At 72.0% G+C, this 461,373-nt stretch carries 407 protein-coding genes, 6 tRNA genes, 6 pseudogenes and 2 riboswitches; of the genes and pseudogenes, 261 read left to right on the top strand and 158 right to left on the bottom strand.

Features of this window, described 5'->3' with window-relative positions; genetic code table 11:
• Positions 1–113 precede the first annotated feature (113 nt).
• The 3 genes from OTB16_RS02095 to OTB16_RS02085 all read right to left on the bottom strand — a co-directional run bounded on the left by OTB16_RS02095 (position 114) and on the right by OTB16_RS02085 (position 2,735).
• Positions 114–1,217: a HAMP domain-containing sensor histidine kinase gene (locus tag OTB16_RS02095; protein WP_267717875.1), complete on the bottom strand. Its 1,104-nt coding sequence runs from the start codon at positions 1,215–1,217 to the stop codon at positions 114–116.
• Positions 1,214–1,954 (bottom strand): response regulator transcription factor, encoded by a 741-nt coding sequence (locus OTB16_RS02090; protein ID WP_267717874.1) that lies wholly within the window; start codon positions 1,952–1,954, stop codon positions 1,214–1,216. Before OTB16_RS02090 ends, OTB16_RS02095 begins: the two co-directional genes overlap by 4 nt.
• A 220-nt stretch (positions 1,955–2,174) precedes the next feature.
• Complete coding sequence (locus OTB16_RS02085) at positions 2,175–2,735, bottom strand: hypothetical protein (RefSeq protein ID WP_267717873.1); 561 nt, start codon at positions 2,733–2,735, stop codon at positions 2,175–2,177.
• Positions 2,736–2,842: 107 nt separating this feature from the next.
• On the opposite strand from OTB16_RS02085, the gene OTB16_RS02080 reads away from it, so the two are divergent.
• Together OTB16_RS02080 and OTB16_RS02075 are read left to right on the top strand one after the other, a co-directional pair.
• Complete coding sequence (locus OTB16_RS02080; RefSeq protein ID WP_267717872.1) at positions 2,843–4,177, top strand: glycosyltransferase family 39 protein; 1,335 nt, start codon at positions 2,843–2,845, stop codon at positions 4,175–4,177.
• 98 nt (positions 4,178–4,275) lie between these two features.
• Positions 4,276–5,031, top strand: a complete 756-nt coding sequence (locus OTB16_RS02075) for a DUF4097 family beta strand repeat-containing protein (protein ID WP_267717871.1) — start codon at positions 4,276–4,278, stop codon at positions 5,029–5,031.
• A gap of 45 nt (positions 5,032–5,076) precedes the next feature.
• On the opposite strand, the gene OTB16_RS02070 is transcribed toward OTB16_RS02075, so the two are convergent.
• Both OTB16_RS02070 and OTB16_RS02065 read right to left on the bottom strand, forming a co-directional pair.
• Entirely contained in the window at positions 5,077–5,880 is an 804-nt protein-coding gene (locus OTB16_RS02070) for an SGNH/GDSL hydrolase family protein (RefSeq protein WP_267717870.1), read from the bottom strand.
• Complete coding sequence (locus OTB16_RS02065; RefSeq protein ID WP_267717869.1) at positions 5,867–6,436, bottom strand: PadR family transcriptional regulator; 570 nt, start codon at positions 6,434–6,436, stop codon at positions 5,867–5,869. Before OTB16_RS02065 ends, OTB16_RS02070 begins: the two co-directional genes overlap by 14 nt.
• A gap of 86 nt (positions 6,437–6,522) precedes the next feature.
• Here OTB16_RS02065 and OTB16_RS02060 point away from each other — a divergent pair, with 86 nt between their 5' ends.
• From OTB16_RS02060 to OTB16_RS02050, 3 genes are all read left to right on the top strand, one after another.
• Positions 6,523–6,951: a nuclear transport factor 2 family protein gene (locus OTB16_RS02060; protein ID WP_267717868.1), complete on the top strand. Its 429-nt coding sequence runs from the start codon at positions 6,523–6,525 to the stop codon at positions 6,949–6,951.
• 147 nt (positions 6,952–7,098) lie between these two features.
• The gene (lon, locus tag OTB16_RS02055) at positions 7,099–9,504 is read left to right on the top strand and encodes an endopeptidase La (RefSeq protein WP_267717867.1); all 2,406 of its coding nucleotides are present in this window, start codon (positions 7,099–7,101) and stop codon (positions 9,502–9,504) included.
• Between the two features lie 103 nt (positions 9,505–9,607).
• Entirely contained in the window at positions 9,608–10,048 is a 441-nt protein-coding gene (locus OTB16_RS02050; protein ID WP_267717866.1) for a MarR family winged helix-turn-helix transcriptional regulator, read from the top strand.
• A 308-nt stretch (positions 10,049–10,356) separates the two neighbouring features.
• On the opposite strand, the gene OTB16_RS02045 is transcribed toward OTB16_RS02050, so the two are convergent.
• Positions 10,357–11,130 (bottom strand): protein phosphatase 2C domain-containing protein, encoded by a 774-nt coding sequence (locus tag OTB16_RS02045; protein ID WP_267717865.1) that lies wholly within the window; start codon positions 11,128–11,130, stop codon positions 10,357–10,359.
• A 377-nt stretch (positions 11,131–11,507) separates the two neighbouring features.
• Between OTB16_RS02045 and OTB16_RS02040 the strand changes: the two genes are divergently transcribed.
• From OTB16_RS02040 to OTB16_RS02020, 5 genes are read left to right on the top strand one after another with little or no spacing between them, the layout of a single operon-like run.
• A complete protein-coding gene (locus tag OTB16_RS02040; RefSeq protein WP_267717864.1) occupies positions 11,508–14,567 on the top strand; it encodes a sensor histidine kinase in 3,060 nt (1,019 codons plus the stop codon).
• Entirely contained in the window at positions 14,564–15,037 is a 474-nt protein-coding gene (locus OTB16_RS02035) for a roadblock/LC7 domain-containing protein (RefSeq protein ID WP_267717862.1), read from the top strand. Before OTB16_RS02040 ends, OTB16_RS02035 begins: the two co-directional genes overlap by 4 nt.
• 50 nt (positions 15,038–15,087) lie before the next feature.
• Entirely contained in the window at positions 15,088–15,483 is a 396-nt protein-coding gene (locus OTB16_RS02030) for a DUF742 domain-containing protein (RefSeq protein WP_267718375.1), read from the top strand.
• The gene (locus OTB16_RS02025) at positions 15,464–16,084 is read left to right on the top strand and encodes a GTP-binding protein (protein WP_267717861.1); all 621 of its coding nucleotides are present in this window, start codon (positions 15,464–15,466) and stop codon (positions 16,082–16,084) included. Before OTB16_RS02030 ends, OTB16_RS02025 begins: the two co-directional genes overlap by 20 nt.
• Positions 16,085–16,112: 28 nt before the next feature.
• On the top strand, positions 16,113–17,453 hold the full coding sequence (locus tag OTB16_RS02020) for a styrene monooxygenase/indole monooxygenase family protein (protein WP_324290762.1): 1,341 nt from the start codon (positions 16,113–16,115) through the stop codon (positions 17,451–17,453).
• A 170-nt stretch (positions 17,454–17,623) separates the two neighbouring features.
• Here the strand turns inward: OTB16_RS02020 and OTB16_RS39425 are convergent.
• Positions 17,624–18,226: pseudogene (locus OTB16_RS39425) on the bottom strand (C40 family peptidase); the annotation flags it as partial.
• Positions 18,227–18,895: 669 nt separating this feature from the next.
• Between OTB16_RS39425 and OTB16_RS02010 the strand changes: the two are divergent.
• Genes OTB16_RS02010 through OTB16_RS02000 form a run of 3 tightly spaced genes read left to right on the top strand, consistent with a single transcriptional unit; the run spans position 18,896 to position 22,220 of the window.
• The gene (locus OTB16_RS02010) at positions 18,896–20,260 is read left to right on the top strand and encodes an FtsW/RodA/SpoVE family cell cycle protein (RefSeq protein ID WP_267717859.1); all 1,365 of its coding nucleotides are present in this window, start codon (positions 18,896–18,898) and stop codon (positions 20,258–20,260) included.
• The gene (locus OTB16_RS02005) at positions 20,257–21,720 is read left to right on the top strand and encodes a penicillin-binding transpeptidase domain-containing protein (protein ID WP_267717857.1); all 1,464 of its coding nucleotides are present in this window, start codon (positions 20,257–20,259) and stop codon (positions 21,718–21,720) included. Before OTB16_RS02010 ends, OTB16_RS02005 begins: the two co-directional genes overlap by 4 nt.
• A 44-nt stretch (positions 21,721–21,764) precedes the next feature.
• Positions 21,765–22,220: a DUF3291 domain-containing protein gene (locus tag OTB16_RS02000; protein WP_267717856.1), complete on the top strand. Its 456-nt coding sequence runs from the start codon at positions 21,765–21,767 to the stop codon at positions 22,218–22,220.
• Here the strand turns inward: OTB16_RS02000 and OTB16_RS01995 are convergent.
• Together OTB16_RS01995 and OTB16_RS01990 are read right to left on the bottom strand one after the other, a co-directional pair.
• Positions 22,215–22,985, bottom strand: a complete 771-nt coding sequence (locus tag OTB16_RS01995; protein ID WP_267717855.1) for a WbqC family protein — start codon at positions 22,983–22,985, stop codon at positions 22,215–22,217. The genes OTB16_RS02000 and OTB16_RS01995 overlap by 6 nt on opposite strands.
• Positions 22,930–23,491, bottom strand: a pseudogene (locus OTB16_RS01990) (YdcF family protein). The gene OTB16_RS01995 and the pseudogene OTB16_RS01990 overlap by 56 nt, the downstream one beginning before the upstream one ends.
• Positions 23,492–23,763: 272 nt before the next feature.
• On the opposite strand from OTB16_RS01990, the gene OTB16_RS01985 reads away from it, so the two are divergent.
• Positions 23,764–24,162, top strand: a complete 399-nt coding sequence (locus OTB16_RS01985; RefSeq protein ID WP_267717854.1) for an NUDIX hydrolase — start codon at positions 23,764–23,766, stop codon at positions 24,160–24,162.
• 65 nt (positions 24,163–24,227) lie between these two features.
• Here the strand turns inward: OTB16_RS01985 and OTB16_RS01980 are convergent, their stop codons facing one another.
• The gene (locus tag OTB16_RS01980) at positions 24,228–25,334 is read right to left on the bottom strand and encodes a ferritin-like domain-containing protein (RefSeq protein WP_267717853.1); all 1,107 of its coding nucleotides are present in this window, start codon (positions 25,332–25,334) and stop codon (positions 24,228–24,230) included.
• Positions 25,335–25,503: 169 nt separating this feature from the next.
• On the opposite strand from OTB16_RS01980, the gene OTB16_RS01975 reads away from it, so the two are divergent.
• The 3 genes from OTB16_RS01975 to OTB16_RS01965 are packed head-to-tail and all read left to right on the top strand — an operon-like array spanning position 25,504 to position 27,453.
• Positions 25,504–26,433 (top strand): AurF N-oxygenase family protein, encoded by a 930-nt coding sequence (locus tag OTB16_RS01975; RefSeq protein ID WP_267717852.1) that lies wholly within the window; start codon positions 25,504–25,506, stop codon positions 26,431–26,433.
• A 29-nt stretch (positions 26,434–26,462) separates the two neighbouring features.
• On the top strand, positions 26,463–27,176 hold the full coding sequence (locus OTB16_RS01970; protein WP_267717850.1) for a TetR/AcrR family transcriptional regulator: 714 nt from the start codon (positions 26,463–26,465) through the stop codon (positions 27,174–27,176).
• 10 nt (positions 27,177–27,186) lie between these two features.
• The gene (locus OTB16_RS01965; RefSeq protein WP_267717849.1) at positions 27,187–27,453 is read left to right on the top strand and encodes a hypothetical protein; all 267 of its coding nucleotides are present in this window, start codon (positions 27,187–27,189) and stop codon (positions 27,451–27,453) included.
• Positions 27,454–27,732: 279 nt separating this feature from the next.
• Here the strand turns inward: OTB16_RS01965 and OTB16_RS01960 are convergent, their stop codons facing one another.
• The 3 genes from OTB16_RS01960 to OTB16_RS01950 form a co-directional block, all read right to left on the bottom strand.
• A complete protein-coding gene (locus tag OTB16_RS01960; RefSeq protein ID WP_267717848.1) occupies positions 27,733–28,965 on the bottom strand; it encodes a sensor histidine kinase in 1,233 nt (410 codons plus the stop codon).
• Positions 28,962–29,771 carry a hypothetical protein gene (locus tag OTB16_RS01955; RefSeq protein WP_267717847.1) on the bottom strand — a complete coding sequence of 270 codons (810 nt, stop codon included), beginning with the start codon at positions 29,769–29,771 and terminating at the stop codon, positions 28,962–28,964. The genes OTB16_RS01960 and OTB16_RS01955 overlap by 4 nt, the downstream gene beginning before the upstream one ends.
• A gap of 159 nt (positions 29,772–29,930) precedes the next feature.
• Entirely contained in the window at positions 29,931–30,635 is a 705-nt protein-coding gene (locus OTB16_RS01950; protein WP_267717846.1) for a hypothetical protein, read from the bottom strand.
• Positions 30,636–30,821: 186 nt separating this feature from the next.
• On the opposite strand from OTB16_RS01950, the gene OTB16_RS01945 reads away from it, so the two are divergent.
• Positions 30,822–31,742 (top strand): nuclease-related domain-containing protein, encoded by a 921-nt coding sequence (locus tag OTB16_RS01945; protein WP_267717845.1) that lies wholly within the window; start codon positions 30,822–30,824, stop codon positions 31,740–31,742.
• Positions 31,743–31,840: 98 nt separating this feature from the next.
• Here OTB16_RS01945 and ku read toward each other — a convergent pair whose 3' ends face one another.
• A complete protein-coding gene (gene ku / locus OTB16_RS01940) occupies positions 31,841–33,007 on the bottom strand; it encodes a non-homologous end joining protein Ku (RefSeq protein ID WP_267717844.1) in 1,167 nt (388 codons plus the stop codon).
• A 31-nt stretch (positions 33,008–33,038) separates the two neighbouring features.
• Here ku and ligD point away from each other — a divergent pair, with 31 nt between their 5' ends.
• Both ligD and OTB16_RS01930 read left to right on the top strand, forming a co-directional pair.
• On the top strand, positions 33,039–33,953 hold the full coding sequence (gene ligD, locus OTB16_RS01935) for a non-homologous end-joining DNA ligase (protein ID WP_267717843.1): 915 nt from the start codon (positions 33,039–33,041) through the stop codon (positions 33,951–33,953).
• Positions 33,953–34,837 (top strand): ATP-dependent DNA ligase, encoded by an 885-nt coding sequence (locus OTB16_RS01930; RefSeq protein ID WP_267718374.1) that lies wholly within the window; start codon positions 33,953–33,955, stop codon positions 34,835–34,837. The genes ligD and OTB16_RS01930 overlap by 1 nt, the downstream gene beginning before the upstream one ends.
• A gap of 122 nt (positions 34,838–34,959) precedes the next feature.
• Here OTB16_RS01930 and OTB16_RS01925 read toward each other — a convergent pair whose 3' ends face one another.
• The gene (locus tag OTB16_RS01925) at positions 34,960–35,355 is read right to left on the bottom strand and encodes a DUF6479 family protein (protein WP_267717842.1); all 396 of its coding nucleotides are present in this window, start codon (positions 35,353–35,355) and stop codon (positions 34,960–34,962) included.
• A gap of 136 nt (positions 35,356–35,491) precedes the next feature.
• Between OTB16_RS01925 and OTB16_RS01920 the strand changes: the two genes are divergently transcribed.
• On the top strand, positions 35,492–35,818 hold the full coding sequence (locus OTB16_RS01920) for a plasmid stabilization protein (protein WP_267717841.1): 327 nt from the start codon (positions 35,492–35,494) through the stop codon (positions 35,816–35,818).
• A 39-nt stretch (positions 35,819–35,857) separates the two neighbouring features.
• Here OTB16_RS01920 and OTB16_RS01915 read toward each other — a convergent pair whose 3' ends face one another.
• The 4 genes from OTB16_RS01915 to OTB16_RS01905 form a co-directional block, all read right to left on the bottom strand.
• Positions 35,858–36,841: an XdhC family protein gene (locus OTB16_RS01915; RefSeq protein WP_267717840.1), complete on the bottom strand. Its 984-nt coding sequence runs from the start codon at positions 36,839–36,841 to the stop codon at positions 35,858–35,860.
• A 249-nt stretch (positions 36,842–37,090) separates the two neighbouring features.
• Entirely contained in the window at positions 37,091–37,543 is a 453-nt protein-coding gene (locus tag OTB16_RS39185) for a cytidine/deoxycytidylate deaminase family protein (RefSeq protein WP_324290109.1), read from the bottom strand.
• A complete protein-coding gene (locus OTB16_RS39180) occupies positions 37,540–38,223 on the bottom strand; it encodes a RibD family protein (RefSeq protein ID WP_324290761.1) in 684 nt (227 codons plus the stop codon). Before OTB16_RS39180 ends, OTB16_RS39185 begins: the two co-directional genes overlap by 4 nt.
• Positions 38,224–38,351: 128 nt before the next feature.
• Complete coding sequence (locus OTB16_RS01905) at positions 38,352–38,549, bottom strand: hypothetical protein (RefSeq protein WP_267717839.1); 198 nt, start codon at positions 38,547–38,549, stop codon at positions 38,352–38,354.
• Positions 38,550–38,741: 192 nt separating this feature from the next.
• Here OTB16_RS01905 and OTB16_RS01900 point away from each other — a divergent pair, with 192 nt between their 5' ends.
• Positions 38,742–38,927, top strand: a complete 186-nt coding sequence (locus OTB16_RS01900) for a hypothetical protein (protein WP_420717591.1) — start codon at positions 38,742–38,744, stop codon at positions 38,925–38,927.
• Between the two features lie 384 nt (positions 38,928–39,311).
• Here the strand turns inward: OTB16_RS01900 and OTB16_RS01895 are convergent.
• A tRNA-Arg gene (locus OTB16_RS01895) sits at positions 39,312–39,383 on the bottom strand.
• Between the two features lie 106 nt (positions 39,384–39,489).
• Between OTB16_RS01895 and OTB16_RS01890 the strand changes: the two genes are divergently transcribed.
• The 26 genes from OTB16_RS01890 to OTB16_RS01765 all read left to right on the top strand — a co-directional run bounded on the left by OTB16_RS01890 (position 39,490) and on the right by OTB16_RS01765 (position 66,509).
• On the top strand, positions 39,490–39,963 hold the full coding sequence (locus tag OTB16_RS01890) for a response regulator (RefSeq protein WP_420717590.1): 474 nt from the start codon (positions 39,490–39,492) through the stop codon (positions 39,961–39,963).
• A 93-nt stretch (positions 39,964–40,056) separates the two neighbouring features.
• Positions 40,057–40,998 carry an ArgS-related anticodon-binding protein NrtL gene (gene nrtL / locus OTB16_RS01885; RefSeq protein ID WP_267717837.1) on the top strand — a complete coding sequence of 314 codons (942 nt, stop codon included), beginning with the start codon at positions 40,057–40,059 and terminating at the stop codon, positions 40,996–40,998.
• Positions 40,999–41,017: 19 nt separating this feature from the next.
• A complete protein-coding gene (lysA, locus tag OTB16_RS01880; RefSeq protein WP_267717836.1) occupies positions 41,018–42,409 on the top strand; it encodes a diaminopimelate decarboxylase in 1,392 nt (463 codons plus the stop codon).
• A 127-nt stretch (positions 42,410–42,536) separates the two neighbouring features.
• Entirely contained in the window at positions 42,537–43,838 is a 1,302-nt protein-coding gene (locus OTB16_RS01875; RefSeq protein WP_267718373.1) for a homoserine dehydrogenase, read from the top strand.
• Between the two features lie 6 nt (positions 43,839–43,844).
• Complete coding sequence (thrC, locus tag OTB16_RS01870) at positions 43,845–44,915, top strand: threonine synthase (RefSeq protein WP_267717835.1); 1,071 nt, start codon at positions 43,845–43,847, stop codon at positions 44,913–44,915.
• A gap of 287 nt (positions 44,916–45,202) precedes the next feature.
• Complete coding sequence (gene thrB, locus OTB16_RS01865) at positions 45,203–46,129, top strand: homoserine kinase (RefSeq protein WP_267717834.1); 927 nt, start codon at positions 45,203–45,205, stop codon at positions 46,127–46,129.
• A 436-nt stretch (positions 46,130–46,565) separates the two neighbouring features.
• Complete coding sequence (gene rho, locus OTB16_RS01860; RefSeq protein WP_267717833.1) at positions 46,566–48,731, top strand: transcription termination factor Rho; 2,166 nt, start codon at positions 46,566–46,568, stop codon at positions 48,729–48,731.
• Between the two features lie 341 nt (positions 48,732–49,072).
• Positions 49,073–50,170: an LCP family protein gene (locus OTB16_RS01855; protein WP_267717832.1), complete on the top strand. Its 1,098-nt coding sequence runs from the start codon at positions 49,073–49,075 to the stop codon at positions 50,168–50,170.
• Positions 50,171–50,396: 226 nt separating this feature from the next.
• Entirely contained in the window at positions 50,397–50,615 is a 219-nt protein-coding gene (gene rpmE, locus OTB16_RS01850; RefSeq protein ID WP_267717831.1) for a 50S ribosomal protein L31, read from the top strand.
• Positions 50,616–50,747: 132 nt separating this feature from the next.
• Positions 50,748–51,827 (top strand): peptide chain release factor 1, encoded by a 1,080-nt coding sequence (gene prfA / locus OTB16_RS01845; protein WP_267717830.1) that lies wholly within the window; start codon positions 50,748–50,750, stop codon positions 51,825–51,827.
• A 74-nt stretch (positions 51,828–51,901) separates the two neighbouring features.
• On the top strand, positions 51,902–52,747 hold the full coding sequence (gene prmC, locus OTB16_RS01840; protein WP_267717829.1) for a peptide chain release factor N(5)-glutamine methyltransferase: 846 nt from the start codon (positions 51,902–51,904) through the stop codon (positions 52,745–52,747).
• Positions 52,748–52,808: 61 nt separating this feature from the next.
• A complete protein-coding gene (locus OTB16_RS01835) occupies positions 52,809–53,456 on the top strand; it encodes an L-threonylcarbamoyladenylate synthase (RefSeq protein ID WP_267717828.1) in 648 nt (215 codons plus the stop codon).
• Entirely contained in the window at positions 53,453–54,136 is a 684-nt protein-coding gene (locus tag OTB16_RS01830) for an arsenate reductase/protein-tyrosine-phosphatase family protein (protein ID WP_383900173.1), read from the top strand. The genes OTB16_RS01835 and OTB16_RS01830 overlap by 4 nt, the downstream gene beginning before the upstream one ends.
• 212 nt (positions 54,137–54,348) lie before the next feature.
• On the top strand, positions 54,349–55,581 hold the full coding sequence (locus tag OTB16_RS01825; RefSeq protein WP_267717826.1) for a serine hydroxymethyltransferase: 1,233 nt from the start codon (positions 54,349–54,351) through the stop codon (positions 55,579–55,581).
• A 104-nt stretch (positions 55,582–55,685) separates the two neighbouring features.
• Positions 55,686–57,032: an MraY family glycosyltransferase gene (locus OTB16_RS01820; RefSeq protein ID WP_267718372.1), complete on the top strand. Its 1,347-nt coding sequence runs from the start codon at positions 55,686–55,688 to the stop codon at positions 57,030–57,032.
• A gap of 330 nt (positions 57,033–57,362) precedes the next feature.
• Complete coding sequence (locus tag OTB16_RS01815; protein WP_267717825.1) at positions 57,363–57,698, top strand: hypothetical protein; 336 nt, start codon at positions 57,363–57,365, stop codon at positions 57,696–57,698.
• Between the two features lie 376 nt (positions 57,699–58,074).
• Positions 58,075–58,512, top strand: coding sequence for a Cg1360 family ATP-synthase-associated protein (locus tag OTB16_RS01810; RefSeq protein ID WP_267717824.1), 438 nt, complete (start codon positions 58,075–58,077; stop codon positions 58,510–58,512).
• Between the two features lie 210 nt (positions 58,513–58,722).
• Entirely contained in the window at positions 58,723–59,559 is an 837-nt protein-coding gene (gene atpB, locus OTB16_RS01805) for a F0F1 ATP synthase subunit A (protein WP_267718371.1), read from the top strand.
• A 74-nt stretch (positions 59,560–59,633) separates the two neighbouring features.
• Positions 59,634–59,864, top strand: coding sequence for an ATP synthase F0 subunit C (gene atpE, locus OTB16_RS01800; RefSeq protein ID WP_030784624.1), 231 nt, complete (start codon positions 59,634–59,636; stop codon positions 59,862–59,864).
• Between the two features lie 41 nt (positions 59,865–59,905).
• On the top strand, positions 59,906–60,457 hold the full coding sequence (locus OTB16_RS01795; RefSeq protein ID WP_267717822.1) for a F0F1 ATP synthase subunit B: 552 nt from the start codon (positions 59,906–59,908) through the stop codon (positions 60,455–60,457).
• Complete coding sequence (locus OTB16_RS01790; protein ID WP_267717821.1) at positions 60,454–61,269, top strand: F0F1 ATP synthase subunit delta; 816 nt, start codon at positions 60,454–60,456, stop codon at positions 61,267–61,269. Before OTB16_RS01795 ends, OTB16_RS01790 begins: the two co-directional genes overlap by 4 nt.
• A gap of 129 nt (positions 61,270–61,398) precedes the next feature.
• Positions 61,399–62,994: a F0F1 ATP synthase subunit alpha gene (gene atpA / locus OTB16_RS01785; protein WP_267717820.1), complete on the top strand. Its 1,596-nt coding sequence runs from the start codon at positions 61,399–61,401 to the stop codon at positions 62,992–62,994.
• Positions 62,995–63,014: 20 nt separating this feature from the next.
• Positions 63,015–63,944 carry a F0F1 ATP synthase subunit gamma gene (locus OTB16_RS01780; protein ID WP_267717819.1) on the top strand — a complete coding sequence of 310 codons (930 nt, stop codon included), beginning with the start codon at positions 63,015–63,017 and terminating at the stop codon, positions 63,942–63,944.
• Positions 63,944–65,386 (top strand): F0F1 ATP synthase subunit beta, encoded by a 1,443-nt coding sequence (gene atpD, locus OTB16_RS01775; protein ID WP_267717818.1) that lies wholly within the window; start codon positions 63,944–63,946, stop codon positions 65,384–65,386. The genes OTB16_RS01780 and atpD overlap by 1 nt, the downstream gene beginning before the upstream one ends.
• Before the next feature lie 140 nt (positions 65,387–65,526).
• Positions 65,527–65,898, top strand: a complete 372-nt coding sequence (locus OTB16_RS01770; protein ID WP_267717816.1) for a F0F1 ATP synthase subunit epsilon — start codon at positions 65,527–65,529, stop codon at positions 65,896–65,898.
• Between the two features lie 164 nt (positions 65,899–66,062).
• On the top strand, positions 66,063–66,509 hold the full coding sequence (locus OTB16_RS01765; protein ID WP_267717815.1) for a DUF2550 domain-containing protein: 447 nt from the start codon (positions 66,063–66,065) through the stop codon (positions 66,507–66,509).
• 218 nt (positions 66,510–66,727) lie between these two features.
• On the opposite strand, the gene OTB16_RS01760 is transcribed toward OTB16_RS01765, so the two are convergent.
• From OTB16_RS01760 to OTB16_RS01750, 3 genes are all read right to left on the bottom strand, one after another.
• Complete coding sequence (locus OTB16_RS01760) at positions 66,728–68,632, bottom strand: glycosyl hydrolase family 18 protein (protein ID WP_420717589.1); 1,905 nt, start codon at positions 68,630–68,632, stop codon at positions 66,728–66,730.
• 112 nt (positions 68,633–68,744) lie between these two features.
• A complete protein-coding gene (locus tag OTB16_RS01755; RefSeq protein WP_267717813.1) occupies positions 68,745–69,398 on the bottom strand; it encodes a response regulator in 654 nt (217 codons plus the stop codon).
• Positions 69,395–70,579 (bottom strand): sensor histidine kinase, encoded by a 1,185-nt coding sequence (locus OTB16_RS01750; RefSeq protein WP_267717812.1) that lies wholly within the window; start codon positions 70,577–70,579, stop codon positions 69,395–69,397. Before OTB16_RS01750 ends, OTB16_RS01755 begins: the two co-directional genes overlap by 4 nt.
• Before the next feature lie 170 nt (positions 70,580–70,749).
• Between OTB16_RS01750 and OTB16_RS01745 the strand changes: the two genes are divergently transcribed.
• Positions 70,750–71,325, top strand: a complete 576-nt coding sequence (locus tag OTB16_RS01745) for a hypothetical protein (RefSeq protein ID WP_267717811.1) — start codon at positions 70,750–70,752, stop codon at positions 71,323–71,325.
• A 40-nt stretch (positions 71,326–71,365) separates the two neighbouring features.
• Here the strand turns inward: OTB16_RS01745 and OTB16_RS01740 are convergent, their stop codons facing one another.
• Positions 71,366–71,938 carry a cob(I)yrinic acid a,c-diamide adenosyltransferase gene (locus OTB16_RS01740; RefSeq protein WP_267717810.1) on the bottom strand — a complete coding sequence of 191 codons (573 nt, stop codon included), beginning with the start codon at positions 71,936–71,938 and terminating at the stop codon, positions 71,366–71,368.
• A 247-nt stretch (positions 71,939–72,185) separates the two neighbouring features.
• Between OTB16_RS01740 and OTB16_RS01735 the strand changes: the two genes are divergently transcribed.
• From OTB16_RS01735 to OTB16_RS01725, 3 genes are all read left to right on the top strand, one after another.
• Complete coding sequence (locus tag OTB16_RS01735) at positions 72,186–73,034, top strand: 3-hydroxyacyl-CoA dehydrogenase family protein (RefSeq protein WP_267717809.1); 849 nt, start codon at positions 72,186–72,188, stop codon at positions 73,032–73,034.
• 173 nt (positions 73,035–73,207) lie between these two features.
• Positions 73,208–73,531, top strand: coding sequence for an STAS domain-containing protein (locus tag OTB16_RS01730; protein ID WP_267717808.1), 324 nt, complete (start codon positions 73,208–73,210; stop codon positions 73,529–73,531).
• Between the two features lie 206 nt (positions 73,532–73,737).
• On the top strand, positions 73,738–76,527 hold the full coding sequence (locus tag OTB16_RS01725) for an ATP-binding protein (RefSeq protein WP_267717807.1): 2,790 nt from the start codon (positions 73,738–73,740) through the stop codon (positions 76,525–76,527).
• A 69-nt stretch (positions 76,528–76,596) separates the two neighbouring features.
• Here the strand turns inward: OTB16_RS01725 and nucS are convergent, their stop codons facing one another.
• Positions 76,597–77,268, bottom strand: coding sequence for an endonuclease NucS (gene nucS / locus OTB16_RS01720; protein WP_031150502.1), 672 nt, complete (start codon positions 77,266–77,268; stop codon positions 76,597–76,599).
• 220 nt (positions 77,269–77,488) lie between these two features.
• Here nucS and OTB16_RS01715 point away from each other — a divergent pair, with 220 nt between their 5' ends.
• Positions 77,489–77,881 (top strand): SCO5389 family protein, encoded by a 393-nt coding sequence (locus OTB16_RS01715; RefSeq protein ID WP_243336246.1) that lies wholly within the window; start codon positions 77,489–77,491, stop codon positions 77,879–77,881.
• Between the two features lie 31 nt (positions 77,882–77,912).
• Here OTB16_RS01715 and OTB16_RS01710 read toward each other — a convergent pair whose 3' ends face one another.
• On the bottom strand, positions 77,913–78,944 hold the full coding sequence (locus tag OTB16_RS01710) for an LLM class flavin-dependent oxidoreductase (protein WP_267717806.1): 1,032 nt from the start codon (positions 78,942–78,944) through the stop codon (positions 77,913–77,915).
• A gap of 230 nt (positions 78,945–79,174) precedes the next feature.
• On the opposite strand from OTB16_RS01710, the gene OTB16_RS01705 reads away from it, so the two are divergent.
• Positions 79,175–79,501, top strand: a complete 327-nt coding sequence (locus OTB16_RS01705; protein ID WP_267717805.1) for an ATP/GTP-binding protein — start codon at positions 79,175–79,177, stop codon at positions 79,499–79,501.
• Positions 79,502–79,538: 37 nt separating this feature from the next.
• Here OTB16_RS01705 and OTB16_RS01700 read toward each other — a convergent pair whose 3' ends face one another.
• The 7 genes from OTB16_RS01700 to mce all read right to left on the bottom strand — a co-directional run bounded on the left by OTB16_RS01700 (position 79,539) and on the right by mce (position 89,787).
• A complete protein-coding gene (locus tag OTB16_RS01700) occupies positions 79,539–80,435 on the bottom strand; it encodes an ABC transporter permease (protein ID WP_267717804.1) in 897 nt (298 codons plus the stop codon).
• On the bottom strand, positions 80,432–81,547 hold the full coding sequence (locus OTB16_RS01695; RefSeq protein ID WP_267717803.1) for an ABC transporter ATP-binding protein: 1,116 nt from the start codon (positions 81,545–81,547) through the stop codon (positions 80,432–80,434). The genes OTB16_RS01700 and OTB16_RS01695 overlap by 4 nt, the downstream gene beginning before the upstream one ends.
• Positions 81,548–81,699: 152 nt before the next feature.
• Positions 81,700–82,479, bottom strand: coding sequence for an ABC transporter permease (locus tag OTB16_RS01690; RefSeq protein ID WP_267718370.1), 780 nt, complete (start codon positions 82,477–82,479; stop codon positions 81,700–81,702).
• 2 nt (positions 82,480–82,481) lie between these two features.
• On the bottom strand, positions 82,482–83,492 hold the full coding sequence (locus OTB16_RS01685) for an ABC transporter ATP-binding protein (protein WP_267717801.1): 1,011 nt from the start codon (positions 83,490–83,492) through the stop codon (positions 82,482–82,484).
• 113 nt (positions 83,493–83,605) lie between these two features.
• Positions 83,606–84,544, bottom strand: coding sequence for a coiled-coil domain-containing protein (locus OTB16_RS01680; protein ID WP_267717799.1), 939 nt, complete (start codon positions 84,542–84,544; stop codon positions 83,606–83,608).
• Between the two features lie 195 nt (positions 84,545–84,739).
• Positions 84,740–89,176, bottom strand: a complete 4,437-nt coding sequence (scy, locus tag OTB16_RS01675) for a polarized growth protein Scy (RefSeq protein ID WP_267717797.1) — start codon at positions 89,174–89,176, stop codon at positions 84,740–84,742.
• A 182-nt stretch (positions 89,177–89,358) separates the two neighbouring features.
• Positions 89,359–89,787, bottom strand: a complete 429-nt coding sequence (gene mce, locus OTB16_RS01670) for a methylmalonyl-CoA epimerase (protein ID WP_267717796.1) — start codon at positions 89,785–89,787, stop codon at positions 89,359–89,361.
• Between the two features lie 137 nt (positions 89,788–89,924).
• Here mce and OTB16_RS01665 point away from each other — a divergent pair, with 137 nt between their 5' ends.
• Positions 89,925–91,124: an acetyl-CoA C-acetyltransferase gene (locus tag OTB16_RS01665; RefSeq protein ID WP_267717795.1), complete on the top strand. Its 1,200-nt coding sequence runs from the start codon at positions 89,925–89,927 to the stop codon at positions 91,122–91,124.
• 116 nt (positions 91,125–91,240) lie between these two features.
• Positions 91,241–92,203 (top strand): methylmalonyl Co-A mutase-associated GTPase MeaB, encoded by a 963-nt coding sequence (gene meaB, locus OTB16_RS01660; protein ID WP_267717794.1) that lies wholly within the window; start codon positions 91,241–91,243, stop codon positions 92,201–92,203.
• 50 nt (positions 92,204–92,253) lie between these two features.
• On the opposite strand, the gene OTB16_RS01655 is transcribed toward meaB, so the two are convergent.
• From OTB16_RS01655 to OTB16_RS01635, 5 genes are all read right to left on the bottom strand, one after another.
• Positions 92,254–92,424, bottom strand: a complete 171-nt coding sequence (locus tag OTB16_RS01655; RefSeq protein ID WP_267717793.1) for a hypothetical protein — start codon at positions 92,422–92,424, stop codon at positions 92,254–92,256.
• 138 nt (positions 92,425–92,562) lie between these two features.
• The gene (locus OTB16_RS01650; protein ID WP_267718369.1) at positions 92,563–93,066 is read right to left on the bottom strand and encodes a MarR family winged helix-turn-helix transcriptional regulator; all 504 of its coding nucleotides are present in this window, start codon (positions 93,064–93,066) and stop codon (positions 92,563–92,565) included.
• Positions 93,067–93,191: 125 nt separating this feature from the next.
• A complete protein-coding gene (locus OTB16_RS01645) occupies positions 93,192–93,995 on the bottom strand; it encodes an AIM24 family protein (RefSeq protein ID WP_267718368.1) in 804 nt (267 codons plus the stop codon).
• An 11-nt stretch (positions 93,996–94,006) separates the two neighbouring features.
• Positions 94,007–94,657, bottom strand: a complete 651-nt coding sequence (locus OTB16_RS01640; protein ID WP_267717792.1) for an AIM24 family protein — start codon at positions 94,655–94,657, stop codon at positions 94,007–94,009.
• A complete protein-coding gene (locus tag OTB16_RS01635; RefSeq protein WP_267717791.1) occupies positions 94,657–95,295 on the bottom strand; it encodes an AIM24 family protein in 639 nt (212 codons plus the stop codon). The genes OTB16_RS01640 and OTB16_RS01635 overlap by 1 nt, the downstream gene beginning before the upstream one ends.
• A 185-nt stretch (positions 95,296–95,480) precedes the next feature.
• Here OTB16_RS01635 and OTB16_RS01630 point away from each other — a divergent pair, with 185 nt between their 5' ends.
• Both OTB16_RS01630 and OTB16_RS01625 read left to right on the top strand, forming a co-directional pair.
• Positions 95,481–95,825: a DUF3817 domain-containing protein gene (locus tag OTB16_RS01630; protein WP_267717789.1), complete on the top strand. Its 345-nt coding sequence runs from the start codon at positions 95,481–95,483 to the stop codon at positions 95,823–95,825.
• Complete coding sequence (locus OTB16_RS01625) at positions 95,822–96,118, top strand: MTH1187 family thiamine-binding protein (RefSeq protein ID WP_267717788.1); 297 nt, start codon at positions 95,822–95,824, stop codon at positions 96,116–96,118. Before OTB16_RS01630 ends, OTB16_RS01625 begins: the two co-directional genes overlap by 4 nt.
• A 73-nt stretch (positions 96,119–96,191) precedes the next feature.
• On the opposite strand, the gene OTB16_RS01620 is transcribed toward OTB16_RS01625, so the two are convergent.
• Positions 96,192–97,190 (bottom strand): ArsR/SmtB family transcription factor, encoded by a 999-nt coding sequence (locus OTB16_RS01620; RefSeq protein ID WP_267717787.1) that lies wholly within the window; start codon positions 97,188–97,190, stop codon positions 96,192–96,194.
• A 174-nt stretch (positions 97,191–97,364) separates the two neighbouring features.
• Here OTB16_RS01620 and OTB16_RS01615 point away from each other — a divergent pair.
• The 6 genes and pseudogenes from OTB16_RS01615 to OTB16_RS01590 form a co-directional block, all read left to right on the top strand.
• Positions 97,365–98,377, top strand: a pseudogene (locus OTB16_RS01615) (MFS transporter); the annotation flags it as partial.
• A 10-nt stretch (positions 98,378–98,387) separates the two neighbouring features.
• Complete coding sequence (locus OTB16_RS01610; protein ID WP_267717785.1) at positions 98,388–98,897, top strand: MarR family winged helix-turn-helix transcriptional regulator; 510 nt, start codon at positions 98,388–98,390, stop codon at positions 98,895–98,897.
• A 72-nt stretch (positions 98,898–98,969) separates the two neighbouring features.
• A complete protein-coding gene (locus OTB16_RS01605; protein WP_267717783.1) occupies positions 98,970–99,299 on the top strand; it encodes a DUF3817 domain-containing protein in 330 nt (109 codons plus the stop codon).
• 108 nt (positions 99,300–99,407) lie between these two features.
• On the top strand, positions 99,408–101,108 hold the full coding sequence (locus tag OTB16_RS01600) for a coenzyme B12-dependent isobutyryl-CoA mutase large subunit (protein ID WP_267717782.1): 1,701 nt from the start codon (positions 99,408–99,410) through the stop codon (positions 101,106–101,108).
• A 186-nt stretch (positions 101,109–101,294) separates the two neighbouring features.
• Positions 101,295–102,608: an AAA family ATPase gene (locus OTB16_RS01595; RefSeq protein WP_267717781.1), complete on the top strand. Its 1,314-nt coding sequence runs from the start codon at positions 101,295–101,297 to the stop codon at positions 102,606–102,608.
• Positions 102,605–103,258, top strand: coding sequence for a hypothetical protein (locus tag OTB16_RS01590; RefSeq protein WP_267717780.1), 654 nt, complete (start codon positions 102,605–102,607; stop codon positions 103,256–103,258). The genes OTB16_RS01595 and OTB16_RS01590 overlap by 4 nt, the downstream gene beginning before the upstream one ends.
• Positions 103,259–103,287: 29 nt before the next feature.
• On the opposite strand, the gene OTB16_RS01585 is transcribed toward OTB16_RS01590, so the two are convergent.
• The gene (locus OTB16_RS01585; RefSeq protein WP_267717779.1) at positions 103,288–103,938 is read right to left on the bottom strand and encodes a TetR/AcrR family transcriptional regulator; all 651 of its coding nucleotides are present in this window, start codon (positions 103,936–103,938) and stop codon (positions 103,288–103,290) included.
• 237 nt (positions 103,939–104,175) lie between these two features.
• On the opposite strand from OTB16_RS01585, the gene OTB16_RS01580 reads away from it, so the two are divergent.
• The 4 genes from OTB16_RS01580 to OTB16_RS01565 all read left to right on the top strand — a co-directional run bounded on the left by OTB16_RS01580 (position 104,176) and on the right by OTB16_RS01565 (position 108,452).
• Entirely contained in the window at positions 104,176–105,177 is a 1,002-nt protein-coding gene (locus OTB16_RS01580) for a tetratricopeptide repeat protein (protein ID WP_267717778.1), read from the top strand.
• A gap of 630 nt (positions 105,178–105,807) precedes the next feature.
• Positions 105,808–106,467 carry a DUF6230 family protein gene (locus OTB16_RS01575; RefSeq protein WP_267717777.1) on the top strand — a complete coding sequence of 220 codons (660 nt, stop codon included), beginning with the start codon at positions 105,808–105,810 and terminating at the stop codon, positions 106,465–106,467.
• A gap of 103 nt (positions 106,468–106,570) precedes the next feature.
• On the top strand, positions 106,571–107,128 hold the full coding sequence (locus OTB16_RS01570) for a DUF6114 domain-containing protein (protein ID WP_267717776.1): 558 nt from the start codon (positions 106,571–106,573) through the stop codon (positions 107,126–107,128).
• Positions 107,118–108,452: a hypothetical protein gene (locus OTB16_RS01565; protein WP_267717775.1), complete on the top strand. Its 1,335-nt coding sequence runs from the start codon at positions 107,118–107,120 to the stop codon at positions 108,450–108,452. Before OTB16_RS01570 ends, OTB16_RS01565 begins: the two co-directional genes overlap by 11 nt.
• An 81-nt stretch (positions 108,453–108,533) precedes the next feature.
• Here OTB16_RS01565 and OTB16_RS01560 read toward each other — a convergent pair whose 3' ends face one another.
• The 6 genes from OTB16_RS01560 to pta form a co-directional block, all read right to left on the bottom strand.
• Positions 108,534–109,061 (bottom strand): hypothetical protein, encoded by a 528-nt coding sequence (locus tag OTB16_RS01560; protein WP_267717774.1) that lies wholly within the window; start codon positions 109,059–109,061, stop codon positions 108,534–108,536.
• A 21-nt stretch (positions 109,062–109,082) separates the two neighbouring features.
• A complete protein-coding gene (locus tag OTB16_RS01555; RefSeq protein WP_267717773.1) occupies positions 109,083–109,496 on the bottom strand; it encodes a hypothetical protein in 414 nt (137 codons plus the stop codon).
• Positions 109,493–111,082: a coiled-coil domain-containing protein gene (locus OTB16_RS01550; protein WP_267717772.1), complete on the bottom strand. Its 1,590-nt coding sequence runs from the start codon at positions 111,080–111,082 to the stop codon at positions 109,493–109,495. Before OTB16_RS01550 ends, OTB16_RS01555 begins: the two co-directional genes overlap by 4 nt.
• A gap of 203 nt (positions 111,083–111,285) precedes the next feature.
• Positions 111,286–112,716: a pyruvate kinase gene (gene pyk, locus OTB16_RS01545; protein WP_267717771.1), complete on the bottom strand. Its 1,431-nt coding sequence runs from the start codon at positions 112,714–112,716 to the stop codon at positions 111,286–111,288.
• Between the two features lie 63 nt (positions 112,717–112,779).
• A complete protein-coding gene (locus OTB16_RS01540) occupies positions 112,780–113,994 on the bottom strand; it encodes an acetate kinase (protein WP_267717770.1) in 1,215 nt (404 codons plus the stop codon).
• Between the two features lie 39 nt (positions 113,995–114,033).
• Complete coding sequence (gene pta / locus OTB16_RS01535; protein WP_267717769.1) at positions 114,034–116,118, bottom strand: phosphate acetyltransferase; 2,085 nt, start codon at positions 116,116–116,118, stop codon at positions 114,034–114,036.
• A 377-nt stretch (positions 116,119–116,495) separates the two neighbouring features.
• Here pta and OTB16_RS01530 point away from each other — a divergent pair, with 377 nt between their 5' ends.
• Complete coding sequence (locus OTB16_RS01530) at positions 116,496–117,521, top strand: ATP-dependent 6-phosphofructokinase (protein ID WP_267717768.1); 1,026 nt, start codon at positions 116,496–116,498, stop codon at positions 117,519–117,521.
• Between the two features lie 142 nt (positions 117,522–117,663).
• On the opposite strand, the gene OTB16_RS01525 is transcribed toward OTB16_RS01530, so the two are convergent.
• The gene (locus OTB16_RS01525) at positions 117,664–118,356 is read right to left on the bottom strand and encodes an XRE family transcriptional regulator (protein WP_267717767.1); all 693 of its coding nucleotides are present in this window, start codon (positions 118,354–118,356) and stop codon (positions 117,664–117,666) included.
• Between the two features lie 238 nt (positions 118,357–118,594).
• Here OTB16_RS01525 and OTB16_RS01520 point away from each other — a divergent pair, with 238 nt between their 5' ends.
• Positions 118,595–119,017 (top strand): MerR family transcriptional regulator, encoded by a 423-nt coding sequence (locus OTB16_RS01520; protein WP_267717766.1) that lies wholly within the window; start codon positions 118,595–118,597, stop codon positions 119,015–119,017.
• 29 nt (positions 119,018–119,046) lie between these two features.
• Positions 119,047–119,403, top strand: a complete 357-nt coding sequence (locus tag OTB16_RS01515) for a thioredoxin family protein (RefSeq protein WP_269287370.1) — start codon at positions 119,047–119,049, stop codon at positions 119,401–119,403.
• Here OTB16_RS01515 and glgB read toward each other — a convergent pair.
• From glgB to OTB16_RS01495, 4 genes are all read right to left on the bottom strand, one after another.
• Positions 119,393–121,681, bottom strand: a complete 2,289-nt coding sequence (gene glgB, locus OTB16_RS01510; protein WP_267717765.1) for a 1,4-alpha-glucan branching enzyme — start codon at positions 121,679–121,681, stop codon at positions 119,393–119,395. The two genes, OTB16_RS01515 and glgB, sit on opposite strands and share 11 nt — an antisense overlap.
• A complete protein-coding gene (locus OTB16_RS01505) occupies positions 121,678–123,123 on the bottom strand; it encodes a maltokinase N-terminal cap-like domain-containing protein (RefSeq protein ID WP_267717764.1) in 1,446 nt (481 codons plus the stop codon). The genes glgB and OTB16_RS01505 overlap by 4 nt, the downstream gene beginning before the upstream one ends.
• A gap of 174 nt (positions 123,124–123,297) precedes the next feature.
• A complete protein-coding gene (gene treS / locus OTB16_RS01500) occupies positions 123,298–125,019 on the bottom strand; it encodes a maltose alpha-D-glucosyltransferase (RefSeq protein WP_267717763.1) in 1,722 nt (573 codons plus the stop codon).
• A complete protein-coding gene (locus OTB16_RS01495) occupies positions 125,016–127,010 on the bottom strand; it encodes an alpha-1,4-glucan--maltose-1-phosphate maltosyltransferase (protein ID WP_267717762.1) in 1,995 nt (664 codons plus the stop codon). Before OTB16_RS01495 ends, treS begins: the two co-directional genes overlap by 4 nt.
• An 842-nt stretch (positions 127,011–127,852) precedes the next feature.
• Between OTB16_RS01495 and glgP the strand changes: the two genes are divergently transcribed.
• Positions 127,853–130,489: an alpha-glucan family phosphorylase gene (gene glgP / locus OTB16_RS01490; protein WP_267717761.1), complete on the top strand. Its 2,637-nt coding sequence runs from the start codon at positions 127,853–127,855 to the stop codon at positions 130,487–130,489.
• Positions 130,490–130,525: 36 nt separating this feature from the next.
• On the opposite strand, the gene OTB16_RS01485 is transcribed toward glgP, so the two are convergent.
• Both OTB16_RS01485 and OTB16_RS01480 read right to left on the bottom strand, forming a co-directional pair.
• A complete protein-coding gene (locus tag OTB16_RS01485; protein ID WP_267717760.1) occupies positions 130,526–131,563 on the bottom strand; it encodes an Lrp/AsnC family transcriptional regulator in 1,038 nt (345 codons plus the stop codon).
• Positions 131,564–131,869: 306 nt separating this feature from the next.
• Positions 131,870–134,137, bottom strand: a complete 2,268-nt coding sequence (locus OTB16_RS01480) for a M4 family metallopeptidase (protein ID WP_267717759.1) — start codon at positions 134,135–134,137, stop codon at positions 131,870–131,872.
• 382 nt (positions 134,138–134,519) lie between these two features.
• Between OTB16_RS01480 and OTB16_RS01475 the strand changes: the two genes are divergently transcribed.
• Positions 134,520–135,995: a sugar transferase gene (locus OTB16_RS01475; protein ID WP_267717758.1), complete on the top strand. Its 1,476-nt coding sequence runs from the start codon at positions 134,520–134,522 to the stop codon at positions 135,993–135,995.
• A gap of 18 nt (positions 135,996–136,013) precedes the next feature.
• Here the strand turns inward: OTB16_RS01475 and OTB16_RS01470 are convergent, their stop codons facing one another.
• Positions 136,014–136,958 carry a GDP-L-fucose synthase family protein gene (locus tag OTB16_RS01470; protein WP_267717757.1) on the bottom strand — a complete coding sequence of 315 codons (945 nt, stop codon included), beginning with the start codon at positions 136,956–136,958 and terminating at the stop codon, positions 136,014–136,016.
• 239 nt (positions 136,959–137,197) lie between these two features.
• Here OTB16_RS01470 and gmd point away from each other — a divergent pair, with 239 nt between their 5' ends.
• The 4 genes from gmd (at position 137,198) to OTB16_RS01450 (ending at position 142,443) form a co-directional block, all read left to right on the top strand.
• Entirely contained in the window at positions 137,198–138,211 is a 1,014-nt protein-coding gene (gene gmd, locus OTB16_RS01465; protein WP_267717756.1) for a GDP-mannose 4,6-dehydratase, read from the top strand.
• 247 nt (positions 138,212–138,458) lie between these two features.
• Positions 138,459–141,245 carry a CBM96 family carbohydrate-binding protein gene (locus OTB16_RS01460; protein ID WP_267717755.1) on the top strand — a complete coding sequence of 929 codons (2,787 nt, stop codon included), beginning with the start codon at positions 138,459–138,461 and terminating at the stop codon, positions 141,243–141,245.
• A 106-nt stretch (positions 141,246–141,351) separates the two neighbouring features.
• Complete coding sequence (locus OTB16_RS01455) at positions 141,352–142,032, top strand: hypothetical protein (RefSeq protein ID WP_267717754.1); 681 nt, start codon at positions 141,352–141,354, stop codon at positions 142,030–142,032.
• 195 nt (positions 142,033–142,227) lie between these two features.
• Entirely contained in the window at positions 142,228–142,443 is a 216-nt protein-coding gene (locus tag OTB16_RS01450) for a DUF6458 family protein (RefSeq protein ID WP_267717753.1), read from the top strand.
• A 132-nt stretch (positions 142,444–142,575) separates the two neighbouring features.
• Here OTB16_RS01450 and OTB16_RS01445 read toward each other — a convergent pair whose 3' ends face one another.
• Positions 142,576–143,694 carry a glycosyltransferase gene (locus OTB16_RS01445; RefSeq protein ID WP_267717752.1) on the bottom strand — a complete coding sequence of 373 codons (1,119 nt, stop codon included), beginning with the start codon at positions 143,692–143,694 and terminating at the stop codon, positions 142,576–142,578.
• Complete coding sequence (locus OTB16_RS01440) at positions 143,691–144,230, bottom strand: WcaF family extracellular polysaccharide biosynthesis acetyltransferase (RefSeq protein ID WP_267717750.1); 540 nt, start codon at positions 144,228–144,230, stop codon at positions 143,691–143,693. Before OTB16_RS01440 ends, OTB16_RS01445 begins: the two co-directional genes overlap by 4 nt.
• 96 nt (positions 144,231–144,326) lie before the next feature.
• On the opposite strand from OTB16_RS01440, the gene OTB16_RS01435 reads away from it, so the two are divergent.
• Positions 144,327–145,838 (top strand): hypothetical protein, encoded by a 1,512-nt coding sequence (locus OTB16_RS01435; protein ID WP_267717749.1) that lies wholly within the window; start codon positions 144,327–144,329, stop codon positions 145,836–145,838.
• A gap of 79 nt (positions 145,839–145,917) precedes the next feature.
• On the opposite strand, the gene OTB16_RS01430 is transcribed toward OTB16_RS01435, so the two are convergent.
• Genes OTB16_RS01430 through OTB16_RS01420 form a run of 3 tightly spaced genes read right to left on the bottom strand, consistent with a single transcriptional unit; the run spans position 145,918 to position 150,097 of the window.
• Positions 145,918–147,147 carry an MATE family efflux transporter gene (locus tag OTB16_RS01430; RefSeq protein ID WP_267717748.1) on the bottom strand — a complete coding sequence of 410 codons (1,230 nt, stop codon included), beginning with the start codon at positions 147,145–147,147 and terminating at the stop codon, positions 145,918–145,920.
• Positions 147,144–148,895 (bottom strand): lipopolysaccharide biosynthesis protein, encoded by a 1,752-nt coding sequence (locus OTB16_RS01425; RefSeq protein ID WP_267717746.1) that lies wholly within the window; start codon positions 148,893–148,895, stop codon positions 147,144–147,146. The genes OTB16_RS01430 and OTB16_RS01425 overlap by 4 nt, the downstream gene beginning before the upstream one ends.
• On the bottom strand, positions 148,892–150,097 hold the full coding sequence (locus tag OTB16_RS01420) for a glycosyltransferase family 4 protein (RefSeq protein ID WP_267718366.1): 1,206 nt from the start codon (positions 150,095–150,097) through the stop codon (positions 148,892–148,894). Before OTB16_RS01420 ends, OTB16_RS01425 begins: the two co-directional genes overlap by 4 nt.
• 172 nt (positions 150,098–150,269) lie before the next feature.
• Between OTB16_RS01420 and OTB16_RS01415 the strand changes: the two genes are divergently transcribed.
• Positions 150,270–150,758: an FAD synthase family protein gene (locus tag OTB16_RS01415; protein ID WP_267717745.1), complete on the top strand. Its 489-nt coding sequence runs from the start codon at positions 150,270–150,272 to the stop codon at positions 150,756–150,758.
• Here the strand turns inward: OTB16_RS01415 and OTB16_RS01410 are convergent.
• A complete protein-coding gene (locus OTB16_RS01410) occupies positions 150,739–151,461 on the bottom strand; it encodes a CDP-alcohol phosphatidyltransferase family protein (RefSeq protein WP_267717744.1) in 723 nt (240 codons plus the stop codon). The two genes, OTB16_RS01415 and OTB16_RS01410, sit on opposite strands and share 20 nt — an antisense overlap.
• A gap of 157 nt (positions 151,462–151,618) precedes the next feature.
• Entirely contained in the window at positions 151,619–153,814 is a 2,196-nt protein-coding gene (gene glgX, locus OTB16_RS01405; protein ID WP_267718365.1) for a glycogen debranching protein GlgX, read from the bottom strand.
• Between the two features lie 414 nt (positions 153,815–154,228).
• Between glgX and OTB16_RS01400 the strand changes: the two genes are divergently transcribed.
• The 8 genes from OTB16_RS01400 to OTB16_RS01365 all read left to right on the top strand — a co-directional run bounded on the left by OTB16_RS01400 (position 154,229) and on the right by OTB16_RS01365 (position 164,186).
• Positions 154,229–155,425, top strand: a complete 1,197-nt coding sequence (locus OTB16_RS01400; RefSeq protein WP_267717743.1) for a L,D-transpeptidase — start codon at positions 154,229–154,231, stop codon at positions 155,423–155,425.
• A 208-nt stretch (positions 155,426–155,633) separates the two neighbouring features.
• Entirely contained in the window at positions 155,634–157,811 is a 2,178-nt protein-coding gene (locus OTB16_RS01395) for a choice-of-anchor A family protein (protein WP_267717742.1), read from the top strand.
• A gap of 170 nt (positions 157,812–157,981) precedes the next feature.
• A complete protein-coding gene (locus OTB16_RS01390) occupies positions 157,982–158,830 on the top strand; it encodes a L,D-transpeptidase family protein (RefSeq protein WP_267717741.1) in 849 nt (282 codons plus the stop codon).
• Between the two features lie 159 nt (positions 158,831–158,989).
• The gene (locus OTB16_RS01385) at positions 158,990–160,213 is read left to right on the top strand and encodes a L,D-transpeptidase (protein ID WP_420717588.1); all 1,224 of its coding nucleotides are present in this window, start codon (positions 158,990–158,992) and stop codon (positions 160,211–160,213) included.
• A gap of 106 nt (positions 160,214–160,319) precedes the next feature.
• Positions 160,320–161,087 (top strand): enoyl-CoA hydratase/isomerase family protein, encoded by a 768-nt coding sequence (locus tag OTB16_RS01380; protein WP_267717740.1) that lies wholly within the window; start codon positions 160,320–160,322, stop codon positions 161,085–161,087.
• Positions 161,088–161,330: 243 nt separating this feature from the next.
• Positions 161,331–161,834, top strand: coding sequence for an ATP-binding protein (locus OTB16_RS01375; protein WP_267717739.1), 504 nt, complete (start codon positions 161,331–161,333; stop codon positions 161,832–161,834).
• Between the two features lie 370 nt (positions 161,835–162,204).
• A complete protein-coding gene (locus OTB16_RS01370; RefSeq protein WP_267717738.1) occupies positions 162,205–163,002 on the top strand; it encodes a polysaccharide deacetylase family protein in 798 nt (265 codons plus the stop codon).
• Positions 162,999–164,186, top strand: a complete 1,188-nt coding sequence (locus tag OTB16_RS01365; protein WP_267717737.1) for a YncE family protein — start codon at positions 162,999–163,001, stop codon at positions 164,184–164,186. Before OTB16_RS01370 ends, OTB16_RS01365 begins: the two co-directional genes overlap by 4 nt.
• Before the next feature lie 103 nt (positions 164,187–164,289).
• Here the strand turns inward: OTB16_RS01365 and OTB16_RS01360 are convergent, their stop codons facing one another.
• Together OTB16_RS01360 and OTB16_RS01355 are read right to left on the bottom strand one after the other, a co-directional pair.
• Positions 164,290–165,531 (bottom strand): cytochrome P450, encoded by a 1,242-nt coding sequence (locus OTB16_RS01360; protein WP_267717736.1) that lies wholly within the window; start codon positions 165,529–165,531, stop codon positions 164,290–164,292.
• Positions 165,512–166,276, bottom strand: coding sequence for a tRNA-dependent cyclodipeptide synthase (locus tag OTB16_RS01355; protein ID WP_267717735.1), 765 nt, complete (start codon positions 166,274–166,276; stop codon positions 165,512–165,514). The genes OTB16_RS01360 and OTB16_RS01355 overlap by 20 nt, the downstream gene beginning before the upstream one ends.
• 255 nt (positions 166,277–166,531) lie before the next feature.
• On the opposite strand from OTB16_RS01355, the gene OTB16_RS01350 reads away from it, so the two are divergent.
• Positions 166,532–166,744: an EF-hand domain-containing protein gene (locus tag OTB16_RS01350; RefSeq protein ID WP_267717734.1), complete on the top strand. Its 213-nt coding sequence runs from the start codon at positions 166,532–166,534 to the stop codon at positions 166,742–166,744.
• A 43-nt stretch (positions 166,745–166,787) separates the two neighbouring features.
• On the opposite strand, the gene OTB16_RS01345 is transcribed toward OTB16_RS01350, so the two are convergent.
• Genes OTB16_RS01345 through OTB16_RS01325 form a run of 5 tightly spaced genes read right to left on the bottom strand, consistent with a single transcriptional unit; the run spans position 166,788 to position 170,024 of the window.
• Positions 166,788–167,345, bottom strand: coding sequence for a PadR family transcriptional regulator (locus OTB16_RS01345; RefSeq protein WP_267717733.1), 558 nt, complete (start codon positions 167,343–167,345; stop codon positions 166,788–166,790).
• Positions 167,346–167,374: 29 nt separating this feature from the next.
• Positions 167,375–168,232 (bottom strand): ATP-binding cassette domain-containing protein, encoded by an 858-nt coding sequence (locus tag OTB16_RS01340; protein WP_267717732.1) that lies wholly within the window; start codon positions 168,230–168,232, stop codon positions 167,375–167,377.
• Positions 168,229–168,978, bottom strand: a complete 750-nt coding sequence (gene cbiQ, locus OTB16_RS01335; protein WP_267717731.1) for a cobalt ECF transporter T component CbiQ — start codon at positions 168,976–168,978, stop codon at positions 168,229–168,231. Before cbiQ ends, OTB16_RS01340 begins: the two co-directional genes overlap by 4 nt.
• Positions 168,979–168,981: 3 nt before the next feature.
• The gene (locus OTB16_RS01330; protein ID WP_267717729.1) at positions 168,982–169,329 is read right to left on the bottom strand and encodes an energy-coupling factor ABC transporter substrate-binding protein; all 348 of its coding nucleotides are present in this window, start codon (positions 169,327–169,329) and stop codon (positions 168,982–168,984) included.
• Positions 169,326–170,024, bottom strand: a complete 699-nt coding sequence (locus OTB16_RS01325; RefSeq protein ID WP_267717728.1) for an energy-coupling factor ABC transporter permease — start codon at positions 170,022–170,024, stop codon at positions 169,326–169,328. Before OTB16_RS01325 ends, OTB16_RS01330 begins: the two co-directional genes overlap by 4 nt.
• A gap of 27 nt (positions 170,025–170,051) precedes the next feature.
• Positions 170,052–170,247: riboswitch (cobalamin riboswitch) on the bottom strand.
• A gap of 83 nt (positions 170,248–170,330) precedes the next feature.
• Between OTB16_RS01325 and OTB16_RS01320 the strand changes: the two genes are divergently transcribed.
• A complete protein-coding gene (locus tag OTB16_RS01320) occupies positions 170,331–171,062 on the top strand; it encodes a flavodoxin family protein (protein WP_267717727.1) in 732 nt (243 codons plus the stop codon).
• Between the two features lie 54 nt (positions 171,063–171,116).
• On the opposite strand, the gene OTB16_RS01315 is transcribed toward OTB16_RS01320, so the two are convergent.
• The 6 genes from OTB16_RS01315 to gcvT all read right to left on the bottom strand — a co-directional run bounded on the left by OTB16_RS01315 (position 171,117) and on the right by gcvT (position 177,116).
• On the bottom strand, positions 171,117–171,683 hold the full coding sequence (locus OTB16_RS01315; protein WP_267717726.1) for an AMIN-like domain-containing (lipo)protein: 567 nt from the start codon (positions 171,681–171,683) through the stop codon (positions 171,117–171,119).
• Between the two features lie 86 nt (positions 171,684–171,769).
• A complete protein-coding gene (locus OTB16_RS01310; protein WP_267717725.1) occupies positions 171,770–172,180 on the bottom strand; it encodes an SsgA family sporulation/cell division regulator in 411 nt (136 codons plus the stop codon).
• Between the two features lie 358 nt (positions 172,181–172,538).
• The gene (locus tag OTB16_RS01305) at positions 172,539–173,921 is read right to left on the bottom strand and encodes an L-serine ammonia-lyase (RefSeq protein WP_267717724.1); all 1,383 of its coding nucleotides are present in this window, start codon (positions 173,919–173,921) and stop codon (positions 172,539–172,541) included.
• Between the two features lie 320 nt (positions 173,922–174,241).
• Positions 174,242–175,498 carry a serine hydroxymethyltransferase gene (gene glyA / locus OTB16_RS01300; RefSeq protein ID WP_267717723.1) on the bottom strand — a complete coding sequence of 419 codons (1,257 nt, stop codon included), beginning with the start codon at positions 175,496–175,498 and terminating at the stop codon, positions 174,242–174,244.
• A 17-nt stretch (positions 175,499–175,515) separates the two neighbouring features.
• Positions 175,516–175,899 (bottom strand): glycine cleavage system protein GcvH, encoded by a 384-nt coding sequence (gene gcvH / locus OTB16_RS01295; protein WP_267717722.1) that lies wholly within the window; start codon positions 175,897–175,899, stop codon positions 175,516–175,518.
• A 101-nt stretch (positions 175,900–176,000) separates the two neighbouring features.
• The gene (gcvT, locus tag OTB16_RS01290; RefSeq protein WP_267717721.1) at positions 176,001–177,116 is read right to left on the bottom strand and encodes a glycine cleavage system aminomethyltransferase GcvT; all 1,116 of its coding nucleotides are present in this window, start codon (positions 177,114–177,116) and stop codon (positions 176,001–176,003) included.
• Between the two features lie 193 nt (positions 177,117–177,309).
• Positions 177,310–177,413: riboswitch (glycine riboswitch) on the bottom strand.
• Positions 177,414–177,618: 205 nt separating this feature from the next.
• Here gcvT and OTB16_RS01285 point away from each other — a divergent pair.
• From OTB16_RS01285 to OTB16_RS01235, 11 genes are all read left to right on the top strand, one after another.
• Positions 177,619–178,278: an AAA family ATPase gene (locus OTB16_RS01285; protein WP_383905278.1), complete on the top strand. Its 660-nt coding sequence runs from the start codon at positions 177,619–177,621 to the stop codon at positions 178,276–178,278.
• A gap of 164 nt (positions 178,279–178,442) precedes the next feature.
• Complete coding sequence (locus OTB16_RS01280) at positions 178,443–179,177, top strand: enhanced serine sensitivity protein SseB (protein WP_267717720.1); 735 nt, start codon at positions 178,443–178,445, stop codon at positions 179,175–179,177.
• Positions 179,178–179,259: 82 nt separating this feature from the next.
• A complete protein-coding gene (locus OTB16_RS01275; RefSeq protein ID WP_267717719.1) occupies positions 179,260–180,000 on the top strand; it encodes an enhanced serine sensitivity protein SseB C-terminal domain-containing protein in 741 nt (246 codons plus the stop codon).
• Positions 180,001–180,442: 442 nt separating this feature from the next.
• Positions 180,443–181,438, top strand: a complete 996-nt coding sequence (locus tag OTB16_RS01270) for an ABC transporter permease (RefSeq protein ID WP_267717718.1) — start codon at positions 180,443–180,445, stop codon at positions 181,436–181,438.
• A gap of 75 nt (positions 181,439–181,513) precedes the next feature.
• Positions 181,514–183,289, top strand: coding sequence for an ABC transporter substrate-binding protein (locus OTB16_RS01265; RefSeq protein ID WP_267717717.1), 1,776 nt, complete (start codon positions 181,514–181,516; stop codon positions 183,287–183,289).
• Between the two features lie 131 nt (positions 183,290–183,420).
• Positions 183,421–184,419, top strand: a complete 999-nt coding sequence (locus OTB16_RS01260; protein ID WP_267717716.1) for an ABC transporter permease — start codon at positions 183,421–183,423, stop codon at positions 184,417–184,419.
• Positions 184,416–185,507 (top strand): ABC transporter ATP-binding protein, encoded by a 1,092-nt coding sequence (locus OTB16_RS01255; protein ID WP_267717715.1) that lies wholly within the window; start codon positions 184,416–184,418, stop codon positions 185,505–185,507. The genes OTB16_RS01260 and OTB16_RS01255 overlap by 4 nt, the downstream gene beginning before the upstream one ends.
• Before the next feature lie 14 nt (positions 185,508–185,521).
• Positions 185,522–186,616 carry an ABC transporter ATP-binding protein gene (locus OTB16_RS01250; RefSeq protein WP_267718362.1) on the top strand — a complete coding sequence of 365 codons (1,095 nt, stop codon included), beginning with the start codon at positions 185,522–185,524 and terminating at the stop codon, positions 186,614–186,616.
• Between the two features lie 255 nt (positions 186,617–186,871).
• A complete protein-coding gene (locus OTB16_RS01245) occupies positions 186,872–187,528 on the top strand; it encodes a trimeric intracellular cation channel family protein (RefSeq protein WP_267717714.1) in 657 nt (218 codons plus the stop codon).
• A gap of 47 nt (positions 187,529–187,575) precedes the next feature.
• Positions 187,576–188,433 (top strand): thioesterase family protein, encoded by an 858-nt coding sequence (locus OTB16_RS01240; RefSeq protein WP_267717713.1) that lies wholly within the window; start codon positions 187,576–187,578, stop codon positions 188,431–188,433.
• Positions 188,434–188,619: 186 nt separating this feature from the next.
• Positions 188,620–189,783: a cysteine desulfurase family protein gene (locus tag OTB16_RS01235; RefSeq protein WP_267717712.1), complete on the top strand. Its 1,164-nt coding sequence runs from the start codon at positions 188,620–188,622 to the stop codon at positions 189,781–189,783.
• Here the strand turns inward: OTB16_RS01235 and OTB16_RS01230 are convergent.
• Positions 189,776–190,450, bottom strand: coding sequence for an N-acetylmuramoyl-L-alanine amidase (locus OTB16_RS01230; protein WP_267717711.1), 675 nt, complete (start codon positions 190,448–190,450; stop codon positions 189,776–189,778). The two genes, OTB16_RS01235 and OTB16_RS01230, sit on opposite strands and share 8 nt — an antisense overlap.
• A gap of 68 nt (positions 190,451–190,518) precedes the next feature.
• Between OTB16_RS01230 and mnmA the strand changes: the two genes are divergently transcribed.
• On the top strand, positions 190,519–191,652 hold the full coding sequence (mnmA, locus tag OTB16_RS01225; protein WP_267717710.1) for a tRNA 2-thiouridine(34) synthase MnmA: 1,134 nt from the start codon (positions 190,519–190,521) through the stop codon (positions 191,650–191,652).
• 10 nt (positions 191,653–191,662) lie between these two features.
• Here the strand turns inward: mnmA and OTB16_RS01220 are convergent, their stop codons facing one another.
• Positions 191,663–192,586, bottom strand: coding sequence for an NADP-dependent oxidoreductase (locus OTB16_RS01220; protein WP_267717709.1), 924 nt, complete (start codon positions 192,584–192,586; stop codon positions 191,663–191,665).
• Positions 192,587–192,700: 114 nt separating this feature from the next.
• Here OTB16_RS01220 and OTB16_RS01215 point away from each other — a divergent pair, with 114 nt between their 5' ends.
• From OTB16_RS01215 to gatB, 10 genes are all read left to right on the top strand, one after another.
• A complete protein-coding gene (locus OTB16_RS01215) occupies positions 192,701–193,687 on the top strand; it encodes a GlxA family transcriptional regulator (protein ID WP_267717707.1) in 987 nt (328 codons plus the stop codon).
• Positions 193,688–193,776: 89 nt separating this feature from the next.
• Complete coding sequence (locus tag OTB16_RS01210; protein ID WP_267717706.1) at positions 193,777–194,121, top strand: DUF1330 domain-containing protein; 345 nt, start codon at positions 193,777–193,779, stop codon at positions 194,119–194,121.
• A gap of 94 nt (positions 194,122–194,215) precedes the next feature.
• Positions 194,216–194,905, top strand: coding sequence for an SDR family oxidoreductase (locus tag OTB16_RS01205; protein WP_267717705.1), 690 nt, complete (start codon positions 194,216–194,218; stop codon positions 194,903–194,905).
• A complete protein-coding gene (locus OTB16_RS01200; RefSeq protein ID WP_267717704.1) occupies positions 194,902–195,885 on the top strand; it encodes a methionine synthase in 984 nt (327 codons plus the stop codon). Before OTB16_RS01205 ends, OTB16_RS01200 begins: the two co-directional genes overlap by 4 nt.
• 30 nt (positions 195,886–195,915) lie before the next feature.
• Positions 195,916–198,117 (top strand): NAD-dependent DNA ligase LigA, encoded by a 2,202-nt coding sequence (gene ligA / locus OTB16_RS01195; protein ID WP_267717703.1) that lies wholly within the window; start codon positions 195,916–195,918, stop codon positions 198,115–198,117.
• Positions 198,118–198,505: 388 nt separating this feature from the next.
• Positions 198,506–200,689 carry a putative bifunctional diguanylate cyclase/phosphodiesterase gene (locus OTB16_RS01190; protein WP_267717702.1) on the top strand — a complete coding sequence of 728 codons (2,184 nt, stop codon included), beginning with the start codon at positions 198,506–198,508 and terminating at the stop codon, positions 200,687–200,689.
• 301 nt (positions 200,690–200,990) lie between these two features.
• Positions 200,991–201,287: an Asp-tRNA(Asn)/Glu-tRNA(Gln) amidotransferase subunit GatC gene (gene gatC / locus OTB16_RS01185; RefSeq protein WP_010984178.1), complete on the top strand. Its 297-nt coding sequence runs from the start codon at positions 200,991–200,993 to the stop codon at positions 201,285–201,287.
• A 5-nt stretch (positions 201,288–201,292) separates the two neighbouring features.
• Entirely contained in the window at positions 201,293–202,786 is a 1,494-nt protein-coding gene (gene gatA, locus OTB16_RS01180) for an Asp-tRNA(Asn)/Glu-tRNA(Gln) amidotransferase subunit GatA (protein ID WP_267717698.1), read from the top strand.
• Positions 202,783–203,028 carry a hypothetical protein gene (locus OTB16_RS01175; protein ID WP_267717697.1) on the top strand — a complete coding sequence of 82 codons (246 nt, stop codon included), beginning with the start codon at positions 202,783–202,785 and terminating at the stop codon, positions 203,026–203,028. The genes gatA and OTB16_RS01175 overlap by 4 nt, the downstream gene beginning before the upstream one ends.
• Before the next feature lie 16 nt (positions 203,029–203,044).
• A complete protein-coding gene (gatB, locus tag OTB16_RS01170; protein WP_267717696.1) occupies positions 203,045–204,559 on the top strand; it encodes an Asp-tRNA(Asn)/Glu-tRNA(Gln) amidotransferase subunit GatB in 1,515 nt (504 codons plus the stop codon).
• 89 nt (positions 204,560–204,648) lie between these two features.
• Here gatB and OTB16_RS01165 read toward each other — a convergent pair whose 3' ends face one another.
• Positions 204,649–206,532 (bottom strand): serine/threonine protein kinase, encoded by a 1,884-nt coding sequence (locus OTB16_RS01165; RefSeq protein WP_267717695.1) that lies wholly within the window; start codon positions 206,530–206,532, stop codon positions 204,649–204,651.
• Between the two features lie 316 nt (positions 206,533–206,848).
• Between OTB16_RS01165 and OTB16_RS01160 the strand changes: the two genes are divergently transcribed.
• Positions 206,849–207,622 carry a siderophore-interacting protein gene (locus OTB16_RS01160; protein ID WP_267717694.1) on the top strand — a complete coding sequence of 258 codons (774 nt, stop codon included), beginning with the start codon at positions 206,849–206,851 and terminating at the stop codon, positions 207,620–207,622.
• A 93-nt stretch (positions 207,623–207,715) separates the two neighbouring features.
• Here the strand turns inward: OTB16_RS01160 and OTB16_RS01155 are convergent, their stop codons facing one another.
• Entirely contained in the window at positions 207,716–208,216 is a 501-nt protein-coding gene (locus OTB16_RS01155) for a DinB family protein (RefSeq protein WP_267717693.1), read from the bottom strand.
• 68 nt (positions 208,217–208,284) lie between these two features.
• Complete coding sequence (locus tag OTB16_RS01150) at positions 208,285–209,079, bottom strand: GNAT family N-acetyltransferase (RefSeq protein ID WP_267717692.1); 795 nt, start codon at positions 209,077–209,079, stop codon at positions 208,285–208,287.
• Between the two features lie 54 nt (positions 209,080–209,133).
• Here OTB16_RS01150 and OTB16_RS01145 point away from each other — a divergent pair, with 54 nt between their 5' ends.
• The 5 genes from OTB16_RS01145 (at position 209,134) to OTB16_RS39175 (ending at position 216,440) form a co-directional block, all read left to right on the top strand.
• On the top strand, positions 209,134–209,550 hold the full coding sequence (locus OTB16_RS01145; RefSeq protein WP_267717691.1) for a cupin domain-containing protein: 417 nt from the start codon (positions 209,134–209,136) through the stop codon (positions 209,548–209,550).
• 246 nt (positions 209,551–209,796) lie between these two features.
• A complete protein-coding gene (locus OTB16_RS01140; RefSeq protein WP_267717690.1) occupies positions 209,797–212,106 on the top strand; it encodes an MMPL family transporter in 2,310 nt (769 codons plus the stop codon).
• Positions 212,107–212,257: 151 nt separating this feature from the next.
• On the top strand, positions 212,258–212,923 hold the full coding sequence (locus OTB16_RS01135) for a hypothetical protein (protein WP_267717689.1): 666 nt from the start codon (positions 212,258–212,260) through the stop codon (positions 212,921–212,923).
• Between the two features lie 160 nt (positions 212,924–213,083).
• On the top strand, positions 213,084–213,287 hold the full coding sequence (locus tag OTB16_RS01130; RefSeq protein WP_267717688.1) for a hypothetical protein: 204 nt from the start codon (positions 213,084–213,086) through the stop codon (positions 213,285–213,287).
• An 81-nt stretch (positions 213,288–213,368) separates the two neighbouring features.
• Complete coding sequence (locus OTB16_RS39175; protein ID WP_324290767.1) at positions 213,369–216,440, top strand: helix-turn-helix transcriptional regulator; 3,072 nt, start codon at positions 213,369–213,371, stop codon at positions 216,438–216,440.
• Here OTB16_RS39175 and OTB16_RS01115 read toward each other — a convergent pair.
• The 3 genes from OTB16_RS01115 to OTB16_RS01105 form a co-directional block, all read right to left on the bottom strand.
• Positions 216,403–216,633, bottom strand: a complete 231-nt coding sequence (locus OTB16_RS01115) for a DUF6191 domain-containing protein (RefSeq protein ID WP_267717687.1) — start codon at positions 216,631–216,633, stop codon at positions 216,403–216,405. The genes OTB16_RS39175 and OTB16_RS01115 overlap by 38 nt on opposite strands.
• Before the next feature lie 66 nt (positions 216,634–216,699).
• Positions 216,700–217,926 (bottom strand): PQQ-dependent sugar dehydrogenase, encoded by a 1,227-nt coding sequence (locus OTB16_RS01110; RefSeq protein ID WP_267717686.1) that lies wholly within the window; start codon positions 217,924–217,926, stop codon positions 216,700–216,702.
• A 105-nt stretch (positions 217,927–218,031) separates the two neighbouring features.
• Positions 218,032–219,039, bottom strand: coding sequence for an aldo/keto reductase (locus tag OTB16_RS01105; RefSeq protein ID WP_267717685.1), 1,008 nt, complete (start codon positions 219,037–219,039; stop codon positions 218,032–218,034).
• A gap of 72 nt (positions 219,040–219,111) precedes the next feature.
• On the opposite strand from OTB16_RS01105, the gene OTB16_RS01100 reads away from it, so the two are divergent.
• The 6 genes from OTB16_RS01100 (at position 219,112) to serA (ending at position 228,889) form a co-directional block, all read left to right on the top strand.
• Entirely contained in the window at positions 219,112–220,059 is a 948-nt protein-coding gene (locus OTB16_RS01100; protein ID WP_267717684.1) for a 2-hydroxyacid dehydrogenase, read from the top strand.
• Between the two features lie 277 nt (positions 220,060–220,336).
• Positions 220,337–223,201: a putative bifunctional diguanylate cyclase/phosphodiesterase gene (locus tag OTB16_RS01095; RefSeq protein ID WP_267717683.1), complete on the top strand. Its 2,865-nt coding sequence runs from the start codon at positions 220,337–220,339 to the stop codon at positions 223,199–223,201.
• 203 nt (positions 223,202–223,404) lie between these two features.
• The gene (locus tag OTB16_RS01090; RefSeq protein WP_267717682.1) at positions 223,405–225,291 is read left to right on the top strand and encodes an acetolactate synthase large subunit; all 1,887 of its coding nucleotides are present in this window, start codon (positions 223,405–223,407) and stop codon (positions 225,289–225,291) included.
• A 22-nt stretch (positions 225,292–225,313) separates the two neighbouring features.
• A complete protein-coding gene (ilvN, locus tag OTB16_RS01085; RefSeq protein ID WP_069922074.1) occupies positions 225,314–225,838 on the top strand; it encodes an acetolactate synthase small subunit in 525 nt (174 codons plus the stop codon).
• A 177-nt stretch (positions 225,839–226,015) separates the two neighbouring features.
• Positions 226,016–227,017, top strand: a complete 1,002-nt coding sequence (ilvC, locus tag OTB16_RS01080; protein WP_267717681.1) for a ketol-acid reductoisomerase — start codon at positions 226,016–226,018, stop codon at positions 227,015–227,017.
• 282 nt (positions 227,018–227,299) lie between these two features.
• Entirely contained in the window at positions 227,300–228,889 is a 1,590-nt protein-coding gene (gene serA / locus OTB16_RS01075) for a phosphoglycerate dehydrogenase (protein WP_267717680.1), read from the top strand.
• A gap of 80 nt (positions 228,890–228,969) precedes the next feature.
• Here serA and OTB16_RS01070 read toward each other — a convergent pair whose 3' ends face one another.
• Positions 228,970–230,526: an MFS transporter gene (locus tag OTB16_RS01070; RefSeq protein ID WP_267717679.1), complete on the bottom strand. Its 1,557-nt coding sequence runs from the start codon at positions 230,524–230,526 to the stop codon at positions 228,970–228,972.
• 89 nt (positions 230,527–230,615) lie between these two features.
• Between OTB16_RS01070 and OTB16_RS01065 the strand changes: the two genes are divergently transcribed.
• On the top strand, positions 230,616–231,239 hold the full coding sequence (locus OTB16_RS01065; RefSeq protein ID WP_267717678.1) for a TetR/AcrR family transcriptional regulator: 624 nt from the start codon (positions 230,616–230,618) through the stop codon (positions 231,237–231,239).
• A 344-nt stretch (positions 231,240–231,583) separates the two neighbouring features.
• Here OTB16_RS01065 and OTB16_RS01060 read toward each other — a convergent pair whose 3' ends face one another.
• Positions 231,584–232,846 (bottom strand): PucR family transcriptional regulator, encoded by a 1,263-nt coding sequence (locus tag OTB16_RS01060; RefSeq protein ID WP_267717677.1) that lies wholly within the window; start codon positions 232,844–232,846, stop codon positions 231,584–231,586.
• 184 nt (positions 232,847–233,030) lie between these two features.
• Here OTB16_RS01060 and OTB16_RS01055 point away from each other — a divergent pair, with 184 nt between their 5' ends.
• Both OTB16_RS01055 and pruA read left to right on the top strand, forming a co-directional pair.
• Entirely contained in the window at positions 233,031–233,957 is a 927-nt protein-coding gene (locus OTB16_RS01055) for a proline dehydrogenase family protein (RefSeq protein WP_267717676.1), read from the top strand.
• A 31-nt stretch (positions 233,958–233,988) separates the two neighbouring features.
• Positions 233,989–235,629: an L-glutamate gamma-semialdehyde dehydrogenase gene (gene pruA, locus OTB16_RS01050; protein WP_267717675.1), complete on the top strand. Its 1,641-nt coding sequence runs from the start codon at positions 233,989–233,991 to the stop codon at positions 235,627–235,629.
• Positions 235,630–235,748: 119 nt separating this feature from the next.
• Here the strand turns inward: pruA and OTB16_RS01045 are convergent, their stop codons facing one another.
• Positions 235,749–236,450: a nitroreductase family protein gene (locus OTB16_RS01045; protein ID WP_267717674.1), complete on the bottom strand. Its 702-nt coding sequence runs from the start codon at positions 236,448–236,450 to the stop codon at positions 235,749–235,751.
• Positions 236,451–236,532: 82 nt separating this feature from the next.
• Between OTB16_RS01045 and OTB16_RS01040 the strand changes: the two genes are divergently transcribed.
• Both OTB16_RS01040 and OTB16_RS01035 read left to right on the top strand, forming a co-directional pair.
• Positions 236,533–237,261 (top strand): tyrosine-protein phosphatase, encoded by a 729-nt coding sequence (locus OTB16_RS01040; protein ID WP_267717672.1) that lies wholly within the window; start codon positions 236,533–236,535, stop codon positions 237,259–237,261.
• 12 nt (positions 237,262–237,273) lie between these two features.
• Positions 237,274–237,813, top strand: a complete 540-nt coding sequence (locus tag OTB16_RS01035; protein WP_267717671.1) for a GNAT family N-acetyltransferase — start codon at positions 237,274–237,276, stop codon at positions 237,811–237,813.
• A gap of 6 nt (positions 237,814–237,819) precedes the next feature.
• On the opposite strand, the gene OTB16_RS01030 is transcribed toward OTB16_RS01035, so the two are convergent.
• Together OTB16_RS01030 and OTB16_RS01025 are read right to left on the bottom strand one after the other, a co-directional pair.
• Positions 237,820–239,847: a phosphocholine-specific phospholipase C gene (locus OTB16_RS01030; protein WP_267717670.1), complete on the bottom strand. Its 2,028-nt coding sequence runs from the start codon at positions 239,845–239,847 to the stop codon at positions 237,820–237,822.
• A 119-nt stretch (positions 239,848–239,966) separates the two neighbouring features.
• Positions 239,967–240,452, bottom strand: coding sequence for a zinc-binding dehydrogenase (locus tag OTB16_RS01025; protein WP_420717607.1), 486 nt, complete (start codon positions 240,450–240,452; stop codon positions 239,967–239,969).
• Here OTB16_RS01025 and OTB16_RS01020 point away from each other — a divergent pair.
• The 4 genes and pseudogenes from OTB16_RS01020 to OTB16_RS01005 all read left to right on the top strand — a co-directional run.
• Positions 240,348–240,866, top strand: a pseudogene (locus tag OTB16_RS01020) (LysR substrate-binding domain-containing protein); the annotation flags it as partial. The gene OTB16_RS01025 and the pseudogene OTB16_RS01020 overlap by 105 nt on opposite strands.
• Positions 240,867–241,126: 260 nt before the next feature.
• On the top strand, positions 241,127–241,258 hold the full coding sequence (locus tag OTB16_RS01015) for a hypothetical protein (RefSeq protein ID WP_267717669.1): 132 nt from the start codon (positions 241,127–241,129) through the stop codon (positions 241,256–241,258).
• Positions 241,259–241,378: 120 nt separating this feature from the next.
• Positions 241,379–242,419, top strand: coding sequence for a 3-isopropylmalate dehydrogenase (locus OTB16_RS01010; RefSeq protein WP_267717668.1), 1,041 nt, complete (start codon positions 241,379–241,381; stop codon positions 242,417–242,419).
• Positions 242,420–242,644: 225 nt separating this feature from the next.
• Positions 242,645–243,730 carry a branched-chain amino acid aminotransferase gene (locus tag OTB16_RS01005; protein WP_267717667.1) on the top strand — a complete coding sequence of 362 codons (1,086 nt, stop codon included), beginning with the start codon at positions 242,645–242,647 and terminating at the stop codon, positions 243,728–243,730.
• Between the two features lie 142 nt (positions 243,731–243,872).
• Here OTB16_RS01005 and OTB16_RS01000 read toward each other — a convergent pair whose 3' ends face one another.
• Complete coding sequence (locus OTB16_RS01000; protein WP_267717665.1) at positions 243,873–245,297, bottom strand: cytosine permease; 1,425 nt, start codon at positions 245,295–245,297, stop codon at positions 243,873–243,875.
• Between the two features lie 155 nt (positions 245,298–245,452).
• On the opposite strand from OTB16_RS01000, the gene ureA reads away from it, so the two are divergent.
• From ureA to OTB16_RS00970, 6 genes are all read left to right on the top strand, one after another.
• Entirely contained in the window at positions 245,453–246,259 is an 807-nt protein-coding gene (ureA, locus tag OTB16_RS00995; RefSeq protein ID WP_267717664.1) for an urease subunit gamma, read from the top strand.
• On the top strand, positions 246,256–247,989 hold the full coding sequence (locus tag OTB16_RS00990; protein WP_267717663.1) for an urease subunit alpha: 1,734 nt from the start codon (positions 246,256–246,258) through the stop codon (positions 247,987–247,989). The genes ureA and OTB16_RS00990 overlap by 4 nt, the downstream gene beginning before the upstream one ends.
• 27 nt (positions 247,990–248,016) lie before the next feature.
• Complete coding sequence (locus OTB16_RS00985; RefSeq protein WP_267717662.1) at positions 248,017–249,075, top strand: agmatine deiminase family protein; 1,059 nt, start codon at positions 248,017–248,019, stop codon at positions 249,073–249,075.
• A gap of 18 nt (positions 249,076–249,093) precedes the next feature.
• A complete protein-coding gene (locus OTB16_RS00980) occupies positions 249,094–249,720 on the top strand; it encodes a TetR/AcrR family transcriptional regulator (protein WP_267717661.1) in 627 nt (208 codons plus the stop codon).
• A 314-nt stretch (positions 249,721–250,034) separates the two neighbouring features.
• On the top strand, positions 250,035–251,648 hold the full coding sequence (gene cimA, locus OTB16_RS00975; RefSeq protein WP_267717660.1) for a citramalate synthase: 1,614 nt from the start codon (positions 250,035–250,037) through the stop codon (positions 251,646–251,648).
• A gap of 99 nt (positions 251,649–251,747) precedes the next feature.
• Complete coding sequence (locus OTB16_RS00970; protein WP_267717659.1) at positions 251,748–253,082, top strand: hypothetical protein; 1,335 nt, start codon at positions 251,748–251,750, stop codon at positions 253,080–253,082.
• Between the two features lie 28 nt (positions 253,083–253,110).
• Here OTB16_RS00970 and OTB16_RS00965 read toward each other — a convergent pair whose 3' ends face one another.
• Positions 253,111–253,722, bottom strand: a complete 612-nt coding sequence (locus tag OTB16_RS00965) for a YceI family protein (RefSeq protein ID WP_267717658.1) — start codon at positions 253,720–253,722, stop codon at positions 253,111–253,113.
• Positions 253,723–253,983: 261 nt separating this feature from the next.
• Here OTB16_RS00965 and OTB16_RS00960 point away from each other — a divergent pair, with 261 nt between their 5' ends.
• Both OTB16_RS00960 and OTB16_RS00955 read left to right on the top strand, forming a co-directional pair.
• Complete coding sequence (locus OTB16_RS00960) at positions 253,984–255,567, top strand: acyl-CoA carboxylase subunit beta (RefSeq protein WP_267717657.1); 1,584 nt, start codon at positions 253,984–253,986, stop codon at positions 255,565–255,567.
• A gap of 17 nt (positions 255,568–255,584) precedes the next feature.
• On the top strand, positions 255,585–255,782 hold the full coding sequence (locus tag OTB16_RS00955; protein WP_267717656.1) for an acyl-CoA carboxylase subunit epsilon: 198 nt from the start codon (positions 255,585–255,587) through the stop codon (positions 255,780–255,782).
• Positions 255,783–255,934: 152 nt separating this feature from the next.
• Here OTB16_RS00955 and OTB16_RS00950 read toward each other — a convergent pair whose 3' ends face one another.
• From OTB16_RS00950 to OTB16_RS00915, 8 genes are all read right to left on the bottom strand, one after another.
• Positions 255,935–256,519 (bottom strand): GTP-binding protein, encoded by a 585-nt coding sequence (locus tag OTB16_RS00950; RefSeq protein WP_267717655.1) that lies wholly within the window; start codon positions 256,517–256,519, stop codon positions 255,935–255,937.
• Positions 256,500–257,054 (bottom strand): DUF742 domain-containing protein, encoded by a 555-nt coding sequence (locus tag OTB16_RS00945; protein WP_267717654.1) that lies wholly within the window; start codon positions 257,052–257,054, stop codon positions 256,500–256,502. The genes OTB16_RS00950 and OTB16_RS00945 overlap by 20 nt, the downstream gene beginning before the upstream one ends.
• Positions 257,055–257,147: 93 nt before the next feature.
• A complete protein-coding gene (locus OTB16_RS00940) occupies positions 257,148–257,561 on the bottom strand; it encodes a roadblock/LC7 domain-containing protein (RefSeq protein WP_267717653.1) in 414 nt (137 codons plus the stop codon).
• A 10-nt stretch (positions 257,562–257,571) separates the two neighbouring features.
• A complete protein-coding gene (locus OTB16_RS00935; RefSeq protein WP_267717652.1) occupies positions 257,572–260,793 on the bottom strand; it encodes a sensor histidine kinase in 3,222 nt (1,073 codons plus the stop codon).
• A 292-nt stretch (positions 260,794–261,085) separates the two neighbouring features.
• Entirely contained in the window at positions 261,086–261,670 is a 585-nt protein-coding gene (locus tag OTB16_RS00930; RefSeq protein WP_267717651.1) for a GTP-binding protein, read from the bottom strand.
• The gene (locus tag OTB16_RS00925; protein ID WP_007266775.1) at positions 261,651–262,043 is read right to left on the bottom strand and encodes a DUF742 domain-containing protein; all 393 of its coding nucleotides are present in this window, start codon (positions 262,041–262,043) and stop codon (positions 261,651–261,653) included. Before OTB16_RS00925 ends, OTB16_RS00930 begins: the two co-directional genes overlap by 20 nt.
• A 151-nt stretch (positions 262,044–262,194) precedes the next feature.
• On the bottom strand, positions 262,195–262,608 hold the full coding sequence (locus OTB16_RS00920) for a roadblock/LC7 domain-containing protein (RefSeq protein ID WP_324290143.1): 414 nt from the start codon (positions 262,606–262,608) through the stop codon (positions 262,195–262,197).
• A 9-nt stretch (positions 262,609–262,617) separates the two neighbouring features.
• Entirely contained in the window at positions 262,618–266,409 is a 3,792-nt protein-coding gene (locus OTB16_RS00915) for a sensor histidine kinase (RefSeq protein ID WP_267717649.1), read from the bottom strand.
• A 578-nt stretch (positions 266,410–266,987) separates the two neighbouring features.
• Here OTB16_RS00915 and OTB16_RS00910 point away from each other — a divergent pair.
• From OTB16_RS00910 to OTB16_RS00870, 9 genes are all read left to right on the top strand, one after another.
• Complete coding sequence (locus tag OTB16_RS00910) at positions 266,988–267,173, top strand: hypothetical protein (RefSeq protein ID WP_267717647.1); 186 nt, start codon at positions 266,988–266,990, stop codon at positions 267,171–267,173.
• A gap of 97 nt (positions 267,174–267,270) precedes the next feature.
• On the top strand, positions 267,271–268,077 hold the full coding sequence (locus OTB16_RS00905; RefSeq protein WP_267717646.1) for a fumarylacetoacetate hydrolase family protein: 807 nt from the start codon (positions 267,271–267,273) through the stop codon (positions 268,075–268,077).
• The gene (gene gltX / locus OTB16_RS00900; RefSeq protein ID WP_267717645.1) at positions 268,070–269,584 is read left to right on the top strand and encodes a glutamate--tRNA ligase; all 1,515 of its coding nucleotides are present in this window, start codon (positions 268,070–268,072) and stop codon (positions 269,582–269,584) included. The genes OTB16_RS00905 and gltX overlap by 8 nt, the downstream gene beginning before the upstream one ends.
• 111 nt (positions 269,585–269,695) lie before the next feature.
• Complete coding sequence (locus OTB16_RS00895; protein WP_267717644.1) at positions 269,696–270,424, top strand: HAD family hydrolase; 729 nt, start codon at positions 269,696–269,698, stop codon at positions 270,422–270,424.
• 86 nt (positions 270,425–270,510) lie between these two features.
• Positions 270,511–270,582, top strand: a tRNA-Gln gene (locus OTB16_RS00890).
• Positions 270,583–270,610: 28 nt separating this feature from the next.
• Positions 270,611–270,683: transfer RNA gene (locus tag OTB16_RS00885), tRNA-Glu, on the top strand.
• Between the two features lie 61 nt (positions 270,684–270,744).
• Positions 270,745–270,817, top strand: a tRNA-Glu gene (locus OTB16_RS00880).
• Positions 270,818–270,838: 21 nt separating this feature from the next.
• Positions 270,839–270,910: transfer RNA gene (locus OTB16_RS00875), tRNA-Gln, on the top strand.
• A 24-nt stretch (positions 270,911–270,934) separates the two neighbouring features.
• A tRNA-Glu gene (locus tag OTB16_RS00870) sits at positions 270,935–271,007 on the top strand.
• Positions 271,008–271,173: 166 nt separating this feature from the next.
• Here OTB16_RS00870 and ndgR read toward each other — a convergent pair.
• Positions 271,174–271,890, bottom strand: coding sequence for an IclR family transcriptional regulator NdgR (gene ndgR, locus OTB16_RS00865; protein WP_150517662.1), 717 nt, complete (start codon positions 271,888–271,890; stop codon positions 271,174–271,176).
• A gap of 184 nt (positions 271,891–272,074) precedes the next feature.
• Here ndgR and leuC point away from each other — a divergent pair, with 184 nt between their 5' ends.
• From leuC to OTB16_RS00845, 4 genes are all read left to right on the top strand, one after another.
• On the top strand, positions 272,075–273,502 hold the full coding sequence (leuC, locus tag OTB16_RS00860) for a 3-isopropylmalate dehydratase large subunit (protein WP_267717643.1): 1,428 nt from the start codon (positions 272,075–272,077) through the stop codon (positions 273,500–273,502).
• Between the two features lie 5 nt (positions 273,503–273,507).
• The gene (leuD, locus tag OTB16_RS00855) at positions 273,508–274,101 is read left to right on the top strand and encodes a 3-isopropylmalate dehydratase small subunit (protein ID WP_267717642.1); all 594 of its coding nucleotides are present in this window, start codon (positions 273,508–273,510) and stop codon (positions 274,099–274,101) included.
• A 137-nt stretch (positions 274,102–274,238) separates the two neighbouring features.
• On the top strand, positions 274,239–274,466 hold the full coding sequence (locus OTB16_RS00850) for an SCO5555 family protein (RefSeq protein ID WP_267717641.1): 228 nt from the start codon (positions 274,239–274,241) through the stop codon (positions 274,464–274,466).
• 145 nt (positions 274,467–274,611) lie between these two features.
• Positions 274,612–275,304: an HU family DNA-binding protein gene (locus OTB16_RS00845; protein ID WP_267717640.1), complete on the top strand. Its 693-nt coding sequence runs from the start codon at positions 274,612–274,614 to the stop codon at positions 275,302–275,304.
• A gap of 303 nt (positions 275,305–275,607) precedes the next feature.
• Here OTB16_RS00845 and cofC read toward each other — a convergent pair.
• A pseudogene (gene cofC / locus OTB16_RS00840) lies at positions 275,608–276,207 on the bottom strand (2-phospho-L-lactate guanylyltransferase); the annotation flags it as partial.
• Positions 276,208–276,447: 240 nt separating this feature from the next.
• Here cofC and OTB16_RS00835 point away from each other — a divergent pair.
• Genes OTB16_RS00835 through OTB16_RS00825 form a run of 3 tightly spaced genes read left to right on the top strand, consistent with a single transcriptional unit; the run spans position 276,448 to position 279,404 of the window.
• Positions 276,448–277,200, top strand: coding sequence for a lysophospholipid acyltransferase family protein (locus OTB16_RS00835; protein ID WP_267717639.1), 753 nt, complete (start codon positions 276,448–276,450; stop codon positions 277,198–277,200).
• Positions 277,197–278,207 carry an NAD(P)H-dependent glycerol-3-phosphate dehydrogenase gene (locus tag OTB16_RS00830; RefSeq protein WP_267717638.1) on the top strand — a complete coding sequence of 337 codons (1,011 nt, stop codon included), beginning with the start codon at positions 277,197–277,199 and terminating at the stop codon, positions 278,205–278,207. The genes OTB16_RS00835 and OTB16_RS00830 overlap by 4 nt, the downstream gene beginning before the upstream one ends.
• Positions 278,208–278,246: 39 nt before the next feature.
• Positions 278,247–279,404 carry a D-alanine--D-alanine ligase family protein gene (locus OTB16_RS00825; RefSeq protein ID WP_267717637.1) on the top strand — a complete coding sequence of 386 codons (1,158 nt, stop codon included), beginning with the start codon at positions 278,247–278,249 and terminating at the stop codon, positions 279,402–279,404.
• Positions 279,405–279,545: 141 nt separating this feature from the next.
• Here OTB16_RS00825 and OTB16_RS00820 read toward each other — a convergent pair whose 3' ends face one another.
• Entirely contained in the window at positions 279,546–280,040 is a 495-nt protein-coding gene (locus OTB16_RS00820) for a DUF3515 family protein (RefSeq protein ID WP_267717636.1), read from the bottom strand.
• Positions 280,041–280,063: 23 nt separating this feature from the next.
• Positions 280,064–280,297 (bottom strand): Lrp/AsnC family transcriptional regulator, encoded by a 234-nt coding sequence (locus OTB16_RS00815; RefSeq protein WP_215013032.1) that lies wholly within the window; start codon positions 280,295–280,297, stop codon positions 280,064–280,066.
• 245 nt (positions 280,298–280,542) lie between these two features.
• Here OTB16_RS00815 and OTB16_RS00810 point away from each other — a divergent pair, with 245 nt between their 5' ends.
• Together OTB16_RS00810 and thiD are read left to right on the top strand one after the other, a co-directional pair.
• Positions 280,543–281,526, top strand: a complete 984-nt coding sequence (locus OTB16_RS00810; protein ID WP_267717635.1) for a thiamine-phosphate kinase — start codon at positions 280,543–280,545, stop codon at positions 281,524–281,526.
• Positions 281,523–282,320 (top strand): bifunctional hydroxymethylpyrimidine kinase/phosphomethylpyrimidine kinase, encoded by a 798-nt coding sequence (gene thiD, locus OTB16_RS00805; protein ID WP_267717634.1) that lies wholly within the window; start codon positions 281,523–281,525, stop codon positions 282,318–282,320. The genes OTB16_RS00810 and thiD overlap by 4 nt, the downstream gene beginning before the upstream one ends.
• A gap of 139 nt (positions 282,321–282,459) precedes the next feature.
• On the opposite strand, the gene rpmB is transcribed toward thiD, so the two are convergent.
• A complete protein-coding gene (gene rpmB / locus OTB16_RS00800; protein ID WP_073911113.1) occupies positions 282,460–282,645 on the bottom strand; it encodes a 50S ribosomal protein L28 in 186 nt (61 codons plus the stop codon).
• Positions 282,646–282,886: 241 nt separating this feature from the next.
• Here rpmB and OTB16_RS00795 point away from each other — a divergent pair, with 241 nt between their 5' ends.
• The 9 genes from OTB16_RS00795 to mutM all read left to right on the top strand — a co-directional run bounded on the left by OTB16_RS00795 (position 282,887) and on the right by mutM (position 291,956).
• Positions 282,887–284,539: a DAK2 domain-containing protein gene (locus OTB16_RS00795; RefSeq protein ID WP_267717632.1), complete on the top strand. Its 1,653-nt coding sequence runs from the start codon at positions 282,887–282,889 to the stop codon at positions 284,537–284,539.
• Between the two features lie 26 nt (positions 284,540–284,565).
• Positions 284,566–286,770 carry an ATP-dependent DNA helicase RecG gene (gene recG, locus OTB16_RS00790; protein WP_267717631.1) on the top strand — a complete coding sequence of 735 codons (2,205 nt, stop codon included), beginning with the start codon at positions 284,566–284,568 and terminating at the stop codon, positions 286,768–286,770.
• A 59-nt stretch (positions 286,771–286,829) separates the two neighbouring features.
• Entirely contained in the window at positions 286,830–287,408 is a 579-nt protein-coding gene (gene rsmD / locus OTB16_RS00785) for a 16S rRNA (guanine(966)-N(2))-methyltransferase RsmD (protein ID WP_267717630.1), read from the top strand.
• 29 nt (positions 287,409–287,437) lie between these two features.
• A complete protein-coding gene (gene coaD, locus OTB16_RS00780) occupies positions 287,438–287,917 on the top strand; it encodes a pantetheine-phosphate adenylyltransferase (protein WP_267718360.1) in 480 nt (159 codons plus the stop codon).
• 103 nt (positions 287,918–288,020) lie between these two features.
• The gene (locus OTB16_RS00775) at positions 288,021–289,136 is read left to right on the top strand and encodes an ATP synthase F0 subunit B (protein WP_267717629.1); all 1,116 of its coding nucleotides are present in this window, start codon (positions 288,021–288,023) and stop codon (positions 289,134–289,136) included.
• Positions 289,137–289,205: 69 nt separating this feature from the next.
• On the top strand, positions 289,206–289,913 hold the full coding sequence (locus OTB16_RS00770; RefSeq protein ID WP_267717628.1) for a YceD family protein: 708 nt from the start codon (positions 289,206–289,208) through the stop codon (positions 289,911–289,913).
• A 2-nt stretch (positions 289,914–289,915) separates the two neighbouring features.
• Positions 289,916–290,089, top strand: coding sequence for a 50S ribosomal protein L32 (rpmF, locus tag OTB16_RS00765; RefSeq protein ID WP_003965982.1), 174 nt, complete (start codon positions 289,916–289,918; stop codon positions 290,087–290,089).
• A gap of 19 nt (positions 290,090–290,108) precedes the next feature.
• Entirely contained in the window at positions 290,109–290,963 is an 855-nt protein-coding gene (rnc, locus tag OTB16_RS00760; protein WP_267717612.1) for a ribonuclease III, read from the top strand.
• A 132-nt stretch (positions 290,964–291,095) separates the two neighbouring features.
• On the top strand, positions 291,096–291,956 hold the full coding sequence (mutM, locus tag OTB16_RS00755; RefSeq protein WP_267717611.1) for a bifunctional DNA-formamidopyrimidine glycosylase/DNA-(apurinic or apyrimidinic site) lyase: 861 nt from the start codon (positions 291,096–291,098) through the stop codon (positions 291,954–291,956).
• Here the strand turns inward: mutM and OTB16_RS00750 are convergent.
• Positions 291,929–292,336: a winged helix-turn-helix transcriptional regulator gene (locus tag OTB16_RS00750; protein WP_267717610.1), complete on the bottom strand. Its 408-nt coding sequence runs from the start codon at positions 292,334–292,336 to the stop codon at positions 291,929–291,931. The genes mutM and OTB16_RS00750 overlap by 28 nt on opposite strands.
• 133 nt (positions 292,337–292,469) lie before the next feature.
• Between OTB16_RS00750 and OTB16_RS00745 the strand changes: the two genes are divergently transcribed.
• A complete protein-coding gene (locus tag OTB16_RS00745) occupies positions 292,470–293,081 on the top strand; it encodes an NAD(P)H-dependent oxidoreductase (protein WP_476470157.1) in 612 nt (203 codons plus the stop codon).
• A 58-nt stretch (positions 293,082–293,139) separates the two neighbouring features.
• On the opposite strand, the gene OTB16_RS00740 is transcribed toward OTB16_RS00745, so the two are convergent.
• Positions 293,140–294,168, bottom strand: a complete 1,029-nt coding sequence (locus tag OTB16_RS00740; protein WP_476470149.1) for a CAP domain-containing protein — start codon at positions 294,166–294,168, stop codon at positions 293,140–293,142.
• Between the two features lie 103 nt (positions 294,169–294,271).
• Between OTB16_RS00740 and OTB16_RS00735 the strand changes: the two genes are divergently transcribed.
• The 4 genes from OTB16_RS00735 to OTB16_RS00720 all read left to right on the top strand — a co-directional run bounded on the left by OTB16_RS00735 (position 294,272) and on the right by OTB16_RS00720 (position 301,217).
• The gene (locus tag OTB16_RS00735; protein ID WP_267717607.1) at positions 294,272–294,553 is read left to right on the top strand and encodes an acylphosphatase; all 282 of its coding nucleotides are present in this window, start codon (positions 294,272–294,274) and stop codon (positions 294,551–294,553) included.
• A gap of 349 nt (positions 294,554–294,902) precedes the next feature.
• Positions 294,903–295,121, top strand: coding sequence for a hypothetical protein (locus tag OTB16_RS00730; protein WP_030032603.1), 219 nt, complete (start codon positions 294,903–294,905; stop codon positions 295,119–295,121).
• Positions 295,122–295,322: 201 nt separating this feature from the next.
• A complete protein-coding gene (locus OTB16_RS00725) occupies positions 295,323–299,531 on the top strand; it encodes an AAA family ATPase (RefSeq protein WP_267717605.1) in 4,209 nt (1,402 codons plus the stop codon).
• Positions 299,532–299,786: 255 nt separating this feature from the next.
• Complete coding sequence (locus tag OTB16_RS00720) at positions 299,787–301,217, top strand: sugar porter family MFS transporter (RefSeq protein ID WP_267717604.1); 1,431 nt, start codon at positions 299,787–299,789, stop codon at positions 301,215–301,217.
• A 49-nt stretch (positions 301,218–301,266) separates the two neighbouring features.
• On the opposite strand, the gene OTB16_RS00715 is transcribed toward OTB16_RS00720, so the two are convergent.
• Positions 301,267–302,253 carry an LLM class flavin-dependent oxidoreductase gene (locus tag OTB16_RS00715; protein WP_267717603.1) on the bottom strand — a complete coding sequence of 329 codons (987 nt, stop codon included), beginning with the start codon at positions 302,251–302,253 and terminating at the stop codon, positions 301,267–301,269.
• 62 nt (positions 302,254–302,315) lie between these two features.
• Positions 302,316–303,776 carry a cytosine permease gene (locus OTB16_RS00710; protein WP_267717602.1) on the bottom strand — a complete coding sequence of 487 codons (1,461 nt, stop codon included), beginning with the start codon at positions 303,774–303,776 and terminating at the stop codon, positions 302,316–302,318.
• Positions 303,777–303,919: 143 nt separating this feature from the next.
• Between OTB16_RS00710 and ftsY the strand changes: the two genes are divergently transcribed.
• Positions 303,920–305,143, top strand: a complete 1,224-nt coding sequence (gene ftsY, locus OTB16_RS00705) for a signal recognition particle-docking protein FtsY (protein ID WP_267717601.1) — start codon at positions 303,920–303,922, stop codon at positions 305,141–305,143.
• Positions 305,144–305,272: 129 nt separating this feature from the next.
• Here ftsY and OTB16_RS00700 read toward each other — a convergent pair whose 3' ends face one another.
• Complete coding sequence (locus tag OTB16_RS00700) at positions 305,273–305,941, bottom strand: bifunctional DNA primase/polymerase (protein WP_267717600.1); 669 nt, start codon at positions 305,939–305,941, stop codon at positions 305,273–305,275.
• Between the two features lie 407 nt (positions 305,942–306,348).
• Between OTB16_RS00700 and nsdA the strand changes: the two genes are divergently transcribed.
• The 5 genes from nsdA (at position 306,349) to ffh (ending at position 314,000) form a co-directional block, all read left to right on the top strand.
• Positions 306,349–307,839, top strand: coding sequence for a transcriptional repressor NsdA (nsdA, locus tag OTB16_RS00695; RefSeq protein ID WP_267717599.1), 1,491 nt, complete (start codon positions 306,349–306,351; stop codon positions 307,837–307,839).
• Between the two features lie 313 nt (positions 307,840–308,152).
• On the top strand, positions 308,153–309,493 hold the full coding sequence (locus tag OTB16_RS00690) for an ammonium transporter (protein WP_267717598.1): 1,341 nt from the start codon (positions 308,153–308,155) through the stop codon (positions 309,491–309,493).
• Complete coding sequence (locus OTB16_RS00685) at positions 309,490–309,828, top strand: P-II family nitrogen regulator (protein WP_267717597.1); 339 nt, start codon at positions 309,490–309,492, stop codon at positions 309,826–309,828. The genes OTB16_RS00690 and OTB16_RS00685 overlap by 4 nt, the downstream gene beginning before the upstream one ends.
• A 17-nt stretch (positions 309,829–309,845) precedes the next feature.
• Positions 309,846–312,275 carry a [protein-PII] uridylyltransferase gene (locus tag OTB16_RS00680; protein WP_267717596.1) on the top strand — a complete coding sequence of 810 codons (2,430 nt, stop codon included), beginning with the start codon at positions 309,846–309,848 and terminating at the stop codon, positions 312,273–312,275.
• Between the two features lie 153 nt (positions 312,276–312,428).
• Positions 312,429–314,000, top strand: a complete 1,572-nt coding sequence (gene ffh, locus OTB16_RS00675; RefSeq protein WP_267717595.1) for a signal recognition particle protein — start codon at positions 312,429–312,431, stop codon at positions 313,998–314,000.
• Between the two features lie 102 nt (positions 314,001–314,102).
• On the opposite strand, the gene OTB16_RS00670 is transcribed toward ffh, so the two are convergent.
• Positions 314,103–314,822 carry a class I SAM-dependent methyltransferase gene (locus OTB16_RS00670; RefSeq protein ID WP_267717593.1) on the bottom strand — a complete coding sequence of 240 codons (720 nt, stop codon included), beginning with the start codon at positions 314,820–314,822 and terminating at the stop codon, positions 314,103–314,105.
• A 131-nt stretch (positions 314,823–314,953) separates the two neighbouring features.
• Between OTB16_RS00670 and proS the strand changes: the two genes are divergently transcribed.
• The 18 genes from proS to OTB16_RS00580 all read left to right on the top strand — a co-directional run bounded on the left by proS (position 314,954) and on the right by OTB16_RS00580 (position 329,458).
• Positions 314,954–316,366, top strand: coding sequence for a proline--tRNA ligase (proS, locus tag OTB16_RS00665; protein WP_267717592.1), 1,413 nt, complete (start codon positions 314,954–314,956; stop codon positions 316,364–316,366).
• Positions 316,367–316,579: 213 nt separating this feature from the next.
• Entirely contained in the window at positions 316,580–317,176 is a 597-nt protein-coding gene (locus tag OTB16_RS00660; RefSeq protein WP_267717591.1) for a hypothetical protein, read from the top strand.
• A 168-nt stretch (positions 317,177–317,344) separates the two neighbouring features.
• The gene (gene rpsP / locus OTB16_RS00655; protein ID WP_267717590.1) at positions 317,345–317,785 is read left to right on the top strand and encodes a 30S ribosomal protein S16; all 441 of its coding nucleotides are present in this window, start codon (positions 317,345–317,347) and stop codon (positions 317,783–317,785) included.
• A 2-nt stretch (positions 317,786–317,787) separates the two neighbouring features.
• On the top strand, positions 317,788–318,027 hold the full coding sequence (locus OTB16_RS00650) for an RNA-binding protein (protein WP_215031517.1): 240 nt from the start codon (positions 317,788–317,790) through the stop codon (positions 318,025–318,027).
• 93 nt (positions 318,028–318,120) lie between these two features.
• On the top strand, positions 318,121–318,672 hold the full coding sequence (gene rimM, locus OTB16_RS00645; protein ID WP_267717589.1) for a ribosome maturation factor RimM: 552 nt from the start codon (positions 318,121–318,123) through the stop codon (positions 318,670–318,672).
• Complete coding sequence (gene trmD / locus OTB16_RS00640; RefSeq protein ID WP_267717588.1) at positions 318,672–319,493, top strand: tRNA (guanosine(37)-N1)-methyltransferase TrmD; 822 nt, start codon at positions 318,672–318,674, stop codon at positions 319,491–319,493. The genes rimM and trmD overlap by 1 nt, the downstream gene beginning before the upstream one ends.
• Before the next feature lie 134 nt (positions 319,494–319,627).
• Positions 319,628–319,978 (top strand): 50S ribosomal protein L19, encoded by a 351-nt coding sequence (gene rplS / locus OTB16_RS00635; RefSeq protein WP_267717586.1) that lies wholly within the window; start codon positions 319,628–319,630, stop codon positions 319,976–319,978.
• 44 nt (positions 319,979–320,022) lie between these two features.
• Entirely contained in the window at positions 320,023–320,745 is a 723-nt protein-coding gene (gene lepB / locus OTB16_RS00630; protein ID WP_267717585.1) for a signal peptidase I, read from the top strand.
• Positions 320,738–321,598, top strand: coding sequence for a signal peptidase I (gene lepB, locus OTB16_RS00625; protein WP_383900301.1), 861 nt, complete (start codon positions 320,738–320,740; stop codon positions 321,596–321,598). The genes lepB (OTB16_RS00630) and lepB (OTB16_RS00625) overlap by 8 nt, the downstream gene beginning before the upstream one ends.
• A 112-nt stretch (positions 321,599–321,710) precedes the next feature.
• On the top strand, positions 321,711–322,607 hold the full coding sequence (gene lepB / locus OTB16_RS00620; RefSeq protein WP_267717584.1) for a signal peptidase I: 897 nt from the start codon (positions 321,711–321,713) through the stop codon (positions 322,605–322,607).
• A 43-nt stretch (positions 322,608–322,650) separates the two neighbouring features.
• The gene (gene lepB / locus OTB16_RS00615; RefSeq protein ID WP_267717583.1) at positions 322,651–323,430 is read left to right on the top strand and encodes a signal peptidase I; all 780 of its coding nucleotides are present in this window, start codon (positions 322,651–322,653) and stop codon (positions 323,428–323,430) included.
• Entirely contained in the window at positions 323,420–323,968 is a 549-nt protein-coding gene (locus OTB16_RS00610) for an NUDIX hydrolase (RefSeq protein ID WP_267717582.1), read from the top strand. The genes lepB (OTB16_RS00615) and OTB16_RS00610 overlap by 11 nt, the downstream gene beginning before the upstream one ends.
• 13 nt (positions 323,969–323,981) lie before the next feature.
• Complete coding sequence (locus tag OTB16_RS00605; protein ID WP_003965949.1) at positions 323,982–324,290, top strand: DUF2469 domain-containing protein; 309 nt, start codon at positions 323,982–323,984, stop codon at positions 324,288–324,290.
• Between the two features lie 151 nt (positions 324,291–324,441).
• A complete protein-coding gene (locus OTB16_RS00600) occupies positions 324,442–324,813 on the top strand; it encodes a YraN family protein (protein WP_267717581.1) in 372 nt (123 codons plus the stop codon).
• A complete protein-coding gene (locus OTB16_RS00595; RefSeq protein WP_267717580.1) occupies positions 324,813–326,438 on the top strand; it encodes a YifB family Mg chelatase-like AAA ATPase in 1,626 nt (541 codons plus the stop codon). Before OTB16_RS00600 ends, OTB16_RS00595 begins: the two co-directional genes overlap by 1 nt.
• A gap of 206 nt (positions 326,439–326,644) precedes the next feature.
• Positions 326,645–327,802 (top strand): DNA-processing protein DprA, encoded by a 1,158-nt coding sequence (gene dprA / locus OTB16_RS00590; RefSeq protein WP_420717587.1) that lies wholly within the window; start codon positions 326,645–326,647, stop codon positions 327,800–327,802.
• Positions 327,803–328,011: 209 nt separating this feature from the next.
• Complete coding sequence (whiG, locus tag OTB16_RS00585) at positions 328,012–328,848, top strand: RNA polymerase sigma factor WhiG (protein WP_267717579.1); 837 nt, start codon at positions 328,012–328,014, stop codon at positions 328,846–328,848.
• Between the two features lie 52 nt (positions 328,849–328,900).
• On the top strand, positions 328,901–329,458 hold the full coding sequence (locus tag OTB16_RS00580; RefSeq protein ID WP_267718358.1) for a TetR/AcrR family transcriptional regulator: 558 nt from the start codon (positions 328,901–328,903) through the stop codon (positions 329,456–329,458).
• A 16-nt stretch (positions 329,459–329,474) separates the two neighbouring features.
• On the opposite strand, the gene OTB16_RS00575 is transcribed toward OTB16_RS00580, so the two are convergent.
• On the bottom strand, positions 329,475–329,948 hold the full coding sequence (locus OTB16_RS00575) for a M23 family metallopeptidase (RefSeq protein WP_267717578.1): 474 nt from the start codon (positions 329,946–329,948) through the stop codon (positions 329,475–329,477).
• A 249-nt stretch (positions 329,949–330,197) separates the two neighbouring features.
• Here OTB16_RS00575 and rpsB point away from each other — a divergent pair, with 249 nt between their 5' ends.
• The 9 genes from rpsB (at position 330,198) to OTB16_RS00530 (ending at position 340,054) form a co-directional block, all read left to right on the top strand.
• Complete coding sequence (gene rpsB, locus OTB16_RS00570; protein ID WP_267717577.1) at positions 330,198–331,148, top strand: 30S ribosomal protein S2; 951 nt, start codon at positions 330,198–330,200, stop codon at positions 331,146–331,148.
• A 135-nt stretch (positions 331,149–331,283) separates the two neighbouring features.
• Positions 331,284–332,120 (top strand): translation elongation factor Ts, encoded by an 837-nt coding sequence (gene tsf, locus OTB16_RS00565; protein ID WP_267717576.1) that lies wholly within the window; start codon positions 331,284–331,286, stop codon positions 332,118–332,120.
• A 163-nt stretch (positions 332,121–332,283) separates the two neighbouring features.
• Positions 332,284–333,063 (top strand): UMP kinase, encoded by a 780-nt coding sequence (pyrH, locus tag OTB16_RS00560; protein ID WP_267717575.1) that lies wholly within the window; start codon positions 332,284–332,286, stop codon positions 333,061–333,063.
• Between the two features lie 80 nt (positions 333,064–333,143).
• Positions 333,144–333,701 (top strand): ribosome recycling factor, encoded by a 558-nt coding sequence (gene frr / locus OTB16_RS00555; RefSeq protein WP_267717574.1) that lies wholly within the window; start codon positions 333,144–333,146, stop codon positions 333,699–333,701.
• On the top strand, positions 333,701–334,771 hold the full coding sequence (locus OTB16_RS00550; protein ID WP_267717573.1) for a phosphatidate cytidylyltransferase: 1,071 nt from the start codon (positions 333,701–333,703) through the stop codon (positions 334,769–334,771). Before frr ends, OTB16_RS00550 begins: the two co-directional genes overlap by 1 nt.
• A 75-nt stretch (positions 334,772–334,846) precedes the next feature.
• Positions 334,847–335,959, top strand: a complete 1,113-nt coding sequence (gene rlmN / locus OTB16_RS00545) for a dual-specificity RNA methyltransferase RlmN (protein WP_267717572.1) — start codon at positions 334,847–334,849, stop codon at positions 335,957–335,959.
• A gap of 251 nt (positions 335,960–336,210) precedes the next feature.
• Positions 336,211–337,302 (top strand): thiamine ABC transporter substrate-binding protein, encoded by a 1,092-nt coding sequence (locus OTB16_RS00540; RefSeq protein WP_267717571.1) that lies wholly within the window; start codon positions 336,211–336,213, stop codon positions 337,300–337,302.
• A gap of 113 nt (positions 337,303–337,415) precedes the next feature.
• Positions 337,416–339,032, top strand: a complete 1,617-nt coding sequence (locus OTB16_RS00535) for an ABC transporter permease (protein WP_267718357.1) — start codon at positions 337,416–337,418, stop codon at positions 339,030–339,032.
• Complete coding sequence (locus tag OTB16_RS00530) at positions 339,032–340,054, top strand: ABC transporter ATP-binding protein (RefSeq protein ID WP_267717570.1); 1,023 nt, start codon at positions 339,032–339,034, stop codon at positions 340,052–340,054. The genes OTB16_RS00535 and OTB16_RS00530 overlap by 1 nt, the downstream gene beginning before the upstream one ends.
• Positions 340,055–340,088: 34 nt before the next feature.
• Here OTB16_RS00530 and OTB16_RS00525 read toward each other — a convergent pair whose 3' ends face one another.
• The 10 genes from OTB16_RS00525 to OTB16_RS00480 all read right to left on the bottom strand — a co-directional run bounded on the left by OTB16_RS00525 (position 340,089) and on the right by OTB16_RS00480 (position 349,811).
• Positions 340,089–341,333 carry a cytochrome P450 gene (locus OTB16_RS00525; RefSeq protein ID WP_267717568.1) on the bottom strand — a complete coding sequence of 415 codons (1,245 nt, stop codon included), beginning with the start codon at positions 341,331–341,333 and terminating at the stop codon, positions 340,089–340,091.
• Positions 341,334–341,373: 40 nt separating this feature from the next.
• Positions 341,374–342,768 carry an NAD(P)/FAD-dependent oxidoreductase gene (locus OTB16_RS00520; RefSeq protein ID WP_267717566.1) on the bottom strand — a complete coding sequence of 465 codons (1,395 nt, stop codon included), beginning with the start codon at positions 342,766–342,768 and terminating at the stop codon, positions 341,374–341,376.
• On the bottom strand, positions 342,765–343,013 hold the full coding sequence (locus tag OTB16_RS00515; RefSeq protein ID WP_267717564.1) for a ferredoxin: 249 nt from the start codon (positions 343,011–343,013) through the stop codon (positions 342,765–342,767). The genes OTB16_RS00520 and OTB16_RS00515 overlap by 4 nt, the downstream gene beginning before the upstream one ends.
• A 79-nt stretch (positions 343,014–343,092) precedes the next feature.
• On the bottom strand, positions 343,093–343,698 hold the full coding sequence (locus OTB16_RS00510) for a hypothetical protein (RefSeq protein WP_267717563.1): 606 nt from the start codon (positions 343,696–343,698) through the stop codon (positions 343,093–343,095).
• Positions 343,699–343,797: 99 nt separating this feature from the next.
• On the bottom strand, positions 343,798–344,703 hold the full coding sequence (locus OTB16_RS00505; protein ID WP_267717562.1) for a DMT family protein: 906 nt from the start codon (positions 344,701–344,703) through the stop codon (positions 343,798–343,800).
• Positions 344,704–344,784: 81 nt separating this feature from the next.
• Positions 344,785–345,876 (bottom strand): LOG family protein, encoded by a 1,092-nt coding sequence (locus tag OTB16_RS00500; protein ID WP_267717561.1) that lies wholly within the window; start codon positions 345,874–345,876, stop codon positions 344,785–344,787.
• Positions 345,877–345,902: 26 nt separating this feature from the next.
• Complete coding sequence (locus OTB16_RS00495) at positions 345,903–346,976, bottom strand: hypothetical protein (protein ID WP_267717560.1); 1,074 nt, start codon at positions 346,974–346,976, stop codon at positions 345,903–345,905.
• On the bottom strand, positions 346,958–347,740 hold the full coding sequence (locus OTB16_RS00490; protein WP_267717559.1) for an ABC transporter ATP-binding protein: 783 nt from the start codon (positions 347,738–347,740) through the stop codon (positions 346,958–346,960). Before OTB16_RS00490 ends, OTB16_RS00495 begins: the two co-directional genes overlap by 19 nt.
• A 203-nt stretch (positions 347,741–347,943) precedes the next feature.
• Positions 347,944–349,323, bottom strand: coding sequence for an aspartate aminotransferase family protein (locus OTB16_RS00485; protein WP_267717557.1), 1,380 nt, complete (start codon positions 349,321–349,323; stop codon positions 347,944–347,946).
• Positions 349,308–349,811: an Lrp/AsnC family transcriptional regulator gene (locus tag OTB16_RS00480; protein ID WP_267717555.1), complete on the bottom strand. Its 504-nt coding sequence runs from the start codon at positions 349,809–349,811 to the stop codon at positions 349,308–349,310. Before OTB16_RS00480 ends, OTB16_RS00485 begins: the two co-directional genes overlap by 16 nt.
• A 169-nt stretch (positions 349,812–349,980) precedes the next feature.
• Here OTB16_RS00480 and OTB16_RS00475 point away from each other — a divergent pair, with 169 nt between their 5' ends.
• From OTB16_RS00475 to OTB16_RS00465, 3 genes are all read left to right on the top strand, one after another.
• Positions 349,981–351,420, top strand: a complete 1,440-nt coding sequence (locus tag OTB16_RS00475; RefSeq protein ID WP_267717554.1) for a gamma-aminobutyraldehyde dehydrogenase — start codon at positions 349,981–349,983, stop codon at positions 351,418–351,420.
• Between the two features lie 92 nt (positions 351,421–351,512).
• Positions 351,513–352,691: an ABC transporter substrate-binding protein gene (locus OTB16_RS00470; RefSeq protein WP_267717553.1), complete on the top strand. Its 1,179-nt coding sequence runs from the start codon at positions 351,513–351,515 to the stop codon at positions 352,689–352,691.
• A gap of 76 nt (positions 352,692–352,767) precedes the next feature.
• Positions 352,768–353,250: a hypothetical protein gene (locus OTB16_RS00465; protein WP_267717552.1), complete on the top strand. Its 483-nt coding sequence runs from the start codon at positions 352,768–352,770 to the stop codon at positions 353,248–353,250.
• 22 nt (positions 353,251–353,272) lie between these two features.
• Here OTB16_RS00465 and OTB16_RS00460 read toward each other — a convergent pair whose 3' ends face one another.
• From OTB16_RS00460 to OTB16_RS00440, 5 genes are all read right to left on the bottom strand, one after another.
• Positions 353,273–354,478 (bottom strand): serine hydrolase domain-containing protein, encoded by a 1,206-nt coding sequence (locus OTB16_RS00460; RefSeq protein ID WP_267717551.1) that lies wholly within the window; start codon positions 354,476–354,478, stop codon positions 353,273–353,275.
• 147 nt (positions 354,479–354,625) lie between these two features.
• Entirely contained in the window at positions 354,626–355,357 is a 732-nt protein-coding gene (locus tag OTB16_RS00455) for a response regulator (RefSeq protein ID WP_267717550.1), read from the bottom strand.
• A complete protein-coding gene (locus OTB16_RS00450) occupies positions 355,354–356,526 on the bottom strand; it encodes a sensor histidine kinase (RefSeq protein ID WP_420717586.1) in 1,173 nt (390 codons plus the stop codon). Before OTB16_RS00450 ends, OTB16_RS00455 begins: the two co-directional genes overlap by 4 nt.
• Positions 356,523–357,212 (bottom strand): glycerophosphodiester phosphodiesterase, encoded by a 690-nt coding sequence (locus OTB16_RS00445; RefSeq protein ID WP_267717549.1) that lies wholly within the window; start codon positions 357,210–357,212, stop codon positions 356,523–356,525. The genes OTB16_RS00450 and OTB16_RS00445 overlap by 4 nt, the downstream gene beginning before the upstream one ends.
• Positions 357,213–357,233: 21 nt before the next feature.
• On the bottom strand, positions 357,234–358,259 hold the full coding sequence (locus OTB16_RS00440; protein ID WP_267717548.1) for an adenosine deaminase: 1,026 nt from the start codon (positions 358,257–358,259) through the stop codon (positions 357,234–357,236).
• Positions 358,260–358,369: 110 nt separating this feature from the next.
• Between OTB16_RS00440 and OTB16_RS00435 the strand changes: the two genes are divergently transcribed.
• Complete coding sequence (locus OTB16_RS00435) at positions 358,370–359,131, top strand: DUF4190 domain-containing protein (RefSeq protein WP_267717547.1); 762 nt, start codon at positions 358,370–358,372, stop codon at positions 359,129–359,131.
• 87 nt (positions 359,132–359,218) lie between these two features.
• Here the strand turns inward: OTB16_RS00435 and OTB16_RS00430 are convergent, their stop codons facing one another.
• Both OTB16_RS00430 and OTB16_RS00425 read right to left on the bottom strand, forming a co-directional pair.
• On the bottom strand, positions 359,219–360,829 hold the full coding sequence (locus tag OTB16_RS00430; protein ID WP_267717546.1) for a TROVE domain-containing protein: 1,611 nt from the start codon (positions 360,827–360,829) through the stop codon (positions 359,219–359,221).
• Positions 360,830–361,399: 570 nt separating this feature from the next.
• Positions 361,400–361,954: an NADAR family protein gene (locus tag OTB16_RS00425; RefSeq protein WP_267717545.1), complete on the bottom strand. Its 555-nt coding sequence runs from the start codon at positions 361,952–361,954 to the stop codon at positions 361,400–361,402.
• A 194-nt stretch (positions 361,955–362,148) separates the two neighbouring features.
• Here OTB16_RS00425 and OTB16_RS00420 point away from each other — a divergent pair, with 194 nt between their 5' ends.
• From OTB16_RS00420 to OTB16_RS00385, 8 genes are all read left to right on the top strand, one after another.
• Complete coding sequence (locus tag OTB16_RS00420) at positions 362,149–363,663, top strand: gamma-aminobutyraldehyde dehydrogenase (protein ID WP_267718355.1); 1,515 nt, start codon at positions 362,149–362,151, stop codon at positions 363,661–363,663.
• Between the two features lie 52 nt (positions 363,664–363,715).
• A complete protein-coding gene (locus tag OTB16_RS00415) occupies positions 363,716–364,966 on the top strand; it encodes a polyamine ABC transporter substrate-binding protein (RefSeq protein ID WP_267717544.1) in 1,251 nt (416 codons plus the stop codon).
• A gap of 133 nt (positions 364,967–365,099) precedes the next feature.
• The gene (locus OTB16_RS00410; protein ID WP_267717543.1) at positions 365,100–366,266 is read left to right on the top strand and encodes an ABC transporter ATP-binding protein; all 1,167 of its coding nucleotides are present in this window, start codon (positions 365,100–365,102) and stop codon (positions 366,264–366,266) included.
• Positions 366,263–367,192: an ABC transporter permease gene (locus OTB16_RS00405; protein WP_267717542.1), complete on the top strand. Its 930-nt coding sequence runs from the start codon at positions 366,263–366,265 to the stop codon at positions 367,190–367,192. The genes OTB16_RS00410 and OTB16_RS00405 overlap by 4 nt, the downstream gene beginning before the upstream one ends.
• Positions 367,192–367,998 (top strand): ABC transporter permease, encoded by an 807-nt coding sequence (locus OTB16_RS00400; protein WP_267717541.1) that lies wholly within the window; start codon positions 367,192–367,194, stop codon positions 367,996–367,998. The genes OTB16_RS00405 and OTB16_RS00400 overlap by 1 nt, the downstream gene beginning before the upstream one ends.
• 24 nt (positions 367,999–368,022) lie before the next feature.
• A complete protein-coding gene (locus OTB16_RS00395) occupies positions 368,023–369,441 on the top strand; it encodes an NAD(P)/FAD-dependent oxidoreductase (RefSeq protein ID WP_267717540.1) in 1,419 nt (472 codons plus the stop codon).
• A 187-nt stretch (positions 369,442–369,628) separates the two neighbouring features.
• Positions 369,629–370,135: a hypothetical protein gene (locus tag OTB16_RS00390; RefSeq protein WP_267717539.1), complete on the top strand. Its 507-nt coding sequence runs from the start codon at positions 369,629–369,631 to the stop codon at positions 370,133–370,135.
• Between the two features lie 99 nt (positions 370,136–370,234).
• Entirely contained in the window at positions 370,235–372,028 is a 1,794-nt protein-coding gene (locus OTB16_RS00385) for a chitinase (RefSeq protein WP_420717605.1), read from the top strand.
• A 102-nt stretch (positions 372,029–372,130) separates the two neighbouring features.
• Here OTB16_RS00385 and OTB16_RS00380 read toward each other — a convergent pair whose 3' ends face one another.
• The 3 genes from OTB16_RS00380 to gabT all read right to left on the bottom strand — a co-directional run bounded on the left by OTB16_RS00380 (position 372,131) and on the right by gabT (position 374,955).
• Positions 372,131–372,622, bottom strand: coding sequence for a hypothetical protein (locus OTB16_RS00380; RefSeq protein ID WP_267717537.1), 492 nt, complete (start codon positions 372,620–372,622; stop codon positions 372,131–372,133).
• A 71-nt stretch (positions 372,623–372,693) separates the two neighbouring features.
• Positions 372,694–373,479: a phosphatase PAP2 family protein gene (locus tag OTB16_RS00375; RefSeq protein WP_267717536.1), complete on the bottom strand. Its 786-nt coding sequence runs from the start codon at positions 373,477–373,479 to the stop codon at positions 372,694–372,696.
• Positions 373,480–373,620: 141 nt separating this feature from the next.
• A complete protein-coding gene (gabT, locus tag OTB16_RS00370) occupies positions 373,621–374,955 on the bottom strand; it encodes a 4-aminobutyrate--2-oxoglutarate transaminase (protein ID WP_267717535.1) in 1,335 nt (444 codons plus the stop codon).
• 236 nt (positions 374,956–375,191) lie between these two features.
• Here gabT and OTB16_RS00365 point away from each other — a divergent pair, with 236 nt between their 5' ends.
• The 4 genes from OTB16_RS00365 (at position 375,192) to OTB16_RS00350 (ending at position 382,734) form a co-directional block, all read left to right on the top strand.
• Positions 375,192–377,300: an ATP-binding protein gene (locus OTB16_RS00365; protein WP_267717534.1), complete on the top strand. Its 2,109-nt coding sequence runs from the start codon at positions 375,192–375,194 to the stop codon at positions 377,298–377,300.
• 264 nt (positions 377,301–377,564) lie between these two features.
• Complete coding sequence (locus OTB16_RS00360; protein WP_267717533.1) at positions 377,565–379,145, top strand: PucR family transcriptional regulator; 1,581 nt, start codon at positions 377,565–377,567, stop codon at positions 379,143–379,145.
• Between the two features lie 194 nt (positions 379,146–379,339).
• Positions 379,340–380,785, top strand: coding sequence for an aldehyde dehydrogenase family protein (locus tag OTB16_RS00355; RefSeq protein ID WP_267717532.1), 1,446 nt, complete (start codon positions 379,340–379,342; stop codon positions 380,783–380,785).
• A 158-nt stretch (positions 380,786–380,943) separates the two neighbouring features.
• Positions 380,944–382,734: a tyrosine-type recombinase/integrase gene (locus OTB16_RS00350; RefSeq protein WP_267717531.1), complete on the top strand. Its 1,791-nt coding sequence runs from the start codon at positions 380,944–380,946 to the stop codon at positions 382,732–382,734.
• On the opposite strand, the gene OTB16_RS00345 is transcribed toward OTB16_RS00350, so the two are convergent.
• Positions 382,682–383,338, bottom strand: a complete 657-nt coding sequence (locus OTB16_RS00345; RefSeq protein ID WP_267717530.1) for a hypothetical protein — start codon at positions 383,336–383,338, stop codon at positions 382,682–382,684. The two genes, OTB16_RS00350 and OTB16_RS00345, sit on opposite strands and share 53 nt — an antisense overlap.
• Before the next feature lie 16 nt (positions 383,339–383,354).
• Here OTB16_RS00345 and OTB16_RS00340 point away from each other — a divergent pair, with 16 nt between their 5' ends.
• Positions 383,355–383,600 carry a helix-turn-helix domain-containing protein gene (locus tag OTB16_RS00340; RefSeq protein WP_267717529.1) on the top strand — a complete coding sequence of 82 codons (246 nt, stop codon included), beginning with the start codon at positions 383,355–383,357 and terminating at the stop codon, positions 383,598–383,600.
• 155 nt (positions 383,601–383,755) lie between these two features.
• Positions 383,756–384,490 (top strand): annotated as a pseudogene (locus tag OTB16_RS00335) (cytochrome P450); the annotation flags it as partial.
• Positions 384,491–384,540: 50 nt separating this feature from the next.
• On the opposite strand, the gene OTB16_RS00330 reads toward OTB16_RS00335, so the two are convergent.
• From OTB16_RS00330 to OTB16_RS00255, 16 genes are all read right to left on the bottom strand, one after another.
• Positions 384,541–385,239, bottom strand: a complete 699-nt coding sequence (locus OTB16_RS00330; RefSeq protein WP_267717527.1) for a 4'-phosphopantetheinyl transferase family protein — start codon at positions 385,237–385,239, stop codon at positions 384,541–384,543.
• 121 nt (positions 385,240–385,360) lie between these two features.
• The gene (locus tag OTB16_RS00325; protein ID WP_267717526.1) at positions 385,361–386,377 is read right to left on the bottom strand and encodes an NAD-dependent epimerase/dehydratase family protein; all 1,017 of its coding nucleotides are present in this window, start codon (positions 386,375–386,377) and stop codon (positions 385,361–385,363) included.
• A 112-nt stretch (positions 386,378–386,489) separates the two neighbouring features.
• On the bottom strand, positions 386,490–388,340 hold the full coding sequence (locus OTB16_RS00320) for an AAA family ATPase (RefSeq protein ID WP_267717525.1): 1,851 nt from the start codon (positions 388,338–388,340) through the stop codon (positions 386,490–386,492).
• Positions 388,341–388,866: 526 nt separating this feature from the next.
• Positions 388,867–389,820, bottom strand: a complete 954-nt coding sequence (locus OTB16_RS00315; RefSeq protein WP_267717523.1) for an acyltransferase domain-containing protein — start codon at positions 389,818–389,820, stop codon at positions 388,867–388,869.
• Positions 389,821–389,914: 94 nt separating this feature from the next.
• The gene (gene fabD / locus OTB16_RS00310; protein WP_267717522.1) at positions 389,915–390,847 is read right to left on the bottom strand and encodes an ACP S-malonyltransferase; all 933 of its coding nucleotides are present in this window, start codon (positions 390,845–390,847) and stop codon (positions 389,915–389,917) included.
• Complete coding sequence (locus tag OTB16_RS00305) at positions 390,844–392,199, bottom strand: FAD-dependent monooxygenase (protein ID WP_267717521.1); 1,356 nt, start codon at positions 392,197–392,199, stop codon at positions 390,844–390,846. The genes fabD and OTB16_RS00305 overlap by 4 nt, the downstream gene beginning before the upstream one ends.
• An 8-nt stretch (positions 392,200–392,207) precedes the next feature.
• Positions 392,208–393,158 (bottom strand): aromatase/cyclase, encoded by a 951-nt coding sequence (locus OTB16_RS00300; protein WP_267717520.1) that lies wholly within the window; start codon positions 393,156–393,158, stop codon positions 392,208–392,210.
• 12 nt (positions 393,159–393,170) lie between these two features.
• Positions 393,171–393,950, bottom strand: a complete 780-nt coding sequence (locus tag OTB16_RS00295) for an SDR family NAD(P)-dependent oxidoreductase (protein WP_267717518.1) — start codon at positions 393,948–393,950, stop codon at positions 393,171–393,173.
• A complete protein-coding gene (locus tag OTB16_RS00290) occupies positions 393,947–394,237 on the bottom strand; it encodes an acyl carrier protein (protein WP_267717516.1) in 291 nt (96 codons plus the stop codon). Before OTB16_RS00290 ends, OTB16_RS00295 begins: the two co-directional genes overlap by 4 nt.
• On the bottom strand, positions 394,234–395,409 hold the full coding sequence (locus OTB16_RS00285) for a ketosynthase chain-length factor (protein ID WP_267717515.1): 1,176 nt from the start codon (positions 395,407–395,409) through the stop codon (positions 394,234–394,236). Before OTB16_RS00285 ends, OTB16_RS00290 begins: the two co-directional genes overlap by 4 nt.
• Complete coding sequence (locus tag OTB16_RS00280) at positions 395,406–396,665, bottom strand: beta-ketoacyl-[acyl-carrier-protein] synthase family protein (protein ID WP_267717514.1); 1,260 nt, start codon at positions 396,663–396,665, stop codon at positions 395,406–395,408. Before OTB16_RS00280 ends, OTB16_RS00285 begins: the two co-directional genes overlap by 4 nt.
• A complete protein-coding gene (locus OTB16_RS00275; protein WP_267717513.1) occupies positions 396,662–396,988 on the bottom strand; it encodes a TcmI family type II polyketide cyclase in 327 nt (108 codons plus the stop codon). The genes OTB16_RS00280 and OTB16_RS00275 overlap by 4 nt, the downstream gene beginning before the upstream one ends.
• A 17-nt stretch (positions 396,989–397,005) precedes the next feature.
• Positions 397,006–398,529, bottom strand: a complete 1,524-nt coding sequence (locus tag OTB16_RS00270) for an FAD-dependent monooxygenase (RefSeq protein ID WP_267717512.1) — start codon at positions 398,527–398,529, stop codon at positions 397,006–397,008.
• A 251-nt stretch (positions 398,530–398,780) separates the two neighbouring features.
• Positions 398,781–399,422: an NADPH-dependent FMN reductase gene (locus tag OTB16_RS00265; RefSeq protein ID WP_267717511.1), complete on the bottom strand. Its 642-nt coding sequence runs from the start codon at positions 399,420–399,422 to the stop codon at positions 398,781–398,783.
• A gap of 73 nt (positions 399,423–399,495) precedes the next feature.
• Complete coding sequence (locus OTB16_RS00260) at positions 399,496–401,772, bottom strand: ATP-binding cassette domain-containing protein (RefSeq protein WP_420717604.1); 2,277 nt, start codon at positions 401,770–401,772, stop codon at positions 399,496–399,498.
• 191 nt (positions 401,773–401,963) lie between these two features.
• On the bottom strand, positions 401,964–402,995 hold the full coding sequence (locus tag OTB16_RS00255) for a helix-turn-helix transcriptional regulator (RefSeq protein ID WP_267717508.1): 1,032 nt from the start codon (positions 402,993–402,995) through the stop codon (positions 401,964–401,966).
• Positions 402,996–403,208: 213 nt separating this feature from the next.
• Here OTB16_RS00255 and OTB16_RS00250 point away from each other — a divergent pair, with 213 nt between their 5' ends.
• The 9 genes from OTB16_RS00250 (at position 403,209) to OTB16_RS00210 (ending at position 411,931) form a co-directional block, all read left to right on the top strand.
• Positions 403,209–404,810 (top strand): MFS transporter, encoded by a 1,602-nt coding sequence (locus OTB16_RS00250; RefSeq protein ID WP_324290760.1) that lies wholly within the window; start codon positions 403,209–403,211, stop codon positions 404,808–404,810.
• Positions 404,811–405,101: 291 nt separating this feature from the next.
• Positions 405,102–406,073 (top strand): methyltransferase, encoded by a 972-nt coding sequence (locus OTB16_RS00245; RefSeq protein ID WP_267717507.1) that lies wholly within the window; start codon positions 405,102–405,104, stop codon positions 406,071–406,073.
• A gap of 8 nt (positions 406,074–406,081) precedes the next feature.
• Positions 406,082–406,768, top strand: coding sequence for an antibiotic biosynthesis monooxygenase (locus OTB16_RS00240; RefSeq protein ID WP_267717506.1), 687 nt, complete (start codon positions 406,082–406,084; stop codon positions 406,766–406,768).
• Positions 406,765–408,261, top strand: a complete 1,497-nt coding sequence (locus tag OTB16_RS00235; protein ID WP_267717504.1) for an FAD-binding oxidoreductase — start codon at positions 406,765–406,767, stop codon at positions 408,259–408,261. Before OTB16_RS00240 ends, OTB16_RS00235 begins: the two co-directional genes overlap by 4 nt.
• Positions 408,262–408,276: 15 nt before the next feature.
• Positions 408,277–409,020, top strand: a complete 744-nt coding sequence (locus tag OTB16_RS00230; RefSeq protein WP_267717502.1) for a class I SAM-dependent methyltransferase — start codon at positions 408,277–408,279, stop codon at positions 409,018–409,020.
• The gene (locus OTB16_RS00225; protein WP_267717501.1) at positions 409,017–409,367 is read left to right on the top strand and encodes a hypothetical protein; all 351 of its coding nucleotides are present in this window, start codon (positions 409,017–409,019) and stop codon (positions 409,365–409,367) included. The genes OTB16_RS00230 and OTB16_RS00225 overlap by 4 nt, the downstream gene beginning before the upstream one ends.
• Positions 409,364–410,512 carry a glycosyltransferase gene (locus OTB16_RS00220; protein WP_267717500.1) on the top strand — a complete coding sequence of 383 codons (1,149 nt, stop codon included), beginning with the start codon at positions 409,364–409,366 and terminating at the stop codon, positions 410,510–410,512. Before OTB16_RS00225 ends, OTB16_RS00220 begins: the two co-directional genes overlap by 4 nt.
• Positions 410,509–411,705, top strand: a complete 1,197-nt coding sequence (locus OTB16_RS00215; RefSeq protein WP_267717499.1) for a cytochrome P450 — start codon at positions 410,509–410,511, stop codon at positions 411,703–411,705. The genes OTB16_RS00220 and OTB16_RS00215 overlap by 4 nt, the downstream gene beginning before the upstream one ends.
• Positions 411,689–411,931, top strand: a complete 243-nt coding sequence (locus OTB16_RS00210) for a hypothetical protein (protein WP_267717498.1) — start codon at positions 411,689–411,691, stop codon at positions 411,929–411,931. The genes OTB16_RS00215 and OTB16_RS00210 overlap by 17 nt, the downstream gene beginning before the upstream one ends.
• 69 nt (positions 411,932–412,000) lie before the next feature.
• On the opposite strand, the gene OTB16_RS00205 is transcribed toward OTB16_RS00210, so the two are convergent.
• Positions 412,001–412,333 carry a hypothetical protein gene (locus OTB16_RS00205; protein ID WP_267717497.1) on the bottom strand — a complete coding sequence of 111 codons (333 nt, stop codon included), beginning with the start codon at positions 412,331–412,333 and terminating at the stop codon, positions 412,001–412,003.
• Between the two features lie 73 nt (positions 412,334–412,406).
• Here OTB16_RS00205 and OTB16_RS00200 point away from each other — a divergent pair, with 73 nt between their 5' ends.
• From OTB16_RS00200 to OTB16_RS00165, 8 genes are all read left to right on the top strand, one after another.
• Positions 412,407–414,428, top strand: a complete 2,022-nt coding sequence (locus OTB16_RS00200; protein ID WP_420717584.1) for an acyl-CoA dehydrogenase family protein — start codon at positions 412,407–412,409, stop codon at positions 414,426–414,428.
• A gap of 58 nt (positions 414,429–414,486) precedes the next feature.
• Positions 414,487–415,866, top strand: coding sequence for a hypothetical protein (locus OTB16_RS00195; RefSeq protein WP_267717495.1), 1,380 nt, complete (start codon positions 414,487–414,489; stop codon positions 415,864–415,866).
• Positions 415,867–415,886: 20 nt separating this feature from the next.
• Positions 415,887–417,140, top strand: a complete 1,254-nt coding sequence (dxr, locus tag OTB16_RS00190) for a 1-deoxy-D-xylulose-5-phosphate reductoisomerase (protein ID WP_267717494.1) — start codon at positions 415,887–415,889, stop codon at positions 417,138–417,140.
• Positions 417,137–418,438, top strand: coding sequence for a M50 family metallopeptidase (locus OTB16_RS00185; protein ID WP_267717493.1), 1,302 nt, complete (start codon positions 417,137–417,139; stop codon positions 418,436–418,438). Before dxr ends, OTB16_RS00185 begins: the two co-directional genes overlap by 4 nt.
• Positions 418,439–418,612: 174 nt before the next feature.
• Positions 418,613–419,770, top strand: coding sequence for a flavodoxin-dependent (E)-4-hydroxy-3-methylbut-2-enyl-diphosphate synthase (ispG, locus tag OTB16_RS00180; protein WP_267717492.1), 1,158 nt, complete (start codon positions 418,613–418,615; stop codon positions 419,768–419,770).
• Between the two features lie 148 nt (positions 419,771–419,918).
• Positions 419,919–420,764: a GNAT family N-acetyltransferase gene (locus tag OTB16_RS00175; RefSeq protein ID WP_267717491.1), complete on the top strand. Its 846-nt coding sequence runs from the start codon at positions 419,919–419,921 to the stop codon at positions 420,762–420,764.
• 109 nt (positions 420,765–420,873) lie between these two features.
• Positions 420,874–421,416 (top strand): GNAT family N-acetyltransferase, encoded by a 543-nt coding sequence (locus tag OTB16_RS00170; protein ID WP_267717490.1) that lies wholly within the window; start codon positions 420,874–420,876, stop codon positions 421,414–421,416.
• Positions 421,417–421,458: 42 nt separating this feature from the next.
• Positions 421,459–423,153, top strand: coding sequence for a proline--tRNA ligase (locus OTB16_RS00165; RefSeq protein ID WP_267717489.1), 1,695 nt, complete (start codon positions 421,459–421,461; stop codon positions 423,151–423,153).
• 38 nt (positions 423,154–423,191) lie between these two features.
• Here the strand turns inward: OTB16_RS00165 and OTB16_RS00160 are convergent, their stop codons facing one another.
• The 4 genes from OTB16_RS00160 to OTB16_RS00145 are packed head-to-tail and all read right to left on the bottom strand — an operon-like array spanning position 423,192 to position 426,116.
• Positions 423,192–424,190 (bottom strand): slipin family protein, encoded by a 999-nt coding sequence (locus tag OTB16_RS00160; protein ID WP_267717488.1) that lies wholly within the window; start codon positions 424,188–424,190, stop codon positions 423,192–423,194.
• 42 nt (positions 424,191–424,232) lie between these two features.
• Positions 424,233–425,135: an aminoglycoside phosphotransferase family protein gene (locus OTB16_RS00155; RefSeq protein WP_267717487.1), complete on the bottom strand. Its 903-nt coding sequence runs from the start codon at positions 425,133–425,135 to the stop codon at positions 424,233–424,235.
• Between the two features lie 16 nt (positions 425,136–425,151).
• Positions 425,152–425,610: a ferritin-like domain-containing protein gene (locus OTB16_RS00150; protein WP_267717486.1), complete on the bottom strand. Its 459-nt coding sequence runs from the start codon at positions 425,608–425,610 to the stop codon at positions 425,152–425,154.
• The gene (locus OTB16_RS00145) at positions 425,607–426,116 is read right to left on the bottom strand and encodes a hypothetical protein (RefSeq protein ID WP_267717485.1); all 510 of its coding nucleotides are present in this window, start codon (positions 426,114–426,116) and stop codon (positions 425,607–425,609) included. Before OTB16_RS00145 ends, OTB16_RS00150 begins: the two co-directional genes overlap by 4 nt.
• A 194-nt stretch (positions 426,117–426,310) precedes the next feature.
• Between OTB16_RS00145 and rimP the strand changes: the two genes are divergently transcribed.
• The 8 genes from rimP (at position 426,311) to OTB16_RS00105 (ending at position 435,034) form a co-directional block, all read left to right on the top strand.
• On the top strand, positions 426,311–426,823 hold the full coding sequence (gene rimP, locus OTB16_RS00140) for a ribosome maturation factor RimP (protein WP_267717484.1): 513 nt from the start codon (positions 426,311–426,313) through the stop codon (positions 426,821–426,823).
• A gap of 2 nt (positions 426,824–426,825) precedes the next feature.
• Positions 426,826–427,854 carry a transcription termination factor NusA gene (gene nusA, locus OTB16_RS00135; protein ID WP_267717483.1) on the top strand — a complete coding sequence of 343 codons (1,029 nt, stop codon included), beginning with the start codon at positions 426,826–426,828 and terminating at the stop codon, positions 427,852–427,854.
• Between the two features lie 175 nt (positions 427,855–428,029).
• On the top strand, positions 428,030–428,317 hold the full coding sequence (locus OTB16_RS00130; protein WP_267717482.1) for a YlxR family protein: 288 nt from the start codon (positions 428,030–428,032) through the stop codon (positions 428,315–428,317).
• A gap of 151 nt (positions 428,318–428,468) precedes the next feature.
• Positions 428,469–431,612 (top strand): translation initiation factor IF-2, encoded by a 3,144-nt coding sequence (gene infB / locus OTB16_RS00125; RefSeq protein WP_267717481.1) that lies wholly within the window; start codon positions 428,469–428,471, stop codon positions 431,610–431,612.
• A gap of 178 nt (positions 431,613–431,790) precedes the next feature.
• On the top strand, positions 431,791–432,084 hold the full coding sequence (locus tag OTB16_RS00120; protein ID WP_267717480.1) for a DUF503 domain-containing protein: 294 nt from the start codon (positions 431,791–431,793) through the stop codon (positions 432,082–432,084).
• A gap of 33 nt (positions 432,085–432,117) precedes the next feature.
• Positions 432,118–432,576, top strand: a complete 459-nt coding sequence (rbfA, locus tag OTB16_RS00115) for a 30S ribosome-binding factor RbfA (RefSeq protein ID WP_267717479.1) — start codon at positions 432,118–432,120, stop codon at positions 432,574–432,576.
• Complete coding sequence (gene truB, locus OTB16_RS00110; RefSeq protein WP_267717478.1) at positions 432,573–433,481, top strand: tRNA pseudouridine(55) synthase TruB; 909 nt, start codon at positions 432,573–432,575, stop codon at positions 433,479–433,481. The genes rbfA and truB overlap by 4 nt, the downstream gene beginning before the upstream one ends.
• Before the next feature lie 596 nt (positions 433,482–434,077).
• The gene (locus OTB16_RS00105) at positions 434,078–435,034 is read left to right on the top strand and encodes a bifunctional riboflavin kinase/FAD synthetase (RefSeq protein WP_267717477.1); all 957 of its coding nucleotides are present in this window, start codon (positions 434,078–434,080) and stop codon (positions 435,032–435,034) included.
• A 128-nt stretch (positions 435,035–435,162) separates the two neighbouring features.
• Here OTB16_RS00105 and OTB16_RS00100 read toward each other — a convergent pair whose 3' ends face one another.
• From OTB16_RS00100 to eccE, 3 genes are all read right to left on the bottom strand, one after another.
• Positions 435,163–437,688, bottom strand: coding sequence for an SCO5717 family growth-regulating ATPase (locus tag OTB16_RS00100; RefSeq protein WP_267717476.1), 2,526 nt, complete (start codon positions 437,686–437,688; stop codon positions 435,163–435,165).
• 333 nt (positions 437,689–438,021) lie between these two features.
• Positions 438,022–438,720, bottom strand: coding sequence for a hypothetical protein (locus OTB16_RS00095; RefSeq protein WP_267717475.1), 699 nt, complete (start codon positions 438,718–438,720; stop codon positions 438,022–438,024).
• Positions 438,717–439,991, bottom strand: a complete 1,275-nt coding sequence (gene eccE / locus OTB16_RS00090; RefSeq protein WP_267717474.1) for a type VII secretion protein EccE — start codon at positions 439,989–439,991, stop codon at positions 438,717–438,719. The genes OTB16_RS00095 and eccE overlap by 4 nt, the downstream gene beginning before the upstream one ends.
• Positions 439,992–440,248: 257 nt before the next feature.
• On the opposite strand from eccE, the gene eccB reads away from it, so the two are divergent.
• The 4 genes from eccB (at position 440,249) to OTB16_RS00070 (ending at position 444,231) form a co-directional block, all read left to right on the top strand.
• Positions 440,249–441,895, top strand: a complete 1,647-nt coding sequence (eccB, locus tag OTB16_RS00085; RefSeq protein ID WP_267717473.1) for a type VII secretion protein EccB — start codon at positions 440,249–440,251, stop codon at positions 441,893–441,895.
• An 85-nt stretch (positions 441,896–441,980) separates the two neighbouring features.
• A complete protein-coding gene (gene mycP / locus OTB16_RS00080; RefSeq protein WP_420717603.1) occupies positions 441,981–443,330 on the top strand; it encodes a type VII secretion-associated serine protease mycosin in 1,350 nt (449 codons plus the stop codon).
• Between the two features lie 214 nt (positions 443,331–443,544).
• Entirely contained in the window at positions 443,545–443,877 is a 333-nt protein-coding gene (locus OTB16_RS00075) for a hypothetical protein (protein WP_267717471.1), read from the top strand.
• Between the two features lie 45 nt (positions 443,878–443,922).
• Positions 443,923–444,231, top strand: a complete 309-nt coding sequence (locus OTB16_RS00070) for a WXG100 family type VII secretion target (protein WP_267717470.1) — start codon at positions 443,923–443,925, stop codon at positions 444,229–444,231.
• 106 nt (positions 444,232–444,337) lie between these two features.
• On the opposite strand, the gene OTB16_RS00065 is transcribed toward OTB16_RS00070, so the two are convergent.
• Together OTB16_RS00065 and eccCa are read right to left on the bottom strand one after the other, a co-directional pair.
• Complete coding sequence (locus tag OTB16_RS00065; RefSeq protein WP_150517554.1) at positions 444,338–444,583, bottom strand: DUF397 domain-containing protein; 246 nt, start codon at positions 444,581–444,583, stop codon at positions 444,338–444,340.
• Between the two features lie 89 nt (positions 444,584–444,672).
• The gene (gene eccCa, locus OTB16_RS00060; protein ID WP_267717469.1) at positions 444,673–448,626 is read right to left on the bottom strand and encodes a type VII secretion protein EccCa; all 3,954 of its coding nucleotides are present in this window, start codon (positions 448,624–448,626) and stop codon (positions 444,673–444,675) included.
• A 220-nt stretch (positions 448,627–448,846) separates the two neighbouring features.
• Between eccCa and eccD the strand changes: the two genes are divergently transcribed.
• From eccD to OTB16_RS00030, 6 genes are all read left to right on the top strand, one after another.
• Positions 448,847–450,331, top strand: a complete 1,485-nt coding sequence (eccD, locus tag OTB16_RS00055; RefSeq protein ID WP_267717468.1) for a type VII secretion integral membrane protein EccD — start codon at positions 448,847–448,849, stop codon at positions 450,329–450,331.
• 182 nt (positions 450,332–450,513) lie between these two features.
• Complete coding sequence (rpsO, locus tag OTB16_RS00050) at positions 450,514–450,801, top strand: 30S ribosomal protein S15 (RefSeq protein ID WP_030718724.1); 288 nt, start codon at positions 450,514–450,516, stop codon at positions 450,799–450,801.
• 313 nt (positions 450,802–451,114) lie between these two features.
• Positions 451,115–453,340, top strand: coding sequence for a polyribonucleotide nucleotidyltransferase (locus OTB16_RS00045; RefSeq protein WP_267718353.1), 2,226 nt, complete (start codon positions 451,115–451,117; stop codon positions 453,338–453,340).
• Positions 453,337–454,716, top strand: a complete 1,380-nt coding sequence (locus OTB16_RS00040; protein ID WP_267717467.1) for a M16 family metallopeptidase — start codon at positions 453,337–453,339, stop codon at positions 454,714–454,716. The genes OTB16_RS00045 and OTB16_RS00040 overlap by 4 nt, the downstream gene beginning before the upstream one ends.
• 44 nt (positions 454,717–454,760) lie before the next feature.
• A complete protein-coding gene (gene dapB / locus OTB16_RS00035) occupies positions 454,761–455,513 on the top strand; it encodes a 4-hydroxy-tetrahydrodipicolinate reductase (RefSeq protein ID WP_267717466.1) in 753 nt (250 codons plus the stop codon).
• Between the two features lie 10 nt (positions 455,514–455,523).
• The gene (locus tag OTB16_RS00030) at positions 455,524–455,976 is read left to right on the top strand and encodes a tetratricopeptide repeat protein (RefSeq protein ID WP_267717465.1); all 453 of its coding nucleotides are present in this window, start codon (positions 455,524–455,526) and stop codon (positions 455,974–455,976) included.
• A gap of 48 nt (positions 455,977–456,024) precedes the next feature.
• On the opposite strand, the gene OTB16_RS00025 is transcribed toward OTB16_RS00030, so the two are convergent.
• Entirely contained in the window at positions 456,025–456,585 is a 561-nt protein-coding gene (locus tag OTB16_RS00025; protein WP_267717464.1) for a PH domain-containing protein, read from the bottom strand.
• Between the two features lie 48 nt (positions 456,586–456,633).
• Positions 456,634–456,873, bottom strand: a complete 240-nt coding sequence (locus OTB16_RS00020) for a hypothetical protein (protein WP_267717463.1) — start codon at positions 456,871–456,873, stop codon at positions 456,634–456,636.
• A 229-nt stretch (positions 456,874–457,102) separates the two neighbouring features.
• Here OTB16_RS00020 and thyX point away from each other — a divergent pair, with 229 nt between their 5' ends.
• The 3 genes from thyX (at position 457,103) to OTB16_RS00005 (ending at position 460,743) form a co-directional block, all read left to right on the top strand.
• Entirely contained in the window at positions 457,103–457,843 is a 741-nt protein-coding gene (gene thyX / locus OTB16_RS00015; RefSeq protein ID WP_267717462.1) for an FAD-dependent thymidylate synthase, read from the top strand.
• A gap of 200 nt (positions 457,844–458,043) precedes the next feature.
• The gene (dapA, locus tag OTB16_RS00010) at positions 458,044–458,943 is read left to right on the top strand and encodes a 4-hydroxy-tetrahydrodipicolinate synthase (RefSeq protein ID WP_267717461.1); all 900 of its coding nucleotides are present in this window, start codon (positions 458,044–458,046) and stop codon (positions 458,941–458,943) included.
• 114 nt (positions 458,944–459,057) lie between these two features.
• Positions 459,058–460,743, top strand: a complete 1,686-nt coding sequence (locus OTB16_RS00005) for a ribonuclease J (protein ID WP_267717460.1) — start codon at positions 459,058–459,060, stop codon at positions 460,741–460,743.
• Positions 460,744–461,373 lie beyond the last annotated feature (630 nt).

The raw sequence follows: 461,373 nt of genomic DNA, 5'->3' as shown, positions 1-461,373 counted from the left end.
CGGGTAGGGGGCACCCAGGTTGCGGCCCCCATGGCTTCGCACCCCTGACGGACCCCGGCTGGATGTGGCCGAGATCATGTCCTTCCCACTCGAACCCTACGTCAACCCGGCGCCTACGAGCTGCCCGGAAGCGTGACGAGGATGCGGCATCCCCGTGACGATTCGGCCACTCCGATGCGCCCGCCGTGCAGCTCCACGGCCCACCGGGCGATTGCCAGGCCCAGCCCGGTCCCGCCGTCGCCGCCCCGGGCACTGCCCCGGTTGAACCGCTCGAAGACCCGGTGGCGCTCCGCCTCCGGGATGCCCGGGCCCTCGTCGCGCACCTCCAGCGCCAGGCTCCCGGGCGCGTCACCGGCGCGGGCGCGGACCGTGACCCGGCCGTGCGCGGGGCTGTGCTTGACCGCGTTGTCGATCAGGTTCGCCACCACCTGGTGCAGCCGCTCGGCGTCCGCGTACGCCGCCAGCTCGGACGGGAAGACGTCCAGGTGCAGGTGCACGTCGTTGCGGGTGTGCCCGCCGGAGCCGGAGGACAGCCCGGGCCGGCCCGCCGCCGCCAGCCCGGACTCCTTCAGCACCCCCGACAGGTACGGCCACACCTCGAAGCGCCGGGCCCGCAGCGGCACCACCCCGTTGTCCACCCGGGACAGGTCCAGCAGGGTCTCCACCAGCCGCCCCAGGCGCTCGGTCTGCTTCAGGGCCGTCCGCATGGTCTCCGGGTCAGCCGCCGAGACCCCGTCCACCACGTTCTCCAGCACCGCCCGCAGCGCCGCGATGGGCGTGCGCAACTCGTGCGAGACGTTGGCGACGAGCTCCTTGCGGTGCCGGTCCACGGCCTCCAGGTCGTCGGCCATCAGGTTGATCGTGGAGGCCAGGTCGCCCAGCTCGTCGCGGCGGCCCGCCTCGCGGACCCGCCGCGTGTAGTCGCCGCGGGAGATCGCCCGGGCCACCGTCGTCATGTCGTCGAGCGGCGCCGTCAGGCTGTGCGCCACGAACTGGGTGATCAGCATCGAGGCGATCACGGAGAAGACCGTGATGAACCGCAGTTCCGTGTCGGTGCGCAGGGCCACCATCAGCAGGCCCGTGGTGATGAACACCGAGACCACCACGAGGGTGCCCAGCTTCGTCTTGATGGAGAAGGGCGAGAAGGGCCGCAGCCCCCCGGCGGGGCGCTGCCGCGGCCGTTGCCGCTGCCGTGGCCTCCCGGGCGGGGCGCTCACGCCTGCGCCGGGGTCTCCAGGGCGTACCCGACGCCGTGGACCGTACGGATGCGTTCCGCGCCGATCTTGCGGCGCAGGGCCTTGATGTGGCTGTCGACCGTACGGGTCCCGGACGCGTCGGCCCAGTCCCACACCTCCGCCAGCAGCTGCTCCCGCGAGAGCACCGCGCGCGGGGTGCCGGCCAGGCACACCAGCAGGTCGAACTCGGTCGGCGTCAGGTGCACGTCCTCGGCCTGGACCCGGACCCGGCGCTGCGCGTGGTCGATCTCCAGGTCGCCCAGGCGCAGGGTGGCCCCGCGCGGGGCGTGCGCGGCGAGCGTGGCGCGTTCCACGCGGCGCAGCAGGACGTGGACCCGGGCGGCGAGCTCGCGCATCGAGAACGGCTTGGTCATGTAGTCGTCCGCGCCGACCCCGAGCCCGACCAGCAGGTCCGTCTCGTCGTCCCGGGCGGTGAGCATCAGGACCGGGACCGGCCGCTGGGCCTGGACCCGCCGGCAGACCTCGAGCCCGTCGAAGCCGGGCAGCATGATGTCCAGGACCAGCAGCTCGGGCAGCCAGCTCTCGGCCGCGCCGACGGCCGCCGGACCGTCCGCGGCCGTCTGCACCTGGAAGCCCTCGGCCCGGAGCCGGGCCGCGATGGCCTCGGCGATGGTGCGGTCGTCCTCGACGACGAGCACGCGCCGCTGGGCGCCGGGTGTCGCCGATGCGCCGTTGTGCGTGGTGTGCGTCTGTTCCATGTCCCGGTCCCGCCCCGTGAAGATCTGCGTGGTGGGGTGCAGCGTAGAGGAGGCACCGGCCTGCGGCTATGCGGGGTTCGGACAGGGTATTTGTACCGAAAGTGCTGGTCGGAGGGGGAATGTGCCAGGTGCGTCCGCCCTCGCGGGACCGGCCGGTGGACGGCTGCGTTCCGGTTGTTCCGGTTGTGGCGGGCGGCGCCCGGGCGGGCCGGACACTCCGTCAGTTCGCGGTGAACGGGGGCAGCGCTTCCAGCACCCTGGCGAGGGCGGGGGGCTCGGCCCCCTGCTCGGCGGCCACCTCGTGACCGCCGTGCGCGACCGTGAAGGCGAACCCGTCGTAGACCGTGGTCGCGTTCTTCGAGAACCTCGGCAGCCGGGCGAAGTCCGCCTCGCGGAGCGCGGCGGTCAGGGCGGCGAGCCGGTCCGGCGCCAGCCGGCCGGAGCCGTCCGGGTTCGCCCGGGCGTCCAGCCGGGTCCAGGATCCGTCGCCCTTGACGATCAGGGTGTGGGCCTGGCCGGCGAAACCGCCGGACCGCGTGGCCCGTACGAGGGTCTCCGAGGCGGTGACGGTACGGCCGGGGGCCGGCACGGTGCTCGGGCTCGCGGCCGGGCCGGGCGTGGCACCGCCCGGGGAGGGGGAGGGGGCCGCGGAACCGGTCGGCGAACCGGGCCCGCCGGAGGGGGAGTCGGGCGCGGCCGATCCGGAGGGACCGCACGCGCCCAGGAGCATCGCGCCCAGCAGCGCGGCGGCCGCCACCGGCACCGTTCGTCGTGCTCGCATGCCCCACCTCCGCGGGTACTCGGGCCGAACCCCGAGTATGGAGTCCCCGCACCCGATCCGAACAGCTCCCGGAGGCCGCCATCCGCCGCATCGCGCCCTGGCGCGTCGTGCCCGCGCTGACCGCCCTGCTCCTCGGCCTCTGGTGCCTGGAGCGCGGCGGCGGTCTGTGGCGCGACGAGTCCGTCACCTGGCAGGTGGCCCACCGGCCGCTGGGCGGGCTCTGGGAGCTGCTGGGCCAGGTGGACGCCGTCCACGGGCTGTACTACCTGCTGATCCACGGGGTCTTCCTCGCCTGGGACGGAGGCCTGTGGGCCCTGCGGCTGCCGTCCGTCGCCGCCACGGCCCTCGCGGCCGCCGGGGTGGCCGCGCTCGCCCGCCGGCTCGCGGGGGAGCGGGCGGCGCTGATCGCCGGGGTGGTGTACGCCGTGCTCCCGCCAGTGCAGATGTACGCGCAGGAGGGGCGCTCGTACGCCCTGGTCGCGGCCGCGGTGGTGTGGGCGACGTACCTGATGCTCTGCCGGCGCTGGGCGGCCTACGCGGCGGTGCTGCTCATCGGCTGCTGGCTGCACGAGTTCGCCGTACTGGCGCTGCCCGCCCACGCCGTCACCGCCTGGCGCTCGCGCGGCTGGCGGCTGGCCGCCGGGGCCGTCGCGGTCCTGCTGCTGCCGCTGGCGCTGGTGAGCGCGCGGCAGGCGGAGCAGCAGCTCGGCTGGCTCGGGCGGCCCACCTGGCAGGACTGGACGGCGTACGGGGTGCTCGCGGGCGCGGTGCTGCTGCTCGCCCGGGGCGCCGCGGAGCGGGACCTCGTACGGGTGGCCGTGCCGCTGGCGCTGCTGCCGCCGGGGGTGCTGATGGCGGTGTCCCTGGTGCACCCCTGGTACGTCGACCGGTACGTGCTCTACTCCCTGGCCGGGCTCGCCCTGCTCGCCGGCGCCCGGCTGGCGGCGGTCCGGTGGGGGGCCGTACGGGGCCGGTGGCCCTGGGCGGCGGCCGCCGCGCTCCTGGTGCCGTGCGCGCTCTGGTCGGCGTGGCTGCGGACGCCCGAGAGCCGCAAGGACGACGCCCGGGCGGTGGCCGCGGCCGTCCGCGAGGCGGCCCGGCCGGGCGACGCGGTGGTGTTCCTCCCGTCGCGGCGGCGGGAATGGCTGCTCTCCTCGCCGGAGACGTACGGGGGACTGCGGGACGTGGCCCTGGACCGCACCCCGGCGGCCTCGCGCAGCCTCCAGGGCACCGAACTGCCCTCGGTGGAGCTCCGCGAGGCGCTCATCGCGTCGCCCCGGGTGATCGTGCTGCTGGACCCGGCCGAGGAGCCGGTGGACCCGTACCCGCGTGAGGCGGTGAAGCGGCAGACCCTGGCCGCCTGGTTCGACCTGTGCTCGGTCACCGCCGTCCGGGGCGCCCGCGTCGCGGTGTACGCGGCTCCGGGCACCTGCGAGCCCTGACGGCGGGGCGGCGGGCGGCGCGGCCGGGGGTTAACCCCACCCGGGGTCCGGGTACCGGCACCATCGGCCCGGGGCGCTCCGGCGCCGACGATGGGGGCATGCCCCTTCACACCCCGTCAGTTCGCCTCGTCCCCACCGCGGTCGCCGTCCTCGGCGCGGCGCTCCTGCTCGCCGGATGCACCTTCGGAGAGGTGGTCCGCACGTCGGTCGCCGCCGACGCCACGGTCACCGAGGCCGTGACGGCGGTCCGGCTGACGGGGGTCCGGTCCGGGTCGGTCGAGGTCACGGCCGGGACGGGGCCGGGGGTCGCCGTGCGGCGCACCGTCCACTACCGCGGGGCCACCGCCCCGGAGGTCGGCCAGCGCGTGACCGGCGGCGTCCTGACCTTCACCTCCGGCTGCTCCCGCGACTGCTCCGTCGACTACCGCCTGGAAGTTCCGGCCTCGGCCGCGGTCACGATCGAGGGCAGCAGCGGCCGCGTCACCGTGACGGGCGTGGCCGCCGCCGACGTCGAGTCCGACTCGGGCGACGTGCGGGCCGACGCGATCACCGGCCCGCTGAAGGTCCGTACGTCCTCGGGCACGATCACCGCCACCGGGCTGGCCGGCCCGAGCGCCGAGGTCCGCTCGAAGTCGGGGGAAGCCCGCCTGGACTTCACCCGGGCCCCCGCCTCGGTCAGCGCCGAGAGCACCTCGGGCGACGTCACCCTGAAGGTCCCCTCCGGCCCCTACCGGGTCGCCGTGTCCACCACCTCGGGCGACCGCGACGTCACCGTCCCCACCGACCCCGCGGCGACCTCCCGCCTCGCGGCGAAGACCACCTCGGGCGACGTCCGCGTCGGGGCGCTCGGCTAGCCGGTCCCGTCGCGGGGGCCCGGGCGCGTCACGGGCCCCGGCACCTCACGGCCCCGGCGGGGCCACGGGCAGGAGCAGCGGGCGCTTCGCCGACCGGCCGTCGCCGCTGGAGCGGCCGCGCAGGCGGCGTACGGCCCAGGGGCCCAGGAACCCGGCCGCCCAGCGCAGTTCGGCCGCCACGGCCGCCACGGCCGCCGGGGCGCCGGGGAGCGGCCGGTCCGGCAGCGGGTGCGTCCAGGCGTCGCCGCTGCCCGGCACGCCCAGCGCGTGCGCGGCGGCCGCGGCGATCCGCTCGTGGCCCAGGGGGCCGGCGTGCAGCCGGTCGGCCGTCCACAGCCGCGGGTCGGTGCTGACGGCGTAACCGGCGGTCTCGACGACCGTCACCCCGTGCCGGGCCGCCGCGGCGCGGACGCGGGTGTTGAGGTCGGCCACGCGCGGCGCGAGCGGGCGGGCCATGGGCGCGATGCGGCCGATGTCGGGGAAGGCGAGGGTGGCCACGCGGGCCCCGGAGGCCGTGAGCGCGGCGAACATCGCCTCCAGGTCCGCGGTCACCGCGGCCGGGTCGAACCGGGGCCGGAGCAGGTCGTTGAACCCGGCGACGACGGTGGCCAGACCGGGCCGCAGGGCCAGGGCGGGCGCCAGCTGCTCGGCACGGACCTGCCGGGCGAGGCGGCCGCGCACGGCGAGGTTCGCGTACCGCAGCCCGGGTTCGGCGGCGGCGAGGTGCTCGGCGAGCCGGTCGGCCCAGCCGCGCAGGCCGGTGGTCTCGTCGCCGTCTCCGACGCCTTCGGTCTGGCTGTCGCCGAGGGCCACGTAGCGCCCGAATCCGGGGTACTCAGCGCTCGGCACGGAGCACCTGCCTCTCCCGCAGGACCGCGGCGGTGCTCCGGCACCAGTCCCGGTGCTCCTCCTCGAAGGCCAGGCCGCGCCGGCAGGTCAGGTACGGGCCGATCGGCCGCCCGCGGCGCAGGAACTCCTCCTCGTCCGCGTCGCCGCGCAGCCGGACCAGCAGCTTGCCGAGCAGCTCGATCTTGGCCTCGGCGGCGGCCGCGCGCGCGTCCAGCTGCTCGATCACCGGACCCGTCCCGAGGCGGTCGACGGCCTGGACCTTGACGAGCAGGTCGTCGCGGATGAAGGAGGGCTTCGAGGGGGCCGCCGCGAACCGCTCCAGCTCGGCGAGGCCCGTGTCGGTGACGCGGAACAGCCGCTTGTTGGGCCGGGACTCCTGGACCACCTGCCGGCCGACGACCATTCCCTCGGCCTCCAGCTTGGCCAGCTCGGCGTACAGCTGCTGGGGCTGGGCGTGCCAGAAGTTCGCGACGCCGAGGCCGAACTCCTTGGCCAGTTCGTACCCGCTGAAGTCGCCACCCAGCAGAGCCGCCAGTACGGCGTGTCTCAAAGCCATCGCGGCGCCCCCTTCCGCTCTCTCGTCCGGACCCGCATCCTACTCATGAACAAGACTAGTCATGTTTTTGAGTATCTGGAGGGTCCATGGAAACCGCCGCACGCTTCCGCGCAGCCGTCGAGACGCGCGACCTCGCCGCGCTGACGGAGCTGTTCACCGAGGACGTCCGCCTGTACAGCCCGGTGAAGTTCATCCCCTTCGAGGGCCGGCCCGCCGTGCTCGGGCTCCTCGGCGTGCTGCTGCGCACCTTCGAGGACTTCCGCTACGTCGGTCGCCTCGACGGCGCGGCCGAGACGAGCTCCGACGGCGAGGAGGCGCCGTCGCAGATCCTGATCTTCCGGGCCACGGTCGAGGGCAAGGAGATCCACGGCATGGACCTGTTCCAGTTCGACGGAGCGGGCCTGATCAAGGAGCTGACGGTGATGGTCCGCCCCATGTCGGCCGTCCAGGCCCTCGGCGCGGCAGTCCTCAAGGGCCTCCAGGCCGACGGCCTGGCCCCCGACCCCACGACCTGACCGCTCCGTTCCCCCCCGGCCGGCCCGGCACCGGCCGTCACCTCGGGTGACACCCCGTTCGCCCCGGGCGAACGGGGTGGGGGGAACATTGCGGGGCTCACGTGCATTGAGTCGGCATAGCTCAACTTCACTGCCGGAGGGAAAATCATGGCTTCGACGTCCGAAACGCTCACCCTGCCCGTACTGCCGCTCGACGACGAGGTCGTGCTGCCAGGGATGGTCGTTCCGCTGGACCTGTCCGACGCCGAGGTGCGGGGTGCCGTGGAAGCGGCCCAGGCCGCGGCGGGCGGGAGGAAGCCCCGGGTGCTGCTCGTGCCGCGGGTCGACGGGACGTACGCCGGGACCGGGGTGCTCGGGACCGTCGAGCAGGTGGGACGGCTCTCCGACGGCGACCCCGGGGCGCTCATCCGCGGCCGCGGGCGCGTCCGTATCGGGGCCGGCACCACCGGGCCCGGGGCGGCGCTCTGGGTCGAGGGCGAGACCGCCGACGAGGACGTGCCCGAGCCGCTGCCCGGGGCCGTCGCCGAGCTCGTCAAGGAGTACAAGGCCCTCGCCACCAGCTGGCTCAGGAAGCGCGGGGCCTGGCAGGTCGTGGACCGGGTCCAGCAGATCGAGGGCGTCTCCGCCCTCGCGGACAATTCCGGCTACTCGCCCTTCCTGACGCTGGCCCAGAAGGTGGAGTTGCTGGAGACGGCCGACCCCGTCGCCCGCCTCCGCCTCGCCGTCAAGGCGCTCAGCGACCACCTCGCCGAGCAGGACGTCGCCGAGTCCATCGCCAAGGACGTCCAGGACGGGGTCGACAAGCAGCAGCGCGAGTTCCTGCTCCGCCGCCAGCTGGAAGCCGTGCGCAAGGAACTGCGCGAGCTGAACGGCGGGGAGGACGGGCCCGAGTCCGACGACTACCGCGCCCGCGTCGAGGCCGCCGACCTCCCCGAGAAGGTCCGCGAGGCCGCGCTCAAGGAGGTCGAGAAGCTGGAGCGGGCCAGCGACCAGAGCCCCGAGGGCTCCTGGATCCGCACCTGGCTGGACACCGTCCTCGAACTGCCCTGGAACGAGCGGACCGAGGACCGCTACGACATCCGCGGCGCCAGGGCCGTCCTCGACGCCGAGCACGCCGGGCTGGGTGACGTGAAGGACCGCATCACCGAGTACCTGGCCGTCCGCAAACGGCGCGGCGAGCGCGGCATGGGCGTCATCGGCGGACGGCGCGGCGGCGCCGTGCTCGCACTCGTCGGCCCGCCCGGCGTCGGCAAGACCTCCCTCGGGGAGTCGGTCGCGCACGCCATGGGCCGCAAGTTCGTCCGGGTCGCGCTCGGCGGCGTACGGGACGAGGCCGAGGTGCGCGGGCACCGCCGGACCTACGTCGGCGCACTGCCGGGCCGGATCGTACGGGCCATCAAGGAGGCCGGCTCGATGAACCCGGTGGTCCTCCTCGACGAGATCGACAAGGTCGGCTCCGACTTCCGCGGCGACCCCGCGGCCGCCCTGCTGGAGGTCCTGGACCCCGCACAGAACCACACGTTCCGCGACCACTACCTGGAGGTCGAGCTCGACCTCAGCGACGTGGTGTTCCTCGCCACCGCCAACGTCCTGGAGTCCATCCCGGAGGCCCTGGCCGACCGGATGGAACTCGTACGGCTCGACGGCTACACCGAGGACGAGAAGGTCGTCATCGCCCGCGACCACCTGCTCCCGCGCCAGCTGGAGCGGGCCGGGCTCGCCGCCGACGAGGTGGTCCTGGAGGAGGACGCGCTCCGCAGGCTCGCCGGGGAGTACACCCGCGAAGCGGGCGTACGCACCCTGGAGCGGTCCCTCGCCCGGCTGCTGCGCAAGGTGGCCTCCCAGCACGAGCTGGGGGAGCGCGAACTGCCGCTGCGCATCGGCGCCGGCGATCTGCGCGGGCTGATCGGGCGCCCGCACCACGTACCGGAGTCCGCCCAGGACCCGGCCGAGCGGCGCACCGCCGTCCCCGGCGTGGCCACCGGCCTTGCGGTCACCGGCGCCGGCGGGGACGTGCTGTTCGTGGAGGCCTCGCTCGCCGACCCCGAGACGGGGGCCGCCGGGCTCACGCTCACCGGCCAGCTCGGCGACGTCATGAAGGAGTCGGCGCAGATCGCGCTCAGCTTCCTGCGCTCGCACGGCGCGGAACTGGAACTGCCGGTGGCCGACCTGAAGGACCGGGGCGTGCACATCCACTTCCCGGCGGGCGCGGTGCCCAAGGACGGGCCGAGCGCCGGCATCACCATGACGGCGGCCCTCGCCTCGCTGCTCTCCGGACGCCAGGTGCGCACGGACGTGGCGATGACCGGCGAGGTCTCGCTTACCGGGCGGGTACTGCCGATCGGCGGGGTCAAGCAGAAACTGCTGGCCGCGCACCGGGCCGGGCTGACCACGGTGATCATCCCGAAGCGGAACGAGGCAGACCTGGACGACGTCCCGGCCGAGGTACTGGAGGGGCTGGAGGTGCACCCGGTGACGGACGTACGGCAGGTCCTGGAGATCGCCCTGGCCGGGGCGGCCGTCCCGGCGGTGCCCGTCACGGCGGCGGCCTGACCGGCGCCGCCCGGCCCGGGGTCCCGCTGCGGCGGGGCCCCGGGCCGCCGGTGTGTCCGCTGCGAAATACTGGGCGCCCACCCCACCACCGAAGGAGCGGTACGTGCACGGGAGCGAAGACCAGGAGTTCCTTGCCCTGGAGCGGGAGCTGTCCGTCTTCCTCCGGCGGGCCCGGGCCTCCTCCGGGGAGATGGCCCGCGAGCTCCACCCGGAACTGGAACCCGCCGCGTACGGGCTCCTCACCCGCCTGGAGGCCGCCGGCCGCCAGCGGGCCACCGAGCTAGCCGCGTACTTCGGCGTCGGCAAGGCCACCATGAGCCGGCAGCTGCGGGCCCTGGAGGTGCTGGGCCTGGTGGCCCGCGAGCCCGATCCCGCCGACGGGCGGGCCTTCCTGGTCGGCCTCACGGACGAGGGCCGCGAGCGCTTCCTGCGGGTGCGCGACGCCCGGCGCGAGCAGTACATGCGCAAACTCGCCGACTGGGACCGCGGCGAAGTGGCGGAACTGGCCCGCCTGCTGAACCAGTTGAACGCGGGAGCCGAATAGGGCCCCGGCACCCGTTCCGGCCCACTCACCCCCACCCCGTCCGACTCGCCCGTCCGGCCGTCCGGCCGTCCGACTGTCCGGCTCGGCCTCCCGGCCGTCCGGTTGTCCGGCTCGGCCTCCCGGCTGTCCGGCTCGCCCCGGCGCCTTCCGGCCCGCCGTCCTGTGCCGGGCCTGCCCGACACCCCCGGCGCGGCAGCCGCCCCGCCCTGCTCCGAGCCAACCGCCCCGCCCGACACCCCCGGCCCGCCGGGGCGCGTCTCCAGCCCCGCCGGCGTTTGAGGCGCGGAGTCCCCGGGGCGGAGCCCCGCCTACAGCTCCGCGTACGCCGCCGAGGCGTCGTCGTGGCGCTTGTGGCGGGCCCGCGGCCGGGCCGGGTCGCACTCCATGGCGCGGACCCGGGCGATCAGGCCCTCCGCGCCCTCCTTTCGCAGCACCGCCATGCACTGCGCCCAGTCGCCCTCCCCGAACGTGTCCGTCCACCGGCTCGCCCCGTCCGTCAGCGCGGCCACCGCCCGGACCTGACCGCGCGGGGTGCGCCCCGTCACCGCGCGGGCCGCCACCGCCGGGTCCGCCGCCGCCGTGAAGAAGCCGCCCTCCGCGTTCCGCAGCGCGTCCGTCGCGGCCACCGAGCGCAGCACCTCCCGCGGGACCCGGTCCAGCCGGTCGTCGAGCACCGCCGTCACCTCGCCGCCGGGCGCCTGGAGGAGCAGGACGGAGTCCGAGAGCACCAGGTGCTCCACGTACGCCTCGTCCCACCGGACGACGACCACCGTCGCCTGGGGCGTCCGTACGTGAGAAAGGTCACAGGTCCCGCCGTGGGCCCCGGCCGTGGCGCGGACGGCCTCCGCCAGGATCCGGTCCAGGGGCAGGTCCGGCCGCGATCCGGACAGTTCGGTCAACCGGCCGCCGAGCCGCGCCGCGAACCACGGCACCCCGTGCACGCACCCGTCCCCGTCCCGCGGCGGGGTGACCCCGTCCAGGGCCACCAGGACGCCCCCGCCCGCGGCGGGCATCGCGGCCGACAGCCAGTCCTCATTGGGGCGTTCCGGGTCGCCGGGGGCCGAGGCGAGGTCGATGCGCATGCGGACATGGTGCCCCTCGGCGACCCGGGGCGCACGGCCAGGTCCGTACCAAGCAGGGGGCGCCTCCGCGGGGCCGGCCGGCCCTGCGGAGCGGCGGCGGCGGACCTGTGGGCGGGCATACTGCCAAAGCCCCCGTCGATCTTTCAACCGCCCGTCCACGGACGCGCTCTGACACCGGGTGCCCGAGTTGGTCGCCAACTCATCCGTGATGTTCACTCGTTCGAGTGGCCGGGTGGACGATGGGCGGCTCTCTCCCCGACACACTGCAAAGGTCTGTGGCGGTACGAGGAGGCAGGGGGCGTTTACTTGTTGACCGGCCGTTACCTCGGCCACACGAGTAGACGAGCAAGAGCACACGTACAGGATTGCGAGCACCGGTGCAGAAGAAGCGGTCTCGGAAGAACGGCACCGCCATAGACGGCCCGGCACCCGCAGGACGCCGCGTCCGCGTGCGCCGCAGGCTGGTCGTAGGCGTAGCCGTCGCCGGCCTCACCGTCCTCGTGGCCGGCGCGCCAGCCGTCGTCTCCGCCACGAGGGAACTCAACGACTCCCAGAACCTGGTCGTCCTCGCGGAGCAGACCCGGCAGAGCCTCACCCTCGCGCACCTCCTCGGAGACGAGCGCGACGCGGTCGTCGAGTACGCCGCCAAGGGCCGCCCCGGCTCCGCCAAGGCGCCCGTGGACGAACGCACCGCCCGCACCGACCGGCAGATCACCGAGGTCCAGGCCGACGCCGACGAGCAGACCGCCCGCGCCCTCGGCCGGCTCCGGACCGTCCGCACCGAGGCCGTCGACGGCAAGGGCAGCGCCCTCGCCGCACACCAGGCGTACGCCGGTCTCATCGCCGAACTCCTCGCCCCCGGCGACCGGCTCACCGAGCTCACCCCGCCGCGCGCCGTCGGCGCCCTCGCCACCACCCGGCCCATGGCCCCCCTCGGCCAGGCCGTGGAGCAGGCCTCCGCCACCCGTGGACTGCTGCTGGCCGCGCTGGCCGTCCCGAAGGGGGAGCAGTCCCCCAACTCCGCCGTCGTGGACGAGCTCACCACCGCCGCACAGCGGTCCCGGGTACGGGAGCAGGCCGCCCTGGAGGACTTCGCCCGGGCCGCCCGGCCCGACGTGCGCCAGACCCTCGCCGCCACCGTCACCGGCCCCGAGGTCAAGACGGCCGACGACTACCTCAAGCGCCTCACCGACCGGCCCACCCTGACTCCGGCCGACCGCAAGACCGACGGCGCCGCCGTCGGTTCCGCGCTCACCTCCCGCCTCGACCGCATGAGGTCCGTGGAGTCGACGCTCGCGGGCCAGCGGGCCACCGCGCTCGCCTCCCTGCGCGACGACGACGTGACCCGGCTGGAGACCGTGGTCGCCCTGCTGGGCGTGCTGTTCCTCTTCAGTGTCGGCTTCTCCACCGCCGTCGCGCGCTCGCTCACCCGGCCGCTGTCGGTCCTGCGCCGCGGCGCGGAGCGGCTGGCGACGCCGGAGGGTTCGGTGGAGCCCGTCCGGTTCACGGGCCGCAACGACGAGTTCGCCGAGGTCGTCCGCCACCTCAACGCCGTACGGGACCAGACGGTCTCCCTGCACACGCGGATCGCCGGGCTCGACGCCGACCGCCGCCGCATGATCGGCCGCAACGAGGCGCTGACCGCCGGCCGCGAGGTGCTGGAAGAGGAGCTGACGAAGCTCCGGGCGGGCCTGGAGGAACACCGGCGCGTCATGTCGACGACCTCGGTCTCCCTGTCGCTGCGGACCCTGGGCCTGGTGGAACGCCAGCTCGCGGTCATCGAGGAGCTGGAGTCCAAGGAGCAGGACCCGGACCGGCTGGCGACCCTGTTCAAGCTCGACCACCTGGCGACCGTGATGCGCCGCCACAACGAGAACCTGCTGGTCCTCGCCGGCCAGGAGCACGGCCACGGCCAGGCGGCACCGGTGCCGCTGGTCGACGTGATGCGGGCCGCCGTCAGCGAGATCGAGCGCTACGAGCGCGTCGACCTCGCGGCGCTGCCCTCCTTCACCCAGGTCGCCGGGCACGCGGCCGACGACATCTCGCACGTGGTCGCCGAACTGCTGGAGAACGCCACCACGTTCTCGCCGCCGGACGCCAAGGTGAAGGTGTCCGGCCGGCTGCTGGAATCCGGTGACGCGGTGATCTCCGTCGTCGACGAGGGCATCGGGATCACCGCGGACCGGCTGGAAGCGCTGAACCTCCGGCTGTCCACCCCCGAGGCGTACGACGAGGAGCCCGAGGCGGAACACGGCCTCGGCCTCGGCCTGTACGTGGCCGGGCGGCTGGCCGCGCGGCACGGGGTCACCGCCGAACTGCGGGCCCCCCGGCACGGCGGCACCGAGGCGCTGGTGGTCGTACCGGCGGCGCTGCTGCCCACGACCCCGCCCACCTCGGCGATCCACGCGCTGGGCATCCCGGGAGCGTCCGCGCTGCACCTGCCGGGTGTGATCGCGGAGGCGAACGAGAACACGCTGCCGACCCGCCGGCGCGCCGAGGCCCCGGCCGAGGAGCCCCGGGCGGCCGCCCTGGCGGAGCCCGCGGCATCGGGCGTGCCGGGCTGGGCCGCCGAACCCGTGGCGTACGCGGACCAGGCCGAGGCCGGAGCGGAGCCCGCCGCCGCCGACCCGGGCGCTGACGCTGTCGCTGACGACGCCGACGAGTCCGGCGCGGAGGCGGAGCACGGGCCGTTCCCGGCCGCCGCCCGGCCCGAGGCCACCGCGGCCGTGCTGCCGCTGTCCGCGATGCCCGCCGCCGCGGAGACGACGGGTACGGACCCGGCGGAGAAGGCCGACGCGGCCCTCACCGTTCCGGCCCCGGGCCCGGCCGCGGACGCCGCCCACCCCGAGCCCGCCGAGGAGATGCTCGCCCGGGTGGTCCCGGACGCCGACGGTCCGGCGGAGCAGCTGCCCCCGGCCGAGCAGGTGTTCACCGTCCCGGCGGATTCCGCCCCCGAGGAGCAGCTCCTCGCCCGGCTCGTCCCGGACGCGGAACCCACCGCGCCGGAGCACGACCCGGAGCCCGTACCGGAGTCCGCGTACACCCCGGAGCACGCCCCGGCTCCCGCCCCCGCATCCGCGCCGGAGGCAGAGCCGCACGCGCATGCCGCCGCCGATGGCAACTGGCTGCCCCGTCAGGGCAGTCACCCCGACGATCCCGCCGAGGCCGCCGATCCCGCCGAGGCCGTTACGGACAAGGGCCTGCCGAAGCGGACCCCGCGCGCGGTGGCCGGCGCCCGTACCGACGAGGTACGGCCCGAGCCGCCGCGCCGGGTCGACGCCGACGAGCTGCGCCGCCGGCTCGGCGGGTTCTACCAGGGGGCCCAGGACGGGCGCCGCGTCGTCGCGGCCGAACTCGCGGGCGACCAAGACCACACGCAGGACCGGGGGCAGGGTCAGACCGACCAGGGGGACACCGCACAGGAGGCACGCACATGACCGCGCCCAGTACGTACGGACTGAGCACCCAGGCCCGCAACCTGCAGTGGCTGCTGACCGACCTGGTCGAGGAGGTGCCCGGCGTCAACTCCGTCGCCGTCGTCTCCTCGGACGGGCTCCTGCTGCTCTCCTCCGAGCCGGGAGCGGAGTCCCCGCAGGGCCGGCCCAAAGGTCCGCGCGGGGCCTCGGCCGATCTGGCCACGATCGTCTCCGGCCTGGGCAGCCTCACCACCGGCGCCGCCGCCCTCATGGACGGCGGCTCCGTCAAACAGACCATGGTGGCGATGGAGCACGGCTCCGTCTTCGTCATGGCCGTCAGCGACGGCTCCCTGCTGGGCGTGCACGCCACGCCCGACTGCGACATGAGCGTCGTCGCCTACCACATGGCCCTGTTCGTCGGCCGCGCCGGCCACGTCCTGACCCCCGAAGTCCGCAGCGAGCTGCGCCAGTCGATGGAGAAAACCCCGTGAGGAGTCCGGCCTCCGACCGGCTGCCGATACCCGGCCTGCCGACGTCCGGCCTGCCGACGTCCGGTCCGCCGATACCCGGCCTGCCGGTACGCGGCGCCGACCGCCGTCCCGCCCGCGTCCGCCCGTACTCCCTCACGGGCGGCCGCACCCGCTTCACGCACGTCCTGCTCGTCGAGACCTTCGTCGCGGCCCTGGACACCAAGGCGTCGGAGCCGCGGAAGCCCGACCGGATGCCCGAGATGCCCGCCATCGTCGAGGTGTGCCGCCGCATGCGCACGATCGCCGAGATCGCGGCGCTGCTGAAGCTGCCCCTCGGCGTGGTCCGCGTGCTCGTCAGCGACCTCGCCGACCAGGGAAGGATCCGCGTGTACGGCAGTGGCCACGGCACCGGCCGGCCCGAGCGCGCGCTGCTGGAAAGGGTGCTCAGTGGGCTCCGCCGTCTCTGACCGGCCGGCGCCGGCCGACGAGTCCGTACAGGCCTGGCAGTACGACCGCTCCCGCGCCCCCGTCGCCGTCAAGGTGCTCGTCGCCGGCGGCTTCGGCGTCGGCAAGACCACCTTCGTCTCCTCCGTCTCGGAGATCGCCCCGCTGCGCACCGAGGCGGTGATGACCGAGGCCAGCGTCCCGACCGACGACCTGTCCGCGACCCCGGAGAAGAACACCACCACCGTCGCGATGGACTTCGGCCGCGTCACCCTGGACGACGACCTCGTGCTGTACGTGTACGGGACCCCCGGCCAGGAGCGGTTCTGGTTCATGTGGGACGACCTGGTGCGCGGCGCCGTCGGCGGGATCGTCCTGGCCGACACCCGCCGACTGCGCGACTCCTTCCCCGCGCTCGACTACTTCGAGAGCTGCGGCCTGCCGTACGCCGTCGCCGTCAACCACTTCGAGGGCACCCGCTCGTACGAACCGGACGACGTGCGCGAGGCGCTCACCGTCCCGCCCCACGTCCCCGTGGTGATCATGGACGCGCGGAGTCGCCGGACGGTCGTCGAATCCCTGCTGACGCTGGTGGCGCACGCGCTCGACAGCACTCCCGAATAGCACCGACCAGACGCGAATCGAGAACGACATGCGCAAGATACTCGTGGTCGGAGCCGGACAGTCCGGTCTCCAGCTCGCCCTCGGACTCCAATCGAAGGCCTACGACGTCACCCTCATGTCCAACCGGACGGCGGACGAGATCCGCGCCGGGCGGGTCATGTCCACGCAATGCATGTTCGACACGGCGCTCCAGCACGAACGCGACCTCCGGATCAACTTCTGGGAGCAGCAGGCCCCCCGGATCGAGGGCGTGGGCGTCTCGGTGGGCGCCCCCGACGCGAGCCGGCCCGTCGACTGGCTCGGCCGCCTCAAGGGGTACGCGCAATCCGTCGACCAGCGCCTGAAGATGGCGGGCTGGCTCGACGCCTTCGTGCAGCGCGGCGGTCAGCTGGTCGTCCACGGCGCGTCCGTCGCCGACCTGGACTACTTCTCCCGTACGTACGACCTGGTGCTGATCGCGGCCGGCAAGGGCGAACTGGTCTCCATGTTCGGCCGCGACACCGCCCGCTCCCCGTACGACGCCCCGCAGCGCGCGCTCGCCGTCAGCTACGTGCACGGGCTCGGCCCGCGCCCGGAGCACCCGGAGACGGAGGCGGTCCGCTGCAACCTGGTCCCGGGCGTCGGTGAACTGTTCGTCATGCCGACCCTCACCCTGTCGGGCCGCGCGGACATCCTGTTCTGGGAGGGCGTGCCGGGCGGGCCGGTGGACGCGTTCAACGGCGTCAAGGACCCGGCGGAGCACCTGAAGCTCACGCTGGAGCTGATGCGGACGTTCACGCCGTGGGAGCACGCCCGGGCGACGGACGTGGAGCTCACGGACGCGGGCGCCACCCTCGCCGGCCGCTACGCGCCGGTGGTCCGCAACCCGATCGGCCGGCTGCCGGGCGGGGGTCTGGTGCTGGGCGTCGCCGACGTGGTCGTGGCCAACGACCCGATCACCGGCCAGGGCTCCAACTCGGCCTCCAAGTGCGCGGCCTCGTACCTGTCGTCGATCCTGATGCACGGGGACAAGCCGTTCGACGAGGCGTGGATGAAGGCCACCTTCGACAAGTTCTGGTTCACCACCGGCAAGCCGGTGACCCAGTGGACGAACGCGATGCTGGGCGTCCCGCCGGAGCACGTGCTGAACCTGATCGGCGCGGCCGGGCAGCTCCAGCCGGTGGCGGACCGCTTCGCCAACGGCTTCGACAACCCGGCCGACTTCGACGGGTACTTCTACGACCCCGAGGACGCGGCGGACTACCTGGCCGAGGTCTCGGCGTCGGTGGCGGGCCCGGTCCCGGGCTCCGGCTCGGGATCGGGCTCCGCTGTCGCGGACGCGGACGCGGGTGCGGCCTCCGCCGCCTCGGGCGCTTCCTCGGCGGAGTAGCCGGTGTCGTCGCCCGCCGCCGCGTCCGCGCCGGGCAGCGGCGGCGGGACGAACCGGTCGAGCGGCGCCCCGCCCGGGTCCGGCCGCACCGCCCCCAGCAGCGGGTTCGCCGCGATCGGCGACACCTTGACCCGCGCTCCGGGGCGCGGGGCCTGGATGACCTTGCCGTCGCCGATGTAGAGCCCCACGTGCGTCGCCTTGGGGAAGTACACGACGAGGTCCCCGGGCCGCAGCCGGTCCAGCGGCACCCTGGGCAGCCGGGCCCACTGCTCCTGGCTGGTACGGGGGATCGCGCGGCCGGCGTGCGCCCAGGCCTGCGAGGTGAGCCCGGAGCAGTCGAAGGACGCGGGCCCCTCGGCCCCCCACACGTACGGCTTCCCGATCTGGGCCGCCGCGTAGGTGAGCGCCGCGCCGCCGGCGGCGGTGGGCGTACCGGTACGGGCCGGAAGGCGGCCGGAGTCCACCAGCGCGCGCTGCGCTCCGGCCGTGTTCGCCGCCTCGCGCGCCCCGAGCTGCGCGAGCTGCTCGGCGGTGAGCGAGGCGAGCAGCCGCTCGACCTCCTTGAGCTGCGCCGCGACCTGCTCCTTCTGGCTCTTCTGCCGCGCGGCCAGTGCCCGCTGGTCGTCCAGGGCCTTGCGGGCCCGGGCCGCGAGCGAGCCGGCCCGCTGCTCGCCGCGGGCCAGCCGGTCCAGTACGCCCGCCCGGCGGGTCCCCTCGCGGGCGGCGATCCGGTGCTGGTCGAGGGCGGCCCGGGGGTCGCGGGCGAGCAGCATGCGGGCGTACGGGGCGAAACCGCGGGCGGCCTGGTACTGCTCGCGGGCCAGCCGCCCGGCGAGCGCCTTCTCCGCGTCGAGCGCGCCGCGGGCCTTGCCGAGCTCCGTGCTGAGCCGGTGCTCCTCGTCGAGCCGCGCACCGAGCGCGGCCTCGGTGGCGTTGTACGCCTCGGTGGCCTCCTCGGCCTTCTGGTAGAGCCCTTGGAGCCGGGTGAGCAGGACGCCGACGGGCTCGGCCGAGGGCAGGGGCTCGGCGGTGGCGGCGGGGGTCGGGCAGGCTGCGAGGAGCAGCGCGGCGATGCAGGCGGCGCGGAGCGGCCGATGTGACATGGGATCACCTCCGGGGCGCCCGATGCTGCCACGTCCGGTATGACAAATACCCCAACGGAGTCGGCGGGGCCGCCCGGGGTCACCCGGGTGGCGGGGGGCACGGCGAACTCGCCCGCGCGGCGTCCGCCTCCGCTCCCGCTGCTTCCGCGTACGCGTCCGCCTCCGCTCGCGCCGCCTCCGCTCCCGTGGTCGCGCGACCAGTAGCTCCGCGCGGGCCGGGGGCGATCGGTTCCACGGGTCCCGCAGGGTTCCGCCGTTGATTCCGACCGCTTGTGACGACTCTTCGGCACCCTATGACATAAACGGACATACCATCCGTCCGCTTGCTACGTTTCCCCCATGACCGCTCTGACGGCGAAGGTGGCGGAGCCCGCGCCGCCGCCTCCCGACGCCCGCGCCCCCCGGCGCCGCGGCGTCGAGCTGACGCTCCTCGCCGGCGCCGTCCTGATCGCCGCCCTCGGTCATCTCCACGTCGGCCTCGCGACCACCGGGCACGTCCCGCGCTCCGCCGCCCGCTACGCGGGCGGCCTGGCCGTCGCCGCGCTGATCGCGCACCTCGCCGTGCGCCGGTGGGCCCCGTACGCCGACCCCCTCGTGCTCCCGATCGCCTTCCTGCTCAACGGCCTCGGCCTCGTCCTCATCCAGCGGCTCGACGTGACCACCCCCGCCCACCGCACCGCCGACGACCAACTCCTCTGGTCCGCGCTCGGGTTAACCCTCTTCGTCCTCGTCGTCGCGCGGCTCCGCGACCACCGGGTGCTCCAGCGCTACGCCTACCTCTCCGTGACGACCGCGCTCGCCCTGATGCTCGTCCCCGTGTTCTTCCCGGCGGTCAACGGCGCGCACATCTGGATCCGGTTCGCCGGACTCTCCTTCCAGCCGGGGGAGTTCGCCAAGATCCTGCTCGCCGTCTTCTTCGCCGCCTACCTCGCCGCGAACCGCACCGCGCTCGCCCTCACCGGCCGCACGCTGTTCTGGAAGCTCCGTCTCCTGCCCGGCCGGGTGCTCGGTCCGATCCTCGCGATCTGGCTGCTCAGCGTCGGCGTGCTCGTCCTGGAGCGCGACCTCGGCACGTCGCTGCTGTTCTTCGGGCTGTTCGTGATCATGCTCTTCACCGCCACCGGGCGGATCGGCTGGATCGCGATCGGCCTGGTCCTGGCCGGCGTCGGCGCCTACGCCGTCGGCACCTTCGAGCCGCACGTGAACAGCCGCGTGGACGACTGGCTGAATCCTTTCGCCTCCATCGAGCGCGGCGAGGGCCCCGGCCAGCTCGCCCAGTCCCTCTTCGCCTTCGGCGCCGGCGGCCTCCTCGGCGCCGGGCTCGGGCACGGCCAGTCCTTCCTCATCGGCTTCGCCGCCAAGTCGGACTTCATCCTCGCCACCGCCGGCGAGGAGCTCGGCCTCGCCGGCCTCACCGCGATCCTCCTGCTCTACGGGCTCCTCGTCGCCCGCGGCTTCCGCGCCGGGCTCGCGCTGCGCGACCCCTTCGGGCGGCTGCTCGCCACCGGTCTCGCCTCGATCGTCGCCCTCCAGGTGTTCGTCATCGCCGGCGGCGTCACCGGGCTGATCCCGCTCACCGGCATGGCCATGCCCTTCCTGGCGCAGGGCGGTTCCTCCGTCGTCACCAACTGGATCATCGTCGCCCTGCTGGTCCGGCTCAGCGACAGCGCCCGCAGACCCGAACCGCAGGAGGCCGCCGCGTGATCCGCTACATCCGCTGGTGCGCGTACTTCTGTGTCCTGCTGCTGGTGGCCCTGCTCGTCAACATCGCCCGGGTCCAGGTCTGGGAGTCCGCCGCCTACGGTGCGAACCCCGCCAACAAGCGCCACGTCATCGAGCGGTACGCCGAACCGCGCGGCGACGTCCTGGTCGACGGCCGGCCGGTCACCGGCTCCCGCGACAGCGGCCAGCTGCTGCGCTACGAGCGGACGTACCTCAACGGCCCGCTCTACGCGCCCGTCACCGGCTACTCCTCCCAGACGTACGGGACCAGCTTCGTCGAGCGCGCCGAGGACGAGGTCCTCTCGGGCACCGATCCCGGGCTCTCCGCCTTCCCTCTCTGGTACGACCTGACCCGCGGCCGCCCCGGCGGCGGGAACGCCGCCACCACCATCCGCGCCGCGATGCAGGAGGCCGCGTACGCGGGTCTCGCGGGCAAGCGGGGCGCGGTCGCGGCGGTGGAGCCGGCCACCGGGAAGATCCTGGCGCTGGTCAGCAGCCCCTCGTACGACCCGGCCGTGCTGTCGGGGACGGGCGGCCGGGTCAAGGGGGCCTGGGAGCGGCTGAACGCCGACCCGGCCAAGCCGATGCTGAACCGGGCGCTGCGCGAGACGTACCCCCCGGGCTCCACCTTCAAGATCGTGACGGCGGCGGCGGCCCTGGACTCGGGCGTGGTCACCGACGCGGACGCGCCGACCGAGACGCCGGACCCCTACCCGCTGCCCGGGACCAGCACCCTGCTGCCCAACGCGGGCACGGGCTGCCAGGACGCCTCCATGGCGGACGCGGTGCAGTGGTCCTGCAACACGGTGATGGCGAAGATCGGGGTGCGCGTCGGGCTGCGGGGGATGGTGGAGGCGGCGCGGCGGTTCGGGTTCAACGAGGAGGGGCTGCGGGTGCCGTCGTGGGTGTCCCGGTCGAACTTCGACACGGACATGAGCCAGGACCAGCTGGCCCTGTCCTCGATCGGGCAGTTCAACACCAAGGCGACCCCCCTGCAGATGGCGATGGTGGCGGCTGCGGTCGCCAACGGCGGCGAGCTCAAGGCCCCCTACCTGGTGGAGCGCACCACGCAGGACGACGGATCCCAGGTCCGGCGCGGCGACCAGCGCACCCTGGGCCGGGCCATGACCCCGGCCACCGCGCTGCGGATGCAGGAGCTGATGGTGAAGGTCGTGGAGCACGGTACGGGCCGCAACGCGGCCATCCCGGGGGTGGTGGTCGGCGGCAAGACCGGCACCGCGCAGCACGGCGTCGGCAACGCCGGCACCCCGTACGCCTGGTTCATCTCCTGGGCGAAGACGGAGGGCGGCGCGGCCCTGCCGGGGGTCGCGGTCGCGGTCGTCGTCGAGGACGCGTCGGCGGTGCGCGGCGACATCAGCGGCAACGGGGCGGCCGCGCCGATCGCCCGGTCGGTGATGCAGGCGGCGCTGTCAACGCGTTGAAACGCCCGTTGTGGCGATTGGCCCCGGCTGATAACAGTACGGGCATGACCTACGAACTGGCACAGGTGAACATATCCCGCCTCAAGTACCCCCTGAGCTCCCCGGAACTGAAGGACTTCGTGGACGGACTCGAACCGGTGAACGCCGCCGCGGATGGAGCGGACGGGTTCGTGTGGCGGCTGGAGGGGGAGGAGGGCGACGCGACCGACATCGTCTTTTTCGGTGACGAGTGGATCATCGTGAACATGTCGGTGTGGCGGGACGCGAACGCGCTGACCGCCTTCATGTACCAGGGGCAGCACCGCGAGCTGATGGCGCGACGCCGGGAGTGGTTCGAGCACGTCGCGGAGGCGATGACGGCGCTGTGGTGGGTCCCGGCGGGGGAGCGCCCGACGGTGGCGGACGCGGAGAAGCGACTGCTTCACCTGCGGGAACACGGCGCGACACCGCACGCGTTCACGCTGCGGACGTCCTTCCCGGAGCGGGCGGCGGCGTCATAGCCGGAGGGTGACGGCCCGCAGTTCGTTGGTCAGGGTGACGGGCCCGAGTGCCATCAGGGCCCATATGGCGCTGATCTCGCGGCCGGAGGTCCAGATGCCGGTGGGCGGCGCCAGAAACGGGGTGACCGTGATCGACCGGGCCGTGAACCGGCTCGTCCGGAGGTATCTCATGCCGCCGGTCCCGCACAGATACGAGCGGGCGCCGGTCAGAGCGGCGAGGTCGGCGAGCCGCCGGGACCGTCCCGGCCGGGCGGACAGTCCGCTGCTGCGGAGGATCTGGCCCCTCCGGCCGAGGAGGTCCAGCAGGACACGGGTCGAAGTCTCGGCGACGGCCGCGGTCCGGCCGCTGCCGAAGGCGTCCGCCACCGGCTCCATGGCGTGGGCGAGGGTGGGCCAGTGCGGGCTGGCTCCGTAGTTCTGCCGGAGCATCCCCATGGTCTTGCGGCGGGAGAGCTCGGGGTCCACGACCAGAGCCCGGTTGATCGCGGTCTTCCGGCCTTCGGGCAGGTGGGTGGGGATGGTCAGCCACTGGGACCGGTCTGGGTGGGCCAGGGCTGCCAGCCGGGTCCGGTGCTGGTAGTCGCGGTGGGTGAACTGCACGTCGTCGAGGACGATCCAGTAGTCCGCCGCGAACAGCTCGGCCAGCGTGGTCAGCCGGGGGAACAGGTTGGGTTGGTGGATGGCACACAGCCCGTCCGGGGCCGGGAAGTCAGTCGATGAGGCGGCTGGTGAAGCCGTCGCGGATGAGGGATTCGTACGCGTCATGCACGTCCTCCGGGACATCCTGGGCGATGGCGAAGCCGAGCTTCGGATACTCGATCACCCGCTGGTGGTCTCCGACGAGCATGTCCAGGACGAGCTTCTCGTCGCCGATGCTCTTCACGTAGTCGTCCAGCTCCAGCGGCTCCGACGCACACCGCACCTCGACCTCGGGCCACAGCTTGCGGGCGGTGGCGAAGGACCGCCGTTCCATGTAGGGCTTGGAGACCAGTAGCACGGTCTCCGGGACGATGCCGGCGGCGGCCAGGAGCTCGCGCGTGAAGGTGATGTTCTGGCCGGTGTTGGCCGCGTTGGGCTCGACCAGGATCGCGTCGTCGGGGACACCGAGTTCGAGAGCGTGCTCGCGGAAGTGCACGGCCTCCCCGCGCGGGAAGCGGGCCTTGGGCCGTGAAGAGGCCGGCGTGATAGAGGTCGGCAGAGGCCGCGGCGACCCCGAGGTCGTGGCTGCCCAGGCCGATCGCCACGTCGGCTGGGGTCAGGTCGTGGCCCATCTGGTGGTAGTCCCAGATCAGCTCGGCTCGTTGCCGCTGGTGATGGTCAGCCCATCATCGTGGGTGGCGGGATCGGACAGCAGGATGTGGCCGTGGGCTGGTCGTCTGGACCCACTTCAAGGCCGCCCCGCGAGCCGCGAGTGGGACCTGGCCGTGCTGACCCCACCTCGACGCCGCCCCGCCGCCGACAGGCTGCTGTTCGGGCTCGCCCGCACCGCCTGAACCACCAGTCCCCATGCACGGCCCCCAGCTCACCACGAGAGGTCACTGCCATGGAAATATTCGAACGTGCCAGGCTGGACGCCTACTTCTCCAAGATCGCAGCCCAGTTCGTACCGGACGAGCCGGTCGCATCGTTCCTGATCACCCACCTGCTTCCCGAGCGCCCCGCCTTCGTGCGAGCCGTCGCCGCGATGAGCTGTCTCAAGGCGGTGCTGCCCAAGCCCAAGTCGATCAGCCCGGCCGCCCAGCGCGTGGTCGAGCAGGCCGTCCCGGTCGACGCCCTCACCCGCGAACTGTTCACCGACCCCGACACCTTCCGGTTCCTCTTCCGTACCACCGCCGACATCGGTGAACTCCAGACCGAGGAGGTCTCCGACGCCGCCTGGCACGAGATCGACGAGGTCACCGCCCCGCAGCTGCGGCAGCGGATCGCCGACGCCCTGCGCTGACCACGAGAGATCCGGCCTGCGTCGGCTTCGGTGGTCTGCGCCTGCGCAGGCCGACGCAGCCGGGCTCACCCCCCGGCCCCCTCCGCTATCGCGGCGCGGACCTCCGCCACCCGCTCCGACTCCTCCGCCGCGAACCGCTCGCGGTCCAGCGCCTCCGCGATCTCCTCGTCCTGGCTCATCAGCAGGTCCAGGTTGGAGTCGCCCATCTCGAAGACGCCCATGTCCAGGTACGCCTTCTGCAGCCGCTCCCCCCACAGCCCGATGTCCTTGACGCACGGCACGATCCTGCTGAACAGCAGCTTCCGGAACAGGTGCAGGAACTCCGACTGCTCGCTGAACTCCTCCGCCTCCTTCCGGGGGATCCCGAAGTTCTCCAGCACTTCGACCCCGCGCAGCCGGTCCCGCATCAGGTAGCAGCCCTCGATCACGAACTCCTCGCGCTCGCGCCGCTCGGCGTCCGTCAACTGCCGGTAGTAGTCCCGCAGCGCCATCCGCCCGAAGGCCACGTGCCGGGCCTCGTCCTGCATCACGTACGCCAGGATCTGCTTCGGCAGCGGCTTGTCGGTCGTGTCGCGGATCATGCCGAAGGCCGCCAGGGCCAGGCCCTCGATCAGCACCTGCATCCCGAGGTACGGCATGTCCCACCGGGAATCGCGCAGGGTGTCGCCGAGCAATCCCTTGAGGCTGTCGTTGATCGGGTACAGCATCCCGACCTTCTCGTGCAGGAACCGCCCGAAGATCTCCGCGTGCCGGGCCTCGTCCATGGTCTGGGTGGCGGAGTAGAACTTCGCGTCCAGGTCGGGCACCGATTCCACGATCCGCGCCGCGCACACCATCGCACCCTGCTCGCCGTGCAGGAACTGGCTGAAGTTCCAGGCCGCGTAGTGCCGGCGCAGCTCGCCCTTGTCCTTCTCGGTGAGCTTGTCCCAGTGCCGGGTCCCGTACAGGGTCAGGACGTCGTCCGGGGTGCCCAGCGGGTCGTACGGGTCGACCTCGATGCCCCAGTCGATGCGCTTGGCGCCGTCCCACTGCTTGTCCTTGCCCTTCTGGTAGAGCGCGAGGAGCCGCTCGCGGCCGCCGTCGTACTCCCAGCTGAAACGGGCCGCGCCGGAGGCGGGAACCTGCCAGACTCCCGCGCCCGGGTCGTTGGTGTAGAGCTCGTGCGTCGACACTGGCACCACCTCGCGTCACGTACTTCCGTACAGGACCGGACAGTTGGCAGCGTCACACGTTGGTAGACGCGGGGTCAACAAGTCGTGCGCGGGGGATTGACGACCTTGCTGACAAGCAGTCTCATAAGGAGTGACCGCCGGTAACCCAATGAGCGAGGTGCCCGAAGCCATGACGACGGTGACCGATCGAGCCGCCCTGAGGGACGCTCTCGGCCTGCTCAAGGACCGCGAGCAGATCGCCGAGCGGCTCCTCGAATCCTCGGCCAAGCACTCCTTCGACCCCGACAGGGAACTGGACTGGGACGCCCCGCCCATTGAGGGCAAGTACTACTGGCCCCCGGAACTCCTCTCCCTCTACGACACCCCGCTCTGGAAGAAGATGGGCGAGGAGCAGCGCATCGAGCTCTCCCGCCACGAGGCGGCGGCGCTCGGCTCGCTCGGCATCTGGTTCGAGATCATCCTCATGCAGCTCCTCGTCCGGCACATCTACGACAAGTCGCTGACCAGCAACCACGTCCGCTACGCCCTCACCGAGATAGCCGACGAGTGCCGCCACTCGATGATGTTCGCCCGCATGATCCAGAAGGGCGGAGCCCCCGAGTACCCGGTCTCCCGCACGAACCACAACCTCGCGCGCATCCTCAAGACCGTCTCCACCACCCCCGGTTCCTTCGCCTGCACCCTCCTCGGCGAGGAGATCCTCGACTGGATGCAGCGCCTGACCTTCCCGGACGAGCGCATCCAGCCGCTGGTTCGCGGCGTGACCCGGATCCACGTCATCGAGGAGGCCCGGCACGTCCGCTACGCCCGCGAGGAGCTGCGCCGCCAGATGCTCACCGCCCCGCGCTGGGAGCAGGAACTGACCCGGATCAGCTGCGGCGAGGCCGCCCGCGTCTTCTCGCTGGCCTTCGTGAACCCGAACGTCTACGACAACATCGGCCTGGACCGCCACGAGGCCGTCGCCCAGGTCAAGGCCAGCGGCCACCGGCGCGAGGTCATGCAGGCCGGCTCCAAGCGGCTCACCGACTTCCTCGACGACATCGGCATCCTGCGCGGCGTCGGCCGCAGGCTGTGGAAGAGCTCCGGACTCCTGGCCTGAGGGCACCGCCGCCGGGCTACCCTGCGGTCATGACCGTACGCGCCTACCGCAGACTGGGCGTCGAGGAGCGGCGAGCCCAACTCCTCGACGCCGCCCTCTCGCTGTTCGCGCACCGGGCGCCGGAGGACGTCTCGCTGGACGACGTCGCGGAGGCCGCCGGGGTGTCCCGCCCGCTCGTGTACCGCTACTTCCCGGGCGGCAAGCAGCAGTTGTACGAAGCCGCCCTGCGCTCGGCGGCGGACATCCTCGAACTGTGCTTCGCCGAGCCCCAGGACGGCCCCCTGACCCAGCGGCTCTCCCGGGCCCTGGACCGCTACCTGGCCTTCGTCGACGAGCACCACGCCGGCTTCTCCGCCCTCCTGCAGGGCGGCAGCGTCGTGGAGACCTCCCGTACGACGGCCACGGTGGACGGCATCCGCCGGGCCGCCGCCGAGCAGATCCTCTACCACCTGGGCACCCCGGCGCCGGGCCCCCGGCTGCGGATGATGGTCCGTACGTGGATCACCGCGGTCGAAGCCGCCTCGCTCATCTGGATCGACGAGGGCAAGCAGCCGGACGTCGGCTCGCTCCGGGACTGGCTGCTCGACCAGTTCATCGCGCTGCTGACCGCCACCGCCGCCACCGACCCCGAAACGGCTGCCGCGGCCCGCGCCGCCCTCGCGCTGGAGTCGGCGGACGGCCCGGTCGGGGTGCTGGCCCGCCGCGTGATCCCCGTGGTCTCCGAGGCCGCCCACCTGCTGTGACACTGGTGGGGTGAGAAGCCAACCGACCCCCTTCGAGGGCGGCCCGATGGACGGCAGGGTGCTGCCGGTCATCCTCGGCCTGACCGGGCACCCCCCGAAGTGGTACGAGATCCCGGTCCCCGCGCCCGATGCCCCGCCCACGGTGCTGCTCTACGAGCGGGTCCCGTCGGGGTACTCGAAGCGGCTCGCGCTCCAGAAGGGGTGGAAGTACGCGTTCCGCCCCGACGGCACCAAACCCCGCCCCCGCTGGCCCTGGACGAAAACCCCCCGCCCCTGACGCCCGCTCCCTCGCGGGGAGCGGGGCGGGCGGGCGTGGCGGTACGGCTTCGGCGGCACGGGCCACCCGGCCCGCACGGGCCCCGCCCCCGCGCCCGCCCCTCGCCCGTGCGACGCCCGGCCCGCGACCCGCCCCGCCCGGCCCCGCGACCCGCCCTGCCCCGCGACCCGCCCCCGCCCCGCGACCCGCCCGGCCCCGCGACCCGCCCTGCGCCTGACGCGTCCCCCGTCAGGGTCAGGACAGCAGCCGCCCCGCGCCCGCCCCTCGCCCGCCCCCCCGTCAGGGCCCCGGGAGGGTCAGGACCGCCACCGCGCCGCCGCCCTCCGCCGCGCGGAACGCCAGCCGGGCCCCGATCGCCTCCGCCTGGCCCACCGCGATCGTCAGACCCAGGCCGTGCCCCTTCCCCCCGCTGCGGAACCGCTGCGGACCGTGCGCCGCCAGGTAGTCCGGGAACCCGTCCCCGTGGTCCCGTACCGTCACCACCGGCCCGTCCACCGTCACCACCACGGGCGGCCGCCCGTGCTTGTGCGCGTTCGCCACCAGGTTCCCCAGGACCCGTTCCAGCCGACGCCGGTCCGTCTCCACGTGCGCGTCCCGGACCACGACCACCTCCGTGTCCGTCCCCGACGCCCGCACCACCCGCCGTACCAGCCGTTCCAGCTGGTGCAGGTCCGTGTCCACCGCCTCGCTGCCCGAGTCCAGCCGGGAGATCTCCAGCAGGTCCTCCGTCAGCTGCCGCATCGTGCGCACCCGCTCCCGTACCAGCTCCGTCGGCCGGCCCTCCGGCAGCAGTTCCGACGCCGCCTGCAAGCCGGTCAGCGGCGTGCGCAGCTCGTGCGCCACGTCCGCCGTGAACCGCTGCTCACTCTCCAGCTTCGACTGGAGGCTCCCCGCCATCGTGTCCAGCGCCCCGGCGACCGTCGCCACCTCGTCCTGGTGCCGCGAGGGGTCCTTCGTCCGGGGGTCGCCCACCCGCGCGTCGAGGTCGCCCTGCGTGATCCGCCGGGCCACCGTCGCCGTCTGGTGCAGCCGCCGCGTCACCCGCGTCACCGAGAAGGCGCCCAACAGCAGCGTTCCGCCGATCGCCAGCACCGAGGACCCGATGATCGCGTTGTCGAGCCCGCTGATCGTCCGCGCGCTCTGCCCGTAGTCGACGGCGGTGGCCAGCACCCGCCCGTCCGCCGGCGCGGCCGCCCACATCGTCGGCCGGCCCCGGTAGTCGCCCACGACCGTCCCGCGGTGCCCGCCGAGGGCCAGCGCCCGCAGCTCCGGCGGAAGGGCCTGCGGATCGAGCCCGGACTCGGGCGGCAGGGGTTCGCCCGCCTCGTAGGCGTGCGCGACGTCCTGCAGCTTGACCAGCGCCTTCTCCCGCGCCGTCGCCACCGTCTGCCGGGTCACCTCCACGTGCACGAGCGCACCGAGTACGGCCGCCAGCGAGCAGCACATCACGACGATGAAGCACGCGGACTTCCAGGTCAGCGTGGCCGTCCACGCGGGCAGCCGCAGGCTCACGGCGCGCTGGGCCCGGGTGCGGTGGTGGGCCCGGGCGGCGGGGTGGAGGCCGTGGTCCGCGGAGCCGACGGCACCCGTACGATCTGCTCGCGCGTGGGCAGCATGGCTCGCTGCTTCTCGTCGTAGGACCAGGCGGTGATCAGCTCGTACCCGTTGTTCCCGCTGGGCACCCGCAGGATCACGTCCCGCGCGGCCAGCTCCACGCCGATGACCGTGTCCGTGGTCGCCATGATCCGGTTGAGCCGGCCGTCGGGATCCGCCGTGTACACCCGTACCGACATCATCCGGTCCGGCAGCTCGATGCCGACGAGCAGCTCGTCCCGGCCGTTGCCGGTCAGGTCGCGGTAGTACGGCGTCAGGACCGGGCACGCCGCGCCCTCACCGCCACCGCCACCGCCGTCCCCGGTGCCGCACGTCTCGATCGCGGCCGCCGTCCCGGCCGGCATCCCGTCGGCGCCGACGTCGGCGTTCGCGTGCGCGCGCACCTCCGCCCGGACGATGGCCAGCGGATCCACCTCACGCACGTTCTGGTTCCGGACGGGCGCGATCCCCTGTACGTACTCCGGCGGCGCGCCGCCGGGGTCGGCGGGCGGCACGGCCGCCCCCCGGCGCTCGGGCCACAGGTGGACGGGACCGCTCGCCGTGGGCGTCGAACCCGCCGCGGCCAGCCCGCCGCCGTCGCCGCAGCCCGCCAGTACGGGCAGCAGGCAGCACGTCAGCAGCGCGGTACCCGCGACCCGGCGCCGGAACGCCCGGGAGGGGCGGAGGGGCCGGCGAGGCGTGCGGAACGGGAGGTACGACTTCACAGGGCCCTGCGTCCTCCTGTCCGTGGCGATCCGGCATCCGACACCGGCAGTCGGCACCGGCATCCGGCACCGGCGTCCGTAGCGTCAACCTTATGCGGAGGTACGTCCTTTTTGCCCACCGGCCCCGTGGGGGCCGCCGAGACCCCGGTGACCTGCGCGTCAGCCCTCGGTGCGCCCGCGCCGCAGCATGGCGAAGCCGAGTCCGGCCGCGCCGACGGCCGCGATCCCGCCGCCCGCCGCGAGCAGCAGCACGCCCTCGCCCGGCTCGTCGGCCAGCGTGTTCAGGCGCAGCGCGTCGGCCGGCCCGGTGGCGACGACGCGGCTGCCGCCGGCCTCGCCCGTACGCGTCGCGGAGGCGGATCCCGAGGCGGATCCCGAGGCGGATCCGGGGGCGGATCCGGGGGCGGATCCCGGGGCCGGGACGGAGGCCGGGACGACCTGGCCGTTCCGGGTGCCGGTCTTGTGCCCGTCGCCCGCGACGGCGTGCCCGGCCCCCCGCGCGGGAGGCTCGCCCACCCAGGAGGTCAGCCGGCCGTCCGCGTCCAGCGAAGCGCGCAGCTCACCGGCGCCGCCGGTGCCGGCGATCCCGTCGCGGCTGGTCAGGGTGGCCGCCTTGGCGCCGTCCGCGGTCAGGATGTCGGCCTCGTACGCGCCCTTGCCGACGCGGTACACCTTCGCCGTGGAGACGCCGTCCGCCAGCGAGAGGCTCTTGAGCAGCGTCCGCTGGGGGCCCGCGGAGTGCGCGGACGCGGCCGCCGGCACGCCCTCGGCGAGCGCCGCGGCCGCGGGGATGGCCAGCAGGCTTCCGGCGCAGACGGTCACGGCGGCGGCGCGAACGAGAGTGCGGCGGCTGACGGTGCTCACGGGGAAGTCCTTCGATGCTGGTCAGGGCCTGGCGTGTCCAGACGGGACAAACGTAGGCGGCGGCCGTTGCGGCAGGGCCCCGTTCGTGTAACAGCGGCGTCGCAGGGTTCCGGCGGAGTCGTTACACCGCCGGGGGATTGCCCCCGGGCGACCCGGCTGCTCCCATGGACGGCGGGGGTGAGGGCGATGAGGGGACTCAGGGTCGTACCGAGCGGGCGGCCCGGTCGCGGGCGGCTGTACGTCAACCTGCCCGACGGGCGGGCGGTGGCCTGGTACGACCGGCGGGCCAACCGGATCAGCGTCCTCGCGGACGACCAGCGCGACGCCGTCGTGCGGGCGTTGCGGCCCTTCCTGACCGGTGCCGTCTCCATCGGCCCGCCACCGGTGCCCACGGCGGCGGAACTGCGGAGCCTCGAACTCCCGCCGGACGCGGACCTGGCACCCAACCGCCCCGGCGAGAACCTGCTGGGCGAGCTGGACCACGGAACGGCGGGCACCCGGGCGCGCCACCGGCTCCGCCGGGACCTGGCCGCCCAGCAGCGGTCGGGCGACGCCTTCGACGCCCTGGAGGCGCGCGGCTGGCGGATCCTGCACTGCGTCCCGCTGCCCGGCCTCGGCCTCATCGACCACCTGCTCATCGGCCCCGCGGGGATCTTCTGTGTCCGTACGGTTCCGGCCCGGGGGCAGCGTGCCGCGGTCGGCGACCTCCTGATCGCCGTCGGCCGGGCGGACCCCCGCCCGGACCCCCACTGGGCCCGCCGCGCCGCGGCCCGCGCCGAGCAGGCCCTGACGTCCCGGGCCGCCGCGGACGGTTCCGAGCCACCCTTGACGTCCCGGGCCGGCGGCGCCCGGTCCGGGTCGGCCCCGACGGTCCGCGTCACCGGGGCCCTGGCGGTGGACGACGCCTCCCGCGTCGAGGTGGCTCCCACCGTCCGCGACCTCCGCGTCCTCCAGCCCCGGACGGCCGCCCCGGACCTCGGCAGCCTGCCCACCACCCTCGAACCCCCGGCCGTGGAGGCCCTGTTCGCCCTCGCGCGCGACACCCGGACCTGGCTGCACGTCCTCTCGGGCGTGCCCGAGAAGCCCCGGCCGGCCCGCGACGTCTGAGGGCGCGCCGCGGTGAAGACCCCGGACCCCGGGCGGTCGGCGCCGTGGCCGTGGGGCTCCCCGGGTGGCCGCCGGGCGCCGGACTCCAGGGGCTCGCGTCAGGCGGAGGTGCGCTTCCGGGCTGTCGGGGCGGCCTTCTTCGCGGTGGCGGTCTTCTTCGTGGCCGCCGCCGTGGACTTCGCCGAAGTGGTCTTCGCCGAAGTGGACTTGACCGCGGTCGACTTGACCGCCGTCGACTTCGCGGCGGACTTCGCCGCCCCCGTCGCGGTGGTCTTCTTCGTCGCCGCCGACGCCGTCTTCTTCGCGGCCGCCGCCGTCGACTTCTTCCCGCCGACCGCCTTCGGTGACGCGGCCGCCGCCTTGCGCCGGATCGGCGTCACCTCGGCACCGGCACCGGCACCGGCACCGCCTCCGGCACCGGCGCCCGTACCCGCATCCGATCCCGCGCCCGCCGTTCCCTCCGGCTCCGCGCCGGACCCCGGTTCGCCGCGGGAGGCCTTGGCCGCCCGTACGCTCTTCTCCAGCGCGGCCATCAGGTCGATCACCTGCCCGCCCGCCGGTGCCGCCGCCACCTCCGACGGCTCGAAGGCCCCGCCCGCCTTCGCCGTGACCATCGCCTCCACGGCCTCCCGGTAGTCGTCGCGCAGGGAGGCCATCTCCACCTCGCCGAGCGTCGCCATCAGCGCGTCCGCCAGGTCGAGTTCGGCGTCCCGTACCGACACCGAACCCTCCGGGGCCACGCCCTCGGGCGCCCGGATCTCGTCCGGCCACAGCAGCCCGTGCATCGCGATCACGTCGTCGACCACCCGCAGCATGCCCAGCCGCTCCCGGCCCCGCAGCGCGTACTTGGCGATCGCGACCTTCCGGCTCCGCTTCAGGGCCTCCCGCAGCAGCGTGTACGGCTTCGCCGCCGTCGCCCCGTTCGCCGCGAGGTAGTACGCCGCGTCCATCTGCAGCGGATCGATCTCCTCCGCGGGCACGAACGACATGATCTCGATCGTCTTCGCGGTGGCCAGCGGCAGCTGGGCCAGGTCGTCGTCGGTGATCGGGATGATCGACCCGTCGGCCTCCTCGTACCCCTTGCCGATCTCGGCGCCCGACACCTCCTCGCCGTCCAGTTCGCACACCTTGCGGTAGCGGACCCGCCCGCCGTCGGCGAGGTGGATCTGGCGGAAGGAGATCGAGTGGCTCTCGGTGGCGTTCACGAGCTTGATCGGAATGCTGACCAGGCCGAAGGAGATCGCCCCGTTCCAAATGGATCGCACGGTTCCTCCTGTTTCGTGGCAATCTCATCGTATGACGCCGATCACTTTGGTGGAGGGCCGTCGCATCGCGCTCAGCAATCTCGACAAGGTCATCTATCCGGAGACCGGCTTCACCAAGGGCGAGGTGCTCCACTACTACGCCACGGTCGCGGGCTCCCTCCTCGCCCACATCCACAACCGGCCGGTGTCCTTCCTGCGCTATCCCGACGGTCCGGACGGCCAGCGCTTCTTCACCAAGAACCCGCCGCCCGGTACGCCCGCCTGGGTGAAGACCACCCCAGTGCCCCGCTCCGAGGACTCGACCGCCGAACAGGTCGTCGTCGCCGACATGGCCACCCTCATGTGGTCCGCCAACCTCGTCGTGGAGTTCCACACCCCGCAGTGGCCCGCCGGCAGCCCCGCCGTCGCCGACCGGATGGTCCTCGACCTCGACCCCGGCCCGCCCGCCACCGTCGTCGAGTGCTGCGCCGCCGCCCTCTGGCTGCGCGAGCGCCTCGCCGCCGACGGACTGCACGTCTACGCCAAGACCTCCGGCTCCAAGGGCCTGCACCTGGCCGTCCCCCTGGAGCCGACCCCCTCCGAGCAGGTGTCGGCGTACGCCAAACAGCTCGCGCAGGAGGCCGAACGCGAGCTCCCCGACCTGGTCGTGCACCGCATGGCCAAGGCCCTGCGCCCCGGCAAGGTGTTCGTGGACCACAGCCAGAACGCCGCCGCCAAAACCACCGCCGCGCCGTACACCCTGCGCGCGCGGCCCCGGCCCACCGTCTCCGCGCCCGTCTCCTGGGACGAGGTCGCCGACTGCCGGACCGCTTCCGACCTGGTGTTCCTCGCCGACGACATCGCGCCGCGGCTGGCCCTCGACGGAGACCTGTTCGCCCCCCTGATCAACCTCAACCGGGCCGGCCGGCTCCCCGGCCGCCCCCGGCCGGCCGGGCCCCGGCCGTGATCCGCGTCGCGCTGGCCGCCGCCGTACGGACCCTGCCCCGCGGGGCGGGCCTCGCGTACGAGCCGAAGTTCGACGGCCACCGCCTCGTCGTGCTGCGCTCGGCGATGGACGTCGTGCTCCAGGCGCGCTCCGGCCGGATCGTCACCGCCGCCTTCCCCGACCTGGCCGCCGCCGCCCGGCCCCTGCCCGCCGGGACGGTCCTCGACGGCGAGGTGGTCGTCTGGCACGCCGGCCGCACCGACTTCGCGCTCGTCCAGCGCCGCGCCGCGGCCACCGCGGCGCGCGCCGCGGTCCTGGCGCGGAGCCTGCCGGCCTCGTACGCCGCCTTCGACGTCCTGGAGCTGGCCGGGCTGGACGTGCGCGGACTCCCGTACGAACGCCGTCGGGCGCTCCTGGTCGACCTGCTGCTGCCCCTGGGCCCGCCACTGCAGCCGGTCCCTATGACGACCGACCCCGAACTGGCGGCCACCTGGTACGAGACCCTGCCCGCCAGCGGCATCGAGGGCCTGGTCGTCAAACGGCTGGACCAGTCCTACCCGGCCGGGCGGCGCGGCTGGACCAAGCTCCGGCACACGAACGTGCGGGACGCGGCGGTGGTCGGCTACACGGGCACCCCGCGCCGCCCGCTCGCCCTGGTCCTCGCGCTGCCCGGCGGGGTCGAGACCCCGGTGGTGTCGAGCCCGCTGACCGCGGCGCTGCGCGCCGAGGTGGCGGGGGCGGTGGCCGCCCGGGCGGAGACGGGCCCGGCCGGAGCGACGGTCACCGCCATCGGCCTCGGCGAGGTCCCCTTCCGGCCGCTGGACCCCCCGCTCGCCGCGGAGGTCCGCCACACGTCGGCCCGCCACCCGCCACCGGAGGTCCTCCGCCTCCGGACGGACCTCTGACCCGTGCTGGACTTCTGACCCGGACGGACCTCTGAGACCCGGACGGACCCCTGACCCCGTACTGGACCTCTGACCCGTACAGCCGCGAGGGCCGTACGGGTCAGAGCGAGCGGGGTCGTCGGTCAGCTGTGCGCGCCGCGGCCCGAGTCCGGGGGAGACCCCGGCTGCGGGTGCGGTCCAGGCCCCTCCACCTGCCCGTAGCCGGACTCCCGTTCCGCCCGCGCCTCTTCCTGATGGCTGTGGGTGGTGGAGCCGAAGTTCCCGTAGCCCTGCATGTCGTGCGGGCGCAGGCCGCTCTCCGGGAACTCCACGTGCTCCCGCTCCTCGCGGACCTCGTACACCGCCCCTCCCTCCGGAAGATGGGGTTGGCTCTCCGCCGACGGTGGGGCGGGCTCCTGCGCCCGGACCTTCTTGCCCAGCCAGAAGGCGCCGAGGAGAAAGCCCACCACGGCGAGCCCGACCACCAGGAACCACGCGATGTCGGTCAGGGTCGAGTCCACGCTCAGGGTCACATCCATGTGTCTATTTTCTCGCACTTTGATCCGCTATGCGCTGTTCTGGCGTGGATACCTTGCTGCATTCGGGGTAAGCGTCGAACGCGCTGAACGGACACCGAAGGCGCCGCACGAACGCCGAGCGCCAGAGGAGGCGGCCATGCCCCGCGGATCTTCCCCCAAGCGTGAACGCCAGTACGAGCACATCAAGGAGAGCGCCGAGCGGCGCGGCGAGCCCGCGAAGAAGGCCGAGGAGATCGCCGCCCGCACGGTCAACAAGGAGCGCGCCCGCGCCGGAGAGTCCAAGACCGCGAGCAAGGAGTCCCTCGACGACATGTCCTCGTCGCGACGCGGTGGCCTGCACTCCCACTCCGGTGCGCAGGGCCCCACGTACGACCAGCTCTACGCGGAGGCCAAGCGCCGCAACGTCCACGGCCGCTCGGGCATGAACAAGGCGCAGCTGGGGCGCGCCCTCGGCGACACCTGAGCCGCACCACACCTCGTGCCGCTGCCGGGCCGGAGGGGATCACCCGCGCAGCGGGCCGTCCGAGTCCCGCAGGGCCCGGGCCTCGCGCCCGCCGAGCACGCCCAGGATCTCGGCGCAGATCGCGAGCGCCGTCTCCGCGGGCGTCCGTGCCCCCAGGTCCAGGCCGATCGGACCGTGCACCAGCGCCAGTCGGGCCTCGCCCACCCCGGCGGCGGCCAGCCCCTCGCGGCGCCGCGCGGTCGTCCTGCGCGAGCCGAGCGCCCCCACGTACGGGACGCCGAGGGCCAGCGCACCGCGCAGGGTGGGGACGTCGAAGGCCGGGTCGTGGCTGAGCATCACCAGGCAGGCGGCGTCACGGTGTTCGGACAGGAGCTTCCCGGCCGTCGCCGCGTCCTCGACGGTCACCGCGCCCCACCCCAGCAGGGCGGCCTGCCGCCCGATGACGTCGGCCAGCTCCCCGCCCCCGCCGATGACCAGGTACGGGGCCGAAGGGTACGCCTCCACGAGCACCAGCCCGGACTCCCCGTACAGCGCGTCCCGCCCGGGCCGCCGGGTGGCGAGCAGCTCCCCGGCCCGCCGCGCGGCATCGTCGCGGGGGGCGTCGACGGCCCGTACGACCTCGCTGACCGCCTGGTCGGCGGCCTCGTTCAGCCGGGTCACCAGCGCCACCCCGGCGCCCTGCCCGAGCAGCTCCCACCACTCGGCGGGCACCGCGGACAGCGGCTGGAGCAGGATCTCGGCGGATCCGCCGCAGGTCAGCCGGGCCTCGACCGCCTCCGCTCCGGCCACCGACACCTCGCACACCCGGGCGGTACACCCGCCGGGCACGGCGGCCGCCTCAGCGGCCAGCTCGGCGTCGAACACCCCGTTGTACATCGCCCCGACGCACTCGCCGCGGGCGTCCATCAGTACGGCACCCGCCGGGTCCCGCGGCCCGAAACCCTGCTCCGTGACGGGCCTGGCCAGGAACCCGGCCCGCCCCTCGGCCGCCCACCGCCGCGCCGTCTCCACCAGCTCACGCATCCGCGCTGCCCCATCCCTCTGCGAGCTCACTCCCCGCAAAGCGCCAGGTCAACGGCACGATGCGGCCTCGGAAGCCACCCTACGCACGGCCCCCGCCCGGACCCACCCCCCAAACCCACAGACCCCGCCCCACCTCCCTCGTACAGACCACCGGAACCACCCGGGATCAAGGCGCACCAGAGCGGAGTGTGCCTACGCCCGTCCGTGGCGGCCGACACGGAACACCGCACCGAACGCGCCGGGGCCCGGCTACCCCAGCAGGTGCCGATTCACCGCACGCGCTTCGCCGGCGAGCAGGGAGAGCTCCCGCACCTCGACGCCCTCGGATCGAAGCGTCTCCACCCCCACGCAGTCCGCCACCAGCAGGCTCGGCTCCCGCCATGCGATGGCCACGCGGCGGATCGGGGAGCGGAGGATGAGCTGGGTGCAGGTCAGAGGGCGGGACTTGCGTTCCGAGCAGGGTTCCAGGGTGCTGTAGAGGGTGGCGCCCGCCAGGCGGGGGTCGTCCAACGGGAGCTTGGCCAGGGCCGATTCCTCCGCGTGGACGTGGGCGTCGGTCTCCCGCGAGTAGCCGCGGGCGAGTTCCCCGCCGTCCGCGCCGACGACGATGGCGCCGACGGAGAAGGCGCCCTCCGCGGGCGGGCACTGCTTGGAGAGCTCGATCGCCCGCTCCATCCAGGTCACGTCTTCTGCGTGCGTCACGCGGAACCCTCCTGCTTGGGCAGATAGCGGAGAAGGACGACGTCGCCGAGCGCGCGCGCCTCGGCGAGGCGCATCCGGCGGGTGGAGCCGCCTGGGTAGGCGGCCGGGTTGAGGAAGCGGGGGGCATCCGCGTCACCGACGACCAGGGGCGCGATGACGAGGTGGATCTCGTCCGCCAGGCCCTGGGAGAGGAACGCGGTGTGGATCCGCCCGCCGCCCTCCACCATCAGCCGCTCGACACCGCGGTCGCCGAGGTCGTCCAGGATCGCCCCGAAGTCGATGACCGGGCCCGTGGAGACCACGTCCGCCAGGCCCGACAGCTCCTCGCGGAGCTTCTCCTCGCCCGCGTCCGTGGTGTACGCGAGCTTGTCGCCGCCGTGGTGCCAGAACTTCAGGCCGGCGTCCAGGTCCCCGCTCGCGGAGACGGTCACCTTGAGCGGACAGGCGGGCTTGCCCGCCGCCAGCCGCGCCGCGCGCCGCTCCTCGCTGTTCACCAGCAGCCGCGGGTTGTCGGACCGCATCGTGGCGGCGCCGATCAGGATGGCGTCCGACTCGGCACGCACCTGGTCGACCCGGTCGAAGTCCTCGGCGTTGCTCAGGAGGAGACGTGTGGTGCTGGTGTCGTCGATGCAGCCGTCCACCGAGGTGGCCGCGCTGAGCAGAACGTAAGGGCGGGGCATCGGGAGTCTCTCCAAGATGCTGGTCGGTGCGGAGGGCGAGCCGGCTCAGGCTTCGCCGGCATCAGTGTCGGACAACGACGAACGCCCGGACTCAGTGGGCCTGGGTTCGGGCCTTCATGCTTGGCACTTCAGCTGGTCAGGGATGCGATCGCGACGCCCGGACCCGGCCGAACAGACCACGGGCCTCGCGCGGCCGCACGCTGCGCGGCGGCCTGCGGCGAGGTCCAGTTGAGGTTGACCTTGATCAGTCCCGAGGTCACGCCGTGCTTGTCCAAGGAGACCGTGGGCGCAGCCTTCGTCAAGTTCACGGTGGAGGGCTTGGCCATGCGGCACCTTTCCGGGAAAGGGGGAGGAGCAGTCGACGACACTACAGACGAGAGCATGGTGCCTCAGCGGGTCGGCTGAGCCGGAATGACCCCTGAGGTGCTCGAACTGCTGACAGCGTTTGCCTCGCGCGGGTCGGTGGCGCGCTGATCGCCGGTCCGTTCCGTGGGCGGCCTTACCGAATCATCGGCTCGGTGAAGTGGCTGGAGTCGCAGCCGTTCGGCCGGCGTGAGTACGACGCCCTGGTGCGGGACATGCTCGCCGTGCCCGGCGCCGAGCCGGGCACGGCGCTGGTGGCGGTGTCCCGTTGTGGTGTTGAGGATGGTCTGCCTCTTGCGGCGCACTGGGGTCCGGAGGACCTTGTTGGTGCCTGGCGGTAGTCAGGGAAACCGCCAGGGTGGTCATGGTGATGTACCCACCTCGGGCGCCCAGTGGCGGTAGGCATCGACCAGCCTCTGAGAGAACGGGACCATCGGTCTCGCGGTGCAGTCAGTGAAAGGATCTCAAGCGGAGAGTCAGCTGAGGCAGGCTGCCGCGCCACGAACGTGGGCCGTCGTTCAGGCTGTTGGGCCCGGTTGCTGGAGTCGTGGCGACCTGCCCACCTGCCCAGCGGCACTCTAGGGGCCCCGGTGCGCCCCTCTCGCCACTCACTCGCGATCAGTGACAGGCAACGACGAAGGGCCGGACTCAGTGAGACTGAGTCCGGCCCTTCGTCTTCGGCACTTCAGTAGGTCAGCGGGTTGATCACGCTGTCCGAGCTGGAGTGCCCCCGGCAGGATTCGAACCTGCGCACACGGCTCCGGAGGCCGTTGCTCTATCCCCTGAGCTACGGGGGCGCGTCCGCCGACTTGCGGCGACGGGTTGAACACTACCAGCTCCCCCGGGGTGATCAGGAACCGATTCGGCGGGGGGAGAAGGGTGCGTCGCCCGGAGGGGGCGGAAGTGGCGAAAGCCCGGACGCGGGGGCTTCGCCGGACCTACTCTCGAGTTGTGCCAGGCGTCTCGGGCCGGGTGCTTGTTGTCGATGACAACAAGGTCATCCGGCAGCTGATCAAGGTCAATCTCGAGCTGGAGGGCTTCGAGGTCGTGACCGCGAACGATGGTGTCGAGTGCCTGGACGTCGTGCACCGGGTGTGTCCCGACGCCATCACCCTTGATGTGGTCATGCCGCGGCTCGACGGGTTCGGTGCCGCCGCCCAGTTGCGGGCCGATCCGCGGACCCGACACCTGCCCGTCGCCATCGTCAGCGCCTGCACGCAGTACGAGGTCGAGGCCGGCATCGCCGCCGGGGTGGACGCCTTCGTCGCCAAGCCCTTCGAGCCCGCCGAGCTGGTGCGCGTCGTGCGGCGGCTGGTCGAGCGCAAGGACCGCCGCGACGGCAGGAAAGGGACCCCCGCCGGAAGGGGCAGGGGGTAGTTCCCCGTGACGGCCGGCCCGCCCGCGGGCGGCACCTGTTCACATGGCGAAACCCTTGGCGTGACGCGGGGGTGTCTCGCCTAGGCTGGTCCCGTGAACCCCGCCGACCTCCCCCGTACCGTCGCGCACGCCGTGCGCTGCGCCGTCGAGGACGGGGAGCTGGGCGGGGTCCCGCCCGAGCGGGTGGTCGTCGAGCGGACGCGGCCCGGGGGAGTGGGGGAGTACGCCTCGCCCGTCGCCTTCCAGATCGCCAAGGGCGCCCGGATGCGGCCCGCCGACGTCGCGGCCGTGCTGGCCCGCCGGCTGGACGGCGTCCCCGGGATCGAGCGCGTCGAGGTCACCGGCCCCGGGTTCGTGAACTTCGTGCTGCCGGCCCTGTCCGCCCCCCGGATCATCGCCTCCGTGGCCGCGCCGCGCCCCGCCCCGCCCGCCCCCGTCGGCGGGACGCCCGGGCTGCGTGAGCGTGCCGTGCGCGAGGCCGTCGTACGGATCCTGCACACCCAGGGCCGCCGGGACGACGCCCCGGCGCCCCCCACCGCCGCGCCCCTCGCCGGGCGGGACGGCGACGTCCTCGCCCGGTACGGGGCCGACGCCGTGCTCTGGGCCGTGCTCGCCGTACCGGCCCGCGAGACGCCCGAGTTCTCCGACCGGCTGCTCGTCCAGGGCGAGGACAGCGAGTTCTTCCGGGTGCGGTACGCCCACGCCCGCAGCCGGGCGCTCCTGCGCAACGCCCGCGACCTGGGCTTCGGGCCCGCCGCCGGGGAGGTGGACGACGCCCCCGCGCTGCTGCGCGTCCTCGCCGACCACCCGCTGGCCCTCGAAGCCGCCGCGCACCACCGGGCACCCGAGCGCCTCGCCCGGCACCTCGTCGAGCTGGCCGACGCCCTCCTCGACTTCCAGTACCGCGTCCTGCCCCAGGGGGACGAGAAACCCTCGGCCGCCCACCGCGCCCGGCTGGCCCTCGCCGAAGCCGCCGGGACGGTGCTGGCCGGCGGCCTGGCCCTGCTCGGCATCGACGCACCCGAACGCCTGTGACCCGCGAAGAGAGATACCGATGAGCCGTTCCGCGCACCCCGCCGGGCCCCGCCACGCCGACGTCATGCCCGAGGGGCACTACTCCCCGCCCGCCGCGGACCTGAACGTCCTCGACGAGAAGGTCTGGGCCCGGACCGTCCACCGCAACGCGGACGGCGTCGCCGTCGTCGGCGGTATCGAAGTGACCAGGCTCGCCGAGGAGTTCGGGACCCCCGCCTACTTCCTCGACGAGGAGGACTTCCGCGCCCGCTGCCGCGCCTGGGCGCTCGCCTTCGGCAAGGACGCCGACGTCTTCTACGCGGGCAAGGCGTTCCTCTCCAAGGCCGTCGTGAAGTGGCTGGGGGAAGAGGGTCTCAACCTCGACGTCTGCTCGGGCGGCGAGCTGGCCACCGCCCTCGCCGCCAGCATGCCCGCCGCGCGCATCGCCCTCCACGGCAACAACAAGTCCGTCGCCGAGATCACGCGCGCCATCGAGGCCGGCGTGGGCCGCATCGTCCTCGACTCCTTCCAGGAGATCGCCCGCGTCGCGCACATCGCCCGTGAGCTGGGCGTACGCCAGCCTGTGCAGATCCGCGTCACCGTCGGCGTCGAGGCGCACACCCACGAGTTCATCGCGACCGCGCACGAGGACCAGAAGTTCGGCATCGCCGTGGGCGACGGGTCCGCCGCCGAGGCCGTCCGGCGCACGCTGGGCCACGACAGCCTGGAGCTGCTCGGCCTCCACTCCCACATCGGCTCGCAGATCTTCGACATGGCCGGCTTCGAGGTCTCCGCGAAGCGCGTCGTCCGGCTGCTGGCCGCCGTACGCGACGAGCACGGCGTCGAGCTCCCCGAGATCGACCTCGGCGGCGGCCTCGGCATCGCGTACACCTCCACCGACGACCCGGCCGAGCCGCACGACATCGCCAAGGCCCTCCACGAGATCGTGGCGCGCGAGTGCGAGAGCTCCGGCCTGCGCGCCCCGCGCATCTCCGTCGAGCCCGGCCGGGCCATCGTCGGCCCGACCGCGTTCACCCTCTACGAGGTCGGGACCATCAAGCCGCTGGAGGGACTGCGGACGTACGTCTCCGTCGACGGCGGCATGTCCGACAACATCCGGACGGCCCTGTACGACGCCGAATACTCCATCGCGCTCGTCTCCCGCACCTCCGACGCCGCGCCGATGCTCGTCCGCGTCGTCGGCAAGCACTGCGAGAGCGGGGACATCGTCGTCAAGGACGCGTTCCTGCCCGCCGACCTGGCCCCCGGCGACCTCCTCGCCGTGCCCGCGACCGGCGCGTACTGCCGCTCGATGGCCAGCAACTACAACCACGCGCTGCGCCCGCCCGTCGTCGCCGTGCGTGACGGCGAGGCCCGGGTCATCGTCCGGCGCGAGACGGAGGAAGATCTCCTGCGACTCGACCTCGGATGATGAAATAGACGTCTCACTCAATGGACCGAGGATGGAAAGTGCTGTCCATTGAGTGAGACTGGTTCACGACCGGCGTGCGATCCGCGCGCGGTTTCATGCTGGAAGATCGAAAGGCGTAGGTCGAATGATGCGTACGCGTCCGCTGAAGGTGGCGCTGCTGGGCTGTGGAGTGGTCGGCTCAGAGGTGGCGCGCATCATGACGACGCACGCCGACGACCTCACGCAGAGGATCGGCGCGCCCGTCGAGCTCGTCGGCGTGGCCGTACGCCGCCCCTCGAAGGTGCGCGAGGGCATCGACCCCGCGCTGATCACCACGGACGCGACCGCCCTGCTCAAACGCGGTGACATCGACGTGGTCATCGAGGTCATCGGCGGGATCGAGCCGGCCCGCAGCCTCATCACCACCGCCTTCGAGAACGGCGCGTCGGTCGTCTCCGCGAACAAGGCGCTGCTGGCCCAGGACGGCGCCGCGCTGCACGCCGCCGCCGAGCAGCACGGCCGGGACCTCTACTACGAGGCCGCCGTCGCCGGCGCCATCCCGCTGGTCCGCCCGATGCGCGAGTCCCTGGCCGGCGACAAGATCAACCGTGTGATGGGCATCGTCAACGGCACGACGAACTTCATCCTCGACAAGATGGACTCCACCGGCGCCGGGTACCAGGAGGCCCTCGACGAGGCCACCGCCCTCGGGTACGCCGAGGCCGACCCGACCGCCGACGTGGAGGGCTACGACGCCGCCGCCAAGGCCGCGATCCTCGCCGGCATCGCCTTCCACACCCGGGTCCGCCTCGACGACGTCTACCGCGAGGGCATGACGGAGGTCAGCGCCTCCGACTTCGCCTCCGCCAAGCGGATGGGCTGCACCATCAAGCTGCTGGCGATCCTGGAGCGGGCCGCCGACGGCGCGTCCGTCACCGCCCGCGTCCACCCCGCGATGATCCCGCTCACGCACCCGCTGGCCTCCGTCCGCGAGGCGTACAACGCGGTCTTCGTCGAGGCCGAGGCCGCCGGGCGGCTCATGTTCTACGGGCCCGGCGCCGGCGGCTCGCCGACCGCGTCGGCGGTTTTGGGTGACCTCGTCGCCGTCTGCCGCAACAAGCTCGCCGAGGCGACGGGGCCGGGTGAGTCCGCGTACACCCAGCTGCCGGTCAGCACCATGGGCGACGTCGTCACCCGCTACCACATCAGCCTCGACGTGGCGGACAAGCCGGGCGTCCTCGCCCAGGTCGCGACCACCTTCGCCGAGCACGGCGTGTCGATCGACACGGTACGACAGCAAGGACGTCCGGACGGGGTCGGCAATGAGGCCTCCCTCGTCGTCGTCACCCACCGTGCGCCCGACGCCGCCCTCTCCGGGACCGTCGAGGCGCTGCGGAAGCTGGACACCGTCCGCGGTGTCGCCAGCATCATGCGTGTTGAAGGGGAGTAAGGACCCATGAGCAGCAATCCCACCCACCAGTGGCGCGGCATCATCGAGGAGTACCGGGACCGCCTGCCGGTGACGGACAAGACTCCCGTGGTCACACTCCGCGAAGGGGGCACTCCGCTGGTCCCCGCGCAGGTGCTCTCCGAGCGCACCGGCTGCGAGGTGCACCTCAAGGTCGAGGGGGCCAACCCCACCGGGTCCTTCAAGGACCGCGGCATGACCATGGCGATCACCCGGGCCAAGGAGGAGGGCGCCAAGGCGGTCATCTGCGCCTCCACGGGCAACACCTCGGCCTCCGCCGCCGCCTACGCGGTGCGCGCCGGGATGGTCTGCGCGGTGCTCGTGCCCCGCGGCAAGATCGCGCTCGGCAAGATGGGCCAGGCCCTGGTCCACGGCGCCAAGATCCTCCAGGTGGACGGCAACTTCGACGACTGCCTCGACCTGGCCCGCGCGCTGTCCGACAACTACCCGGTGGCGCTGGTCAATTCGGTCAACCCGGTGCGCATCGAGGGTCAGAAGACGGCCGCGTTCGAGATCGTCGACGCGCTCGGCGACGCCCCCGACATCCACGTGCTGCCCGTCGGCAACGCCGGCAACATCACCGCGTACTGGAAGGGCTTCAAGGAGTACAAGGCCGACGGTCTCGCCTCCCGTACGCCCCGCGTGTGGGGTTTCCAGGCTTCCGGGTCCGCGCCCATCGTGCGCGGCGAGATCGTCAAGGAGCCGCACACCATCGCCACCGCGATCCGCATCGGCAACCCGGCCTCCTGGGACTACGCGCTCGCCGCGCGCGACGAGTCGGGCGGGTTCATCGACGAGGTCACGGACCGTCAGATCCTGGCCGCCTACCGGCTGTTGGCCTCCCAGGAGGGCGTCTTCGTCGAGCCCGCCTCGGCCGCTTCGGTGGCCGGCCTGATCAAGGCCGCCGAGCTGGGCCTGGTCGACCCCGGTCAGAAGATCGTGTGCACCGTCACCGGCAACGGTCTGAAGGACCCCGACTGGGCCGTCGCGGGCGCCCCGCAGCCCGTCACCATTCCGGTGGACGCCGAGGCCGCGGCCATCCGGCTCGGCCTGGTCTGAGGCCCGGCCCGAGAGCCGGGTTCCGGGGGTCCCCGTGACCCCCGGAACCCGGCAACTCACCCCGTACGACGACAAAAGCGCCGGCCGGGTCCGCGACACGCATCGTGCGCCTCCTGTGCGCCCTATGTCGCGGGGGAACCTTCCTTCGATACGCTGTACCCACATCCGCCGCCGCGCATATGACGTGCGGTGCTGCCCCGTGGGCCTTCGGGTGTCGTACGTTCTGCAGTACATTCGCAGCGAGCCAGCGTGAGATCTCGCACAGTCACAAGGAGTGTCATCGGACGATGGCCGGTCCAGCGTTCCGCGCCGCCGCCGTACGGGTGCGCGTTCCCGCCAGCAGTGCCAACCTCGGCCCGGGCTTCGACGCCCTGGGCCTGGCCCTGGGGCTCTATGACGACGTCGTCGTCCGGGTGGCCGATTCCGGCCTGAACATCGACATCGCGGGCGAGGGCGCCGACACCCTCCCGAGGGACGAGCGCCACCTGCTCGTACGCTCCATGCGCACCGCCTTCGACCTGCTGGGCGGGCAGCCGCGCGGCCTCGAGGTGGTCTGCGCCAACCGCATCCCGCACGGGCGCGGCCTCGGTTCCTCGTCCGCCGCGATCTGCGCCGGCATCGTCGCGGCCCGCGCCGTGACCATAGGCGGCGAGGCCAAGCTCGACGACGCGGCGCTCCTGGAGCTCGCGACCGAGATCGAGGGCCACCCCGACAACGTCGCCGCCTGTCTGCTCGGCGGCTTCACCCTGGCGTGGATGGACGGGGGCAGCGCCAAGGCGATCCGTATGGACCCCGCCGATTCCATCGTTCCGGTGGTCTTCGTGCCCTCCAAGCCGGTCCTGACCGAGACCGCGCGCGGCCTGCTGCCGCGCACCGTCCCGCACGTGGACGCGGCCGCCAACGCGGGTCGCGCGGCGCTGCTGGTGGAGGCCCTGACCAGGCGTCCCGAGCTGCTGCTGCCGGCCACCGAGGACCGCCTCCACCAGGACTACCGGTCCCCGGCGATGCCCGAGAGCGTGGCACTGGTCGCACGACTGCGGGCGGACGGCATCCCCGCGGTGATCTCCGGCGCGGGCCCCACGGTCCTCGCGCTGGTCGACAACGGTGCGGCCGACAAGGTCGCGCGGCTCGCGGGCGAGGGATGGGCCGCCAACCGGCTCGCCCTCGACGCCGCGGGCGCCAGCGTGCTTCCCCTGGGTACCCAGGGGGGCTAGGCCGCGTCCGCGAAGACGCGGCCGGTCAGGGGCGGGCGGCCGGGGCAGGCCGCCCGCGCCGAAGGGCGCTGTTGCCGGTGATTGAGAGGGGGAATGTGTGTTGGATCCGGTAGTGTTAGTCTCAAGTGAGCATCCGAAGCCGCCATGGCTCGGTGCTCAGTGTCCCCATTCGGGACCACCTTTTCTCCGGGAGCCTCCCCGACTGCTTTGATCACTTCCAGCAGTTTCGAGCACGCTCCGGAATCGGCGTGACATTCCCACGCTTCCAGCTCGGGGGCTTCTCGCCGGAACACCCACGCACTTGCACGTTTCTCTCCGCCGTATCTCTATCGGCGGACCACCGCCCCGGCACGGTCCACACCTAGGACTGCTGTCGGACAGCACAACCGGTCGCCGAGCCAGACAGGCCGACGTCCGCTCCAGGGAAGGACCCTTCGTGAGCGACACCACCGATCTGATGGGCGCTGCCGACACCTCTGTCGACGCCAGTGCCCCCGCCGCGGGCGCCGCTACCAAGCGCCGCCGCACCGGCACCGGCCTTGACGGCATGGTTCTGGCCGAGCTTCAGCAGGTCGCGTCGGGCCTCGGTATCAGGGGCACCGCGCGGATGCGCAAGAGCCAGCTGATCGAGGTCATCAAGGAGGCGCAGGCGGGAGGCAGTGCCCCCAAGGCCGCGTCCTCCGCGGCGGCGGGCGCCGCCGACACCGCCGAGGCCAAGCCGAAGCGCCGTGCCACCAGCAAGGCCCGTACGGGTGAGGCCGCCGCCGAGGCGCCCGCCGAGAAGCCCGCCGCGGCGCAGGCCCAGATCGAGATCCCGGGCCAGCCCGCAGGGGCCCCCTCCCGCGCGAGCGAAGCCGAGCGCGGGGGAGAGGACGCCCCGGCCGGCGAGCGACGCCGCCGCCGGGCCACGGCCCCCTCCGGCAGCCCGGAGTCCGCGACCGCCTCCGCCGTACAGGTCGAGCAGAAGACCGACGCCCCCGCGGCCGAGGCCTCCACCACGGCCGCTCCGCAGACCGACGCCAAGGCGGAAGCGGCCACCGCCGTCTCCGCGCAGGACGGCGAGGGCCGCGGCCGGCGCGAGCGCCGGGACCGCGGCAGCGACCGCGGTGACCGTGCCGAGCGCCAGCGCGACCGCCGCGACCGCGGTGCCAAGGCCGACGACCAGGGCCAGGGTGCCCAGGGTCAGGGCGGCCAGGGCGGCCAGGGTCAGGGTGCGCAGGGCGGTCGTCAGGACCGTGCCGAGCGCGCCGACCGCCAGCAGCAGGGCGGCCGCGGCCAGGGCCAGGGGCAGGGCCAGAACCAGGGCCAGGGCCAGCAGCGTCAGGACCGTCAGGACAACGGCCCGCAGGACGACTTCGACGGTGAGGACGGCCGTCGCGGCCGGCGCGGCCGCTACCGCGACCGCCGTGGCCGTCGCGGCCGTGACGAGTTCGCCCCGAGCGAGCCGCAGGTCGCCGACGACGACGTCCTGATCCCCGTCGCGGGCATCCTCGACATCCTCGACAACTACGCGTTCATCCGGACCTCGGGCTACCTGCCCGGCCCCAACGACGTGTACGTCTCCCTCGCGCAGGTCCGCAAGGCCGGGCTCCGCAAGGGCGACCACACCACCGGTGCCGTGCGCCAGCCCAAGGACGGCGAGCGCCGCGAGAAGTTCAACGCCCTCGTGCGGCTGGACTCGGTGAACGGCATGGCGCCCGAATCCGGTCGCGGACGCCCGGAGTTCCAGAAGCTGACCCCGCTGTACCCCCAGGACCGGCTCCGTCTGGAGACCGACCCGGGCGTGCTGACGACCCGCATCATCGACCTCGTGTCGCCGATCGGAAAGGGTCAGCGAGGCCTGATCGTGGCCCCGCCGAAGACCGGCAAGACCATGGTCATGCAGGCGATCGCCAACGCGATCACCGTCAACAACCCCGAGTGCCACCTGATGGTCGTCCTGGTCGACGAGCGTCCGGAAGAGGTCACCGACATGCAGCGGTCGGTCAAGGGCGAGGTCATCTCCTCGACCTTCGACCGCCCGGCCGAGGACCACACCACCGTCGCCGAGCTGGCCATCGAGCGCGCCAAGCGCCTCGTCGAGCTGGGTCACGACGTGGTCGTCCTGCTGGACTCCATCACCCGTCTGGGCCGCGCGTACAACCTCGCGGCGCCCGCCTCCGGCCGCATCCTGTCCGGTGGTGTCGACTCGACCGCGCTGTACCCGCCGAAGCGCTTCTTCGGTGCCGCGCGCAACATCGAGGACGGCGGCTCGCTGACCATCCTGGCCACCGCGCTGGTCGACACCGGCTCGCGCATGGACGAGGTGATCTTCGAGGAGTTCAAGGGCACCGGCAACATGGAGCTCAAGCTCGACCGCAAGCTCGCCGACAAGCGCATCTTCCCGGCGGTCGACGTCGACCCGTCGGGCACCCGCAAGGAGGAGATCCTCCTCAACGCGGAGGAGCTCGCCATCGTCTGGAAGCTGCGCCGGGTGCTGCACGCGCTCGACTCGCAGCAGGCGATCGAGCTGCTGCTCGACAAGATGAAGCAGACGAAGTCGAACGCCGAGTTCCTGATGCAGATCGCGAAGACGACCCCGTCGGGCAAGAACGACGACTGATTCCGCCCGGCTCAGGCCGGAGGAGTCCGTCCGCGTCACCACAGCCGCCCCCGCCGCTCCCGCGGCGGGGGCGGCTGTGCGTCGTGCCGTCCGCATTGCGACCTTCGCCACATCGTGCATCCGGTCGAACCCTCGGCTTCCGGGCCGGGTTCCCGGGTAAAAGCCCAGGTGGACGTGGCAGGGCACGCCGTACGAGTCCAGAGGCGCCCCGCTCGGCGCGGGTCGGGACGACCCTGCGGCCATGGAACCCTGGGCGGCGTTCGCCCGTCTGTGTCAACAGGACCGCAGTCCGGAAGCGGGCCGCAGGGGACCGGTGACCGGACGTGAGGACTGAGGAGAGCATGAGCCAGGACAGCACGGGACGCGGACGGCGCGGCGCGGGCCGCCGCCGCAAACCGCCGAAGCGCCGCAGGGCCCTGGCCATCGCCGCGTGGACCGCCGCGGCCGTGGTGCTGCTGGGGGGCGCGGGCCTCGGCTACTTCTACTTCAAGTTCAACGGCAACCTGAAGACCGTCGACATCGACGCGGCCCTGGGCAAGGACCGCCCGCAGGACGTCGACAACGGCTCGATGGACATCCTCGTGCTCGGCTCGGACTCCCGCGACGGCGCCAATGGCGAGTACGGCAAGGACGAGGCGGGCTCCGCCCGCTCCGACACCGCGATGATCGTCCACCTGTACGAGGGCCACGAGAAGGCCAGCGTCATATCGATACCCCGCGACACCATGGCACCCCGCCCCGCCTGCGCCACGGCCAACGGCAAGACCGACCCCGGCGGCCAGCGCAGGCAGTTCAACGAGGCGTACACCATCGGCGGGGCCGCCTGTGCGGTCAAGACGGTCGAGACGATGTCCGGCATCCGCATGGACCACTACCTCGAGGTCGACTTCACCGGCTTCAAGAAGATCATCGACGACCTGGGCGGCGTCGAGGTGACCACCACCAAGCCCATCAAGGACGGCGCGAGCCACCTCGACCTCCCGGCCGGCACGAACAAGCTCGACGGTGAGCAGGCCCTCGGCCTCGTCCGTACCCGCAAGAGCGTCGGCGACGGCGGCGACCTGGGCCGAATACAGCTCCAGCAGGCCTTCATCAAGGCCCTGATCAAGCAGGTCAAGGGCATCGGGCTGTTCGACAACCCCAAGAAGCTGCTCGACCTCGCCGACTCCGGGACCAAGGCGATCACCACGGACAAGGCGCTCGGCGACGTGAAGTCGCTCATGGCCTTCGCGCAGGGCCTCCAGGGCATCGACGCCCAGGACATGCAGATGATCACTCTGCCGGTCACCCCGGACCCGCGCGACGACGACCGCGTCGTCCCGCTCGCCAAGGAGTCCAAGCTGGTCTGGGACGCCCTGCTGGCCGACCGGCCGATCCCCGCCGAGGCCACCGAGAAGTCGATGGGAGACAAGGGCTCCGCCGGCCAGATCGTGCGGTAGAGCGCCCGTGCGCACGGGTTCCGCCCGGTGCGGGCGGCGGCCGCGGCCGGCTCCGGCGGGGGTCCGCGCAGCGCGCGGAATAGATGCCGGACCCTCCCCGTTGAACCAGGCGTCCTCAGAATTTTGACAGGCAGCCCGGTCCTGGCAGACTGGTCTGTCGGCCCCGGTTCACGCAGCGCGCAATTCGGCTCCTGCGACCCGGCGCCCTCCCGATCTAGGAGACACCTTGAAGAGCGAGATCCACCCCCAGTACGTCGAGACCCAGGTCAGCTGCACCTGTGGCGCCGCGTTCACCACCCGTAGCACCCTGACCGAAGGCTCCATCCGAGCCGAGGTCTGCTCCGAGTGCCACCCGTTCTACACGGGCAAGCAGAAGATCCTCGACACCGGTGGCCGCGTGGCCCGCTTCGAGGCCCGCTTCGGCAAGGGTGCGGCCCAGAAGTAGCGCGACCCAGGCGCCGGTCTCCGGCCGCCCCCTGTCCACGCGGGGGCGGCCGGACCGGCGCCTTTGTCGTCGTTCCAGGCCCGTCAGAGCCACCCCGCAGTCCCTTCGTACTTTCACCACAGGAGTCCCCCGATGTTCGAGGCGGTCGAGGAACTGATCGGCGAGCACGCCGATCTTGAGAAGAAGCTCGCCGACCCTTCGGTGCACTCGGATCAGGCCAACGCGCGCAAGCTGAACAAGCGCTACGCGGAACTGACCCCGATCGTCGCGACCTTCCGGGCGTGGAAGCAGGCGGCCGAGGACATCGAGACGGCCAAGGAGTTCGCGGCCGTCGACCCCGACTTCGCGGCCGAGGCCAAGGAACTGGCCGTGCAGCGCGAGGCGCTCACCGAGAAGCTGCGCCTGCTGCTGGTCCCGCGCGACCCCAGCGACGACAAGGACGTGCTCCTCGAGGTCAAGGCGGGCGCGGGCGGCGACGAGTCGGCCCTGTTCGCCGGCGACCTGCTGCGCATGTACCTGCGCTACGCCGAGCGCGTCGGCTGGAAGACCGAGATCATCGACGCCACCGAGTCCGAGCTCGGCGGCTACAAAGACGTCCAGGTCTCCGTCCGCACCAAGGGCGGCAACGGCGCCACCGAGCCCGGCCAGGGCGTGTGGGCCCGCCTGAAGTACGAGGGCGGCGTGCACCGCGTCCAGCGCGTTCCGGCCACCGAGTCCCAGGGCCGCATCCACACCTCCGCCGCCGGCGTCCTCGTCACCCCGGAGGCCGAGGAGGTCGAGGTCGAGGTCAACATGAGCGACCTGCGCATCGACGTGTACCGCTCCTCCGGCCCCGGCGGCCAGTCCGTCAACACCACCGACTCGGCCGTGCGCATCACGCACCTGCCCACCGGTGTGGTCGCCTCCTGCCAGAACGAGAAGAGCCAGCTCCAGAACAAGGAGCAGGCCATGCGCATCCTGCGCTCGCGGCTGCTGGCCGCCGCCCAGGAGGCAGCCGAGCAGGAGGCCTCCGACGTGCGCCGCAGCCAGGTGCGCAGCGTCGACCGCTCCGAGAAGATCCGTACGTACAACTATCCGGAAAACCGGATCTCGGACCACCGGACCGGTTTCAAGGCGTACAACTTGGACCAGGTGCTCGACGGCGACCTCGACCCGGTCATCCAGGCCTGCGTCGACACCGACTCGGCCGCGAAGCTCGCGGCCGCGCACTGAGCCAGGACGCGGGCCGGACCCCGTACCACCGCCCCCGCACCACCCCCCGTACGACAGCAGCCCGGAGGACCAGCGTGAACTTGCTGCTTGCCGAGGTGGCCCAGGCCACCCAGCGGCTGGCCGCCGCCGGCGTGCCCTCACCGCGCTTCGACGCGGAGGAGCTCGCGGCCTTCGTGCACGGCGTCAAGCGGGGGGAACTGCACCACGTCAAGGACGCGGACTTCGACGCCCGCTACTGGGAGACCGTCGCCCGCCGCGAGGCGCGCGAGCCGCTCCAGCACATCACCGGCCGCGCCTTCTTCCGGTACCTGGAGCTCCAGGTCGGGCCCGGGGTCTTCGTGCCCCGGCCCGAGACCGAGTCGGTCGTCGACTGGGCCATACAGGCCGTCCGGGCGATGGACGTCGTCGAGCCGCTGATCGTCGACCTGTGCACGGGCTCCGGCGCCATCGCGCTGGCCATGGCGCAGGAGGTGCCGCGCTCGCGCGTGCACGCCGTCGAGCTGTCCGAGGACGCGCTGCGGTGGACCCGTAAGAACGCCGAGGACTCCCGGGTCACCGTCCACCAGGGGGACGCGCTGAGCGCCCTGCCCGAGCTGGATGGCCAGGTCGACCTCGTCATCTCCAATCCGCCGTACATCCCGCTGACCGAGTGGGAGTACGTCGCCCCCGAGGCCCGCGACCACGACCCCGAGATGGCGCTGTTCTCCGGCGAGGACGGCCTCGACACCATCCGCGGCATCGAGCGCACCGCGCACCGCCTGCTGCGGCCCGGCGGCATCGTCGTCGTCGAGCACGCCGACACCCAGGGCGGCCAGGTGCCGTGGATCTTCGCCGAGGAGCGGGGCTGGGCCGACGCGGCCGACCACCCGGACCTCAACAACCGCCCGCGCTTCGCGACCGCCCGCAAGGCCATGCCGTGATCCGGGCCGCCTTCCCCAGTGACACCGCCACCACCCCCCTGCTGCACGAGGAGTCCCGCTGATGGCCCGGCGATACGACTGCAACGACGCGACGGACCGCAAGACGGGCCTGCGCGAAGCCGCATCCGCCGTGCGCCGCGGCGAGCTCGTCGTGCTGCCCACCGACACCCTGTACGGGATCGGCGCGGACGCCTTCAGCCCCGAGGCCGTCCACGAGCTGCTCGCCGCCAAGGGCCGCGGCCGCAGCATGCCCACCCCGGTGCTCATCGGCTCCCCGAACACCCTGCACGGCCTCGTCACGGACTTCTCCGAGCAGGCCTGGGAGCTCGTCGACGCCTTCTGGCCGGGCGCGCTGACGCTGGTCGCCAAGCACCAGCCCTCGCTGGCGTGGGACCTGGGCGACACCCAGGGCACCGTGGCCGTACGGATGCCGCTGCACCCCGTCGCGATCGAGCTGCTCACCGAGGTCGGCCCGATGGCCGTGTCCTCGGCGAACCTCACCGGGCACCCGGCGCCGGAGGACTGCGACGCCGCCCGCGAGATGCTCGGGGACTCGGTGTCCGTGTACCTCGACGGCGGCCCGACCCCCGGCATCCAGCCGTCCTCGATCGTCGACGTCACCGGCAAGGTCCCGGTGCTCCTGCGGGAAGGCGCCCTGACCGCCGACCAGCTGCGGGAGGTCGTACCCGACCTCGAGGTGGCCCCGTGAGCCCTGAGGGGCGTGGCATAGCGGGGGAACACCTCCGGGCGAGCCCCCTCGGATGGAATCCGGGGGAGGTGACCGGAGGGAACACCTTCCGCATCCTCCACGTCAGCACCGGGAACGTGTGCCGCTCGCCCATCACCGAGCGGCTGACGCGGCACGCCCTCTCGCACCGCCTCGGGGGGATCGTCACCGGGGACCTGATCGTGGAGAGCGCCGGCACGTGGGGACACGAGGGGGCCCCCATGGAGGCGAACGCGGCCGCGGTCCTCGCCGACTTCGGCGCCGACGCCTCCGGCTTCACCGGGCGGGAGCTGCTGGACGAGCACGTCATACGCGCCGACCTGGTGCTGACCGCCACCCGCGACCACCGGGCGCAGGTCATCTCGATGGGCCACTCGGCGGGGCTGCGCACCTTCACGCTGAAGGAGTTCACCCGTCTGGTCCGGGCGATAGATCCGGCCACCCTGCCGCCGCTGGACGACGGGATGGTGGAACGGGCCCGGGCGCTCGTCCGCGCGGCCGCGGCGCTGCGCGGCTGGCTGCTGGCGCCGACGCCCGACGCGGACGAGGTGTACGACCCGTACGGGGCGCCGATCACCTTCTTCCGCTCGATCGGCGACGAGATCAACCAGGCGCTGGACCCGGTCGTCACGGCCCTGACGGGCGTGACGGCTTCGCGCTGAAGGGCTGACCGCTTCGGCCTGACCGTGGCCTGACCGGCCTGACCGGCCTGACCGCTTCGCGCTGACGGGCGTGACGGCTCCCCCTTCGACGGGCGAGGCCGTGTCCCGCCGACGGTGACGGCCCGCGCGCCGGGGGCGGCTCGAGCGGCGGGAAACCGGTGGCGGGAATATCGTGGCCGTACCCGGTCCACCCAGCGCGCGGGAGTCCTGCCATGACCGTCATCACCGAGCAGTCGGCAGAGCTCCTGCGCCGGCAGGACCCGCAGCTGGCCGACATCCTCGACGGAGAGCGCCTGCGCCAAGCCACCACCCTCCAGCTGAGCGCCGCCGAGAACTTCACCTCCGCCGCCGTGCTCGCCGCACTCGGGTCGCCGCTCGCCAACAAGTACGCCGAGGGCTATCCCGGCGCCCGCCACCACGGCGGCTGCGAGTACGCCGACCTGGCCGAGCGGGCCGCCGTGGAGCGGGCGAGGGCGCTGTTCGGGGCCGAGCACGCCAACGTGCAGGCGCACTCCGGCTCCTCCGCCGTCCTGGCCGCCTACGCCGCGCTGCTGCGGCCCGGGGACACGGTCCTGGCCATGGGGCTCCCGTACGGGGGGCACCTCACGCACGGGTCGCCCGCCAACTTCTCCGGCCGCTGGTTCGACTTCGTCGGGTACGGGGTCGACGCCGCGACCGGCCTCATCGACTACGGGCAGGTACAGCGGCTGGCCCGCGAACACCGGCCGAAGGCCATTGTCTGCGGGTCGATCTGCTACCCCCGCCACCCCGAGTACTCCGCCTTCCGGGAGATCGCCGACGAGGTCGGGGCCTTCCTGATCGCCGACGCCGCCCATCCGATCGGGCTGGTGGCCGGCGGGGCCGCCCCCAGCCCCGTCCCGTACGCCGACGTGGTGTGCGCGACCACGCACAAGGTGCTGCGCGGGCCGCGCGGCGGCATGCTCCTGTGCGGGGCCGAGTTCGCCGAGCGCATCGACCGGGCGGTGTTCCCCTTCACGCAGGGCGGCGCCCAGATGCACACCATCGCCGCCAAAGCGGTCGCCTTCGGGGAGGCGGCGGGACCGGGCTTCGCCACGTACGCCCACCGGGTCGTCGCCAACGCCCGGTCGCTGGCCGAGGCGCTCGGGGAGCACGGGCTGGCGATCACCACCGGCGGGACCGACACGCACCTGCTCTCCGCCGACCCGGCGCCGCTGGGCCTCGACGGCCCGGCCGCCCGCGCCCGGCTCGCGGCCGCCGGGATCGTGCTCGACACCTGCGCGCTGCCGTACGGGGAGCAGCGCGGGGTACGGCTCGGGACGGCGGCGGTGACCACCCAGGGGATGGGGGAGGCGGAGATGGTCCGGATCGCGGCGCTGTTTGCCGCCGCACTGCGCGGGGAAGCCGCGCGAACGCGTACCGAGGTCAACGAGCTGGCGTCGGCATTTCCCCCGTACGGGGAGTAATCCTGACAAGAGGGGTGTAGCGCAACCGGGATACCGCCCCCTCGCGTCCTCGGCACTGGTGACATCGCAGCTAATGTGTGGGGCTGAGATGGCCGGCGATACATCTGGGGCAGCCCGTGCGTGAATATCTGCTGACGCTTTGCGTCACGGTCGCGGTGACCTACCTGCTGACCGGGCCCGTGCGGAAGTTCGCGATCGCGGCCGGGGCCATGCCGGAGATCCGTGCCCGCGACGTGCACCGGGAGCCCACACCGCGGCTCGGCGGCATCGCCATGTTCGGCGGACTGTGCGCGGGGCTGCTGGTCGCGGACCACCTGCGCAACCTCAACGGCGTCTTCGAGCTGTCGAACGAACCGCGGGCGCTGCTCTCCGGGGCGGCCCTGATCTGGCTGATCGGCGTACTCGACGACAAGTTCGAGATCGACGCCCTGATCAAGCTCGGCGCGCAGATGATCGCCGCGGGCGTGATGGTCATCCAGGGCCTGACCATCCTGTGGATCCCGGTCCCGGGCATCGGCACGGTCTCCCTCACCCAGTGGCAGGGCAACCTGCTCACCGTGGCCCTCGTCGTGATCACCATCAACGCGGTGAACTTCGTGGACGGCCTCGACGGCCTCGCCGCCGGCATGGTGTGCATCGCGGCGGCGGCCTTCTTCCTCTACTCCTACCGCCTCTGGTTCGGCTACGGCATCGAGCAGGCCGCTCCCGCGACGCTCTTCGCCGCGATCCTGATGGGCATGTGCCTCGGCTTCCTGCCGCACAACATGCATCCGGCGCGCATCTTCATGGGCGACTCCGGATCGATGCTCATCGGCCTGGTGCTCGCCGCCTCCGCGATCTCGATCACCGGCCAGGTCGACCCCGACGCGATGGCCCTCTTCGCAGGCGGTGAGCGCAACGCCACCCGCGCGATGCTGCCGGTCTTCATCCCGCTGCTGCTGCCGCTGACGATCATCGCGATCCCGATGGCGGACCTGCTCCTCGCCATCGTGCGGCGTACGTGGAAGGGGCAGTCCCCGTTCGCTGCGGACCGGGGGCACCTGCACCACCGGCTGCTGGAACTCGGACACTCGCACAGCCGTGCCGTCCTGATCATGTACTTCTGGTCGGGACTGATCGCCTTCGGCGCGGTCGCGTACTCGGTGAACTCCGGCTCGATGTGGATCGTGCTGGCCATCGCCGCGCTGAGCGCGCTCGGCCTGCTCCTGCTCCTCCTGCCGCGCTTCACCCCGCGTGCCCCGCGGTGGGCGGAGGGTCTGGTCCCGCCGCGCTACCGGCACGCGGGACGGCTCGCGGAGGCCGCGGCCGAAGCGGCCGCGCGGGACGCCACGGGCCGGGAGCCCGAACCCGTCAGGCCGATCGCGGCGGGCGTCTCCGGCGTCAACGGGGCGACCGCCGTGGGCCCCCGTTCGCGCTTCCCCGACCGGCGCAAGGCCGACTCCACTCGGTGAAAAATCCGGCAATTGCCACTTCTTGCCGAATGAGGCAAGCTGCTGCGGGCTTGTTCGCGAGTGTGGCCCAGATCACTTGCTGGGCGCGAAGTGTGAGCGATCGTGCGCATGCCGTCCCGTGGAGGTGGTGGAGTAGAGGAGGCTGCGGTTCCTTCCTGTACAGATGTGAGCCTGTAAGTACCCAGTCGGCCAAAGGGTGCGCTGGTGTCACAGATGTCCGAATGCCCTGTGGAGTCCGATAGGCGCGAGACCTAGCGTTGCAGTTACACGGGTCGCCGCTCAGCGCAGTTGCGGCGACAGGCTGGTTCGTTGATTCCTGGGGAGTCGCACATGCGTAAATCGATAACATCTGGCTTAGTCGCTGCTGCCGCGCTCGGGTCCCTGAGCGTTTTCAGCCCGACCGCCATGGCTGCGGCCGACGCGGCCGAGGTTTTGCCGACCCCTACGGCCGCAGCGTCGTGCGTTCAGGTTGTCAGGTGGTACAGCAACTGGCCCGACAAGCTTGTCGAGGTCAAGAACACCTGCGGTTCCACGGCCTGCTTCAGTGTCACCGTGGCGGCCAACCGGGACCCGGAGTTCTCCATCGGTGCAAACCGTCAGCAGTCCTTCCGTTACGGCGGAGCGCTGTGGACGTCCGGAACGGGCATCAAGAACATAGGCTGCTGAGCTGAGCGAAGCTTCAACGGCGTGGGCCCCTGTCGAGGCAGGGGCCCACGCCTGTGTGCGGTCAAGGTCGCGAAGTAGGTCAGCCCCGATCGGGCTCGTCCTCGACGACCGCGTTTTATACTCTAAAGCCGCATTAGCAGACATGTTGGCAATCGGTCTTGCATACACGCGCAGGGTCACTCTCATGTGTGACAGTGGGCACACCCTGCGGGTAAAGCTCTCATCAAATACTTTGTGATACCGTTCACTAAACCCGGCGACAGAGCCGAAGGACCGTAGTGCGACGGTCCATTGGCCCGAGGTCTTCACTCGAACCGGGCTCACGCTCGTCCCGTACGAGTCCCTTGCCCCCCATCATCACGCGGAGCAAACCGCCATGCGGTCAGATGACACCCGACTTCTCCTTCAAGCCGTCGTGCCCACGGCTGTCGCCGGCGCTGTTGCCGCCGGTATCAGTGCGTTGGTCGCCGGGGGCAAGGGCGCTGTCGGAGCCGTCGTCGCGACGCTGGTCGTGATCCTGTTCATGGGCATCGGATTCGTCGTTCTCCAACGCACTGCGAAATCGTTGCCGCACCTGTTCCAGGCCATGGGGCTCATGCTCTACACGGCCCAGATCCTGCTGCTCTTCGTCTTCGTCGCCACGTTCAAGAACACGACGCTGTTCAATCCCAAGGCCTTCGCCCTCACGCTCGTCGTCACCACCCTGGTGTGGATCGCGGCACAGGCGCGTGCTCATATGAAGGCCAAGATCCTCTACGTCGAACCGGACTCGATGAAGGGCGAAAAGCCCGACAATTCCGGACCGAAGACGTGAGGGGTAGGGGTGGCATAAGCGCGTGGTCGGGATCCTGCTATCGTCCAGTGCCATCTGCGGCACTGCGGGCGCGGGCATCTGAGCTGACGCCTGTTCCATCGCGAGGCTCACTGCCTGAACGTCGCCCCCACATCCGTAACACCAGTCCAGTGCCGAACAGCGGCTGTGCGCCGCGCCGACACAACGAGGTTGCCGTACCTATGCGCCACGCTGAAGGAGCCCGCGGTGAGTGCTGACCCGACGACGGTGCTCGCCTTCGAGACCGACTGCCACATCTTCGACGGTTGTGGATTCCCGGCTCCCGGCCTGCACTCGTTCCTGTTCGAGCCGATCTTCGGCGACGCGGACAGCAACATCTACTTCAACAAGACGATGCTGCTGGCCCTGCTCGGCACGGTCGTCATCGTCGGCTTCTTCTGGCTGGCCTTCCGCAAGCCGAAGGTCGTCCCGGGCAAGCTCCAGATGGTTGCCGAGGCCGGCTACGACTTCGTGCGCCGCGGCATCGTGTACGAGACGCTGGGCAAGAAGGAGGGCGAGAAGTACGTCCCCCTGATGGTCACGCTGTTCTTCTTCGTCTGGATCATGAACCTCTGGTCCATCGTTCCGATGGCCCAGTTCCCGGTCACTGCGATCATCTCGTACCCCGCCGCCCTGGCGGCGATCGTGTACGTGATCTGGATGAGCGTGACGTTCAAGCGTCACGGCTTCGTCGGCGGCTTCAAGAACCTGACGGGCTACGACAAGTCGCTCGGCCCGGTCCTGCCGATGGTCATGGTCATCGAGTTCTTCTCGAACGTCCTGGTCCGCCCCTTCACCCACGCGGTCCGACTGTTCGCGAACATGTTTGCCGGTCACACCTTGCTGCTGCTCTTCACGATCGCCAGCTGGTACCTGTTGAACGGCATCGGGATCGCCTACGCCGGCGTCTCGTTCGTCATGGTCCTGGTGATGACCGCGTTCGAGCTCTTCATCCAGGCCGTCCAGGCGTACGTCTTCGTGCTCCTGGCCTGCAGCTTCATTCAGGGCGCGCTCGCAGAGCACCACTGATCCTCGCTCCCTGAGTCCCTTATTCGTCCGGTGGCCAACCCCCACCGGTCCGTGAAAGAGAAGGAAGAACTGGCATGTCCCAGACCCTTGCTGCCGTCACCGGCTCCCTCGGCTCCATCGGTTACGGCCTCGCTGCCATCGGCCCCGGCGTCGGCGTCGGCATCATCTTCGGTAACGGCACCCAGGCTCTCGCCCGTCAGCCCGAGGCGGCCGGTCTGATCCGCGCCAACCAGATCCTCGGCTTCGCCTTCTGTGAGGCGCTCGCGCTGATCGGCCTGGTCATGCCGTTCGTCTACGGCAAGTGATCTTCGGATTCACGACCAGCCACTAGACGAAAGGCACTGAAGTGAACCTCCTGGTTCTCGCGGCTGAGGAAGCTCAAAACCCCCTCATCCCGCCGATCCCCGAGCTCGTCATCGGTCTGATCGCCTTCGTCATCGTCTTCGGTTTCCTCGCGAAGAAGCTCCTCCCGAACATCAACAAGGTTCTGGACGAGCGCCGCGAGGCCATCGAAGGCGGTATCGAGAAGGCTGAGGCCGCTCAGACCGAGGCCCAGAGCGTGCTGGAGCAGTACAAGGCCCAGCTCGCCGAGGCCCGGCACGAGGCCGCGCGCCTGCGCCAGGATGCGCTGGAGCAGGGCACTGCGCTCAAGGAAGAACTGCGCGCAGAGGGCCAGCGGCAGCGTGAGGAGATCATCGCTGCCGGCCACACGCAGATCGAGGCCGACCGCAAGGCCGCCTCTCACGCGCTGCGTCAGGACGTGGGCAAGCTCGCCACCGACCTGGCCGGCAAGCTCGTCGGCGAGTCCCTCGAGGACCACGCCCGGCAGAGCCGCACCATCGACCGTTTCCTCAGCGAGCTCGAGGAGAAGGCAGCGTCGAACGGGGCTGCCCGATGAACGGAGCGAGCCGCGAGGCACTGGCCTCCGCGCGTGAGCGTCTCGACGCGCTGACGGACAACACGTCCGTCGACGCGGCGAAGCTCGCCGGTGAGCTGGATGCCGTCACCACGCTGCTCGACCGTGAGGTCTCGCTGCGTCGGGTCATCACGGACCCGGCGCAGTCCGGCGAGGCCAAGGCCGAGCTGGCCGGGCGCCTGCTGAGCGGCCAGGTCGGCGGGGAGACCCTCGACCTGGTGTCCGGCATGGTCCGGTCCCGCTGGTCGCAGTCCCGCGACCTGGTGGACGCGCTGGAGGAGCTGGCGGCCACCGCCGAGCTCACCGCCGCCCAGCAGGGCGGCGCGCTCGACGACGTCGAGGACGAGGTCTTCCGCTTCGGCCGGATCGTCGCCTCGAGCACCGAGCTGCGCGCGGCGCTGACCGACCGTGCGGCCACCGCCTCCGCCAAGAGCGAGCTGCTCCGCAGCCTGCTGGGCGGCAAGGCGAACGCCGGCACCGAGCGTCTCGTCACGCGACTTGTCACGCACCCGCGTGGACGTAGCCTGGAAGCGGGCCTCGAGTCCCTGTCCACGCTCGCCGCCGAGCGCCGCAACCGCATGGTCGCCACGGTGACCACCGCGGTTCCGCTCAGCGACGTGCAGAAGCAGCGTCTCGGCGCGGTCCTGGCCAAGCTGTACGGCCGCCAGATGCACCTGAACCTCGAAGTGGACCCCACGGTCCTCGGCGGGATCGTGGTGCGGGTCGGCGACGAGGTCATCGACGGCACCATCGCGGACCGCCTCTCCGAGGCGACCCGCCGCATGGCCGGCTGACCAACACCAAAAGAACAACGCATTCCTAGCGGCCCGGTTGGGCCGTGCAGAACTTGCAGAAGATTCCTGGGGGTCGCCCCCAGACCCCACAAGAAGCTTCAGGCCCAACAAGGAGAGCAGGGAACCCAGATGGCGGAGCTCACGATCCGGCCGGAGGAGATCCGGGACGCACTGGAGAACTTCGTCCAGTCGTACCAGCCGGACGCGGCCTCGCGCGAGGAGGTCGGAACGGTCAGCGTTGCCGGCGACGGCATCGCGAAGGTGGAGGGCCTGCCCTCCGCCATGGCGAACGAACTGCTGAAGTTCGAGGACGGCACCCTCGGTCTCGCCCTCAACCTCGACGAGCGCGAGATCGGTGCGGTCGTCCTCGGCGAGTTCAGTGGTATCGAGGAGGGCCAGCCGGTGCAGCGCACCGGTGAGGTGCTCTCCGTAGGCGTCGGCGAGGGCTACCTCGGCCGCGTCGTCGACCCGCTCGGCAACCCGATCGACGGTCTCGGCGAGATCGCGACCGAAGGCCGTCGCGCCCTCGAACTGCAGGCCCCGGGCGTCATGATCCGCAAGTCGGTTCACGAGCCCATGCAGACCGGCTACAAGGCCATCGACGCCATGGTGCCCGTCGGCCGTGGCCAGCGTCAGCTGATCATCGGCGACCGTCAGACCGGCAAGACCGCTCTGGCCGTCGACACGATCATCAACCAGCGCGACAACTGGCGCTCCGGCGACGTGAACAAGCAGGTTCGCTGCATCTACGTCGCCATCGGCCAGAAGGGCTCGACCATCGCGTCCGTTCGCGGCGCCCTGGAAGACGCCGGCGCGCTCGAGTACACGACGATCGTCGCCGCCCCGGCGTCCGACCCGGCCGGCTTCAAGTACCTGGCGCCGTACACCGGTTCCGCCATCGGCCAGCACTGGATGTACGCCGGCAAGCACGTCCTGATCATCTTCGACGACCTGTCGAAGCAGGCCGACGCCTACCGCGCCGTGTCGCTGCTGCTGCGCCGTCCGCCGGGCCGCGAGGCCTACCCGGGCGACGTCTTCTACCTGCACTCCCGTCTGCTGGAGCGCTGCGCGAAGCTCTCCGACGACATGGGTGCCGGTTCGATGACCGGTCTGCCGATCGTCGAGACCAAGGCGAACGACGTGTCGGCGTTCATCCCGACCAACGTCATCTCCATCACCGACGGCCAGTGCTTCCTTGAGTCCGACCTGTTCAACGCGGGCCAGCGCCCGGCGCTGAACGTCGGCATCTCGGTCTCCCGCGTCGGTGGCTCCGCCCAGCACAAGGCGATGAAGCAGGTTTCCGGCCGTCTGCGCCTGGACCTCGCCCAGTACCGCGAGCTGGAGGCGTTCGCCGCCTTCGGTTCCGACCTGGACGCCGCTTCGAAGGCTTCGCTGGAGCGCGGCAAGCGCCTGGTCGAGCTGCTGAAGCAGGGCCAGTACCAGCCGATGCCCGTCGAGGAGCAGGTCGTCTCCGTCTGGGCCGGTACCACCGGCAAGATGGACGACGTCCCGGTCAACGACATCCGTCGCTTCGAGTCGGAGCTGCTGGAGCACCTGCGCCGCGAGCGCAAGGACCTCCTCACCTCCATCGCCGACGGCGGCAAGATGTCGGACGACACCCTGACGTCGATCGCCGACGCCATCGCCGCCTTCAAGCAGCAGTTCGAGACCTCGGACGGCAAGCTTCTGGGCGAGGACGCGCCGGCCGTCAACGTCTCCAAGTGACGACGGAAGGGACCTGACTCATGGGAGCGCAGCTCCGGGTCTACAAGCGTCGCATCCGTGCCGTCACGGCGACCAAGAAGATCACCAAGGCGATGGAGATGATCGCCGCCTCGCGCATCGTCAAGGCGCAGCGCAAGGTGGCGGCATCGATGCCGTACGCGAACGAGCTCACCCGTGCGGTGACCGCGGTCGCGACCGGCTCGAACACCAAGCACGCCCTGACCACCGAGGTCGAGACGCCGGTGCGTGCCGCGGTCCTGCTCATCACGAGCGACCGCGGTCTGGCCGGCGGCTACTCCTCGAATGCCATCAAGCAGGCGGAGCGGCTCACCGAGCGGCTGCGCGGCGAGGGCAAGGAGGTCGACACGTACATCGTCGGCCGTAAGGGTCTGGCCTACTTCGGCTTCCGCGAGCGCAAGGTCGCGGAGTCGTGGACCGGCTTCACCGACAGCCCGGCCTACGCCGACGCCAAGCGCGTCGCGGAGCCGCTGATCGAGGCCATCCAGACGGAGACGGCCGAGGGCGGCGTCGACGAGCTGCACATCATCTACACGGAATTCGTGTCGATGATGACGCAGAGCGCGGTCGACGGCCGGATGCTGCCGCTCAGCCTCGACAAGGTTGCGGAGACCGAGACATCAGCGGGCGGCGCGAAGGGCGAGATCCTTCCGCTGTTCGACTTCGAGCCGTCGGCGGAGGACGTCCTCGACGCCCTCCTGCCGCGCTACGTCGAGAGCCGCATCTACAACGCACTGCTGCAGTCGGCCGCTTCCGAGCACGCCGCCCGCCGCCGCGCGATGAAGTCGGCGACCGACAACGCCGGAGACCTCATCAAGAGTCTCTCCCGGCTTGCCAACGCGGCCCGCCAGGCCGAAATCACCCAGGAAATCAGCGAGATCGTCGGTGGCGCGAGCGCCATGGCTGACGCGACCGCGGGGAGTGACAAGTAATGACGACCACTGTTGAGACGGCCGCCGCCACGGGCCGCGTCGCCCGGGTCATCGGCCCGGTCGTCGACGTGGAGTTCCCCGTCGACGCCATGCCCGAGATCTACAACGCGCTGAAGGTCCAGGTCGCCGACCCGGCCGAGGACGGCAAGCTGAAGACGCTGACCCTCGAAGTCGCCCAGCACCTGGGTGACGGCGTGGTCCGCACGATCTCCATGCAGCCCACCGACGGTCTGGTCCGCCAGGCCCCGGTGACCAACACGGGCGAGGGCATCACCGTCCCCGTCGGTGACTTCACCAAGGGCAAGGTGTTCAACACCCTCGGTGAGGTGCTGAACTACCCGGAGGAGAACGCCAACGTCACCGAGCGCTGGCCGATCCACCGCAAGGCGCCCCGCTTCGACGAGCTCGAGTCGAAGACCGAGATGTTCGAGACCGGCGTCAAGGTCATCGACCTTCTCACCCCGTACGTCAAGGGTGGAAAGATCGGTCTGTTCGGTGGTGCCGGTGTCGGCAAGACCGTTCTGATCCAGGAAATGATCTACCGCGTGGCCAACAACCACGATGGTGTGTCGGTCTTCGCGGGCGTCGGTGAGCGTACCCGTGAGGGCAACGACCTCATCGAGGAGATGGCCGAGTCCGGCGTCATCGACAAGACGGCCCTCGTCTTCGGCCAGATGGACGAGCCGCCGGGCACGCGTCTGCGCGTCGCCCTGGCCGGTCTGACCATGGCGGAGTACTTCCGCGATGTGCAGAAGCAGGACGTCCTGTTCTTCATCGACAACATCTTCCGGTACACCCAGGCGGGTTCCGAGGTGTCGACCCTGCTCGGCCGCATGCCCTCCGCGGTGGGTTACCAGCCGAACCTGGCCGACGAGATGGGTCTCCTCCAGGAGCGCATCACCTCGACCCGTGGTCACTCGATCACCTCGATGCAGGCGATCTACGTCCCCGCGGACGACCTGACCGACCCGGCGCCGGCGACCACCTTCGCCCACCTCGACGCGACGACGGTTCTCTCCCGTCCGATCTCCGAGAAGGGCATCTACCCGGCCGTGGACCCGCTGGACTCGACGTCCCGCATCCTCGACCCGCGGTACATCGCGGCGGACCACTACGCCACGGCGATGCGCGTCAAGGGGATCCTGCAGAAGTACAAGGACCTCCAGGACATCATCGCGATCCTCGGTATCGACGAGCTGGGCGAGGAGGACAAGCTCGTTGTCCACCGTGCCCGTCGCGTCGAGCGCTTCCTGTCGCAGAACACCCACGTCGCCAAGCAGTTCACCGGTGTCGACGGTTCGGACGTTCCGCTCGAGGAGTCGATCGTGGCGTTCAACGCGATCTGCGACGGCGACTACGACCACTTCCCCGAGCAGGCGTTCTTCCTGTGCGGTGGCATCGAGGACCTGAAGGCGAACGCCAAGGAGCTGGGCGTCTCCTGATCCGGCGCGCTCCACGAGGAGCGCATCGGATCCGAAGGATCCACGGAGAGGGGCGGGTGTGTCCCGTCCCTCTCCCCACGCCCATTAGAATTTGACCCAACACCCGGCTTACCCGCCGGGTGGTGACCCGAGGAGCCACCTTGGCTGCTGAGCTGCACGTCGAGCTGGTCGCGGCGGACCGCAATGTCTGGTCCGGCGAGGCCACCCTTGTTGTCGCCCGCACCACGTCCGGCGACATCGGCGTCATGCCCGGTCACCAGCCGCTTCTCGGTGTGCTGGAATCGGGCCCTGTGACCATCCGCACCACTGACGGCGCCACTGTCGTCGCCGCGGTGCACGGCGGTTTCATCTCGTTCGCGGACAACAAGCTGTCCCTGCTGGCCGAGATCGCCGAGCTCGCTGACGAGATCGACGTCCAGCGTGCGGAGCGGGCACTGGAGCGCGCGAAGTCGGAGGCCGACGCGGCCGCCGAGCGTCGCGCGGATGTCCGACTGCGCGCCGTAACGGGCTGAACGCCCGTCGGAGTTTGAAAGGCTGAGCCCCGGAGGGCGACTTCCGGGGCTCGGCAGACCTCAGCCGCGGTCCGTTCTGGAGCTTTCCAGACCGGGTCGCGGCTGAGGCGATGCAGGTCGTTTTTTCGCACGCGGTATTTCGATGAGCGAGGAGGTCGGTGAAGATGCTCCTCGCTCTGCTTGTGAGCGGCCTGGTCGTAGCCCTGGTGGTGATCGGGCTGTTTGTGTTCGGACTGCGCCGCAGACTCATCCAGCGGTCCGGCGGAACCTTCGACTGCAGCATGCGCTGGGGCGTGTCCGAGGAGCCGGACGTCTCCGGCAAGGGCTGGGTGTACGGGGTCGCCCGCTACAGCGGCGACCGGATCGAGTGGTTCCGCGTTTTCAGCTACTCGCCGCGGCCGCGCCGGCTGCTGGAGCGCTCGTCCATCGAGGTGCTCGCCCGGCGCGCTCCCGAGGGCGAGGAGGAGCTGGCCCTGCTCTCCGACGCCGTCGTGCTCGGCGCCCTCCACCGCGGGACGCGCCTGGAGCTGGCGATGAGCGACGACGCGCTGACCGGGTTCCTGGCGTGGCTCGAGGCGGCGCCGCCCGGGCAACGGGTGAATGTGGCCTGAATTCCGCTCCCGTTGTACGGGGGTCTCCCCGGACGGAGTCTGGGGGCGGGTGAATGTGGCCTGAATTCCGCTCCCGTTGTACAGGGGTCTCCCCGGACGGAGTCCGGGGGTGGGTGAACGTGGCCCGAGCGGGATCGCGTACGGCGTGGAGAAGCCGGGGAGAGGGGGGCGGACCCTTCTCCCCGGCTTCGTCTGTCACCGGATGCGCTCAGCGGCGGTTACTGCAGCCCGGTGTGGATCGCGTTGGCGAGCTCACCGTTGGTGGTGTCGCCGCTGAACTCCCAGAAGAAGGCTCCCCTGAGGCCCTGCTGCTTGGTCCAGCTCATCTTCGAGGCGACCGTGGCGGGGGTGTCGTAGCTCCACCAGTTGCTGCCGCACTTGGCGTAGGCCGTGCCGGCGATGGTGCCGGTGGACGGGCAGCTGGCCTTGAGCACCTTGTAGTCCTCGATGCCCGGCTCGTACGTGCCGGGGGCCGGGCCGGTGGCGGTGCCGCCGGGGGTGGCCTGGGTGACGCCGGTCCAGCCGCGGCCGTAGAAGCCGATGCCGAGGTTGAGCTTGGAGCCGGGGATCCCCTTGCCCTTGAGCTTGGTGATCGCGGCCTCGGAGTTGAAGCCCTCCTGCGGGATGCCCGGGTAGGCGGTGAGCGGGGAGTGCGGGGCCGTCGGGCCCTGCGCCGCCCAGCCGCCGAAGAAGTCGTACGTCATGACGTTGTAGAAGTCGACGTACTGGGCCGCGCCGCCGTAGTCGGCCGCGTCCAGCTTGCCGCCGTTGGAGCCGTCGGCGGAGATCGCGGCGGTGACCAGGTTGTTCCCGCTGAACTTGGCCCGGGTGGCCTGCATCAGGTTCTTCAGGGAGGCGGCGCCGCTGGTGTCACAGGTCAGGCCGCAGGCGTTCGGGTACTCCCAGTCGAGGTCGATGCCGTCGAAGACGTCGGCCCAGCGCGGGTCCTCCACCAGGTCGTAGCAGGACTGGGCGAAGGCGGCCGGGTTGGCGGCGGCCTGGCCGAAGCCGCCGGACCAGGTCCAGCCGCCGAAGGACCACAGGATCTTGATGTGCGGGTACTGGGCCTTCAGCTTGCGCAGCTGGTTGAAGTTGCCGCGCAGCGGCTGGTCCCAGGTGTCCGCCTTGCCGTCGACGCTCTGGTCGGCGGTGTAGGCCTTGTCGTAGTCCGCGTAGGCGTCGCCGATGGTGCAGCGGCCGCCCTGGACGTTGCCGAAGGCGTAGTTGATGTGGGTGATCTTCGCGGCGGAGCCCGAGGTGACCAGGTTCTTCACGTGGTAGTTGCGTCCGTAGACGCCCCAGTTGGTGAAGTAGCCGAGCTTGACCTTGGTGCCGGCGCCCGGATCGGTGCCACCGCCGCCGGGCGTGGTGACGGAGAGCGCGCCGGAGGAGGGGCCGGTCTGGTCGATGCTGTCGCGGGCGATCACCGTGTAGGCGTACGACGTGCCCTTGGTCAGGCCGGTGTCCGAGTAGCTGCGGCCGGTCACCGTGGCGACCTTGGCGCCGCCGCGGTAGACGTCGTAGTTCTTGACGCCCTTGTCGTCGGTGGCGGCCGTCCAGTTCAGGGTCAGCGAGGTCTCGGTGACGTTCGCGGCGGTGGGGGTGCCGGGAGCGGAGGGCGGGTTGTCGCCGGGCTGGGTGGTGCCGTCACAGGGGCCGCCGTTGATCTTGCAGCCGCTGGGGGCGCCCGCGCCGGCGCCGTTGAAGCCGAAGCTGATGCTGGCACCGGGGGAGAGGGTGCCGTTCCAGCCGAGGTTTTTGCCCGTCCAGTGGGTGCCCGAGCTGGTGACGGTGGCGTCCCAGGCCGAGGTGACCGAGGTGCCGGCCGGGTAGTCCCACTCCACGGTCCAGCTCGTGAGGGTGGTGGTGCCGGTGTTCTTCACCGTCCACTTGCCCTCGAAGCCGGAGCCCCAGTCGGAGACCTTGGTGTACGTCGCGGTCGCGGCGGCGGCGGCCTGCGCCGGGCCGGCCAGCGCGACGAGCCCGCTGATCGGTACGGCGAGGGCGGCCACGACCGCCGCGACCCGGGTGAAGAACCGGGTGCGCCGGCTGCGGGGTGGGGATGCTGTGCTCAAGGGTGTTCCTCCGTAGGTCCGCCGGAGCCGTGGGGCCGGCTCCGGCATGGGGGTGGGACCTGCGCCGCCCGTGAGCACGCTTTGTCATGCACGCTCACCACAGTGTTCCGCGAGCGTAGAAAGGTCTGGACCAACCGTCAAGAGGTCCAGACCGGTGCTCCTAAATGCCCAACTCTCCTGCCAGTACGGCCGCTTGGACCCTGCTGCGCAGGTCCAGCTTCCCCAGCAGCCTGCTGACGTGCGTCTTCACGGTGGCCTCGGCCATCTCCAGCCGTACCGCGATCTCCGCGTTCGAGAGCCCCTCTCCCAGGCATCCCAGCACCTCCCGCTCCCGGCGCGTGAGCGAGGCCACCGCCGCCGCGGTCTCCGGCGGGGCCTGCGGCCGGCGCACCTGCGGGCAGGCGAACTCGGCGATCAGCCGCCTGGTCACCGCCGGGGCGATCAGGCCCTCCCCGCGCGCGACGGTGCGTACCGCCTCGATCAGCTCGGCCGCGTCCGCGTTCTTCAGCAGGAAGCCGGCCGCCCCCGCCCGCAGCGCCCCGAAGACGTACTCGTCGAGGTCGAAGGTGGTCAGGACGAGGACGTCCGCCAGCCCCTCCGCGACCACCTGGCGCGTCGCCGACACCCCGTCGAGCCGGGGCATCTGGACGTCCATGAGGACGAGATCCGGACGTAGTTCCCGGGCGAGGCGCACCGCCTCCTCCCCGTCGGCGGCTTCGCCCGCCACCTCGATGTCGCCCGCGCTGCGCAGGATCAGCACCAGCCCGGCCCGTACCGCGCTCTGGTCCTCCGCCACCACCACCCGGATGGTCATGCCTCCACCGCCCTCTCCTCCGCGGGCAGGATCGCCCGCACCCGCCACACCGGGCCGGACCGGCCCGCCGTGAACCGTCCGCCCAGCAGCTCCGCCCGTTCCCGCATGCCGATCAGCCCGGCTCCGGACCCGGGGGCGCGCGGGCCGGGCCGGTCCCCGTACGGGGAGTCCACGGCCACGCTCAGCTGCCCGCCCCCGCGGGCCACGCGGACCGAGACCGTGCCCGGCGCCGCGTGCTTGAGCGCGTTGGTCAGCGACTCCTGCAGGATGCGGTACGCCGCCAGCTCCACGGGCGCCGGCACGGCGCCCCCGTCCGTCCGGTCGTCGTGGAGGACGAATTCCAGCCCGCTTCCCGAGCCGTTGGTGCGGGCCTGCCCGAGCAGGGCGTCCAGGCCGTCCAGCGAGGGGGTGGCGGCCGGCTCCTGCCCCGCCCCGGCGTCCCGCAGCAGCCCGATCAGACGGCGCATTTCGGCCAGCCCCTGGACGCTGTTCTCCCGGATCACACCGAGTGCCTCGCGGCTGGTGCCGGGCTGGTCGATGGAGAGCGCGGCGGTGGAGTGGATGGCGATGGCGGAGAGGTGGTTGGCCACCATGTCGTGCAGCTCCCGCGCCATCCGGGCGCGCTCGGCCATCACGGCCTGGGTACGGTCCATCTCGGCCAGCAGCGCCGTCTGCTCGGCGCGCAGCCGGGCGGCCACGGCGGCCTCCCGCTGGTTGCGCAGGGTGGCCCCCGTCAGGGCCGGGGCGAAGCTGACGAGGCCGGTGACCACACCGATCAGCAGGGCCTGTGGCGTACGCAGCCAGGCCACCGAGACGATCGTGACGGCCACGGTGATCAGGCCGGTGGTGACCGGGAGCCGCCGCGCCATGGCGGGCGGGCCGTAGACCACGGCCGCGTACATCAGGTCGGTGAAGATCAGGACGGTGGCGAGGCTGCCGACCGTGAACTGGTCGGCGACCAGGCCGACGGTGCCGACGTTCAGCGCCACCCTGGGCGCGGAACGGCGCAGCAGCTCCATCGCGCCGAGGACCAGCAGCGGGACCAGGGCCGCCCAGTCGGGGAGGAAGTCCCGGCTGTCGGCCTGGTGCACGCCGAGCGACCAGAGCACGAGGCCCGCGAGCACGCTGACCAGGGCGAGGAGCACGTCGTGGCGGTGGGGGCGGAGGCTTCTCGGGGTCACGCTCCCATCCAACACGGTGGGAGCGCCGCCGGCCTCGGCGCCGGGGCGGACGCCGGGTACATCGAAGGGTGCAGTGGTCTTTCGTCACCGCAGACGACGAACCGGGCCCGATCCGGCGGGACTCTGGGAGGGAACACCCGAGAACCGGACCGAACGCAACGGAGAGACCCGTGATCGTCACCGTGATCATCGCCTGTGAAGTCGGCTTCTGGGTACTGCTGGCGGCCGGGCTGTCCCTGCGCTACCTGGCCAGGATGCCGCGGCTCGGGGCGGCCGTCCTGCTGTGCGAACCGGTGCTGGAACTCGTCCTGCTGGCCGTCACCGCCATCGACCTCAGGAACGGCGCCGTACCCGACTGGAAGCACGGCCTCGCGGCGCTGTACCTCGGTTACACCGTCGCCTACGGCCACTACACGGTGAAGTGGCTCGACGGCCACGCCGCGCACCGGCTCGCGGGCGGCCCCAAGCCGGCCGGTGCGGGATACGGGAAGGCGCGGGCCGTCCACGAGTGGAAGCTGTGGGTCCGCACCGTCGTCGCCGCCGCCGTCGCGCTCGGCCTGCTCCAGGCCGCGATCTGGTACGTCGGCGACGCGGGCGACGTCAGCTCGCTGGAGGCGACGCAGTACGCCGCCCTGCGGGTGGCCGGGATCCACGCCCTGATCGCCGTCGCGTACACGATCTGGCCGAAGAAGGCCCCGGCCGGCGCCTCCGGGGAGCGGTACGGCCGGGTCGAGGCCGATCGCTAGGGGGGTTCCGGATCGTGCAAGGGCCCGCGTCCTCGGCGGGTCAGCGCTCGCCGCCCGGCACCCACAGCACGTCCCCGACCTCCTTGTTGGCCACCCGGGCCAGGATGAACAGGAGGTCGGAGAGGCGGTTGAGGTAGGTGGCGGTCAGCGGGTTCATCACCTCGCCGTGCACCTCCAGCGCCGACCAGGTAGAGCGCTCGGCCCGCCGGACGACCGTGCAGGCCTGGTGCAGCAGGGCGGCGCCGGGGGTGCCGCCGGGCAGGATGAAGCTCCGCAGCTTCTCCACCCGCTCAAGGTAGAGGTCGCAGTCCGCCTCCAGCTTGTCGATGTAGAACTGCTCCACGCGCAGCGGCGGGTACTGCGGGTTCTCCACCACCGGCGTGCACAGGTCGGCGCCGACGTCGAAGAGGTCGTTCTGCACCCGGACCAGGACCTTCACGACCTCCTCGGGCAGCGCGCCCAGCGCGATAGCCGTCCCCAGGGCCGCGTTGGCCTCGTTGGCGTCGGCGTACGCGGAGATCCGCAGGTCGGTCTTGGCCGTACGGCTCATGTCGCCGAGGGCGGTCGTGCCCTTGTCGCCGGTACGGGTGTAGATGCGCGTGAGGTTCACCATGCCGCCAGCGTAGTGACGCCCCGCCGGAATCCGCACGCGGTGCCCCGCCGGCGGCCGGGCGCCCGCACCGGGCGTAGGGGGCGGAGCGAACTGGGGGGCTGTGCAGGGACGCTGGGCCGTACCAGTGTGATGTCCGTCAGCTGAGACGTGACGCGTGTTACTTCGCGGTCACACCGCACCGCCCAAACGCTAGTCTCCGCCGGAGAGGGCTACGAGACTGAGCCGTTTTGAGAACGAGGGGTGTGCAGTGGCTGGGAAGCTCGCCGTCATCGGTGCCGGACTGATGGGTTCCGGGATCGCTCAGGTCTCCGCTCAGGCGGGTTGGGACGTCGTACTGCGCGACGTCACCGATGCCGCGCTGACCCGCGGTACCGACGGGATCAAGGCCTCGTACGACAAGTTCGTCTCCAAGGGCAAGCTGTCGGCCGAGGACGCGGAGGCCGCGCTCGCGCGCATCACCACCACCACCGACCTCGACGCGGTCGCCGACGTGGACATCGTCGTGGAGGCCGCCTTCGAGAAGATCGAGATCAAGCACGAGATCTTCCGTGCCCTCGACAAGATCGTGCGCGAGGACACCATCCTCGCCTCCAACACCTCCGCCATCCCGATCACCAAGATCGCGGCCGTGACGGAGCGTCCGGAGCGCGTCGTCGGCGCCCACTTCTTCTCGCCCGTCCCGCTGATGCAGCTGTGCGAGCTCGTGCGCGGCTACAAGACGAGCGACGAAACCCTCGCCACCACGCGGGCATTCGCCGAGTCCGTCGGCAAGACCTGCATCGTCGTCAACCGCGACGTCGCCGGCTTCGTGACGACCCGTCTGATCTCCGCCCTGGTCGTCGAGGCCGCGAAACTGTACGAATCGGGCGTGGCGTCCGCCGAGGACATCGACATCGCCTGCAAGCTGGGCTTCGGCCACGCGATGGGCCCGCTGGCCACCGCCGACCTCACGGGCGTGGACATCCTGCTCCACGCCACGAGCAACATCTACACCGAGTCGCAGGACGAGAAGTTCGCGCCGCCGGAGCTGATGCGCCGGATGGTGGACGCCGGGGACATCGGCCGCAAGAGCGGTCAGGGCTTCTACAAGCACTGACCCGGCCGGGCCACTGAGCACCACCGTTCGAATGCCTTCACCCCACGGAGTGAATTAGGTATCGGTTCGCTCACGGTCGGCAACTTACCTGCCCGCCAGGCAGTCAGTTGCAGTGAGAGTTGCCGACCACGGACCAGTCGGACCATACGTACGCAGTACTGCCGGGAGTACACATGCACATCAGGGGCGACCACGCCGAACTCGCTGTCGGGGGCCGCCTCGACGTGCGGAGCGCGGCGGACGCCCGGACGGTCCTCCACTCCGCCCTCGACGACGGCCACGGCGACCTCGTGCTCGACCTCACCGGACTCGACTCCTGGGACGCCACCGGCCTCGGCGTGATCATGGGCGCCCACCGGAGGGCCGGCCGGACCGGACGCCGCCTCGTCCTGCGCGGGGTGCCGCCGCAGATGCAGCGGCTCCTCGTCGCCACCCGGCTCCACCGCATCCTCGCGATCGAGGGCGGCCTCGAAGCGGAGTCCCTGCCCCGGGTGTGATCCACCCGGCCGTCGTCCGGCTGCCGTCCGGCCGCCGTTTCCAGCGGAAACGTAACGGTCCGGTGGTGATGGCACCCCGGCGGTTCCGGCGCGACCGGCCACGGTCTAGGGTTCGGGCGGAAACCGGACCAGTGGCGACAGCGGCGTGTGCGACGGCCGGGCGGTACGACGGCGAGGCGCACGGCCCGCGATCGGGGGACTTGGTCATGGACCGTACACAGGGGCAGACGGCCGATCCGGCGGAGCGGTCCGGGAGCACCCCGGCCGCGCCCGCGCGGATCGTCACCCTCACCGCGGGGGACTTCTCCCTCACCGTCAATCCCGTCGACGGCAGCGAGATAGAACCGCACCGCCCCGGCGCTGACACCGGCCGCAGGCCCGCCAAGCGCGCAGCGGCGGCCCGCCGTGCCCGGGAAGCGGGCGCACGGCCCCCCGCGCTGCCCGGCCAGCCCGTCCCCGGACGGCTGCCGCCGGCCCGCGAGGAGGAGCGGGAGCGCCTCGTACGGCTGCTGGGCCGGGGCCGGTCCGTACGGCTGACCGGCCCCGCCGGATCGGGCCGCACCACCCTGCTCGACGCGGTCGCCACCGCGTGCGCGGACCTCGCGCCGGACGGCGTCGTACGGCTCAGCGGCTACGGGCACCAGCAGCCCGCCGAACTGCTGCACGCGCTGCACGCGGCCGTGTACGAGGCCCCGGAGGACCGGCCCGACCGCATCGAGCTCCTCTCCCGGGTACGGGACATAGGCGCCGTCGTCCTCCTCGACGACCTGGAGATGGGCGGCAGCGCCCTCGACGAGCTGCTGCGCGCCACCCCCGAGTGCGCCTACCTGCTCGCCACGACCCCCGACACCCGGGCCCCCTCCGACGACTCGCACCTGGAGGAGGTCTTCCTCTCGGGCCTCGGCAAGGCGGAGTGCCTGGACCTGCTGGAGGCGCGTGCGGGACGCCCGCTGACGGACGAGGAGACCGCCTGGGCGGGAGACCTGCGGTTCGCCTCCGAGGGACTGCCGCTGCGCTTCGTCCAGGCCGCCGCGCTGCTGCGGCAGCGCGATGAGCTCAACCGCGCCGACGAGGACGACGACGAGGAGGAGCCCGGCGTCTTCGAGGGGCGCCCGCGCGACGCCGTCGAGGTGCCCCTGCCCACGCTCGCCGAGGGCGCGGCCCCCGCCGAGCTGCTGGCCTCACGGGTCAGCGAGTCCGCGCGCGCGGCCCTGCGGATCGCGTGCGCGCTGGGCGGGGAGCTGCCGCACCACGCGCACCTGCCGGCGCTGGTGGGGGACACGCACGCGGACACGGCCGTCGCGGAACTGCTGGCCTGCGGGCTGCTGACGCCCGTCGGGGCGCGCTACCGGCTGGCCGCGGGGGTCGCGCGGCAGCTGGAGGACGTCGGGTACGGCGACACCGCCGCGGAGGAGGCCCGTACGGCCGCCCGGCACTACGCCTGGTGGACCGGGCACGCCTCGGTGACCCCGGAGCGCGTCGGCGCCGAGGCGGAGGCGGTGCTCGCCGCGCTGGCCGGCGCGGACGTCGTGGCGGCGGTGCTGCTGGCGCGCACGGCGGCCCCCGCCTTCGCGGCCTCGCTGCACTGGGAGGCGTGGGAGCGGGTGCTGCGCTCGGGCGCCGAGGCCGCGCGGAAGGCGGGTGAGGTCGCGGAACAGGCCTACTTCCACCACGAGCTGGGCGTGCTCGCGCTGTGCGAGGGGCGCCTCGACCGGGCGCGGGCCGAGCTGGAGACCTCGATCGGGCTGCGGGGCGCGCTCGCGGACAAGCGGGGCACGATCGCGGGACGGCGGGCGCTCGCGCTGGTCGTGGACCGGGAGTCGGCGGAGGTGTCCGCCTCGCCGCCGCTGCGGCTGGAGGCACCGGCTGCCCTCCCGGCGGGTACGGGCGCAGGCACGGGTGCGGGTGCGGGTGCCGCGGCGGTCACGGCGGCCCTCCCGGCGGGTACGGGCGCTCCGGCGGCAGGTGCGGGCGCAGGTATGGGTACGGGTGCGGGTACGGGTGCGACCTCGGGCGCCACGGCGGGCGCGGGCGGTGTGCCCGCGGCCTCGGCAGCGGCAGCCGCGGTCGCGGCGGCCGTCGCGGGCGCGGGCGGTGCGGCGCGTACGGCCGCGGCCACGGGCAGTGCGGCGGCCACGGAGGCCGCCGCGGGCCCGGCTGGTACGGGGGCCGCCACGGGCCTCGCCGCCACGGGCCCCGCCGGTACGGGAGCCGCCGCGGGCCCCGCCGGTGCGGGAGCCGCCGCGGGCCCCGCCGGTGCGCCGGCCGCGGGGCGGGCCCCGGCGGCGGTCACGCCGGCCGCCGGGCTCGCCAAGGGCCCCGGCACGCCGGCCGCGCCGGTCGACGGCGCCGCCCGTGAGCCCTCGGAGGCGGTGACGCGGCTGACTCCGGTGGTGCCGGTCGCCCGCCGCTCGGCGCCGCCCACGACGCTGTCGGAGGTGTTCGAGGAGGCTTTCCCGCTCACACCGAAGGAGCCCGCCGCCGCGGCGACGGCGCGAGTGCCCGTGCCCGTACCGGGCCCGCGGGCCGGGCGACGGCGCGTACTGCTCCTCGCCGGAGCGGGAGCGCTGGCGGTGGTGACGCTGGGCACGGTGGTCGCGCTGGCCCTGAGTTCGTCCGACGCGCCGTCACCGGCGAAGGAGGGGCCGGCGGTCTCCACGTCCCCGACGGCGCCTCCGGCGGTCCTGCCGGGGACGAGCGGACACGATCCCGCGACGACGCCGCCCACCGAACCGGCCGCTCCCGCCGAGTCCACCGCGCCCGGGGAGAGCGTCGTACCCGGAGAGACGCTCGCGCCGGCCCCGGGCCGGACCCCGGCGCGCACCCCGTCCCAGCGGCCGTCCACGACGCCGCCGAAGACCACGCCGCCGCCGGCCACCACCGCGCCCACACCGTCGCCGGAGCCGACGGCCACGGCCGAGTCGCCCACGCCGTCCGTCACGCCGACGGCCACCGTCGCGCCGACGACCGATCCCTTGCCGCCCGGCGCCGGGTGACCGTTCGCCGGGTAACCGTTCGCCGGGTCGGGGACCCCGTCCCCGACCCGGCGAGGCCGGTCAACGGGCTCAGAACAGGCGGAGCTTGTCGTCCTCGATGCCGCGCATGGCGTTGTAGTCCAGTACCACGCAGTCCATCCCACGGTCCGTGGCCAGCACCTTGGCCTGCGGCTTGATCTCCTGCGCCGCGAAGACGCCCCGGACCGGGGCCAGGTGCGGGTCGCGGTTCAGCAGCTCCAGGTAGCGGGTCAGCTGCTCCACGCCGTCGATCTCGCCGCGCCGCTTGATCTCCACCGCCACCGTCGCCCCGGAGGAGTCACGGCACAGGATGTCCACGGGGCCGATGGCCGTCATGTACTCGCGGCGGATCAGGGTGTAGCCCTCGCCCAGGGTTTCGATGCGGTCGGCGAGGAGTTCCTGGAGGTGGGCCTCGACGCCGTCCTTGATGAGCCCGGGGTCGATGCCGAGCTCGTGGGAGGAGTCGTGGAGGACTTCTTCCATCGTGATGATGAGCTTCTCGCCCGCCTTGTTGACGACCGTCCACACGCCGGCTTCGTCCCCGGTCCCCTCTTTGAGGGTGCAGGGCGGCGACATCCAGTTGAGCGGTTTGTACGCCCGGTCGTCCGCGTGGATCGAGACACTGCCGTCGGCCTTCACGAGGATCAGACGGGGTGCCGAGGGCAGATGGGCGGTGAGCCGGCCCGCGTAGTCGACGGAGCAGCGGGCGATGACGAGACGCATGGTCGGCAACGCTACTCGACGGGGAGGCCTCCACGCGATTCGCCCCTGAAAGCCCCGTTCGCGGATGGCGCGTTGTATGCGCATTCTCCTGGTGCGGTACCCACGAGGCGCCTACCGTGGTGAGCGGGAGGTTGCGGAGCGTGCACGCTGCGTCGCGATCTCCTTCCCTGCCCGTAAGACTCCGGCAACCCAATCGGCCGGGGTCGCGAGAGGAGAACCCATGTCGCTCGACGTCTCACCGGCCCTACTCGAACAGGCCGAGCGAGGCGAGGTCGACGAAGCTGCCTTCGTCGACTGCGTCCGGACCTCCCTGCCCTACGCATGGGAGATGATCAGCTCGCTGGTGGCCCAGCTGAAGGTGGACGGCGGCCAGTTCGCCGACAACCAGACGCCGCCGCCCGACGAGCAGGCGCGCGGGCAGCTGCTGCGCGCCCTTGCGAGTGACGCGATACGCGGTGCCCTGCAGCGGCATTTCGGAGTGCGCCTGGCGTTCCAGAACTGTCACCGGGTAGCGGTCTTCCCGCTGGACTCCTCGGTGGACGACCGGCTGGCCAAGTTCACTTCGATCCGCGGCCAGCTGCTCAACCAGTCCCCGGAAATGCGGGACTGCTAGCAGCTGACGGCGGGGCACCTCCCGGTCGATCTCAGCCGAGGCGGGGCAGGACTTCGGCGCCCAGGCGCCGTACGTTCTCCTCCGTCGCGGCGAGATCGCCGGAGCCCTCCGTCAGGAGGGCGAAGCGGGTGATGCCGGTCCGTTCCGCGGTGGCCGCGAGCCGGTCCGCCGCGAGGGCCGGGGTGCCCACCGGGTGCAGGTCGCAGAGCAGTTCCGTGTAGGCGCGCGGGTCCCGCATCGTGCGCTTGCGGCCGTCCACCGTCACGTGCGCGTCCAAGCCCTGCCTGAACCAGCCGGGCATCGCCTTCAGCAGGGTCTCGCGGGCGTCCGCCGTACGGTCCGCCAGCTGGCACACCCCCGCGGAGACGTGCCCCGCCCGGGCCACGTCCTGCGGCGAGTGACCCGCGGCCCGCGCCGTACGCCGCCACAGCCCGACCATCGCCGCCTTGTCCTCGTCCCCGCAGTGCATGCCCAGCAGCATCGGCAGTCCCCGCTCCGCGGCCGACCGCACCGACGACGGCGACGTGCAGGCCACGATTACCTCCGGACCGGGCCCGTCCCCGTCCAGTGCCTCCGAGGGCCGCGGCACCACGGCCACCTCGCGGAAGCCGTACCGCTCGCCGGCGGCCCCCACCCGCGCCCGGGTCAGCCAGTTCCGCAGCAGGTCCAGGGCCTCCGGGAAGCCGTTCTCGTACGAGTCCAGGCCGCCCCCGAACACCTCCAGGTCCACCCACGGCCCGCCGCGCCCCACCCCGAGGGTGAACCGGCCGCCCGAGGTCAGGTGCAGCAGCGCCGTCTGCTCCCCGAGGGCCACCGGGTGCGTGCTCGGCAGCACGCTCACCGCCGTGCCCACGCGCAGCCGTCGGGTCCGGCCCAGCATCAGGGCCGCCAGGGTCACCGCCGAGGGGCAGACCCCGTACGGGACGAAGTGGTGCTCGGCGACCCAGACCGAGTCGAGCCCGGCCTCCTCGGCCACCTCTGCGGTCCGCACCGCCCGGTGCAGTGCCTCGCCCGCTCCCTGGCCCGGGAACTGGGCCGCCAGTACAAATGCTCCTACGCGCATCGCCTTTAGCCTCCTCGCGGCTGACGCGGCCTCCCCCAGGTGGACCGGTTCTTCCTATGGCAACAACGTCTGACACGTGCCAAAGGCACGGGCTGACAGGAAAGTTATTGGGATTGTCGGGCCAGTCGCCGGTGCGCGGTCCGCCCTCGGTAGACACCCTGGGGGTATCCGCGCCCACGGCGCGTAGTCTGGGAGAAAGTCACTGCCGTCCGCCCTTCCGTGAGGTATACGTGTCACCGCGCCACAACCGCCCCAGGGGCGGCGAGACTCCGGACGAACGACCCAGCACCGGCCTCGACCGGTACGGCCTGGAGCGGACGGAGGAGTACCAGGGCGAGGAGTGGAAGATCCGGCACGTCGCCGGCGCGAGCGCGGCGGGCAAGCGCTACCGCTGCCCCGGCTGCGACCAGGAGATCCCCTCCGGAACCCCGCACCTGGTGGCCTGGCCGGAGTACGGCGGGGTGGACGACCGGCGGCACTGGCACAAGGCCTGTTGGAACGCGAAGGACCGCCGCACCTCGAAGGTGCAGCGGTCCCGCAACGCTCCCAGGCACTAGGCCCGGGCCGCGGGCCGCGGAGGCCCGGCGCCCGGCGTCACACGTCCCGGCGGCCCACCGTCAGGTACGAGGCGATCACGGCGGCGCCGGTGACGACCAGGATGACCAGCATGTGGATGCCCGGGCCCGGCATGTCCAGGGAGACGTCGCTTTCCTGCATGCCGAACAGCGTCATCAGGGCCACCGGGGCGTTGTGTTCGAGGATCACCTGTCCGGTGGGCGCCGCCGCCTCCCAGATGTTGAGCATCGCGCCTATCACCGGCGGCAGCGTGACGAACCCGAGCATCACGGCGATCGCCCCGGCCGAGTGCCGGATCAGCGCGCCGACGGCGAGCGCGAGGATGCCGAGCAGGGTGACGTAGAGGCTGCCCAGCAGCGCGCCGGACCACTCGTTGGCGGGGTGGGCGCCGGCGGCGCTCCCGCCGTGCACGATCTGCCCGGCCAGCCCGACGACGAAGACGGCGGCGCTGACGACGGTGAAGGCCGTGGCGCTGAAGACGAGGTACTTCGCGGTGAGCACGCGGTGGCGCTCCGGGGCGGCGGTGAAGGTCGTGCGGACCAGACCGGTGGCGTGCTCGGAGGTGATCGTCAGGACGCCGAGCACCATGACCGCGATCTGCCCGACCAGCAGCCCGAAGAGCGCGGGCGTGGCGAAGGTGAGCCCGATGTAGTCCCGGTCGCTGCTCTGCGCCACGAAGAGCAGCCCGATGCCGACGACGACCACCACGAGGGAGCCCAGCGTCCACAGGGTGGAGCGGACGGAGACCAGCTTGGTCCACTCCGAGGCCAGGGCGTGCCCCAGGTGCGGCCGCGGGGTGGGCAGCGGGGAGCTGTAGCCCGCCGGCCGGACCGCGGTGCCCGTCGCGCCGCCGGGCGTGGTGGCGCCGGGAGTGGCGGCGGCGGGCACGGGGCCGCTGGGCGTGGGGCCGGTCATCGGGATTCCTCGGGGTGGTTCTTCGCCGCCGCGGCGAGCTCGCCGGGGCTGCCGGGCATCAGGAAGGGCTGGCCGCCCGCCGCGGGCGGCGGGGGAGCGTAGAAGGCGGCGGCGGGGGCCTGCGGGGCCTCCTCCTCGTCCTCCCACGCCGGGACGCTCGGAGGCTCGGGCTCCCACAGCTCGGCGCGCGGGTCCTCGGTGGAGGCGTACTCGACGGAGGACTGGGTCAGCCGCATGTACGCCTCCTCCAGCGAGGCCCGGTGCGGTGACAGCTCCCACAGCCGTACGCCCGCCCCGTGCGCGAGGTCGGCGATGTGCGGCAGCTCCAGTCCGGTCACGCGGAGTGCTCCGTCGGGCTCCTTGAGCACCCGGGCGCCCGCCCCGGTGAGGGCGGCGGCCATCGTGTCCCGGCCATCCGGGTGGGTGTCGGCCGCGCGCACCCGAGCGAATCCGGCCGAGTTGTGGGTGATGAACTCCTGGGTGCCCATCTCGGCCAGCAGCCGGCCCCGGCCGATCACGATCAGGTGGTCGGCGGTGAGGGCCATCTCGCTCATCAGGTGCGAGGAGACGAAGACGGTGCGGCCCTCGGCGGCGAGCTGCCGCATCAGGTTGCGGACCCAGAGGATGCCCTCGGGGTCGAGGCCGTTGACCGGCTCGTCGAAGAGCAGCACCTGCGGGTCGCCGAGCAGGGCGGTGGCGATGCCGAGCCGCTGGCCCATGCCGAGCGAGAAGCCCTTCGTACGCTGCCGGGCGGTGTCCTGGAGGCCGACCACGGCCAGTACCTCGTCCACCCGCTTCTCCGGGATGCCGGAGAGCTGGGCGACGGCGAGCAGGTGGGTGCGCGCCCGGCGGCCGCCGTGGACGGCCTTGGCGTCGAGCAGGGCTCCGACGTGCCGCTGGGCGTTCGGCAGGTCCCGGAAGGGGCGGCCGTTGATCGTGACGTGACCGGACGTGGGCCGGTCCAGGCCGACGATCATGCGCATGGTGGTGGACTTGCCCGAGCCGTTGGGCCCGAGGAATCCGGTGACGTGACCCGGCTTGACCTGGAACGACAACTGGTCGACGGCGGTCTTCGCGCCGAAGCGCTTGGTGAGTCCGACTGCCTCGATCATCTTGCTGCCCCTTACCAGGCCGGGACGACGTTCGCCCGCGTAAGGATTAAGAGGATAACGAGTCCCCGGTGGTTCCGTCCCGGGCATGATCCCTGAGCCGCCCCTGAGACCGGCCCGGGGATCACCCGTAGTACGTCAGGAGGACCCGGTGCTCAGGCGTCCCTCTTCTTGAGGACGAGGTAGCCCCCGAGTACGACGGCGGCGGTCCACAGGACCATGATCCCGAAGCCGCCCCAGGGGCCGTAGGTGGTCGTGCTGCCGTCCATGCCGCCCGGGACCACCTGCATGATCTTGGCGCCCGCCTGGTCCGGCAGGTACTGGGCCCACTTCCGGGTGGCGGGTACCCCTCCGAGGATGTTGGAGATCACGAGGAAGAACGGGATCAGCATGCAGATCGCCAGCACCGACCCGCGCAGGATGGCCGCCACACCCATGGAGAACAGCGCGATCATGGCCATGTAGAGGCCGCCGCCGATGACCGCGCGCAGCACGTTGTCCCCGCCGATCCCGACGGAGGCATCGCCCAGGATGACCTGTCCCAGGAAGAAGGACAGGAAGCTGGTCGCGAGACCCACGACCAGCGCCAGGGCGGTGGCGACGGTCAGCTTGCCGAAGAAGAAGCTCACGCGGCGCGGCACGGCGGCCAGCGAGGTGCGGATCATCCCCGAGCTGTACTCCGTGCCGACCACCAGCACGCCGAAGACGATCATCGCGAGCTGGCCGAAGGTCATGCCGACGAAGCTCGCCATGGTCGGGTCGAAGGTGAGCCGCTCCTGCGGGGTCATGTCGTCGAGGGTCGCGCTGACCACCGCGCACAGCGCGGCGCTGCTCCCGACGGTGACGACGAGGGCGGAGGCAAGGGTCCAGGTGGTCGAGGCGACCGTACGGATCTTGGTCCACTCGGAATTGAGGATGCCGGGGAAGGAGGACACGGTCACTCACCACCCTTGCGCTTCGCCTCGAAGCCGGCGCCCCAGGCGGGGACGTCGGCGGGCCGGGCCGGGTTGTCGGCGGAGCCGACCGCGCCAGGGGCGCCCGGGGCATGGGCGTGGTACTCGACGGAGTCCGCTGTCATGCGCATGAACGCTTCCTCCAGTGAAGCCCGCTGCGGGCTGAGTTCGTGCAGCACGATCTGGTGCTGGGCGGCCAGCTCGCCGAGCCGCTCCGACTCCACGCCGTCGATCTCCAGCGCGCCGGTCGCCGGGACGCTGACCGCGCTGATGCCGGCCTCGTGCAGGACGTCCTTGAGCCGTTCCTGCTGCGGCGAGCGCAGCCGGACGTAACTGCGGGAGTTCTGCTGGATGAAATCGGCCATCGACAGGTCCGCCAGCAGCCTGCCCTGTCCGATGACCACCAAATGCTGCGCGGTCAGCGCCATTTCGCTCATCAGGTGGGAGGAGACGAAGATCGTCCTCCCCTCCGAGGCCAGACCCTTCATCAGATTGCGGATCCAGAGAATTCCCTCGGGGTCCAGACCATTGACGGGTTCGTCGAACATCAGGATTTCCGGATCCCCGAGCAGCGCGGAGGCGATTCCCAGCCGCTGCCCCATCCCCAGCGAAAATCCTTTCGACTTCTTCTTGGCCACGGCCGTCAGCCCGACCAGGTCCAGGACCTCCGCGACCCGCCGCTCCGGGATCCGGTTCGACTGGGCCAGACACAGCAGGTTGTTGTACGCGGTGCGGCCGCCGTGCATGGACTTGGCGTCCAGCAGCGCCCCGATGTACTTCAGCGGTTCCGGCAGTTCCCGGTAGTGCTTCCCGTCGATCCGGACCGTTCCGCTGGTCGGGTTGTCGAGGTCGAGCATCATGCGCATGGTCGTGGACTTCCCCGCCCCGTTGGGGCCGAGGAAGCCGGTCACCACCCCCGGTCTGACCTGGAAGCTGAGGTGGTCCACGGCGGTTTTCGCGCCGAATCGTTTCGTAAGGCCCTCAAGCTCGATCATGCGGCCACGCTAGAACGCCGAAGGGCCGTACGTCACCTCGAACAGGGGACGTACGACCCTCAGACATCACAATGACGCATCGTGCGCGCCGTCCGCGCGTGGACAGCGGCGTACTAGCGGCTCTGCTGCGCCGGAACCCCGCGCGAGACCGGCTCGTCGTCGACGATCGGGGTGGCCGCCGCGACGGCCGCACCGGTCAGCGTCGCCAGCATCTCGCGGACGTTGGTCAGCTGCGCGTTGATCGAGTCGCGGCGGTTGGTGAGCGCCGCCAGCTCGCGCTCGGACTCGCTGCGGATGCGGTCGGCCTTGGCGTTGGCGTCGGCGACGATGTCCTCGGCCTGGCGCTGCGCGGTCTCCACGGTCTGGCGGGCGCGGCGCTCGGCGTCCGTACGGAGCTTCTCGGCCTCCAGGCGCAGCTGCTCCGCGCGGTGCTCGATCTCCGCGAGGCGCTTCTCCGCCTTGGCCTGACGGCCGGCCAGGTCGCGCTCCGACTGCTCGCGGCGCTTGGCCAGGTTGGTCTCGAAGTCCGCTGCGGCCTGAGCGGCCTTGGCGCGGGTCTCCTCGAAGAGCGCGTCGGCCTCCTCACGCTTGGAAGCCGCGTCCTTCTGGGCCTCGGTGCGCAGGGCGGAGGCGTCGCCCTTCGCCTTCTCGACGATCCGGACACCCTCGTCCTCGGCCGTCGACTTCCGGTCGACGGCGAACGACTCGGCGTCGTTGCGCACCTGCTGGGCGGCCGACTCGGCCAGCTCGCGGTGCTGCTCGGCCGCGCGACGGGCCTCCTCGCGAAGGTCCTTCGCCTCCTCCTCGGCCAGCCGCAGGATCTTCTCGACCCGGGCGCCGAGGCCGGCGTACGACGGCTCGGCGTCGTTCACCTGGGCCTGGGCGTTCTGCGTCTCGAGGTGTAGTTCCTCGATCCGCTTTTCCAGAGAGTTGATACGTCCAAGGGCGCTGTCGCGGTCGGAGACCAGCTTGGTAATGCGGTCGTCCACCTGACCGCGGTCGTAACCACGCCGCACGAGCTCGAAGCCGAAGGGGGAGGAAGTGTCGCTCATGGGGTTCCTGTCGAATGAGACCGATGAGGTGCTACGTGAGGTGTTAAGGGGAATCCTAGGCGCCCGGACGGCGTGTCATCGAGTCAATCCGCGTTTGATCCGGACAATGACACCCCTTTTGAGTGGCAAGGCGACAGAATGCTTGTCACTCGTTCGCCTGAACCTCCATCAGGAGCACACATCGCGGCGCCTTGGCTAGCCCTCTGACGTCTTGCCACCCGAACGAGTCGATCCGGCTGCCGCTCCGGCCTTCACGCCCCCCGCGCCCTGGCCGCCGATCGCGGGTTTCCCGCCGCCCGAAGGCGCCTCGAATGATTCCAACGCCTCAAGAACGTCCTGGACACGGGAGATCTCCGCCTGAATGTCCTCGCGCCTGCGCACCAGGACCTCCAGCTCGCGGCGGCCCTCGTCGACGAGCCGTTCGGCCTCCGCCTTCGCCTGCGTCAGCGTCTTGTCGGCCTCGCGGGACACCTCGGCCTTCTTCTGCTCGGCCTCCTTCAGGAGCGCCTCGGCCTTGCGCACCGCGGCGATGCGGACCTTGCTCGCCTCGCTGCTCGCGTCCGACACCAGCGCCTTGGCCTTCGCCTCGGCCTCGACGCTCTGCTCAGTCGCCGCCCGCACCAGCTTGTCCACGCGCTCGCCGGCCGACTTCATCTGCTCGGCCGACTCCCTGCGGGCCCGCTCGTGCAGCTCCTCGACCTCCGCCTCGACCCGGCCGCGCAGCTCCTCCGCCCGCTCCCTTATGGCCGACGCGTCCGTACGAGCCCCGACCAGCAGTTCGTCCGCGTCGGTACGGGCCTTCTCCACCAGGGAGTTGCCCTCGACGGTCGACTCCGAGGTGATGCGCGCCGCCTCCTTGCGGGCCGCGTCGACCATCGCGTCGGCCTGCTCCTCGGCCGCCGTGGTGGCGGCGAGGGCCTGCTTCCGGGCATCGACGGTAACCTTCTCGGCCTCCGCCAAGGCCTCGGTGACGAGCCGGTCGACCTGCTCCGCGGCCTCGCTGCGGCGCTTGTTGGCCTCCTCGCGGGCCTCGTCCAGCACGCGCTCGGACTCCGTACGGGCCTCCGAGCGGATGCGCTCGGCCTCGTTCGCCGCCTCCGCCTTGACCCGCTCGGCCTCCGACCGGGTACGCGTCGCGTGCTCCTGCGCCGAGGACAGCGCCTGCGCCGCCTCCGCGCGCAGCCGCTCGGCCTCGTTCGCGGCCTCGCCGACCGTGCGCTCGTTGTCCTTGCGGGTCCGCTCGGTGAGCTTCGAAGCCTCCGCCGTGGCCTCCGCGACGAGCCGGTCCGCCTGTTCCGCGGCCTCGCCGCGCAGCCGGTTCGCCTCGGCGCGCGCCTCGTCCCGGGTCTGCTCGGACTCCCGCTCCGCGCCCGCCAGGGTCTCGTGGGCCGCGGCCGTGACGCGGTCCGCCTCCGCGGTGGCCTCGCCGATGATCCGGCCGCCGTCCGCCCGTGCGTCGTCCAGGGTCCGGGCCGCGTCGGCCCGCAGCCGCTCGGCCTCGGCCGCGGCCTCGCCGACGGTGAGTTCGTTGGCCGCGCGGGTCTCCTCGACGAGCCGGTCGCCCTCGGTACGGGACTCCACCAGGATCCGCGTCGCGTCGCGCTCGGCGCCTGCCAGGGTCTCGGCGGCCTGCGCCGTGAGCTTCTCCGCCTCCGACGCCGCCTCGCCGATGAGCCGGTCCGCCTGCTCGGCGGCCTCGCCGCGCAGCCGGTTCGCCTCGGCGCGGGCCTCGTCCACTGTCGTGGCGGCCTCGGTGCGCAGCGCCTCCGCCGCGGCCTCGGCCTCGCCGACCGTGACGGCGTTCGCCGCGCGGGTCTCCTCGGTGACCAGCTCCGCCGCCGCCGTCGCCGCGGCGGCGATCAACGCGCCCTCGGCGCGGGACGCCTCCAGGGCCTCCGCCGCCTCGCCGCGGATCCGGTTGGCGTCGTCGCGGGCGTCCGCCCGGGTCCGGGCCGCGTCCCGCTCGGAGGCCGCCAGGGCGTCCGTGGCCTCCGTACGCACCCGCTGCGCGTACTCGGCGGTGTCGGTGCGCAGCTGCTCGGCCTCGGCGATCGCGTCGCCGACCGTGCGCTCCGCCAGGGCCTTCGCCGCGTCCGTCTCGGCCCGCGCCTCGGTGCGGATGCGCAGGGCGTCCGCGGTGGCCCGCTCGCGCTCCTCGTGGGCGTCGGCGCGGACGCGCGACGCCTCCTCCTCGGCCTCGGTCCTCGTCCGCTGCGCCGCGTGCTCGGCGGCGCTGCGCAGTCCGGCGACCTCTTCCTCGGCCTGCTCGTGCAGCCCGGCCACGGAGTCCCGTACCTGCTGGGCGGTGGCCTCCGCCGCCGCCACGACCTCCGACGCGCGCCGCTCCGCCTCCTCGGTCAGCCAGACCGCCTCGGCCTGCGCCTCCTCGGAACGCTTGCGGGCCTGCGCCAGCAGCTCTTCGCTCTCCTCGCGGGCCTGGGCCCGCTCGCTCTCCGCGTCGGTCCGCGCCGAGGCCAGGGTCTCCTCGGACTCCCGGCGGCGCCGGGCCGCCTCCTCCTGCGCGGCGGCCAGCGCCTCGGCGGCCTCCGCGGCGACCCGCTCGGCCGCGGCCTTCGCCTCCGCGCGCAGCCGGTCCGCGGTCTCCCGCGCCTCGGAGCGCACGCGCTCCGCCTCGGTCTCGGCCTCGGCGCGCAGCCGCACGGCGATCTGCTCGGCCTCCGCGCGCACCCGCCCGGCGTCGTCCGCCGCGTCGCCGCGCAGCTGGTCGGCCTCGGCCTCGGCCTGCGTCTGGAGCGTGCGGATGCGCTCCGCCGACTCGGCGCGCAGCCGGTCGGCCTCCTCGGTGGTCTCGCGGCGGATGCCCTCCGCCGCCGTGCGGGCGTCACGGAGCGTCTGCTCGGCCGTGGTCAGCCGGCCCTCGGCGTCCGTGTGCAGCCGTACGAGCTCCTCGTCGGCCTCCGCCCGCTTCGCGGCGAGCGCCTGCTCGGTCTCCTCGCGCCGCGCACGGGCCGCGGCGTCCGCCTCGGCGCGGACGGCCTCCGCCTGCTCCTCGGCCTCCGCGCGCAGCCGGTCGGCCTCGGCGCGGGTCCGGTCCAGGGTCTCCTCGGCCTGCTTGCGCAGGGTGGTGGCCCGCTCCACGGCCTCGCCGCGGACCCGCTCGCTCTCGGCGGTGGCGCTGCCGCGCACCTCGTCCGCGTCGGCCCGGGACTTGCCGAGCAGTTCCTCGGCGGTCCGGGCCGCCTCCTCGATCTGCTGCACGGCCTCGCGGCGGGCCTCGCCGCGGATCCGCTCGCCCTCGGCGACGGCCTCGGCGCGCAGCTGCTCCGCCTCGCCGCGCAGCCGCCGGGCCTCCTCCTGGAGCTCGACGGTGCGGGCCCGGTACTCCTCGGTGTCGTCCTTCGCGGCGCCCTTGAGCTCGTCCGCCGTGGTCGCCGCCTGGAGGCGCAGCCGGTCGGCCTCCGACTCGGCCTCGCGGCGGATCCGCTCGGCCTCCTCGGACGCGGCCCGGGTGGTGGCGCGGGCGTCCTCCGAGGCCTTGTTCAGTACGTCCTCGGCGGTCCGCGCGGCCTTCGCCAGCTGCGCCGCCGTGTCCTCGGCCGCGGCCGTACGGGCCTGCTCGCCGGCCTCGGAGCGCAGCCGCTCGGCCTCGCGGCGGGCGTCGGCGAGCGCCTGCTCGGCCTCCGCCTTGAGGATCTCGGACTCCTTGGTGGCCTCGCCGACGAGACGGGCGACCTGCTCCTTGGCGGTGCGCGTGCGCTGCTCGTTGACGGACTCCGCCGACGCGAGCTGGCGGGCCGCGCTCTCCTTGGCCTCGGCGAGTACCTTCTCCGCGGCGGCGCGGGCCTCGCGCAGCGCGCTGTCGGCCTCCTGCACGCGGACCTCGGCCACCCGGCCGAGGTCCATGGTCTGCTGCCGGGTCTGCTCGGCCTCGGCGGACGTGGAGGAGCGCAGCCGCTCCGCGTGCTCGGTGGCCTCCTGGGCCTGCGCGGACGCGGCGCCGAGCAGCCGCTCGGCCTCCTTGCGGGCGCGCAGCAGCGTGGCCTCGGCTTCGGCGCGGCCGGCCTCGGAGGCCTCCGCGAGCCGCCGGCGGGTCTCCTCGGCGACGCGCGCGGCCTCGGCGCGGGCCGCGTTCAGCGACTGCTCGGCCTCGGCGCGGGACTCCTCCATGAGCCGGCGGGCCTGGGACTCCGTACGGGCGCGCAGCTGCTCGGCCCAGGCCACGTTCTCGTTGACGTGGGCCTCGACGGTCTGGCGGCGCTCGCCCAGCTCCTGGTCCAGGCGCTGGCGGCGGTTGACGGCCTCGGCGTGCAGTTCGGCCTGGAGGCGCGCCTGGTGCTCGGCGTGCTCCTGGAGGATGCGCTGGGTCTGGGCCCGGGCGTCACGCAGCTCGCGCTCGGCGTCGGAGCGCATCTGGTCGGCCTGGATCTGGGCATTGCGGAGCAGCTGCTCCGCCTGGTAGCCCATGTCCGCGCCGTCGTAGGCGGGGCGGGACGCCAGAGACCGGCGTACCTCGTGGAGCTTGGCGCGCAGCACCTCGACCTGGTATCCCAGGTCCTCGGCGTGCTGGACGGCCTTCCCGCGTTCCTTCTTCAGCCGCTCCATCTCGGCTTCGAAGAGCGAGAGATGGTCGGCCTCCGCCTGATGGCTCTCCTGGCTTTCGTAGCCCCGCACAGCGCGGTCCCATCCGTCCCCTGGTCGCAAGCTCACTCCCAAATGAGCATCGTCCGCCCGCTGAACGACGCCCCCGGGGAATGGTGTCAGATACCGGGGCAGGGGTCACAGGCCCCGACCCCGTCTCCGCACCGAAACCCCGGCCGAGCCATGGCCACTGTACCGGCCGGGGAATCGGGACATCAGTGCTCAGGGTGGGAGGTGACGAGTTCGGTGAGTACGCCGCCGCAGTCCTTGGGGTGGAGGAAGGTGATCTGGGAGCCCATCGAGCCCGTCCGGGGCTGGTCGTAGAGCACGCGGACGCCCTTGCCGCGGATGGCCTCCGAGTCGCCGAGGACGTCCTCGGTGCCGAAGGCGATGTGGTGGACCCCCTCGCCGTTCTTGGCCAGCCACTTGGCGACCGTGGAGTCCTCGCGGGTGGGCTCCAGGAGCTGGAGGTACGAGGCGCCGCCGTCGGACGTCCCGTTGATCTTGAGCATGGCCTCGCGCACGCCCTGTTCTTCGTTGATCTCGGTGTGGAACACCTCGAATCCGTACGTGGCACGGTAGAACTCGACGGTCTTGTCGAGGTCGAAGCAGGCGATCCCGATGTGGTCGATCCTTGTCAGCATGGGACCAGTGCACCGCCCCGGGGGGTGGTCACGCAACGTGCCAGCGATCACACCGACAGCCCGGTGACGCCGCCGGTACCGCTCAGTACATTCAGGTAAACCCTCGTTCACTCCTCATCCTCAAGGGGCTGTGCCTCATGTCCGGATCGAACAACACCACCTCAGTGATCGTCGCCGGGGCCCGCACGCCCATGGGCCGGCTGCTCGGATCGCTGAAGTCCTTCTCGGGCGCCGACCTCGGCGGCTTCGCCATCAAGTCCGCGCTGGAACGGGCCGGGATCTCCGGCGACCAGGTGCAGTACGTGATCATGGGCCAGGTGCTCCAGGCCGGCGCGGGCCAGATCCCCGCCCGCCAGGCCGCCGTCAAGGCCGGCATCCCCATGAACGTGCCCGCGCTCACCATCAACAAGGTGTGCCTCTCGGGCCTGGACGCCATCGCGCTGGCGGACCAGCTCATCCGCGCCGGGGAGTTCGACATCGTGGTCGCGGGCGGCCAGGAGTCCATGACCAACGCCCCGCACCTGCTGCCCAAGTCGCGCGAGGGCTACAAGTACGGCGCCATCGAGATGCTCGACGCGATGGCCTACGACGGCCTCACCGACGCCTTCGAGAACATCGCGATGGGCGAGTCCACGGAGAAGCACAACACCCGCCTCGGCATCGAGCGGGCCCCGCAGGACGCGTTCGCGGCCACCTCCCACCAGCGGGCCGCCGCGGCGCAGAAGAACGGCGTCTTCGAGGCCGAGATCGCCCCGGTGGAGATCCCGCAGCGCAAGGGTGACCCGGTGGTCTTCTCGCAGGACGAGGGCATCCGCCCGGAGACCACGGCGGAGTCCCTCGGGAAGCTGCGCCCGGCCTTCGCGAAGGACGGCACCATCACCGCCGGTACGTCCTCGCAGATCAGCGACGGCGCGGCCGCCGTGGTCGTGATGAGCAAGGCCAAGGCCGAGGAGCTGGGCCTGGAGTGGCTCGCCGAGATCGGCGCCCACGGCAACGTGGCCGGTCCCGACAACTCCCTGCAGTCGCAGCCGTCCAACGCGATCCGGCACGCGCTGGGCAAGGAGGGCCTGGAAGTCTCCGACCTGGACCTCATCGAGATCAACGAGGCCTTCGCCGCGGTCGCCGTGCAGTCAATGAAGGACCTCGGCGTGACCCCGGAAAAGGTGAACGTGAACGGCGGCGCCATCGCGCTCGGCCACCCGATCGGCATGTCCGGTGCCCGCGTGGTGCTGCACCTGGCGCTGGAGCTGAAGCGCCGCGGCGGCGGGGTCGGCGCGGCCGCGCTGTGCGGCGGCGGCGGGCAGGGCGACGCGCTGATCGTGCGCGTCCCCCGGTAGGAACGGTACGGACGCGGGGCCCGGATCCCCGGCCCGCGTCCCCGCCGTACGGGTTCGTACCCGAACCCGTAACCCCGTACCCGTACCCGTAGCGAGAACCGAGGAGTGCAGCACGTATGACGGCGGTGGACGTCCCCCAGCTGGTGGCCCAGGCGCGTGAGGGCATGCCGAGAGCGGTGGCCCGGCTGATCTCGCTGGTCGAGGGGGCGTCCCCGCAGCTGCGCGAGGTGATGGCGGCGCTGGCGCCGCTGACGGGCGGGGCGTACGTGGTGGGGCTGACGGGCTCGCCCGGCGTCGGCAAGTCCACCTCGACCTCGGCGCTCGTCTCCGCCTACCGCAAGGCGGGCAAGCGGGTCGGCGTCCTCGCCGTGGACCCGTCCTCGCCCTTCTCGGGCGGCGCGCTGCTCGGCGACCGGGTGCGGATGTCGGACCACGCGGGGGACCCCGGCGTGTACATCAGGTCCATGGCCACCCGGGGGCACCTGGGCGGTCTGGCGTGGGCGGCGCCGCAGGCGATCCGGGTGCTGGACGCGGCCGGCTGCGAGGTGATCCTGGTCGAGACGGTCGGGGTCGGGCAGTCGGAGGTGGAGATCGCCTCGCAGGCGGACACCTCGGTGGTGCTGCTGGCCCCGGGCATGGGCGACGGCATCCAGGCCGCCAAGGCGGGGATCCTGGAGATCGGCGACGTGTACGTGGTCAACAAGGCCGACCGGGACGGCGCCGACGCGACCGCCCGGGAGCTGAACCACATGCTCGGCCTGGGCGAGGCCCGTGGCCGGGACGACTGGCGGCCGCCGATCGTCAAGACGGTCGCGGCCCGCGGCCAGGGCATCGACGAGCTGGTCGAGGCGCTGGAGAAGCACCGGGCGTGGATGGACGGGCGGGGCGTACTGGCGGAGCGGCGCGCGGCGCGGGCCGCGCGCGAGGTGGAGACCATCGCGATCACGGCCCTGCGGGCCAGGCTCGCGGACCTGCACGGGGACGCGCGGCTGGACGCGCTGGCCGTACGGGTCGCCGCCGGCGAGCTGGACCCGTACGCGGCGGCGGACGCGCTGCTGGACAGCCTGACGGAGGGCTGAGCCCCCGCCTGAGACCCGGCTGCGGGGACGGAGAGCTGCTCCGGAGCCTCTCAGGAGCCGTCCGGGCGGGGCCGCCACGGGTGTGCGCGGCCCCCCGGACCCGCCTCGGACGGGTGTCCGGGGCGGGGTGTGTCGGCGGTTGCCGCTGCCGCGGTCGCCACCGGGCCTCCGAACATCAGGACCACGGATGCGGCCGTCGCGAGGTACGCGGTGCGCTTCATGGGCTGGACCTCCTCAGGCCGGCCGGCGCGCGCTTACGGCTGCTCGGCGCGCACCCCGCCGGCGGCGGGCGTACCGACCATGGTCCGGTCCGTCGCCCGGCCCGGCGATCGGAGCCCCGACTTGCGCGGGGCCCCGTATCAGGCCTTCCCGCGGTTCTCCCGCAGGTGCTCGGCGACCGGGCGCAGGGAGGCGCGCAGCGCCGCGAGGGCCTCCGGCGGCAGCAGGTCGATGAAGTGCCGGCGGACGGACGCCACGTGGTGCGGGGCGACCTTGCGCATCGTCTCCATGCCCTCGTCGGTGAGCACCGCGAACAGGCCGCGGCGGTCGGACTCGCAGTTCACCCGGCGGACCAGGCCGGCCGCCTCCATGCGCGTGATCTGGTGCGAGAGGCGGCTCTTGGACTGCAGGGTCGCGGTCGCGAGGTCGCTCATCCGCATCCGGTTCTCGTCCGACTCCGAGAGGTTCACGAGGATCTCGTAGTCGTTGTTCGTGAGGCCGAAGGGCTGGAGGTCCTTCTCCAGCTGGTGCATCAGCAGCCGGCTGACGTCCAGGTGGGTGCGCCAGGCGCACTGCTCGGCGTCGGTCAGCCAGGGGGTCTCCTCGGACGGGGTCCGAGGGGTCGGGGCCGTCTGGGTCTCCATGGTCTCCATGAATGAACTCTACCTAAGAAGTTGAATTGCGTACAAAGATGGGGTCCGGGACGGGCCCGGGGCGAGGCCGGGGCGGTTCCCGGCCGGGTTGGGGAGCCGCGGTCCCGGGCGGGGACCTACAGTCCGAAGCGGCGCTGGAGATCACCCAGCTGCCCCGGCATCCGCGGCACGCCCACCTGCCCCAGCGGACCCTGCCCGGCTCCGGGGACCCCCTGGGCGTTGCCCGTGGCCGCGCCGGCGCCGACCGTGCCGACCGCCTTCTCCGCCATCAGCATCTCGGACGACTGCAGCAGCACCGTTCCGGCCCCGACGAACTCGAACTGGTGCTCCTCGCCCGAGGTGCCCCCGACGCCCGTCAGCGAGCGCAGCCCGCCCATCACACCGGACATGTAGGCGTGGTCGTAGTGGTGGCACGGCGAGGGGCAGTCCGCCCAGCCGACCAGCGCCTGCGGGTCCACGCGCAGCGGCGGCTCCATGAACACCACCGGCCCGTTGGACGCCGCCACGAACTTGCCCGTCCCGATCAGCGTCAGGAATCCCGGGACGATCGACTGCTTCAGCGCCAGGGTGGGCTGGTAGGCGAGCAGGTTGCCCGAGCGGATCGTCAGGTTCCCGTTGTCCAGGTCGAACGAGTTCACGTCGAAGGCCCGGTCGGCCAGCAGCATCTTGCCCTGGCCCTCGGCCACCACCCAGTCGGCGGCGTGCAGCGGCGAATGGAAGCTGGTGCGCAGCAGCCGGTCGAAGCGGCCGTTGCCGATGCCGTTGAACTCGATGCTCCCGTAGTACGAGATCATCTTGCCCTTCTGCAGGAACCACTGGCTCCCCTTGAGCTCCACGCAGAAGGTGTACGGGTTCACGTTGTCGTCGGAGGGGAGGGTGTACGGGTCGAAGACCGTCGGCCCGCCGGGTCCGCCCGTCACGGGGCCAAAGTTCACAGCTTCTCCTCCGAGGCCTGTACGTACACCGCGCCCTGGCCGGACAGCTCCAGCTGGAACGCCTCGCCCGAGCCGCGCCCCACCATGTCGCGCCAGCCGAGCGCGGTGGAGAGCTTGTTGCGCACCTCGCCGTGGTGGGCGACGTACGCCTGCGGGTCCACGTGGATCGGGCGCTGGGGGGTGATGGGCAGCTCGATGACCCCGCCGTGGGCCATCACGGCGACCGAGCCGTGCCCCTTGAGGGTCGTGGTGAACAGGCCCTGGCCCGACACCTGGCCGCGCACCATGCCCATGACCCCGCCCTGGGAGCCCATGAACATCGTGCCCTGCTGCAGGGTGCCGTCGAAGGCGAGCAGCCGGTCGGCCTCCACGTACAGGGTCTCGCCCGTCAGGTTGATCACCTGGATGTGGTGGCCGCCGTGGCCGAACATCACGGTGCCGCTGCCGTCGACCGACATCAGCGGGGTCTGCTCGTTCGCCACCCGGCGCCCGATCATGCCCATGACCCCGCCCTGGCCGCCGGTCAGGCTCGGGGTGAAGGAGACGTCGCCGCGGTACGCGAGCATCGCGCCGCGCTGGCTGTACATCTTCTGCCCGGGGAGGACCTGGGCCTCCACCATCTTCGAGTTGATCTCGCGGAACGGCATCAGACGTCGCCCCCGACGGTGTTGCGCTCGCTGGGCTGCACGTAGACCAGGCCCTCGCCCTCGAAGCGGATCTGGAACGCCTCCCCGGAGCCCTCGCCGATCAGCGTGCGGAAGTTCACACCCGACTGGAAGGACTGCTGGAGGTTCCCGGTGTGCGCGACGTACGCCCCCGGGTCGACGGACAGCGGGTACTGGGCGCTGACGCGCAGCACCACGGCCGGGCCGTCGGACGTGATCGCCGCCTGGCCCGAGCCCTCGACGGTCGTCGTGAACAGGCCGTTGCCCGACGTGGCGCCGCGCAGACCGGTGAAGGTCGTGCCCGTGCGCAGGCCCGCGTCGGTGCACAGCAGGTTGCTGGACTCGACGTAGAGCTTCTCGCCGCTCAGGTTGACCAGATTGATCTCGCTCGCGCGGTCGGCGAAGAAACAGGTGCCGTGCCCCTGCACTTCCATCACGGTCATCTGCTCGCCGGTCAGCCGCCGGGTCACCATTCCGCGGAGGCCTTCGCCGCCGCCTGTCATCTTCTTGAAGGCCACTTGGCCGTCGTACGCGACCATGGAGCCGTTCTTCGCTTTGACGGCGTCCCCGGTCAGGTCGACGGCGAGCACCTTGCTGCCTTGGAGTCGGAACTGAGCCACGGGATGACGTTATCCGCAGCGACCGTGCCCGAGAAGGGCCTGGTGGCCGATATACGCCACACTGCGGCGTTGGTGACGTCCCGGAAGCGTCCCGGAGACGTCCCGGAGACGGGTACCCGGGTCAAGATCCCGCAAAGCGGCTGAGACACTGGGACGGACCCTGGCCTCCACCCCGAAGGTTCCACGTGGACATCAAGACCGCCTCCGCCCTGCACCGGCTGCGCCTCATCTCCGTACCGGAGGCGCTGTCGTTCCCGGCCCTGCTGATCTTCGGTTCGCTCCTGAAGAGGACGACGGACATCGACTACCTGATGCCGCCGCTCGGCGCGCTCCACGGGATCCTGTTCGTCATCTACGTCATCTTCCTGCTGGACGTGTGGCACAAGGCGAAGTGGCCGCTGAAGAAGGTCGCGCTGTTCTTCGTGCTCTCGCTGATCCCGTTCGGCGGGCTCTACGGTGACAAGCTGCTCAAGCGGGACGAGGCGGACAGCGTGCTGGCGGCCCGTGCGCGCGAGGCGGCCAAGGCATGATCGTCGCGTTCTCGGTGACCCCGCTGGGCGTCGGCGAAGAGGTCGGCGCGTACGTGGCGGACGCGGTCCGCGTGGTGCGCGAGTCGGGCCTGCCCAACCGCACCGACGCCATGTTCACCACGGTGGAAGGTGAATGGGACGAGGTGATGGACGTGGTCAAGCGCGCGGTGGCCGCCGTGGAGGCACGGGCGCCCCGGGTCTCGTTCATCCTCAAGGCCGACATCCGGCCCGGTGTCAGCGACGGCATGACCTCGAAGGTCGAGACGGTGGAACGCCACCTCGCCGAGGGCTGAGGCGGCGCATCGCGGGCCGGCGCATCGCGAGCCCGGTCCTTCGTGAGCCCGGTCCTTCGTGAGCCCGGCCCGTTCAGCGGGCGCCAGGCTCGCCCGCGGTGAGGGCGATGGCCAGCGGGGTGCGCTCGTACAGGACCTGGCGGCCGTGCCGGGCGGAGACCAGCAGGCCCGCCGCGTGCAGCACTCCAAGGTGCGCCGAGACCGTGGACGGGGCCAGGCCCAGCCGGTGGGCCAGCGCCGTGGTGGAGGCCGGCTCGTCCAGCGCGCACAGCACGTCGGCCCTGACCGCGCCCAGCAGCCGGGCCAGCGCCCGCGGGGCGGGACCCGCCGGGGCGGTCCACAGCCCGCCGACGCCCCGTGCCGGGTACACGAGCGTCGGCTGCCAGGGCGGGTCGTAGCCGCCGACCACCTGCGGCCAGACGAACGCGCTCGGCATCAGCAGCAGCCCCTGCCCGTCCAGGGCCCGGTGGTGGTGAGCGGGCCGTTCGATGGTCAGGGTGTCGCTCTCCCCGTACCAGCGCAGGTCCGGGTGGAGCCCGTCGAACAGCGCCTCCAGCCCGCCCGCCGCCAGCCGCCGGGAGTGGAACAGGATGTCGGCCTCCAGCAGGGCGCGCAGCCGCGGCCAGTGCGGTTCGACCAGCGCCTGCCAGGCCCGCTCGGTGAGGTCCGCCAACTCCCTTACGGCGCGCGCCGGATCGGCCATCATCCGCTGCCCGGCGTCGCTCTCCAGGGCGCCCGGGGTGCAGACCAGGGAGAGCCGCAGGTCCTCACGGGCCGCCTCGGGGTCGGCGGCCCGCACCCGCGCCATCTCCTCCTCGAAGGTGACGGAGGGCCCGAGGGGCGGCGGACTGAGGAAGTCCGGATGGTGCCCGGCGCGGGGCATCAGCAGCCACAGCGGACGCAGGTCCAGCTTCTCGGCGGCATCCCGCGCCTGCCGGAGCCACGGGAGGTGGTACGCCTGCCGGTGCGGGGACAGCAGGACCCGTACCGCTTCCTGGGTCTCCCAGCGGGGGGAGAGGGAGAACCGGCACCGCAGCAGGTCACCCGGCCCGAACCGGAAGTGAAACCCCACGCCGCCGACTCCTCCCGTACCGGGACCTGTGCCTGTGCCTGTGCCTGTTCCCGTGCCCGTGCCTGTTCCCGTGCCTGTTCCCGTGCCTGTTCCCGTGCCCGGGCTGTGCCCGTTCCCGGGCCCGTTCCCGTGTCCCGTTCCCGGGCCCGGGCCTGTGCCCGCGCCCGTTCCGTACGCGCACCGCTCGTCGGGTGCGACCTGGTCTGCGCCGCCTGCGCCGCCGCCATGGCCCTGCCCGGCACCCCCGTCGCCCTGCTCCTCGTGCTCCGCTGCGCCATGGCCTTCGTCGCGCCGCTGTTCCAGGGCACGCGCAGCGCCTCCCTCGCCGACATCCTCGGCTCCGGCGACCCCTTCGTCCTCGGCCGCTCGCTCCTGCGCATGGTGGCCCAGAGCGCCCAGCTCATCGGCTTCGGCCTCGGCGGCCTGCTCCTCACCGTGCTGGCCCCGCGCGGCGCCATCGCCCTCACGGCCGCCGGGTTCCTCGGCTCCGCGCTCCTGCTGGGGCTCGGCACCCGCGCCCGCCCCGCCCGCGCCCCCGCCGACCGCACCTCGCCGCTCGCCGGTCTGCGTGCCGTCCTCGGGAACCGCCGGCTGCGCGCGCTCACCCTGCTGTTCTGGCTGCCGCCCGCCTTCGTCGTGGTCCCCGAGGCGCTCCTCGCCCCGTACGCCCACGGCATCGGCGCCGGCACCGTCGCGCTCGGGCTGCTGATGTGCGCGCTGCCCGTCGGCACCATCGCCGGGGAGCTCTGGGCCGGGGCCGCGCTCACCGCGCGAACGCGTTCGCGGATCGTGGCCCCGCTTGCCGCCGTCGCGCCGCTGCCGCTCCTCGTGTACGCCGTCCGCCCTGGCCCGTACGCCGTGTTCGCTGCTCTGCTGCTCGCCGGGCTGGCCCAGGCCCACACCCTCGGCCTCGACCAGTGGTACGTGGACGCCGTCCCCGACGAGCTGCGCGGCCGCGCGATGACCCTGCTCGGCGCCGGCCTGATGACGGTCCAGGGCGTCGGCATGGCGCTCGCCGGTCTCGCCGCCGAGTTCCTCCCGGTGCACGCCGTCGTCGCCGGCTCCGGGATCCTCGGTGCGGCCGTCGTCCTGCTCCTGCTCGCCGAACTCCGGTCGGCGGCCCCGGGGGAGGGGGAGGAGGGGCCGAAGTATGAGACGGAGCCCGTCGTCAAACGACCGCCCGGTAGGGTCTGACGCGTGCCCAAGCCGCTCAGCCTTCCCTTCGACCCCATCGCCCGCGCCGACGAGCTCTGGCAGCAGCGCTGGGGTCCGGTGCCCTCGATGGCCGCCATCACCTCGATCATGCGGGCGCACCAGATCCTGCTCGGCGAGGTGGACGCGGTGGTCAAGCCGTACGGGCTGACCTTCGCGCGGTACGAGGCGCTGGTGCTGCTCACCTTCTCCAAGGCCGGCGAGCTGCCGATGTCGAAGATCGGCGAGCGCCTGATGGTCCACCCGACGTCGGTGACGAACACCGTCGACCGGCTGGTCAGGTCCGGGCTCGTCGACAAGCGGCCCAACCCGAACGACGGCCGCGGCACCCTCGCCGCCATCACGGACAAGGGCCGCGAGGTCGTCGAGGCCGCGACCAGGGACCTGATGGAGGTCGACTTCGGCCTCGGCGCGTACGACGCCGAGGAGTGCGGGGAGATCTTCGCCCTGCTCCGCCCGCTGCGGGTCGCGGCCGCGGACTTCGACGAGCGCTAGCCCGTACGGGGCCGGGCCCCCGGTCCGGGCCCCGGTCAAGATCGCGCAAAGCGGACGGTTAGGCTCGACGGCATGAAACGCAGTGTGCTGACCCGCTACCGGGTGATGGCTTTCGCGACCGCCGTGATGCTGCTGGTGCTCTGCACCTGCATGGTCTTCAAGTACGGCTTCGACATGGGCGCCGACCTGACCTTCGTGGTGTCCCAGGCCCACGGCGTGCTCTTCATGATCTACCTGGCCTTCGCCTTCGACCTGAGCTCCAAGGCCAAGTGGTCCTTCGGCAAGATGCTCTGGATCATGATCAGCGGCACCATCCCGCTGGCCGCGTTCTTCGTGGAGCGCACGGTCCGCGCCGAGGTCGAGCCGCTGATCGCCGACCGGATGGCCCCCGCCGAGGCGTAGCCGGCCCGGCACCACCGCCGCCCCCGAGGCGCAACCGCAACCACCCCCGGGCGACTCCCCGGGGGTTTGCCATCGACATTTACTAGGACGTCCTAGTAAATTGGAGTCATGGACGCTGACGCCATCGAGGAGGGCCGCCGCCGCTGGCAGGCCCGTTATGACAAGGCCCGCAAGCGCGACGCCGATTTCACCACGCTCTCCGGCGATGAGGTCGATCCGGTCTACGGGCCGCGGCCCGGCGACGCGTACGAGGGCTTCGAGCGCATCGGGTGGCCGGGTGAGTACCCGTACACCCGCGGCCTGCACGCCACCGGCTACCGGGGGCGGACCTGGACCATCCGGCAGTTCGCCGGGTTCGGGAACGCCGAGCAGACCAACGAGCGCTACAAGATGATCCTGGCCGCGGGCGGCGGCGGACTCTCCGTCGCCTTCGACATGCCCACCCTCATGGGGCGGGACTCCGACGACCCCCGCGCCCTCGGCGAGGTCGGGCACTGCGGGGTCGCCATCGACTCCGCCGCCGACATGGAGGTCCTGTTCAAGGACATCCCGCTCGGCGACGTCACGACCTCCATGACGATCTCCGGCCCCGCGGTCCCCGCCTTCTGCATGTACCTGGTCGCCGCCGAGCGGCAGGGCGTCGACCCCGCCCTCCTCAACGGCACGCTCCAGACCGACATCTTCAAGGAGTACATCGCCCAGAAGGAGTGGCTCTTCGAACCCGAGCCGCACCTGCGCCTCATCGGCGACCTGATGGAGTACTGCACGAAGGGCATCCCCGCCTACAAGCCGCTCTCCGTCTCCGGCTACCACATCCGCGAGGCCGGGGCCACGGCCGCGCAGGAGCTGGCGTACACCCTCGCCGACGGCTTCGGGTACGTGGAGCTGGGCCTCTCCCGCGGCATGGACGTGGACCACTTCGCGCCCGGGCTGTCCTTCTTCTTCGACGCGCACCTCGACTTCTTCGAGGAGATCGCCAAGTTCCGCGCCGCCCGCCGCATCTGGGCCCGCTGGATGAAGGAGGTCTACGGCGCCAAGAGCGACAAGTCCATGTGGCTGCGCTTCCACACCCAGACCGCCGGCGTCTCGCTCACCGCGCAGCAGCCCTACAACAACGTCGTGCGCACCGCCGTGGAGGCCCTCTCGGCCATCCTCGGCGGCACCAACTCCCTGCACACCAACGCCCTCGACGAGACCCTCGCGCTGCCGAGCGAGCAGGCCGCCGAGATCGCCCTGCGCACCCAGCAGGTGCTGATGGAGGAGACCGGCGTCGCCAACGTGGCGGACCCGCTGGGCGGTTCCTGGTACGTCGAGCAGCTCACCGACCGCATCGAGGCCGACGCCGAGAAGATCTTCGACCAGATCAAGGAGCGCGGGCTGCGCTCCCACCCGGACGGGCAGCACCCGATCGGGCCGATCACCTCGGGCATCCTGCGCGGCATCGAGGACGGCTGGTTCACCGGCGAGATCGCCGAATCCGCCTTCCAGTTCCAGCGGTCCCTGGAGAAGGGCGACAAGCGGGTCGTCGGCGTCAACGTCCACCACGGCTCGGTCACCGGCGACCTGGAGATCCTCCGGGTCAGCCACGAGGTGGAGACCGTCCAGGTACGCGAACTCGCCGCGCGCAAGGGCCGGCGCGACGACGCGAAGGTGACGTCGGCGCTGGACGCCATGCTGGCCGCCGCCCGGGACGGGTCGAACATGATTCCGGCCATGCTGGACGCCGTACGGGCCGAGGCCACCCTCGGCGAGATCTGCAACGTGCTGCGCGAGGAGTGGGGCACCTACACCGAGCCCCCCGGCTTCTGACCCCCCGGCCTCCGACCCCGCGCCGGCCCCTCCGGGCCGGGCGCCACGGCCGGCCGCGGCGCCCGCACGGGGGCGCGGCGGCCGGCCGTCGTGCGCGGCCCGCCCGACGGTCCGTCGACCGGCCGATCCGCGGGGCAGCCCTTAGGGTGACAGGGCACGCGCGACGCCAGAGGAGCAGAGCAGAGGATGATCACCCAGATTCGGATCGACGGCTTCAAGTCGTTCCGCGACTTCACCCTCGACGTGCCTCCGACGCTCGTCATGCTCGGGCCGAACGGTGCCGGGAAGTCGAACCTCTTCGATGCGCTGCGCCTGGTCGCCGGCACCGCCGATCGTGGCTTCGAGGCGACGGTCCGCGAGGATCCCCGGCTGTCCCCCGGCGGGCTGTTCCACCGCGGTGGTGCCGGGACCGCCCACACCCTGGCCGTCACCGTCGGCACACTGGTCGCCTCCCAGGACGGCCCGCTCCCTGTCCGTATCCGTCTGCGCGTGGGCCGTACTCCCGGCGGGCAGGTGGCCGTGCTCGCGAAGAGCGCCATCTGGATCAGCAGGCTGGAAGACGACGGCTGGATGGCGAACGCGGGACTGGACGAAGAGGCGCGGTCCGCCGTCCGGGAAGCGAGATCGGCGTTCCTCGACCGGGTGGGCGGCCCGGACTACCTGCCCTTCAAGGGCATGCTCGGTACTCCTTGGGACCCCCGTGCCCCGCACGTCCTCGGCGAGGACGCCGAGGACGAAGGAGAGCGGTACGCCGAGGACTTCGTGGCCGCGCCGGGGGAGGAACTGCGGGCGCTGACCGCCCGGGAGTGCGCGTCCTGGCACCCCTTCGTCCTGGAGCCCGCGGCGTTGCGCACCCCCACGGCGGCTCTTGCCACCGGCAGGATCAGCCCGGACGGTGCCAACCTGGCAGCCGTCCTGCACCGCGTCAGGGACGAGTCCCCGTCCCACTGGAGGCGGTTCGTCGCCGATCTGGCCGCGCTCGTCGACGGAGTGCGGGACATCCGCCCGCTGCACGACCGGCGCCGGGACGAGTACGACTTCGAAGTCGAGTTCAGCAATACCGGCTGGATCAGCCCGCCCGCCCTCTCCGACGGGACCCTTCGGATGATCGCGCTGCTCGCCGCGGCCGTGGACCCGCTCTGGCCCGGCGGAATGTGCGTGGAGGAGATCGAGAACGGGATGCACCCCGGGCACGTCGCCGATCTCGTCCGCAGGCTCAGGCGGGGTACGGGGGTGACGCCCGGCGCCCCCACCCCGTACCGGCAGCTGATCGCCACCACGCACTCCCCGGCCCTCCTGGCGGCCCTGCGCGACGACGTCTCCGGCAGCCTCGTCTTCATGGAGCAGGCCGACCACGTGGATCCGCACGAGAAGACCGTCACCCGCACGACGGTCGCCCGACCGCTCCGGGCCTACGATCCGGAGCGGAACCCGGGGGAGACGGTCTCGCCGGAGCATGTGGAGCGGCTGCTGAGGAACCTCGGCCGGAGGACCCCGTGACCAAGTACCGGCCGCTGCAGCCCGGGCTGCTCGTCGAGGGCAGTGACGGGCCCTACCTGTCGAGCCTGGTCAAGCGCCAGCTCGACCGGCTGATCCAGGAGCACAGCGGGCAGACCGTCGAGGTCCTGCGGTGCGAGGTGTCCGCCGTACGGACGAACGGCAAGCCGGAGGACGTGCTCCTCGCGGCCGGGGAACTGGCCCGGGACTGCGATGTGGTGTTCGTCCACGGCGACGAGGACGCCCACGCCGAACGGCTCAAACTGGTGGCGGAGCTGGAGCGGAGCCGGGAGGTGTCCACGACACGGGACGGTGTCGCCGTCCCCCTCGTCCCGGTCCTGATGACCGAGTCGTGGATGCTGGCCGACCGCGACGCACTGCGGCGCGTCGTCGGGAGCGCGGTCCTCAAGGGCTACCCGTACGCCGCACCCGCGGAGTTGGAGGGACGAGTGGCGATGAAGGGCGGCAAGGACAAGCTCACCCCCAAGCAGGTCTGGAAGGCGCTCCTCGGCCCCGGCGGCCGCGAGGTGCTGAGCGACGGTGCGGAACTGCTCGTCCTGCATACGGACCTCGACGTCCTGGAGCAGTTGCCCTCGTACCGGAAGTGGAGCGAGGACACCGTACGGGCCCTGCGTACCCTGCACTTCCTCTAGCGAGGACGGGTCGTGCGGCCGTCCGCGGGTCAGGCCTGGGGCGGGCCCAGGAGGCCGTGCATCAGCAGGGCGGTGAAGGTGGCCACCCAGCACTCGTCCACCGGCTCGGAGCTCACCAGCGCCCGGTGCACCACCGTGCCGGCGATCACGTCGAAGATCAGGTCCGTGGTGCGGCCGGTGAGGACCTCGTCCTCCTCGTAGGGGAGTTCGCCCCGGGCCTGGGCCCGCTCGCGCCCCAGTACGACGAGACGTTTCTGCCGGTCCACGATCGCCGACCGGATCCGGTCGCGCAGGGCCTCGTCACGGGTGGACTCGGCGACCACCGCCATCAGCGCCGTACGGGCCTCGGGGCGTCGCAGCAGGTCCGCGAACTGCAGGACCACGTACTCGATGTCGGCTTCCAGGGATCCCCGGTCGGGCAGTTCGAGCGCGTCGAAGAGTTCCGCGACCGCGTCCACGACCAGTTCGTTCTTGCCCGCCCAGCGCCGGTACAGGGTGGTCTTGGCGACCCCGGCCCGGGCCGAGACGTCGCTCATCGTCAGCTTCGACCACCCCAGGTCGACCAGTGCGTCCCGGGTCGCCGCGAGGATCGCGGTGTCGGCGGCGGCGCTGCGGGGGCGGCCGGTGCGGCCGTGCGTCGCGCCGGTGGTGGTGTCGTGGCCGGGGCTGGGGTTACGCATGGCCGAGACCATACCCGTCAGTAGCCAGGAGGCCCGGTGCCCTTGCGGTGTGGTTCAGATCACGGGGGCCCGGCCGTCGGGAGGAGTTACGCTACGGGTCGTAGCGTAAGAGCGGCAACCACGCGAAGAGCTACTGGCGCCAGGTGGGGACCCGGCGCCGCCCGCACGGTATCGCGAGGATCAGCGAATTCACGCGATCCTTTTCGTCGGCGCGCGCACTCGGGGGAGGATGTACGCATGCAGCCCAGAAACATGTCCATGAGTGGCGTCGTCGACCTCGCCGCGGTGAAGGCGGCCGGCGAGGCCAAGGCCAAGGCCGAGCAGGCCCGCGCCGAGTCGGCCCGGCAGGCCGGCCAGGGCGGTGTCGCCGGTCCGTCCGCCGGCGCCCTGCCGCCGTCCGCGCTCGTCATCGACGTAGACGAGGCCGGATTCGAACGCGACGTCATCCAGCTCTCCGCCGAGGTTCCGGTCGTCCTCGACTTCTGGGCCGAGTGGTGCGAACCGTGCAAGCAGCTCAGCCCGCTCCTGGAGCGGCTGATCACCGAGGCCAACGGCCGCCTCGTGCTGGCCAAGGTCGACGTCGACGCCAACCAGGCGCTGATGCAGCAGTTCGGCATCCAGGGCATCCCGGCCGTCTTCGCCGTCGTCGCCGGCCAGGCGCTGCCGCTGTTCCAGGGCGCGGCCCCCGAGCAGCAGATCCGCGAGACCCTCGCCCAGCTGGTCCAGGTCGCCGAGGAGCGCTTCGGGATCATCGGCGTCGAGGTCGACCCGAACGCCGAGGGCGCGGCCCCGGAGCCCGCCGAGGCCGGGATCCCGGCCGGCCCGTACGACGCCCTGCTGGAGGCGGCCGTCGTCGCGCTCGACGCGGGTGACCTGGGCGGCGCGGTGCAGGCGTACAAGAACGTGCTCTCCGACGACCCCGGCAACACCGAGGCCAAGCTGGGCCTGGCCCAGGCCGAACTCCTCGTACGGGTCCAGGACATGAACCCGCAGGCGGTGCGCGCCACGGCCGCCGAGAACCCGCGCGACCCGGCGGCGCAGATCGCCGCAGCCGACCTCGACCTGGTCGGCGGGCACGTCGAGGACGCCTTCGGGCGGCTGGTGGACACCGTGCGCGTGACGTTCGGTGAGGACCGGGACGCCGCACGCCTGCGGCTGCTGGAGCTGTTCGAGGTCATCGGAGCCGACGACCCCCGGGTCTCCGCGGCCCGTACGGCGCTGGCGCGGGTGCTCTTCTAAACCGGGCCCTGCGACCTGCTCCGGTGCCTGCTCCGGGGCGGGGCGTGAAGGGCTTCCGGGTGCCGGTATTCCACCGGCGATTTGTTTTCAGGGAGATAAACAGCGGCCGCGTTTTACGAAAACTTGGTAATCGCGGCCGCTGTTACTCGCAGTAAGTCGAACCCCGTGAACTGTCCGGGGTGTTCGCTCTTCCCCCGTTTTGTCGTGGCCTTTGGTGACACCCTGTGTTGCTGCCCGACGGCATCGGGTAGACCCCCGGTTATCTGGCCGTTACCCGCCAGTAACGAACCCCCTTGTGTCCCGGCCGGGAATGGACCACGATCGGCGACGCTCGGTCCTTCCCGCAGAGCCGCTCATCCGGAGCCGCGGTGGAGGGTCCCCACCGAGCCGGTCGGTGGCAGTGGCACCGTCCGTGGGACAGGGGGGTCCCTGCCGTACGGCAGGGCCTGTCCTCCAGGTTGCGCGAACGCGTGGCCCAGTGGTTGTCGCTCGGGGGTGATCGCCGGTGTTCCGGACACGGCTCTGCCGCGGCCCGGCCGCCTGTGCTCCTTCCCGAGGACGTAGCACTTCTCCCATCCCAGGACGGGCACGGCCCGGACCGGAGATGTACGTCCGAGAAGGAGGAACGACATGAGTTCTCAGGTTCGTGGCGGTACCAGATGGAAGCGCTTCGCGCTCGTGATGGTGCCGAGCATCGCGGCCACGGCCGCGGTCGGTGTGGGTCTGGCGCAGGGTGCCCTGGCGGCGTCCTTCAGCGTCTCGGGCCAGGACTTCAAGGTCTCGGCCGACAAGCTCGACGGTGACGACCTCATCCAGTACGGCAGCGTCGCCAAGGGCAAGGGCCTCGACGGCAAGGACGCGGCGCACCCGGTCACCATCTCCGGGTTCCGTCACGCCGAGATCACCAACATGTGCCAGTCGCTGGTCACCCCGATTCCGGGCATCGGCAACATCACGATGAAGCTCCAGACCGGCAACAAGGGCAGGCCGGCGGTCGCGGAGAACATCTACCTGGACGTCGCCGAGCTCGACACCGACGCCACGTTCACCGACCTGGACATCGGTGTCGCGGTCGGCGCGGCGGGCGGCACCAAGGAGCACCCCACCGCGCCGCAGGCCGGCACGGTGGCGAACGGCGCCCTGTTCGCGCAGCGCGCCAAGAAGGCCGTGCTGACGGACGTGAAGCAGAAGGCCTGGGCGACGACGGCGGGTACGTTCACGCTGCCGGACCTCAAGCTGCGCCTGCTCAGCGGCGACCAGCCGTGCTACAAGGACTCCGACGTGAAGTAGTCGGCTCCGGTGTGTGACCGGGAGGGCGGTTGCGGATGTCGTCGCCGGCCCTCCCGGGCACCACATGGTTTTCCGTACCACCGTTTCCAGGGAGCTGTTGTCCATGAACGCCGAGGCCCCGGTTCGCTCCACAGACGAACATTGGCTCACCGTGGTGCGCCACCGCTTCCGCGACTGGAGGGGTCACCGCCCCTTCTGGGCGGGGCTCTTCATTCTCTTCGGGGGCTTCCCGATCGCGTACTTCCCCTACGCGGACCTCCGCCTGGGCAACATCACGATCGCCATGGCCACGACCGCCGGTGCGGGCTCGCTGATCATCGGCGTCCTGCTGATGACCCTGGGTGTGTCCCTCTGGTTCCAGCAGGGCATCCGAGTCTTCGCCGGGGTGGCCTCGATCCTCCTGGCCCTGGTCTCCCTGCCGGTGTCCAACCTGGGCGGCTTCTTCCTCGGTTTCCTGTTCTCGCTGATCGGCGGCGCCCTGGCCCTCGCATGGGTTCCCGGCAAGCCGGCGGCCCCGGAAGAGGAACAGGACGCGGCGGCGGCCAAGGCGGTCGCGTTCGCCGACGGCCCGATGGGGATCCCCGGTCCCCGCGACACGGAAACGGCTTACGCGACCGAGACGACTGCCCACGCCGATGGCGGGAGGAACAGTGCGGGGTGACGAGACGCAGCGGGGTTCGGCCCCAGATGCGGAGTCCCGTGAGAGAAAAGGCCCGCGACACGCGGCGCCCAGGAAGTCGCTGCTGACCAAGTTCCAGATACCCGTCGGCAAGACGATGGCACTGGCGGCCATGCCGACCGCCGTGTTCGTCGGGATGGGCATGGCCCCCAAGCTGGCCCTGGCCGACGACAAGGACATCCCCTTCGCGCCCGGTCCGTGCGTGACACGGTCCGACGAGCCCGCGGAGTCGGCTTCCCCGAGCCCGTCGAAGTCGCCTTCACCGAGTGCGAGCACCTCGCCCACCGCGACCCCGTCGCCCGGTGCCAGCGTGGCGCCCAAGCCCGGTACCACGCCTTCGGCACCGAAGCCGGAGTCCAAGCCGGCCGAGGAGTCGAACGCCGGAAAGCAGAGCTCCCCGGCGGCCACCCCGTCCACGGGCGCGAGTGCCTCACCGTCCGCCTCCAAGACCCCGAACCCGCTCGACCCGCTGGGCGTCGGAGACAAGGTCAAGGAGTTCTTCGACGAGCTCGGCAAGCCCCTCAAGGACGCGCAGAAGCCGGTCACCCCGGCGCCCTCCACGTCCACGGCGCCCACCCCCGACCCGTCGGCGGACGCGATCCGCGAGGCGGCGAAGACGGCCGGCGCGAAGGTCGAGGAACTGCCCCAGGCCGTCAAGGACACCACGACGAAGCCGAAGGACGAGACGGGCAAGGCGACCGACAAGGACAAGGCCGCCAAGGACAAGGCGGAGAAGGAGAAGAAGGAGGACGAGGACAAGACCTCGCCGTCCCCCTCTCCCTCGGCCTCGGCGAGCAAGGACGCGAACGGGAAGGACCCCTTCCCCTGCCCGACCCTCGACGCCAAGGCCCTGGCCGACGCCAAGCTGGAGCCGGGCATCCCGCTCCTGCCCGACCAGCCCTGGTACCTCGACAGTTCCCTGCTGACCCTCTACGGCCTGGACTACCACGGCATCGTCGAGGTGAAGACGGGGAGCGGCAAGATCAAGAAAGTCCTGAAGTTCACCGCGGACTCTCTGGACATCAAGGACCTGTACCAGACGGTGGGCAAGGAGGGGAACGTCGCGCACCTGAAGTCCCGTCCCGGCTCCACGTCCAAGATCCGCGGCGGCACGGTGACGATGTACACCGAGAGCCTCAAGGGGAACCTGTTCGGACTGATCCCGATCGAGTTCACCCCGAACAGCCCGCCGCCGCTGAACGTTCCCTTCGCGTTCTTCACGGACGTCAAGGTCGTCCAGGCCGGCCAGTTCGGCGGCACCCTCACCGTCCCGGGCCTCAAGAACTACGTCGGCCCGCCGGAATAGTCCGCACGCACGACGAAGCTCCCGGCAGCATCCGCTGCCGGGAGCTTCGTCGTTCATCCGTCGGCCGAGGGGCCCGGGCAGTCAGCTGCCAGGTGTCCAGACGACTTCTCGGAGCGTGCCATCGGGCGCTTCGGGGTTCTCTGCCCAAGCCTTCCAGCGGTCGTACGCTCCGTGCCCCGCGAGTCGGATTCCGAAGAGGTTGCGCGGGTCCGCGAACAGGTACGACGAGTTCTCGAATTCGAACTCGGCGCATTTGACGAGGACTTCTCCGGAAGACGGCCCGTCGCTGACGAGGCACCTGATCCGTGTGACCGCGAACGAGGACAGGTCCTCGGAGAGGAACAGCCGGTCGTAGGAACTGGTGGCGAACTCCTCGTCCTCGTCAAGGTTCTCGGGAGGTGTCGGCTGTTCCACGATGCGGAACGTCAGGAAGTCCTGTGACAGGGGTGCGTCGAACTGGACGTAGTCCTTCTCCCTCACCAGGTAGAAGGTCCTGGGCAGGGGGACGAACTGGGGAATCGGACCGTCCCTGTCGATGTACCCGGGCACCTGGATGTCGCTGACAACCGTGTGGCCCAAGGTGGCGAAGAGGAGGGTGATGTCCGTCAAGATGACCCCAGCCTCTTGCCGTCAATGGTGATTTCGCCGGCCATGCCCTTGCCTGACTCCAGCGGTCTGGAACTCACCGTCCAGCTTGAGGACCAGAGTAACTCCTTCGCCTTCGAAGATGAGCTTGTCCGAGTGCTGACCGTCGTGGTCCGCCTTGTGGAGCTTTCCGACTCCCTTGTACTTGAGGCGCTGCGTGGTCACCAGCTCGAACATGTCCTTGAGGTATTGGTCGCCGCCCTCGGCCGTCTCCCACTTCCCGTACTTCTTGCCGAGCACCGCCTCGGCCAATCCCTTGTGGTCACGGAAGTGGGTCTTCAGGTTGGGGCCACCTGAAACGGCCTTCAGGCACGGCGGCTCGGGCACGTCGTTCTGCGCCGCTGCTCCTGCCGTGCTCATGGCGAACCTCGCCGGTCCGGCGAGGGACTTCGGCTTCACGAAGCAGAATGCAACCGACGGCCCGCTCTTGCGCACCTTCTCGACGATGCCTTCGCGTCGGCCGCGGCCTTGGTGGCCTCGTTCGCCTTGGCGGTGGCCGCAGCGGCCTGCTGCTCGGCGTGGGTCTTGGACGACTGGCCGACCAGGACGGCGAAGGCCGCCGCGGAGTCAGTCTCCCGATAGGGGGTGCCCATCGCGATGGCCGTGTTGGCCGGCTGGACGGCCTGGGCCGCCGAGTCGCGGGCGGCCGAGGCCGCCTGGCTGGTGGCGTAGGCGTGTCCGGCGGTGACGGCCGACCAGGCCGCGGTCTTGATCGACTCGGTACGGGCGGCTGCGGCCTCCGTGCTCGCCTTGAGCGACGCAGCCTGCGCAGCCTTCGCGTCGGTCTCGGCCTTGGCGGCGTTCCCCGAAGCCGCGTCGGAGGCGTCGATGGCATCGGCGGCGGCGGCATGTGAGGTCGCGGCGGCCGCGGTCGTGGTCTCGTACGCGGCCCAGGCCTTGTTCGTGGCCGCAGCAGACCGCTCGGCGGCGCCTTCGGCGCGGATCGCGGCGGCGCGGGAGCTGACTGCGGCTGTGCCCGCTTCGTCAGCCGCCTCACGGGCCGCGGTCGCGGCGGTCGCCGCCTCGTTGGCGGCTCCGCGTGCGGCCGTGGCCGCGTTCCGGGTGGCTGTGGCCGCCGCCGCCGTGCCGACGTTGGCGGCAGCAGCAGCTTCGAGGGAGGCGGCGCGCGAGGCCGTGGCCTGCTTGTTGCGTTCGGCCTCCGTCGCCCTATCCCGCGCATCGGTGGCCCGGCGCTCGGCGCCTTCCGCCTTCTGCACCTCCTCCCAGGCCGTCGCCACGGAGCCCTGTGCGGCGGTACGCGCGTGCCCCGCCGTCTCTCGTTCGTTCGCCGCGCGCTGCTCGGCCGCCTGGGCCTTGACGCGTTCGGCGGCGGACTTCTGGCGCTCCGACGCCGCGGTGGCCTTTTCCTTCTCGGCCTTCGCGCGCTCGGCCTTGGCCGTTCCCGCGGCCTTGCGCGCGGTCTCCTGCGCGGTCTCGGCCTTGGTCTGCGCGGCCTTGGCGGCGTTGTCCGCGGCGGCCTTCGCCTGGGCGGCGGCCGAAGTCGCGGCGGCCTTGGCCTGGGCGGCGGCCTCCTGGGCGGCCACCCGTCGGAACTCGGCGTTCAGGGCGTGCGACTGGGTCTGCGCCAGCGCGTAGAGGGTCTTGCTGTCGGCGACGGTGGCCTTGGCGGCGTTCGACGCGGTCAGCGCGGCCTTCGCGGCGGCCGAAGCCTTGGCGACCTGGACCGACTGCTGGGCGAACAGCAGACCGCGGCCCCGGGGGGTCTTCGCGCCATCCGCAATGGTCCACGCGCTGGTCTGCGCGGCCCCGGCCTTGTCGGCGGCCGACTTGGCCGCGGTCGAGGCGGTGGCGGCGATCTTCGCATGGTCGGCCGCCTTGGTGCGCGCGGTCGCCAGGTCCGTGTTGGCCTTGGGGAACGCGGCGGCGCCGGGATAATTCCACGTGGTGGTCGGCTTGCCGGTCCAGTACTTCTGCCAGGTCAGGATCTGATCGGCGAGCCAGGCCTGGCCGAGCGACTCGATCATCGCCTCGGTGGCCTTGCGGGCCTCGGCGGCCGCGGCGACCTCGGCTTTGACGATCGCGTTGCGCGGCGTGAGGTGGGCGGCGTACTCCTGCTCCCATCATCGGTAGCTAGAAACGCGCCGAGGGCGGCGCCCCGGGATCCTCGAGGGATCCGGGGCGCCGCCCTCGGCCTCTGTGCGGCAGAGTCAGGCGGGTGCGGGCCGGGTCAGGCGCTCGCGTCGCCGCCCAGGTGGTGGACGCGGACCATGTTGGTCGTGCCCGGGACGCCGGGGGGCGAGCCGGCCGTGATGATCATGGTGTCGCCCTGGTTGTGGCGGTTGAGCTTGAGCAGCTCCGCGTCCACGATGTCGACCATCGCGTCGGTGTTGTCCACGTGCGGGACGACGTACGACTCGACGCCCCAGCTCAGCGTGAGCTGGTTGCGGGTGCCCTGGTCGGTGGTGAAGGCCAGGATCGGCTGGGACGCGCGGTAGCGCGAGAGCCGGCGGGCGGTGTCACCGGACTGCGTGAAGGCGACCAGCGACTTCGCGTCGAGGAAGTCCGCGATCTCGCACGCGGCGCGGGCGACGGCGCCGCCCTGCGTACGGGGCTTCTTGCCCGGGACCAGCGGCTGCAGGCCCTTGGAGAGGAGCTCCTCCTCGGCCGCCGTGACGATCTTCGACATCGTCTTGACGGTCTCGATCGGGTACGCGCCCACGGAGGACTCGGCGGACAGCATGACCGCGTCCGCGCCGTCGAGGATCGCGTTGGCGACGTCGGACGCCTCCGCGCGCGTCGGGCGGGAGTTGGTGATCATCGACTCCATCATCTGGGTCGCGACGATCACCGGCTTGGCGTTGCGGCGGCACATCTCGATGAGTCGCTTCTGGACCATCGGGACCTTCTCGAGCGGGTACTCGACGGCCAGGTCGCCGCGGGCCACCATGACGGCGTCGAAGGCGTCCACCACGGCCGCCATGTTCTCGACGGCCTGCGGCTTCTCCACCTTGGCGATGACGGGGACCCGGCGGCCGACCTCGTCCATCACCTTGTGGACGTCCTTGACGTCATCGGCGTCGCGGACGAAGGACAGGGCGACCATGTCGCAGCCCATCCGCAGGGCGAAACGGAGGTCGTCGACGTCCTTCTCCGACAGGGCGGGGACGTTGACGGCGGCACCCGGCAGGTTGATGCCCTTGTGGTCCGAGATGACACCGCCCTCGATGACGATGGTCTTGACGCGCGAGCCGTCGACCTCGGTCACCCGGAGCTCGACGTTGCCGTCGTTGATCAGGATCTGGTCGCCCTTGGAGACGTCGCCCGGCAGGCCCTTGTAGGTGGTGCCGCAGATGGACTTGTCACCCGGGACGTCCTCGGTGGTGATGGTGAACTCGTCACCGCGCACCAGCTCGACGGGGCCCTCGGCGAAGGTCTCCAGACGGATCTTCGGGCCCTGGAGGTCGGCGAGGACGCCCACGGCGCGGCCGGTGTCCTCGGACACCTTCCGGACGCGGTCGTACCGCTCCTGGTGTTCTGCCTGGGAACCGTGGCTGAAGTTGAATCGGGCCACGTTCATACCTGCCTCGATGAGCAGCTTCAGCTGGTCATACGAGTCGACGGCGGGGCCCAGGGTGCAGACGATTTTGGAACGGCGCATGGAGCGGATCCTATCGGTTTGTTTCGCAGCGGAATATTCCGTCTGGCGGAAAGTCCAAAGTGACTACTGAGTAACCAGCGCGTACGCCTGGGTGGCGATCTCCAGTTCCTCATCCGTCGGGACCACGGCCACGGCCACCCGGGCGTACTCCGCCGAGACCAGCCGCGGCTCCGGGGAGCGCGCGGCATTGGCCTCCAGGTCCAGCGCGAGGCCCAGCTCGGCCAGGCCGTCCACCGCAGCTTCGCGGACCTGGTGGGCGTTCTCGCCGACCCCGGCAGTGAACGCCACCGCGTCCACCCGGCCGAGCACCGCCGAATAGGCCCCGATGTACTTCTTCAGCCGGTGGACGTACGCCGCGAAGGCCAGGGCCGCGGCCTCGTCGCCCTCGCCCGCCCGCCGCAGCACCTCGCGCATGTCGTTGTCCCCGCACATGCCCAGCAGACCGCTCTTCTTGTTCAGGAGCGAATCGATCTCATCCACCGAGAGGCCGCCCACCCGCGCCAGGTGGAAGACCACCGCCGGGTCCAGGTCGCCGGAACGCGTACCCATGACCAGGCCCTCCAGCGGGGTCAGGCCCATCGAGGTCTCCACGCAGACCCCGCCCCGGACCGCCGACGCGGAGGCGCCGTTGCCCAGGTGCAGCACGATCACGTTGACCTCCTCCGGGGCCTTGCCGAGCAGCCCGGCCGTCGCCCGCGAGACGTACGCGTGGGAGGTGCCGTGGAAGCCGTACCGCCGGATGGCGTACTTGTCGGCGGTCGCGGCGTCGATCGCGTACCGGGCCGCGTACTCCGGGATCGTCGCGTGGAAGGCGGTGTCGAAGACGGCCACCTGGGGGAGGTCCGCGCGCAGCTCCCGCGCCACCTCGATGCCCGTCACGTTCGCCGGGTTGTGCAGCGGGGCCAGCGGGATCAGGCTGCGGATCTCCGCCAGCACCGTGTCGTCGATCACGGTCGGCCGGGTGAACTTCGTACCGCCGTGCACCACCCGGTGGCCCACGGCCGCCAGTTCGGGGGAGTCCAGCCCCAGCCCGTCGGCCGCCAGCTCCGCCGCGACGGCCCGCAGCGCCGCCCCGTGGTCGGCGATCGGCCCGAGCTGCTCGCGCCTGCCGCCGGCGGCGCCGGGGCCGGTCAGCGGCTCGTGGACGAGACGGGAGGTCTCCTCCCCGATCCGCTCCACCAGGCCGACGGCGAGGCGGGACCGGTCCGCCATGTCGAGGAGCTGGTACTTGACCGACGAGGAGCCGGAGTTGAGGACGAGTACGCGCGATGCGGTCACGGTGGGGTCTTTCCTTGTCGCGGACGGAGGGGGGAGAGGTCAGGCGGTGGGCGCCGGCGCGCCCTGCGCCTGGATGGCGGTGATGGCCACGGTGGTGACGATGTCCTGCACCAGCGCGCCGCGCGAGAGGTCGTTGACCGGCTTGCGCAGACCCTGGAGCACGGGGCCGACCGCGACGGCGCCCGCCGAGCGCTGCACGGCCTTGTACGTGTTGTTCCCCGTGTTGAGGTCGGGGAAGATCAGCACGGTCGCCCGCCCGGCCACGTCGGACCCGGGCAGCTTGGTCGCGGCGACCGAGGGCTCCACGGCCGCGTCGTACTGGATCGGGCCCTCGACGGCCAGGTCCGGGCGCTGCGCCCGGACGAGCTCGGTGGCCTTGCGGACCTTGTCCACGTCCGCGCCCGAGCCCGAGGTGCCGGTCGAGTACGACAGCATCGCGATCCGCGGCTCGACGCCGAAGGCGGCGGCGGTGGCGGCCGACTGGACGGCGATGTCCGCGAGCTGCTCGGCGTCGGGGTCCGGGTTGACCGCGCAGTCCCCGTAGACGAGGACCCGGTCGGCCAGGCACATGAAGAACACCGAGGAGACGATGGACGCCTCCGGCTTTGTCTTGATGATCTCGAAAGCCGGGCGGATGGTCGCCGCAGTGGAGTGCACCGAGCCGGAGACCATGCCGTCGGCCAGGCCCTCCTGCACCATCAGGGTGCCGAAGTAGTTCACGTCGGTGACCACGTCGTGGGCGAGCTCGACGGTCATGCCCTTGTGGGCGCGGGCCTGGGCGTAATAGGCGGCGAACCGTTCCCGCAGCGGGGACTTCGCCGGGTCGATGAGCTGCGCGGCCGAGATGTCGATGCCGAGGTCGGCGGCCTTCTTCAGGATCACCGGCTCCTCGCCCAGCAGGGTCAGGTCGCAGACCCCCCGGCGCAGCACCACGTCCGCGGCGCGCAGCACGCGCTCCTCGGTCCCCTCGGGAAGGACCACGCGGCGGCGCTCGGAGCGGGCCCGCTCCAGCAGCTCGTGCTCGAACATCATCGGGGTGACGCGCTCCGAGCGGGCCACCGACAGCAGGTCGCGCAGCTCGGCGGTGTCCACGTGCCGCTCGAAGAGGCCGAGCGCGGTCTCCAGCTTGCGCGGGGTGGCCGAGTTCAACCGGCTCTGCAGCGAGAAGAGTTCGGCCGCGGTGGGGAAGCTGTTCCCGGCGACCGAGACGACCGGGGTGCCCGGGGCGAGCTTGGAGGCCAGCGTCAGGATGGCCGGGCCCGGGCGCTCGTTCAGGGTCAGCAGTACGCCGGCGATCGGCGGGGTGCCCGAGGTGTGGGCGGCCAGGGCGCCGATGACCAGGTCGGAGCGGTCCCCGGGGGTGACGACCAGGCAGCCGGGCGTCAGGGCGTTCAGGAAGTTCGGCAGCATGGCGCCGCCGAAGACGAAGTCCAGCGCGTCGCGGGCCAGCCCGGCCTCGTCACCGAGGAGCACCTCACCGCCGAGCGCCCGGGTGATCTGGGCGACGGTCGGGGCCGACAGGGACTTGTCGTCCGGCAGCACGTAGCAGGGGACCGGGAGGCGGGCGGCCAGCCGCTCGGCGATCGGCTCGCGGTCCTCGGCGGCCACCCGGTTGACGATCATCGCGACGACGTGGCAGCCCAGCGACTCGTACGCGCGGTAGGCGTTGCGCGCCTCGGAGCGGACGGCCTCGGCGGCGTGCCTGGTGCCGCCCACGACGGGGACGACGACCGCGCCCAGCTCGTTGGCGAGGCGGGCGTTCAGTGCGAGCTCGTCGGGCAGGTTGGTGTTGGCGTAGTCGGTGCCGAGGACCAGCATGACCTCGTAGTCCCGGGCCACCCGGTGGTAGCGGTCCACCAGCTGCGACACCAGCTCGTCGGTGCCCTTCTCGGCCAGGATGGCCGAGGCCTGCTGGTACTCCATGCCGTAGGCCGTCGAAGCGTCCTGGTCGATCCGGTACCGGGCCTTGAGGAGGTCGAAGAGCCGGTCGGGGCTGTCATGGAGCAGGGGGCGGTACACGCCGACCCGGCCCGTCTGCCGGGTCAGCAGCTCCATGATCCCCAGCTCGACGACCTGGCGGCCGTCCCCCCGCTCGATACCGGTCACGTACACGCTGCGCGTCACGCGTGCTCTCCGTCCATGTCTGTGGCTGGTCCGTCCGAAAGCGCGAGCGCGAGCGGACGCGGATGCTGGTGCGGGCACCGCCCCACCGCGGCGGCCGCCGAGCGGGTCGAGCGGGTCGAGCGGGTCCACGGCGTGATTGACCCGGTTGGTGAGGGCTTGCCCCCTTGACGATACCTCTGCGGCTGGATAGGACGCCCGCCGGGAAAAGGGCCTGCCCAGAGGGGTCGAAAGGCCCTCGGACCGGTGTGGCACAGAGCGCGCCGCACCCCGGGTACGTGGAAGAATCGGACACGCTTCATCAATACGCCCTTCATATGTACGGCCGTCCGCCCGCACGCGGAAGGCCAGGTACGACCAGGAGCAGGAGACACAGCACGATGCGTATCGGAGTTCTCACCGCGGGCGGCGACTGTCCGGGCCTCAACGCTGTCATCCGGTCGGTCGTACACCGCGCCGCAGTCGGGCACGGGGACGAGATCATCGGCTTCGAGGACGGCTTCAAGGGCCTCCTCGACGGCAACTTCCGCCCCCTCGACATCAACGCCGTCAGCGGCATCCTCGCCCGCGGCGGCACGATCCTCGGTTCGGCCCGCATGGAGCGCGCCCGCCTCCACGAGGCCGCCGAGAACGCGCAGGAACTGGCCACGCGCTACGGCATCGACGCCCTCATCCCGATCGGCGGCGAGGGCACCCTGACCGCCGCCCGGATGCTGTCGGACGCCGGGATGCCGGTCGTCGGCGTACCGAAGACCATCGACAACGACATCTCCTCCACCGACCGCACCTTCGGCTTCGACACCGCCGTCATGGTCGCCACGGAGGCCATCGACCGCCTCAAGACCACCGCCGAGTCGCACCAGCGCGTGATGGTCGTCGAGGTCATGGGCCGCCACGCCGGCTGGATCGCGCTGGAGTCCGGCATGGCCGGCGGCGCCCACGGCATCTGTCTGCCGGAGCGCGACTTCGAGGTGGACGCCCTGGTGAAGATGGTGGAGGAGCGCTTCGCCCGCGGGAAGAAGTTCGCCGTGATCTGCGTCGCCGAGGGCGCGCACCCGGCCGAGGGCTCCATGCCGTACGAGAAGGGGGCGATCGACCAGTACGGCCACGAGCGCTTCGCCGGCATCGGCAACCGCCTCGCCGTCGAGCTGGAGCGGCGCCTGGGCAAGGAGGCGCGCCCGGTCATCCTCGGCCACGTCCAGCGCGGCGGCACGCCCACCGCCTACGACCGCGTCCTCGCGACCCGCTTCGGCTGGCACGCGGTGGAGGCCGTCCACCGCGGCGAGTTCGGCAACATGACCGCCCTGCGCGGCACGGACATCGTGATGGCCCCGCTGGCCCACGCGGTCACCGAGCTGAAGACCGTGCCCGAGGAGCGGATGTACGAGGCCGAGTCGGTGTTCTAGACGCGGCCCGGTCCCGTTGTCCCGCGGCGCGGGACCGTCCGGGACCTCCGACCCCTCTTGCGCGGCCGAACGGCCCCGGTCCGCTCCCTCCCGGGACGGGCCGGGGCCGATCGCCGCAGGGCCGGGGCCGCCCGGATGTGTCCTACGCCGCACGCCCCGCGAGGTCCCAGAACCGCCCGACGATCTCGGCCAGGAACTCCCGGCCCGCGTCGCCCGCCCCCGCCGAGCCCTCGGCGCCGCCCCAGCTCAGGGTCGCCACCATCCGGGACTGGTAGTCCCCGTACAGCCGCTCCAGTACCCGCTCCAGGTGGGGCCGGGGGATCGGCAGCAGTTTCGACAGCGGTTTCACGTACGCCTGCCAGCGCGTGGTGACCGCGCTGCGCAGCACCTCGGCGAGCTCCTCGTCCTTGCCCGTGGCCGTCACGAACTGGGCCAGCGTCAGCCCCAGCACCAGCGCGAGGGCCGCGGACTGGCGCTCGTTGCCCTTCCAGCGTCCGGCGTCCTCCATCTTCTGGTACGCGCTCGCCTCCAGGCCGACCCGCCGGGCCAGCTCCTCGGCGGCCAGCCCCCTGGATATCCGGTGTTCGCGAAGACTGACCGGCTCTGCGATCAGCTCCCCGGGGGAACACCACAGGACACCGGCGAGAGCCGTCAGCTCGGCGGAGGTGGGCGAAATCTCGCCACGTTCCCAGGCCATCACGGTCTCGGGCGCGACAAGCAGTCCGTACTGGGCGCGCAGGCCATAGGCGACGTGGCCGGGCGCCATGCCCAGGGCCGCGCGGAGACGACGCGCGGCGGGGGCATTGAAAGGTGGGCTGGAGTGCACACGGCACACCGTAGAAGTGGCCAGGCCGCTGCGCCTACAGACCAAACAAACAAGCCCATAACTCGTAGGAACATCCTAGGGAGTTAGGGGCATTCGTCGGGTTTCTCAGCGACTGTCCGGTAATCGGTACAGCGGAAGATCCACTCCCACCACAAGGTTTCAGCCAGAGCCCGCCGGCGCAACCCCCCGTGACTCCCCGCGACCCGGCCCTTGCCCTGACGTCGGCGTCAAGGAATACGGTCGCCCCATGCGCATCGGCGAACTGGCGGAGCGGGCCGGGACCAGCACCCGGACCCTGCGGTACTACGAATCCCGGGGGCTGCTGACCGCCCGGCGGGCCGACAACGGCTACCGCACCTACGACGAGGACGACCTGCGGCTGCTGCGCGAGATCCGCACCCTCCAGGACTTCGGGTTCGAGCTGGAGGAGACGCGGCCCTTCGTGGACTGCCTGCGCGCCGGGCACCCCGCCGGGGACTCCTGCCCCGCCTCGCTCGCCGTCTACCGGCGCAAGCTCGCCGAGCTGGACGCCCTGATCGGCCGGCTGACCGGCGTACGGGACCAGGTGGCCCGCCAGCTGGCGACGGCCGACCGGGCCACCGCCGGGCCCGAGCCGGGCGGGCCGGGGACGTACGGGCCGCCGGCCCCGCGCTGCGAGATGACCGGATGACGACGACGGACAGGAACGGGGGACCCGGCATGAGGGCTCACGGCGTGGACCAGGTGACCGACGCGGGCTTCGACGCCCAGGTGCTCGGCGAGCGGGGCAGGACCGTCCTCGTGGAGTTCACGGCGGACTGGTGCGGCCCCTGCCGTCAGCTCGCCCCCGTGCTCTCCGCGATCGCGGCCGAGGAGGCGGACCGGCTCAAGGTGGTGCAGGTCGACGCGGACACCAACCCCGCGACCGTCACGCGGTACGGAGTGCTGTCCATGCCGACCCTGATCGTCTTCCGGGACGGCGAGCCCGTACGGCAGATGGTCGGGGCCCGGGCCAAGCGCAAGCTGCTCATGGAGCTGGAGGAGCACCTGGCCGGGGCCCCCGCCGCTACGGCCTGAACCAGACCGTGGCCAGCGGCGGCAGGGTCAGCCGCAGGCTGGCCGCCCGCCCCTGGGCCGGCACCGGCTCCGGGCGCAGCGGCGCCGTGTGGTGGATGCCGCTGCCCCCGTAGCGCTGCATGTCGGTGTTGAGGACCTCCCGCCACAGCGGGACCTCCTGCGGCACCCCGAGCCGGTACCCGTGCCGGACCACCGGGGAGAAGTTCGACACCGCCAGCAGCTGCGAGCCGTCCTGCGCGTACCGCAGGAAGGCGAACACGTTGTCCTCGGCGGCGTCGGAATCCACCCAGGCGAAGCCCTCCGGGACGCTGTCCCGCTCCCACAGCGCGGGCGCCGCCGCGTACGTGCGGTTCAGGTCGCCCACCAGGCGGCGCACCCCCTGGTGGTCCTCGGCCGCCGGGTAGGAGCTGTCCAGCAGCCACCAGTCCGGCCCGTACGCCTCCGACCACTCCGAGCCCTGGGCGAACTCCTGCCCCATGAAGAGCAGTTGCTTGCCCGGGTGGGCCCACATGAACCCCAGGTACGCCCGGTGCGCGGCCCGCTTCTGCCACCAGTCCTCGCCGGGCATCTTCGACACCAGCGACGCCTTGCCGTGCACGACCTCGTCGTGCGAGATCGGCAGGACGTAGTTCTCGCTGAACGCGTAGACCATCCCGAAGGTCATGTCGTGGTGGTGGTACTTGCGGTGCACCGGCTCCTTCGACATGTACCGCAGCGTGTCGTTCATCCAGCCCATGTTCCACTTCAGCCCGAAGCCGAGCCCGCCCGCGTCGGTGGGCCGTGTCACCCCCTCCCAGGCCGTGGACTCCTCCGCGATCGTCACCACGCCCGGGCAGCGCCGGTACACCGTGGCGTTCATCTCCTGGAGCAGCGTCACCGCGTCGAGGTTCTCCCGCCCGCCGTGCTCGTTGGGCGCCCACTCGCCCTCGGTGCGCGAGTAGTCGAGGTACAGCATCGAGGCCACCGCGTCCACGCGCAGTCCGTCGACGTGGAACTCCTCGCACCAGTACACGGCGTTCGCGACGAGGAAGTTGCGGACCTCCTTGCGGCCGTAGTCGAACTCCAGCGTCCCCCAGTCCGGGTGCGCGGCCCGCCGCGGGTCGTGGTGCTCGTACAGGGGCCGGCCGTCGAACTCGGCGAGCGCCCAGTCGTCGCGCGGGAAGTGCGCGGGCACCCAGTCGACGATCACTCCGATCCCGGCCTGGTGCAGCGCGTCCACCAGGAAGCGGAAGTCGTCCGGCGAGCCCATCCGGGAGGTCGGCGCGTAGAAGCCGGTGACCTGGTAGCCCCACGAGCCGCCGAAGGGGTGCTCGGCGACCGGCATCAGCTCCACGTGGGTGAAGCCGAGATCCTTCACGTACGCGGGGAGCTGCTCCGCGAGCTGCCGGTAGGAGAGCCCGGGCCGCCAGGACGCCAGGTGCACCTCGTACACCGAGAACGGCGCCTGGTGCGGCGGCCGCGCACCGCGCCCGGCCATCCACCCCGCGTCGTTCCACTCGTACGTCGAGACCGTGACGACGGAGGCGTTGGCCGGCGGGACCTCGGCGGCCCGGGCCATCGGGTCGGCGCGCATGGTGTGGCTGCCGTCGGGCCGCGTGATGTCGTACTTGTACAGCGTCCCGGCGCCGACGCCCGGCAGGAACAGCTCCCACACACCGGTGGAGCCGAGCGAGCGCATCGGGTAGGCGACGGAGTCCCAGTACGAGAAGTCCCCGGCGACGCGGACGCCCTGGGCGTTCGGCGCCCACACCGTGAAGCGGGTGCCGGCCACCCCCTGGTGCTCCATCGGCCGGGAGCCCAGCGCCGTCCAGAGCTCCTCGTGCCGGCCCTCGCCGATCAGGTGCAGGTCCAGCTCGCCCAGCGCCGGCAGGAAGCGGTACGGGTCGTGCACCTCGATCTCGTCGCCGTCGTACGCCACCAGCAGCCGGTAGTCCGGCACCTCGGCGAGCGGCAGCAGCCCCGAGAACAGCCCGTCCCCGTCGTCGTGGAGCTCCGCCCGCAGCCCCTTGGCGACGACCGTGACCGCCTTGGCGTACGGGCGCAGCACCCTGAAGGAGACGCCGCCGCGCTGCGGGCGGGCGCCCAGCACCCCGTGCGGGTCGTGGTGGCGGCCCTCCAGCAGCCGGGCCCGGTCCCCGGCGCCCAGCGCGGGCGCCGACCGGACCCCGTGCGCGGGGGCGGCCCGTCGGGCGCGGGGGGTGCGGGGCTTTCTCGCGGCCGGGTTGGAGGCCCCGGATTCGTCGCGGACGGTCGGTGACGGCTGTCGTGCGGCGCTCACGCGAGCGGCCTCCTCGGGGGCTTCTGATGGGGGTGCGGGGAGAGGGAGCCCGGTGCGGCCGGGGTGGGCGGCACGCGGTGGGCGGGGCGGACGGGTTCCGAGAGCCGCCGGATCGCGGCCATCGGGACGTGCAGCCAGTCGGGGCGGTGCCGGAACTCGTAGCGGGCCTCGTACACCGCCTTGTCGGTCTCGTACGCCCGCAGCAGCACCGGGTCCTCCCGGGGGTCGCGGCCGGTGGTGCGGGCGTAGCCCTCGCAGAAGGCGGCCCGGCAGTCGTCCGCCCACGCGGGGGCGAACGGCCGGTGCGAGCGGGCGGCGTAGTCGAAGGAGCGCAGTATCCCGGCGATGTCGCGCACCGCCGGTTCGGGACGGCGCCGGTCGGCCAGCGGCCGGGCCGGCTCGCCCTCGAAGTCGATCAACGACCACGAGCCGTCGAGGGTGCGCAGGGTCTGCCCCAGGTGGAGGTCCCCGTGGATCCGCTGGGCCGAGACGCCTGCCCCGCGGGAGGCGGCGAGGGCGTCGAAGGCGCCCCGCAGCCCCGCCTCGAAGGTCCGCAGCGCGGGCACCTCCCGGGCGGTGGCGGCCAGCCGCGCCGTCATCCCGGCGGCCAGCCGGGCGGTCTGCTCAGGGCCGAGCGCGACGGTGGGCAGGGCCGACGCGAGCGCGCTGTGCACCTCGGCGGTGGCCCGGCCGAGCGCGTGCGCCTCGGCGGTGAAGTCGGCTCCCGCGCCGAGCCTGCGCAGCGCGAGCTGCCAGCCGTCGTCGGAGCCGCGCAGGTACGGCTGCAAGACGCCCAGGGTCAGCGGCTCGCTGCCGGGCAGCTCGGCCTCGTACCAGGCGACCGGCGCCGGGACCCGGGCACAGCCGGCGGCGGCCAGCGCTCTGGGCAGCTCCAGGTCCGGATTGACCCCGGGGCCTACCCGTCGGAACACCTTCAGGATGTACGAATCCCCGTAAATCAGCGAGGAGTTGGTCTGCTCGCCGGAGAGCGGACGGGGCATCAGCCCGGCCGGGATCGGCGCGTCCGGGTCCCGGTCGAAGCGGAGCGGGCCGAGCGCGCCGGGAGAGCGCAATCGTTCCAGCAGCATGGAGGCGAGCCGGGGATCGCCCAGCGCCTCGTAGACCGCCCTGCCCGCGTACGGGCCCTCCTCGGCGTGGCCGATGAGCGCGGGCGCGAGAGCGGGCGGCAGGGACGGGCGCACGCCCAGCAGCAGTTGGTAGCAGTCCCCGTCCACGTCGAGGAGCAGGTGCAGCAGCCCGGGGGCGGACCCCGGGGGGAGCAGCTCGGCGGCCGATACGGCCCTGAGCCTGGTGATGGACCGGCCCTTGCCCGCGAACCAGCGCTGCGCGGGCAGCCAGGCCCTCAGCATGGGTTCCAGCGGGCCGATACCGGCGGCCCGGTCGGCCGTCAGCCGACTCCGGGCGGATGCTGCCTCCGACATGGCGTCGCGTCCTTTCCCCGGGCCGTCACAGAATGCGCAGAGTGTCCCGGATGTGCGGCAGTTGCTTCTCCCGTATGTGCGAGTGTCGGGTCAGGATGATCCTTACAGGGGCGGGCGATTGACCCATTCGCGTGCCGCCCGCCCCGTTCTCGGGCTCGGTTCGCCTCTGTCCGGCTACTGCTCGGCGCGCAGCTCGGTGCGCGTCTCGTTCCGCAGGCGGAACCAGTAGAAGCCGTGTCCCGCCAGGGTCAGCAGGTACGGCCATTCGCCGATCGGCGGGAAGCGCACGTCACCCGTGAGCTCCACCGGGACCCGCCCGTTGAACGACCGCAGATCCAGTTCGGTGGGCTGCGCGAAGCGCGAGAAGTTGTGCACGCACAGCACCAGGTCGTCCCCGTGTTCACGGAGGAATGCCAGTACCGCCGGGTTCGACGACGGCAGTTCCGTGTACGAGCCCAGTCCGAAGGCGGGGTTTGCCTTGCGGACTTCGATCATCCGGCGGGTCCAGTGCAACAGCGACGAGGGCGATGCCATGGCCGCCTCGACGTTGGTGACCTGGTACCCGTGGACCGGGTCCATGATGACCGGCAGGTTCAGCCTGCCCGGATCGCAGGAGGAGAAACCGGCGTTCCGGTCCGGGGTCCACTGCATGGGCGTGCGCACGCCGTCGCGGTCGCCGAGCCAGATGTTGTCGCCCATGCCGATCTCGTCGCCGTAGTACAGCACCGGCGAGCCCGGCAGCGACAGGAGCAGGGCGGTGAACAGCTCCATCTGGTTGCGGTCGTTGTCCAGGAGCGGGGCGAGCCGGCGCCGGATGCCGATGTTGGCCCGCATCCGCGGGTCCTTGGCGTACTCGGCGTACATGTAGTCGCGCTCTTCGTCCGTGACCATTTCGAGGGTGAGCTCGTCGTGGTTGCGCAGGAAGATGCCCCACTGGCAGCGCTCCGGGATCGCCGGGGTCTTGGCCAGGATTTCGGAGACCGGGTAGCGGGACTCCCTGCGCACGGCCATGAAGATGCGCGGCATGACGGGGAAGTGGAACGCCATGTGGCACTCGTCCCCGCCCTTGGAGAAGTCGCCGAAGTAGTCGACGACGTCCTCGGGCCACTGGTTGGCCTCGGCGAGCAGCACGGTGTCCGGGTAGTGCGCGTCGATCTCGGCGCGGACCCGCTTGAGGAGGGTGTGGGTGCGCGGCAGGTTCTCGCAGTTGGTGCCCTCCTCGGCGTACAGGTAGGGCACGGCGTCGAGGCGGAAGCCGTCGATGCCGAGGTCCAGCCAGAACCGGAGTGCCGAGACGATCTCCTCGACCACGGCCGGGTTCTCGTAGTTGAGGTCCGGCTGGTGCGAGAAGAAGCGGTGCCAGTAGTACTGCTTGCGTACGGGGTCGTACGTCCAGTTCGAGGACTCGGTGTCGACGAAGATGATGCGGGCGTCCTGGTACTGCTTGTCGTTGTCGGCCCACATGTAGTAGTCGCCGTACGGACCCTCCGGGTCCTTGCGGGACTGCTGGAACCACTCGTGCTGGTCGCTCGTGTGGTTCATGACGAAGTCGATGATCACCCGCATGCCGCGCTGGTGCGCGGCGTCCACGAACTCCACGAAGTCGGCGAGGTCGCCGAATTCGGGGAGCACCGAGGTGTAGTCGGAGACGTCGTAGCCTCCGTCGCGGAGGGGTGAGGCGAAGAACGGCGGGAGCCAGAGGCAGTCGACGCCGAGCCACTGGAGGTAGTCCAGCTTGGCGGTGAGCCCCTTGAGGTCTCCCACGCCGTCGCCGTTGGTGTCGTGGAAGGAGCGGACGAGGACTTCGTAGAAGACCGCCCGTTTGAACCAGTCGGGATCGCGGTCCTTGGCGGGGGTGTCCTCGAAGGTGTCGTGGACGGGATCGTTGATCATCATGTGGTGGGTGACCCTCCGGTGGGCGGGGACGGTCGCAGAGCGGCCAGCACGTGCGCGGGCGTACGGCCCGGCTCTAGGCGCACGTAGTTCGCCCTGCCCCAGTGATAGGTCTCGCCGGTGAGCTCGTCGCGCACAGCGAGGGACCCGTGCCAGTCGAGGCCGAGTACCGGCATGTCCAACGAGACCGTCGCCTCCTGGGTGTGGTGCGGATCGAGGTTGACGACCACCAGTACGGAATTGGCTCCCGCGTGCTTCGAATAGGCGATCACCTGTTCGTTGTCGGTCGAATGGAAGTGGATGTCGCGCAGCTGCTGGAGTGCGGGGTTGCGCCGGCGGAGCCGGTTCAGCGCGGTGATCAGCGGGGCGATGGTGGTGCCGTCGCGGTCCGCGGCCGCCCAGTCGCGTGGCCGGAACTCGTACTTCTCGGAGTTCAGGTACTCCTCGCTGCCCGCCCGCACCGGGGTGCCCTCGCAGAGCTCGTAACCGGCGTAGACGCCCCAGGCGGGGGAGAGGGTGGCGGCGAGGACGGCCCGCACCTCGAAGGCCGGGCGGCCGCCGTGCTGAAGGTACTCGTGGAGGATGTCGGGGGTGTTGACGAAGAAATTCGGCCGCATGACGGAGGCCGACCGGGTCCCCGACAGCTCGGTCAGGTACTCGGTGAGTTCGGCCTTGGTGTTGCGCCAGGTGAAGTACGTGTACGACTGCTGGAAGCCGACCGCCGCGAGCGCGCGCATCATCGCCGGGCGGGTGAAGGCCTCGGCAAGAAAGATCACATCCGGGTCCGACTTGTTGATGTCCGCGATCACCTTCTGCCAGAAGACGACAGGCTTGGTGTGCGGGTTGTCGACCCGGAAGATCCGGACGCCGTGCTCCATCCAGTGCCGCAGGATCCGTACCGTCTCCCGGACGATGCCGGCCATGTCCGTGTCGAAGTGGACCGGATAGATGTCCTGGTACTTCTTCGGCGGGTTCTCGGCGTAGGCGATCGTCCCGTCGGCGCGGTGGCGGAACCACTCCGGGTGCTTCTCCACCCAGGGGTGGTCGGGGGAGCACTGGAGGGCGAAGTCCAGCGCGATCTCCAGGTCCAGCTCGCGGGCGCGCGCGACGAAGGCGTCGAAGTCCTCCATGGTGCCCAGGTCGGGGTGGACGGCGTCGTGCCCGCCCTCCGTGGAGCCGATCGCCCACGGCACGCCCGGATCCCAACTCCCCGCGGACAGCGTGTTGTTCGGGCCCTTGCGGTATGTGGACCCGATCGGGTGGATCGGCGGCAGGTACACCACGTCGAAGCCCATCGCGGCGACCGCCGGCAGCCGCTCGGCGGCCGTGCGGAAGGTCCCGCTGACCGGAGCGGCGCCCGGTTCGAGCACGGCCCCCTCCGAGCGGGGGAACAGCTCGTACCAGGAGCCGAAGAGGGCCCGCTTGCGCTCGACCAGCAGGGCGAGCGGCTTCGCGGCGGTCACCAGCTCGCGGTACGGGCGCTTCGCGAGCGCGGCGTCCACGGCGGGGTCGAGGGCGGCCGCGTACCGCTCGGCGGCGGGCCGGTCCTCGTCCCGCAGGACGTCGGCGGCGGCCAGCACGGCCAGGCGGCCGTCCCGCTTGGGCATCTTGGCGCCGGCCCGGGCGAGCAGCTCGGCGCCCTCCAGCAGCACCAGCCCGGTGTCGATCCCGGCGGGGATCTTGATCGCCGCGTGGGCCCGCCAGGTGGCCACCGGGTCGCTCCACGCCTCGACGGTGTACGTCCACCTCCCTTCGACCTCGGCGGACACCCGGGCCCCCCACCGGTCGGTACCGGGGGCGAGCTCGCGCAGGGGCACGGGGGGCCGGAGCCGCCCGCTCGGATCTCTGAGGACGACGTGGGCTGCCACGGCGTCGTGTCCCTCGCGGAACACGGTGGCCGAGATCTCGAAGACCTCGTCCACCACCGCCTTGGCGGGTCTGGCGCCGCAGTCGACGGCGGGGCGGACGTCCAGCACGGGAATGCGACCGATCATGATGGGATCACCTGGGGGCAGTTCGCAGGGCTTGGTGACAACAGGCCAGCCGGTATCACGGCTGGTAGTGCACGCTCTGTTCGCTCTGTTTCTAGCCGCTCGGAAGACGGCTGGGCTGCGGGCATGGCCGCTCCTGTCCGCGTTCACTCGGGTGGCGGGAGAGGTTGGGGGCGGGTGCGCCGTGCGGGTACCACACGTACCCGGGGAGCCCTTCCCACTCTCACCCCGCCCAACCCGGGTCGCTGGTTAACTACTCGTACGTAGGGACACGGGGGCGTGCTGCCCCGGACCGGCGTCCGCCGATGCCCCGTCAGGCAGGGTGAGGAGCGGCGGTGTACGGTGCGGAACCATCCGTCAGACCCGTCTCGCCCGTCCCGCACGTCTCGGACGCGGGCGGGGTGACGGTACGGTGATCGCCGGTCTCGTGGGCGGCATCGTGGCTGCCCTCCTCCCCGACCCGAGTGCCATGAGCTGCGCGTGCGGCGGGCGTGGGCGTCGGTCGCGGAGGTGGCCTGCGAGGCCTGCGTGCCGGGTGACCGTCCGTACTGCCGCGACGATGCCCTGGTCTCCCTTTCGGTTTCCCCGTCGGGGACCGCGCATTCGTCCCCGACGGAAGTCACCTCCGCGCACCGCCGGGCCCTCCCCGCCGGCGCCTCGCCCCGGTCCTGGTCCGCGACCACGCCGCTACGGCCCCCGGGGACGCCCGTACGGGGGCCGGAGGCGGTGGGGCCGAGGCGGCATGGCCGGGAGACGTTCGGGTCGCTAGCCTTCCCGGGGTGATGCGCGGGTGCACAGCGTGGTGCGGCCGCTCCGATCCGCAATCCCCTGCGAAGGTGGAACGTGTGAAGGCTATCCGTCGGTTCACCGTGCGCCCCGTCCTCCCGGAGACCCTGCTGCCGCTCACCGACCTCGCGCGCAACCTGCGCTGGTCGTGGCATGCCGAGACCCGCGAACTCTTCCAATCCGTCGACCCCGAGGGCTGGCAGGCCGCCGGCGGCGACCCCGTCCGGCTGCTCGGCGCCGTCTCAGCGGCCCGGCTCGCGGAACTGGCGGCCGACCGCCGGTTCCTGCGGCGCCTCGCCGTCGCCGCCGCCGACCTCGACGACTACGTCAACGGCGGGAGGTGGTACCAGGGGCAGGAGGCCGCGGGCGGTCTGCCCGCCGGGATCGCCTACTTCTCCCCCGAGTTCGGGATCACCGCCGCCCTGCCCCAGTACTCCGGCGGCCTCGGCATCCTCGCCGGGGACCACCTCAAGGCCGCCAGTGACCTCGGCGTCCCGCTCATCGGCGTGGGACTGCTCTACCGCCACGGCTACTTCCGCCAGTCCCTCTCCCGCGACGGCTGGCAGCAGGAGCACTACCCCGTACTCGACCCCAACGAGCTCCCCCTCGACCTGCTGCGCCAGGAGGACGGCGCCCCGGCCCGGGTCTCGCTGACCCTCCCCGGCGGCCGCGCCCTGCACGCGCACATCTGGCAGGCCCGAGTCGGCCGCGTACCGCTGCTGCTCCTCGACTCCGACGTCGAGGACAACGACGTGGCGGCCCGCGAGGTGACCGACCGGCTCTACGGCGGCGGCAGCGACCACCGCCTGCTCCAGGAGATGCTGCTCGGCATCGGCGGCGTGCGCGCGGTGCGCGCCTACTGCGCGATCAGCGGCCACCCCGACCCCGAGGTCTTCCACACCAACGAGGGCCACGCGGGCTTCCTCGGGCTCGAACGCATAAGGGAACTGGAGCGCGAGCAGGGCCTCGGCTTCGACGCCGCCGTCGAGGCGGTGCGCGCCGGGACGGTGTTCACCACCCACACCCCCGTCCCCGCGGGCATCGACCGCTTCGAGCGGGGCCTGGTCGCCCGGCACTTCGGGGACGGCGGGGAACTGCCCGGCGTACCCGTCGAGCGGATCCTGGAACTGGGCGCCGAGTCGTACCCCGGCGGCGACCCCGGGGTGTTCAACATGGCGGTCATGGGGCTGCGCCTGGCCCAGCGGGCCAACGGGGTGTCCACCCTGCACGGCGCGGTCAGCCGGGGGATGTTCGCCGGCCTGTGGCCCGGATTCGACCCGGCCGACGTCCCCATCACCTCGGTCACGAACGGGGTGCACGCCCCGACCTGGGTGGCCCCCGAGGTGGTCCGCCTCGGTGCCCGCCAGATCGGCGCCGGCCGCACGGAGGACGCCCTGTCCGTCGGCGGCTCGGCCCGCTGGGACGCCGTCGCCGACATCCCCGACCAGGACGTGTGGGACCTCCGCCGGGTGCTGCGCGAACAGCTGGTCCAGGAGGTGCGCGACCGGCTGCGGGCCTCCTGGCTCCAGCGCGGTGCGGCCGAGGCCGAGCTGGGCTGGGTGGACTCCGTGCTCGACCCGGACGTGCTCACCATCGGCTTCGCCCGGCGCGTGCCCTCGTACAAGCGCCTGACGCTGATGCTGCGCGACCCGGACCGGCTGCGCAGGCTGCTGCTGGACCCGGACCGGCCCGTGCAGATCGTCGTCGCGGGCAAGGCGCACCCGGCCGACGACGGCGGGAAGCGCCTGGTCCAGGATCTGGTGCGGTTCTCCGACGACCCGCGGGTGCGCCACCGGATCGTGTTCCTGCCCGACTACGGCATGGCCATGGCGCAGAAGCTCTACCCGGGCTGCGACGTGTGGCTCAACAACCCGCTCCGGCCGCTGGAGGCCTGCGGCACGAGCGGGATGAAGGCCGCGCTGAACGGCTGCCTCAACCTGTCCGTCCTGGACGGCTGGTGGGACGAGTGGTTCGAGCCGGACTTCGGCTGGGCCATCCCGACCGCCGACGGCCTCGGCGCGGACGAGGACCGGCGCGACCACCTGGAGGCCAATGCCCTCTACGACTTGATCGAGGGCCGGGTCGCGCCCCGGTTCTACGACAGGGTCGGGCGCGGCGGGCTCCCGGTGCGCTGGATCGAGATGGTCCGCCGCACGCTGGTCTCGCTCGGGCCGAAGGTGCTGGCGGGCCGGATGGTACGGGAGTACGTGGAGCGGCTGTACGCGCCGGCCGCGCTCGCCCACCGGGCGCTGACCCCGGACGCGGCGCGGGACCTCGCCTGGTGGAAGGGGCGGGCCCGGGCGGCCTGGCCGCGGGTGGCCGTCGAGCACGTGGAGGCCGTGGCCGCGGCCCCCGTGAACGGGACCGCCGAACTCGGCGCCACGCTCACCCTGCGCGTGCGGGTGGCGCTGGACGCGCTGACGCCCGAGGACGTGGAGGTGCAGGCCGTCGCCGGGCGGGTGGACCCGCAGGACGTGATCCGAGACGGGCGCGCCTTCCCGCTCAAGCCGGCCGGTGGCCCCGACCTGGACGGCCGCTGGGTGTACGAGGGCCCGCTCGCCCTCGACCGTACGGGGCCCTTCGGCTACACCGTGCGGATCCTGCCCACGCACCCGCTGCTGGCCGTCCCGGCCGAACTGGGCCTGGTCGCCGGACCGGTGGACACCGACGCGGGGGGTGGCGTACTGCTGCGCTGACCCGGCCCCGCCGGCTCCCCCGGGGGGCCGGCGGGTTCAGGGGGCGGGCGGCGGGTCGACCAGCCGCCCGTCCTCCACGAGCATCCCGGCCCGCTTGATGGTGCGCAGGGTCGGGATCAGCTCGACCTGCTGGATGCCGGGCACCGCGCCGATCCGCTCCGTGAGGTACGTGTAGAGGGCGTCGGTGTCCCGGCACACCACCACCGCCATCAGGGAGGCGGCCCCGGTCACCGCCGCCGCGAATGGCACCTCCGGATGGCCGCCGATCGCGGCCCCCACTTCCGCCAGCCGGGCCGGCGGGACCGTCAGGACCAGGGTGGCCTCCGCCTCGTAGCCGAGGTGCGCCGGGACGATCTCCACGTCGAAGAAGACCGCCCCCGCCTCCCGCAGCCGCTCCAGCCGGCGGCGGGCGGTGGACTCCGAGAGGCCGGTGGCGCGGGCCAGCTCCGGATATCCGGCGCGGCCGTCCTGGCCGAGCACCGACAGCAGGGCGAGTTCCGTCTCGTCCAGGGCGTACCGCTCCGGGCCGGGCTCCACCGGCGGCCGCTCCAGGGCGGCGATCTGGTCCGGGCGCAGTACGTCCAGGCCGGCCCACGCCTCCGGCCCGCCGAAGAACTTCCGCAGGATGGTGTGGGCGGCGATGCCGGTCACCCGGCGGGTGCGCGGCAGCTTCTCCAGCAGCAGGGTGTCCCGTTCCTGGCGGGTGCGCGCGCGGGTCATGCACTGGATCTCCGTACCGCCCGAGTTCAGGGTCACCCACGCGATGTCCGGGCGGCGGGCCAGGGCCTCCGCCACCGGGAGCGCCGCGTCCGGGGCGCACTGGACGCGCAGCCAGGACTCGAACAGGCCGACCCGGCGGCCCAGCGGCAGGGCGACCACGCGCACCAGGCCGGTCGTGCGCAGCCTGCGGTAGCGGCGCACGACGGTCTGGTCGGAGACCTCCAGAACCTCCGCGAGCCGCGCGAAGGAGGCCCGGCCGTCGAGCGTCAGGGCCTGGACGAGGGCGCGGTCGAGCGCGTCCAGCGGGCCGCCGTGCGGGGCCGGAGGCGGGGTCGGGGCCGACGTCGAATGCATGGTTTCCATCATTCCAGACGCCCCGGCCACCGGAATCCGGCAGTGGAAGCGTGCTGGTTGAGGGGCGTGGCCGGTGCGCTGAGACCTTGAGGGGGTCGCCGGACCGATCCGAGGCCCGCCGCCACCCCCACACCCCCCGCCGCGGCCGCGCGCACGGCGCCGAAGGTCCCGGCCGCCAGGGCAGCAGGTCCCGTGGCGGCCGGGGCGAATGGGACAGGGCCGCCCGGGGAGGTTTCCTCCCGGGCGGCCCCGTGTCTAACGGTTCGGCTCGCGCCGTTCAGCTCGTGGTGTCCGGCCCCGGAGGGGTCAGAAGGTGAGCTTCCAGCTGTCGATCTTGCCGACGTCCGCGCTGGCCAGGTCGGCGACCCGCAGCTTCCAGACACCGCTGGCGACCTCGGAGGAGGCGTTCACGGTGAAGGACTGGACGATGTTGTCCGCGCTGCCGCCGGTGCGGTTGCGCAGGTTGTAGAGGGTGCCGTCCGGGGCGACGAGGTCGACCTTCAGGTCACCGACGTAGGTGTGCAGGATGTTCACGTCCACCTTGAGCGTGCTCGGGGCGTTGCCCGTGCGGTTCACGGTGATCGGGGACTCGACCGTCGCGTTGTCGGCGATGGCGTAGTCGGTCGTGTTCTCGAAGACGCTCGGCTGGCTGGTTCCGACGGTCCAGGTGAAGGACGCCGTACCCGTCTTGCTCGCCGAGTCGGTCACCGTGACGGTCACGTTGGACGTGCCCGCGGTGGTGGCCGTGCCCGAGATCAGGCCGGTGGAGGAGTTGATCGACAGACCGGCCGGCAGGCCGCTCGCCGCGTAGCTCAGCGCGCCCGGGTTGGTGCTGGTGGCCTGGACCTGCAGGCTCGCCGCGCCACCCACCTGGGTGTTCTGGTTGGCGATCGGGCTGACGGTGACGCCGGAGACGATCCGGGGACCGACGTTGACGCCGGCCCAGGCGTTGGCCACGTTGTTGTAGATGGTCGAGCCCTGGCCGTACAGGTCGGCCGCGGCCTTCAGGGTCTGGACGCGGGCGTCCGCGTAGTTGGTGTTCGACTTGAAGTAGCCGACCGTCAGGGCGCGGAACCAGATCTTCGAGGCGGCGTCCCGGCCGATCGCGGTGACCGGCAGGCCGTCGGAGGTCGGCGAGTCGTAGCTCACGCCGTTGACGACCTTGGCGCCCGAGCCCTCGGAGGCCAGGTAGTACCAGTGGTTCGCCGGACCCGAGGAGTAGTGGACGTCGATGGAGCCGATGCCCGAGTACCACGCGTCCTTGGACGAGCCATCCTTGCTCGGCTTGTCCATGTAGCGCAGCGGGGTGCCGTTGCCGCGGATGTCGATCTTCTCGCCGACGTTGTAGTCGCCGAGGTCCTGCGGGTTGTTGGCGTAGAACTCGACGGCCGCCGCCATGATGTCGGAGGTCGCCTCGTTGAGGCCGCCGGGCTCGCCGCTGTAGGTCATGTTGCCGGTGACCGAGGTCAGCCCGTGCGTCATCTCGTGCGCGGCCACGTCGGTGGAGGTGAGCGGCTTGGCGTTGCCGTCACCGTCGCCGTACGTCATGCAGAAGCAGGAGTCCTGCCAGAAGGCGTTCACGTAGTTGTTGCCGTAGTGGACCCGGGTGTACGGGGCCACGCCGTCGTTGCGCAGGCCGTTGCGGCCGTGCACGTTCTTGAAGTAGTCCCACGTCACCGCGGCGCCGTAGTGGGCGTCGGCGGCGGCCGTCTCCAGGTTGGCCGGCAGCCCGTTGCCCCAGACGTCGTCCGGGCCGGAGAAGAGCGTGCCGGTGCCCGAGGAGCCCCGGTTGAGGTTGTACGTCTTGTGGTTGCCGCGGGCCGCGTCGGTCAGGTTGTACGTGCTGCCCGACTGCGTGGTCCCGAGCGTCACCTGGCCGCTGTACATGGTGTTTCCGGTGCCGGTCTCGACGGCCTGCCACTCGGTGATCTTGGCGCCGGTCCTGGCGTTGGTCACCACGTGCAGCTCGTTCGGCGTCCCGTCGTGCTGGAGGCCGCCGACGACCGTCTCGAAGGCGAGGACCGGAACGCCCTCGGCCGCCCAGATCACCTTGCGGGCGCCCTTGGAGGCCTTGGCCTCCTTGGAGCCCTCGGCGTTGGCGGCGGCGACCGCCTGGCCCTCGGCGGCGGCCGGGGTGACCGTGGCGGTGGTGTCCGCGACCTTGATCTCGTGGTTGGTCGCCTTGGTCACGCTCTGGGTGACGCCGCCCTTGGCGTGGACGGTGAGGTCACCGCCGAGCACCGGAAGGCCGTCGTAGGTGCGCTCGTACGAGGTGTGCGTGGTTCCGTCCGCGTCCTTGACGACGTCGCGGACGACCAGCTTCTCGCCGCTGCCGAGGCCGAGGGCCCTGGCGGCCTGCGCGGTGGTGGAGTTGGCCTCGGCGAGGAGCGTCGCACGCTCCGAAGCGCTGAGTTTGACGTTCGCCGCGCCCGGGTTGGGCTGGGCGGCCGTACGTGCCTGCGACGCGGTGGCGTCGGCGGTGGCGGTGCCGGTCTGTATACCGACGGCGAGCAGGGCTGCCGCGGCTACGAGCGCGCCGGCCGCTGTGGCACGCCTCTGGGGGGTGGACCTCAACGCAGACTCCTTCTGCAAGGGGGGTTCCGGACGGCTGGGTGGGCCTCCGGGCAGATCAGGGCTGGTGCGATGAACGGTCGAAGAGTGTCACTTACAGGACGTGATGTCAGGGCCGCGTCAAAAGGTTGGCTGGAAACGGTTCGTTGTCCGAAGTGACGTATCCGGTATCCGGACCATTCACCTTCGTGTGCCGTGAAAAGCGTCCGGCATTCGGAACGGTTGGTGCCGGTTGCTCACACTTGGACAACAAGAGGTCTCGTTGACGCAAACGGCATTTACCGTACGGGCGTTTGTCGTACTGTTTCCCGGTGCGGCAGATGTCCGTTGCCAGGGGAAGCCATGGACAGCCGTCACTGTCATAGACCACGTGCCAGGGGGGCCCATGAGGCATGTCCATTTTCCTGCGCAAAGAGTGGCCAGGACGGCCCAGGAGTCCGCTGCGCCCGTACGGCGGCTCGGTGACAAGGCCCGCTGGTACCTGCCCGCAGCAGTCTCCGCCGACGTCCTGGGCGCGGCGGTTCCCGTAGGACTCGTCTTCGCGGCCGCCGGGCAGGTCAGGCCGCTCTACTGCGCCCTCGGCGCCGCGCTCGCCTGGACCGGGGTACAGGCGTTGCGCCGCCGCTACACCGTCCGTTCGCTCGGAGAATCGCGCGGGGTCCTGCCGGTCGTACACGACTGGCTGATTCTCATCGGCGTCCTCGCCGTGGCACGCGTGGTGACCGAGGAGGACACCCCCAGGCTGTCCGCCCTCGGGGCCCTGCTGCCCGCGCTGCTCATCACCGTCGCCTGCCACAAACTGACCTACCACCACCTCTCCGCCGCCCGCCGCGAGGCCCAGGCCGTCAGCCGGGTCCTCGTGGTGGGGGAGCCCGACGCGGCCGAGGACGTCATCGCCCACCTCGCCGCGCGCACCGACCACCCGTACGTCGTCGTCGGCATGGTCCCGGTCGGCGCCGGCGACCTCGCCAGCGGAGTCCCGGTCGCCGCCCGCCTCGGCGAGACGATGCCGCAGGCCTCCCGCGGGGACTCCTCCGCCGTGCTCGGCGCCGTCCGCAGCCACCACGCCGACCTGGTGCTCGTCGCCCCCGGAGCGCGCTTCGCGGGGGAGCGGCTGCGCCGCGTGGCCTGGGCCCTGCACGACGCGGGCCTGGAACTCGCGGTCTTCCCCGGCCTGGTGGAGGTCTCCGTCAAGCGGCTGGAGACCCTGTCCGCCGGCGGGCTGGCCATGCTGCGGGTCGTCCCGCCGGTCAGCAGGGGCGTGCAGACCGTCCTCAAGTCCGCCCTGGACCGGGCCGGCGCCGCGGTCGGGCTGCTGCTGCTCTCCCCGTTCTTCCTGGGGATCATCCTGTCGATTCGCGTCGGCTCGCGCGGCCCGGCCTTCTACCGCCAGCGGCGCATCGGCCGCGACGGCGCCCCGTTCGTCATGTGGAAGTTCCGCACGATGGTCGTGGACGCCGATGCGCGCAAGGCCGACCTGGCCGGGTCGAACGAGAACGACGGCCTGATGTTCAAGATGCGCCGCGACCCGCGGGTCACCCGCGTCGGACGGCTGCTGCGCCGCACCTCCATGGACGAACTGCCCCAGCTGCTCAACGTGCTCACCGGCCACATGTCGCTGGTCGGCCCGCGCCCGCCGCTGCCGGAGGAGGTGGCCAAGTACGATGACGTCGAACTGCGCCGGCTCAGCGTGCGGCCCGGGATGACCGGGTTGTGGCAGATCAGTGGCAGGTCTGATCTGTCCTGGGATGAAACGATTCAGCTTGACCTGCAGTACGTCGACAACTGGTCCTTCACCAGTGACGTCGACGTCATGGGCCGCACGCTCCGCGCCGTTGTCGACGGTCGCGGGGCGTACTGAGGGGCCGATGCCTTGAGATCAGCCCTGCTCGCGCCACCACCGGTAGGTGGCGGCGATGCCGTCCCGCAGCGGGATGCCGGGCTTCCAGCCGAGCGAGGTCAGACGGGACACGTCCAGCAGCTTGCGCGGCGTCCCGTCCGGCTTGGACGTGTCCCAGGCCAGGCGGCCCTGGAAGCCGGTCACCCCGGCGACCGTCTCGGCGAGCTCCTTGATGGTCAGGTCCTCGCCGCAGCCGATGTTGACCGGCTCGTCCCCGTCGTAGCCGTTCAGCAGCACCGCGCAGGCGGCGGCCAGGTCGTCGACGTGCAGGAACTCCCGGCGGGGGGTGCCGGAGCCCCACAGGGTGACCTCGTCGCGGCCCTCGGCCGCGGCCTCGTGGAAACGCCGGACGAGGGCCGGCAGGACGTGCGAGGTCTCCAGGTCGAAGTTGTCGCCCGGCCCGTAGAGGTTCGTCGGCATGGCCGAGATGAACGAGGCCCCGTACTGCTTGCGGTACGACTGGACCTGGATGATGCCGGCGATCTTCGCGAGGGCGTACGCCTCGTTGGTCGGCTCCAGCGGGCCGGTCAGCAGGGCGTCCTCGCTGATCGGCTGCGGGGCCAGCTTCGGGTAGATGCAGGAGGACCCGAGGAACAGCAGGCGGTTCACCCCGGCGGCGTGCGCCCCGGCGATGACGCTGAGCTGGATCTTGAGGTTGTCCTCCAGGAACTGCACCGGATACGTGCTGTTGGCCATGATGCCGCCCACCTTGGCGGCGGCCAGCACGACGGCGTCCGGACGGACGTCCTTCAGGTGCGCCCCGGTCGCGGCGGCGTCCCGCAGGTCCAGGTCGGCGCGACCCCGGGTGAGTACCTCGTGGCCGTCGGCTGTCAGGCGGCGGGCGACCGCGGAGCCCACGAGGCCGCGGTGGCCCGCGACGAAGACGCGGGCGTTCGGGGGCAGGAGCGGCAGCGAACTTGTCATACCGCCGATGATGCCAGTCCGCCCCCGCCCGGCTCCGCCCGGTCCACGTCCGGGCCCCCGCCCGCCGCGGGCTCCAATCCACTGCAAAGCCAGCCGGAACGGGCGTGTACGGTACCCATCCAGCCCCCGGGCGGCGGCCTGTACGCGCGGCGCGCCCCCTGCCGGGGCGGCCCGCCGCACACGCCCCGAGGCGCAGCCTCACCACGACGAACAGCACCGACCACCACCAAGGGGAACCCATGGGCAAGACCGCACTGATCACCGGCGTCACCGGGCAGGACGGCTCGTACCTCGCTGAGCTCCTGCTTTCCAAGGGCTACACGGTGCACGGGCTCGTGCGGCGCTCCTCCAGCTTCAACACGGAGCGGATCGACCACATCTACCAGGACCCCCAGACCGCCAACCGGTCCTTCGTCCTGCACCACGCGGACCTCTCCGACGGCGTCGCCCTGGTGAACCTGCTGCGCGAGATACAGCCCGACGAGGTCTACAACCTGGGCGCCCAGTCCCACGTCCGCGTCTCCTTCGACGCCCCCCTCTACACGGGCGACGTCACCGGCCTCGGCGCGCTGCGGCTGCTGGAGGCGATCCGGGCCAGCGGGATCGACACCCGCATCTACCAGGCCTCGTCCTCCGAGATGTTCGGCGCCACCCCGCCCCCGCAGAACGAGGGCACGCCGTTCCACCCGCGCAGCCCGTATGGCGCCGCCAAGGTCTTCGCGTACTGGACCACGGTGAACTACCGCGAGGCCTACGGCATGTTCGCCGTCAACGGGATCCTCTTCAACCACGAGTCCCCGCGCCGCGGCGAGACCTTCGTGACCCGCAAGATCACCCGGGCCGTCGCCCGGATCAAGGCCGGACTCCAGGAGAAGCTCTACCTCGGCAACCTCGACGCCGTCCGCGACTGGGGCTACGCCCCGGAGTACGTGGACGCCATGTGGCGGATGCTCCAGCAGGACGAGGCCACCGACTACGTCGTCGCCACCGGCGTGGCCGCCTCCGTCCGCGAGTTCGTCGAGGCCTCCTTCGCCCACGCCGGCCTCGACTGGAACGAGCACGTGCGCTACGACCCCAAGTACGAGCGCCCCAGCGAGGTCGACGCCCTCATCGGCGACGCCTCCAAGGCCAACGAGCTGCTCGGCTGGAAGCCGACGGTCCTGGTCGCGGAACTGGCCAAGATCATGGTCGACGCCGACGTCCGCCAAGTCGAGGACCAGCTGGCGGGCGTGACGGTCCGCATCGACCGCTGAAGGCTTGCGCTTCCCCTACGATTTGCCGTGTTCCGGTCACGTGCGCCGCTCTGTGCGAGCGTGACCGGGGCAAACCTGCCGTATGTCCGTAGTGCGCCCTCCGTACTGAACCCGGTTGATTCCAAGTTGGTATGCAATGGGTCAAGGGAGGTGACCGGGCCCTTGCGTGAGCCCTAGTCTGCGCCCAGTACATATGGCTGTTCGGATAGTTTCAGCCATCAAACCGGGCGATTGCCCTGGGGGGCTCATGCGTAGATCCAGAGGGCTGACTGCTGCCCTCGTCCTGTCACTGGCCGGTGCCGGCACCGGCATAGGCCTGGTGCTGATGCCTCAGGCGTCCGCCATCACACAGCCGGTGGCATTCACCGCCGACAACCTGCCGACCTGGCAGACGAACGGCGTCGTCTGGGCGATGGCCCAGACCAACGGCACCGTCTTCGCCGGCGGAACCTTCTCCGCCGTCCGCCCGCCCGAGGGCGCGTCGAGCGGCACCGAGCAGGACGCCGTGAACTTCGTCGCGCTCGACGCCGCGACGGGCAACCCCACCTCCTGCAAGCTCTCCTTCACCATCGGCGAGGGCAGCGCGACCGTGCGCTCGCTGGTCGTCTCGAAGGACGAGAAGACCCTGTACGCGGGCGGCTACTTCGGCGCCGTCAACGGCACCCCGGTCTCCAGCGTCGCCGCGATCGACATCGCGACCTGCACCCCCAAGGCCTCGTTCCACCCGGGCTTCACCGCCACCGTGCGCGCCCTCGCCCTCACGGACGACACCCTGTACGCGGCCGGCGACTTCTTCACCGTCGAGGGCGAGACCCGCGAGCGGTTCGCCGCCGTCGACGCCGGCTCCGGCGCGCTGAAGGCCTTCAAGGCCGACGCGGACGAGCCCGGCCGCGCGGTCGAGGTCACCCCGGACGGCAAGAACGTGCTGCTGGGCGGCGACTTCTTCTCCGTCAACGGGTCCAACACGCACGCCCTGGCCGTGGTCAACTCCACCACCGGCGCGGTGACCAAGACCTACACCAACATCCCGTCGAACTCGGTCGTCAAGGACATCTCCACCGACGCCACCGGCTTCTACACGGGCAACGAGGGCTCCGGCGGCGGCGTCTTCGACGGCCGCATCGGCCTGAAGCTGAGCGACTTCACCGAGAAGTGGCGCGACCGCTGCCTCGGCGCGACCCAGTTCGTGCTGCCCTACGAGGGAGTGCTCTACAGCTCCTCGCACGCGCACAACTGCTCCACCGAGCTGGAGTTCCCCGACGGCAAGCGGCACTTCCTGCTGGCCCAGCCGACCAACCACGAAGGTGCCGCCCCCGCGCCCGTGGACGGCTTCGTGCGCGGCCCGGCGAAGCTCGGCTGGCACCCCACGGCCAACGACGGCATGGAGCTGACCGAGGGCATCGGCCCGCGCGTCATGGCCGTGTCCGAGAAGAACGACGTCAAGTACATGTGGGTCGGCGGTGAGTTCACCCTCATCAACGGCAAGCCGCAGTGGGGCCTGACCCGCTTCGCCTCCACCGGCGACGTCGGAGCGCCCACGACCCCGGTCGCCAGCGCCGCCAGCGTCAAGCCCGGCGAGGCCCAGGTCCGCTGGCGCACCAGCTACGACGCGGACGACAGCAAGCTGACGTACCGCGTCTACCGCAACGGCTCGGCCTCCCCGATCCACACCATGACCGCCGACTCCCTGGAGTGGCAGCGTCCCCAGGCCTCCTGGAACGACACCACGGTCAAGGCCGGCCAGTCCTACACCTACCGCGTGACCGCGACCGACGCCGCCGGCAACACCAGCGCGCTGTCGGCCACCGCCTCGGTGACGGTCCCGGTCTCGGTGCAGTCGTACCCGAACCAGGTCCGCGCGGACGGCGCCCAGCTGTACTGGCGCTTCGACGACACCGTCAGCCCGTACGTCGCCGATTCCTCGAACGGCGGCAACACCAGCGGCGTCCAGCTGAACGCCCCGGCCCTGCGCCAGACCCCCGGCGCCGTCACCGGCGCCAGCACGGCGATGGGCTTCAACGGCACCAGCCAGCAGGTCTACAGCGACCACCGCCAGACGGTCGGCAGCACCTACTCCATCGAGACCTGGTTCAAGACGAACTCCTCTCGCGGCGGCAAGCTGATCGGCTTCGGCAACAACACCGAGCGCAGCAGCGGCTCGAACGACAAGCACATCTACATGACCAACACCGGTCGCCTGGTGTTCGGCGTCTACAACGGCTCGACCAGGACCATCTCCACCGGTCTGTTCGACACGTTCAACGACAACAAGTGGCACCACGTGGTCGGCACCCAGGGCCCCGGCGGCCTGACGCTGTACGTCGACGGCCAGAACAAGGGCACGCTGAACGCCACCAGCACGCAGGACTACGCGGGCTACTGGCACGTCGGCGGCGACAACCTCTCCGGCTGGCCGACCCGTCCGACGAGCAACTTCTTCACCGGACAGCTCGACGAGGCCGCCGTCTACCCGACGGCGCTCAGCCAGGCCCAGGTCAAGAACCACTTCAACCTGGCCAAGGCCCCGTCCGACACGGTCTCCACGGTCACCGCGACCGAGGACACCTACATCAACCAGGGCGCGCCGAGCACCGCCTACGGCACGGCCAACTCGCTCGCGGTGCGCGGCACCTCGGCGTACGAGTCCTACCTGCGCTTCGACCTCCCGGCCGCCCCGGCCGGGCAGGCCCTGAAGTCGGTCTCGCTCCAGGTCAAGACCACCACGCAGGCGGGCGCCGGCACCGCCGACACCGTGTCCGTGGTCCCGGTCACCGGCACCTGGAGCGGAGCGGGCACCACGTTCAACACCAAGCCCACCCTCGGCACCACCCCGCTCGGCACCATCGCGGGCGTGCCGGACGGCTCGGCCGTGCACGGCGTGGAGCTGGACACCGCCGAGGTCTCCGCGGTCCTGGGCAGCAGCTACAGCCTGGGCCTGAAGAGCACGGGCACCGACCCGCTGTGGCTCTGGTCCTCGGAGGCGACCGCGGCGGACGGCGCTCCGCGGCTGGTCCTCACCTTCGGCCCGAAGTAACCGTCGTCTTCGGCCCGAAGTAACCGTCTGACGGCGTGCGGGGTCCGGCCTCTTCCCGGCCGGGCCCCCCACGCCTGTCCCACCCAGTAAGTACGGGAGCCATCCGATGTACCGACGCTCCGCAGCGGCTGCTGTTCTGCTGGCCGCCGCCCTCACGCTGACCGCCTGTAGTTCGGGCGGCGACAAGGCCGAATCCGCCGCGGACGCCAAGGCGAAGCCGCCGGCCTCGTCGGCGATCCCGGACCCGGCGGACACCCCGGCCACGACGGACCCCTCACCCGAGGCCAAGCCGTCCGGCCCGGTCGTCCCGGACAACAAGCTGACCCCGAAGACGGGCAGCTTCACCGCGCAGGAGAAGAAGTACCTGAGCGGCCGGGTGCCGGAGAAGATGGACCCGGCGGCCGTCCTGCAGACCGGCCAGGAGTCCTGCCAGCGGGTGCAGCGCACCGCGAAGCGGGACAAGGACGCGGCGACCGGCGCCGTCATCACCGGGGAGATCGCGGGCGCGAAGGACGCGATCAACCTGCTGTGCCCGGAGCAGAAGCCGATCCTCGCGGCGGCCGAGAAGGGCTTCCCCGAAGGCCCCCGGACCTCGCCGGCGGCCGGTACCTACCGGGCGCTGACGCAGGCCCCGAACTGCACCTGGGAGGCGAAGGGCAAGGACGGGTCGATCCTGGCCTCGGGCCCCGAGACCCCGCCGAAGGCGGGCGACAAGATCACGGCGGCCATCCCGGCCGGCACCGCCGAGTTCAACTCGACGGGCTGCTACGCCTGGCTGCCCGCCTAGGGGGTGCAGCCGGAAGCCGCCGCCGCGCGGACCCGGCTCCCCGAACGCCCCTTCCCCAGCCCTTCCGGGTACGGGGGAGGGGCGTTCGCGCGTGCCGCCGCCCAACTGTCGCGCGCCCGGGGCGTTTTCGCGTACGGATCGCGGGTACCCGCGGGTCCAGAGCGAGAGACGACACCGAATTCGGAGGCGAGTCCTATGACCGGCCTGGGCGGCTGCATCGGTCTGATCGTGGTGGGGGCGATCCTCACCTTCGCGACGGACTGGGAGATGCGGAGCGTCGACCTCGATCTGGTCGGCCTGATCATGATGGCGGTGGGTGCCATCGGCCTCGCCGTGTACTCCAGCGTCCTCAAGCGGCGTCGCACCGTGGGCGCGGTGCCGGTGGTGCAGGAGCGCCGCGACGTCATCTGAGACCCGTAGGTGACCCGAGCCCCACGACGCGATGCGGGATCCCCGACGTGACCGGGATCCGCGACGTGATCCCCGCACCCCGCCGCCGTGCGGCGCGGCCGGCCGTCCCGGCGGCGGCCGGCCCGCGCGCGGTCAGCCGCGTACGGCTTCCCCGTACACCGGCAGCAGGGTGTCCAGGACGGAGTCCATCGAGAACGACCCGGCGGCCAGTTCGCGCGCGGCGGCCGACGCCGCCCGGTTCGCGGCGGGGTCCAGCAGCGACAGGACCGCCGCCGCCACGCCCTCCGGACCCGGGTCCACGGCCCGCCCCGCACCGGCCGCCGCGATGTCGCGGGCCAGGCCGTTGGAGTGGGTCACCACCGGGGGCACGCCCACGGCGAGGGCCTCCAGCACCGACATCGGGAACGGCTCGTCCACGGAGGGCAGGACGTAGACGTGCGCCCGGCGCAGCTCCCGCAGCACCTCCTGCCCGCTCAGCGCCCCCGGCACCCGCACCGTGTCCGCGAGCCCCAGCTCCGCGATCCGGCGCAGTACGGCCGCCCGCTCCCCCTCGTCCGGCCCCGCGACGACGAACTCCGCGTCCGGGTGCGCCGCCAGGACGGCCGGGACCGCGTCCACGAAGTCCACCGGCCGCTTGCGGGCCTGCAGCCGCGCCGAGTACAGGACGCGCGGCGGGCCCTCGGGAGCGGGCCGTTCCTCCTGCGCCGGAGTGCCGTTGACGAGGCGCACCGCGTTCGCCAGCGGGCCGCCGACGACCGCGTCGAGGCCCTCCCGCTCGTGCGGGGTCAGGTACAGCACCGCGGCCGCGCCGCGCAGCACCCGGCGTACGGCCAGCGCGTCCAGCACCTTGGCCAGCAGCTTCCCGCTCGGGTCCACCATGCCGTGGGTCTGCAGCACCAGCGGCCGCCCGGCCCGCAGCGCCGCCAGGGCCACGGGCAGGGTCACCAGGTCCCGCGCCAGGTGGACGTGGACCACGTCCGCGTCCCGCACCAGCCGGCCCGCCGAGGCCAGCAGGGCCGGCGAGGTCATCCCGCTGAAGCCCAGCGGCAGCAGCCGCCGCGCCGGGAACAGCTTGGCCGGGACCCCCTCGACCTCGGTCGGCCACGGGTCCCCAAAGCCCTCGCCCAGCGCGAGCAGCCGCGCCTCGTGGCCGCGGGCGCGCAGCCCCTTGGCCAGGTTCAGCGCGACCCGCACCGGCCCGCCGAAGGCGTGCGAGGGCGAGTGCAGGGTGACGGCGTGCAGGACTCTCACTTGGGCTCCTCCACCGGGCGGCGACGCCCGTCCTGGGTCTGCAGGGTCAGCTCCGGCAGATCCTTGTGCACGACGGACCCGGCACCCGCGACCGCACAGCGCCCCAGCGTCACCCCGGCCAGCACGGTCGCCCGTACCGCCACCCACGCGCCGTCCCCGACGGTGATCGGGGCGTTGCGGTAGCGGAAGCCGGCGGCCCGGTGGTCGTGCGAGCCGGTGCACAGCATCGCCTCCTGGGAGACGCACACGTGCGAACCTATGGTCACCGGCTCCAGGTTCAGCACCCAGGCGCCCTCGCCGATCCAGGTGTGGTCCCCGACGGTCAGCTTCCACGGCCACAGCACCCGCACCCGGTGCCGGATCAGCACCCCTTCGCCGATCTTCGCCCCGAAGGCCCGCAGCAGCGCCACGCGCAGCCGCGCCGGACAGAACCAGCTCATGAACAGCGTGTTCATCACGGCGAACCAGAGCGCCTGCGTCACCAGCCCGCGGCCCTTGTCGTATCCGGCCAGCGTGAAGGCAGGAAGATCGCGCAACTGAGGTCCCCTTCGTCCACCCCCGGCGGCGCCTCCCCGGGCGCCGACCGCTCAGACTAGACTGCGGCCGGACCAGGCACATCGGGTGGGGGCGCAGTGGCAACGGACATACGCAAGCCCTCCGCGGCACGCCCGGCGCCGCCCTTGGGGGACGAGGCCACATGGGGCCGGGTCACCACCCCGCGCACCCTGCTCTCCCGGGCGCTCTCCGTCCCCCTCGCCCTCGGGTTCACCGTCTTCCTGCCGCTCTTCGTCGCCGTCCAGACCGGCGACGGCCAGCGCGACGCGGCCTTCTGGCTCCAGCTGCTCCTCACCATGTACGCGGGCGCCCGGCTCTCCGCGATGGTCCTCACCAGCCGCCGCAAACTGCTCCAGGGCTCCTTCTGGCTGTTCGTCTACATGGCCATGGGCGTGGCCCCCCTCGCCCAGGCCGTCCTCGGCCGCGTCCCGACGCCCGTCGTCGGCCCGCGCTCCGACCTGACCCTCGCCATCGGCCTGGTCCTGCTCGGCTGCCTCGCCTTCGACGTCGGCGTCCTGCTCGCCCGCCACCGGCCCACCGTCCGCGCGGGCGGCCCCCGCAAGGAGGAACGGCCGGTCATGGCCCACCGGCGGCGCCTCCAGCTGCTCGCGGCCCTGTCGTTCGTGTGCAGCGCGGCGTTCGTCATGAAGCTGGGCGGCCCGGCGGTGTTCTTCTCCAGCCGCCAGGAGATCATCGCGGGCATCGAGGAAGCGGGCGTCTCCAACGGAGACGGCCAGGCCGGCCAGGCCCTGCTCCGCGGCTTCGGCACCGTCCCGGCACTGCTCGCCCTGCTGCTCTACACGCGCTGGGTGATCACCTCGAAGTTCGCCCGGCGCAAGGTCTCCATCATCGTCACCTGGGCGGCGCTGGCCGCCCTGAACCTGGTGGTCAACAACCCGATCTCGAACCCGCGTTACTGGTTCCTCACCGTCATGTTCGCGCTGCTCTTCACCGTCTTCCCGGTGAGCGCCGCGATGTACCGGGTGGCGCTGTCGATGGCCGTGGTCATCGCCCTCCTCGTCTTCCCGTTCGCGGACCGCTTCCGCTACGACGAGAAGAACTACAAGCCGGTCGAGACCACGTCGTTCCTGGAGCCGATGGCGCTCAAGGACTACGACCAGATCGGCATGTTCGCGAACACCATCACCTACTCGGAATCGGGCCCCGGCCACGCGTACGGCCGCCAGCTCGCCGGGTCGATCCTGTTCGCGGTGCCCCGCTCGGTCTGGCCCGGCAAGGCGCGCGACACGGGCGTGCTGGTCGGCCAGTGGATGGGCACGGTCAACACCAACCTCTCCTCGCCGATCTGGGCCGAGCTGTGGCTCGACTTCGGTCCGCTCGGCATGGTCGGCGGACTCCTCGGCCTGGGGTACGCCGCCGCCCGCGTCGACCGCCGCTACGCCAAGCGCGCCACCCGCCGGGCCCCGCCCGGCGCGCTGATCTCGGTGGTGGTGCCGCTGGTCGCCGGCTACTCCTTCATCCTGCTGCGCGGACCGCTGCTCCAGGCCTCGGGCCGGGTCGCCATCGCGGCGATGTGCCTCGCGCTGGTGGCCACGTACCGCGCGGACAAGGGCACGACCCTGCGCTGAAGCCGGCCTGCGCTGAAGCCGGCCGGCGGCGGCTCCGCCGCACGGACCACGGACCGGCCGCGGCCCCGGTGCCGGCGGATCAGGCCGCAGGCACCGGCCGGTCGGGCTCGGCGGCCGGCGCCGGTACCTTCAGCCGGGCCACCCGGAGCCAGCCCGCGCCCGCCTTCGCGGCGGAGCCCAGCGCCAGCCCCCAGGCGGCCCCGGCCACGCCCCACAGCACGTACCCGCCCACCAGCAGGCCCACCGAGAGCAGCGAGAAGACCACCTGGAGGGACAGCGTGGCCCTCGGGTTGAGCACCCGCAGGGTCAGCAGCGCGCAGGTGCCGAGCCCCATGACGGCGTACTGGGCACCCGTGGCCGGCAGCAGCGCGGCCGCCGCCTCCCAGGTGTCGCCGAGCAGCCGGCGGCCGACCCGGTCGGGGAGCGCGTACAGGACGGCCCCCCACCCGGCGCCGAGCAGCGCGAGCGCGCCGCCCATGAGCGCGGTCAGGCGGACGACGCCCCGCTTACCGCGGGCCCGGCCGACGACCGGCGGCCCGAAGGCGTTCGCCGAGTTGAACAGCACGTTCAGCGGCCCGAAGAGGGTGGTGGCGCCGCGCAGCGCGCCGACGGCGAGCGGGGTCGCGAAGACGCCGAGGCCGAGCACGGCGAGCTGGCTGGAGCCGTTGCCCACCGCGAACTCGACCACGAACCGCTGCCCGAGGTGACCGCGGCGCAGGTACGGCCGCAGGTCCGCGCGCACGCCCCGTACGTACGGCCGCAGCAGCCACAGCCCGAGCGCCAGCGCCGGCAGCGCGGACAGCCCCCACACCAGCACCAGCCGCCCCGCCGAGGCCCCCTGGGGCTGCACGGCCAGCGCCGCGAGGACGCACACGAGGCGCAGCGCGTCGGCGGCCAGCGCCCGTTCGGGCACGCGCAGCGCTGAGAAGCAGTACCGCAGGCCGTCCTGGAGCAGCACCAGCGGAAGGACCAGGCCCAGCGCGAGGAAGGCCCGCCCGGCCGGGCCGGGCAGCGCCAGCCCCACGAGGACGAGCAGGGCGCCCGCGGCGGCCGAGGCGGCCCCGGTGAAGCCGACGGCCGACCGGCACACCGCGCCGAGGCGCTCGCCCTTCTCCAGGACGACGCTCTGGCCGACGTAGGCCATGTTCAGCCCGAGGAGCACGCTGAAGGCCACGTACACCATCGAGAAGTCGGCGAACCCGGACGCCGAGGACAGCCGGGCGGCCAGCACCAGCACCAGGATGTTGGTGGCGCTGGAAGCTGCCTGGTCCAGGACCGACGAGACCGCCGCGAGACCGCGCCGGCTCACCGCCGGCCCGTGCGGACGGTGCGCAGGGCGACCGTGTCGGTGCCGTCGCCCGGGATGTGCTGCTCGCCCTCGGCGACCTCGTACGGGATCGGCTGGGGCTGCGGCGGCCGCGGCTTCGCGGGCGCGTCCGGTGCCTCCGGGGCGCCGGGGGAGCCGTCCTTGCCCTTGCGGCCGCGCTTCTCGCCGGGCAGCGGCGCGTGCAGCACCGCGCCGAGGACGGTGCCGCCGGCGCCGCTGATCAGCTCGCGGATGCGGGACAGGTCGGTGCGGTGCACGGCGCGGGGGTTGCAGACGACCAGCACCCCGTCGACGCGGTCGACGAGCGCGAGGGCGTCGGCGTACGACAGGACGGGCGGCGCGAGCACGACCACGGTGGAGTTGGGGGAGTCGGCCTCGGAGATCAGCCGGGTGGCGCGGGCGGAGGTCAGCGCACGGGGTACGTTGCGCGCCCGCTCGCCGGGGATCAGGTCGAAGGAGCCGGACTCGCCGGCGTCCACGACGAGCTGGCGACCGTCGGGCCACTCGGCATCGCCGTGGCGCCCGCCCGCGGGGGTGTTGCCCGGAGTCTGGCTCCAGCGCGGCCGGCCGCCGGCGTCGGTCGGCAGCTGGCTGGCGAGGACGGGGGTGCGCAGGTCCGCCTCGATGAGCAGGACGTCCTTGCCGGTCTCCGAGAAGGAGGCGGCCAGGTTCACGGCCACCGCGGCGGCGGTCTCGCTGCTGCCGCGCGGGGCGACGACCAGCAGCCGGCGCCGGTCGGCGAACCGGGCGTCGTAGGCGAGCCGGAAGGCCACCGAGCGGTACTCCTCGGCGAGCCGCGGATCGGCCTCGCCGGCGGCGAGCAGCGGGCCGCCGCCGGTCTTGTCCCGGGGCAGGTAGCCGAGGACGGGTGCGCGCAGGGCGCGGGCCACGTCGCCCTCGGAGCGGGGCGCCGGGTCGAAGACGAGCCGGACCCAGGCGGCGAGCAGGCCGAGCGCGAGGCCCACGGCCGCGCCGAGCGCGAGCGACATGACGATGCCGGGGCCGTCGGTCGAGGTGGGCGCGGTCGCCGCGCTGGTGACCCGGCCCGGGGTCATGTCCAGGGCCTGGAGCTTGGTGATCTTGCCGTTGTAGCCGCCGACCTCGCTCTGCAGGTCCGTCTTGGTGGAGGTGGCGGTGTCGCGCGGGGCGCCGGCCGGCATCCGGGAGATGTCCTTGGACAGCTCGTCGAGCTGTTTGGCGACCGGGTCGCGCTGCTCCTGGTAGCCCTTGACCATCTTGTCGCGGGTCGCGTCCAGGGACTCCTGGCGCTTGAGGAGGTACGCGTCCGTCATCGCGTTGGCCCGCTTGGCGGCCTCCTTGGGGGAGGACGCGGTGTAGGTGAAGCGCAGCACCATGGTCTGCGGCGGGTTGGTCACCTGGAGGCCGCCGCGCAGGGCCCTGAAGTCCTTGGCGGACACACCGAGCTTCTTCGCGGCCTCGTTGGCTATGGAGGAACTGAGCGCGACCTGCCGCTCGGAGCCGATGTTGATCGCCTTGTCCGGGGCGAGGCTCGGGTTGAACGGGTCGTCGGTCGGCGCGCGCAGGACGACGTCGGCGGTGGCCACGTAGGTGTCCGCCGTGGAGATCCCGAGGTAGACGCCGCCCAGCAGGCCGACCGCGATGCCCGCGCCGATGAGCCGGCGGTAGCGCAGGAGCTGCCTGAACTGGTCCCTGAGGAGGTCGGGCTCGTCCTCCGCCGGGGCCGCTGCCGGGCGGTTCGTCTCGATCACGGCCGGGGACCCCCAAGTGCTTCGTCTATCAGTGCGTCGATCCGTGCCAGGCCCGCTTCGCGGCTCAGGTGGGCCGCCACGTGGCGCGGTCCGGCCGCGCCCAGCGCGTCGGCGCCCTCCGGGTCCTCGGCGAGGGCCCGTACGGCCTTCAGCAGGGCGTCGGGGTCCTCCGGCGGTACGAGGACCCCCGCGCCCGAGCGTTCCACCTCCTGGGCGGTTCCGCCCAGTGCCGCCACGGAGGCGACGACCGGCCGGCCGGCCTGGAAGTAGGACGTGAGTTTCGACGGCACGCTCATGTCCATGACCGCGGCGTGCTGCGTGACCGCGAGCACGTCCGCCGCGGCGAGGATATCCGGGAACTCGCCGTCAGCGGCAGGGGGGATGATGTCAAGGTTCGGCACATCGGCCGCGAGGTCCGCCAGGGCCGAGCGCTGACTGCCGTCACCCATCAGGACAAAGCGGACGCCGGGATCCAGCCGGGCGGCGCTGACGAGGACCTCGAGCCCCTGCTTGAGGCCCATGTTCCCGGAGTGCAGGACGACCGTCTGGCCGGGGGCCCAGCCCAGGTGGTGGCGGGTCTCGCCGCGCGGCTTGGTGGGCACCGCCACGTGGGACCAGTTGGGCACCAGGCGTATCTTCGCCGGGTCCACGCCCATGCCGACGACCCGGTCCACGAAGGTCTCGTGGATGACGCCGACCAGGGTGGCCCGCTTCAGCGCGTACGCCTCGGCGCGGCCGGCGACCGCGGCCGCCTTGTCGCCGCCGCTGATCCCGCTCTGCGCGGCGGCGGCTCCCATCAGGTCCTGGACCACCGGGACGTACGGGACCTTCCACTTCGCCGCGAGCCGGGCCGCGAGCACCCCGCCGGCGAGGCTGGGCATCTGGGCGAGGACCGCGTCCGGCTTCGGCATCCGGGGCGGGGCCACGGCGCCGTGCAGCAGAATCGATCCTTCGAACAGGGCCCGCTTCACGGCGGTCTGGCGCGCCGGCACGGTGTGCGCACGCCGGTGCACATGAACCCCCGCGCGCTGTTCCGTGCGCCGGAGCGCCCCCTTGTACTCCGGCTCCAGCGACCATGCCGGGTAGTGCGGCATGCCCGCCAGGACGTGCGTCTCGTGGCCGAGATCCGCCCAGTGCTCGGCGATCTGGGTCGCGTACGGCCCGATCCCCGCGTGCTCCGGAGCGTAATTCGTGGAGACCAGCAGCAGGCGCCGGTGACCGGATCTGGACACGGAGCGTCCCCTCTTCCCCTGGATGATGCGCACGTCACCCTATTCGTTCACCGGCACGGTGGGGAACGTGCACGCTATTGTCTGCTAATCCGCCACACCGGGGGGTGTGGCCTCTGGGGGGTAACAGATGACGGAGCGGGACATGTCCGACGTGGGTGCGCCGGCGCGCAGACCGTATCGAGTCGGCTACGCGCCGGGTGCGTACGATCTCTTCCACATAGGACATCTCAACATTCTTCGGCACGCCCGGAGCCGGTGCGACTACCTCGTGGCCGGAGTGGTATCCGACGAGATGGCCGAACTGGCCAAGGGCCGCCGCCCGATGATCCCGCTCGTCGAGCGGCTGGAGATCGTCCGCAGTGTGAAGTACGTCGACGCCGCCTTCGTCGAGACCGTCCCGGACAAGGTGGAGACCTGGAGGCAGGTCCGCTTCGACGTCATCTTCAAGGGCGACGACTGGCGGGGCACGCCCAAGGGCGACCGCTTGGAGAAGGACTTCGCCGTCCACGGCGTCGACGTCGTCTACTTCCCGTACACCGTCCACACGTCCAGCACCCAGCTGCGCCGGGCACTGGACGCGCTCGCCGAGCCCCTCGGGGGCCCGGCGGCCGTCACCGCGGAACGGCGCTGAGCTCCCGGTACCACTTCGCGAGGAACGCCAGCAGGAACAGGGCGGCCACCGCACCCAGTCCCGCGTACGCCCAGCGGAACAGCCCCCCGCCGCCGAGCAGCAGGAAGACCAGGCAGAAGACCCCGTAGTCCACAGGCAGCAGGGCCACCGCGCGCACCGTCGACGGTGCGGCTGCGGCGCTGCCCGGGGCCGCCTTCGGCTTCAGCTTCTCGGTCAGCAGCCCGCCGAAGAAGGTGACGACGGCGGCGAACTGGAAGCCCAGCGGCACCAGCAGCCAGCCGTCCGCGCCCGTTCCGTACTCCTCGGGGAAGCGGTAGAAGGCGATCAGCACGCAGGTGTGCAGCGCGGTGAGCTTGGCGCAGTCCACCACGTGGTCGAGCCACTCGCCCGAGGCGCTGCCGCCCCCGCGCAGCCGCGCCAGCTGCCCGTCCGCCGAGTCGAAGGCGAACCCGACGGCGAGCAGGGCCCACACGGCGATCCCCAGCCCCCACGAGGGCGCCGCCAGCGCGACCGCCGCCGCCCCGGCGAAGCTGAGGGCCGCGCTGACCAGCGTCACCTGGTTCGGGGTGAGCCCGAGCGCGTACGAACCGGCCGCCAGGTAGCGGCCCAGGGGCCGGTTGACGAACCTCGAGTACAGCGACACGCCCTTAGCCGACTTCTGTGCCCCGCGCAGCTCCCGCAGCGCGGTCCCGACACTCGCCATGCGCCCCCCTGACCTTCTCGATGGCACGCGTGTGCAGTGCACGCGTGTACGACGGCCACATCATCGCAGGACGGACGGGGGCTCCCGCTCCGGCCGGCCGGAGCCGCCCCTCCGAGCGGCCCCGCCCCTCCGGCCGGACCCGCCCGCCCCGCCGGCCTCAGGCCGTCACGCGGAACAGCAGTACCGAGCGGGCCGGCACCGTCAGGGTCTCCCCGCCCAGGTGGATGGTTCCCGGCTCGGCCGCCTGGTCCTCGCACGAGGTGTCCAGGACGAGTTCGTACCGCTCCGCCCACGGCGCCCCCGGCAGGACCCACCGCGCCGGCCGGTCCCCGGCGTGCAGCAGCGTCAGGAAGCTGTCGTCCGTCACCTGCCGGCCCCGCTCGTCACGGCCCGGGATGTCCCGCCCCGAGAGGTACATGCCCAGCGCGGCGGCCGGCGCGTACCAGTCCCGCTCCGTCATCTCCGCCCCCGCCGGGGTGAACCAGGCCAGGTCCCGCAGCCCGTCCGCTCCCTGCGGCCGCCCGGAGAAGAACGCCCGCCGGCGCAGCACCGGATGGGTGTGCCGCAGCGCGATCAGGCGCCGCGTCAGGGCCAGCAGCTGCTGCCACGACGGCTCCGCCAGCAGCGACCAGTCCACCCACCCCGTCTCGTTGTCCTGGCAGTACGCGTTGTTGTTGCCGCCCTGGGTGCGGCCGAACTCGTCGCCCGCGACCAGCATCGGCACCCCGGTGGACAGCAGCAGGCTCGTGAGGAGGTTGCGCAGCTGCCGCCGGCGCAGCGTCCCGATCCGCGCGTCGTCGCTCTCGCCCTCGGCCCCGCAGTTCCAGGACCGGTTGTCGTTGGTGCCGTCCCGGCCGTCCTCGCCGTTCGCCTCGTTGTGCTTGCGTTCGTACGTCACCAGGTCGCGCAGGGTGAAGCCGTCGTGCGCCGTCACGAAGTTCACCGAGGCGTACGGCCGCCGCCCGCCCCACGCGTACAGGTCGCTCGACCCCGACAGCCGGTACCCCAGATCCCGCACGTCCGGCAGCGCGCCCCGCCAGAAGTCCCGTACGGCGTCCCGGTAGCGGTCGTTCCACTCCGTCCACAGCGGCGGGAACGCCCCCACCTGGTAGCCGCCCGACCCCACGTCCCAGGGTTCGGCGATCAGCTTCACCCGCCGCAGCACCGGGTCCTGGGCGATCACCGCGAGGAACGGGGACAGCATGTCCACGTCGTGCATGGAGCGGGCCAGTGCCGCCGCCAGGTCGAAGCGGAAGCCGTCCACCCCCATCTCCGTCACCCAGTAGCGCAGCGAGTCCGTGATCAGGCGCAGCACGTGCGGCCGCCCGGCGTGCAGGGTGTTGCCGCAGCCGGTGTAGTCGGAGTACCGGCGCTGGTCGGACTGGAGCCGGTAGTAGCCCCGATTGTCGATGCCGCGCAGCGACAGCGTCGGGCCGAGCTCGCCCGCCTCCGCCGTGTGGTTGTAGACCACGTCGAGGATCACCTCGATCCCGGCCGCGTGCAGGGCCCGGACCATCCGCTTGAACTCCCCGACCTGCTGCCCGGTCGTCCCGCTCGAGGAGTACCCGGCGTGCGGGGCGAAGTAGCCGACCGAGTTGTAGCCCCAGTAGTTGCGCAGGCCCCGGCGCAGCAGGTGGTCCTCGTGCGCGAACTGGTGCACCGGCAGCAGTTCCACCGCCGTCACGCCCAGCCCCGTGAGGTGCTCGATCGCCGCGGGGTGGGCCAGCCCCGCGTAGGTGCCGCGCAGTTCCTCGGGAATGCCCGGATGGCGCATCGTGAAGCCGCGCACGTGCAGCTCGTAGATCACCGAATCGGCCCAGGGGGTCTTGGGCCGGACGTCGTCCGCCCAGTCGTCGTCATCGTGGACGACCACCCCCTTGGGGACGAACGGCGCCGAGTCCCGGTCGTCGCGGACGGTGTCCGCGATGTACTGCTGCGGCCAGTCCCGTACGTGCCCGTACACCTCCGGGGGAAGGGTGAAGTCGCCGTCCACCGCCCGCGCGTACGGGTCCAGGAGCAGCTTCGCCGGATTGTGCCGGGCCCCCGTCCAGGGGTCCCACCGGCCGTGCACCCGGAACCCGTACCGCTGGCCGGGGCGCACGCCCGGCACGAAACCGTGCCAGATCTCGTGCGTCAGCTCGGCCAGCGGACAGCGGGTCTCGGCCCCGCCCTCGTCGAACAGGCACACCTCCACCGCCTCCGCGCCCTGCGCCCACACGGCGAAGTTGGTGCCCGCCGTCCCCTCCGGGCCGCGATGGAAACGGGCCCCCAGGGGATGGGAGGACCCGGGCCACACCGGTGGCCCGGGGCGCGCGGACGCCCGGGGCGGCTGGACCCGGGCCTGCCCGTTCACCTGGCCGTTCGGCTGACCGGCGGTCTGCCCGGCGGTCTGCCCGTTCGGCTGTCCGGCGGAACGGCCGTTCGGTTGCCCGACCAGCTGCCCCGCGCCGGGATGGCCGTCGGCCGGCGGTGCGGGCGCGGTCTGGCCGCTCCGTACCGTGCCCGTGACATCCCCGGCATTCCTGACGGCTTCCACCGCCTCTTGCTCGGCTGCGCTCGACACTGCCCGCCTCCACGGCTCCTGGTACCGGCAGGGGAGGGGTATCAGGGCCCTGGCGTCCCGGCCCGGGCCCGCCCCCGTCTGGTCCTTCCCACTGTTCTGCCCGAACAGTTCTGCCCGGAACGTGGCCCGCGCTCACGTTTCCCCCGGAGGGGCCCTGTCGTTGGAGGGAACGTGACACTTCTGACGAGGCGGGCAGGGGCGGGCTTGGCCGCCGTAGCGGCATGGGCGGCCCTCCTGGGCGGTCTGGCCGGATGCACCCAGGACGGCAGGTCGCCGGTCGAGATCGCGCTGCCCGGGAAACCGCGGCCGCCGGAGGAGGCCATCCGGGTCACCCCGGAGGACAACGCCAAGGGGGTCCAGGCGGACGGAAGACTCAACGTCACCGTGCCCGAGGGCCGGCTGGAGCGGGTCGTGGTCACCAAGGTCGAGGACGCCCAGGAGGAGCGGGTCCCCGGCGCCATCGCGGCAGACGGGCTCAGCTGGAGCCCCGACCCGGCGGCCGGCCGGCTCGCGCTCGCGGCCAAGTACACCGTGGACGCCGTCGCCCTCGACGGGCACAACCGCCGCCAGGCCCGGCACACCACCTTCACCACCTACGTTCCCGAGGAGCGCTTCATCGGCTACTTCAAGCCCGAGCACCGTTCCACCGTCGGCACCGGGATGATCGTCTCCTTCAACTTCAACCGTTCGATCGAGCGGCGCACGGAAGTGGAGCGGGCCATCACCGTCACCTCCGTCCCGGCCGTGGAGGTCGTCGGCCACTGGTTCGGCGACGAGCGCCTCGACTTCCGGCCCAAGACGTACTGGAAGCCCGGCACCGAGGTCACCGTGAAGGTGAACCTCCGCGACGTCGAGGGCGCGCCCGGCTCGTACGGCATCCAGGACAAGACGATCACCTTCACCGTCGGCCGCTCCCAGGTCTCCACCGTCGACGCGGCCGCCCACACGATGGAGGTCCGGCGCGAGGGGCAGCTGCTGTCCAAGGTGCCGATCAGCGCCGGGGCGCCCAAGACCACCACGTACAACGGGAAGATGGTGGTGATGGAGATGTTCGACGTCACCCGGATGAACGGCCAGACCGTCGGCTTCGGCGGCGAGTACGACATCCCCGACGTCCCGCACGCCATGCGGCTCACCTCCTCGGGGACCTTCCTGCACGGGAACTACTGGCTCAGCCCCGACACGTTCGGCAGCAGCAACATGAGCCACGGCTGCGTGGGCCTGCGCGACGACAAGGGCGGCGGCTCGGACACCCCGGCGGGCTGGTTCTTCGACCGGACGCTGGTCGGGGACGTCGTCGAGGTCGTGAACTCGCAGGACAAGGTCGTGGCCGCGAACAACGGGCTGGGCGGCTGGAACATGTCCTGGGCGGACTGGGTGGCCGGCTCCGCCCTCGTCTGACGCCCGGGCACCGCGCGCGAAGCCCGGGCCCCGGGCTCCGTACGGTGACTCGCACAGTGCCCCGTACGGTGACCCGCGCAGTGCCCCGTACGGGTGATTCGTGTGATCAGAATGCCGTAGCGGACGAGTGTCTCCCGGCCCCCGCCGACCGCCCCCTCCAGCCTGTCAGGGCACATCAGCCCAGGTGGCAGGTAAGGGACGGAGTGTCATGTCAGCTAGGAACTGGACCCTCGGGGTGGCGATCGGAGCCGTGCTGGCGGCCGGTGCGCCCGCCGCCCTCGCGGCGGGCCCCGGCGCAGACCGGCCGGCGGCCGCCCCGCGGGCGCTGCTGCCGGGCGGGCTCGGACCCTGCGTGCCGGCGCCCCCGAACCCCTGCCCGAACCCGTTCCCCGCCATCGGCAGCAACGGCATCCCCGTCGGCCGGGACAACGGCATCAACATCTTCGTCGGCGGCGACTTCCGCGTCCGGGAGCGGGCCTCGGAGGCCGAGGGCCGCCTCGTCGTCCTCGGCGGCTTCGACCAGGACAAGACGACCGGCGCGGACAGCCGCTACAACGTCGGCATCGTGGGCGCCGGGTCGCTGGTGCCGCCGCCGGACGGCGCGGACTTCCTCACCACCGGCGGGAACATCACCGTCGCCGTCGGCGAGCGGCTGCTCGCCGACGGAGGCGTGGTACGCCACGCCGGGACCGTCACGGGAACCGTGACCGGCACCCTGCGCCAGGACCCCGCCGCGGCCGCACCGTACACCGCCCTGCGCGACCAGCTCAGCGCTGCCAGCGAGTGCTACGCCCGCGTCGACGGCCGGCCGCGCACGGCGACCGGCACCGCCACGAACAGCGGTTTCGCGACGGTCTTCCGCGGGGACGGCACCTCCGCGCTCCAGGTGTTCAACATCGACGCCAACCTGGTCGGCGCCCGCGGCGGCCAGCAGGGGATCACCTTCGAGCAGATCCCGGCGGGCGCGACGATCCTGGTCAACGTGCTCGGCGCCGACCGCACCGTCAACACCTACAGCGGCGGCATCACCGACGACGACCCGCTCAACGCCTACCGCGAGCGGCTGCTGTGGAACTTTCCGGACGCCACGACGGTCGACCTGAACGGCACCGGCCAGTTCCAGGGCAGTTTCCTGATGGGCGAGCAGACGTCGCAGACCAACGTCCGGCTGCCCGGGATCAACGGCCGGTTCTTCACGACCGGCTCGGTCACGCACACCAGCGAGCCCGGCGGCGGCGGAGGCCAGGAGTTCCACGCCTACCCCTTCACCGGCGACCTCCCCACCTGCGGGCAGCCGCCCGTGACCACGGGCCTGGTCTCCGTCCTCAAGCGCGATGAGACGGGTACGCCGCTGGCGGGCGCCGTCTTCGAGCTGTGGAAGGAGTCCAACGGCACCGAGGGCCTCCAGACCACCGGCACGACCCCGGACACCGAGGTCACCGAGTGCACCAGCCCGCGGAACGGCGTCTGCGAGCAGCGGGCCGAACTCGGCACCTACTACTGGCGCGAGACGGCCGCCCCCGACGGCTACGCGCTGCCCGCCGACCCGGTCCACCGGCTCACCCTCACCGAGCAGAACGCCGCGGCCGGCGTCCGGGTCACCGCCGACAACCAGCGGGTCCCCGTACCCGGCGCGAGCGTCGTGCTCCGCAAGACCGACCAGGAGACCGGACTCCCGCTGGCCGGAGCCCGCTTCGAGCCGTGGCGTGAGGAGAACGGCCGCGACGGCCTGCAGACGGCCGGCCCGGACGCGGACTTCCGGCTGGCCGCCGGCACGTGCACGACCGACGTCGGGGGCACCTGCACGGTGGAGCTCCCGATCGGCGAGACGTACTACTGGCGGGAGACGGCGGTCCCCGCCGGCTACGACCTGCCGGTGAACCCGGTCACCGCGTTCACGCCGGACCAGGACGACGTGGCCAACGGCCTGGCCCTGACGGTCCCGAACCGCCGGACCCCGGTGCCGCCGGTGTACGAGGGCTCGGTCCAGGTCCTGAAGAAGGACGCGAAGACCAAGCGGCCGCTGCGCGGCGCGGTCTTCGAGGTCTGGAAGGAGACCAACGGCATCAGGGGCCTGCAGACCCGGGGCATCAACGCCGACCGCCTGGCCAAGCCCGGCTGCGCGACCGACCGGACCGGTGCCTGCGACTTCACCGGGCTGGAGGAGGGCTCGTACTACCTGCTGGAGACGGACGTGCCCGAGGGCTACGTCCTGCCGCGCGACCGGGTGACCGGCCCGCTGGTGCTGGACGGACGCACCCCGGGCGGGCGGCTCGTGGTCACGGTCCAGAACAAGCGCGACGAGCACGGCAAGGGCAAGGACGGCAACAGCGGCAAGGACGGCAGGGGCGAGGGCCGCGAGCAGGGCCACGGCCCGCGCGCCTGACCGGCGGCCCGCGCGCCTGACCGGCGGCCCGCGCGCCTGACCCGCGGCCCCGTCCGGGTGCGCCGGTGGAGTGACCCGCTCACCCCGCCGGCGCATCCGCGGGGCGCTTCCCCTCCCCGTCGGGTTGGCTGGGCCCCGGCGGCCCGGCCGGCGGGCCCGAGGAGGCCCGTATGACCGCAGGCGACCCGGCAGGGGCGATAGGCGCGGCGGCCACGGCCCCACGGCCGGCGGGGGCCGCTCCCGGCTCCCGCCGCCCCCCGGCGCGGCTGCCCGCGGCGGCCTCCGGGCCCCGCCGGGCCGCCGCGGGCACCGCCGCGCTGCTCGCGCTGTCGGCCTGCGCGGCCCTGGCACCCCCGGCCGCGGCCGCGTCGGCGGCTCCAGCCCCCGCGGCACCCGCCCGTACGGCTCCGGCCCCCGCGGAGGAGTCCTGCACCGCCGGGACCGGCCCCTACCAGCGCGAGCTGGAGGCCCACCTGGGCCGACCCGCCGACGGGGTGCAGTCCCCGGCCGACTGCGCGGCCTTCCGTACCTTCCAGCAGGCCAACGGCGTCCGGCCCGCCGACGGTTACCCGGGACTGGCCACCTACCGCGTGATGACCGCCGTCGCGGCCCGGACGGACCCCAACGCCGCCGGTGACTGCCCGGTCCGCGCGCACCGGGTGACGTGCGTCGACATGGAGCGCCAGCTGCTGTGGGTGCAGAGGGGCGACCGGGTGGTCTTCGCCCCCGTGCCCATCCGCACCGGCCGCGACGACCAGGAGACCCGGCCCGGCTGGCACGAGGTGTACTGGCGCAGCATCGACCACAAGTCCACGCTCTACGACGACGCCCCCATGCCCTGCGCCCAGTTCTTCGACGGGGGCCAGGCGCTGCACGGCCGTCCCGGCGACCTGTACGCCCACGGCGGTTCGGCCGGCTGCGTCAACCTCTCCGTGTCCGACGCCGAGCGCCTGTGGGACCTGCTCGGCGAGGGCGACGCGGTCTACGTCTGGGGCACCAAGCCCGGCACCGACGACTGACCGCCGCGGCCCGCCCGTTGCCGTCCCGTACCAAGCCGGGTCCTTCCGGCACTTGGGACGGAACGGTGACAAGACCGTGGCTTTTCGTGATTACCCCATGTGATTACCTGTCGACAAGCGCGCGACTGCCCGTGCGCGGGGGACATGGGGAGAACACGAGTGAACCTGCAGCCGATACGCGGCCGCGTCCGCACCGGCCTGCCGGCCCTTCTGCTGGGGGCGGCCCTGCTGTTCACCACCGCGTGCAGCGGCGGCGCCGGCGGCGCCGGCGGGAGCGGTGACGACAACAGCGGTGGCGGAGCGAAGACGGGTACCGAGGCGTCCAAGGCCGTGGTGACCGTCAAGCCGGACGACGGGGCCAAGGAAGTCGCCACCAGCGGCGTCCTGAAGATAACCAGCGCGGGCGGCAAGCTCGCCACGGTGACGGTCGCCGACACCAAGGGCAACGCGGTGGACGGCACGATCGGCGCGGACGGCGCGAGCTGGGAGCCGAGCCGCCACCTTGCCTCCGCGACCGAGTACAAGGTGCACGCGGTGGCCAAGGACGAGGCGGGCCGCGAGTCCGCCAAGGACACCACCTTCACCACCCTGACCCCGGCGAACACCTTCATCGGCCAGTACACGCCCGAGGACGGCTCGACCGTCGGCGTGGGCATGCCGGTGTCGATCAGCTTCTCCCGCGGGATCACCAACCCCGAGGCCGTCGAGAAGGCCGTCACCGTGACGGCCGAGCCGTCCGTGCCGATCGAGGGCCACTGGTTCGGCAACGACCGCCTCGACTTCCGCCCCGAGAAGTACTGGGCCGCGGGCACGACCGTCACGGTGAAGCTCGCCCTCGACGGAGTCGAAGGCCGCCCGGGCGTCTACGGCAAGCAGACCCGTACGGTCACCTTCAAGGTCGGCCGCTCGCAGGTCTCCACGGTCGACGCGAGCGCGTACACCATGGAGGTCGTCCGCGACGGGCAGGTCCTCAAGAACGTCCCGATCACCGCGGGCGCGCCGTCGACCACCACGTACAACGGCCAGATGGTCATCAGCGAGAAGTACAAGGTGACCCGGATGAACGGCGCCACCGTCGGCTTCGGCGGCGAGTACGACATCTCCGACGTCCCGCACGCGATGCGGCTGTCGAACTCGGGCACCTTCGTCCACGGCAACTACTGGGCCTCGTCCGGCACCTTCGGCTCGGAGAACGTCAGCCACGGCTGCATCGGACTGAAGGACGTCCGCGGCGCCGGAGACGGCAACCAGCCCGCCGCCTGGTTCTTCAACGAGTCGCTGATCGGCGACGTGGTCGTCGTGAAGAACTCCAAGGACAAGCAGATCGCCCCGGACAACGGCCTCAACGGCTGGAACATGGACTGGGCGGAGTGGATCAAGTAGGAGCCCGCGCGGCGCGCGCCGCGCGTTCCAGGTAGTCCCGGGCGGCCCGGTGCTGTGACCCACAGCACCGGGCCGCTTCCCGTTAACCGCCGCTAACCTGGCCCGTATGACCCTCTCTCTCGAAGTCTCCGAAGGCGTCGGCACCATCCGCATGGACCGCCCGCCCATGAACGCCCTGGACATCGCCACCCAGGACCGGCTGCGCGAGCTCGCGCTGGAGGCCACCGACCGCGCCGACGTCCGCGCGGTCATCCTCTACGGCGGCGAGAAGGTGTTCGCGGCGGGCGCGGACATCAAGGAGATGCAGACGATGGACCACGCGGCGATGGTCGCCCGGTCCCGTGGGCTCCAGGAAGCCTTCACCGCGGTGGCCCGCATTCCCAAGCCGGTCGTCGCGGCCGTCACCGGCTACGCGCTGGGCGGCGGTTGCGAGCTGGCGCTCTGCGCCGACTACCGGATCGCCGCCGACAACGCCAAGCTCGGCCAGCCCGAGATCCTGCTCGGCCTGATCCCCGGCGCCGGCGGCACCCAGCGGCTGTCCCGGCTGGTAGGCCCGTCCAGGGCCAAGGACCTGATCTTCACCGGCCGGATGGTCAAGGCCGACGAGGCGCTCTCCCTGGGCCTGGTCGACCGGGTCGTCCCCGCCGCCGAGGTCTACGAGCAGGCGCACGCCTGGGCGGCCAGGCTGGCGCGTGGTCCGGCCCTCGCGCTGCGCGCCGCCAAGGAGTGCGTGGACGCGGGCCTGGAGGCCGACATCGACACCGGCCTGACCATCGAACGCACCTGGTTCGCGGGCCTGTTCGCCACCGAGGACCGCGAGCGCGGTATGCGCAGCTTCGTCGAAGAGGGCCCGGGCAAGGCGAAGTTCGTCTGAGCGAACCCGTCCGGTCCTCCTTGTGGGTGGATTAGCCAGGCCTTAAGGCAGCCTTAAGGGGAATGGGTGATCAACTCCCTGTGATCACTCCTGTGTGATGCGTCATCACAGGTCAGAATGGGTGTCAAAAGACTCCGCTTGCCAAATGCATATGACAGGGCGCCCCTTCGGAATCCACTATTCCGGGGGGTGTATTCCTGTGGAACGGCCCGGAGGGGGAGGCCGGCCGTCCATCATGGGGGCATGGCGGGCCTGGAGGGTGTGGAACAGCCGCGGCAGCGCGGCAGCGCTTCGGCCGTGCGGCTCACGGCGGCGCTCGAGGACGAACAGGGCCTCAGGGCACTGGAGTCGCACGGGAATCCGGCCGAGGCGGAAGTGACGCTGCCGTCCATGCCGCAGTCCGCGGGCGCGGCCCGCCGGCTGACCCGGTGCGTGGTGATCCGCATGTGGGGGCTCTCGCCGCAGATCGCCGAGCACGCCGTCCTGCTGGTCTCGGAGCTCGTCGGCAACGCGGTCCGGCACACCGGGGCGCGCTCCTTCGGCTTACGCATGGTGCGGCGGCGCGGCTGGATCCGGGTGGAGGTGCGCGACCCCTCGCGCGGACTGCCCTGCCTGATGCCGGTGCACGAGCTGGACGCCACCGGCCGCGGGCTGTTCCTCGTCGACAAGCTCTCCGACCGCTGGGGCGCGGACCTGCTGCCCCGCGGGAAGATCACCTGGTTCGAGATGCGGGTGGCCGACCGCTAGAACGCCCGAAGCCCCCGGCTCGCCATGGTGGGCGTGGGGGCTTCATGGGTGCGCCGAGGATCGAAGGGGGTGTGATCCTCGGCGTCGAGACTTCACTCGGGTCAACGGGAAGCCGTGATTCCGACTATGGCAGACGAGGGCCCAAACGCCAAAAGTCTCTACTCGGACATAAGTGTGCAAATAGTAAGACTTTCTAGCTAAATCTTAGGTGAGCTGGGCCACTCACCTCGTAATTAGTGAATAAGTATCGACCGCTCTGGGTGAATCGTTGATCGAATAGCGGACAGGACTCCCCTCGGACCCGGTCGGGTGAACGTCCCTAATTGGGTCAATCATTACCTTCCGGGTCATCCACCCCTTAAATGGGCAAGTGCTCTCATATCCAGGCCGCCGCGCGGCCCTGCACGCGGCCGGTCTCGGGGCGGTCGGAGCCGCGGTGGCCGGACTCGCCACCGCGTGCGGATCGGACCGCCCCAGCGCCGCGCCCGCCGCCCAGCCCCCGCCCCCGGGGCCCGCCCAACCCGCCAGGCCGGCCGCGGCCGGCGCCCCGCGCCGGTTCGCGGGCCGGCCCGTCGAGATCGGCCACGGCCCCCGCGACCGCCCCCGGGTCGCCCTCACCTTCCACGGGAACGGGGACCCGGCCACCGGCCGGGCGGTGCTGGCCGAGGCGGAACGCGTCGGCGCGCGGGTCACCGTACTGGCGATCGGCGGCTGGCTCGACGCCCACCCGGACATGGCCCGCCGGATCCTCGACGGAGGCCACGAACTCGGCAACCACACCCAGCGCCACCTCGCGATCAACGACATGGCCGAGGCGGAGGCGTACGCCGAGATCACCGGCTGCGCCCAGCGCCTCAAGCGGCTCACCGGCTCGATCGGCACCTGGTTCCGCCCCTCCCAGACCCGGTACGCCACCCCGCTCGTCCAGAAGCTGGCCCAGCGGGCCGGCTACCCCCACGTCCTGTCGTACGACGTGGACTCCCTCGACTTCACCTCGCCCGGCGCCGCGGCCGTCATCCGCAACGTCACCGGGACGATCCACGCCGGATCGGTGGTGAGCCTGCACTTCGGCTACGCGGACACGGTCGCCGCGATGCCGCCCCTCCTCGAAGAACTCGCGCGCCGCAAGCTGAGCGCGGTGACCACCACGGAGCTGCTGACCCCATGACCACCATCCGCCTTCCCCGGAAGGCCACCGTGCTGCTGGCCGGTCTGGTCCTCGCCGCCCTCGCCGGCTGCGGGTCCGCCGAGAAGGGGCCCGCCGAGGCCCTCGGCTCCAAGGCCCCGGCCAAACCCGCCAGAGCCGTCCCGGCCGCCCCACCGGGCCTGCCCGGCATGCCCCCGGTCCTCGACCCGAACGACGTCTACGCGGCGGACCGGCCGGGCATGCTCTCCCCGGTGGTCAAGGACTTCCCGTCCCGCGTCTACGTGCCGAACACCAACTCCAACACGGTGTCCGTCATCGACCCGGCGACGTACCAGGTCATCGACACCATCCCGGTCGGTGTCCAGCCGCAGCACGTGGTCCCGTCCTGGGACATGAAGACCCTCTGGGTCAACAACAACCGGGGCCACACGCTCACCCCGATCAACCCCGCCACGGGCGAGGCCGGAAAGCCGGTCGAGGTGCACGACCCGTACAACCTCTACTTCACGCCGAACGGCAAGTACGCGATCGTCATGGCCTCGCTCGACAAAGAGCTGGTCTTCCGTGATCCGCACACGATGGACCGCGTAAAAACCGTCCCAGTGACCTGTTTCGGCGTCAATCACGCGGACTTTTCCGCGGACGGCCGCTACTTCATCGTGAGTTGTGAGTTCTCCGGCGAACTCCTCAAGGTCGACACGGAGAAGATGGAGGTCATCGCCCAGCAGAAACTTCCGTTCGAGGGTGCGATGCCGCAGGACGTCAAGGTCTCGCCGGACGGGAAGACCTTCTACGTCGCGGACATGATGGCGCACGGCGTCTGGGTGCTCAGCGGGGACAAGTTCGAGACGCCGAAGCTGCTGCCGACCGGAAAGGGCTGCCACGGCCTGTACATCAGCCGTGACTCCAAGGAGATGTACATCCCCAACCGCGGCGAGGGGACCATCTCGGTGTTCGACTTCCCGCAGAACAAGCTGACCAAGAAGTGGGAGCTCCCCGACGGCGGCAGCCCCGACATGGGAGGCGTCTCCGCGGACGGCAAGGTGCTGTGGCTGTCGGGCCGCTACAACTCCGAGGTGTACGCGATCGACACCGTGACCGGCAAGCAGCTCGCCCGCATCCCGGTGGGCGGCGGCCCGCACGGGCTCGCCGTGTACCCGCAGCCCGGCCGGTACTCGCTCGGCCACACCGGCGTCTTCCGCTGAGCCGACCGGACCGGCCGCGACGTGCGGACGCGGCGGTGCCCCGGAAGCTCGCACAGCTCCCGGGACACCGCCTTCCGCCCGTCCGCCGACGGGCGGCGCTCCGCTACCAGGCGACCGGCAGCCGCTCGGGCAGCCGCTTGATGAAGCCCGTACGCCAGACGAGGTTCTCCGCCGGCACCGCGAGGCGCAGCTCGGGCAGCCGCTCGACCAGCACCTCCAGCGCGATCTCGGCGTGTGCCCGGCCCAGCGCGGAGGCCGGGCAGAAGTGCCGGCCCGCGCCGAAGGCGAGGTTGGGGTTCGCGCTCTCGCGCTCCAGGTCCAGCACGTCCGGGTTCTCGAAGGCCTCCGGATCGAAGTTGGCGCCCTCCAGCAGGACGAGCACCAGCTCGCCCTCCTTCACCAGGACGTCGCCGACCTGTACGTCCGCCATGGCCAGGCGCGGCAGGCCGTCACCGACCGACAGGTTCCAGCGCAGCAGTTCGTCCACGGCCCCGCCCAGCCGCTCGGGGTGCGCGCGCAGGTACCCGATCAGCTCGGGCCGCTGGATCAGCGCGAGGACCGCGAGCACCAGGAAGGCGGAGGTGGAGACCGCGCCCGCCCCGAAGAGCGAGACGGCGACGGTCGCGAACATGTCGTCGGTCAGGTGCGCCGACTCCGGGTCCGCCTCCTTCAGATCGGCGAACCTGCCGAGGAGCCCCGTACGCTCCTCGGACGGCAGCGCGAGCTGTACCTTCAGCTGCTCGACGAAGTAGCCGACGTCCTTGTACCAGTTGAGCGCCGAGTCGGCGAACGGTTCGCGAGCGGTCATGAACGCGACGTCCAGCCCCGACATCAGCCGGCGCCAGTCCTCGAAGGGGACCCCGAGCACCTTGGCGTGGAGCGCCGCCGAGAAGGGGTCGGCGAACCCCGCCCGGAGGTCGGCCGGGCCGCCCTCGTCGACCAGCATGTCGACGAGCTCGCCGGCCGTGGCGCGCAGCCAGTCCTGGAGCCCCTTCTGGCGCGGGTTGAGCGCCTTCATCACGGCGTTGCGCAGGCCCGCGCTGTTGATGTTGCCCATGTTGTCGACGACCTCGGGCGGGATCGTCAGCGCGTACTGGCGCGGGACGCCGGCGTTGGCCGTGTCCTTGAGGCTGAACCTCTCGTCCTCCAGCACCTGCTTGGCCAGCGCGTAGCTGCTCACCAGCCAGGCCGGGTCCCCGGTGAGGGTACGGACCCGGGCGACGGGAGCCTTCTCGCGCAGCCACGCGCACTCCTGGGGGAGCACGTCACCGCGCCGTGAGAGCGGGAAGTCGAGGAGCGGCTCGTGCTCCCGGCTCTCCCGGCCCTCAAGCTGCTCGACGCTCATCGGTGATCCTCTCGGTTGGTGCGGTGTGCCGCGGCGCCGGGCCCGCGGCAGCCTTGGCCTCGGGGCGTACGACGGCATAGGCCTGGTTGCGGGTCGCGCGCAGGCCTCCGCCGCGGGCGAAGAGGACATCGGTCAGCGGCATCTTGACGTGGTAGGCCGCCACGGAGGACGGCACGTCGAGAATGCTCGGGGTGTCCACGAAGAACGGCAGCTCGGCCGCCATGTAATCGAAACAGACCTGCAACTGTGCGTCTGTGATTGATTCACCTTCCGGCAACTTGGAGCCGACGAAGTGAAGGGCCATCTTCTCGCAGCCCTTTCGGAATTCGTCGTCGGTCTCCAGGAAATGCAGGACGCGTCGGTGCAGGAGTTGGTACACGGGGTTCGACTGGAACTCGGAAAGTGCCCTCACGCGGATTTCGGCTTGCGGAGGCCCTGATTCTTCCACGCCTTTGAGAATCCGCCGCCGGACCGCCTTGATTTCCTTCGCGGCGCGCTTCTCCGCATGTTCCTCCGTATAGCCGAAGGCAGCGAACATGCGGTCGACATGCAGGTCTGCGTAGACGAAGTCGACCTGTGCGAAGCGGGTCGTGGCCCACTGGGCGAGACTTGTGATGCGCTCGGAGCTGAAGTAGCTGTTTCCCGGACTCACTCCGATGAGCACATGGTCGCCGTCTTCCCAGATATGGCGGCAGGTGCGGGTGAAGGGCAGAACTTCGAATGATGCGTCAGCTGTGATCGTCACCTGTGTGATCGCCCTTGTTGCCGCTTGTCCCTGGGAGCCCTGCGCTCCCGGTGTGGCGGCAATGTCAGTACGTTATGCCGTAATCCCGGAGCGTGACAAGTGCGGGCCGGATTTCTTGGCCAGAATTCTCACTTCCGTATGACGGAAGAGTAATTTGGATATCTGTCTGCCGCTCGAACGGGACCCCCGGCGAAGACGCCTCCCGGGGGCGGCTACCCTGAGCCGGTCAACAAGCACGAAGAAGGGGTGGACCCAGTGGCCGACATCGAGAGCGCACGGGCGACGTTCGACAAGTTCGACGTGAACGGTGACGGATTCGTCACGGCCGACGAGTACAGCGCCGCCATGAAGGCGATGGGCGACGCGTACGTCACCGGCGCGGTCGCCGACGCCGTGCTCGCCTCCAAGGACGCGAACCGCGACGGCCTGATGAGCTTCGACGAGTTCTGGGCCTCCCTGAACAAGTAGCCCGCCGCGCGCCCCCGCCCCGCCTGCCGGGGCCGGGGCGTCGTCAGTTCCCGGGACCGGGGGAGCCCTCCATGTCCCCGACCTCGGCCAGGGCCTCCTCCAGCCAGGTCAGCCAGAACGTCTCCAGGGCGATCCCGCCGTGCAGGACGAGCCGGCGCAGCCGGTCCTCGACCGCGTCCCGCCCCGGCGGGAAGTCCTTCTCCTCGATGGCCCCGTACTGCTCCAACTGCCGCCGGTGCAGCTCCAGGTGGCGCCGCAGCTCGGGGCCGAGCCCCTGCGGCCCGACGACCCCCGCCGCCCGGATCCGCAACAGCAGGGGGTCGCGCATCGGCTTCGGGTCCTGGCTCTCGCGGACCCACCGCGCCAGCTCCGCGCCGCCGGCGGGCAGCACCTCGTACTCCTTCTTCTGCCCCCGTACGGGCACCTCGCTGGGCAGCTCCCGGATCAGCCCGGACTCCTCCAGCCGGCCCAGCTCGCGGTAGATCTGCTGGTGCGTCGCCGACCAGAAGTACCCGATCGACCTGTCGAACCGCCGGGTCAGCTCCAGCCCGGACGAGGGCTTCTCGAGCAGGGCGGTGAGGATGGCGTGCGGCAGGGACATGGCGCCATCCTAGGTTTGCTCCGCTGCCGTCACGCCCCCCGAGCGGACCCCGCCCGCCCGGTCCCCGCCGGCCAGCCGGCCAGCTCCTCCGGGACCCGCGGGCCGGGGGAGTCCGAACCGAGCAGGCCCCGCGCGCGCAGGAACGCCGTCACCGCCGGGGACCAGGCCTGGCGCAGTCCCGCCGACGCCAGCAGCTCCGGATCCGAGAGGAGCACCGGAGCCGGGCCCGTGCGGATGCCCGCCGGGGTCAGGACCGCCGCGTCGTCGGCCCAGCGGACCGCCAGCTCCACGTCGTGGGTGGCCATGACGACCGTGGTGCCCGCGGCCCGCAGCCCCGACAGGACGTCCAGCAGCCGCTGTTGCCCGTCCGGGTCCAGCCCGGCCGTCGGCTCGTCCAGGATCAGGACGCGCGGGGCCATCGCCACCGCCCCCGCTATCGCCGCCCGCTTGCGCTGCCCGTACGAGAGCAGGTGCGTCGGGCGGTCCCGCAGTGCCGTGATGTCCAGGGCCGAGAGGGCTGCGTCGACCCGGGCGCGGACCTCGGGCTCCGGCAGGCCGAGGTTCATCGGACCGAACGACACGTCCTGCTCGACGGAGGCCGCGAACAGCTGGTCGTCCGGGTCCTGCACCACCAGCTGGACCGAGGTCCGCAGCCGGGTCAGCCCGGCGCGGCCGTACGCCACCTCCACACCGTCCAGCAGCAGCGCGCCCGAGCCCGGCCGCAGGCCACCGCTCAGCAGGCGCATCAGCGTCGTCTTGCCGGAGCCGTTGCGCCCCAGCAGCACCAGGGCGCGGCCCTCGGGGATCGCGAAGTCCACGCCGGACAGCACCTCGGGGCCGTCCTCGTACGCGTAGCCCGCGCCGGCCAGTTCCACCAGCGGCTTCACAGGTACAGCTCCTTCAGTACGAGGGTCACGGCGACCAGGGAGGCGAGCAGGGCGGCCGTCCCGGCCAGGAACCGCCGGGACAGCGCCGTCTCGGGCACCAGCACCCGCAGCGTGCCGTCGTAGCCCCGCCCGGCCAGGCCCGACTGGAGCCGCGCGGCGCGGTCGAAGGCGCGTACGAACGAGGTCGCGGCGAGCCCGGCGACCGAACGCCACGCCGCCGCCCGCCCGGTGTTCCCGAGGCGGGCCGCCTGGGCCTGGCGTACGCGGGCCAGGGAGTCGAGGAGCAGGAAGCCGATCCGGTACATGACCAGGGCCACGTCCACGACCGGGGCCGGCACCCCGGCCCGGACCAGCCGCGGCAGCACGTCCGAGACGGGGGTGGTGAAGGCGAACAGCAGCACCCCGAGCGAGGCCGCGGAGGTCCGCAGCAGCAGCTCGGCCGCGTGCCGGGGGCCGTCGGGGGCCATAGCGACGAACCCCGCCGGGCCGCCGACGGAGAACAGCAGCGGCAGCGCCCCGGTGAAGCAGAAGCCCAGCGGGATCCGGAAGGCCCGCCACAGCTGCCGGCCCGCCACCCCGGCGGGGCCCAGCAGCAGGGCGAGGGTCGCCGCGGCGACGATCGGCCCGCCGGGCCACGGCGGCAGGCACACCGCCGTGACCGTCAGGCCGACTCCCAGTACCGCCTTCTCCAGCGGATGGCGGCGGCGCCAGCGACTGCTGTGCGCCGCCGCGTCGATCGGCAGCACCGCCTACGACTGCGCGGAGGCGTCGGGCGCTACGGCACCGGGAGCGCCCGCTGCCGCGGCGCCCTGGCGGCGCCCCTTGCGGATGCCGAAGTAGTACGCGAGCACGCCCGCGCCGAGTGCCGCCTGGAGGGCGAACAGCGCCGACTCGATGTCCCCGGAGGGGGGTTCGTACAGCGGGGAGAACCACGGCTCGTAGTCCGGCTTCAGCTCGGCGATGGCCGTCTCCGCCTGCGCGTCGGCGCCGGTGAACGGCTCCTCCTTGCCCTCGCCCAGTCCCAGTGCCAGCGGGAGCACGGCCAGCGCCGCGACCAGGAGCAGCAGCAGGGTGTTGATCTTCGCGTTCCGGCTCATCGGACGGTCGCCTCCTGGTTGGCCTTGCCGGACGTGAGCTTCGCGACGCCGAGCCGGATCAGGTCCGACTTGCTGGACTGCATCAGCAGCCGTACGACGAGCACGGTCAGCAGGCCCTCGCTGACCGCGAGCGGGATCTGGGTCAGTGCGAAGATCTCACCGAACTTCACGAGCGAGCCGGTGAAGCCGGTGGCCTGGTCGGGGAAGGCCAGCGCCAGCTGGACGGAGGTCACGCAGTAGGTGACCAGGTCGGCGAAGAAGGCGCCGAAGAACACGGCCACCATCAGCGGGGCGCGGGTCCCGCGCAGCAGGCGGTAGACGGCGTACCCGGCCCACGGCCCGGCGACGGCCATCGAGAAGACGTTCGCGCCGAGGGTGGTGAGTCCGCCGTGCGCCAGCAGCAGGGCCTGGAACAGCAGGGTGATCGTCCCCAGCACCGCCATGACCGGCGGCCGGAAGAGGATCGCTCCGAGCCCCGTTCCGGTGGGGTGGGAGCAGCTGCCCGTCACCGAGGGGATCTTCAGGGCGGACAGGACGAACGTGAACGCTCCGGCCGCACCGAGCAGCAGCGTGCTCTCCGGGTTGGCCTTGACCTCGCGGGTCAGGGCGCGGACCCCGTGTAGGACGAAGGGAGCGGACGCGGCGCCCCAGGCGACCGCGTGCAAGGGGGGCAGAAACCCCTCGGCTATATGCATGAGTAGAGACCTCTCCAGCACCTCGTGGATGGACGACGCGCCTCGGCCGGTCTCCTGGCTCACGGGTGCTGATGCCCGGGCTCCGCCTTCCCGGGGCCGAGCGGTCACCCGCGCGACGCCCAGTGGCTTCCCGTAGGAGTGGAGCCGGACTTCCCGATCACAGTGGCGAGGGCCGCACCGGTTTTTCACCGGTTTCCCGAACACCAAGGCCCGATGACCCTAGTCGGCCGCGCGGACCGGCCACAACCCGCCCCTCGCGGGTGCCGTCCGGTGGCGCTCCGGCCGGTGCCCGGACAGGGTGGGAACGTGGCTGCCGACGATGAAACCGCGACCCCGCCCGACTATTCGGGCCTGTCCGCCGTCTACGTGAACTGCACGCTCAAGCGATCACCCGAGACCAGCAACACCGACGGCCTGATCGCCAGGAGCCGCGCCGTCATGGAGGCGGCCGGCGCCCGCACCTCGGTCATCCGCGCCGTCGACCACGACATCGCGACCGGGGTCTGGCCGGACATGACCGAGCACGGCTGGGAGAGCGACCAGTGGCCGGTCCTCTACAGCCAGATCATGGACGCCGACATCCTCGTGCTGTGCGGGCCGATCTGGCTCGGTGACAACAGCTCCGTGATGAAGCGGGTCATCGAGCGGCTCTACGCCTGCTCCTCCCTGCTGAACGAGCAGGGGCAGTACGCGTACTACGGGCGCGTCGGCGGCGCGCTGATCACCGGCAACGAGGACGGCGTCAAGCACTGCGCCATGAACGTCCTCTACAGCCTCCAGCACCTGGGCTACGCGATCCCGCCGCAGGCCGACGCGGGCTGGATCGGCGAGGCCGGGCCCGGGCCCTCCTACCTGGACCCGGGCTCCGGCGGCCCCGAGAACGACTTCACCAACCGGAACACCACCTTCATGTCCTGGAACCTGATGCACCTGGCCGCCCTGCTCAAGCGGGCGGGCGGCATGCCGGCCCACGGGAACCAGCGCTCGCTGTGGGACGCGGGCTGCCGGTTCGACTTCCCCAACCCCGAGCACCGCTGAGGAACGCGGCGGGGGCCCGGGACGGCGCGGCGCCGTCCCGGACCCCCGGCCCGGTCAGCACACGTTGGGGTGCGCGATGTCCAGGACCAGCCGCTCGGGCGAGTGCAGGACGCTGGTGGAGTAGGCGGGCTTGGTGTCGAAGGCGGCGCCGAAGGTCACGTACCCCTCGTAGTCGCCGGTCATGGCGATGCCCTTGAGCTTGCTGAGGTAGATCTTCTGCAGGCGCGGGCCCTGGTAGACGTTCTGCCCCGCGTCGTCGTGACCGGCGGCGGGGTTCAGGCGGACTTCCAGGAAGTACTTGCCGGCCAGCGGTACGGGCTTGCCGGACCCGTCGTAGTAGAGCTTCGGCACGGGCGTGACGGTGACCCCGGGGACGTACCCCTGGAGGTCGATGACGAGCCGGTCGAACGTGCAGTGACCGCCCCAGCGGGCATTGACGACGAGCGGCGTCTGGGTGCGGGCGGCGGCCTGGGCGGCCGAGGCCGGTGCGGCGAGGGCGAGGCCGGCGGTGAGCAGGGCGCCGGTGGCCAGGGCCACGAGCTGCCGGCGGCGGCGCCGCAGGGACGGCAGGGGCAGACGGTGAGATGGACGTGGACGCGGGCGGTTCGTGACGTCGTTCATGACGTCCCCCGATTCTCCGGAGACGGGGACTGCGCTGTCACCGCTAAGGACACGCACCGGACGGCGGCGGTTCCCGGGGCCGGGTGTCAGCCGGGCAGCAGCGCGTCCAGCTCCGCGTCCAGGTCGTAGTGCCGGTGCTCCAGGCCGCGCGGGACCAGCTGGGTCAGGCGGCGGCACAGCCCGCGCACGTCCTTGGCACGGGCGGAGAACACGCAGCTCTTCGCGCCGTTGCTGAAGGCCAGGAAGACCCGCGGCTCGCTGCCCTTCCAGCGCGGCCAGACCTGTATGTCGCCCTCGCCGGTGGCGCAGGACTCCCCGTCGAGCAGCAGGTCGCGGGCGAACACCCAGCGCGCCAGGTGGGCGCCCCCGCCCTGGAGGTCCACGGCCACCTCGTACGGCCGGTCGGAGCGGTACGTGAAGGCCCCGTGCACCGGGAGGGAGACAGGCGAGGCCTCCAGCCGGAGCGGAAGGACGCGCTGTTCGGTGGTGGTGGCCATGGGGCGCCCCTCTCGGTCGGCGTGGGGGGTTCGCAACCCCTCCGGGCAAACTAGCCCACCGCCCCGCCCGCCGCCCCGTGCCGAAGGTCCCGTACGGCAGGGCCGCTGGACCCGACTTCCCCGTACGGGGCCCGGGCGCGCGGGGAGCCCGTACGGGAAACACGGCCGGGCCCGTCCTCCGGGGGGAGGACGGGCCCGGGGCGCGGGCGGCTACGGCGCCGTTGCCGGCCTGGGCGACGCCCGGGAAGAGGGCGTGATCAAGTCCTGCCGGAGATCGTTTCTCTCCGGAAAACGGGCCGTCCGCGCCCGTTTCTGCGACAAGGGACCCCGCCCCCGGTCGCGCCGGGCCGGACGGTGCTCAGCACTCGATGACGTTGACCGCCAGGCCGCCGCGGGCCGTTTCCTTGTACTTGACCTTCATGTCCGCGCCCGTCTCCTTCATGGTCTTGATGACCTTGTCGAGGGAGACCTTGTGCGTGCCGTCGCCGCGCAGCGCCATCCTGGCCGCCGTGACCGCCTTGACCGCCGCCATGCCGTTGCGCTCGATGCACGGGATCTGCACCAGGCCGCCGACCGGGTCGCAGGTCAGGCCCAGGTTGTGCTCCATGCCGATCTCGGCCGCGTTCTCCACCTGCTCCGGAGTGCCGCCCATGACCTCCGCCAGGGCGCCCGCCGCCATCGAGCAGGCCGAGCCGACCTCGCCCTGGCAGCCGACCTCGGCGCCGGAGATCGAGGCGTTCTCCTTGAACAGCATGCCGATCGCGCCCGCCGCGAGGAGGAAGCGGACCACGCCGTCCTCGTCCGCGCCCGGCACGAAGTTCATGTAGTAGTGCAGGACCGCCGGCAGGACCCCGGCCGCGCCGTTGGTCGGGGCCGTCACGACCCGGCCGCCCGCCGCGTTCTCCTCGTTGACCGCCATCGCGTAGATCGTCGCCCACTCGCTGCGGTGCAGCATCGGGTCGCCCTCGGTGCGCAGCTGGCGCGCGGTGGAGGCGGCCCGGCGCTTGACCCGCAGGCCGCCCGGGAGGATGCCCTCGCGGGACATGCCGCGCGCGACGCAGGACTGCATGACGCGCCAGATCTCCAGCAGGCCCTCGCGGATCTCGTCCTCGGTGCGCCAGGTTTTCTCGTTCTCCAGCATCAGGGACGAGATCGACAGGCCGGTCTCGTTCGCCAGGCGGAGCATCTCGTCGCCGGAGCGGAAGGGGTACTTCAGGACCGTGTCGTCGAGCTTGATCCGGTCCTCGCCGACCGCGTCCTCGTCCACGACGAAGCCGCCGCCGACCGAGTAGTACGTCTTCTCCAGCAGCGGGGTGCCGGCGGTGTCGTACGCGAAGAGGGTCATGCCGTTCGCGTGGTACGGCAGCGAGCGCCGGCGGTGCAGGATCAGCTGGTTCGGCTCGTCGAAGGCGATCTCGTGGGCATCTCCTATTTCCGCGCCGAGCAGCCGCAGCCGCCCCGACTGCCGGATCCGCTCGACCTCCGCGTCGGCCGTCTCCACGTTCACCGTGCGGGGGGAGTGCCCCTCCAGGCCCAGGAGCACCGCTTTGGGGGTGCCGTGGCCGTGGCCGGTCGCGCCGAGCGAGCCGAACAGCTCGGCGCGCACGGACGCGGTCTGGGCGAGGACGCCGTCCTTCTTGAGCCGGGTCACGAACATGCGGGCCGCCCGCATGGGGCCGACCGTGTGGGAGGAGGACGGGCCGATGCCGATGGAGAAGAGGTCGAATACGGAGATGGCCACTGGCGGACTCCCTTGTCTGCTCGTGGGGTGGGAGGGGGCAGGAAGTGCGATTGGGCGGATTTTGTCCGGCAGACGAGCGTAACGCGTACACATGAACGATTCGTCTGCCGGACCGGCCGGAGGGGTGGCCGTCAGGTGTGGGCCGGTTCACGCTCCCGTACGCCGTCCTGCGGGGCCGTGGCCCCGCAGGACGGCGTACGGGAGCGGGTCCGGCCCCGGCCGGCCGGCCCGCCCGGGCATGTGGTCATGAGAAGGGCCCGGCCCTGTGCGCAGGCGAGCACAGGCAGGACCGGGCCCTTCCGGATCGCTCCCGGGTGGTGCTAGAGCGAGGGGTACAGCGGGAACTTCGCGGCGAGCGCGGAGACGCGCGCCTTCAGGTCCTCGCTGTCGTACGCCGGCTTCAGCGCGGAGGCGATGATCTCGGCGACCTCGGTGAAGGCCTCGGCGTCGAAGCCGCGCGTGGCCAGGGCCGGCGTGCCGATCCGCAGGCCCGAGGTCACCATCGGCGGCCGCGGGTCGTTCGGGATGGCGTTCCGGTTGACCGTGATGCCGACCTCGTGGAGCCGGTCCTCGGCCTGCTGGCCGTCCAGCTCGGAGTTGCGCAGGTCGACGAGGACCAGGTGGACGTCCGTACCGCCGGAGAGGACGGACACGCCGGCCTCGGTGACGTCGGTCTGCACCAGGCGCTCGGCGATGATCTTCGCGCCCTCCAGGGTGCGCACCTGGCGCTCCTTGAAGTCCTCCGAAGCCGCGACCTTGAAGGAGACGGCCTTGGCCGCGATCACGTGCTCCAGCGGGCCGCCCTGCTGGCCCGGGAAGACCGCGGAGTTGATCTTCTTGGCCAGCTCCTGCGTCGACAGGATGACACCGCCGCGGGGACCGCCGAGGGTCTTGTGCGTGGTGGTCGTGACGATGTGGGCGTGCGGCACCGGGTTCGGGTGCAGACCCGCGGCGACCAGGCCCGCGAAGTGCGCCATGTCGACCATCAGGTACGCGCCGACCTCGTCCGCGATGCGGCGGAAGGCTGCGAAGTCCAGGTGGCGCGGGTAGGCGGACCAGCCCGCGACGATCAGCTGCGGCTTGGACTCCTTGGCGAGGCGCTCGACCTCGGCCATGTCCACCTGACCGGTCTCGTCGACGTGGTACGGGACCACGTTGTAGAGCTTGCCGGAGAAGTTGATCTTCATGCCGTGGGTCAGGTGACCGCCGTGGGCCAGGTTCAGGCCCATGATCGTGTCGCCCGGCTTGATCAGCGCGAACATCGCGGCGGCGTTCGCCTGCGCGCCGGAGTGCGGCTGGACGTTGGCGGCCTCGGCGCCGAACAGCGCCTTGACGCGGTCGATGGCGATCTGCTCGACCACGTCGACGTGCTCGCAGCCGCCGTAGTAGCGGCGGCCCGGGTAGCCCTCGGCGTACTTGTTGGTCAGGACCGAGCCCTGGGCCTCCATGACGGCGACCGGAGCGAAGTTCTCCGACGCGATCATTTCCAGGGTCGACTGCTGGCGTACGAGCTCGGCGTCGACGGCGGCGGCGACGTCCGGGTCGAGCTCGTGGAGCGGGGTGTTCAGCACAGACATCAAGATCCCCTGGGGTGTCAGTTGTCGGAGTGGGTGAGCGCGGCGTACTCCTCGGCGGAGAGCAGGTCGCCCGGCTCCTCCGCGACGCGCACCTTGAACAGCCAGCCGCCCTCGAACGGGGCCGTGTTCACGAGCGCCGGGTCGTCCACGACGTCCTGGTTGAACTCGACGATCTCGCCGGAGACGGGGGAGTACAGGTCGCTGACCGACTTGGTCGACTCCAGCTCCCCGCAGGTCTCGCCCGCGGTCACCGTGTCGCCCACCGGGGGGAGCTGGGCGTAGACGACGTCACCGAGCGCGTTGGCCGCGAACTCCGTGATGCCGACCGTCGAGACGCCGTCCTCGGCGACCGACAGCCACTCGTGCTCCTTGCTGTAACGCAGCTGCTGGGGGTTGCTCATGGCCTGATTCTCCTGGATGCGGGGGAGTGGGAACGAACAGTGGTCTCGGGTACCGAGACAGGGCCGCACGGCTGACCGTACGGCTGAGGCCTGGAGAAGGACTACTTCCGCCGCTTGTAGAACGGCAGGGCCACGACCTCGTACGGCTCATGCGTACCGCGAATGTCGACGCCGACGCCGGAGGTGCCGGGCGCGGCGTGCGCCGCGTCCACGTACGCCATGGCGATCGGCTTGCCCAGCGTCGGGGACGGGGCGCCCGAGGTGACCTCGCCGACGACCTCGCCGCCGGCGACGACCGGGAAACCGGCGCGCGGGACGCGGCGGCCCTCGGCGATCAGGCCGACCAGCTTGCGCGGCGGGTTCGAGGCGGCGCGCTCGGCGGCGGCCTCCAGCGCGGCACGGCCGACGAAGTCCCCCTCCTTCTCGAACTTCACGACCCGGCCCAGGCCCGCGTCGAACGGGGTGAGGGAGGTCGTCAGCTCGTGCCCGTACAGCGGCATGCCCGCCTCCAGGCGCAGCGTGTCGCGGCAGGACAGGCCCGCCGGGACCAGGCCGACGCCCTCGCCCGCCTTCGTCAGGGCCTGCCACAGCTCCACGGCGTGCCCGGGGGAGACGAACAGCTCGAAGCCGTCCTCGCCGGTGTAGCCGGTACGGGCGATCAGCGCGGGCACGCCCGCGACGGTGCCCGGCAGGCCGGCGTAGTACTTCAGCCCGTCCAGGTCGGCGTCGGTCAGGGACTTCAGGATGCCGGGGGACTCCGGGCCCTGGACGGCGATCAGCGCGTACGCGTCGCGGTCGTCGCGGACCTCGGCGTCGAAGCCGGCGGCGCGCTCGGTGATCGCGTCCAGGACGACCTGGGCGTTGGAGGCGTTGGCGACGACCATGAACTCGGTCTCGCCCAGCCGGTAGACGATCAGGTCGTCGACGATGCCGCCGTCCGCCTGGCAGATGTGCGTGTAGCGGGCGCGGCCGACGCCGACGGTGGAGATGTTGCCGACCAGCGCGTAGTCGAGGACCTTGACGGCCTCCGGGCCGGTCAGGGTGATCTCGCCCATGTGGGACAGGTCGAAGAGACCGGCCCTGGTGCGTACGGCGTTGTGCTCGTCGCGCTCGCTCGCGTACCGCAGCGGCATGTCCCAGCCCGCGAAATCGGTCATGGTGGCACCGAGGGAACGGTGCAGCGCATCGAGGGCGGTCAGACGGGGGGCAGAGCTCATGGGTGTGACTCCCGGGTCCCAGGGCATCGACATGACATGACGAGGACGTTCCTCCCCATCTGTCATCGGAACCTGAGAGGTTCGCCGAGAGTTCCCCCGATCTTCCGATCCGGCGGGATTCCCGACTTGCACCTTGGGTGGAGCGCGCGCCCCGGCCTCACGGGCGGCGGCGCGGCTCGCTTTTCAGATCTGCCTCATCCACGCGGTACGGGGCCTGAGAGATTCAAGGGAGGTTCTTGCTCCTTCGGCGCCCGCGCACGGCCTTGCGGCGTGCCGGGACTCTCCCGCGCGGATTCAAGCGGCCGGTATGCAGTTGGTCCAGATGGCGCACATCATTGCACGCCGTGCGCGTGATCGGGCGGGCGGGCCCGAAAGACCGCGGCGTTCGCGGAGGTCCGGACCGGAACCGCCGGTCCCGGATTACCGTCTCTTTACACTCAGTGGGCAAGGGTCTTTGCGACCCGATTCGGGGGAGGCGATCACTGTGCGGAGATTCGGAGTAGTGGCGACGACGACGGGAACCGTGGACGCGGTGCCGGAGCAGCGCGGCCCGCGCGTCCGCCGGGCGGCGTCCGAGGCCGCCCCCGGCGCCGTACGGGACCTGCGCGGCCCGGCGGTGCGCGGGCCCCAGCGGCTCGGCTTCGCGGCCGGGGACATCGTCGTCGTGTCCGGGCTGCCCGGCGGCGGCAAGAGCACGCTGATCAAGAGGGCGGCCGCCGAGGGCGGGTCCGTCGACTCCCAGGACACCCGCGAGCGCTGGGAGCGCCGGATGCCGGCGTTCCTCCCGTACGGCGCCTACCGGCCGCTGGTCCGCGCCGCCCACTACTGGGGGCTGTGGCGCGTCCTGCGCTCCGGCGCCTCGGTGGTCGTCCACGACTGCGGCACCCAGAGCTGGGTGCGCGGCCTGCTCGCGGCGGCCGCCCGCCACCGGGGCCGCGAGCTGCACCTGCTGTTCCTGGACAGCAGCCCCGAGGAGGCCCTCTCCGGGCAGGCGGCGCGCGGCCGGCGCGTGTCGGCGTACGCCTTCTCCCGGCACCGGGGCGCGGTGGCCCGCCTGCTGCGCGACGCGGAGGCCGGGCACCCGCCCGCGGGCTGCGCCTCGGCGACGCTCCTGGACCGCCGCTCGGCGGCGGCGGTGACGCGGATCGCGTTCCCCGGCTGAGGCGGTCCGGCGTCCCCGCGGTCCGGCGTCCCCGCGGCCCGGCGTCCCCGGGGGACCGGCGTCCCCGCGGCCCGGCGTCTCCGGGGGACCGGAGGCGGCCCGCGGCCCGGCAGCGGATAGCCTCGGCACGAGACGCGGCGGGGACCACACGGAGGCAGGGGAACATGCAGGGCAGCGGCTGGCCGGAGAACGAACTGGAGCAGGTGCTCGGAGCGGCGCTGGGACTGCCGGACGCGGGGGCGCGGATCCTCGAGGTGCTCGGGCGCAGCCGGGTGTGGGTGCCGCTGCCCGCGGGCGGGGCCCCCGACGCGGCGAGCCTGTCCCTGCCGACCATGGACATCGCCGGGGCGGCCTACGTCCCCGTCTACAGCTCCGAGGCGCAGTTCCGCTATTGCGCCGGCCCCGCCATGGACTTCGCCGTCGCCCCCGCCGTCGAGTTCGCCCGCGGCCTGCCCCCGCAGCTCGGCATCGCCGTGAATCCCGAGGGAGCCGTCGGCGTCCCCCTGCCACCGCCCGCCGTCGCGGAGCTGTGCCGGATCGGACGCAGCCCCCTGGACGGGTCCGCGTCCGGCGGCCGCGTCCGGCTGTACGAGCCGGACTGGCAGGACGACCCGGTGGACTTCCTGGCCGCCGCCGCGGAGGAGTTCCGGGCGGCCGGCGCGGTCACGGCCGCGTACCGCTGCCTGGCCAGCGTCGAGGGCGGGGAGCCGCAGCTGTTCGTCGGCGTCCGGCTGGTGGGATGGGACCCCGGGACGCAGAACGCCCCGATGGAGGCCCTCGGCCGGGCCCTGACCCGCGTCCCACCGCCGTGGCCCGTGCAGTTGATCCTGCTGGACGCCGCCGAGGACCCGGTCACGGACTGGATTCGTGAGCGCGTACGCCCCTTCTACCTCCCGTAGGGCCGCTTAAGGTGGTCACATCTCCGGCCGCACGCGCGGCCCGGGTACGCGTGCACGACGGGCGGACGAAGAGGGGTACCGGGTGAGTGCGTCAGGCACGGCCGCGGCCGGGCAGGTCGAGCACATGCTGCGCCAGGTGACTCCCGGGCGCTATGAGAGCTACGAGTCACTGCTGCACGCCCTCGCCGAGGGGCGGCTGTGGATGCTGCTCTGGCAGGGGCAGCCGGGATCGCCGGACGCCCAGTACGGCGGCATGGAGGTGGAGGGCCTCGGCTACGCGCCCTGCGTGACCTCCCCCCAGGAGCTGGCCGCCAGCGGCTGGAACCGGGGCTACGAGGTCGTCACGGGCCGGGACATCGCCCGCTCCCTGTACCCGGACCGCTGGGGGCTGTGGCTCAACCCGCACGCCGCGGGCGGCGGCCTCGGCGTGCCCTGGGCCGACCTGCGCCGGATCGCCACCGGCCTGGACCGGATGCCGGCCGGGCCGCTGCGGCTGTCCGAGCCCGCCATCGAGCTCCCGCAGTTCTACGGACTGCTGACCCGGCACGCCCACCGCACGCCCGCCGTGCGGTCGCTGCGCCGCGCCTGGGTGCAGCCCGCGCTCGGCTCGCCGTACCTCGCGGTCGGGCTCGACCTGTACGACGCCTCGGCGCCCGCGCTGGAATCCGTACGGGAGATGATGCGCCAGTCGGTCGGCGCGGTCCCCGAGGGCGTCCCGGTGTGCACCGTCGCGCTGGCGGACGAGCACGACCCGGTGGCCATGTGGCTGCGCGCGCAGACCCGGCCGTTCTACGACCGGGAGGGGCAGGGGCCGGCGTACTGAGCCGGAGCCCGACCGCTCCCCGAGACATCCGCATACTGAGACATCCGTCTCGAAGGCCGCACCGGAGCCCGCCGGTGCGGCCTTTCGCATTTCACGTCGAATCCGCCCAAGAAGGCTGCCCTAAGTGGCAGTTGGCCCGGATGTCCGTTCCGCGCCTAACGGGCGGTCTTTCACCGCTGAACAGTCCGCGCGGTTCGGATAACGGAAGGTGTAGGCGCAGATCACGGTTGCGCATCACATCCCCGGCAGGTCTGGCGGGCGGCTCAGACGCCGTTGAAGACTCCCCCCACCGAAGGCCGGTCAATCCAGCAAGCACCAGCTCTTCACGTGCACTTCAGGCGCATTTCGTGCCGATCGCACCATCAGCGACGCCGATAGAACCAAGCCGCCACAGCGGCGGGCATGGGCCGGCCACCGTCGGCCGAGAGGGGTCCCCACCACGATGACGGCACCACTGCACGACACCAGCGCGGCCGGGCCCGCGGCCGTGGCCGCCCCCGAAGTCCCGCAGAAGGCGATCGAGGGGCGCTCTCCGTGGAAGATCGCGTGGATCCGCCTCAAGCGTGACAAGGTCGCCCTGGCCGGCGGTGTCGTCGTGCTCCTGCTGATCCTCGTCGCACTCTTCGCGCCGCTGATCGTGGGGCTCCTCGGGCACCCGCCGGAGGAGCTCCACGAGGACATGCTGGACCCGCTGCTCGGCCTGCCGGCCGGCGACTGGGGCGGCATGAGCGGGGACTTCCTGCTGGGCGTCGAGCCGGTCAACGGCCGCGACGTCTTCAGCCGCATCGTCTACGGCGCCCGGATCTCGCTGCTGGTCGCCTTCCTGTCCGCCTTCGTGGCGGTCGGGCTGGGCACCTTCTTCGGCATCATCGCGGGCTACTTCGGCGGCTGGGTCGACGCGGCCGTCAGCCGCGTCATGGACCTGCTGCTGGCCTTCCCGCAGCTGCTGTTCATCATCGCGCTGATCTCCGTCATCCCCAGCAAGCTGTGGGGCTTCGAGGGGTCGGGCCTGCGCATCGCGGTGCTGGTGCTGGTCATCGGCTTCTTCGGGTGGCCGTACATCGGCCGCATCGTCCGCGGGCAGACCCTGTCGCTGCGCGAACGGGAGTACGTCGAAGCGGCGCGCAGCCTCGGCGCGGGCCGCATGTACATCCTCTTCCGCGAACTGCTTCCGAACCTGGTGGCGCCCATCACCGTCTACTCGACGCTGATGATCCCCACCAACGTGCTGACCGAGGCGGCCCTCAGCTTCCTCGGAGTCGGCGTCAAGCCGCCCACGCCGTCCTGGGGAGAGACCCTCTCCACGGCCGTGCGGACCTACGAGGACGATCCGCTCTTCATGATCTTCCCCGGTGTGGCGATCTTCATCACCGTGCTGGCCTTCAACCTCTTCGGCGACGGCGTCCGCGACGCCCTCGACCCGAAGGGCTCCCGCTAGCCACCGCAGGGCAAACCAGGAACCGGCTTCGAGCCGTACGCATACCGGAACTACAAACGGAGGGTTGCGAGCATCGTGACTACCCATCGCACGTCGAAGCGCAGGCTTGCCACTGGCACGGCCGTCGTGCTCGCGGTCATGCTGACCGCGACCGCCTGTGGCGGTAACGAGAAGACGGACGACAAGTCCGCCGGCGGCGCCGGCTTCAACTCGGGCATCGGCAAGATCGCCAACGCGTCCGACAAGAAGGGCGGCGAGCTCAAGTTCGTCGGCACCCAGGAAGCCGACTCGTGGGACCCGCAGCGCGGCTACTACGGCTTCATGTGGGACTTCTCCCGCTACTACGCCCGCCAGCTGATCAGCTACAAGGCGGCCCCGGGCGAGCAGAGCACCGCGCTGGAGCCCGACCTCGCCACCGCGAAGGCCGAGATCAGCGACGGCGGCAAGACCTACAAGTACACCCTCAAGGACAACGTGACCTGGGAGGACGGCACGCCCGTCACCGCCCAGGACGTGAAGTACGGCATCGAGCGCACCTGGGCCCAGGACGTCATCTCCGGCGGCCCGGTCTACCTGATGCAGGTCCTCGACCCGAAGACCGAGTACCCGGGCCCGTACAAGGACACCGCCCCGGACAAGCTCGGCCTCAAGGCGATCGAGACCCCGGACGCGAAGACCATCATCTTCAAGCTCCCCGTGCCCAACGGTGACTTCGAGCAGATGCTGGCGATGCCGGCGGCGAGCCCGGTCAAGCAGGAGAAGGACACCGCGGCCAAGTACGGCCTGAAGCCCTTCTCGAACGGCCCGTACAAGATCGACTCGTACGAGCCCAACAAGAGCATGAAGCTCTCGCGGAACACGAACTACAAGCCCGAGTCGGACACCATCCGCAAGGCGCTCCCGGACACCATCTCGGTCACGTTCATGGCGAACGCGGACGACATGGACAAGCGCCTGATGAACGGCGAGTTCGACCTCGACATCAACGCGACCGGCATCGGCCAGGCGGCCCGCGCCACCGCGCTGAAGGACCACAAGGGCAACCTGGACAACGGCCAGACCGGCTTCATCCGGTACGCCGTCTTCCCGCAGACCGTCGCGCCGTTCGACAACATCGAGTGCCGCAAGGCCGTCATCCACGCCGCCGACAAGAAGTCCCTGCAGACCGCCCGCGGCGGCCCGCAGGCCGGTGGTGACATCGCCCCCAACATGCTGCCGCTGGGCATCAAGGGCGCCGACGGCAAGTACGACCCGTACGAGGTCCTGAAGAACGACGGCAAGCCGAACGTCGAGAAGGCCAAGGCGGCCCTCGCGGCCTGCGGCAAGCCGGAAGGCTTCAAAACCACCATCGCGGTCCGCAACAACAAGCCGGTCGAGGTCGCCACGGCCGTCTCGCTGCAGAACGCCCTGAAGCAGGTCGGCATCGAGGCCGACGTCGACCAGTTCGACGGCGCCCAGACCTCCGGCATCATCGGTTCGCCGAAGGTCGTCAAGGAGAAGGGCTACGGCATCATCATCATGGGCTGGGGCGCCGACTTCCCGACCGGTCAGGGCTTCTCCCAGCCGCTGGTCGACGGCCGCTTCATCCTGCAGAGCGGCAACAACAACTTCTCCGAGCTGAACGACCCGGCGGTCAACAAGCTGTTCGACGACGCCATCGCGGAGACCGACCCGGCCAAGGCCGGCGACATCTACAAGCAGATGAACCAGAAGGTCTCCGAGGCCGCGGTCTACCTGCCCTTCGTCTACGACAAGACGATCACCTGGCGCAGCACCCGGCTGACGAACGCCTACACCTCCGACGCCTACAACGGCCGCTACGACTACGCGTCGCTCGGCGTCGTGAAGTAACCATCCGTCAGTCCGTTCCAGTGTTCCAGTGCCACACCCGCTAGGCACGAAGGGCAGGTGATGGCCGCGGCCGCGGCGCGGGGGCGCTCTCCAGAAGAGGGCGCCCCCGGGCAGCGGCCAGGCCGAGCGCAGTGCTTGCATATCTCATCCGGCGGTTCTTCGCCGTCATCGTCATGCTGTTGGTCATCACGCTGGTGACCTTCGGAATCTTCTTCCTCTTCCCGAAGATGATCGGGACGGATCCGGCGCTGTACTTCGTCGGCAAGCAGTCCGACCCCGCCGCCATCGAGGGCATCCGGCAGAAGATGGGTCTCGACGACCCGATCCTCGTCCAGTTCGGCAAGTTCGTCGTCGGGCTGGTGGCGGGTCGCACGTACGCCAACGGCTCCGACGTCACGCACTGCGCCGCGCCCTGCTTCGGATACTCCTTCAAGACCGAGCAGGAGGTCTGGCCGCTGCTGACCGACTGGCTGCCGGTCACCCTCTCGCTCGCCGCCGGCGCCGTCGTGCTCTGGGTCATCGGCGGTGTCGCCACCGGCGTCATCTCCGCCCTCAAGCGCGGTACGGTCCTGGACCGCTCGGCCATGGGCATCGCGCTGGCCGGCGTCTCGCTCCCCATCTACTTCACGGGCATGCTCGCCATCGCCCTGTTCTCCGACCAGCTCGGCTGGTTCGGGCGCCCCGAGGCCACGTTCGCCGACGATCCGGCCAAGTGGTTCAACGGGATGATCCTCCCGTGGGTCTCCCTCGCCTTCCTCTACGCGGCGATGTACGCCCGGCTCACCCGCGCGACGATGCTGGAAGTCCTCAACGAGGACTACATCCGCACCGCCCGCGCCAAGGGCCTGACGGAACCCGTCGTCATCGGGAAGCACGCGATGCGGTCGACGATGACGCCCATCCTGACCGTCCTCGGCCTGGACCTCGGCGCCCTGATGGGCGGCGCGGTGCTGACCGAGTACACGTTCTCGCTGCACGGCCTCGGCTACAGCGCGGTCCGCGCGATCAGCGAGCACGACCTGCCGGTCATCCTGGGCATCACCCTGATCTCCGCCTTCTTCGTCGTCGCGGCGAACCTCATCGTTGACCTCATGTACGCGGTGATCGACCCTCGAGTGAGGCTGTCATGACCGATCTGACCAAGACCGGAGTCCTGGGCCAGCCCGTCGTCGGGACGGCCCCCACCGCCTTCCTGGAGGTCCGCGACCTCAAGGTGCACTTCCCGACCGAGGACGGCCTGGTCAAGTCGGTCGACGGGCTCTCCTTCACGCTGGAGAAGGGCAAGACCCTCGGCATCGTGGGCGAGTCCGGCTCCGGCAAGTCGGTCACCTCGCTCGGCATCATGGGCCTGCACCGCGTCGGCCAGTACGGCCGCCAGCGGGCCCGGATCTCCGGCGAGATCTGGCTGAACGGCAAGGAGCTGCTCACCGCGGAAGAGGACGAGGTGCGCAAGCTGCGCGGCCGGGAGATCGCGATGATCTTCCAGGACCCGCTGTCCGCGATGCACCCGTACTTCACCATCGGCAAGCAGATCGCCGAGGCGTACCGCGTCCACAACAAGGTCGACAAGAAGGCCGCCCGCAAGCGGGCCGTCGACCTCCTGGACCGCGTCGGCATCCCCGAGCCGCACAAGCGCGTCGACAGCTACCCGCACGAGTTCTCGGGCGGCATGCGCCAGCGCGCGATGATCGCGATGGCACTGGTCAACAACCCCGAGCTGCTCATCGCGGACGAGCCGACGACCGCCCTGGACGTCACCGTCCAGGCCCAGATCCTCGACCTGATCCGGGACCTCCAGAAGGAGTTCGGCTCCGCGGTCATCATGATCACGCACGACCTGGGCGTGGTCGCCGAGATGGCCGACGAACTCCTGGTCATGTACGGCGGCCGCTGCGTCGAGCGGGGCACGGCCGAGAAGGTCTTCTACGAGCCCCGCCACCCCTACACCTGGGGCCTGCTGGGCTCGATGCCGCGGATCGACCGCGAGCAGACCGAGCGCCTCATCCCGGTCAAGGGCTCGCCGCCGAGCCTCATCAACATCCCGAGCGGCTGCGCCTTCAACCCGCGCTGCCCGTACGCCGACGTCCCCAAGGACAACGTGACGCGTACGGTCCGGCCCGAGCTCACGGAGGACGGCACCCGCCACTGGTCCGCCTGCCACATGACGCACGAGCAGCGGACCCGGATCTGGACCGAAGAGATTGCGCCGAAGCTGTGACCGAGACCCCCGACATGAAGAAGACGGACACGGCCGTCATCCCCCGGCAGGCCACCGACTCGCCCGAGGTGCTGCTCAAGGTCTCCGGCCTGACCAAGCACTTCCCCATCACCAAGGGGCTGCTGCGGCGCCAGGCCGGCGCGGTCAAGGCCGTCGACGGCATCGACTTCGACGTCCGGCGCGGTGAGACCCTCGGCATCGTCGGCGAGTCCGGGTGCGGCAAGTCCACCATGGGCCGGCTGATCACGCGGCTGCTGGAGCCCACCGGCGGCACCGTCGAGTTCGAGGGCAAGGACATCACGCACCTCGGCGTGGCGGGCATGCGGCCGCTGCGCCGCGACATCCAGATGATCTTCCAGGACCCGTACGGCTCGCTGAACCCCCGGCACACGGTGGGCACCATCGTCAGCGCGCCGTTCAAGCTCCAGAACGTCATGCCCGAGGGCGGGATCAAGCCCGAGGTGCAGCGGCTGCTGTCGCTGGTCGGCCTCAACCCCGAGCACTACAACCGGTACCCGCACGAGTTCTCGGGCGGCCAGCGCCAGCGCATCGGCATCGCGCGGGCGCTGGCCCTCAATCCGAAGCTTGTCGTCGCGGACGAGCCGGTCTCTGCGCTGGACGTGTCCATCCAGGCCCAGGTGGTCAACCTGCTGGACGACCTCCAGCAGGAGCTCGGCCTCACGTACGTGATCATCGCCCACGACCTCTCGGTCATCCGGCACGTGTCGGACCGCATCGCGGTGATGTACCTGGGCAAGATCGTCGAGCTGGCGGACAACAAGGCGCTGTACGGGGCCCCGATGCACCCCTACACCACGGCGCTCATGTCGGCCGTGCCCGTGCCGGACCCGCGCCGGCGCGGCGCCGCGAGCGGCCGCATCCTGCTCAAGGGCGACGTGCCGTCGCCGATCTCGCCGCCGAGCGGCTGCCGCTTCCACACGCGGTGCTGGAAGGCCACGCAGGTCTGCACCACGCAGGAGCCGCCGCTGCTGGCGCTCAAGACGGGGCACCAAGTGGCCTGCCACCACCCGGAGAACGCCCCCGACCAGGTGCCGGGCGACCAGCCCCTGCCGGGCGCGGCCGACGCGGTGTCCACGGTTTCGGAGTAGCGGCCGAAAACACGCGCGGGGCTGGAGGACCTCCAGCCCCGCCCGCGTGTGCCGGGCCGCAAGCCCCGCCCGCGCGTGGCGGGCCGCCTCCGGGCGACGGCTCCGAGAGCCCCGGGCCGCCCGGGCCCCGCTCCTCGCGTCGTCCGGGCCCGCTCCTCCCGCCGTCCGGCCGCCGTCGGCCCCGGCGCAGCGGACGGGTGCGGCGTCACCCGGTCCGGGGCGTGCGGCGGGCCCGCCGCAGGCGACAATGTCCCGGTGCTCCACGATCTCTTCCCGCCCGGCGTCCAGCACGCGCTGGACCTCGCGGGCATCTTCGTCTTCGCCACGGCCGGGGCGCTCCTCGCCGTACGCAAGAACTTCGACGTCTTCGGCATCGCCGTCCTCGCCCTGGTCACCGCGCTCGGCGGCGGCCTCTTCCGCGACCTCGTCATCGGGGCCGTCCCGCCCGCAGCCTTCGGCGAGCTCAGCTTCTTCGTCACGCCGCTGATCGCCGCCGCGCTCGTCTTCTTCCTGCACCCCGAGGTCCAGCGGATCAACCGGGCCATCAACGTCTTCGACGCCGCCGGCCTCGCGCTGTTCTGCGTGACGGGCACGACCAAGGCGTACGAGTACGGGCTGGGCCTCACCGCGTCCGCCGCGCTCGGGCTGGCCACGGCCGTCGGCGGGGGAGTCCTGCGCGACGTGCTCGTCAACGAGGTGCCCTCGCTGCTGCGGGACCGCGAGATGTACGCCGTCCCGGCCATGGTCGGCGCCTCGATGGTCGCCGTCTTCATCGCCCTCGACACCCTGAACGCGATCACCACGGGCCTGGCGATCGTCACCACCTTCGTCCTGCGGCTCCTCGCCATCCGGTACCACCTGCGCGCGCCCCTGGCCTGGAACCGCCGTTCCTCGGTGGCCGAAGAGCCGTAACAAAAATAAGCTACCGCTTAGTAGATCTCCGGTGTACCGTCGGTTCCATGTCACACGCAGCTGCCCAGGCCTCCATCGGCGACAGCGAGTTCGACCGCGACACCACCATCACCGCCCGCGCGGGCGAGGCCGGGGTGTACGACGCGGAACTCTCCGCCGGCTGGACGATCATCACCGCCGTCAACGGCGGATACCTGCTGGCCCTGGTCGGCCGGGCCCTGTCGGCCACCCTGCCGCACCCGGACCCCTTCACGGTCTCCGCGCACTACCTGACCTCCTCCGTGCCCGGGCCCGCCGTGATCCGCACCCAGGTCGTCCGGATCGGCCGCACCCTCTCCACGGGACAGGCCTCGCTGTTCCAGTACGACGAGAACGGCGCCGAGGTCGAGCGCATCCGCGTCCTCGCCTCCTACGGCGACCTCTCCGCGCTCCCGGACGACGTGCGGACCACGGCCCGCCCGCCCGCCATGCCCGCGTACGAGGACTGCCTCGGCGCCGAGGCCGGCCCGGCCCCCATCCCCGGCAGCTCCGCGATCGTCGACCGGCTCCGGCTGCGGCTGGACCCGGCCACCGCCGGATGGGCCGTCGGCGCGCCCTCCGGTAAGGGCGAGATGCGGGCCTGGTTCGAGCTGGCCGACGGCCGCGACGCCGATCCGCTCTCCATGCTGCTGGCGGTGGACGCCCTGCCGCCCACCTCCTTCGACCTCGGCCTGATCGGCTGGACCCCGACCGTGGAGCTGACCACCCACGTCCGCCGCCGCCCGGCGCCGGGCCCGCTGCGGGTCGCCATCACCACGCGCAACCTGGCCGGCGGCTTCCTGGAGGAGGACGCCGAGGTCTGGGACTCCGCGGACCGCCTCGTGGCCCAGTCCCGCCAGCTGGCCCGCGCACCGCGCCAGGCCTGATCCCGGCGGGTCCCGGCCGTTCCGGCGGGTCCCGCCCGTGCCGCCCGTCCCGGCCGGGCCCGCCTGCTTCGCCCGGTGGCCGGACCCCCGCCCCGTCGTGCGTCCGGGGCGGTGTCCGGCCCGGGGCGGCCCGGGGGAGTCCCGCTGGAGATCCGGGGCCCGGGGGACTCGTAGAATCGGGGGATCATGGCCTACCTCGACCACGCCGCCACCACCCCGATGCTGCCGGAGGCCGCCGCGGCGATGGCCGCGCAGTTCGCCGCCACGGGGAACGCCTCCTCCCTCCACGCCGCCGGCCGCCGGGCCCGCCGTACCGTCGAGGAGGCCCGCGAGGCCTTCGCCGAGGCGATCGGCGCCCGCCCGAGCGAGGTGGTCTTCACCGCCGGCGGGACCGAGGCCGACAACCTCGCCGTCAAGGGCCTCTACTGGGCCCGCCGCGACGCCGACCCCGCCCGGACCCGGGTCCTGACCAGCCCCGTCGAGCACCACGCGGTCCTCGACGCCGTGCACTGGCTCGCCGAGCACGAGGGCGCGCGGGTGGAGTACCTGCCCGTGGACCACCACGGGCGCGTCCACCCCGAGGCCTTCCGGGAGGCCGTCGAGCGCGACCCCGACGACGTGGCGCTCGCCACCGTCATGTGGGCCAACAACGAGATCGGCACCGTCATGCCGGTCCGCGAACTGGCCGACGTCGCCGCCGGGCACGGCATCCCGCTCCACTCCGACGCCGTCCAGGCCTTCGGTCAGCTCGACGTCCGCTTCGCCGACAGCGGCCTGGCCGCCATGACCGTCAGCGGCCACAAGATCGGCGGCCCCTACGGGATCGGCGCCCTGCTGCTCGGCCGCGACCAGACCCCGGTGCCCGTCCTGCACGGCGGCGGCCAGGAACGGCACGTGCGCTCCGGCACCCTCGACGTACCCGCCATCGCCGCCTTCGCGGTAGCCGCGGTCCTCGCCGCCGAACGGCGCGAACGGTTCGCCGCCGAGATCGGCGCCCTGCGCGACGAACTCGTCTCCGCCGTGCTGGCCGCCGTCCCCGACGCCGTCCTCGGCGGCGACCCCGAGGGCCGCCTCCCGGCCAACGCCCACTTCAGCTTCCCCGGCTGCGAGGGGGACTCCCTGCTGCTCCTGCTCGACGCCCAGGGCATCGAGTGCTCCACCGGCTCCGCCTGCACCGCCGGGGTCGCCCAGCCCAGCCACGTCCTGCTGGCCACCGGCACCGACCCGCTGCTGGCCCGCGGCACCCTGCGCTTCTCCCTGGGCCACACCTCCACGAGGGAGGACGTCGCCGCCGTCGCCGCGGCCATCGGCCCGGCGGTCGACCGCGCCCGCACGGCGGGGCTCAGCTAGCGGCGCGCAGGGCCTCGCCGACCAGGCGGACGTACCGGTCCCAGTCCCAGTGGCGACCCGGGTCCGTGTGGTCGGCGCCCGGCACCTCGGAGTGCCCGACGATGTGGGTGCGGTCCGCCGGTATGCCGTAGCGCCGGCAGATGCCCGCCGCCAGCACGGCCGAGGCCGCGTACATCGAGTCGGTGAAGTCCTGCGGGCGGTCCACGAAGCCCACGTGCTCGATGCCGACGCTCCGCTCGTTCATCGACCGGTTGCCCGCGTGGAAGGCGACGTCCAACTCCCGCACCATCTGCTCGACATGGCCGTCCTGGCGCACTATGTAGTGCGCCGACGCCTTGTGCCACGGGTTCTTGAACGCATCCACCGAGGATCCGAAGCCGCCCTGTGTGACATGCACGACAATCCGGTCCACGCGGTAGTCGTCCGGCCGGTCGGCGAGCCGCCAGTTCGCCGGGGAGGCCGCCGTCCAGCCCGCCCCCGTGTGGTCGATCTCGCCCTCCTTGCGCGGCTTGGACACCCCCGGCATCAGCCACCAGGCACGGCCCAGCTCGTCCCGGCCGACGACCGCCGCCGCGGCGACGACCCCGAGCCCCCCGAGCAGCACCGCCCTGCGGGTCCGCCGCGGTCTCCCCGCGGCCTTTCCGTCCTTCGCGCCCTCACGCACCATGTGATCCACCCCCTGACCCCGATAACGCGCTGTGACCCCTTGCGGTTCCCCGTACCCTGGACGGTGCTATGACTGAGAACCTGCCGCGCACCGCCCGCCCCCTCCGCGTCCTGGCCGCCATGTCCGGCGGCGTGGACTCCGCCGTCGCCGCCGCCCGCGCGGTCGAAGCCGGGCACGACGTGACCGGCGTCCACCTCGCGCTCTCCGCGAACCCGCAGTCCTTCCGCACCGGAGCCCGCGGCTGCTGCACCATCGAGGACTCCCGCGACGCCCGCCGCGCCGCCGACGTCATCGGCATCCCGTTCTACGTCTGGGACCTCGCCGAGCGCTTCCGCGAGGATGTCGTCGAGGACTTCATCTCCGAGTACGAGGCCGGGCGCACCCCGAACCCCTGCCTGCGCTGCAACGAGAAGATCAAGTTCGCCGCGCTGCTCGACAAGGCCCTCGCCCTCGGCTTCGACGCCGTCTGCACCGGCCACTACGCCACCGTCGTGCTGAACGCGGACGGCTCCCGCGAGCTGCACCGCGCCTCCGACATGGCCAAGGACCAGTCGTACGTCCTCGGCGTGCTCGACGAGAAGCAGCTCGCCCACGCCCTCTTCCCGCTCGGTGACACCCTCACCACCAAGGAGGAGATCCGGGCCGAGGCCGAGGAGCGCGGCCTGGCCGTCGCGAAGAAGCCCGACAGCCACGACATCTGCTTCATCGCCGACGGCGACACCCAGGGCTTCCTCGCGGGCCGCCTCGGCAAGGCCGAGGGCGACATCGTCGACGAGACCGGTGAGAAGGTCGGCACCCACGAGGGAGCCTTCGGCTTCACCATCGGCCAGCGCAAGGGCCTGCGCATCGGGCACCCGGCCGCCGACGGCAAGCCGCGCTACGTCCTCGACATCTCCCCGGTGAACAACACCGTCACCGTCGGCCCCGTAGAGGCCCTCGACGTCACCGCCCTCACCGCGATCCGCCCCCGCTGGTGCGGCGCTGCGGCCGCCGCCCCCGGTACGTACACCGCGCAGCTGCGCGCCCACGGCGGCGAGACCGAGGTCTTCGCCGAGCTCGTGGACGGCGAGCTGCGCGTGTCCTTCACCGAGCCGGTCCGCGGTGTGGCCCCGGGCCAGGCGATCGTGCTCTACGACGGCACCCGCGTGGTCGGCTCCGCCACCATCGCGACGACCACGCGGGCCGCGGCCGCGGCCGTGTAGCGCCGGCGGGTCAGGCCACCGTCAGGACGATCTTGCCGGTGGTCCGGCCGAGCTCGCCGAGCTCGTGGGCCTTCGCGGCCTGCTCCAGCGGCAGGACCGCTTCGATCAGCGGCTTCAGCAGGCCCCGGTCCGCCAGGGCGGCGATCTCCTGGAGGCCCTTCAGGTCCGGCTCCACGAGGAGCCACACGGCGTGTACGTCCTCGGCGCCGTCCGGGACGCCGTCGGGGCCCGGCAGGGTCACCAGGTGGCCGCCCGGCTTCAGCACCTTCAGAGAGCGCCGGCCGTGGTCCCCGCCGACCGCGTCGATGACGACGTCCACGTCGGAGACGACGTCCTCGAAGTCGGTGGTGCGGTAGTCGATCACCTCGTCCGCGCCCAGCTCGCGCAGCAGGCCGTGCTTGGCGGCGCTCGCGGTGCCGATCACGTACGCGCCCCGGGCCTTGGCGATCTGCACGGCCAGGTGGCCGACCCCGCCGGCCGCCGCGTGGACCAGCACGCGCTGCCCGGCCGTGACTCCGGCGGTGTCCACCAGCGCCTGCCAGGCGGTCAGCGCGGCCAGCGGCAGCGCCGCCGCCTGTACGTGGTCCAGCGAGGCGGGCTTGCGGGCGAAGTGCCGGGCCGGGGCGGTCACGTACTCGGCGTAGGCGCCGGCCTGCTGCGGGAAGCGGGGCATCCCATACACCTCGTCGCCCGCCCGGTACAGGGTCACGCCCGGACCGACGGCCTCGACGGTGCCCGACACGTCCCAGCCCACGGCGGGCACGGGCCCCCAGGGGATCAGGGCGCCGCTCTCGCGGGTCTTCCAGTCGACCGGGTTCACCCCGGCGGCGTGGACCCGTACGAGGACCTCGCCCATGCCGGGCTCCGGGCGCTCGGCCTGCGTCTCGACGAGGACCTCGGGTCCGCCCCACTTGCTGACGACGACGGCGCGCATGAATGTCTCCTTGCTGGTGGTCCGTACCGGTTTCCCCGGCCGATGACCCCAGCTTCGCGGCTCCATGGCCCGCGTAGTGCTGACCGTACGGCCACCATGTGACAGGATCTGGCCATGCACCGTATTGCCGTACTGGCCCTCGAAGGCGTCCCCCCGTTCGAGCTCGGGATGCCCTCCCGAGTCTTCGGCAACGCCCAGGACGAGGCCGGCGGCCCGCTCTACGAGGTCACCGTCTGCACCGCCGACGGCCTCCCCGTCGCCAGCGACGCGGGCTTCACGGTCGGCGTCTCGGCCGGCCCGGAGGCGCTCGCCGCCGCCGACACCGTGATCATCCCGCCCACGCACGCCATGGACGACCTCGCCCAGGGCGCCCCCCTGCCGCCCGCCCTGACCGCGGCCCTCGCCGCGATCCGGCCCGGCACCCGGCTGGTGTCCATCTGCACCGGCTCGTACGTGCTCGCCGCGGCCGGGCTGCTCGACGGCCGGCCCGCCACCACCCACTGGCTGCACGCCCCCGAGTTCCAGCGGGCCTTCCCCCGCGTCCGGCTCGACGAGGAGGTCCTCTTCGTCGACGACGGCGACATCCTCACCTCCGCCGGAGTGGCCGCGGGCGTCGACCTCTGCCTCTACCTCGTCCGCCAGGACCACGGCACCGCCGTCGCCAACCGGGCCGCCCGGCTGTGCGTCGTACCGCCCTGGCGCGACGGCGGGCAGGCCCAGTACATCGACCGGCCCGTCCCCGAGCCGACCGTCGCCACCACCACCGCCACCCGCGCCTGGGCCCTGGAACGCCTCGCCGAGCCCGTCACGCTGGCCGAGCTGGCCGCCCACGCCCGGATGAGCCTGCGCACCTTCACCCGCCGGTTCCGCGACGAGGTCGGCATGACCCCGGTGCAGTGGCTCACCGCCCAACGCCTCGACATAGCCCGCCACTTGCTGGAGGCCAGCGACCTGCCCGTGGACCTGGTCGCCCACCGCGCGGGCTTCGGCTCCGCCAACTCCCTGCGCCAGCACATGCGGTCGGCCCTCGGCATCTCCCCGATCGCCTACCGCCGCACCTTCCAGCCGCACGACCCGGCGGCCGCCGCCGCACCGGCATGACCCCTCGGGTCATCGACCCCCCGCCGGGCCGCTGACAGGATCGGGGAACCGGCCCGGCAACGGGCATCCGTCCGACAGGGGAGACCGCCATGACCGCGTACGCCATCGCCCACATACGACCCGAGACCGTGAACGAGGACGTCCTGCGCTACATCGAGGCGATCCAGGCCACCATGGACCCCTTCGGCGGCCGCTTCCTCGTCCACGGCCGCGAGGTCGAGGTCCTGGAGGGCCCCTTCCCCGGCACGGTCGTCGTGGTCGGCTTCCCCGACCTGGAGCGGGCCCGCGCCTGGTACGCCTCCGACGCCTACCAGGCGATCATCCCGCTGCGCACCGACCACGTCCCGGGCGAGGTCATCCTGGTCGAGGGCGTCCCGGCCGACTACGACGCGGCAAAGACGGCCGCCGGGCTGCGCGAAGCCGCGGGGCTCTGACCCGGCCGGCCGGGGCCGCCGCCGCACGGGCACACGTCGCGGGGGCCCGGTCACCTGCACCGGAGCCCCCGGCCGGGGTGCGAGCATGGGCACCATGGCTACTCACCTGATCACCGGTGCCGGATCCGGCATCGGCGCCGCCGTCGCGGCCCGCCTGCACGCCCGCGGCGACGACCTCGTCCTCCTCGCCCGGGACGCCGGCCGGGCCCGCCAGCTCGTCGACCGCTACCCGGGGTCCGCGGCCCTCGTCGGCGACCTCGCCGACCCCGACCGGCTCTCGTGGGCGTTCTCCAAGCAGGCGATCCCGGAGCGGATCGACTCGCTGCTGCACATCGCCGGGATCGTCGACCTCGGCCCCGTCGGCGACCTGCGCCCCAAGACCTGGCACCAGCAGCTCAACGTGAACCTCATCGCCCCCGCCGAGGTCACCCGGCTGCTGCTGCCGACCCTGCGGGCCTCCCGCGCGGACATCGTCTTCGTGAACTCCGGCGCCGGACTGCGCGCGCACGCCGACTGGAGCGCGTACGCCGCCTCCAAGCACGGCCTGAAGGCCCTGGCCGACTCCCTGCGCGACGAGGAGCGGCCGAACGGCATCCGCGTCACCTCCGTCTACCCGGGCCGCACCGCAAGCCCCATGCAGGCCAAGGTGCACTCCCAGGAGGGCAAGGACTACGACCCCGCCGCCTGGATCGACCCCGCGTCCGTGGCCACCACCATCGTCATGGCCATCGACCTGCCCCGCGACGCCGAGGTCAACGACCTGACCGTCAGGCCCGGCCGATGAGCGCGGGCGCCACCGGAGTCGGCTCGCTGCCCGGCGGGGACGCCCGCGAGGCCGCCAGGACCGTCACGGGCTCCTTCGAGGACTTCCCGTACCTCGCCGAGCTGCCCGCCCGCGGCCCCGGCGCCGACATGATCGGCCGCTCGCTGGGGCTGCTCGTCGACATGTACGCGCACGTCGAGCCGAGCGGCTGGCGGATCTGCGACCGGCCCGGCCGCGACAGCCGGCGCGCCCGGTCCTGGCTCGGCGAGGACCTCGACGCCCTGGAGGAGTTCACCCAGGGCTACCAGGGCCGGCTCAAGGTCCAGGCCGTCGGGCCCTGGACGCTCGCCGCGGCCCTGGAGCTGCACGGCGGCGAAGCCGTCCTGCAGGACCCCGGGGCCTGCCGCGACCTGGCCGGATCCCTCGCCGAGGGCCTGCGCGAGCACCTGGCGGACGTGCGCAAGCGGATCCCCGGCGCCGAGATCGTCCTCCAGCTCGACGAGCCCTCCCTGACCGCCGTACTGCTCGGCCGGGTCCGCTCCGCGAGCGGTTACCGCACCTACCGCGCCGTCGACCGGCAGGTCGTCGAGGGCGCGCTGCGCGACCTCGTCGCCGTCCACGACGGCGAGGTCGTCGTGCACTCCTGCGCGCCCGAAGTCCCCTTCGCCCTGCTTCGGCGGGCCGGCGTCACGGGTGTGTCGTTCGATTTCTCCTTGCTCACCGAGCGCGAGGACGACGCCATCGGGGAGGCCGTCGAGGACGGTACGAAACTCTTCGCCGGAGTGGTGCCCGGGACCGACGGCCCGTTGTCGGACCCGGGCGGTAGCGTCATGGGTGTCAGGAAGCTCTGGCGCAGGCTGGGACTGGCCCCGGGGACTCTGGCGGAGTCCGTCGTGGTCACCCCGTCGTGCGGACTGGCGGGCGCGTCGCCCGCCTACGCCCGCGCGGCGCAGGCGCATTGCGTCAGAGCGGCGAGGTCGCTCGCCGACAACCCTGAGTGACGGTCGGGACGGGCCACGGGAGGACACGGCATGGCAGCCGAACAGCAGGACACGGCAGTACCGGCGGCGGTGCGCGAGCAGCACGCACTGCTCGCCGAGCAGATCGAGGAGCACCGCTTCCGGTACTACGTGAACGACCAGCCGGTCGTCAGCGACGCCGAGTTCGACACGCTGCTGCGCTCGCTGGAGGCGCTGGAGGAGCAGTACACGGAGCTGCGCACGCCCGACTCGCCCACCCAGAAGGTGGCCGGGGCGTACGAGACGGACTTCGCGTCCGTCGTGCACCGGGAGCGCATGCTCTCCCTCGACAACGCCTTCGACGACGAGGAACTGTCCGCCTGGGCCGAGCGGGTGGCCCGCGACGTGAACACCTCGGACTACCACTACCTGTGCGAGCTGAAGGTGGACGGCCTCGCCGTCAATCTCACCTACGAGAACGGCCGGCTGACCCGCGCCGCCACCCGCGGCGACGGCCGCACCGGTGAGGACATCACCCCCAACGTCCGCACCATCGCCGACATCCCGGACCGGCTCGAGGGAGACCGGATCCCGGCCCTCGTCGAAATCCGCGGCGAGGTCTTCTTCCCGATGGAGAAGTTCGAGGAGCTCAACGCCCGCCTGGTCGAGACCGACGGCAAGCCCTTCGCCAACCCGCGCAACGCGGCCGCCGGTTCGCTGCGCCAGAAGGACCCCAAGGTCACCGCGAGCCGCCCGCTGCACATGGTCGTGCACGGGATCGGCGCGCGCGAGGGCTTCGAGATCACCTGCCAGTCACAGGCGTACGAGCTGCTGCACGAGTGGGGCCTGCCGACCGCCCGGCACAACAAGGTCGTCTCCACGCTCGCCGAAGTCCGCGAGTTCATCGCCTACTTCGGTGCGAACCGGCACTCGGTGGAGCACGAGATCGACGGCGTCGTCGTCAAGCTCGACGAGATCTCCCTCCAGGGCCGGCTCGGCTCCACGGCCCGCGCACCGCGCTGGGCCATCGCCTGGAAGTACGCCCCCGAAGAGGTCAACAGCAAGCTCATCGACATCAAGGTCGGCGTCGGCCGCACCGGGCGGGTGACCCCGTACGCGCAGGTGGAGCCGGTGACGGTGGCCGGCTCCGAGGTCGAGTTCGCCACCCTGCACAACCAGCAGGTCGTCAAGGCCAAGGGCGTGCTCATCGGGGACACCGTGGTGCTGCGCAAGGCGGGCGACGTCATCCCCGAGATCCTCGGGCCGGTGGTGGACCTGCGCGACGGCAGCGAACGGGAGTTCGTGATGCCGGCCGAGTGCCCGGAGTGCGGGGCGGAGCTGCGGCCGATGAAGGAGGGGGACATCGACGTCCGGTGCCCCAACGCCCAGACCTGCCCGGCCCAGCTGCGCCAGCGGCTGTTCTACCTCGCGGGCCGGCAGAGCCTGGACATCGAGAACTTCGGCATGGTGGCGGCCGCCGCGCTGACCGGGCCGCTGGAGCCCGCCGAGCCCCCGCTGCTGGACGAGGGCGACCTCTTCGGCCTGACCATCGAGCAGCTGCTGCCCATCAAGGCGTACGTCCTGGACCAGGACAGCGGACTGCCCAAGCGCGACCCGAAGACCGGCGAGGAGAAGATCGTCACAGTCTTCGCCAACCAGAAGGGCGAGCCGAAGAAGAACGCCCTGGCCATGCTGGAGCACATCGCGGCCGCCAAGGACCGGCCGCTGGCGCGCTTCATCAACGGCCTGTCGATCCGGCACGTCGGCCCGGTGGCGGCCGAGGCACTCGCCCGCGAGTTCCGCTCGATCGACCGCATCGAACAGGCCACCGAGGAGGAGCTGACGGGCACCGACGGCGTCGGCGCGATCATCGCCGCCTCCCTCAAGGAGTGGTTCGCCGTCGACTGGCACCAGGAGATCCTGCGCAAGTGGCGGGAGGCCGGCGTCCGGATGGAGGAGGAGGGGGCCGACGAGGAGCAGGGGCCGCGCCCGCTGGAGGGGCTCACCGTCGTCGTCACGGGCACGCTCCTCGACCACACCCGGGACGGTGCGAAGGAGGCCCTGCAGAGCCGGGGCGCCAAGGTCACCGGATCCGTGTCGAAGAAGACCTCGTTCGTCGTGGTCGGCGACAATCCCGGCTCGAAGTACGACAAGGCCGTGCAGTTGAAGCTCGCCATCCTCGACGACGCCGGTTTCGACGTCCTGCTGGAGCAGGGCCCGGACGCGGCCCGCGCCGCCGCGCTCCCCCTGGACGGGGACGGCGAAGCGGAGTAATACCCCACAAGGGAACCCTTCCGGGCGAGTGGACCCGGGATACGGGTGCGTGGCGTGCGGCCGGACGGGCGGGCGCACGCCAGGCGCGGCGGGCGGTGGCAAACGGCCGGTACAGGGCTGTTCGCAGGGCGGTGACCTGTCGGATCATCGGAAGGACGGCCGGGGGGCCTGGTCCCAACTCACCCGTTCGGCGGATACCGTACTGATGACGATGGCTGGGTCGCATTCGGGCAACCGCCGCCGACCGCTGCCCCTGGGAGCCTCCCGCGTCCTACTGTTGAGGGGTGCGCCTGTCGTGCACGGCTGCGGGACGCGATTTCCGGCCGTGACGGCGTGAGATCGGCGCCATCGCGTGACATCGGCATCGCCGGCTGTGAGAGGGACGGGCATGAAACCCACCGAAAGCGCCGACCCGGCACCTGAATTCGGCGGGGAACGCCCTTCCATGCGGGCGGGCCGGTTCGGTGTCCTGGGGGCCAGGACGCCGGACACCCGGCCGCCGGACAACGGTGCGTGCGCGGGAGGCCAGGGGCGGGGCGTGCTGCCCTTCGTCGTCGTGGGCCTGTCCGTCGTCGTCCTCGCGGCCGGCATCGTCTCCGCACTGACCAGCCGTCAGGCCCTGTTCCCCGGCGGCACGGTCGGCTGGGCGCTCGCCCTGCTGACCGGCATCATCGTCGGCCACCTCGTCGCGCTCGGCCGCGACCGGTGGTGGGGCGGCACCGGTTCGGGCGCCGCGCTGACCCTCGGCGTCCTCCTCCTGTACGGCTGGGTGCCCGCCGGACTCGTCTCGCTCGCGGTGGTGTCCCTCGTCGGGGCCGCCCGCCGGCACCGCTGGCGGCAGGGCCTGCTGCACGGCTCCGTGGACATCCTCGGCATCGGCGCGGGCGCCCTCGTACTCGGCCTGTTCGGCGAGGAGCCGTCCGTCGAGACGCCGTGGCAGCCCGGTACCTGGGACGTGGAGGCGGTGCCCGAGGTCGTCCTCGTCGCCGTCTCCTACCTCCTCGTCACCCGGCTCCTGCTGTGGCTCGCCCTGTCCCCGCGCGGCGGCGGCCTGCCCACCGTCGCCCGCACCGCCCTGCTCCGCCAGGCCTTAGTGGCGGTCGCCCTGCTCGGCATCGCCCCCCTGATCTGCGTCGTCGCCGTCACCCAGCCGGTCCTGCTGCCCCTGTTCGCCGTCCCGCTGATCGCGCTCGACTCCACCCTGTGGATCGCCCGGGCGCGCGCCGAGGAGCAGCTGCGGGACCCGCTGACCGGGCTGCCGAACCGGCAGTGGCTGCTGGAGCGCGCCTGGACCGCCCTGGACGAGGCCGAACGCCTCGGCACCCGGGCGGCGCTCGTACTGATCGACCTGGACCGCTTCCGCGCGGTCAACGACACCCTGGGCCACCTCGCCGGCGACCGGCTTCTCCTCCAGATCGCCGACCGGCTGCAGAAGGCCCTGCCCGCGGACGCCGAGGCGGCCCGCCTCGGCGGCGACGAGTTCGCCGTCCTGCTGCCCGTCGCCGACTCCACCACCAGCGCCCAGCGGATCGCGCGCCACCTGGTGGCCGAGCTCAGCTCCCCGCTCGACCTGGACGGTCTCACCCTCGTCCTGGAGGCCAGCGCCGGCGTCGCCGTCTTCCCCGACCACGCGCTGGACGCGGAGGGGCTGCTGCGGCGCGCGGACGTCGCGATGTACCAGGCCAAGCGCGACCGCACCGGCGTCGAGGTGTACGAGTCCAAGCGGGACAGCAACACCCCCGACCGGCTCGGCCTCCTCGGCGACCTGCGCAGGGCCCTGGACGCCGGCGAAGTGGAGCTCCACTACCAGCCCAAGGTCCGCTTCGACGGCCAGGTCGCGGGGCTGGAGGCGCTGGTCCGCTGGGTCCACCCGGAACGCGGCCGGGTGTCCCCGGACGAGTTCATCGCGATCGCCGAGACCTCCGGCCTGATGCCGCACCTGACCGAGTACGTCCTGGAGACCGCGCTCGCCCAGGTGGCGCGCTGGCGGGCCCAGGGCCTCAAGGTCCCCGTCGCCGTCAACGTCTCGCCCCGCGACGTCCACACCCCGGGCTTCGCCGGCGCGGTCGCCGCCCGGCTGGCCCGGCACGGGGTCCCGGCGAGCGGCCTCCAGCTGGAGATAACGGAACACGTGCTGCTGGAGGACCCCCAGCGGGCGGCCGACACCATGGCGGGCCTGACCGGCTACGGGGTGAAGATGTCGCTGGACGACTTCGGCACCGGCTACTCCTCCCTGGTCCACCTGCGGCGGCTGCCGGTCAGCGAGCTGAAGATCGACCGGTCGTTCGTGGGCCGGCTGGCGGTCGACGCGCAGGACGCCGAGATCGTGCGGTGCACGGTGGACCTCGCGCACTCGCTCGGCCTGCTCGTGGTGGCCGAGGGCGTCGAGGACGACGAGACGTGGGAGCGGCTGCGGGACCTGGGCTGCGACGCGGTGCAGGGCTGGCTGGTCGCGGCCGCGATGCCGCCGCAGGAGGCCACGGCGTGGCTCCTGGCCCGTGGGGAACGCGGCTGGCGCCGCCCGGCGGACATCTCGGCCGAACTCGCGGCCGCCGAAGCCGACGCGGGCTGACCCCTCCAGGGTTCGCGGGCGCGCCGCCGCTGCCGGGGCTCCGCCCCGGACCCCGCGCCTCAAACGCCGGCGGGGCTGATGTGGCTGATGCCGTCCGCCTGGCGCGGCTGGATTGCCCGCAGGGCAATTCCAGCCCCGCCGGCGTTTGAGCCGCGTCCGGGCGGCGCCCGGAATGCCCCGCGCAGCGGACCCGCACGGGCTTCCGGCACCGGCCCGCCGGAAACCGGTTTCGTGGGTCCGGGGCCCAGCCCCATAGGATTGGGCCCGAAACCACACGCTCACCACCCCAGAGGATCGCCGCATGCCTGGCATCACGCGCGAGGAGGTCGCCCACCTCGCTCGGCTGGCACGTCTGGAGCTCAAGGCCGAAGAGCTGGACCACTTCGCCGGACAGCTCGACGACATCATCGGCGCGGTCGCCCGCGTTTCCGAGGTCGCCGACCAAGACGTTCCGCCGACCTCCCACCCGCTGCCCCTGACGAACGTCATGCGCGCGGACGAGGTCCGTCCTTCGCTCACCCCCGAGCAGGCGCTCTCCGGGGCTCCCGCCCAGGAGCAGCAGCGTTTCAAGGTGCCGCAGATCCTGGGGGAGGACTAACAACCATGACCGACATCATCCGGCTCACCGCCGCACAGACCGCCGAGAAGATCGCCTCCGGCGAGCTCACGGCCGTCGAGGTCACCGAGGCCCACCTGGCCCGCATCGACGCGACCGACGAGAAGGTGCACGCCTTCCTGCACGTCGACCGCGAGGGCGCGCTCGCCCAGGCGCGCGCCGTCGACGCCAAGCGCGCGGCCGGCGAGAAGCTCGGCCCGCTGGCCGGCGTCCCGCTCGCCCTCAAGGACATCTTCACCACCGTCGGGATCCCGACCACCGTCGGCTCGAAGATCCTCGAAGGCTGGATCCCGCCGTACGACGCCACCCTGACGCGCAAGCTGAAGGAAGCCGACGTCGTCATCCTCGGCAAGACCAACATGGACGAGTTCGCCATGGGGTCCTCCACCGAGAACAGCGCCTACGGACCCACCGGCAACCCCTGGGACCTCACCCGGATCCCCGGCGGCTCCGGCGGCGGCTCCGCGGCCGCGCTGGCCGCCTTCCAGGCCCCGCTGGCCATCGGCACGGACACCGGCGGCTCCATCCGCCAGCCCGCCGCCGTCACCGGCACGGTCGGCGTCAAGCCCACCTACGGCGGCGTCTCGCGCTACGGCATGGTGGCCTTCTCCTCCTCCCTCGACCAGGGCGGCCCCTGCGCCCGTACGGTCCTGGACGCGGCCCTCCTCCACGAGGTCATCGCCGGCCACGACCCGATGGACTCCACCTCCATCGACGCCCCGGTCCCGCCGGTCGTCGAGGCCGCCCGCAACGGCTCCGTCGCCGGCATGCGCGTCGGTGTCGTCAAGCAGTTCGCCGGCGAGGGCTACCAGGCCGGCGTCGTCCAGCGCTTCAACGAGTCGGTGGAGCTCCTGCGCGAGCTCGGCGCCGAGATCGTCGAGCTGGACTGCCCGTCCTTCGACCTCGCGATGGCCGCGTACTACCTGATCGCGCCGTCCGAGTGCTCCTCCAACCTGGCCCGCTTCGACGCCATGCGCTACGGCCTGCGCGTCGGCGACGACGGCACCAAGTCCGCCGAGGACGTCACCGCCCTGACCCGCGAAGCCGGCTTCGGCGACGAGGTCAAGCGCCGCATCATCCTCGGCACGTACGCGCTCAGCTCCGGCTACTACGACGCGTACTACGGCTCCGCCCAGAAGGTCCGCACGCTCATCACCAAGGACTTCGAGAAGTCCTTCGAGCAGGTCGACGTCATCGTCTCCCCGACGACCCCGACCACCGCCTTCCCGATCGGCGAGCGCACCGACGACCCCCTCGCCATGTACCTCGCGGACCTGTGCACCATCCCGACCAACCTGGCCGGCAACTCCGCCATGTCGCTCCCCTGCGGCCTGGCTCCGGAGGACGGTCTCCCGGTCGGGCTGCAAATCATCGCCCCGGCGATGAAGGACGACCGGCTCTACAAGGTCGGCGCGGCCGTCGAGGCCGCCTTCATCGCACGTTGGGGTCACCCGCTGCTTGAGGAGGCACCGTCGCTGTGAGCACCAGTGCACTGTCCAAGGCCAAGGGCTTCAGGAAGTCCAAGACCGGCACCTACCTGTCGATCGGCACCACCGCCTTCGGCGCGCTCAGCGTGCTGAAGCAGGTGAAGAAGGCCCGCTCCGAGAACGACGTGCTGAAGCTCGTCGACGCCGCCGTGTCCGCCGCCGCCATCGTCACCGGCCTCGCGATCCTGTACCGCGAGCTGAAGCGACTGGGCGACGAAGACGTCCTGCTGGGCTGAGAGGGAAAGTTTCACCGTGACCACCTTCACCGAACTGCTGTCGTACGAGGACGCTCTCGCCTCGTTCGACCCCGTCATGGGCCTGGAGGTCCATGTCGAGCTCGGCACCAGGACCAAGATGTTCTGCGGCTGCTCGACCGAGCTGGGCGCCGAGCCCAACTCGCAGACCTGCCCGGTCTGCCTGGGCCTGCCCGGCGCCCTCCCGGTCGTCAACGAGATCGGCATCGAGTCCGCCATCAAGATCGGTCTCGCGCTGAACTGCGAGATCGCCGAGTGGTGCCGCTTCGCCCGGAAGAACTACTTCTACCCGGACATGCCGAAGAACTTCCAGACCTCCCAGTACGACGAGCCGATCGCCTTCAACGGCTTCCTCGACGTGCAGCTGGAGGACGGCGAGATCTTCCGCGTGGAGATCGAGCGCGCCCACATGGAGGAGGACACCGGCAAGTCGCTGCACGTCGGCGGTGCCACCGGACGCATCCACGGCGCGTCCCACTCGCTGCTGGACTACAACCGCGCCGGCATCCCCCTCATCGAGATCGTCACCAAGCCGATCGAGGGCGCCGGCGAGCGGGCCCCCGAGGTCGCCAAGGCGTACGTCGCCGAGCTGCGCGAGGTCATCAAGGCGCTCGGCGTCTCCGAGGCCCGCATGGACAAGGGCCAGATGCGCTGCGACGTCAACCTGTCGCTGCGCCCGAGCCCCGAGGCGCCCCTGGGCACCCGCTCGGAGACCAAGAACGTCAACTCGCTGCGGTCCGTGGAGCGCGCGGCCCGCTACGAGATCCAGCGCCACGCCGCGGTGCTCACCTCGGGCGGCTCGATCGTGCAGGAGACCCGGCACTTCCACGAGGAGGACGGCTCGACCACGGCCGGCCGCATCAAGGACAACGCCGAGGACTACCGGTACTTCCCGGAGCCCGACCTGGTCCCCGTGGCCCCGGCCCGCACCTGGGTCGAGGAGCTGCGCGGCGGTCTGCCCGAGATGCCGCGCACGCGCCGCAACCGGCTCCGCGAGGAGTGGGGCGTCACCGAGCACGACATGCAGTCGATCCTCAACGCGGGCGCGGTGGACTCCATCGTCGCCACGACCGAGGCGGGCGCCGACCCGGCCGCCGCGCGCAAGTGGTGGATGGGCGAGCTGGCCCGCAACGCCAACGAGCAGGGCGTCGTCGTCGACGAGCTGCCGATCACCCCGGCGCAGGTCGCCCGGGTCGCGGCGCTCGTCGCGGCCGGCGAGCTGAACGACAAGCTGGCCCGCCAGGTCCTCGAAGGCGTCCTCGCCGGCGAGGGCACCCCGGACGAGGTCGTCGAGAAGCGCGGCCTGAAGGTCGTCTCGGACGAGGGCGCGCTCGGCGCGGCCGTGGACGAGGCCATCGCGGGCAACGCGGCCATCGCGGACAAGATCCGCGGCGGCAAGGTCGCCGCCGTCGGCGCCCTGGTCGGAGCGGTCATGAAGACCACCCGCGGCCAGGCCGACGCGGCGCGCGTCAAGGAGCTCATCCTGGAGCGCCTGGGCGTCTCCGAGGGCTGACGGTCGACCGAGGGCGCCCCGGACCGGTTCCGCACCGGTACGGGGCGCCCTCGCGCGTACCCCGCGGTCCCGGGCCCCGGGACCCCGTGTCAGCGGCGCAGGACGGGGGCGGCGAGTACGACGAACCCGTCCTGCGTCCCGCAGGTGTCCTCCACCCGGATGCGCAGCCGCAGCGCGTCCTTGACCTGCACCGACTTGACGACCGGCTTGCCCAGCCTGACTTCCTCGTTGAAGAGGGCGGGCTTGTCGTCGATGGAGACCGAGATCCTGCCCTGCTCGACCGGCGAGGTGTCGTCGATGCCGGCCGTGAACTCCAGGGTCGTATAGGCCCGGTTGAGGTTGAACTCGGCGTACGACGTCTGGGAGCAGTCCGCGACGAACGCGGCGCCGTAGGACTTGGTGTTCAGCGTCACCGCGCTGATCCGCAGCCCGTTCAGATCGTCGATGGGCGGCAGGTTGGTCAGGTCCACCACGTCGGTCTCCGGCGGGGTGCCGGGCTCGCTCGCCCCCGGGCTGCCCGACAGGGAGGCCGTGTCGCCCGGCGACTTCGACGGGGGGTGCGAGGCCGGGACCGTGGGATCGGCAGGCGCGGTGGTGGCGCCCGGCCCCGGGGCGGCCCCGCCCGCTCCGCTCGCCTTGTCCTTGTTCTTGTCGCCGAGCAGCTGTACGCCGATCACCGCGAGCACGGCCAGTACGGCGACGGCGGCCACCGAGCCCAGGACCAGGCCGGTGCGCCGCTTCCCCGCAGGACGGGACGGCCCCGGGCCGGGCCCGGGCGCGGGGCTCAGGTCGTACGCCGGCCCGTACCCGGCCGGCACGGACCCCGGGGCCGCGGCCCGCCCCGGGTCGGGCGCCGCCCCCGGGTCGGGCGCCGTCACGGGGGCCGTCGCCGGAGGCGTCGCCGCGTAGGGCGGCGGCGCGACCGGCTGCGCGGCGGCGGGCTGCGCGGCCTCCGGCCGCGGAGCCCCCGGGGGCGCCGCCACCGGTGGGGCGCCCGCCGGCCGCGGCGGGACCAGCGGCGGCGGAGGCGAGGCCGGCACCGGGGGCGCGCCCGCCGCGAGCGGCCGCGAGGTGGAGGTGGTCGTGGACACCACCGCGTGCCGGACGTCCTTCATCCAGCCGGCCAGGCTGACCGGCCGCTTACCGGGGCCCGCCGCGTAGATCGCGCTGATCCGGGCCCGCTGCTCCGCGTCCAGCACCGCGATCTGCGGCAGCGCCGTCAGCGCCTGCGCCAGCTGTTCCGGCGTCGCGGGCGGCGACTGGCCGCTGAGCAGGAAGTACGCGATGGCCCCGAAGGCGTACCGGTCCGCGCCCGGCGTCCGCTTGCCGTCGAAGACCTCGGGCGCCGCGTAGCCGGGGGTGAACCAGACCTCCGCCGTCTCGTGGTCGGCGGTCAGCTTGCTCAGCCCGAAGTCCACCAGCGTGGCCTGCCCGTGGGCGTCGACCATCACGTTGCCGGGGGACAGGTCGCCGTGGATGACCTGGCGCCCGGAGGGGGTCGCCTTCCCCGAGTGCAGCCAGTCCAGTACGTCGGCCAGCTGCTCCAGCGTGCGCATCACCTCGCGCCGCTCGGCGGCGCTCGCGAGCGTCCGCTCGGCCCGCCAGTCCCGCAGGTCCAGGCCGTCGACGTGGTTCATGACGAGGACGAGCGCCCGCCCGGTCAGGGTCGAGGACTCCCCGGGCCGGTGGATCGGCGGCCCCTCGAAGTGCTCCCGTACGCCGACCACACCCGGCCGGTGGACGAAGCGCAGCAGCTCCGCCTGCTCGTTCCACTTCTGGCTGATGCGGTCGAAGATCTCGGGCGTGATGGTCGTCTTGGAGTCCAGCACCTTGACGACCACGGGCTCCGAGCCGCCCGCGAGCTCGATCTCGGCGAGGTAGAGCACGGCCTCCCCGCCGCGCCCGATGGACCGGAGCAGACGGTACCGGTCCGCCGCCGAGTCCGGTCCGATGTGCAGGTTCTGACTGGTCAATTGCCCCCACCCCAGAGTGCTTTGAGAAGGCATCAGCTTCCAGGGGCGAGGCGCGCGGGGTCAATGGGAACCGTGGTCCCGTTCGGGTGACGACCGGCGCGGGGCCCGCGAGGTCAGGGCGACTCCCCGCGCAGGAGGCGGCCCGGGGGGACAACCCGCGCGGAGGTGGGGGATGCCCAAGTCGTCGCGGAACACCTCGTGCGATGCCCCGTGCCGTACGGGGCCTGCGTGCCTGCGCCGCCGCTGCTCACGCTCTTCCCCGGGGCACGTCAGGTTAGGCTAGCCTAACTACAGGGCGGGCAGGGAGGGGTCGGACATGGCGGTCGGCAAGGGCTGGGAGGGCGTGGTCCTCAAGCTGCTGCGGGGCAAGGACTTCACGTTCACGGTCACGGGGGCGCAGGACGTCACGGCGGACTACCGCCGCGTCCACTTCACGGACGGCGGACTGCTCGCGGCGGTGGGGGAGTCCCTGCACCCGACGATGTGGGTGCGCGTGTGGTTCGAGGGCGCGGCCCGGCCGCACCAGCGGGCCTACACCCTCGTGGACCCGGACCCGCGGGCGGGCACCTTCTCCTTCGAGTTCGCCCTGCACGGCGGGGTGGCGAGCGCCTGGGCGCGCACCGCCGCGCCCGGCGACACCATCGACGCGACCGTCCAGGGCACGGGCTTCACCACCCCCGCCCCGGCTCCGGAACGGCTGCTGGTCATCGGAGACCCGGCCTCCCTCCCGGCGGTCAACTCCCTGCTGGACTCCTTCCCGCGGACCCCCGCGACGATCTGGTTCGAGACCCAGCACGCCTCCGACGCGGACCTGCCCGTACGGCTGGACCCGGCCCGGCACGAGATCCGCAGGGTGCCGCGGGACGGCACGGCGCTGGCCGACCGGGTCAGGGCCGAACTGCCGGAGCTGGTGGGGGACCCGTCGTCGGCGTACGTGTGGCTGGCCTGCGACACGGCGACGACGCGGACGCTGACGTCGTACCTGCGCAAGGAACTCGGCCTGCCGAAGCAGCGGGTGAACGGGCTCGGCTACTGGCGGGCCGGTGCGGAGGCCGCGGCCGGAGCCGCCTCCGCGAAGGCCGAGGGCTGACGCGACGGCGGCCGGCGCGGTGGTGGCCGGCATCGCCCGGCGCCGGCATCGCGAGGGCCGGCGCCGGGCGCGCCGGAGCCCGCCGCGCGCGCGTCACGCCCCCGTCGTGCCGTCGACGGCCTCGCGCAGGAAGTCGGCGTGGCCGTTATGGCGGGCGTACTCGTGGATCAGGTGGAGCATGAGCAGCCGCAGCGAGGCCTCCTTCTCCCAGCCCGGCACGTGGACGGTCACCTCCAGGGACCCGGCGGCCGCCTCGATCCGGCGGGAGTGCGCCACCTGGTCCTCCCAGGCGGCGAACGCCTCGTCGCGGGTCGAGCCCGACGCGTCGTACGCGGCCTGGAAGTCGTGGTCGTCCGACCACAGGTGGGGGAGGTCCTCGCCGTCCAGGACGCGCCGGAACCAGTGCCGTTCCACCTCGGCCATGTGCCGGACCAGGCCCAGCAGCGACAGGGTGGACGGGGGCGAGGCGGCGCGGCGCAGCTGTTCGTCGTCCAGGCCCTCGCACTTCCAGGCCAGTGTGGCCCGGTGGTAGTCGAGGTACGCCCGGAGGGTTTCGCGCTCGTCGCCGGTCAGGGGCGGGCTGATGCGTTCCATGCCGCCGATCATGCCCGCGGCCCGGCCGGCCCGGTACCCGCTTTTCCCCGCGCGGGACGGCCGCCCGCTCAGGCCTCCCACAGGTACGGCACCGTCACCCCCAGCACCCCGAACCCCAGCCGCTCCAGGATCGGGCGGCTCTCCGACGAGGCGTCCACCTGGAGGTACGGGATGCCCCGCTCGGCCGCGACGCGGGCTCGGTGGGCCACCAGCAGGCGGTAGACGCCCCGGCCCCGCCACGCGGGATCCGTACCGCCGCCCCAGAGGCCCGCGAACGGCAGGCCCGGCCGCATCTCCATCCGGGCCGCCGAGACCGGGGTGTCGCCCGCCATCGCGAGCACGGCCGCGAGGGACTCCGGCTCCTCCCGCAGCATGCCGAGCACCTGCTCCCGGACGCGCGGCCGGTCCGTGCCGAAGGCCCGCCGGTGGACCTCCATCATCAGGTCCACGCCGGCCTCGTCCGTCACCGCCCGCAGCGTGATCCCCTCCGGCGGTTCCACCGGCAGCCGTGCGAGCTCCGCGGCCAGGCCCACCATCAGCGTCTCGGCCGGCTCCGGCACGAACCCGGCCGCCGCCAGCCGCCCCCCGAGGTCCGCCGGCCGGTCGTGCCCGTACAGCTTCCACTCGAACCCGGACGCGCCGAGCCCGCCGAAGAACGCCACCTGTGCGGCGATCTCCACGTCCGCCGTCGCCCCGTCGAGGTCCGACCAGAGCACCCCGTTCCAGCCCGGCCCGGGCACGGACTGGCGTACGACCCCGCCCGCCCGCTCCACGCGGGCCCCCGCGTCGGGCCGGGCGTCCCTGCGCATCACGGTGTCGTAGAGGTCCCGGATCCGCGTCAACTCGTCACGATCGATCGTCATCGGCCCAGCTGAGCAGCGTACGGCGACGTCGCACAACTGCATTAGCCTCGCCCCGTGAACGCCGACTCCACCATCCACACCGGCAGGGCCGGGCCCGACGCGGCCGCCGACCGCGGCTGGCTCCTGGGCCACTTCAAGGACCCCGCCGACCCCTGCCACAGCCGGGACGTGGAGATCAAATGGGGGGTCCACCCGAAGGGCGAGGCCCGGGAGCGGTGGGCGACCGCGGAGCGGCGCACCGCCCTGCTGGTGCTGATCAGCGGACGCTTCCGGCTGGACTTCCCGGAGCGCAGCGTCGTCCTCGCCGAACAGGGCGACTACGTCGTGTGGGGGCGCGGCGTGGACCACTCCTGGTACGCCGAGGAGGACACGGTCGTCCTCACCGTCCGGTGGCCCTCGGTCCCGGGCTACCGGGCCGATCGGCCCGAGGCGCAGGAGGCCGTCGCGGCGCCCGGCACCCCGGCCCCGTGACCAAGGTCCCCTCACCTGCCCGCCCGCCTGTGACGATGCACACGAAACGGGCCGACGATCACGAAACGCTGAGATCGTGACCGTGCGCACCACCCGGGCCGAAACGGTGCGCAACACCTGGGCCGGCACCTCGGGGCGACCCCCGGGCCGTCGGCCGGGCCTTCACGATGGAAGTGTTCAGTTCACGCGTTCTTTGCGACGGGCCGTTCTCCCGGTAAAGATCCGAACCACCAGGGAGCACGTCCGTTGGCAGCAATCGCGCGGTGGTGCATGCGCCACCGACTCCTCGCCGTACTGATCTGGCTGCTCGCCCTCGGTGCGAGCGCGGCGGCCGCGGGGACCGCGGGATCGGCGTTCTCCAACGACTACGAGGTGCCCGGCACCGAGTCCGCCAAGGCCCACGCCCTGCTGCGCGAGGGCTTCCCCGGCCAGGGCGGGGACACCAACACCGTCGTGTGGCGGACCCCGGACCAGGAGAACGCCCGGACCCCGGACGTCGAAGCGCGCATGACCCGGGCCCTGGACACCATCGCCGCGCTCCCCGGCGTCGGCTCCGTCGCCGGCCCGTACGGACCCGGCCCCGAGAGCGCCGCCCGGATCAGCCCCGACGGACGCACCGCCTACGCCGTGGTGACCTTCGACCGGCAGGCCGACGCCGTACCCCGGGGCCAGGCCCAGGCGGTCGTCGACGCGGCGAAGAACCCCCGCACCGAGGCCGACGGCCTGCGCGTGGAACTCGGCGGCCGCGCCGTCGGCCTGACGGAGGCCCCCACCGCGCACCTCGCCGAGGTCATCGGCGTCGCCATCGCCGCCCTCGTGCTCTTCCTCGCCTTCGGCTCGCTCGCCGCGAGCCTGCTGCCCATCGCGACCGCCCTGGTCAGCGTGGGCACCGCCTACTTCGGCATCACCCTCCTCGGGCACGTGATGCCGGTCGCCGACTTCGCCCCGATGCTCGGCACCCTCGTCGGACTCGGCGTCGGCATCGACTACGCGCTGTTCATCGTCACCCGCCACCGCAAGGGCCTGCTGCGCGGCCTGCCCGTCGACGAGGCGGCCGAGAGCGCCGTCGCCACCACCGGCCGGGCCGTCGTCTTCGCCGGGGCCACCGTCTGCATCGCGCTGCTCGGCATGCTCGTGCTGCGGCTGAACTTCCTCAACGGCGTCGCGATAGCCGCCTCCGTCACCGTGGTCCTGACCGTCGCCGCCTCGGTCACCCTGCTCCCGGCCCTGCTCTCGTACATCGGGATGCGCGCGCTGTCCCGCCGCGAGCGCCGCAGGCTCGCCGCCGAGGGGCCTCGGCCCGAGCGGACCACCGGGTTCGCCGCCCGCTGGTCCGCCTTCGTGGAGCGCCGCCCCAAGCTGCTGGGCGCCGTCGCCACCGCGGTCATGCTCGTGCTGGCCCTGCCCACCTTCTTCCTCCACCTCGGCACCTCCGACCAGGGCAACAACCCGGCCGGCTCCACCACCCGGCAGGCGTACGGCCTGCTGGCGCAGGGGTTCGGCCCCGGTACGAACGGCCCGCTGACCGTCGTCGCCCGCCTCGACGGGGCCGGGGACCGGCTCGCCGCCGGCCGGCTCGCCGAAGCGCTCAGTACGACGGAGGGCGTGGCCTCCGCCGGCCCGGCCGTCCTCAACCGGAGCGGGGACACGGCCGTGGTGAGCGTCGTACCGGACCAGGCCCCCCAGTCCCGGGCCACGAGCGACCTCGTCGACACCCTGCGCACGGATGTCATCCCGCGCGCCGCGGAGGGCAGCTCCATGCGGGTCCACGTGGGCGGGGTGACGGCCGGCTACGACGACTTCGCCGAGGTCATCGTCGGCAAGCTGCCGCTCTTCGTCGGGGTGGTCATCAGCCTCGGCTGCGTCCTGCTGCTGCTGGCCTTCCGGTCCGTCGGCATCCCGCTCAAGGCCGCCGTCATGAACGTCGCCGCCGTCGCCTCCTCCTTCGGCGTGGTCGTGGCCGTCTTCCAGTGGGGCTGGGGGAGCGAGCTGCTCGGCCTGGGCAGCGCCGGGCCGATCGAACCCTTCCTGCCCGTGATCATGGTGTCGGTGCTCTTCGGGCTCTCCATGGACTACCAGGTCTTCCTCGTCAGCCGGATGTACGAGGAATGGCTGGAGACCGGCGACAACCGGCGCGCCGTACGCGTCGGCCTCGCGGAGACCAGCCGGGTCATCAACTCGGCGGCCGTCATCATGATCTCGGTCTTCCTCGCCTTCGTCCTCAGCGGCGACCGGATCATCGCGATGTTCGGCATCGCGCTCGCGGTCGCCGTGGCCCTCGACGCCTTCGTGCTGCGCACCCTGCTCGTCCCGGCCCTGATGCACCTGCTCGGCGGCGCGAACTGGTGGCTGCCGGGCTGGCTGGAGCGGCGGCTGCCGCGGATCAGCATCGAGCCCCCCGAACGCCGCCCGGGCGCGGTGCCGCCGGCGCGGCGGCCGGGCACGCGACCCGCCGCGGAGCCGGCCGTCGGCCCGGTCTCCGGCCCGGTCTCCGGCCCGGTCTCCGCCCCCGCCGCGCACGAGGACGACGCCGAGCGCGCCCCCGCGACCAGGTGACCCGGTACACCGCCGGGAGCGGGCCCCGGACGTAGCCGCGGCCCCGGCCGGCGGCGCCCGCGGGGGTGTCGGGAGCCACGATTCAAGCCCGGCCCGCCGTTCGCGCCGAATTCTCATGGACCTCTCAGACAGGCCGCCTACGGTGCCCGGCATGGACACCAAGAAGACCCCCGCCCCGAACGCCCCCGAGGCGGAGACCACCCCCACCGACCTCACGAAGGCCGAGGCCTCCCAGCCCGCCGGGGCCGAGACCACGACCGCGCGAGCGAGCGCGACCGCGACCGCGCCCGTCACCGCTGACGCGCCCGCCACCGCCACCGCTGACAAGACCGCGCCCGCGAACGACGCCGAGGTCACGGACCAGGACCTCGACGACGACGCGTTCGACGAGGAGGACGCCGACGAGGAGGCGCGATCCGGCGGCGTCGGCGCCGCCGCGTCCGCCGTCGTGGCCGCGGGCCTCGGGCTCGTCGCGCTCAGCGGCAGCTGGGGCTCCCGCGTCCTCGCCGAGCGCCAGACCCTCATAGGCCAGATCCAGGGCGACAAGTCGGCCCCGCCGGCGGACCAGATCTCCGCCCTGTACGGCGACGCCTGGCAGCTCACCGCCCTCGCCAACGGCGTCCTGTCCACCCTCGCCCTGCTCGTCGCCGTCTTCGTCCTGGCCCGCCCGGCCTTCGGCGCCCCCGGACGCACCCTTCCGGCCTGGGTCCGGTCCGTCGCCTGGGCGGCCGTTGTCCTCGGCGGCCTCGGCATCCTCGTCTTCGGCGCGATGTACTTCCTCCCGCTCCCGTCGGTCCCGGCGACCCCCGCGCCCTGACCCGTCCGCCGTCCGGGGCCCGGCCCCCGGACGGCGCCGCCTAAGGCCCCCTCAGGGACCGCGGCGGCCCGGACTAAGGCACCCCGCCCCGTACGGATGCGGCATGCGCCCGATGTGCCGGCACCCCCTGGGACGCGAATCTTGGATCACACCGAACGAGGTGCCCGAGAACAACGCGACCAGGGAGCACGAGATGTTCGAGTACGAGATGGCAGCCGCCCGCACCGCCGAGCTCATCCGCGAGGCCGACGCGTACCGCCTGGTCCGGGAGGCGAAGAGGGCGACGCGCCGCGCCTCCTCCCGGAGCCAGGAACCCGAAGGGGCGGTGAGAGGGCACCGCAACCGCTTCGCCCGCGCCGCGTAGCCCGCGCCGAGACCCCGCGAGGACCGGCACGTGACGGGCCGCCCACCGATATCGGGTGCCGCCGGACAGGGCGCCTGTGCGATGCTCGGCGACGTGGAAACCAGATCCGTCAGCCCGGTGTTCGTCGGCCGAGCCGACGAACTGGCAGCGCTCACCGACGCACTGACGCGCGCCGAGGGCCGGGAACCGCAGGCCCTGCTGATCGGGGGAGAGGCCGGGGTCGGCAAGACCCGCCTCACCGAGGAGTTCCTCTGCGAGGCGGACCGCCGCGGCGCCGTGGTCGCCGTCGGAGGCTGCGTGGAGATCGGGGCGGAGGGACTTCCCTACGCCCCGTTCTCGACGGCCCTGCGCACCCTGAACCGCCTGCTCCCCGGCGAGTTGGCGGCCGCGGCCGCGGGCCAGGAGGACGAACTCGCCCGCATCCTCCCCGAACTCGGCGACACCCCCCGGGGCCCGCACGACGAGGAGAGCACCGCCCGCCTCTTCGAGCTGACCGCCCGGATGCTGGAGCGGCTCGCAGCCGACCGCACCGTCGTCCTCGTCCTGGAGGACCTCCACTGGGCGGACACCTCCACCCGGCACCTGCTGTCCTACCTCTTCCGCACCCTCGGCAGCGGCCGGCTCGTCGTCGTCGCCACCTACCGCGCGGACGACGTCCACCGCCGCCACCCCCTGCGCCCGCTGCTGGCCGAACTGGACCGGCTGCGGACCGTCCGGCGCATAGAGCTGCCCCGCTTCAACCGGGCCGAAGTACGCCGCCAGCTCGTCGGCATCCTCGCCTCGCAGCCCGAGGAGGACTTCGTCGACTCCGTCTTCGAGCGGTCCGACGGCAACGCCTTCTTCGTCGAGGAACTCGTCGCCTCCCGGGCGAGCGGCTGCCGGACCGGGCTCACCGAGTCCCTGCGCGACCTGCTCCTCGTCCGCGTGGAGGTCCTCCCGGACGAGGCCCAGCGCGTCGTCGCCCTCGTCGCCGAGGGCGGCTCCACCGTGGAGTACCCGCTGCTGCGCGCCGTCGCCGGACTCACCGAGGACCGGCTGATCGAGGCGCTGCGCGCCGCTGTCGGCGCCAACATCCTGCACGCCACCGCCGACAGCGACGGGTACCGCTTCCGCCACTCGCTGGTCCGCGAAGCCGTCAGCGACGACCTGCTGCCCGGCGAACGCTCCCGCCTCAACCGCCGCTACGCCGAGGCCCTGGAGAGCGACGACGCGCTGATCCGCGCCGAGGAACGCGTCATCCGGCTGGCCAGTTACTGGTACCACGCGAACGACCCCGCCAAGGCGCTGCCCGCCGTGCTCGCCGCCTCGGTGGCCGCCCGCCGCCGGCACGCCTACTCCGAGCAGCTGCGCCTGCTGGAGCGCGCCATGGACCTGTGGGAGAGCGCCCCGGAGGAGATCCGCGAAGCGCTCCGCCCGGCGGACTACACCGAGGTGTACCCGCCGTGCGGCTGCGATCCCGCCGCCACCCCGCTCCAGCGGCTCGACCTGCTGGCCGAGGCGACCGTCGCCGCCCGCTACGGCGGGGAGCCGGAACGCGCCGTGAAGATCACCAAGACCGCGCTGCGGGTGCTGGAGGCCGACGGAGACCCGCTGCGGGCCGCCTGGTTCTGGACCGAACGCTCCCGGCTGGTGTCCGGCCTCGGCCGGAGTGACGGCTGGGAGGAGATCGGCAAGGCCCAGGAGCTGGTCAAGGGGCTGCCCCCGTCCCACGTGCACGCCGAGGTCCTCGTCCGGGCGGCGAGCTGGGGCATGCTCCACGATCCGGGCCCCGGCAACCTCGTCGCCGCCGAACGGGCCGTCGCGTACGCGCGGATGGTCGGTGCCGGGGAAACCGAGCTGAACGCCCGGATCACCCTCGGCTGCCTGCTCACCGACTCCGGCACGGGGGAGGCCGGCCTCGCCGAGCTGCACGCGGTCAAGGACCGGGCCACCGCGCTCGGGCTCCCCCTGATCGCGGGACGCGCCTACATCAACCTCACCTCCCAGCTGGAAGGCGCGGGACGCTCCGGAGAAGCCGTGGAACTGGCGGAGCGGGGCATCGAACTGGTCGTCACCTCACGGCTGCTGGACACCGAGGCCTGGGTGCGCGGCAACATCGCCGAGAGCCTCTACAGCCTCGGCCGGTGGGACGAGGCCACCGAGGAGGCCCGGCGCACCCTCCTCGTCGGCCAGAGCGCGGCCCCCCGCGGGTCGGCCTCCGCCCGACTGGCCTATCTGGCGTTGGCGCGCGGCGAGTTGACGGAAGCTGCCCGGCAACTTGCTGCCTCGCACGCTCACTTCGGCACCCACGAGACCCAGCCCCAGCACCGGATACCGCTGTTCCGCCTCGCGGTGGGGGTCGCCGCCGGGGAGGGCCGGATCGCCGACGTCCGCACCGCGATGGCCGCGGCCGCCGAGTTCGGGTTCCCGCTCGGCCAGCACCGCTACGCCTGGCCGCTGCTGCTCGCCGCGGCCTCCGCCGAGGCGGACGCCCGGGGGCTCCCGGCCGCGGAGGCCGGCCGGGAGGCCGCGCTGGCCCTGCTCGGTACCACCGCCCGCTCCCTGGCCACCCCGGCACCGGTGTGGACCGCCCACGCCGAGTACGTACGGGCCGAGCTGCGCCGCGCCGAGGCACGGGACGGCGTCGCCGACTGGACCGCCGTGGAGGAGGCCGTACGCCCCCTGGAGCGCCCGTACCTGCTGGCCCGGGCCCGCCACCGGCTCGCCGAGGCGCTGCTGGCGTCCGGCGCCGACCGGGAGCCCGCGGCCGCCCTGCTCCGGGACGCCCACGCCACCGCGGACGGACTCGGCGCCCGCCGGCTCCGCGAGGACCTGGCCCTGCTCGCCCAGCGCGCCCGGATCCCCCTCACCGCCGCGGACGCGGCGACCCGCCCCGCCCCGCCCGCACCGGACACGGACCCCGCCGAGGCCCTCGGCCTGACCAGCCGCGAACGGGAGGTGCTGAGCCTGGTCGCGGAGGGCCACACCAACCGCCAGATCGCCGCCGAGCTCTTCATCGCCCCGAAGACGGCGAGTGTCCACGTCTCGAACATCCTGGCGAAGCTGGGCGTCGCCGGGCGCGGCGAGGCGGCCGCCCTCGCCCACCGGCTGCGCCTGTTCGCCGGCCCCGGTCCGGTCAGCCCCCTGCCGGAGGCCGCCCGGCGGGGCGTATGAACACCGTGCCGGAGTCCAGGTCTATCGGGCCCCGCCCCGGGTCCCCGTCGTCGACGTCGACCCGGGACAGTTCCAGGCGTTTCTTCTCCTCGTCCGTGTGCTTGCGCCCCGGGTTGAACAGCTCCTCGATCAGGTTGAACACCGCGTTCACCACACCTTCCGCCCCGCCGCCGGGGTCTGCGTCGCGTTCCACCGCGATGCCGCGTTCTCACCGCGGTACCGCGTTCCACAGCACCGCCGCTCCGCCATACCGCCGCGGTCACCGCACCGTCAGGGTCAGGATCCTGTCGTCGCCCGCTTCCGGCGAACCGCGCCCGTCCGTCTCGCTCGTGACCAGCAGCAGTCTGTCTCCGCCCAGGGCCACCACCGAACGCAGCCGGCCGTACTTCCCCTCCAGGAAGGCCTCGGGCTCCGCCACCGGGGCCGTACCGGACAGCGGGATCCGCCACAGCCGGTTCCCCTTCAGGCCCGCCATCCACACCGACCCCTGCGCCCAGGCGATCCCGCTCGGCGAGGCCTCGTCGGTCTTCCAGACGGCCACCGGATCGCGCATGCCGGGCCGGCCCGCCTTCCCCTCTGCCTCGGGCCAGCCGTAGTTCGCGCCGGGCTCGATCAGGTTCAGCTCGTCCCAGGTGTTCTGGCCGAACTCGGCGGCCCACAGCCGCTTGTCCCCGTCCCAGGCGAGGCCCTGCACATTGCGGTGCCCGTACGAATAGACGACCGAGTCCGCCTCCGGGTTTCCGTGCACCGGATCCCCGTCCGGGGTCATCCGGAGGATCTTGCCGCCCAGTGACTCCTTGTCCTGCGCGAGTCCGGTGTCACCCGTCTCTCCCGTGCCCGCGTAGAGCATCTTGTCGGGGCCGAAGGCGATCCGGCCGCCGTTGTGGATCAGCCCCTTGGGGATGCCCCGGAACACGGTGTCCGGAGCACCCAGCTGCTGCCCGGCCGGTCTGCGCTCGTCGTAGCGCATCCGGGCGATGCGGTTGTCGCCCTCGGTGGTGAAGTACGCGTACACCATCCGGTCCGAAGCGAAGTCCGGCGACAGGGCCAGGCCGAGCAGCCCGCCCTCCCCGCCCGGGGACACCCCGGGCACCGACCCGATCCGCGTCACCGTGCCCGAGCCGGCCGCGACCCTGCTGATCGAGCCCTTGTCCCGCGAGGCGACCAGCAGGTCCCCGCCCGGCAGCGGAGCCACCCCCCACGGGGACTCCAGGCCCTTGGCGACCTCGCCGGCCACCGTCACCGCGCCCCTGGCCGGCGGCACCGACGCCGGAGGGGACCCCGACGACCCCGACGTCCCCGAGGGACCCGGCGACCCCGCGCCCGCTGCCGTCCCCGGCGGCGAGCCGCCCGGCCGGGCGCCGTCGACCCCGGCGGGCGAGCACCCGGCGGCCAGCAGGGCGCCGCACCCGGCCAGTACGACCGCCGCCGCCACGCCCCGGCGCCGCGCGCCCCGCCCCTCACGCTCCACGTGTACGAACCGCATGGCCCCGCTCCCTTCCCGTGCCCCGACCGTGCCCTTCACCCGTATCAACCTCTCCGGCAGCCGCCGAAGTTCCACCGCTCGTACACTCGATCGAGTGGTTGCGGGTCAGTCCCAGGCTCCCACCGCCGCCGGCAGCGCCGCCATCTCCGCCAGATCGGCCGCCGAGAGCAGCACCTCCGCCGCCCGCGCGTTCTCCGCGGCCCACGGCGCCCGGTCCGCCCCCGGCACGGGCACCACCTGCGGCCCCTGCGCCAGCACCCACGCCAGCGCCACCTGCGCCGCCGTGACACCGGGCCCGTGCCGCCGCGCCACCCGGCGCAGGGCCGCCACGAGCACCTGGTTCGACGCCATCGCGTCCGCCGTGAACCGCGGGTGCCGCGCCCGTACGTCCTGCGACTCGAAACCCTCGCCCGGCGTCAGCGTCCCGGTCAGGAAACCGCTGCCCAGCGGCATCGCCGCCAGGAACCCCACCCCGCGGTCCGCACACCACGGAAGCAGCTGCCACGCCGCCTGCGGCGACCACACCGACAGCTCCGCCTGCACCGCGCTCACCGGGAACACCTGCTGCGCCCGCTCCAGGTGCCGCAGCGTCGTCCCGTACGCCCGGTCCCCGCCGCGCCCCGCGCCCGGCCCGGCGCCCGCGCCGAGCGCGCAGAACCCGAGCGCCCGCACTTTCCCCGCGCCCACCAGCTCCGCCATCGCCCCCCAGGTCTCCTCCACGGGCACGTCCGGATCCACCCGGTGCAGCTGGTAGAGGTCTATGACGTCCGTCCGCAGCCGCCGCAGCGAGGCGTCACAGGCCCGGCGCACGTAGCCCGGCCGCCCGTCCGCCACCACGTGCTGGTCACCGGCCCGCAGCCCCACCTTCGCCGACACGAAGGCGTCCGGCCGCCGCTCCCGCAGCACCCGGCCCAGCAGCAGCTCGTTGGTGAACGGCCCGTACACATCGGCCGTGTCCAGCAGGTTCGACCCGAGGTCCAGCGCCGCGTGCACCGCCGCGAGCGACTCCTGCCCGCGCCGGCGCGAGGGCGCGTACGCCCAGCTCATCGGCATGCAGCCGAGCCCGACGGCGCCCACCGTCAGCGACCCCGCCCCGATCGACCTCAGCTCCACCCCTGCGTCCCCCTCCCGGTCCGGAAACAAACTAACGGCTCGATCCGGCCGCCCTGGCATAGCCTCGTGATCATGACTGCAAAGACCGCGGACGTCTGGCTCCCCTTCCCCGCCGAGGAGATCGAGGGCCTGCCCGCCTCCTTCCGATACCGCCGGTGGGACGGCGAGGACGCCTTCCCGGCCGATCCGGCCGACTGCGTCTTCTACGTCACCCCGTACATGAAGTCCCCCGAGACCACCGTGCGCCCGCTGGCCGCGATGCCCGCCGTCCGGGTCGTCCAGACCCTCACCGCCGGCATCGACCACGTCCTCGGCGGCCTCGGCGACCTGCGCCCCGGCGTACGGCTGTGCAACGCCGCCGGGGTACACACCGCGAGCACCGCCGAACTCGCCCTCACCCTGGCCCTCGCCTCCCTGCGCGGCATCCCCGGCATGGTCCGGGGCCAGGACCGCGAGGAGTGGCACGCGGGGTTCTACGAGGCACTCGCCGACAAGTCCTTCCTGATCGTCGGCTACGGATCGATCGGCTCGGCCGTCGAGGACCGGCTCGTGCCCTTCGAGTGCGGGCCGGTCGCGCGCGTCGCCCGCACGCCGCGCACCACGGCGCGCGGCCCCGTGCACGCCCTCGCCGACCTCCCCCAACTCCTCCCGGCGGCCGACGTGGTGATCCTCACGACCCCGCTGACCGACGCCACCAGGGGCCTGGCCGGCGCCGAGTTCCTGAGCCGGATGAAGGACGGCGCCCTGCTCGTGAACGTGGCGCGCGGTCCCGTCGTCGACACCGGGGCCCTCCTCGCGGAGGTGGAGTCGGGGCGGCTGCGCGCCGCGCTCGACGTCACCGACCCGGAACCGCTGCCCGCCGGCCACCCTCTCTGGCATGCTCCGAATGTCCTGATCACTCCTCATGTCGGCGGCAGCAGCTCGGCGTTCGAACCCCGGGCCAAGCGGCTGCTCGCCCGCCAGCTCACCCGGTTCGCCGCCGGAGAGCCCGTGGAGCACACGGTGCTCGTCACCGGGTGACCGGCGTCCGGTGCGGACGCTCCGCAGTCGTGCGGACGCGCTCCGTGGCTCCAACTCCCCACGTGGTAACGGAGTGTAGAGAATCTATGTCCCTGAGTGACGAAAGTGGTGTATCGTCCGGAAGAAGGGGCTGCGCCACGAACGTCTGGCGCTGGGGAGTGATCGGACACTTTGGGGGGCGACGGGCGATGTACGGCCAATGGACGAAGGATCCGACGCGGCAGAGCCGCCGCAGGCGACGACGGGGTGCCCCCAAGCCGGCAGGCGAGGGGGACCGGTGAGTGCCCCGGGGGCGGCGCTCCTGAACCGGCCCTCGCTCTCGGGCGGAGGCCGGGGAGTAGCCGTCCAGGTGCTCCTGGCCGTGGTGTGGGGCGGATACGCCGTCGGTGCCGGCCTCGGCTGGGGCGGCGATGAACTGGCTGACATCATGGGTGACTTCGGCCTCAGCGCCGCGGCACTCGTCGCCGCCGGATCCTGTTACCTGTACGCGCGCACCCATGCGAACCGAGACCGGCTCGCCTGGGTGCTCTTTGCTCTCTCGTCCCTGATGTCCGCCTGCGGCAACGGCATCTGGGGCTGGTACGAGGTCGTGATCCACGAGGACATGCCGAGCCCGTCCCCGGCACAGTTCTTCTTCCTCTGCTTCGCCCCGCCGGCGATCGTCGGACTCCTCGTACTCGCCAAGCGCCCGGTCACCCGGGCCGGCTGGCTCTGCCTCGCCCTCGACTCCTGGCTGATCGCCGGATCCCTGCTCATCCTGTCGTGGAGCCTGGCCCTCGCCAAGGCGGCCAGGTCCCACAGCGGCGAGAGCGTGGCGGGCGCCGCCCTCGAACTCGCCTATCCGCTCCTGGACATCGCGCTCGTCTCCATGGTGCTCGTCCTGCACTTCCGGGGGTCCGCGACGAACCGCTCCGCCGTCAACATGGCGATCGCGGCCCTCGCGCTCACGGTCCTGTGCGACGCCATCTTCACGTCGCCGCTGCTGAAGGAGACCTACAGCTCCGGCGAGCTCCTCGACGCGGGATGGTTCGCCGGTTCCCTGCTGCTCGCCTACGCGCCGTGGGGCGCCCGCCGGATCGGCGCCGCGCACGAGCCCGCGGAGGCCCCGGGCACGCGGCCCGTCAGCCGCCCGATCGCCCGGTCGCTGCCCGCGCTCATCCCGTACCTCGCCGCCGCAATCTGCACGCTCGGCATCCTCTACAACGTGATGGAGAGCCGCAGCGTCGACAAGGTCGTCGTCGTCACGGGCTGCACCGTCGTCCTCGCCCTGGTGATCCGCCAGGGGATCATGCTCCTCGACAACATCGCGCTGACCCAGGAACTGGCCCAGAAGGAGAACCACTTCCGCTCCCTGGTCCAGGGCTCCAGCGACGTCATCATGATCGCCGCGCCCACCGGTACCCTGCGCTACGTCAGCCCGGCCGCCGCCGGGGTCTACGGCCGCGAGGCCGAGGAACTGGTCGGCACCGAGCTCGCCACCCTGATCCACCCGGACGACCTCGGCCGCGTGGTCCACGAGGTGCGCCGCTTCCTCGCCGCACCGCCGGCCGAGGAGCCCACCACCCGCATCGAGTGCCGCTTCAAGTCCGGCGGCGGCGAGTGGCTCAACGTCGAGTCCACCGTCAACCGTCACCAAGGCGGCCTCATCCTCAACAGCCGGGACGTCACCGAGCGGGTCCGGCTCCAGGCACAGCTCCAGCACAGCGCCGAGCACGACCCCCTGACCGACCTGCCCAACCGGGCCCTTTTCACCCGGCGCGTCCGCCAGGCCCTGACCGGACGGCGCGCGGGCGACCACAGCACCGCCGTGCTGTTCATCGACCTCGACGGTTTCAAGGCGGTCAACGACACCATCGGCCACCAGGCCGGCGACGAGCTGCTCATCGAGGCCGCGCGCAGGCTCCAGGACTCCGTCCGGGCCGGGGACACCGCCGCCCGCCTCGGCGGGGACGAGTTCGCCGCGCTGATCCTGGGGGACGGCAGCCGCGACCACAGCGCCCGCGAGTACCAGGCGCACGAGATCGCCGACCGGCTGCGCGCCACCCTCTCCCAGCCGTACCGCATCGCCGGCAGCGAGGTCCGGGTCGCCGCCAGCATCGGCGTGGCCTTCGCCGACCCCGGCATCACCCCTTCGGACCTGATGCGCAACGCGGATCTCGCGATGTACCGGGCCAAGGCGGGGGGCAAGAACCGCGTCGAGGTGTACGCCCCGCAGATGCAGGCCGAGGTCGTCCGGAAGGCGGAGCTGGCGGGGCGGCTGCGGACCGCGCTGCACGAGGGCGAGTTCGCCCTGCTGCACCAGCCCGTGGTCTCGCTGGCCACCGGCGAGGTCTCGGTCGTGGCCGCCCAGGCCCGCTGGCGTTCCGCCCAGGGGATCCTCTTCACCCCGGCCGAGTTCCTCCGCGTGGCCGAGTACAGCGAGGGCGCCGCCTCCGCCGGCCCGGACGCCTCGCGGGCCGCCGAGCTGGGCCGCTGGCTGCTGGAGGAGGCCGTCGTACAGGCTGCCGACCGGCACCGGGCCGGGCACGGCGTACCGGTGGCCGTACGGATGACCGCCCAGCGGCTCCTGGACCGGGCCATGCCGCTCGGTTCCGTCGAGGCCCTGCTGACCCGGCACGGACTGCCCTCCGGGTCCCTCGTCCTGGAGCTGGCCGTCTCCGACCCCCGGGTCCCCTTCGACGACCTGGAGCGCCGCCTGGCGGCCCTGAACCGGATGGGGGTGGGCATCGCCCTCGACGGCTTCGGCAGCGGCTACGCGGCCATCAGCGCCCTGCGGCGACTCCCGGTGGACATGCTCAAGCTGGACCGGGGCCTGGTGGAGGGAGTGGCCGAATCCGCCCGCCTCCACAAGATCACCGCAGGCTTGTTGCGCATCGCAAACGACCTGGGCATGCAGTCGGTGGCCGAGGGCGTGGACCTGCCCGAGCAGATTGCCGCCCTGCGCGCGATGGGCTGCACGCACGGCCAGGGGATGGCCTTTTCCGGCCCCCTCGACGAGTACAGGCTGCGCCGCGCGCTCGTGCGCGGTACGTTCCCCGTACCGGGCGGGGTGGTGCAGCCCGCCTTGGCCGGAGGCTCGCCGGCGGGTTCGATGGCCATCCACAGAGGCTCACATAATGAGACGCCCGTCCCACCTACTTGACATCCACCTCCCGCCAGAGGGAGGGTCAGTGTCATGCGCACCCGAATTCTCGTACTTGGAAAGCGCGTCGGCTGAAGCCGGGACAGCATGTCCCCGCTCAACGCACCCGACGCGCTCCCCTCGCCTGCCTCCCGGCACGAGGGGTTTTTTGTTGCACTGGCACAGAGTCGAATCCTCGTAAAACCCTCAGCTTCGAGAAGAGAATGCCGATGACCGAGCAGGCCACCGGGGCCCACCATCCGCAGCCGCGGCCCCGTTCCGGCGGACACCAGTCCGCCGCAGTTGAGCACGTCACGGGTGCGCAGGCCCTCATCCGCTCTCTCGAAGAGGTGGGGTGCGACACCGTCTTCGGTATTCCGGGCGGCTGCATCCTCCCCGCGTACGACCCGATGATGGACTCCGAGAAGGTCCGCCACATCCTGGTCCGCCACGAGCAGGGCGCGGGCCACGCCGCCACCGGCTACGCGCAGGCCACCGGCAAGGTCGGCGTCTGTATGGCCACGTCCGGCCCGGGCGCCACCAACCTGGTCACCCCGATCGCCGACGCGCACATGGACTCCGTCCCGCTGGTCGCGATCACCGGTCAGGTCGCCTCCAAGGCGATCGGCACCGACGCCTTCCAGGAGGCGGACATCGTCGGCATCACCATGCCGATCACCAAGCACAACTTCCTGGTCACCCGGGCCGCGGACATCTCGCGGACCATCGCGGAGGCCTTCCACATCGCCGCCACCGGCCGCCCCGGCCCGGTCCTCGTCGACATCGCCAAGGACGCCCTCCAGGCGAAGACCACCTTCTCGTGGCCGCCCGCGCAGGACCTCCCGGGCTACCGGCCGGTCACCAAGCCGCACGCCAAGCAGATCCGCGAGGCCGCCAAGCTCATCTGCCAGGCCAAGCGCCCGGTCCTGTACGTCGGCGGCGGCATCATGAAGGCCGGCGCGAGCGCCGAGCTGAAGGTCCTCGCCGAGCTGACCGGGGTCCCGGTCACCACCACCCTGATGGCCCTGGGCGCCTTCCCCGACAGCCACCCGCTGCACGTCGGGATGCCCGGCATGCACGGCGCGGTCACCGCCGTCACCGCGCTCCAGAAGGCGGACCTGCTCATCGCGCTGGGCACCCGCTTCGACGACCGCGTCACCGGCAAGCTCGACAGCTTCGCCCCCCTCGCCAAGATCATCCACGCGGACATCGACCCGGCCGAGATCGGCAAGAACCGCGCCGTCGACGTCCCGATCGTCGGCGACGCCCGCGAGGTCATCGCCGATCTGGTCCAGGCCGTCCAGGCCGAGCACACCGACGGCAACGCCGGTGACTACAGCGCCTGGTGGAAGGACCTCAGCCGCTGGCGGGACACGTACCCGCTGGGCTACGACCTGCCCGAGGACGGGATGCTCTCCCCCCAGCAGGTCATCGAGCGGATCGGCGCGCTCGCCCCGAAGGGCACCGTCTTCACGGCGGGCGTCGGCCAGCACCAGATGTGGGCCGCGCACTTCGTCCAGTACGAGGAGCCGCGCACCTGGCTGAACTCCGGCGGCGCCGGAACCATGGGCTACGCGGTCCCGGCCGCCATGGGTGCGAAGGTCGGCATGCCCGACCGCACCGTCTGGGCGATCGACGGCGACGGCTGCTTCCAGATGACCAATCAGGAACTGGCCACCTGCGCGCTGAACAACATCCCGATCAAGGTCGCGATCATCAACAACGGCGCACTGGGCATGGTCCGCCAGTGGCAGACCCTCTTCTACAACCAGCGCTACTCCAACACGGTGCTGCACGGCGAGGAGACCGGCCACGCCGCCGCCGGCTCCCAGCTCGGCGAGTCCGCCGCCCCCCGCAAGGGCACCCGCGTCCCGGACTTCGTCAAGCTGTCCGAGGCGATGGGCTGCGTGGCGCTGCGCTGCGAGGACCCGGCCGACCTGGACAAGGTCATCGCCGAGGCCAACGCGATCAACGACCGCCCGGTCGTGATCGACTTCATCGTCCACGAGGACGCCATGGTGTGGCCGATGGTCGCCGCCGGCACCTCCAACGACGAGGTCATGGCGGCGCGGGGCGTCCGTCCCGACTTCGGCGACAACGAAGACGACTGAGCCGAGAGAGAGAACGACTCACATGTCCAAGCACACGCTCTCCGTCCTGGTCGAGAACACGCCCGGCATCCTCGCCCGGATCGCCGCGCTGTTCTCCCGCCGCGGGTTCAACATCGACTCCCTCGCGGTCGGTGTCACCGAGCACCCCGACATCTCCCGCATCACCATCGTCGTGAATGTCGAGGACCTCCCCCTCGAGCAGGTGACCAAGCAGCTCAACAAGCTGGTCAACGTGCTCAAGATCGTCGAGCTGGAGCCGCACAACGCCATCGAGCGCGAACTCGTCCTGGTGAAGGTCCGCGCCGACAATGAAACCCGCTCGCAGATCGTCGAGATCGTCCAGCTGTTCCGCGCCAAGACGGTCGACGTCTCCCCGGAGGCCGTCACCATCGAGGCCACCGGCGGCACCGACAAGCTCGGCGCGATGCTCAAGATGCTGGAGCCCTTCGGCATCAAGGAGCTCGTGCAGTCCGGCACCATCGCCATAGGGCGCGGCGGCCGGTCCATCACGGACCGCAGCCTGCGCGCGCTCGACCGCAGCGCCTGACCGCAGCGCCCCGGCCGCGGTCCCGGCAACGGGCCGACCGGCCACGGCCGACAGGCCGACACGCCCCGCCCGACACGCCCGCCCGACACGCCCGCCCGCATGGCGAGACCGGCGAACTCAGATTCCGTTCCCCGCCGTACGGTGGGAGCAACACCAGCGCACCAAGGAGATATCCCAGTGGCCGAGCTGTTCTACGAGAACGACGCCGACCTGTCCATCATCCAGGGCCGCAAGGTCGCTGTCATCGGCTACGGCAGCCAGGGCCACGCCCACGCGCTGTCGCTCCGTGACTCCGGCGTCGACGTCGTCGTCGGTCTGAAGGAGGGCTCGAAGTCCAAGGCCAAGGCCGAGGAGCAGGGTCTCAAGGTCGTCTCGGTGTCCGAGGCCGCGGCCTGGGCGAACGTCATCATGATCCTCACCCCGGACCCGCTCCAGGCCGAGATCTACGAGGAGTCCGTCAAGGAGCACCTCGAGGAGGGCGACGCGCTCTTCTTCGGCCACGGCTTCAACGTCCGCTACGGCTTCATCAAGCCCCCGGCCAACGTGGACGTCGCCCTGGTCGCCCCGAAGGGCCCGGGCCACCTGGTCCGCCGCCAGTACGAGGAAGGCCGCGGCGTGCCCTGCATCGCCGCCGTCGAGCAGGACTTCACCGGTTCCGCCTTCGCCCTCGCGCTCTCGTACGCGGCCGGCATCGGCGGCACCCGCGCCGGCGTCATCAAGACCACCTTCACCGAGGAGACCGAGACCGACCTGTTCGGTGAGCAGGCCGTTCTCTGCGGTGGCGCCTCCGCCCTGGTCAAGGCCGGTTTCGAGACCCTGACCGAGGCCGGCTACCAGCCGGAGATCGCGTACTTCGAGTGCCTGCACGAGCTGAAGCTCATCGTGGACCTCATGTACGAGGGCGGCCTGGAGAAGATGCGCTGGTCGGTCTCCGAGACCGCCGAGTGGGGCGACTACATCACCGGCCCCCGCGTCATCACCGACGCCACCAAGGCCGAGATGAAGAAGGTCCTCGCGGAGATCCAGAGCGGCGAGTTCGCCAACACCTGGATGGCCGAGTACAAGGCCGGTCTGCCGAAGTACAACGCGTACAAGAAGGCCGACGAGGAGCACCTGCTCGAGACCACCGGCAAGAAGCTGCGCAAGCTCATGAGCTGGGTCGACAGCGACGAGAGCTGATCTCGCGGCGGCGGGGCCGGGACGGTGCGTCCCGGCCCCGCCGCGCACCACCGGACGGCCGGGACCGCCGGAACGGCGGCCTTCCCGAGGGCGGCTTGTCCACCCCGGCCAACCACGGACGGGTGATCCTTCCGTACAGGCGGAAATCCGGGCCGCCAACGCCACTACACTGCTCAACACATACGCGTCAGGCCCACAGTGTCGTGCGTCTTCCACGCGGCTACCCCCTCCACGCCTGCGGCCGTCGGGACGGCCGTCCGCACTGGACTTGTGAGGACCCACGTGAGCTCGAAACCTGTCGTACTCATCGCCGAAGAGCTGTCGCCCGCAACGGTGGACGCACTCGGTCCGGACTTCGAGATCCGGCACGTCAACGGCGCGGACCGCGCTCAGCTGCTGCCCGCGATCGTCGACGCCGACGCGATCCTCGTCCGCTCCGCGACCAAGGTCGACGCCGAGGCCATCGCCGCGGCGAAGAAGCTGAGGGTCGTCGCCCGCGCCGGTGTCGGTCTGGACAACGTCGACGTCTCCGCCGCCACCAAGGCCGGCGTGATGGTCGTCAACGCCCCGACCTCCAACATCGTGACCGCCGCCGAGCTGGCCTGCGGCCTGCTCGTCGCCACCGCGCGCAACATCCCGCAGGCCAACACCGCGCTCAAGAACGGTGAGTGGAAGCGGAACAAGTACACGGGCGTCGAGCTGAGCGAGAAGACCCTCGGTGTCGTCGGCCTCGGCCGCATCGGCGTCCTGGTGGCCCAGCGCATGTCGGCCTTCGGCATGAAGATCGTCGCGTACGACCCCTACGTACAGCCCGCGCGCGCCGCCCAGATGGGCGTCAAGATGCTCACGCTGGACGAGCTCCTGGAGGTCGCCGACTTCATCACCGTGCACCTGCCGAAGACCCCCGAGACCCTCGGTCTCATCGGGGACGAGGCCCTGCACAAGGTGAAGCCGTCCGTCCGCATCGTCAACGCCGCCCGCGGCGGGATCGTCGACGAGGCCGCGCTGTACACGGCCATCAAGGAGGGTCGCGTCGCCGGCGCCGGTCTCGACGTGTACGCGAAGGAGCCCTGTACGGACTCCCCGCTCTTCGAGCTCGACCAGGTCGTCTGTACCCCGCACCTCGGCGCGTCCACGGACGAGGCCCAGGAGAAGGCCGGCGTCTCGGTCGCCAAGTCGGTGCGCCTCGCGCTCGCCGGCGAGCTGGTACCGGACGCGGTCAACGTCCAGGGCGGCGTCATCGCCGAGGACGTCCGTCCGGGCCTGCCCCTCGCCGAGAAGCTCGGCCGCATCTTCACCGCCCTGGCGGGCGAGGTCGCGGTCCGCCTCGACGTCGAGGTCTGCGGCGAGATCACCCAGCACGACGTCAAGGTGCTCGAACTCTCCGCGCTCAAGGGCGTGTTCGAGGACGTCGTCGACGAGACGGTCTCCTACGTCAACGCCCCGCTGTTCGCGCAGGAGCGCGGCGTCGAGGTCCGGCTGACGACCAGCTCGGAGTCCCCGGACCACCGCAACGTGGTGACCGTCCGCGGCACCCTGTCGGACGGCTCGGAGGTCTCGGTCTCCGGCACGCTCGCGGGCCCGAAGCACCTCCAGAAGATCGTCGGCATCGGCGAGTACGACGTGGACCTGGCGCTGGCCGACTTCATGGTCGTGCTGCGCTACACCGACCGCCCGGGCGTGGTCGGCACCGTCGGCCGCATCCTCGGCGAGGCCGGCCTGAACATCGCGGGCATGCAGGTCGCCCGCGCCGAGGAGGGCGGCGAGGCGCTCGTCGTCCTCACCGTCGACGCCGAGGTCCCGGTGAACGTCCTCGCGGACATCTCCGCCGAGATCGGCGCCGCCTCGGCGCGCACGGTCAGCCTCGGCTGATCGCGCCCACCCGCTGAGCGGCGGAAGGGCCCGGGGGAGACCCCGGGCCCTTCCGCGTTCCGCCGCCGGGGCCGCCCCGTTCAGTTGTACGTTCCCCCGGGCGCGGGGGCTCCGGGAGCCCCGGCCGGCTCCGCCGCGGGCGGGGCGGGGGTGCCCGCGTCCCGCAGCAGGACCGCGGCGAGCAGCGCGGCCCCGAGCAGCAGCAGCGCGCCGCCCCAGGCCGCGTACTGCATTCCGTGGACGAAGGCCTCGCGGGCCGTGCCCAGCAGCCGGGTCCCCGCGTCCCCGCCGAGCTGCTCGGCCGCGGCCACGGCCCCGCCGAGGGTTTCCCGTACGGCGGGCCCGGAGTCCGCGAGGTCGCCGCGGTAGACCGCGGTGCCGATGCTGCCCAGCACCGCCATGCCGAGGGCGCCGCCGAACTCGGCGCCGGTCTCCAGCAGGGAGGCCGCGGAGCCCGCCTTCTCGGCGGGAGCCGCGGCGAGGGCCATGTCGGAGACCAGGGACATCACGGTGACGATCCCGGAGGCGAGGACGCCGGCCCCGGTGAGCAGCAGCCACAGCGCGTCGGTGTCCACCAGGGCGACCAGGGCGAAGCCGGCCGCGGCGAGGGCGAATCCGCCGGCGATGACGTAGGCCCGGTCCACCTTCTGGGCCAGGGCGGCGGAGGCGGGGGCCGCGGCGCCGATGACGACCGAGGGGGCGAGGCTCCACAGGGCGGCTTCCAGGGTGCCCATGCCGAGCACGGACTGGAGGTACTGGGTGGTGAAGTAGGCCGAGCCCAACATGGCGAAGGAGGCGACGGTATTCAGGCCGATGCCCGCGCCGAAACCGCGGTGGCGGAACAGGTCCCGGCTGACCAGGGCGTCGTCACGGCCGCGCTGGCGGCGGACGAAGGCGTACCCGAAGGCCAGGCCGACGGCGACGCTGCCCGAGGAGAGCGCCCCGGGGCCCTCGGCGGCGATCTCCTTGAGCCCGTAGACGACCGGCAGGACGGCGGCCATCGACAGCGGGATGCTCAGCAGGTCCGTGCGGCCGGGGGCCGGATCCCTGAACTCCGGGACCAGTACGGGGACCAGGACCAGCAGGAGCAGCATCGCGGGCACGTTGACGAGGAAGACGGAGCCCCAGTGGAAGTGGTTCAGCATCACCCCGCTCATGACCGAGCCGAGGGCGACGCCGCCGACCATGGCCCCGGACCAGATGGCGACGGCGCGGGCGCGCTGACCGGCGTCCGGGAAGAGGTTGCGTACGAGGGCCAGCGTGGAGGGCATCAGGGTCGCGCCGCCGACGCCGAGCAGGACGCGGGCCGTGATCAGCATCTCGGCGCTGGTGGAGTACGCCGCGCCGACGGAGGCGAGGCCGAAGGCGGCCGCGCCGATCAGCAGCAGCTTGCGGCGGCCGATCCGGTCGCCGAGCGAGCCCATGGTGATCAGCAGGCCGGAGAGGGCGAAGGCGTAGCTGTCGAAGATCCAGAGCTGTTGGGCGGCGCTCGGGTCGAGCTCACGGGTGATGGCGGGGATGGCGAAGTAGAGGACGGAGACGTCCATCGAGACCAGGAGGAGCGGCAGCAACAGGACGGTGAAGGCGGTCCATTCGCGACGGCCGGCGCGTCGCGCCGTGGCGGCGGGGTTCGTCATGAGGAGCAATGTACAGACGTTCCATACGGTCGTCTATGACGAGCGTATGGAACTTCCGTCTAGGACGGGCGTCTTGCTACCGTGGCGGCATGGGACATCGTGAAGATCTGCTCGAAGGTGCGAAGAAGTGCCTGGTCGAGAAGGGGTTCGTGCGTACGACGGCGCGCGACATCGTCGCCGCCTCCGGCACCAACCTGGCGTCCATCGGCTACCACTACGGCTCGAAGGACGCGCTGCTCACCCAGGCCTTCATCGCCCTGATGGAAGAGTGGGGCGAGGGCTTCCAGTCCGGTCTGGGCGGGGAGGGCGGCTCGCTGGAGCGGTTCCGCGCGTTCTGGGAGGGAGTCCTCGCCGCGCACGAGGACTCGGGTCCCGTCTGGTCGGCCAGCATGGAGGTGGCGCTGAGCGGCGAACGGCTCCCGGAACTGCGGTCGATGATCGCGGGCTCCCAGGCGCAGGGGCGCCGCGGGCTGATCGGCATGCTCACCGGCACCCCGGAGGACGAGCTGACGGACCGGGACGTGCGCACCCTGGGCGCCTACTACCAGGCGCTGTTGAACGGCCTGATGATCCAGTGGCTGTTCGACCCGGCGACGGCGGCCACCGCCGAGGAGCTCACCGAGGGCATGCGCCGCGCCGCGGAGGCGGCGCTCGGCGGCGGGGCGGTGGGCGGCGCCGGGGGTACGACGGCCGAGGGGGCCGCCGGCGCGTAGTCCGCGGGACTCGCCGCCGGGGGATCCGCTCGCAGGGAGGGGCCGACGCGTCCGCCAACGGATCGGCGAGCTGACGGAACCGGCGCCCGCCCGGGGCCGTCCCATGCGCGGAACATCGCGAACCGGCCTGTACCGAGGGGGAGTCGTGGGCTTCGTGAGGCGAGCGGCAGCGGTTGTCGTGCTCGGCGCACTGACGGCGGGGTGCACCGGCGCCGGGAAGCCCTGAGCCGGCCGGCACGCGGTGATGACGGCCTCGGCCGGCGAATCCGTGCGGCCGGTGACCGGTGCTCCCGCTGCCCCCGGCCCCGGTGCCCCCGGTGCTCCCGCGGACCTTGGTGCTCCCGTCAGCCGTGCAGGCGGGATGCCTTCAGGGCCATGTGCAGCAGCAGGCGGTCCTCGCCCTCGCCCAGGTCGAGGCCGGTCAGCTGCTCGACCCGGGAGAGGCGGTAGTACAGCGTCTGCCGGTGGATGCCCAGCGCCGCCGCCGCGCGGCCCGCCTGCCCGGCGCAGTCCAGGAACACCTCGGCCGTGCGGGCGAGTTCGCGGTGGGCCGGGCCCAGCAGGACGCGCGTCGACGGGTCGTCCACCGCGTCCGGGGCGAGGGCGGCCAGCAGCCGGTACGGGCCGATCCGCGACCACTGGGCGACCGGGCCGAGCCCGGGCCGGGCGGTGGCCGCCCGCGCCGCGGCCACGGCCTGGTCCCAGGCGCCGTGCAGGTCGGCGAGGGCGCGTACGGGGTCGCCCACACCGGCGGTCATGACGTGCGGCGCGGCGGCGGCGGTGCCGCGCGCGGGCCCGGCGCCTCCGACACCGCCCGTGCCGCCCGTCCCCCCCGCGCTCCCCGCGCCGTTCTGGCCGTCCCCCGGTGTGCGGGGCAGCAGGCGGGCCACCGCCGTCAGTGCGGGGGCCAGGGCGTCCGCCGAGCGGAGCCGGAGCAGTACCGCCAGCGCCCGGCCGGCCTCCGGCCCGCCGTCGTCGTCGGGGGCCGTCGCGCGCGGGACCACGCACACCGCCGCCGCGCCCGGTACCGCCCCCGGGGTCTCCCCGGGCCACGGCGCCACGCACACCACCGCGTGGAGCCCGTCCCCGCCCGGTCCCAGGGCCACCCGCAGCGCCGCCACCGTCATGTCCCGCTGCCACCCCCGTCCGGCGGTGAGCACCGCCAGGAACTCCCGCGACAGGTCGGCCCCGGCCTTCGCCTCCTCGGCGAGCAGGGTCCCGACCCGCTCGGCCACCTCCATGGCCGCGGCGAGGGCCTCCGGCCCGGGGCCGGGGTCCTGGTCGAGGAGCCACACGTAGCCCTGCACGATGCCCCGGTACCGCACCGGCAGGCAGATCCGGCCCCGGAAGACCCCCGCGTCGGGCGCCGCCGGAATCCGTACGGGACCGGTCGCGCGGGCGATGCCGAAGCCCTCGAACCAGGAGCGCACGGCGGCCGTGGACTGCCGCGTCAGGATCGAGCGGGTCCGTACGGGGTCCATCGCGAGGTCGTCGTCGCTGTCGTGCGCGCCGAAGGCGATGAGGCGGAAGTCCCTGTTCTCCAGCGTCGCCGGGGCGCCGAGCAGCGCCGAGATCTCGTCCACCAGGTCCTGGTAATCGCCCTTCACCCGGCCATTCTCCCACCTCCGGACCGGCCTCTCAGACATCTGTATGAGATCCGGGACACGGATGCGTGACAGCTGTCGATGGCAGAGGATCGAAGCGATCCTTAGGTTTCACGGTGGTTTTACTTGTGGTTTCGCCGGCGCTCCCGCTCGCGTTCTTCTTCTGCCACCCGATGGAGGTGCCCCCGTGCTGGGTCCCGTGATCCTCGCCGCCTCGCGCAGCGACAAGATGCGCCGCATCGTCTCCGCCGCCCCGGTGACCAAGCCCGTGGTGAACCGGTTCATCCCCGGCGAGACGGTCGACCAGGTCATCCCGATCGTCGAGGAGCTCACCCGCAACGGACTCGAGGTCACCCTCGACGTGGTGGGCGAGGACATCACCGAGGTGGCGCAGTCGCACGCGGCCCGCGACGCCTACCTCCTGCTGATCGAGCGCCTCGCGGAGCTCGGCCTCGGCGAGACGGTCGAGATGTCGGTGAAGCTGTCGATGTTCGGCCAGGCGCTGGAAGGCGGCCACGAGCTCGCCCTCGCCAACGTCCGCCCGGTCGTCGAGGCGGCCGCCGCCATCGGCACCACCGTGACCCTGGACGCCGAGGACCACACCACCCTCGACTCGATGTTCGCCATCCACGAGGAACTGCGCCGCGACTTCCCGCAGACCGGCTGCGTGATCCAGGCGTACCTGTTCCGCACCGAGGCCGACGCCCGCCGCCTGGCCGCCGACGGCAGCCGCGTCCGCATCGTGAAGGGCGCCTACAAGGAGCCCGCCGAGGTCGCGTACCTGGACAAGGCCGAGATCGACAAGGCGTACGTCCGCATCATGAGGATCCTCATGGAGGGCGAGGGCTACCCGATGATCGGGTCCCACGACCCGCGGCTGATCGCCATCGCCCAGGAGCTGGCGCGGCAGGCCGGGCGCAAGCTCGACGAGTACGAGTTCCAGATGCTCTACGGCATCCGCGGCGAGGAGCACCTGCGGCTCGCCGCCGAGGGGCACCGGATGCGCGTGTACACCGCGTACGGGACCGACTGGTACGGCTACTTCATGCGCCGCCTGGCGGAGAAGCCGGCCAACCTGCTCTTCTTCCTCCGCTCGATGATCACCAAGAACTAGCCAAGAACTAGGTCAAGGAGTTACCAGCCCCATGGATGCTGTGACCCAGGTCCCCGCGCCGGTCAACGAGCCGGTCCACTCGTACGCCCCCGGCACCCCGGAGCGCGCGCGGCTCGAAGCGCAGCTCAAGCAGCTGTCCGAGAACCCCATCGACCTCCCGATGACGATCAACGGCGTCAAGCGGATGGGCGGCGGCGAGCGCTTCGACGTGGTCCAGCCGCACGACCACAAGTCCGTCATCGGCACCTTCGCCCACGCCACCGAGGCCGACGCCCAGGAGGCCGTCGACGCCGCCCTGGCCGCCGCCCCGGCGTGGCGCGCGATGTCCTTCGACGACCGCGCCGCGATCATCCTGCGCGCCGCCGAGCTGCTGTCCGGCCCGTGGCGCGAGAAGCTGGCCGCCTCGACAATGCTGGGCCAGTCGAAGACCGCGCAGCAGGCCGAGATCGACACCCCGTGCGAGCTGGTCGACTTCTGGCGCTTCAACGTCCACTTCGCCCGCCGGATCCTGGCCGAGCAGCCGGTCGCGAACTCCGCCGGTGTGTGGAACCGCAGCGACCACCGCCCGCTCGAGGGCTTCGTGTACGCGATCACGCCGTTCAACTTCACGGCCATCGCCGGCAACCTGCCGACCGCCCCCGCCCTCATGGGCAACGTGGTCGTGTGGAAGCCGTCCCCGACGCAGACCCACTCCGCGGTCCTCCTCATGGAGCTGCTGGAGGAGGCCGGCCTCCCCAAGGGCGTCATCAACCTGGTCACGGGCGACGGCATCGCGGTCTCCGAGGTGGCCCTGAACCACCCCGAGCTGGCCGGCATCCACTTCACCGGGTCGACCAAGACCTTCCAGTACCTGTGGAAGACGGTCGGCAACAACATCGAGAAGTACAAGTCCTACCCGCGCCTGGTCGGCGAGACCGGCGGCAAGGACTTCGTCGTCGCGCACCCGTCCGCGGACCGCGCCACCCTGAAGACCGCCCTGACCCGCGGCTCCTTCGAGTACCAGGGCCAGAAGTGTTCGGCGTCCTCGCGCGCCTACGTCCCGGCGTCGATCTGGAACGACGGCTTCAAGGAATCGTTCGCGGCCGAGGTGAACGGCATCGCCATGGGCGACGTCCGTGACCTGACCAACTTCATCGGCGCCGTCATCGACGAGCGCTCCTTCGCGAAGAACAAGGCCGCGATCGACCGCGCGGCCGCCGACCCGACCTGTGAGATCGTCGCGGGCGGCACGTACGACGACTCGGAGGGCTACTTCGTCCGCCCGACCGTCATCGCCTGCTCGGACCCGTCGAACGAGGTGTTCACGACCGAGTACTTCGGCCCGATCCTCGCCGTGCACGTCTACGACGACGAGTCCGCCGGGGGCTACGAGGCGATGCTGGCCCAGATGGAGTCCGTCTCGGCGTACGCCCTGACCGGCTCGATCATCGCCGGCGACCGTTACGCGGCGGCGGACGCGATGGAGAAGCTCCGCTTCGCGGCGGGCAACTTCTACATCAACGACAAGTCGACCGGCGCCGTCGTCGGCCAGCAGCCCTTCGGCGGCGGCCGCGCCTCGGGCACGAACGACAAGGCGGGCGCGGCGACGAACCTGCAGCGCTGGACGTCGACGCGCTCCATCAAGGAGACCCTGGTCGCGCCGACCGACTACCCGTACCCCCACATGGGCTGACCTTCCGGCCCCCTGAAACCCCGCCCCCGCTCCGGTACCCCCAAGTCCGGAGCGGGGGCGGTCCCATGTCCGCCGGGTGCCCGTGGGGGAGGGGGTCACGCCGGGGGTCACACAGGGGGTCACACCTCCACGATGACCTGGTCCAGGGACTTGCGGACCAGGTCCGGTACCTCGCAGTCGTCCGCCGGGTAGCCCACCGGGATCACGGCGAAGGCCTTCTCGTTCTCGGGGCGGCCCAGGACGTGGCTGAGGAAGCGCATCGGGCTGGGCGTGTGGATCAGCGCGGCCAGCCCCGACAGGTGGAGGGCGGACAGCAGCATGCCGACCGCGATGCCGACCGACTCGTCGACGTAGTAGTGCTTGCGCTTGGTGCCGTCCGGGCCCAGCCAATAGCGCTGCTGGAAGACCACGATCAGGGCCGGGGCGTCGGTGAGGTGGGTCTTCACGGCGTCCGTGCCCAGGGGGCGCAGGGCCGCGAGCCACTCGTCGCCGAGGCGGCCGTCGTACGAGAGCACCTCCTCCTGCTCGGCGGCGGCGCGGATCTGCTGCCGCACGGCCGGGTCCTTGACCAGGACGAACGTCCACGGCTGCTGGTGGGCACCGGACGGGGCGGTCGCGGCGCAGGCGACGGCGTCCCGCACGACCTGGTCGGGCACCGGGTCCGGGGAGAAGTGGCGTACGGTGCGCCGCTCGTCCATCCGCGCGCGCAACTCGGCGGCCCGCGCGAGGGATTCCGCGCCCGGCATCCGCTCGGGCCGGTAGGGGGCGGAGCGGTACGGCTGGTCGTGGATCGGGGTCCACTGCTGGGTATCGGGTGACATGGGGCGAGTCTGCCGACGCCGGAACCGGGCCCGCCAGTGCCGCGTCATGACCAACTGTCCGTTGTGTACTGACAGGGGGGCTATGACAGTGACGATCACCGGTCGATTCCTGGACTGGGAGGGCTGCTTCAACGTCCGGGAGCCGGGCGGGCCCGGGGCGACGGGGACCGGCGCGGTGGTCCGTGCCGACGCGCTCGACCGGCTCACCGCGAACGGCTGGACCAGCCTGACGGCGCACGGCGTGCGGACCGTGGTGGACCTGCGCAACGAGGACGAGCGGGAAGTGGACCACTGCCCCCGCCCGGCCGGTGTCACCACGGTGCGGATCCCCCTCGACGGGATCGGGCACCGGGACTTCTGGGACGTGTGGTGGGGGAGTCCGGGTTTCGGAACGCCCGCCTATTTCCGGCCTTTCCTCGAACGGTTCCCCGACCGGGTCGCCTCGGTGGCCAGGGCGATGGCGGACGCCCCGCCGGGCGGCGTCGTCTTCCACTGCGGGCTGGGCCGCGACCGTACGGGGCTCATCGCGCTGGTGCTCCTGCGGCTGGCGGGCGCGAGCCCCGAGGAGGTCGCCGACGACTACGCGCTGAGCGAGCCGCGGGTCCGCGCCATGTACGCCGCCCGGGGTCGCCCGTACGACCCGGCCGAGATCGACGCCTACGTCGCGGGCCTCGGCACGACGGCCCACGCCCTGGCCCGCGAGGCCGCCGCCGGGCTGGACGCGGCGGCCTACCTGCGGGCGGCCGGTCTCGGCGCGGGCGGAGTGGAACGGCTGCGCGAGCGGCTCCGGGGGCGGTCGCGGAAGCGTTGATACGGTCCCGGGATGGACATCCTCGTGCGGCACACCTGGGAGGTGACCGGCGACGGGCTCGCGGAGATCCGCGGGCTGCTCCTCGACGCCTTCGGCGGGGACTTCGCCGAGGAGGACTTCGAGCACGCGCTCGGTGGCGTGCACGTCCTGGTGCGGGACACGGACGGGCGGCTCGTCGCGCACGGGAGCGTCGTCCAGCGGCGGGCCGTGCACCGCGGGCGGGCGCTGCGGACCGGGTACGTGGAGGCCGTGGCCGTACGGGCCGACCGGCGCCGCCGGGGGCTCGGCGGGCTGGTCATGGACGGGCTGGAGCGGGTGATCGGCGGGGCGTACGTGCTCGGGGCGCTGTCGGCGTCCGAGAACGGGGCCGGCCTGTACGCGGGCCGCGGCTGGAGCGTGTGGGGCGGGCAGCTCGGGGTCCTCGGGCCCGGCGGGCCGGAGCGGCTCGCCGGGGAGGAGGGGTCCACGTACGTGTGGGCGCCGCCCGGCGGGGCCCTGCCGGACCCCGCCGGGCGGCTCGACTTCGACTGGCGGGACGGGGACGTGCTGTAGCCGCCGCTACGACCCCGAGACGCTCGGGGCGCCGGTCTCGATGTGGCCGGTGTAGCGGCGCGACCAGGTGCCGTCGGAGTCGGCCAGGACGGTGAAGTCGTACCAGCCGTTCTGGTACGCCACCGCGTTGAAGTGGTCCTCGCGGGAGGAGTTCGCCGGGACCGTGTAGGTCCACGGGCCGTCCGTGCGGTAGGCGTTGGAGCGGATCGTGAAGGTGACCGGGGCGCCGGATGCGTTCGTCATCCTGAAGTAGAGCGCCGTCCTGCCGGTGCCCGGCTCGGTCGCGAAGCGGGCCGCGACCTCCAGGGCCTTGCCCGGCTTGGTCGCGTCGCCGATGAAGCGGCGCAGGAAGCGGTTCGGGCCGAGCATCGAGAGGTCGTACTTGCCGGAGCCGTGGCCCAGGCCGATGTTGAAGTAGTCCGTCGCGACCGTGCCCGGGTCCACCGTGTACTGCCAGGCCGCCGTGTCCCGGTGCTGGTGCGGGTGGATGGAGAAGTGCGCCGCCCGCTGCGCCGGCGCCCCCTGGTTGGACATCGAGAACCAGGCGAGGATCTTGCCGGCCGCCCCGAACTCGAAGCGGTCCAGGTTGCCGTTGACCTGGTACGGGAGCGCCCGCGCCGGTCGGGTCCCCGGCTCCTGGGCCGGCAGGGCGTTGTTCTGCGGCACCGGGTTCGGGAGCGGGGCGCAGGTGGACTGGCCGATCACCTTCGCCGTGGACGGGAGGCCCGCCGGGACGCCGTAGACCGGGTGTGCGAAGTCGAACACGCCGGTCAGGTCGCCGGTCACCCGGCGGCGCCACGCGCTGATGTTCGGACAGGCGGCGGGCGTACCGAGGGCGGCCGTCCACCGCTCCATGAACCGCAGCACCGAGGTGTGGTCGAAGACTTCCGAGCTGACCCAGCCGCCCCGCGTCCACGGGGACATCACGATCATCGGCACGCGGAAGCCGAGCCCGATCGGGACGCCGTCCAGGTACTCGCCGGGCGTGCCGGGCGGCGCGACGGGCGGCGGGACGTGGTCGAAGAAGCCGTCGTTCTCGTCGTAGTTGAGGAACAGCACGGTGGAGTCGAAGACCTCCGGGTTCGCGGCGAGCGCCCGGTAGACGAGGTCCACGAAGTGCGCGCCGTCGCCGGGCGGGGCGTACGGGTGCTCGGAGAAGGCCTCGTTCGCCACGACCCAGGACACCTGCGGAAGCGTGCCGGCCACGGAGTCGGCGCGGATGGCGGCCGCGATGTCGTCCGGGGTGGAGCCGGTGACCCGGGGGACCGAGCCCATGCCCCGGTCCCACAGCGGGTTGCCGGGCGCGGCGTCGGTGAACTTCTTGAAGTAGGCCAGGCCGTTGTCCCCGTAGTTGTCCTGGGCGTTCTGGTAGACCTTCCAGCTCACGCCGGCCCGCTGGAGGGCCTCCGCGTACGTCTCCCAGGTCAGCCCGGACTCGTCGCCGCCGTCCTTGCTTCCCGCGTCGATCCTGCCGCTCCACAGGAAGGTGCGGTTGGGGCCGGTGGCGCTGAGCGCGGAGCAGAAGTACCCGTCGCAGACCGTGTACTGGTCGGCGAGCCCGTAGTGGAAGGGGATGTCGCCGCGGTCCAGGTAGCCGAGGGTGCGCGTGTTGCCGACGCCGGTGACGAAGTTGTCCATCCGGCCCTTGTTCCAGGCGGCGTGCTGCGAGGTCCAGCTGTGCGGGAGGTCGCCGTTGCACTGGGCGAGGGTCTCGCCGTCGACCCCGCCCGCCGGCGGGGTGGCGGACAGCTTCCACGGGTACTGGCGGCCGCCCCAGTCGGGCTGGTTGAAGGTGCCCCACCCGCCGGGGATGTTGCCGGCCGCGCGGTCGCCGAAGCCCCGGACGCCCCGGAGCCCGCCGAAGTAGTGGTCGAAGCTGCGGTTCTCCTGCATCAGGATCACCACGTGCTTCACGTCGGTGATGGTGCCGCTCGCGGCGGCCGCCGCCGAGGCGGGAGCGGCGCCGGGCAGCGCGGCCCCCGCCACCAGTCCGGCGCCGATACCCACGAACCCTCTGCGGCTGATCGGTGTCACGGGCCCCTCGTCTCCAACTCGTGTGCCCCGGCGGCACAATGACCGCAAGAGTGGCGGCAGCCGCGCCAAAGGTCTACAGCCGTGCGGTAAGAAGTCGGTGAACATCGGGGTGACCGGATTCAGCCATCCAGACGGACGAGCATCCTGCCCAGATCGCCGCCCTTGAGCATGCCCCTGAACGCCTCCACCGTGTGCTCGAAGCCCTGGACAACGGTGGTGTCGGTGCCGATCCGGCCGCTCCGCAGGTGGGGTACGAGGAAGTCCTCCAACTCGTCTTGCAGATTGGTGTGACTGCGAACCAATACCCCTTCCAGGCGGAGCGACTTGTGTACGACCTCGAAGAGGTTGCGGGGCGCCGCGGGGGACCGGTCGCCGCTGTGCAGGGAGATGGCGCCGACCCAGGCGATGCGCCCGTACTCGCGCAGCACGTCGATCGCGCCCTCCAGGTGGCCGCCGCCCACGTTGTCCACGTACACGTCGATGCCGTCCGGGGCGGCCCGCGCGAGCTGCTCGCCGACCGGGCCGTCGTGGTGGTCGAAGGTCGCGTCGAATCCGAGCTCCCGCGTGAGGTGGCGGACCTTCGCGGCCGAACCCGCGCTGCCGATGATCCGGCCGGCGCCGGACAGCTGCCGCCGGGGCTGCTGGGCGGGGTGCTGGTGGAGGAGGCGTACGCCCTGGTCCACCCGGCGGGACACCCGGACCCGAGGGCGCTGCCCCTGCTGGACTGGGACGAGAACTGCGGCTCCCACACCCGCGACTGGTGGAGGGCCCAGGACCGGATCCGGCGGGCCACCGTCAAGGCCGGGGACGATGGGATGGTGCTGACGATGGCCGGCCGCGGGCTGGGCATGGCGATCCTCCCGGAACTGTCGCTGCGCGAGGCCGCCCCGGGCGTGGAGATCACCGATCTGGGCCCCCTGAGGCCGGTGAGGAAGGTGGGATACGTCACCACACCGGAATCGGCGGCTTCCCGCATGGTGAGGGCTCTGATCAGGGAACTCCGCTCCGGCAAGGACTGAAACGGACCTCCGGCGAGGGGTTCGCGGCCGGGTTCGGCGTCTCAGATAGTAGGAAGTCCGAGTAAGTGCGGAGACATACAGCCGGACCTGGCTTAGCTTTGTAGGAGCCGAACGTCTCGCCGATCCGGCGAATGGCGGTCGAGAGCGCGCGCCCCTGGCAGGCAACCCCTGCGGCGCACAGCTCCCCGCCTCTTCCGGCGCCTTGAAGGAACCCCTCATCCGTGGCCCCGCCACGCCGTGATCTCAAGGAGTCGATCACCATGACCCCCACCACCGCTGCCGTCCGCCGCGTCCGCCACTCCTCCACGGCGGACTCCGACCGGAAGAACGCCGCCGCCGCCCTCCAGCGCGCCCTGGACCGCCGGGACAACGGCGGCTCGACCGGCCACTGAGCCCGGCAGGGCCGCTGAGCAGGACTTCGACCACCGCCGCCCCGGGCATGTTGCGTTCACGATGGTCCACATCGTGGACGCGATATGTCTGAGGGCTGGGACACGGAGTACGGTTTCGTCATGTCGACCAGCATCAATCTCGCAGTGATCCCCGGTGATGGCATCGGCCAGGAAGTCGTGGCTCAGGGACTCAAGGTCCTTACCGCGGTCCTGCCCCAGGATGTGAAGCTGGAGACCAGGCAATACGATCTCGGGGCCCAGCGCTGGCACCGCACCGGTGAGACCCTCCCGGACGCGGAGCTGGAGGCCCTCAAGCACCACGACGCGATCCTGCTGGGCGCCATCGGCGACCCCTCGGTCCCGTCCGGCGTGCTGGAGCGCGGTCTGCTGCTGAAGCTCCGCTTCGCCTTCGACCACTTCATCAACCTGCGCCCGTCGAAGCTGTTCCCCAACACCGCCACCCCGCTGGCCGGCCGTCCGGAGATCGACTTCGTCGTGGTCCGCGAGGGCACCGAGGGTCCGTACACCGGCAACGGCGGCTCCCTGCGCACCGGCACCCCCGCCGAGGTCGCCACCGAGGTCAGCGTCAATACGGCGTACGGCGTCGAGCGCGTCGTCCGTGACGCCTACGAGCGGGCGAACGCCCGCCCCCGCAAGAAGCTGACGCTGGTCCACAAGAACAACGTCCTCGTGTACGCGGGCCACCTGTGGAAGAACGTCTTCGACACGGTCGGCCGGGAGTACCCCGAGGTCACCACCGACTACCTGCACGTCGACGCCGCGACGATCTTCTTCGTCACCCAGCCGGAGCGCTTCGACGTCATCGTCACGGACAACCTCTTCGGTGACATCCTCACCGACCTGGCCGCCGCCGTGACCGGCGGAATCGGCCTGGCCGCCTCCGGGAACATCAACCCGACCGGCGCCTTCCCGTCCATGTTCGAGCCCGTCCACGGCTCGGCCCCGGACATTGCGGGTACCGGCAAGGCCGACCCGACCGCGACGATCCTCTCCGTCGCCCTCCTGCTGCGCCACCTGGGCTACGAGGCCCAGGCCGTCCGCATCGAGGACGCCGTCTCCGCCGACCTCGCGGAGCGCGACGGCACCTTCCGCTCCACCGACGCCATCGGCGACGCCCTCGCCGCTCGCGTAGCCGGCTGACCCGGCCGCTCCACCTCCAGGAAGCCGCCGGGTCGTCATCGCCCCGGCGGCTTCTCCTGTGCGGCCCCGGGTGCCACCATCTCCCCTGGGCCGCAATCCCCCCGTTTCACCGAACTCCTCGCGCGGGCGATAATCGAACGCGAGGCCGCTGAATACGGGGAAGCTCGGACGTCCTAGTACGCATGAGCGCGGTCCGCCATACACAACGGTGAAGGACAAGCACTCATGACGACGCCCACGATCGAGCTCAAGCCCTCCTCGAACCCGCTGTCCGACGCGGAGCGCGAGGCGATCCTGGCCAGCCCCGGCTTCGGCCGCCACTTCACCGACAACATGGTGACGATCAAGTGGACCGAGGGCCGCGGCTGGCACGACGCCGAGCTGGTCCCGTACGCGCCGCTGTCGATCGACCCGGCGAACATGACCCTGCACTACGCGCAGACGATCTTCGAGGGTCTCAAGGCCTACCGCCAGCCCGACGGCACCGTGGCCACCTTCCGCCCCGAGGCCAACGCCAAGCGGTTCCAGACCTCCGCCCGCCGCATGGCCATGCCCGAGCTGCCCGTCGACCTGTTCATCTCGGCGTGCGACGCGCTGATCCGGCAGGACCGCGCCTGGGTCCCGGACTCCGGCGAGGCATCGCTGTACCTGCGGCCGTTCATGTTCGCGTCCGAGGTCGGCCTGGGCGTCCGCCCGGCCAACGAGTTCCTCTTCATCGTCATCGCCTCGCCCGCCGGCGCCTACTTCCCGGGCGGCGTGAAGCCCGTCTCCGTCTGGCTCTCCGAGGACTACGTGCGCGCCGTCAAGGGCGGCACCGGCGCCGCCAAGACCGGCGGCAACTACGCGGCCTCCCTCGTCGCCCAGGCCCAGGCCGCCTCGCACGGCTGCGACCAGGTGGTCTGGCTCGACGCCGTCGAGCACCGCTGGATCGAGGAGATGGGCGGCATGAACCTGTACTTCGTGTACGGCGACCGCATCGTCACCCCCGAGCTCACCGGCTCGCTCCTCCCGGGCATCACCCGCGACTCCCTCCTCACCATCGCCCGCGACCTCGGCTACACCGCCGAGGAGGGCCGGATCACCACCGAGGACTGGAAGCGCGACAACGAGAACGGCACCCTGACCGAGGTGTTCGCCTGCGGCACCGCCGCCGTCATCACCCCGGTCGGCTCGGTCAAGTCCGAGCGCGCCAACTGGACCCAGGGCGACGGCGAGCCCGGCCGGGTCACCATGCGCCTGCGCAAGGCCCTGCTGGAACTCCAGACCGGCCACGCCGCCGACGCGCACGGCTGGATGCACCCGCTCGGCTAGACCGTCCGCGTACGACCCGCGTACGAAGGCTCCCCCGTACGAAGGCCCCCGTACGAAGGCCCCCGTACGAAGGCCCCCGTACGAAGGCCCGCGCCCCCGGAAGCTCCGGAGGCGCGGGCCTTCGCCGTACGGGGGCGGGGGCTCAGGCCGCCGTCCGCACCGCCGGCTCCTCGGCGGGGGCCGGGGCCGGGGAGGCGCCGGCGGTCAGGGCGGCGTACGCGAGGCCGCCCGCCAGGCCGGACAGGACGAAGGAGCAGTCCACCCCGCCGGTCAGGGCCAGCAGCGGGCCCTCGTAGAACGGGGTGGTCACGGCGAGCAGGCCGACCCCGGCGCCGATCGCCCAGGAGGCGGTGGCGCGCGGGTTCCAGCCGCCGCGGTACCAGTAGACCCCGCCGACGGAACGGCGGTTGAAGACCTGGAGGGCCTCGGCGTCGTACCGCCCGCGGCAGCGCGCGTAGCCGATCAGGGTGATCACGGCCCAGGGGGTGCCGATCGCGGTCAGCAGCAGGACGAAGGAGGTCATCGCGGCCTGTGCGTTCCACCCGAAGGAGCCGACGAAGACGAAGGCGGTGGCGACGGCCGCGGCGGCCAGGGTGGCCGTGGTGCGCGTGACCCGGGGGAGGATCGCGTCGAGGTCGAGCCCCATGGAGTAGAGCATCAGCCCGGCGTTGCCCACCGAACCGCCCGCGGCCGCGGCGAGCAGCGGGAGCAGGTACCAGGAGGGCGCGGCGGCCACGAGCGGGCCGGCGTACTCGGCGCCCGCCCGGGCGGCGAGCGCCGTGAAGGTGCCGAACAGCTGCGGGACCAGCAGGCCGAAGAACAGGCCGAGGGCCGTGGCCCAGAGCACCGTGCGGGAGCCGTGCCGGTGGGGGGAGATGTAGCGGGTGTAGTCGCCGAGCAGCGTGATGAAGGCGACGGGACCGCTGAGGCCGGCGGCGACGGCGGCGAGCAGCCAGGTCGGCCAGAAGGAGCCGAGGAGGTACGGGGTGTCCGGCGGGGCGGCGGCGGTGAAGTCGCCGGAGTAGGCGAGGACGCCGACCGCGAGCAGCACCAGCATGCCGACGGACAGCACCTTGCTCATGCGCAGCAGCAGCCGGTAGCCGAAGACGGCCCCGACGACGGTGCACACGGCCAGTACGCCGTACATCGCGGCCCGCGTGACGCCCGTGTCCGGGAGCCCGGTGAGCCGGGAGAGGACGCCGGCCATCACGTCGCCGCCGATCCACAGGGTCAGGGCGGTGTAGCCGAGCGAGAGCAGCAGGCCGACCACCGACCCGACGAGACGGCCGCGGACGCCGAACTGGGCGCCGCTGGAGGTGGAGAGGTTGGTGCCGGTGCGCAGGGAGACGAGCGCGAGCGGCGCGGTGAAGGCGATGCCGACGAGGGTGCCGGTCACGATGGCGGTGACCGAGGGCCACAGGCCCAGTCCGAAGGACGGGGGCAGCCAGCCGAAGACGATCACACCGAGGCAGAGGTTGGAGCCGAGCAGGATCGATATCAGGTCACGGGGACCGCTCGTCCGCTCCTCCTCGGGGATGGTGTCGACTCCGCGCTGTTCGATGGGCATAGGGGACTCCCTTGGCAGGGCGGGGGGTGGTCGCGCACTGTTTGAGCGACACTCAATGTGACGCACGCCCGTGTCCCAGGTCAATGATTCCGCCCCGCGAGATGAAGAGTTAGAGTGATGCTCTAACTCTTCGACTCAAGAGGTGGTGGATCGGCGTGCGGCTGACCCCTACGGAGCGCGACCGGCTGCTGCTCCGCAGCGCTGCGGAACTGGCCAGGGCCCGACGGGCCCGTGGCCTGAAACTCAACGTCCCGGAGGCCACCGCGCTGATCGCGGACACGGTCTGCGAGGCCGCGCGCGACGGGAAGCGGCTGGCGGAGGCCATTGAGGAGGCCCGCTCGGTGCTGGGCCCGGACGACGTCCTGCCCGGCGTCTGCGACGTGGTCACCGAGGTGCACGTGGAGGCCGTCTTCGACGACGGATCCCGCCTCGCGGTCGTCTCGGCCCCCATCCGGGGCGCCGTCCCGCTCGGCGACGACGCCCCGGGCGCCGTGGTCCCCGGGCCGGGGGTTCCGCAGCCGGAGCCGGTCCTCCACCTGCGGGTGCGCAACACCGCGGCCGTCCCGGTGAGCGTGACCTCGCACTTCCACTTCTTCGAGGCCAACCCGCGCCTGGACTTCGACCGGGCCGCCGCCTACGGCATGCGGCTGTGCGTGCCCGCCGGCTCCTCCGTGCGGTTCGACCCGCACGGCGAGGGCGAGGTCGGCCTGGTCCCGATCGGCGGCGAGCGCATCGCCATCGGCTTCGCGGGGCTGGTCGACGGCCCACTGGACGCCCCCGGCGCCAAGGCGGAGGCCCTGCGCCGAGCGGCGGCCTGCGGATACCTCGGCGCGGGCCCGGCCGACCCCGCGGGCCCGGCCGACCCCACCGAACCGGCCGGCCCCGCCGGCCCCGGCAGCGCCCACGGCCCGCACGGAGCCGCCCCCGGACCCACGGCCTGCCCGGAAGGAAACCCCGCATGAGCCGCCAAACCCCCCACAGCGACCACTGCGCCCCCGGCAGCCGGCACATCGACCCGCACGAGTACGCCTCCGTCTTCGGCCCCCGCGCCGGGGACCGGGTCCGCCTCGGCGACTCCGGGCTCACCGTCCGGGTGGAGTCGGACTCGCAGCGGCCGGGGGACGAGTTCCTGGCGGGTTTCGGGAAGACGGCCCGGGACGGGCTGCACCTGAAGGCGGCGGCGGTCCGTGACACCTGTGACGTGGTCATCAGCAACGTCCTGGTCATCGACGCCGTCCTCGGCATCCGCAAGGTGTCCATCGGCATCCGCGAGGGCCGGATCCACGCGATCGGCCGGGCCGGCAACCCCGACACCCTCGACGGGGTCGACGTCGTCGTCGGCACCGGCACCTCGATCGTCTCCGGCGAAGGCCTGATCGCCACGGCGGGCGCCGTCGACACCCACGTCCACCTGCTCTCCCCGCGGATCATGGAGGCCTCGCTCGCCGCGGGCGTCACCACGATCATCGGGCAGGAGTTCGGCCCGGTCTGGGGCGTCGGCGTCAACTCCCCGTGGGCCCTCAAGCACGCCTTCAACGCCTTCGACGCGTGGCCGGTGAACATCGGTTTCCTCGCCCGCGGTTCCTCCTCGGACCCGGCCCCGCTGATCGAGGCCCTCGCCGAGGGCGGCGCGTCCGGGTTCAAGGTCCACGAGGACATGGGCGCCCACACGCGTGCCCTGGACACGGCCCTGCGCGTGGCCGAGGAGTACGACGTACAGGTGGCCCTGCACAGCGACGGCCTCAACGAGTGCCTGTCGGTGGAGGACACCCTGCGCGTCCTGGACGGGCGGACCATCCACGCCTTCCACATCGAGGGCTGCGGCGGCGGACACGTCCCCAACGTGCTGAAGATGGCGGGCGTGGCGAACGTCATCGGCTCCTCCACCAATCCGACGCTGCCGTTCGGCAGGGACGCGGTCGCCGAGCACTACGGGATGATCGTCTCCGTCCACGACCTGAAGCCCGACCTGCCGGGCGACGCGGCGATGGCCCGTGACCGGATCCGCGCCGGGACGATGGGGGCCGAGGACGTCCTGCACGACCTCGGGGCGATCGGCATCACCTCCTCCGACGCGCAGGGCATGGGGCGGGCGGGGGAGACGGTCCGCCGGACCTTCGCGATGGCGGCGAAGATGAAGGGCGAGCTGGGCCCGCTGGCCGGTGACGGCGAGGGCGACGACAACGCCCGGGTCCTGCGCTACATGGCCAAGCTGACCATCAACCCGGCCATCGCCCACGGTCTGGCGCACGAGATCGGCTCCATCGAGGTCGGCAAACTCGCCGACATCGTGCTGTGGCGTCCGGCGTTCTTCGGCGCCAAGCCCCAGCTCGTCCTCAAGTCCGGTTTCCCCGCCTACGGAGTCACCGGCGACCCCAACGCCGCCACCGACACCTGCGAACCCCTCGTCCTCGGCCCGCAGTTCGGTTCGTACGGGGCGACCGCGGCCGACATCTCCGTCGCCTTCGTCTCCGCCGCGGCCGCCGTGCTCGGCGGCGACGAGATGCCCACCCGCCGCCGCCGGGTCGCCGTCCGCGGCACCCGCGGGATCGGCCCGGGGGACCTCCTCCTCAACTCGCGGGTGGGCGCGGTCGATGTGGACGCGCGCAGCGGGCTCGTCTCCCTGGACGGCGAACCGCTGCGCTCCGAAGCCGCCGACTCGGTCTCCCTCAATCGCCTGTACTTCCTGTAAGCCGGCCCTGCCCGTAAGGACCCCGCCATGACCGCAGCACAGCCCGCCCCCACCGGCAAGCCCGCCGACGCCGGATTCCGGATGCCCGCCGAATGGACCGCCCACGAGCGCACCTGGATGGCCTGGCCCAGCCCGAATCCGACCTTCACCACCGGGCAGGAGCTCGCCGAGGCCCGCGAGGCGTGGGGGGCCGTCGCCCGCGCGGTCGCCGCGTACGAGCCCGTGACCCTCGTGGTGTCCCCGGGCGACGCCGAGTCCGCCCGCGCGGTCGTCGGCGACGGCGTACAGCTGGTCGAGCGCGAGCTCGACGACGCCTGGATGCGGGACATCGGCCCGACCTTCGTCACCGACGGCGCGGGCGCGCTGGCCGCCGTCGACTGGACGTTCAACGGCTGGGGCGCCCAGGAGTGGGCCCGCTGGGACCACGACGAGAAGGTCGCCCGGCACGTGTCGGACCTCGTCGGCAGCCGCACCTACAGCACCGCCCTCGTCAACGAGGGCGGCGCCATCCACGTCGACGGCGAGGGAACCGTCCTGCTCACCGACACCGTGCAGCTGGGCGAGGGCCGCAACCCCGGCTGGACCCGCCGCCAGGTCGAGGCCGAGATCCACGCCCACCTCGGCACGACGAAGGCGCTCTGGCTGCCGTACGGCCTGGCCGGCGACTACGGCACCTACGGCACCCAGGGCCACGTCGACATCGTCGCCGCCTTCGCCCGCCCCGGCGTGGTGATGGTGCACACCCAGCCCGACCCGGCCCACCCGGACCACGAGCGCTGCAAGGCCATCGCCGCGCTCCTGCGGGCGTCCACCGACGCCCGGGGCCGCCGGCTGGAGGTCGTGGAGGTCCCCGCGCCGACCGTGCTGGAGGAGGACGGGGAGTGGGTGGACTACTCCTACATCAACCACTACCTCTGCAACGGCGGCGTGGTCCTGTGCTGCTTCGACGACCCGCGCGACGAGGAGGCCGCCGAGATCTTCCGCGGACTGTTCCCCGAGCGGACCGTGACACTGGTTGACGCACGTACGATTTTCGCCGGGGGTGGCGGTATCCACTGCATCACCCAGCAGCAGCCGAAGGTCTGACCGACGAGGAGTGGGTCCATGGTGGCGGGTGGAGTACCGGTACGGGCGGCGCGCAAGAACGCGCCCCCGCGCGAGGACGTCCTCGTCGCCGCCATGGCCACGATCGCCGAGCGCGGCCTCGAGGGCCTGACCATGGCGGGCCTGGGCCGCGAGGTCGGCATGAGCAGCGGCCACCTCCTCTACTACTTCGGCAGCAAGGACGAGCTCCTGCTGCAGACCCTGGAGTGGAGCGAGGCCGCGCTCGGCGCCGAGCGGCGCGGGCTGCTGTCCCGCCGCGGACCGGTGGCCGAGCGCCTGCGCGCGTACGTCGACCTGTACGTCCCCACCCGCGCCCGCGACCCGCACTGGACGCTCTGGCTGGAGGTCTGGAACCGCTCGCAGAACGCGGGCCCCCAGGAGCGCGACCGGCAGGCCGCCATCGAGGGCGCCTGGCACCGCGACCTGGTGGCGCTGCTCGCCGAGGGCATCTCGCGCGGCGAGTTCCGGCCCGTGGACCCCGACCGCGTGGCGGCCCGCATCCGGGCCCTCCTCGACGGCTTCAGCATCCAGCTGGCGGTGGGACTGCCGACGCTGGACCGCGCCGCGATCCTCACCCACGTGCGCGAGTTCCTGGACGACACCCTGGCCCCGCACACCCCGGCGTGAGCGGACCCGCCGCATGGCTGCCCGGATGCTGAGATCCGTGTCCGCGGACCGGCGCCGGTGTGGCACACTGCGGGCGTGCCTGCTCAGCTCATGATTATCGCCAGCAGCGCGCCGGTCCCCAGTGGCCGCTGAACCGCGGAAGAACTTCGCGGGAAGCGGCCACCGTGCCCCAGACCCGCGCGCAGACCTCTCGCTACCCGCGAGGGGTTTTTTCGTTTCCCGGCTCCATCCCTGCCGGGAGCGGGCCGCGCGCGATGATGGGGGCAGTGGATCCCGGACACCCGGACCCACCATCCGACAGGAGTCAGATCAGCATGACGACGACAGAGGTCGCAGAGGTCCTCGACGACAGCTTCCATGTCTTCGACACCACGCTGCGCGACGGCGCCCAGCGCGAAGGCATCAACCTCACGGTCGCCGACAAGCTGACGATCGCCCGGCACCTGGACGACTTCGGAGTGGGCTTCATCGAGGGCGGCTGGCCCGGCGCCAACCCCCGTGACACCGAGTTCTTCTCCCGCGCCCAGGCCGAGATCGACTTCAAGAACGCCCGGCTCGTCGCCTTCGGAGCCACCCGCCGGGCCGGCGGCTCGGCGGCCGAGGACCCGCAGGTGCGTGCCCTGCTGGCGTCCGGCGCCCCCGTGATCACGCTCGTCGCCAAGTCGCACGACCGCCACGTCGAACTGGCCCTGCGCACCACCCTCGAGGAGAACCTGGAGATGGTCCGCGACACCGTCTCCCACCTGGTCGCCGAAGGCCGCCGCGTCTTCGTCGACTGCGAGCACTTCTTCGACGGCTACCGCGCCAACCCCGAGTACGCGAAGTCCGTCGTGCGCGCCGCCCACGAGGCCGGCGCCGACGTCGTCGTCCTCTGCGACACCAACGGCGGCATGCTGCCCGCCCAGGTGACGGCGACCGTCGCCACCGTCCTCGCCGACACCGGCGCCCGCCTGGGCATCCACGCCCAGGACGACACCGGCTGCGCCGTCGCCAACACCCTGGCCGCCGTCGACGCGGGCGCCACCCACGTCCAGTGCACGGCGAACGGCTACGGCGAGCGCGTCGGCAACGCCAACCTCTTCCCCGTCGTCGCCGCCCTGGAGATCAAGTACGGCCGCACCGTGCTCCCCGAGGGCGCCCTCGCCGAGATGACGCGCATCTCGCACGCCATCGCGGAGGTCGTCAACCTCACCCCCTCCACGCACCAGCCGTACGTCGGCGTCTCCGCCTTCGCGCACAAGGCCGGCCTGCACGCCTCCGCCATCAAGGTCGACCCGGACCTCTACCAGCACATCGACCCCGCGCGGGTCGGCAACACCATGCGGATGCTGGTCTCCGACATGGCCGGACGGGCTTCCATCGAGCTCAAGGGCAAGGAACTCGGCGTCGACCTCGGCGGGGACCGCGCGCTGATCTCCCGGGTCGTCGAGCGGGTCAAGGAGCGTGAGCTGCGGGGCTACACGTACGAGGCCGCCGACGCCTCCTTCGAGCTGCTGCTCCGCGCCGAGGCCGAGGGCCGCGCCCGCCGGTACTTCCGTACGGAGTCCTGGCGCGCGATCGTCGAGGACCGCCCGGACGGCATCCACGCCAACGAGGCCACGGTCAAGCTGCGCGCCAAGGGCGAGCGGATCGTCGCCACGGCGGAGGGCAACGGACCGGTCAACGCGCTGGACCGGGCCTTGCGGGTGGCGCTGGAGCGGTTCTACCCGCAGCTGGCCAAGTTCGAGCTGGTGGACTACAAGGTCCGCATCCTGGAGGGCACACACGGCACGGAGTCCACGACCCGCGTCCTGATCGCCACGACGGACGGCGTCCGCGAGTGGTCGACGGTCGGCGTCGCCGAGAACGTGATCGCGGCGTCCTGGCAGGCACTCGAGGACGCCTACACCTACGGCCTCCTGCACGCGGGCGTCGAACCGGCCGAGTAGCCGCCGAAGAGCCGCCGGAGAGCCGCCGTCCAGGCGGCGGCCGCTGGGTCTTATGTCCTGCTCACACGGGAAAGTACCGGTTCAGGTAGCGTCGTGAGTATGAGGACCAGGCTGATATCCGCATTCTCCGGTCTGCTGCTGGCCCTGTCGGCCACCGCCCTCGTGGTGGCGGCCCCGCAGGCGTCGGCCGCCACCGGGACGGCTGCCGTGGCGGAGGCCCTCAAGAAGGGCCCGGTCTACGTCGATCCGCGGGCCGAGGCGCAGCTGCCCAAGGCCGAGGCGGACGCGCTCGCAAAGAAGATCAAGGACGCGGGGAAGCCGGTGTTCGTCGCCGTGCTGCCGGCCGCCGCCGAGTTCCCGCAGGACAGGGTCCTCGCGGCCGTCCGCGCCGAGACCGGCATCACCGGGCTGTACGCGATCCGCCTCGGCGACGGCTTCCGGGCCGCCGCCGACCGGGCCGTCATGCCGGGCTACGCGGTGCAGAACCTCTCGGAGGCGGTGAAGACCGGCGGCCCGGCCGACGCGACGACCCAGCTCGACACCTTCGTGGACCAGGCCCTCGGCCAGACCAAGGGCTCGGCCCCCGCCTCCTGGGGCACCACCGGAGCCGGTGACGGCGCCCCGGTCGGCGGCCTGATCGCGCTCGGCGCGGTGGCGGTGGTCGGCGGTGGAGGCGCGTACGCGCTGGTCAGGCGGAACCGCAAGAAGAAGGAAGAGGTCCGGCGCGAGGCCGTCGCCCGCCTGGGCGTCGTCGTCGACGAGGACATCACGGCCTTCGGCGAGGAACTGGAGCGGCTCGACTTCCACCCGGGGGAGCCCGGAGCCGACGACGCCATGCGCAAGGACTACGAGCAGGGGCTCGACTCCTACGAGAAGGCCAAGCGGATCATGGCCTCCGTCCAGCGGCCGGACGAGGTCCAGGGGGTCACCCAGGCGCTGGAGGACGGCCGCTACGCCCTGGCGAGCCTCGACGCGCGCCGTCAGGGGAAGCCGGTGCCCGAGCGCCGCTCGCCCTGCTTCTTCGACCCCCGGCACGGTCCGAGCACCGAGGACGCCGCGTGGGCCCCGCCCGCGGGGGCGGCCCGTACCGTACCGGTCTGCACGGCGGACGCCGTACGGCTGCGCGACGGGCTCGACCCGGCGGTCCGCACCGTCGACACCGAGCACGGGCCGCGCCCGTACTACGACGCCGGCCCGGCGTACGGTCCCTGGGCCGGCGGCTACTTCGGCGGCGGCATGCTGCCGGGTCTGCTGATGGGCACGATGCTCGGCTCGATGATGGCCGGTCCCGCCTACGCCTCGGACTTCGGCGGCGGGGGCGGAGGCTTCGAGGGCGGGGACGTGTCCGGCGCCGACTTCAACCCGTCCGACTTCGGCGGTGGCGGCGGGGACTTCGGCGGCGGTGGCGGCTTCGACGGCGGGGGCGGCTGGTAGCCGCCCCCGGGGAGCCGGGTCCGGCGGGTCAGGCCTGCTTGATCGCGGAGATGTCGAACGTCAGCTTCACCTTGTCGCTGACCATCACCCCGCCGGCCTCCAGTGCCGCGTTCCAGGTCAGGCCCCAGTCGGAGCGCAGGATCTCGGCGGAGCCCTCGAAGCCGACGCGCTCGTTGCCGTAGACGTCCGTGGCGGATCCGGCGAACTCCAGGTCGATGGCGAGCGGGCGGGTGACGTCCTTGATCGTCAGCTGGCCGCTGATGCGGTACGCGTCGCCGCCGAGCCGGGCCGCGGAGGTGGTGCGGAAGGTCATCAGGGGGAAGCGCTCGGCGTCGAAGAAGTCGCCGCTCAGCAGGTGGCCGTCGCGGTCCGCGATGCCGGTGCCGACCGAGGCGATGGTGACGTCGATGGAGGCGGTGGAGCGGGACGGGTCCGTGCCGTCCAGGTGCAGGGTGCCCTCGTGCTCGCCGAAGCTGCCGCGGACGTTGGTCACCATGGCGTGGCGCACGGTGAAGCCGATGCTGCTGTGGGAGGCGTCGATGACGTAGTCGCCGGTGAGCGCGGCGAGGGCCGGGTCCACGTCGAGCGTGGCGACGGCGTCGGTGTTCGTGTCCTGGCTGCGGCGGGTGAAGAAACCCATGGCTTGCTCCTCGGTAGAGTCCTGCGTGTCTGTTGAATGTTCAACGACTTAACGAGAAAGACGCTAGACCCATTCTGTTCAAATTTCAACTTCCTGGACGAGGTGCCCGTCTGTTTGTCGGGGATCGACAAAGGAGCTGTCCCCCGTATGGCGGAGTCCGCGCATCGCCGAGCCCTTCTGTGCGGGCCGGACAGCGGAAGACACCGGAGACTGTGCGGAATCAACGGAGGTTTTTCACGCCTCGCTTCGTAAGGTCGGTACATGACCGTTGTGGACCAGACCCCGAGCGAGCCCACGGACGCCCGCGGGCGCGTGGCCGAGCTGCACTCCCTGCGCGAGCAGGCGCGGCGCGGCCCCAGTGACCGGGCGACCGAGACCCAGCACGCCAAGGGCAAGCTGACCGCCCGGGAGCGCATCGCGCTGCTCCTCGACGAAGGTTCCTTCAAAGAAGTCGAGCAGCTGCGCCGCCACCGGGCGACGGGCTTCGGCCTGGAGAACAAGAAGCCCTACACCGACGGTGTGATCACCGGGTGGGGCACGGTCGAGGGCCGCACGGTCTTCGTCTACGCGCACGACTTCCGGATCTTCGGCGGCGCGCTGGGCGAGGCCCACGCCACGAAGATCCACAAGATCATGGACATGGCCATCGCGGCCGGCGCGCCGCTGGTCTCCCTCAACGACGGCGCCGGCGCCCGCATCCAGGAGGGCGTCTCCGCGCTGGCCGGCTATGGCGGCATCTTCCAGCGCAACACCCGCGCCTCGGGCGTCATCCCGCAGATCTCGGTCATGCTGGGCCCCTGCGCCGGCGGCGCCGCCTACTCCCCGGCCCTCACCGACTTCGTCTTCATGGTCCGGGACACCTCGCAGATGTTCATCACCGGCCCGGACGTGGTCCGCGCGGTGACGGGCGAGGAGATCACCCAGAACGGCCTCGGCGGCGCGGACGTCCACGCCGAGACCTCCGGCGTCGCGCACTTCGCGTACGACGACGAGGAGACCTGCATCTCCGAGGTCCGCTACCTGATCTCGATGCTCCCCTCCAACAACCGCGAGAACCCCCCGGTCCACGAGACGTCCGACCCGCCCGGCCGGCGCTCGGAGGTCCTGCTGGACCTGGTGCCCGCGGACGGAAACCGCCCGTACGACATGCTCAAGGTCATCGAGGAGCTCGTCGACGAGGGCGACGTCCTGGAGATCCACGAGCGCTGGGCGCGCAACATCATCTGTGCGCTGGGCCGGCTCGACGGCCAGGTCGTCGGCATCGTGGCGAACCAGCCCGGCCACCTCGCGGGCGTGCTCGACATCCACGCCTCCGAGAAGGCGGCCCGCTTCGTCCAGCTCTGCGACGCCTTCAACATCCCGATCGTCACCCTTCTGGACGTCCCCGGCTTCCTGCCGGGCGTCGACCAGGAGCACGGCGGCATCATCCGCCACGGCGCCAAGCTGCTGTACGCGTACTGCAACGCCACCGTCCCGCGGATCTCGCTGATCCTGCGCAAGGCCTACGGCGGCGCGTACATCGTCATGGACTCCCAGTCCATCGGCGCCGACATCACCTACGCCTGGCCCACCAACGAGATCGCCGTCATGGGCGCCGAGGGCGCGGCCAACGTCATCTTCCGCAAGCAGATCGCGGACGCCGAGGACCCCGAGGCCATGCGCACCCGCATGGTCAAGGAGTACAAGGCCGAGCTGATGCACCCCTACTACGCGGCCGAGCGCGGCCTCGTCGACGACGTGATCGACCCCGCCGAGACCCGCGGGACGCTCGTCAGCGCCCTCGCGATGCTCCGCAACAAGCACGCCGACCTGCCGTCCCGCAAGCACGGCAACCCGCCGCAGTAAGAGGAGACACGCCACCGATGAGCACCGACACCCTGCTCCGCGTCGAAAAGGGCAACGCCGCCCCCGAGGAACTGGCCGCGATCACCGCGATCCTGCTGGCCCGCGCCGCCGCCACCCCGGAGACCGCCCCCGCCCGCACCCCCCGCTCCCAGGCCGGCTGGCGCCGCCTGGAGCGCACGCCGGGCTTCCGCGCCCCGCACAGCTGGCAGGGCTGAGCCCCGCGAGGCTCCGTACGCCGAGAGGCCCCGCACCCCTGAGGTGTGCGGGGCCTCCCGCGTGCCCGGGGGCCCACACATCCCGGGCCCCCGGGCACGCCGAAGGCCCCCGCGTCCTGGACGCGGGGGCCTTGGTGTGCCGTCGGCAGCCGTTAGCGCAGGCGTGCCATGAGGGCGTGCTCGACGAGGGTGATGAGTGCGCTCTTGGCGTCCGCGCGGTGGCGGGCGTCGGTGGTGATGATCGGGGCGTCGGGGCCGATCTGGAGGGCTTCGCGGACTTCTTCGGGGGTGTAGGGCTGGTGTCCCTCGAAGCCGTTGAGCGCGATGACGAAGGGCAGGCCGCTGTTCTCGAAGTAGTCGACGGCGGGGAAGCAGTCGGCGAGGCGGCGGGTGTCGACGAGGACGATGGCGCCGATGGCGCCGCGGACGAGGTCGTCCCACATGAACCAGAAGCGGTCCTGGCCCGGTGTACCGAAGAGGTACAGGATCAGGTCCTGGTCGAGGGTGATGCGGCCGAAGTCCATGGCGACCGTGGTGGTCGTCTTGTCACCGGTGTGGGTGAGGTCGTCGATTCCGGCGCTCGCGCTGGTCATGACGGCTTCGGTGCGCAGCGGGTTGATCTCGGAGACCGCGCCGACGAACGTGGTCTTGCCCACGCCGAAGCCGCCCGCCACCACGATCTTCGCGGAGGTGGTGGAGCGAGGAGCCGCTCCGCCGCTAGAGCTTGCGAAGTCCACTGAGCACCCTTTCGAGCAGTGTCACATCTGGCTGGCCGCCGGCAGACTCGTCGCCGCCGGGCTGATGAATGGCGACAAGGCCCGCCTCTGCCAGGTCGGCGACGAGGATGCGGGCGACACCAAGAGGAATGGAGAGGAGTGCCGAGATCTCCGCGACGGATTTGATCTCCTGGCACAGACGGCAGATGCGCTGGTGCTCGGGCAGCTGCCCTTGCAACCGCGCGGGATCCGCCGTGGTACTGACCAGCGCCTCGATGGCGAGCTGGTAGCGCGGCCGGGTCCGGCCGCCGGTCATCGCGTACGGGCGCACCAGCGGATTGTGGGCCTTCGGAGCGGGCTGGCGCGCGGCGCGCGGCGGCTGCTGCGGAGGGACCTGGGGCTGCTGGTACTGCGGGGGCTGCCCGTACGGCTGCTGGTACGGATTGTGCTCCGACACGGGCCGGCTGGGAGCAGACGGGAAGTTGAAGCGGTTCTGGTCGTGCCCACCCTGCGGCTGCTGCGCGCCGCCATAGGGATGTCCTCCGGGTGTTGTCACGTTTCCTCCTCCGACTCCAAGTACGCGGTGCTCCCTGTGGGACCGCGCCACCGCACCCTATGGTGCGATGGCGCGAAACGCACTGCCTGTCTGCTAGTTGAGCAGGCTTCCCTGGAGCTCGGCGCGCAGGTCCGGGGTGAGGACACTGCCCGCGCGATCCACCAGAAGGGCCATCTCGTAGCCCACGAGGCCGATGTCGCACTCGGGGTGCGCCAGGACGGCCAGTGAGGATCCGTCCGAGACGGACATGAGGAAGAGGAATCCCCGGTCCATCTCGACCACGGTCTGGTTGACGGCGCCGCCCTCGAAGATCCGGGAAGCCCCGGCGGTCAGCGAGGTCAGACCGGATGCCACGGCCGACAGCTGGTCGGCGCGGTCGCGCGGGAACCCGTCGGACATCGCCAGAAGCAGTCCGTCGGCGGAGACCACCACCGTGTGGGACACCCCGGGGGTGTTGTCCACGAAATTGGTGATCAACCAGTTCAGGTTCTGTGCCGCCTGGCTCATCGGGCTCACACTAACGCTCCTGGTCATAGCTGTTACCTGACTGCTCGGAACCCGCGCTGCGTCCCTGCTGGACACCGCGCCGCAGGTTGCTCAACCTGCCGCGGACGTCCTCCGGGGCGCGGGAGACCTGTGGGCCGCCCTGCGGGGTCGTCTCCGCCGCACCCTCGACCAGGTTGGCCTTGGGTACCCGCCGAGGGAGACCGGACGGGGTGATCCCGCCCGCCTTCGGCTCACGGAGCTTGCCGGCCTGCTGCCAGCGATCGTCGTTGCGCGAACGCCAGGCCGCGGTGCCTTCAGTTTCCTCCGGGGCCTTCTCCGGTTCGGCGGGCTGCTGCTGACGCTGCGGCCGCTGCTCGAAGAGGGATCCGGTGGACTCCGCTTCCTTCTGTGCCGGCTGCCACTGCTGCTGGCTGCCGCGTCGCGGCAGACCCGCTCCGGTCATCTTGTGACCGGTGTCGGCAGTGGTGTCCGGACGGTCGAAGCCTACGCGTTCCGGGGCCTGTTCGGCACCGGACGGTGATTCCGATTCGGTCCCGTAATCCTGCTGGTAGGCAGCCGGATACGTGTTCTGTCCGGGCCACTCGACCGCTCCGGACTGGGCGTCGTAGCCGCCGTCGTACGCCGGGGCGGCCTGCTGCTGGTCCTGGAATCCGGCTTCCGGATAGCCGTATCCCTGCTGCGGGTACGCGTCGAAGCCGGGCTGTGCGCCCTGCTGGTCGTACGGGGCTTCGTAGCCCTGTTCGGGCTGCTGCTCGTAGCCCTGGTACGGCTGGTACTCGTGTTCAGGCTGGGGTTCCGGATACTCGGGCCCGGGGTACCCCGGCTGCCCTTGCTGCTCCGGCTGACCCGGCTGCCCGTATCCGGCCTGGGCCTCCAGCGCGGCCCGGCGCTCCTCGCGCCCGAGGGAGCGGCCGACCGGGTCGAGGTCGCGGTCTTCCGCGCCCTGCTGGTCGTACCGGGAGTCGTCGAAGCCGAGTTCTGCCGCGGTGCGCAGCGCGGGCGCCTGGAGGGCCTGCTGCGGCTGCGAGGCCTGCTGCTCCGGGATGATCTGGGAGACCGTGAAGTCGTCGTTGGGTACGCCCTCGCCACCGCCACCATGGGTGATCGCGTCGGGGAGCATGACCAGCGACGTGGTGCCGGCCGCCTCGCCCGAGGGGCGCAGCTGGACGCGGATGCTGTGGCGGTCCGCCAGCCGGCCGACCACGAACAGGCCCATGCGCTGCGAGATCGCGGCGTCCACCGTCGGCGGGTTGGCCAGCTTGTGGTTGATGTCGGCGAAGTCCTCGGCGGTGAGGCCGATGCCCTTGTCGTGGATCTCGATCATGACGCGGCCGTCGGGCAGACGCGTCGCGTTGACCCGGACCTTGGTCTGCGGGGAGGAGAACGTGGTGGCGTTCTCCAGCAGCTCGGCGAGCAGGTGCACGAGGTCGGTCACGGCCTGGCCGTGGATCTCGGCGTCGGAGACCCCGGAGAGCTCGACGCGCTCGTACTGCTCCACCTCGGAGGAGGCGGCGCGCAGGACGTCGACGAGGGGGACCGGCTGGTCCCAGCGGCGGCCCGGCTCCTCACCCGCGAGGATGAGGAGGTTCTCGCCGTTGCGGCGCATGCGGGTGGCCAGGTGGTCCAGGCGGAAGAGGTTCTCCAGCTGGTCCGGGTCGGCCTCGTTGTTCTCCAGGTCGGTGATCAGGGTCAGCTGGCCCTCGATCAGGGACTGGTTGCGTATGGAGAGGTTCGTGAAGATCGCGTTGACGTTCCCTCGCAGGAGCGCCTGCTCGGCCGCGAGCCGTACCGCTTCCCGGTGGACCTGGTCGAAGGCGCGGGCGACCTCGCCGATCTCGTCCCGGGAGTCGATGGGGATCGGCCGGACACGGGTGTCCACCTTGCCCGGGTCGGTGCGCGAGAGCTGGTCGACGAGCATCGGCAGGCGCTGCTCGGCGATGTCGAAGGCGGCGCCGCGCAGGCGGCGCATCGCGCGGCCCATCTGCCGTGCCATGAGGCCCGCCAGGATGAAGGCGGCGAGCAGGGCCAGGACCACGATGGCGCCGTTGGTGATGGCGTCGTTGCGGGCCTCGTCGGAGATCGCGCCGGCGTCCTTGACGGCCTTGTCGAGGAATTCCTTCTCGATCTGGTCGTAACCGTCGAACTTGGCGGTGGCGGCGTACTGCCAGGCGGTGGGCGTGGTGCCGTTCAGGGCCAGCTTGGCCTTGCTGTCGCCGCTGGCGATGGCCTCGGTCATGCCGGTGAGCGCGGAGCCGTTGACCACCGGCGGCGGCCTGAAGACGGTGCCGGCCTGCTCCGCGGCCGACTTGGCCTCGGCGAGCTTCTCGGCGCCTTCCTCGGACTTCTGGCCCATGATCTCTTTGAGGCGGTTGGTGTCCGCCTCGGTGCCCGCGGCGACGTACTCGCCGATGGCGATCTCTTCGAGGTAGGCGTAGGAGGAGAAGGCGACGAGCTGGGCCTTGCGGACGTCCTCGTTGGTGCTCGGGCGGACCAGCAGGTGGGTGCCGACCGCGCGCTGCAGCGAGTTCGCCGCCTTGGCCAGCTGGATCGCGTAGACCATGCGGCCGTACGAGGTCACGTTGCCGGTGCCGAGGCCGAGCTCGTTGGCGAACTGCATCAGGTAGTGCTGGACGAGGACGTAGCCCTCTTCGGTGGGGATGGGGCCCGGCGCGTTGGGGAGGTTCTTCTTCGGGGTCTCGATCGCCGCCTGGTAGGCAGACTTGCGGACCGCGTCCAGCTTGGGCTCGTCACCACGGAAGAGCTCCAGGCGGCGCTCCAGGCCCTGCTGCTTCGGCATGTCCTGGACGGCCTTGTCGAACTTGGCCTTGGCCGCGGTGGTCGCCGCGTACGCCTTGGTGACCGTCTCGCTCTTGGTGTCGCCGCTCAGGAGCGGCTCGGCCGTGAGGTCGCGCTCGTTCAGCAGCGCCTGGCTGTACTCGGAGGAGGCCTGGACGACCCTGGCTATCCGCTCGGCGTCCTGGGCTTCGTTCCAGGTGTCCACGGAGCCCTTCACCTGGAAGCCGCCCATGACCAGCCCGACGAGCGCGGGTACGAGCAGGATGGCGTTCAGGCGGGTCGGCACGCGCCAGTTGCGGGGCGCGAACCTGCTGGTGCTGCCGCTGCCGGCCGGTGGCTCCACGGACGCGTCGACGGGCGACAGGGCCGCTCTCGGCGGCGGGGTGAAGTTGCCGCGCGCGGGTTCATCCGCGGGGCTTGCGTTGCTTCGCCTCACTCGACCAACAACCTCTCCGCGGTGCTACTAGCTGGTTCGTTGAATTCCAGCACGGTTAACGGCCGTGTTCCAAACAGTTGAAATCGGCCATTCCTAGAGCCTTATGCCCCACATAAATCGGACATAAAGAGCTTCCGGCGGCAAAAATGGGGGAAGTTGTGAGCGTAGCGGCACCAACCGAACGCGCCCTGTGCCCGACCGGCGGCAATTCTCTGTCGAAACGTTATGAACGAGAGGGGCGGGCCGTGTCGCACGACACAACCCGCCCCTCCCGCGCGAGACCTGAACCGTGCTATTTAAGCCGTGCCATGAGGGCGTGCTCGACGAGGGTGATGAGTGCGCTCTTGGCGTCCGCGCGGTGGCGGGCGTCGGTGGTGATGATCGGGGCGTCGGGGCCGATCTGGAGGGCTTCGCGGACTTCTTCGGGGGTGTAGGGCTGGTGTCCCTCGAAGCCGTTGAGCGCGATGACGAAGGGCAGGCCGCTGTTCTCGAAGTAGTCGACGGCGGGGAAGCAGTCGGCGAGGCGGCGGGTGTCGACGAGGACGATGGCGCCGATGGCGCCGCGGACGAGGTCGTCCCACATGAACCAGAAGCGGTCCTGGCCCGGTGTACCGAAGAGGTACAGGATCAGGTCCTGGTCGAGGGTGATGCGGCCGAAGTCCATGGCGACCGTGGTGGTCGTCTTGTCACCGGTGTGGGTGAGGTCGTCGATTCCGGCGCTCGCGCTGGTCATGACGGCTTCGGTGCGCAGCGGGTTGATCTCGGAGACCGCGCCGACGAACGTGGTCTTGCCCACGCCGAAGCCGCCCGCCACCACGATCTTCGCGGAGGTGGTGGAGCGAGGAGCCGCTCCGCCGCTAGAGCTTGCGAAGTCCACTGAGCACCCTTTCGAGCAAAGTCACGTCCGGCGTGCCGCCGGCCTCTCCGTTGCCCGGCTGGTGGATGGCCACCATTCCGGCCTCCGCCAGGTCGGCGACGAGGATCCGGGCGACACCGAGCGGCATCGACAGCAGTGCAGAGACCTCCGCGACCGACTTGACCTCTCGGCACAGGGTGCAGATGCGCTGGTGCTCGGGGAGCAGGCCGGAGAGGTGCATCGGATCGGCGGTGGTGCTGACCAGCGCCTCTATGGCGAGCTGGTAGCGGGGCCGGGTCCGGCCGCCGGTCATCGCGTACGGACGCACCAGCGGCTGGTCGCCTTCCGAGTACGAATCTCCGTACGCATCGGGATAGGCGGGGGGCGGGGTCATTGATCCTCCGGGCTGGACAGCAGTGGTCAGCGTGCCGTCTGACGGGGCGGCCGGTGGGGGGACGGTATGACGGCCTGTCGGGGGTACTGGGTTCCGGGGCGCGGGCCCCGGTCTCCCGGCCGGAAGTACCGTCCGGCCGGGAGGGGAGAGGTCAGATGAGCAGGCTTCCCTGGAGCTCGGCGCGCAGGTCCGGGGTGAGGACACTGCCCGCACGGTCCACGAGGAGGGCCATTTCGTAGCCGACGAGGCCGATGTCGCACTCGGGGTGCGCCAGGACGGCCAGTGAGGATCCGTCCGAGACGGACATGAGGAAGAGGAATCCCCGGTCCATCTCGACCACGGTCTGGTTGACGGCGCCGCCCTCGAAGATCCGGGAGGCGCCGGCGGTGAGGGAGGTCAGACCGGATGCCACGGCCGACAGCTGGTCGGCGCGGTCGCGCGGGAATCCTTCGGACATGGCCAGAAGGAGTCCGTCGGCGGAGACCACCACGGTGTGGGACACCCCGGGGGTGTTGTCCACGAAGTTGGTGATCAACCAGTTCAGGTTCTGTGCCGCCTGGCTCATCGAACTCAACTAACGCTCCTGCTGATAAGTGGGGTCGATGTGGTAACTGCCGGTCGCCGGACCGCTCGTGCCGGCTTGACGGCCCTGCTGGATACCGCGTCGCAGGTTGGTCAGACGGCCCCGGACGTCGTCCGGGGACCGGGAGACCTGCGGGCCGGTCTGCTCCTCCGCCTGCTGCTGCTGCGCCGTGCCGGCCACGAGGTTCGCCCGCGGGACCCGGCGGGGCAGCCCCGAGGTGGTGATGCCGCCGGCGGCGGGCTGGCGCACGCGCTCGGCCTGCCGCATCAGCTCGTCGTTCGGCGAGGAGCGCCAGCTGACCGTCGGCATCGCGCCGGTGGCCGCCGCGGCGGGCTCGGCCGCCTGCTCCTGGCCGCGCTGCGGCAGCTGCTGCTGCGGAGCGGGCGCCGGGGCGGACTGCTGCGGCTGCTGGGGTACGCCCGGCCCCTGCGCGGGGGGCTGCTGCCCCTCCTCGCGGAACCAGTTCGACTCCAGCGTGTCGAAGATCGGGCTGCGCGCCTCCCGGGCGCCGGGCGCCGGCGGCAGCGCCTCGGGCCGGGGGACCGGCGGCAGGCCGGGAGCCTCCGGACGCCGGGGCGGTACGGGCGCGTAGTCCGCGCCGGGCTGCGGAGACTGCGGTTGCTGGTACTGCTGCGGCTGGGGCTGCTGCGGGGCCTGGGGCTGCGGGGCCTGGGGGGCGAAGCCGCCGACACCGGGACCGCCCGGCCGCTGGGGCTGGTACCCCGGGCGCTCGAACTGGCCGGTGGAAGACGGGTCCGCGGGTCCGCGCAGCTCCGGGCGCTCGAACTGGCCGGTGGAGGACGGGTCCAGGGGACCGCGTACGTCCGGGCGCTCGAACTGTCCCGTGGTGCTGTTCAGGCCGTCGCCCTGGGGCATCGGGGCGTTGAAGTCCGGGCGGGGGAACTCGGAGGTCGAGCCGGGGCCCGACAGCTCGTCGTGGCCGCGCGCCTGGTCGGCGCCCCAGCTGGTGGTCTGCGGACCGGGAAGCTCCGGACGCGGGGCACCGCCGCGCGGCGGCAGCTGCGGCCGGGGGCCGCGCGAAGCCGGAGCGGCGGGCTGCTGGGGCTGCTGCTGCGGCTGGGGCCGCTGGAAGCCGTTGCCCTGGGGGAACCCGGCGGGACCGCCGGAGGCCGGGGACGGGGACACCGGACGCGCCTGCGGGCCGCCCGAGAGGCCGCCGCCGGCGAAGCCGCCCGCGGGACCGCCGGGGAAACCGGCCGCCGCGCCGCGGCCCGGCAGCGGGGCACCGGATCCGAAGGCGCCCTGACCCTGGCCGAAGGCGCCCTGGCCCTGGCCGGTGGTGGTCGGCCCGGACTGCGGACGGCCGCCCGGCGCACCGGGACCGCCCTGCTGCGGGAGACCACCCTGCGGGGACTGCTGGCCCTGCGGCCGCTGCTGGCCCGCACCCTCGCGCCCCGGGAGGGCGGCGCGCTGGCCGGCTCCGGAGACCTGGCCGCGCTGGGGCGCCGTACCCACGGGGGGACGGGCGCCGCCGGGCACGGAAGCCTGTGCGCCGGAGCCGCCCGGGGCGCCGCCGGGGCCGCCCTGGTTCGGCATCGGAGCCGGCTTCTTGCCGCCCTGGGCGACGTCCACCGGCAGCATGACGAGGGCCGTCGTACCGCCCGAGTCGGAGGGGCGCAGCTGGATGCGGATGCCGTGTCGCAGGGACAGGCGGCCGACCACGAACAGGCCCATGCGGCGGGAGACGGAGACGTCCACGATCGGCGGGGCGGCGAGCCGCTCGTTGATCGCGGCGAGGTCCTCGGGGGACAGGCCGATGCCGGTGTCGTGGATCTCGACGAGCACGCGGCCGTCCGGCAGCGCGTGGCCGGTGACCTTGACCTTGGTCTGCGGGGAGGAGAACGAGGTGGCGTTCTCCAGCAGCTCGGCGAGCAGGTGCACGAGGTCGTTGACGACGCGGCCGGCGACATCGGTGCCCGGCACTGACGTGAGCTCGATGCGCTCGTACTGCTCCACCTCGGACGCGGCGGCGCGGAGCACGTCGACGAGCGGGACGGGGCGGGTCCACCGGCGGCCCGGCTCCTCGCCCGCGAGGACGAGGAGGTTCTCGCCGTTACGGCGCATGCGGGTCGCGAGGTGGTCGAGCTTGAAGAGCGAGGACAGCTGGTCCGGGTCGGCCTCGCGCGACTCCAGCTCGGAGATGAGCGAGAGCTGACGCTGGATGAGGCCCTGGGAGCGGCGCGAGAGGTTGGTGAACATCGCGTTGACGTTGCCCCGGAGGAGGGCCTGCTCGGCGGCGAGGCGGACGGCCTCGCGGTGCACGTCGTCGAAGGCCGCGGCGACCTGGCCGATCTCGTCGCGGGTGTGCAGGCCGACCGACTCCACGGAGGTGTCGACGTCCTGCGGGTCGGACTCGGAGAGCTGCTTGACGAGCTCGGGCAGGCGGTCCTGGGCGACGCGCGTCGCGGTGTCCTGGAGGCGGCGCAGCGAGCGGATCATCGACCGGGCCATGACGAAGGCGCCGACGAGGGAGACACCGAGGACGAGGAGGATCAGCGCACCGTTGAGGATGGCGTCCTGCTGGGACTCGTTCTTGAGCTCTCGGGCCTTCTCCTCCATGTCCTCGAGCAGGGTGAGCTCGATGACCTTCATGGCCTGGAGCTTGACGCCGTCGGCGTCGTACCAGTCCATCCAGGACCGGTACTGCTGCTCCTTGGCGAACTGCCCCTCGGTGCTCAGGACGCGGCGGGTGAAGTGGTCGGCCTTGCCGATCTCCTGGTTGCCGTCGCCGAGCGCGGCGAGGAGCTCTTCGGGCTTGCCCTGGTAGACGAGCTCGAAGGTCTTCTTCGCCTGGCTCTCGCCGCGGAGGGCGGAGAGTGCGTACAGACGGTCGTTCTCGCCCAGGCTGCCCTGCCGCTCACCGCTGTCGGGGAGCGAGGCGGCGATGACCGCGCGCTGGATGGAGGCGTACTCCTTGGCGGAGGAGAACGCCGCCAGGGCGCGCGTGCGCTTGATCATCTCGGGGTTCGAGGTGGCCTGCGCCATGTCCTGGGACAGCGACAGCAGCGAGACGATCAGCGCGTTGTACTCGGTGATGGTCTGCTGGGCGCCGTTGGCGTAGGCCTTCTTGCGGATGTCCTCGATGCCGGTGAGCTGGCGGCCGATCTGGAGGATGTTGTTGCGGATCGACTTGAGCGTCTCGTCCTTGTCCTCCGCGCTGTCGACCTTGTCGGTCGCGGAGGCGAAGGCCATGGCAGCGGTGTCGGTCTGCTCCCGGACACCGTCGACGATGCTGTTGCTCTTGCCGTTCTTGGTGATCGACATCGGACCCGCCGACATGTCCCGCTCCTCCTGGAGCATGGCGGCCAGGTTGGTGGCCTGCCGGGTCATGGTCGTCAGCAGCTGCATGTGCTCCAGCTGGGCGATGTCGTTCATCGAGTCGTTGATGCGGAAGCCGCCGAGCGTGGTGGCCGCGACGACGGGAAGGGTCAGCAGCGACACCAGTCGCGTGCTGATGCGCCAGTTCTGCATGGCGAGGCGAGAGCCGGGCCCGCTGGGGGCCTTCGGTATCGCCACGTCCTGCGTCGCCGGCGCTGCCTTTACGGCCGCCTTGCCCTTGCCGGGCTTCCCGCGACCCTTCGCCTTGACCGCGGTGGAGGCGTCGGGGCTCGCGCCTTCGACAGCCGGCCCGCGGTTCTGGGCGTGCTGGGGCGAGGAGCCGCGGTCGGTCCCGCCGCGGGGCTCCTGCTCCGCGGCAGCGTCCCCACGGCCTTGGCGGGCCTGGGGAGACCCCTTGCCATCCCTCTTGAATCGTCCCTGCACTAGCGTCGCAACCTCTGGACCAGGCGCCCTACCGGGTGAACGGCGGGACGGTGTCGAGTCGTGGGGCACTAACGGCCCCATGTGTGGTCGTCGGTGACCGGCGCGTTTCCCTCTCCTTGCCACCGCGCTCGGCGCTGGGTCGCGCCACCTGCGCGCCGACTGTTTCCGCGGCGGTCCCGCGAATTCCAGCACAGTGGAGGATCTCCAACAAGGTGCGTGTGTCGGCCCGGGGGGTCGGTGACGGCACGTGACAGGCGGGCTACGCGATGTGGGGCTGCTTTCGGGATGAACCGGACTTACGCCAACCAAACACCAAGGCTGGCAAGGTGTCCCAGTCGCGATGATCAGGAGCGGAATGGCGCATTCAGTGGCGCAATGTCCGCTTTGTTAGCCGCAATTGACTGCCCGTTATGCCTACTATGTCGGCTCACGGGTGAGCAAACTCACACAGCCGTGGCCATTACTTCCCGGTTCGGCGGGGGATTTAGATGTTTAGCCTTGCCTCTTCAAGGGTTGGCGCCAGGGTGGCGCACGCGACAGCCGACATCCGCAGACCGAACCGAGGACCCCGAACTCCGATGAAGACGACGACGATGTTCCGCAACATAGCCAACCCCCGCCGCACCACCCTCGCGCACCTGAAGGACGCAGAGGAGCTGCAGGCGGCCCCGGCCGTCCCGGACCACGCCGTCGAGCTGCCGACGCAGACCGCGAACCCGCGCCGCACCATCCTGATGGACGCGCCGGTCGCCGCCGCGCAGTAGGCACCTCGCGAACGGACGCGAATCGCCCCCGTCCGCCGCGTTAGCCTGGAGTCCGCAGACTCCAGCCAGCGGACATACAGAGGGGCAGACGCAACACGTGCGCATCGCCAGGTTCTCCATCGACGGCAATGTCGCGTTCGGCGCGGTCGAGGGCAGCACTGCCCCCGGCGCCGAGGGTGAGCTCGTCCTCGACATCATCAAGGGGATTCCGTTCGCGGACTTCGAGCTCTCCGGGGTCAAGGTCCCGCTCGGCAAGGTCCGGCTGCTGCCGCCCGTGCTCCCGAACAAGGTCGTGGCCGTAGGCCGCAACTACGCGGAGCACGCGGCGGAGCTCGGGCACTCCGTCGTCGACGGCCAGGGCCGCCTCGAACCGCCGATCACCTTCTTCAAGCCCTCCACCTCGGTGGTCGGCTCCGGCGACCCGATCACGTACCCCTCCTTCTCGCAGGACCTCCACCACGAGGCGGAGCTCGCCGTGGTCATCGGCCGCATGTGCCGCGAGGTCCCCAAGGAGCGGGTCAAGGACGTGATCCTCGGCTACACCTGCGCCAACGACGTCACCGCGCGCGACGTCCAGCAGCGCGAGAAGCAGTGGGCCCGCGCCAAGGGCTTCGACAGCTCCTGCCCCCTCGGCCCCTGGATCGAGACCGACCTCGACCCGAGCGATCTGACCATCCAGTGCACCGTCAACGGCGAACAGCGCCAGCTCGGCCGCACCAGTGACATGGTCCGCTCCATCGAGGACCTGATCGTCCACATCTCCGAGGCCATGACGCTGCTCCCGGGCGACGTCATCCTCACGGGGACCCCGGCCGGAGTCGGCCCCCTGAACGTCGGCGACGAGGTCGCCGTCACCATCGAAGGCATCGGCACTCTCACCAACAAGGTGATCAAGCGTGGCTAACGCGAACTCCCCCAAGCTCTCGACTTCGCTCGGACAAGGGGTAACCCCGCGCGTACGTTTCTGTCCCTCCCCGACCGGCAACCCCCACGTGGGCCTGGTCCGCACCGCCCTCTTCAACTGGGCGTTCGCCCGCCACCACGGCGGCACGTTCGTCTTCCGCATCGAGGACACCGACGCGGCGCGCGACTCCGAGGAGTCGTACGAGCAGCTGCTGGACTCGCTGCGCTGGCTCGGCTTCACCTGGGACGAGGGCCCCGAGGTGGGCGGCCCGCACGCCCCGTACCGCCAGTCCCAGCGCATGGACATCTACGCGGACGTGGCGAAGAAGCTCCGGGACGGCGGCTACGCCTACCCCTGCTACTGCACCACCGAGGAGCTGGACCAGCGCCGCGACGCCGCCCGCGCGGCCGGCCGCCCCTCCGGCTACGACGGCCACTGCCGCGACCTGACCGACGGGCAGAAGGCCGCGTACGAGACCGAGGGCCGCACCTCGATCGTCCGCTTCCGGATGCCCGACGAGACGATCACCTTCACCGACCTGGTCCGCGGCGAGCTCTCCTTCACCCCGGAGAACGTGCCGGACTTCGGCATCGTCCGGGCCAACGGCGCCCCGCTCTACACGCTGGTCAACCCGGTCGACGACGCGCTGATGGAGATCACCCACGTCCTGCGCGGCGAGGACCTGCTGTCCTCCACCCCGCGCCAGATCGCCCTGTACAAGGCACTGACCGAGCTGGGCATCGCCAAGGGCGTCCCGGACTTCGGGCACCTCCCGTACGTCATGGGCGAGGGCAACAAGAAGCTCTCCAAGCGCGACCCGGAGTCCTCGCTCAACCTGTACCGCGAGCGCGGCTTCCTCCCCGAGGGCCTGCTGAACTACCTCTCGCTCCTCGGCTGGTCCTTCTCCAAGGACCAGGACATCTTCTCGATCGAGGAGATGGTCGCGAAGTTCGACATCCCGGACGTGAACGCCAACCCGGCCCGCTTCGACCTGAAGAAGGCCGAGGCCATCAACGCCGACCACATCCGCCTGCTGGACCCGAAGGCCTTCGCGGACGCCTGCGGCCCGTGGCTGCGCGCCCCGCACGCCAACTGGGCCCCCGAGGACTTCGACCCCGAGGCCTGGGCGGCCATCGCGCCGTACGCCCAGACCCGGGTGACCGTCCTGTCGGACATCACCGCCAACGTCGACTTCCTGTTCCTGAAGCAGCCGGTCGAGGACCAGGCTTCGTGGGACAAGGCGATGAAGGGCGAGCCGGCGGCCCTGCTGACGACCGCCCGCGAGAACCTCGCCGCCGCCGACTGGAACGACCCGGAGTCGCTCAAGCAGGCCGTCCTGACCGCCGGAGAGGCCCACGGCCTCAAGCTCGGCAAGGCGCAGGCGCCGGTCCGCGTGGCCGTCACCGGCCGCACGGTCGGCCTGCCGCTCTTCGAGTCCCTGCAGATCCTGGGCAGGAAGCGCTCGCTCTCCCGCGTCGACGCCGCCCTGGCGAAGCTCGCCGGCTGACCGCCGCGCCGCGCACACGAGGCCCGGGCCCCCCGGAAGCACGCTTCCGGGGCCCGGGCCTCTTCGGCCGTATCCGGGGTGCGGCCGGCGGCCTCCTCGCATACTTGGCCCATGGTGATCAGGGCCGTGCTGTGGGACATAGACGACACGCTGTTCGACTACACCGGGGCCGACCGGGCCGGGCTGGCGCGACAGCTCGCCGACGAGGGCCTCGAGGGGCGGTACGGGTCCCCCGCGCGGGCGCTGGCACTGTGGCGCGAGATCACCGAGCGGAACTGGGCGCGCTTCGCCGCCGGGCAGGTCGGCTTCCAGGAGCAGCGCCGCGACCGGGTCCGCGACTTCCTCGGCACCCCCGCCATGACCGCCGCCGAGACGGACTCCTGGTTCGACCGGTACGTCGCGCACTACAAGGCCGCCTGGGTCGTCTTCCCCGACGTGGTGCCCGTACTGGACTCCCTCGCCGGCGGCTACCGGCACGGGGTGCTCACCAACTCCTCCGTCGCCAACCAGGACCCCAAGCTGCGCCACCTCGGGCTGCGCGACCGCTTCGAGATCCTGGTCTGCGCCGCTGAGCTCGGGGTGAGCAAGCCCGAGGCCGCCGCCTTCCTCGCCGCGTGCGAGGCGCTCGGGCTGCCGCCGGGCGAGGTGGCGTACGTGGGCGACCAGCCCGAGATCGACGCCCGGGGGGCCCGTGACGCCGGCCTGCTGGCGGTCTGGCTGGATCGCGACGGCGCCCGCGGGCCGGGGCCCGGGGGCATCCACCGCATCGAGGGGCTTGACCGGCTCCCGGAGCTGCTGGCAGGGGATACCCGTTTTGGAGCACGGTCAGGCATCCGGTAATGTTCTTTCTGCGCCGCCGAAGCGGGCCGAAAGGCCGGACGGAGGCGCCACCCGAAAGAAAGCCCCGATAAGGGGTTGACTTATGGTGGGGTATAGTGTAATTGGCAACACGAGGGTTTCTGGTTCCCTTATTCTAGGTTCGAGTCCTGGTACCCCAGCGCAGTGCAAGAAGTAACGCAGTGCTTTGCCCCCGTTGTGTAGCGGCCTAGCACGCCGCCCTCTCAAGGCGGTAGCGCCGGTTCGAATCCGGTCGGGGGTACAGATCCTTCCCGCGAGATCTCCAGGGTCGCACCCGGACGTCTTGATGCAGGATCGCTAGGGCCCCCGTTGTGTAGCGGCCTAGCACGCCGCCCTCTCAAGGCGGTAGCGCCGGTTCGAATCCGGTCGGGGGTACTGGTCTGGTCTAGACCATTTTGGGCTATAGTGTAATTGGCAACACGAGGGTTTCTGGTTCCCTTATTCTAGGTTCGAGTCCTGGTAGCCCAGCGCAGTACAGAGTGATACCAGCTGGCCCCCGTTGTGTAGCGGCCTAGCACGCCGCCCTCTCAAGGCGGTAGCGCCGGTTCGAATCCGGTCGGGGGTACGCATCGAAGAGGCCCTCCGCGATCATCGCGGAGGGCCTCTTCGCCGTTTCCGGGCAGGTCCCCCGCAGTCGCAAGTGCGGGCCCGGAGGCGCGTGTTCGGACGTGTGCGGCGTCGACGCGCCCCCGGGCCCGGGGGAGTGGCGGGGGAGGTGGGTACCGGGAGGGTCAGCCGGTGCGCCGCAGGGCCTCCGTGAGGCGTGCGGCCGCGTCGATGACGGCCTGGGCGTGCATCCGGCCCGGGTGGCGGGTCAGCCGCTCGATCGGGCCGGAGACCGACACCGAGGCCACCACCCGGTTCGAGGGGCCGCGCACCGGCGCCGACACGGAGGCCACGCCGGGCTCCCGCTCGCCGATCGACTGGGCCCAGCCCCGGCGGCGTACGCCCGAGAGCGCCGTCGCCGTGAAGCGCGCGCCCTGGAGGCCGCGGTGGAGCCGCTCGGGCTCCTCCCATGCCATCAGGATCTGCGCGGCCGAGCCCGCCTTCATCGGGAGGGTGGAGCCCACCGGGACGGTGTCCCGCAGGCCCGACAGCCGCTCGGCGGCCGCCACGCAGATGCGCATGTCTCCCTGACGGCGGTAGAGCTGCGCGCTCTCCCCCGTCACGTCCCGGAGGTGGGTGAGTACCGGTCCCGCCGTGGCCAGCAGGCGGTCCTCGCCGGCCGCGGCGGCGAGTTCCGCCAGCCGCGGACCGAGGATGAAACGTCCCTGCATGTCCCTCGCCACCATCCGGTGGTGTTCCAAAGCCACGGCAAGGCGATGCGCCGTGGGTCGTGCGAGCCCTGTCGCCGCGACCAGCCCGGCGAGGGTGGCCGGACCGGACTCCAGTGCGCTCAATACCAGAGCTGCCTTGTCGAGAACGCCGACGCCGCTAGAGTTGTCCATGAAACGATATTCGCGTCTCACACTGTGAAACGCAAGTTCAATTTTTCCAAGAACCAGCGAGTCTGTATGTGCGGGTCCACGAACCACTGGGTCCGAGCCGTCGTCCGGTGCGTGGGGTACGGGCGATCAGGCGCAACAGATCTCTATGAAGCGCCGGCACAACCTGCCGGCCGGAGGGAAAGCGATGGGTAGGACACTCGCGGAGAAGGTCTGGGACGACCATGTCGTCCGGCGCGCCGAGGGCGAGCCCGACCTCCTCTTCATCGATCTGCACCTGCTGCACGAGGTGACCAGCCCGCAGGCCTTCGAAGGGCTGCGCCAGGCCGGCCGGCCCGTCCGGCGCCTCGACCTCACCATCGCGACCGAGGACCACAACACCCCCACCATCGACATCGACAAGCCGATCGCGGACCCGGTCTCCCGGGCCCAGCTGGAGACGCTGCGCAAGAACTGCGCCGAGTTTGGGGTACGCCTGCACTCGCTGGGCGACGTCGAGCAGGGCGTCGTCCACGTGGTGGGACCGCAGCTCGGCCTGACCCAGCCCGGCACCACCGTGGTCTGCGGCGACTCCCACACCTCCACGCACGGCGCCTTCGGCGCGCTGGCCTTCGGCATCGGCACCAGTCAGGTCGAGCACGTGCTGGCCACCCAGACGCTCCCGCTGGCCCGCCCCAAGACGATGGCCATCACCGTCACCGGCGCGCTGGCCGAGGGCGTCACCGCGAAGGACCTGATCCTGGCCATCATCGCCCGGATCGGTACCGGCGGAGGCCAGGGCTACATCCTGGAGTACCGCGGCGAGGCCGTCGAGCAGCTGTCGATGGAAGCCCGCATGACCATCTGCAACATGTCGATCGAGGCCGGTGCCCGCGCGGGCATGATCGCCCCCGACGAGACCACCTTCGAATACCTGCGGGGCCGTGACCACGCGCCGGCCGCGGGCGAGGAGTGGGACGAGGCGGTCGCGTACTGGAAGACGCTGCGCACCGACGACGACGCGGCCTTCGACGCCGAGGTCGTCATCGACGGCACCACCCTGTCCCCGTTCGTCACCTGGGGTACCAACCCGGGCCAGGGCGCGCCGCTGTCCGCCCACGTCCCCGACCCGGCTTCGTACGAGGACGCTTCGGACCGCAACGCCGCCGAAAAGGCCCTGGAGTACATGGGGTTGACCGCCGGGCAGCCGCTGCGGGACATCAGGGTCGACACCGTCTTCGTAGGTTCCTGCACCAACGGCCGCATCGAGGACCTGCGCGCGGTGGCCGGGATCATCGAGGGCCGCAAAGTCGCCGACGGCGTACGGATGCTGGTCGTACCCGGCTCGGTCCGGGTCGCGCTGCAGGCCGTGGAGGAGGGCCTGGACAAGGTCTTCAAGGAGGCCGGGGCCGAATGGCGGCACGCGGGCTGTTCGATGTGCCTGGGCATGAACCCCGACCAACTGGCGCCCGGCGAGCGCTCCGCGTCCACCTCCAACCGCAACTTCGAGGGCCGGCAGGGCAAGGGCGGGCGGACCCACCTGGTCTCCCCGCAGGTGGCCGCCGCCACCGCGGTACTGGGCCATCTGGCCTCGCCCGCCGACCTGTCCGACGCCCACGCGACCGCCGGAGTCTGAACACCATGGAAGCCTTCACCACCCACACCGGCCGGGCCGTCCCGCTGCGCCGCAGCAATGTCGACACCGACCAGATCATCCCGGCCCACTGGCTGAAGAAGATCACCCGCGACGGGTTCGAGGACGGCCTCTTCGAGGCCTGGCGCAAGGACCCGGAGTTCATCACCAACCGCCCCGAGCGCGCGGGCGCCACGGTGCTGGTCGCCGGCCCCGACTTCGGCACCGGCTCCTCGCGCGAGCACGCCGTATGGGCCCTGCAGAACTTCGGCTTCAAGACGGTCATCTCCTCCCGCTTCGCCGACATCTTCCGCGGCAACTCGCTGAAGAACGGTCTGCTGACCGTCGTGCTCCCGCAGGAGACGGTCGAGAGGCTGTGGAAGCTGACCGAGGCCGACCCGAACGCCGAGATCACCGTCGACCTGGTCGACCGCCAGGTGCGGGCGGAGGGGGTCGTCGCGGAGTTCGAGCTCGACGACAACGCCCGCTGGAGGCTGCTGGAGGGGCTGGACGACATCTCGCTCACCCTTCAGAACGAAGGGGACATCTCCGCGTACGAAAGCACCCGACCGGCCTTCAAGCCCCGCACGATTCGGCTCTGATTCCAGCCTGATCAGCGCTTATTCGCCATTTGGCGACCACATCGACAACACTGTGCCCCCCACCGTCCGGTGGGGGGCACAGCTGTGTGTTGAGGCCCCGTGAGGCGACAACTCGCCCCAGATGGCACAATCTGTGCATGGAACGCGACAGTCAACTTGAGCTCTACGAACTGGTCGCGGCCCGACTGAAAGAAGCACACACAAGGGTGCGCTCACTGCAAGTCCCGGAGGGCGTAAGGATGGCGCTGTCCCGGAAGCTGTTGGTCGCCACGGCTTCGGCGAAGCACGATCTCGCCGATGCGGCAAGGCGCCTGGACAGGTTGATGAAGGACCTCGACGAGGGTCGATTCCCTGAAGGCGACTGATGCGAAGGAACTCCGTAACGGCCTACAGCGTTGCGGCACTAGGGTGATTAGCCCGTTTCGTGTTTGATTTGCGGTATATATCCGCCTAACGTGCGAAATAAGCTTGAACACATTCGTTCTGGCGAAGTCTCCGAAGGGGAAGACGTTGAACAAGGCGCAGCTCGTAGAAGCGATTGCCGACAAGCTGGGCGGCCGTCAGCAGGCCGCGGACGCTGTCGACGCGGTACTGGACGCGATCGTCCGGGCTACCGTCGGAGGCGACCGGGTCTCGGTCACGGGCTTCGGCTCGTTCGAGAAGGTCGACCGCCCGGCCCGTTACGCCCGCAACCCGCAGACCGGAGAGCGCGTCCGGGTCAAGAAGACCTCAGTGCCCCGCTTCCGTGCGGGCCAGGGCTTCAAGGACCTGGTCAGCGGTACCAAGAAGCTGCCCAAGGGCGGCGAGGTGTCCGTGAAGAAGGCGCCGAAGGGCAGCCTGACCGGTGCCGCCTCCGCGACGGTCAAGAAGGCCGCCGCGAAGAAGGCCACCACCGCCAAGAAGGCGACGGCGAAGACCGCGGTCGCGAAGAAGACCACGGCCACCACCACCAAGAGGGCCGCCTCCGCGACCGCCAAGAAGACGGCGGTGAAGAGCACGGCCACCGCGAAGAAGGCGACGGCCACGGCGAAGAAGGCCTCGGCCACCGCCAAGAAGGCCACCCCGGCGGCGAAGAAGACCACCGCCACCGCGAAGAACACCGCTCCGGCCGCCAAAAAGGCCACCGCAGCGACGAAGGCGCCCGCCAAGAAGACGGCGACGCGCAAGGCCACCGCGAAGAAGACCACCGCCCGCAAGAAGTAGGGGCACGAGTCACACACGCCGGGCCGGCTTCCCCCGAGGGGGAGGCCGGCCCGCGGTGCTGTCCGGACGCCACCGTCGAACAGGCGAAAGCGCAGGTCAGAAGGTCTGTAGCGTGACCAGGGTAATCCGCAGGCCCACGCCTTCGCCGTCCGTCTCGATCCGGACCCGCTGCCCGGGCCGCAGCAGCCGCAGGCCGCCCGCGTCGAACGCAGGCGAGTCGAAGGACACCGGAGTGCCGTCGTCCAGCAGCACGCTGCCGCTGCGGGTCTGGGAGTCGTACGTGTACGCGGTCGCCTGCATACCGGCACTGTATCGGGCCGTGTGCCGGCCCACCCCGAGGACCAGTGCCGCCCGCAGATCGGCGCCGGTGTCCACGTCCCGGCGCACGCTGTCGACCCCCGACAACGCGATTTCCACCGCCCCCGAGGCCGAATGCCGGGCCCGGGACGGGCCGCCGAACGAGGGTGCCAATTCCACGTACGGCGCAGCGGAAAGCAAGGTCGTCCCGATTCCGGCGGCATCCGCCAGAAATGCCCGGGGAAATGCCGAAGCATTATCGAGCACGCGTAGCAATTCGGTGGGCCGCAGTGCCGGGAGATCGGCGTTCATCGCGGCCACCGCCGCTCCCGGCCGGGCCGTACGCGCCGCCCGCGCCCCGTGGGCCAGTGCCGCGTTGAGCCCGGAGGCGGGGACGTCCGCGACGATCCGGGCCCCCAGCCGGGACAGTTCCCCGCCGGCCGCGCGGTCGTCCGTGACGACCACCACATCCGCGACCGCGGCGCAGGCCAGTGCCCCGGCCACGGTGTCCTGGGCGAAGGCCAGGGCCAGCCCCGGACGCGATGCTCCGACGGCCACCGCGAGGCGGCTCTTGGCCACCGCGAGGGGCTTCAGCGGGACCACCAGACTCCAGACGGCGTTCGTGGCCGCTCCCTTCCCCGCGCGTGCTCCCGCACCGGCTTATGCCATGGTCAGGTCATGGCCCGGTCACGTCTCGGCTCATTGTCGCCCTCCCCGGGCGACCCGGGGGACCGGTGGCGTGAGCGGGGCGTACGGTGTTCTCGACAGAGACCGGGCCCGGGGCGACACTTGTCCGGCCGACGAGGTGGCCCGAGCCGCGCACCGGTCCTAGAGGAAGGTGTCCGAGTGTCCCGCCGCAGAATCGGCTTCTGGTACCGCCTGGCCGCGGTCATCGCGAAACCGCCGCTGGTAGTGCTCTTCAAGCGGGACTGGCGGGGAATGGAGCACATTCCGGCCGAGGGTGGATTTATCACCGCCGTCAATCACAACTCGTATCTGGACCCGCTCTCCTACGCTCACTTCCAGTACAACACCGGGCGCGTGCCCCGATTGCTCGCCAAGGCGGGCCTCTTCAGGGTCCCTATTGTCGGCACGATCCTTCGCGGTTCCGGACAGATCCCGGTCTACCGCGAGAGCACCAACGCCCTGGACGCATTCCGGGCCGCGGTGGACGCGATCGACCACGGCGAATGCGTGGCCTTTTACCCGGAGGGCACCCTCACCCGCGACCCGGAGATGTGGCCGATGGCCGGCAAGACGGGCGCCGCGCGCGTGGCGCTGATCACAAGGGCCCCCGTCATTCCGGTGGCCCAGTGGGGTGCGAACCTCGCGATGCCGCCGTACGCGAAGGAGCACAGGGTCCGCCTCTTCCCGCGCAAGACCCTCCAGGTGCTCGCGGGGCCGCCGGTGGACCTCTCCGCCTTCTACGACAGGGAACCGACCCCGGAGGTCCTCAAGGAGGCCACCGAGGTCGTCATGGCGGCCATCACGGTCCTTCTGGAGGAGGTGCGGGGCGAGAGCGCGCCCGCGCAGCCGTACGACCACCGCAAGGCCAGGGCACAACAGCGGCGCAAAGCCGCAGGGGAGGGCAAGAAGTGACACGTCCCGTGAAGGCAGCCGTCTACGGAACCGGCTCCTGGGGCACCGCCTTCGGCATGGTGCTCGCCGACGCCGGCTGCGAGGTGACCCTGTGGGGCCGCCGCCAGGAGCTGGTCGACGCCGTCAACACCGGCCGCACCAACCCGGACTATCTCCCCGGCGTCGCGCTCCCGGAGAACCTCCGCGCCACCACCGACCCGGCCGAGGCCGCGGCGGGCGCCGACTTCACCGTCCTCGCCGTCCCCTCCCAGACCCTGCGCGGCAACCTCGCCTCCTGGGCCCCGCTGCTCGCCCCCGACACGGTGCTCGTCTCCCTCATGAAGGGCGTCGAACTCGGCACCGCCAAGCGGATGAGCGAGGTCATCGAGGAGATCGCCAAGGTCCCCGCCGACCGGATCGCCGTCGTCACCGGTCCCAACCTGGCCCGCGAGATCGCCGCCCGGCAGCCCGCCGCCTCCGTCGTCGCCTGCGTGGACGAGGCCGTGGCCCAGCGCCTCCAGGCCGCCTGCCACACCCCGTACTTCCGCCCGTACACCAGCACCGACGTCCTCGGCTGCGAACTCGGCGGCGCCGTCAAGAACGTCATCGGCCTCGCCGTCGGCATCGCGGACGGCATGGGCCTCGGCGACAACACCAAGGGCTCACTCATCACCCGCGGACTCGCCGAAGCGACCCGGCTGGGGGTGGCGATGGGCGCGGACCCGCTCACCTTCTCCGGCCTCGCGGGCCTCGGCGACCTCGTCGCCACCTGCTCCTCGCCGCTCTCCCGCAACCACACCTTCGGCACCAACCTCGGCCGCGGGATGACCCTGGAGGAGACCATCGCGGTCACCCGGCAGACCGCCGAGGGAGTCAAGTCCTGCCAGTCGGTGGCCGATCTGGCCCGGCGCCACGGCGTCGACATGCCGATCACGGACACCGTCGTCGACATCGTCCACCACGGCAAGCCGACCCTGGTCGCGCTCAAGGAACTGATGGGGCGCAGCGCCAAACCGGAACGGCGCTGACTCCGTTCCGGACGTCTGAGCGGGTACCCTCGTGGCGATATGAGCAGCGAGAACCTCCCCCAGACCCCTGAGCAGCAGGGCCGCAAGCCCCGCGTGGCCGTCGTGTTCGGCGGCCGCAGCTCGGAACACGCCATCTCGGTCGTCACGGCGGGCGCGGTGCTGCGCTCCATCGACCGTTCCAAGTACGAGGTGCTGCCCATCGGCATCACCACCGACGGCCGGTGGGCGCTGACCGCCGACGAGCCCGAGCGGATGGCCATCGCCGACCGCCGGCTCCCGAACGTCGCCGAACTGGCCGACTCCGAGGACGGCGCCGTCGTGCTCTCGGTCGACCCGGCCAACCGCGAGGTCGTCTACACCGAACCGGGCGCCGTGCCCAAGGCACTGGGCGAGGTCGACGTCGTCTTCCCCGTGCTGCACGGCCCGTACGGCGAGGACGGCACCCTCCAGGGCCTGCTGGAGCTCTCCGGCATCCCGTACGTCGGTTCCGGCGTCCTCGCCTCGGCCGTCGGCCAGGACAAGGACTACATGAAGCGGGTGTTCACGTCCTTCGGGCTGAGCGTCGGCCCGTACGTGACGATCCGCCCGCGCGAGTGGGAAGCCGACCGGGACGCGGCGCGCGCCAAGGTCCTGGACTTCGCCGGCGAGCACGGCTGGCCCCTGTTCGTGAAGCCCGCGCGGGCCGGATCCTCGATCGGCATCACCAAGGTCGACGACGCCGACGCACTGGACGCCGCGATCCACGAGGCCCGCCGCCACGACCCGAAGGTCATCGTGGAGGCGCTGCTGCGCGGCCGCGAGATCGAGTGCGGCGTCCTGGAGTTCGAGGACGGGCCGCGCGCGAGCGCGCCCGCCGAGATCCCGCCGGTCTCCAGCCACGACTTCTACGACTTCGAGGCGAAGTACATCGACTCCGCCTCCGGGATCGTGCCCGCCCCGCTGACCCCGGAGCAGACCGCCGAGGTGCAGCGGCTCGCGATCGAGGCCTTCGAGGCCGCGTCCTGCGAGGGCCTCGTGCGCGCCGACTTCTTCCTCACCGAGGACGGCGAGTTCGTCATCAACGAGATCAACACGATGCCGGGCTTCACCCCGATCTCCATGTACCCGCGGATGTGGCAGGAGTCGGGCATCGAGTACCAGGAGCTGGTGGACCGCCTGATCCAGGCGGCCCTGCGCCGCTCCACCGGCCTGCGCTGACAGGCGCTCCGGAACAGCAGACCGCCCGCCGGCCCGCCCTGAGGGGCGAGGGCCGGCGGGCGGCGGCGTGCACGGGCGGGGTCCGGAGCCGCGCGGACGCGCCTTCCGGGGTGCTCGGGGAGTCACGGAGCCGGGGGCGGTTCAGTAGGACGAGACGCCCTCGGGCACGGTCCTGGCGATCACGTCGGACAGACCGACCAGCATCCCGGCGTCCTGCGCGTGCCGCTGGTCGACCCGCACCTGCGCGTACGCGAGCCGGCCCCCGGTGGTGAACCGGAAGCCGCCGCCGTCGGGGAGCTTCTCCAGCAGCCAGGCCACGTCGTTCACGTGGACGCCCTCCTGTGCCGGATCGGCCATCTCGTGGGGCTTGGGGATCCCGCACCGCAGTACGATCGCCGAGCCGCCCCACGAGGCCGTCAGATCCGATGCCGGTTCGGTGGTGGTCCGCGCCAGGCCGGCCACCGTTTCGGGGAGTTCCTCGTGCAGCGCTGCACAGAACCCCGCGACGTCGGCGGGCGGCGTGGCGGGCGGATCCACCCGGGCCTGGGAACCGCCCGGTGAACAGGCCGCGAGGGCCAGTACGGACAGCGCGGCGGGCAGGGCCAGGACACGGAGGGGCCGGTGGTGGAGGGACATCACCGGCCAAGAGTAGACGGGGGCTACAGATGGACCACCGGGCAGGTCAAGGTGCGGGTGATCCCCTCCACCTGCTGGACCTTGGCGACGACCAAGCGACCGAGGTCGTCCACGGTGTCGGCCTGGGCGCGCACGATCACGTCGTACGGACCCGTCACGTCCTCGGCCTGGATCACCCCCGGGATCTGGCCGATGGACTCGGCGACGAACGACGCCTTGCCCACTTCGGTCTGGATGAGGATGTACGCCTGTACCACGGAACCTCCAGGGCGGCCACGAGGATCATTTCCCCTAACCTTCGGGTGGGCCCCACACGAGCGAAGGGGCTGGGGGAAGAAGGGACGCCACGGTACCGCGTCGCCGAGGGCCGCGGGGAGACCCGCGAGCCCGGCGCCGCGCACGGCGGGGCGTACGGAGAGCAGAAGTTGACGTATCTGTTGACGGTACCCAGAGCTGTGACGGCTCGCGACCGCAAGCGGACTGGGCAAGAAGGGGCACAGCGATGAAGGGCACTGTGGGCGAGCTGGGGGAGTTCGGGCTCATCAGGGAACTCACCTCACGGCTCACCACCACCCCGGCCGTCCGGCTCGGGCCGGGCGACGACGCCGCGGTGGTGTCGGCCCCCGACCGGCGGGTCGTGGCGAGCACCGACATCCTGCTGGAGGGCAGGCACTTCCGGCGCGACTGGTCCACGGCCTACGACGTCGGCCGCAAGGCCGCCGCGCAGAACCTCGCCGACATCGCCGCGATGGGCGCGGTGCCGACCGCGCTGCTCCTCGGCTTGGTCGTCCCGGCCGAGCTGCCGGTCACCTGGCCCACCGAGCTGATGGACGGCATCCGGGACGAGTGCCAGGTCGCCGGCGCCGCCGTGGTCGGCGGGGACGTGGTCCGCGGCGACACCATCACCGTCGCGATCACCGCCCTCGGCGACCTGCGCAACCACGAGCCCGTGCTGCGTTCCGGCGCCCAGCCCGGCGACGTCGTCGCCGTCACCGGCTGGCTCGGCTGGTCCGCGGCCGGCTTCGCGGTCCTCTCGCGCGGCTTCCGCTCGCCGCGGGCGTTCGTCGAGGCGCACCGGCGCCCGGAGCCGCCGTACCACGCGGGCCCCGCGGCCGCCGGGCTCGGCGCCACCGCCATGACCGACGTCAGCGACGGCCTGATCGCCGACCTCGGGCACATCGCCGAGGCCAGCAAGGTACGGATCGACCTGCGCTCCGCGGCCGTCGACATCCCCAGCCAGATGCACGACATCGGCCAGGCCGTCGGCGTCGACCCGCTCCAGTGGGTCCTCACCGGTGGGGAGGACCACGCGATCGTGGCGACCTTCCCGCCCGACGTGAAGCTGCCGGCCCGCTGGAAGGTCATCGGCGGCGTGCTCAACCGCTCCGCGCTGCCCCAGGTGACCGTCGACGGCGCTCCCTGGACCAGCACCGGCGGCTGGGACCACTTCGGCGCCGACCCGGCCGCCGAGGACGGCCCGCTGTGAGCACGGCGCCGCCCCTGTGCCTGACCGTCGCCGGATCCGACTCCGGCGGCGGCGCGGGCATCCAGGCCGACCTCAAGACCATGTTCGCGCTCGGCGTCCACGGCATGAGCGTGGTGACCGCCGTGACCGCGCAGAACTCCCTCGGGGTACGCGGAGCCTGGGAGCTCCCCGCCGAGGCCGTGACGGCCCAGTACCGGGCCGTCGTGGACGACATCGGGGTACGGGCCGTCAAGACCGGCATGCTCTCCTCGGCCGTGCTGGTGGAGACCGTGGCCGCGCTGCTGGCCGAGACCCCGGCGCCGGCCGTCGTCGACCCGGTCGGCGTCTCCAAGCACGGGGACGCGCTGCTCGCCGCCTCGGCGCTGGACGCCGTACGCGGGGAGCTGCTGCCGCGGGCCACCGTGGCCACGCCCAACCTGGACGAGGTGGCGCAGCTCACGGGCCTGCTGGTGGAGACCGAGGACGACATGCGCCGGGCCGCCGACGCGGTCCTCGGCTACGGGCCGCGCTGGGCGCTCATCAAGGGCGGGCACCTCGCGAACGCGGACGAGGCGGTGGACCTGCTCAGCGACGGCACCGAGGAGCACTGGCTGCGGGCCCCCCGCTACGACAACCGGCACACCCACGGCACGGGCTGCACCCTCGCCAGCGCCGTCGCGGCGGGCCTGGCCAAGGGCTTGGCGGTCCCGGAGGCGGTCACCGAGGCCAAGGCGTACGTGACTGGAGCCATCGCCGCCGGCTTCGCGCTCGGCGCGGGCATCGGCCCGGTGGACCACGCCTGGCGGTGGCGCTGAGCCCCACCGGGCCCACCGGCCCGGTGGCGTCCATGGGACCCGGGGCATCCACGGGATCCGGGAAAGGCAAAAGGCCGGTTCACCAGAGGTGAACCGGCCTTCTTGGCAACCGGAAAGGGCTGCGCTACGACGGGAGGCGTCAGCGCGAGACCTTGCCGGCCTTGATGCACGAGGTGCAGGCGTTGAGGCGCTTCGGCGTCCCATTGACCACGGCACGCACGCGCTGGATGTTCGGGTTCCAGCGACGCGAGGTACGGCGGTGCGAGTGGGAGATGCTGTTGCCGAAGCTCGGCCCCTTGGCGCAAACGTCGCAGTTGGCAGCCACAGGTCACTCCAAAGACTTCAGGTGCAATTACAGTGAAACCGGCGCACCGGATCCAGAGATCTGAAGTGGCTTGCCGGGGGAATGGCCCGACTCTCATCGGGCAACCGGAGCAGCATACAACGCCTGCACCGGTCCAAGAAAACTACCATGGCCGCCGCCGCCCCCGCCCCGAGGTCCGGACGCCCCGGCGGTCCTTCGTTACCCTGCGGTGAACCCTGGCCCGCACAAGGAGGAACGCCCGGTGCCGCACGAGCCCCAGCCGCAGCCCCGTGACGAGCTCGACGCCGGAGCGGTGCGCACGTGGAGCTCGCTGGCCGTGGCCGCACTGGGCCGGGCCCGCGAGGACATCGACGCGATCAACGTCTACCCCGTCGCCGACGCGGACACCGGAACCAACCTCTACCTGACCGCCGAATCGGCCGACCGCGCCCTCGACGAGGCCTTCGGCAAGGTGACCGAGGGCACACCGCAGACCTCCCTCGCCCAGGCCGTACGGGCCTACGCGCACGGAGCGCTCATCGGCGCCCGGGGCAACTCCGGGACGATCCTGGCGCAGCTGCTGCGCGGGGTCGCCGACGTGCTCGGGGACGAGCCCGGCGCCCGGGGCCCCGGGGCGGTGCTGGCCCAGGCGCTGACCCGCGCCGCGGAATCGGCGTACGCGGCCGTCGCGCACCCGGTCGAGGGCACCATGCTCACCGTGGCCACCGCCGCGGCCCGGGCCGGCGAGGCCGCCGGAGCCGCCGCCGGGACCGCCGCGGACGTGGCCCGCGCCGCCTACGACGGGGCCCGCGTCGCCCTGGCCGAGACCCCGGGGCAGCTGGCCGTCCTCGGCCGCGCCGGGGTGGTCGACGCCGGGGGCTGCGGCGTGGTCGCCGTACTCGGGGCCCTGTGGCAGGCGCTGTCGGGGCAGGAGCCCGCCGCCGAACCGGTGCGCGGGCGGGCCGTGCCCGTACCCCGCCCCGCGGAGCCCTGCGCGAGCGGGCAGGACGGGCCGGCGTACGAGGTGATCTACCTGCTGGAGGCCCCGGAGCCGGCGGTCGCGGACCTGCGCGCCCGGCTCGACGGGCTCGGCGACTCCCTCGTGGTGGTCGGCGGCGATGGCCTGTGGAACGTCCACGTGCACGTCGACGACCCCGGCGCGGCCGTGGAGGCCGGGGTCGTCGCCGGGCGGCCGTACCGGATCCGGATCACCCACTTCGGCGACGAGATGCGCCGGGCCCGCGGCGAGCGCGCCCAGCGGGCCGTGGTCGCCGTCGTCCCGGGGGAGGGGCTCGCGGGACTGTGCGGGGAGGCGGGCGCGACCGCCGTCCTCGCCCGCCCCGGGGAGGTCCCGGCGGCGGCCGAGCTGCTCGGCGCCATCCGCCGCGCGCACGCCCGCGAGGTGGTGCTGCTGCCGGGCGGCGCCGAACTGCGGGCCGTCGCCGTCGCGGCGGCCGAGCAGGCCCGGGCGGACGGCGTACGCGTGGCCGTCATCCCCACCCGCTCCGCCGTCCAGGGGCTGGCCGCGCTCGCCGTGCACGACCCCGACGGCAGCTTCGACGAGGACGTGGTCGCCATGACGGCGGCGGCCGGCGCCACCCGCTACGCGGAGCTGGCGATCGCCGAACGGCAGTCCTTCACCTCCGCCGGGATCTGCCAGGCCGGCGACGTGCTCGGCCTCATCGACGGTGACGTGGCGGTCATCGGCGCGAGCCTGGCCGAGACCGCCGAGGCGGTCCTGGAGCGGATGCTCGGCTCCGGCGGCGAACTGGTCACCCTGGTCCTCGGCCCGGAGGTGCCGGACGCGCTCGCCGAGCGCCTGGAGGCGTACGTCCAGCACGGGCACCTGGCCGTGGACACCGTCACCTACCGGGGCGGGCGGCACTCGGCGCCGCTCCTCATCGGGGTCGAATAGCCGCCTTGTCAGCGGCATGGTGTGCAATGGAACACGTGCCCGCGCTCGACGAAGACCTCAAGAAGACGCTCGGCCCCGCCACCGCGAAGGTGCTGGCCGAGCAGCTCGGCCTGCACACGGCCCTGGACCTGCTCCACCACTACCCGCGGCGGTATGCGGAGCGGGGCGAGCTGACCCCGCTGGCCGAGCTCGCCGACCAGCTCGACGAGCACGTGACCGTGGTCGCCCAGGTCGCCGACGCCCGGATCCTGGCCTTCAACGGCGGCCGCGGCAGACGCCTGGAGGTGACCATCACCGACGGCAGCGGCCGGCTCCAGCTCGTCTTCTTCGGCGCCGGGGTCCACAAGCCGCACAAGGACCTGCTGCCCGGCACCCGCGCCATGTTCGCGGGCAAGGTCGGCATGTTCAACCGCAAGCTCCAGCTCGCCCACCCCGCCTACGAGCTGCTGAGCGCCGACGCCTCCGACGAGGACGCGGCCAGTGCGTTCGCGAGCCGGCTCATCCCGATCTACCCGGCCTGCGCCAAGCTGGAATCCTGGAAGATCACCAAGTGCGTGGACGCGGTCCTGCCCGCCGTCCAGGAGACCGTGGACCCGCTGCCGCCCGCCCTGCGCGAGGGCCGCGGACTGGTCCCGCTCACCGAGGCCCTGCTCAAGGTCCACCGGCCGGCCACCAAGGCCGACATCGAGGACGCCCGCCAGCGCCTGAAGTGGGACGAGGCCTTCGTCCTCCAAGTCGCCCTGGCCCGCCGCCGCCACGCGGACTCCCAGCTCCCCGCCGTGCCCCGCCGCCCCACCCCCGGCGGGCTGCTGGACTCCTTCGACGCCAAGCTCCCCTTCACCCTCACCGCCGGCCAGCTGAAGGTCTCCGCGGAGATCTTCGACGACCTGGCCACCAGCCACCCCATGCACCGCCTCCTCCAGGGCGAAGTGGGCTCGGGCAAGACGATGGTGGCCCTGCGCGCGATGCTCGCCGTCGTCGACTCCGGGGGGCAGGCCGCGATGCTCGCGCCCACCGAGGTGCTCGCCCAGCAGCACCACCGGTCGATCACCGAGATGATGGGCGAGCTGGCCGAGGGCGGCATGCTCGGCGGCTCCGACCGCGGCACGAAGGTCGTGCTGCTCACCGGTTCGATGGGAGTGCCGGCCCGCCGCCGGGCCCTGCTCGACCTGGTCACCGGGGAGGCCGGGATCGTCATCGGCACGCACGCCCTGATCGAGGACAAGGTGCAGTTCCATGACCTCGGCCTGGTCGTCGTCGACGAACAGCACCGCTTCGGCGTGGAGCAGCGCGACGCGCTGCGCTCCAAGGGCAAGCAGCCCCCGCACCTGCTGGTGATGACCGCGACCCCGATCCCGCGCACGGTCGCCATGACCGTCTTCGGCGACCTGGAAACCTCCGTCCTCGACCAGCTGCCCGCCGGGCGCTCGCCCATCGTGACCCACGTGGTGCCCGCCCAGGACAAGCCGCACTTCCTGGCCCGCGCCTGGGAGCGGGTCCGCGAGGAGGTGGAGAACGGCCACCAGGCGTACGTCGTCTGCCCGCGCATCGGGGACGACGACGAGACCGCCGGCTCCAAGAAGAAGAAGGCGGCCGCCGAGGCCGACGGGGACAAGCGTCCCCCGCTCGCCGTCCTGGAGATCGCCGAGCAGCTCACGCGCGGCCCGCTCGCGGGGATCCGGGTCGAGGTGCTCCACGGGAGGATGGACCCGGCCGACAAGGACGACGTCATGCGGCGCTTCGCCGCCGGCGAGGTCAAGGTGCTGGTCGCCACCACCGTCATCGAGGTCGGGGTGAACGTCCCGAACTCCACCGTCATGGTGATCATGGACGCCGACCGGTTCGGCGTCTCCCAGCTCCACCAGCTCCGCGGCCGCGTCGGCCGCGGCTCCGCCCCGGGCCTGTGCCTGCTGGTCAGCGAGATGCACGAGGCCAGCCCCGCCCGGGCCCGGCTCGCCGCCGTCGCCGCCACCCTCGACGGCTTCGAACTCTCCCGGATCGACCTGGAACAGCGCCGCGAGGGCGACGTCCTGGGCCAGGCCCAGTCCGGGGTGCGCTCCTCGCTGCGGATGCTCGCCGTCATCGAGGACGAGGAGGTCATCGCCGAGGCCAGGGAGGAGGCCACCCGGGTCGTCGCCGACGACCCCGAGCTGGAGGGCCTGCCGGGTCTGCGCACCGCCCTGGACGCCCTGCTGGACACCGAGCGGGAGCAGTACCTGGAGAAGGGCTGACCGGTACGACCTATCGTTGGAGCCCAGTACCCCTGCGACCGCCGTACGAAGGACCCCAGATGACCCGCGTGATCGCCGGCAGCGCCGGCGGGCGACGGCTGGCCGTGCCCCCGGGCACCGGCACCCGCCCGACCTCGGACCGGATGCGGGAAGGCCTCTTCTCCACCTGGGAGTCACTGCACGGCATCGAGGGGTCCCGGGTGCTCGACCTGTACGCGGGCTCCGGCGCCGTGGGCCTGGAGGCGCTGTCCCGCGGCGCCAAGCACGCCCTGCTGGTCGAGCCCGACGCCAAGGCCGCCAAGGCCATCCGGGACAACATCACGTCGCTGGGCCTGCCGGGCGCCGAGTTCCGGGCGGGCAGGGCCGAGCAGATCGTCGCGGCCGTCGCCGGCGGGGACCCGTACGACCTCGTCTTCCTGGACCCCCCGTACGCCGTCGGCCACGACGATCTCCGGGAGATCCTCCTCACACTCCGGTCCCAGGGCTGGCTCACCGGCGACGCGCTCGTCACCGTGGAGCGCAGCACGAGGAGCGGCGCGTTCCCGTGGCCCGACGGCTTCGAGCCGCTCCGGTCGCGGAAGTACGGCGAGGGCACCCTTTGGTACGGTCGCGCCGCCTTCACCAGCGAAGATTCATGATGTCCGTACCGGAGAGCGAGGGACTTCAGTTGCGCCGCGCCGTCTGTCCGGGGTCGTTCGACCCCATCACCAACGGACACCTCGACATCATCGGACGGGCCTCCCGGCTCTACGACGTGGTCCACGTCGCCGTGATGATCAACCAGTCGAAGCAGGGCCTGTTCACCGTCGAGGAGCGGATCGAGCTGATCCGCGAGGCGACCGCCGACTACGGGAACATCGAGGTCGAGTCCTTCCACGGCCTGCTCGTCGACTTCTGCAAGCAGCGGGACATCCCGGCCATCGTCAAGGGCCTGCGCGCCGTCAGCGACTTCGACTACGAACTCCAGATGGCCCAGATGAACATGGGGCTCTCCGGCGTCGAGACGCTCTTCGTCCCGACCAACCCCACCTACAGCTTCCTGTCGTCCTCGCTGGTCAAGGAGGTCGCGACCTGGGGCGGCGACGTGGCCCACCTGCTGCCCGCGCACGTGCACGCCGCCCTGCTGGAACGGCTGCGCGACCGCTGACCGTCCGCCGGGCCGTCAGCCGGTGTCGGGGGCCCGCCCGTCGGCCTTACAGTCGTTGCGTCCGACTCGGGAACCGCCCGAGGCCGAGAGAGTGCGAGTCCCCATGGACGTGCAGAAGAAGCTCGACGAGATCGTCGCGGCCGTCGGCGGCGCCCGCTCCATGCCGATGTCGGCCTCCTGCGTGATCAACCGTGCCGAACTGCTCGCCCAGCTCGAAGAGGTCCGCGCCGCGCTCCCCGGCTCCCTCGCGCAGGCCCGTGAACTCATCGGAGACCGGGAGCAGATGGTCGAGGAGGCCCGCCGAGAGGCGGACCGGATCATCGAGTCCGCGCACAGTCAGCGCGGTTCGCTGATCTCCGACACCGAAGTCGCGCGGCGCTCCCAGGCCGAGGCGGACCGGATCCTGGAGGACGCCCGCCGGGAGGCGGAGGAGATCCGGGCCGAGGCCGACGACTACGTGGACAGCAAGCTCGCCAACTTCGAGGTCGTCCTCACCAAGACCATCGGTTCGGTGGACCGCGGCCGCGAGAAGCTGCTGGGCCGCGGACCGGGCCTGGACGAGCAGGGCTACCCCGACTCCGAGGCGCCCGAGCGCAGCCACGACCCCGAGACGCAGCGCCGGCAGGCCGACGCGTACGTGGACACCAAGCTGGCCACCTTCGAGGCGGTGCTCTCCAAGACCCTCGACGCGGTGGGCAAGGGCCGCCAGAAGCTGCTGGGCCGGATGCCCACGGACGACCTCGGCGCGCACATGGCAGCCCAGGACGCGGCGGGCTCCCAGCAGTCCCGCTCGTCGAGCGACGCGGACTTCCTGGCGGGCCTCGCGGAACCGGAGCGGGCCGCCGCGCCGGCGCGGCCGCTGATCCCCGCCCAGGCGCAGCAGCCGGAGCCCGTCTACGACGCCTACGCCGCGCAGTACCCGGCCCAGCCGGACACCGGGCACCAGGACGCGTACGGCTACCAGGACCCGTACGGCGGCTACCAGCAGCAGCCCGACCCGTACTCCGGCGCCGGCTCCGCGGGCACGCCGTACGCGGGCCACTACGACGCGCAGCAGCAGCACGACCCCTACGCGGCCTACCAGCAGCAGCACCAGCAGCCGCAGCAGCACCAGCAGCCGCAGCAGGCCCAGCAGCAGCCCGCGCTCGACGAGACCAGCCTCTTCGACACGAGCATGATCAACCTGGACCAGCTGCGCCAGTACGAACAGGGGCGCTAGCACCGGATTGGGCTCAGAGCTCACCGGCGGGTATCCTGGCTCTTCGGTCGCGCGTATGCACCGCGATCCATGCTGCCCGTAAGTGGCGGAACCTTTGATCTTGAGCAATCCGTGAAAGCAGGAACAGCCCTGAATACCCGCCTCGACCACCGCAACCCCCTCGTGTTCGACACGCACGAGCTGGGTCGGCGTCCTGGTGCCATGCAGAAGCTGTTCCGGGAGATCGCGGCACCGGCGGACCTCGGTCTCGCCGGGGTCATCGGAGTGCCGGAAGGTGCCCCGCTCAAGCTCAAGCTCCGCCTCGAGGCTGTCATGGAAGGGGTGCTTGTCACAGGCACCGCCCGTGCATCGGCCGTAGGGGAGTGCGTAAGGTGTCTGGAGTCCGTCGAGCGCGAGCTCAAGGCGGACTTCCAGGAAATGTTCTCGTACCCTGACGCCGACGACCGGACCCGCTCCAAGGCGGAGCCGGCCGACGACGCCGAGGACGACGAGGACACGCTCTTTCTCGAGGACGGCTTGTTCGACCTCGAACCCGTGCTGCGCGATGTGGTGGTGCTCGCACTGCCGCTGCAGCCGGTGTGCCGGGAGGACTGTCTCGGACTGTGCCCCGATTGCGGGCTCAGCCTGAACGACGACCCGGACCACCACCATGACGCCGTCGACATCCGTTGGGCGGCACTGCAGGGACTCGTCACCGATCAGGGCGTCGAGAAGGACAACATGAGCGGCACTGCCTCTGACGGAGTTCAGGGCGCCGCCGAGAAGCAGGAGAAGTAGCCGTGGCTGTTCCGAAGCGGAAGATGTCGCGCAGCAACACGCGCCACCGCCGGTCGCAGTGGAAGGCTGCGGTCCCCACTCTGGTTTCGTGTGAGCGTTGCCAGGAGCCGAAGCTCCAGCACATTGCGTGCCCGAGCTGCGGCACCTACAACAAGCGCCAGGTCCTCGAGGTCTGAGCGGCTGGTGAGAGGCGCAATGTCTGAGCTGTCCAACGCTGAGAAGCAGGCAGACAGTAAGAACGCGGCCTCGTCCCACACGCTTCTGGAAGGGCGGCTCGGGTACCAACTCGAGACCGCCCTTCTGGTGCGTGCACTGACCCACCGCTCGTACGCGTACGAGAACGGCGGTCTGCCCACCAACGAGCGGCTGGAGTTCCTCGGGGACTCCGTGCTCGGCCTGGTGGTCACGGACACGCTGTACACGACCCACCCGGATCTCCCCGAAGGCCAGCTGGCCAAACTTCGGGCCGCGGTGGTCAACTCGCGCGCACTGGCGGAGGTCGGGCGTGGCCTCGATCTCGGTTCCTTCGTCCGGCTCGGCCGCGGCGAAGAGGGCACGGGTGGCCGGGACAAGGCATCCATCCTCGCCGACACCCTTGAAGCGGTGATCGGCGCCGTCTACCTCGACCAGGGCCTCGACGCGGCCTCGGAGCTGGTTCACCGGCTCTTCGACCCGCTCATCGACAGGTCCTCGAACCTCGGTGCCGGCCTGGACTGGAAAACCAGTCTCCAGGAACTCACGGCGTCCGAAGGTCTTGGCGTACCGGAATACCTGGTCTCTGAGACCGGCCCGGACCACGAGAAGACCTTCACCGCTGCCGCTCGCGTCGGTGGTGTCTCGTACGGCACCGGCACCGGCCGCAGCAAGAAGGAAGCAGAGCAGCAGGCTGCCGAGTCTGCCTGGCGCGGCATTCGCGCCAAGGCGGACGAGCGGAGCGGGGCAACCACCGCGACCGCACCGGCTCCTGTGGCAACGGCGGCGGCTCCGGCCGACGCCGGGGCCGGGGAAGGCGGGGCGCCGATGCCCGCCGGCCCGACGCCCGACGCCTGACCCTTCCTTCGGGATCTCCCCGCCCCGCCACCTGCCCGCAGGTGGCGGGGCGGACCCGTTCCGGGGGCCCTGGACGGGGCCGGTAGGCTCGGACCCCGCGCCCGGACCGGCGCGTCCCCCCGAGGAGAACCCGTGCCCGAGCTGCCCGAAGTCGAAGTCGTGCGGCGGGGGCTGGAGCGCTGGGTCGCGGGGCGGACCGTGGAGTCCGTCGAGGTCCTCCACCCGCGCGCGGTACGCCGCCACCCCGGCGGCGGGGCCGACTTCGCGGCTCGGCTCGGCGGCCAGACCGTAGGGGTGCCGCAGCGGCGCGGGAAGTACCTGTGGCTGCCCCTGGAGGGGCGGGAGCTGTCCGTGCTCGGGCACCTCGGGATGAGCGGGCAGCTGCTCGTACAGCCGCGGGAGTCCCCCGACGAGAAGCACCTGCGGGTCCGCGTGCGGTTCGCGGACGACCTCGGCACCGAGCTGCGCTTCGTCGACCAGCGGACCTTCGGCGGGCTCTCCCTGCACGAGAACACGCCCGACGGGCTGCCGGACGTCATCGCGCACATCGCCCGGGACCCGCTGGACCCGCTGTTCGACGAGGGCCTCTACCACCTGGCCCTGCGTGCCAGGCGGACCACCCTGAAGCGGGCACTGCTGGACCAGTCGCTGATCAGCGGGGTCGGCAACATCTACGCGGACGAGGCGCTGTGGCGCGCCAGGCTGCACTACGAGCGCCCCACCGACACCCTCACGCGCCCCCGGAGCGCGGAACTCCTCGGCCATGTCCGGGACGTCATGAACGCGGCCCTCGACGTGGGCGGGACCAGCTTCGACAGCCTGTACGTCAACGTGAACGGGGAGTCGGGCTACTTCGACCGTTCGCTCGACGCCTACGGCCGCGAGGACGAACCCTGCCGCCGCTGCGGCACCCCGATGCGCCGCCGGCCTTGGATGAACCGGTCGAGCTACTTCTGCCCGCGCTGTCAGAGGCCGGGTCGCGCCGCGTCGTAGGTCCGCCGGGAGGCCAGCACGTCTGCCATGCTCCCCTCCAGGAAGTGGATGAGGGCGAGCAGCCGGTCCGCGACCTCCGCGCCGAGCGGGGTCAGCTCGTAGTCGACGCGGGGCGGGTTCGTCGGCTGTGCCTCACGGTTGACGATGCCGTCGCGCTCCAGCGCGTGCAGCGTCTGCGAGAGCATCTTCTCGCTCACGCCCTCCACGCGCCGGCGCAGCTCGTTGAAGCGGCAGGGGCCCTCGCGCAGTGCTCCCACCGTGAGGCTGCCCCAGCGTCCGGTGACGTGCTCCAGGGTTTCCCGGGACGGGCACGCGCGCGCGAACACGTCGAACGGGAGTTCTGACTCGAGGGCTTCCGGACAGCCGGCTGGTGTCTCCATGCCGCTAAGCGTACCTCTATGCAGCGCTAACTCTCAGATTGCGCTTTCAAAAAGTAAGTGCTTCTCTTTTCCTCGTCGCCCCGCACCTCGTGAGGCGGCGAAGACTTGTCCGAGGGAGACCGCTTTGTCCGCCATCACGCACGCCCCCGTCGTCTCGATCGCCTACCACTCCGGATACGGCCACACCGCCGTCGTCGCCGAGGCCGTCCGCAGCGGAGCCCTCGAGGCCGGGGCCACCGTGCACCTGATCAAGGTGGACACGATCGACGACGCCCAGTGGGAGCTGCTCGACGCGTCCGACGCGATCGTCTTCGGATCGCCGACCTACATGGGGACGGCCTCCGGTGCCTTCCACGTCTTCGCGGAGGCGACCTCGAAGCGCTGGTTCGGCGACGTCTGGCAGGACAAGGTCGCCGCGGGCTTCACGAACTCCGGCTCCAAGAGCGGCGACAAGCTGCACACCCTCCAGTACTTCCAGACGCTGGCCGCCCAGCACGCCATGAGCTGGGTCAACCTGGGCCTGAAGCCGGGCTGGAACTCCACCGCCGGCTCCGAGAACGACCTCAACCGCCTGGGCTTCTTCTCCGGCGCGGCTGCCCAGACCAACTCCGACGTGGGTCCGGAAGGCGTTCACCAGGCCGACATCGCCACGGCCGAGCACCTGGGCCGCCGCGTCGCCGAGCACGCGCGCGTCGTCGTCGCGGGCCGCGCGGTCCTGGCCGACGCGGTGCTCGTCACCGCCTGAGCACCGCTCCGGGAGCGCATGGGCACCGCCCCGGACTGCCTGACCGTCCGTACGCGTCTCAGAAGCCGAAGTCCTGGGTCCACCAGGGACCGCCGGCGGAGAAGTGGGCGCCGACGCCCAGGGTGCGGAACTCGCAGTTGAGGATGTTCGCCTTGTGGCCCGGGCTGTTCATCCAGGAGTTCATCACGGAGGCGGCGTCACCCTGGCCGCGCGCGATGTTCTCGCCGCCGAGGCCGGAGAGGCCGGCCTTGGAGGCGCGGTCCCACGGGGTGTTGCCGTCGGGGTCGGTGTGGCCGAAGAAGCCGCGGACCGCCATGTCCTTGCTGAAGGCCCCGGCCAGCGCGGCGAGCGGCGGGTTGGCCCGGACCGGGCCGCACCCGGCCTGCGCGCGCGCCTGGTTCACCAGGGCCACCACGGCCGTCTCCTCGGCGGAGTGCCCGTCCCCGGGGGCGGGGGCCGTCGGCGCCGGGACGGAAGGCTTCGGGGGGACCGGCTTCGGCGGGTCCGGCGCCGGGACGGGAGGCTTCGCGGGGGCCGGCTTCGGCGGGTCCGGCTTCGCGGGGGCCGGCTTCACCGGGGCCGGGGCGGCGGTCTTCCGCGGAGCCTCGGTGGACGGGGCAGGCGTGGCCGAGGGGCTCGGAGGCTCCTCCGGGGCGGAGGGCGTCGCGGAGGGCGGCGCGGAGGCGGACGCGGAGGGGCTGGGCGACGCCGACGGGGCCGAGGAGTTCGAGGGGGCCGGGGCGGACGGGCTGCCGGGCGGGCTCGTGGCGGCGGCGCCCGAAGGGGTCCGGCCGGACAGGTTGGCGAGGCCGCCCTGCTGGTCGAGCGCGCTCTTGGGGGTCGGGGAGGGCGCGGGGCCTGCCTCCGCCCCGCCGGGGGAGTCCGCGGCGCCGACCCCTACATAGGGGAAGGAGCCGCCGACGGGCACCATCCCCGTGGTGACGGCCGCGGTGCCGAGGGCGACGGCGACGGAGATGCCCAGCAGGCCGGCGCGCAGGGCCGTTGCGCGCCTGCCGTCGCGGCGCGGAGCGGCATTGAGTCGGTGGCGTCCCATCGGCGTCGTGCCTTCCTCGAAGCTCAAGATCATCCTTTACTCACCCAAATGGGTGAGTTCATTGCTGCGCGACTGTACGGCATGGGGCCAGGGGGGTGATGTGCCCCGAAAGTGGCCGCCCGGTTAGCGTTCACGCATGAATGAAGATGTCCGCCTGACCGTCTGGGTGCGCGGCCGCGTACAGGGAGTGGGCTTCCGCTGGTTCACCAGGGCCAATGCCCTGGAGGTCGGAGGGGTGGTCGGCTTCGCGCTCAACCTCGACGACGGGCGGGTACAGGTCGTGGCCGAAGGTCAACGTGAGAATTGCCACCGGCTGCTGGAATGGCTGCGTTCCGCCGACACGCCCGGCCGGGTGGACGGAGTGACGGAGATCTGGGGCACACCGCGCGGCGGATATGACGGCTTCGCCATCCGGTGATCGATCGACTGATCATGTACTGATCACATGCATGTGCGGTCCGCACCCGGTCGGAACTGCGCATTCTTCGCCGACGCGTTGCCGACGGGCGCGATGCATGGAAAGCTCGGAAGCGAGGATGATCTCCACGCCCCTTGCGGGGGCCGGGTCGCCCGCCGATACGGGGCGTGATCGTGTTGACCGTCAAACTTTTTGGTGAGACGCTGGAAGCCCCGCGCACCTGAGCTGTTTGGCAGTGTTGGCATTAGTAAGCGCAGTGACTGTCAGTCGCTGCCGGACATCCGCGGGTGCGATTCCCTCACGACCCACACCGCTTCGGTCGGTCACTCAGTGTGGAGGACCATCCATCATGGCAAAGGCGCTTCTCGGTTACGTCGGCGGTTCCGATCCGCGACTCCTCGCCGAGATGCGACGGCTTCAGCAGCGCGTCCAGGACCTCGAGTCCGAGCTCGTACGGATTCAGTCCGAAAATGACGCGCTGAACGCGGCCGCCGCTCAGCACGACGGAGACTCGCTGCTGGACAGCATCGATATCGACGTACCGCAGGCGGAGCCTGCGCTCACCTGATTCGCGCTCCCTACGTCGCTGGAATCCAGCCCCGCTTGATCTGCAAGGGACGCTTCGGCGTCCCTTCTTTCTTGGACGCCCGGACGCCTGGACGCCCCGCCGACACGGCGTGGGGCCAGGCGGGGGGCTGCTGCCTTTGACGTCGGTCGTGCCCCGCACTTTCACGGGCGAAACCGAACGCGAAAGGTAGAGTCCGGCGGCGTGCACCTCAAGTCCCTGACCCTGCGTGGCTTCAAATCCTTTGCTTCCGCCACCACCTTGCGCTTCGAACCCGGCATCACCTGCGTCGTGGGTCCGAACGGCTCGGGCAAGTCCAACGTGGTCGACGCGCTCTCCTGGGTCATGGGCGAACAAGGCGCCAAATCCCTGCGCGGCGGGAAGATGGAAGACGTCATCTTCGCCGGAACCACCGGGCGTCCGCCGCTCGGGCGCGCCGAGGTGTCGCTGACGATCGACAACTCCGACGGCGTGCTGCCCATCGAGTACGCCGAAGTCACCATCACCCGGATCATGTTCCGCGGCGGCAGCAGTGAGTACCAGATCAACGGTGACACGTGCCGCCTGCTCGACATCCAGGAGCTGCTCTCCGACTCCGGCATCGGCCGCGAGATGCACGTCATCGTCGGCCAGGGGCAGCTGGACTCCGTCCTGCACGCCGACCCCATGGGCCGCCGCGCCTTCATCGAGGAGGCGGCCGGCGTACTGAAGCACCGCAAGCGCAAGGAGAAGGCGCTGCGGAAGCTGGACGCGATGCGGGCCAACCTCGCGCGCGTCCAGGACCTCGGCGACGAGCTGCGGCGGCAGCTGAAGCCGCTGGGACGGCAGGCGGCGGTGGCCCGGCGGGCGGCCGTCATCCAGGCGGACCTGCGGGACGCGCGGCTGCGGCTGCTCGCCGACGACCTGTCGTCGCTGCGGAGGGCGCTCGACGCCGAGATCGCGGACGAGGCCGCTCTGAAGGAGCGCAAGGAGACGGCGGAGGGCCGGCTCGCGGGCGCCCTGCGGCGCGAGGCGGAGCTGGAGGCAGCCGTACGGGAGCTGGCGCCCCGGCTCACGCGGGCCCGGCAGACCTGGTACGAGCTGTCGCAGCTCGCCGAGCGGGTACGGGGAACGGCGTCCCTGGCGGACGCACGGGTCAAGAGCGCGACGGCGCCGGCGGAGGAGGAGCGGCACGGCCGCGACCCCGAGGACATGGAGCGGGAAGCCGCGCGGGTCCGCGAGCAGGAGGCCGAGCTGACGGCCGCTCTGGAGGCGGCCTCGCGCGCGCTGGAGGACACCGCCGAGCACCGGGCGGAGCTGGAACGGGCCCTTGCCGAGGAGGAACGGCGCCTGCGGGACGCGGCCCGGGCCATCGCCGACCGGCGCGAGGCGCTGGCCAGGCTGACCGGCAGGCTCGGCGCGGCCCGCTCCCGGGCGGGGGCGGCGCAGTCCGAGATCGACCGGCTGGTCGCCGCGCGGGACGAGGCGCGGACCCGGGCGGTGGCGGCCCGGGAGGAGTACGAGGCGCTGGCCGAGGAGGTCGGCGGCCTCGACGACCCGGCGGTGGAGGAGGAGTACGAGGCGGCGCGCGCCGACCTGGCGGCCGCGGAGGCAGGGCTGACCGCGGCCCGGGACGCCGTGACGGCGGCGGAGCGCTCGCGCGCGGCCGTGTCGGCGCGGCGGGACGCCCTCGCGCTCGGGCTGCGCCGCAAGGACGGTACGGAGGCACTGCTGGCGGCGCGCGAACGGCTGGCCGGGCTGCTGGGACCGGCCGCGGAGCGGCTGACGGTGACCCCGGGGTACGAGGTGGCGGTGGCGGCGGCGCTGGGTGCGGCGGCGGACGCGGTGGCGGTGGCCTCGCCGCGGGCGGCGGCCGCGGCCATCCGGCACCTCCGGGACGGGGACGGGGGCCGGGCCACGCTGCTGATCACACCGGTGCCGCCGGGGGCGGGACGGGCGGCGGAACCGGGCCAGGTCCCGGACCGGGCCTCGGACCGGGCCTCGGACCGGGCCTCGGGTCAGGTTCGGGCCTCGGGCCAGGCCCCGGCCTCGGGCCAGGCCCCGGCCTCGGGCCAGGCCCCGGCCTCGGGCCAGGTTCCGGCACCGGGCCAGGCCCCGGTTCCTGTTCCGGGTCCGGCTCAGGCCCAGGCCTCGGGTCCGGCTCAGGCCCAAGCCTCGGGCCCGGGCCGGGCCCCGGTCTCGGCTTCGGCCCCGGTCTCGGCCCCGGTCTCGGCTTCGGCTTCGGCCCCGGGCCCGGCTTCGGCCCCGGCCCTGGCCTCGAGCCCGGGCCCGGCGGGTGGGTTCGCCGGGTTCGCCGGGTCGCTGGGCGCCGCCGGGGCCGCCGGGGCAGGGTTTCCCGGTCGGGCGGGCGGCGACGCCGCCGGGGGAGCGTTCCCCCACCCGGCCCCCGCCCGGGACGCGGACCCCGAGCCGCAGGGTGCCGGAGCCGGCGGTGTGCGGGGGGACTTCGGGCCTGCGGAACCCGTGGGTCCCGCCGTTCACGGCGCGGCCGTCGGCGCGAGCCGGGCCGGGGCCCACGGGAGCGTCCCCGGCGCGCCCGGGGCAGCGGCGCCCGGGGCGGTCGGCGGTGGGCAGCCCGGCCCGGCCGCGGTCGACGGGACCGTTCCCGCACCCCCCGTCCCCGCCGCCGGGCTGGTCGGCGGGGACGGCGCGGTGCTGCGGGCGGTGGCCTGGGTGCTGCGGGACTGCTTCGTGGTCGGCGGCCTCGACGCGGCCGAGGCCCTCGTCGCGGAGCGGCCCGACGCGGTGGCCGTGACCGTCGGGGGCGACGTACTGGGGGCGCACCTCGCGCACGGCGGCTCGGCCGGAGCGCCCAGCCTGATCGAGGTCCAGGCCGCCGTCGACGAGGCGGCGGCGGAGCTGGCCCGACTGGACGTGCGGTGCGGGGAGCTCGGCGCGGCACAGGAGGCCGCCGGGGCCCGCCGCCGGAACGCGGCGGCCCTGGCCGACGAGCTCGCCGAGCGGCGCCGGGCGGGGGAGCGGGCCCGGGCCGGGGTCGCGCAGCAGCTCGGGCGTCTCGCCGGGCAGGCGAAGGGCGCCGAGGGCGAGGCCGAGCGCACCGCCACCGCCGCGGCCAAGGCACAGGACGCGCTGGAGCAGGCTCTGTTCGAGGTGGAGGAGTGCGCGCAGCGGCTGGCGACGGCCGAGGAGCTGCCGGTGGAGGACGAGCCGGACGCCTCCCGGCGGGACCGGCTGGCCGCAGACGGCGCCAACGCCCGGCAGACCGAGATGGAGGCCCGCCTCCAGCTCCGTACCCACGAGGAGCGGGTCAAGGGGCTGGCGGGGAGGGCCGATTCACTCGACCGGGGGGCCCGCGCGGAACGGGAGGCCCGGGCCCGGGCCGAGCGCCGCCGCGCCCGGCTGCGGTACGAGGCCGAGGTGGCCCGGGCGGTGGCCGACGGCGCCCGGCAGCTGCTCGCGCACGTGGAGGTGTCGCTGCGCCGGGCCGAGGAGGAGCGGGCCCGCGCCGAGCACGCCAAGGGCCTGCGCGAGCGGGAGCTCGCCGACGCCAGGAACGCCGGGCGCGCACTGAAGGGTGAGCTCGACAAGCTCACCGACTCCGTCCACCGGGGCGAGGTGCTCGGCGCGGAGAAGCGGCTGCGCATCGAACAGGTGGAGGCCAGGGCGCTGGAGGAGTTCGGCATGGAAGCCGCCGGGCTCATGGCCGAGTACGGACCCGACCAGCCCGTGCCCCCGTCCCCGGCCGCGGACGGCGAGGAACTCCCCGTCGACCCGGAGCACCCCCGCAACCGGCCGGGCCCCTTCGTACGGGCCGTGCAGGAGAAGCGGCTCAGGGCGGCCGAGCGCGCCTACCAGCAGCTCGGCAAGGTCAACCCGCTCGCGCTGGAGGAGTTCGCGGCGCTCGAGGAGCGCCACCGGTTCCTCAGCGAGCAGCTGGAGGACCTGCGCAAGACGCGGGCCGACCTCCTTCAGGTCGTGAAGGAGGTCGACCGGCGCGTCGAGCAGGTCTTCACCGAGGCCTACCACGACACGGCCCGACAGTTCGAGGGGGTGTTCTCGCGGCTGTTCCCCGGCGGCGAGGGACGGCTGATCCTCACCGACCCCGACAACATGCTGACCACCGGCGTCGACGTCGAGGCCCGGCCGCCGGGCAAGAAGGTGAAGCGGCTCTCGCTGCTCTCCGGCGGTGAACGCTCCCTGACGGCCGTGGCGCTGCTGGTCTCGATCTTCAAGGCGCGGCCCAGTCCGTTCTACGTGATGGACGAGGTCGAGGCCGCGCTCGACGACACCAACCTGCAGCGGCTGATCCGGATCATGGAGGAGCTCCAGGAGAGCTCGCAGCTGATCGTCATCACCCATCAGAAGCGCACGATGGAGGTCGCCGATGCCCTGTACGGCGTCTCCATGCAGGGCGATGGAGTGTCCAAAGTGATCAGTCAGAGGCTCCGCTAGGGCCACGAGTCATTCACATGTTGAACAACTGACCCGCGCTATGGCCGTATCTGTCGAGTTCATGCCCGCGAAATAGGTTCTTCACATCCTATTGACTTCAATAAGTGAACCAATAGGCTCTCCTCTGTCACCCGGCACGTTCAGGTGGTGGCGCACTGTTTGGTGTGCCCCACTGGAGGAACACGATCAGGCGACAACACGAGTACCAACACCCCCCACGCTGCCCGCCGTCGGCGCCGGGCCCAGGAGCGCACCTTGACCAGCACAGCGAACGCACCCGCGGCAGGCGGTGGAAACGCGTCCCAGCCCGACCACCTCGGGCACGTCATCTTCATCACCGCGGCCGCGGCCATGGGCGGTTTCCTCTTCGGCTACGACAGCTCCGTCATCAACGGCGCCGTCGTAGCCATCCGCGACCGGTTCGACGTGGGCTCCGCGGCCCTCGCCCAGGTGATCGCGGCCGCACTCATCGGCTGCGCCTTCGGCGCGGCGACCGCCGGCCGCCTCGCCGACCGGATCGGCCGCATCCGCTGCATGCAGATCGCCGCCGTCCTCTTCACCGCGAGCGCCATCGGATCCGCGACGCCGTTCGCCCTGTGGGACCTCGCCATGTGGCGCATCATCGGCGGCTTCGGCATCGGCATGGCCTCCGTGATCGGTCCCGCCTACATCGCCGAGGTCTCCCCGCCCGCCTACCGCGGCCGGCTCGCCTCCTTCCAGCAGGCCGCCATCGTCATCGGCATCGCCGTCTCGCAGCTGGTCAACTGGGGCATCCTCAACCTCGCCGACGGCGACCAGCGCGGCGAGATCGGCGGCCTGGAAGCCTGGCAGTGGATGCTCGGCGTCATGGTCGTCCCGGCCGTGCTCTACGGCCTGCTGTCCTTCGCCATCCCGGAGTCCCCGCGCTTCCTCGTCTCGGTCGGCAAGATGGACCAAGCCAAGACGGTCTTGCGCGAGGTCGAGGGCGAGCGCATCGACGCCGACGCCCGGGTCCGCGAGATCGACGCCGCCATCCACTCGGAGCACAAGTCGACCTTCAAGGACCTGCTCGGCGGCCGCATGGGCTTCCTGCCGATCGTCTGGATCGGCATCGGCCTCTCCGTCTTCCAGCAGCTCGTCGGCATCAACGTGATCTTCTACTACAGCTCCTCGCTGTGGCAGTCGGTCGGCATCGACGCGAGCTCCTCGTTCCTGTACTCCTTCGAGACCTCCGTCGTGAACATCATCGGTACGGTGATCGCGATGCTGTTCGTCGACCGGATCGGCCGCAAGCCGCTCGCCCTCATCGGCTCCGTCGGCATGGCGATCTCCCTCGGCGTCGCCGCCTGGGCCTTCTCCTTCCGGTCCGGCGTCGGCGACGACATCACCCTGCCGCAGACCCAGGGGCTCGTCGCCATCATCGCGGCCAACTCCTTCGTCCTCTTCTTCGCCCTGTCCTGGGGCGTGGTGGTCTGGGTCCTGCTCGGCGAGATGTTCCCGGGCCGCATCCGCGCCGCCGCCCTCGGCGTGGCCGCCGCCGCCCAGTGGATCGCCAACTGGGTCATCACCGTCACGTTCCCGACGCTGTCGGACTGGAACCTGTCCGGCGCGTACGTCATCTACGCGGTCTTCGCCGTGCTCTCGATCCCCTTCATCCTCAAATGGGTGCCGGAGACCAAGGGCAAGGCGTTGGAGGAGATGGGGTGACCCACCCCCGCCAACACCCCCTCTCCTCTCGTACGGGTGCTGCCCCGGCTCAGTCCTTGAGCCGGGGCAGCACCCGTTCGCACAGCAGGTGCAGGCTCCGCCAGCCCTCGTCCAGCGGCATCCCGCCGCACAGGGGGTGCAGCACCAGGTTCCCCGCCTCGCCCGCGCCCTTCGCGTACGCGACCGCCTCGTCCGGGGTGAGGACGCGGTACACGCCCTCCGCGCGCAGCTCCGCCACCGTGCGGGCGCCCGACCGCACGGCGCTGCGGATGTCCTTGGACTGCCAGGACGCGTACATCCCCGCCTCGTGCAGGAAGTGCTCGCCGTGCTCGGCCCAGACCCGGTCCGGGTCCTGCGCGATGTGCAGCAGCGGGGTCTCGGCGGCGGGCATCATGCAGAAGCCCTCCGTGCCGTACTCCGCGAGCTTCGCCCGGTAGTACGCCTCCAGCTCCGGCAGGTGCGCGCTCGGGAAGAACGGCAGCCCCAGCCGGGCCGCGCGCCGCGCCGCCGCCTCGGAGCTGCCGCCGACCAGAAGCAGCGGGTGCGGCCGCGTGAAGGGCCGCGGGGTGACCCGTACGGTACGGCCGCGGAACTCGAACGGCTCACCCGTCCACGCCTTCAGCAGGGTCTCCAGCAGCTCGTCCTGGAGCCGGCCGCGCCGGCCCCACTCCACGCCGTGCTGCTCGTACTCCTCGGGCCGGTAGCCGATGCCCGCGACGGTCACCAGGCGGCCGCCGCTGAGCAGGTCGAGCACGGCGATGTCCTCGGCCACCTTCAGCGGGTCGTACAGCGGGCCGATGATCGCCGAGACGGTGACCGCGATCCGGCGGGTGGCGCCGAAGACCGCGCCCGCGAAGGCGAAGGGGGAGGGCAGCCAGTTGTTGGCGGTGCCGTGGTGTTCCTCGGTCTGGACGGTGTCGATCCCGCGGTCGTCCGCGTACCGGGCCATCTCCAGCGCCGCCTTGTAGCGGGCGGAGAGCGACTCGGGGGTGCCGTTCGGGTCGACGAGATTGAACCGGGCCACGGTGATGGGCACGGGAAAGTCCCCCTTCGCCGGAGGTGGGTGGGCGGCGAAGGGGGACGTTAGCTGACGTGGCGTCAGTTGGACAGGGTCCCGGCGGGCTCGCGGTCCGCGGCCCGCTCCCCGGCGGCGGCCGGGGCGGGCGTGCGCGGCAGCGCCCCGTACAGCACGGCGGAGGTCACGATGCCGGCCACCCAGCCGAGGCCGTTCTCCCCGATCCAGGTGGCGGACAGCGGCCCGCTGAACCAGTCCACCGACGTGAACAGCAGGCCGACCACCAGGGCGAGCGCCCACGCGGTCATCGCCTGCCAGGCGAAACCGCCCTTGTACCAGTAGGCGCTGGTCCGCGTGGTGTCCAGCAGCGCGGCACCGTCGTAGGTCTCGCGGCGCAGCATGTCCACGCCGAAGACGCCGATCCAGGCGGAGAACGCCACGGCCAGCAGGGTCAGGAAGGAGATGAACGAGCCGAAGAAGCTCGTCGCGACCACCATCAGCAGGAAACCGAAGACCAGGCTGATGACGGCGTTGACGCTGACGGCCCAGGCGCGCGGGACCTTGATGCCGAGGGTCTGGGCGGTGAACCCGGCCGAGTACATCGACATCGAGTTGATCAGCAGCATCCCGACGAGCGCGATGAGCAGGTACGGGACCGCGATCCAGGTCGGCAGCAGCTCGCCGATGAAGGAGACCGGGTCCTGCGCGGTGGCCAGGTCCGGCGTGCCGACGGCCATGACCGCGCCCATCAGCACCATGGGCAGGACGACCACGCCGGCGCCGCCGACGGTGGCGCCGACCATGCCCCTGGACGAGGCCGTGCGCGGCAGGTAGCGGGTGAAGTCCGGACCGGACGGGACCCAGCTGATGCCGCCGGCCGCGATGGTGCCGATGCCCGCGATCATCATCGCGGTGGAGCCGGCCGGCTTGGCGAAGACGGCGGACCAGTCGGTCGTGGCGACCAGGTAGCCGAGGACGAGCACGCTGAAGGTGCCGAAGAGGTACGTGGACCACTTGGAGCAGACGCGCAGCGCGTTGATGCCCAGGCCGGAGACCACGAAGGTGCAGCCCACGAAGAAGAGCAGGGTGACCACGATCAGGGCGGTGCTGCTCTCGACGCCGAAGAGCAGGTCGAGAACGGTCAGCACGGCGTAGGCGCCGCTGACCGCGTTGATGGTCTCCCAGCCCCAGCGTGCCACCCAGATCAGCGCCCCCGGGAAGAGGTTGCCGCGCTGCCCGAACACCGCCCGCGACAGGGCCATGCCCGGGGCGCCGCCGCGCTTGCCGGCGATGGAGATCACCCCGACGATCCCGTACGAGACGACCGGCGCGGCCACCGCGACGACGAGCACCTGCCAGATGTTGAGCCTGTTGAAGATCACCAGGCCGGCGCCCATGGTGAGCAGCAGCACGCTGATGTTGGCGGCGACCCACGTCGGCACCAGCTCACGGACCCGGCCGGTGCGCTCGCCGTCCGGGACGGGCTCCAGTCCGCGTGTCTCGATCGCGGTCTCTATCGCACCGTCGGCGGGCTCGGCAGGCATGCGGTACTCCGGTGGGGGAGATGGGGCGGGGAGTCGTCCATCATCGTAGATGTGCCGCTAAGACCACAAATAGAGGATTCGGTCCTGGTGCGGCGCTCCCGGGTCCCGGGTCCGGGGCGCCCGTGGCCGATACTGGGGACGTTATGGAAATCCTCATCCTTGCTGTAGTCATCGCCCTGGTCGCGGTCGGCATGATCAGCGGGCTCGTGGTCAGCAGCCGCAAGAAGAAGCAGCTGCCGCCCTCGGCACCGTCGAGCACGCCGACCATCACTGCCCCGCCCGCCGAACCGCAGGTGGGGGAGGACGCCGCACCGACGGCGGAAGAGCCGCGCCGCACGATCGAGGAGGTCACCCTCCCCGACACCGCGGCCGCCACCGACTCCCCGGTCGCCGTCGAGGACCCCGTCGTCGAGGCGCCGGCCGCACCCGAGATCGAGGTGCCCGAGCCCACCGCCGGCCGCCTGATCCGGCTGCGCGCCCGCCTCGCCCGGTCGCAGAACTCGCTGGGCAAGGGGCTGCTCACGCTGCTCTCCCGCGAGCACCTCGACGAGGACACCTGGGAGGAGATCGAGGAGACCCTCCTCATCGCCGACGTGGGTGTCGTACCCACCCAGGAACTGGTCGACCGGCTCCGCGCACGGGTCAAGGTGCTCGGCACCCGTACCCCCGCGGACCTGCGCGCCCTGCTGAAGGAGGAGCTGCTGACCCTGGTCGGCACCGACTTCGACCGCGCCGTGAAGACCGAGAGCGGCGTGGACACCCCCGCCGTCGTGATGGTCGTCGGCGTGAACGGCACCGGCAAGACCACCACCACCGGCAAGCTCGCCCGCGTCCTGGTGGCCGACGGCCGCAGCGTGGTGCTCGGCGCCGCCGACACCTTCCGCGCCGCCGCCGCCGACCAGCTCCAGACCTGGGGCGACCGGGTCGGGGCCCGTACCGTGCGCGGACCCGAGGGCGGCGACCCCGCGTCGATCGCCTTCGACGCGGTCAAGGAGGGCATCGCCGAGGGTGCCGACGTGGTGCTCATCGACACCGCCGGCCGCCTGCACACCAAGACCGGCCTCATGGACGAGCTCGGCAAGGTCAAGCGCGTCGTGGAGAAGCACGGCCCGCTGGACGAGATCCTGCTCGTCCTGGACGCCACCACCGGGCAGAACGGCCTCACCCAGGCCCGCGTCTTCGCCGAGGTCGTGGACATCACCGGCATCGTGCTGACCAAGCTCGACGGCACCGCCAAGGGCGGCATCGTCGTCGCCGTCCAGCGCGCGCTCGGCGTCCCGGTCAAGCTCGTCGGCCTCGGCGAGGGCCCGGACGACCTGGCCCCGTTCGAGCCGGAGGCGTTCGTGGACGCCCTGATCGGCGACTGAGCGCGGTCCTCTCGCGTACGCGGTCCGTCCGCGTACGTGACGGTGCCCCGTGATCCGGCCGGATCACGGGGCACCGTCACGTACGGGGGCCGCGCATCGTGCCGCCCGCCCCCCATCAGTCCGCCCGTCCTAGTCGCGCAAGCGGTGGCAGATGTACGCCAGGGTGCCGAGCAGCAGCCGGGCCTGCGGCGGGTCCCCGGCGGAGTCGAGCGAGGGCGGCCGGAGCCAGCCGACCGGCCCGAGCCCGCCCCGGTCGGAGGGCGGGGCCGTCACGAAGGCCCCCTGGCCCAGCGCCCGCAGGTCGAGGTCCGCGTCGTCCCAGCCCATCCGGTACAGCAGCTGCGGCAGCCCCGCGGCGGCCCCCGGGGCCACGAAGAACTGCGCCCGGCCGTCCGGGGTCGCGGTGACCGGGCCGAGCGGCAGGCCCATCCGCTCCAGCCGGACCAGCGCGTGCCGGCCGGCCTCCTCGGCGACCTCGATGACGTCGAAACAACGGCCCACCGGGAGGAGCACCGCCGCGCCCGGGTAGTCGCCCCAGGCCTCCGAGACCTCGTCGAGGGTGGCCCCGGCCGGGACCGCGGGGGCCAGGGCCAGGGGGTGCGCCCCGGGCGCCGTACACCGCGCGTCGCCGCAGGAGCAGTCCCGGCCGGGGGCGGCGGCGCGGGCGCCGGGCACCGCGTCCCAGCCCCACAGCCCGGTGTACTCCGCCACCGCTGTGCACTCCGCGGTGCGGCCGCGGCGCCGGGCGCCGGAACGGAATTCCCTGGTGCTTCGGCTGCCGCCGATCGTGAAGCCCATGCCCATGCCCCCTCCAACGGGTCGGACGCGCCGGTGGTTACGACGTCGGCGGGACCTGCCGTCGAAGGTCCGCCGCGGGGTGCCCTCCGGTGCCGCCCGGCGCACTCCTCGCCGCGCGCGCCCCTGGCGCACTCCAGTCCAACCGATCCGTTTCGCCTCGGTGTCAAGTGAATCGCGCCTGGCGGGTGGCGAGTTCATTCGAAGGGGTGGCGAATGGTGGCGTTTCCACGGTCGACCTCGCGGAGGGGGTGATCGTAGGATTACTTTCGGTGCACGAGGCCCGAAGGTGGAACCCGCGTGGGTATGCCGGAGGCAATGTGTGAAGGACTCGTGAAGGTCCCTGACGGCAGCCGCCGCCCCGGCCAGGGTTTCGTGTGGAAGATGCGTGAGTGGATGGGGGCGTTCCAGTGAGCGGCAACGGCGCAAGCGGAACGAACGAGGAGTCTGCTGCGCGCAACGAACAGCTCAGCTCGTGGTTCGTCCGCAGCGGCTGGTCCAAAGGCGAGCTCGCCCGCCAGGTCAACCGCCGGGCCCGCCAGATGGGCGCCCACCACATCAGCACCGACACCTCCCGCGTGCGCCGCTGGCTCGACGGTGAACAGCCCCGCGAGCCCGTCCCGCGCATCCTGTCCGAGTTGTTCTCCGAGCGGTTCGGCTCCGTCGTCGCCATCGAGCAGCTCGGACTGCGCACCGCCCACCAGACCCCCTCCGTCTCCGGCGTCGACCTGCCGTGGGCCGGCCCGCAGACCGTCGAACTGCTCGGTGAGTTCTCCCGCAGCGACCTGATGCTGGCCCGCCGCGGCTTCCTCGGGACCTCCCTCGCCCTCTCCGCCGGACCCGCCCTCATCGAGCCCATGCAGCGCTGGCTCGTCCCCGTACCGCCCGCCGACCCCGGGCAGCGCGAGGCGGGCCCCTCGGGCTCCAGCGGCGGCCACCGGGCGCCCCGCCTCTCCGAGCCCGAGCTCGACCTGCTCGACGCGACCACCGTGATGTTCCGCCAGTGGGACGCCCAGTGCGGCGGCGGCCTGCGCCGCAAGGCCGTCGTCGGCCAGCTCCACGAGGTCACCGACCTGCTCCAGGAGAACCACCCGGCCCCGGTCATGAAGCGGCTCTTCAAGGTCGCCGCCGAACTCGCCGAACTCGCCGGCTGGATGAGCTACGACATCGGCCTGCACCCCACCGCGCAGAAGTACTTCGTCCTCGCGCTGCACGCCGCGAAGGAGGGCGGGGACAAGCCGCTGGGCTCGTACATCCTCTCCGGCATGAGCCGCCAGATGATCCACCTCGGGCGCCCCGAGGACGCCCTGGAACTCATCCACCTCGCCCAGTACGGCAGCCGCGACTGCGCCGGCCCCCGCACCCAGGCCATGCTGTATGCGATGGAGGCCCGCGCCTACGCCAACATGGGGCAGCCGAGCCGCTGCAAGCGGGCCGTGCGGATGGCCGAGGACACCTTCTCCGAAGCCGGCTTCGGAGACGAGCCCGAGCCCGACTGGATCCGCTTCTTCTCCGAGGCCGAGCTGAATGGCGAGAACTCCCACTCGTACCGCGATCTGGCCTACGTCGCCGGGCGCAGCCCCACGTACGCCTCCCTCGCCGAGCCCGTCATGGCGCGGGCCGTCGAGCTCTTCGGGAAGGACGACGAGCACCAGCGCTCCTACGCCCTCAACCTCGTCGGCATGGCAACCGTCCACCTGCTCCAGCGCGAGCCGGAGCAGGCCGCCGTCCTCGTCGGCCGGGCCCTCGACGTGGCGGGAAAGGTGCGGTCCGAGCGGGTGAACACCCGCCTGCGCAAGACCGTCGACGCCGCCGCCCGTGAATACGGCGACGTCGCCGACGTGGTCCGGCTCACCGACCACCTCGCCTCCCGGCTCCCCGAAGCCGCGGAGGCCGTCTGACGGCCCGCGCGGCCGCCCCCAAGGCCCCGGCCGCGGCAGGTCACCCCGTGAAGCCCGATCAGGATCCCCCAGCCAGGACGTCCGGGTACTGCCGCGGCCGGTTTCGCTTCTCCGCCCGAACCGGCGTTCATCACGTCGTAACACTCTGGACGCCTTCGTCATCGGCGTGAAACACCCAGCGGCGCCGCCGGAAACCGGCCTGCGTGAATCTCAGGGCAATAACCGGCCAGCCCCCACCAGGCCGGAGCCCTTAACGCCGCTCAGGTTTTCACGATCGCCCGCACGCGAACGTACCGACGACGAGGAGACGCCGATGGCATCAGCCATCACGACCCTCGCGGCAGACGCCCCGACGCTGTCTGCCGCGAACACCGGGTTCATGCTCATCTGCTCCGCCCTGGTCATGCTGATGACCCCGGGACTCGCCTTCTTCTACGGAGGCATGGTCCGCGTCAAGAGCAGCCTCAACATGCTGATGATGAGCTTCATCAGCCTCGGGATCGTCACGATCCTCTGGGTCCTCTACGGCTTCAGCCTCGCCTTCGGCACCGACTCAGGCTCCCTGATCGGCTGGAACTCCGACTACGTGGGCCTCAGCGGCATCGGCGTCACCGAGCTGTGGGACGGCTACACCATCCCGGTCTACGTCTTCGCCGTCTTCCAGCTGATGTTCGCCGTCATCACCCCCGCCCTGATCAGCGGCGCCCTCGCCGACCGCGTCAAGTTCAGCGCGTGGGCCCTGTTCACGGCCCTGTGGGTCACCGTCGTCTACTTCCCCGTCGCCCACTGGGTCTGGGGCGCCGGAGGCTGGCTCTTCGAACTCGGCGTCATCGACTTCGCCGGCGGCACCGCCGTCCACATCAACGCCGGCGCCGCGGCCCTCGGCGTGATCCTGGTCATCGGCAAGCGCGTCGGCTTCAAGAAGGACCCGATGCGCCCGCACAGCCTCCCGCTCGTGATGCTCGGCGCCGGCCTCCTGTGGTTCGGCTGGTTCGGCTTCAACGCGGGCTCCTGGCTCGGCAACGACGACGGCGTCGGCGCGGTCATGTTCGTCAACACCCAGGTCGCCACCGCCGCCGCCATGCTCGCCTGGCTCGCCTACGAGAAGCTGCGCCACGGCTCCTTCACCACCCTCGGCGCCGCCTCCGGCGCGGTCGCCGGACTCGTCGCCATCACCCCCTCCGGCGGCGCGGTCAGCCCGCTCGGCGCGATCGCCGTCGGCGTCATCGCCGGCGTGCTGTGCGCCATGGCGGTCGGCCTCAAGTACAAGTTCGGCTACGACGACTCCCTCGACGTCGTCGGCGTCCACCTCGTCGGCGGTGTCGCCGGCTCCCTGCTGGTGGGCCTCTTCGCCACCGGCGGCGTCCAGTCCGACGTGGCGGGCCTCTTCTACGGCGGCGGCCTGGAACAGCTCGGCAAGCAGGCCATCGGAGTCTTCGCCGTCCTGGCCTACTCTCTCGTGGTGTCCGCGGTCCTCGCCTTCCTCCTCGACAAGACGATCGGAATGCGGGTCACCGAGGACGTCGAGGTCGCCGGCATCGACCAGGTCGAGCACGCCGAGACCGCCTACGACTTCAGCGGAGCCGGTGGCGGCGCCGCCTCGCGGAACACCGCCGCCCCCGCCCCCGCCGCGAGCAAGAAGGTTGACGCATGAAGCTGATCACCGCGATCGTCAAGCCGCACAAGCTGGACGAGATCAAGGAGGCCCTCCAGGCCTTCGGAGTCCAGGGGCTCACGGTCACCGAGGCCAGCGGCTACGGCCGCCAGCGCGGCCACACCGAGGTTTACCGCGGCGCCGAGTACCAGGTCGACCTCGTACCCAAGATCCGCATCGAGGTGCTCGTCGACGACGCGGAGGCCGAGGAGCTGATCCGGGTCATCGTGAGCGCCGCCCAGACCGGCAAGATCGGCGACGGCAAGGTGTGGAGCGTCCCCGTGGACTCGGTCGTACGGGTCCGCACCGGCGAGCGCGGCGCTGACGCGCTCTAGGTGACGGGAGCTCCCGGGTGACGAGCGTCGAAGAGACAACGGACCACACGGCCGACTCGGGACCCGGCGGATACGCCGCGGCCCGGCTGCGACTCCTCCAGGAGGAGTCGCGGTCCGGGCCGTCACGGCGTTCCGCCCTGGCCGGGCTGACCGACGACTGGCTGAACGCACTGTTCAAGACCGCCGTACGGGAGACGGGCGTCCGGGGAGCCACCCTGGTGGCCGTCGGCGGCTACGGACGCGGGGAGCTCTCCCCGCGCAGCGACCTCGACCTCGTGCTGCTGCACGACGGCAAGGCCGAGCCGCGGGCGCTGAGCGCGCTCGCCGACCGGATCTGGTACCCCGTGTGGGACCTCGGCCTCGCCCTCGACCACTCGGTACGGACCCCGGGGGAGGCCCGCAAGACCGCCGCCGAGGACCTGAAGGCGCACCTCGGACTGCTCGACGCGCGGCCCGTCGCCGGTGACGCCGGGCTGCTGGCCGGCCTGCGGACCTCGGTCCTGGCCGACTGGCGCAACCAGGCCGCCAAGCGGCTCCCGCAGCTGCACTCCCTGTGCCGCGAGCGGGCCGAACGCTCCGGGGAGCTCCGCTTCCTGCTCGAACCCGACCTCAAGGAGGCCCGCGGCGGCCTCCGGGACGTCACCGCGCTGCGGGCGGTGGCCGCGTCCTGGCTGGCCGACGCCCCGCGCGAGGGACTCGGCGAAGCGCGGCGCCGCCTGCTGGACGCGCGCGACGCCCTGCACCTGGTGACCGGCCGGGCCACCGACCGGCTCTCCCTCCAGGAACAGGACCAGGTCGCGGGGCGGCTCGGACTCCTCGACGCGGACGCGCTGCTGCGCGAGGTGTACGAGGCCGCGCGCGTGGTCTCCTACGCCGGCGACGTGACCTGGCGCGAGGTCGGCCGGGTGCTGCGGGCCCGCGCGGCCAAACCCCGGCTGCGCGGTCTGCTCGGCACCCGCGGCCCGGCCGCCGCCGAGCGGGCGCCGCTCGCGGAGGGCGTCGTGGAGGCCGACGGCGAGGCCGTACTGGCCCTGGCGGCCCGGCCCGAGCGGGACCCGGTGCTGCCGCTGCGGTTCGCCGCGGCCGCCGCGCAGGCGGGCCTGCCCGTCTCCCTGCACTCCGTACGCCGGCTCGCGGCGCAGGCCAAACCGCTGCCCGTGCCGTGGCCCGCCGAGGCCCGGGAACAGCTGCTGACGCTGCTGGGCGCGGGGGAGCCGATGGTCGGCGTCTGGGAGGCCATGGAGGCGGAAGGGCTGATCACCCGGCTGCTGCCCGACTGGGAACGGGTCCGGTGCCGCCCGCAGCGCAACCCCGTCCACACCTGGACGGTCGACCGCCATCTGATCGAGACGGCCGTGCGCGCCTCGGCGCTCACCCGCCGGGTCGGCCGCCCCGACCTGCTGCTGACGGCCGCCCTGCTGCACGACATCGGCAAGGGCTGGCCCGGGGACCACTCGGTGGCCGGCGAGACCATCGCGCGCGACGTCGCCGCCCGCGTCGGCTTCGGCGCCGCGGACGTCGCCGTGCTGGGGACGCTCGTACGCCACCACCTGCTGCTGATCGACACCGCGACCCGGCGCGACCTGGACGACCCGGCGACCGTACGCGCGGTCGCCGAGGCCGTGGGCTCCACCTCCACGCTGGAGATACTGCACGCCCTCACCGAGGCGGACGCCCTCGCCACCGGGCCCGCCGCGTGGAGCACCTGGCGGGGATCGCTGGTCGCGGACCTCGTCGCCCGGGTCGCCGCCGTGCTGCGCGGTGCCACCCCGGCGGTACGGGAGCTGGAGATCCCCACGACGGAGCAGGAACGCCTCGCGATCGAGGCCCTGCGCACCGGGGAACCCGTGCTCGCCCTGCACGCCCGCCGGGAGGAGGACGACGCGGTCGGGGTGGAGCTGGTCGTCGCCGTCCCGGACCAGCCGGGGGTCCTCCCCGCGGTGGCCGGGGTGCTGGCCCTGCACCGGCTCACCGTACGGGCGGCCGAACTGCGCTCCCTGGAACTGCCCGGCCAACTGGGGGAGGTCCTCGTACTGCGCTGGCGGGTCGCGGCGGAGTACGGCTCGCTGCCCGAGTCCGCCCGGCTGCGCACCGATCTGGTCCGGGCCCTGGACGGCTCGCTGGACGTCCCCGCGAAGCTCGCCGACCGCGAGGCGGCCTACCCGCGGCGGCGCGGGGTCGTCCCTCCGCCGCCCCGGGTCACCGTGGTCCCGGACGTCTCCTCCCTGGCCACGGTCCTGGAGGTGCGGGCCCCGGACGCGGTGGGACTGCTCCACCGCATCGGCCGCGCCCTGGAGTCGGCGGGCGTCCGGGTCCGCAGCGCCCACGTCTCGACACCGGGCGCCGACGCGGTGGACACCGTGTACGTGGTCGACGGGGACGGCAAGCCCCTGCCGGCCGCGGGAGCGGCGGCCCTGGCCCGTTCGGTACAGGCGGCCCTGGCCTGATCGCCGCACTCCGCCCCTTCCCTTCCCCGCGGTCCGCCCGGGGGAACGGGAGGGGCGCAGAGGGGAATGCGGACCGAAGGGCCGGGCCGGCGGCGCGGCCCGATACCCTGGTGGACGACCACACCGCCCCCGACCCGAGGAATCGCGACCACCGTGTTCGATACGCTCTCCGACCGCTTGGCGAATACCTTCAAGGGCCTGCGCGGCAAAGGCCGGCTGTCCGAGGCTGACATCGACGCCGCGGCCCGGGAAATCCGTATCGCGCTCCTCGAGGCCGACGTCGCCCTTCCGGTCGTCCGCTCCTTCATCGCGAACGTCAAGGAACGCGCGCGCGGTGAAGAGGTCAGCAAGGCCCTGAACCCCGGCCAACAGGTCCTCAAGATCGTCAACGACGAGCTCGTGACGATCCTCGGCGGCGAGACCCGGCGGCTGCGGTTCGCCAAGACCGCCCCCACCGTGATCATGCTGGCCGGCCTCCAGGGCGCCGGTAAGACCACCCTCGCCGGAAAGCTCGGTCTGTGGCTGAAGGGGCAGGGCCACTCCCCGCTCCTCGTGGCGTGCGACCTCCAGCGCCCCAACGCCGTCAACCAGCTCTCCGTCGTCGCCGGGCGCGCGGGCGTCGCGGTCTACGCGCCCGAGCCGGGCAACGGCGTCGGAGACCCGGTCGCGGTCGCCAAGGACTCCATCGAGTACGCGCGCACGAAGCAGTTCGACATCGTCATCGTCGACACCGCCGGCCGGCTCGGCATCGACGCCGAGCTGATGCGCCAGGCCGCCGACATCCGTGACGCGGTCAGCCCCGACGAGATCCTCTTCGTCGTCGACGCGATGATCGGCCAGGACGCGGTCAACACCGCGGAGGCCTTCCGCGACGGCGTCGGCTTCGACGGCGTCGTGCTCTCCAAGCTCGACGGCGACGCCCGAGGCGGCGCCGCGCTCTCCATCGCGCACGTCACCGGCAAGCAGATCATGTTCGCCTCGAACGGCGAGAAGCTCGACGAGTTCGATGCCTTCCACCCGGACCGCATGGCGGGCCGGATCCTCGACATGGGTGACATGCTCACCCTCATCGAGCAGGCCGAGAAGACCTTCTCGCAGGCCGAGGCCGAGAAGATGGCGGCCAAGCTCGCCAAGGGCCCCAAGGAGTTCACGCTCGACGACTTCCTGGCCCAGATGGAGCAGGTCCGCAAGATGGGCTCCATCTCCAAGCTGCTCGGCATGCTCCCGGGCATGGGCCAGATCAAGGACCAGATCAACAACATCGACGAGCGCGACGTCGACCGCACCGCCGCGATCATCAAGTCGATGACCCCGGCCGAGCGCCAGGACCCGACGATCATCAACGGCTCGCGCCGCGCCCGTATCGCCAAGGGCTCCGGCACCGAGGTCAGCGCCGTCAAGTCGCTCGTCGAGCGCTTCTTCGACGCCCGCAAGATGATGTCCCGCATGGCGCAGGGCGGCGGCATGCCGGGGATGCCGGGCATCCCCGGGATGGGCGGCGGCCCCGGCCGGCAGAAGAAGCAGATCAAGCAGGCCAAGGGCAAGCGCAAGAGCGGCAACCCGATGAAGCGCAGGGAAGAGGAGGCCGCCGCCGCGGCCCGCCGCGAGCAGGGACCGCAGGCGATCGAGCCCGCGGCCGCCGGCAACCCCTTCGGCCTCCCCGAGGGCGGCCAGGACGGCGGGGACTTCGACCTTCCCGACGAGTTCAAGAAGTTCATGAAGTAGCGGACGCGCCGCGGTCGGCCCGACCGCCCGCAGGAGGGCCCCGCCCGGGAGGTTTCCGGGCGGGGCCCTCCTGTTCGGACGGCCGTCACGCCGCCCGGCCGGTCACGCCACCCGGGCGATCACGTACCGGAAGATGTTCGGCAGCCACACGGCGCCGTCGTTCCGCTCGTACGGGTGAAGGGCCTCCGTCAGCTCCTTCTCCGCCAGCGAGGAGTCCGCCGTCCCGCAAAACGCGGCGCTCTCCCCGGCCTCCCCGTCGTCCGCGACGGGGTACAGCCCCGTGGACAGCAGCCCGCGCACCGCGCTGTCCACGTCCGCGTACCCGAAGGGGCAGAACACCCGCCCCGACCCGTCCGGCCGCAGCCCGGCCCGCTCCACCAGCGCGTCCAGGTCGCGGGGGGCCGGACCGCCGCCCAGGACCGACGGCACCGTGCATCGTTCCGCCGGGCCCCAGTCGGCCAGCACCACCGCCCCGCCCCGCCGGACGGCCGGCAGGGCCGCGGCCAGGGCCGCCGGGTCCGGTGAGAACGCCAGCAGGGCGTCGTACGGGCGGGCCGGGGCCGGCGGGTCCTCCAGCACCTCCAGCAGCCGTTCGCGGGCCAGGGCCCGCCGGGCCGGATCCGCCTCCACGCCCGTGGCCGCGGCTCCCCGCCCGGCCGCCAGCAGCAGGGGCAGTCCCGCCCCGCAGTCGAGGTCCAGCAGCCGGTCGCCCGGCCCGACCTCCAGCCGGTCGTAGACCGCCTCGTACAGCGGTACCAGCATCCGTTCCTGGATCTCCGCCCAATCCCGGGCGACAAGCGTCGCCGTCGGCGTCGGTGTCATCGAAAGAGCGCTCCTGATTCCATGTCGCCCCCTTGCCCCCGTTGACAGAGAACTCCCGATTTGCCCTCGCGTCCAGAGGAGGGAGCCACCCGATTCACGCTCGGTGCGCCCGGCGCCGTACCATTCGCGCCATGGCAAAGGCACCCGTTCTCACCCCGCAGGCGGAGGATTTCCCCCGCTGGTACCAGGATCTGATCAACAAGGCCGAGCTGGCCGACAACGGTCCGGTCCGCGGCACCATGGTCATCCGGCCGTACGGCTACGGCCTGTGGGAGCGGATGCAGCAGGAGATGGACGCGCGCATCAAGGACGCGGGCGCCCAGAACGCGTACTTCCCGCTGTTCATTCCGCAGTCGTACCTGACGAGGGAAGCCGAGCACGTCGAGGGCTTCGCCCCCGAGCTGGCGGTCGTCACGCACGGCGGCGGCAAGGAGCTGGAAGAGCCGGTCGTGGTCCGGCCCACCTCCGAGACGATCATCAACGACTACTTCTCCAAGTGGGTCCAGAGCTACCGCGACCTGCCCCTGCTGATCAACCAGTGGGCCAACGTGGTCCGCTGGGAGATGCGCCCGCGCGTGTTCCTCCGTACGAGCGAGTTCCTCTGGCAGGAGGGCCACACCGCCCACGTCACGTACGAGGAGGCCCGCGAGTACGCGGCCCGGATCCACCGCGACGTCTACGGCGACTTCATGACGAACGTGCTCGGCATCGACGTCGTGCTCGGCCGCAAGACCGCCAAGGAGCGCTTCGCCGGCGCCATCAACACCCTCACCCTCGAGGGCATGATGGGCGACGGCAAGGCCCTCCAGCTGGGCACGAGCCACGAGCTCGGCACCAACTTCGCCAAGGCCTTCAATACGCAGTACCTGTCGAAGGAAGGCAAGCAGGAGCTCGTCTGGCAGACCTCGTGGGGCGTATCGACCCGCATGGTCGGCGGCCTGATCATGTCGCACGGCGACGACAACGGCCTGCGGGTCCCGCCGCGCCTCGCGCACGTCCAGGTCGTCGTCATGGCGATCAAGGGCGACGAGGCCGTGACGAAGGTCCGCGAGCTGGGCGCCCAGCTGAAGGCCGCGGGCCTTCGGGTGCACGTCGACGACCGCGTCGACACCCCCTTCGGCCGCCGCGCCGTGGACTGGGAGCTCAAGGGCGTACCGGTCCGCGTCGAGATCGGCCCCCGCGACCTGGAGGCCGGCACCGCGATGCTGGCCCGCCGGATCCCCGGCGGGAAGACCCCGGTGCGGATCGACGCGCTCGCCGGCCTGCTGCCCGAGGTGCTGGAGGAGGACCAGGCGCAGCTGCTGCGCGAGTCCCGCGAGCGCCGCGAGTCCCGTACGTCGGACGTGGCGACCATCGGGGAGGCCGCTGAGGCCGCCATCGCCGGCGGCTGGGCGCGGATCCCGTGGGCGGACCTCGGTCCCGAGGGCGAGGCGAAGCTGGCCGAGCAGGCCGTTTCCGTCCGCTGCCTGATCGCCGCCGACGGGTCGGTCCCGGAGACGGACGACGCCCCCGGTACCCTCGCCATCGTCGCGCGTTCGTACTGATCGGACCCTGATCGGATCGCTGATCGGACCCTGCGCCCCGGCGCGCGGCTCAGGCCGCGCGCCGGGGCGTAGTCGTCGTTACGTACCGACTCCTCCGGGGATCTGCGCACCCGTCCTCGTCTTGACGCATGGGACTGAACTGACTGGTACGTGCAAAAAATTTGGAATGGCCCGGAATCGGAACACCGGGGCACCCCGGCTCGTTGTTACGACGTGAGCACGACACCACCTGTTCTCGCCGCAGAGCTGGCGCAGGCGTGGGCCGATATCCAGCGGTACCACTCCGAGCTGCCTGACCTTGCCGCGCCCGAGTCCCTGATCGGAGAGTCGTCGTCCGCCTGTGGCGCCGCACTCTCCTTCGAGCGACTGCTGCACGAGGCAGTCCACGGCATCGCCGCCGCCCGCGGCGTCCGTGACACCTCGCGCGCCGGTCGGTACCACAACCGCAGATTCCTCGCGATCGCCGAGGAGATGGGGCTGGACCACTCCGACGAGCCGCACGCCAGCAGCGGCTTCTCGCTGGTCACCCTCAACCCCGAGGCCAAGAAGCGCTACCGGCCCACGATGGAGCGGCTCCAGCGGGCCCTGAAGGCCCACACGGCCGCGACCGCCGCCGACACCAAGCGCAGCTTCCGCGGACCCGCCGCCCGGCACGGCTCCTCCGGCGGCGGGGTACGCGTCAAGGCGGTCTGCGACTGCGGGCGCAACGTGCGGGTCGTCCCCTCCGTACTGGCCCAGGCGCCGATCGTGTGCGGGGGCTGCATGAAGCCCTTCCGCATCCCCGAGGTCGCGATCGCGGTCGCCTCCTGACCGCGCGCGGCACCCCCGCGGGCGTATGGCACAATGGACAGCTGTACTCGACAGTCGCATAGGACCCCTCTCTCCTCCGGCTGACGCGTCCATCGGGCACCCGAGTACCGCAACCCCACGTGGCATCTCATGTGCCCAACCACGTCAAGTTCAGGAGACACCACTCCAGTGGCAGTCAAGATCAAGCTCAAGCGCCTCGGCAAGATTCGCCAGCCGCACTACCGCATCGTCGTCGCCGACGCCCGCACCCGCCGTGACGGTCGCGCGATCGAAGAGATCGGTATCTACCACCCGACGTACAACCCGTCGCGCATCGAGGTCAACGCCGAGCGTGCGCAGTACTGGCTGTCCGTCGGCGCCCAGCCCACCGAGGCTGTGCTCGCCATCCTGAAGCTGACCGGTGACTGGCAGGCGCACAAGGGCCTTCCGGCCCCCGCGCCGCTGCTGCAGCCGGAGACCAAGGAGAGCAAGCGCCGCACCTTCGACGAGTTCGCCAAGGCCCTCGAGGGCATCGGCGAGGGCAAGGGCGACGCCATCACGCAGAAGGCGAAGAAGGCCGACAAGAAGGCGGACGAGGCTGAGGCCACCGCCGAGTCGACCGAGGCCTGAGCATGCTCGAGGAGGCTCTTGAGCACCTCGTGAAGGGCATTGTGGACAATCCCGACGAAGTGCGGGTCGCCTCGCGCGATCTGCGTCGCGGACAGGTGCTCGAGGTCCGGGTCCACCCGGACGACCTCGGGAAGGTGATCGGTCGCAACGGCCGCACCGCACGTGCACTGCGTACCGTCGTGGGCGCCATCGGCGGCCGAGGCATCCGTGTCGACCTCGTCGATGTGGACCAGGTCCGCTGAGACCGCGTCCATCGCAAGAATGAATCACCGGCACGGGCCGGGGAGGGCATACGTGCCCGCCCCGGCCCGTCGTCGTCTGAACAGGAGAGCACAGTGGAGCTGGTAGTCGCGCGGATCGGCCGCGCCCACGGCATCAAGGGCGAGGTCACCGTCGAGGTGCGCACCGACGAGCCCGAGCAGCGGCTCGGCCCGGGCGCCGTCCTGCGGACCGACCCGGCGTCGGCGGGACCGCTGACGATCGAGACGGGCCGGGTGCACAGCGGCCGGCTGCTGCTGCGCTTCGCCGGCGTCAAGGACCGTACCGGCGCCGAGGCGCTGCGCAACATCCTGCTGATCGCCGAGGTGGACCCGGCGGAGCTGCCGGAGGAGCCCGACGAGTACTACGACCACCAGCTGATGGACCTCGACGTGGTCCTCGCCGACGGCACCGAGGTGGGCCGGATCACCGAGATCTCCCACCTGCCCTCGCAGGACCTCTTCATCGTCGAGCGGCCCGACGGCACCGAAGTGATGATCCCCTTCGTCGAGGAGATCGTCGCCGAGATCGACCTGGAGGAGCAGCGCTGCGTCATCACGCCGCCGCCCGGGCTGATCGACGACCGGGCGGAGGTCGCCTCGGCGCGCGACGCCGGGGAAGAAGCCTGATGCGTCTCGACGTCGTCACGATCTTCCCCGAGTACCTGGAGCCGCTGAACGTCTCGCTCGTCGGCAAGGCCCGCGCCCGCGGCCAGCTCGACGTACACGTCCACGACCTGCGCGACTGGACGTACGACCGGCACAACACGGTCGACGACACCCCGTACGGCGGCGGTCCCGGCATGGTCATGAAGACCGAGCCGTGGGGCGAGGCCCTGGACGCGGCGCTGGCCGACGGCTACGAGTCGGGGGCGCGCGGACCGGTCCTGGTCGTGCCCACGCCCAGCGGCCGCCCGTTCACCCAGGAGCTGGCCGTCGAGCTCTCCGAGCGGCCATGGCTGGTCTTCACGCCGGCCCGCTACGAGGGCATCGACCGCCGGGTGATGGACGAGTACGCGACGCGGATGCCGGTGTACGAGGTCTCCATCGGCGACTACGTGCTGGCGGGCGGCGAGGCCGCCGTCCTGGTGATCACCGAGGCGGTGGCGCGGCTGCTGCCCGGCGTGCTCGGCAACGCCGAGTCGCACCGGGACGACTCCTTCGCGCCCGGCGACATGGCGAACCTGCTGGAGGGGCCCGTCTACACCAAGCCCCCCCGGTGGCGCGGCCGGGACATCCCGGACGTGCTGGTCAGCGGCCACCACGGGAAGATCGCCCGCTGGCGGCGGGACGAGGCCTTCCGGCGGACCGCGGGCAACCGTCCGGACCTGATCGAGCGCTGCGAGGCCGCCGCGTTCGACAAGAAGGACCGCGAGCTCCTCTCCGCCCTGGGCTGGACGCCGTCCGCCGACGGACGATTTTGGCTCAGGCCGCAGGCCGTGGAAGAATAGGCGGCTGCTGTGTGCTCGTGGACGCCCCTGCCACAGGGGGACCGTCGTCCGCAGGGTGACGCAGCTCCCGAATTCTCTCCGGAAACCCGCACCGGCGACCTGTGGCGTCGTGCGAAGAAAGCAGACGAAGAAACATGTCTCACCTGCTCGATGGCGTCAACGCCGCTGCGCTCCGCTCGGACCTCCCGGCCTTCCGCCCGGGTGACACGGTCAACGTCCACGTCCGCGTGATCGAGGGCAACCGCTCCCGTATCCAGCAGTTCAAGGGTGTAGTCATCCGCCGCCAGGGCGCCGGCGTCTCCGAGACCTTCACGGTCCGCAAGGTCTCCTTCAGCGTCGGCGTGGAGCGCACCTTCCCGGTCCACTCCCCGATCTTCGAGAAGATCGAGCTCGTCAGCCGCGGTGACGTCCGCCGCGCCAAGCTGTACTTCCTCCGTGAGCTCCGCGGCAAGGCCGCGAAGATCAAGGAGAAGCGCGACCACTGAGGTCCCCTCCGGGGTCCGGGGGCGGCCGGATAGGCTCGCTCCCGATGGACACCGAAGCACCTCACACGCAGCGCGGCCACTCTTCCCCCGGCGAGGGGGAGGAGCGGCCGCGTTCTGCGTTCTCCCGGGGCGGGCGTCCGTACACGTGGCGGCGGACCGTCGCGCTCGGTGTGACCTGCACCGTCCTCCTGCTGCTGTTCAGCAATTTCGTGGTGCAGCCCTTCCTGATCCCGAGCCGCTCCATGGAGCCGACGCTCGAGGTCGGGGACCGGGTCCTGGTGAACAAGCTGGCTTACCGCTCCGGCGACGGGCCGCGCCGCGGGGACCTCGTGGTCTTCGACGGCACGGGCTCCTTCCTGCCCGAGCGGCCCGAGGACAACCCGGTCGGCGAGGCCCTGCACGGCGCGGCCTCGGCGCTCGGCCTCGCCGAGCCCTCGGACTCCGACTTCGTGAAGCGCGTCGTGGGAGTCGGCGGTGACGACGTGGTGTGCTGCGGTCCCGACGGGCGGATGCGGGTCAACGGGGTCCCGCTGGACGAGCCGTACCTGTACCCCGGCGACGCGCCCTCACAGGTGCCCTTCCGGATCGTGGTCCCCCTTGGGACCCTGTGGGTGATGGGTGATCATCGTTCCCAGTCCCGGGACTCCCGGGACCACCTGGGGCAACCGGGCGGGGGGATGGTGCCGGTGGACAAGGTGATCGGTCGCGCCGACTGGATCGGCTGGCCGGTGTCGCGCTGGGGTTCCGCGGGCGGCGGCCATGGGTAGCCGGGGGCGGTCGAGACGCGACCGGGAGCCCGAACCGCCCCCCGAGCCCGAGCCGGAGCCGGAGCCCGTCGCGGCGGAGGGCGGCCGCGCCCAGCGGCGCCGGCTGGCCCGCCGCGTACGGCGGCGCCGCCGCACCCGCCGGGCCGGCGAGCTGCCGCTGCTCGTGGTCGTGGCGCTGTGCATAGCCCTGGTGCTCAAGACCTTCCTGGTGCAGGCGTTCTTCATCCCGTCCGGCTCGATGGAACAGACCATCCGGATCGGCGACCGGGTGCTGGTGGACAAGCTCACCCCCTGGTTCGGCTCCGACGTGCAGCGCGGGGACGTCGTCGTGTTCAAGGACCCGGGCGGATGGCTCCAGGGCGATGCGGCCCGGCCCGCACAGGACCCCGTCGGGGTCAAGCAGGTCAAGCAGACTCTGACCTTCATCGGCCTGCTGCCCTCGGCCGACGAGCAGGACCTGATCAAGCGCGTCATCGGCGTCGGAGGGGACACCGTCGTGTGCTGCGACGGCCGGGGCCGGGTCACCGTCAACGGCGCGCCGCTCGATGAGCCGTACGTGAACCCGGGCAACGCCCCCTCCGAGATCCGTTTCGAGGTGCGGGTGCCGGCGGGGCGGCTGTTCGTGATGGGCGACCACCGGGCCAGGTCGGCGGACTCCCGCTTCCACCTCGACGAGGCCTTCGAGGGCACCATCGACGAGAACGGCGTCGTCGGCGAGGCCGTCGTGATCGCCTGGCCCTTCGGGCACTGGCGCCGGCTGGAACAGCCGGCGACCTTCCGCACGGTGCCGGATCAGGCGCGCCGCGGGGGACGCGGCCGTCGTGGGCGCGGACGGGGCGCGCCGTTCGCATAGTGTGTCCTCGGTCTCCCGCGCCTTAGGGAACTCCCGCTCGTTAGGGGAGGGGAGGGCCCGTGTCTGAATCCGGCGGGCGGCGATTTCCGAGTGAGGAGTGGATGTGGGGGATGTGGCGGTAGGCGCACGATCCGGACGCGACGAGGGCGAGGAGCGGCCGGACGACGCCGTCGAGCGCGAGGCCGAGGACGGCGGGGCCGAGGCGCATCCGCACCGCTCGTTCTGGAAGGAGCTCCCGCTCCTCATCGGCATCGCCCTGCTGCTGGCCCTCCTGATCAAGACCTTCCTCGTGCAGGCGTTCTCCATCCCGTCCGACTCCATGCAGGACACCCTGCAGCGGGGCGACCGGGTGCTGGTGGACAAGCTGACCCCGTGGTTCGGCTCCGAGCCCGAGCGCGGTGAGGTCGTGGTCTTCCACGACCCGGCGGCCTGGCTGTCCGGGGAGCCCACCCCGGAGCCCAACATCGCGCAGAAGGCGCTCAGCTGGATCGGTCTGATGCCCTCCGCGGAGGAGAAGGACCTGATCAAGCGGACCATCGCCATCGGCGGGGACACGGTCGAGTGCAAGAAGGGGGGACCGGTCGTCGTCAACGGCAAGGAGCTGGACGAGCCGTACATCTTCCCCGGCAACACCCCGTGCGACGACATGCCGTTCGGCCCGATCACCGTGCCCCAGGGCAAGATCTGGGTGATGGGCGACCACCGGCAGAACTCCCAGGACTCCCGCTACCACATGCAGGACTCCACCAAGGGCTTCGTGCCGGTCGACAAGGTCGTCGGGCGGGCCGTCGTGGTCGCGTGGCCGATCACCCGCTGGTCCACGCTGCCGGTCCCGGACACCTTCGACCAGCCGGGCATCGGCAACCAGGCCGCCGCCGTCGCGCTCGGCCTCGGCGCCTCCGGGCTGGCGCCGGTCGGGCTCGGCCCGGCCGCGCTGGGGCTCACCGGCGCGGTGCCGCTCGTGATGTGGCGGCGCCGGAGGCTGACCAGCGGTCGTACCGACCGGTAGGGTGCCGCCCAGGTCGACGATCTCCGAGTGTGGGGGCGCTGCAATGGGCGGAACACAAGCAATACGCGGTGGCGGGAACGGCCACGGCGGTCTCGGCAACGTGCTGTCGGGGATCGCCGTGGCCGTCGGCTTCGCGCTCTTCCTCGGCGGCTTCGTGTGGGGGGCGTTCGTCTACCGGCCCTACACCGTGCCGACCGATTCGATGATGCCCACGGTGCGGCCCGGGGACCGGGTGCTGGCCCAGCGCATCGGGGGCGACGAGGTGCGCCGCGGGGACGTGGTCGTCTTCACCGACACCGAGTGGAGCGACCTGCCCATGGTCAAGCGGGTCGTCGGCATCGGCGGCGACACCGTGAAGTGCTGCGGCGCGGCCGGTGAGCTGACCGTGAACGGGACGCCGCTGGACGAGCCCTACATCGACGACACCCGTCCGGACCCGGGTCTGGCCGTGCCGCCCGGGCAGGCCGACGTCGGCATCCCCTTCGAGGTCACGGTGCCCGAGGGAAACCTCTTCCTGCTGGGCGACCGGCGGAGCGCCTCGCTGGACTCCCGGTCCCACCTCCAGGAGGCCGGGCAGGGCACCGTGCCGCGGTCGGGGGTCAACGCCCGGGTCGACGCGCTGGCCTGGCCCTCGGCGGGCATGGTCGAGCGGCCGGGGACGTACGAGGCGCTGCCCGGCGGCGTGTCCCGGCCCGGGCCGCTGCTGCTCCAGGTGGCGGCGGTGGCCGCCGGAGCCGTACTGGTGGTGCTGGGAGCCGCGTACGGGCCCCTCGTACGGGCCCTGGGACGCGGGCGGCGCCGGGAGCGGGCCGATGCCGGCTGACCCGGCGGCCGGCCCCGGGGTGCGCAAGGTCGCGCGGGTGGTCCTGCTGGACCCCGCGGACCGGATCCTGCTGCTGCACGGCTTCGAGCCGGCCCAACCTGCCGACACCTGGTGGTTCACCCCGGGCGGCGGCCTGGAGGGGGCGGAGAGCCGCGAGGAGGCCGCGCTGCGGGAGCTGGCGGAGGAGACGGGGATCACACAGGTGGAGCTGGGGCCGGTGCTGTGGCGCCGGTACTGCTCCTTCCCCTTCGACGGGCGCCGCTGGGAGCAGGACGAGTGGTACTTCCTGGCCCGTACCGCCCAGACCGCGACCGAGATGGGCGGGCTCACCGAACTCGAGCGGCGCAGCGTCACCGGAGCGAGGTGGTGGACCTCCGAGGAACTGCTCTCGGCCCATGAGACGGTGTACCCGACCAGACTCGCCGAGCTGCTCCGTACGCTGCTCGACGACGGTCCTCCGGGTGCGCCGGTGGTCCTGGCCCCGGAAATCGTTCAGGGGCGCGGAGGCCTGGCGCACAATGGGGGGACGCACGGCTGAAGGGGAACATGCCATGAGTGCCGAGGACCTCGAAAAGTACGAGACCGAGATGGAGCTGAAGCTCTATCGGGAGTACCGCGACGTCGTCGGGCTGTTCAAGTACGTGATCGAGACCGAACGCCGTTTCTATCTCACCAACGACTACGAGATGCAGGTGCACTCGGTCCAGGGGGAGGTCTTCTTCGAGGTCTCGATGGCCGACGCGTGGGTCTGGGACATGTACCGGCCGGCCCGTTTCGTGAAGCAGGTACGGGTGCTGACTTTCAAGGACGTGAACATCGAGGAGCTCAACAAGAGCGACCTCGAACTTCCGGGCGGCTGAGGTCCCCGTCCGGCGCCGCTTTCCTCCCTCCTGCCGGCGCCGCCGCCCTCCCTCCTGAGGGTGACCGCGATATCCACAACGCCGCCGTTGTCCACCAAGATCCACGGGGTGGGCGGGGGCACGGGATCGTCGGTGCCGGAGGTGGTGCCGAATGGACACGAAGGACGTGGCACGGCAGGCGCTCGGGCGCTACGGCGAGGAGCTGGCGGCGCGCCGGCTGACCGAGGCCGGGATGACCGTGATCGCGCGGAACTGGCGGTGCCGGGGCGGGGAGATCGACATCGTGGCGCGGGACGGGGACGCCCTCGTCGTCTGCGAGGTCAAGACCCGCCGGGCGGGCGTTTTCGAACACCCCATGGCCGCGGTGCGGCCCGGCAAGGCCGAGCGGTTGCGCGGACTCGCCGGGCGCTGGCTCCTCGACCACGGAGGACCGCCCCCGGGCGGAGTGCGGATCGACCTCGTCGGTGTCGTGCTGCCGCGGCGCGGGGCGCCCGTGGTGGAGCACGTCCGGGGGGTGGCGTGATGGGGTTCGCCCGAGCCTGTTCCGTGGCTCTGGTGGGCGTCGACGGCGTGGTGGTGGAGGTCCAGGCCGACCTGGAGCCCGGAGTGGCCGCCTTCACCCTGGTGGGCCTGCCCGACAAGACCCTGGTCGAGAGCCGGGACCGGGTGCGGGCCGCCGTCGTCAACTCGGGGGCGGCCTGGCCGCAGAAGAAGCTCACGGTCGGGCTGAGCCCCGCCTCCGTACCGAAGTCCGGGGCCGGCTTCGACCTCGCCGTGGCCGCCGCGGTGCTGGGGGCCGCCGAGGTGGTCGACCCGGGGACGATCGCCGATCTCGTGCTGATCGGCGAGCTCGGTCTGGACGGCCGGGTCCGCCCGGTCCGGGGGATCCTGCCCGCCGTCCTCGCGGCGGCGGAGGCCGGCTACCGGCAGGTGGTCGTACCGCAGCAGTGCGCCTCCGAGGCTGCTCTCGTGCCCGACGTGTCCGTGCTCGGCGTACGCAGCCTGCGGCAGCTGATCGCGGTGCTCACGGGCGGGGAGGTTCCCGAGGAGGAGCACCTCGGCCCGCCGGGGCGGCCCGATCCGATGCTGGCCGGGCTGGTGCTCCCGGGGGCGGGGCTCGGCACCGGCATCACCCCGGGCCGGGGCGACAGCGCCGACGTCCCCGACCTCGCCGACGTGGCCGGGCAGCACGGCGCGCGCCGCGCCCTGGAGGTGGCGGCCGCGGGGGGCCACCACCTCTTCCTCAGCGGGCCCCCCGGGGCGGGCAAGACGATGCTGGCCGAGCGGCTGCCCTGGATCCTCCCGCCGCTCGGCCGGCGGGAGTCGGTGGAGGTCACGGCCGTCCACTCGGTCGCGGGAATCCTCCCGCCCGGCGAGCCGCTGGTCTCCCGGCCGCCCTACTGCGCGCCGCACCACTCCGCCACCATGCAGTCCCTGGTGGGCGGCGGGAACGGGGTACCCCGGCCGGGCGCGGTGTCCCTGGCCCACCGGGGCGTGCTGTTCCTGGACGAAGCCGCCGAGTTCCACGGCCGTGCGCTGGACGCGCTGCGCCAGCCCCTCGAATCGGGCCACGTGGTCATCGCGCGCGCCGCCGGGGTGGTGCGGCTGCCCGCCCGGTTCCTGATGGTGCTCGCGGCCAACCCCTGCCCGTGCGGGCGGCACACGCTCCAGGGGCAGGGGTGCGAATGCCCGGCCTCGGTGATCCGGCGCTACCAGGCGAGGCTGTCCGGGCCCCTGCTCGACCGGGTGGACCTGCGGGTCGCGGTGGAGCCGGTGACCCGCTCCGACCTGCTCCGCCAGGGCGGGCGCGGGGAGTCCACCGCGGTCGTCGCCGACCGGGTCCGCGAGGCGCGGGAGCGCGCCGCGTCCCGGCTCGCCGACACCCCCTGGCTGCTCAACTCCGAGGTGCCCGGGCAGGAGCTGCGCACCCGGTGGCCCGTGGACCCCGGAGCGCTGGGCCAGGCCGAACGCGACCTGGAACGCGGGATGCTCAGCGCGCGCGGGCTGGACCGGGTGCTGCGGGTCGCCTGGACCGTGGCCGACCTGCGGGGTCGGGACCGGCCGGCGGCGCCGGACGTGGCGGTCGCGCTCGAACTGCGGACCGGGATCGCCCGCGGGGCGGCGCTCGAGACGGGGGCAGCGGCATGACCGGGTGGCCGGAGGCGGGGCGCGTGCCGGAGCCGGACCCGGGGCGGCGGCCGGGGGAGCGGCCGGGGAACGGGCCGGGCCGGGTTTCGCAGGACGGGCCGGGCCGGGTGCCCGGGGAGAGGCCGGAGCCGGATCGGGAGCGGGGGTCCGAGCGGGGGACGGGGTGTCCGCCGGGGCGACTGCCGGGGCAAGGCCCGGGAGGAGAGGTGGAGTTGCTGGCGCGGGCGGCCCTGACCCGGGTGCTGGAGCCCGGGGAGGAGCGGGGCGGCCGCTGGCTGCGGGAGCACGGTGCCGTGGGGCTGATACGGCTGCTGACCGGCCCCGAGCCGGAGGCGGCCGTGCTCACCGGGGTGCGCCCGGACCGGCTCGCCGGGTACCGCAGGCGGGCGGCGCTGGCCGACCCCCGGCGGGACCTGGCGCTGGCCGCCGCGGCGGGGGGCCGGTTCGTGTGCCCCGGATCGGCGGAGTGGCCGACCCAGCTCGACGACCTCGCCGACGCCCGGCCCGTCGGGCTCTGGCTGCGGGGCCGGCCCGACCTGCGGACCTGGGCGCTGCGCTCGGTGGCCGTGGTCGGGGCCCGGGCCTGCACCCCGTACGGCGCGCACATGGCCCAGACCCTGGCCGCCGGCCTGGCCGAGCGGGGCTGGGTCGTCGTCTCCGGCGCGGCCTACGGGATCGACGGCGCCGCCCACCGGGGAGCCCTCGCCTCGGGTGGCGCCACCGCGGCGGTGCTGGCCTGCGGCGTGGACGTGTCCTACCCGCGCGGGCACGCCGGGCTCCTCGGCCGGATCGCCGGTCAGGGGCTGGTCCTCGGGGAGCTGCCGCCCGGCAGCCACCCCACCCCCAGCCGGTTCGTCCTGCGCAACCGGGTCATCGCCGCCCTCACCCGGGGCACGGTGGTGGTGGAGGCCGCCCACCGCAGCGGCTCGCTGGTGACCGCCCGCCGGGCCCAGCAGCTCGGGCGGTTCACCATGGGGGTGCCGGGGCCCGCGACGAGCGGACTCTCCGCGGGGGTGCACGAGTTGCTGCGGGGCGAGGCCGTGCTCGTCTCCGACGCGGCGGAGGTCGTCGAGCTGGTCGGATCCATCGGCGAACTGGCCCCCGAGCGGCGCGGACCGGTCCTCGCCCGGGACCTGCTGGACCGCGCCACGGCCCGTGTGCTCGAAGCGCTCCCGGCCGGCCGGCCCGCGGACGTGGAGGAGTTGGCACTTGCCTCCGGCACCGGCACCGATGAAGTCATCGGCAGACTGTACGAACTTCACTCTCTGGGGTTCGTCGAACGGCAGGGCGACGTCTGGCAGTTGAGCAGACAAACGCCGGAAGCGCGCACGCAAACCGGGTCCGCCCGGCGAGGCGGTCGTTGACCTGGGGCGTTCCGGTGAAAGAGTGAAACCGATGAGAGACGCGGTGCTCCCGGCGGCAGCAGCCGGGACCGGGCGCCATGCGCCGGTCCCGGGTCGGCCGCGCGAGTCCGGACGCCGTCGAGGCCCCGCGCGATCCCGTACTCTTCGCGCACCGCGACACTTCCGTCACGCTACGCTCCCAAGGAATCCGGCTCCGGCAAAGGCGAAGCATGCCCCAGCACACCTCAGGGTCTGACCGCGCTGCGGTGCCCCCCGCAGCCCGCGGCGGCGTGCGGTCCGCCGCACCCTCGTCCCTGGAGGTGCTGTGGCGCTCGTACAAGGAGTCGGGTGACGAGCGGCTGCGAGAGCAGCTGATCCTGCACTACTCGCCCCTGGTGAAGTACGTCGCGGGCCGCGTCAGCGTGGGCCTGCCGCCCAACGTGGAGCAGGCCGACTTCGTCTCCTCCGGGGTCTTCGGGCTGATCGACGCCATCGAGAAGTTCGACATCGAGCGGTCGATCAAGTTCGAGACGTACGCGATCACCAGGATCCGCGGCGCGATGATCGACGAGCTGCGTGCGCTGGACTGGATCCCCCGCTCGGTCCGCCAGAAGGCCCGGGCCGTGGAGCGCGCCTACTCCACGCTGGAGGCCCAGCTGCGGCGCACCCCGACCGAGAGCGAGGTCGCGGGCGAGATGGGGATCGGAGTGGAGGACCTCCACGCCGTATTCAGCCAGCTGTCCCTGGCGAACGTCGTCGCGCTGGAGGAACTCCTGCACGCCGGCGGGGAGGGCGGCGACCGGCTCTCGCTGATGGACACCCTGGAGGACCGGGCCGCCGACGACCCGGTGGAGGTCGCGGAGGACCGCGAGCTGCGGCGCCTGCTGGCCCGGGCCATCAACACGCTGCCCGAGCGGGAGAAGACGGTGGTCACCCTCTACTACTACGAGGGCCTCACCCTGGCCGAGATCGGCAACGTGCTGGGTGTCACCGAGAGCCGGGTCAGCCAGATCCACACCAAGTCGGTGCTGCAACTGCGGGCGAAGCTGGCCGATGTGGGGCGGTGAGCTTGCGGGACCTCCGTAGAGTGGACGCGTGCCCAGGATTCGAGCGGCCTCCGTGGCCGAGCACCGGTCGATGCAGCGCGGCGCCCTCTTGGACGCCGCGCGTTCCCTGCTGTCCGAAGGCGGGACGGAGGCGCTGACCTTCCCCGCCCTCGCGGAGCGGACCGGCCTCGCCCGGTCCTCCGTGTACGAGTACTTCCGCTCCCGCGCCGCCGTGGTCGAGGAACTGTGCACGGTGGACTTCCCCGTGTGGGCCGCCGAGATCGAGGCGGCCATGGAGCGGGCCGAGTCGCCCGAGGCGAAGATCGAGGCCTACGTGCGCAGCCAGTTGGCGCTGGTGGGCGACCGCCGGCACCGGGCCGTGGTGGCGATCTCTGCCAGCGAGCTGGACGCCGGGGCGCGGGAGAAGATCCGTGCCGCGCACGGCGGGCTGGTGGCGATGATCGTCGAGGCGCTGGCCGCCCTGGGGCAGGCCGAGCCCAGGCTGGCCGCGATGCTGCTGCAGGGTGTCGTGGACGCCGCGGTACGCCGGATCGAGCTCGGCGCGGCCGAGGAGCCCGGTGTCGTGGCGGAGGCGGCCGTCGCCATGGCCCTGCGCGGCGTCCGGGGCTGAGGCCCGGCGCCTCCCCTCAGGTGCCGCCGGGTGCGGCGGGCAGCAGGCGCGCGGTCGGCCGGGGGAGCAGTGACAGCGGGTTGAGGTACGTCTCGCCCGCCAGCAGGCCCCAGTGCAGGCACGGCGCCGGGCAGTGGGAGCCCTCCGTGAGGACCGCCACCACCTGGCCCGCCGTGACCCGCCCGCCCTCCGCGACCAGGGGCCGCACCGGTTCGTAGGTCGTTCGCAGTCCGTTCGCCAGCGCGAGGGAGAGGACGCCCCGGCCGGCCACCTGCCCCGCGTAGTGCACCCGGCCTTCGGCCACCGCTCGGAGCTCGGCGCCCACCGGCGCGGACAGGTCCACCCCGCGGTGGCCGGCCGCGTACGGGGTCGGGGGCGGGTCCCACCAGCGGGCCACCGTCAGGGGCGGGGGCAGCGGCCGGATCGATGGGGCGGCGGCCTGGGCCAGGGCCAGGAACAGGGCGAACAGCAGGGTCGGCAAGGTCGTCATGGGACCCAGAGTCCCGCGCGCCCGGCAGCCGCGGCGGGGCCTGTGGACAAGACCCGGGGTGTGGACAACGGCGTCACCCGGCATACCGCCGGGTCCCGTACACTTCTTGTGGCGATCCGGGTCACCGGGTCGACTTCGCACGCCCCAACATCAGCCCGAAACGGCCTGGTGACAGCGTCTCTCGGTCCCTCTACGGGGCAGGACGCGGCGGGGCGTCAGGAACCAAACCGAGAAAACAAGGAGATGGCCATGGCCGTCGTAACGATGCGGGAGCTGCTGGAAAGCGGCGTCCACTTCGGTCACCAGACCCGTCGCTGGAACCCGAAGATGAAGCGCTTCATCTTCACCGAGCGCAACGGCATCTACATCATCGACCTGCTCCAGTCGCTGTCGTACATCGACCGCGCCTACGAGTTCGTGAAGGAGACCGTCGCGCACGGCGGCTCCATCATGTTCATCGGTACCAAGAAGCAGGCGCAGGAGGCCATCGCCGAGCAGGCGACGCGCGTTGGCATGCCGTACGTCAACCAGCGGTGGCTGGGTGGCATGCTCACCAACTTCTCGACCGTCTACAAGCGCCTCCAGCGTCTGAAGGAGCTTGAGGGGATCGACTTCGAGGACGTCGCCGCCTCGGGTCTCACCAAGAAGGAGCTCCTGGTCCTCTCGCGCGAGAAGATCAAGCTGGAGAAGACCCTCGGTGGTATCCGCGAGATGTCGAAGGTTCCCAGCGCCGTCTGGATCGTCGACACCAAGAAGGAGCACATCGCCGTCGGTGAGGCGCGCAAGCTCCACATCCCGGTCGTCGCGATCCTCGACACCAACTGCGACCCCGACGAGGTCGACTACAAGATCCCGGGCAACGACGACGCGATCCGCTCCGTCACCCTGCTCACCCGCGTGATCGCCGACGCCGTCGCCGAGGGCCTCATCGCCCGCTCCGGCGCTGCGACCGGCGACTCGAAGCCGGGCGAGAAGGCCGCTGCCGAGCCGCTCGCCGAGTGGGAGCGCGACCTGCTCGAGGGCGACAAGAAGGCTGACGACGCCGAGGCCGCTCCGGCCGCCGACGCCGCCGCCGACGCTGAGGTTGTCGAGGCTCCGGCCGCCGACGCCGAGGCCGAGGTTGTCGAGGCTCCGGCCGCCGACGCCGCCGCCGACGCTGAGGTTGTCGAGGCTCCGGCCGCCGACGCCGAGCAGGCCTGACCCACTGGGAGAGCCCGGCGTTCACCCGCCGGGCACTCACGGTACGGACGATGACGGCGGGGGAGCCGCGCCACGAGCGCGGCGCCTCCGCCGTTCACCCGTAGATCTACGACTTCGAGAGAGAATCACAGACTCATGGCGAACTACACCGCCGCTGACGTCAAGAAGCTCCGCGAGCTCACCGGCGCCGGCATGATGGACTGCAAGAACGCGCTCGTGGACTCCGACGGTGACGTCGACAAGGCCATGGAAGCGCTCCGTATCAAGGGCCAGAAGGGCGTCGCCAAGCGCGAGGGCCGCTCTGCCGAGAACGGTGCCGTCGTCTCCCTCATCGCCGACGACAACACCTCCGGTGTCCTCGTCGAGCTGAAGTGCGAGACGGACTTCGTCGCCAAGGGCGAGAAGTTCCTGGCCGTCGCCAACCAGCTGGCCGCGCACGTCGCCGCGACCTCCCCCGCCGACATCGAGGCGCTGCTCGCGTCCCAGATCGAGGCCGGCAAGACCGTCCAGGCGTTCGTGGACGAAGCCAACGCCAACCTCGGCGAGAAGATCGTCCTGGACCGCTTCGCGCAGTTCACCGGCGGTTACGTCGCGTCGTACATGCACCGCACGATGCCCGACCTGCCGTTCCAGATCGGCGTCCTGGTCGAGCTCGACAAGGAGAACGCCGAGGTCGCCCGCGGCATCGCGCAGCACATCGCCGCGTTCGCCCCGCAGTGGCTCTCCAAGGAAGACGTTCCGGCCGAGAAGGTCGAGTCCGAGCGTCGCATCGCCGAAGAGGTCACCCGCGCGGAGGGCAAGCCCGAGGCCGCCCTCCCGAAGATCGTCGAGGGTCGCATCAACGGCTTCTTCAAGGACGCCACGCTGCTCGGCCAGCCGTACGCGCTCGACAACAAGAAGTCCGTCCAGAAGGTCCTGGACGAGGCCGGTGTCACCCTGAAGCGCTTCAGCCGCATCAAGGTCGGCATCTGAGTCCGTCCGTACGCGACGGACACCGGACCCCAGGTAGGGTCTGAAGCAGTCGTCCGCGCTCGCGCAGGGCGACCGCAGATCTGACGAGGAGGCCATTGCCGCAAAGGGAACCGCGAGGACCCACCGGCAATGGCCTTCTTCGTATGTGCACGAGGAGATCTCCATGAATCAGGGCGTGGACCACCACACCGCATCCGACGACAAGAGCGACCAGCACAAGAAGGGCCGCCGCTTCATGCTGAAGCTGTCGGGCGAGGCCTTCTCCGGTGGCGGAGGACTGGGCGTCGATCCCGACGTGGTCCACGCCATCGCGCGCGAGATCGCCGCGGTCGTCCGCGACGGCGCGGAGATCGCCATCGTGATCGGCGGTGGCAACTTCTTCCGCGGCGCCGAGCTCCAGCAGCGCGGCATGGACCGGGCGCGGTCCGACTACATGGGCATGCTGGGCACGGTCATGAACTGCCTCGCCCTCCAGGACTTCCTGGAGAAGGAGGGCATCGACTCCCGCGTGCAGACCGCCATCACCATGGGCCAGGTCGCCGAGCCCTACATCCCGCTGCGCGCGGTGCGCCACCTGGAGAAGGGCCGTGTCGTCATCTTCGGCGCCGGCATGGGCATGCCCTACTTCTCCACCGACACCACGGCCGCCCAGCGCGCCCTGGAGATCGACGCCGAAGCCCTGCTCATGGGCAAGAACGGTGTCGACGGCGTCTACGACTCGGACCCGAAGAAGAACCCGGACGCGGTGAAGTTCGACGCGCTCGAGTACAGCGAGGTGCTCTCGCGCGACCTCAAGGTCGCCGACGCCACCGCCATCACGCTGTGCCGTGACAACAAGCTGCCGATCCTGGTCTTCGAACTGCTCGCCGAGGGCAACATCGCCCGCGCGGTCAAGGGTGAGAAGATCGGCACGCTCGTCAGTGACCAGGGAACCCGGGCCTGAGCAGTCCGCTGCCGGACACAGGCCTGCCCCGTCCGCCCCGCCCGCCCGAACCATCCATATCTGACATGCAGGAGCACGTGGTGACCGAAGAGATCCTCCTCGAGGCCGAGGAGAAGATGGAAAAGGCCGTCGTCGTCGCCAAGGAAGACTTCGCCGCGATTCGCACCGGTCGTGCGCACCCGGCGATGTTCAACAAGATCGTGGCCGACTACTACGGCGCCATCACGCCCATCAACCAGCTCGCGTCGTTCTCGGTGCCGGAGCCGCGCATGGCGATCGTGACCCCGTTCGACAAGAGCGCCCTGCGCAACATCGAGCAGGCCATCCGCGACTCCGACCTCGGTGTCAACCCGAGCAACGACGGCAGCATCATCCGTGTGACCTTCCCCGAGCTGACGCAGGACCGCCGCAAGGAGTACATCAAGGTCGCGCGGACCAAGGCCGAGGACTCCAAGATCTCCCTGCGCGCCGTCCGCCGCAAGGCGAAGGACGCCCTTGACAAGATGGTCAAGGACAAGGAGGCCGGCGAGGACGAGGTGCGCCGCGCGGAGAAGGAGCTCGACGACACCACCGCGAAGTACGTCACGCAGGTGGACGAGCTGCTCAAGCACAAGGAAGCCGAGCTCCTCGAGGTCTGATGAACGACTCTCCCTGGGCCACGGAGCCGGTTCCGGCGGGTCCCGCATACGATGCGCTGGTGGGCCCGCACACTCGGCCCATGCCCATCGTGCCCGATGCCGCCGGCCGTGACTTCGACGACCGGGAAGCACGCGATCGGGGGGCCGCCGGATTCGGCGGCCCCCCGTTCCGCGCCGAGACGCCGCCGCAGGAGCCCATGCCCAGCCCCCCGCCTCCGCAGGCCCCGCAGGCCGCCTCAGCCCCGCCGCCGAAGAAGCGCGCGGGGCGGGATCTGCGTGCCGCCATAGGGGTCGGTGTCGGCCTCGGCGCGGTCATCTTCGCCTCGCTGCTGATCGTCAAGGCCGTGTTCGTCGGCGTCGTCGTCGTCGCGGTCGTCGTGGGCCTGTGGGAGCTCACCTCCCGGCTCCAGGAGAAGAAGGGCATCAAGGCGCCCCTCGTCCCGCTCGCGGTCGGCGGCGCCGCCATGATCATCGCCGGATACGTCCGGGGGGCCGAGGGCACCTGGGTCGCCATGGCCCTGACCGCGCTGGCGATCCTGGTCTGGCGGATGACCGAACCGCCCGAGGACTACCTCAAGGACGTCACGGCGGGCGTGTTCGCCGCGTTCTACGTGCCCTTCCTGGCGACGTTCGTGACGATGCTGCTCACCGCAGACGACGGACCCCAGCGGGTGATCACCTTCCTGCTGCTGACCGTGGTCAGCGACACCGGGGCGTACGCCGTCGGCTGGCGCTTCGGAAAGACGAAGCTCGCGCCCCGCATCAGCCCCGGCAAGACCCGCGAGGGACTGCTCGGCGCGGTGGCCTTCGCGATGGCCGCCGGCGCGCTGTGCATGGAGTTCCTCATCGACGGCGGCGCCTGGTGGCAGGGCCTGCTGCTCGGTCTCGCGGTGGCCGTCAGCGCCACCCTGGGCGACCTGGGCGAGTCGATGATCAAGCGGGACCTGGGCATCAAGGACATGGGCACGCTGCTGCCGGGCCACGGCGGCATCATGGACCGGCTGGACTCCCTGCTGCCGACCGCCCCGGTGGTCTGGCTGCTGCTGGCGGCCTTCGTCGGCACCGGCTGATACCGTCCGGGCGGTTACTCTTGAAGGGCGCGCTGCTTCTGCGGCGCGCCTTTCGTCTTACGAGGAGTACCTGCCATGGCCCGCCCTGTTCCGGGAGAGCTCACCTTCGTCACCCCTCGGGGAGCCAAGAAGCCGCCCCGGCACCTTGCCGACATGACCCCGGCCGAGCGCCGCGAGGCGGTCGCCGCGATCGGTGAGAAGCCGTTCCGGGCCAAGCAGCTCTCCCAGCACTACTTCGCGCGCTACGCCCACGACCCGGCCGAGTGGACGGACATCCCCGCGGGCTCCCGGGAAAAGCTCCAGCAGGAGCTGCTGCCGGACCTGATGAACGTCCTGCGGCACATCTCGTGCGACGACGACACCACCCGCAAGACCCTGTGGAAGCTGCACGACGGCACGCTCGTCGAGTCCGTGCTGATGCGCTACCCCGACCGGGTCACCATGTGCATCTCCTCGCAGGCCGGCTGCGGCATGAACTGCCCGTTCTGCGCCACCGGCCAGGCCGGGCTCGACCGCAACCTGTCCACCGCCGAGATCGTGCACCAGATCGTCGACGGCATGCGCGCCCTGCGCGACGGAGAGGTCCCGGGCGGGCCGGCCCGGCTCTCGAACATCGTCTTCATGGGCATGGGCGAGCCGCTGGCCAACTACAACCGCGTCGTCGGAGCCATCCGCCGCCTCACCGACCCGGAGCCCGACGGCCTGGGCCTGTCGCAGCGCGGCATCACCGTCTCCACCGTGGGACTGGTTCCGGCCATGCTGCGCTTCGCCGACGAGGGCTTCAAGTGCCGCCTCGCGGTCTCGCTGCACGCGCCGGACGACGAGCTGCGCGACACCCTGGTCCCCGTGAACACCCGCTGGAACGTCCGCGAGGTGCTCGGCGCGGCCTGGGAGTACGCGGAGAAGTCCGGCCGCCGGATCTCCATCGAGTACGCCCTGATCCGCGACATCAACGACCAGGCCTGGCGCGGTGACCTGCTGGGCAAGCTGCTCAAGGGCAAGCGGGTCCACGTCAACCTGATCCCGCTGAACCCGACGCCGGGCTCGAAGTGGACCGCCTCGCGGCCCGAGGACGAGAAGGCCTTCGTGGAGGCCATCGCCCGGCACGGCGTGCCCGTGACCGTACGGGACACCCGGGGGCAGGAGATCGACGGCGCGTGCGGCCAGCTGGCCGCCTCGGAGCGCTAGCCTCCCGTTCTGTTCGATCGTATTCGGCCACGGGGTACCCTGTGGCCGAACCAACTTAATATTCCGACAGGGGAGCGCCACAGCGCTGAGAGTGCGGTAACCGTCACCGCAGACCCTCTGAACCTCGCCCCGGTCATTCGGGGTAGGAAGTTCGGTCACCACTCAAGCTGTTGCGCCCTGCCCGGCGTCCGCTCCGCAGAGCGCCGGGCAGGGCCGCGTCTTCTCCTGGACATCCCAGGAGGAATTGACCAGTGAGCACCACCAAGAAGATCGCGGGCGCCGCGCTCGCGGCCGCGCTGGGCGTCACCACGCTCAGCGCCTGCGGCGGCGACGCCAAGGACACGTCCGCGGGCGACGCCCCGAAGTCCACGACCGTCACCCTCGTCTCGCACGACTCCTTCAACGTGACCGACGCGGTCCTCAAGGAGTTCGAGACGGAGAGCGGCTACACCGTCAAGAAGCTGAAGTCCGGAGACGCGGGCGCCGCGCTCAACCAGGAGATCCTCACCAAGGGCTCCCCTCGCGGCGACGTCTTCTTCGGCGTCGACAACACCCTGCTCTCGCGCGCCCTCGACAACGGCATCTTCACCCCGTACGAGGCCAAGGGCCTGGGCGAGGTGAAGCCGGAGTACCGGCTCGACAAGGAGCACCGGGTCACGCCGGTCGACTCCGGTGACGTCTGCGTCAACTACGACAAGCAGTACTTCGCCGACAAGAAGATCGCCCCGCCGCAGACGCTGGACGACCTGATCAAGCCGGAGTACAAGGACCTGCTGGTCACCGAGAACGCCGCGACCTCCTCGCCCGGCCTCGGCTTCCTCCTCGCCTCCGTCGGCAAGTACGGCGAGGAGGGCTGGAAGGACTACTGGAGCAAGCTCAAGGCCAACGGCGTCGAGGTCGTCGACGGCTGGGAGCAGGCCTACAACGAGCGGTTCTCCGGCTCGGCCGGCGGCAAGAAGGCCAAGGGGGACCGTCCGCTGGTCGTCTCCTACGCCTCCAGCCCGCCGGTCGAGGTGCTGTACGGGGAGCCGCAGCCGGCCGAGGCCCCCACGGGCGTCTCCACCGGCACCTGCTTCCGCCAGATCGAGTTCGCCGGCCTGCTCAAGGGCGCGAAGAACGAGGCGGGCGGCAAGGCGCTCCTGGACTTCCTGATCAGCAAGAAGTTCCAGGAGGACATGCCGCTCCAGATGTTCGTGAACCCGGTGACGAAGGACGCGGCCCTGCCGGAGCTGTTCACGAAGCACGGTGTGGTGGTCGAGAAGCCCGAGGTCGTGGCCCCGGAGACCATCGCCGAGAACCGTGAGCAGTGGGTCAAGACATGGTCCTCGCTCGTCGTGAAGTAGGAACCCCCGTGGACCCGGGTGCGGCGTCGGGGGGCGCCGCGCCGGGTTCCGGCCCCGCTCCCGGTCCCGGTCCCCGTGAGGGAGGTCGGGCCACGGCCGTGCGGCTCGGCCTGATGGCCGTACCCCTCGTCTTCTTCGCGCTGTTCTTCGCCTACCCCGTCGGCGCGATCGTCGGGCGCGGGCTCGATACGGACGCGGGCTGGCGGTTCGGCCGCATCGGCGAGGTGCTGGCCCGGCCCGACATCATCGGCGTGCTGTGGTTCACCACCTGGCAGGCGCTCGCCTCCACCGTGCTCACGCTGCTGATCGCGCTCCCCGGCGCGTACGTCTTCGCGCGCTTCGAGTTTCCCGGCAAGCAGCTGCTGCGGGCCGTGGTCACCGTGCCGTTCGTCCTGCCGACGGTCGTCGTCGGGACCGCCTTCCTGGCGCTGGTCGGCCGGGGCGGGCTGCTGGACGAGCTGTGGGGCGTCCGGCTCGACACCACCGTGTGGGCCATCCTGCTGGCCCACGTCTTCTTCAACTACGCCGTGGTCGTACGGTCCGTCGGCGGGCTCTGGGCGCAGCTCGACCCCCGCCAGGAGGAGGCCGCCCGGGTGCTGGGCGCCGGACGGTTCGCCGCCTGGCGGCGGGTGACGCTGCCCGCGCTGGCCCCGGCGGTGGCCGCCGCGTCGCTGATGGTGTTCCTGTTCACCTTCACCTCCTTCGGGGTCGTGCAGATCCTGGGCGGGCCCGCGTACTCCACCCTGGAGGTGGAGGTCTACCGGCAGACCGCGCAGCTGCTGGACCTGGCCACCGCCGCCGTGCTCACGATGGTGCAGTTCGCGGCGGTCGGCCTGATCCTCGCCGTGCACGCCCGGACCGTGCGCAAGCGGGAGACCGCCCTGCGGCTCGTCGATCCCGGGCGGACCGCGCACCCGCCGCGCGGCTGGGCGCAGCGCTCCCTGCTGGGCGGGGTGCTGCTGACGGTGGCCCTGCTGATCGTCCTGCCGCTCGGGGTGCTGGTCGAGCGGTCCTTCGACGCCCCCGGCGGGTACGGCCTCGCCTTCTACCGGGCGCTTCAGGACGAGGGGGCCGGGGGCGGGACCTTCCTGGTGCCGCCCATGGAGGCGATCGGGAACTCCCTGGAGTACGCGCTCGCCGCCACCGCCATCGCCCTGGTCGTCGGGGGGCTCGCGGCCGCGGCGCTGACCCGGCGCGCGGGCCGTTTCGTGCGGGGCTTCGACGCGCTGCTGATGCTGCCGCTCGGGGTGTCCGCCGTGACGGTGGGCTTCGGCTTCCTGATCACCCTGGACGAGCCGCCGCTGGACCTGCGGACCTCGTGGATCCTGGTGCCGCTGGCGCAGGCGCTGGTCGGCGTGCCGTTCGTCGTACGGACCATGCTGCCGGTGCTGCGGGCAGTGGACGGGCGGCTGCGGGAGGCGGCCGCCGTACTGGGCGCGTCCCCGCTGCGAGCCTGGCGGGAGGTGGACCTGCCGCTGGTGCGGCGGGCGCTGCTGATCGCGGCGGGCTTCGCCTTCGCCGTCTCGCTGGGGGAGTTCGGGGCGACCGTGTTCATCGCGCGGCCGGACGAGCCGACGCTCCCGGTGGCCGTGGCGCGGCTGCTGGGGCGGGCCGGCGAGCTGAACTACGGGCAGGCCATGGCCCTGAGCACGATTCTGATGCTGGTGTGCGCGGTGTCCCTGCTGGTGCTGGAGCGACTGCGGCCCGACAAGACCTCCGGAGAGTTCTGATGACACTGCTTCAGCTGGACGGGGTGTCGGTCCGCTTCGGCGAGCGCGCGGTCGTGGACTCCGTGGACCTCGCGGTCGCCGAGCACGAGACCGTGTGCGTGCTGGGGCCGAGCGGGAGTGGGAAGTCCACCCTGCTGCGGGTCGTCGCGGGACTCCAGCGGGTCTCGGCGGGCCGGGTGCTGCTGGACGGCGCCGACCAGGCGGGCGTGCCCGTACACCGTCGGGGGGTGGGCCTGATGTTCCAGGACCACCAGCTCTTCCCGCACCGGGACGTCGGCGGGAACGTCGCCTTCGGCCTGCGGATGCGCGGCTCCGGCCGCGACGAGAGCGCGGGACGGGTCGCGGAGCTGCTGGAACTGGTCGGGCTCCCCGGAGCGCGGGGCCGCGCGGTCGCCTCCCTGTCGGGCGGTGAGCAGCAGCGGGTCGCGCTGGCCAGGGCGCTGGCGCCGTCGCCGAGGCTGCTGATGCTGGACGAGCCGCTGGGGCAGCTGGACCGGGGGTTGCGGGAGCGGCTCGTGGTGGAGCTCCAGGGGCTGTTCTCCCGCCTGGGGACGACGGTGCTCGCCGTCACACACGACCAGGGGGAGGCCTTCGCGCTGGCCGACCGCGTCGTGGTGATGCGGGACGGGCGGATCGCGCAGGCGGGGACCCCGCTGGAGGTGTGGCAGCGGCCGGCCTCGGAGTTCGTGGCGCGCTTCCTCGGATTCGAGAACGTGGTGCCGGCGACGGTGTCCGCGGGCGTCGCCGCCACTCCCTGGGGCAAGGTGCCGGTCCCGGACGGCTCGCCGGAGGGGGAGCGGCTGGTCCTGATCCGCCCGGCCGGGGTGCTGCTGACGGACGACGGCCTGCGGTGCGCGGTGGAGTCCCGTACGTTCCGGGGCACGCACGTCGCGCTGCTGCTGCGCCCGGAGGCCGGGCCGTCGCTGGAGGCGGAGTGCGGTCTCGCCGGGGCCCCGGCCGTGGGCGACCGCGTCACGGTGGCCTTCGCCCCGGCCGAGGTGGTCGTACTGCCGACGCCCTGAGCGGGCCGCCGGCGGGCGCCGGACCCCGGGGGCGTCAGGGCCGGACGCCGTCGCAGGCGATCGGCAGGTGGCGCGGTCCGCGCAGGACGGCGTTCTGGCGGTACGGGGGCGGGTCCTGAAGCAGGCGCGGGTTCTCCAGCCGGCGGGCCAGCTCGCTCAGGGCCAGCTGGGCCTCCTGCCGGGCCAGCGGGGCACCGAAGCAGCTGTGGATGCCGCTGCCGAGTCCCAGGTGCTGGATGTCCTCGCGGTCGGGGTCGAAGCGGTCCGGGTCCGGGAACCGCTTCGGGTCCCGGTTCCCGGAGGCCAGGATCAGCCACAGGGACGCGCCCTTGGGGATGGAGACGCCGGCCACCTCGATGTCCGCGAGCGTGGTGCGGTGCGGGATCAGCTGCACCGGCGGCTCGAAGCGCAGCAGTTCCTCGACGATGGGGACGGACAGCGCCGGGTCCTCGCGCAGCCGGGCCAGTACGTCCGGGTGGCGCAGCAGGGTCAGCATGCCGTTGGTGATGAGGTTGACCGTGGTCTCGTGGCCCGCGATCAGCAGCAGCGCCGAGGTGCTGAGCGCCTCCATCGTGGTCATGGACCCGTCCGGGCCGTCCGCGTTCGCCAGCTGGGACAGCATGTCGTCGCCCGGGTTCCTGCGGCGCTCCTCGATCAGCCCGGCGAGGTACATGCCGAGCTCCATCCGGGCATCGGCCGAGTTCTTGCCGCGCTCGGAGGGGTCCGCGTCCGGGTCGGGGTCCAGGCTGGCGGCGATGGCCTCCGCCCAGACGTGGAACCGCGGCTCGTCCTCGGGCGGCACCCCGAGCAGCCGGCAGATGACCGACACCGGGAACGGGTAGGCGAACTGGTCGACCAGGTCGACGTGGCCGAACGAGCCGGTGGCGGCGATGCGGTCGATCAGGCCGGTGACGATCCCGTCGAGCTCCCCGAGCATGTCGTGGACCTTGTGCGGGGAGTGCGGCGGGCCGAACGGCCGGTTCGTCATGCGCCGCAGCCGGTCGTGGTCCGGCGGGTCGAGCCTGAGGAAGGACGGGGGCAGCGCCGTCTCCTCCTCCGCCCCCTGGCCCAGCGGGTCGTCGCCCGTCCGCTTCAGGTTGCGGGCGTCGGAGCTGATGCGGGGGTCATGCAGGAGGCTCTGGATCTCGTAGTAGGTGCTGATGACGTAGGGGCCGTCGCCCTCGTGGGACACGGGAGTCTTGCGGAGCTCCTCGTACAGCGGGTACGGATCGGCGCGGTGCGCGTAGTCGATGATCTCCCGCAGGATGGCTTGGCTCATGACAGGTCCTCGTGAGTCCTCGGAGGAGGGCGCGCCGGGATCAGTGGTGCGCGGGGATGAACGTCATCTTCCGGTCGGCCGGCGAGTAGCCGCTGAGGGTGATGGTCGGCCCGTGGGTGGGCACCGAGGGGTCCGGGAAGTCCGCGGACATCGGCTTGTGCCCCTCCGGCCTGCGGTCCACGGTCTCGAACGGCACCGGGAACGGCGCCCCCGTCTCGATCTGCCGCTGGTAGAAGGGCAGCCAGCGGCAGTTGTCGAAGGTCACCGCGGCGATCACGCGGCCCTGGTAGCCGTACACGGCGGCGAAGCGGCGCTCATCGCGGGAGCCCTGCGTGATCATGATCTCGGTGCCCATCGGGGGCACCCCGACGGACTTGATGTTCACGCCGAACTGCGAGGACCAGAACCCCGGCACCCACAGGTGCGGGAGGCGGTCGACGCTCTCGCTGAGCATGTTGTGAGCCGCCGTCTCGGCCTGGGCGACGGCGTTGCCCCAGTGCTCCAGCGACAGGAACTGGTACCCGAAGAGCGCGTGCGGGGAGCGTGCCACGTCACCGGCCACGAAGATGTCGTCGGTGACGATGCCCCGGACGTCGAAGGCTCGGCAGCCCGCGTCGCAGGCGATGCCCCGGGGACCGGCGCCCAGGCCCGACCCGGAGAGCCACTCGGTGTTGCGCTGGGCGCCGAGCGAGACCACCACCACGTCGGCCTCGATCGTCTCCCCGTCCGAGAGGTGGGCGGCACGGACCCGCCCGGAGGGGTCGCCCTCCAGCCCGGTCACCATGACCCCGGTGCGCAGGTCGACGCCGTTCTCGCGGTGCATCCCGGCCGCGACCTCGCCGATGACCCCGCCGAGCGCGCCAACCAGGGGCGCGGCGCCCCGCTCGGCGACGGTGACGGGCAGGCCGCGCTCCCGGCAGGCGGAGGCGATCTCGGACCCGGTGAAACCGGCCCCGATGACCAGCACCCGGCGGGGACCGGCCGACAGGGCGCGCTCCAGGGCGGCACCGTCGTCACGGGTGCGCAGGACGAAGACCCCGCCGAGGGCGCCCTCCTCCTCGTTCGGCCAGGGCCGCGCCCGGACACCGGTGGCGATCAGCAGCCGGTCGTACTCCACCTCGTCGCCGTTGCCGAGCCGGACCCGGCGCGCCGCCATGTCCAGGCCGGTGGCCGGGACCCCGAGCCGCCACTCGGCGTCGATCTCCCGGCGGCGGGGGAGCGCGGTGTGCTCCGCGGTCGCCTTGCCGAGGAGGACCTGCTTCGACAGCGGGGGCCGGTCGTACGGCTCGTAAGGCTCGTCGCCGATCATCGTCAGCGAGCCGGCGAAGCCCTTCTCCCGCATGGTCTCGGCGGCCCGCAGGCCGGCGAGGGAAGCGCCGACGACCACGATGCGGCCGTCGCGCCTGAGGTGTTCCAGGGTTCCGTCACCGCTCACCACGCGCCTCCGGAGACCGGCACGCGGGCGGTGCGGGCGGCGCGGGCGTCTGAGGTCGCTGCCTCGACGAGGATCGCCCCGACCGGGCAGGCGGCGACGGCGCGCGCGACGTCCTCGCGGTGCTCGTCCAGCGCCTCCGGGTCGTACAGCAGCGACTCCTCTCCGTGCATGGTGAACACGTCGGGAGCGAGGAACGCGCACTGGGCGTATCCCTGGCAGCGGTTGAGGTCGACGACGAGCCTCATGAGTCATCAGCCCTTCCGTGGCCCGATTCCCCGAGTGATCTCTTCTCCTCCTCAGCATGCGCGAGGGCTACGGAGGGCGCTACCGGATGCCGGCCCGCACGATGTACAGGCCCACGACCAGGGCCCACGCCGGAAGGATCAGCTCGGACCAGGGGACCCCGGAGCCCACGACGAGCAGCACCAGGCCCGTGACGTAGCCCAGCAGCGCCAGCGGACGCGGGAAGATCCCGAGACGGCGGCCGATCGTCGAGGTCGCGAAGACGAACACGGCCGCCATCCGCATCGCGTACGTCGTCAGGACCACGTACGCGTAGTGGCGGCCGAACACGGTGTCCGTGCCCTCCTGGAGCACGGTGCCGGCCGCGGCGGCGGCGACGAACAGCGTGGCGACGAAGACGATGCCGCTGCCGAGGAAGACGGTGGAGACGAACCGGTCCTCGGCCTCCCCGGCGTGCGCGCGCAGGGCGCCCATGAACCACAGGAAGGAGATCCCGGCGAACGGGACGATCTCCAGAGCCGTCCGCACCGCCCAGCGGTCGCCGGGATCGGCGGCCGCGTCGGCGCCGTCGGCCGACGGGATGGCGATCCGCATCAGTACGATCGCCGCTCCGAGCAGCACCGCGAAGGCGATGCCGGCCGTTCCGGCGGCCCGGGGGGTGCGCAGCCGCGCGCTGCTGGTCTCCATGGACCCCTCGCTCTCTCCCCCGTCCAGCAAGCGGCAGCCGCCGCACGGCCGCCACCAGGGGGCGGCCGCGCGGGTGAGGGGGGGGCCGAGGGGGTCCGGCTACGCGACCGCCGCCGGGACCGGGGGTTGGGCCTCCTCCTCGGCACCCTCGTGCTTGCCGTACCAGGCGACCGCCACCGCGCCGGCCACCGCCAGGACGAAGCCGAGGACGGCCAGCCAGCCCAGGCCCGGCCGGGAGGTGTCGCCGAGCCACAGCACCCCGATCGCGCCCGGCAGGACCGTCTCGCCGACGACCAGGGCCGCGGTCGCCCCGTTCACCGAGCCGATCTGGAGGGCGACCGTGTGCAGGTACATGCCGCCGAAGCCCGCCGCCAGGATCGCGTAGAGGGCCGGGTCGGACAGCAGCGTGCCCAGGTCGAAGGGGTCGATCCCGTCCAGGATCCGCACGCCGACGCCGAGCGCGCCGAAGCCGAGGCCCGACAGCAGACCGGCCAGGATCGCGGCCCCGCCTCCGAGGAGGCGCACGGCGACCGTGCCGCCCACCATCAGCACCAGCGTGATCCCCAGCAGCCACCAGTGGGTGGACATCGGGGCGTGGTGGCCGCCCTCGTGGCCGGCCGCCGTCGCCAGCAGGACCAGCGCCGCGCAGACGACACCGATCGACGTCCACTCCTTGCGGGTCAGCCGGATGCCGAGCAGCTTCACGCTCAGGACGGCGGTGACCACCAGGTTGGCGCTGATCACCGTCTGGGAGAGGAACAGCGGGAGCATCCGGGCCGCCAGCGCGCCGAGCCCGAAGCCCACGAAGTCCAGGATGGTGCCGACGATGAACTCCCAGGTCATCGCGGCTTTCGCGGTGGACGACAGATTGGGTCCGCCGTGCGCGGTCACCCCGGCCGCGGCCGGGGACATCCGGGCGGCGCGGCGCGATCCGACGGCTTGCAGGACGGATCCCGTGCCGTAGCAGATGGACGCCGCGACGGCGGTCAGCAGGCCTATGAGCACCCGAAGGCTCCGTTCACGTCTGGCAGGTTTGGCTGTACCAATGCCAGACGTGAGAAAGGGCCGAAAAGTTGCCTCCCGGGGTCAGCGCATTGACGCGAGCGCCGCCGGGACCTCGTCGACCGAGTCCACCAGGGCGATCCGGGACTCCATCGCACGGCCGCGCGCCAGTGCCCGGAGCAGCGGCCACACCGGGAGGTGCTCGGTCCAGTGCGCACGGTCGACCAGGACCATCGGGGTCGGCTCGCCCCGCGACGAGTAGTAGTTGGGCGTGGCGTTGTCGAAGACCTCCTGGACGGTGCCCGCGGCGCCCGGCAGGAAGACCACGCCCGCGGTGGACCGGGCCAGCAGACCGTCCTCCCGGGTGGCGTTCGCGAAGTACTTCGCGACGTGCCCGGCGAACGCGTTCGGCGGCTCGTGCCCGTAGAACCAGGTGGGGATGCCCACCGAGTCGCCGCCGCCGGGCCAGCGGTCCCGTACGGCGAAGGCCGCCCCGGCCCAGTCGGACACCGACGGGGTGAAGGACGGGGCCTTCGACAGCAGCTCCAAGGCCTCCGGGAGCGCCTCGTCCGGCGCCGGGGCCAGGTACGCGCCCAGGTTCGCGGCCTCCATCGCGCCGGGGCCGCCGCCGGTGGCCACCGTGAGGCCGGAGCGGGCCAGCGTCCGGCCGAGCTCGGCCGCGCCGCGGTAGTCCGTACCGCCGCGGGACATGGCGTGGCCGCCCATGACGCCCACGACCCGGGCACCCGCGAGGTGCTCGTCGAGGGCGTCGGAGACCGCGTCGTCGTGGATCGAGCGCAGCATCGAGGAGAAGACGTCTCCGTCCGCCTTGGTCTCCTGGAGCCACTCGTACGCCAGGGCGTCCGGGGTGGCCTCGTAGCCGGAGGGCAGACCGGCGAACAGCTCGTCCGGCGTGTAGAGCAGGCCCCGGTAGGGGTTGAACGGCAGGTCCGGGACGGGCGGGTAGACCAGGGCCCCGTCCGCGCGGACCTTCGCCGACGCGTCGGGCTCCATCGCGCAGCCCAGGAACACGGCCGCCGAGGTGTCGGCGGCCAGCAGGGCGAACGTCCGCTCCAGCAGGTTGACGGACTGGATCCGGTAGCCGCTCAGCGAGCCCCGGGCGGCGACCCGGTCGAATTCGTCGAGCGTCTCGATCTCGATGTCTGCGTTGACCATTCGGCCCACACTAAGGGCTCCCCGCGTCAGCGGGTCAATGCCATTGACGTCAGCTGCGCCACACCCCAGCTGAGCGGCAGGCAGACGGCCACGAGGGCCGTGGCCCGCAAACTCGCCGCCGTACGGAGGACCTTGGCCGGAGCGCCGAGGGCGAGCAGGGCCTCGCGGCCGGGGCCGCGGGACTGGCGTGCCTCCACGGCCGATGTGAGAAGGGTCGCGGCGGCGCACAGGGCGACCAGAGCCGCGGCCGGCCCGGTCAGCGGGCCGAGCGGCACGAGCAGCCCGCCCCGGTCGCGCAGCGCCAGCGCGGTGAGGGCGCCCGCGCCGACCGCGCACAGCACGCCCAGCGGCGGCCCCAGCCGCGGGGCCTCCTCCTGGAGCGCCCGGCCGGCGAGCAGCCGCAGCGCACCGGGGCGTACGGCCTGCACCAGCGTTCCGCAGGCGTAGGCCAGACCGGGCCCCGCGAGGGCGAGCCCGATCGCGGTCAGCGACCAGCCGGCCAGCATCCCGGGTCCGCCGCGGCCCGCGTACGCCTGGGTGGCGAGCCCGCACGCGGTGAGGGTGATGCCCCAGGGCAGCCCGGTCTGCGGGGCCAGCGGGGTGTGCGGGCGCAGCAGGACGGCGGTCGCGGCCGACGCGGCCAGCGGCACCAGGGCCAGCAGGGTCAGGGCTGCGGCCACGGGCAGCGGCCGGTCCGCGTGGAGCAGCCGGGCCCAGGCGCCGTCGAAGGGCAGCCCGGCCAGATCCCCGCGCAGGTGGAGGAAGACGGCCAGGGCGAGCGCGCTGCCCAGGGTGCACGAGACGGCGGTGGAGATCGTCGCGACCAGGGTGATCCGGACGGGCCCCAGCCCGGCGGCGTCCAGCCCCTCCCGGGGGCGGGTCGCCGGGTCGGTACGGGCCACGGCCACGGCGAGCTGGACGGTGGCGGCCAGCGGGACCAGCGCCCACAGCAGCCGGGGGAACGATCCGGCGGGCCGATCCAGGGCCTCGGCGAGCACGTACAGCAGCAGGAACCCGGTGCAGGCCGCGGCGGCGGCGACGAGCAGCCGGCGCAGCTGGACGACCGGCCGGGAGCCACGGGCTAGGCGGAGAGCGAGCACGCGGCCTGGTCCTCCGTGGTGTCGGCGGCGGGGGAGCCGGGGGAGTCGGGGGCGGCCTCGGTCACCTGGGCGGCGGCGGCCTCGGCGGCCTCGGCGGACCGGCCGTCGAGGAGGGCGAGGCGGCGGTCGGCGGCGGCCGCGGTCTCCTCGTCGTGGGTGGCGAGCACCACGGTGATCTCGTGGGACCGGGCGGCGGTGGTCAGCGTACGGAGCAGCAGGGTCCGCTCGGCACGGTGGAGCGGGGCGGTCGGCTCGTCGGCGAACAGCACCGCGGGCTCGTTGACCAGGGCCCGGGCCAGGGCGACGCGCTGGCACTCGGCCCGGGTGAGGGCGGAGGGCCGCTTGCGGGCGAAGGCGCCGATGTCGAGGCGCTCCAGCCAGGCGCAGGCGGCGTGTTTGGCGGTGCGGTGGGAGGCGCCGGCGAGGAGCAGCGGCAGGGCCGCGTTCTCCCACACCTTCAGCTCGGGCAGCAGCCCGGGCTCGGGCCCGATCCAGCCGAACCGGTCGCGGCGCATCCGCTCGCGGGCCGGGTCGCCCAGGGTGTGCACGGGGACGCTGTTGAACCAGACCTCGCCCTGCTCGGGCGGCAGCTGCCCGGAGAGGCAGCGCAGCAGCGTGGTCTTGCCGCTGCCGCGGGGGCCGGTGACGGCCAGGATCTCGCCCTGGCGGACTCCGACGGAGACGCCGATGAGGCCGGGGGAGCCGCTGTGGGAGTAGTGCAGGGAGCGTGCCCAGAGCACATCGTTGTCCGGTGGGGCCACCATGGCGTACACCTCTTCGGTTCGACTGCGGATCGGGACTGGACCAGCCCGGCTCCCCCGGACGGGGGAACGAAGCCGGAGGCCGATCGGTCACTGGCGCCGTAAAGAGATGTAAAGAGATGAACGTCTTGTCGGCGGACAGCACACGGCCCGGACCCCTTCGTTCTCACTCGAACGGAGGGATCCGGGCCGTGTGGCCGGACGTTTTAGAGCTTGGTCCAGGCCTCGGTGAGTACCGAGCGCAGGATGCCTTCGATCTCGTCGAAGGTGCCCTGGTCCGCGATCAGCGGCGGGGCCAGCTGGATGACCGGGTCACCGCGGTCGTCGGCCCGGCAGTACAGGCCGTTCTCGAAGAGCGCCTTGGAGAGGAAGCCGTAGAGCACGCGCTCCGTCTCCTCATCCGTGAAGGACTCCTTGGTGCTCTTGTCCTTGACGAGCTCGATGCCGTAGAAGTAGCCGTTGCCGCGGACGTCGCCGACGATCGGCAGGTCGTGCAGCTTCTTCAGCGTCGAGAAGAAGGCGTCCTCGTTGTCCAGCACGTGCTGGTTGAGGCCTTCCTTGTCGAAGATGTCGAGGTTGGCCAGCGCGACCGCCGAGGAGACCGGGTGGCCGCCGAAGGTGTAGCCGTGCAGGAAGGTGTTGTCACCCTTGTAGAACGGCTCCGCGAGGCGGTCCGAGATGATGCAGGCGCCGATCGGGGAGTAGCCCGAGGTCATGCCCTTGGCACAGGTGATCATGTCCGGGACGTAGTCGAACTTGTCGCAGGCGAACATGGTGCCGAGGCGGCCGAAGGCGCAGATCGTCTCGTCGGAGACGAGCAGCACGTCGTACTCGTCGCAGATCTCGCGGACCCGCTGGAAGTACCCGGGCGGCGGCGGGAAGCAGCCGCCGGCGTTCTGCACCGGCTCCAGGAAGACGGCCGCGACGGTGTCGGCGCCCTCGAAGAGGATCTCCTGCTCGATCTGGTCGGCGCACCAGCGGCCGTAGGCCTCGGGGTCGTCGCCGTAGATCGGGGCGCGGTAGATGTTGGTGTTGACCACCTTGTGCGCGCCGGGGACCAGCGGCTCGAAGGGGGCCTTCAGGGCCGGGAGGCCCGTGATGGACAGGGCGCCCTGCGGGGTGCCGTGGTAGGCGACCGCACGCGAGATGACCTTGTACTTGGTGTGCTTGCCCTGAAGCTTGAAGTACTGCTTCGCGAGCTTCCACGCGGTCTCGACGGCCTCGCCGCCACCGGTGGTGAAGAAGACCTTGTTCAGGTCGCCCGGGGCGTAGTGGGCGAGGCGCTCGGCGAGCTCCACGGCCTTGGGGTGCGCGTACGACCAGATGGGGAAGAACGCGAGTTCCTGGGCCTGCTTGTAGGCGACCTCGGCCAGTTCCTTGCGGCCGTGACCGGCGTTGACCACGAACAGTCCGGCGAGACCGTCGAGGTAGCGCTTGCCCTTGTCGTCCCAGATGTACGTGCCCTCACCGCGGACGATGGTGGGGACGGGTGCGTTCTCGTAGGACGACATGCGGGTGAAGTGCATCCACAGGTGGTCGTACGCGGTCTTGGAGAGGTCCTGGCTCACGGTTATCGGGTTCCCCACATGTAGGTCTGCTTCTTCAGCTTCAGGTAAACGAAGCTTTCGGTTGATCGCACGCCGGGGAGCGCGCGGATCTTCTTGTTGATCGTCTCGAGCAGGTGGTCGTCGTCCTCGCAGACGATCTCCACCATCAGGTCGAACGATCCCGCGGTCATCACCACGTACTCGCACTCGGCCATCGCCGCCAGGGCGTCGGCCACGGGGTCGAGGTCTCCCTCGACGTTGATCCCGACCATCGCCTGGCGCCTGAGCCCCACGGTGAGCGGGTCGGTGACGGCGACGATCTGCATGACGCCCTGGTCGAGCAGCTTCTGCACGCGCTGGCGCACAGCCGCTTCCGACAGGCCGACGGCCTTGCCGATCGCTGCGTAGGGACGGCGACCGTCCTCCTGCAGTTGCTCGATGATCGCCAGGGACACAGCATCGACCGAAGGGGACGGTTGTCTGTTCCTGGAATCTGCGCTTCGACTGACCACGACCTCACTGTGCACGAGGAGTCGTCTGTTCCGCAAGGCGGAATCGATGAAATCCGTTGTTTGACGACTCGGATCTCACTGATTTCGTAGTTCGTGGCATCCGGGCCTGTCGAAAGCTTCCGCCGAAGAGCTAGGCTTGGGATTCGTCTCAATCGTTGGACATGTGATCAGGAGTGTGGCTGTAGTGACCACCGAACTGCGTCGTCTGCGCAACTACATCGGCGGGGAGTTCAAGGACGCCGCCGACGGCCGGACCACCGAGGTGGTCAACCCCGCCACCGGCGAGGCGTACGCCACCGCCCCGCTCTCGGGCCAGGCCGACGTCGACGCGGCCATGGCCGCCGCCGCGGCCGCCTTCCCGGGCTGGCGCGACACCACCCCGTCGGAGCGGCAGAAGGCGCTGCTGAAGATCGCGGACGCCTTCGAGGCGCGCGCGGACGAGCTCGTCGCCGCCGAGTCGGAGAACACCGGCAAGCCGCTGGGCCTCACGGCCAGCGAGGAGCTGCCGCCGATGGTGGACCAGATCCGCTTCTTCGCCGGCGCCGCCCGCCTGCTCGAGGGCCGCTCGGCCGGCGAGTACATGGAGGGGATGACCTCGATCATCCGCCGCGAGCCGGTCGGCGTCTGCGCCCAGGTCGCGCCGTGGAACTACCCGATGATGATGGCCGTGTGGAAGTTCGCCCCGGCCATCGCCGCGGGCAACACCGTGGTCCTCAAGCCCTCGGACACCACCCCGGCCTCCACCGTCCTGATGGCGGAGATCATCGACTCGGTGCTGCCCAAGGGCGTGTTCAACGTCGTCTGCGGCGACCGCGAGACCGGCCGGGCCATGGTGGAGCACCGCACCCCGGCGATGGCCTCCATCACCGGTTCCGTGCGCGCGGGCATGCAGGTCGCCGAGAGCGCCTCGAAGGACGTCAAGCGCGTCCACCTGGAGCTGGGCGGCAAGGCCCCCGCGGTGGTCTTCGCGGACGCCGACATCGCCAAGGCCGTCGAGGACATCGCGGTCGCGGGCTACTTCAACGCGGGCCAGGACTGTACCGCCGCCTGTCGCGTGCTCGTGCACGAGTCGATCCACGACGAGTTCGTGACCGCGCTCGCCAAGGCGGCCGCCGACACCAAGACGGGCCAGCCGGACGACGAGGACGTGCTGTACGGCGCGCTGAACAACCCGAACCAGCTGAAGCAGGTCGCGGGCTTCATCGAGCGCCTCCCCGCCCACGCCAAGGTCGAGGCGGGCGGTCACCAGGTCGGCGAGAAGGGCTACTTCTACGCCCCGACCGTGGTCTCCGGCCTCAAGCAGGACGACGAGATCATCCAGCACGAGGTATTCGGACCCGTCATCACCGTCCAGTCCTTCACCGACGAGGCGCAGGCCGTGGAGTACGCGAACGGCGTCGAGTTCGCCCTCGCCTCCTCCGTGTGGACCAAGGACCACGGCCGCGCGATGCGGATGTCCAAGAACCTCGACTTCGGCTGCGTGTGGATCAACACCCACATCCCGCTCGTCGCCGAGATGCCTCACGGCGGCTTCAAGAAGTCCGGCTACGGCAAGGACCTCTCCGCCTACGGCTTCGAGGACTACACGCGCATCAAGCACGTGATGACCTCGCTCGACGCCTGACCGGCCGCATCGGTCACAGCACGGCGTTGATGGGGCGGGCAGTAGACACCATGTCTATTGTCCGCCCCCTCGCGTTCCCCGAGGCTGTGCCCATGCCTGAACTCGCCTTCTCCCGTCGCGCGGCGCTGCGCGGCCTCGGTGCCACGGGTCTGCTGGCCGCAGTCGCCGGTTGCGGTGTGCCCGCCGCCTACGTCCCCGAGGGCCGGCGGCAGGGCCCCGACCGGTCCGAGCCGGACCAGAGCGTGGCCTTCTCCAACTGGCCGCTCTACATCGACACCGACGAAGAGGACGAGACGCGCCGTCCGACCCTGGAGGCCTTCTCGGAGCAGTCCGGCATCGAGGTCCGGTACACCGAGGAGATCAACGACAACGACGAGTTCTTCGGCAAGATCAGCCCGGCCCTCATGAACCGCCAGGACACCGGCCACGACCTGGCCGTGGTCAGCGACTGGATGGCCGCCCGCTTCGTCCACCTGGGCTGGGCCCAGAAGATGGACCGCTCGGCCCAGCCCAACGTGGCCCGGCACCTCGACCCGCAGCTGCGTTCCCCCGCCTTCGACGACGGCCGGCTGCACACGGTCCCCTGGCAGTCGGGGATCACCGGCATCGCCTACAACCGCAAGGCCCTGGGCCGGGAGATCAAGTCCGTCAAGGACCTGTGGCAGCCCGACCTGGCGGGGAAGGTCACCCTCTTCTCCGGCCTCGACGAGTCCTTCGCCCTGCTGATGCAGGGCAACGGGGTGGACGTCACCGCCTGGACCGAGACCGACTTCCACCGGATGTGCGACCAGGTCGAGAGCATGGTCAAGAAGAGGCACATCCGCCGCTTCACCGGCAACGACTACACCTCCGACCTCAGCAAGGGCGACGTGCTCGCCTGCCAGGCCTACTCCGGCGACGCCATCCAGCTCCAGGCCGACAACCCCGACATCGAGTTCGTGGTCCCCGAGGAGGGGGCCGAACTGTGGGCGGAGAGCCTGCTCGTCCCCAACCTGGCCCGGCACAAGGCGAACGCCGAGGCCCTGATCGACTACTACTACTCCCCGGAGGTGGCCGCGGAGCTGGCCGCCTCCGTCAACTACGTCTGCCCGGTTCCGGCAGCCCGCGAGGTCCTGGCCGGCTCGGAGGACGAGGAGACCGCCGCCCTGGCCGAGAACCCGCTGATCTTCCCCGACGACGAGATGCGCAAGCGCCTCGTCGTAGCCCGGGACATCTCCTCCACCGAGCGCCGGTCCCTCGCCAAGCGCTGGAACGCGATCGTCGGGCTCTGAGCGGCGGGCGGTGCGGAACTGAACATGTTCAGGGATTGTGCTGAACGTGTTCAGAAATGTGGGTAGGCTACCTTCCATGAGCGAGAGAAGCGCCCTTCAGCGGCGTATCCGTGCCTGGCTGTTGCTGTTCCTCGTGTGTCTCGTCCTCAGCGGACTCACCGCCTTCCCCCTCGTCAGCGAGCTCCGCCTCGGGAACTCCCTGGTGGACAACGCGTGGCTGCGACGGGTGGGCGACGGACTGGACCGGGCCGACGCCGAGTACCCCTTCCTGCTCTACGGCACCGACTGGCTCGCCTTCGCCCACCTCGTCATCGCCGTCTTCTTCTACGGGGTCTACCGCGACCCCGTCCGCAACATATGGATCGTCGAGGCCGGCATGATCGCCTGTGCCGGCATCGTCCCGCTGGCCCTGATCTGCGGCCCTATCCGCGGCATCCCCTTCCTCTGGTCGCTCATCGACATCTCCTTCGGCGTCTTCGGCGTGATCCCCCTCCTGATCCTGCGCCGCGCGATCAAGCGGCTGGAGGCCGTGCCGGTCACCCCGCGCGCGGCCGCCTGACCGGCGCCACCCGCCGCGGCGGCTATCCGGCGAAGGCCGCCATCACGATGCCGAGGGCCACCGGGTTCATCTCCCGCCCCTTGGCATCGGTGGAGTTCACCGAGTACACCAGGGTCCGGGACAGGTCCCGGGTCCCGCCGATCACGGTGTTGTAGCCGTAGCGACCGCCCGTCTTGCCCCAGGCCACCGTGCCGCCGGGCAGCGCGAACCGCTTCAAACCGGCCGTCTGGTCCGCCGCGGCCCCGGTGACGAAGTCCGTCACCCCGGGCACCGTGAACATCTCCTCCAGCTGGGCGGCGGGCACGACCCGGCCGCCGAACAGCGCCAGGGTGAAGCGCTCCAGGTCGGCCGTGGTCGATATGAGGTCCCCGGCGGCCCACTCCCGGGAGGAGCCCCACTCGGTCACGTCGACCAGACGGGTGCCCCCACCCGCTGTCGGCACCTCCTGGTAGCCGCGGTTGTGCGGGCCCGGTACGCGGATCTGCGTACGGGCCGGCAGCGAGGTGTCGCGCAGGCCGAGCGGCTTGAGTATCCGGCTGGTCACGGCCCGCTCGTACGAGGTCCCCGTCACCTTCTCGATCAGCACCCCCAGGACCGTGTAGTCGATGTTGAGGTAGTGCTGCCGCGTCCCCGGGTCGAACTCGGGCCCCTTGGCGACCGCGTTGGCGATCAGGGCGCGGGGGTCGTCGAGGCCGAACCGGTGCGCGTAGGCATCGGCGAAGGTGTCGCCCGGGCCGTCGGCGGGGCGGATTCCGCTCGTGTGGTTCAGCAACTGCCGTACGGTGACGGGCCTGAAGGCCGGCGACAGCAGTCCCGGCAGGTACTCCTGCACCGGGCGGTCCAGGTCCACCCCTCCCTCGGCGGCCAGTTGGAGCACGACCGCCGCGGTGAAGGTCTTGGTCACCGACCCAGCGCGGAACCGGCCCTGCTCCAAGGCCTTGCGCCCGGTGCGGATGTCCGCGACCCCCGAACTGCCCCGCCAGCTCCCGCACGTGCCGCTCACGCGGACCAGCGCGGCGGTGGCGTCCCCGTGCTCCGGGCCCAGACCGGCGATCGCCCGCGCCAGCGCCGCCGCGTCGGGCGGCGCCGCAATCGTCCGCCCGGGGCAGGCGGAGGACGCCGCGGCGGCAGTCCCCGCCGGGGCCGGAGCGGCGTGGGCCGCGGCCTGGCCGGACGCGACGCCCAGGACCAGAGCGGCGGCGATCAGTGTGCGCGTACGGGCGTTCATGGTGGGCTCCCCCTGTGAGATCCGCGGGGCCCTCTCGCCCCGACGACCTCAATGCTCCTGGTCACAGGGGTAGTCGCGGATCACCCCGCAGAGGGGTCTTCTCCGGTACGACTACTCACCGGCCAGAGGGAGCCGACACGCCGCCCCTCACCCCCCAGAGGGAGAAACCTTGGAGGGAGAGACCCCGGAGCGGCCCCCGGCCGCAGCCGCAGCCGTGGCCCCCGCCGCGATGAGACCCGTCTCGTACGCGCAGATCACCGCCTGGATCCGGTCCCGCAGCCCCAGCTTCGCCAGCACGTTCCCCACGTGCGACTTCACCGTGTGCTCGCTCACCACCAGCGCCACCGCGATCTCCGCGTTCGACAGCCCGCGCCCGAGGTGCAGCAGGGTCTCGCGCTCCCGCGCCGTCAGTACCTCCAGCGTCTCCAGGCGGTCCGGCGACGGCGCCGGACGTCCCGTCGCCGCCGTGTACTCCTCGATCAGCCTCCGCGCGACCGACGGTGCCAGCAGGGAGTCGCCGGCCGTCACCACCCGCACCGCGTGCACCAGATCGTCCCGCCGCACGTCCTTCAGCAGGAAGCCGCTCGCCCCGGCGTGCAGCGCCTCGTACACGTACGCGTCCGAATCGAAGGTCGTCAGCATCACCGTCCGGCAGCCGCCGCCCGCAGTGATCGCCCGGCACGCCTCGATCCCGTCCAGCACCGGCATCCGGATGTCCAGCAGCGCCACGTCCGGGGCCAGCCGCACCACCGCGGCGACGGCCGCGGCGCCGTCCCCCACCTCCGCCACGACCTCGATGTCCGGCTGCGCGTCCAGGATCATCGCGAACCCGCTGCGCACCAGCTCCTGGTCGTCGGCCACCACCACACGGATCGTCAACTCCCCACCTCCAGCCGCGACGTTACAAGGACCACCCGCACCACGAAGCCGCGGCCGCCCGGCCCCGGCCCGGCCTCCGCCGTCCCGCCGTGCGCCGCCGCCCGCTCCCGGATCCCGATCAGGCCGTGCCCGCCGCCGCCCGGCCCCGGGCGGGGCCCGCGTCCGTCGTCCGCCACCGAGACCGTGAGCGTCCGCGCCCCGTACTCCAGCCGCACCTCCACCTGCGAGGCCACGGCGTGCTTCACCACGTTCGTCAGCGCCTCCTGCACCACCCGGTGCACCGTCGCCTCCAGCGCGGCCGGCAGCCCGCGCACCGCGCCCGTCCGCTCGTACACGACCCGCGGTCCGCTGCCCCGTACCCGTTCCAACAGCGCCGGCAGCGCGGCGATCCCGGGCTGTGGCGCGCGCGGCGCCGCCTCGTCCGTGCGCAGCACCCCCAGCATCGTCCGCAGCTGGGCCATAGCGTCGCGCCCCGTTTCGGCGATCGCGTCGAAGGCGGCCTCGGCCCGCGCCGGCGCCCCGCGCACCGCCACCGGCCCGGCCTCCGCCTGCACGATCATGATGCTGACCGCGTGCGAGAGGATGTCGTGCATCTCCCGTGCGATCCGGGCCCGTTCGCGGGCCGCCGCCTGCTCCGCCTCGATCCGGTTCGCCCGCTCCAGCTGCTCCGCCCGGTCCTCCACCGCCGCCGTGTACGCCTGCCGGGTGTACTGCAGCCGTCCCAGCGCGTACGCCGCACCGCCGATGAACAGCGTGAAGAGCAGCTCCCGCGCCGATCCGGTGTTCCAACGCACCGCCGGGAACGAGGCGGCCACGAGCACCGCGCCGACCACCGCCCGGGTCCGCGGCGGGCACAGCACGGCCACCGTGTAGAAGGCGATCAGCGGCCCGTACGGCAGGGGCTGGCCCGGGCCGTCCATCGCCAGGCTGTAGAAGAACCCGGCGCCGACGATGGCCGCCAGCACCGTCACCGGGGCGCGCCGCCGCCAGATCAGCGGCAGCGCGCCGGCCAGGGTCACCGCGTACGCGGGCCAGCTCTTCGGAGATCCGCCGGGCTGCTCGGGCAGGACGAAGGGCATGGTGGAGGCCAGCTGCACGAGCAGGGTGAGGCCGAGGTCCCGCCACCGGGGACCCGCGTGCCGCAGGCGCTCGGCGAGCCGGGGTATCACCGACCGAACTCGGCGCGCACGTCCGCCAGCGCGTCCACCCGGTTCGTGGTCACCGAGTCCACCCCGGCGGCGAGGAGGGAGCGCATCGTCCGCTTCGTGTCCGCCGTCCAGGCCGACACCAGCAGCCCGTCCCGGTGCAGCGCGTCGCACAGCTCCCGGCTCACCAGCCCGAACCGGTAGTTGAGCCAACGCGGGCGCACGGCGTCGGTCAGCACCCGCCGCGGCGGCGACAGCGTGGTCCAGGTCAGCGCGATCTCCGCGCCCGGGTCGGCGGCGCGCACCGCCAGCATGCTGTTCGGCCCCGCGCAGTAGTACGTCCGGTCCCGCGCCCCGCACTCGCGGACCAGGTCCACGACGGTCCGTACCGCCTCCGTGGAGGCGCCGGGCAGGTCGATCATCACCCGGCCCGCGCCCGCCGCCATCAGCGCCTCGCGCAGGGTCGGGATCCCGCCCCCCGCGAGCTCCCGGAGCTGTGGGGCCGTGACGGCGTCGAGCCGCACGTCACGGCCCCACAGCCGCTGGAGCGCCTCGTCGTGGAGCAGGACCGGCACCCCGTCGCGGGTCAGCCGTACGTCGATCTCGACCGCGTCCGCCCCGCGGGCGAAGGCGGAGCGGATCGACGGAAGGGTGTTCTCACGGACACGGTAGGGATCGCCGCGGTGGCCTACGGCAGTCAGGGTGCGCATGGCCCCATTCTCGGGGGGACTTCAGGGCGCGAGCCACCCGTCGGTGTACGTGTCGATCTCCGCGGTGATCCGCGCCTTGCCGGCCGGGTCCAGGAACGAGGCCTCGACGGCGTTCTTCGCGAGCTGCGCGAGACCGCGCTCGTCGAGGCCGAGGAGGCGGGCGGCCACCGCGTACTCGTTGTTGAGGTCGGATCCGAACATCGGCGGGTCGTCGCTGTTGATGGTGACGAGCACGCCCGCCGCGACCATCTCCTTGACCGGGTGGAGGTCGAGGTCGGTCACCGCGCGGGTGGCGATGTTGGACGTCGGGCAGACCTCCAGCGCGATCCGGTGCTCGGCGAGGTAGGCGAGGAGCTCCGGGTCCTGGGCGGCGCTGGTGCCGTGGCCGATGCGCTCGGCGCCCAGCTCGCGGATGGCGTCCCAGACGGTCTCCGGTCCGGTGGTCTCGCCGGCGTGCGGGACGCTGTGCAGGCCGACGGCGCGCGCCCGGTCGAAGTACGGCTTGAACTGCGGGCGCGGGACGCCGATCTCGGGGCCGCCGAGGCCGAAGGAGACCAGTCCCTCGGGGCGCAGGTCGACGGCGAGGCGGGCGGTCTCGGCGGCGGCCTCCAGGCCGGCCTCGCCGGGGATGTCGAAGCACCAGCGCAGGATGACGCCGAGCTCGGTCTCGGCCGCCCTGCGGGCGTCCTCGATGGCCTCCATGAAGGCCTTCTCCTCGATGCCGCGGCGCGTGGAGGAGTACGGGGTGATGGTCAGCTCGGCGTAGCGGATGTTCTGCCGGGCCATGTCACGGGCGACCTCGAAGGTGAGGGTCCGTACGTCGTCGGGGGTGCGGACCAGGTCGACGACCGACAGGTACACCTCGATGAAGTGCGCGAAGTCGGTGAAGGTGAAGTAGTCGGCGAGGGCCTCGGGATCGGTGGGGACCTTCGAGTCGGGGTGCCGGGACGCGAGCTCCGCCACGATGCGAGGGGACGCCGAGCCGACGTGGTGGACGTGGAGTTCCGCCTTGGGCAGCCCCGCGATGAAGGGGTGCAGGTCGGTCATGAGGGTGCCTCCGGTGGGACGCGGGTGCGGGCAGTTCGGCGTTCATCGTAGGCAGCCGGGTGACTGTCGGTGGCAGCGCCTAGCATGGATGTACGAGAGGGGGGTGCCGTATGACCGGGAACAGCCAGGAGCCGAGGGGCCCGTGGGCGCCGCCCGAGCGGCCGGCGGTCGAGCTGGGCAAGACGCAGGACCCGTCCGCGGGAGCGGCGGGTCCGGGGGGCGCGGCGGGGGTGCCGGGGGTGCCGGGACCGCCGGGGGTGTCGGGGCCGCCCGGTGTGCCGGGGGTGCCGGGACCGCGGTCCGTGCACGACCATCCGACGCTCGCCGGGATGCCGGGTGACGCCCCGCCCACCGCCGACACGGTGATATCCGGGCCGGACGGGTCCGGCCGGCCCGCGTACGGCCATCCCGCCCAGCCCGGCCAGGGGGCGTACGGGTACGGATACCCCACCGCCCCGGCCGCCGTGCCGGGCTACGGGTACCCGGGGGACGCGGGGTACGCCGGCCCCGCGTTCCACTCCGGGCCGGGCGGATACCCGCCGTACGGCCAGCGGCCGAGCAACGGCTTCGGCATCACCGCCCTGGTCCTCGGCATCGCCGCCGTCGTCCTCGGGCTGTTCGGGTGCTTCCTGGCCTTCGTGGGCCTGCCGCTCGGCATCGCCGCCGTCGTCTTCGGCGTCCTGGGCCGCGGCAAGGTCACCCGGGGCGAGGCGGACAACGGCGGGGTGGCGCTGGCCGGCATCATCACGGGCACGGTCGGCATCGTGGTGGCCATCCTCGTCACGGTGCTGTTCTTCGGGGTCCTCGCCGGGATACCCGACGGCGACCACGACGGCCCGTACGCGGACTTCCCGGTCTCCGAGAAGGTCTGACCGGCGGGGGGAGCGCCCCTGAGGGGGCGCCCCCGCCGTCGGACCGGCCCGGCGGCGAGGCGGGCGTCGGACGGCCGTCGGACGGCCTCAGACGAGCCAGGGCCAGTCGGCGTCCCGGCCGTCCTCGATCAGGGACACCATGCGGAAGGCCGCGTCGGTGAGACCGCCGAAGGCGTACCGGTTGGCCGAGCCGGAGGGCGCGTGGCCCACGCGGTAGCCGGCCAGGTTCCAGGTGTACACCGGCACCTCGGCCGGCACCTCGGTCGTCGGATCACCGCCGTACCGGTAGGAGGCGGCCTGCTCGTCGGTGACGATCAGAACCCGGTCGTGTCCCCGGTAGTGCTCCTTCACGGCCTGCGCCGTGTTGGTGCCGCCGAGGTCGCCGAACCGCTCCAGGACCTTCAGCACGGACTCGCCGCGGGCGTACGCGACGACCTGGCTGGAGGTGCCGAACTGCACCAGGTCCGCCTCCGCGGCCCGCAGCGCCAGCGCCGCTCCGAACACGGCCGCCGCGTCCGCCCGGTTGAGCCGGGAGCGCTCCGACAGCGCGGACCACATCGATCCCGAGCGGTCGACGAGGACCAGCGTCCGGCCGGGCAGGGCCGGGACGTTGGCCAGCGAGTGCCCGAGCGCCCGCTCCAGCGGATACGCCCAGCGCAGCGAGGGGGCGTGCTGGTAGGCGGCCAGGTAGCGGAAGGGGAACTGCCGGGATCGGGCGACGGCCTCCGGGCCGGAGATCCTCTCCGCGACCCCGGCGGCCACCGCGTCCGAGACCCCGGCCTCGTCGAAGTTCCGCAGGTTGCGCAGCAGGGCCATCGGGCCCATGGACGGGATGACCGCCTCCCAGGCGGCCGCGTCCATCGGCCCCTGCAGCCAGCCGGCCAGCGCCTCCCAGGTCATGCCCGCCGCGGCGAGCCGCTCCGCGCCGCCGGGACCTGTGACCACGGCGCGCCGTTCGGCGACCGGCAGCTCCATCAGCGCCCGGTGGGCGACGAGGACGCGGCTGCCGTCCGGGACTCGTGCGTCCTGCGGGTGGTGGCGCCGGTCGAGGGCGTGCCGGAACAGCTCGCCCTGCCACGGCTTGGCCGGGTCGGGCGAGGCGTGCACCACGTTGAGGACATCGCCGAAGCGGTATCCCCGGGAGGCGGTGTCGTACTTCAGGAGCGAGGTGGGGGAGTAGAGCCGGCGGACGGCGTCGGCGATGCCGCGCTTGACGGGCTTGGGCACGTTCCTGCCGTACGCCGACGTCCAGTAGGCCAGCAGCTCACCGGGCTCGTCCGCGCGCCGCAGGACGGAGTCGACGACCTGGCGGTTCGACGGCCCGCCGGCGGCGCCCGCGTCGAGCCGGGCCCGTACGTACTCGGCGGCGCCGACGAGTGAGGCGGTCCGCATGTTCGCGTCACCGCGGAGCCAGCCCAGCAGGCCCGCCGTCCACTGCGGGTCCTCGACCGCGAGCCGGCGCACGAGTGCCGCGAAGCGGTCGTCGCGCTCGTCCCCGGCCTCGTAGAAGGTCTTCTGCGCCACGAAGTTGGCGACCGCGAGCAGGAACAGCTCGGAGCGCGGATCGCGCTCGTGGCCGGGGCCGCCTTCGTGGGTGCGGGCGCGGCGGCCGGTCGAGCGGACGGGCGAGGTGGGCGAAGCGGTCGCGGCGGTCGCGTCGGGAGCCGCCTTGGACCGGCGCAGGTTGAAACGAGCCATGTGTGAATCCCCCCGAATCCATCAGAGAAGTACCGGGGGAGGCGCGACGCGGGGATGCCCGAGATCAAGGTCGGAGACGGCGTTGTCAATTGCTCTGCCGACTGAGCTACCGGCCGGAGCCGGGCGGGACTCGAACCCGCGACCGATCGATCCGAAGGAGCCGTCGCCTGCGCACCGGGCATCCCCCCGCGCGGCCTCCCGAGATCAAAGCGGCGGCGGCCTGAATTCTTGGAAGGAAGGAGCCGCAGCCCGCGCACCGGGAGGTGCGTGAGAAAGGTGTCCAGAGATCGAGTGCGGCGAAACCACGTGGTGCTCTACCGACTGAGCTACACCGGCACGAAGCCGGTGACGGGACTCGAACCCGCGGCCGCCCCATTAACAGTGGAAGCAGGTCTCGCCTGCGCACCTGGACGAGCATCACGGTAGGCGCCGGGCGGCGGCGTCCGCCAGGCAATTAACGCGGGCCGGGGACGGTGCCCCTCAGAACCGCGCGGCCTGCGGCGGCGTCGGCACCATCACGGTTGCCGCCCCCGTCCCGGACGATCACCGCGGCGGCCCGGCGGCGGACGCTCACGCCGCGGCCTGCCGCAGCCGCCCCCGCGCCTCCATGAGCGCGAAGCCCAGCAGGTTCAGCCCGCGCCAGCGGGCCGGGTCCATGGCGCGCTCGTCGTCGGCAGCCAGCCCGACGCCCCAGATCCGGTCCATCGGGCTCGCCTCCACCAGCACCCGGTTCCCGGTGGACAGGAGGTACGAGCGCAGTGCCGGATCGGCGCCGAACTTGTGGACGCTGCCCTCCACCACGAGGGCGAACCGCTCCCGCTCCCACACCGCGTTGTCGAAGCCGCGCACGAGCCGGCCGGCCTTCTTCGCCTCGGCCGGGGTCTGCGCCCCCAGGGCGGCCCGTTCGGCCTCCGGGTCCTCGAACAGCCGGGCCTTCCCGGCCATCATCCAGTGCTCCGCCGTGGCGTACCGGACGTCACCCACAGTGAACTCCGACGGCCACCACTGGCTCAGACAGCTGGGTCCGAGCGACCCGTCCGGCCTCGGGCGGTGCCCCCAGAACGGCAGGAACTTCACCCGTTCACCGCTGCTGACCTGCTTGATCAGTTCGTCGATCATCTCCATGCACGCGAGTCTGACAGTCGCCACTGACACTTCGTACGGGATTTCGGGCGCGCCTCGACACATGGTCGACCGATTTCGTCGCGTAATCAAAAGGAAACAACGGAATCACTTGGCCGGGGGCACCACCTCTGCCAGGATCGGCACTCAATTCGAGCTGTAGCTCGAACTGTAGCTACGGAGAGCGTGAGAGCGTGATGGGCAACCGCTTCCAGGTCAAGGACCGCTTCGCGGACGGCGCGCAGTACATCGACGGACAGCTCAGGTCCGGCACCTCGGGCCGGTCACACACCGTGGTCGATCCGGCCACCGGTGACGAGGTCCTCACCTACGAACTCGCGAGCACGGCGGACGTCGACGCGGCCGTCGCCGCCGCCAAGAGGGCCTTCCCGGCCTGGTCCGGCGCCACCCCCGGCGAGCGTTCGGACGCCCTGCACCGGCTGGCCGCCGTACTGGCAGAGCAGGCGGAGGACTTCGCGTACGCCGAGTCCCTGCAGTGCGGCAAGCCGGTCAAGCTGTCCACGGAGTTCGACGTGCCGGGGACCATCGACAACACCGCCTTCTTCGCCGGTGCCGCGCGCCACCTCCAGGGGCAGGCGGCCGGCGAGTACTCCGGCGACCACACCTCCTACGTACGCCGCGAGGCCATCGGGGTGGTCGGCTCCATCGCGCCCTGGAACTATCCGCTCCAGATGGCCGCCTGGAAGATCCTCCCGGCCATCGCGGCGGGCAACACCATCGTCCTCAAGCCCGCCGAGCTGACCCCGCTGACCTCCCTGATGTTCGCGCAGGCCGCCAAGGAAGCGGGCCTGCCCGACGGGGTGGTCAACATCGTCACCGGCGCCGGGCGCGACGCCGGCGAGCACCTGGTCGGCCACCCGGACGTGGTCATGACCTCCTTCACCGGCTCCACCGCCGTCGGCAAGCGGGTCGCGGAGATCGCCACCGCCACCGTCAAGCGGCTGCACCTGGAGCTCGGTGGCAAGGCTCCCTTCCTCGTCTTCGACGACGCCGACCTGGAGGCGGCCGCGCACGGCGCGGTCGCCGCCTCCCTGATCAACACGGGCCAGGACTGCACGGCCGCCACCCGCGCCTACGTCCAGCGCCCCCTCCACGACGCCTTCGTCGCCCGGGTCGCCGAGCTGATGGAGACCGTGCGCCTCGGCGATCCCTTCGCGGCCACGACCGACCTCGGCCCGCTCGTCTCGCACGCCCAGCGCGACCGCGTCGCCGGCTTCGTCGAGCGCGCCCGGTCCTACGCCACCGTCGTCACCGGCGGCGAGGCCCCGGGCGGCGAGCTCGCCGAAGGCGCGTACTACCGGCCCACCCTCATCTCCGGCGCGGCCCAGGACAGCGAGGTCGTCCAGTCCGAGATCTTCGGCCCGGTCCTCGTCGTCCTGCCCTTCGACACCGACGACGAGGGCATCGCGCTGGCCAACGACACCCCGTACGGACTCGCGGCCTCTGCCTGGAGCCGCGACATCTACCGGGCGAACCGCGCCACCCGCGAGCTCAAGGCGGGCTGCGTGTGGGTCAACGACCACATTCCGATCATCAGCGAGATGCCCCACGGCGGCTACAAGGCGAGCGGCTTCGGAAAGGACATGAGCGCCTACTCCTTCGAGGAGTACACGCAGGTCAAGCACGTGATGTACGACAACACCGCGGTCGCCGCGAAGGACTGGCACCGCACGATCTTCGGGGACCGATAGAAGCCAGCCGCCGGACCAGCGGCGACGTACCCATCCCGAAAGGGCAACGCGCATGGAGCAGTTCGAGCCCGACCGCCTCTCGGCGGCGCAACTCGCCGCGATGCGGCGCAGCCTTGACAGCGGTCGGGGCGCCCTCACCCGCCGCTCGCTGCTGCGGGCGTCCGGAGTCGGAGCGCTCACCCTCGGGGGCCTGACCGCCCTCGCCGGCTGCGGCATCCCTCCCGCCAAGCGGGAGGGCGCCGCGGCGGCGGCCTCCGACGACCGCTCGGACAGGGAGAAGGAGATCGTCTTCTCCAACTGGACCGAGTACATGGACACCAGCGAGGACGAGAAGTCCCGGCCCACCTTGGAGGAGTTCACCAAACGGACCGGGATCAAGGTCAAGTACACCGAGGACATCAACGACAACGTCGAGTTCTTCGGGAAGATCCGCCCGCAGCTCGCGGCCGGGCAGGACACCGGCCGCGACCTGATCGTCGTCACCGACTGGCTCGCGGCCCGCATGATCCGCCTCGGCTGGGCGCAGAAGCTGGACGCCTCCCGCATCCCGCACGCCTTCGCCAACCTCTCCCCGCAGTTCCGCAGCCCCGACTGGGACCCGGGGCGCGCGTACAGCTACCCCTGGACCGGCATCTCCACCGTCATCGCCTACAACTCCAAGGCCACCGGCGGGAAGACGGTCGACTCCGTCACCCAGCTCCTCGACGACCCCACCCTCAAGGGGCGGGTCGGCTTCCTCACCGAGATGCGCGACAGCGTCGGCATGACCCTGCTCGACCAGGGCAAGGACCCGTCGAACTTCACCGACGCCGACTACGACGGGGCGATCGGCCGGCTCCAGAAGGGCGTGGACAAGAACCAGATCCGCCGCTTCACGGGCAACGACTACACCGCCGACCTCGACAAGGGCGACCTCGCAGCCTGCCTCGCCTGGGCGGGCGACGTCATCCAGCTCCAGGCCGGCAACCCGGACATCAAGTACGCGATCCCGGCCGCCGGCTACATCACCTCCAGCGACAACCTCCTGGTCCCCGCGAAGGCCGGTCACAAGGCCAACGCGGAGCAGCTCATCGACTACTACTACGAGCTCCCGGTCGCCGCGCAGCTCGCGGCGTACATCAGCTACGTCTGCCCGGTCGAGGGGGTCAAGGACGAGCTCGCCAAGATCGACCCCGAGCTCGCGGAGAACACCCTGATCGTCCCGGACAAGGCCATGACCGCCAAGTCCCACGCCTTCCGCTCCCTCACCAGTGAGGAAGAGACGGCGTACGAAGAGAAGTTCGCCAAGCTCATCGGCGCCTAGCGCCCGGCGCCAGGCGCCGCGGCGAGCCCCGGAGGACCGGGGCGCCGCCCACCGGACCAGCCCGGCGGGCGGCGCATCCCGGCCGGCGCCGCCGAGCCCCGACATCTTCCGCACCCAACCCCGGGACCCACCCATGACTGACAAGACCGCGGGCGGCGACGTCCGCCTCGCCGGGATCAGCAAGCACTACGGCACCTTCACCGCCGTGCACCCGCTGGACCTCACCATCCCCCAGGGCTCCTTCTTCGCCCTGCTCGGCGCCTCGGGCTGCGGGAAGACCACCACCCTGCGCATGATCGCCGGCCTGGAGGAGCCCTCCACCGGCACGGTCCACCTCGGCGACCGCGAGGTCACAGACCTGCCGCCGTACAAGCGCCCGGTCAACACGGTCTTCCAGAGCTACGCCCTCTTCCCGCACCTGAACATCTACGAGAACGTCGCCTTCGGGCTGCGCCGCCGCGGCATCAAGTCGGTCAAGAAGCAGGTCGACGACATGCTGGAGCTGGTCCAGCTCGGCCAGTTCGCCCAGCGCAAGCCGCACCAGCTCTCCGGCGGCCAGCAGCAGCGCGTCGCCGTGGCCCGCGCGCTGATCAACCACCCCCAGGTGCTCCTCCTCGACGAGCCGCTGGGCGCCCTCGACCTCAAGCTGCGCCGCCAGATGCAGCTGGAGCTCAAGCGCATACAGACCGAGGTCGGCATCACCTTCGTGCACGTCACGCACGACCAGGAAGAGGCCATGACCATGGCCGACACGGTCGCCGTGATGAACGGCGGCCGCGTCGAGCAGCTGGGCGCCCCCGCCGAGCTGTACGAGAACCCCGGCACCACCTTCGTCGCGAACTTCCTCGGCACCTCCAACCTCATCGAGGCCTCCGTGGAGTCCGCCGGCTCCGAGGTCGTGGTCTGCGCCCCGGGCGCCACGCTCCGGCTGCCCGCGGCCCGATGTTCGACCACGCCCGCCGCGGGCGGAAAGCTGCTCGTCGGGGTGCGCCCGGAGAAGATATCCCTGGTCATCGCCGACGAGGAGCACTCCATCGCGGCCGGCCGCAACAAGGTTCCCGGCCGGATCGCAGCCTCCTCCTTCATCGGCGTCTCCACCCAGTACGTCATCGACAGCCCGGTCTGCCCCGAGCTGGAGGTGTACGCGCAGAACATCGAGCGGGACGCCCGCCTGGTCCCCGGCGCCGAGGTGATCCTGCACTGGAACCCGGAGCACACCTTCGGACTCGACGCGGCCCAGTCCATGCTTGCGGGGACGACGGGCGCCGCGGGCATCGAGACGGTGGAGGAGGGCGCGTGACCGCCACCGCGGCGCCGCCCCAGGCGCCCGCCCAAGCCGAGCCCCCGGTGCACCGGGCGTCGCTGCGCAAGCGGCTGATCCCGTACTGGCTGCTGCTCCCCGGCATCCTGTGGCTGCTCGTGTTCTTCGTGCTGCCGATGGTCTACCAGGCCTCCACCTCGGTGCAGACCGGCTCCCTCGAAGAGGGCTTCCGGGTCACCTGGCACTTCCAGACCTACTGGGACGCCTTCACCGAGTACTACCCGCAGTTCCTGCGCTCCCTGCTCTACGCGGGCACCGCCACCGTGCTGTGCCTGATGCTCGGGTACCCGCTGGCCTACCTGATCGCCTTCAAGGCCGGCCGCTGGCGCAACCTGCTGCTGGTGCTGGTCATCGCCCCGTTCTTCACCAGCTTCCTGATCCGCACCCTGGCCTGGAAGACGATCCTCGCCGACGGCGGCCCGGTGGTCGGCGTCCTCAACGACATCGGCTTCCTCGACGTCACCAGCTTGCTCGGCATGACCCAGGGCGACCGGGTGCTGGCCACGCCGCTCGCGGTGGTCTGCGGCCTCACGTACAACTTCCTTCCCTTCATGATCCTGCCGCTGTACTCCTCGCTGGAGCGCATCGACACCCGCCTCCACGAGGCGGCCGGGGACCTCTACGCCCGCCCCGCCACGGTCTTCCGCAAGGTGACCTTCCCGCTGTCCATGCCGGGCGTGGTCTCCGGGACCCTGCTCACCTTCATCCCGGCGAGCGGCGACTACGTCAACGCCGAGCTGCTCGGCTCCACGGACACCCGGATGATCGGCAACGTCATCCAGTCGCAGTACCTGCGGATCCTCGACTACCCGACGGCGGCCGCGCTGTCCTTCATCCTCATGGCCATCGTGCTGATCATGGTCACCATCTACATCCGCCGAGCGGGGACGGAGGACCTGGTCTGATGCGCACACCCATCACGTGGCTCCGGCGCAATCTAGTCGTCATCGCGGGCCTCGCCACGCTCGCCTACATGATCCTTCCGAACGTCGTCGTCACCGTCTTCTCCTTCAACAACCCCACCGGACGGTTCAACTACGCCTGGCAGGAGTTCTCCCTCGACGCCTGGAAGGACCCCTGCGGGGTAGCCGACCTGTGCGGCTCGCTCTCGCTGTCCCTCCAGATCGCCCTGTGGGCCACGCTGGCCGCCACCGCGCTCGGTACCGCCATAGCCTTCGCGATGGTCCGCTACCGGTTCCGGGGGCGCGGCGCGGTCAACTCGCTGATCTTCCTGCCCATGGCCATGCCCGAGATCGTGATGGCGGCCTCGCTGCTCGCGCTCTTCCTCAACATGGGCATCCAGCTGGGCTTCTGGACGATCCTCATCGCCCACATCATGTTCTGCCTCAGCTTCGTCGTCGCCGCCGTCAAGGCGCGCGTCCTGTCGATGGACCCCCGGCTGGAGGAGGCCGCCCGCGACCTCTACGCGGGGCCGGTGCAGACCTTCGTACGGGTCACCCTGCCGATCGCCGCCCCCGGCATCGCGGCGGGCGCGCTGCTCTCCTTCGCGCTCTCGTTCGACGACTTCATCATCACCAACTTCAACTCGGGCAACACCGTCACCTTCCCCATGTTCGTGTGGGGATCGGCCCAGCGCGGTACGCCTGTACAGATCAACGTCATCGGCACGGCGATGTTCGTCATCGCGGTGCTGGTGGTCCTCGCCGGCCAGATGGTCGGCAACCGCCGCAAGAAGGCGCAGCCCAAGTAAGTCACCCGTAGGGAGTTGGAAGACATGGCCCCAGACGCCATGCGCACCGCTGCACGATCCCTTTCCGCGGCACGGCCGGTCTCGTACTGGCTGGACGACCCCGGCAAGCCCGCCCCACAGCCCGCCCTCACCGGCGACGAGCACTGCGACCTGCTCGTCATCGGCGCCGGCTACAGCGGCCTGTGGACCGCGCTGCTCGCCAAGGAGCGCGACCCCGCCCGGGACGTCGTCCTGATCGAGGGCCACGAGGCGGGCTGGGCCGCCTCGGGCCGCAACGGCGGATTCTGCGCCGCCTCCCTCACCCACGGCCTGGCCAACGGGCTGGCCCGCTGGCCGGACGAGCTGGCGAAGCTGGAGGAGCTGGGCGCCCGCAACCTCGACGCCATCGAGGAGGCCGTCGCCCGCTACGGCATCGACTGCGACTTCGAGCGCAGCGGTGAGATCGACGTGGCCACCGAGCCGCACCAGGTCGAGGAGCTGCGCGAGCTGCACGCGGAGGCGGAGCGCCTCGGCCTCGCCGGCGGCTCCCAGTGGCTGGATCGCGACGCCCTGCGCGCCGAAGTCGACTCCCCGACCTTCCTCGGCGGCGTCTGGGACCGCGACAGCGTCGCGATGCTCAACCCGGCGAAGCTGGCCTGGGGCCTCAAGCAGGCCTGCCTCGGCCTCGGGGTGCGGATCTACGAGCACACCCGCGGCCTGGACCTGGCCGCCTCCGGGGCCGGGATGGCCGTACGCACCCCGTACGGGCGGGTCTTCGCCCGCCGGGTGGCGCTCGGCACCAACATCTTCCCCTCGCTGGTCAAGCGGATCCGGCCGCTCACCGTCCCGGTCTACGACTACGCCCTGATGACCGAACCGCTGACCGAGGCCCAGCTCGACTCGGTCGGCTGGAAGAACCGCCAGGGCCTGGGCGACAGCGCCAACCAGTTCCACTACTTCCGGATCACCCCCGATCGCCGCATCCTGTGGGGCGGCTACGACGCGATCTACCCCTACGGCGGCCGGCTCGACGCGGAGCACGACCACCGCCCCGAGACCTACCTCAAGCTGGCGGAGCACTTCTTCATCTGCTTCCCCCAGCTGGAGGGGGTCAATTTCAGCCATGCCTGGGGCGGGGCGATCGACACCTGCGCGCGCTTCTCGGCCTTCTTCGGCACCGCGCACGCGGGCAAGGTCGCGTACGCCGCGGGCTACACCGGGCTCGGCGTCGGGGCCACCCGCTTCGGCGCCGACGTGATGCTCGACCTGCTCGCGGGGGAGCGGACCGAGCGCACGGAGCTGGAGATGGTCCGCTCCAAGCCGATGCCGTTCCCGCCGGAGCCGCTCGCCTGGACCGGCATCAGCCTCACCAAGTGGTCGCTGGCCCGCGCCGACAGCAACGGCGGGCACCGGAACCTGTGGCTCAAGGCGCTGGACCGCGTCGGCCTCGGATTCGACAGCTGATCGGCTGGTCGGCTGATCCGCCGATCCGCCGATCGCGGTGCGCGCGCCCCGGCGTGCCCGCCCCGCACGGCCGCTCGCCGTGTGACCCCTTTCACTACCACGGAGTAACGAAACCCGCGTCATACCCGCGCCCGGCCCCGCTCTCTCCCGGTGAGAACCCTTCACCAGACGGAACGGAGGCCGGGCGATGGCTATCCCGGGGGTCAAGACGGCAGTGGAATGGCTGGTATCGACGGCGCCGGATCCCGAGGCCTGCCGGTGGGAGTGGGAGCGCGGTCCCCTCGGGGCGGCGCTCCTGCCCGCCGGCCGGGGCTGGGACGTGCTGATCCTGCCCGCGGAGCTCGGGCAGGCCACCCTCGACGTGCTCGGGCTCCTCGTGGAGCGGCCCGGCCCGGTGCTCGCCGACTTCGGCGCCGCGCGGCGCGGCGGTACGCCGATGCCGCGGCTGGGCTTCTTCGTTCCCCCGGGGACGGCGTCCCGCTGGATCGGCACCGGCGTACGGGGGGCGGGCCGCGGGACCTGGATCGTGGTCCCGTACCCCGGCCGGGCGGCGGGCGGGGTGCGCTGGCTGGTGCTCCCGGACGGCCGGGGGACCCTCACGGACCCGGCCGTGCTGGAGCTGGCGATGCACGAGGCCGCGGCGAGCGTCGCCCACGGGGCCGCCGGCGAGGAGAAGGCGGGTCGTAAAAGTTGACAGGGGCATTGACAAGGCCATTGGTCTGGACCATCTTGGGCGCCGCTGACCCCTCCATCCCCCCATGCCCCGGAGGCAGTTGTGCGCAGAGCCACGTCCATCCTTACGGCCGCCGCCCTGGCGGTGGCCGGCTTCCTCGCCGCGGGCCCGCCGGCCGCGGCGGCAGACGCCGACCTCGTCCGCAACGGCGGCTTCGAGTCCGGCCTCGACGGCTGGAGCTGCTCCGGCGGCAGCGGCACCACCGTCACCACCCCCGTCCACGGCGGGAGTTCCGCCCTGAAGGCCACCCCGGCGGGCCAGGACAACGCCCGCTGCGCCCAGACCGTCACCGTCAAGCCCGACTCCACGTACACGCTCGGCGCCTGGGTGCAGGGCGCGTACGTCTACCTCGGCGCGAGCGGTACCGGCACCACCGACGTGTCCGCCTGGACCCAGAGCCCGGGCGCGTGGAAGCAGCTGGCGACCACCTTCCGCACCGGCCCGTCGACGACCTCCGTGACGGTCTACACCCACGGCTGGTACGGCCAGCCGGCCCACCTCACCGACGACTTCACGGTGGTCGGCCCCGACCCCGGCGGCACCGGCCCCGAGGAGCCCCGGCCCCCGGCCGCCCCCACGGGCCTGACGGCATCGGCCACCTCCTCCGACTCGGTGTCGCTCTCCTGGTCGGCCGCCGCCGGGGCCACCTCGTACAAGGTCTACCGGGACGGCGCCGCGCCCCTGACCGTCACCGCCGCGTCGGCGACGGTGACCGGCCTCGCCGCGTCCACCACGTACACCTTCCGGGTCGGCGCCGTGAACGCCGCGGGCGAGTCCGCGAAGAGCGCCCCCGTCTCCGCGACCACGACGGGCGGCGGCAACCCGGGCAACCCCGGCCTGCCCGCGCACGCCCTGGTCGGCTACCTGCACTCCAGCTTCGCCAACGGCTCCGGCTACGTCCGGATGGCCGACGTCCCCGCCTCCTGGGACGTCATCAACCTCGCCTTCGGCGAGCCGACGTCCGTGACCTCGGGAGACATCCGCTTCCAGCTCTGCCCGGTCGCCGAGTGCCCGAACGTCGAGTCGCCGGCCGAGTTCAAGGCGGCGATCAAGGCCAAGCAGGCCGCCGGCAAGAAGGTGCTGATCTCCATCGGCGGCCAGAACGGCCAGGTCCAGCTCGCCACCACCGCCGCCCGCGACGCCTTCGTCACCTCCGTCGGCAAGATCATCGACGAGTACGGGCTCAACGGCCTCGACATCGACTTCGAGGGCCACTCCCTCTCCCTGGCGACGGGGGACACCGACTTCCGCGCCCCGACCACCCCCGTCATCGTCAACCTGATCTCCGCCGTGAAGACCCTCAAGGCCAGGTACGGCCCGGACTTCGTCCTGACCATGGCCCCCGAGACCTTCTTCGTCCAGCTCGGCTACCAGTACTACGGCTCCGGCCCCTGGGGCGGACAGGACCCGCGCGCCGGCGCCTACCTCCCGGTCATCCACGCCCTGCGCGACGACCTCACCCTGCTCCACGTCCAGGACTACAACTCGGGCTCGATCATGGGCCTCGACAACCAGTACCACTCCATGGGCGGCGCGGACTTCCACATCGCCATGACCGACATGCTCCTGACCGGCTTCCCGGTCGCGGGCAACACCGCCCGCGTCTTCCCCGCGCTGCGCCCGGATCAGGTGGCCATCGGCCTTCCCGCGACGACCAACGCGGGCAACGGCCACACCGCGCCCGCCGAGGTGAACAAGGCGCTGGACTGCCTGACGAAGAAGACGAACTGCGGCGGCTACCAGACCCACGGCACCTGGCCCGCCCTGCGCGGCCTGATGACCTGGTCGATCAACTGGGACCGCTTCGGCGGCTGGGAGTTCAGCCGCAACTTCGACGCGTACTTCGGCGGCTAGTGCATGCCGTCGAAGTCCCCTCCGCCCAGGGGGCCTTCGACGGCCCACTTCGGCACTGCGGCGGCACCGCGGCCCACTTCGGCGCTGCGGCGGCACCGCGCACTACGACGGCAGTCGGCCGGGAGCCGCCTGGACGTACCGGCGGGCCGTGCCGACGAAGCCGTCGATCAGCTCGCGGCTCGCGTCCCGCCGGACGTCGAGGTCGGCGCGGTCCCGCGCCCGGTTGACCGCGCCGACCGATGTGAAGGCCTCGACCGCGGCGGCGGTGAGATCGGGCTGGTCGGCGATCAGCTGGAGCTGGAACAGGGCGTGCTGCGCGCCGGAGCGCAGCTCGAACGAGCGCTTGCGCAGGGCGGCTTCGTCGTCGGCGTCGCGGCCCTCATGCACACAGAACCAGTGGTGCAGCGCGGCCTGGCGGAAGTCGACGAGCAGCCCGGCGTACGTGCCGTACACGTCCAGCCGTTCCTGGCGCAGCTGTGCTTCGAGGGCGTTTCGCTCCATGCGCCGCGCGGACCGCTGCTGGAAGACGTGCGTCACCGTCGAGCCGAGCAAGGTGCCGAGGACCGCGATGACGCTCGTGACTATGGCGTTCATGGGACCTCATGCAACCAGATCCCGCGCCGCGGACTCAGGGCCGGCCGCGCGGCCCGGAGCGGGAACGCCCGCTAGATCCCCCGGCCTTGGCGGCGGTCCGGATCGGCAGTGGCCATCCGGCGCACCACCAGCAGCAGCGGGGTACACAGCAGGACGCTCGCCAGGACGTCCAGCGGCCAGTGCCAGCCCCGCAGGACCAGCCCGGCGCCGGTCGCCCCCGTGAGGGCCAGGGCCGCGGCCGCCGGCCAGGGGCGGCGGGTGTACGGGCGTACGAGCAGGGCGGCCCCGGCGTACGCGACGAACGCGGTCGCGGTGTGGCCCGAGGGGTAGTACCCGGCGGCCCAGGGTTCCAGGGGGCCCGGCCGGGCGGTCCACAGCTTGAGCGGGACGACCAGCGCCGGTACGAGGGCCATCGCCAGGCCGGCCGCGAGGGCGGCGCGGCGCCGGCCGCGCCAGGCGGCGTACGCCATGGCGAGGGCGAGGACGGGGACGGCGACCGGGATGTTGCCGAGGTCCGAGAGGCGTTCGGTGACGGAGTCCGGGACCGTGCGCACCAGTGCGCGGCTCAGCGCGTGGTCGGGCGCCAGCAGCGGGCCGACGGCCAGTACCTGCCAGGTGGCGAGGGAGAGGAGCAGGCCGCAGAGCGCGGCGACGAGGAGGATGGCCGGCCGTCCCGGAACAGGGGGGATGGTTCCGGGACGGCCGCCCGGACCGGGTTGCCGCACGCCCCGGGGGGTTTGGGGCGAACGGCTGTCCGATCGGTGAGGAGTGTGCGCGAACGCATGCCCAGTGCGGCGCTGGGGAAGCCCGGCACTGGTGTCGCCCCCGGTTTCCCAGGAACGGGGTGTCTCACTCATCTGCAGAAACCGTACGGCAGGGGAAGGGGGGCCGACAGCAGGAACGCCTTCCCGCCATCGGCCCCCCACACCTTCTTCACAGCGCCCGACGGTTACCGGCGGTAGCGCTCGAGCGGAGCGCTCGGCCGTTCGACCCTTCGGTCAGATGCCCGCGAACGCGGCCTCGATGATGTCCAGGCCCTCGTTCAGCAGGTCCTCGCCGATGACGATCGGCGGCAGGAAGCGGAGCACGTTGCCGTAGGTGCCGCAGGTGAGCACGAGCACGCCCTCGGCGTGGCAGGCCTTGGCGAGCGCGCCGGCGGCCTCCGGGAACGGGGTCTTGGAGACGGGGTCCTTGACGAGCTCGATCGCGATCATGGCCCCGCGGCCGCGGATGTCGCCGATGATGTCGTACTTCTCCTGCATGGCCGTCAGGCGGGTCTTCATGAGGGACTCGATCTTCTTCGCCGCGGCGTTGAGGTCGAGCTCCTTCATGGTCTCGATGGAGCCGAGCGCACCGGCGCACGCCACCGGGTTGCCGCCGTACGTACCGCCCAGGCCACCGCCGTGGACGGAGTCCATCATCTCGGCGCGGCCGGTCACGGCGGCGAGCGGCAGGCCGCCCGCGATGCCCTTGGCGGTGGTGATCAGGTCGGGGACGATGCCCTCGTCCTCGCACGCGAACCACTGGCCGGTGCGGCAGAACCCGGACTGGATCTCGTCGGCGACGAAGACGATGCCGTTGTCGTTGGCGAACTTCACCAGCGCCGGCAGGAAGCCCTTGGCCGGCTCGATGAATCCGCCCTCGCCGAGGACCGGCTCGATGATGATCGCGGCGACGTTGTCGGCGCCGATCTGCTTGCTGATCTGGTCGATGGCCTGGGCGGCGGCCTCGGGGCCGCAGTTCTCGGCGCCGGTGGGCCAGCGGTAGCCGTAGGCGACCGGGACGCGGTAGACCTCGGGGGCGAACGGGCCGAAGCCCTGCTTGTACGGCATGTTCTTCGAGGTCAGGGCCATCGTGAGGTTCGTGCGGCCGTGGTAGCCGTGGTCGAAGACGACGACGGCCTGGCGCTTGGTGTACGAACGGGCGATCTTGACGGCGTTCTCGACGGCCTCGGCGCCGGAGTTGAACAGGGCCGACTTCTTGGCGTGGTCACCCGGGGTGAGCTCGGCGAGGGCCTCGCAGACCTCTACGTAGCCCTCGTACGGGGTGACCATGAAACAGGTGTGCGTGAAGTCCGCGAGCTGCGCGGAAGCGCGGCGCACGACGGCCTCGGCGGAGGCGCCGACGGAGGTCACGGCGATGCCGGAGCCGAAGTCGATCAGGCGGTTGCCGTCGACGTCCTCGATGATGCCGCCGCCCGCGCGGGCCGTGAAGACGGGGAGCACGGAGCCCACGCCGCCGGCGACCGTCGACAGACGGCGGGCCTGCAGCTCCTGCGACTTGGGGCCGGGGATCGCGGTGACGATGCGGCGCTCCTGCGGGACAGCGGTCATAGGGGGCTCCTGGGGGTGTTTTCGGACGCACTTGTGTCTTTGTCCGCAGGCTAGGCCCGGGGGAGGGGGGAAGGCATGCGCCGATCGGGAGTGGTGGGTGCGTTTCCTTGTCCGCGGCGGCCATAGGAGTGGTCGGGCCCGGGCCGTCCGGATCACTGCGCGGTACGAGCCCCGCGGGCGGGCGGGGCACTAGATTGAGCGCCGCAGCGCAGGGCACTGGCAGGGGGCAGGGGTTCATGGACACGGACGGCACGCACGACGGACGCACCACCCACACGGGCCACCTTCCCAGACCGGCCACACCCCCGGCCCCCCCGAAACCCCGCCACGCCCCGGCCCCCCCGCCCCCCGGCCGCGTCCCCGCCCTGGCGGACTGGCTGCGAACGGCGCGGAGCTCCGACGGGCCCGGCGTGTGGGCGTACGGACACGTGCCGCGCGCCGCCGAGGAGCCGGAGGTGACCCCGATCCGGCAGCTGGTCAGCGGGGCGCTGATCGCCCTGCTGGCGGGACTGCTGCTGTGGTCGCTGCTGTGGAACGGCTACCTCGGCGGGTTCTGGCTGTGGCCGCTGTACATGTTCACGCCCGATTCGTGGGCCGGCGGCAACGCCTCCGTCGTCGCCTCGTACCTCTGGTACGCCATCGTCGCCGGGGCCCTGCTCTTCGGCTTCGGCCGCCTCGGCCGCTGGCCCGAACTGGGCCGCCGGACGTTCGGCAGCCGCGCAGCGCGAGCCGCCCGCCCCGCGCTCCCCACCCACATCGAGGCCGGAGCCGACAACGATCCCGTGCGGTGGGTTTCCGTGCGGGAGGCCGGGCTTGGGGACGTCGCCGATCGGCTGGAGGGGGAGGTCGGGGCCGGGCGGATGAACGACGTGGACTATGCGCGCATCCGCCGGGCCTGGGACTCCGTGCGCGTCGACCCCTCCCGGCTGCGTGCCTTCGCCGACGCCGTGCGGGACAAGGGCGCCGGGGCGTGCGTGCACCCCTCCGGGGCGCGGGACCTGCCCGTACGGGCCGCCCGGCACGACCTGCTCTCCCGGCAGGTGCTGCTCGGCACCGTCGAGGACGGAGTCCGTAACCCGTACGCCCGCCGCGGCACCGCCTTCGCCCTCGACCCCGACGTCCTCGGCACCTCGGTGCTCGCCGTCGGCCCCTCCGGCAGTGGAAAGACCGGCCGCCTCGTGCGGCCGGTCGTCGAGTCGCTGGCGCTCCAGGCGCTCGCCGGCCAGGCCGCCGTCGTCGCCGTCGGCGCGACCGGGGCGCGGCTCGGGCCCGACGAGGCGTACGACGTCGTCGTCCGCGTCGGCGACCCCGCCTCCGTCTACGATCTCGATCTCTACGGCGGCACCACCGACCCCGACGAGGCGGCCACCCTGCTGGCCGAGGCGTTCGTCGGCGACGTCCCCGGGGTCGAGGTGCGCCGCGCCGCCACCGCGCTGGCCCAGCTCCTCGGGCCGTTCCGCGCCGTCCACGGCCGTTTCCCCGCCGTGCCCGAGCTGCGCGAGCTGCTCGACCAGGAGCCGGACGCCGTCGCCGGACTGCGGCGCGGCCTGGAGGAGACCGGCCGGGCGCCGATGCTCCGCGAACTCGACGCCCGCCGCCGCCAGCACGGGGCGCCCGGCGACCCCGGACCGGCCCTCGCCGACCGGGTGGCCCTGCTGGACCGGCCCGCCTTCGCCGGCTTCTTCGACACCACCGGCGCTGGACGGCCGTTCTCGCTGCGCGCCCTGGAGCACCCCATCCGGGTCCGCGTCGACCTGCCCGAGCGCGCTCACGCCGATGCCTCGCGGATGCTGGCCCGGCTGCTGCTGGCCCAGTTCAACGCGGCCGTGGCCGCCCGTACCGACCGTTCCCTCTTCGCGTTCCTCGCCCTTGACGACGCCTCCCACACCCTCACCCCGGAGGCGGTGCGCGGCATCCAGCGGCTGCGCTCGGCCCATGCGGGAGTCCTGCTCACGCTGCGTTCCCTGGACGACGTACCGGAGGGGCTACGCACCCCGCTGCTCGGCGCGGTCGGCTGCCGGATGGCCTTCTCCGGGGTCACCACCTGGGACGGCAAACGCTTCGCCGAGGCCTGGGGCACCGAGTGGGTCGAGGCGCGCGACGTCACCCACCGCACCGTCTTCGCCGACCAGCCGCTCACCCGGGCCATCCACGCCTTCCGCAAGCTCGTCACCGGCAAGGCCGTCACCACGGACGCCGTGACCGTGCGCCAGGTGGAGCGGGAGCGCTGGTCGGCCTCCGACCTGGCGCACGCCGTACCGCCGGGGCACGCGGTGCTGTCGCTGACCTCCGTACGCGGGGAGCGGGCGGCCCCGCTGCTGGTCCGGCTGGCGGACGCGCCCTGAGGCGGGTGCCGGGTGCCGGGTGCGCGACGTATGACGCATGGCGCGGACCGGGAGGCCGAAACCGTACGGGGTGGCAGAATCGAGGGGAGCCGTTCGTACGACACGGCGAAAACGGCGGCCGGCGCGTGCGCTCTCCTGATGTCGTCGTCGTCGTCGTCGTCGCCGTCGAAGTCGTCGTCGTCCGTCGAGGGGGCCGTCCACCGGCCTCCGCCGCCTTCCGCCGCAGCCGTCCGCCGCCCCCTCCGCCAAGGACCCTGGTAACCGATGCCGCTCACCCTCGCCTCACTCGTCCAGCACTCGGCGCTCAAGCTCAGCGTCCGGGCGGGGGAGGGCCGCCTCGACACCCCGGTGCGCTGGGCCCACGTCAGCGAGCTCGCCGACCCCGTCCCCTACATGGAGGGCGGGGAACTGCTCCTGGTCACCGCGATGAAGCTGGACGCGGAGGATCCGCAGGAGATGCGCCGCTACGTACGCCGCCTCTCCGCGGCCGGGGTCGTCGGCATCGGCTTCGCGGTCGGCGTCAACTACGACGCCGTCCCCGAGGCCCTGATCGAGGCCGCGGCGGCCGAGGACATGCCGCTGCTGGAGGTGCCCCGGCGGACCCCGTTCCTCGCCATCAGCAAAGCCGTGTCCGCCGCCCTCGCCGCCGACCAGTACCGCGCAGTGACCGCCGGCTTCGAGGCCCAGCGGGAGCTGACCCGCGCCGCGCTCTCCGCCGACGGGCCCGCCGAACTGCTGGCGCGGCTGGCCGCGCACGTGCACGGCTGGGCCGCGCTGTACGACACCTCGGGCGCGGTGGTCGCCGCCGCCCCCGAATGGGCCGCCCGCCGCGCCGCCCGGCTCACCCCCGACGTGGAGCGGCTGCGCGAGCGGCCCGCGCCGGCCAGCGCCGTCGTCGGCGGCTCCGAGGACCGGGTCGAGCTCCAGTCCCTCGGTACGGGCCGGCGCGCCCGGGGCGCCCTCGCGGTGGGCACCGGGGCCCCCCTCGGCACCGCCGAGCGGTACGCCGTCCACTCCGCCGTCGCGCTGCTCACCCTCACCACCGAGCGCTCCCGCTCGCTGCACGACGCCGAGTCCCGGCTCGGCGCGGCCGTACTGCGGATGCTGATGGCCGGGGAGGCCGAGCGCGCCCGGGCCGTGGCCGGGGACCTGTACGGGGCCCTGCTCGAGGCGCCGTTCCGGCTGATCGCGGCCGAGCCCGCGCTGCCCGGCACGGCCCAGCCGGAGGGGCTCGCGCTGCTGGCCGACGCGGTGGAGTCGGCGGCGGCCCGTACGGGAGAGGCGCTGCTGGTGGTGCCGGAGCCGGGCCGGCTGGTGGTCCTGGCCGCCGACGGAGGGTCGGCCGTACAGGCCTGCCTGGCACACGCGGAGAACCTGGAGGCGCGGCGCGGCCGCGACGCCTCCGGTCCGGAGCCGGACGAGCTGGTGGTCGGCCTGTCCGCACCGGTCGGCTCCGGCGGGGTCGCGGCGGCCCTCAAACAGGCCGACCAGGCCCTCGCCGTGGCCCGGCGGCGCGGCCGGCCGCTGGTGGAGCACGAGGAGATGGCGGCGGGCTCGGTCCTGCCCCTGCTCGCCGACGACGCCGTAAGGGCCTTCGCGGACGGCACCCTGCGCGCCCTGCGGGAGCACGACGCGACCGGGCGCGGCGACCTGGTGGCCTCGCTCCAGGCGTGGCTGTCCCGGCACGGCCAGTGGGACGCGGCCGCGGCCGACCTCGGCGTGCACCGGCACACCCTGCGCTACCGGATGAAGCGCGTCGAGGAGATCCTCGGCCGGTCGCTGGACGACCCTGACGTGCGCATGGAGCTGTGGCTGGCCCTGAAGGCCACGTCCGCCCCGGCGTAGCTCCCTCGTTCGGGACCCCCGCCCCCGGCCCCCCGGCCCCGCCCCGCTACGGGCCCGTTCGCCGCCCGGACAGTGACAAAGCGGCGAAGCCGGACGACGCGGCGCTCCACGCCGGATAAACACCGATTCCCCGGCGGCGTCCTACGGTGGTGGTGACAGGACCCCACCGCACACTCCGAAGGGCCGGGATTCGCATGACTTCCACCCACGCCTTCTGGCTCGCCGGCCGCCTGGCCACCGGCGAGGACAGCTTCGACGTCCACTCCCCGTGGGACGGCCGCCTCGTCGGTACCGTCAGCGTGCCCACCGACGCGCAGGTCGAAGAGGCCGTGGCCGCGGCGTACGCCGTGACGGCGGAGTTCTCCGCGACGCCCGCCCACGTACGGGCCGCCGCCCTGGACCACGTGTCCAAGCGGCTCACCGAGCGGACCGAGGAGATCGCCCAGCTGATCTCCGCCGAGAACGGCAAGCCGATCAAGTGGGCCCGCGGCGAGGTCGGCCGTGCGGTGTCCGTGTTCCGCTTCGCCGCCGAAGAGGCCCGCCGCTTCAACGGCGGAGACGCCCAGCGCCTCGACACCGACGCCGGCGGCGTCGGCCGCCTCGCCCTGACCCGCCGCTTCGTCAAGGGCCCGGTCCTCGGCATCGCGCCGTTCAACTTCCCGCTGAACCTGTGCGCCCACAAGGTGGCCCCGGCCATCGCCGTCGGCGCGCCGATCATCCTCAAGCCCGCCCCGGCCACCCCGCTCTCCGGGCTGATCCTGGGCGAGCTGCTCGCCGAGACCGACCTCCCGGCCGGCTCCTGGTCGGTCCTGCCGGTCGCCAACGACAAGATGCCGGCCCTGGTGAAGGACGAGCGTCTGCCCGTCATCTCCTTCACCGGCTCCGACACCGTCGGCTACGCCATCCAGCGGTCGGTGCCCCACAAGCACTGCACCCTGGAGCTCGGCGGCAACGCCGCGGCCGTGGTCCTCGCCGACTGGGCCTCCGAGGCAGACCTCGACTGGGCCGCGACCCGCATCGCGACCTTCTCGAACTACCAGGCCGGCCAGTCCTGCATCTCCGTGCAGCGCGTGATCGCCGACGCCTCCGTCTACGACCGCCTCGTCGAGAAGGTCGTCGCCACGGTCCAGGCGCAGGTCACCGGTGACCCGTCCGACTCCGCCACCGACGTCGGCCCCCTCGTCTCCGAGGACGCCGCCAAGCGCGTCGAGGCCTGGGTCGACGAGGCCGTGTCCGCCGGGGCGAAGCTGCTCGCCGGCGGCAAGCGCGACGGCGCCTCGTACGCGCCGACCGTCCTCGCGGACGTCCCGGCCGGCGTCAAGCTCGCCACCGAGGAGGTCTTCGGACCGGTCCTGACGCTGCGGAAGGTCGAGAACACCGACGAGGCCTTCGCCGCCGTCAACGACTCGAAGTTCGGTCTGCAGGCCGGCGTCTTCACCCGCGACGTCCAGGTGGCCTTCCGCGCCCACCGCGAGCTCGAGGTCGGCGGTGTGATCATCGGCGACGCGCCGTCCTACCGCGCCGACCAGATGCCGTACGGCGGCGTCAAGCAGTCCGGTGTGGGCCGCGAGGGCGTGCGCTACGCGATGGACGACTACACGTACGAGCGCGTCCTGGTCCTGACCGGCCTCGACATCTGACCTCGTACGGCCAAAGAGCCGACGGCCGGAGCCCACTGTGCGGGGGCTCCGGCCGTCTTCCTTTATCCCCGCTCTGGCCAGCAAGGACGTCCCGATTGTGGCCACTTCTTGCGCGACAGTGGGAGCACCGTGGGAGCACGGGGGTACTCTGTCCCGCCATGGCGACCCTTGTTCCACGGAAGAACCGTGACGGTGAGATCACCAGCTACCAGGTGAAGTGGCACGACGGTGGCGCGAGAACTGGCGAGTGGCAGCACGAGCGGTTCGACGACGAGGACGCAGCGAAGGTCTTCAAGAAAGCCGTCGAAGATCTCGGCCACAAGTGGCCATCAGGATGGGTGAAGGGCAAGGGGTACATCGACCCCGAGGTCGGCGACGAGGCGCAGTACCGGTTCGAGGGCTTCGCCCGGCGGTCGATCTCGAACCGGACGGTTGGCGACTACTACAAGCGGCAGCGAATCAGGGCGTTGGAAATGTACATCTTCCCGTCCTTCGGGAACTGCGACGTCCGGAGCGCCGAGCACTTCAGCAAAGCGACGATCGGCGCCTGGATCAACAAGATGCGCATCACGAAGGTGCGGCGAGGGCGCGGCAAGCCCAAGGACATGAGTTCGGGGACGCTCCGCGGCCTGCACGGGCTGCTGTCGTCGATCCTCAAGGAGGCCATGGTCGCGGAGCCGCCGCTGAGGGACCGCAACCCCTGCGATCTCACCCGGCTCCCCAAGGACGACGAGCACGGCGTGGACGACGACTCCGGCGACGAGATGGAGTTCATGACGCCCGAGGAAGTCGCCGGCCTGGTCGACTGCTTCCCCCGGGCATCGGACCGGATGCTCGTACGGACGGCCTACGGAACCGGCCTCCGCTGGGGGGAGATCACAGCTCTGGCCGCGCAGCACGTGCGCAGCCCCCTGCCGGGCCAGCACGAAGTCCGCGTGACCCGAGCGTGGAAGAGACGCACGCCCACCGATTTCTACCTGGGGCCGCCCAAGTCCCCGGCCAGCCGGCGGACGGTCCGAATCCCCGTCAAGCTCTGGCTAGAACTGCAGGAGTTCGGGCTCGCTGAGGAGGAGATGGACGTGCTCGTGTTCCGGGCGCTGGACGGCGGGCGGATCAGGTACGGCACCTTCTGGGAGCGCTGGAACCGGGCCGTCGCCAAGGCCAAGAAGGAGGGCCTGCTGCCCGACTGGAAGTTCCCGACCTTCCACGATCTGCGGCACTCCCACGTCGCCGCGCTGCTGTCGGACGGGCACAGCCTTACGTACGTGCAGCGGCGGCTCGGGCACGAGTCGATCGTCACGACCTCGGACCGGTACGGCCATCTGCTGGAGACAGCCCACAAGGCAGCGCTCGTAACGCTCGACCGCGTCATGGAGATCCGAGTGGATGACGCTCCGGCCGGGGAGGCCGCGGTCGAGGAACCGGTGAAGCTGCCGGCGCAGTCGTACGGGGAGAAGGTACACGCGGTCCACCTGGGGGCTCACGTCGTCGGCTTTTGGGACGGGTCGGACGCACAAGCCGTGGCCGAGCAGTGGGAGTTGGACCGTGGCGAGCCCGCTTCGGTCGAGGCGCTCTCGGCGGCGTGGTGGCAGCGGGCCGTCCCTGGCGGTCTGGGAACGGTTCGCAGGCACATCCCGGCCCGGGTGAAGACGTGGACCCTCGGGCCGGCCTGCTACGAGCCGGACGGCACGGAGCGCGTGGCCACCCCCGAGGCTCAGGAGCCGCGGTCGGGGTGGGTGTGGGAGTGGGAGGAGAACTACACCACCGAGGCCGCCGTGCAGCGCGTCGAGCATCGCCCTGATGGGCACACCGAGGCTTCCGCGTGGGGCGTGCAGCGGGAGGCGGTCGTGGCGGCATTCGCGGAGGCGCGTGCGGAGGCGCTGCGGGTATGCGCACTCAACCCGTTTTCAAGAACCGCGACGGGAGAAGGGCAGGAGTCGACGGTCTGATGGGTCGTGGAGAACGTGGAAGGCCCCGGCAGTTGCCGGGGCCTTCCGCCGGGGAGGCGTGGGGTGGTTGGGGGAGGGGGTATCCCGCGTCGCCGACACCCTCGCCGGCGTGAGTGTGCTCGTTGTGTGGCTGCGGGATGGCGGTGAGGGGGGTTCGAAGTCGGGCCGGCCCGTGGGGCGTGGGGGACCCCGCGGAGCCGGAGGTTGAGGAACTCGACGGGCGGCCATTGCTTCGGGTGAAGGCGGCGGCACGCTCTCGTAGGACCTCCATGATCAGTGCGTTGTGTTCGGCCGCGAGCTGGTCGAACTCCGTCTGGAGCACGGCGCGGAGGTGTCGTTCCGTCTGCTGCCCGGCCAGTGCCTCGTCAAGTCGCTGGGCCAAGCTGACGAGTTGGCTGTTGTGGGCGTCGGAGAATCGATTCAGCCGCTCCTCGCGGGCCTGGATTTCCAGCAGTCGACGGCCGTGGTCTTCGTCGAGCTGGCGGCGCAGCTCCGCCATGTCGTTGAGCTGTCCCTGGGTACGTGCCTCGTGGGCGTTGATCCACTTCTTGGCGAGCGCCAGGGCGATCACCGCAAGCAACTGCGTTGCAGCGATGCAACCCATGCGAAGGGAGGGAACTGTGTCCATTCGCCTCCGTACCGACGTTCTCAACGCCAAGGCCGAGGAGGCCGGGGACCACACGAGTCTCGCGATCGCCACCCGCGCCGGGGTACGCAACTCGACCATCACCCGCCTCCTCGCCGGCGAGACGACGCCGAGCGTCGCGACGCTCGTCAGGCTGAGGGACGCGTACGGGATCGACACCCTCGACGAACTGCTGGCGCTCACGAGCGAGGTGTGCGAGGCCGAGGAGGTGTCGGCATGAGCCGGACTCTCCCGGTCCGCGCAGCAGCCGTTTCAGCACGGCGCGAGTACTGCCGGTGCACCACCGTCCGGAACTACAAGTATCCCTAGGCCGCCGACAAGCTCGGCTGCACGGAGCGGTGGCTGCGCGACGACATAAGCAGCCTGCCGCATCAGGGCGTGCCCGAAACCGACCGAACCCCCCTCGCCGACTGGTCCCACGCTCTCTTCGACGCGACCGACACCGGCCGCGTCGACGCCGCTTCACACCGGATCGGCGACTACCTGACCCACCTCGTCGACACGGCCCGCGCCACCCCTGGCGACGGCCCGCTCCGTTCCCTCCTGCGCGACTGCGACGAGGGCGGCCTCGACCGGTTCGAGACCGTCTCCCTGGCCGCACTCCTCATGGTCGCCGGGCACGAGACGACCACCCACTTCATCGGCAACGCGGTCCTGGCCCTGCTCCGGCACCCGGAGGCGTTCGACCGCCTGCGCCGGGACCCGGACCTGATCCCCGGCGCCCTAGACGAACTGCTCCGCTTCGACTCCCCGGTGAGCGTCGCCACCTTCCGGCACAACACGGAGGACCTGCGCATCGGCGGGGTCGAGATCCCGGCGGGCTTCCCGGTGCTCATCGCCCCCGGGGCCGCGAACCGCGACCCGGCGGCGTTCCCCGACCCACACCGCCTCGACCTCGACCGCGACGCCGTCGGCCACCTCTCCTTCGGCCACGGCATCCACCGCTGCCCGGGCGCCCCCCTGGCCCGGGCCGAGACGACGGAAATCGCCCTCCGCACCCTGCTGACCCGCTTCCCGAACACGCGCCTGGCCGTCCCCGCGGAATCCCTGACCTGGCGCCGGACCCGCCTCACCCGTGGCCTGACCGCCCTCCCCCTCACCCTCACCTGACCCCAGGTCCCGGCCGGGGCCGGCCGCGTCCAGGACCGGCGCTCTCGTGTTCAGCGGTCCGCGGCACGTACGGGCCCCGCGGCGGTGGCCGGGGCGGTGGCGGGTTCGGCCACGGCGGCGGCCACCAGGGCGGAGGTGGCGACCCAGCGGCCCTCGTAGGCAAGGGGGGTGAAGTGTTCCGGGGAGGGGTGGCGGCGTCGCACGCGGACGGTGAACGAACCGTCCGTACGCAAGGCGATGTCGGCCTCGCCGAACTCCAGAGGCAGGCCGGTCCGCGGGAACCACGCCTTGTACACCGCCTCCTTGGCGCAGAACAGCACACGGTCCCAGCAGACCCCCGGGACAGTGGCGCTCAGCACGCGGTGCCTGGCGTGTTCGCCGGGCACCGCGACGGCCTCCAGCACATGCGCGGGAAGGGGCCGGTGGGGTTCGGCGTCGATCCCGAGGGCGGCGAAGTCGCCACGACGTGCCACCGCGGCCGCCCGGTAGCCCTCGCAGTGCGTCATGCTGCCCACCACCCCCGCGGGCCATGAGGGGGCTCCGCGTGCGCCCGGGAGCAGGGGGGCCGGCGGCCGCCCCAGCTCGGCCAGCGCCCGGCGGGCGCAGAGGCGGGCCGTGGCGAACTCACGGCGGCGTCCGGGCACGGCCCGCGCGATCGCCGCCTCCTCCTCGGGGAACAGGAAGGCGCCGGGATCGTCGGCGAACGCCTCGGAGACCGCCACGCCGGCGGGCAGGATCTCGTCGATCACCGGCATCAGGGCAGGACCGCCGACGGCGCGTTCAGGGCCGCCTTCCGGGGTGGGCGGCCGCCCTGGTCGACTCCTGTTCCCCGGGCGGTGTTCGTGGGGCTGCGCGAAGGACGCACCACCGCTAGTCGAGGTCGAGCCGGTATCTGAGGTCCGCACGGACGGCCCGCATCCCTTCCTCGATGTTGAGGAACGGGGACGACACGAGGTCCTCCCACACCCGGGACGTGACGGAGAAGTCCGTGCTCGCCCCGCCCGCCGGGTACTCGTGGAGGACGGGCACCGGCTGGTCGAAGAGGCGCTCGGCCACCTCCAGAAGCCCGTCGATCCGGAACGACCGCCCGCTGGCGAAGATCTTGCAGACGTACGGGTCCCTGCCCAGGGTGCGGGAACGCACGGCATCCATCGTCGCGACCACCATCCGTGCGCAGTCCCGCGCGTAGATGTAGTCGCGCGTCGTCGTCGGCGCGGCCCGCAGACGCAGGGGGTCTCCGGTCAGCTGTGCTTTGACGAGGGCGCTGACCAGGCCCTGGTTCTTGCCGAGGTTCTGTCCGGGACCGTAGAGGTTGGTGATCCGGCCCGCCACCACGGGCAGCCGCCATCGGCGCGACAGGGCCTCGGCCTCCTTCTCCACGGCGAGTTTGGCCTCGCCGTAGGCGTTCTGGGGAGCGGGGGTGGAGAACTCGGTGAAGGGCGCGTGTACCGAGCCCGCGTACGCGCCGCCCGCCGATGACGCGAAGAACAGGGCGCCGTCGGAAGGGAGGCCGGACCGCTCGAGTCCGTCGTGGATTCCTGCGAGCAGCCGGCCGACCTGGACGCGTTCTCGCTCGACCTGCTCGGCAGGGGTGTGGAACACGGCCAGGCCGGCGCACCAGTAGAGGTTCCAGCGGACGGTTCGAGCGGCCAGCTCCCTTCCCAGTGCGTAGAGTCGGGCACAGGCAAGGGCGTGGTCGTCCCAGGGGACGCGCACCCGTTCGCTCAGGCGGCCGCCCAGCGCGGCGCGGACGTGCCTCCCCAGCAGGCCTCCCCCGCCCACCACGACTTCCCTCGTCGTGACGGCCTGCTCGCCTGCTGCCGGGCCGTACTGTCTCGGCAGCAGAAGTACCTCGCTGTCGGGCGGATACGGAAGGACTCGGCCCATCGTCCGGCTTCCTTTCCTCTGGGGATCACGGATGGAGGCGTCTTGTGCCGATCACGCGCACGGCGTGGAGTTCCGGCCCTTCGCGCGAAGAGGGCCGCCGTTGGACCGGGCACTAGGAGCGGCGGACGAGCTCCGTCTCCCTGCCCCGGGCGACGTTCATGACGTGCTCTCGTACGGGCGGCCCGAGGTGGTGCTGCGATGCGGCTTCCGAGGACTGCTGCCTCGCGTCGCGCACGAGGTTCCACACCACTTCCTGCTGGCGCGTGTCCAGCACCAGGGTGACCATCCCCTCCCAGGCCACGCACAGTTCGATGAACTCCTGCTGGAGGTCGAGCCGCGCCGCGAGCTCGGCGGACCGGGTGAGGGTCCTCAGCACCACATGCCCGTCAGGACTCGGCGAGGGGCTGACACGGCTGGAGCCCACGAGGCCGTTCGAGGCCTTGTAGTGGAGGAAGGCGGCGCGAATGATGCGGCGCTGCTCGTCGAACGTGATCTTCTTCTGTGCTTCCAGGTGCGCCGCGTGCAGCAGCAGCGGATGCGCCCGGTAGGCGCCGGCCCGTGTCCGCTGTAACAGCGCCCGGTCGGCGAAGCGCCGGCAGGCGCACCGTACGAGATCGGTCGACAGGCCGAGCGCGGCCGCGACCGAGGTCTCGTCCAGATCGGGGCAGGGCAGGAGCGACAGCCGCAGATAGCGGTCGTGGTCGAAGTCCTCCAGGGAGGTGAACGAGGTGATGAGCCGGCCGATCAGGCTGCGTCCGGGCACCTCCAGCTCGTTGAAGACGGAGGTGGCGGCGAGCCGGTCGCTGAGCTCCCGGAGGTCGAGGAAGTCGCGGGTCGAGATGCGCGCCGCCGCCAGGCGCAGGGCCAGCGGCAGGTTGGCGCACTGCTGGATCAGCGCCCGCGCGTCCTGGGTGTCGAGGCTCTCGAAGTGCTGGTCGAGCATGCAGCTGAGCATTTCCAGGCACTCGTCCTCGTCCGGCACTTCGAGCGAGGTGTGATGAGCTCCGTCGATGCCGTTGAGAATGATGCGGGAGGTGATGATGCAGGCGCTGTCGCGCGAGGGCGGTATGAGCGGTTCCACCTGCTCGATGTCGCTGGCGTCGTCCAGCACGACGAGCAGCCGCTGACCGGCCGTGATGGTCCGCCACTGCGCCAGCCGCCCTTCCTCCGACGAGGAGATCTCGTCGTCCGGGACGCCCTTCTGCCGCAGCAGCACCCCGAGCGCGCTGGACACGCTGGCCGCGCAGGACGACGAGAAGCCGTCCAGGGAGACGAAGAACTGGCCGTCCGGATAGTGGCGGGCCAGCAGGTGAGCCAGCCGGACGGCGACAGCCGTCTTCCCAACTCCGCCCATTCCGTGAAGGGTCGCCACCGACGGCGAGTGGGGTTTCTCCCCCGAGAGGAGGGTGTGCAGTTCGTCGATCTCGCGTTCGCGTCCGCCGAAGTCCTGGAGGTCCCGGGGTAAGCAGTTCGGCCCGACCGGGACGCCGGGCCGTGCCGGGAGGGGCGGCGGTACCGGACTCTCGCGGGCGTGCGTTCCGCCCGACGGCCGGCCGACCGGGCCGGGTACGGCGCTATCGGAGTGCGGGTGGACCGGCTGCCTGTGGATCTTCGACGCCACGCGCAGTATCGAGGTCAACTCGTCGGAGCGTCCCCGCTCCTGGAAGGCCTGCACCGTCTTGTTCAGGAGCACCCGGTGCTGTTCCACCAGTTCGGAGATCCAGTGCTCCTGCCCGCGGGGCTCCGATCCCTCGCAGGGCCTCCCCCGCCAGAGCGCCAGCGCCGAATACGCCACCGACAGGTCCTCGTCGCTCGCGAAGGCACTCGACATCGCCCGGTCGTAGAGCCAGCAGAACTCGGAGATGTCGGAGTGCTCGGGCGTCAACTTCAGCATGTAGCCCTCGTGGGACGTCGCCACCAGGTCCCAGCCCTGGTCGAAGCTGAGCCTGAGCGCGGAAATCATCTTCCGCACCTGGTGGTGCGCGCTGGACGGACGCTTTCCCTTCCATGCGGCGTGGAGGAGTTCCTCCACGCTCACCGAACTCTCGGGATGGAGAGCGAGACACGAAACCACGGTCCGGTATTTCTGTCCGGTCAGTCGCACCAGCGCGTCGTCGCACCGCACCCGGAGCGACCCCAGCACATCGAAACGGATTAAGCCCATTGCATTTCCCCCGTGCTAACTATTCGACCCGGCCAAGGTGAATATTTATCGAAGAGCCGTCCGTGTGATCTAGGCCATCAACCTCCTGACGGGCAGCGGAAACGCTGAAAGAAGAAGGGGGAGCGGGATTCGAGAGGGACACCGCGAAGAAGAGGACGCGAAAGCATCTGCGGAATCAGTAACTGTTCAACGCTCAGCCAACAATACCAGCACCACCTTCCGATCCATGTGCTTATTTTTTCGAACATGCAAACTTTTGACAAGTTCTGCACACATCGCGACGTCAGGAGCCCTCACCCCGGCCCCATTAAGAATCGTCAAGGACTCAACTGAACAGCTCGACCACCTCACGCCGGACGGAATTCCACTGTTCGACCTCACGTCGATGACGCGGCATCGTGGTGACTACTTCGGAACCTGCGTCGCGAACCGATGGCAACCGGCGGACAGCCATGGAAAGGGCCGTTCCAGGGCCGATCTCCACGAACGTGTGCATACGGGAACCACAGTTGCCGACGATCGCCTTCCAGAAGAATACCTTTTCGGCCATCTGATGCGTCCAGAACCGAGCGGGCTCCGCGTCCCGGTCGCTGACCCTTCGTGCCGAGTAGGCCGAGACCATCGGTGACTTCGCCGGCGACAGCTCCCGCTCGCGCCGCGCCAGGAACTCCTCGAACTCAAGGGCGGCCGGGGCCAGGAGCGGGGAGTGGAACGGCTCGGCCGCCGCGGCGCGCATGCACGGCACCCCCCGGGCGCCAAGGCCTCGCACCGTGTCCGGGAGGTCCTCCTCCGCACAGCTCACGACGCACTGGTTGTCCGCGTTCTCCGCCGCGACGACAGCCCGTCCGCCCAGGGCGTCGAGGTGCTCCTGCACCTCTGCCTCCGTGGCGCGGCAGGCGATCATGCCGCCGCGGGGAGCCTCTTCGAGCAGCCGGGCCCGCTCCTTCAGGAGCGCACCCGCCAGTTCGAGGTCGAAGACGCCCGCGAGCGTGGCCGCCGCCAATTCACCCACGCTGTGCCCGATCAGGGTCACGTCGGCGCCCTTCAGGTCCTCCTGCCAGACCCTTCCGGCGGCGTAGCCGATCCCGAAGAGCAGCGGCTGGGCGAAGGCCCCCTGCTCGAGTTCCCGGGGAGAGCCGTGACGCCACACCTGCCTGAGCCGCTGCGCGCCGGCGCCGAACGCGTCGAAGAAGTCGTCGAGCGCCCGCCGGAATCGGGGGTCGGCGTCGTAGAGCGGGGCCCCCATCGCACCGAACTGCGAACCCTGCCCCGGCAGCATCAGGACGACGGGTCCGGGCGAGGTGCCCGCCCCGTCGGACGCCCGCTCCCCCCGGGCAGCGGTCGGCGCTCGTCGCACCATGTGATTCACCGGTTCACCAGCCCGTCACGCCGGCCAGGAAGGACGGCAGGTCGTTGGCACGATAGGACGGCACGCCGGGCAGCGACCTCTGGACGAACCCCGAGAGGACCTTGCCCGGCCCCAGCTCCCAGGTCCGCGACACCGACAGCCGCTTGAGCTCGGCCATCACGTCGACCCAGCGCACCCGGTGCACCAGCTGATCGCCGAGCTGGCGCTTGATCTCCTCACCGGACGCGTACAGTGCGGCGGTTGAACCGGAGATCAGGGGCACCCGGGGCGGCCGGAAGTCGAAGCGCTGCAGGTACTCCACGAAGTCCGCCGTCGCGCTCCCCATCAGACTGGAGTGGGCCGGGCCGCCGATCCTCAGCACGGTCGCGCGGGCGTCCGTCATCGTCGTGACCCGCTCGACCAGCAGGTCGATGGCGGCGGTCTGGCCGGAGACCACCGCCTGGAGGGGCTCGTTGTGGTTGGCCACCTCGACCACCTCCCCGGTGTCCGACCGCACCTGCGCGCAGGCCCGCTCGACCTGCTCGATCGACAGTCCGAGGACGGCCGCCATCTTCCCGTCCACCTGCTCCTGCACCTGCGCCATGAGCTCACCACGGCGATGGACGAGCTGGAGCACTTCCCTCCAGGTCAGCACACCGGCCGCCGCGAGAGCCGAGTACTCGCCCAGGCTGTGGCCCGCGACGACGTCCGGCTCCGCGCCCTTGGCCCGCGCGGCGACCAGGGCCGTGTAGCTGCACAGGAAGACGGCCGGCTGCGTGACCGGCATGTGCCGCAGCTTCTCGACCGGCCCTTCCTCGCAGAGGCGGCTCAGGGAGTACCCCAGGATCTCGTCCGCCTCCTGCCACAGGGGTTCGACCAGGCCCGGATACTCCTCGCGCAGGTAAGAGCCCATACCGACCTTCTGGGTCCCCTGGCCGGGAAACAGGAATGCTTTCACCGCGCCGCCTCGGCTTCGTGGTCGTCAAGAGGGCGCACCGCGTCATTCCAATCCTGCCGGGCCTCGTCAGGGGCCGTCGGGTACCAGTGGTGATCGGGCCTGATCCAGGCGTCCACGCGGGTGCCGCCGTCGGTCACGGACCCCCGTCGGACGCGGGTCGTGCGGCGGGCGGCCCCGGCCTCGCGCAGCTGGTCCGGGCCGAGACGGCGGCGGATCCCGCCGGTGGCCGCCGGGTAGCACACGTCGACACCCGCCAGGGAGTCGGCGATCTTCTGCCGGTAGGTCTCGTCGCTGTTCAGGCGCTCGGCCACGCGCGCCTTGTGCGCGGTGGCCGCCTCGTCGGTGTCGAACAGCAGGCGCGCCTGCGCGCGCAGTCTGCGCGCGAGCACGTCCAGCCAGGCGGCGCGTTCCTCCCCGTACTCCAGGAGCCCCTGCGGGTCCCCGTCCTCCAGGTGCGCCAGGATCCGCCAGCCGAGTGCCTCGGCGTCCATCAGGGACGTGTTCAACGCCTGCCCTCCGATGGGGATGAAGGGATGGGCCGCGTCACCGCACAGCACGACACGGCCTTCGACCAGTCGGTGCGCGACGCTCGTGTCGTCGCCGAACGTCCGCAGCCACGAAGGCTCGGCCGGCAGCACCTCGCCGGTGGCGGCGTGCCAGGCGGCGCGGAGGTCCTCCGCCGTGCGCGGCCGGCCCACGGGCCACCGCGGATCGTGGATCATCAGCCGCGTGACCTCGTCGCTGAGCGGGGCGGCGGTGACGGTGTAACGCCCCCGCCGCTCGAAGCGCCGTCCCGGCACGGGACTCCGGAGGAGGTCGGCCTGCACCAGGACGCGCGTGGCCGGGGCACCCTCGCAGGCGATGCCGAGCAGCGCACGGACCGTGCTCTGCTGTCCGTCCGCCGCGACCAGCAGCGCCGAGCCGAAGGTCCGGCCGGTCCGGGTGCTCACCAGACGGTGCCGGCCCTGCCCGTGGACGGACTCCACGTGTTCCCCGTACAGCAGCCGCGCGCCGCGGCGGCCGGCCCAGCCGCTCAGTGTCCGTACGAGTTCGGGCTGTGGGCACCGCCGGACGCCGGCCCGGTCGGACTCGACGCGCGAGAGGTCCACGGGCAGGCCGCCGTAGTGCCCGTGGGTGCTGTGGGGTAGCTCAGGTGCGAACTCCACTCCGTGGGAGTCGAAGATCTCCATGGCGCGGGCGTGCAGGGTCGAGGCGCGGATCTGCGGGTCCGGCGCGCCGCGCGATTCCAGTACGGTGACCCGCGCGCCCGCCCCGGCGAGGATCCCCGCCAGGAGCAGGCCGCTGGGCCCGGCGCCGACGACGACGACGTCGGAGGCCTCGGGCGCGGTCACGATCCCGCTCACCGCTGCGGCGCGGCGGCATCGGCCCAGCGGACCGCTGCTTCGAGGGTCCGCAGGCTGTTGTTCCCCAGGTTCCGCCGGGCGACTTCCTTGGCGTCCGCGACGGTCGCGTCCGGGCCGAGGACCTTCTGCACCGCTTCGGGGTTGATCGCCACCGTGTGCTTCGAGGTGACCTTCCAGCTCTCGCCGGACGGGGAGATGGTCCACTCGCCGGTGTGCAGCTCCAGCAGCGCCGGTAGCGTCACCTGCTTGTACAGCAGCCTGGCCGGGCTCTGGGACACCCGGTAGGACTCCGTGACGTGGCTGTCGCCGTCCGGGGTCCTCGTCCGCATCCGGAGCAGTTGCAGCCCGTCGGAGAACTCCTTCATCTCGGCCTCGGCGACGTGGTCCAGCCGTCCGGACCACAGTTCGCCGCGGTCCAGGAAGGAGAACAGCAGGACGGGGTCGGCCGTGGTCTCCACCGAGTCGGCGAAGGTGAAGGCGCTCAGCTCGCTGTCCGCCTCCCGTTCGAGGGCGGTCTTCAGCGCCGCGAGTTCCTTGGTGCTGTTGGTGTCCACGGCCTTGGCTATCCAGGCGAGCGCCTCCTCGGAGTCGTCCTCCGCGCGGTAGGTGTGCGTCAGCCGGACGGAGCAGCTGTCCTCGGTCAGGGGCAGGACCTCCCACTCGCCCGACATCTCCGCGACGGGCGGCGCGGTGACGGTCTGCGCGAAGCGGATGGTGCGTGCGACGGGGTCGAGGTGACGCTCTGAGACCCAGGACTTGGGTTCCCCGTTGGCGATGGCCCACAGCTGGATCGTCTGCTTGTTCCCCTCCCGGGCCAGTTCCGTGCTGTGGATGGTCGGTTCGAACATCCGGGACCACTGCCCGACGCTCTCCAAGCGGCTGTACACGTCGTCGGCGCTGCTGCTGATCGTGGTGGTGTGCACGTCGACGCGAGGCCGGTCGGTCATGCGGATCATCTCCTAGAAGTTTCCGAGGCCGCCGCACACGTTGAGTGCCTGGGCCGTGATCGAGGCGGCGCCTTCGGTGGTGAGGTACTCGACGAGGGAGGCGACCTCGTCGGGCGTGCTGTACCGGCCGAGCGGGATCTTCGCCTCGAAGGCGGACAGGACCTCCGCCTCCGTGGTCTCCCAGGCGTCGGCGTACGCGCGCCGCACCCGGGTGGCCATCGGCGTCTCCACGTATCCCGGGCAGACCGCGTTCATCGCGATGCCCTGGGGCGCGAGCTCCTTGCCCACGGCCTTGGTGAAGCCGACCACGCCGTGTTTGGAGGCGGAGTAGGGGGCGGCCAGCAGGACGCCCTGTTTGCCCGCGGTGGAGGCGATGTTGACGATGCGGCCGTGCTCGACCTCGTGGATGCCGCCGCGGGCCAGCACCTCCCGGGTGACGTAGAAGACGCTGTCGAGGTTGGTGCCGAGCACCTCCCGCCACAGCTCGTCGGTCAGCTCCGCCGTCTTGCCGCCGCCGTTCCGGCCGGCGTTGTTGACCAGGATCCCGATGGGCCCGCTCGCCTCCACGGCCCGGCCGACCAGCTCGCGCACCTGCTGGGGGTCACTGACGTCGGCGCTCAACGTGGTGACGGACACGCCGAGTTCGGCCAGTTCCTTGGCGGCGGACCGGAGCTTCTCGGGGTCCCGGCCGCAGATCGTCACGGTGTGCCCGGCTTTCCCGAGGCGGTGCGCGACGGCCTTGCCGATGCCGCTCGACCCGCCGGTGACGAGGGCGTGACGCAGCGCCGTCACGATGCCGCCGCCTGGCTCTCGAGGGCCTGGTTGATCGCGTCCAGCAGCTGCTGGGGCGTGTCGAGTTCGTTGAACACCGAGTCGTCGATCTCGATGTTGTTCTCGCGTCCGAGGCGCAGGCCGGTCTCCAGGACGGCGAGGGAGTCGTAGCCGAGGTCGGCGAACGCCTTGGTCGGGAGGTCCCGGTCGAGGTCGACGCCCTCGTCGACCCCCGAGCCCTCCTGGAGGGCGCGCTTGAGGTCGTCCATGGTGACGCGTGCGGTCATGTCGTTCTCTCCTTCGGTCATGCCCCGACGATCAGGGCGGAGTTGAACCCACCGATGCCCCTGGCGAGCACCAGGGCGTGGGTGATGCGGTGCGGGGCGGCCGCGGTGCACAGGTTGATCCCGAGGGACGCGTCCGCTTCGACGTTGACGGTCGGGGGGATCATCTGGTCGCGCAGGGCGAGCACCGCCGTGGCGACGTCGAGCGAGGCGGTTCCGCAGCCCATGCGGCCCGTGGCCGCCTTGGGCGCGGTGACGGGGACGGAGTTCCGCCCGAAGACCTCCGCGAGGGCAGCGGCCTCGGCCCCGTCCGCCTGCCGGGTGCCGGCCGCGTCGGCGAAGACCACGCCGATGTCGCGGGCGCGCAGCCGCGCCGCGTCGAGTGCGAGGCGGATCGCCTGGACCAGACCCGCCCCCGGGTCGGCCCGCGGGTCGTCCACGGTCGCCCCGTGGCCGAGCACCGACGCGTACCGGCCGTCGCTCTCGGACCGGAGGACGAGGTGGGCCCCGCCCTCGCCGTTGACCCACCCGCCTGCCCGTTCGTCGAACGGCAGGTACGCGGTGCGCGGGTCGGCGGACTTCGACAGGTGGCCGGTCGAGGTGTGCGCGACCCGCCCCCAGGGGCACATGGTGCTGTCCACCGAGCCGGTGAGCATGACGCGGTTACCGCGCGCCAGGCGGCGGGCGGCGGTCGCGATCGCGTCGAGGCCGCCGGCGTCGTCGGCGACGATCACTCCGCTGTGCCCCTGGCAGCCGTGGCGGATGGAGATCTGGCCGGTGTTGACCGCGTAGAACCAGGCGTAGGACTGATGGGTGCTGACGTACTTGGGGCCCTTGGACCACAGGTTCTGCAGTTCCTTCTGCCCGAACGCGTAGCCGCCCGCGGTGGAGGCGGTCATGACGCCGATGTCGAGGGGGTCGATCTGGTCCCGGTCGATGCCGCTGTCGTCGAACGCCCCTGCCGCGGCGACCAGCGACATCTGTGTCATGCGGTCGGTGGCGGGCAGCAGCCTGCTGGGCAGTTCCTCCTGGCTGAAGTGGGGGACCTCGCCGCTGATGGGGTTGTCGTAGCGGGTGGAGTCGAACGACCGGGTCGGACCCAGGCCGCTGCACCCGTCGAGGAGGGCCTTCCAGTGCTCTTCCCGGGACAGGCCCAGCGGGGAGACGACACCGATGCCGGTGATGTGTGCGGTCATGAGCGCTTCTCCGGATCCGCGAGGACCATGGCGCTCTGGAACCCTCCGAAACCGCTGCCGGTCGTCAGGATTCCGTCGGTCTGCTGTTTCCTCGCATGTACGGGTACGTAGTCCAGGTCGAGCTCCGGGTCCGGCCGGGTGAGGTTGGCCGTCGGCGGGATCACGTCGTACCGCAGCGCCAGGGCGCACGCGGCGATCTCCAGCGAGCCGATGGCCCCCAGCGAGTGGCCCACCATGGACTTGATGGAGCTGATGGGCACATGGCGGGCGGCGGTGCCCAGGGAGGCCTTCAGCGCAGCGGTCTCGTGCCTGTCGTTCTGCTTGGTCCCGCTGCCGTGGGCGTTGACGTAGTCGAGCTCGCCCGGGTCCATCCGGGCCTGGGTCAGGGCGGCGGTGACGGCCTGGGCCAGCTCACGCCCGTCGGCCTTCAGGCCGGTCATGTGGTACGCGTTGCAGCGGCTGGCGTACCCCTTGATCTCGCCGTAGACGCGCGCGCCGCGGCGCAGGACGGACTCCTCGGACTCCAGGACGAACATCGCGCTGCCCTCGCCCAGGACGAATCCGCCCCGGGTCGCGTCGAACGGCCGGGAGGCGGTCTCCGGGGTGTCGTTGTAGGTCGAGGTCGCCTTGATCGCGTCGAAGCAGGCGACGGTGATGGGCGAGATGGGCGCGTCGGTGGCCCCGCAGACGACGGAGTCCAGGATGCCGTCCTGGATCAGTTCCCACGCGTTGCCCACGGCGTCGATCCCGGAGGTGCAGCCGGTCGACACGACGCCGCTCTGCCCGGTGACGCCGAACTCCCGGGCGATGCCGGCGGCGAAGGAGCTGGGCACGAAGTACGAGTAGAGCTGGGCGGGGGAGTCCGGGATCACGTCCCAGAGGGACCCGTCCGCGCTGAGCTGCCGGTAGACCTCCTCCAGCTTGGTCGTGGCGCCGACGGCGGAGCCCACGACGACCCCGGCGCGGCCGGGCGGGCACGTGTCCCGCCAGCCCGCGTCCTCCACCGCCTCACGGGCGGCGACCAGGGCGAACTGGGCCGCCCGGTCCAGCTCCACGGACTGCTGCTCGGTCAGTCCCGCGGCCTCGGCCCGGAAGTCGACCTCGGCGGCCACCTGGGACCTGAACGGCTCCGGGTCGCAGAGACTGAGCCGCCGGGTGGCGGTACGCCCCTGGGTCAGGAGGTCCCAGAAGGCGTCGCGGCCGACGCCGCCGGGCGCGACGACCCCGACCCCGGTGATGAACACGCGGCGGCTCAACGCTCGGCCCTCCAGTGGTAGAAGCGCTCGGCCATCGCGTCCTTCGGCGACCGCCAGGTCGGGGAGTAGGCCTCGATGTACGGCTTGAGGTCGTTGCTGATGCCGATGAACCGCGGGTCGGTCTTCGCCGCCTCCACCGCGGCGGTCCCGTCGGGGGTCTCGAAGTCCTGGAGGTGGAAGTAGAGGCCGCGGTACCGGAAGAGCTCGCGGCGCAGGGTGCCCATCCCCGCAGGCATGTCGGTGGCGTCGAACGCGCTGAAGATGTCCGCCACCGCGTCCGCGTGGCCGGGGTCCATCCGGGCGACGATCAGAGAGCTGTACAAGGGTCTTCCTCCTCTGGTTACGCGGCGGGCTCGCCGAGCCAACGGCTGAGCGAGGCGCTCAGCCCGTCGCTCCGCGGGCCCGCCCAGGCGATGTGGCCGTCCGGCCGGACGAGCAGGTTCAGGGGCTCGGCGGAGCCGGCTTTCCGTCGCGGTTCCCTCGGCCGCGCGTGCACCACGCGCACCCGGTCCCCCCACTGCGCGGCGAGCGGGGACGCCTCGCCGTCGTCGGCGAGGAGGACCAGCAGGGCGGAGCCGTGCCGCAGCTCTTCGACGACGTCGCTGGCCTCGACCACGGTGTCGCCGCCGGCCCCGACCACCGTGAAGGCGTCCGGTGCCAACCGCTCACCCACCGGTGGCGACGCCTCCGGGTCGCCCATGTCGTACCGGATGTCCAGTCCGCTGACTCCGTCGGCCAGCCGGGCCGACACCTCCGGCACCTCCAGCAGCCGCCGCACGATCTCGCGCAGCGGGTCCACCTCCGGTCCGCGCAGGAACAGCTGCCCCTGGGCGGCCGTGTTGAGCAGCAGTTCCCGGCCGATCGGGTGCCGCTCGGCGTGGTAGCTGTCCAGGAGGGAATCCGGTGCGCGGCCCCGGCTCACCAGCGCGAGCTTCCAGCCGAGGTTCACCGCGTCCTGGAGCGAAACGTTCATGCCCTGGCCGCCCGCCGGGAGGTGCGTGTGCGCGCTGTCCCCGACGAGCAGCACACGGCCGTCCCGGTACGACTCCACGAGGGAGGAGGCGTCGGAGAAGGAGCTCGCCCACAGGCATTCTCCGTCCGTCAGGGGCTTGCCGACGACGTTCTCGTACGCGTTCTTGATCTCGGCGTGGGTGACCGGTGCGCCCTGCGGCCGCATCGGCTGGGAGAAGTCGCAGACGATGACCCGTTCCGTCCCGTCGCCCAGCGGCGCGGACATGACCATGCCCTTCTCGTGCTTGACCCCGAAGGGCTCGTTGGGCAGTCCGCAGCCGCGCAGGTCACCGAGGAGCATCTGGACCGAAGGGGGGGTGCGGCGGGCGGGCATGCCGATCGCTTCGCGAACGCCACTGGCCGCCCCGTCGCAACCGGCCACGTAGTCCGCCTCGACGGTGCGCCGCCCGGCCGGACCGCTGAGCACGCAGCGGTATCCGGAGCCGGTGGGCTCCATCGACTCCAGCCTCCATGGCCTCAGGGCCGTGACCCCCCGCTCCTCGCACCAGTCCGCGAGGACCTCTTCGGTCCTGGACTGCGGGTACTGGTTGGCCGGTCGAAGCGTGCTGGACAGGAAGTCGCCGTCGATGTTCAGGCCGGCGAAATGCACTCCCGGTACCTGGGCGAGCCCCTTGAAGCGGCCCAGGATGCCGCGCTGCTTGAAGATCTCCAGCGTCCGGACCGTGAAGCCCAGGGCCCGGGACTGTCCGCTCGGGCTCGGCAGTGCGTCGATCAGCAGCGGCTGCACTCCGTGGAGCGCCAGCTCGGCACTGAGCATGAGACCTGTGGGACCGGCTCCCACGACGAGAACCGGTACGTGCGACCGGATGGATTCTGCGGCGTGCAACGTCATGCCGCTTACGGTGCTCGGAATTGCGCGCCCGGAGTAGGGCAGCTGTGGTGAGGACGGGGGTATATCCGTGCTATTGGAGGGGAACTCCCGTGACGGGCAAGGGATTTGGAGAAGAGCGGGTACGGCCTTCGAGTTGCGCTCGTACGGTCCCGGTCGGGACCGTACGAGCGCAGCCGAAGCCGTGGGTGCCGTCAGCGGTCAGCGGTCAGCGGTCAGCGGTAGCTGCAGGAGCAGGCGGCGGCCCTGGCGCGTCATACCGGAACGACATCTTCCGTGGACCCCGCGGCGACGTCCGCGCGCAGCGGCTTGAGCGCGGCCGACCAGGCGACGACCTCGTCCAGCATCGTGTTCACCGCCGGTTCCTGCCGCTCCCCCGGCGCGAACCGGCCGGCCGACGTCGGGTCCGTCATGTCGCATCCCGTGTAGTCGAAGTCGGCGAACACCGACAGGACGACCTGGCTCCGTACTCCTGCGACCTTCACTTCGGCCAGCGCCAGCCGCAGGTGCTCGACGGCGCGGGTCCCGCCGTGCACGCCGTAGCTGACGAATCCGGCCGCCTTGTCGTTCCACTCGGCGAACAGGTGGTCGACGGCGTTCTTCAGCGCCGCGGGTACGGAGTGGTTGTACTCGGGGGTCACGAACACGAACCCGTCGAACGAGCCGATGGCGTCGGCCCACCGCCGGGTGGTCTCGTTCCGGTACCGGCCGAACATGGCGGGCACGGGCTCGTCCAGCAACGGCAGCGCGTAGTCCGCCAGGTCGACCGGTTCGAAGGTCACCTCGCCCATCACGGCCGCGGGGTGCCGCGAGGCGACCTCGGTGACCCACCGGGCCACCGCCTCACCGCGACGGCCGGGGCGGGTGCTTCCGAGTACGACGGCGATCCTGATCATCTGATGTGCTCCTTCTGTCTGTTCCGAGCCCCGGAACGCCCGGCGGCTTCGTGTCCTGGGAGGTACGGCGGCGTCACGCCCCGGGGTGGCCGGCGCCTTCGCCCCGGACCCGGCTCGCGAGGTGGCGTCCGGTGACCGAAGCCCGGCTCTCCATCAGGTCCTCGGGCAGCCCCGCGAACACGACGTCGCCGCCGGCCGCACCGGCGCCCGGCCCCATGTCGATCACCCAGTCCGCCTGCGCGATGACGTCCAGGTCGTGTTCCACCACGACAACGGTGCTGCCCTTCACGACGAGTTGGTCCAGAAGACCGAGCAGACGCCCCACGTCCTGGCGGTGCAGCCCGGCCGTCGGCTCGTCGACCACGTAGAAGTCGCAGGGCGAGGCGAGTTCGACGGCGAGCTTGAGCCGCTGGCGCTCTCCCCCGGAGAGCGTCGACAGCGGCTGTCCGAGCCCCAGGTAGCCGAGCCCGGCCCCTTCCAGGCTCGCCAGCACCTCCCGGATCGCCGGTTCCGTGAAGAACGCGGACGCCTCAGTGATGGACATGGCGAGGACGTCGGCGATGCTGCGGTCGCGCAGCCGGTGGGCGAGCACCTCGCTGCGGAACCGGGTGCCTTCGCACTCCTCGCAGGGCGATTCCACGGTGTCGCCGCGGCCGAGCTCCGTCACGACGACGCCGAGGCCGTTGCAGGCCGGGCAGGCGCCCGCCGAGTTCGACGAGAACTCGGCGGCGCTCACCCCGGTGGCACGGGCGAAGGCTTTGCGGATCGGGTCGAGGATGCCCGTCCAGCTCGCCGGGGTGCTGCGCCTGCTGCCCCGGGGCAGGCTCTGGTCGATGAGCACGCAGGAGTCCAGGCGGGTGGGCAGCACTCCACGGGCCAGCGAGCTCTTGCCCGCTCCCGCGACACCGCTCACGGCGACGAAGACGCCGAGGGGGATCTCCACGGTGACGTCGCGCAGGTTGTGCAGGTCCGCGTTCTCCACCCGCAGCCAGCCCCGGGGTTCGCGGGCGGTCCGCAGCTGCGGCACGGTACGCAGCGACGCGGCGGTGGGTCCGTCGGAGTCGGGAAGCCCGCCCGGCGGACCGGCGTAGACGATCGTCCCGCCGTGGGTGCCCGCGCCGGGTCCCAGGTCGACGACGGCGTCGGCGACGTCGAGGACCTGCGGGTCGTGCTCCACGACGAGCACGGTGTTGCCCTTGTCGCGCAGGCTCGCCATCACCTTCAGCACCCGGTCGACGTCGTCGGCGTGCAGGCCGGTCGTCGGTTCGTCGAAGACGTACGTCAGGTCCGTCAACGCCGAGCCGAGGTGGCGCACCATCTTGACCCGCTGGGACTCGCCGCCGGACAGCGTGCCCGCACGGCGCTGGAGGTTGAGGTAGCCCAGGCCGAGCTCGACCATGGCGGCGAGCGCGCCGCGGATGCCGTGGACGACGCCCGCCATCGCGGGATCGTTCCACTGCTGCACGACTTCGAGGAGCCGGGCGATCTCCATACCGGTGCACTCGGCGATGCCCACGCCGTTGACCCGTACCGAGCGGGCCTCCTCCGACAGGCGGCTGCCCTCGCACGCCGTGCACTGCGCGGTGCTGGCGATCTGCTCGACCGCGGCCCGCACGTGCGGCTGGAGCGATTCGCGCTCCTTGTTCAGGTACAGGCGCCGCAGCTTGGGCAGGAGGCCCTCGTACGTCACCTTCAGCGAGCGGCTGTCGGTCTTGGCGTGCTCCAGGTGCAGCAGCCTCTCCCACTCCTCGTCGTCGTACTTGCCCAGGGGGAGGTCGGGGTCGAAGAAACCGGAGTTGACGAAGATCGACCAGAATCCGGTGCCGACCGCGAAGGTGGGGAACAGCAGCGCGCCGTCGTTGAGGGAGAGGTCCCGGTCCACCAGCTGGTCGACGTCGACCTCCGTGACCACTCCGGTGCCCGAGCAGGTCGGGCACATGCCGGAGGGGTCGTTGAACGAGAACCGGCTGGGAGACCCGATGTGCGGGGAGCCGTGCCGCGAGAAGAGCTGGCGCAGGAGGCCGTACGTGTCGGTGGCGGTCCCGATGGTGGACCGCGGGTCCGCGCCCAGCCGCTTCTGGTCCACGGTCACGACGGCGGAGAGGTTGCGCAGGCTGTCGACGTCCGGACGCACCGTCTGGGGCAGCAGCCCCTGGACGAACGTCGGCTGGGTCTCGTTGAGCAGGCGCTGCGACTCGGCCGCGATGGTGCCGAGCACCAGGGAGCTCTTGCCTGAGCCCGAGACGCCGGTGAAAACGGTGAGCGCGCCCTTGCGTACGTCGATCGAGACGTCTCGGAGATTGTTGGTGCGTGCCCCCCGCACCTCGATGTGGCCGCTGTCGTGGGACAGCCTGTTCGTCGCCCCGGCCGCTTCGTTGCGGTGTGCGCTGTCGACGGGCCGCTCCGCGGCGACCACTGTCGCTGCCTCGGTCAGTGATCGGGCGGGATTCAAGGAGTCTCCTGTGATTGCCGGGGCTGGGCGAGCCAGGCTAGGAGCAGTAGAGGTCAGCTTCTGACCTCTACTGCCTCACGTGAGCGCGATCACAAGGCCGGTTCGCCCCCCGGGGCGGACGCGTCGGCCGGGGCCGCCGCACGCGCGTCGGCCCGGGGGATGTCGACGTCGATGCGGCCCATCACGCGGCGGGCCGCCTCGGCGAGTTCGGGCGGGCTCTCGACCGTGAACCGGCAGCCGAAGGTGACCAGGAAGCCGATGAGGGCCGACCACGACCAGGCCCCCATCCGGATCCGGGTGATCCGCTCGTCGATCGCTTCGAAACTCGCCGCGCCCGGGGCCCACTTGGCCACCAGCGGCGCGGGGCACTCCATCAGGATGGTGCCCCAGCAGGGCCAGGTGTCCGGGGTGTCTCCGCGGTCGGGCTGGCTCTGGACGAAGCGGGTGATGTCCCTCTCGGGGACGTCGCGCTGAGGGAAGCGCCACCCGGTGGGGGCCGGCTGTTCGATCCGGTCGAGCCGGTAGGCGCGCCAGGAGCACCCGCGTTGGTCGTAGGCGACCATGTACCAGCGTCCCGACCAGACGACGAGCCGGTGGGGTTCGGCGAGTACCTCACTGCCGTCCACCTCGTCGACCTCGATGGACCGGTAGGTGAACCGCACGAGTTCCCGCTCCTGCGCGGCGGCGCTCAGCTGTGCCACCAGTCCGGGGTCGACCTGGGGCGGGGCCAGCTCCCAGGCGTTTTCTATCTGTTCGATGGAGAAGGTCGCGAGGCGGCGGGAGAGATGGGGCGGCAGGAGCTCCCTGATGGAGTTCAGCGCGCGCTTGGTGGCGTCACCCAGGCCGGCCACGGAGGCGGGCGCCGTCTGGAGGGACAGCGCGATGGCGATGGCCTGCTCGTCGTCGACTATCAGCGGAGGAAGACGCGCCCCGCGGGACAGCCGGTAGTAGCCCGAGGGGCCCTTCGTCGCCGTAACGGGGTAGCCCAGTTCGCGGAGCCGGTTGATGTCGCGGCGGACGGTTCGCGGGGACACCCCCAGGCGCTCGGCCAGCCCGTCGCCGGTCCACTCCTTCTGTGCCTGAAGCAGGCTGAGGAGCTCCAGTGTGCGGTTGGCGATCAAGAATTGCCCTCCGATTGCGATCAGTAGAGGTCAGCACGCGTCCTCTTCTCCTGCGATGGTGCCTGTGCTCCGGGGGCGGCGCACGCCCCCCTCCCGCTCCAGTACTTCGCCCCCGGCGTTGCACCGGGTGCGTTGCATCGAGAAGATCGGAAGAACGCAGTGTCTGAAAATCCAACTCGGTCCTCATCGGCCAATCGGGACGCTTGGCTGGGTTTGGTCGCGATTTCCCTCGGTGTGTCGCTGGTGGTCGTGGACTTCACCATCGTCAACGTGGTGATGCCCCCCATCATCGACGACCTGAAGATCTCCGCGGTCGGCGCCCAGTGGGTCCAGGAGTCGTACGCGATCATCCTGGCAGCCCTGCTGCTGCTGATGGGGCGCCTGTCGGACATCGTGGGAGCGCGCCGTCTGTTCGTCGTCGGCACCGTGATCTTCGGGCTGGCGAGCATCGCCGCGGCGGTGGCGCCCTCCGGGGAGCTCCTGATCGTCAGCCGGTTCGCCCAGGGCGTCGGCGGCTCGATCGTCATGCCGACGTCGCTGGCGCTGCTCAACATGACCTTCCGGGGACGCGACCGCGGCAAGGCCTTCGCCATCTGGGGGTCCACGATCGGTGCGGCCGCGGCGGTCGGACCGCTGCTGGGCGGCTGGCTCGCCGAGTACTCCTGGCGGTGGGCGTTCGGCATCAACATCTTCGTCGTGGTTCTGATCCTCGCGGGCATCATGCGGTTCCTCCAGCCGTCCCCCCGGCAGCCGGGCAAGGTCGACGCCGTCGGCGGAGTGCTGTCGGTGCTGGGCCTCGGACTTCTCGCCTTCGGTCTGATCGAGGGCCGCAACTACGGTTGGTGGGACGCCCGCAAGAGCTTCGGCCCCTTCGGTGACGGGGTGAACCTGTCGGTCGTCCCGGTCGCCCTGGCCGTCTCCGTGATCAGCCTCGTGCTCTTCCTCCAGCTGCAGGTCCGGCTGACGCGCGCGAACGGCACGGCACCGCTGATGGACACCTCACTGTTCGGCATCAAGTCCTTCAGCACGGGCAACATCGCGACGCTGATCATCGCGCTGGCGGAGTTCGGCATCCTCGCCGTACTGCCCCTGTGGCTCCAGTACACCCTGGGGTACTCCGTGCTCCAGACCGGCCTGATGGTCTTCGTCGTCGCGGTCGGCAGCTTCTTCGCGAGCGGTGCCAGCTTCGGCATGGCCGAGAAGACCGGCCCCCTCGGCCTGGTCCGCATCGGCCTGGTGCTCGAAGCGCTCGGTCTGCTGATGTTCGGCCTGCTGGCGAGCAGCGACTCCCAGTGGTGGGTCATCGGCCTCGCCCTGTTCCTGTACGGCATGGGGGTCGGCTTCGCCACCGCGCAGGTCACCAACGTCGTCCTGGCGGACGTACCGCCGCAGCAGGCCGGCCAGGGCTCCGGAATCCAGAGCGCCGCGCGTCAGCTCGGCTCCGCTCTCGGCATCGCGATCCTGACCTCGACGTTCTTCACGGTGCTGGACTCCGACCTGTCCGAGCGGCTCGCCCAGCAGGGAACGCCCGACGCGGACAAGCTGTCCTCGGCGGTCTCCGACAGCGCGGGCGCGATGATCTCCGGGCTGAGCCAGAACCCCGCGACGGCCTCGGCCGCCGACGCCGCCCGGGACGCCATGTCCTACGGGGTCCAGATCAACGGCTACACCTGCGCCGCACTGCTGGTGCTCGGAATGCTCGCGACCTTCCTCATCCCCCAGAGCAAGCCGGACGCCCAGCAGTGGGGCGGACAGGACGCTTCCGGCGGGGCGCCGGAAGCCGGCGCCGACGTCCAGCAGACGCCTGCCTCCTAGAGGGCGCGGCCCCATAGCTCCACCAGCCGCAGAGTGCTGCGGGACGGGCGAATCCGCTCCGTCCCGCAGCACTCTGCACTGTTCCGGCGCTGATTCCCAGGACCATCCCATGGGGATACCTAGCGCCGCTCCGGCACCGGCAACAGAGTGTGTTCGAGAACGAACTGCCCTTGCAGCGGTGCCTCATTTCGACGCATGGCAACCAGTCGAAGGGAAATCATGACCATTACCAGCACGGGATCGCTGCGCCCGCCGTCGCCCCCCGTCAGCATTCAGCTTCTCGATCTCCTCATGGGAAGCTGGCGCGCCGGTGTCGTCAGCACATTCGCAGAACTCGGTGTGGCCGACGCGCTGGGTTCCGGAGGCCTGACGCCGGCGCAACTCACCGTTCGGCTCGGCCTGAAGCGCGATATAGCGGAACGTTTCTTCCGCGCCAGCGCCTCCGTGGGCCTGCTGCGGCAGACCGAGCAGCACACCATGGAGCTGACCGCTCTGGGCCACGCCCTGGCCACCGACGACGACGCCTCCATGCGCAACTTCGCGCGCTGGACGGGATCCACTGCAGAACGAGCGACCTGGGCGCACCTGCCCACAGCGGTACGCACGGGCCGATCCCCCTTCGCCGCGATGCACGGTTCCGGCGTATGGGAATTCATGGAATCGAATCCCGACACCGCCGCGGTCTTCAATTCCGCGATGACCGAACTCTCCAAGAGGATCATCCGACCCGTGGTCGAGGCATTCGACTTCTCCCGGTTCGGCAGCATCACCGATGTCGGTGGAGGGCGGGGCGCGCTCCTCTCCGCCGTACTGCAGAAACACCCCGGAACGTCCGGCGTCCTCTTCGACCAGCCGGACGTGGTGTCGCGGGCCTGGCCGGAGCTGTCGGACGCGGGCGTCGCCGACCGCGTGACGGTGGAGGCCGGCTCCTTCTTCGACAGCGTCCCCGCGGGGAGCGACCTGTACATGGCCTCCAACGTGTTCCACGACTGGGACGATGCGCGCTCGCGCCTCATCCTCAAGAACATCGCGTCGGCCATGCACGTGGGAGCGCACATCGCCGTCGTGGAGGCCGTGGCCGGCGTGGACGAGAAGGCGGACCAGGCCATCGCGCTCATGGACATGGACATGCTCGTCCTCTGCGAGGGCAAGCAGCGCACCGTGCAGGAGTTCCGGACCCTGATGTCCGAGGTCGGCATCGAGGTGGTCGGGGTCAGCCGCGCGGGACTGCAGTCCGTCATCGAAGGCAAGAAAGTCTCCTAGGAGGACGTATGCCGATCATCGAGCCCGAGAACGGCTCCCTGACCGTGTTCAACCTGTTCAACACCACCGACTCGGAGAAGCAGGCGACTCTCCTGGACGCCATGCGGGGCATCATCGCCAAGGCGAACTACCCGGGGTGGCGGTCGTCCACGCTGCACGCGGGGGTGGCGAAGCCCTGCGCGGCCAACTACATCCAGTGGAGGTCGATCGACGACCTCAAGGAGCGGTACGACGGCGAGAACTTCAAGCACAACACCGTTCCCTACTTCACCGACCTCACCACGTCGGTGCACCTGCTGAAGACCGAGGTGGTGTCCGTCCAGACGAAGGACGGCGACGCCCGGACGGAAATAGGCCCGGACCGGGACGACTTCACCGTGATCGTCCTGATGGGGTGCGAGAGCAAGGACCAGAGCGAGCTCGTGTCCCTGCTCGACAAGCCGGACGAGTGGATGCGGCAGGTGCCCGGGTACCGCTCCCACAGCATCCTGCGCGCGCTCGACGGCACCATGGTCGTCAACTACGCCCAGTGGGACGACGCCGCCTCCTACGAGACCTTCCACACCATGCCGGAGGAACAGCGCCCCGCGCACGACCGGCAGATGCGCGCACGCGGCAAGTCCCTGCTGACCTCGAGGGACGCCAACACCTACGAGGCCGTGTTCTCCCAGTCGTGCGAAGGCTACGCGTCGTGACCCTGCCGATGTCACCCTTCACCGTGGGTCCCGGGGACCCCCGGTACCTCGAGCTCTCGCACTCGGACAACCACCGGTTCGCCGTCAAGCCCTCGGAGTTCCACCTTCCGCTCACGCCGGACGACGTCGTCGCCTCCCTGCGCAATGCCGTCGCCGAAGGACGGGCCGTCGCCTGCCGGTCCGGCGGGCACTGCGGTCAGGACTTCGTCGGCTCGCCGCGACGGGACCTCGTCCTGGACCTCCACAACCTCAACTCCGTCGGCCCGTCCGCCGAAGGGCCGGGGGTGCGGATCGGTGCGGGTGCGACGGTCGACCAGGCGCAGAAGGCCCTCTTCCGCCGCTGGAACGCGTCCCTGCCGCTCGGCGCCTGCTCCGCGGTGGGCATGGGAGGGCTGGTCGCCGGTGGCGGCTACGGTCCGCTGTCGCGCCAGCTCGGCCTGGCGGTCGACCACTTGCACGCCGTGGAGGTCGCCGTCGTGGACGAGTCGCGCGACGTCCGCCTGGTGACGGCGCGCGCCGACGACACCGGCGACCTCGGAGACCTCTTCTGGGCGCACACCGGCGGCGGGGGCGGCAACTTCGGCGTGGTCACCGCCTACGAGTTCCGCAGCCCGGAGCACCTCACCACCGAGCCGATCGGACTGGCTCGCGCGAGCAGCCGACTGCACGTGCAGAAGATCGTCTACCCCTGGGCCGCGATGGACGAGGAGTCCTTCGTCACCGTGATGCGGCGCTTCTTCGAATGGCACGAGCGCCACTCCGCGCCGGGGACACCGGAGAACTCGCTGTTCGCCAGCTTCTTCGTCAACCACCGCAACTCCGGGTTCCTCCAGCTCATGGTCCAGCAGGACGCCGACGTGGACCCCGAGGGGAAGATCCTGGGCGACTTCGTCGCGTCGCTGACGGAGGGCACCCGCGCGGTGGGCATCCCCCGCGGGGGCGTGATGAGCTGGCTGACCGGCACCCGCTACATGAGCCAGGCCGACTGCGGTGACGTCATGGGGGCCAGGTCGGCCTCCAAGTCCGCCTACCACCGCGCGACGCCCACCGACGACCAGTTCTCGGTGCTCCACCGGCACCTGGACTCCGACCATCCCGGCCAGGCGTCGTACGTCATGTTCAACAGCTACGGGGGCGAGATCAACCGCCGCGCGCCGTCGGCCACCGCCGCTCCCCAGCGGGACTCCGTCGCGAAGTCGTCGTGGTTCACCGCCTGGCAGGACGCCTCGATGGACGAGGTCCACCTCGGCTGGCTGCGCGGTCTGTACGAGGAGTTCTTCGCCGGCACGGGAGGGGTGCCCGTCACCGGGGGCAGCACGGACGGCTGCTACATCAACTACCCCGACACCGACCTGCTGGACGCCGAGCGCAACCGGTCGGAGCAGCCCTGGCACCACCTGTACTACAAGGAGAACTACGCGCGTCTGCGGTCGGCGAAACGCACGTGGGACCCCCTGAACGTCTTCCACCACGCCATGTCCGTAGAACTCTGAGAGGAACCGCGAACGATGCCCACCGGCAGCACGGAGAAGATCCCCTTCGAAAAGCTCTACCAGGAGGGGGAGAAGTCGGGCCCCCTCATGCCGTGGAACATCGGCGGCCCGCAGCCGGCCGTACGACGGATCTGTGACGACGGCGGCTTCCGCGGGCACGTGCTCGACCTGGGGTGCGGCCTCGGGGACAACGCGTTGTACCTGGCGTCCCAGGGCCTTCGGGTCTCCGCCGTCGACGTGTCGGAGGTCGCCGTCGAGTGCGGCCGCGAGAAGGCCCGCAGGAACGACACCACCGTCGATTTCCGGGTGGCCGACGCGTTCTCCCTCGCGGCGGACGGCCCCCGGTACGACGTCGTCTTGGACAGCGCTTTCTTCCACACACTGCCGGCCGAGGAGACGCCGCGGTACTCGGAACTCCTGAGGGCCGTGTGCAACGACGGCGCCGAACTCCACCTGTTCACCTTCTCCAAGGAGCTCACCCCCGACTACCCGGGCCCGCGCCGCGTCTCGGAGCAGGAGCTGCGGGAGGCGTTCTCCGCGGACTGGGACATCAAGGTGATCGAGGCGACGCGCTACCACAGCTCGCTGCCCGCCGAAGCCGTAGCCAAGATGGTCGACCCGCGCACCTTCGAGGTCGACGCCCCCACCGACAACCTCGCCGACCAGCTGATCGACGAAGCCGGAAACGTCGTCTCCCGGATCTGGCACATGCACGCCGTACTGCGCCCGCAGGAAACCCGATCGGAGCACCGCGCATGAAGTTCGCCGCCGTCCTCGTCGTCAACTACCTGACCCCCTGGTACGAGTTGTCGCTCGAAGAGCGCGTAGCAATCGAGCACGAGCACGTCTTCCCCAGCGTCGGGGCCTTCGTGAAGAGGGGCGGGAAGCTCACCCCGGTGCGCGCCATCAAGTACGGGCGTGAGGCGGAGAGCTTCTTCATCCTGGGCTTCGACGAGATGGAGGGCTACCTGGACCTGGTCCGGGACCTGCGTTCGAGTCACCTGCTGACCGCGGGTCTCGCCGTCATCGACTTCGAAACCGTGGGCCTGGAGGAGGCCTACTTCGCCGAGCGCGACAAGGACCGGGCGCCGGCGGTCGCCGCGTGAAGGCCCTGTTCTACGCCGCGGGCACGAGCCCGGCCAGCGCGTTCGCGATCGGTCCCCTCGCCTCGGCGCTCCGGGCGTCCGGGCACGAGATCATGGTGGCCTCCTTCGAGGAGATGTCCGGCGCGGTCACCGGAATCGGCCTGCCGTCCATACCCGTGGCCCGCGGGCACTCGACCGAGAGCATCAAGGCCGCCGCCCACGGCAGGCCGGCGATCGAGTACCCCCACCGGCCCGAACAGGAGATGCCCTACCTGGGCCACTGGTTCGGCCGCCAGGGCAGCTACGTGTGCGACGACCTGGTGGACATCTGCCAGCTGTGGGGCGCCGACGTCCTGATCGCGGGCAGCCAGGGGCACGGGGCGGAGATCGCCGCCCGCGCGGCCGGCATCCCCTTCGTCCGCCAGTCCTGGGACCTGTTCGACATCCACGGTTACGAGGACTACCTCCACGAGGAGCTGGCGGACCAGCTCGCCAGGATCGGCGCCGACACGCTGCCCGACCCGTCGCTGCGCATCGACATCTGCCCGCCCGGCCTGACCGAGACCACCGGCACCTTCATGCGCTGGACGCCGCACAACAAGCAGCGGCAGATCGATCCGTGGATGCTGCAGACCCCGGACAGCGGCCGGGTGTGCCTGACGATGGGGAGCTTCCGGTACGCCTTCCCGGGCGCGATGGACCGGATCTCGGCCATCGTGGAGCGGCTGCTGGGGCTCGGCGTCGAGGTCGTCGTCGCCATCGGCGAGGCGGAGGGGAAGCAGCTCCAGGAGAAGTACCCGCAGATCCGGGCGGGCTGGATCCCGCTGGAGGCCATACTCCCCACCTGCGAGGTGATCATCCATCCGGCGGGCGGCCTGACGGCGGTCAACGCCATCAACACCGCGACCCCGCAGTTGATCCTCAACCCGTTCGAGGCCTTCACCCCGACCCTGAAGCGGCTCACGGACTTCGGCTGCGCCCGGACGCTGTACCGCGAGGAAGGCAGTCCGGAGGCGATCGCGCAGGTCGTCAAGGAGATGCTGGGCGACTCCTCGTACTGCTTCAAGGCCCGGGAACTGGCCGAGCGGGCGGCCACGGCGCCCACCGCCGTGGGAATGGTGCCGCTGATCGAAGACCTCGTTGCGCGGGAAAAGGTGAACCGGTGAGTCCGACGACCACGATTCCTCAGACCGATCTCGATCCGTACACCGACGCCTCGATCACCGACCCGTACCCGCTGTACAGCGCGCTCCGCGACGCCGCACCCGTGGTGTACCTCACCTCGCACGAGGTGCACTGCGCCGCCCGGTACGACGAGGTGTACACGGCCCTGCACCAGCACGGTGTCTTCGTCTCCGGCGAAGGCGTGGGCCTCACCGACACACTCAACAAGGCGCAGAAGGGCAGCAGCTTCACCAGCGACCCGCCCTACCACGCCTACGTACGCGGACTGGTGGCGCGGCACCTCAAGCCCCGGGCGATGGCCGACATCACGGGGTACGTCACCTCCTGGGCGGACCGGCTGGTACGCGAGCTCGTGGAACGGCAGTCGTTCGACGCCGTCCAGGACTTCGCCGTGGCGTTCCCCCTGGCCGTGGTCCCGGATCTGCTGGGATGGCCGGAGGACGAGGGCAAGGAACGGCTCCTGGAGTGGGCCAGTGCCGGATTCAACGCCTTCGGGCCGATGAACGAGCGCACACAGGCCGGGCTCCCCCTGCTGGGCGAGATGAGCCAGTTCCTCCACCGGATGTCGCAGCCGGGCAATCTGCGCCCGGGGAGCTGGGGGGCCGAACTGGTCTCCGAGGCCCGCGAGGGCAAGATCGAGGACAAGCTGCTGCCCGGCCTGCTCGGCGACTTCCTTGCCCCGTCCATGGACACGTCCGTCAGCGCGCTGTCCAGCATGATGTGGCTGCTCGGAACGCACCAGGACCAGTGGCAGCGGCTGAAGGAGGACCCCTCGCTGGTCTCGTCGGCCTTCAACGAGATCATCAGGTTCGAATCGCCGCTCCGCGGGTTCACCCGTTACGTGGCGGAGGACACCGAGCTGGGTGGCGCGCCCCTGCCCCGCGGGTCGCGGGTGCTCCTGCTGTTCGGCTCGGCCAACCGCGACGAGAGGTTCTGGAAGGACCCGGAGACGTTCGACATCGCCCGGCCGGGCGTGGCCCAGCAGATCGGTTTCGGGCACGGCATCCACGCGTGCGTCGGCCAGGCCTTGTCACGCCTGGAGGGGCAGAGCCTCCTGGAGGCGCTGATCCGCCACGTCGACAGGATCGAGGTGGGAGAACCTGCGTGGAGGCTGCACAACACCATCCGCGGCATCGAGAAGATGGACGTGACGCTCCATGGACGAACGTCCTGAACCCGGCAACGTGCTGGCGGTGGTCAGGATCGACGCCCGGCGGTGCGAACTGCACCAGCAGTGCGAAGGCCTTTCGGACACGCTCTTCGCCTCCCCCGGGCAGCAGCTCGTGGTCCACGAGGGGGGCGTGGACCTCCGTCACCTGGAGAGGCTGGTCAGGTCCTGCCCGATGGGGGCCCTCGAGCTGGACGTGACGCCCTCCGAGGCACCGGAGAACGCACGCTGAAGTCTGCCCGACCCCTCCCCCGAGGAGCGGTCCGCCCTCCTCCCGGGGCGGACCGCTCCTGTGTACGCCTCACCGCCCGAGGCCGACTCCGTCCCCACCTACCCGTACGCGGCGGCCAGGAGCAAGCGCCCTGCGTCCGCCCCGGTTGGCTGCCCTCTTGGGCCGGCAGACCTCGACCTGCTCGCCGGCCTGGTCAAGGAAGGAGGCGAGCCCGGCGCCATAGCTGCCGATGCCCTCCACGGCCCAGCAGCGGCGGCCGGGGATGTGCTGGAGGGCGAAGTCCAGCAGGCGCCGGTAACCGCGGGCGTTCGCAGGGGCATCGGTGCTGTTCAGGACTGCGCCGATGGGACTGACGGCCGCTGCGGCGAGGGTGTCTCGGTGGGTTTTCCCTCCCGCCCACATTGGGTACGACTCACTGGTAGCACCGGCCGGCATCCAGAGCCGGCCCGACTCCGGCGGCGAGATGAGTCCCCTCATGTCCGCAACACCCCCCAGCAGCACGCCACCAGGCGCAGACCCAGGCGCAGACCCGGGCGCGGTCCCGGGCACACAGACCGGCACACGGCCCGGCACACGGCCCAAGGTGACCGAGCGCGAGGCGCGGCGGGTCGCGGAAGCGGCCCGGGAGCAGGACTGGCGCAAGCCCAGCTTCGCCAAGGAGCTGTTCCTCGGACGCTTCCGGCTCGACCTGATCCATCCCCACCCGCTCCCCGCCGACGAGGACGTCCGGCGCGGCGAGGCCTTCCTGGCACGGCTGCGGGAGTTCTGCGAGACCTCGGTCGACGGCGCCCGGATCGAGCGCGAGGCGAAGATCCCCGACGAGACCGTGCGCGGGCTCAAGCAACTCGGCGCCCTCGGCATGAAGATCGGCACCGAGTACGGGGGCCTGGGCCTCACCCAGGTCTATTACAACAAGGCGCTCGCCCTCGTCGGCTCGGTCAGCCCGGCCATCGGGGCCCTGCTCTCCGCGCACCAGTCGATCGGAGTGCCCCAGCCGCTGAAGATGTTCGGCACGCGGGAGCAGAAGGACGCCTACCTGCCGCGCTGCGCCACCACCGCCATCAGCGCCTTCCTCCTCACCGAACCCGACGTCGGCTCCGACCCGGCGCGCCTGGCCACCACGGCGGTCCCGGACGGGGACGACGCGTACGTCCTCGACGGGGTGAAGCTGTGGACCACCAACGGGGTCGTCGCGGACCTCCTCGTCGTCATGGCCCGCGTCCCGGCGTCGCAGGGCCACCGCGGCGGCATCACCGCCTTCGTGGTCGAGGCCGACTCCCCAGGCATCACCGTCGAGCACCGCAACGCCTTCATGGGCCTGCGCGGCCTGGAGAACGGCGTCACCCGCTTCCACCGGGTGCGGGTCCCCGCGGACCAGCGCATCGGCGCCGAGGGAGCCGGCCTGAAGATCGCGCTGACCACGCTCAACACGGGCAGGCTCTCCCTGCCCGCCATGTGCGTCGGCGCCGGGAAGTGGTGCCTCAAGATCGCCCGCGAGTGGTCCGGCGTCCGCGAGCAGTGGGGGCGGCCCGTCGCGCTGCACGAGGCCGTCGGCGCCAAGATCTCCTTCATCGCCGCCACGACCTTCGCCCTCGAGGCCGTCGTCGACCTCGCCTCCCAGATGGCCGACGAGGACCGCAACGACATCCGCATCGAGGCGGCCCTCGCCAAGCTCTACGGCTCCGAGATGGCCTGCCTGATGGCCGACGAGCTGGTCCAGATCCGCGGCGGCCGCGGCTTCGAGACCGCCGACTCCCTCGCCGCCCGCGGCGAGCGTGCCGTCCCCGCCGAGCAGATGCTCCGCGACCTGCGCATCAACCGGATCTTCGAGGGATCGACGGAGATCATGCACCTGCTGATCGCCCGCGAGGCCGTCGACGCCCACCTGTCGGTCGCCGGCGACCTCATCGACCCGGAGAAGGACCTCGGCGACAAGGCGAAGGCGGGCGCCCGCGCCGCCGGGTTCTACGCCCGCTGGCTGCCGAAGCTCGCGACCGGCGCCGGCCAGGTCCCCGGCACCTACCGCGCCTTCCACCCCGGCGGCCACCCCGACCTCGCCACCCACCTGCGCTACGTCGAGCGCAGCGCCCGCAAACTCGCCCGCTCCACCTTCTACGCCATGTCCCGCTGGCAGGGCCGGATGGAGACCAAACAGGGCTTCCTGGGGCGCATCGTCGACATCGGCGCCGAACTCTTCGCCATGAGCGCGGCCTGCGTCCGCGCCGAGCACCTGCGCGCCACCGGCGACCACGGCCGCGAGGCCTACCAGCTGGCCGACGCCTTCTGCCACCAGTCCCGGCTGCGCGTCGAGGAGCTCTTCGGCCGCCTCTGGTCCAACACCGACGACCTCGACCGCAAGGTCGTCGCCGGCGTCCTGACCGGCACCTACACCTGGCTGGAGGAGGGCGTCCTGGACCCGTCCGGCGACGGCCCCTGGATCGCGGACGCCACCCCGGGCCCGTCCCAGCACGAGAACGTGCACCGTCCCCTGCGCTGACCTGCGATCATCGAAGCCAGTCGGACGGACGTACGGGTACGAGCACGAGGCGGCGGCTATGTCGACGGCCAGGGAAGACGCCATGGAGGACCGCGCCGGCCGGCGCCTGGCCTGGTGCGTGGCGCTCGTCCTGCGCCACGCACCGGACCACGTCGCGGCCGGCCTCCTGGGCCGGCTCGACGGGCCGGCCCGCAAGTACCTCACCCGCGACGAATGGCTGCCCGCCTCCGCCGTGACGCTGCTGCTGCGCCACGGCACCGCGCAGGACCGGCACTACATCGCCCGCAACCCCCGCGTCGTCGGCCGGCCGCTGCCGGGCCTGCCCGGCCCCGCGCGCTACGCGGCCCGCCCCGGGCCGTCGCCCGAGCTGCTGGCGGAGGCCGGCCCGGGCCCGTTCGGCGCCGACGAGCTGCTCGCACTGCTGCGGCGCCACGGCCGCCGGCCCCGGGTTCCGCTCACCCTGCTGCGGATGCCGCACGACCCGCTCGACCCCGGGTTCCTCGTGCGCGAGCACGCCCGTACGCCACTGCCGCCCGGAGCCGTCGAGGCCCTGCTGCTGGTCGGCGGCCTGCCGCCGGAGACCGCGGGGGCGCTGCTCGACGCCGGGCCGCAGGCCGGCCCGGGCGCGCAGGAGGGCACCGGCGCGCAGACCGGCCCGGGGGCGCAGGGCGCGTACGGGCCCTCCTGGCACCGGCCGGCCGTGCGGGCCGTCCGGATGGGGCTGCTCACCTTCGAGGAACTCGTCGCCCACGTCGCCCCCGCGCACCGGACCCTGCTCCTCGCGGAGCCGGCCGGGCCCCCGCCCCGGGGGCTGCGCTGGAACCTCTCCGAGCGGACGGGCATGCGCACCGCCGTCGCCCGGGCCCTGCGCCCCCTCGGGGACGACCCCCGGCTCTGGGCCGAACTGCTTCGGCACGCCCGGACCGCCCCGCTGCCCCTGCCGGAACTCGTCGCGGGCCTGGCCGGCGGCTCCCTGCCCGGGCCGGCGGACGGCCCGGGGCCCGCCGGGCTCGAGGCGGCGGTCCGTTCGCTGGCGCCGAGGGCCGAGCCCGGTCCGCGGGGCGGCGTGGAGCGCGAACTGGCCCTGGCGAGCCTCGCGGTGCCGATGGAGACCGTCGCGGAGGACATCCGCTGGGTACGGGACTGCCTGGCGCGCGGGCTGATCGACGGCGCGGACGTCGTCCGGCACAAGCTGCCCGCCTGCTGGGCCCTGGACGAGGACCACTGGCTGGGGGAGACCTACACCCCCGACCGGCACGACCGGCCGGGGCCGGTGCTGACCGCGCGGGCGGAGGCCGACCGCCTGTTCGCCCTGGCCCTCGGCGAGGACCCGGACGCCTGGTGGTCGGTGGCCCGGGCGCTCCCGGAGTTCGCCGGAACGCTCCCGCACCTCCTGCTGCGCGTCACGGACGGGGGCTCCGTGTCCACGCGCCCCTGAGTTGCGGCAACAATGGGGGCATGAGCGACCGTCCAGCCCCCCTCGCCGATCCGCACCTCCTCTTCGACCCCGCGGCCGGCCGCCGGGACATCGTCATCCTCGGCTCCACCGGGTCGATCGGCACCCAGGCCATCGACCTGGCCCTGCGCAACCCGGACCGGTTCCGGGTGACCGCCCTCTCCGCCGCGGGCGGACGGGTGGGGCTGCTGGCCGAGCAGGCCCGGCTGCTGCGGGTCGGGACGGTGGCCGTCGCCCGCGAGGACGTCGTCCCGGCACTGAAAGAGGCGCTGAGCGCCCAGTACGGCCCGTCCGAGCCGCTGCCCGAGATCCTGGCCGGCCCCGACGCCGCGACCGAAGTCGCCGCCTCCGCGTGCCACACCGTCCTCAACGGCATCACCGGTTCCATCGGCCTCGCGCCCACCCTCGCCGCGCTGCGGGCGGGCCGGACCCTGGCCCTCGCCAACAAGGAGTCGCTGATCGTCGGCGGTCCGCTGGTCAAGGCCCTCGCGAAGCCCGGCCAGATCATCCCGGTCGACTCCGAGCACGCGGCGCTCTTCCAGGCGCTCGCCGCCGGCACGCGGGCCGACGTGCGCAAGCTCGTGGTCACCGCATCCGGCGGCCCCTTCCGCGGCCGTACGCGCGAGGAGCTGGCGGGGGTCACCGTCAAGGACGCCCTCGCCCACCCCACCTGGGCCATGGGCCCGGTGATCACCATCAACTCGGCGACGCTCGTGAACAAGGGGCTGGAGGTCATCGAGGCCCACCTGCTCTACGACATCCCCTTCGAGCGGATCGAGGTCGTGGTCCATCCGCAGTCCTACGTCCACTCGATGGTGGAGTTCACGGACGGCTCCACGCTCGCCCAGGCCACCCCGCCGGACATGCGCGGCCCCATCGCGATCGGCCTCGGCTGGCCCCAGCGCGTACCGGACGCCGCCCCCGCCTTCGACTGGACCAAGGCCTCCAGCTGGGAGTTCTTCCCGCTGGATACCGAGGCCTTCCCCGCGGTCGGCCTGGCCCGGCACGTGGGCGCCCTCGGCGGGACGGCCCCGGCCGTGTTCAACGCGGCCAACGAGGAGTGCGTCGGGGCGTTCCTGGCCGGTCGGCTGCCGTTCACAGCAATCATGGATACCGTCTCTGCCGTGGTCGATGAGCACGGGACGCCGGAGTCGGGAACTTCCCTGACGGTCCGGGACGTCCTTGAGGCGGAGGCCTGGGCCAGGGCCCGGGCGCGGGAGATGGCGGCGCGGGCCGCCATGGAGGCGAGCGCATGACAATCCTGATGACGGTGCTCGGAATCGCGATCTTCGCGGTCGGGCTGCTGGTCTCCATCGCCTGGCACGAGCTGGGGCACCTGTCCACGGCCAAGGTCTTCGGCATCCGGGTGCCGCAGTACATGGTGGGCTTCGGCCCGACCGTGTGGTCGCGCCACCGGGGCGAGACCGAGTACGGGATCAAGGCCATCCCGATGGGCGGCTACATCCGCATGATCGGGATGTTCCCGCCCGGCGAGGACGGCAAGGTCACGGCCCGCTCGACGTCGCCTTTCCGGTCGATGATCGAGGACGCGCGCTCGGCGGCGTACGAGGAGCTCCAGCCCGGCGACGAGAAGCGGCTCTTCTACACGCGCAAGCCGTGGAAGCGCGTCATCGTGATGTTCGCCGGCCCGTTCATGAACCTGATCCTGGCCGTGGCGATCTTCCTCACCACGCTCATGACCTTCGGGGTGAACACCCAGACCACCTCGGTCGCCTCCGTCTCGGACTGCGTCATCCAGCAGAGCGAGAAGCGCGACAAGTGCGCCGCCGGCGACCCGGCCGCCCCCGCCAAGGCCGCCGGACTCCAGGCCGGCGACAAGATCGTCGCCTTCAACGGCCGCAGGGCCGACGACTGGTCCGCCCTCCAGAAGGACATCCGCGCCACCGTCGGACCCGCCACGATCACCGTCGTGCGGGCCGGGCAGCGGATCGACCTGAAGGCGGACCTGATCGAGAACAAGGTCGCCAGGACCGACGGCAGCGGCAAGTACGTCAAGGACGAGTACGTCACCGCGGGCTTCCTCGGCTTCGCCCCCGCCTCCGGCTACGTACCCCAGACCTTCGGCCAGTCCGCCGGGCGCATGGGCGAGATGATGCAGGCCGGCGTGACCTCGCTGGTCCAGCTGCCCTCCAAGGTCCCGGACCTGTGGAACGCGGCCTTCAACGGCGCCGATCGCGCGCAGGACAGCCCGATGGGCGTCGTCGGGGCCGCACGGGTCAGCGGGGAGATCTTCAACCTCGACCTGCCGGCCACGCACATCCTGGTGATCTTCCTCAACCTGCTGGCCGGCTTCAACCTGTCGCTGTTCCTCTTCAACATGCTGCCGCTGCTCCCGCTCGACGGCGGGCACATCGCGGGAGCCCTGTGGGAGTCGCTCCGGCGCAACCTTGCGCGGCTGTTCAAGCGCCCCGACCCGGGCCCGTTCGACGTGGCGAAGCTGATGCCCGTCGCGTACGTCGTCGCCAGCGTCTTCATCTGCTTCACGCTGCTGGTGATGGTCGCCGACGTGGTCAACCCGATCAAGATCACCTGACGGCGGGCGGTCTACACCATGCGGTGAGGAGCCGGGCACACATCGTGCCCGGCTCCCCGCGTTCGGGTGGCACACCCCCTCGGATGCGGGGGCGGCGCGCTGATTGGCGTAATCTCGAAGGCTGGAGCCCGCCGATCTCGGGACCTTGATCCACACCTTGGGGTTGCACAGCAGATGACTGCCATCTCTCTCGGAATGCCGGCCGTGCCGACGAAGCTTGCCGACCGCAGGGTCAGCCGCAAGATCCAGGTCGGTTCCGTGGCCGTCGGAGGCGACGCACAGATTTCGGTGCAGTCGATGACCACCACCCGCACGTCCGACATCGGCGCCACGCTGCAGCAGATCGCCGAGCTCACGGCCGCCGGCTGCAACATCGTCCGCGTGGCCTGCCCGACCCAGGACGACGCCGACGCCCTCGCCGTCATCGCGAAGAAGTCGCAGATCCCGGTCATCGCCGACATCCACTTCCAGCCCAAGTACGTGTTCGCAGCCATCGACGCCGGCTGCGCCGCCGTCCGCGTGAACCCGGGCAACATCAAGCAGTTCGACGACAAGGTCAAGGAGATCGCGCGGGCCGCCAAGGACACCGGCACCCCGATCCGGATCGGCGTCAACGCGGGCTCCCTCGACGCCCGGCTGCTGAAGAAGTACGGCAAGGCCACCCCCGAGGCGCTGGTCGAGTCCGCGCTGTGGGAGGCCTCCCTCTTCGAGGAGCACGGCTTCGGCGACATCAAGATCTCGGTCAAGCACAACGACCCGGTCGTCATGGTCAACGCCTACCGCCAGCTCGCCGCCGCCTGCGACTACCCGCTGCACCTCGGCGTCACCGAGGCCGGCCCCGCCTTCCAGGGCACCATCAAGTCCGCCGTCGCCTTCGGCGCACTGCTCTCCGAGGGCATCGGCGACACCATCCGCGTCTCCCTCTCCGCGCCGCCGGTCGAGGAGGTCAAGGTCGGCAACCAGATCCTGGAGTCGCTGAACCTCAAGCCGCGCCGCCTGGAGATCGTCTCCTGCCCGTCCTGCGGCCGCGCCCAGGTGGACGTCTACAAGCTGGCCGAGGAGGTCACGGCGGGCCTGGAGGGCATGGAGGTCCCGCTGCGCGTCGCGGTCATGGGCTGCGTCGTGAACGGCCCCGGCGAGGCACGCGAGGCCGACCTGGGCGTCGCCTCCGGCAACGGCAAGGGCCAGATCTTCGTGAAGGGCGAGGTCATCAAGACCGTCCCGGAGTCGAAGATCGTGGAGACCCTCATCGAAGAGGCGATGAAGATCGCCGAGCAGATGGAGCGGGACGGCGTGACCTCGGGCGAGCCCACGGTGGCCATCGGCGTCTGATCCGCCCCGGCCCCACGGACCCGGACCCGGCCCCGTTCCCGCAGCTCGGGGGCGGGGTCGGGGCTTTCTCGTGACCTGTGGGACACGGCATCGTCCAGCGCCTGCGGGTACAGTGCGGAGATCAGCAGACTTGCATGGTGAGGCCCCAGTGTTGACGCAGACCACTACCCGGGTCCTTGAGCCCAGTGATCTCGACGCCGCGCTCGAAGTCCTCGGACGGGAGCCGGTCGCGAACGCGTTCGTCACCTCCCGGGTCCAGGTCGCCGGGCTCGACCCCTGGCGCCTGGGCGGCGAGATGTGGGGCTGGTACGCCGACGGCGAACTCCGCTCCCTCTGCTACGCCGGCGCCAACCTGGTCCCCGTCTGCGCGGAGCCGGACGCCGTACGGGCCTTCGCCGACCGGGCCCGCCGCACCGGCCGCCGCTGCTCCTCCATCGTCGGCCCCGTCGAGGCCACGAGGCTGCTCTGGCAGCTCCTGGAGCCCGCCTGGGGCCCGGCCCGCGACGTCCGGTCCCGCCAGCCGCTCATGACCATCGAGCAGCCGTCCACCACGGTCGCGGCCGACCCCGGGGTCCGCCGCGTCCGCAAGGACGAGATGGACCTGATCATGCCCGCCTGCGTGGCCATGTTCACCGAGGAGGTCGGCATCTCGCCGATGGCCGGCGACGGCGGCCTCCTCTACCAGGCCAGGGTCGCCGAGCTCGTCGGAACCGGCCGCTCCTTCGCCCGCGTAGAGGACGGCAAGGTCGTCTTCAAGGCGGAGATCGGCGCCGCAACCCCCCGCGCCTGCCAGATCCAGGGCGTCTGGGTGGACCCCGGGTCCCGCGGCCGCGGACACTCCGAGAGCGGGATGGCCGCCGTCGTCGCCTACGCGCTGCGCGACGTGGCCCCCGTGGTCAGCCTCTACGTCAACGACTACAACACCGCCGCGCGCGCGTCCTACCGCCGCGTCGGTTTCCGCGAGGTCGGCGCCTTCATGAGCGTGCTGTTCTGAAACGGCCTGCCGTTCTGATCCGCGGGCGCGCCGCCCCGCCCGCCTCCCCGCCGGAACCGTTGCCCCGCCGGCATACCGGCCCGCCCGTACCGCCAAGTAAGGTCGCCGCATGCTGCCTACCGGACTCCGCATCGGCCCCCTCGACCTCGCCGCCCGCGTGGACGAGGCCCTGCGCGTGCAGGCCGTCGCCTTCGGACTCAGCGAGGAGGAGGTCGGCATCCGGCGCTACATCGTCCAGCGCCACATGGTCTGCCGGGGCGCCCGCGCGCTCGGCGCGTACACCGAGGACGACGCCCTCACCGGCTTCGTGTACGGCATGCCCAACGACCGCACGCACTGGTGGTCCACCATCGTCGAACCCCACCTGCTGGCCGACGGCCACGGGGCCTGGCTCGACGACTCCTTCGTGATCACCGAGCTGCACGTCCACCCCGGCTTCCAGGGCCACGGCGTGGGCCGCGCGCTGATCACCGGCATCACCGACGCCGCCGCCGAACCGCGCTCGATCCTCTCCGCCATCGACACCGACAGCCCCGCCCGCGGCCTCTACCGCGCCCTCGGCTACACCGACCTCGCCCGCCGGGTGCACTTCCCCAGCGCGAGCCTCCCGTACGCCGTCATGGGCGCCCCGCTGCCGCTGCTGCGCCCCTGAAACCGTTTCCGCCGTCCCCGCGGGCCCCGGTAGCCTCCCCGCATGTCTACGCAACACGTGCAGCGCATGTCCCGCCTCATGGCCAAGACCCTCCGTGAAGACCCGGCCGACGCCGAGACCCTCAGCCACCGGCTCCTGGTCCGCGCCGGATACGTCCGGCGCAGCTCGGCCGGGGTGTGGACGTGGCTGCCGCTCGGCAAGCGGGTCCTGGACAACGTCTCGCGCGTGGTCCGCGAGGAGATGGACGCGATCGGGGCCCAGGAGGTGCTGCTCCCGGCGCTGCTGCCCAAGGAGCCGTACGAGGTCAGCGGGCGCTGGTCGGAGTACGGCGACCTGCTGTTCCGCCTCAAGGACCGCAAGGGCGCCGACTACCTGCTCGGCCCCACGCACGAGGAGATCTTCACCCTGCTGGTGAAGGACCAGTGCACCTCGTACAAGGACCTGCCGGTCATGCTGTACCAGATCCAGACCAAGTACCGCGACGAGGCCCGCCCCCGGTCCGGGGTGCTGCGGGGCCGCGAGTTCCAGATGAAGGACTCGTACTCCTTCGACGTCTCCGACGAGGGCCTGGAGGAGTCCTACCGCCTCCACCGCCAGGCGTACGTCCGCATCTTCGAGCGGCTCGGCCTGGACCACCGCATCGTGTCGGCGGTGTCCGGCGCCATGGGCGGCTCGGCGTCCGAGGAGTTCCTCGCCCCGGCCGAGGCCGGCGAGGACACCTTCGCGGACTGCCCGGCCTGCGACTACGCGGCGAACACCGAGGCCGTCACCTTCGCCCTGGCGCCGGTCGAGGCGGAGCACCCGCCGCTGGAGGAGGTCGACACCCCCGACACCCCGACCATCGAGACCCTGGCCGCGCACCTGGGCGTACCCGCCTCGGCGACGCTGAAGAACCTCCTGGTGAAGGTCGACGGCGAGATCACGGCGGTCGGCGTGCCCGGGGACCGCGAGGTGGACCTCGGCAAGCTCGGCGAGCACCTGGCCCCCGCGGTCGTCGAACTGGTCACCGCCGAGGACTTCGCGGACCGGCCCGACCTCGTCCGCGGGTACGTGGGCCCGCAGGGCCTGGAGAAGGTCCGCTACCTGGCCGACCCGCGCGTCGCGCCCGGCACCGCCTGGGTGACCGGCGCCAACCGGCCGGACACGCACGCCCGGAACGTGGTCTGCGGCCGGGACTTCGAGGTGGACCGGTACCTGGACGTCGTCGTCGTGGAACCCGGCGATCCCTGCCCCTCCTGCGGCACCGGCCTGCGGCTCGACCGGGCCATCGAGATCGGCCACATCTTCCAGCTGGGCCGCAAGTACGCGGACGCCTTCGGGCTCGACGTGCTCGGCCGCGAGGGCAAGCCGGTCCGGGTGACCATGGGCTCGTACGGCATCGGCGTCTCGCGCGCGGTGGCGGCGCTGGCCGAGCAGACGGCGGACGAGCGCGGGCTGTGCTGGCCGGCGGCGGTGGCCCCGGCCGACGTCCACGTGGTCGCGGCGGGCAAGGCGGTACCCCTCGCCCTCGCGGAGTCGGCCGCGTCCGCGCTGGCGGCGGCGGGCCTGCGGGTCCTGCTGGACGACCGGCCGGGCCTGTCGCCCGGCGTCAAGCTCACGGACGCGGAGCTGATCGGGGTGCCGTGGATCCTGGTCGCGGGCCGCCGCTCGGCCGAGGAGGTCGTCGAGCTCCAGAACCGCGCCGCGGGCACCCGTGAGGAACTCCCCCTCGCGGAAGCCCTCGCCCGCCTGACGTAGCCGGACCCCGCCTGACGTGGCCGGACCCCGGCGGGCCCCTACGCGGGGGCCTCACCCGGCGTCTCCGGGGCTCCCGCGGCCGTGACGGCCCGGGGGAGCGCGCCCTCGCCCTCTCCCTCGCCCGGGACCAGAGCCGCCGGGTCGGCCGGCGGCCCGTCCAGGGCCCGGTCGCCGCCGGGCGGCGCACCGGTCCCGGCCGGCCCGGGGCCCTCGGTGGCCGGGCCCGCCGGAGCCGGGTCCTCGTGCGCGGCCGTCGCCGGGGCGGGGGCCGCGGGTGCGGGGGTCGCACGTTCGAGGAAGCGCAGCAGTTCCACCGGGAACGGCAGCACCAGGGTGGAGTTCTTCTCCGCGGCTACCGCCACCACCGTCTGGAGCAGCCGCAGCTGGAGCGCCGCGGGCTGCTCCGACATGACCTCGGCCGCCTCGGCCAGCTTGTGCGAGGCCTGGAGTTCCGCGTCCGCGTTGATCACGCGTGCGCGGCGCTCGCGGTCGGCCTCCGCCTGCCGGGCCATCGACCGCTTCATCGTATCCGGCAGCGACACGTCCTTGATCTCCACCCGGTCGATCTGCACGCCCCAGCCCACCGCCGGGCTGTCGATCATCAGCTCCAGACCCTGGTTGAGCATCTCCCGGTTGGAGAGCAGGTCGTCCAGGTCCGACTTGCCGATGATCGACCGCAGCGACGTCTGCGCCATCTGCGAGACGGCGAAGCGGTAGTCCTCCACCGCCACGACGGCGCTGGCCGGATCGACGACCTTGAAGTACACGACGGCGTCCACCCGCACCGTGACGTTGTCCCGGGTGATGCCCTCCTGGGCCGGCACCGGCAGCGTCACGATCTGCATGTTCACCTTGCGCAGGCGGTCCACGACCGGCACGACCGTGGTGAGTCCGGGACCCCGGACCTCCTCGCGCAGCCGCCCGAAGCGGAACACCAGACCCCGTTCGTACTGCTTCACCACCCGGACGGCGAAGCCCATGTAGACCGCGACGCCCGCAGCGGCGGCGACCGCCGCTGTCAGCAGTTCCTCGACCATGACGGCCCCCTGCCAGACATACCTACTTATGTACGGTATGCCCTACAACCAGGCCGCGAACTCCAGCAGCAGCTCCGCGTCCCGGCGCCGCCCCGCGGCCAGCGCGCGGTTGCCCGACTCCACCGCCCGGAACAGCGTCCAGCCCCGCAGCCGGTCCCGGTCGACCTCCAGGGCGTCGGCCAGCCGGTTCATCCGGCGCCGCGCGCCGGCCGCCCCCGCCGAGGTGGCCACCTGGTCCTCCAGCCGGTCCCGGACCAGCCGCGCCAGGTCGTACGCCCGTTCCCCGACCAGCGGATCCGGGCCCACCGCCAGCCACGGCGCCCGCTCGCCCGCGAGCACCTTGCCCTGCCGGAAGTTCCCGTGCAGCACCAGCTCCTCACCGGGCACGGCCGTCAGCTCCTCGCGCGCCGCCAGGGCCGCGTCGGCCAGCGGCCGGGCCTCCGCCGGGGCCGCGCGCAGGGCCGCCGCCTGCTGCTCCGTGCGCTCCGCCACCGTCTCCAGCCCGTGGTCCGACGGCGGCGCCACCCAGAGCCTGCGCAGCGTGCCGCAGGCCTCCAGCAGCGCCTTCGTCTCCGGGAGCGAGCGCAGTGACACCTCCGGGTGCAGCCGCTCCAGCAGGAGCGCCCCGTCCTCCTCGCGGTAGCGGGTGTCGAGGACGCGTACGGCCCCGAAACCGCCCCAGTGCGCGAGCGCCGTCAGCTCCCGGTCGGGCCGGGCCTGCGGGGGAGCGAGCTTCAGGGCGGCCGGGGTGCCGTCGTCGTACCGGACGAGGACGACCATGCTGCTGCGCCCGCCCGGGGCCTGCACCCGCTGGACCCGCACCCCGCGCCGGGTCAGCGCGGCCTCGGCGAGGCCGGGCAACCGCCCCAGCCAGTCCGCGTCCAGCGCCGTTTCCGGCAGCTCGCCGAGCGCCCGTACAAGCCGCTGCGGCGGTTCGAAAGCCATGCGTGCGTGGTCCCTTTCAGCTGGTCCGGGCTCGTTCCGAGCGTTCCGCGAGCCCAGGGAAGGCTACGCCGACACCACGCCAGCGTGCCGCGCGCACGGCCGCGGCGCTCAGCGCGTCGGCCGCCTCACGGCGCAGCGGACCCTCCGCGGACCGCACCAGATCGGAGTAGGCGCCCGCCACCCGGTCCTCGATCTCCGCGGCCAGCCGCTCGGCGTCGGCGGGCGTGCGCACCGTGAACGGCAGCGCGTACGCCGCCTCCGAGGGCCGGGGCGAACCGCCCAGCTCCCGCACGGTCCGCGAGAGCGCGTCCCGGCGGGCGAGGTGGCCGCCGAACGCCTCCCGGGCCTCGGTCGCGCGGGCGGCCCCGGCCCGGGCGCCGATCACCCCGTAGCCGTACGCGGCGGCGTGCTCGGCGGCCAGGGCGGCCTGCGCGGCCTCCAGGGCCCGGCCGGCGGGGGAGGGCTCGGGCTTCACGGCGTGGCTCCGGGGTTCGAGGTCAGCAGGTACGCGTGCACGGCGCCGCAGGCGGCGACCGAGGCCAGCAGCCGGGCCAGTTCCCCGGGGGCCGCGGCCAGGTCGATGGTGCGGGACTCGGACAGGGTCCGCTCGGCGTCCGCGAGGGCGGCCAGCGCGTCGGCGGGCTTCGCGGGCACCGGCCCGCCGGCCCCCGTGGCGGGCGCGGCCGCCCCCGTACCGCCGGACGGGGGCGGGGACGCGGCGGCGGACGGGGAGCCGGGGGCGGCGGGGGACAGGGCCGCCGCGTGCGCCGCGACGGACGCGCGCAGCGGCGCGATCCGCTCCGCCAGGGCCGGATGGGCGGCGGCCGTGGCGTCGTAACGTTCCAGCAGCCGCCCGCTGTCACGAACGGCCGACTCCCGCATCCGCCGTTCGAGTGGAATCGCGGCGTCGCCGCCGGACGGGCCCCCGTCGCACCCGGACAGCAGCACGGCGCCGGCCGCACCGGCGGCGCCGGCCAGCATGCTTCTTCGCGAGGGTCTCCACGACGGGGTCAAGGGCACGGCGGCGTCCTCGGGGGTGCGGCGGGGCAGGGTGTGATCACGGTACCCGGGGCCCTGTCCACAGGGCGGACGGCAACACCCCCCGCGACCGGATACCCTTTGAGCTGACGCACGACGGAAACCACAACAGCACACGCGGCCGAGGAGTCACCCGGATGAGCACCACCCAGAGCGACAGGCTGCGCGGATTGCTGGAGCCGCTCGTCGCCGCCAAGGGCCTGGACCTCGAGGAGATCGAGCTGTCCAAGGCGGGCAAGCGCCGGATGCTGCGGATCATCGTGGACTCCGACGAGGGCGTGGAGCTGGACGCGTGCGCGGAGCTGAGCCGTGAGGTCTCCGATCAGCTCGACGCGTCCGACGTGATGGGTGAGGACGAGTACGTCCTCGAAGTCAGCTCCCCGGGCGCGGACCGCCCGCTCAGCGAGCACCGTCACTACCTTCGGGCGATCGGCCGCCTCGTCAAGTTTCAGCTGACCACCGAAGGTGAAAAGGGTGCCGGTGAGCTGATCGCCCGCATCCTCGACGTCGACGACGCGGGGCTGGACCTGGAAGTACCGGGCGTGAAGGGCCGCAAGGCGACCGCCCGCCGCATCGCGTTTTCCGACATCGCCAAGGCGCGTGTCGAGATCGAGTTCAACCGCAAGGACAAGAAGGAAGAGGAGGCGTAGTCGTGGACATCGACATGAGTGCCCTACGGGGTCTGGTCCGGGAGAAGGAGATCTCCTTCGACCTGCTCGTCGAGGCGATCGAGTCGGCCCTCCTCATCGCGTACCACCGGACCGACGGGAGCTTCCGCCGCGCACGCGTCGAGCTGGACCGCACCAACGGTCACGTGGTCGTGTGGGCGACGGAAGACCCGAGGGACCTCGAAGAGGGGCAGGAGCCCAAGGAGTTCGACGACACCCCGTCGGACTTCGGCCGGATCGCCGCGACGACCGCCAAGCAGGTGATCCTGCAGCGTCTGCGCGACGCCGAGGACGACCTGACCTTCGGCGAGTTCGCCGGCCGCGAGGGCGACGTCATCACCGGTGTCGTCCAGCAGGGCAAGGACCCGAAGAACGTCCTCGTAGACATCGGCAAGCTCGAGGCCATCCTGCCGGTGCAGGAGCAGGTGCCCGGCGAGGAGTACACGCACGGGCTGCGCCTGAAGGCGTACGTCGTGCGCGTGGCCAAGGGTGTCCGCGGTCCGTCCGTGACCCTGTCGCGCACCCACCCCAACCTGGTGAAGAAGCTCTTCTCCCTGGAGGTCCCGGAGATCGCCGACGGCAGCGTCGAGATCTCCGCTATCGCCCGCGAGGCCGGCCACCGCACCAAGATCGCGGTCCGGTCCACCCGCTCGGGCCTGAACCCGAAGGGCGCCTGCATCGGCCCGATGGGCAGCCGCGTGCGCAACGTGATGGCCGAGCTGCACGGCGAGAAGATCGACATCGTCGACTGGTCGGACGACCCGGCGGAGATGGTCGCGAACGCGCTGTCCCCCGCCCGGGTGAGCGAGGTCGAGGTCGTCGACTGGGACACCCGCTCCGCACGGGTGATCGTGCCCGACTACCAGCTGTCGCTGGCCATCGGCAAGGAGGGCCAGAACGCCCGCCTCGCGGCGCGGCTCACCGGCTGGCGCATCGACATCCGTCCCGATACCGAAGTGTCCTCCGACACAGACCGGGACCGGAGCGCGGACCGGGGCGCGGGCCGGGAATAAACCGGTACCGGTCGGGGCTTCCCGGGCGGTACACAGGAACACGACGCCGTGTGCCGGAACTCCCGACGGGGTTCCGGCGGTTTCGACAGCGGATCGTGGGACATCGGATCACGACAACATCCGTTCGATTTTTCACCTGAAGGGGTGAGGTCGGTACGGGGAGGTAGACTTAGGCGTGTCTGGCCGGACGCAAGCCCGCGCATGCCCCGAACGCACCTGTGTGGGGTGTCGGGAGCGAGCGGCCAAGAACGATCTGCTGCGCATCGTGGCGGTCGGGGACGAGTGCGTCCCTGATCCTCGCGGTACGCTGCCCGGCCGGGGTGCCTACGTGCACCCCGCCGTGGTCTGCCTCGACCAGGCGGTCCGCCGCCGCGCGTTCCCCCGGGCCCTTCGGTCCACCGGAGCGCTCGACACTGCGGAACTGCGCATAGCCGTGGCCGTTCAGGCCGAGGCGACACCGTAAGACATAGAACGGCACGGATGCCCCGTGCGGTCAGGTACCTCGCGAGTTGGAAGTAGGTCGAGATTGCGATGAGCACCACTCGATGAGTACGCGATGAGTACGCCCATGAAGTAGCAACGGTCCGGCGTAACCCGGACCTAAAAGGAGCGAAGTGGCTAAGGTCCGGGTATATGAACTCGCCAAGGAGTTCGGAGTTGAGAGCAAGGTCGTCATGGCCAAGCTCCAGGAACTCGGTGAGTTCGTCCGTTCGGCGTCCTCGACGATCGAGGCGCCGGTTGTACGCAAGTTGACCGACGCACTGCAGGGCCCCGGCGGCAACGCCGGCAAGTCCGCTGCGAAGCCGGGTGCGCCCCGCAAGGCCGCCCCCGCCAAGCCCGGGGCCCCGACCCCGGGTGCCGCCGCACGTCCCGGCGCGCCGAAGCCCGGCGCACCGGCCCCCAAGCCGGTCGTAGCGGAGGCCCCGGCCGCCGCGGCGCCCGCACCGGTGACCCCGGCCGCCTCCGGCCCGCGTCCCGGCCCGAAGGCCCCGGCCGCCCCGAAGCCCGCTCCGGCGGCTCCCGTGGTGACCGAGTTCTCCGCGCCTCCGGCGGCCCCGGCCGCCCCGGCGCGCACCGAGCGTCCCGCCGCCGCGGCTCCCGGCCCCCGTCCGGCGCAGCAGCGTCCGGCCCAGGGTCAGGGCGGCCAGTCCGGCGCCCGTCCCGGCGCCCCGCGTCCGGCCGGTTCCGCCCCCGGTGCCCCGTCGCAGCGTCCCGCGGGCCCCGGCTCGCAGGCCGCGCGTCCCCAGGGTGCCCGTCCGGCGGGTCCCCGTCCGGGCAACAACCCCTTCACCTCTGGTGGCTCCACCGGCATGGCGCGCCCGCAGGCGCCCCGTCCGGCCGGCGCTCCCCGTCCCGGTGCCCCCGGCGCCGACCGCGGCCAGGGTGGCGCTCCGCGTCCGCAGGGTGGCCCCGGCGGCGCCCCGCGCCCGCAGGGTGCCGGCGCCGGCCGTCCGACCCCGGGCGGCATGCCGCGCCCGCAGGGCGGCGCCCCGCGTCCCGGTGGTGCTCCCGGTGGTAACCGTCCCAACCCGGGCATGATGCCGCAGCGTCCCGCTGCCGGTGGTCCCGGTCCCCGTCCCGGCGGCGGCCCCGGTGGCCGTGGTCCCGGTACGGGCGGCGCGGGTCGTCCCGGTGCCGGCGGCGGCGCCCGTCCCGGTGGCGGCGGCTTCGCCGGCCGTCCGGCCGGTCCGGGCTCGCGTCCCGGCGGCGGTGGCGGCTTCGGCGGTCCCCGTCCCGGTGGCGGCGGCTTCGGCGGCGGTCCGGCCGGTGCCGGTGGCGGCGGTCGTCCCGGCTTCGGCGGGCGTCCCGGTGGTCCCGGTGCCCGTGGTGGCACGCAGGGTGCCTTCGGCCGTCCCGGCGGTCCGGCGCGTCGCGGTCGCAAGTCCAAGCGTCAGAGGCGCCAGGAGTACGAGGCCATGCAGGCCCCGTCGGTCGGCGGCGTGATGCTGCCGCGCGGCCAGGGCGAGACCGTTCGCCTGTCGCGCGGTGCCTCCCTCACCGACTTCGCGGAGAAGATCAACGCCAACCCGGCGTCGCTCGTCGCCGTGATGATGAACCTCGGCGAGATGGTCACTGCCACGCAGTCCGTCTCCGACGAGACGCTCGAGATGCTGGCCGGCGAGATGAACTACAGGGTTCAGATCGTCAGCCCGGAGGAAGAGGACCGCGAGCTCCTCGAGACCTTCGACATCGAGTTCGGCGAGGACGAGGGCGGCGAGGAGTTCCTCATGCCGCGTCCGCCGGTCGTGACCGTCATGGGTCACGTCGACCACGGTAAGACCCGACTGCTCGACGCCATCCGCAAGACGAACGTCGTCGCGGGCGAGGCCGGTGGCATCACGCAGCACATCGGTGCGTACCAGGTCGGTACCGAGGTCAACGGTGAAGAGCGCAAGATCACCTTTATCGACACCCCGGGTCACGAGGCGTTCACCGCCATGCGAGCCCGTGGTGCCAAGTCGACCGACATCGCGATCCTCGTGGTCGCGGCGAACGACGGCGTCATGCCCCAGACGATCGAGGCGCTGAACCACGCCCAGGCGGCCGGCGTGCCGATCGTGGTCGCGGTCAACAAGATCGACGTCGAGGGTGCCGACCCGGTCAAGGTGCGCGGTCAGCTCACCGAGTTCGGTCTGGTCGCCGAGGAGTACGGCGGCGATACGATGTTCGTCGACATCTCCGCCAAGCAGGGTCTGCACATCGACTCCCTGCTCGAGGCCGTCGTCCTCACCGCCGACGCCTCGCTCGACCTGCGCGCCAACCCGGAGCAGGACGCTCAGGGTATTGCGATCGAGTCCCACCTCGACCGCGGCCGCGGTGCCGTCGCCACCGTCCTCGTCCAGCGCGGTACCCTCCGCGTCGGCGACACGATGGTCGTGGGCGACGCCTACGGCCGCGTGCGCGCCATGCTCGACGACAAGGGCAACAACGTCGAGGAAGCGGGTCCGTCGACCCCCGTCCTGGTCCTGGGTCTCACCAACGTCCCCGGCGCCGGCGACAACTTCCTCGTCGTCGACGAGGACCGCACGGCCCGTCAGATCGCCGAGAAGCGTGCTGCGCGAGAGCGCAACGCCAACTTCGCCAAGCGCGTCCGCCGGGTGTCCCTGGAAGACCTCGACTCGGTCCTCAAGGCCGGTCTCGTCCAGGAGCTCAACCTCATCATCAAGGGCGACGCGTCCGGTGCGGTGGAGGCCCTCGAGTCCTCGCTGCTCCAGCTCGACGTCGGCGAAGAGGTCGACATCCGCGTCCTGCACCGCGGTGTGGGTGCGGTCACCGAGTCCGACATCAACCTGGCGATGGGCTCCGACGCCATCGTCATCGGCTACAACGTCCGTGCGGCCGGCCGTGCCGCGCAGATGGCGGAGCGCGAGGGTGTCGACGTCCGCTACTACTCGGTGATCTACCAGGCCATCGAGGAGATCGAGGCGGCCCTGAAGGGTCTCCTCAAGCCGGAGTACGAAGAGGTCGAGCTCGGTACGGCGGAGGTCCGCGAGGTCTTCCGCTCGTCCAAGCTGGGCAACATCGCCGGTGTCCTCATCCGGTCCGGCGAGGTCAAGCGCAACACCAAGGCGCGGCTCCTGCGCGATGGCAAGGTCATCGCCGAGAGCCTCACCATCTCCGGTCTGCGCCGCTTCAAGGACGACGTCACCGAGATCCGCGAAGGCTTCGAGGGCGGTATCAACCTCGGAAACTTCAACGACATCAAGATCGACGACGTCATCGCGACGTACGAGATGCGCGAGAAGCCCCGCGCGTAAGCGCGAGGCACATCGCACCGTGTCGTAGCACCGGGGCCGGTCGGCGGAATATCCGTCGATCGGCCCCGGCCGTTGCGTGTACGGTTCTGGTGACCCGGCCGCACGGCAGCCGGGTGATCCTGCCCGGCGAGGGTCCGGCAGGCCACCGAACCCGCACCGGCGGGACATCCGGAACTGCATGTACGTGGGGACTCTGTCCTTCGATCTGCTCCTCGGCGACGTTCACTCGCTGAAGGAGAAACGCTCCGTCGTCCGGCCCATCGTGGCCGAGCTCCAACGCAAGTTCTCCGTGAGCGCGGCGGAGGTGGGCGACCAGGACCTGCACCGCAGGGCCCGGCTGGGGGTCGCTCTGGTGAGTGGGGACGCGGGGTTCCTCTCGGACGTACTGGACCGCTGCGAGCGGCTGGTCGCGGCACGTCCGGAAGTGGAGCTGCTGTCCGTACGACGGCGCTTCCACGGTGATGAAGACTGATTGCTTGTCTGCAAAAAAGAAGGAGACGGACCAGTGGCCGACAATGCGCGGGCGAAGAAGCTGGCGGACCTCATCCGGGAGGTGGTGGCCGAGAAGCTGCAGCGCGGCGTCAAGGACCCCCGCCTCGGTACGCACGTGACCATCACGGACACCCGGGTCACCGGCGACCTGCGGGAGGCCACGGTCTTCTACACGGTCTACGGGGACGACGAGGACCGGGCCAGCGCGGCAGCGGGCCTGGAGAGCGCCAAGGGCGTTCTGCGCTCCGCGGTCGGCCGGGCGGCGGGAACCAAGTTCACGCCCACCCTGACCTTCGTCGCGGACGCCCTCCCGGAGAACGCCAAGACCATCGAGGACCTCCTCGAGAAGGCACGGACCTCCGATGCCCAGGTGCGCGAGGTGTCCTCCGGCGCGAAGTACGCCGGTGACGCCGACCCGTACAAGAAGCCCGACGAGGACGACGACTCCGACGAGGACGCAGCCGCGCAATGAGCACCGAAGCAGGGAAGACTCCGGACGGCCTTGTCATCGTCGACAAGCCGTCCGGTTTCACTTCGCACGACGTGGTCGCCAAGATGCGGGGGATCGCCAAGACCCGCCGCGTCGGCCACGCCGGCACGCTCGACCCGATGGCGACGGGCGTGCTGGTCCTGGGCGTCGAGAAGGCCACCAAGCTCCTCGGCCACCTCGCGCTCACGGAGAAGGAGTACCTCGGCACGATCCGGCTGGGCCAGAACACCCTGACGGACGACGCCGAAGGCGAACTGACCTCCTCCACGGATGCCACCGGGGTCACCCGGGACGCCGTGGACGCGGGTGTCGCCAAGCTGTCCGGCGCGATCATGCAGGTCCCGTCGAAGGTCAGCGCCATCAAGATCAAGGGCGTGCGCTCCTACAAGCGCGTCCGCGACGGCGAGGACTTCGAGATCCCGGCCAGACCGGTCACCGTCTCGTCGTTCCAGGTGTACGACATGCGGGAGGCGGAGGCCGAGGACGGCACCAAGGTCGTCGACCTCGTCGTCTCCGTCGTCTGCTCCAGCGGTACGTACATCCGCGCCCTCGCCCGCGACCTCGGCGCCGACCTCGGCGTGGGCGGACACCTGACGGCGCTCCGGCGCACCCGGGTGGGCCCGTACAAGATCGACCGGGCGCGGACGCTGGACCAGCTCCAGGAGGAGCTGACCGTCATGCCGATCGGCGAGGCGGCCGCAGCGGCCTTCCCGCGCTGGGACCTGGACGCCCGACGGGCCTCGCTGCTCGCCAACGGCGTGCGGATCGAGATGCCGCAGGAGTACGGGGACGGCCGGACGGTCGCGGTCTACGGGCCGGATGGCCGGCTGCTCGGGCTCGTGGAGGGCAAGGGCGGGAAGGCGAAGTCCCTCGCGGTCTTCGCCTGAGCGCCGATTGACGTGGAGCGGTGAGCGCACATCGATCGCCGCTCACCGCTCCACGACCCCCCTCGGGTAGGTCTCTATCCACCCGGGCGCCTGTATTCACCCGTCCGAGCAGGCGCTCGGAGTGAATGGAGGGAGCGAAAGGGGGCGCGTTCGCCTCGCGTGCTGTTCGTGCTGATCACGAAGCCGCTGCCTCCCCGACGCCCTCGCCTGCTTCCGCGACCCCCGGCACGGCTCCCGGCTGCCCGCGGAAGCCCTGCTCACGGCCTGCCCGTACTCAGCTGCTGCGGGCCCCGGGCGGCCCGGCCGTGTTCGAGCGGCGGACCGTCGAGCCGGCCCCGCGGCACCCGGCCTTCGTTCACTGATGGCCGGCTGGCCGGCGCGGGCGGAAGCGGAGGCGGCCGCCCCGCCGGGGCCGAGCGCGCGGCGGACGGTGGAGACCCCCGGCAGGGCCGTCGCGCACGGGACGTGACGACCTGACACGGCAGGTCTCCTAGTCCGATGCCGATGCGGGGCAGCGGCCACCGGCATGGCAGTCTTAGACCGGCAATCGGCAATCGGTACAGGGTCCACACGGGTTCGGGCGAGGAGCGGTCACAGTGCAGCGCTGGCGTGGCTTGGAGGACATCCCCCAGGACTGGGGACGCAGCGTCGTCACCATCGGCTCCTACGACGGTGTGCACCGCGGTCATCAGCTCATCATCGGACGGGCCGTGGCCGAGGCGCGCGCGCTGGGCGTCCCGTCCGTCGTCGTCACCTTCAGCCCGCACCCCAGCGAGGTCGTCCGCCCCGGCAGCCACCCGCCGATCCTGGCCGCGTACGACCGGCGCGCCGAACTGATGGCCGGGCTGGGCGTGGACGCGCTGCTGATCCTGCCGTTCACGGCGGAGTTCTCGCAGCTGTCCCCGGCCGACTTCATCGTGAAGGTGCTCGTCGACAAGCTGCACGCGCGCGCCGTCATCGAGGGTCCGAACTTCCGCTTCGGCCACCGGGCCGCGGGGAACGTCGACTTCCTGCGCGAGCTGGGCGCCACGTACGACTACGAGGTCGAGGTCGTGGACCTGGTCGAGCGGGGCGAGGCGGGCGGCGGGGTGCCGTTCTCCTCCACGCTGGCGCGCAGGCTCGTAGCCGAGGGCGACATGGAGGGCGCGGGCGAGATCCTGGGCCGCCCGCACCGGGTCGAGGGCGTCGTGGTGCGCGGTGCGCAGCGCGGACGCGAGCTGGGCTACCCGACGGCCAACGTCGAGACGCAGCCGCACACGGCGATCCCGGCGGACGGGGTGTACGCGGGCTGGCTGACCGCGGACGGCGAGCGGATGCCCGCGGCGATCTCGGTCGGTACGAACGTGCAGTTCGACGCCACCGAGCGGACCGTGGAGGCGTACGCCATCGACCGCGTCGGGCTGGACCTGTACGGCATGCACGTGGCCGTCGACTTCCTCGCCTACGTGCGCGGGATGGCGAAGTTCGAGTCGCTCGACGGGCTGCTGGAGGCGATCGCGGACGACGTGAAGCGGGCGCGGGTGCTGACCGAGGCGTACGACTCGGAGCGCTGACGCCGCCGCGCCGGAACGCGGAGGGCCCGTACCACCCCGGGGGTGGTACGGGCCCTCCGCGCTGCTGTGCGCGACCCGGTGTACGTACTGCTCCGGGCGTGTGCCGCGTGCCGCGAGCCGCGTCCCCGTCAGCCGAGGCGCGGGTCGCGCGGGGGCTGGGAGGGCTGCGGGGGGTGCTGCTGCGGGGCCGGGGGCTGCTGCCAGGGCTGGCCGGGCTGCGGGTAGGGCTGTCCGTAGGGCTGCGGAGGCTGCTGGTACGGGGGCTGGCCCTGGGGCGGCCCGTACGGGGACGGCTGGGCCGGGCCCTGGGGCTGCGGGTGGGGCTGGTGGGGCTGCTGCGGAGCGCCCCAGTGAGTCTGCGCGGCCTGCTGCTGGGCCCGGGAGAAGTCCTCGGCCACCAGCGCGGAGAGGTGGAAGTACGCCTCGCGGGTCTTGGGCCGCAGCATGTCGAGGTCGACCTCGGCGCCGGCCGCGAGGTGCTCGTCGAACGGCACCACGACCACACCGCGGCAGCGGGTCTCGAAGTGCTGCACGATGTCCTCGACCTTGATCATCTTGCTGGTCTCGCGGACCCCCGAGATGACGGTGAGGGAACGCGACACGAGGTCGGCGTAGCCGTGGGCGGAGAGCCAGTCGAGGGTGGTGCTGGCGCTGCTGGCACCGTCCACGGACGGCGTCGAGATGATGATCAGCTGGTCGGCCAGGTCCAGGACGCCGCGCATGGCGGAGTAGAGGAGCCCGGTGCCCGAGTCGGTGAGGATGATCGGGTACTGGCGGCCGAGCGTCTCTATGACGCGGCGGTAGTCCTCGTCGTTGAAGGTCGTCGAGACGGCCGGGTCCACGTCATTGGCGATGATCTCCAGCCCGGAGGGCGCCTGCGAGGTGAAGCGGCGGATGTCCATGTACGAGTTCAGGTAAGGGATCGCCTGGACCAGGTCCCGGATCGTCGCGCCGGTCTCACGGCGGACGCGGCGGCCCAGGGTGCCGGCGTCGGGGTTCGCGTCGATCGCGAGGATCTTGTCCTGACGCTCGGTGGCCAGCGTGGCGCCGAGGGCGGTGGTCGTCGTGGTCTTGCCGACGCCGCCCTTGAGGCTGATGACGGCGATGCGGTAGCAGGACATGACCGGGGTGCGGATCAGCTCCAGCTTGCGCTGGCGCTCCGCTTCGGCCGCCTTGCCGCCGAAGCGGAACCGGCTTCCGACACCGCCGCCGCTGTTGTTGTTCCTGGACTTCTGCTTGGTGCGCAGCAGGCGGTCCGAGGACAGCTCGACGGCGGCCGTGTAGCCGAGCGGCGCCCCGCCGGTGCCCTGCCCCGAGGAGTAGCGGGCGTCGTGCGGGGGCTGCGGCTGGGGCTGCGCGTGCGGGTGCGGGTGCTGGTCGCCGGGCCACTGCGCGGGGGACCGGGGGTCGTGCTGCGGGGCGGGGGCCTGGGCCTGGGACTGCGGCTGGGGCTGCGGCGGGTACGGATACGGGTACGCGTCCTGCGCCGCGAACGTGGGCGGCAGCGACGGAAGCTCCCCGCCGGGGCCCCCGAACGAGTGCTCCGGGCCGGGCTGCGGAACCTCCGCGTGCCCGACCGGAACCCCCGCCCCCGGCGCGGGGGTTCCCCCGAACGGGGTCTCCGCGGGAGCACCCGCGGACCCGGGCGCGGGCGCCGGGACGACGTCCACCGGGGCCGGGACGGCGCCCTGGTACGGGCCGGGTGCGCCGGTCCCGGCCGGGCCGGGTGCGGGGTGCGGCGGTAGGGCGTCCACCGGGGCCGGGACGGCGTCCTGGTACGGGCCGGGTACGGGGCCCACGGCGGAAGTGGGGCCGGGTGCCGGGTACGGGTCGGTCGCCGAAGGCTCGACCGGCGCCGGCTCGACCGGCGCCGGCTCGACCGGCGCCGGAGCCAGGGCTTCGGCGGCGCCGCCGACCGGCACCGCGTCCTGGTACGGCGCGGGGTGGGGCGCGTCCTGGTACGGCGCGGCCTGGACGGGCGCGTCTCCGTACGGCGCGGGCCGGACCGGCGTGTCCGTGACCGGTGCGGCCTGGACCGGCGCGTCCTCGCGGGGCGCCGCCGAGGGCGGCGGGACCGGGGCTCGGTGCGGGTCGGGCGCGGGTACCTCGACCCGCTCCGGAGCCTCCGGCCCGAGACCGGCACCGGGGACGGGAGCCTGTACCCCGTACGGGGCGGGCGCGGGGGTAGGCGTCTCGGCCACCGGCGCCGGTGCGGGAGCCAGTACCTCGGGCGCGGCCGCCGGCACCCGGTACGGGTCCGGGGGCTCGACCGCGGCCGGAGCCCCGGGAGCCGGCACGGGCACGAACGGCGTCACCGGCACAGGCATCGGGGCCGGCCTCGGATCCGCCTCCGGGGCGGAGGGCGCCACCGGCACCGGCGGCGCCACCGGCTGACCGGCGCCGTCCGACGGGGGCCTGGGAGCCGGCGGAGCGATCCGCTGCGCCGGGGCCGCGTCCGCCGGGCGGTGCGGCTCGAAGCCGCTCCCCTCGGGCAGACCCGGTACCGAGGCGGCCGGGGCCGCGTCCTGCGTGTACCAGGCCGGCGGGGTGTAGTCGATGGTGAACTCGCCCGTCAACTCGGGCTCCGCGTCGGACTGATCGTCCGTCGGGACGTCCCACGTCCCGCCGCGCCTCTCGTTCCGATCGCCGCTCACTGGTCCTCCTGATCTGTCGCACACGGTCCGGCGTCCACCTCGACGCCGCGGCCGCGCCCAGCCTAATCGGGCCCCGACACCGGTGTCGGCCTCCCCTACCCTGCCCCACCCGGCACCGCACCCCGCCGCACCGCACGTCGCACACGGTCGCCCGGCGCCCCGCGCCGCCCGCGCCGCACGGCACCGGACCTCACCGGACCACGCGACACCGGACCGCACCGGACCACACGGACCCGGCCGGACCGATCCGAAGGAGACGGAGAGGGTGACGGATATGGCGACGGCGACCGCGACGGCGACCGTGACGGCGACGGAAAGGACGACGAAGGCGTCCTAGTCGATCCGGCGCGCGGCGCCCAGCAGGCCCGTCTCCGCGTCCGTCCCCTGCGTCATCACGAACTGCCGGTCCCGCGGCGTGCACCACAGCGTCACGCCGTCGCCCAGCGTCGGCAGCGAATCCACCGCCGGCCGCGGCAGGTTCATCAGGCGGCCGATCTGCTCCGCCTCGTCCGGCGACACCCGCTGCACGCCCGCCAGCGAGGACTGCTGGAGCAGCCGGGGGGCCGTCGGGCTCAGGTACGGGAGCAGCGTCAGCACCGACTGCCACGGACCGGCCACCACCCGGCCGCGCGGCGGCCGCATCCCGCAGTCGCGGATCACCAGCACCGGGCTGCCGGCCGAGGCGCCCTGCGGCGGCACCCGGCCCACCTCGTGCAGGGTCACGCACTGCTGTCCGCCGCCCGCCTCGCGGGCCAGTCCCGACCACACCGGACCGCGCCCGGTCTCCACCGCCACGCGCGCGCCCGTGGCCGCCGCGCGCAGCGCCAGCACCTGCGCCGTCCAGACACCGCCGATGAGCGTGACCTCGTACGGGGTCGGCCGGTTGATGCCGAGCACCGCGGGCCGCCCCTCGGCGTCCACGCCGATCACGACCCCGTCGTCGCCGACGGGCAGGGCCAGCGCGTCCAGGTCCGCGGCCGGCACCACGTGCCGGGCGCGACGCGGCCCGACCAGTCCGAAACCGCCCCTCATCGCGCCCCTCCCAGCGGCAGCGAAGCCAGCAGGCCCGGTACCTGTTCCCGGTCCAAGCGGACCAGCCCGGCCTTCACTCCCCGCGCAGTCCGCTCCAACTCCCGCCGCGCGGCCACCAGTTCCTCATCGCTGCGTCCCGTCACCCGGACGTGTCCGGTGAGCGTCACGCCCTGCCGGTCCGCCGGGGCCATCGTCAGGCTGAAGTTCGTCGCGAGCGCCGGAATCGAGGTGAGCAGCGCCACGAACTGCGGCAGCGCCGCCGCCCCGGTGCCGCCCAACCGCGGCCAGCGGCCGATCCAGTACGTGGTGTGCCGGCGGTCGTCGCAGCGCCAGGTCCGCGAGGTCTCCTCCGTACGGCGCCCCGTACTGGCGGCGCGGCCCGCCTGCGTGATCGCCATCGGGTTCGCGCACGAGGAGGTGGCCAGCGCGGCCGTCAGCTCCTGCTCGGTCAGCACGGTGGCCGTGAACCCGGCCCCGGCCAGCCGGCTGGCCAGCTGGTCCGCCGCCCGCACCACGCACCGCTGGGCGCCCGCGAGACCGCCGCCGCGCGCGGTGACCGCCTCGGGGCACAGTTCGGGGTCGAGCTTGAGCGCGATCCAGGTCAGCCGCACCGCCGGGGTGCCCGTCCGGGCCTGCAACGGGGCGTAGTTGCGGGTGGCCAGCGACCGGGCCGGCAGGTGCGGCGCGGGCGCCGGCTGGGTGTGCTGCACCAGCTGCGCGGACTCCAGCCGGATGCCGTCCACTTCGAGGATGTCCCGTACGACGCCCAGCGGCAGCGGCCGGGCCGCCCGGTCGGGGCGCAGCGCCGTGGCGTCCGTGTCCACCTGGACGACCGCGGTCAGGAAGGTCCCGTCGCCGATCATGCCGACCGGCCGCCGCTCGCGGTCGCTGAACGTCAGCGTGCGCAGCGCCGGATCGGCCTCGACCAGCGGGGCCAGCCCCGGCTCGGTGCCCGCGGGCACGGCCAGGGAGGCGGCCCGGCGGCGCCGTGTGCGCAGGGCGAGCGCGCCGCCGATCCACTCGGGCAGCGAGCGCTGGTGCCGGCGTACGACGGCGAGCACCACCAGGACGAGCGCCAGCGCACCGGCGGGAACCAGCAGCAGCGGTTCGACCACCCAGGCCGCCAACAGGCCCGCGGCGGCGAGCTGGAGCAGCACGAGCTGTTGCAATCGGAACGGACCGAAGCGCCCGGGGCTCGACTCCGGATGAGGTGTCACCCCGCCGCGTGCGGGCGCTGCCGAGGCCGTCTGCGGTCGCGTCGCGGTGGCCATCACTCGCGCACCTCCCCTTTCCGGGGCAGGACCCCGTGCATTCCGGCGCTGCGCGGCACCCGCCGCACGGCCCGGAACCTCCCCGATCCGCCCCGGCACACCCTGATCGAGCTGTTCCGGAAGTCGCTGGACGGCGGCCCCACCCTACCCGGCCCCTTCGTACGGTCCGTCAGGAGGCATAGTAGGAGCCCGGTCCGACCATCGAGGCCCGGGGACCGCGGTCACCGAACGGGCCGTGCGGGGAGAATCAGGCAGTCATGGCATCACGACGTGATGAGCTCAACGCGTACACCTTCGCGAAGCGGCGCACGGTGGCCGCGTTCCTCCAGCCCTCCGCGACGGGGACCGAGGAGGGCGCGCCGCGCCCGCTGCGCGCGGTCGTCCCGGGGCTGGTCATCGGCGCGCTCATCGTCGCCGGATTCGGCGCCTGGGGCATGTTCAAGCCGACCGCGCCCAAGGGCTGGGCCCAGCCCGGCACCCAGGTCATCGTCGGCAAGCAGTCGACGACCCGCTACGTGGTCCTGACGACCAAGGTCAACGGCAAGGACCAGCCCCGACTGCACCCGGTGCTGAACCTCGCCTCCGCCCGGCTCCTGCTCAACGGGTCGAAGTCCAAGGTGGTCCAGGTCGAGGACAAGGTCCTGGACCAGGGCAAACCGCCGCGAGGCCCCATCATCGGCATCCCGTACGCCCCCGACCGGCTCCCCGCGAAGGAGGACGCCGGCAAGGCCAAGCGCTGGGCGGTCTGCCAGCAGCCCGGCGGCAACGGCCGCGGCGTGCAGACGGCCACGTTCGTCCTCGCGGACCGCGAGGCGCGCGTCCTCGACGACCAGCGCCGGGTCGGCGAGACCCAGTCGCTGTACGTGCAGAGCACCGGGCCGGGCAAGGAGCGCTACCTGGTCGACGCGACGGGGACGAAGTACAGGTTCCCGGAGGGCACCGCGGCCGCCGGGACGATGACCACCGCCCTGGTCGGCACCGGCGCCACCCCGCAGCAGGTCACCGAGGAGTGGCTGAACACCCTCGCCGCCGGCGACGACCTCGCCTTCCCGCAGCTGCCCGCCAAGGCCGGCGCCAACGCCGACGTCACGGGCCTGGCCACCGCGGACAACAAGGTCGGCATGGTGCTCACGGCCCAGACCGGCTCCGGCACGCAGTTCTACGTGGTCCTGCCCGGAAAGGTCGCCCCGGTCTCGGAGTTCGCCGCCTGGCTGCTGATCTCCGCGCCCGAGACCGACGGCCTCAACATGAACGGCAAGGCCCGCGAGATCGACCTCCAGGCCCTCGCCCCGGACGCCGGCCCCTTCGCAGGCGGCGTCCGCTGGCCGCAGCGCAAGCCGGAGCGGGTCAACCAGACCGCACCCGCCGGCGCGGCCCGGCCGAACGCCACCGCCCAGCCGAACGCCACCGCGAACGCCACCGCCCGGCCGGACGCCACCGCCCAGCCGGACGGCGCGGCCCACCGCGACACCGTCTGCGCCGTGCTCCGCGCGGTCGACGGCCAGGGCAACGCGACCCTGAGCACCTGGGCCGGCCCGGCCTTCCCCGTCGACATCACGGCCAGCGGCACCAGCGCGTACGTCACCCCGGGCTCCGGGCTGCTCTACACGCAGGTCCAGGGCCGGCAGACGACGGCCGGCGGCTCCCTCTTCCTCGTCACCGACACCGGACTGCGGTACGCCGTCCAGGCCAACGGCGACAGCGACAGCGAGAAGTCGAAGATCGGCGCGCCGGAGGAGCAGGCCAAGGACGGGGCGGACGTCCGCCCCGAGGCCAGCCAGGCACAGATCCGGCTGGGCTACGGGACGGTCGTTCCGGCGATGGTGCCCATCGCGTGGTCGGAGTTCCTCTCCAAGGGGCCGCGCCTGGACACCAACTCGGCCCGCCAGCCCCAGGGTTCGTGAGGAAGCCGCCATGCCCCTACCGCCGATGCCCCGATCCCCGATGCCCCGACCACCCATGCCGCGAACCGTGATGCCGCCGACCGGGATGTCCCGTCCGCCGAGCTCCCCCGCCGCGTCGTCCCGCCCGCTCGCGGCCCCCGTGGCCCGGTGCGCGCTCCTCGCCGTCTCCCTCGGCCTCGTCGTCCTGTCCGGCACGGCGGCGGCCGCGGCCCCCGCCCCTGGCGCGCCCGCGCCGCAGCACCCGTACGCCCTCGGGCTCAATGGCGCCGGCGAGTGCACCTTCCCCATGAAGAAGCAGATCGAGGACCGGCCCTGGGCCCTCCAGCGGCTGCTCCTGGACGAGCTGTGGGCGCAGACCAAGGGCAAGGACGCGAAGGGCGTCAGCGTCCGCGTCGCGGTCATCGACACCGGAGTCGACCGCGCGAACCCCCAGCTCAGCGGCGCGATCGACGTCAGTGCCGGCCGGGACTTCGTCGAGGTCAAGGGCGCCGACGGCACACCCGCGGGCGACGGCAAGGGCGCCGCCGGAGCATCCGCCGGCGACGGCACCAACGACACCGTCGGCCACGGCACGAAGGTCGCCGGGCTCATCGCCGCCCGCCCCCAGGCGGGCACCGGCTTCGTCGGCCTCGCCCCGGAGGCCACGATCATCCCGATCCGGCAGAACGACGGGCGCGGCCAGGGCAACGCGGCCTCCCTCGCCGCCGCGATCGACCACGCGGTCGCCAAGGGCGCCCAGGTGATCAACATCTCGCAGGACACCGACGCGCCGCTCTCGGCGGACTCCGCCCTCGGCGCCGCGGTCAAGAAGGCCATCGACGCCAAGGTCGTCGTGGTCGCCTCGGCCGGCAACGACGGCATGAGCGGTGAGAAGCGCAAGACCTACCCGGCGGCCTTCCCCGGCGTCCTCGCGGTGGCCTCCTCCGACCGCAACAACGAGCGGGCCGCGTTCTCCCAGCCCGGCGACTTCATCGGCATCGCCGCGCCCGGCGTCGACATGGTCTCCACCGTCCCCGGCTTCGGCCAGTGCATCGACAACGGCACCAGCTTCTCCGCGCCGTACGTCGCCGGCGTCGCCGCCCTGCTGCGCGCCGAGCACCCCGACTGGAGCGTCGAGCAGATCGTCTGGCAGATCCAGAACACCGCCGAACGCGCGGTCAACGGCCGTGACGACTACGTCGGTTGGGGCGTCGTGGACCCCGTGCGCGCCCTCGGGCAGGACCATGAGCCGCCGAAGGCCCCGGTCCCGGACCCCGGCCCGCCGCCGGCCGTCGCCCCGGAGGCGGCGGTGCTCCAGCTCGCCGAGACCCCGCAGGAGCGCGAGGAGCGCCTCGGAACGTACGCCCTCGGGATCGCGGCGGTCCTCATCGCCGTCATCGCGGGCACGGCCACGGTCGTCCGGGAGGCCCGTAACCGCCGTGGCCGTTTGCAGTGAACGGTCACGGTCGTCGACGTAAGCGGCCCACCGGTGTTGGGCAGGTCCGATGAACTGGCTAGAGTGACAACAGGCTTCACGACTGTGATCGGGGGATGCGCGTGAAGCGGAGGGGGACGTCCGGGGTGCGTGGCTGAAGTCCGCGCCGGGGGCTGTCCGCTCCGCCACGCGATCCGCCGGTTCTGCCGGCGAATTGAGAAGTGAGGAGCTTCGGATGAGCAACACTTTCGGACTTGCGGACGATCCCGTCGTCCAGGCGAAGAACAAGATCTCCGAAACGGGCGATGCCGTCACCACCCAGGCCCGCGAGCTGGCCGACATCCTGGCCACCGTGAGCGCCGGCTGGACCGGTGTGGGTGCCTCGGGGTTCATCAGCGCGCAGACGGTGGTCAACGAGGACCACGACCAGATCCGTCAGCTGCTGGGGATCCTGCACAACGCGGTCGCCCAGACCAAGAACCTGAGCAACGCACAGGACGACGACGTGCGCGCCGCGTTCAAGGCCGTCCAGGCCAGCGGCAACACCTCCGGCCTCAACGGCATCTGACCGCTTCGTCCACCGAACAGCCCGCCCAGCCCGAAGGAGATGAACATGGCTGCCACCGACGGCCACACAAAGGTCCAGTACGAGAGCGTCCAGCAGATGGCCAACCGCATCCGCACGGTCTCCAAGAAGATCGTCGACGACCTGGCCGCCATGGACCAGGCCCTGAAGGTCGTCACGGACACCTGGGACGGTGAGGCGCACGCCGCCTACATCCAGCTCCAGAGCAAGTACAAGGGCAAGGCCGAGCACATGAAGACCACGCTCGAGCAGGTCGCCCAGCTCATCGAGCGCGGCAAGGACGACTACCGCTCCACGGACCAGAAGGCCTCGCGCCTGTTCACCGAGGCCTTCTAGAACACGCCCCGGGCCTCGGCGCCGACGTCCGTACGTGCCGAAGGGGCGCGCCCGCACCGGGCGCGCCCCTTCGGCGTCCGCCGGCGCCGCACGCGGCGCCGGCCGCTCACGGCCGGTGCCGCTCCAGGTCGAACTCCCCGTCCCTGGCGCCCAGTACGAACGCCTCCCACTCGGCCGCGGTGTAGCGCAGCACCGTCTCGCGGTCCAGGGAGGAGCGCATCGCCACCGCACCCTCGGGCAGCCGGGCGATCTCGACGCGCTCCTCGTCGGGGCTGGTCCCGGGCGGGCCCTCCCACTCGACGCCGCTGATGTCGAGCGCGTACAGCTCGTCCTTCTCCTGCTGGGTGCCCATGTGCGGCCCTTCCGTCGGTGGAGCGGTCTTCACCGACGATTATCGGTGCCAGGGCGACCAGCGGCGCGTCTTTCCCCGTGATCGGGAGCTCACATCCCGGGCATCCGCCCGAGCTGCACCAGCGACGTGCCCCGCCGCCGCGAGGCGAAGTAGGCGCGGCCCGGCGGCATCGGCCGCGGCCGCACGTTGCCCACGAGGTCGCCCTCGGACGGGTCGCCCGACAGGACGACGCCCTGCGCGCCCAGCTCCTTGATCCGCTGCATGAACGGCTCGTACATCGAGCGCGAGGCGCCCGCCGAGTTGCGGGCGATCACGAAGCGGACGCCCGTGTCCCGGGCGAAGGGCAGGAACTCCACCAGCGGAGCCAGCGGATTGCCCTGGCTCGTCGCCACCAGGTCGAAGTCGTCGATGATGATGAAGACGTCCGGACCGGTCCACCAGCTGCGGTCGCGCAGCTGCTGCGGGGTGACGTCCGTCGGCGGCTGCCGGCGCGAGAACACCCCGCCCAGCGCCTCCATGTGCATCTGCAGCGAGCTCGCCATCGGCGCGTACTCGAGCAGGTGCTCCTCCGGCAGCGCCCCGAGCAGGCTCCGCCGGTAGTCGCCCACGACCAGGCGGGCCTGGTCGGGCGTGTAGCGCTCGGCGATCTGCCGGGCGATGAGCCGCAGCAGGTTCGTCTTGCCCGACTCGCTCTCGCCGAAGACCAGCAGGAACGGATCGGACTCGAAGTCGACGAACACCGGCTCCAGTTCGGTCTCGTCGATGCCGATCGCGATCCCTCGGCCGGCATGCCCGCCGCCCTTGGGCAGCTGGTCGAAGTGGAGCAGGCGCGGCAGCAGCCGGACGCCCGGAGCCGCCTGGCCCGCCCAGTTTCGCTTCACCGCGTCCACGAAGGCGGCCGTGGCCTCCGAGAGGTCCCCCGACTCGTGGGAGCCGTCGATCCGCGGCAGCGCGCCCAGGAAGTGCAGCTTCTCCGCCACCTGACCGCGCCCCGGCATTCCCGCCGGGACGTTCGCCGCGACCTTGCGGTCGAACTCGGAGTCCATGACGTCGCCGAGCCGCAGCTCCAGCCGGCTGAGCATCTGGTCCTTCAGCGCGGCCCGCACCTCCATGTACCGGGCCGCCGTGATCACCACGTGGATGCCGTAGCCCAGGCCGCGGGACGCGATGTCCGTGACGACCTGCTCCAGACCGTCGTACTCACCGCGGAAGTTGCCCCAGCCGTCGACGACCAGGAACACGTCGCCCCACGGCTCGCCGGGCAGGTCGCCCGCGGCCCGGCGGCGCCGGTAGGTGCCGATCGAGTCGATGTTGTTCGAGCGGAAGAACTCCTCGCGGCGGTTGAGGATGCCCCCGACCTCCGCGACCGTGCGCCGCACCCGCTCCGGGTCCAGACGCGAGGCGATGCCGCCCACGTGCGGCAGCTCCGCCACCGACGACAGGCTGCCGCCGCCGAAGTCCAGCCCGTAGAACTGCACCTCGCGCGGGGTGTGCGTCAGCGCGAACGAGGAGATCAGCGTGCGCATCAGCGTCGACTTGCCCGACTGCGGACCGCCGACCACCATCATGTGGCCCGCCGCACCGGAGAAGTCCCGGTACAGCACCTCGCGCCGCTGCTCGAACGGCTTGTCGATCAGGCCGAGCGGCACCACCAGCCCCCCCGGCCGCGTGTACCCCTCCGCGTGCAGCCCGCGCTCCGCGCTCGGGGCCAGCGCCGGCAGCAGCTGGTCCAGCGGCGGCGCCTGGTCCAGCGGCGGCAGCCACACCTGGTGCGCCGGCACGCCCTGCCCCTCCAGCCGGCCCACGATCACGTCCAGCACCGTGTCGGCCAGCGCGTCGTCACCCCGGGAGGACTGCGCCGCCAGGTACGCCGGGTCCGGCGCCGCGTACACCACCGGCACCGGCACCGCCGTGAACAGGGCGGGCCGCCGCTCCACCGGGAACAGCCCCACCGACAGGTCCGGGCCGCCCGAGCGGTAGGTGCCCGAGACGTACGCCGCCTTGAAGCGCGTCATCTCGTCCGTACCGAACTTCAGATAGCCCGAACCGGGCACCGACGGCAGGTGGTAGGCGTCCGGCACGCCGATCGCGGTCCGCGACTCCGCCGCCGAGAAGGTCCGCAGACCGATCCGGTACGACAGGTACGTGTCCAGCCCGCGCAGCTTGCCCTCCTCCAGGCGCTGCGAGGCCAGCAGCAGGTGCACGCCCAGCGAACGGCCGATCCGGCCGATCTGGATGAACATGTCGATGAAGTCCGGCTTCGCCGTCAGCAGCTCGCTGAACTCGTCGATGACCAGCACCAGCGAAGCCAGCGGCTCCAGCGGGGCGCCGGCCGCGCGGGCCTTCTCGTAGTCGTGGATGTTGGCGTAGTTGCCCGCCGAACGCAGCAGCTCCTGCCGGCGCTGGAGTTCGCCGCGGATCGAGTCGCCCATGCGGTCCACGAGCGTCAGGTCGTCCGCCAGGTTGGTGATGACCGCCGCCACGTGCGGCATCTGCCCCATCCCGGTGAAGGTCGCACCGCCCTTGAAGTCGGCGAGGACGAAGTTCAGCGTCTCCGAGGTGTGCGTGACCGCCAGCCCCAGCACCAGCGTGCGCAGCAGCTCCGACTTGCCCGAACCGGTCGCGCCCACGCACAGGCCGTGCGGGCCCATGCCCTCCTGGGCGGCCTCCTTCAGGTCCAGCATGACCGGACCGCCGTCCTCGCCTACCCCGATCGGCACCCGCAGCCGCTCACCCGCCGACCGCGGCCGCCAGGTCCGCGCCACGTCCACCGCGGCCGCGTCGCCCAGGTTCAGCAGGTCCGTGAAGTCCAGGTTCGCCAGCAGCGGCTCGTCATCGTCCCCGCCGCCCGTGCGCAGCGGCGCCAGCTGCCGGCCGAGGGCCTCCGCCGCCGGCAGCGACAGGGTGTCCGGAACACCCTCGTACGCCACCCCCGCGCCCGACTCCAGACGCAGCCGCCCCGGCCGCACCACGACCGACAGCCCGCCCCGCGGCTCGTCCAGCTCGCCCGCGACCACCTCGACGATGGTGACGCCCTGCAGCCCCTCGGCCGCCGCGAACACCGAGTCCGGCGGCACCGACCCGCCGTCCAGCACCAGCACCAGGTGCGGCTGGTCCAGTACGGGCGACACCTCCCGGCTGAACCGCGGCCGCCCCTCCAGCCGGGGGCCCAGCAGCCCCTCGACCTCGCTCAGGTCGTCGCCGAACAGCCGCTTCGTACCGGCCCCGTCGACCTGCCCCGGCACCTGCGCGTGCGGCAGCCACTTCGTCCAGTCCCACGCCGCCACCGCCCCCGGCGCCGCCACCACCGCCACCATCAGGTCCTCGGGGGAGTGCAGCGTCGCCAGCTGCGCCACCAGCGTGCGCGCCGTGCCCCGCGCCGACTCCGGCTCCCCGGACACCGTCACGTGGTAGAACGCCCGGATCGACACCGCCACCGGCAGCCCGTCCAGCGAGGAGTGCACCCTCAGGAAGCGCTGCATCGCACCAGCCGCCAGTGGCTCCAGCTCGTCGACCGGCGCCGTGTCCGGCGCCACCAGCGGCGTGGACAGCCGCTGCGCGCCCAGCCCCAGCCGGGCCTGCCCGAAGTCCGGGTCGCCGACCCGCCGCTCCCACAGCCGCGAACCCTCGGCCACCACCGACCACAACTGCTCCGGCGCCGGGTGCAGGTACAGCTGCGCGTCGCGCTGCGCCCGCGCGGTCCGCCGTACCTGACGGCGCGTCTGCGACAGGTACTTGAGGTAGTCCCGGCGCACGTCCGCCATTTGCCCCTGCGTACCCCTGCGGAAGCGCAGGACCTGCGCGATCACCATCGCGAGCGTCGACACCAGCATCAGCGCGCCCATGATCCGCATCATGGGCATCGCGCCCGGCATGAAGAAGAACACCGCGGAGGAGCCCATGCCGAGCATCGGCAGGAGCTGCATCATCATGCCCTCCTGCTGCCCCCGCGGGAGCTCGGGCGGAGCCTCCAGCCGCAGCTCCTCCGACGGCACTTCGGCCGGCAGGGACCGTGGCGGGCGTTTGACGACGATCTGGCTCACCGGGGCATCAATCCCTTGAAAACGGGCGGGACGTCGCTGCCGGCGCCCCCCAAGTCCCGGGCGTTCGGGGGGCTCCTCCGCCCGGGGTCATCTCCCGGCGGTGGCCGGGGGTGGTGATCCTACTTGCCGACAGTCCGCCGTACGCCCGGTAGGGTGGCGCGCGCAGCATGCGCAACCGCGAATCGACCGCGGCGCGGGCGCCAACCAGGGGGTCACACAGGTGAGTACGGCCGCAACGACGGGCTTCTGCAGGGTCACCGTCGTGGCCCCCGACAGCCGGATCGACGTCGCCCTCCCCGAGGACATCGCCGTCGCCGACGTCTATCCCGAACTGCTGCGCCTCACCGGCCAGACGCAGCCCGTCGGCGCCCCCACCGGCTTCCACCTGGTCCGCCGCTCCGGCACCGTCCTCGACGGCGCCCGCACGCTCGCCGCCCAGCAGGTCCTCGACGGCGAGGTGCTGAGCCTGCGCCCCTTCGCCGACTCCCTGCCGCCCGCCGTCTTCGACGACGTCTCCGACGCCGTGGCCTCCGCCGTCGTCCGCGACCGGCACCGCTGGAGCGACGACATGCTCCGCGGCGCGGGCCTGGCCGGCGCCGCGCTCCTCTTCACCGTGCTCGGCTTCGTCCTCTGGTACGCCGACCCCGTCCGCCACGACATGCACGGCCTGCCCGGCGTCATCGCCGGCTCCACGGGCGTCCTGCTCACCGCCGTGGCCGGCGTCCGCGCCCGGGTCTACCGCGACCGCGGCTCCGCCGTCGCCCTCGGCCTCGCCGCCCTCCCGCACCTGCTGATCGCCGGCTCCGGCATCATCGCCCCCGCCGCCGGCCAGGGCCCCGGCCGGCTCCAGTTCCTCCTGGGCTGCGCCTGCGTCCTGATCGCCTCCGTCGCCCTGGTCGCGCTCACCCCCAGCGGCGACGCCCCCTTCGTCGCGGCCACCTTCGTCGCCGCCACCGGAACCCTCGCCACCTTCGCGGCCATCGCCGCCGAGGCCTCCGCCACCTCCACCGCCGCCGTCTGCGCACCCGCGGCCATCGGGCTCGTCGCCTTCCTCCCCGGCCTCTCCGCCCGCTTCGCCCGGCTGCCGATCGGCTACGCCGCCCCGCGGAGCGCCGCCGAGTACGTCGAGTACAGCGACACCCCGGACCGCCACGAGACCGACCCGTACGGTGACCAGCCCGGCTCCGACCACGACCAGGGCGCCTCCCTTGACGCCGAGCAGATCGCCGCGCAGGCCCGCCGCGGCCACGAGATGCTGCTCGGCCTGGTCGCGGGCTGCGCCGCCGTCGCCGTCGGCGCGGCCGCCGTGCTCGGCTTCTCCGACAACACCTGGGGCCGCCTGCTCGCGCTGGCCACCGGCCTGGCCATGCTGCTGCGCGCCCGCCTCTTCCGCTACACCTCCCAGGTGGTCTGCGCCCTGACCGCGGGCCTCGCCGCCACCGCGCTGCTCGTCCTGGGCCTGGCCCTGAACCCGCCGACCCTCCTCGCCGCCGACCTCACCGTCCGTACCCTCTGGCTCTCCGCCGCCGTGATCGCGGGCGCGGCCCTCCTCGCCGGAATCGCGCTGGTCATTCCCCGCAAGGGTCTGTCACCCTTCTGGGGGCGGCTCCTCGACCTCACCGAGGCCGCGGTCCTGCTCAGCCTGGTGCCCCTGGCCCTCGCGGTGCTCGACGTCTACTCCCGCGTCCGGTCGCTCACCAGCTGAGACGGCGGGATGCGGCAGCCTGGTACGCTGTGTGACGGCCGTTTGTGTACGCGTCCCCCGGACCCTTCACGAGGATCTGTGGACTGCGCTCAGCGGACCCCGCCTCCCGAGTTACGGAAGCTCCCCAGAGATTCAGACCTGGGGCACTCGGTGGCAACGAAGACCTATCACGAGGAGTACGCGTGCCGCTCGACGCCGCTACGAAGAAGCAGATCATCACCGAGTTCGGTGCCAAGGAGGGCGACACCGGCTCCCCCGAGGTCCAGGTCGCGATGCTCTCGCGCCGCATCTCGGACCTGACCGAGCACCTCAAGACGCACAAGCACGACCACCACTCCCGTCGTGGTCTGCTGATCCTGGTCGGCCAGCGCCGCCGTCTGCTGCAGTACCTGGCCAAGAAGGACATCCAGCGCTTCCGCGCCCTGGTCGAGCGCCTCGGCATCCGCCGCGGTGCGGCCGGCGCCAAGTAACACGCCGTGAAGGGAGCGGTTCCCACATCCGGGGGCCGCTCCCTTTGCCGTACGTGCGCAACGGACCGGACCCTTTGTAGTCTGGACACGGACGCACGTGCACGTCCGAGGAAGACGCAGGACGTGCACAACTGAAGAGGAGGAGCGCCCTCCCTACGCCGCCGGTCCTCGGTAGTGGCACCCGGAACGCCCCCACGGGCACCGAACCGGATGCTTCGATCGAAGACCGGCCCGCACGCCAGGAGCGCTTCTCCGCAACCGTCCACCGCCACACGGGCGGCGGACGGAGACGACGAAAATGGAGAAAACGCTAGTGGAGAACGAGACCCACTACGCCGAGGCCGTCATTGACAACGGTTCCTTCGGCACCCGCACCATCCGCTTCGAGACGGGCCGTCTGGCCCGCCAGGCCGCCGGCTCCGCCGTTGCCTACCTGGACGACGACACGATGGTGCTGTCCGCCACCACCGCGTCGAAGAAGCCCAAGGACCAGCTCGACTTCTTCCCCCTCACGGTGGACGTCGAGGAGCGGCAGTACGCGGCCGGCAAGATCCCCGGCTCCTTCTTCCGTCGCGAAGGCCGGCCCTCCGAGGACGCGATCCTCACCTGCCGCCTGATCGACCGCCCGCTGCGCCCCTCCTTCAAGAAGGGCCTGCGCAACGAGATCCAGGTCGTCGCCACGATCATGGCGCTCAACCCGGACCACCTGTACGACGTCGTCGCGATCAACGCCGCGTCCGCGTCCACCCAGCTCGCGGGCCTGCCCTTCTCCGGCCCGATCGGCGGCGTCCGCGTCGCGCTGATCCGCGGCCAGTGGGTCGCCTTCCCGACGCACACCGAGCTCGAGGACGCCGTCTTCGACATGGTCGTCGCCGGTCGCACCCTCGACGACGGTGACGTCGCGATCATGATGGTCGAGGCCGAGGCCACCGAGAAGACCATCGCCCTCGTCAAGGGCGGCGCCGAGGCGCCGACCGAGGAGGTCGTGGCCGCCGGTCTCGACGCCGCGAAGCCGTTCATCAAGGCCCTCTGCAAGGCCCAGGCCGACCTGGCCGCCAAGGCCGCCAAGCCCGAGGGCGAGTTCCCGGTCTTCCTGGACTACCAGGACGACGTGTTCGAGGCCCTCAAGGCCGCGGTCAAGGGCGAGCTCTCCCAGGCGCTGACCATCGCGGGCAAGCAGGACCGCGAGGCCGAGCTGGACCGCGTCAAGGAGATCGCCGCCGAGAAGCTCCTCCCGGCCTTCGAGGGTCGCGAGAAGGAGATCTCCGCCGCCTACCGCAGCCTGACCAAGGCCCTGGTGCGCGAGCGCGTCATCAAGGACAAGGTCCGCATCGACGGCCGCGGGATCACGGACATCCGTACCCTCGCCGCCGAGGTCGAGGCCATCCCGCGCGTGCACGGCTCGGCGCTGTTCGAGCGTGGCGAGACCCAGATCCTGGGCGTCACCACCCTGAACATGCTCCGCATGGAGCAGCAGCTGGACACCCTCTCCCCGGTGACCCGCAAGCGCTACATGCACAACTACAACTTCCCGCCGTACTCCGTCGGCGAGACCGGCCGCGTGGGCTCGCCCAAGCGCCGCGAGATCGGCCACGGCGCGCTCGCCGAGCGCGCCATCGTGCCGGTCCTTCCGACCCGCGAGGAGTTCCCCTACGCGATCCGTCAGGTGTCCGAGGCCCTCAGCTCCAACGGTTCGACGTCCATGGGCTCGGTCTGCGCCTCCACCATGTCGCTGCTGAACGCCGGTGTGCCCCTCAAGGCCCCCGTCGCCGGCATCGCCATGGGCCTGATCTCCCAGGAGATCGACGGCAAGACCCACTACGTCGCCCTCACCGACATCCTCGGTGCGGAGGACGCCTTCGGCGACATGGACTTCAAGGTCGCCGGCACCAAGGAGTTCGTCACCGCGCTCCAGCTGGACACCAAGCTCGACGGCATCCCGGCCTCGGTCCTGGCCGCCGCCCTCACGCAGGCCCGCGACGCCCGCCTCCACATCCTCGACGTGATGATGGAAGCGATCGACACGCCGGACGCCATGTCCCCCTTCGCCCCGCGGATCATCACGGTCAAGATCCCGGTCGACAAGATCGGCGAGGTCATCGGGCCCAAGGGCAAGATGATCAACCAGATCCAGGAGGACACCGGCGCCGAGATCACGATCGAGGACGACGGCACCATCTACATCGGTGCCTCCGACGGTCCGGCCGCCGAGGCCGCCCGTGCCACGATCAACGCGATCGCCAACCCGACCATGCCGGAGGTCGGCGAGCGCTACCTGGGTACGGTCGTCAAGACCACCACCTTCGGTGCCTTCGTCTCCCTGATGCCCGGCAAGGACGGTCTGCTGCACATCTCGCAGATCCGCAAGCTCGCCGGTGGCAAGCGCGTGGAGAACGTCGAGGACGTGCTCGCGGTCGGCACCAAGGTCCAGGTGGAGATCGCCGAGATCGACTCGCGCGGCAAGCTCTCCCTGATCCCCGTGATCGACGGCGAGGCCGCCGGCGACGACGACGCTGACAAGGACGACTCCGACAAGTGATGTCGCGTAGTTCCCGTGTGACGGCCCGCCCCTCTTCGGAGGGGCGGGCCGTCGCCCGTACCCAAACACTGCTCAAGGGGAGCAACGGCATCGGCACCGTCCGGCGCACCGTGCTCCCCGGCGGACTGCGCATCGTCACCGAGACGCTGCCCGCCGTCCGCTCCGCCACCTTCGGCATCTGGGCCCACGTCGGCTCCCGTGACGAGACGCCGACCCTGAACGGCGCCACGCACTACCTGGAGCACCTCCTCTTCAAGGGCACCGAGAAGCGCAGCGCCCTCGACATCTCCGCCGCGATCGACGCGGTCGGCGGCGAGATGAACGCCTTCACGGCGAAGGAGTACACCTGCTACTACGCGCGGGTGCTCGACACGGACCTGCCGCTGGCCGTCGACGTCGTCTGCGACATGCTCACCGGCTCGCTGATCCGCGAGGAGGACGTCGTCGCCGAGCGCGGCGTCATCCTCGAAGAGATCGCGATGACCGAGGACGACCCGGGCGACGTGGTCCACGACCTGTTCGCGCGGACGATGTACGGGGACACCCCGCTGGGCCGCCCCGTCCTCGGCACCGTCGACACGATCAACGCGCTGGGCGCCGACCGGATCCGCCGCTTCTACAAGAAGCACTACGACCCGAGGCACCTCGTCGTCGCGGCCGCCGGCAACGTCGACCACAACAAGCTCGTACGCCAGGTCCGCGCGGCCTTCGAGAAGGCCGGAGCCCTCGGACGCACCGACGCCGAGCCCATCGGCCCCCGCACCGGCACCCGGCGCATCCGCACCGCCGGGCGCGTGGAGCACGTCAACCGCAAGACCGAGCAGGCCCACGTGGTCCTCGGCATGCCGGGCCTCGCCCGCACCGACGAGCGCCGCTGGGCCCTGGGCGTACTGAACACCGCCCTCGGCGGCGGCATGTCCTCCCGCCTCTTCCAGGAGGTCAGGGAGAAGCGCGGCCTCGCCTACAGCGTGTACTCGTACACCTCGGGCTTCGCCGACACCGGCCTCTTCGGCGTGTACGCGGGCTGCCGGCCCGGCCAGGTCCACGACGTCCTGCGGATCTGCCGCGACGAGCTCGACAAGGTCGCCGCGGACGGGCTCGGCGACGAGGAGATCAAGCGGGCCATCGGCCAGCTCTCCGGCTCCACCGTCCTCGGCCTGGAGGACACCGGCGCGATCATGAACCGCATCGGCAAGAGCGAGCTGTGCTGGGGCGACCAGATGTCGGTCGACGACCTGCTGGCCCGGATCGCCGCCGTGACCCCGGACGACGTCCGCTCGGTCGCGCGGGACGTGCTGACCCAGCGGCCCTCGCTCGCGGTGATCGGCCCGCTGAAGGAGAAGCAGGCGGCCCGCCTCGACGAAGCGGTCGCCTAGTTCCGTACGCACACACCTCTGTGCCGACCTGTGAAGGACCCAAGATGAGCAAGCTGCGCGTGGCAGTCCTCGGTGCCCACGGCCGTATCGGCGCCGAGGCGGTCAAGGCGGTCGAGGCCGCCGACGACATGGAGCTGGTGGCCGCACTCGGCCGCGGCGACAAGCTTCAGACGCTGGCCGAGGCCGGCGCCCAGGTCGCGGTCGAGCTGACCACCCCGGCCTCGGTGATGGAGAACCTGGAGTTCCTCGTCCGCCACGGCATCCACGCGGTGGTCGGCACCACCGGCTGGACCGAGGACCGCCTCGCCCAGCTGGACACCTGGCTCGCCGGATCGCCGGAGACCGGGGTGCTCATCGCCCCGAACTTCTCCATCGGCGCCGTCCTGACCATGAAGTTCGCCGCCCAGGCGGCGCGCTACTTCGAGTCCGTCGAGGTCGTCGAGCTGCACCACCCCAACAAGGCCGACGCCCCCTCCGGCACGGCCACCCGCACGGCGCAGCTCATCGCCGCCGCCCGCGCCGAGGCCGGCCTCGGCGCGCAGCCCGACGCCACCGCCACGGCCCTCGACGGTGCCCGCGGCGCCGACGTGGACGGGGTTCCGGTCCACGCCATCCGCCTGCGCGGCCTGCTGGCCCACCAGGAGGTGCTCCTCGGCGGCGAGGGCGAGACGCTGACCATCCGCCACGACTCGCTGCACCACAGCAGCTTCATGCCGGGCATCCTGCTCGGCGCACGCCGCGTCACGGCGACCCCGGGCCTCACCTATGGCCTGGAACACTTCCTCGACCTGGGCTGACGGCACGACTATGCGCGCGAAGATCACGTACTTCCTCACGGCCGCCGTCCTGGTCGTCTACTTCGTCCTGGCCGGCGGCCGGGGCCTGATGCTGATCCGGCACGGCACCTGGCTCACCGTCACCTTCGGGGTGGCCGTGCTGATCCTGCCGGTCATCGGCGTGTGGTTCCTCTGGAAGAACACGCAGTTCGTCACCCGGGCCAACCAGCTCGCGACCGAGCTGGAAGCCGAGGGCGGCCTGCCCGTGGACGAGCTGGAGCGGGACCGGTACGGGCGGATCCTGCGGGACTCCGCCGACGAGGTCTTCGCGCGCCGCAGGGCCGAGACCGAGGACGAGCCGGGGGACTGGCGCAGCTGGTTCCGCCTGGCCGTCGCCTACCGCGACGCCCGCGACACCCCGCGGGCCCGCAAGGCCATGCAGCGGGCGATCGCCCTGCACGCCGGAAGGCCCGTACAGGGCTGATCCCCCGTACGGGCCTCCACAGGCCTTCGTACGCCGCTCCGGCGCGCGTCAGGCGGGCACGGGCCGGTACTCGTCGGCCCACGCCCCGAGCGTGTCGGCGGCCCGGTCGAAGGCCTCCGACCGGGACAGGAAGTCGGCGTTGTGGTCGGTCAGGAGCACCGGCAGCTCCGCACCATCGCGCGCGGCCACCGTCAGGGCCTGCCCCTGCACGGTCCGCGGCAGACCGAGCCAGCGCACCGGCTGCTGCACCGTACGGAACTCGGCGACCTCGCTCCAGGCGATCGTGCGGGTCCCGAAGAAACCGATCCGGCGCAGTCCCGTACGGCTCACCCATACGCCCGTACGCAGCAGTTGCAGCGCCGAGCCGACCACGCAGAGCGCGGCGGCGAGACAGACGGCCGCCCCGCCCCAGGTGCCCGCGAAGGCGACGATCATCGTGGCCAGCAGCATGAAGGCGGAGAGCAGGAGCAGCAGCGCGGCGATGGCCACCCGCCAGGGACCGGGCCGGTACGGCCGCCGCCAGCGGTCGTGGTCGGCGTGGGGGAGTACGTCGTCGCTCTCCTCGTCCGCGTCGAACACGCCGTCGGCCGTCAGGAAGGGCAGGGGCACGGCTGTACCTCACTCACATGCACGTTCGGTTGGGCTGTGCCCGTGAGGCTACCGCCCCTCGGACGCCTCCGACCGCTGCGACTTCTCGGGTGCCTTGCTCGGCTGCAGTGCGGGCATACCGAAGAGCAGCGAGCCGGCGAGCCCTGCCACCACGGTCAGCCCGACCAGACTACGGGCGGCCATCTGGGTCTTGCTCAGACTCTCGCGCGGCGGCGGAGTGACATTGCTGCGGAAACGGTCGGCCTCGGCGACGAAGGCGAACGGGACGGGTTCGCGCCGGCGGAACATGGGAGCGGCTCTCCTCGCTATCGGGCCCGGAACGGGGCGGCGGGTGGATGCGCGTGCTACCCGTTATGACGTCCGAAGCGCCCGATCGGTGCCGGAATCCGGCACATTAACCAAACTTTATGGCGCCGCGTCAGTTCGTCCGGGTCCCCTCCCGTGCGCGTGCGCGTGGGCGGCGCGGGCGGCGACGTAGAGTGGGCGCGCCCCAGGACGCACGTTTGGAAGGACCCCGGTGAGCGACACCGCCGCTTCAGATCTGAAACCCAGCTTCCGCAGCGATGTGACGGTGGAGCTGGTGAAGCACTCCGCCGCCGACTCCGACGTGCTGTGGGCCGCCCGGGTCTCCACGGCCGGCGAGCAGTCCCTGGAGGAGCTCCAGAAGGACCCGGAGCGCTCCAAGGGCCTGATCAACTACCTGATGCGCGACCGCCACGGCAGCCCCTTCGAGCACAACTCGATGACCTTCTTCATCAGCGCCCCGATCTTCGTGTTCCGCGAGTTCATGCGCCACCGCGTGGGCTGGTCCTACAACGAGGAGTCGGGCCGCTACCGGAACCTCGAGCCGGTCTTCTACGTCCCCGACGCCGAGCGCAAGCTCGTCCAGGAGGGCCGCCCGGGCAAGTACGTCTTCGTCGAGGGCACCCGGGCGCAGCAGGAGCTGACCGGCCGCGTCATGGAGGACTCCTACCTCCAGGCCTACCAGGCGTACCAGGAGATGCTCGACGCGGGCGTGGCCCGGGAGGTTGCCCGTTCGGTCCTGCCGGTCGGTCTTTTCTCCTCGATGTACGCCACGTGCAACGCCCGCTCGCTGATGCACTTCCTCGGTCTCCGTACGCAGCACGAGCTCGCGGCCGTGCCTTCCTTCCCGCAGCGGGAGATCGAGATGGTCGGCGAGAAGATGGAGCAGCACTGGGCGCGGCTCATGCCGCTCACGTACTCGGCCTTCAACGGCAACGGTCGCGTTGCCCCGTAAGGGCCGGTACACCCGCGACGTACAGATGTGCGGACTCAAGTCCCAAGTGTCCGTATTGCGGCGTTTCGGGAAGTTCATCTAGGCTGATCAAACGGACCCGGCACTGCCTGAACCCCCGAGCAGGCAGTGCCGGCGTCCAACACCCCGTTGACGTCCCCCGAGGGGACACCACGAGCGTGGCAGCGAGTAGCGTGTTACCCATGGCTCCGATCTCGACTCCGCAGACCCCCTTCGGGCGGGTCCTCACCGCCATGATCACGCCGTTCACGGCGGATGGCGCACTCGACCTCGACGGCGCGCAGCGGCTCGCCGCCCACCTGGTCGACGCAGGCAACGACGGCCTGATCGTCAACGGCACCACCGGTGAGTCGCCGACCACCACCGACGCGGAGAAAAACGACCTCGTACGAGCCGTCCTCGAAGCCGTCGGAGACCGCGCCCACGTGGTCGCCGGCATCGGTACGAACGACACCCGGCACACCCTGGAGCTGGCCCGCGAGGCCGAGCGCACGGGCGCCCACGGCCTCCTCGCCGTCACCCCGTACTACAGCAAGCCGCCGCAGGAAGGCCTCTTCCGGCACTTCACGGCGATCGCCGACGCGACCGGCCTGCCGGTCATGCTCTACGACATCCCCGGCCGCAGCGGTGTCCCCATCGACACCGAAACCCTGGTCCGGCTCGGCGAGCACCCCCGCATCGTGGCCAACAAGGACGCCAAGGGCGACCTGGGCCTCGCCAGCTGGGCCATCGCGCGCAGCGGCCTGGCCTGGTACTCCGGCGACGACATGCTGAACCTGCCCCTCCTGTCCATCGGCGGGGTCGGCTTCGTGTCCGTGGTCAGCCACGTGGTCACACCCGAGCTGCGCGCCATGCTGGAGGCCCACCTGGGCGGAGACGTCCAGAAGGCAGCCGAGATCCACCAGAAGCTGCTCCCGGTCTTCACCGGCATGTTCCGCACCCAGGGCGTGATGACCACCAAGGCCGCGCTGGGCCTGCAGGGCCTGCCCGCCGGCCCGCTGCGGCTCCCCCTGGTCGAGCTGACCGCCGAAGAGACGGCACGGCTGGCGCTCGACCTCGCCGCCGGCGGGGTACAGCTCTGACAACAGACTTCACAACTGAATAAGCACGACCCACACAGACAACAGCAAGTGCACGAATGACATGCGCGCCACGTGCCTTCCGAGGTACGTGGCGCGTGTGGTGAGGAGAGACTTTTGAGCCATCCGCATCCTGAACTCGGCCTGCCGCCGAAGCTTCCCAAGGGCGCCCTCCGGGTCACCCCCCTGGGCGGGCTCGGCGAGATCGGTCGCAACATGACCGTCTTCGAGTTCGACGGCCGTCTGCTGATCGTCGACTGCGGCGTCCTCTTCCCCGAGGAGGAGCAGCCGGGCATCGACCTGATCCTTCCGGACTTCTCGTCCATCCGGGACCGGCTGGACGACATCGAGGGCATCGTGCTCACGCACGGCCACGAGGACCACATCGGCGCCGTCCCCTACCTCCTCCGGGAGAAGCCGGACATTCCGCTGATCGGCTCCAAGCTGACGCTGGCCCTCATCGAGGCGAAGCTCCAGGAGCACCGCATCCGCCCCTACACCCTCGAGGTGAAGGAAGGCGAGCGCGAGAACCTCGGCCCCTTCGACTGCGAGTTCATCGCCGTCAACCACTCCATCCCCGACGCCCTGGCCGTCGCGATCCGGACCCCCGCGGGCCTGGTCGTCGCCACCGGCGACTTCAAGATGGACCAGCTCCCGCTGGACAACCGCCTCACCGACCTGCACGCGTTCGCGCGCCTGAGCGAAGAGGGCATCGACCTTCTCCTCTCGGACTCGACGAACGCCGAGGTCCCGGGCTTCGTCCCGCCCGAGCGTGAGATCTCGAACGTCCTGCGCACGGTCTTCGCGAACGCCCACAGCCGGATCATCGTGGCCAGCTTCGCCAGCCACGTGCACCGCATCCAGCAGATCCTGGACGCCGCTCACGAGTACGGCCGCAGGGTCGCCTTCGTCGGCCGCTCGATGGTCCGCAACATGGGCATCGCCCGTGACCTGGGCTACCTCAAGGTCCCGCCGGGCCTCGTCGTGGACGTCAAGACCCTCGACGACCTGCCGGCCCACGAGGTCGTCCTCGTCTGCACGGGTTCCCAGGGCGAGCCGATGGCGGCCCTGTCCCGCATGGCCAACCGCGACCACCAGATCCGGATCGTCCCCGGCGACACGGTGATCCTGGCGTCGTCCCTGATCCCGGGCAACGAGAACGCGGTTTACCGCGTGATCAACGGGCTGACCCGCTGGGGCGCCAACGTCGTGCACAAGGGCAACGCCAAGGTGCACGTCTCCGGCCACGCCTCCGCCGGCGAGCTGCTGTACTTCTACAACATCTGCAAGCCGCGGAACCTGATGCCGGTCCACGGCGAATGGCGCCACCTGCGCGCCAACGCCGAGCTCGGCGCCCTGACCGGCGTCCCGAAGGACCGCATCGTCATCGCGGAGGACGGCGTCGTCGTCGACCTCATCGACGGCAAGGCCCGCATCTCGGGCAAGGTCCAGGCCGGCTACGTGTACGTGGACGGCCTCTCGGTCGGCGATGTCACCGAGGCCTCGCTCAAGGACCGCAGGATCCTCGGCGACGAGGGCATCATCTCGGTCTACGTCGTGGTGGACAGCACCACGGGCAAGATCGTCAGCGGCCCGAACATCCAGGCCCGAGGCTCCGGCATCGACGACGGGGCCTTCGGCCCGGTCGTCGCGAAGATCGGGGAGTCGATCGCCCGCGCCGCCGCCGACGGTGTGGCCGAGCCCCACCAGATCCAGCAGCTCATTCGCCGGACCATGGGCAAGTGGGTCTCGGACAGCTACCGCCGCCGCCCGATGATCCTTCCGGTCGTCGTCGAGGTCTGACCTCCGCCGTAGCGACCCCACGGGAGCGGGGCAACCGGATTTGCGTCCGGGGGCCCCGCTCCAGTACGTTTACCTCTCCACCTCGCACGGCACTCGGGCACACATGTGTGCCTGTACGCCCGCGGGCGGGTGGGATCAACTGCCCAGGGAGACCTGATAAAGTCTGGTCCACCCGAAAGGGAAAGGCCCTCCGCAGGCCGCCGGAATTCAAATCCAGTCGACAGTGACACGGAAATGAATCTGGTAGAGTCGGAATCGCCGGAAAGGAAAGCGCGAAAGCGAATACCTGGAAAGCGCCGAGGAAGTCAGGCCCGAGAGAGTCTGATAGAGTCGGAAACGCAAGAACAGAACGAAAGCCCGGAGGAAAGCCCGAGAGGGTGAGTACAAAGGAAGCGTCCGTTCCTTGAGAACTCAACAGCGTGCCAAAAATCAACGCCAGAAGTTGATACCCCGTCCATTTCGGTGGATGAGGTTCCTTTGAAAAAGTCCTGTGGGGCTCCGGATTTCCGGTGTGCTTGCAGGCAATTACACAGCGAGGACGTTGTGGACGATCGGTCTTATTCCGACTTGATTGTCCCGCTCTAAGTGTGTGTGCACCCGATTACGGGTAAACATTCATGGAGAGTTTGA

Source organism: Streptomyces antarcticus, assembly GCF_026627255.1.
GTDB lineage: Bacteria > Actinomycetota > Actinomycetes > Streptomycetales > Streptomycetaceae > Streptomyces > Streptomyces antarcticus.
Note: the sequence above shows the minus strand (reverse complement) of the source record. Positions and strands in the feature narration are given on the sequence as shown.

Bases quoted from the DNA above. Each gene is read 5' to 3' on its own strand.
- OTB16_RS01970 (WP_267717850.1), top strand. From the start codon at position 26,463: ATGACCGTACGCGCCTACCGCAGACTGGGCGTCGAGGAGCGGCGAGCC.
- OTB16_RS01395 (WP_267717742.1), top strand. From the start codon at position 155,634: ATGTCAGCTAGGAACTGGACCCTCGGGGTGGCGATCGGAGCCGTGCTG.
- OTB16_RS01530 (WP_267717768.1), top strand. From the start codon at position 116,496: ATGCGTATCGGAGTTCTCACCGCGGGCGGCGACTGTCCGGGCCTCAAC.
- OTB16_RS01580 (WP_267717778.1), top strand. From the start codon at position 104,176: ATGCAGCCCAGAAACATGTCCATGAGTGGCGTCGTCGACCTCGCCGCG.
- OTB16_RS00980 (WP_267717661.1), top strand. From the start codon at position 249,094: ATGGTGGCGGGTGGAGTACCGGTACGGGCGGCGCGCAAGAACGCGCCC.
- OTB16_RS00355 (WP_267717532.1), top strand. From the start codon at position 379,340: ATGACTTCCACCCACGCCTTCTGGCTCGCCGGCCGCCTGGCCACCGGC.
- OTB16_RS01390 (WP_267717741.1), top strand. From the start codon at position 157,982: ATGACCGCAGGCGACCCGGCAGGGGCGATAGGCGCGGCGGCCACGGCC.
- OTB16_RS01065 (WP_267717678.1), top strand. From the start codon at position 230,616: ATGGGACATCGTGAAGATCTGCTCGAAGGTGCGAAGAAGTGCCTGGTC.
- OTB16_RS00605 (WP_003965949.1), top strand. From the start codon at position 323,982: ATGAGTGCCGAGGACCTCGAAAAGTACGAGACCGAGATGGAGCTGAAG.
- OTB16_RS00595 (WP_267717580.1), top strand. From the start codon at position 324,813: ATGGGGTTCGCCCGAGCCTGTTCCGTGGCTCTGGTGGGCGTCGACGGC.
- OTB16_RS00940 (WP_267717653.1), bottom strand. From the start codon at position 257,561: ATGAGCCAGGCGGCACAGAACCTGAACTGGTTGATCACCAATTTCGTG.
- OTB16_RS01835 (WP_267717828.1), top strand. From the start codon at position 52,809: ATGGCCCGGCGATACGACTGCAACGACGCGACGGACCGCAAGACGGGC.
- OTB16_RS00750 (WP_267717610.1), bottom strand. From the start codon at position 292,336: ATGGAGACACCAGCCGGCTGTCCGGAAGCCCTCGAGTCAGAACTCCCG.
- OTB16_RS01455 (WP_267717754.1), top strand. From the start codon at position 141,352: ATGTACCGACGCTCCGCAGCGGCTGCTGTTCTGCTGGCCGCCGCCCTC.
- OTB16_RS01485 (WP_267717760.1), bottom strand. From the start codon at position 131,563: ATGCATTCGACGTCGGCCCCGACCCCGCCTCCGGCCCCGCACGGCGGC.
- OTB16_RS01780 (WP_267717819.1), top strand. From the start codon at position 63,015: ATGGGAGCGCAGCTCCGGGTCTACAAGCGTCGCATCCGTGCCGTCACG.
- OTB16_RS00530 (WP_267717570.1), top strand. From the start codon at position 339,032: ATGACACTGCTTCAGCTGGACGGGGTGTCGGTCCGCTTCGGCGAGCGC.
- OTB16_RS01730 (WP_267717808.1), top strand. From the start codon at position 73,208: ATGCACATCAGGGGCGACCACGCCGAACTCGCTGTCGGGGGCCGCCTC.
- OTB16_RS01235 (WP_267717712.1), top strand. From the start codon at position 188,620: ATGGCCTACCTCGACCACGCCGCCACCACCCCGATGCTGCCGGAGGCC.
- rlmN (WP_267717572.1), top strand. From the start codon at position 334,847: ATGGCCCGCCCTGTTCCGGGAGAGCTCACCTTCGTCACCCCTCGGGGA.
- OTB16_RS01475 (WP_267717758.1), top strand. From the start codon at position 134,520: ATGAGGCATGTCCATTTTCCTGCGCAAAGAGTGGCCAGGACGGCCCAG.
- OTB16_RS00810 (WP_267717635.1), top strand. From the start codon at position 280,543: ATGAAGGGCACTGTGGGCGAGCTGGGGGAGTTCGGGCTCATCAGGGAA.
- OTB16_RS00030 (WP_267717465.1), top strand. From the start codon at position 455,524: ATGCGCGCGAAGATCACGTACTTCCTCACGGCCGCCGTCCTGGTCGTC.
- OTB16_RS00500 (WP_267717561.1), bottom strand. From the start codon at position 345,876: ATGGTCAACGCAGACATCGAGATCGAGACGCTCGACGAATTCGACCGG.
- OTB16_RS00380 (WP_267717537.1), bottom strand. From the start codon at position 372,622: ATGAACGCCATAGTCACGAGCGTCATCGCGGTCCTCGGCACCTTGCTC.
- OTB16_RS00470 (WP_267717553.1), top strand. From the start codon at position 351,513: ATGCCTGAACTCGCCTTCTCCCGTCGCGCGGCGCTGCGCGGCCTCGGT.
- OTB16_RS01010 (WP_267717668.1), top strand. From the start codon at position 241,379: ATGTCGACCAGCATCAATCTCGCAGTGATCCCCGGTGATGGCATCGGC.
- treS (WP_267717763.1), bottom strand. From the start codon at position 125,019: ATGATGATCAACGATCCCGTCCACGACACCTTCGAGGACACCCCCGCC.
- nucS (WP_031150502.1), bottom strand. From the start codon at position 77,268: ATGCGTCTCGTCATCGCCCGCTGCTCCGTCGACTACGCGGGCCGGCTC.
- OTB16_RS02035 (WP_267717862.1), top strand. From the start codon at position 14,564: ATGACCGCGCCCAGTACGTACGGACTGAGCACCCAGGCCCGCAACCTG.
- gcvT (WP_267717721.1), bottom strand. From the start codon at position 177,116: ATGAGCTCTGCCCCCCGTCTGACCGCCCTCGATGCGCTGCACCGTTCC.
- OTB16_RS00210 (WP_267717498.1), top strand. From the start codon at position 411,689: ATGGACGAACGTCCTGAACCCGGCAACGTGCTGGCGGTGGTCAGGATC.
- OTB16_RS01250 (WP_267718362.1), top strand. From the start codon at position 185,522: ATGAAGAAGACGGACACGGCCGTCATCCCCCGGCAGGCCACCGACTCG.
- OTB16_RS01190 (WP_267717702.1), top strand. From the start codon at position 198,506: ATGAAACCCACCGAAAGCGCCGACCCGGCACCTGAATTCGGCGGGGAA.
- OTB16_RS01160 (WP_267717694.1), top strand. From the start codon at position 206,849: ATGGCGGTCGGCAAGGGCTGGGAGGGCGTGGTCCTCAAGCTGCTGCGG.
- OTB16_RS00285 (WP_267717515.1), bottom strand. From the start codon at position 395,409: ATGACCGCACACATCACCGGCATCGGTGTCGTCTCCCCGCTGGGCCTG.
- OTB16_RS01035 (WP_267717671.1), top strand. From the start codon at position 237,274: ATGGACATCCTCGTGCGGCACACCTGGGAGGTGACCGGCGACGGGCTC.
- OTB16_RS01810 (WP_267717824.1), top strand. From the start codon at position 58,075: ATGCGGTCAGATGACACCCGACTTCTCCTTCAAGCCGTCGTGCCCACG.
- OTB16_RS01700 (WP_267717804.1), bottom strand. From the start codon at position 80,435: ATGACCGGCCCCACGCCCAGCGGCCCCGTGCCCGCCGCCGCCACTCCC.
- pyrH (WP_267717575.1), top strand. From the start codon at position 332,284: ATGAATCAGGGCGTGGACCACCACACCGCATCCGACGACAAGAGCGAC.
- proS (WP_267717592.1), top strand. From the start codon at position 314,954: ATGGCAAAGGCACCCGTTCTCACCCCGCAGGCGGAGGATTTCCCCCGC.
- atpA (WP_267717820.1), top strand. From the start codon at position 61,399: ATGGCGGAGCTCACGATCCGGCCGGAGGAGATCCGGGACGCACTGGAG.
- OTB16_RS01505 (WP_267717764.1), bottom strand. From the start codon at position 123,123: ATGTCGGAGGCAGCATCCGCCCGGAGTCGGCTGACGGCCGACCGGGCC.
- OTB16_RS01905 (WP_267717839.1), bottom strand. From the start codon at position 38,549: ATGGCCAAGCCCTCCACCGTGAACTTGACGAAGGCTGCGCCCACGGTC.
- dapB (WP_267717466.1), top strand. From the start codon at position 454,761: ATGAGCAAGCTGCGCGTGGCAGTCCTCGGTGCCCACGGCCGTATCGGC.
- OTB16_RS00270 (WP_267717512.1), bottom strand. From the start codon at position 398,529: ATGACGTTGCACGCCGCAGAATCCATCCGGTCGCACGTACCGGTTCTC.
- OTB16_RS00960 (WP_267717657.1), top strand. From the start codon at position 253,984: ATGACCGTTGTGGACCAGACCCCGAGCGAGCCCACGGACGCCCGCGGG.
- OTB16_RS00315 (WP_267717523.1), bottom strand. From the start codon at position 389,820: ATGCTGCCGGGGCAGGGTTCGCAGTTCGGTGCGATGGGGGCCCCGCTC.
- OTB16_RS01270 (WP_267717718.1), top strand. From the start codon at position 180,443: ATGACGGCACCACTGCACGACACCAGCGCGGCCGGGCCCGCGGCCGTG.
- OTB16_RS00205 (WP_267717497.1), bottom strand. From the start codon at position 412,333: ATGTGGGCGGGAGGGAAAACCCACCGAGACACCCTCGCCGCAGCGGCC.
- OTB16_RS02000 (WP_267717856.1), top strand. From the start codon at position 21,765: ATGACCTACGAACTGGCACAGGTGAACATATCCCGCCTCAAGTACCCC.
- rsmD (WP_267717630.1), top strand. From the start codon at position 286,830: ATGACCCGCGTGATCGCCGGCAGCGCCGGCGGGCGACGGCTGGCCGTG.
- OTB16_RS00730 (WP_030032603.1), top strand. From the start codon at position 294,903: ATGGCAAAGGCGCTTCTCGGTTACGTCGGCGGTTCCGATCCGCGACTC.
- atpE (WP_030784624.1), top strand. From the start codon at position 59,634: ATGTCCCAGACCCTTGCTGCCGTCACCGGCTCCCTCGGCTCCATCGGT.
- OTB16_RS00515 (WP_267717564.1), bottom strand. From the start codon at position 343,013: ATGAGGCTCGTCGTCGACCTCAACCGCTGCCAGGGATACGCCCAGTGC.
- OTB16_RS00200 (WP_420717584.1), top strand. From the start codon at position 412,407: ATGTCCGCAACACCCCCCAGCAGCACGCCACCAGGCGCAGACCCAGGC.
- OTB16_RS01655 (WP_267717793.1), bottom strand. From the start codon at position 92,424: ATGAAGCGCACCGCGTACCTCGCGACGGCCGCATCCGTGGTCCTGATG.
- OTB16_RS01585 (WP_267717779.1), bottom strand. From the start codon at position 103,938: ATGCGTAACCCCAGCCCCGGCCACGACACCACCACCGGCGCGACGCAC.
- eccE (WP_267717474.1), bottom strand. From the start codon at position 439,991: ATGGCCACCGCGACGCGACCGCAGACGGCCTCGGCAGCGCCCGCACGC.
- OTB16_RS01595 (WP_267717781.1), top strand. From the start codon at position 101,295: ATGATCACCCAGATTCGGATCGACGGCTTCAAGTCGTTCCGCGACTTC.
- OTB16_RS01995 (WP_267717855.1), bottom strand. From the start codon at position 22,985: ATGACGCGTACGAATCCCTCATCCGCGACGGCTTCACCAGCCGCCTCA.
- rimP (WP_267717484.1), top strand. From the start codon at position 426,311: ATGAGCACCACCCAGAGCGACAGGCTGCGCGGATTGCTGGAGCCGCTC.
- lon (WP_267717867.1), top strand. From the start codon at position 7,099: ATGGCTTCGACGTCCGAAACGCTCACCCTGCCCGTACTGCCGCTCGAC.
- OTB16_RS00550 (WP_267717573.1), top strand. From the start codon at position 333,701: ATGAACGACTCTCCCTGGGCCACGGAGCCGGTTCCGGCGGGTCCCGCA.
- OTB16_RS01790 (WP_267717821.1), top strand. From the start codon at position 60,454: ATGAACGGAGCGAGCCGCGAGGCACTGGCCTCCGCGCGTGAGCGTCTC.
- OTB16_RS01005 (WP_267717667.1), top strand. From the start codon at position 242,645: ATGACGACGCCCACGATCGAGCTCAAGCCCTCCTCGAACCCGCTGTCC.
- OTB16_RS00575 (WP_267717578.1), bottom strand. From the start codon at position 329,948: ATGACGACCTTGCCGACCCTGCTGTTCGCCCTGTTCCTGGCCCTGGCC.
- truB (WP_267717478.1), top strand. From the start codon at position 432,573: ATGAGCACCGAAGCAGGGAAGACTCCGGACGGCCTTGTCATCGTCGAC.
- rplS (WP_267717586.1), top strand. From the start codon at position 319,628: ATGTCTCACCTGCTCGATGGCGTCAACGCCGCTGCGCTCCGCTCGGAC.
- OTB16_RS01470 (WP_267717757.1), bottom strand. From the start codon at position 136,958: ATGACAAGTTCGCTGCCGCTCCTGCCCCCGAACGCCCGCGTCTTCGTC.
- OTB16_RS00460 (WP_267717551.1), bottom strand. From the start codon at position 354,478: ATGAACGCCCGTACGCGCACACTGATCGCCGCCGCTCTGGTCCTGGGC.
- OTB16_RS02020 (WP_324290762.1), top strand. From the start codon at position 16,113: ATGCGCAAGATACTCGTGGTCGGAGCCGGACAGTCCGGTCTCCAGCTC.
- lepB (WP_267717585.1), top strand. From the start codon at position 320,023: ATGGACACCGAAGCACCTCACACGCAGCGCGGCCACTCTTCCCCCGGC.
- OTB16_RS01760 (WP_420717589.1), bottom strand. From the start codon at position 68,632: ATGCCGGAGCCGGCCCCACGGCTCCGGCGGACCTACGGAGGAACACCC.
- OTB16_RS01380 (WP_267717740.1), top strand. From the start codon at position 160,320: ATGACCCTCTCTCTCGAAGTCTCCGAAGGCGTCGGCACCATCCGCATG.
- OTB16_RS01695 (WP_267717803.1), bottom strand. From the start codon at position 81,547: ATGATCGAGGCAGTCGGACTCACCAAGCGCTTCGGCGCGAAGACCGCC.
- OTB16_RS00430 (WP_267717546.1), bottom strand. From the start codon at position 360,829: ATGGCTCGTTTCAACCTGCGCCGGTCCAAGGCGGCTCCCGACGCGACC.
- OTB16_RS00445 (WP_267717549.1), bottom strand. From the start codon at position 357,212: ATGCGCACCCTGACTGCCGTAGGCCACCGCGGCGATCCCTACCGTGTC.
- OTB16_RS01825 (WP_267717826.1), top strand. From the start codon at position 54,349: ATGACCGTCATCACCGAGCAGTCGGCAGAGCTCCTGCGCCGGCAGGAC.
- OTB16_RS00600 (WP_267717581.1), top strand. From the start codon at position 324,442: ATGGACACGAAGGACGTGGCACGGCAGGCGCTCGGGCGCTACGGCGAG.
- OTB16_RS01605 (WP_267717783.1), top strand. From the start codon at position 98,970: ATGAAACGCAGTGTGCTGACCCGCTACCGGGTGATGGCTTTCGCGACC.
- OTB16_RS01070 (WP_267717679.1), bottom strand. From the start codon at position 230,526: ATGACGAACCCCGCCGCCACGGCGCGACGCGCCGGCCGTCGCGAATGG.
- OTB16_RS00770 (WP_267717628.1), top strand. From the start codon at position 289,206: ATGCTGCCCGTAAGTGGCGGAACCTTTGATCTTGAGCAATCCGTGAAA.
- mycP (WP_420717603.1), top strand. From the start codon at position 441,981: ATGTCCCGTCCGCCGAGCTCCCCCGCCGCGTCGTCCCGCCCGCTCGCG.
- OTB16_RS00300 (WP_267717520.1), bottom strand. From the start codon at position 393,158: ATGACCGACCGGCCTCGCGTCGACGTGCACACCACCACGATCAGCAGC.
- OTB16_RS01240 (WP_267717713.1), top strand. From the start codon at position 187,576: ATGTCACACGCAGCTGCCCAGGCCTCCATCGGCGACAGCGAGTTCGAC.
- leuD (WP_267717642.1), top strand. From the start codon at position 273,508: ATGGAAGCCTTCACCACCCACACCGGCCGGGCCGTCCCGCTGCGCCGC.
- OTB16_RS00465 (WP_267717552.1), top strand. From the start codon at position 352,768: ATGAGCGAGAGAAGCGCCCTTCAGCGGCGTATCCGTGCCTGGCTGTTG.
- OTB16_RS01815 (WP_267717825.1), top strand. From the start codon at position 57,363: ATGCGTAAATCGATAACATCTGGCTTAGTCGCTGCTGCCGCGCTCGGG.
- OTB16_RS39180 (WP_324290761.1), bottom strand. From the start codon at position 38,223: ATGCCCCGCCCTTACGTTCTGCTCAGCGCGGCCACCTCGGTGGACGGC.
- OTB16_RS01915 (WP_267717840.1), bottom strand. From the start codon at position 36,841: ATGCGTGAGCTGGTGGAGACGGCGCGGCGGTGGGCGGCCGAGGGGCGG.
- OTB16_RS01255 (WP_267717715.1), top strand. From the start codon at position 184,416: ATGACCGATCTGACCAAGACCGGAGTCCTGGGCCAGCCCGTCGTCGGG.
- lepB (WP_383900301.1), top strand. From the start codon at position 320,738: ATGGGTAGCCGGGGGCGGTCGAGACGCGACCGGGAGCCCGAACCGCCC.
- OTB16_RS00075 (WP_267717471.1), top strand. From the start codon at position 443,545: ATGAGCAACACTTTCGGACTTGCGGACGATCCCGTCGTCCAGGCGAAG.
- OTB16_RS00230 (WP_267717502.1), top strand. From the start codon at position 408,277: ATGCCCACCGGCAGCACGGAGAAGATCCCCTTCGAAAAGCTCTACCAG.
- gatA (WP_267717698.1), top strand. From the start codon at position 201,293: ATGACCGACATCATCCGGCTCACCGCCGCACAGACCGCCGAGAAGATC.
- OTB16_RS01315 (WP_267717726.1), bottom strand. From the start codon at position 171,683: ATGAACGACGTCACGAACCGCCCGCGTCCACGTCCATCTCACCGTCTG.
- OTB16_RS00710 (WP_267717602.1), bottom strand. From the start codon at position 303,776: ATGCCTGCCGAGCCCGCCGACGGTGCGATAGAGACCGCGATCGAGACA.
- OTB16_RS01740 (WP_267717810.1), bottom strand. From the start codon at position 71,938: ATGGTGAACCTCACGCGCATCTACACCCGTACCGGCGACAAGGGCACG.
- lysA (WP_267717836.1), top strand. From the start codon at position 41,018: ATGAGCCGTTCCGCGCACCCCGCCGGGCCCCGCCACGCCGACGTCATG.
- OTB16_RS02060 (WP_267717868.1), top strand. From the start codon at position 6,523: ATGGAAACCGCCGCACGCTTCCGCGCAGCCGTCGAGACGCGCGACCTC.
- OTB16_RS00345 (WP_267717530.1), bottom strand. From the start codon at position 383,338: ATGGGTTGCATCGCTGCAACGCAGTTGCTTGCGGTGATCGCCCTGGCG.
- OTB16_RS00290 (WP_267717516.1), bottom strand. From the start codon at position 394,237: ATGACCGAAGGAGAGAACGACATGACCGCACGCGTCACCATGGACGAC.
- OTB16_RS00120 (WP_267717480.1), top strand. From the start codon at position 431,791: ATGTACGTGGGGACTCTGTCCTTCGATCTGCTCCTCGGCGACGTTCAC.
- OTB16_RS01855 (WP_267717832.1), top strand. From the start codon at position 49,073: ATGAGCCAGGACAGCACGGGACGCGGACGGCGCGGCGCGGGCCGCCGC.
- OTB16_RS01985 (WP_267717854.1), top strand. From the start codon at position 23,764: ATGGAAATATTCGAACGTGCCAGGCTGGACGCCTACTTCTCCAAGATC.
- OTB16_RS00350 (WP_267717531.1), top strand. From the start codon at position 380,944: ATGGCGACCCTTGTTCCACGGAAGAACCGTGACGGTGAGATCACCAGC.
- lepB (WP_267717583.1), top strand. From the start codon at position 322,651: ATGGGCGGAACACAAGCAATACGCGGTGGCGGGAACGGCCACGGCGGT.
- OTB16_RS01280 (WP_267717720.1), top strand. From the start codon at position 178,443: ATGCAGGGCAGCGGCTGGCCGGAGAACGAACTGGAGCAGGTGCTCGGA.
- OTB16_RS01220 (WP_267717709.1), bottom strand. From the start codon at position 192,586: ATGCGCGCCGTCGTCGTCAGCAAGTGGGGCGGACCCGAGGTCCTCGTC.
- OTB16_RS01520 (WP_267717766.1), top strand. From the start codon at position 118,595: ATGCGCATCGGCGAACTGGCGGAGCGGGCCGGGACCAGCACCCGGACC.
- ligA (WP_267717703.1), top strand. From the start codon at position 195,916: ATGGCAGCCGAACAGCAGGACACGGCAGTACCGGCGGCGGTGCGCGAG.
- OTB16_RS01570 (WP_267717776.1), top strand. From the start codon at position 106,571: ATGAACGCCGAGGCCCCGGTTCGCTCCACAGACGAACATTGGCTCACC.
- gmd (WP_267717756.1), top strand. From the start codon at position 137,198: ATGGGCAAGACCGCACTGATCACCGGCGTCACCGGGCAGGACGGCTCG.
- tsf (WP_267717576.1), top strand. From the start codon at position 331,284: ATGGCGAACTACACCGCCGCTGACGTCAAGAAGCTCCGCGAGCTCACC.
- glyA (WP_267717723.1), bottom strand. From the start codon at position 175,498: ATGTCTGTGCTGAACACCCCGCTCCACGAGCTCGACCCGGACGTCGCC.
- OTB16_RS00410 (WP_267717543.1), top strand. From the start codon at position 365,100: ATGACTGACAAGACCGCGGGCGGCGACGTCCGCCTCGCCGGGATCAGC.
- OTB16_RS00990 (WP_267717663.1), top strand. From the start codon at position 246,256: ATGAGCCGCCAAACCCCCCACAGCGACCACTGCGCCCCCGGCAGCCGG.
- OTB16_RS00375 (WP_267717536.1), bottom strand. From the start codon at position 373,479: ATGAGTGAGACACCCCGTTCCTGGGAAACCGGGGGCGACACCAGTGCC.
- OTB16_RS01920 (WP_267717841.1), top strand. From the start codon at position 35,492: ATGCCCCGCGGATCTTCCCCCAAGCGTGAACGCCAGTACGAGCACATC.
- OTB16_RS01625 (WP_267717788.1), top strand. From the start codon at position 95,822: ATGATCGTCGCGTTCTCGGTGACCCCGCTGGGCGTCGGCGAAGAGGTC.
- thrB (WP_267717834.1), top strand. From the start codon at position 45,203: ATGGCCGGTCCAGCGTTCCGCGCCGCCGCCGTACGGGTGCGCGTTCCC.
- ligD (WP_267717843.1), top strand. From the start codon at position 33,039: ATGACGCCGATCACTTTGGTGGAGGGCCGTCGCATCGCGCTCAGCAAT.
- OTB16_RS00965 (WP_267717658.1), bottom strand. From the start codon at position 253,722: ATGGGTTTCTTCACCCGCCGCAGCCAGGACACGAACACCGACGCCGTC.
- OTB16_RS00700 (WP_267717600.1), bottom strand. From the start codon at position 305,941: ATGGGCTTCACGATCGGCGGCAGCCGAAGCACCAGGGAATTCCGTTCC.
- OTB16_RS01450 (WP_267717753.1), top strand. From the start codon at position 142,228: ATGACCGGCCTGGGCGGCTGCATCGGTCTGATCGTGGTGGGGGCGATC.
- OTB16_RS01650 (WP_267718369.1), bottom strand. From the start codon at position 93,066: ATGGAGACCCAGACGGCCCCGACCCCTCGGACCCCGTCCGAGGAGACC.
- OTB16_RS00850 (WP_267717641.1), top strand. From the start codon at position 274,239: ATGGAACGCGACAGTCAACTTGAGCTCTACGAACTGGTCGCGGCCCGA.
- OTB16_RS00165 (WP_267717489.1), top strand. From the start codon at position 421,459: ATGTCTACGCAACACGTGCAGCGCATGTCCCGCCTCATGGCCAAGACC.
- ftsY (WP_267717601.1), top strand. From the start codon at position 303,920: ATGGAAATCCTCATCCTTGCTGTAGTCATCGCCCTGGTCGCGGTCGGC.
- OTB16_RS02010 (WP_267717859.1), top strand. From the start codon at position 18,896: ATGACCGCTCTGACGGCGAAGGTGGCGGAGCCCGCGCCGCCGCCTCCC.
- meaB (WP_267717794.1), top strand. From the start codon at position 91,241: ATGACGGCGGTGGACGTCCCCCAGCTGGTGGCCCAGGCGCGTGAGGGC.
- OTB16_RS00360 (WP_267717533.1), top strand. From the start codon at position 377,565: ATGCCGCTCACCCTCGCCTCACTCGTCCAGCACTCGGCGCTCAAGCTC.
- atpD (WP_267717818.1), top strand. From the start codon at position 63,944: ATGACGACCACTGTTGAGACGGCCGCCGCCACGGGCCGCGTCGCCCGG.
- eccB (WP_267717473.1), top strand. From the start codon at position 440,249: ATGGCATCACGACGTGATGAGCTCAACGCGTACACCTTCGCGAAGCGG.
- OTB16_RS01925 (WP_267717842.1), bottom strand. From the start codon at position 35,355: ATGGATGTGACCCTGAGCGTGGACTCGACCCTGACCGACATCGCGTGG.
- OTB16_RS00970 (WP_267717659.1), top strand. From the start codon at position 251,748: ATGAGGACCAGGCTGATATCCGCATTCTCCGGTCTGCTGCTGGCCCTG.
- OTB16_RS00925 (WP_007266775.1), bottom strand. From the start codon at position 262,043: ATGACCCCGCCCCCCGCCTATCCCGATGCGTACGGAGATTCGTACTCG.
- thrC (WP_267717835.1), top strand. From the start codon at position 43,845: ATGAGCAGCAATCCCACCCACCAGTGGCGCGGCATCATCGAGGAGTAC.
- OTB16_RS00985 (WP_267717662.1), top strand. From the start codon at position 248,017: ATGACCGCAGCACAGCCCGCCCCCACCGGCAAGCCCGCCGACGCCGGA.
- OTB16_RS01725 (WP_267717807.1), top strand. From the start codon at position 73,738: ATGGACCGTACACAGGGGCAGACGGCCGATCCGGCGGAGCGGTCCGGG.
- OTB16_RS00920 (WP_324290143.1), bottom strand. From the start codon at position 262,608: ATGAGCCAGGCGGCACAGAACCTGAACTGGTTGATCACCAACTTCGTG.
- OTB16_RS00535 (WP_267718357.1), top strand. From the start codon at position 337,416: ATGGCCGTACCCCTCGTCTTCTTCGCGCTGTTCTTCGCCTACCCCGTC.
- ndgR (WP_150517662.1), bottom strand. From the start codon at position 271,890: ATGGACAACTCTAGCGGCGTCGGCGTTCTCGACAAGGCAGCTCTGGTA.
- pruA (WP_267717675.1), top strand. From the start codon at position 233,989: ATGGATGCTGTGACCCAGGTCCCCGCGCCGGTCAACGAGCCGGTCCAC.
- gcvH (WP_267717722.1), bottom strand. From the start codon at position 175,899: ATGAGCAACCCCCAGCAGCTGCGTTACAGCAAGGAGCACGAGTGGCTG.
- OTB16_RS01640 (WP_267717792.1), bottom strand. From the start codon at position 94,657: ATGCCGTTCCGCGAGATCAACTCGAAGATGGTGGAGGCCCAGGTCCTC.
- OTB16_RS01515 (WP_269287370.1), top strand. From the start codon at position 119,047: ATGAGGGCTCACGGCGTGGACCAGGTGACCGACGCGGGCTTCGACGCC.
- OTB16_RS02085 (WP_267717873.1), bottom strand. From the start codon at position 2,735: ATGCGAGCACGACGAACGGTGCCGGTGGCGGCCGCCGCGCTGCTGGGC.
- OTB16_RS00020 (WP_267717463.1), bottom strand. From the start codon at position 456,873: ATGTTCCGCCGGCGCGAACCCGTCCCGTTCGCCTTCGTCGCCGAGGCC.
- OTB16_RS00955 (WP_267717656.1), top strand. From the start codon at position 255,585: ATGAGCACCGACACCCTGCTCCGCGTCGAAAAGGGCAACGCCGCCCCC.
- OTB16_RS00895 (WP_267717644.1), top strand. From the start codon at position 269,696: ATGGTGATCAGGGCCGTGCTGTGGGACATAGACGACACGCTGTTCGAC.
- OTB16_RS01365 (WP_267717737.1), top strand. From the start codon at position 162,999: ATGACCACCATCCGCCTTCCCCGGAAGGCCACCGTGCTGCTGGCCGGT.
- OTB16_RS01150 (WP_267717692.1), bottom strand. From the start codon at position 209,079: ATGACGATCGATCGTGACGAGTTGACGCGGATCCGGGACCTCTACGAC.
- OTB16_RS01715 (WP_243336246.1), top strand. From the start codon at position 77,489: ATGTCGCTCGACGTCTCACCGGCCCTACTCGAACAGGCCGAGCGAGGC.
- OTB16_RS00420 (WP_267718355.1), top strand. From the start codon at position 362,149: ATGGGCAACCGCTTCCAGGTCAAGGACCGCTTCGCGGACGGCGCGCAG.
- OTB16_RS01110 (WP_267717686.1), bottom strand. From the start codon at position 217,926: ATGCGGTTCGTACACGTGGAGCGTGAGGGGCGGGGCGCGCGGCGCCGG.
- mnmA (WP_267717710.1), top strand. From the start codon at position 190,519: ATGACTGAGAACCTGCCGCGCACCGCCCGCCCCCTCCGCGTCCTGGCC.
- OTB16_RS01765 (WP_267717815.1), top strand. From the start codon at position 66,063: ATGCTCCTCGCTCTGCTTGTGAGCGGCCTGGTCGTAGCCCTGGTGGTG.
- OTB16_RS00610 (WP_267717582.1), top strand. From the start codon at position 323,420: ATGCCGGCTGACCCGGCGGCCGGCCCCGGGGTGCGCAAGGTCGCGCGG.
- OTB16_RS00670 (WP_267717593.1), bottom strand. From the start codon at position 314,822: ATGACACCGACGCCGACGGCGACGCTTGTCGCCCGGGATTGGGCGGAG.
- OTB16_RS00170 (WP_267717490.1), top strand. From the start codon at position 420,874: ATGCTGCCTACCGGACTCCGCATCGGCCCCCTCGACCTCGCCGCCCGC.
- whiG (WP_267717579.1), top strand. From the start codon at position 328,012: ATGCCCCAGCACACCTCAGGGTCTGACCGCGCTGCGGTGCCCCCCGCA.
- OTB16_RS01600 (WP_267717782.1), top strand. From the start codon at position 99,408: ATGGACGCTGACGCCATCGAGGAGGGCCGCCGCCGCTGGCAGGCCCGT.
- OTB16_RS01200 (WP_267717704.1), top strand. From the start codon at position 194,902: ATGAGCGCGGGCGCCACCGGAGTCGGCTCGCTGCCCGGCGGGGACGCC.
- OTB16_RS01415 (WP_267717745.1), top strand. From the start codon at position 150,270: ATGTCCGACGTGGGTGCGCCGGCGCGCAGACCGTATCGAGTCGGCTAC.
- OTB16_RS00265 (WP_267717511.1), bottom strand. From the start codon at position 399,422: ATGATCAGGATCGCCGTCGTACTCGGAAGCACCCGCCCCGGCCGTCGC.
- OTB16_RS01100 (WP_267717684.1), top strand. From the start codon at position 219,112: ATGACTGCAAAGACCGCGGACGTCTGGCTCCCCTTCCCCGCCGAGGAG.
- OTB16_RS00440 (WP_267717548.1), bottom strand. From the start codon at position 358,259: ATGACCGACCTGCACCCCTTCATCGCGGGGCTGCCCAAGGCGGAACTC.
- OTB16_RS01345 (WP_267717733.1), bottom strand. From the start codon at position 167,345: ATGTCCCTGCCGCACGCCATCCTCACCGCCCTGCTCGAGAAGCCCTCG.
- OTB16_RS01710 (WP_267717806.1), bottom strand. From the start codon at position 78,944: ATGCGCGTAGGAGCATTTGTACTGGCGGCCCAGTTCCCGGGCCAGGGA.
- OTB16_RS02090 (WP_267717874.1), bottom strand. From the start codon at position 1,954: ATGGAACAGACGCACACCACGCACAACGGCGCATCGGCGACACCCGGC.
- OTB16_RS00775 (WP_267717629.1), top strand. From the start codon at position 288,021: ATGGACGTGCAGAAGAAGCTCGACGAGATCGTCGCGGCCGTCGGCGGC.
- OTB16_RS00685 (WP_267717597.1), top strand. From the start codon at position 309,490: ATGAAGCTGATCACCGCGATCGTCAAGCCGCACAAGCTGGACGAGATC.
- OTB16_RS01875 (WP_267718373.1), top strand. From the start codon at position 42,537: ATGCGTACGCGTCCGCTGAAGGTGGCGCTGCTGGGCTGTGGAGTGGTC.
- gabT (WP_267717535.1), bottom strand. From the start codon at position 374,955: ATGACCGCTGTCCCGCAGGAGCGCCGCATCGTCACCGCGATCCCCGGC.
- OTB16_RS01550 (WP_267717772.1), bottom strand. From the start codon at position 111,082: ATGATCGAGTCGCTCGGCCAGGCCTGGCTCGCCGATCAGATCCTGACC.
- OTB16_RS01975 (WP_267717852.1), top strand. From the start codon at position 25,504: ATGACGACGGTGACCGATCGAGCCGCCCTGAGGGACGCTCTCGGCCTG.
- OTB16_RS01410 (WP_267717744.1), bottom strand. From the start codon at position 151,461: ATGGCGAGTGTCGGGACCGCGCTGCGGGAGCTGCGCGGGGCACAGAAG.
- OTB16_RS01210 (WP_267717706.1), top strand. From the start codon at position 193,777: ATGACCGCGTACGCCATCGCCCACATACGACCCGAGACCGTGAACGAG.
- OTB16_RS01375 (WP_267717739.1), top strand. From the start codon at position 161,331: ATGGCGGGCCTGGAGGGTGTGGAACAGCCGCGGCAGCGCGGCAGCGCT.
- rnc (WP_267717612.1), top strand. From the start codon at position 290,109: ATGTCTGAGCTGTCCAACGCTGAGAAGCAGGCAGACAGTAAGAACGCG.
- OTB16_RS01040 (WP_267717672.1), top strand. From the start codon at position 236,533: ATGACAGTGACGATCACCGGTCGATTCCTGGACTGGGAGGGCTGCTTC.
- OTB16_RS00095 (WP_267717475.1), bottom strand. From the start codon at position 438,720: ATGAGGGGCGGTTTCGGACTGGTCGGGCCGCGTCGCGCCCGGCACGTG.
- OTB16_RS00155 (WP_267717487.1), bottom strand. From the start codon at position 425,135: ATGGCTTTCGAACCGCCGCAGCGGCTTGTACGGGCGCTCGGCGAGCTG.
- OTB16_RS01090 (WP_267717682.1), top strand. From the start codon at position 223,405: ATGCCGATGACCGAGCAGGCCACCGGGGCCCACCATCCGCAGCCGCGG.
- OTB16_RS00735 (WP_267717607.1), top strand. From the start codon at position 294,272: ATGAATGAAGATGTCCGCCTGACCGTCTGGGTGCGCGGCCGCGTACAG.
- OTB16_RS00160 (WP_267717488.1), bottom strand. From the start codon at position 424,190: ATGGTCGAGGAACTGCTGACAGCGGCGGTCGCCGCCGCTGCGGGCGTC.
- OTB16_RS01360 (WP_267717736.1), bottom strand. From the start codon at position 165,531: ATGAGCGTCGAGCAGCTTGAGGGCCGGGAGAGCCGGGAGCACGAGCCG.
- dxr (WP_267717494.1), top strand. From the start codon at position 415,887: ATGAGCGACCGTCCAGCCCCCCTCGCCGATCCGCACCTCCTCTTCGAC.
- OTB16_RS00240 (WP_267717506.1), top strand. From the start codon at position 406,082: ATGCCGATCATCGAGCCCGAGAACGGCTCCCTGACCGTGTTCAACCTG.
- OTB16_RS00510 (WP_267717563.1), bottom strand. From the start codon at position 343,698: ATGGAGACCAGCAGCGCGCGGCTGCGCACCCCCCGGGCCGCCGGAACG.
- OTB16_RS00390 (WP_267717539.1), top strand. From the start codon at position 369,629: ATGGCTATCCCGGGGGTCAAGACGGCAGTGGAATGGCTGGTATCGACG.
- OTB16_RS00690 (WP_267717598.1), top strand. From the start codon at position 308,153: ATGGCATCAGCCATCACGACCCTCGCGGCAGACGCCCCGACGCTGTCT.
- OTB16_RS01680 (WP_267717799.1), bottom strand. From the start codon at position 84,544: ATGAGCGACACTTCCTCCCCCTTCGGCTTCGAGCTCGTGCGGCGTGGT.
- OTB16_RS00325 (WP_267717526.1), bottom strand. From the start codon at position 386,377: ATGGGCCGAGTCCTTCCGTATCCGCCCGACAGCGAGGTACTTCTGCTG.
- OTB16_RS01460 (WP_267717755.1), top strand. From the start codon at position 138,459: ATGCGTAGATCCAGAGGGCTGACTGCTGCCCTCGTCCTGTCACTGGCC.
- OTB16_RS01135 (WP_267717689.1), top strand. From the start codon at position 212,258: ATGGACACCAAGAAGACCCCCGCCCCGAACGCCCCCGAGGCGGAGACC.
- leuC (WP_267717643.1), top strand. From the start codon at position 272,075: ATGGGTAGGACACTCGCGGAGAAGGTCTGGGACGACCATGTCGTCCGG.
- OTB16_RS01495 (WP_267717762.1), bottom strand. From the start codon at position 127,010: ATGATCGGTCGCATTCCCGTGCTGGACGTCCGCCCCGCCGTCGACTGC.
- OTB16_RS01155 (WP_267717693.1), bottom strand. From the start codon at position 208,216: ATGGAACGCATCAGCCCGCCCCTGACCGGCGACGAGCGCGAAACCCTC.
- OTB16_RS01045 (WP_267717674.1), bottom strand. From the start codon at position 236,450: ATGTCACCCGATACCCAGCAGTGGACCCCGATCCACGACCAGCCGTAC.
- OTB16_RS00225 (WP_267717501.1), top strand. From the start codon at position 409,017: ATGAAGTTCGCCGCCGTCCTCGTCGTCAACTACCTGACCCCCTGGTAC.
- recG (WP_267717631.1), top strand. From the start codon at position 284,566: ATGGAACACGTGCCCGCGCTCGACGAAGACCTCAAGAAGACGCTCGGC.
- OTB16_RS00065 (WP_150517554.1), bottom strand. From the start codon at position 444,583: ATGGGCACCCAGCAGGAGAAGGACGAGCTGTACGCGCTCGACATCAGC.
- gatC (WP_010984178.1), top strand. From the start codon at position 200,991: ATGCCTGGCATCACGCGCGAGGAGGTCGCCCACCTCGCTCGGCTGGCA.
- OTB16_RS01230 (WP_267717711.1), bottom strand. From the start codon at position 190,450: ATGGTGCGTGAGGGCGCGAAGGACGGAAAGGCCGCGGGGAGACCGCGG.
- dapA (WP_267717461.1), top strand. From the start codon at position 458,044: ATGGCTCCGATCTCGACTCCGCAGACCCCCTTCGGGCGGGTCCTCACC.
- OTB16_RS00195 (WP_267717495.1), top strand. From the start codon at position 414,487: ATGTCGACGGCCAGGGAAGACGCCATGGAGGACCGCGCCGGCCGGCGC.
- pyk (WP_267717771.1), bottom strand. From the start codon at position 112,716: ATGCGCCGTTCCAAAATCGTCTGCACCCTGGGCCCCGCCGTCGACTCG.
- OTB16_RS02065 (WP_267717869.1), bottom strand. From the start codon at position 6,436: ATGGCTTTGAGACACGCCGTACTGGCGGCTCTGCTGGGTGGCGACTTC.
- OTB16_RS00395 (WP_267717540.1), top strand. From the start codon at position 368,023: ATGGCCCCAGACGCCATGCGCACCGCTGCACGATCCCTTTCCGCGGCA.
- ilvN (WP_069922074.1), top strand. From the start codon at position 225,314: ATGTCCAAGCACACGCTCTCCGTCCTGGTCGAGAACACGCCCGGCATC.
- prfA (WP_267717830.1), top strand. From the start codon at position 50,748: ATGTTCGAGGCGGTCGAGGAACTGATCGGCGAGCACGCCGATCTTGAG.
- OTB16_RS00145 (WP_267717485.1), bottom strand. From the start codon at position 426,116: ATGCTGGCCGGCGCCGCCGGTGCGGCCGGCGCCGTGCTGCTGTCCGGG.
- OTB16_RS01575 (WP_267717777.1), top strand. From the start codon at position 105,808: ATGAGTTCTCAGGTTCGTGGCGGTACCAGATGGAAGCGCTTCGCGCTC.
- OTB16_RS01015 (WP_267717669.1), top strand. From the start codon at position 241,127: ATGACCCCCACCACCGCTGCCGTCCGCCGCGTCCGCCACTCCTCCACG.
- OTB16_RS01685 (WP_267717801.1), bottom strand. From the start codon at position 83,492: ATGATCGAGCTTGAGGGCCTTACGAAACGATTCGGCGCGAAAACCGCC.
- OTB16_RS00185 (WP_267717493.1), top strand. From the start codon at position 417,137: ATGACAATCCTGATGACGGTGCTCGGAATCGCGATCTTCGCGGTCGGG.
- OTB16_RS00740 (WP_476470149.1), bottom strand. From the start codon at position 294,168: ATGATCTTGAGCTTCGAGGAAGGCACGACGCCGATGGGACGCCACCGA.
- OTB16_RS01665 (WP_267717795.1), top strand. From the start codon at position 89,925: ATGTCCGGATCGAACAACACCACCTCAGTGATCGTCGCCGGGGCCCGC.
- OTB16_RS01215 (WP_267717707.1), top strand. From the start codon at position 192,701: ATGCACCGTATTGCCGTACTGGCCCTCGAAGGCGTCCCCCCGTTCGAG.
- OTB16_RS00245 (WP_267717507.1), top strand. From the start codon at position 405,102: ATGGGAAGCTGGCGCGCCGGTGTCGTCAGCACATTCGCAGAACTCGGT.
- OTB16_RS00435 (WP_267717547.1), top strand. From the start codon at position 358,370: ATGACCGGGAACAGCCAGGAGCCGAGGGGCCCGTGGGCGCCGCCCGAG.
- OTB16_RS02075 (WP_267717871.1), top strand. From the start codon at position 4,276: ATGCCCCTTCACACCCCGTCAGTTCGCCTCGTCCCCACCGCGGTCGCC.
- OTB16_RS01000 (WP_267717665.1), bottom strand. From the start codon at position 245,297: ATGCCCATCGAACAGCGCGGAGTCGACACCATCCCCGAGGAGGAGCGG.
- OTB16_RS01205 (WP_267717705.1), top strand. From the start codon at position 194,216: ATGGCTACTCACCTGATCACCGGTGCCGGATCCGGCATCGGCGCCGCC.
- OTB16_RS00415 (WP_267717544.1), top strand. From the start codon at position 363,716: ATGGAGCAGTTCGAGCCCGACCGCCTCTCGGCGGCGCAACTCGCCGCG.
- OTB16_RS00825 (WP_267717637.1), top strand. From the start codon at position 278,247: ATGAGCAGCGAGAACCTCCCCCAGACCCCTGAGCAGCAGGGCCGCAAG.
- OTB16_RS00425 (WP_267717545.1), bottom strand. From the start codon at position 361,954: ATGGAGATGATCGACGAACTGATCAAGCAGGTCAGCAGCGGTGAACGG.
- cimA (WP_267717660.1), top strand. From the start codon at position 250,035: ATGACGACGACAGAGGTCGCAGAGGTCCTCGACGACAGCTTCCATGTC.
- rpsB (WP_267717577.1), top strand. From the start codon at position 330,198: ATGGCCGTCGTAACGATGCGGGAGCTGCTGGAAAGCGGCGTCCACTTC.
- OTB16_RS00820 (WP_267717636.1), bottom strand. From the start codon at position 280,040: ATGTCCCTCCACCACCGGCCCCTCCGTGTCCTGGCCCTGCCCGCCGCG.
- OTB16_RS02045 (WP_267717865.1), bottom strand. From the start codon at position 11,130: ATGCGCATCGACCTCGCCTCGGCCCCCGGCGACCCGGAACGCCCCAAT.
- OTB16_RS00525 (WP_267717568.1), bottom strand. From the start codon at position 341,333: ATGAGCCAAGCCATCCTGCGGGAGATCATCGACTACGCGCACCGCGCC.
- OTB16_RS00910 (WP_267717647.1), top strand. From the start codon at position 266,988: ATGAAGACGACGACGATGTTCCGCAACATAGCCAACCCCCGCCGCACC.
- OTB16_RS00490 (WP_267717559.1), bottom strand. From the start codon at position 347,740: ATGGTGGCCCCACCGGACAACGATGTGCTCTGGGCACGCTCCCTGCAC.
- OTB16_RS00070 (WP_267717470.1), top strand. From the start codon at position 443,923: ATGGCTGCCACCGACGGCCACACAAAGGTCCAGTACGAGAGCGTCCAG.
- trmD (WP_267717588.1), top strand. From the start codon at position 318,672: ATGCGTCTCGACGTCGTCACGATCTTCCCCGAGTACCTGGAGCCGCTG.
- OTB16_RS01755 (WP_267717813.1), bottom strand. From the start codon at position 69,398: ATGACCATCCGGGTGGTGGTGGCGGAGGACCAGAGCGCGGTACGGGCC.
- OTB16_RS01325 (WP_267717728.1), bottom strand. From the start codon at position 170,024: ATGCATATAGCCGAGGGGTTTCTGCCCCCCTTGCACGCGGTCGCCTGG.
- mce (WP_267717796.1), bottom strand. From the start codon at position 89,787: ATGCTGACAAGGATCGACCACATCGGGATCGCCTGCTTCGACCTCGAC.
- OTB16_RS00400 (WP_267717541.1), top strand. From the start codon at position 367,192: ATGCGCACACCCATCACGTGGCTCCGGCGCAATCTAGTCGTCATCGCG.
- OTB16_RS39175 (WP_324290767.1), top strand. From the start codon at position 213,369: ATGCTCGGCGACGTGGAAACCAGATCCGTCAGCCCGGTGTTCGTCGGC.
- OTB16_RS00365 (WP_267717534.1), top strand. From the start codon at position 375,192: ATGGACACGGACGGCACGCACGACGGACGCACCACCCACACGGGCCAC.
- OTB16_RS01945 (WP_267717845.1), top strand. From the start codon at position 30,822: ATGAGGGGACTCAGGGTCGTACCGAGCGGGCGGCCCGGTCGCGGGCGG.
- ispG (WP_267717492.1), top strand. From the start codon at position 418,613: ATGACTGCCATCTCTCTCGGAATGCCGGCCGTGCCGACGAAGCTTGCC.
- OTB16_RS01310 (WP_267717725.1), bottom strand. From the start codon at position 172,180: ATGGCCACCACCACCGAACAGCGCGTCCTTCCGCTCCGGCTGGAGGCC.
- OTB16_RS00320 (WP_267717525.1), bottom strand. From the start codon at position 388,340: ATGATTTCCGCGCTCAGGCTCAGCTTCGACCAGGGCTGGGACCTGGTG.
- OTB16_RS00650 (WP_215031517.1), top strand. From the start codon at position 317,788: ATGCTCGAGGAGGCTCTTGAGCACCTCGTGAAGGGCATTGTGGACAAT.
- OTB16_RS01330 (WP_267717729.1), bottom strand. From the start codon at position 169,329: ATGAGCCGGAACGCGAAGATCAACACCCTGCTGCTGCTCCTGGTCGCG.